272 protein-coding genes, 4 tRNA genes, 3 pseudogenes and 1 riboswitch (1 of these 280 cut by a window edge) are annotated in these 341,531 nt (G+C 44.2%); of the genes and pseudogenes, 86 read left to right on the plus strand and 193 right to left on the minus strand.

All coding sequences use genetic code 11. From position 1 onward, the window contains the following. On the minus strand, positions 1 to 597 hold the start of the coding sequence (locus tag VRU48_RS04670) for an MFS transporter (protein ID WP_330106762.1). 705 nt of this gene lie to the left of the window's left edge; the window shows 597 of its 1,302 coding nt (coding positions 1-597); its start codon is at positions 595 to 597; its stop codon lies off the left edge, out of view. Positions 598 to 719: 122 nt separating this feature from the next. Continuing rightward, on the minus strand, positions 720 to 2,612 hold the full coding sequence (locus VRU48_RS04675) for a RecQ family ATP-dependent DNA helicase (RefSeq protein WP_330106763.1): 1,893 nt from the start codon (positions 2,610 to 2,612) through the stop codon (positions 720 to 722). 76 nt (positions 2,613 to 2,688) lie between these two features. On the opposite strand from VRU48_RS04675, the gene VRU48_RS04680 reads away from it, so the two are divergent. Continuing rightward, positions 2,689 to 5,940 carry an amidohydrolase family protein gene (locus VRU48_RS04680; protein WP_330106764.1) on the plus strand — a complete coding sequence of 1,084 codons (3,252 nt, stop codon included), beginning with the start codon at positions 2,689 to 2,691 and terminating at the stop codon, positions 5,938 to 5,940. 113 nt (positions 5,941 to 6,053) lie between these two features. On the opposite strand, the gene VRU48_RS04685 is transcribed toward VRU48_RS04680, so the two are convergent. Continuing rightward, positions 6,054 to 7,283, minus strand: coding sequence for a BaiN/RdsA family NAD(P)/FAD-dependent oxidoreductase (locus tag VRU48_RS04685; protein WP_330106765.1), 1,230 nt, complete (start codon positions 7,281 to 7,283; stop codon positions 6,054 to 6,056). Positions 7,284 to 7,300: 17 nt separating this feature from the next. On the opposite strand from VRU48_RS04685, the gene VRU48_RS04690 reads away from it, so the two are divergent. After that, complete coding sequence (locus tag VRU48_RS04690) at positions 7,301 to 8,440, plus strand: 5-(carboxyamino)imidazole ribonucleotide synthase (RefSeq protein WP_330106766.1); 1,140 nt, start codon at positions 7,301 to 7,303, stop codon at positions 8,438 to 8,440. A gap of 90 nt (positions 8,441 to 8,530) precedes the next feature. Further along, positions 8,531 to 9,025: a 5-(carboxyamino)imidazole ribonucleotide mutase gene (gene purE / locus VRU48_RS04695; RefSeq protein WP_330106767.1), complete on the plus strand. Its 495-nt coding sequence runs from the start codon at positions 8,531 to 8,533 to the stop codon at positions 9,023 to 9,025. On the opposite strand, the gene VRU48_RS04700 is transcribed toward purE, so the two are convergent. The 3 genes from VRU48_RS04700 to VRU48_RS04710 all read right to left on the minus strand — a co-directional run bounded on the left by VRU48_RS04700 (position 9,022) and on the right by VRU48_RS04710 (position 10,541). After that, positions 9,022 to 9,222 carry a helix-turn-helix domain-containing protein gene (locus VRU48_RS04700; RefSeq protein WP_330106768.1) on the minus strand — a complete coding sequence of 67 codons (201 nt, stop codon included), beginning with the start codon at positions 9,220 to 9,222 and terminating at the stop codon, positions 9,022 to 9,024. The genes purE and VRU48_RS04700 overlap by 4 nt on opposite strands. Before the next feature lie 9 nt (positions 9,223 to 9,231). Next, positions 9,232 to 9,879: a DUF2975 domain-containing protein gene (locus VRU48_RS04705; protein WP_330106769.1), complete on the minus strand. Its 648-nt coding sequence runs from the start codon at positions 9,877 to 9,879 to the stop codon at positions 9,232 to 9,234. 98 nt (positions 9,880 to 9,977) lie between these two features. Beyond that, on the minus strand, positions 9,978 to 10,541 hold the full coding sequence (locus tag VRU48_RS04710) for a YqgE/AlgH family protein (protein ID WP_330106770.1): 564 nt from the start codon (positions 10,539 to 10,541) through the stop codon (positions 9,978 to 9,980). A gap of 114 nt (positions 10,542 to 10,655) precedes the next feature. Between VRU48_RS04710 and pdxH the strand changes: the two genes are divergently transcribed. Next, entirely contained in the window at positions 10,656 to 11,306 is a 651-nt protein-coding gene (gene pdxH, locus VRU48_RS04715) for a pyridoxamine 5'-phosphate oxidase (RefSeq protein ID WP_330106771.1), read from the plus strand. A gap of 50 nt (positions 11,307 to 11,356) precedes the next feature. Here the strand turns inward: pdxH and VRU48_RS04720 are convergent, their stop codons facing one another. The 4 genes from VRU48_RS04720 to VRU48_RS04735 form a co-directional block, all read right to left on the minus strand. Continuing rightward, entirely contained in the window at positions 11,357 to 12,064 is a 708-nt protein-coding gene (locus tag VRU48_RS04720) for a hypothetical protein (RefSeq protein ID WP_330106772.1), read from the minus strand. An 85-nt stretch (positions 12,065 to 12,149) separates the two neighbouring features. Then, entirely contained in the window at positions 12,150 to 12,530 is a 381-nt protein-coding gene (locus VRU48_RS04725; protein ID WP_330106773.1) for a hypothetical protein, read from the minus strand. A gap of 70 nt (positions 12,531 to 12,600) precedes the next feature. Beyond that, entirely contained in the window at positions 12,601 to 14,055 is a 1,455-nt protein-coding gene (locus VRU48_RS04730; protein WP_330106774.1) for a RagB/SusD family nutrient uptake outer membrane protein, read from the minus strand. Positions 14,056 to 14,065: 10 nt separating this feature from the next. Then, positions 14,066 to 17,101 carry a SusC/RagA family TonB-linked outer membrane protein gene (locus VRU48_RS04735; protein ID WP_330106775.1) on the minus strand — a complete coding sequence of 1,012 codons (3,036 nt, stop codon included), beginning with the start codon at positions 17,099 to 17,101 and terminating at the stop codon, positions 14,066 to 14,068. Positions 17,102 to 17,292: 191 nt separating this feature from the next. Here VRU48_RS04735 and VRU48_RS04740 point away from each other — a divergent pair, with 191 nt between their 5' ends. Then, a complete protein-coding gene (locus VRU48_RS04740) occupies positions 17,293 to 18,180 on the plus strand; it encodes a 3-hydroxyacyl-CoA dehydrogenase family protein (RefSeq protein WP_330106776.1) in 888 nt (295 codons plus the stop codon). Between the two features lie 129 nt (positions 18,181 to 18,309). Continuing rightward, complete coding sequence (gene ruvB / locus VRU48_RS04745; protein ID WP_330106777.1) at positions 18,310 to 19,332, plus strand: Holliday junction branch migration DNA helicase RuvB; 1,023 nt, start codon at positions 18,310 to 18,312, stop codon at positions 19,330 to 19,332. A gap of 51 nt (positions 19,333 to 19,383) precedes the next feature. Here ruvB and VRU48_RS04750 read toward each other — a convergent pair whose 3' ends face one another. Beyond that, the gene (locus VRU48_RS04750) at positions 19,384 to 19,605 is read right to left on the minus strand and encodes a hypothetical protein (RefSeq protein WP_330106778.1); all 222 of its coding nucleotides are present in this window, start codon (positions 19,603 to 19,605) and stop codon (positions 19,384 to 19,386) included. 96 nt (positions 19,606 to 19,701) lie between these two features. Between VRU48_RS04750 and queG the strand changes: the two genes are divergently transcribed. Both queG and VRU48_RS04760 read left to right on the plus strand, forming a co-directional pair. Next, on the plus strand, positions 19,702 to 20,637 hold the full coding sequence (gene queG, locus VRU48_RS04755) for a tRNA epoxyqueuosine(34) reductase QueG (protein ID WP_330106779.1): 936 nt from the start codon (positions 19,702 to 19,704) through the stop codon (positions 20,635 to 20,637). A 4-nt stretch (positions 20,638 to 20,641) separates the two neighbouring features. Then, complete coding sequence (locus VRU48_RS04760) at positions 20,642 to 21,487, plus strand: hypothetical protein (RefSeq protein WP_330106780.1); 846 nt, start codon at positions 20,642 to 20,644, stop codon at positions 21,485 to 21,487. Between the two features lie 51 nt (positions 21,488 to 21,538). On the opposite strand, the gene VRU48_RS04765 is transcribed toward VRU48_RS04760, so the two are convergent. Together VRU48_RS04765 and VRU48_RS04770 are read right to left on the minus strand one after the other, a co-directional pair. After that, positions 21,539 to 23,398: a M1 family metallopeptidase gene (locus tag VRU48_RS04765; RefSeq protein WP_330106781.1), complete on the minus strand. Its 1,860-nt coding sequence runs from the start codon at positions 23,396 to 23,398 to the stop codon at positions 21,539 to 21,541. 35 nt (positions 23,399 to 23,433) lie between these two features. Beyond that, positions 23,434 to 24,381 (minus strand): exonuclease domain-containing protein, encoded by a 948-nt coding sequence (locus VRU48_RS04770; RefSeq protein ID WP_330106782.1) that lies wholly within the window; start codon positions 24,379 to 24,381, stop codon positions 23,434 to 23,436. A gap of 173 nt (positions 24,382 to 24,554) precedes the next feature. On the opposite strand from VRU48_RS04770, the gene VRU48_RS04775 reads away from it, so the two are divergent. Beyond that, positions 24,555 to 26,528 carry a transglutaminase family protein gene (locus VRU48_RS04775; protein ID WP_330106783.1) on the plus strand — a complete coding sequence of 658 codons (1,974 nt, stop codon included), beginning with the start codon at positions 24,555 to 24,557 and terminating at the stop codon, positions 26,526 to 26,528. Between the two features lies 1 nt (position 26,529). Beyond that, complete coding sequence (locus tag VRU48_RS04780; RefSeq protein ID WP_330106784.1) at positions 26,530 to 28,434, plus strand: DUF3858 domain-containing protein; 1,905 nt, start codon at positions 26,530 to 26,532, stop codon at positions 28,432 to 28,434. A gap of 452 nt (positions 28,435 to 28,886) precedes the next feature. Here the strand turns inward: VRU48_RS04780 and VRU48_RS04785 are convergent, their stop codons facing one another. The 6 genes from VRU48_RS04785 to mutS form a co-directional block, all read right to left on the minus strand. After that, complete coding sequence (locus VRU48_RS04785) at positions 28,887 to 29,009, minus strand: hypothetical protein (protein ID WP_255530710.1); 123 nt, start codon at positions 29,007 to 29,009, stop codon at positions 28,887 to 28,889. 157 nt (positions 29,010 to 29,166) lie between these two features. Continuing rightward, on the minus strand, positions 29,167 to 29,781 hold the full coding sequence (locus VRU48_RS04790) for a thioredoxin family protein (protein WP_330106785.1): 615 nt from the start codon (positions 29,779 to 29,781) through the stop codon (positions 29,167 to 29,169). Positions 29,782 to 29,788: 7 nt separating this feature from the next. Next, entirely contained in the window at positions 29,789 to 30,262 is a 474-nt protein-coding gene (locus VRU48_RS04795) for a TlpA disulfide reductase family protein (protein WP_330106786.1), read from the minus strand. 58 nt (positions 30,263 to 30,320) lie between these two features. After that, positions 30,321 to 30,869 carry a redoxin domain-containing protein gene (locus VRU48_RS04800; RefSeq protein WP_330106787.1) on the minus strand — a complete coding sequence of 183 codons (549 nt, stop codon included), beginning with the start codon at positions 30,867 to 30,869 and terminating at the stop codon, positions 30,321 to 30,323. An 8-nt stretch (positions 30,870 to 30,877) separates the two neighbouring features. Next, a complete protein-coding gene (locus VRU48_RS04805; RefSeq protein ID WP_330106788.1) occupies positions 30,878 to 31,420 on the minus strand; it encodes a C40 family peptidase in 543 nt (180 codons plus the stop codon). A 227-nt stretch (positions 31,421 to 31,647) separates the two neighbouring features. Beyond that, positions 31,648 to 34,257, minus strand: coding sequence for a DNA mismatch repair protein MutS (gene mutS, locus VRU48_RS04810; RefSeq protein ID WP_431311610.1), 2,610 nt, complete (start codon positions 34,255 to 34,257; stop codon positions 31,648 to 31,650). A gap of 153 nt (positions 34,258 to 34,410) precedes the next feature. Between mutS and VRU48_RS04815 the strand changes: the two genes are divergently transcribed. After that, positions 34,411 to 34,743: a nuclear transport factor 2 family protein gene (locus tag VRU48_RS04815; RefSeq protein WP_330106790.1), complete on the plus strand. Its 333-nt coding sequence runs from the start codon at positions 34,411 to 34,413 to the stop codon at positions 34,741 to 34,743. 74 nt (positions 34,744 to 34,817) lie between these two features. After that, positions 34,818 to 35,384, plus strand: coding sequence for a hypothetical protein (locus VRU48_RS04820; protein WP_330106791.1), 567 nt, complete (start codon positions 34,818 to 34,820; stop codon positions 35,382 to 35,384). Between the two features lie 52 nt (positions 35,385 to 35,436). Here VRU48_RS04820 and VRU48_RS04825 read toward each other — a convergent pair whose 3' ends face one another. The 4 genes from VRU48_RS04825 to VRU48_RS04840 form a co-directional block, all read right to left on the minus strand. Next, positions 35,437 to 36,162, minus strand: coding sequence for a menaquinone biosynthetic enzyme MqnA/MqnD family protein (locus VRU48_RS04825; protein WP_330106792.1), 726 nt, complete (start codon positions 36,160 to 36,162; stop codon positions 35,437 to 35,439). A gap of 55 nt (positions 36,163 to 36,217) precedes the next feature. After that, the gene (locus VRU48_RS04830) at positions 36,218 to 36,841 is read right to left on the minus strand and encodes a histidine phosphatase family protein (protein WP_330106793.1); all 624 of its coding nucleotides are present in this window, start codon (positions 36,839 to 36,841) and stop codon (positions 36,218 to 36,220) included. A 45-nt stretch (positions 36,842 to 36,886) separates the two neighbouring features. Then, positions 36,887 to 38,077, minus strand: a complete 1,191-nt coding sequence (gene mqnE, locus VRU48_RS04835; RefSeq protein WP_330106794.1) for an aminofutalosine synthase MqnE — start codon at positions 38,075 to 38,077, stop codon at positions 36,887 to 36,889. 318 nt (positions 38,078 to 38,395) lie between these two features. Next, a complete protein-coding gene (locus VRU48_RS04840; protein WP_330106795.1) occupies positions 38,396 to 38,887 on the minus strand; it encodes a hypothetical protein in 492 nt (163 codons plus the stop codon). Between the two features lie 105 nt (positions 38,888 to 38,992). Between VRU48_RS04840 and VRU48_RS04845 the strand changes: the two genes are divergently transcribed. From VRU48_RS04845 to VRU48_RS04860, 4 genes are all read left to right on the plus strand, one after another. After that, complete coding sequence (locus VRU48_RS04845) at positions 38,993 to 40,114, plus strand: trans-sulfuration enzyme family protein (protein ID WP_330106796.1); 1,122 nt, start codon at positions 38,993 to 38,995, stop codon at positions 40,112 to 40,114. Between the two features lie 188 nt (positions 40,115 to 40,302). Then, positions 40,303 to 40,415: riboswitch (SAM riboswitch) on the plus strand. A 307-nt stretch (positions 40,416 to 40,722) separates the two neighbouring features. Next, on the plus strand, positions 40,723 to 42,045 hold the full coding sequence (locus tag VRU48_RS04850) for an O-acetylhomoserine aminocarboxypropyltransferase/cysteine synthase family protein (protein WP_330106797.1): 1,323 nt from the start codon (positions 40,723 to 40,725) through the stop codon (positions 42,043 to 42,045). A 78-nt stretch (positions 42,046 to 42,123) separates the two neighbouring features. After that, on the plus strand, positions 42,124 to 43,182 hold the full coding sequence (locus tag VRU48_RS04855; RefSeq protein ID WP_330106798.1) for a homoserine O-acetyltransferase family protein: 1,059 nt from the start codon (positions 42,124 to 42,126) through the stop codon (positions 43,180 to 43,182). Positions 43,183 to 43,266: 84 nt separating this feature from the next. Next, positions 43,267 to 44,508, plus strand: a complete 1,242-nt coding sequence (locus tag VRU48_RS04860; RefSeq protein ID WP_330106799.1) for a homoserine dehydrogenase — start codon at positions 43,267 to 43,269, stop codon at positions 44,506 to 44,508. A gap of 146 nt (positions 44,509 to 44,654) precedes the next feature. Here the strand turns inward: VRU48_RS04860 and VRU48_RS04865 are convergent, their stop codons facing one another. From VRU48_RS04865 to VRU48_RS04875, 3 genes are read right to left on the minus strand one after another with little or no spacing between them, the layout of a single operon-like run. Next, on the minus strand, positions 44,655 to 45,992 hold the full coding sequence (locus VRU48_RS04865) for a dihydrolipoamide acetyltransferase family protein (protein WP_330106800.1): 1,338 nt from the start codon (positions 45,990 to 45,992) through the stop codon (positions 44,655 to 44,657). Between the two features lie 58 nt (positions 45,993 to 46,050). Further along, on the minus strand, positions 46,051 to 47,298 hold the full coding sequence (locus VRU48_RS04870) for a competence/damage-inducible protein A (RefSeq protein ID WP_330106801.1): 1,248 nt from the start codon (positions 47,296 to 47,298) through the stop codon (positions 46,051 to 46,053). 12 nt (positions 47,299 to 47,310) lie between these two features. Further along, on the minus strand, positions 47,311 to 49,938 hold the full coding sequence (locus tag VRU48_RS04875) for a putative LPS assembly protein LptD (RefSeq protein WP_330106802.1): 2,628 nt from the start codon (positions 49,936 to 49,938) through the stop codon (positions 47,311 to 47,313). A 125-nt stretch (positions 49,939 to 50,063) separates the two neighbouring features. Between VRU48_RS04875 and VRU48_RS04880 the strand changes: the two genes are divergently transcribed. Genes VRU48_RS04880 through VRU48_RS04890 form a run of 3 tightly spaced genes read left to right on the plus strand, consistent with a single transcriptional unit; the run spans position 50,064 to position 52,776 of the window. Further along, positions 50,064 to 50,939 (plus strand): N-acetylmuramoyl-L-alanine amidase family protein, encoded by an 876-nt coding sequence (locus VRU48_RS04880; protein ID WP_330106803.1) that lies wholly within the window; start codon positions 50,064 to 50,066, stop codon positions 50,937 to 50,939. 40 nt (positions 50,940 to 50,979) lie between these two features. Then, positions 50,980 to 51,804 (plus strand): N-acetylmuramoyl-L-alanine amidase family protein, encoded by an 825-nt coding sequence (locus tag VRU48_RS04885; protein ID WP_330106804.1) that lies wholly within the window; start codon positions 50,980 to 50,982, stop codon positions 51,802 to 51,804. Between the two features lie 15 nt (positions 51,805 to 51,819). Continuing rightward, positions 51,820 to 52,776 (plus strand): MlaD family protein, encoded by a 957-nt coding sequence (locus VRU48_RS04890; RefSeq protein ID WP_330106805.1) that lies wholly within the window; start codon positions 51,820 to 51,822, stop codon positions 52,774 to 52,776. A 500-nt stretch (positions 52,777 to 53,276) separates the two neighbouring features. Here the strand turns inward: VRU48_RS04890 and VRU48_RS04895 are convergent, their stop codons facing one another. The 5 genes from VRU48_RS04895 to VRU48_RS04915 all read right to left on the minus strand — a co-directional run bounded on the left by VRU48_RS04895 (position 53,277) and on the right by VRU48_RS04915 (position 56,968). After that, on the minus strand, positions 53,277 to 54,188 hold the full coding sequence (locus VRU48_RS04895; protein ID WP_330106806.1) for a ribonuclease Z: 912 nt from the start codon (positions 54,186 to 54,188) through the stop codon (positions 53,277 to 53,279). 7 nt (positions 54,189 to 54,195) lie between these two features. Further along, on the minus strand, positions 54,196 to 54,582 hold the full coding sequence (locus tag VRU48_RS04900; RefSeq protein WP_199141011.1) for an STAS domain-containing protein: 387 nt from the start codon (positions 54,580 to 54,582) through the stop codon (positions 54,196 to 54,198). A gap of 34 nt (positions 54,583 to 54,616) precedes the next feature. Beyond that, entirely contained in the window at positions 54,617 to 55,570 is a 954-nt protein-coding gene (locus VRU48_RS04905) for a phosphoribosylaminoimidazolesuccinocarboxamide synthase (protein WP_330106807.1), read from the minus strand. 67 nt (positions 55,571 to 55,637) lie between these two features. After that, complete coding sequence (locus tag VRU48_RS04910) at positions 55,638 to 55,913, minus strand: hypothetical protein (protein WP_330106808.1); 276 nt, start codon at positions 55,911 to 55,913, stop codon at positions 55,638 to 55,640. Positions 55,914 to 56,005: 92 nt separating this feature from the next. Then, positions 56,006 to 56,968: a PhoH family protein gene (locus VRU48_RS04915; protein WP_330106809.1), complete on the minus strand. Its 963-nt coding sequence runs from the start codon at positions 56,966 to 56,968 to the stop codon at positions 56,006 to 56,008. Between the two features lie 104 nt (positions 56,969 to 57,072). Between VRU48_RS04915 and VRU48_RS04920 the strand changes: the two genes are divergently transcribed. From VRU48_RS04920 to VRU48_RS04935, 4 genes are read left to right on the plus strand one after another with little or no spacing between them, the layout of a single operon-like run. Next, a complete protein-coding gene (locus VRU48_RS04920; RefSeq protein WP_199141015.1) occupies positions 57,073 to 57,852 on the plus strand; it encodes an SAM hydrolase/SAM-dependent halogenase family protein in 780 nt (259 codons plus the stop codon). Between the two features lie 13 nt (positions 57,853 to 57,865). After that, the gene (locus VRU48_RS04925; protein WP_330106810.1) at positions 57,866 to 58,150 is read left to right on the plus strand and encodes a putative quinol monooxygenase; all 285 of its coding nucleotides are present in this window, start codon (positions 57,866 to 57,868) and stop codon (positions 58,148 to 58,150) included. A gap of 57 nt (positions 58,151 to 58,207) precedes the next feature. Then, positions 58,208 to 58,741, plus strand: a complete 534-nt coding sequence (locus VRU48_RS04930; protein ID WP_330106811.1) for a hypothetical protein — start codon at positions 58,208 to 58,210, stop codon at positions 58,739 to 58,741. Further along, a complete protein-coding gene (locus VRU48_RS04935; RefSeq protein ID WP_330106812.1) occupies positions 58,722 to 58,868 on the plus strand; it encodes a hypothetical protein in 147 nt (48 codons plus the stop codon). The genes VRU48_RS04930 and VRU48_RS04935 overlap by 20 nt, the downstream gene beginning before the upstream one ends. A 902-nt stretch (positions 58,869 to 59,770) precedes the next feature. On the opposite strand, the gene VRU48_RS04940 is transcribed toward VRU48_RS04935, so the two are convergent. The 9 genes from VRU48_RS04940 to rpsO all read right to left on the minus strand — a co-directional run bounded on the left by VRU48_RS04940 (position 59,771) and on the right by rpsO (position 69,718). Then, on the minus strand, positions 59,771 to 59,983 hold the full coding sequence (locus tag VRU48_RS04940) for a hypothetical protein (protein ID WP_330106813.1): 213 nt from the start codon (positions 59,981 to 59,983) through the stop codon (positions 59,771 to 59,773). A 39-nt stretch (positions 59,984 to 60,022) separates the two neighbouring features. Continuing rightward, a complete protein-coding gene (locus VRU48_RS04945) occupies positions 60,023 to 60,250 on the minus strand; it encodes a hypothetical protein (protein WP_330106814.1) in 228 nt (75 codons plus the stop codon). Positions 60,251 to 60,355: 105 nt separating this feature from the next. Continuing rightward, positions 60,356 to 61,594 (minus strand): DUF1015 domain-containing protein, encoded by a 1,239-nt coding sequence (locus VRU48_RS04950; RefSeq protein ID WP_330106815.1) that lies wholly within the window; start codon positions 61,592 to 61,594, stop codon positions 60,356 to 60,358. A 140-nt stretch (positions 61,595 to 61,734) separates the two neighbouring features. Next, the gene (locus tag VRU48_RS04955) at positions 61,735 to 62,685 is read right to left on the minus strand and encodes a D-2-hydroxyacid dehydrogenase (RefSeq protein ID WP_330106816.1); all 951 of its coding nucleotides are present in this window, start codon (positions 62,683 to 62,685) and stop codon (positions 61,735 to 61,737) included. Between the two features lie 3 nt (positions 62,686 to 62,688). After that, the gene (gene serC, locus VRU48_RS04960; RefSeq protein ID WP_330106817.1) at positions 62,689 to 63,756 is read right to left on the minus strand and encodes a 3-phosphoserine/phosphohydroxythreonine transaminase; all 1,068 of its coding nucleotides are present in this window, start codon (positions 63,754 to 63,756) and stop codon (positions 62,689 to 62,691) included. A gap of 47 nt (positions 63,757 to 63,803) precedes the next feature. Beyond that, the gene (locus VRU48_RS04965; RefSeq protein ID WP_330106818.1) at positions 63,804 to 66,245 is read right to left on the minus strand and encodes a TonB-dependent receptor; all 2,442 of its coding nucleotides are present in this window, start codon (positions 66,243 to 66,245) and stop codon (positions 63,804 to 63,806) included. A 12-nt stretch (positions 66,246 to 66,257) separates the two neighbouring features. Next, positions 66,258 to 66,929: a ribulose-phosphate 3-epimerase gene (gene rpe / locus VRU48_RS04970; RefSeq protein ID WP_330106819.1), complete on the minus strand. Its 672-nt coding sequence runs from the start codon at positions 66,927 to 66,929 to the stop codon at positions 66,258 to 66,260. Positions 66,930 to 67,180: 251 nt separating this feature from the next. After that, complete coding sequence (pnp, locus tag VRU48_RS04975) at positions 67,181 to 69,322, minus strand: polyribonucleotide nucleotidyltransferase (RefSeq protein WP_330106820.1); 2,142 nt, start codon at positions 69,320 to 69,322, stop codon at positions 67,181 to 67,183. Between the two features lie 117 nt (positions 69,323 to 69,439). Beyond that, on the minus strand, positions 69,440 to 69,718 hold the full coding sequence (gene rpsO, locus VRU48_RS04980) for a 30S ribosomal protein S15 (protein WP_199141024.1): 279 nt from the start codon (positions 69,716 to 69,718) through the stop codon (positions 69,440 to 69,442). Between the two features lie 700 nt (positions 69,719 to 70,418). Here rpsO and VRU48_RS04985 point away from each other — a divergent pair. Then, positions 70,419 to 70,604: a KOW motif-containing protein gene (locus VRU48_RS04985; RefSeq protein ID WP_330106821.1), complete on the plus strand. Its 186-nt coding sequence runs from the start codon at positions 70,419 to 70,421 to the stop codon at positions 70,602 to 70,604. Positions 70,605 to 70,611: 7 nt separating this feature from the next. Here VRU48_RS04985 and VRU48_RS04990 read toward each other — a convergent pair whose 3' ends face one another. Continuing rightward, positions 70,612 to 73,527 carry a DEAD/DEAH box helicase gene (locus tag VRU48_RS04990; RefSeq protein WP_330106822.1) on the minus strand — a complete coding sequence of 972 codons (2,916 nt, stop codon included), beginning with the start codon at positions 73,525 to 73,527 and terminating at the stop codon, positions 70,612 to 70,614. 124 nt (positions 73,528 to 73,651) lie between these two features. On the opposite strand from VRU48_RS04990, the gene VRU48_RS04995 reads away from it, so the two are divergent. Further along, on the plus strand, positions 73,652 to 75,562 hold the full coding sequence (locus VRU48_RS04995) for an ATP-dependent DNA helicase (protein ID WP_330106823.1): 1,911 nt from the start codon (positions 73,652 to 73,654) through the stop codon (positions 75,560 to 75,562). On the opposite strand, the gene VRU48_RS05000 is transcribed toward VRU48_RS04995, so the two are convergent. The 5 genes from VRU48_RS05000 to VRU48_RS05020 form a co-directional block, all read right to left on the minus strand. Further along, positions 75,559 to 76,287 carry a phospholipase D family protein gene (locus VRU48_RS05000; protein WP_330106824.1) on the minus strand — a complete coding sequence of 243 codons (729 nt, stop codon included), beginning with the start codon at positions 76,285 to 76,287 and terminating at the stop codon, positions 75,559 to 75,561. The genes VRU48_RS04995 and VRU48_RS05000 overlap by 4 nt on opposite strands. Positions 76,288 to 76,473: 186 nt before the next feature. After that, positions 76,474 to 77,172 (minus strand): DUF1826 domain-containing protein, encoded by a 699-nt coding sequence (locus VRU48_RS05005; RefSeq protein ID WP_330106825.1) that lies wholly within the window; start codon positions 77,170 to 77,172, stop codon positions 76,474 to 76,476. 390 nt (positions 77,173 to 77,562) lie between these two features. Beyond that, the gene (locus VRU48_RS05010; protein ID WP_330106826.1) at positions 77,563 to 78,918 is read right to left on the minus strand and encodes a 5-methylcytosine restriction system specificity protein McrC; all 1,356 of its coding nucleotides are present in this window, start codon (positions 78,916 to 78,918) and stop codon (positions 77,563 to 77,565) included. A 10-nt stretch (positions 78,919 to 78,928) separates the two neighbouring features. After that, a complete protein-coding gene (locus VRU48_RS05015; RefSeq protein ID WP_330106827.1) occupies positions 78,929 to 80,767 on the minus strand; it encodes an McrB family protein in 1,839 nt (612 codons plus the stop codon). A 710-nt stretch (positions 80,768 to 81,477) separates the two neighbouring features. Further along, positions 81,478 to 81,551 (minus strand) — tRNA-Arg (locus VRU48_RS05020). Positions 81,552 to 81,856: 305 nt separating this feature from the next. Here VRU48_RS05020 and VRU48_RS05025 point away from each other — a divergent pair. The 5 genes from VRU48_RS05025 to VRU48_RS05045 all read left to right on the plus strand — a co-directional run bounded on the left by VRU48_RS05025 (position 81,857) and on the right by VRU48_RS05045 (position 87,831). Continuing rightward, entirely contained in the window at positions 81,857 to 82,936 is a 1,080-nt protein-coding gene (locus tag VRU48_RS05025; protein ID WP_330106828.1) for a zinc-binding dehydrogenase, read from the plus strand. Positions 82,937 to 82,996: 60 nt separating this feature from the next. Beyond that, positions 82,997 to 83,335 carry a YciI family protein gene (locus VRU48_RS05030; protein ID WP_330106829.1) on the plus strand — a complete coding sequence of 113 codons (339 nt, stop codon included), beginning with the start codon at positions 82,997 to 82,999 and terminating at the stop codon, positions 83,333 to 83,335. Between the two features lie 132 nt (positions 83,336 to 83,467). After that, on the plus strand, positions 83,468 to 84,139 hold the full coding sequence (locus VRU48_RS05035; protein WP_330106830.1) for a FadR/GntR family transcriptional regulator: 672 nt from the start codon (positions 83,468 to 83,470) through the stop codon (positions 84,137 to 84,139). A gap of 62 nt (positions 84,140 to 84,201) precedes the next feature. Then, positions 84,202 to 86,490 (plus strand): NADP-dependent malic enzyme, encoded by a 2,289-nt coding sequence (locus VRU48_RS05040; RefSeq protein ID WP_330106831.1) that lies wholly within the window; start codon positions 84,202 to 84,204, stop codon positions 86,488 to 86,490. A 114-nt stretch (positions 86,491 to 86,604) separates the two neighbouring features. Beyond that, a complete protein-coding gene (locus tag VRU48_RS05045) occupies positions 86,605 to 87,831 on the plus strand; it encodes an MFS transporter (protein ID WP_330106832.1) in 1,227 nt (408 codons plus the stop codon). 3 nt (positions 87,832 to 87,834) lie between these two features. Here VRU48_RS05045 and VRU48_RS05050 read toward each other — a convergent pair whose 3' ends face one another. The 5 genes from VRU48_RS05050 to VRU48_RS05070 all read right to left on the minus strand — a co-directional run bounded on the left by VRU48_RS05050 (position 87,835) and on the right by VRU48_RS05070 (position 96,359). Then, positions 87,835 to 90,972: an efflux RND transporter permease subunit gene (locus VRU48_RS05050; RefSeq protein WP_330106833.1), complete on the minus strand. Its 3,138-nt coding sequence runs from the start codon at positions 90,970 to 90,972 to the stop codon at positions 87,835 to 87,837. A gap of 12 nt (positions 90,973 to 90,984) precedes the next feature. Continuing rightward, entirely contained in the window at positions 90,985 to 92,064 is a 1,080-nt protein-coding gene (locus tag VRU48_RS05055; protein WP_330106834.1) for an efflux RND transporter periplasmic adaptor subunit, read from the minus strand. Positions 92,065 to 92,069: 5 nt separating this feature from the next. Further along, positions 92,070 to 93,338: a TolC family protein gene (locus VRU48_RS05060; RefSeq protein WP_330106835.1), complete on the minus strand. Its 1,269-nt coding sequence runs from the start codon at positions 93,336 to 93,338 to the stop codon at positions 92,070 to 92,072. A gap of 976 nt (positions 93,339 to 94,314) precedes the next feature. Beyond that, positions 94,315 to 95,676 carry an ATP-binding protein gene (locus VRU48_RS05065; RefSeq protein WP_330106836.1) on the minus strand — a complete coding sequence of 454 codons (1,362 nt, stop codon included), beginning with the start codon at positions 95,674 to 95,676 and terminating at the stop codon, positions 94,315 to 94,317. Then, positions 95,673 to 96,359, minus strand: coding sequence for a response regulator transcription factor (locus VRU48_RS05070; protein WP_330106837.1), 687 nt, complete (start codon positions 96,357 to 96,359; stop codon positions 95,673 to 95,675). The genes VRU48_RS05065 and VRU48_RS05070 overlap by 4 nt, the downstream gene beginning before the upstream one ends. Positions 96,360 to 96,585: 226 nt before the next feature. On the opposite strand from VRU48_RS05070, the gene VRU48_RS05075 reads away from it, so the two are divergent. The 3 genes from VRU48_RS05075 (at position 96,586) to VRU48_RS05085 (ending at position 102,515) form a co-directional block, all read left to right on the plus strand. After that, positions 96,586 to 96,939 (plus strand): hypothetical protein, encoded by a 354-nt coding sequence (locus VRU48_RS05075; protein ID WP_330106838.1) that lies wholly within the window; start codon positions 96,586 to 96,588, stop codon positions 96,937 to 96,939. Positions 96,940 to 97,009: 70 nt separating this feature from the next. Further along, on the plus strand, positions 97,010 to 101,380 hold the full coding sequence (locus tag VRU48_RS05080) for a CusA/CzcA family heavy metal efflux RND transporter (protein ID WP_330106839.1): 4,371 nt from the start codon (positions 97,010 to 97,012) through the stop codon (positions 101,378 to 101,380). 4 nt (positions 101,381 to 101,384) lie between these two features. Next, positions 101,385 to 102,515 (plus strand): efflux RND transporter periplasmic adaptor subunit, encoded by a 1,131-nt coding sequence (locus VRU48_RS05085; RefSeq protein ID WP_330106840.1) that lies wholly within the window; start codon positions 101,385 to 101,387, stop codon positions 102,513 to 102,515. Between the two features lie 36 nt (positions 102,516 to 102,551). Here the strand turns inward: VRU48_RS05085 and VRU48_RS05090 are convergent, their stop codons facing one another. Both VRU48_RS05090 and VRU48_RS05095 read right to left on the minus strand, forming a co-directional pair. Next, positions 102,552 to 103,952, minus strand: coding sequence for a pyridoxal phosphate-dependent decarboxylase family protein (locus VRU48_RS05090; RefSeq protein WP_330106841.1), 1,401 nt, complete (start codon positions 103,950 to 103,952; stop codon positions 102,552 to 102,554). Continuing rightward, positions 103,939 to 104,418: a GNAT family N-acetyltransferase gene (locus tag VRU48_RS05095; protein ID WP_330106842.1), complete on the minus strand. Its 480-nt coding sequence runs from the start codon at positions 104,416 to 104,418 to the stop codon at positions 103,939 to 103,941. Before VRU48_RS05095 ends, VRU48_RS05090 begins: the two co-directional genes overlap by 14 nt. 93 nt (positions 104,419 to 104,511) lie before the next feature. Here VRU48_RS05095 and VRU48_RS05100 point away from each other — a divergent pair, with 93 nt between their 5' ends. Further along, positions 104,512 to 105,966 (plus strand): aminotransferase-like domain-containing protein, encoded by a 1,455-nt coding sequence (locus tag VRU48_RS05100; protein ID WP_330106843.1) that lies wholly within the window; start codon positions 104,512 to 104,514, stop codon positions 105,964 to 105,966. 116 nt (positions 105,967 to 106,082) lie between these two features. Here VRU48_RS05100 and uxuA read toward each other — a convergent pair whose 3' ends face one another. From uxuA to VRU48_RS05165, 13 genes are all read right to left on the minus strand, one after another. After that, the gene (gene uxuA, locus VRU48_RS05105) at positions 106,083 to 107,258 is read right to left on the minus strand and encodes a mannonate dehydratase (protein WP_330106844.1); all 1,176 of its coding nucleotides are present in this window, start codon (positions 107,256 to 107,258) and stop codon (positions 106,083 to 106,085) included. 233 nt (positions 107,259 to 107,491) lie between these two features. Next, a complete protein-coding gene (gene bglX, locus VRU48_RS05110; protein ID WP_330106845.1) occupies positions 107,492 to 109,714 on the minus strand; it encodes a beta-glucosidase BglX in 2,223 nt (740 codons plus the stop codon). A gap of 88 nt (positions 109,715 to 109,802) precedes the next feature. Continuing rightward, positions 109,803 to 110,984, minus strand: a complete 1,182-nt coding sequence (locus VRU48_RS05115) for a glycoside hydrolase family 88 protein (RefSeq protein WP_330106846.1) — start codon at positions 110,982 to 110,984, stop codon at positions 109,803 to 109,805. 3 nt (positions 110,985 to 110,987) lie between these two features. Then, positions 110,988 to 112,559, minus strand: a complete 1,572-nt coding sequence (locus tag VRU48_RS05120; RefSeq protein ID WP_330106847.1) for a hypothetical protein — start codon at positions 112,557 to 112,559, stop codon at positions 110,988 to 110,990. Position 112,560: 1 nt separating this feature from the next. Continuing rightward, on the minus strand, positions 112,561 to 113,727 hold the full coding sequence (locus tag VRU48_RS05125) for an alginate lyase family protein (RefSeq protein WP_330106848.1): 1,167 nt from the start codon (positions 113,725 to 113,727) through the stop codon (positions 112,561 to 112,563). Further along, on the minus strand, positions 113,727 to 116,192 hold the full coding sequence (locus VRU48_RS05130) for a glycoside hydrolase family 2 TIM barrel-domain containing protein (protein ID WP_330106849.1): 2,466 nt from the start codon (positions 116,190 to 116,192) through the stop codon (positions 113,727 to 113,729). Before VRU48_RS05130 ends, VRU48_RS05125 begins: the two co-directional genes overlap by 1 nt. 2 nt (positions 116,193 to 116,194) lie before the next feature. Further along, positions 116,195 to 117,328 (minus strand): glycoside hydrolase family 18 protein, encoded by a 1,134-nt coding sequence (locus VRU48_RS05135; protein ID WP_330106850.1) that lies wholly within the window; start codon positions 117,326 to 117,328, stop codon positions 116,195 to 116,197. Between the two features lie 11 nt (positions 117,329 to 117,339). Continuing rightward, the gene (locus VRU48_RS05140; protein ID WP_330106851.1) at positions 117,340 to 118,515 is read right to left on the minus strand and encodes a DUF5009 domain-containing protein; all 1,176 of its coding nucleotides are present in this window, start codon (positions 118,513 to 118,515) and stop codon (positions 117,340 to 117,342) included. 47 nt (positions 118,516 to 118,562) lie between these two features. After that, on the minus strand, positions 118,563 to 121,292 hold the full coding sequence (locus tag VRU48_RS05145; protein WP_330106852.1) for a glycoside hydrolase family 2 TIM barrel-domain containing protein: 2,730 nt from the start codon (positions 121,290 to 121,292) through the stop codon (positions 118,563 to 118,565). A gap of 60 nt (positions 121,293 to 121,352) precedes the next feature. Then, positions 121,353 to 123,158 (minus strand): RagB/SusD family nutrient uptake outer membrane protein, encoded by a 1,806-nt coding sequence (locus tag VRU48_RS05150; protein ID WP_330106853.1) that lies wholly within the window; start codon positions 123,156 to 123,158, stop codon positions 121,353 to 121,355. Positions 123,159 to 123,163: 5 nt separating this feature from the next. Beyond that, complete coding sequence (locus VRU48_RS05155; protein WP_330106854.1) at positions 123,164 to 126,217, minus strand: SusC/RagA family TonB-linked outer membrane protein; 3,054 nt, start codon at positions 126,215 to 126,217, stop codon at positions 123,164 to 123,166. 15 nt (positions 126,218 to 126,232) lie between these two features. Continuing rightward, positions 126,233 to 127,939 carry a RagB/SusD family nutrient uptake outer membrane protein gene (locus tag VRU48_RS05160; RefSeq protein WP_330106855.1) on the minus strand — a complete coding sequence of 569 codons (1,707 nt, stop codon included), beginning with the start codon at positions 127,937 to 127,939 and terminating at the stop codon, positions 126,233 to 126,235. A 10-nt stretch (positions 127,940 to 127,949) separates the two neighbouring features. Continuing rightward, the gene (locus VRU48_RS05165) at positions 127,950 to 130,982 is read right to left on the minus strand and encodes a SusC/RagA family TonB-linked outer membrane protein (RefSeq protein WP_330106856.1); all 3,033 of its coding nucleotides are present in this window, start codon (positions 130,980 to 130,982) and stop codon (positions 127,950 to 127,952) included. Positions 130,983 to 131,507: 525 nt separating this feature from the next. On the opposite strand from VRU48_RS05165, the gene VRU48_RS05170 reads away from it, so the two are divergent. Further along, positions 131,508 to 132,521: a LacI family DNA-binding transcriptional regulator gene (locus tag VRU48_RS05170; RefSeq protein ID WP_330106857.1), complete on the plus strand. Its 1,014-nt coding sequence runs from the start codon at positions 131,508 to 131,510 to the stop codon at positions 132,519 to 132,521. A gap of 76 nt (positions 132,522 to 132,597) precedes the next feature. On the opposite strand, the gene VRU48_RS05175 is transcribed toward VRU48_RS05170, so the two are convergent. The 29 genes from VRU48_RS05175 to VRU48_RS05315 form a co-directional block, all read right to left on the minus strand. Further along, a complete protein-coding gene (locus tag VRU48_RS05175; protein WP_330106858.1) occupies positions 132,598 to 134,478 on the minus strand; it encodes a RagB/SusD family nutrient uptake outer membrane protein in 1,881 nt (626 codons plus the stop codon). 12 nt (positions 134,479 to 134,490) lie between these two features. Continuing rightward, positions 134,491 to 137,643 carry a SusC/RagA family TonB-linked outer membrane protein gene (locus VRU48_RS05180; RefSeq protein WP_330106859.1) on the minus strand — a complete coding sequence of 1,051 codons (3,153 nt, stop codon included), beginning with the start codon at positions 137,641 to 137,643 and terminating at the stop codon, positions 134,491 to 134,493. 296 nt (positions 137,644 to 137,939) lie between these two features. Continuing rightward, positions 137,940 to 139,829, minus strand: coding sequence for a 7TM diverse intracellular signaling domain-containing protein (locus tag VRU48_RS05185; RefSeq protein WP_330106860.1), 1,890 nt, complete (start codon positions 139,827 to 139,829; stop codon positions 137,940 to 137,942). Positions 139,830 to 140,209: 380 nt separating this feature from the next. Continuing rightward, positions 140,210 to 140,671, minus strand: coding sequence for a MaoC family dehydratase (locus VRU48_RS05190; protein ID WP_330106861.1), 462 nt, complete (start codon positions 140,669 to 140,671; stop codon positions 140,210 to 140,212). A 10-nt stretch (positions 140,672 to 140,681) separates the two neighbouring features. Beyond that, the gene (locus VRU48_RS05195) at positions 140,682 to 141,149 is read right to left on the minus strand and encodes a nucleoside triphosphate pyrophosphohydrolase family protein (RefSeq protein WP_330106862.1); all 468 of its coding nucleotides are present in this window, start codon (positions 141,147 to 141,149) and stop codon (positions 140,682 to 140,684) included. Between the two features lie 421 nt (positions 141,150 to 141,570). Further along, positions 141,571 to 142,572, minus strand: coding sequence for a formylglycine-generating enzyme family protein (locus VRU48_RS05200; protein WP_330106863.1), 1,002 nt, complete (start codon positions 142,570 to 142,572; stop codon positions 141,571 to 141,573). 90 nt (positions 142,573 to 142,662) lie between these two features. After that, complete coding sequence (locus tag VRU48_RS05205) at positions 142,663 to 144,162, minus strand: eCIS core domain-containing protein (protein ID WP_330106864.1); 1,500 nt, start codon at positions 144,160 to 144,162, stop codon at positions 142,663 to 142,665. Between the two features lie 17 nt (positions 144,163 to 144,179). After that, positions 144,180 to 145,091 (minus strand): hypothetical protein, encoded by a 912-nt coding sequence (locus tag VRU48_RS05210; RefSeq protein WP_330106865.1) that lies wholly within the window; start codon positions 145,089 to 145,091, stop codon positions 144,180 to 144,182. A 35-nt stretch (positions 145,092 to 145,126) separates the two neighbouring features. Beyond that, positions 145,127 to 145,558, minus strand: coding sequence for an eCIS core domain-containing protein (locus VRU48_RS05215; protein WP_330106866.1), 432 nt, complete (start codon positions 145,556 to 145,558; stop codon positions 145,127 to 145,129). A 15-nt stretch (positions 145,559 to 145,573) separates the two neighbouring features. Further along, positions 145,574 to 146,500, minus strand: coding sequence for a hypothetical protein (locus VRU48_RS05220; protein ID WP_330106867.1), 927 nt, complete (start codon positions 146,498 to 146,500; stop codon positions 145,574 to 145,576). 13 nt (positions 146,501 to 146,513) lie between these two features. Beyond that, on the minus strand, positions 146,514 to 147,881 hold the full coding sequence (locus VRU48_RS05225; protein ID WP_330106868.1) for an ATP-binding protein: 1,368 nt from the start codon (positions 147,879 to 147,881) through the stop codon (positions 146,514 to 146,516). Continuing rightward, positions 147,868 to 148,794 carry a hypothetical protein gene (locus VRU48_RS05230; protein ID WP_330106869.1) on the minus strand — a complete coding sequence of 309 codons (927 nt, stop codon included), beginning with the start codon at positions 148,792 to 148,794 and terminating at the stop codon, positions 147,868 to 147,870. Before VRU48_RS05230 ends, VRU48_RS05225 begins: the two co-directional genes overlap by 14 nt. A gap of 51 nt (positions 148,795 to 148,845) precedes the next feature. Beyond that, a complete protein-coding gene (locus VRU48_RS05235) occupies positions 148,846 to 149,673 on the minus strand; it encodes a hypothetical protein (protein WP_330106870.1) in 828 nt (275 codons plus the stop codon). Continuing rightward, positions 149,670 to 151,670 carry a hypothetical protein gene (locus VRU48_RS05240; protein ID WP_330106871.1) on the minus strand — a complete coding sequence of 667 codons (2,001 nt, stop codon included), beginning with the start codon at positions 151,668 to 151,670 and terminating at the stop codon, positions 149,670 to 149,672. Before VRU48_RS05240 ends, VRU48_RS05235 begins: the two co-directional genes overlap by 4 nt. A 112-nt stretch (positions 151,671 to 151,782) precedes the next feature. Then, entirely contained in the window at positions 151,783 to 155,988 is a 4,206-nt protein-coding gene (locus tag VRU48_RS05245) for a contractile injection system tape measure protein (protein WP_330106872.1), read from the minus strand. A 7-nt stretch (positions 155,989 to 155,995) separates the two neighbouring features. Then, positions 155,996 to 158,632 (minus strand): hypothetical protein, encoded by a 2,637-nt coding sequence (locus tag VRU48_RS05250; RefSeq protein WP_330106873.1) that lies wholly within the window; start codon positions 158,630 to 158,632, stop codon positions 155,996 to 155,998. Further along, complete coding sequence (locus VRU48_RS05255; protein WP_330106874.1) at positions 158,629 to 162,213, minus strand: hypothetical protein; 3,585 nt, start codon at positions 162,211 to 162,213, stop codon at positions 158,629 to 158,631. The genes VRU48_RS05250 and VRU48_RS05255 overlap by 4 nt, the downstream gene beginning before the upstream one ends. A 26-nt stretch (positions 162,214 to 162,239) precedes the next feature. Next, on the minus strand, positions 162,240 to 162,656 hold the full coding sequence (locus tag VRU48_RS05260; RefSeq protein ID WP_330106875.1) for a GPW/gp25 family protein: 417 nt from the start codon (positions 162,654 to 162,656) through the stop codon (positions 162,240 to 162,242). Between the two features lie 2 nt (positions 162,657 to 162,658). Beyond that, positions 162,659 to 162,958: a PAAR domain-containing protein gene (locus VRU48_RS05265; RefSeq protein ID WP_330106876.1), complete on the minus strand. Its 300-nt coding sequence runs from the start codon at positions 162,956 to 162,958 to the stop codon at positions 162,659 to 162,661. A 7-nt stretch (positions 162,959 to 162,965) separates the two neighbouring features. Beyond that, complete coding sequence (vgrG, locus tag VRU48_RS05270; RefSeq protein WP_330106877.1) at positions 162,966 to 164,756, minus strand: type VI secretion system tip protein VgrG; 1,791 nt, start codon at positions 164,754 to 164,756, stop codon at positions 162,966 to 162,968. Between the two features lie 2 nt (positions 164,757 to 164,758). Continuing rightward, positions 164,759 to 165,433 carry a CIS tube protein gene (locus tag VRU48_RS05275; protein WP_330106878.1) on the minus strand — a complete coding sequence of 225 codons (675 nt, stop codon included), beginning with the start codon at positions 165,431 to 165,433 and terminating at the stop codon, positions 164,759 to 164,761. Between the two features lie 9 nt (positions 165,434 to 165,442). Then, positions 165,443 to 165,613, minus strand: a complete 171-nt coding sequence (locus VRU48_RS05280; protein WP_330106879.1) for a DUF5908 family protein — start codon at positions 165,611 to 165,613, stop codon at positions 165,443 to 165,445. 23 nt (positions 165,614 to 165,636) lie between these two features. After that, positions 165,637 to 166,080, minus strand: coding sequence for a phage tail protein (locus VRU48_RS05285; protein WP_330106880.1), 444 nt, complete (start codon positions 166,078 to 166,080; stop codon positions 165,637 to 165,639). Continuing rightward, positions 166,070 to 166,534 (minus strand): phage tail protein, encoded by a 465-nt coding sequence (locus VRU48_RS05290; protein WP_199139850.1) that lies wholly within the window; start codon positions 166,532 to 166,534, stop codon positions 166,070 to 166,072. The genes VRU48_RS05285 and VRU48_RS05290 overlap by 11 nt, the downstream gene beginning before the upstream one ends. A 36-nt stretch (positions 166,535 to 166,570) precedes the next feature. Continuing rightward, entirely contained in the window at positions 166,571 to 168,151 is a 1,581-nt protein-coding gene (locus VRU48_RS05295) for a phage tail sheath family protein (RefSeq protein ID WP_330106881.1), read from the minus strand. Positions 168,152 to 168,178: 27 nt separating this feature from the next. Then, positions 168,179 to 169,009 carry a hypothetical protein gene (locus VRU48_RS05300; protein WP_330106882.1) on the minus strand — a complete coding sequence of 277 codons (831 nt, stop codon included), beginning with the start codon at positions 169,007 to 169,009 and terminating at the stop codon, positions 168,179 to 168,181. Further along, positions 169,006 to 169,575, minus strand: a complete 570-nt coding sequence (locus VRU48_RS05305; RefSeq protein WP_330106883.1) for a Pvc16 family protein — start codon at positions 169,573 to 169,575, stop codon at positions 169,006 to 169,008. The genes VRU48_RS05300 and VRU48_RS05305 overlap by 4 nt, the downstream gene beginning before the upstream one ends. A 215-nt stretch (positions 169,576 to 169,790) precedes the next feature. After that, positions 169,791 to 170,654, minus strand: a complete 864-nt coding sequence (locus VRU48_RS05310) for a helix-turn-helix transcriptional regulator (protein WP_330106884.1) — start codon at positions 170,652 to 170,654, stop codon at positions 169,791 to 169,793. Positions 170,655 to 171,120: 466 nt separating this feature from the next. Next, the gene (locus tag VRU48_RS05315) at positions 171,121 to 174,987 is read right to left on the minus strand and encodes a TIM-barrel domain-containing protein (RefSeq protein WP_330106885.1); all 3,867 of its coding nucleotides are present in this window, start codon (positions 174,985 to 174,987) and stop codon (positions 171,121 to 171,123) included. Between the two features lie 317 nt (positions 174,988 to 175,304). Here VRU48_RS05315 and VRU48_RS05320 point away from each other — a divergent pair, with 317 nt between their 5' ends. From VRU48_RS05320 to VRU48_RS05335, 4 genes are read left to right on the plus strand one after another with little or no spacing between them, the layout of a single operon-like run. Further along, positions 175,305 to 175,844 carry a hypothetical protein gene (locus VRU48_RS05320; protein WP_330106886.1) on the plus strand — a complete coding sequence of 180 codons (540 nt, stop codon included), beginning with the start codon at positions 175,305 to 175,307 and terminating at the stop codon, positions 175,842 to 175,844. 7 nt (positions 175,845 to 175,851) lie between these two features. Then, the gene (locus tag VRU48_RS05325) at positions 175,852 to 176,424 is read left to right on the plus strand and encodes a hypothetical protein (protein ID WP_330106887.1); all 573 of its coding nucleotides are present in this window, start codon (positions 175,852 to 175,854) and stop codon (positions 176,422 to 176,424) included. A 14-nt stretch (positions 176,425 to 176,438) separates the two neighbouring features. After that, positions 176,439 to 176,804: a hypothetical protein gene (locus VRU48_RS05330; RefSeq protein ID WP_330106888.1), complete on the plus strand. Its 366-nt coding sequence runs from the start codon at positions 176,439 to 176,441 to the stop codon at positions 176,802 to 176,804. 15 nt (positions 176,805 to 176,819) lie between these two features. Then, positions 176,820 to 178,592 carry an outer membrane protein assembly factor BamB family protein gene (locus tag VRU48_RS05335; protein WP_330106889.1) on the plus strand — a complete coding sequence of 591 codons (1,773 nt, stop codon included), beginning with the start codon at positions 176,820 to 176,822 and terminating at the stop codon, positions 178,590 to 178,592. 114 nt (positions 178,593 to 178,706) lie between these two features. Here the strand turns inward: VRU48_RS05335 and VRU48_RS05340 are convergent, their stop codons facing one another. After that, complete coding sequence (locus tag VRU48_RS05340; protein ID WP_330106890.1) at positions 178,707 to 179,117, minus strand: winged helix-turn-helix transcriptional regulator; 411 nt, start codon at positions 179,115 to 179,117, stop codon at positions 178,707 to 178,709. Between the two features lie 81 nt (positions 179,118 to 179,198). Between VRU48_RS05340 and VRU48_RS05345 the strand changes: the two genes are divergently transcribed. The 6 genes from VRU48_RS05345 to VRU48_RS05370 all read left to right on the plus strand — a co-directional run bounded on the left by VRU48_RS05345 (position 179,199) and on the right by VRU48_RS05370 (position 185,705). After that, a complete protein-coding gene (locus VRU48_RS05345) occupies positions 179,199 to 179,546 on the plus strand; it encodes a bleomycin resistance protein (RefSeq protein WP_330106891.1) in 348 nt (115 codons plus the stop codon). A gap of 204 nt (positions 179,547 to 179,750) precedes the next feature. Beyond that, the gene (locus tag VRU48_RS05350) at positions 179,751 to 180,905 is read left to right on the plus strand and encodes a porin (protein WP_330106892.1); all 1,155 of its coding nucleotides are present in this window, start codon (positions 179,751 to 179,753) and stop codon (positions 180,903 to 180,905) included. Positions 180,906 to 180,924: 19 nt separating this feature from the next. Then, a complete protein-coding gene (locus VRU48_RS05355) occupies positions 180,925 to 182,355 on the plus strand; it encodes an anion permease (RefSeq protein ID WP_330106893.1) in 1,431 nt (476 codons plus the stop codon). Positions 182,356 to 182,361: 6 nt separating this feature from the next. Continuing rightward, positions 182,362 to 183,027 (plus strand): succinate dehydrogenase cytochrome b subunit, encoded by a 666-nt coding sequence (locus VRU48_RS05360; RefSeq protein WP_330106894.1) that lies wholly within the window; start codon positions 182,362 to 182,364, stop codon positions 183,025 to 183,027. Continuing rightward, the gene (locus VRU48_RS05365; RefSeq protein ID WP_330106895.1) at positions 183,024 to 184,937 is read left to right on the plus strand and encodes a fumarate reductase/succinate dehydrogenase flavoprotein subunit; all 1,914 of its coding nucleotides are present in this window, start codon (positions 183,024 to 183,026) and stop codon (positions 184,935 to 184,937) included. Before VRU48_RS05360 ends, VRU48_RS05365 begins: the two co-directional genes overlap by 4 nt. A gap of 18 nt (positions 184,938 to 184,955) precedes the next feature. Continuing rightward, positions 184,956 to 185,705 carry a succinate dehydrogenase/fumarate reductase iron-sulfur subunit gene (locus VRU48_RS05370; RefSeq protein WP_330106896.1) on the plus strand — a complete coding sequence of 250 codons (750 nt, stop codon included), beginning with the start codon at positions 184,956 to 184,958 and terminating at the stop codon, positions 185,703 to 185,705. A 5-nt stretch (positions 185,706 to 185,710) separates the two neighbouring features. Here VRU48_RS05370 and VRU48_RS05375 read toward each other — a convergent pair whose 3' ends face one another. From VRU48_RS05375 to VRU48_RS05395, 5 genes are all read right to left on the minus strand, one after another. Next, positions 185,711 to 186,292 carry a hypothetical protein gene (locus VRU48_RS05375; protein ID WP_330106897.1) on the minus strand — a complete coding sequence of 194 codons (582 nt, stop codon included), beginning with the start codon at positions 186,290 to 186,292 and terminating at the stop codon, positions 185,711 to 185,713. Between the two features lie 94 nt (positions 186,293 to 186,386). Beyond that, on the minus strand, positions 186,387 to 186,578 hold the full coding sequence (locus tag VRU48_RS05380; RefSeq protein ID WP_330106898.1) for a hypothetical protein: 192 nt from the start codon (positions 186,576 to 186,578) through the stop codon (positions 186,387 to 186,389). A gap of 176 nt (positions 186,579 to 186,754) precedes the next feature. Then, positions 186,755 to 187,000, minus strand: coding sequence for a heavy-metal-associated domain-containing protein (locus tag VRU48_RS05385; protein WP_330106899.1), 246 nt, complete (start codon positions 186,998 to 187,000; stop codon positions 186,755 to 186,757). Positions 187,001 to 187,079: 79 nt separating this feature from the next. After that, positions 187,080 to 189,497 carry a heavy metal translocating P-type ATPase gene (locus VRU48_RS05390; RefSeq protein WP_330106900.1) on the minus strand — a complete coding sequence of 806 codons (2,418 nt, stop codon included), beginning with the start codon at positions 189,495 to 189,497 and terminating at the stop codon, positions 187,080 to 187,082. 128 nt (positions 189,498 to 189,625) lie between these two features. Further along, a complete protein-coding gene (locus VRU48_RS05395; protein WP_431311611.1) occupies positions 189,626 to 190,165 on the minus strand; it encodes a helix-turn-helix domain-containing protein in 540 nt (179 codons plus the stop codon). 237 nt (positions 190,166 to 190,402) lie between these two features. Here VRU48_RS05395 and VRU48_RS05400 point away from each other — a divergent pair, with 237 nt between their 5' ends. Further along, entirely contained in the window at positions 190,403 to 191,428 is a 1,026-nt protein-coding gene (locus VRU48_RS05400) for a S41 family peptidase (protein WP_330106902.1), read from the plus strand. Between the two features lie 109 nt (positions 191,429 to 191,537). Further along, positions 191,538 to 192,029, plus strand: coding sequence for a hypothetical protein (locus tag VRU48_RS05405; RefSeq protein ID WP_330106903.1), 492 nt, complete (start codon positions 191,538 to 191,540; stop codon positions 192,027 to 192,029). Between the two features lie 83 nt (positions 192,030 to 192,112). Here VRU48_RS05405 and eptA read toward each other — a convergent pair whose 3' ends face one another. The 7 genes from eptA to VRU48_RS05440 all read right to left on the minus strand — a co-directional run bounded on the left by eptA (position 192,113) and on the right by VRU48_RS05440 (position 202,672). After that, positions 192,113 to 193,654, minus strand: a complete 1,542-nt coding sequence (gene eptA, locus VRU48_RS05410) for a phosphoethanolamine--lipid A transferase EptA (RefSeq protein WP_330106904.1) — start codon at positions 193,652 to 193,654, stop codon at positions 192,113 to 192,115. Next, on the minus strand, positions 193,623 to 194,462 hold the full coding sequence (locus tag VRU48_RS05415) for a phosphatase PAP2 family protein (RefSeq protein WP_330106905.1): 840 nt from the start codon (positions 194,460 to 194,462) through the stop codon (positions 193,623 to 193,625). Before VRU48_RS05415 ends, eptA begins: the two co-directional genes overlap by 32 nt. Positions 194,463 to 194,850: 388 nt before the next feature. Then, on the minus strand, positions 194,851 to 197,019 hold the full coding sequence (locus tag VRU48_RS05420; RefSeq protein WP_330106906.1) for a TonB-dependent receptor: 2,169 nt from the start codon (positions 197,017 to 197,019) through the stop codon (positions 194,851 to 194,853). Positions 197,020 to 197,104: 85 nt separating this feature from the next. Next, positions 197,105 to 197,503, minus strand: coding sequence for a hypothetical protein (locus VRU48_RS05425; RefSeq protein ID WP_330106907.1), 399 nt, complete (start codon positions 197,501 to 197,503; stop codon positions 197,105 to 197,107). Between the two features lie 136 nt (positions 197,504 to 197,639). Then, positions 197,640 to 197,716, minus strand: a tRNA-Pro gene (locus VRU48_RS05430). A gap of 119 nt (positions 197,717 to 197,835) precedes the next feature. Continuing rightward, entirely contained in the window at positions 197,836 to 200,262 is a 2,427-nt protein-coding gene (locus VRU48_RS05435; RefSeq protein WP_330106908.1) for a TonB-dependent receptor, read from the minus strand. A 10-nt stretch (positions 200,263 to 200,272) separates the two neighbouring features. Then, the gene (locus VRU48_RS05440; protein ID WP_330106909.1) at positions 200,273 to 202,672 is read right to left on the minus strand and encodes a TonB-dependent receptor; all 2,400 of its coding nucleotides are present in this window, start codon (positions 202,670 to 202,672) and stop codon (positions 200,273 to 200,275) included. A 121-nt stretch (positions 202,673 to 202,793) separates the two neighbouring features. On the opposite strand from VRU48_RS05440, the gene VRU48_RS05445 reads away from it, so the two are divergent. Together VRU48_RS05445 and VRU48_RS05450 are read left to right on the plus strand one after the other, a co-directional pair. Beyond that, a complete protein-coding gene (locus tag VRU48_RS05445; RefSeq protein WP_330106910.1) occupies positions 202,794 to 203,207 on the plus strand; it encodes an EamA family transporter in 414 nt (137 codons plus the stop codon). Between the two features lie 73 nt (positions 203,208 to 203,280). After that, positions 203,281 to 204,288: a YncE family protein gene (locus VRU48_RS05450; RefSeq protein ID WP_330106911.1), complete on the plus strand. Its 1,008-nt coding sequence runs from the start codon at positions 203,281 to 203,283 to the stop codon at positions 204,286 to 204,288. Positions 204,289 to 204,353: 65 nt separating this feature from the next. Here the strand turns inward: VRU48_RS05450 and VRU48_RS05455 are convergent, their stop codons facing one another. From VRU48_RS05455 to VRU48_RS05490, 8 genes are all read right to left on the minus strand, one after another. Continuing rightward, complete coding sequence (locus VRU48_RS05455; protein ID WP_330106912.1) at positions 204,354 to 207,374, minus strand: efflux RND transporter permease subunit; 3,021 nt, start codon at positions 207,372 to 207,374, stop codon at positions 204,354 to 204,356. A 1-nt stretch (position 207,375) separates the two neighbouring features. Then, the gene (locus VRU48_RS05460) at positions 207,376 to 208,299 is read right to left on the minus strand and encodes an efflux RND transporter periplasmic adaptor subunit (RefSeq protein WP_330106913.1); all 924 of its coding nucleotides are present in this window, start codon (positions 208,297 to 208,299) and stop codon (positions 207,376 to 207,378) included. A 5-nt stretch (positions 208,300 to 208,304) separates the two neighbouring features. Beyond that, complete coding sequence (locus VRU48_RS05465; RefSeq protein WP_330106914.1) at positions 208,305 to 209,516, minus strand: TolC family protein; 1,212 nt, start codon at positions 209,514 to 209,516, stop codon at positions 208,305 to 208,307. 127 nt (positions 209,517 to 209,643) lie between these two features. Continuing rightward, positions 209,644 to 210,435, minus strand: coding sequence for a phosphatase PAP2 family protein (locus VRU48_RS05470; RefSeq protein ID WP_330106915.1), 792 nt, complete (start codon positions 210,433 to 210,435; stop codon positions 209,644 to 209,646). A gap of 15 nt (positions 210,436 to 210,450) precedes the next feature. Further along, on the minus strand, positions 210,451 to 210,861 hold the full coding sequence (locus VRU48_RS05475; protein ID WP_330106916.1) for a hypothetical protein: 411 nt from the start codon (positions 210,859 to 210,861) through the stop codon (positions 210,451 to 210,453). Positions 210,862 to 210,942: 81 nt separating this feature from the next. Next, a complete protein-coding gene (locus tag VRU48_RS05480) occupies positions 210,943 to 212,199 on the minus strand; it encodes a sensor histidine kinase (RefSeq protein ID WP_330106917.1) in 1,257 nt (418 codons plus the stop codon). Further along, positions 212,200 to 212,874: a response regulator transcription factor gene (locus VRU48_RS05485; protein WP_330106918.1), complete on the minus strand. Its 675-nt coding sequence runs from the start codon at positions 212,872 to 212,874 to the stop codon at positions 212,200 to 212,202. Between the two features lie 37 nt (positions 212,875 to 212,911). Further along, a complete protein-coding gene (locus VRU48_RS05490; protein ID WP_330106919.1) occupies positions 212,912 to 213,502 on the minus strand; it encodes an HD domain-containing protein in 591 nt (196 codons plus the stop codon). 167 nt (positions 213,503 to 213,669) lie between these two features. Here VRU48_RS05490 and VRU48_RS05495 point away from each other — a divergent pair, with 167 nt between their 5' ends. After that, positions 213,670 to 214,125: a DUF6326 family protein gene (locus VRU48_RS05495; RefSeq protein ID WP_330106920.1), complete on the plus strand. Its 456-nt coding sequence runs from the start codon at positions 213,670 to 213,672 to the stop codon at positions 214,123 to 214,125. Continuing rightward, positions 214,115 to 214,810, plus strand: a complete 696-nt coding sequence (locus VRU48_RS05500; RefSeq protein ID WP_330106921.1) for a DUF4386 domain-containing protein — start codon at positions 214,115 to 214,117, stop codon at positions 214,808 to 214,810. The genes VRU48_RS05495 and VRU48_RS05500 overlap by 11 nt, the downstream gene beginning before the upstream one ends. Positions 214,811 to 214,840: 30 nt before the next feature. On the opposite strand, the gene VRU48_RS05505 is transcribed toward VRU48_RS05500, so the two are convergent. Continuing rightward, the gene (locus tag VRU48_RS05505; RefSeq protein ID WP_330106922.1) at positions 214,841 to 216,364 is read right to left on the minus strand and encodes an exo-alpha-sialidase; all 1,524 of its coding nucleotides are present in this window, start codon (positions 216,362 to 216,364) and stop codon (positions 214,841 to 214,843) included. 135 nt (positions 216,365 to 216,499) lie between these two features. Between VRU48_RS05505 and VRU48_RS05510 the strand changes: the two genes are divergently transcribed. After that, positions 216,500 to 217,228 (plus strand): hypothetical protein, encoded by a 729-nt coding sequence (locus tag VRU48_RS05510; protein WP_330106923.1) that lies wholly within the window; start codon positions 216,500 to 216,502, stop codon positions 217,226 to 217,228. Between the two features lie 18 nt (positions 217,229 to 217,246). On the opposite strand, the gene VRU48_RS05515 is transcribed toward VRU48_RS05510, so the two are convergent. Continuing rightward, entirely contained in the window at positions 217,247 to 218,533 is a 1,287-nt protein-coding gene (locus VRU48_RS05515) for a hypothetical protein (RefSeq protein ID WP_330106924.1), read from the minus strand. A 194-nt stretch (positions 218,534 to 218,727) separates the two neighbouring features. Between VRU48_RS05515 and VRU48_RS05520 the strand changes: the two genes are divergently transcribed. The 6 genes from VRU48_RS05520 to VRU48_RS05545 are packed head-to-tail and all read left to right on the plus strand — an operon-like array spanning position 218,728 to position 222,933. Continuing rightward, on the plus strand, positions 218,728 to 219,381 hold the full coding sequence (locus VRU48_RS05520) for a cytochrome b/b6 domain-containing protein (RefSeq protein WP_330106925.1): 654 nt from the start codon (positions 218,728 to 218,730) through the stop codon (positions 219,379 to 219,381). Next, positions 219,381 to 220,076, plus strand: coding sequence for a VIT1/CCC1 transporter family protein (locus tag VRU48_RS05525; protein WP_330106926.1), 696 nt, complete (start codon positions 219,381 to 219,383; stop codon positions 220,074 to 220,076). The genes VRU48_RS05520 and VRU48_RS05525 overlap by 1 nt, the downstream gene beginning before the upstream one ends. A gap of 40 nt (positions 220,077 to 220,116) precedes the next feature. After that, positions 220,117 to 220,557 (plus strand): thioredoxin family protein, encoded by a 441-nt coding sequence (locus VRU48_RS05530; protein ID WP_330106927.1) that lies wholly within the window; start codon positions 220,117 to 220,119, stop codon positions 220,555 to 220,557. After that, a complete protein-coding gene (locus VRU48_RS05535; protein WP_330106928.1) occupies positions 220,544 to 221,494 on the plus strand; it encodes an FAD:protein FMN transferase in 951 nt (316 codons plus the stop codon). The genes VRU48_RS05530 and VRU48_RS05535 overlap by 14 nt, the downstream gene beginning before the upstream one ends. Continuing rightward, the gene (locus tag VRU48_RS05540; RefSeq protein ID WP_330106929.1) at positions 221,491 to 221,724 is read left to right on the plus strand and encodes a DUF4266 domain-containing protein; all 234 of its coding nucleotides are present in this window, start codon (positions 221,491 to 221,493) and stop codon (positions 221,722 to 221,724) included. The genes VRU48_RS05535 and VRU48_RS05540 overlap by 4 nt, the downstream gene beginning before the upstream one ends. 12 nt (positions 221,725 to 221,736) lie before the next feature. After that, positions 221,737 to 222,933, plus strand: a complete 1,197-nt coding sequence (locus VRU48_RS05545; RefSeq protein ID WP_330106930.1) for a DUF3570 domain-containing protein — start codon at positions 221,737 to 221,739, stop codon at positions 222,931 to 222,933. Positions 222,934 to 223,057: 124 nt separating this feature from the next. On the opposite strand, the gene VRU48_RS05550 is transcribed toward VRU48_RS05545, so the two are convergent. From VRU48_RS05550 to VRU48_RS05630, 17 genes are all read right to left on the minus strand, one after another. Further along, positions 223,058 to 223,134 (minus strand) — tRNA-Pro (locus tag VRU48_RS05550). Positions 223,135 to 223,282: 148 nt separating this feature from the next. Further along, positions 223,283 to 225,100, minus strand: coding sequence for an arylsulfatase (locus VRU48_RS05555; protein ID WP_330106931.1), 1,818 nt, complete (start codon positions 225,098 to 225,100; stop codon positions 223,283 to 223,285). A 30-nt stretch (positions 225,101 to 225,130) separates the two neighbouring features. Then, positions 225,131 to 225,901, minus strand: a complete 771-nt coding sequence (xth, locus tag VRU48_RS05560; protein WP_330106932.1) for an exodeoxyribonuclease III — start codon at positions 225,899 to 225,901, stop codon at positions 225,131 to 225,133. Positions 225,902 to 225,930: 29 nt separating this feature from the next. Then, the gene (locus VRU48_RS05565; RefSeq protein WP_330106933.1) at positions 225,931 to 227,361 is read right to left on the minus strand and encodes a PAS domain S-box protein; all 1,431 of its coding nucleotides are present in this window, start codon (positions 227,359 to 227,361) and stop codon (positions 225,931 to 225,933) included. 136 nt (positions 227,362 to 227,497) lie between these two features. Next, positions 227,498 to 228,199 (minus strand): sulfite exporter TauE/SafE family protein, encoded by a 702-nt coding sequence (locus VRU48_RS05570; RefSeq protein WP_330106934.1) that lies wholly within the window; start codon positions 228,197 to 228,199, stop codon positions 227,498 to 227,500. After that, complete coding sequence (locus VRU48_RS05575; protein WP_330106935.1) at positions 228,196 to 228,624, minus strand: FixH family protein; 429 nt, start codon at positions 228,622 to 228,624, stop codon at positions 228,196 to 228,198. Before VRU48_RS05575 ends, VRU48_RS05570 begins: the two co-directional genes overlap by 4 nt. 53 nt (positions 228,625 to 228,677) lie before the next feature. After that, positions 228,678 to 230,048: a cytochrome c oxidase accessory protein CcoG gene (ccoG, locus tag VRU48_RS05580; RefSeq protein ID WP_330106936.1), complete on the minus strand. Its 1,371-nt coding sequence runs from the start codon at positions 230,046 to 230,048 to the stop codon at positions 228,678 to 228,680. Continuing rightward, positions 230,026 to 230,961, minus strand: a complete 936-nt coding sequence (locus VRU48_RS05585; protein WP_330106937.1) for a cbb3-type cytochrome c oxidase N-terminal domain-containing protein — start codon at positions 230,959 to 230,961, stop codon at positions 230,026 to 230,028. Before VRU48_RS05585 ends, ccoG begins: the two co-directional genes overlap by 23 nt. Continuing rightward, complete coding sequence (locus VRU48_RS05590) at positions 230,948 to 231,133, minus strand: hypothetical protein (protein WP_330106938.1); 186 nt, start codon at positions 231,131 to 231,133, stop codon at positions 230,948 to 230,950. The genes VRU48_RS05585 and VRU48_RS05590 overlap by 14 nt, the downstream gene beginning before the upstream one ends. A 4-nt stretch (positions 231,134 to 231,137) precedes the next feature. Then, positions 231,138 to 233,279, minus strand: coding sequence for a cytochrome-c oxidase, cbb3-type subunit I (gene ccoN, locus VRU48_RS05595; RefSeq protein WP_330106939.1), 2,142 nt, complete (start codon positions 233,277 to 233,279; stop codon positions 231,138 to 231,140). Positions 233,280 to 233,350: 71 nt separating this feature from the next. Continuing rightward, on the minus strand, positions 233,351 to 233,557 hold the full coding sequence (ccoS, locus tag VRU48_RS05600; protein WP_330106940.1) for a cbb3-type cytochrome oxidase assembly protein CcoS: 207 nt from the start codon (positions 233,555 to 233,557) through the stop codon (positions 233,351 to 233,353). Continuing rightward, positions 233,554 to 235,932: a heavy metal translocating P-type ATPase gene (locus tag VRU48_RS05605; RefSeq protein WP_330106941.1), complete on the minus strand. Its 2,379-nt coding sequence runs from the start codon at positions 235,930 to 235,932 to the stop codon at positions 233,554 to 233,556. The genes ccoS and VRU48_RS05605 overlap by 4 nt, the downstream gene beginning before the upstream one ends. 5 nt (positions 235,933 to 235,937) lie before the next feature. Next, on the minus strand, positions 235,938 to 237,278 hold the full coding sequence (gene hemN, locus VRU48_RS05610; RefSeq protein WP_330106942.1) for an oxygen-independent coproporphyrinogen III oxidase: 1,341 nt from the start codon (positions 237,276 to 237,278) through the stop codon (positions 235,938 to 235,940). Continuing rightward, positions 237,278 to 237,703: a Rossmann-fold NAD(P)-binding domain-containing protein gene (locus VRU48_RS05615; RefSeq protein ID WP_330106943.1), complete on the minus strand. Its 426-nt coding sequence runs from the start codon at positions 237,701 to 237,703 to the stop codon at positions 237,278 to 237,280. Before VRU48_RS05615 ends, hemN begins: the two co-directional genes overlap by 1 nt. A 264-nt stretch (positions 237,704 to 237,967) precedes the next feature. Beyond that, complete coding sequence (locus tag VRU48_RS05620; RefSeq protein ID WP_330106944.1) at positions 237,968 to 238,996, minus strand: response regulator; 1,029 nt, start codon at positions 238,994 to 238,996, stop codon at positions 237,968 to 237,970. 6 nt (positions 238,997 to 239,002) lie between these two features. After that, positions 239,003 to 240,187: a PAS domain-containing sensor histidine kinase gene (locus VRU48_RS05625; protein ID WP_330106945.1), complete on the minus strand. Its 1,185-nt coding sequence runs from the start codon at positions 240,185 to 240,187 to the stop codon at positions 239,003 to 239,005. 36 nt (positions 240,188 to 240,223) lie between these two features. Then, positions 240,224 to 242,023, minus strand: a complete 1,800-nt coding sequence (locus tag VRU48_RS05630; RefSeq protein ID WP_330106946.1) for a hypothetical protein — start codon at positions 242,021 to 242,023, stop codon at positions 240,224 to 240,226. 248 nt (positions 242,024 to 242,271) lie between these two features. Between VRU48_RS05630 and VRU48_RS05635 the strand changes: the two genes are divergently transcribed. The 4 genes from VRU48_RS05635 (at position 242,272) to VRU48_RS05650 (ending at position 245,831) form a co-directional block, all read left to right on the plus strand. After that, on the plus strand, positions 242,272 to 242,451 hold the full coding sequence (locus VRU48_RS05635; protein ID WP_330106947.1) for a hypothetical protein: 180 nt from the start codon (positions 242,272 to 242,274) through the stop codon (positions 242,449 to 242,451). A gap of 102 nt (positions 242,452 to 242,553) precedes the next feature. Continuing rightward, positions 242,554 to 244,161, plus strand: coding sequence for a helix-turn-helix domain-containing protein (locus VRU48_RS05640; protein ID WP_330106948.1), 1,608 nt, complete (start codon positions 242,554 to 242,556; stop codon positions 244,159 to 244,161). 266 nt (positions 244,162 to 244,427) lie between these two features. Beyond that, entirely contained in the window at positions 244,428 to 245,408 is a 981-nt protein-coding gene (locus VRU48_RS05645) for a helix-turn-helix domain-containing protein (protein WP_330106949.1), read from the plus strand. A gap of 156 nt (positions 245,409 to 245,564) precedes the next feature. Next, a complete protein-coding gene (locus VRU48_RS05650) occupies positions 245,565 to 245,831 on the plus strand; it encodes a hypothetical protein (RefSeq protein WP_330106950.1) in 267 nt (88 codons plus the stop codon). A gap of 163 nt (positions 245,832 to 245,994) precedes the next feature. Here the strand turns inward: VRU48_RS05650 and VRU48_RS05655 are convergent, their stop codons facing one another. From VRU48_RS05655 to VRU48_RS05720, 15 genes and pseudogenes are all read right to left on the minus strand, one after another. Continuing rightward, positions 245,995 to 246,399: a hypothetical protein gene (locus tag VRU48_RS05655; RefSeq protein ID WP_330106951.1), complete on the minus strand. Its 405-nt coding sequence runs from the start codon at positions 246,397 to 246,399 to the stop codon at positions 245,995 to 245,997. 135 nt (positions 246,400 to 246,534) lie between these two features. After that, positions 246,535 to 246,912, minus strand: coding sequence for a hypothetical protein (locus VRU48_RS05660; protein WP_330106952.1), 378 nt, complete (start codon positions 246,910 to 246,912; stop codon positions 246,535 to 246,537). Positions 246,913 to 246,922: 10 nt separating this feature from the next. Next, positions 246,923 to 247,549, minus strand: a complete 627-nt coding sequence (locus VRU48_RS05665; RefSeq protein WP_330106953.1) for a hypothetical protein — start codon at positions 247,547 to 247,549, stop codon at positions 246,923 to 246,925. Next, positions 247,477 to 247,743, minus strand: coding sequence for an RHS repeat domain-containing protein (locus tag VRU48_RS05670; protein WP_330106954.1), 267 nt, complete (start codon positions 247,741 to 247,743; stop codon positions 247,477 to 247,479). The genes VRU48_RS05665 and VRU48_RS05670 overlap by 73 nt, the downstream gene beginning before the upstream one ends. A gap of 124 nt (positions 247,744 to 247,867) precedes the next feature. Next, positions 247,868 to 248,212, minus strand: coding sequence for a DUF5412 family protein (locus tag VRU48_RS05675; RefSeq protein WP_330106955.1), 345 nt, complete (start codon positions 248,210 to 248,212; stop codon positions 247,868 to 247,870). Between the two features lie 23 nt (positions 248,213 to 248,235). After that, positions 248,236 to 248,847 carry a polymorphic toxin type 44 domain-containing protein gene (locus VRU48_RS05680; RefSeq protein WP_431311631.1) on the minus strand — a complete coding sequence of 204 codons (612 nt, stop codon included), beginning with the start codon at positions 248,845 to 248,847 and terminating at the stop codon, positions 248,236 to 248,238. Beyond that, a pseudogene (locus VRU48_RS19625) lies at positions 248,839 to 248,979 on the minus strand (RHS repeat domain-containing protein); the annotation flags it as partial. The gene VRU48_RS05680 and the pseudogene VRU48_RS19625, both read right to left, overlap by 9 nt. 131 nt (positions 248,980 to 249,110) lie before the next feature. Beyond that, positions 249,111 to 249,506: a hypothetical protein gene (locus tag VRU48_RS05685; protein WP_330106957.1), complete on the minus strand. Its 396-nt coding sequence runs from the start codon at positions 249,504 to 249,506 to the stop codon at positions 249,111 to 249,113. Positions 249,507 to 250,144: 638 nt separating this feature from the next. Next, positions 250,145 to 250,336, minus strand: a pseudogene (locus tag VRU48_RS19630) (RHS repeat-associated core domain-containing protein); the annotation flags it as partial. 271 nt (positions 250,337 to 250,607) lie between these two features. After that, positions 250,608 to 250,787 carry a hypothetical protein gene (locus VRU48_RS05695; protein ID WP_330106959.1) on the minus strand — a complete coding sequence of 60 codons (180 nt, stop codon included), beginning with the start codon at positions 250,785 to 250,787 and terminating at the stop codon, positions 250,608 to 250,610. 132 nt (positions 250,788 to 250,919) lie between these two features. After that, positions 250,920 to 251,423 carry a hypothetical protein gene (locus tag VRU48_RS05700; RefSeq protein ID WP_330106960.1) on the minus strand — a complete coding sequence of 168 codons (504 nt, stop codon included), beginning with the start codon at positions 251,421 to 251,423 and terminating at the stop codon, positions 250,920 to 250,922. Next, complete coding sequence (locus VRU48_RS05705; protein ID WP_330106961.1) at positions 251,404 to 254,556, minus strand: DUF6443 domain-containing protein; 3,153 nt, start codon at positions 254,554 to 254,556, stop codon at positions 251,404 to 251,406. Before VRU48_RS05705 ends, VRU48_RS05700 begins: the two co-directional genes overlap by 20 nt. 11 nt (positions 254,557 to 254,567) lie before the next feature. Next, positions 254,568 to 258,509, minus strand: a complete 3,942-nt coding sequence (locus VRU48_RS05710; protein WP_330106962.1) for a DUF5977 domain-containing protein — start codon at positions 258,507 to 258,509, stop codon at positions 254,568 to 254,570. Between the two features lie 418 nt (positions 258,510 to 258,927). Next, positions 258,928 to 259,017: transfer RNA gene (locus tag VRU48_RS05715), tRNA-Ser, on the minus strand. A gap of 64 nt (positions 259,018 to 259,081) precedes the next feature. Continuing rightward, on the minus strand, positions 259,082 to 261,160 hold the full coding sequence (locus VRU48_RS05720) for an HD family phosphohydrolase (protein WP_431311612.1): 2,079 nt from the start codon (positions 261,158 to 261,160) through the stop codon (positions 259,082 to 259,084). A gap of 351 nt (positions 261,161 to 261,511) precedes the next feature. Between VRU48_RS05720 and VRU48_RS05725 the strand changes: the two genes are divergently transcribed. The 8 genes from VRU48_RS05725 to VRU48_RS05760 all read left to right on the plus strand — a co-directional run bounded on the left by VRU48_RS05725 (position 261,512) and on the right by VRU48_RS05760 (position 269,660). Next, a complete protein-coding gene (locus VRU48_RS05725) occupies positions 261,512 to 262,369 on the plus strand; it encodes an SPFH domain-containing protein (protein ID WP_330106963.1) in 858 nt (285 codons plus the stop codon). After that, positions 262,369 to 262,908: a hypothetical protein gene (locus tag VRU48_RS05730; RefSeq protein WP_330106964.1), complete on the plus strand. Its 540-nt coding sequence runs from the start codon at positions 262,369 to 262,371 to the stop codon at positions 262,906 to 262,908. The genes VRU48_RS05725 and VRU48_RS05730 overlap by 1 nt, the downstream gene beginning before the upstream one ends. Next, positions 262,892 to 263,071 carry a type II toxin-antitoxin system antitoxin gene (locus tag VRU48_RS05735; protein WP_330106965.1) on the plus strand — a complete coding sequence of 60 codons (180 nt, stop codon included), beginning with the start codon at positions 262,892 to 262,894 and terminating at the stop codon, positions 263,069 to 263,071. The genes VRU48_RS05730 and VRU48_RS05735 overlap by 17 nt, the downstream gene beginning before the upstream one ends. 124 nt (positions 263,072 to 263,195) lie before the next feature. Next, positions 263,196 to 264,374 carry an acetyl-CoA C-acyltransferase gene (locus tag VRU48_RS05740; protein ID WP_330106966.1) on the plus strand — a complete coding sequence of 393 codons (1,179 nt, stop codon included), beginning with the start codon at positions 263,196 to 263,198 and terminating at the stop codon, positions 264,372 to 264,374. A 52-nt stretch (positions 264,375 to 264,426) separates the two neighbouring features. Then, positions 264,427 to 265,320, plus strand: a complete 894-nt coding sequence (locus tag VRU48_RS05745; protein ID WP_330106967.1) for a hypothetical protein — start codon at positions 264,427 to 264,429, stop codon at positions 265,318 to 265,320. A 101-nt stretch (positions 265,321 to 265,421) separates the two neighbouring features. Beyond that, a complete protein-coding gene (locus VRU48_RS05750; RefSeq protein WP_330106968.1) occupies positions 265,422 to 267,083 on the plus strand; it encodes a peptide MFS transporter in 1,662 nt (553 codons plus the stop codon). A gap of 61 nt (positions 267,084 to 267,144) precedes the next feature. Beyond that, positions 267,145 to 268,785 carry a peptide MFS transporter gene (locus VRU48_RS05755; protein ID WP_330106969.1) on the plus strand — a complete coding sequence of 547 codons (1,641 nt, stop codon included), beginning with the start codon at positions 267,145 to 267,147 and terminating at the stop codon, positions 268,783 to 268,785. Between the two features lie 125 nt (positions 268,786 to 268,910). After that, complete coding sequence (locus VRU48_RS05760) at positions 268,911 to 269,660, plus strand: polyprenol monophosphomannose synthase (RefSeq protein ID WP_330107756.1); 750 nt, start codon at positions 268,911 to 268,913, stop codon at positions 269,658 to 269,660. A 112-nt stretch (positions 269,661 to 269,772) separates the two neighbouring features. Here the strand turns inward: VRU48_RS05760 and VRU48_RS05765 are convergent, their stop codons facing one another. After that, positions 269,773 to 270,282 (minus strand): YdeI/OmpD-associated family protein, encoded by a 510-nt coding sequence (locus tag VRU48_RS05765; RefSeq protein ID WP_330106970.1) that lies wholly within the window; start codon positions 270,280 to 270,282, stop codon positions 269,773 to 269,775. Positions 270,283 to 270,704: 422 nt separating this feature from the next. Here VRU48_RS05765 and VRU48_RS19635 point away from each other — a divergent pair. After that, positions 270,705 to 271,134: pseudogene (locus tag VRU48_RS19635) on the plus strand (M949_RS01915 family surface polysaccharide biosynthesis protein). Between the two features lie 119 nt (positions 271,135 to 271,253). Here VRU48_RS19635 and VRU48_RS05780 read toward each other — a convergent pair. The 4 genes from VRU48_RS05780 to proS all read right to left on the minus strand — a co-directional run bounded on the left by VRU48_RS05780 (position 271,254) and on the right by proS (position 275,618). Beyond that, positions 271,254 to 272,108, minus strand: a complete 855-nt coding sequence (locus VRU48_RS05780) for a TIGR02757 family protein (RefSeq protein ID WP_330106973.1) — start codon at positions 272,106 to 272,108, stop codon at positions 271,254 to 271,256. Continuing rightward, positions 272,108 to 273,247, minus strand: coding sequence for a cystathionine gamma-synthase (locus VRU48_RS05785; protein WP_330106974.1), 1,140 nt, complete (start codon positions 273,245 to 273,247; stop codon positions 272,108 to 272,110). The genes VRU48_RS05780 and VRU48_RS05785 overlap by 1 nt, the downstream gene beginning before the upstream one ends. 75 nt (positions 273,248 to 273,322) lie before the next feature. Continuing rightward, positions 273,323 to 274,012, minus strand: a complete 690-nt coding sequence (locus tag VRU48_RS05790) for a hypothetical protein (RefSeq protein WP_330106975.1) — start codon at positions 274,010 to 274,012, stop codon at positions 273,323 to 273,325. Positions 274,013 to 274,145: 133 nt separating this feature from the next. Then, entirely contained in the window at positions 274,146 to 275,618 is a 1,473-nt protein-coding gene (gene proS / locus VRU48_RS05795) for a proline--tRNA ligase (protein WP_330106976.1), read from the minus strand. Positions 275,619 to 275,780: 162 nt separating this feature from the next. On the opposite strand from proS, the gene VRU48_RS05800 reads away from it, so the two are divergent. Then, positions 275,781 to 276,737 (plus strand): hypothetical protein, encoded by a 957-nt coding sequence (locus VRU48_RS05800; protein ID WP_330106977.1) that lies wholly within the window; start codon positions 275,781 to 275,783, stop codon positions 276,735 to 276,737. Positions 276,738 to 276,765: 28 nt separating this feature from the next. After that, positions 276,766 to 278,289 (plus strand): OmpP1/FadL family transporter, encoded by a 1,524-nt coding sequence (locus VRU48_RS05805; protein WP_330106978.1) that lies wholly within the window; start codon positions 276,766 to 276,768, stop codon positions 278,287 to 278,289. Positions 278,290 to 278,388: 99 nt separating this feature from the next. On the opposite strand, the gene VRU48_RS05810 is transcribed toward VRU48_RS05805, so the two are convergent. Then, positions 278,389 to 280,224, minus strand: coding sequence for a UbiD family decarboxylase (locus VRU48_RS05810; RefSeq protein ID WP_330106979.1), 1,836 nt, complete (start codon positions 280,222 to 280,224; stop codon positions 278,389 to 278,391). Positions 280,225 to 280,344: 120 nt separating this feature from the next. Continuing rightward, complete coding sequence (locus VRU48_RS05815) at positions 280,345 to 280,824, minus strand: Dps family protein (protein WP_330106980.1); 480 nt, start codon at positions 280,822 to 280,824, stop codon at positions 280,345 to 280,347. Positions 280,825 to 280,998: 174 nt separating this feature from the next. Here VRU48_RS05815 and VRU48_RS05820 point away from each other — a divergent pair, with 174 nt between their 5' ends. Next, positions 280,999 to 282,348, plus strand: coding sequence for a LysM peptidoglycan-binding domain-containing protein (locus VRU48_RS05820; protein ID WP_330106981.1), 1,350 nt, complete (start codon positions 280,999 to 281,001; stop codon positions 282,346 to 282,348). Beyond that, entirely contained in the window at positions 282,338 to 282,973 is a 636-nt protein-coding gene (locus VRU48_RS05825; protein ID WP_330106982.1) for a uridine kinase family protein, read from the plus strand. The genes VRU48_RS05820 and VRU48_RS05825 overlap by 11 nt, the downstream gene beginning before the upstream one ends. 876 nt (positions 282,974 to 283,849) lie before the next feature. Here the strand turns inward: VRU48_RS05825 and VRU48_RS05830 are convergent. The 4 genes from VRU48_RS05830 to VRU48_RS05845 form a co-directional block, all read right to left on the minus strand. Further along, positions 283,850 to 284,509 (minus strand): CoA transferase subunit B, encoded by a 660-nt coding sequence (locus tag VRU48_RS05830; RefSeq protein WP_330106983.1) that lies wholly within the window; start codon positions 284,507 to 284,509, stop codon positions 283,850 to 283,852. 30 nt (positions 284,510 to 284,539) lie between these two features. Beyond that, a complete protein-coding gene (locus VRU48_RS05835) occupies positions 284,540 to 285,241 on the minus strand; it encodes a CoA transferase subunit A (protein WP_330106984.1) in 702 nt (233 codons plus the stop codon). Positions 285,242 to 285,409: 168 nt separating this feature from the next. After that, complete coding sequence (locus VRU48_RS05840; RefSeq protein WP_330106985.1) at positions 285,410 to 287,779, minus strand: endonuclease MutS2; 2,370 nt, start codon at positions 287,777 to 287,779, stop codon at positions 285,410 to 285,412. 1 nt (position 287,780) lies between these two features. Continuing rightward, positions 287,781 to 288,257, minus strand: a complete 477-nt coding sequence (locus tag VRU48_RS05845; RefSeq protein WP_330106986.1) for a DUF4296 domain-containing protein — start codon at positions 288,255 to 288,257, stop codon at positions 287,781 to 287,783. A 72-nt stretch (positions 288,258 to 288,329) separates the two neighbouring features. Here VRU48_RS05845 and VRU48_RS05850 point away from each other — a divergent pair, with 72 nt between their 5' ends. The 6 genes from VRU48_RS05850 (at position 288,330) to VRU48_RS05875 (ending at position 296,190) form a co-directional block, all read left to right on the plus strand. Beyond that, entirely contained in the window at positions 288,330 to 289,019 is a 690-nt protein-coding gene (locus tag VRU48_RS05850; RefSeq protein ID WP_330106987.1) for a YggS family pyridoxal phosphate-dependent enzyme, read from the plus strand. A gap of 45 nt (positions 289,020 to 289,064) precedes the next feature. Continuing rightward, positions 289,065 to 289,535, plus strand: a complete 471-nt coding sequence (locus tag VRU48_RS05855; RefSeq protein WP_330106988.1) for a GNAT family N-acetyltransferase — start codon at positions 289,065 to 289,067, stop codon at positions 289,533 to 289,535. 8 nt (positions 289,536 to 289,543) lie between these two features. Beyond that, complete coding sequence (locus tag VRU48_RS05860) at positions 289,544 to 290,353, plus strand: DUF3298 and DUF4163 domain-containing protein (RefSeq protein ID WP_330106989.1); 810 nt, start codon at positions 289,544 to 289,546, stop codon at positions 290,351 to 290,353. After that, positions 290,354 to 291,622, plus strand: a complete 1,269-nt coding sequence (locus tag VRU48_RS05865; RefSeq protein ID WP_330106990.1) for an aspartate kinase — start codon at positions 290,354 to 290,356, stop codon at positions 291,620 to 291,622. A 136-nt stretch (positions 291,623 to 291,758) separates the two neighbouring features. Continuing rightward, positions 291,759 to 292,937: a THUMP-like domain-containing protein gene (locus VRU48_RS05870; RefSeq protein ID WP_330106991.1), complete on the plus strand. Its 1,179-nt coding sequence runs from the start codon at positions 291,759 to 291,761 to the stop codon at positions 292,935 to 292,937. 241 nt (positions 292,938 to 293,178) lie between these two features. Then, positions 293,179 to 296,190 (plus strand): glycosyltransferase family 117 protein, encoded by a 3,012-nt coding sequence (locus VRU48_RS05875; RefSeq protein WP_330106992.1) that lies wholly within the window; start codon positions 293,179 to 293,181, stop codon positions 296,188 to 296,190. A 62-nt stretch (positions 296,191 to 296,252) separates the two neighbouring features. On the opposite strand, the gene VRU48_RS05880 is transcribed toward VRU48_RS05875, so the two are convergent. From VRU48_RS05880 to VRU48_RS05900, 5 genes are all read right to left on the minus strand, one after another. Next, entirely contained in the window at positions 296,253 to 296,450 is a 198-nt protein-coding gene (locus VRU48_RS05880; RefSeq protein ID WP_199141114.1) for a cold-shock protein, read from the minus strand. 90 nt (positions 296,451 to 296,540) lie between these two features. Beyond that, positions 296,541 to 297,176 carry a peroxiredoxin gene (locus VRU48_RS05885; protein WP_330106993.1) on the minus strand — a complete coding sequence of 212 codons (636 nt, stop codon included), beginning with the start codon at positions 297,174 to 297,176 and terminating at the stop codon, positions 296,541 to 296,543. Between the two features lie 56 nt (positions 297,177 to 297,232). After that, positions 297,233 to 298,156: a DUF72 domain-containing protein gene (locus tag VRU48_RS05890; protein WP_330106994.1), complete on the minus strand. Its 924-nt coding sequence runs from the start codon at positions 298,154 to 298,156 to the stop codon at positions 297,233 to 297,235. Between the two features lie 77 nt (positions 298,157 to 298,233). Beyond that, positions 298,234 to 299,319, minus strand: a complete 1,086-nt coding sequence (locus VRU48_RS05895; RefSeq protein WP_330106995.1) for a S1C family serine protease — start codon at positions 299,317 to 299,319, stop codon at positions 298,234 to 298,236. Between the two features lie 6 nt (positions 299,320 to 299,325). Then, on the minus strand, positions 299,326 to 299,892 hold the full coding sequence (locus VRU48_RS05900) for an RNA polymerase sigma factor (RefSeq protein WP_330106996.1): 567 nt from the start codon (positions 299,890 to 299,892) through the stop codon (positions 299,326 to 299,328). Between the two features lie 239 nt (positions 299,893 to 300,131). Here VRU48_RS05900 and VRU48_RS05905 point away from each other — a divergent pair, with 239 nt between their 5' ends. The 4 genes from VRU48_RS05905 to VRU48_RS05920 all read left to right on the plus strand — a co-directional run bounded on the left by VRU48_RS05905 (position 300,132) and on the right by VRU48_RS05920 (position 303,124). After that, entirely contained in the window at positions 300,132 to 300,329 is a 198-nt protein-coding gene (locus VRU48_RS05905) for a hypothetical protein (RefSeq protein WP_330106997.1), read from the plus strand. 89 nt (positions 300,330 to 300,418) lie between these two features. Then, positions 300,419 to 300,637, plus strand: a complete 219-nt coding sequence (locus tag VRU48_RS05910; protein WP_330106998.1) for a PG1828 family lipoprotein — start codon at positions 300,419 to 300,421, stop codon at positions 300,635 to 300,637. Between the two features lie 137 nt (positions 300,638 to 300,774). Then, the gene (purB, locus tag VRU48_RS05915; protein ID WP_330106999.1) at positions 300,775 to 302,121 is read left to right on the plus strand and encodes an adenylosuccinate lyase; all 1,347 of its coding nucleotides are present in this window, start codon (positions 300,775 to 300,777) and stop codon (positions 302,119 to 302,121) included. A gap of 451 nt (positions 302,122 to 302,572) precedes the next feature. Further along, positions 302,573 to 303,124 (plus strand): NifU family protein, encoded by a 552-nt coding sequence (locus tag VRU48_RS05920; protein ID WP_330107000.1) that lies wholly within the window; start codon positions 302,573 to 302,575, stop codon positions 303,122 to 303,124. A 131-nt stretch (positions 303,125 to 303,255) separates the two neighbouring features. Here the strand turns inward: VRU48_RS05920 and VRU48_RS05925 are convergent, their stop codons facing one another. The 27 genes from VRU48_RS05925 to VRU48_RS06055 all read right to left on the minus strand — a co-directional run bounded on the left by VRU48_RS05925 (position 303,256) and on the right by VRU48_RS06055 (position 339,796). Next, positions 303,256 to 303,849: an XAC2610-related protein gene (locus tag VRU48_RS05925; protein ID WP_330107001.1), complete on the minus strand. Its 594-nt coding sequence runs from the start codon at positions 303,847 to 303,849 to the stop codon at positions 303,256 to 303,258. Between the two features lie 17 nt (positions 303,850 to 303,866). Continuing rightward, positions 303,867 to 304,655: an inositol monophosphatase family protein gene (locus VRU48_RS05930; RefSeq protein WP_330107002.1), complete on the minus strand. Its 789-nt coding sequence runs from the start codon at positions 304,653 to 304,655 to the stop codon at positions 303,867 to 303,869. Between the two features lies 1 nt (position 304,656). Next, positions 304,657 to 305,811 (minus strand): prolipoprotein diacylglyceryl transferase, encoded by a 1,155-nt coding sequence (locus VRU48_RS05935; protein ID WP_330107003.1) that lies wholly within the window; start codon positions 305,809 to 305,811, stop codon positions 304,657 to 304,659. A 224-nt stretch (positions 305,812 to 306,035) separates the two neighbouring features. Beyond that, positions 306,036 to 307,358, minus strand: coding sequence for a tRNA (N(6)-L-threonylcarbamoyladenosine(37)-C(2))-methylthiotransferase MtaB (gene mtaB, locus VRU48_RS05940; RefSeq protein ID WP_330107004.1), 1,323 nt, complete (start codon positions 307,356 to 307,358; stop codon positions 306,036 to 306,038). Positions 307,359 to 307,623: 265 nt separating this feature from the next. Beyond that, the gene (locus tag VRU48_RS05945) at positions 307,624 to 308,238 is read right to left on the minus strand and encodes a hypothetical protein (protein ID WP_330107005.1); all 615 of its coding nucleotides are present in this window, start codon (positions 308,236 to 308,238) and stop codon (positions 307,624 to 307,626) included. Positions 308,239 to 308,291: 53 nt separating this feature from the next. After that, positions 308,292 to 308,864 carry a UbiX family flavin prenyltransferase gene (locus tag VRU48_RS05950; RefSeq protein ID WP_330107006.1) on the minus strand — a complete coding sequence of 191 codons (573 nt, stop codon included), beginning with the start codon at positions 308,862 to 308,864 and terminating at the stop codon, positions 308,292 to 308,294. 291 nt (positions 308,865 to 309,155) lie between these two features. Next, the gene (locus VRU48_RS05955) at positions 309,156 to 310,781 is read right to left on the minus strand and encodes an NADP-dependent glyceraldehyde-3-phosphate dehydrogenase (RefSeq protein WP_330107007.1); all 1,626 of its coding nucleotides are present in this window, start codon (positions 310,779 to 310,781) and stop codon (positions 309,156 to 309,158) included. A gap of 3 nt (positions 310,782 to 310,784) precedes the next feature. Further along, positions 310,785 to 312,359, minus strand: a complete 1,575-nt coding sequence (locus tag VRU48_RS05960; RefSeq protein WP_330107008.1) for an MFS transporter — start codon at positions 312,357 to 312,359, stop codon at positions 310,785 to 310,787. A gap of 365 nt (positions 312,360 to 312,724) precedes the next feature. Then, a complete protein-coding gene (locus VRU48_RS05965) occupies positions 312,725 to 313,387 on the minus strand; it encodes a beta/alpha barrel domain-containing protein (RefSeq protein WP_330107009.1) in 663 nt (220 codons plus the stop codon). A 2-nt stretch (positions 313,388 to 313,389) separates the two neighbouring features. Further along, positions 313,390 to 314,409 carry a sugar kinase gene (locus VRU48_RS05970; protein WP_330107010.1) on the minus strand — a complete coding sequence of 340 codons (1,020 nt, stop codon included), beginning with the start codon at positions 314,407 to 314,409 and terminating at the stop codon, positions 313,390 to 313,392. 1 nt (position 314,410) lies between these two features. Then, positions 314,411 to 315,811: a glucuronate isomerase gene (uxaC, locus tag VRU48_RS05975; protein ID WP_330107011.1), complete on the minus strand. Its 1,401-nt coding sequence runs from the start codon at positions 315,809 to 315,811 to the stop codon at positions 314,411 to 314,413. Positions 315,812 to 315,951: 140 nt separating this feature from the next. Next, on the minus strand, positions 315,952 to 316,764 hold the full coding sequence (locus VRU48_RS05980; RefSeq protein WP_199138964.1) for an SDR family oxidoreductase: 813 nt from the start codon (positions 316,762 to 316,764) through the stop codon (positions 315,952 to 315,954). Continuing rightward, entirely contained in the window at positions 316,764 to 317,594 is an 831-nt protein-coding gene (gene kduI / locus VRU48_RS05985) for a 5-dehydro-4-deoxy-D-glucuronate isomerase (protein WP_330107012.1), read from the minus strand. The genes VRU48_RS05980 and kduI overlap by 1 nt, the downstream gene beginning before the upstream one ends. Before the next feature lie 23 nt (positions 317,595 to 317,617). Beyond that, positions 317,618 to 319,261, minus strand: coding sequence for a UxaA family hydrolase (locus VRU48_RS05990; protein ID WP_330107013.1), 1,644 nt, complete (start codon positions 319,259 to 319,261; stop codon positions 317,618 to 317,620). Positions 319,262 to 319,263: 2 nt separating this feature from the next. Then, a complete protein-coding gene (locus VRU48_RS05995) occupies positions 319,264 to 320,778 on the minus strand; it encodes a tagaturonate reductase (protein ID WP_330107014.1) in 1,515 nt (504 codons plus the stop codon). Positions 320,779 to 320,944: 166 nt separating this feature from the next. Next, complete coding sequence (locus tag VRU48_RS06000) at positions 320,945 to 322,933, minus strand: alpha/beta hydrolase family protein (RefSeq protein ID WP_330107015.1); 1,989 nt, start codon at positions 322,931 to 322,933, stop codon at positions 320,945 to 320,947. Positions 322,934 to 323,020: 87 nt separating this feature from the next. Further along, positions 323,021 to 324,058: a pectate lyase gene (gene pelA / locus VRU48_RS06005; RefSeq protein WP_330107016.1), complete on the minus strand. Its 1,038-nt coding sequence runs from the start codon at positions 324,056 to 324,058 to the stop codon at positions 323,021 to 323,023. Then, positions 324,058 to 326,001 (minus strand): glycoside hydrolase family 88 protein, encoded by a 1,944-nt coding sequence (locus tag VRU48_RS06010; RefSeq protein ID WP_330107017.1) that lies wholly within the window; start codon positions 325,999 to 326,001, stop codon positions 324,058 to 324,060. The genes pelA and VRU48_RS06010 overlap by 1 nt, the downstream gene beginning before the upstream one ends. 1 nt (position 326,002) lies before the next feature. Further along, positions 326,003 to 327,673 carry a glycoside hydrolase family 28 protein gene (locus VRU48_RS06015; protein ID WP_330107018.1) on the minus strand — a complete coding sequence of 557 codons (1,671 nt, stop codon included), beginning with the start codon at positions 327,671 to 327,673 and terminating at the stop codon, positions 326,003 to 326,005. A 171-nt stretch (positions 327,674 to 327,844) separates the two neighbouring features. Then, positions 327,845 to 329,461, minus strand: a complete 1,617-nt coding sequence (locus VRU48_RS06020) for a glycoside hydrolase family 43 protein (RefSeq protein ID WP_330107019.1) — start codon at positions 329,459 to 329,461, stop codon at positions 327,845 to 327,847. 7 nt (positions 329,462 to 329,468) lie between these two features. Further along, a complete protein-coding gene (locus VRU48_RS06025; RefSeq protein WP_330107020.1) occupies positions 329,469 to 330,416 on the minus strand; it encodes a pectinesterase family protein in 948 nt (315 codons plus the stop codon). A gap of 88 nt (positions 330,417 to 330,504) precedes the next feature. Then, on the minus strand, positions 330,505 to 331,455 hold the full coding sequence (locus VRU48_RS06030) for a pectinesterase family protein (protein ID WP_330107021.1): 951 nt from the start codon (positions 331,453 to 331,455) through the stop codon (positions 330,505 to 330,507). Position 331,456: 1 nt separating this feature from the next. After that, positions 331,457 to 332,233, minus strand: coding sequence for a rhamnogalacturonan acetylesterase (locus VRU48_RS06035; protein ID WP_330107022.1), 777 nt, complete (start codon positions 332,231 to 332,233; stop codon positions 331,457 to 331,459). A 1-nt stretch (position 332,234) separates the two neighbouring features. After that, complete coding sequence (locus VRU48_RS06040; protein ID WP_330107023.1) at positions 332,235 to 332,951, minus strand: rhamnogalacturonan acetylesterase; 717 nt, start codon at positions 332,949 to 332,951, stop codon at positions 332,235 to 332,237. Positions 332,952 to 333,030: 79 nt separating this feature from the next. Beyond that, a complete protein-coding gene (locus VRU48_RS06045) occupies positions 333,031 to 334,686 on the minus strand; it encodes a hypothetical protein (protein ID WP_330107024.1) in 1,656 nt (551 codons plus the stop codon). 19 nt (positions 334,687 to 334,705) lie between these two features. Continuing rightward, on the minus strand, positions 334,706 to 336,547 hold the full coding sequence (locus VRU48_RS06050; RefSeq protein ID WP_330107025.1) for a RagB/SusD family nutrient uptake outer membrane protein: 1,842 nt from the start codon (positions 336,545 to 336,547) through the stop codon (positions 334,706 to 334,708). Positions 336,548 to 336,565: 18 nt separating this feature from the next. Then, the gene (locus VRU48_RS06055; RefSeq protein ID WP_330107026.1) at positions 336,566 to 339,796 is read right to left on the minus strand and encodes a SusC/RagA family TonB-linked outer membrane protein; all 3,231 of its coding nucleotides are present in this window, start codon (positions 339,794 to 339,796) and stop codon (positions 336,566 to 336,568) included. Positions 339,797 to 340,029: 233 nt separating this feature from the next. Between VRU48_RS06055 and VRU48_RS06060 the strand changes: the two genes are divergently transcribed. Continuing rightward, positions 340,030 to 341,046, plus strand: coding sequence for a LacI family DNA-binding transcriptional regulator (locus tag VRU48_RS06060; protein ID WP_330107027.1), 1,017 nt, complete (start codon positions 340,030 to 340,032; stop codon positions 341,044 to 341,046). The last annotated feature ends 485 nt before the right edge of the window (positions 341,047 to 341,531 follow it).

The raw sequence follows: 341,531 nt of genomic DNA on the forward strand, positions 1-341,531 counted from the left end.
GCCTACCAACAAGAACGATAAACGTGGCGGAAAAGAAGGGTCTACGATACCAAACAACTCTGGCTTTAAGACAAACACAAAGCAGATGATCTGTAAAAGCACGCTGCCAATGTAGCCAAAAGCATAGCCCTTGGCACTTACCCGATCCTGTTCGTCGACGGTTGCGATAAGGGGCAAATAAGAGTTGTTGAACAAAATGCCACCCACATAGCCCATGGCCGCCAAGGCAAAGCAGATAATGCCCAATTCGAGCGTATCGAGCTTAAAAAAATACAAACCACAGCAGGCCAATCCCCCCAGGTAGGTAAATATCTTCATAAAAAACTTCTTCTTGCCTTTTGCATCCGCAACAGACGAAAGTATAGGCAGAATAAGCACCATGATTAGATAAGCTACCGATAGCGCATAGTTAGAGAGCGCCGTGTTAGTATAAGTCCGACCAAAAAAGACAACTTTATCGCCGTGTTCTTTTGTGGTTGTAATGATAGCGTAGTAAGCCGGAAAAATAGTAGAAGTAATCACCAAGTTATAAGCAGAGTTGGCCCAATCGAAAAAGGCCCAAGAGCGGATAACTTTCTTATCGTTTTTTGCTTGCATAATTAGCGCTAAAAGTAGTAAAAAATATTATTTGTTCATCAGTCATTAATGCCAACTGTAAACTGTTCATCAGTTCATTGGTTCATTAGCCATTTGATGCAACTGCTAATTGCAAACTGACCTTACAAGTAATACTTCCTGCCATCGCTCTTGATCTTGCCGGCATCGAGCAGTTCCCTGATGCGGTCTATGCGTTCTGTGGCAGTCCCTATTTTTATTTCCTGTACCAATTCGTCGAGGCTGTACGATTCGACCTGCAACAGCGTAACAATTTCATAATCAATCTGATCGTTCAGCTGTGCCGATTCTTCGCGTTTTCTTTCGGCCAGACAGATATCGCAAAAGCCACACTTTTCGGCATTGGTTTCGCCAAAATAGTGCAACAATTGCTGGCTCCGGCAGGTTTGCGTAACGGCATAAGCCAAAACCGCATTGATTTGATCCATCTGCAGCTGCTGACGTTGTTTAATGTATTTGACATCGACCGCCAAATGGTACTGATCAGCCCTTGGCAAAATAAACTGCAGCTGTGGCTGGTCTGTTTGTGGCAGATACGATATGATTTCCAATTGCTGCAGGCGCTCCAAATGCTTCACTACATCGTTGAATGATATTTTTAAACGGTTAGACAAATCCGATTCCTTAATCTTCACGTAGTTATCGAACGCACCGCCATACGAACGCTGAATGGTTTTGATAAACGAATCGTAGCCCGAATTTTCGATCTGGAAACGATAAACGTCTTCATGGCTTGCCGTAAACATCAAACGCGATTGCAGGTATACGTTTTCGGAAACAGCTATGTAACCATCGTGCTCCAAAAACTTTAAAGCCGCCAAGGTATTGATGACGTTGAGGTTGAATTTCCGGCAAAAATCGGCCACGTCGAAACCAAAGCTCAGCCCCTCGCCCGCCCCAAACGCCAGCTGATAATAGCTGCCCAAATAATGGTAAACTTTTTTGATTTCTTCAACCGTTGGATAAGATTCGGCATACTTGGCCCTTAACATCAACTGGTCTGATTGATTGGCCAACAATACGCCGTAGGCCCGCTGCTCGTCGCGACCAGCCCGACCTGCTTCCTGATAGTAAGCTTCCAAACTATCGGGCAGGTCTAAATGTACCACAAAGCGCACATTGGCTTTATCTACCCCCATTCCAAAGGCATTGGTAGCCACCATTACCCTAATTTGGCCTTTTTTCCAGTCTTCCTGTTTTTTAAAGCGAAGGTCTCTTTCAATACCCGCATGATAAAAATCGGCCGTTACCCCATTGCGTTGCAAGAAAAGGGCAACTTCGGTGGTTTCCCTGCGGTTGCGCACATAAACCAAACCCGAACCTTTTACATTTTTTATAATCTCCAACAGCTTTTTATGCTTGTCGTCCACATCAAAAACCACATAGCTCAGGTTTCTACGTGCAAAGCTTTTCACAAAAATCTGTGGATCTTTCAGCTCCAGTTTTTGCACAATATCTTCCCTTACCAAAGGCGTTGCGGTAGCAGTAAGTGCCAAAATGGGCTTATCAGGATGGATTTCGCGCAACTTAGCCAATTGCATGTAAGGAGGCCTAAAATCGTAGCCCCACTGCGAAATGCAATGCGCCTCGTCTATGGCAATCAGATTTACGTTCATGTAAGCAATACGGTCGCGCACAATTTGCGACAGCAGGCGCTCAGGCGAGAGATAGAGGAATTTAATCGGTCCGTAAATGCAGTTATCCAGCAGGATATCAATTTCGCGCTTGCCCATGCCCGCATAAATGGCAATGGCCTGTATGCCTTTGGCCTTAAGGTTTTCTACCTGGTCTTTCATCAGGGCCACCAAAGGCGAAACCACGATGCATATTCCTTCCATGGCCATAGCCGGCACCTGAAAGCATATAGATTTGCCCCCACCCGTTGGCAACAGGGCCAGGGTATCTTGCTGGTTTAAAACTGATTGGATGATTTCGTATTGGAGTGGACGAAAGGCATCGAAACCCCAATATTTCTTTAATATCTCCGATTCTATCATAAAAAGGTGTCTTCAAAACTATAAAAACGGACTGATATTATTAAATTGCGCGTTCAATTATTAGCAATCTGATCCGATGAGAAAATCTTTACTCTTTTTAAGCTGCCTTTTCGCTACAACTTCATTAATCGCACAAGATAAGAAAGAAACGGCCAAATGGGACGTAGAAAAATACAAGGGACAAACCAAAAGTTTCAGCATCAACACCAACGAAGGTACCTGGATGAACCTTGATGTGAGCGCCGACGGAAAAGAAATCGTTTTCGACCTGTTGGGCGATATCTATTCCATCCCGATTACCGGTGGCCCCGCCAAATTGTTGAGTGGTGGCATTGCCTGGGATGTACAGCCCAGGTTCAGCCCCAATGGCAAATATATTTCGTACACCAGCGACAAAAGCGGCGGCGATAACATTTGGATCATGGATCGTGATGGCAGCAACAAAAAACAGATTACCAAAGAAACCTTCAGGCTGTTGAACAATGCTACCTGGATGCCCAACAGCGAATACCTGATTGCCCGCAAACATTTTACCGGAACCCGTTCTTTGGGCGCAGGCGAAATGTGGATGTACAGCATTTACGGGGGCGACGGCATTCAGCTCACCAAGAGGAAAAACGACCAGCAGGATGCAGGTGAGCCTAATGTTTCGCCCGATGGCCGCTACCTTTATTTTAGCGAAGACGTATCGCCAGGTCCTAATTTCGAATACAGCAAAGATCCCAATGGCTTGATTTACGCCATTAGGCAACTGGATATGAGCACGGGCAAGCTCAGCAACCTCATTGCCGAACAAGGAGGCTCGGCACGTCCGCAGATTTCGCCCGATGGCAAATTGATGGCTTACGTAAAAAGGGTTCGCCTGAAATCGGTACTTTATATCCAAAACATCAAAACCGGCGAAGAATGGCCTTTATATGAAGACTTAACGCACGACCAGCAGGAAACTTGGGCCATTTTTGGCGTTTATCCCAACTTTGCCTGGACACCAGATGCGAAACGCATTGTTTTTTATGCCAAAGGGAAAATCAAACAGATAGACCTGAGCAATTTATACGTAAGCGATATTCCGTTCGAGGTAAACAGCAACCAAACCGTACAAGAATCGCTGCACTTCGAAAACCAGGTCTTTTCGCCAGAATTTACCTCAAAAATGATCAGGCAGCTCACCACTTCGCCAGATGGCAAATTGGTAGTGTTCAATGCAGCTGGCTATCTCTATAAAAAAGAACTGCCTAATGGTGCGCCAGAACGATTAACCAACGGCATCGACTTCGAATTTGAACCAGAATTTAGCCCTGACGGCAAGTTTGTGGTTTACACTACCTGGAGCGACGAATTTAAAGGTGCTATTAGGCGTACCGACCTCAAAACTGGCAAAACCATCTCGCTAACCGATGAGAAAGGTTATTACTACTCGCCGTCTTACGCCAACAAAGGCGACAAAATTGTTTTTAGAAAAGGTGTAGGCAACGAAACCTTGGGCCTTACCTATGGCAAAAACACCGGTATTTTTATCATGTCGGCTAACGGTGGACCTAAAACCTTGATCAGCGAAAACGGCATCAAGCCCATGTTCAGCAGCGATGACAGCCGGATTTATTTCCAAGGCTACGAGGCCGGCAAAAAAGCCTTCAAAAGCATGGATTTGAACGGTGGCAACGAAAGAACGCATTATACTTCGCAATATGCAACACAGTTTGCGCCAAGTCCCGATGGCAAATGGATGGCTTTTACAGAGCTTTTCAACGCCTACATTACGCCAATGGTTACTACCGGATCGGCTTTAGACCTATCGGCTAGCAACAAAACGATTCCGCTAACCCGCATAACTAAAGATGCAGGCACCTACCTGCATTGGAGCGCCGATAGCAAAAAGCTTTTCTGGACATTGGGCGAACAATACTACAGCCGCGAAATCAAGAATGCCTTCAATTTTGTAGAAGGAGCACCGCAAACACTGCCAGCACTCGATACCGTTGGAATTTCAATTGGATTAAGACTGAAAACCGATATACCTACGGGAAGTTTAGCCTTAAAAGGCGCTCGGATCATTACCATGAAAGGCGACGAAGTGATTGAAGAAGGTACCATCCTACTCGAAAACAACAAAATTGTAGCCGTTGGCAAAATGGCCGACATAAACGTGCCTGCCAACGCCAAAGTGGTTGACGTTACCGGCAAAACCATTATGCCAGGCATTATCGATGTGCATGCCCACCTGCGCACCAGTCCCGATGGCATTAGTCCGCAACAAGACTGGTCTTACCTGGCCAACCTGGCCTTTGGCGTAACCACCTCGCACGATCCTTCGAGCAACACAGAAATGGTATTCAGCCAAAGCGAAATGCTAAAGGCCGGCCGGATGATTGGTCCTCGCCTATACTCTACAGGTTCTATCCTGTATGGTGCCGAAGGCGATTTCAAAGTAGTGATCAACAGTTTGGACGATGCCTTGGCACACCTGAGAAGACTGAAAGCGGTAGGTGCCTTTTCGGTAAAATCGTACAACCAGCCTAGAAGAGATCAACGTCAACAGATTTTAGAAGCGGCCCGTCAGTTAAAAATGGAAGTGGTACCAGAAGGCGGTTCTACCTTCTTTACCAACATGAACATGATTGGCGATGGCCATACCGGCATTGAACACAGCATTCCGGTAGCTCCGGTTTATAAAGACGTGGTTTCGTTTTGGAACAACACCAACGTTGCCTATACCCCTACGCTCATTGTAGCTTACGGTGGCCAATGGGGCGAAAACTATTGGTACGACAGAACCAATGTTTGGGAAAACGAAAGGTTATTGAACTTTACGCCACGTGCCATTATCGATGCCCGTTCGAGAAGAAGAACGACTTCGGAATATGGCGATTATGGGCATATCGAGGTATCGAAAGCGGTAAAACAGATTGCCGATGGCGGTACCAAGGTTAATTTGGGTGCACACGGCCAAATCCAAGGCTTGGGCGCACATTGGGAACTTTGGATGCTGGTACAGGGAGGCATGAGCCCATTGCAGGCTATCCGCTGCGCTACGCTAAATGGTGCCTCTTATTTGGGCATGAACAAGGAAATAGGCTCCTTGGAAGTAGGCAAACTGGCCGATTTGATCGTGATGGATTCTAATCCGTTAGACGACATCAGGAACTCTGAAAAAATAAAGTATGTGATGGTTAACGGTCGTTTGTACGACAGCATGACCATGAACGAAACCGGAAGCAGGGAAAAAGTACGTTCCAAACTATGGTTCGAGCTGGATAAAGGCGTAGCATTTTCTATTCCTTACAAAGCATCTGATACCTGGACCTTTACCGTTCCACACTGCGATTAATAAAAACAGCGCTACAGGCCACAGCTTAACAGATTAAATTGCAAATAGCGCACAGATCTGTTAAGCTGTGGCTTTTTTGTATATTATTAAATATCAAAGCAATAGCAACCGCTTTAAATATTTTGTGCGATGACAAAGCCACTGGCCCAGGCCCACTGAAAGTTATAGCCGCCCAGCCAACCGGTTACGTCTACACATTCGCCACCAAAATAGAGACCTGGTATTTTTTTGCATTCTAGCGTTTTAGAAGAAAGTTCATTGGTATCAATACCGCCACGCATCACCTCGGCCTTATCATAACCTTTATCACCGGCAGGTTTTACCTTAAACTGGTGGATGGTCTGTTTGATGCTTTCCATTTCTACCTTGCTCAAATCGGCCACTGGTTTACCCAAAGGCAGGAACTTGCCTAAGGCATCCGTAAATTTCTTGGCGTAAAAACGGTTCAGCAAAGTAGAAAGCAGGGTTTTACCATTGCTTTTCCGCTCCTCTTCCATCAAGGCAAGTATATCTTGGCGAGGCAACAAATCGATATTGATGCTTTCGCCCCTGCGCCAATAACTCGAAATCTGCAGCACAGCAGGCCCGCTCAACCCCCAATGTGTAAACAAAATATTTTCTTCGAAAGCCATCTTATCGTTGCTGACTTCGCAAAACACCGAATTGCCCGAAAGCTGCGCATACCATTCTTCGTCTTTGCCGGTAATGGTTAGCGGTACCAATGCCGGTGCGGTTTCAACAATGGCCAGTCCGTTGTTTTTGGCAAAACGCAGGGCAAAATCGGTAGCGCCCATTTTTGGAATAGGCAATCCCCCACTGGCCATTACCACTTTAGGAGCTGTGCAGGTTTTGAGCTTATCGCCTTTGGTATAGCTTACTTTAAAGCCATCGGCGGTTTGTTCAATAGATTTAACTTCGGCATTGCACCTGATTTCCTGTTCTAGGTCTTGGCAAAGCGATGTAAAAACCTCGACCACATCCTTGGCTTTTTTGCCATCGGGAAAAAGCTGGCCTAAAGTCTTTTCCTGTCCAACAATGCCGTAGGCTTCGAAAAAACTGATGGTATCTTCTACCGTCCATTGGCTAAATGCCGATTTGAGAAAATGCGGATTAGCGGTAATAAACTGGCTTTCGGTAGCCCATTGGTTCGTAAAATTGCATCTGCCCCCTCCCGAAATCAGTATTTTGGCACCTGGCTGACTGTTTTTTTCGAGCACTAACACTTTCTTGCCCAGAAAACCGGCCTGTACCGCACACATCAAGCCACAGGCACCAGCGCCAATAATTATCGCATCTGCATCCATCAATTGGTTAATATTGTTATTTTTGTGCAAAATAAGCATAAATTTACATTTCGATAATGGCAAAACAGATAAGCGAGCTGAAATTAGGGATATTGGGCGGCGGGCAGTTAGGTAGAATGCTGATACAAGAGGCTATCAATTATAATTTGACAACTTTAGTGCTAGATCCGGATGCCGACGCACCCTGCAAAAACATTGCAAACAAGTTTGAATGTGGCTCTATTACCGACTTCGACACCGTTTATAATTTTGGCAAGAAAGCCGATATCATTACCATTGAAATCGAAAAAGTAAATATCGATGCGCTAGAACAGCTCGAGAAAGAGGGCAAACTCGTTTATCCGCAATCGCGGGTAATTCGTTTGATCCAAGACAAAGGTGTACAAAAGCAGTTTTTCAAGGAAAACGATATCCCCACTGCTCCTTTTCAGCTGGTGAACTCAAGAGAGGAAATGAGCAACAGCAATTTCAGTTTTCCTTATATCCTGAAACAACGCAAAGACGGCTATGATGGCAAGGGCGTGATGAAAATCAACAGTCAAGCCGATTTGGAAAACGCTTTTGAAGCACCATCATTGATCGAAGAACTGGTAGATTTTGACAAGGAAATTGCGGTAATCGTGGCCAGAAATGCCAACGGCGACATGAAGACCTTCCCTTTGGTAGAAATGGAATTCAATGCCGAAGCCAATTTGGTCGAGTTTCTGATTTCACCTTCAACCTACCCGGATAACATCCAACAAAAAGCAGAGAAAATTGCAATCAATATTGCATCGGCTCTCAATATTACCGGCATATTGGCGGTAGAAATGTTTGTGACCAAAGATAGCGAAATCTTGGTAAACGAATTGGCACCAAGACCGCACAACAGCGGGCACCAAACCATAGAAGGCAATTACGTTTCGCAATTCGAACAGCATTTGAGGGCTATCTTTAACCTGCCTTTGGGCGATACCCGTTCCATCAGCAATGCGGTAATGATCAATTTATTGGGCGAAAAAGGCCATGAAGGCGTAGCCAAATACGATGGCTTAGAGAAAATTATGGCAATAGATGGCGTATACGTTCATCTTTACGGCAAAAAATACACCAAACCGTTCCGCAAAATGGGCCATGTTACCGTAGTAGACCAGAACCGCGAACATGCCATTGAAAAGGCTAGATATGTACAGCAAACCCTAAAAGTGGTTTCGTAGCGCGATAAGCACCAAGCGTTACGCGGTTCGGTCTAATGAACCAATGACTAATGAACAATTAAAAAAATTGAAGCATAAATACATCAAAAAATGAGCACAGTAAAAGTAGGAATTATCATGGGCAGCAAATCAGACCTGCCTGTAATGCAAGACGCCGCAGACATCTGCAAGCACTTTGGGGTTGATTTCGAAATTACGGTGGTTTCTGCGCACCGCACGCCAGAACGCATGTTTAACTATGCCAAAGAAGCCGCGCAAAGAGGTCTTAAGGTGATTATTGCCGGTGCCGGTGGCGCAGCCCACTTGCCGGGTATGGTGGCTTCTATTACCACGCTTCCGGTAATTGGCGTACCTGTAAAATCGTCGAACTCTATTGACGGCTGGGATTCGATCCTCTCTATCCTGCAAATGCCTAACGGCATACCTGTGGCTACGGTTGCCTTAAACGCGGCCAAAAATGCGGGCTTGCTGGCCGTTCAGATACTATCTACCGCCGATTCGTCCTTGGCAGACAAAATGCAGGCCTATAAAGATGATTTGCGTAGAAAGGTAGAAGAAAGCGCCGAATCTATAGAGCAATATTAATCGATATCAATAATATCTCCCGGCTTACAATCCAGAGCCTTACAAATTGCCTCCAAGGTATCAAACCTAACGCCCTTTGCCTTTCCGGTTTTTAAGATGGAAAGGTTTACAATGGTTAGGCCTACTTTTTCCGACAGTTCGGTTAAAGACATTTTTCTTTTGGCCAACATCACATCAAGATTAATAATTATGGGCATGATCAATAGCTAAACAAAGGATTCGTTTTCTTTTTTAATGTCAACCCCGATTTTAAAGACCCAGGAAAAAGCCATCAGTACCAAGCCAATGATGGTTTCGCTCGTCAGCAAATTTTCGCCGTTGTTGAATGTATAATTAGAATCGTTGATATGCAAGGTGTTAACGCAGTTGAGGAAAAACTCCTGACTAATCCATCGAAAAACTGGCAGGCTTATTAAAATCAAGCTCGATGCCATAATGGCCCAGGCATTTTTTTGGGTAAACACTTCATCTTTTCGAAAAGACCTGAATAATCCTCGAGCAAAATAGATAGCCGCTCCTATCAATAACCAATACACAAAAATCGACACCTGAAATAAAATAGAAGAGAAGGAGAACATTTCGGCATAACTTTTAAATCTCAGGTGCACAAGCCCCTTATTCGTTTCTTGGACAACAACCTGATTGTTGAACCACGATTTCAGGTTATCTTCTGGATTGGTTTCTTTATATTTTCTATCGAGCCTCACGTTATAAACCTTGTAGCTTTTAACGGCATGACTGGATTTTGGCGACGAATTAAAAAGCTGCACGATAAAAAACACAATATAAAGAATAAGCGCAAAAGTGGCCAAGCCATCTAAGGCCTGTATGACTTTATTTTCAGAGAGTTTCATATTCACACGTAAAATATAAAACAAATGTAAAAATATATTAAAATAAAACAACTATTATTTATCGTTTTATTTTAAATAATTTAAACCAGAGAATAAAATCAATTTAAATTCGGGTCACTCGGAAAGTTACTGATGTGGGCATATTTTGGACCGAGGTTGATGATAACTTCGCGCCAAAGCTCCTCTTCGTTATGTGCAAAAACCACATCCGGATGATATTGCCCCGAAACGATCCAGGTATTTTGTTCAATTTCTTCGTCCAGTTGCAAAGGCGACCAGCCCGAATAGCCCAAAAAGAACTTCACTTCGTGTGGCTGTATGCTGTTGCTGTTTACCAATATCTTGAGCGTTTCGAAATTGCCTCCCCAATAAATCCCTTTGGCAATTTCCTCGCCACTGGCCATTTTGTCGTAGCAACGGTGTATAAAATGGATGGTATCTACCTCAACCGGTCCGCCAATAAATACCGGATAATCGGCCTCCCACAAATCTGGCACCAAGTCTTTTAAAATCAGGTTGCTTGGCTGATTGAGGATAAAGCCCAAGGTTCCCTCCTCTCCATGATCGGCCAGCAGTACCACCGAGCGCTTGAAGTTGGGGTCGCTCAAAAAAGGTTCAGAAATCAATAATTTTCCTGCCGAAGGTGCTATTTTGCTTAACATTTGGTCAATTTAAGAAACCATTACGATTTTACCAAAATCCTGTAAAACCATGATCTTCGTCACATATTATATTCTGATGAAAAAATTAAACAAACTAAAGGCTATTTTTGTGCCATGGAGCTCACAAAAGAAATGTTGCAAAACTTGAGGCAGGATTACCGTACTGCCCAGCTGAACGAAAGCGATGCCAGCAAAAACCCGATCAAACAATTCGAAAAATGGTTTAGCGATGCCTTGGAGGCACAGCTTTACGAACCCAATGTAATGACTTTGGCCACTGCCGACAAAAACGGCAAACCCAATGCAAGAATTGTACTTTTAAAGGGCTTTGACCATAATGGCTTTAACTTTTACACCAATTACCTGAGCCAAAAAGGCAAGGAACTGAAGAGAAACCCCTATGCCTGTCTGGTTTTCTTTTGGCCTGAGCTGGAGCGACAGGTTCGCATTGAAGGCAAGGTAGAGAAATTGGATAAGGAAAATTCTGAAAAATATTTCCACTCGCGCCCGCAAGGGAGCCAAATTGGTGCCATTGCTTCGCCACAAAGTCAAGTAATTGCCAACCGCGAAATGCTCGAATCGAAAGTAGAGGAACTTACTGCCATGTACGAAGATAAAACCATACCCAAACCAGCGCATTGGGGCGGTTATGTAGTAAAACCGACAGCTATTGAATTTTGGCAAGGCCGTTCGAGCCGCCTGCACGACAGGCTGAAATATGAGCTGATTGATGGCAAATGGCAACTTAGCCGATTGGCGCCATAAACGATATGCATAAAAAATCCCCTGAAAATTTTCGGGGGATTTTTTGTTGATTAATATTTTGATTTGCTGATTTCGAAATAGTATTCGAACAACTTGAGGATATCGCTATCTTCTTTGAGGTTGAGCTTGTTTGTCTTGATGTAAGCGGTAAGCTCGGCATTCTTGTCGCCAATGGCAGCCAGAATTGATTTTTCGTTCTTGCTTACCTGTACCGGCAGGTTATCGGCTTTTACCACATAATAAATGTCTCTATTTACTATTTTTTTGGTTGTTGTAGCCGAATTAAACTCTTTGTTTTCCAGGATGGTTTTTAAGGTCTTTTTAATGAACTTCACATTCCCGTCTGATAATATTTCATAAAAAGTTTTTTCGGTGTTTTTACCCGTTGGCTTAAATCCCGATCTAAAAAGTTTGTCGTTGGCATTGCCTATTCCCGAAAAGCCCAATTTAAACTCTAGTACCGGTTCGGTAAGCTCTAGGGTTTCGCCTTTGGCATTCAAGAACAACAATAAATCCTGTACCTGATCGTATTTAAGGTCTACCCCATTGATGATCCTATCATCTTTAAACCTAACAATCCCTTTTGTCCAGGCATCCATATAATAGGGCGAACCCGTTACCTCGGTATAGCTCATCGTCCTCAGTACTTCGCCTTTGAGGTCGGTAAGGTTTATCTGTTGGGCTTTCAGTGTAGCCGAACCCAGCAGGCCAAAAGCTAACATGGCGATCCAAAATTTATTGTCTATTAAGTTCTTCATGGTTGACATTTTAGTTTAAAAGTATAAAAAACCCTTAACATTACGTTAAGGGCTTTCATTAATTAACTAAATACCTTTCAATATGCTATTGGGTAATTGTTAAGGTATAGGTTTTATAGTTCTGGCTTACGCCGATTTGGCTATTGCCGGTTAGCGTTAAAATCACTGTTCTTGTGCCAGTTGCGATATTGGCAGGAATTGCAGTGATGACGATATTGGCCGAACTAGAATTTGCTGGAATGGTAACTTTGCCAGAGGTACCGCTAAGTGTGTAGTCAGTTCCTTGTACGCCGGTACCTGAAATCGTATAGTTGATATCGGTGGCAGCGGCTTGTTGATGACCCACCAATTGTACCACTGCAGTAGCCGTGCCAGGTGTTGCAACCGTTCCCTTTTTAACAGTAGCGGTAAGCGGCACAAATTCTACCACATCAGGTCCTTCGTATAGATTGTCTCTGTTTTTCATACAAGACGTGAAAGACACACTGATTAATGCGATGAGGAATATATATATTTTTGTTTTCATAATCTTATGGTTAGTATCCGAAGTTTTGAGTGATTTTAGGATTATTTTGTACTTCAGTAAGCGGGATTCTGGCCAATAACCTAAAATCTGTTGCAGCGATTGTAGAGTTTGGAGTTGAATTTGCTGGAAGCGTAGTCGTTGATTTGTTTACAGCAGATCCTGTTCTCAACAAATCAAACCATCTTTGGCCTTCGTAAGCTAGTTCCACACGTCTTTCTTTCAAAATCGCATCAAGCGTTACCGGAGTGCTAATCAAACCAGCTCTCAACCTGATTTTATCCAAATCGGCTTGTGGCGTAGCACCGATAGTTGTTCCGTTTCTGAAATTGGCTTCGGCACGGGTCAAATACAGTTCACTTACACGCAACAATTTGATGTTATCAATTTGCGGCCCTTTGGCAGCTGGGTATTTTTGGTTCCACAAAATAGTTTCAGAACCTTTAACCAATTGCACCAATAGGTCTTTTCTCACATCGCCTGTAGCGTAGTCGGCCACCAAGTTGGCTTGAGGAGAGGCATCGCCGTAACCCGCACCAGCAGTAGTTATCGGATTAGACCTGGTATAGATTGAGCTCAATCCGTCAGAACCTAAGCTTTCGGTTACTTCAAAGTTCAATTCGAACAAAGACTCTGGAGAGCTGGCCGAAGTCCAGATGGTTTTATAGGCATCTGATTTTTGGGTTGGAGTTGCGGCAGCGCCAGCATCAACAAATGTACCCACGCCTGCACCCAAGGCCGATGTAGCAAAAGTAGCTGCATCTTGCCAATCGCCGTTAAACAAAGCTACACGAGCTCTCAAAGCATAAGCAGCAGCCAGGTTAGCTCTTTTAGGAGCGGCTGTATTGTCTAGCAAGGTAATAGCTACATCTAGGTCCTTTTTAATTTGGGTATACACCTCGTCAACTGTATTTCTGCTAGGGTAAACAATATCCGTTGGATAGTTTTCCACAAAAGTCAACACGATAGGAACGCCTAAATTACGTCCAGAAACGATTTGTTTAGGGTTATAACCGTATGATTTTACCAAATCGAAATAAACAAGCGCACGGATAAATAAAGCTTCACCGGTAAGCTGTTTTTTTCTCAATGGAGTTAGGCCATTAGCAATATCCGCATATTTGATGGCGCCGTTTGCGCGGTTGATGGTGCTGTAACCTAAAGCCCATAGATCGATGGTTGAACCGATGGTATTGTTCGATTCGTTAACGAAACGGTTAGAGTTAGAGTTTACAATACGCATATTGTCAGACAGTACTTCCGGAACTACAAAGAAGTTTCTTCCATAGTAGTTAACGCTCTGCAGCGATTCGTAGCAACTGTTTACCAATCCCTCTACACCCGCCGCCTCCTTCAAGGCTACTTCGGCAGATATCGAGTTCTTCGGCTCGGTTTGTAAGGTTTTTTCACATGAGGTTATAGCAAGAGATGCTACAAGCGCCATTGATATGATATGTATTTTTTTCATTTTAATAAGATTAGAAGCCAACATTAATTCCAAACGTAAAGTTTTTAAACTGTGGATATTGACCAAAGTCGCCACTAGCATTTACAAACTCAGGGTCAACTCCTTGGTATTTGGTAATGGTCCAAAGGTTAATTCCTTGTGCGTACACTTTAACCGAACGTAATTTTACCGCACTTAGCCAAGATTTTGGCAAGTCATACCCTACACTTACTGATTTTAGCCTGATGTAAGATCCATCCTCGTAAAAACGGTCAGAAATAGCGTAAGACGAACTGTGGTTAATACCGCTGATGTTCAACACGGTACCACCAAAATAAGGTTTTGGAATACCGGTAAATTGTCCAGGAGTTGTCCAGCGATCCAAGTTAGTCGCATATTGGTTCCTGTCAACTGTCGAACCTGATCTCTCGAAGAAAGTTTTATCCTGGTTCAACACCAAGTTGCCATAGCTGAATTGGAAGAAAGTACTTAACGAGATGCCTTTGTAAGTAAAGGTATTGGTTAAACCACCAGTGTATTTAGGGTTTAAATCGCCGATATAAGTTCTGTCGGTCGAAGCATTTTGCGTATAGGTAATGTTGCCATTGCCATCGTACCACATTGCGCGGCCATCGGCAGGGTTAACACCAGCTGACCTATAAGTATAAACAGAGCTGATCGGACGGCCAACTGCAGTAGCAAAGCTACCACCTAACAAAGTTTGTCCATCAATCAGGTTTAAAATCTTGTTTCTGTTCAAGGCGATGTTGGCATCTGTTCTCCAGGTGAAATCTTTGGTTTTGATATTCATGGTAGAAAGTTCAAACTCGAAACCTCTGTTTCTCATTTTACCAACGTTTTGATTAATCGAGCTAAAACCAGAAGTTAACGGAAGCGGCTGTGCCAACAATAGATTAGAGTTAATTCTATTGTAGTAGCCGATTGTTCCGCTTACACGGTCTTTAAACAAGCTAAACTCCATCGCCACATCCAAAGTAGTTGCTTTTTCCCAAGCTAAATTAACGTTAGCCAAGTTTGAAGGAGCTAGGCCAGCAGCTAGTGCTGTTCCAGAAATATAGTCTCCAGATTTTGAATAAAGCGCTCTCGAGTCAAAGTTACCGATAGCTTGGTTACCAGTGGTACCGTAACTTGCCCTCAATTTCAAGTCAGAAACAAAGCTAACGCCCTTCATGAAGTCTTCTTGAGAAATCCTATAAGATACCGCACCTGCAGGGAACCAACCAAAACGGTTGTTTGAACCGAACCTAGATGAACCATCATACCTTACTGTACCAGATAGATAGTATTTGCTTTCATAGTTATAGTCGGCTTTCAAGAAGTAACCGGCTGTACGGAAAGTGGTATAAGAACCACCTGTAGTAATTGGCGTACTACCTGAAGATACCTGTGTAAATTGGTAAGAAGGGAAACCTTGCGACTCAGCAGTTGTAGTGGTATACACCTCGCTACGGTAGTTGAAACCCAAGATAGCATTAAGGTTGTGTTTACCGCCAAATGAATTGTTGTAATTCAAAGTTTGGTCGGTTTGGAAGTTCACGTTACGTGTATTGGCTGCCAAAGCATCGCCATTAGTCGATCTTCCATCGCCAAATCTTGGATCCCAGAAACGGTTTTCGGCAATATCAATATAATCAACACCCCAGCTGCTTCTGAATACCAAAGCATCAGTAAAGTGATAGCGGCCGGCACCGTTACCTGTAAATTGGTTACTTGTGGCTTTTTGTTGGTTAAATTTCACCAATTGAACCACGTTATAACCATCATAGGCACCTGGCAAAATAGTATTGTAGGTTCCATCAGGGTTATAAATAGGGTTGTTTGGAGATTGCAACTGCGCAGTTCTGCTCACGTTGGCAAATGCACCAGCACTTGAAGTCGTATTTTGGCTAATGGTACTCAAGTTCAAGCTGGTAGAGAAATCGATCTTTTTAGAAGCCTCGTGGTCTAAGTTAACCCTTACGTTTCCGCGAGAGAAATCAGTACCAATTACTTGGCCTTTTTGGCTGTTGTAACCACCACCAACGTAGAATCTAGTTTTTTCGTTACCGCCTCTAGCAGTTAGTTCGTAATTTTGGGTTAAACCTTTTTGAGACACGGCACCTACCCAGTCATAAGTTGGCACATTGTCAATCGAGCCAAATGGCGTAACATAAGTGTTGTAAAAGTTGGTGTACTGTGTAGAAGTAGCGCCATAACGGTTAGCATAAGCTTCTAACGATAGCTGGATCCATTGCGGACTGGTCAACAATTTAGGTTTGCTGATCAAATCGTTGTAACCAACATAAGTATTAAAGCCAAATTGTGTTTTTCCGGCCTTACCTCTTTTGGTCGTAATAATTACTACACCAGAAGCACCAGAAGCACCATAAATAGCCGCAGAAGAAGCATCTTTCAATACTGTCAACGATTCGATATCATCAGGATTTAATGCACTTAAAGCGTTGGCACTGGTCGTAGCTCTTGTTAAATCGCCAGCATTTACCTGAACACCGTCAATTACATACAAAGGACTGTTACCAGCGTTGATAGAGCCGACACCCCTGATCCTAACGTTGATGGCCGCACCCGGAATACCACTTGATGAGCTTACTTGAACGCCTGCAAGTCTACCTTGCATCGCCCTGTCCACACTTTGTACAGGCATGTTTTCAATGTCTTTGCCCGAAATGGTACTGGTTGAACCGGTGATGTCTTTTTTGGCTTGTCTTAAACCAAAACCAGTTACCACAACTTCTTCCAAATTGGTATTTGATGCCAATTTAACATTAATTACCGTTCTTGTTCCGATAGTTTCGGTGATGGTACCCATACCTACAAACGAGAATTCGATCGATTTGGCTGTTGCCGGAGCCACAATCGAATAAGTACCGTCTGAATTGGTTTGGGTTGCGATGGCTGTACCTGTAATCCTTACAGAAGCCGATGGGATTGGCAGACCGTCGTCTGCGCCAGTAACTTTTCCTGTAATTGTTCTGCTTCCTTGAGCGAGCACGGTGCCTATGGTGAGTAGGCTGAGAACAATTAAACTTAGTAGAGTTCTTTTCATTTAAGTTAATTTAGGTTAAATAATATGTTAATTATAACGAAAATACGAAAATGTAACATTTATGCAACATTTGACATTTTTTTTATTTTTTTTAGTTATCAACTTAATAGGCGAAAATCACCTATTTTAGTTAAACTTGCCATTAATATGGGTCTTTTAGCCTCATTTTTAAGCTTTAATCAAATATGTACATGAAAAATATTGCAGTAATCGGTTCAGGAACAATGGGTAATGGAATTGCCCACACATTTGCACAGTTTGGCTACCAAGTAAACCTCATCGACATCAATATCGATGCCTTGGGAAGGGCAATAGCCACAATCACCAAAAATTTAGAGCGACAAGTTGCAAAAGGAGCTATTACGGAAGAGCTCAAAGCACAAACGCTGTCAAATATCACTACCCATACCAATTTGCAAAGCGGCGTGGAAGACGTTGACCTGATTGTAGAAGCAGCCACCGAGAACATTGAGCTTAAACTTAAAATATTCAAGGATCTGGATCAATTTGCCAAACCAGAAGCTATTTTGGCCAGCAACACCTCTTCTATTTCCATTACCCAGATTGCGGCCGTAACCAATCGTGGCGACAAGGTAATTGGCATGCACTTTATGAACCCAGTGCCCGTTATGAAGCTGGTTGAAGTGATCAGAGGCTATGCTACGAGCAACGAAACTACCCAATCGGTCATGGAGCTTTCGCAAAAACTAGATAAGATGCCTGTTGAGGTAAATGATTACCCAGGCTTTGTAGCCAACAGGATTTTAATGCCGATGATCAACGAAGCCATCTATACCTTATATGAAGGCGTAGCTGGCGTACAAGAAATAGACACCGTAATGAAACTGGGCATGGCCCACCCTATGGGGCCTTTGCAACTGGCCGATTTTATCGGGCTTGATGTATGCTTGGCTATCCTCAATGTATTGTACCAAGGCTTCGGCAATCCAAAGTATGCGCCTTGTCCGCTATTGGTAAATATGGTAACTGCCGGAAAAAAAGGCATCAAGTCTGGAGAAGGTTTTTACGACTACAGCAATGGCCCCAAAGATGCCAAAGTGGCTTCAAAATTTGCTTAAAACACATCATTAGGTTTTCATTAACGTTAACCGATTAACTAATAAATAGATTATTTTCTAAGATTGTTAGTGCTAAATAATAACCGTATTTTTGGGCATCATTCCGATGCCCATTCTTATATTTAAGCAATGAACGAAAATCTTGATCCATCAGCCGATAACTTAAGTCCTACAGAACGCGATATTGAAAAAGTATTACGCCCGCAGGAATTCCACGATTTTACCGGACAGGAAAAGATATTGGAAAACCTCAGGATTTTTGTAAAGGCCGCCAAGTTGCGAGGCGAAGCTCTGGACCATGTATTGTTGCATGGCCCTCCGGGATTAGGAAAAACTACCCTATCGTATATCATCGCCAACGAAATGGGGGTTAACATTAAAGTGACCTCTGGTCCGGTTTTAGATAAACCAGGCGATTTGGCAGGCTTATTAACCAATCTGGAAACCGGCGATATCCTTTTTATCGACGAAATTCATCGCCTGAGCCCCTTGGTAGAAGAATACCTTTATTCTGCCATGGAAGATTTCAAAATCGATATCATGCTCGAAAGCGGACCAAATGCCCGATCAGTACAAATCGGCCTCAATCCCTTTACCTTAGTTGGCGCCACTACACGTTCGGGTCTGCTTACCGCGCCTCTGCGAGCAAGGTTTGGCATCAACTCTCGCCTCACCTATTACGATGCAAAAGTACTGACCACCATTGTACTTCGCTCCTCAGAAATACTTAAAACCCCTATTACAGACGAGGGCGCTTACGAAATTGCCCGCCGAAGCCGAGGTACCCCGCGTATTGCCAACGCGCTGTTGCGCCGTACCCGAGATTTTGCACAGATTAAAGGCAATGGCAGCATCGACACCGAAATCGCGCGCTACGCGCTAACTGCATTAAATGTAGATGAGCACGGCCTCGACGAAATGGACAACAAAATATTACTGGCTATTATCGATAAGTTTAAAGGTGGCCCCGTGGGATTAAAAACCATTGCCACGGCAGTTGGCGAAGACGATGGCACCATTGAAGAAGTTTACGAGCCTTTTCTGATCCAGGAAGGCTACCTGATGCGTACCACCCGTGGCCGCGAGGTAACTGAGGCCGCCTATAAACACCTCAATCGGATCAAATTGGGACAAACCGGAAAACTGTTTTAACCTCTAGAAATCGCCAATTAGTGGGCTTCAAATGTTAAGCCGTGGTTTAATTTACTTCGTTACGTTATCCCTAAAAAATATAAACCAGATAACCAACAAGATCAGCACCACAATCGGAATAATCCACTTCATGGCTTGCCCGGCACCTTCATTATCGGGTTCGTTTACCGTAGGTGCAGGTCCCGGATTTTCCTTATGGGCTCCATAATTGGTTTCTATCGGAGGGGCAGTTTTGTTTGGATCTTCGGTATGATTGGACGTGTTATTTTCCATGATATTGAGAATTTAATGAAATAGCCTTACCTTATTAACCTACTAACAACTCAAAGCTTTAAAGGTTTTAGGCCAAAAGGCTATCTTTGTAGTTCCATGTTCAACAATGCCGCCAAATACAGCCAATTGATCAAGGCCGAAGCACTTAGGCTGGGCTTTATGGCCTGTGGCATTTCAAAAGCGGATTTTTTGGAAGAAGAAGCCCCAAGACTGGAAACATGGCTCAACAACAACCGACATGGAGAAATGGCCTATATGGAAAACCATTTCGACAAGCGCCTCGATCCCCGTTTGTTGGTTGAAGGCGCTAAATCGGTGGTTTCATTAACGCTCAATTACTTTACGCCGGCGAAACAGCTCGACAGCGAAGCTCCGAAAATATCCAAATATGCCTATGGTACCGATTACCATACCGTCATTAAGGAAAAACTGAAAGAACTTTTAGCCTTTATCAATGATGAAATTGGGGAAGTGAGTGGCCGGTGCTTTGTAGATTCTGCCCCGGTAATGGATAAGGCCTGGGCACAGAAAGCCGGATTGGGCTGGCGAGGCAAAAACGCTAACCTCATCAGCAAAGATGCAGGTTCCTTTTTCTTTCTGGCCGAGCTGATTATTGATTTGGAACTGGAATACGACAAGCCTTTTGTGGCCGACCATTGCGGTTCTTGCACCCGTTGCATCGACGCCTGCCCTACCGATGCCATTGTAGCGCCTTATACCGTCGACGGCAGCAAATGTATTTCCTATCTTACCATCGAGCTGAAAAACGAAATTCCTGCCGAGTTTAAAGGCAAAATGGAGAATTGGATGTTCGGCTGCGATATTTGCCAAGACGTATGCCCATGGAACCGTTTTGCCACCCCACACCAGGAACCCGCCTTTGAACCGACCCACGAGCTGTTGCAACTGAAAAAGACCGAACTTGTAGACCTAACAGATGAAGTATTTAAACAGGTTTTCAAAGGTTCGGCGGTTAAAAGGACCAAATTTAGCGGGCTGAAACGTAATATCGATTTTTTAAAGCCAATTTAAAAAAATGAAAAATATAACCTGCTTACTGGCGAGTATATTACTAGCCATTGTGGTACAAGCCCAAGAACTAAAGTTAAAACCGAGAAAAGCCGATGCGCTTGGCGGAACAGCATTTGCCCACAGCATTTCCGACAGTACCTTAAGCTTAGTGGCGCGCGAAGAAATCATTTTCAGGGAAATCAAAAACGGTAATGTGCCGAGTTTCTTGAGAAAATTCCAGAAAATCGTATCAAAAGCCACAATCGATAACAAGGACTACGAACTGGTCTTTTTTGTGTTGCCCGACTACCTCGCTATTGGCCATAACGACGATTACTTTTATATGCCCATGACTCCCATTTTGGCCCAAAAAGTAGCCAATCTGTTGCATTGTAGTCTGCCAACACGAAAAATAACAGACCTGATTGATCAAAATGCAACCCTCAAGTTAACGCCACAGCCCATTCCGCCCAGCAAGGCCATGACCACAGTTCCGGTATTTATTACCCATAACGACCTGGTTAAACAGCAAATGCAGCCCTACCTTAGCCAACATGCCAATGGCGCGCTTACGGTGGGCAATAAGAAGGATATTGTGATCAGCAATAAGATTTACGGCGAAACAACGCCCCGTGTGGTTATTTATGGCTGGCATCAACTCGATGGAAAACCCATCCAACCCTTGTACAACAAGCACACCAATACCTGGGCCGATTACAGCCATGGTGTGCGACTGGTACAAAACACGATGTGGCTCAATGGCAAAAAGACCACTCTGGCTAAAATCTTAGCCGATCCGCTGCTAAGCCAGTTGTTAAGCGATGAAGGAATTATCGAAAAGTCCTATTACCCCGTTTTCGACAATTATTAGCTATTGTAAATTTAAACGAAGAGGTGATAACCTAGCTTTTAAGCATACCTGTTATTTCACTTCAAAAGTATTGTCGCTTTTATTTTTATCGGGTACATGACTGCTGCCCATAACCACTTTGTTTACCTGTTTGCTGGTTTTAAGCGTACTGGTAAAAGTTGGATTGCCGCTTTCCCAAACGCCAATGGTATGGTGCACCTTTTCGGTACTGCCATCGGCATAGCTAATGGTCAAATCAATTGGCAAAGGCTTGGTGCTTTTGTTTTCAATCACGATAGCATAGCCTCCGTCAATCTTATTGACAGCCTTAATGGCCATATCGGTTACGCCATCATCAAAAAACCAACGTTTCCAGAACCAATCCATGTTTTTGCCGGCACCGGTGTTCATGCTGTAAAAGAAATCGTAAGGCATGGGGTGCTTGCCGTTCCATAGTGTAATGTAATGGTGCAAGGCCTTGGTAAACAGTTCGTCGCCCAGGTAATCTTTGATAAATAAATAACCTAAGCCGGGTTTGGGATAAGAATTGGTAAACGAGCCATTACCTTTCAGTTCGGTGGTTAAAGTCATGATTGGGGTATCATCTTTGGTACCAGAACTAAAGCCAGTTGGGGCTATGCCGTATTCGTCAACAATACTCGGATCTATCATAGGCGAGATGAGCCATTCGCCGATAGTGGCCCAGCCTTCGTCCATCCAGCCGTATTTGGTTTCGTTAATGCCCATGTAAAAAGGAAACATGGTATGGAAAATCTCATGATCGGTCAAGGTAATGGCATCTACCCTATTGTCAACCGGATTATCATTTACCATCATCGGATATTCCATTTGGTCCAGTCCATCAAAAACAGTTTCGTGGCTGTAAGGGAACGGCCATTTCGGAAAAACATAGCTCATGGCATGTACCGTTTTGCGGGCAAAATCAATCACCTCATAGTAATCTTTATGTTTCGAATTAAACACGGCATCAACGCGGGTACGGCGACCGGTTTTCGGATCGACCACCAAACTCGACGATTTCCATAAATAGTGATTGCTGGTGGCAAAGGCAAAATCGACCACATTTTTGGCTTCGAATTTAAAAGTATTGATGGCATTTGGAGCCGTCACCTTGTTTTGAGCAAGGGTTGCACTGTCTATTACATCAATTACTTCATCGCTTTTGTTGGCCATTTGGTATTTTTTGAAGACCTCTTTGGTAAATACTTCGTTGCCGTTCAGCAAATCGCCGGTAGCCCAAACGCCATAATTTTGAGGCACGGTAATGGCCGCTTTAAAATTGCAGAAATCGTTGTAAAACTCTTCGGCACCGCTGTAAGGGATTTTGTTCCAGCCATCTATATCGTCGTAAACGGCGATGCGTGGAAAAGAATAGGCGATAAAATGCGCTCCATCATCAACCTGTCCGGTACGCATGTGCGAGCCTTTGTTCAGGATGTAACGGTAATCGATTTTAAACTTCATGGTTTTACCTGGCGCCAAGGCAGGTACGGCAGTATGCATATTGGTACCCTCGATGATAAGGCTGGTTAGTTCCCTAGGGGCATTATTCAGCAATACCTGACTGATCTGTACGCCATCGCCCAAATCGCGTTCATTGATTTTGGCTTTTCTAGCTGCCCCTTTTTGATAAAGATTGGGATATAGCTTGAACCAGATCTCCTGCAACACATCGGGACTATTATTGGTGTAATTGATTTCAACCGTGCCGCTTACCTCGCGGGTAACGGGATTAAAATTGATCTTCAAATCATAGTCGGCCGTATTTTGCCAGTATTTTTTGCCAGGTGCGCCACTTTTGTCGCGGGTGCCCTTTTGGTAGGCTTGTTCAAACTCTTGGGCAATAGGCAATTGGGCCTGCGCCACCAAAAAGCCAAAGGCCAGCAAAAAGGTTAGTTTTATCGATTTCATCTTTACTATTTAAAAGCTAAAGCATTAAGAATGGCTTATTTGCCGAACTTCATTTTAAGCTGTTCCAGCATATCGCTGGTAACCGGGGCAGCGGGTTTGTTCTCTTTTGGAGGCCTAGGTGCCTGATTTTGGGGCTTTGGGGCTTGGCTTTGCAGCCTGGCCTGTTTCTGCTCCTCTTTCTTTTTGCTCCACCTGTTCCAAATTTCATCAAGCTTTTTCTTGGTGTACAAAGGAAAGTCGCCCTGTTTCATCCAGGCATAGTAGCTAGGCTCTACATCGAAAACCTGCTCAACGGTTTTGCCTTTGTGCTTGCCAAAATTGATGGTTTCTTCGCCATTTTCGTTGTAAATCATTCTTCCGGCAAAATCAACAGGCTTATTGATATTGGTAAAAAGGTGCAAAGCCTCTACATCGTTCTGTACCGGCTTCGATTTATGGCCTTGTTTATCTTCAAACTCCTGGTCCTTGTATTTGTCTAGCTGGGCCAACAGCACTTCGTAAGTAGCTTTGATGTCGGCTTCGGCAGAGTGTGCGTTGATAATATCCTTATTGCAATAAAACTTGTAGGCGGCCTTTAGCGTACGTTGTTCCATTTGATGGAAAATATTTTGTACGTCTACAAACTTCCTGTTGTTCATGTCAAAATCGACCCCAACCCTTAAAAATTCCTCCACCAGCATCGGAATATCGAACTTGTTCGAGTTATAGCCCGCCAGATCGGCATCGCCAATAAATTCGGCTATTTCTTTGGCCACTTGGTCAAAAGTCGGTTCGTCTTTAATGTCTTCGTCGTAAATACCGTGTATAAGCGACGAGGCCAACGGAATAGGCATGCCCGGATGAACACGTTTGGTCAGTATTTGCTCGGTTCCATCTGGCATGGCCTTTAAAATGGCAATTTCTACAATTCTATCGGCGCCAACATTAACTCCAGTAGCTTCAAGGTCGAAAAAGGCCAATGGACGTTTTAGGTTTAATTTCATTTAATAAGTGGTCTTGGGTTTTGAAATATGGAAAGTGGGATTAGTGTTTCTATTTTCAAAAATGCTAAAAAGGTTTGTTAGTTCTGTTAATTCTGCAAAATTTTAGTTGTTAATTTATTTCCTAATCTAAACGACTAGATTTAAATTGCCGGATAATTACAAGCTAACGCCTTATGAAGAAAATCCTTATCGGAATTGTCCTTTGTTTTTTATCTCTCCACTCCTTTGCACAGAATTTTGAGTTTGGTGCCGTTACCCATGCCGATTTCGATTTCGACAGAAATACCATCGATAGCAATGCCAATGCGGTTGTGCTGAAAGAATATGGAACAACCTCTTTTTATTTGGATGATGCCACCGGCAGGCTGGTGCTTATTTTCGAATACCACACCCGGATTAAAATCAACAACAAAGAAGGCTTTAAACAGGCCAATATCGTTATCCCCATCCATAAAAGCGACGGGGCAGAAGAACTGATCCTCGACCTCAATGCCTCAACTTTCAACCGCAACCAAAGCGGGTTTGTACAAAGCCAGATGGATAAAAAGGCCATGTTTACCGAAAACAGAAGCAAGTACGTTTCGCTGGTTAAGTTTACCTTGCCCAACATTAAAGAAGGTTCGATCATCGAATACAGCTACCGTTTGCAAACGCCTTTCTTGTTCAATTACAGAACGTGGGAATTTCAGTCGGACATTCCGAAAGTATACAGCGAATACGTCGCTTTTATACCCGGCAACTATAACTACAATGTTTCGCTGAGGGGGTTTTACAAATTGAGCGACCAGAAATCGGAAATCAGCAAAGAATGCCTCCGCTTGAGCGGTACGCCTGTAGATTGTTCTAAAATGACCTATATCATGAAGAACATCCCCGCCTTTGTGGAAGAAGACTACATGACGGCACCCAGCAATTTCAGGTCGGCCATTTACTTTGAGCTGGCCGACGTGATTGCCATGAGCGGCGCCAAACAGAGTTTAACCAAAACCTGGCGCGATGTAGATTACGAACTGACCAACGATAAGAACTTCGGCTCGCAGATGAAGCGCAAAGATGTCTTTAAAGATTTAATTCCAACGTTGACCAAAGATGCTCCAGACGAGCTGAGCAAGGCCAAAGCCATTTACAACTACATTAAAAAGCAGATCAAGTGGAACAATTACTATGGCAAATACAGCGAAGGCAATATCAAAGCGGTACTCGAAAACCGGTCTGGAAATGTGGCCGACATCAATTTTAGCCTGATTGCCGCCCTCAGTGCAGCCAATCTGGATGCCGAAGCGGTAATTCTTTCTACCCGCGAAAACGGAACGGTAAACAAATTGTTTCCGGTTATTTCTGATTTTAACTATGTAGTGGCCAAGGTAAATATAGACGGTACAAGCTACCTTTTGGATGCTTCAGAGCCTTTGTTGCCTTTCGGCTTGCTCCCTTTGCGCTGCATCAACGATCAAGGCAGGGTAATCAACCTTAAAAAGCCTTCGTATTGGATTGACCTCAAGGCCTCGCAAAAAAGCGTAACCAATTATGTGCTGATCGGTAAACTGGAGGCCGATGGCAAAATCAAGGGTACCATTACCACCACCACCTATGGCTACGATGCTTTTAACAAACGTAAGGAAATCAAGCGTTACAATTCTATTGACGAGTATGTAGAAAAAATCGACGAATCGATGCCTAAGTTTAGCATCAACAAACATCAGATTTTGGCGGTAGACAGCGTGGAGAAACCTTTGGTAGAGGTTTACGAGGTAGAATTTGCCGCGCACAACGGCGCCAGCAACAATCAGCTGTACATCAACCCTTTTTTCATCAATAAGATTTCAAAAAAACCTTTCAATCTCAACGAAAGAACCTATCCGGTAGATCTTGGCTCGGCTTCTGATCAAAAAATAAGTGTGATGATTAGCTTGCCAGGCAAATACGAAATGCTGGAAAAACCAAAAGATATAGCCATAGCACTGCCGGCAAGTGGCGGCCGTTATATTATACAGAGCGATATGGTTGACGATAAGCTGACGGTTAACCAGATCCTTCAATTTAACAAGGCCATTTACAGTCCAGAAGAATACCTTTACCTGAAGGAATTCTACAGCAAGATTATCCAAAACCAAAAAACCGACGTACTTTTAAAAAAGGCCGATTAGAATGAAGCTGCTAACCTTTACCCTGCTGCTAGCGCTTGTCGCACCAGCCGTTTTTGCGCAAGACAACTACGATGCCGATCTTATTCCTTCGAACCTGAGGAACAGGGCTAACGCTATCGTCAGGAATTCGGTAGTTACGGTTGATATGCGTGCTGCCGACAATGTGAGCTATACGGTTAGCAAAGCGATTACCGTACTGAATAAAAATGGCGAAAACAGTGCCCGCTTGGTTCTGTTCTACGATAAAAATACCAGCATCAAGAGTATCAAAGGCGAGGTTTACAACGAAGTAGGCAAGTTGAGCAGCAGATTTTCGCAAAGCGATTTCAGGGACGAAAGTGCCATCAGCGATTTCTCGTTGTTTGAAGACAGTCGTGTAAAGCATTACCTGCCCTTGGTGAATAGCTATCCCTATACCATTGTTTACAATTACGAAATCCGCTACAAGCAAAACCTCATCATTCCTGATTGGGTGCCCCAAACGGCCAATGATGTAGCGGTTGAAAAAAGCAGTTATGTCTTAATCAGCAAGGTTGGCGACGAGTTTAGGGTGAAAAGCCAAAACGTTGGTGCACAACCGGAAGAACAGCTTGTTAAAGACCAAAAAACCACCACTTGGAAGGTAAGCAGCCTGCTGGCTTCAAAACCTGAACCCTACAGTCCTTTTCGCGAAACTTACCAGACAGTGGTAAAAGTTGCTCCAAAAAACTTCAGCTACTATAATGTTAAGGGCGATTATACGAATTGGCAGGAACTGGGCAAATGGCAATACGACAACCTGTTGAAAGGGAGAAACCTATTGCCCGATGCTACCGTACAAATGATCAAGGAATTGGTCAAAAGCGAAACCAACGACAAGGAAAAAGCCAAAAAAATATACCAATACCTGCAAAACAAAACACGCTACATTAGTGTGCAGATTGGCATTGGCGGTTTCCAACCCACCAAAGCTGCCGATGTTGACCGTTTGGGCTACGGCGATTGCAAGGCCTTGGTCAATTATATGCAGAGCCTGTTGAATGTGGCCGGCATCGAATCCTATTATTGCGTAGTTGAGGCAGGAACGGAGAAAAAAAGCCTCGACCCAAGTTATGCCAGCATGAACCAAGGTAATCACGTTATTCTGTGCATGCCTTTAAAAGGCGATACTACTTGGCTGGAATGTACCTCGCAAAAAATCCCTTTTGGTTACCTGGGCGATTTTACAGACGACAGGTATGTGCTGGCCTGCACGCCAGATGGAGGCAAACTACTCCGTACGCCAAAACTCAATGCCAGCCAAAACCTGCAAATCCGTGAGGCACAATTAACGCTAAGCAAGGATGGAAATGTAAACGGCCATGTCAAAACCATTTTTTCAGGTTCACAATATGATAATCACGAGGCCATGGTAGGCAAACCCTTAACCGAGCAACAAAAGCTTTTAAAAGAAGTTTACGATATCGACAACATCGATTTTAACCAGATCAGCTATTTGCAAAACAAACAGATCAAGCCCGAAGCTACCGAAGACATAGAAATCAGCATCAGAAATTATGCTACGCTGAACAACGATAAGATTTTTCTCAAACCGAATGCCTTCAACATTAAGGGCAATGTCAGCGAATCGAAGAACCGTACCTTGCCATTGTATATCAATCGTGGTTATACGGATGTAGATACCATCAGCTATCAACTGCCTGAGAATGTAATTCCGCTAATTGCACCTGACGAGAAAGAATTCAAGTCTGCCTTTGGTTCTTACTCCTCAAAAACCAGCATAGAAGGAAACAAATTGATCTATATCAGGAAATTTGTATTAAACGAAGGTACTTTTGCGCCAGCGCTTTATGCCGAATTTGCCAAATTTATTGCCGATGTAAATACCAGCGACCACCTTAAGCTTTACCTTAACTTCAAAAAATAATCCTGCTTACTTTGGGTTTAACCCACTTTTCGTTGGTGAGGAACACCAACGATTGGCTTATATAATTTTCTCATGGCTTGTTGGTGAAGAATATCAACAAGAGCTTTTGCCTAAAAATCTCTTAATTCCTAAATGGTAAAAACAATATCCCGTTTTTCGTTTGTATTGCTTATCATCGACCTACTTATAGCTTGTTGGTGAAGAACACCAACAAGTGCAATAATAAGTGCAAGAAGTCTTATTTAAGCCAGCAAAACAAGCCTAGGCTATCGTTGGTGTTCCTCACCAACGACTGATTATAATTTTTCCTAGCTTGTTGGTGGAAAACACCAACAGGAACACAGATTTTCTTTAACAGACAGATTCCTTAATTCCTAAATGGTAAAAAAACAATATAGCATTCTCGTACCTATTCGTGAAGAATAACCATTCAATGGTTAATGAAATTCAGCTTAACTTAAAAAAATAATGCCCAAAGCTATGCCTACAGCCATAATGAGGTACATGAGCAGCTCCGTGGTGGCAAAGCGTTTGTATTTGGTCCAGAAAGAACCTTCATCCTGAGGTGTAGCCATAAAAATCCCGAATTTGATTTCGGGATAAAATTATCGTTTTAAGTGGAAAGATTAAAGCAGAAAGTTTAAAGTTGTTAGTCGATTGTCAATGGTCCATCGTTCGTAACGACTATTGGCCATCGACTATAAACCATGGTCTGTTGCTCATCAACCAAGCCTATTTAGAAGAGCTTTCCTTTTTCCATTTAATACTGCAACCAATGGCTTTGGTATAGGTTACCATCGGCTTTTTGCCTTGCAACAACAGATTAACCGCATTTTGCACATAATTGTCGCGCTGCGCATTCGTTTCTTCCTGATCGTTGTCTATCGCACCGATATAAGCTACTTCATTGCCATTTGCTGTTTTTTGCAATACAAAAACATGTGGCGTTTTATTGGCGCCATACTTTTTGGTGTATACATGGTTCGGATCTTCCAGATAAGCATAGCTGAATTTTTTCTCTTTGGCACGCTCCTGCATCTTTTCGTAACTATCGCCTGGAGAAGCCGCCGGATCATTGGTGTTGATGGCAATTACCGGGTAGCCTTTAGGCCCATACATTTTGTTGAGCGCTTCTACCCTGTCTTGGTAGGCTCTGGCCACCGGACAGGTATTGCAGGTAAACACTACAATATAGCCCTTGGCATCTTTATAATTGGCCAGCGATACGTTTTTACCATCTACGTTTCTCAAATTAAAATCTGTAGCTACGCTCCCAACCTGATAACCAGTTTGTGCATTTGCCGTAATACCTAGCATTACGAAACAAACGAATAGAATTCTTTTCATCTTTAAGCTATTTTAAGTTTGCTAAGGTTTTGGTTAGTTCCTGATAGGTAAATTCTTTTTCGTAAAATGTTCTGAGCTGCCGTTTGGTGTTGATAAACAAAGTGGCAGGTATCGCGCCCGACCATTTGGGGTCGACCTTTTCTATAAACTGTTGCTGATCGGGTTCGTTGATTACATATACTTCTGATTTGATCTTGTTTTTCAGGACAAATGGAACCACTTCTTTTTGCAGCTTCGATTTAAAATCAAGGCTCACCAGCAATACTTTGAGGGGTTTACCTTGGTTCTGTTGCTGTAGTTTTTCAAAATTTGGCAGTTCTTCAACACAAGGCCCACACCACGTTGCCCAAAAATTAACCACATAGGTGGTGTCTTTTCCCCGAGCCACCCTTTGCTCTAACTGACTTAAAGATAACAATTTAACCTGAGCATTGGCTTCAGCAATTGCAAAAAAGAAAATAATAGCCAATAAGTACCTCATTGGTTTGGGAATAAAAGATTTTAACAACAATACGAATCAGGCGAACCGAAATTTTGGCTTACAGCAATTTATTCAGCTCTTGCTCTACATATTTGTTTTTTGGCGTAGCTTTCGGATCCTCATTGTCGTCTATACGACCAATGTATTTGATCAAAAAGCCATTAGGTTTCTTTTGCAGAATTACCGCCGTAGGCGTTTGCCTGATGCCTAACAAGAAAGTGTATTTAAACTTGTCGTCTGACAAATAAGGAAAAGTAAAACCCTTTTTATCCGACATTTTCTTCATTTCGGGCATCGCATCTAGCGGATATTTAATCGGATCGTCGCCATAAGGCCCAATAGCTACAATCGGGTAGCCTTTGCCTTTGTATTTCTTGTCTAACGCCATTACCCTATCTTCGTACATGATGCAATGGTCGCAGGTTGGGGTCATAAAAACAAGTACAAAACCTTTGGGCTGTTTTTGTGCCTTCAGGTCGTACACGGTGCCTTTGGTGCTCAGCAAGGCCAAATTTGGCAGGATATCGCCTGCTTTTAAAGGATTTTGTGCCTTTAGGCTTACACTGGCTACCAGTAATAAACAGAGAGAGAAAATTGTTTTACGCATAAGAGTTTTTATTTTAAGGTTCCTGTTTTTACAATCGCATTCTGATAAACAGGCAAATTCAGATCGTCTACCACTACTCCTCTTGTGGTAGAAGCATGTACAAAAAAGTCATTATTTAAATAAACGCCAACATGGTCTACTTCATTGCCACCAAAAGAGAAAAATACCAAATCTCCTTCTTCTAAATTTCCGATGCTCTTTTTTCTTACGGCTTCAGCCTGATCACGCGAACGTCGAGGCAAAGTTAAGCCATAAATATTTTTTTCGAGCAAAAAAGCAAAACCCGAACAATCTACGCCACTTTTATCTAAGCCACCCAAACGGTATTTCACTCCGGTCCAATCGGTTATGAAACGGTAAAGCTCCCTGCTTTTGAGCTGGGCCATCGCATCGGCTACCTTCGATGCTTTGATATCAGGCCTTGCCGTATACTTTCGAGTGCCGCAAGAGGCCAATGTCAACGCCAGCAACAAACCCAAACAGAGTTGCACGGCTAAACGTGGATTCAGAAATCGAGTGCGTTGCAAATTGACGTTTATGGCTTTGATCATAAATTACGATTTGGTGAACGTCGACAAGATAACTCAATTCAATTAGATAAAATGTCAACAGTTTTCCACTTTTCAACTTCTTTTGATTCGTTCTTATTGTGGAATGGCTGAATTGTTAAACTGTCAAATTGCTATATTGCTTTGTTGGGCCTTAACTACTCGATAGTTCAATTGAGCTATCTGCAACTGGAAACTGACAATTTCCAACCGTTAACTGCTCATCGCAACTAGTTCTTAATCAATCGCTGTATCTCGTCTAGTTTAAGCAAAGCTTCCACTGGGGTTAGCGTATTTACATCAAGGTTGTTTAATGAATCACGGATTTTAATCAACACCGGATCATCAACCGCAAACATCTGCAATTGATAGGCCTGGTTCTGCACTTTTTTAATGCTGTCTTTAATGCTTTGTCCTTCGGTACGGTCAATTTCCAGGCGTTTCAAGATTTCGTTAGCCCGACTGATCAGTTTGGAAGGCATCCCCGCCAATTTGGCTACGTGTATACCAAAACTGTGTTCGCTGCCGCCAGGCACCAGCTTGCGCAAGAAAATGATCTTGCTGCCTACTTCCTTAATGGCCACATTAAAGTTCTTGATGCGCGCCATGGTATTTTCGAGCTCATTCAACTCATGGTAGTGCGTGGCAAAAAGCGTTTTCGGCCTAGCCGTTGGATGTTCGTGCAAGAATTCGGCAATGGCCCAGGCAATGGAAATCCCATCGTAAGTGCTCGTACCACGGCCAATTTCATCCAATAAAATCAAACTTCTATCCGAAATGTTGTTGAGGATGCTGGCCGTTTCGTTCATCTCTACCATGAAGGTACTTTCGCCCGACGAAAGGTTATCGGAAGCCCCTACCCGGGTAAATATTTTATCAGTAAGCCCTAAATTAGCCGATTTGGCTGGAACAAAACAACCCATTTGCGCCATGAGCACAATCAACGCGGTTTGACGCAGAATAGCCGATTTACCAGACATGTTGGGACCGGTAATGATGATAATCTGCTGCCCTTCGTTGTCTAAAAACACATCGTTGGTAATGTATTCATCGCCGGTTGGCAATTGCTTTTCGATAACCGGATGCCGGCCACCTTTAATATCGAGTTCCTTCTTATTGTTGAGTTCTGGCTTTACATAATGGTTTTTGATGGCCAATTGCGCAAAACAAAGCAAAACATCCAGTTGCGCCGTTAAAAAGGCATTCAATTGGATAGGCTTGATGTAATGCGCCACCTGGAACATCAGTTCGTTGTACAGCCTGACTTCGATGGCCTGTATCTTTTCTTCGGCACCTAAAATCTGTTCTTCGTATTCCTTCAGCTCTGGCGTAATGTAGCGCTCGGCGTTGACCAAGGTCTGTTTACGAATCCAGCTTTCGGGTACTTTGTCCTTATGGGTATGGGTAACTTCGAGGTAATAACCAAACACGTTGTTAAACGATATTTTAAGCGATGGAATGCCTGTACTGGCTGCCTCTCTTTTTTGAATTTCGACCAAGTACTCCTTACCTCCGTAGGCAATTTTGCGCAAACGATCCAACTCTTCGTCAATGCCATCGGCTATGACATTGCCCTTAATTAGCAGTGCTGGCGGATCGGGTTGCAGTTCTCTTTCCAATCGTTCCTTAATGCTCAAACAAGGATTGAGTTGCGAGGCCAAGGTAGTGAGAAATGGATTTTCGGTCTTTTCGGCCAGTTGTTTGACCTCTTCGATATGGCCCAATGCCCTTTTCAGTTGCAGCAGCTCGCGTGGCCCCGCCTTTTGCAGGCCTACTTTCGAAATCAAGCGCTCCAAATCGCCGATGGGCTTGATGTGGCCCAGAAATCCTTCGAGCAAGGCTTCATGCTTGACCAAATAATCGACCATGCCCAAACGCTCCTGAATTGGCTTCAGCTCTTTTAAAGGCATTACAATCCACTTGTGCAACAGGCGCGCGCCCATGGGCGTACAAGTTTGGTCGAGCACGTTGAACAAGGTCACGCCATTATCGTTGGCCGTGCTTACCAATTCGAGGTTACGGATGGTAAAGCGGTCGAGCCACATGTAGCGGTCCTCTTCAATTCTCGAAATCGACGTAATATGCTGCAGGTTGCGGTGTTCGGTTTCGCCTAGATAGTAAAGCACTACCCCGGCCGCAATTACGCCAGCTTGTAGTTTGTCTACCCCAAAACCTTTAAGCGAGTTGACCTCGAAGTGTTTGGTTAGGGTTTCATTGGCGTAATCGTCGGTAAAAGCCCAGTCGTCTAAGCCGAAGGTATAGAATTTATCGCCAAAGAGATTGAAAAAATCCTGGCGTTTATGCTTCTGAAAAACCACTTCTGTAGGCCTAAAGCTCTGCAAAAGCTTGTCGATGTATTCGGAACTGCCTTGAGCGATCAAAAATTCGCCGGTAGAGATATCGCAAAAAGCCACGCCCATGGTTTGCTTGTCGAAAAAAACAGCCGCCAGGTAATTGTTCGATTTTTGGCTCAGGATGTTGTCGTTGTAGGCAACACCTGGCGTAACCAATTCGGTAACTCCGCGCTTCACGATGGTTTTGGTCATTTTGGGATCTTCGAGCTGATCACAAATAGCCACCCTCTGTCCTGCCCTGACCAATTTAGACAGGTAGTTTTCGAGCGAATGATGCGGAAATCCGGCAAGCTCTAAGGCTCCGTTTGGTCCGGTTCCTCTTTTGGTGAGCACAATACCCAAAATCTGGGCGGTTTTAACGGCGTCTTCGCCAAATGTTTCGTAAAAATCTCCTACTCTAAATAACAATAGCGCACCAGGATATTTAGCCTTGATGGTATTGTACTGCTGCATTAATGGGGTTTCTTTCGCTGTTGCCTTCGCCAAAATTGTTCTGAATTTATAAACCGTAAATATACTATCTTGTGGCGTAGCGATAAAACGTTTGTGGAGAAATTATGCGAAATGTTAAGAGGTAGCCGATTGTTAAAACCCAAAGCCTCTATCGTTGTTTGTAATTCATAACCAATACTTAAAAAGATGGAAACTAAAGCGATTGTACAGGAATTTTTAGCTGCACTGAATGCCGAGGATTTTGCCAAGGCCAGAACGTTTTTAAACGATAATATGAAATTTATCGGCGTAATGGGTACACGAGATAATGCCGATACTTATATAGCCGACATGGAAAAAATGCGCTTTAAATACAAGATACAAAGGCTATTTGCCGACGAAAAGGGCGTAGCGGTTTTTTACGACATTGACATGGGAAAGCAAACCATTTTTTCAGCTGGCTGGTACGAACTGGAAAACAACCAGATCAAAATCTTTAAAGTATTGTTCGATCCGCGTCCACTTCTGGCTCATTCCTAACCAATTACAGCTATTTTGATTAACCAAATCTTAAATCGCCAATAATTAGGCTATCTTTGCACAAATTAAAGCTAATGGCAGTATTACACAGAAAAGAAGAAAAAATACAGGTAGTGTTGGGCAGGTTGCCTAAAAAATATACCCAAGAAGAGTTTACAGCAATGTTTATCAAACTCTATTCTAAAGACTGGGGCAAAATAAAGTCGGCCTACATCAAACAATCGCAAGACAAAGAGCCTGGAACCATTGTAAGAATGCCAAAGCCGGATCTTTACCTGAAACAGCTTTTAGAAAACTACCTGCAAAACAAAGATGCCAAAGCAGTACCTGCAAAGGAAGAGCCTGTTGTAGTTAAAGCACCTCAAAAAGCCAAAGCCGTTAAAAAGGAAACGACCGAAGAAAAGCCTGTTGCAAAAGCCAAACCTGCAACTAAAGCCAAGAAAGAAACGGCTGCCGAGGAACCTAAAGTTGTGGTTAAAAAGGCAAAGACCTCTGCAAAACAAGCCGATACTGAACCAGAAGCTCCTGCAAAAGCAAAAAAAGCAACCGTAAAAAAGGAAGTTGCTGCCGAACCGGAAGCCACTCCAAAAAAGGCTAAGGCCACGAAAACGGCTACAGCGAAAGCCAAAAAGGCCGATTAATAATTCAACAAATACACTTGCGAAGTTTTAAAAACTTCGCAAGTGTTATATGCTAAAGCTGTTGTATATACCCCAAAAACAGCTCCATGGCTTGTCTTTTCTCAAGAGTTAGCTCAAAATCAAGTTTATGGAAAAGGTAATCGTCGAGGTCGAAATTGGGAACCGAAGGCAATTGTTGCAACAGTTCTTTTCTATGTGCCAGCCCTAGCTTCAAAGCTTCGTCAAATTCGGCTATAAATTCTTGGGGAATGGTTTTATTGGCTATCCAGGCCGCATAAAGAAAAGGTAGGCCGGTAAATTTCATCCACTCCTCGCCCATATCATAGGCATAGGCAAAATCGTCTTTGCGCCCAAATGTACGGTCGCCAATCAGCACCATGCCATCGGTTTTCGCATCCTGATCGCTTACAAACTCTACTTCAACCTTAAAGTGGAACTTTAGCAAGACCTTGGCCAGATTATTTGAGGTGCGCGATTGCGGATCGAGCTTCAGTGTTTTGATTTCCTGCACGGGAACATCCGAAAAGATAAAAACAGAATTTACCGCACCAACCGAACCTATGCAATAAGAACCGATGATATTGGCATTGGGCACCTGCGGAAAAGCGGCTACAGGTATCAAGCCTATATCTACTTGGTTACTAATCAATTTTTGCGCGCAATCTGAAGGAATATCCAAGCTTAAATCGATCTGATTCTTCACTTCAGATCTTTCAATTCCGTCAATAAATGGTTTGGTGTTGGTATAGGAAACTGCAGAAATCTTAATCTTGTTCAAAGTATTATCGTTTATTCTTTTCTCATTCGTCGTGTCTTGGGCATCTATTTGCAACCTAAACAGCCGACAAATCCTTTAAATGGTCTATATTGTTAAAATCGATGATGGTAAAACTCCCATTCTCATAACCTACTTTATAAAGCACCGTATTCTGGTGCGGAAAATCGGCCATTTCAGACAAAGGCTTATTGCTCAAATAGCACAGCAACAAGCGCATGGCTCTGCCGTGCATGCAAACCAGTACCGTTTTCTCGTTGCTTTGGTTTAGCATTACCGCTACGGCATCTTTCAAGCGTGCCAATACTTCGTTGGGACTTTCGCCACCTTCAAATTTGGCATCATAGTCGCCGTTTTGCCAAGCTTCTACCAATTGCATAAAAGCACGGCGCGCTTCTTCGGTATTAGGCTGCCCCTCCCATAGGCCCCAGGCCAATTCGTCTAAACCATCCAATTGTTGCCAAGGCAGGCCCAAATCTATAAAGCCCTGTACGGTTTGATGGGTGCGCTTTAAGCTGGAAGTGTAGATTTTATCGAAAGGAACGGTTTGATAATGATCGAAAAATGCCTGCCCTTGTTTTCTCCCCGTATCATTCAGATCACTGTCTACGCCACGCCCCTGTACAATGCCAAGGCGGTTCAATTCGGTTTCGCCATGTCTGATGATATAGAATTCTTTCATTGAGGAGGATTAAAAGTTAAAGGGTTTTAAGGTTAAAAATAGTCGCTAGTTTACCACCGGCAGTTTGTAGTATTGAGGCTTCACCTCTTCTTCAAATACCACCTCGGTATAATCGGTTACTACATTGTATAAGGTATCTCTTTCCATAGGCTTGCGACCTACATGCTTGATCAGGTCTACCAGTTCTTTGGTGCTCATGGCCGGATTTTGTTCTTCGGCGCCAGCCATCGAATAAATTTTGGTGGTATCGTCTAGGGTACCATCAATGTCATCTACGCCAAAGTTGAGCGACAGCTGGGCGGTTTCCCTGCTAATCATCGCCCAATAGGCTTTGATATGATCGAAATTGTCCATATAAATACGGGCAATGGCATAGTTTCTCAAATCTTCAACCACCGAAACCTCGGGCACATTGCTCATTTGGTTGTGCTGGTTTCTGAATTTCAACGGAATAAAGGTTTGGAAGCCTCCGGTTTGATCTTGCAACTGGCGCAAACGCTCCATGTGGTCAACCCTATGCTCAAACTTTTCGATATGTCCGTAAAGCATGGTGGCATTAGAACGCATCCCCAACTTGTGCCATTCTTCGTGTATGGCTAGCCACTGATCGGCTGTGCACTTGTCTTTGGCAATCTGCTCGCGTATTTCGGGATGAAAAATTTCTGCCCCGCCTCCTGGAATTGATTCCAGTCCAGCGTCTTTCATCATTTTCATTCCGGTAGCGTAATCAACTTTTGCCTTTTTAAAAATGTAGTGGTATTCAACCGGTGTTAAAGCCTTTACGTGCAACTCTGGACGGTGTTTTTTAATGGCGGTAAACAAGGCCGAATAAAAAGCGACATCGTATTGAGGCAAAACGCCTCCAACAATATGCACTTCGGTAACAGGCTCATTGTCGTACTTCTTCACTACATCCATCATTTCTTCCATGGTGAGCGCCCAACCCTCGTCCTTTTCCTTGATCAATCTCGAATAAGAACAGAATTTACAATCGTAAACGCATAAATTGGTAGGTTCCAAATGGAAATTGCGATTGAAATAAGTCAAATCGCCATGTTTCTTTTCGCGAATATAATTGGCCAAAACGCCCAAATAACCAAGCTCTGCATGCTCATACAGGTATACGCCTTCGTCAAAAGTAATGCGTTCGCCGGCTTTTACCTTTTGGGCTATGGCGAGTAGAGGTGCCGAAATAGTTGGATTATGGAGAAGAATATCTAAAGCTTGCACTGCCATCCTTTGTTAATGTTTAGGCAAAAGTACAACAATGACCTAATTGAACATCATTTTCTTGTAAAAATGGCTTATTTAGAAACGATATCCGGTGGCCGGTTGGCAGTTGACAGTTTTCAAGGTGGGTTTAACCCTAGATTCGTTAACTTAACTGGAAAAAATCCTTAGAAATGATCAATCTGCGAATCTATGGTCGAGTCTTTATTTCATCGCGTTGGCCCCAAGACAGGTAATGTATCGATGAAACAAACTAATAGCCTATCAACAAAAAAGAGCCATAATCAATCGACTATGGCTCTTTTTATCTTATTTAAGCTTTGCTTATTTGGCTGCTTTCGAAAAGTTCATGATGATATAGGCGGTTTTGTTGCCGTATTCGATTGGCGATTTGATGGTCATGTTTACATCATCGGCCGCGGCCAGCATTAAGCGGTAGCCTTCGGTTACGTTTTTAGCTTTATCGCCTTGGTAAAGCTTTTTAAACTGGAAAGTTCCATCTGCGGCATTTACCGACCAGAAAATAGTCTGTGTTTTGGCTGCACAAGTTGCACTAGACGGTAAACTGTAGCTGCCATTGCCACTATTGGTCAGGCTCCAAGTACTGCCAATAAAACATTTGTAAGAGCTCTCGCCCAAGAATGATTTCACCGCGATATCAGGAATACCGTCAAAAGTAATGTTGTTGAGCACCCAATTTCCGGTTACACCGCTTCTTTTTACGGCTGGCGCGCCTGATGTTGTTTTCGGAGAACAGCTTTGTAAAACTATTATTGAACTACAAATTAAAGCCGCTATTAAAAATATTCTTTTCATATACTTGTTTTTTAATATGCTAATTACACAAATCTTGCCAAAATCTACAACTTTTAAGATTAAAATTTAGCTTTGCCTTAAATCCCTAGTAATTAAGTCGAAAAAATGAAACCAGAAACTACTGCCATACATGCTCTTCAATTAACCCAAAGCGCCACCGGCGATGTAACTATGCCCATTAGCCTTTCGACTACTTTTTTAAGGGGCGAAGACGGCGGCTATCCTGGCGGACACATGTATAGCAGAGTGAGCAATCCGAACCGCTCGGCGCTGGAAAACGTCATAACGGCGCTCGAATTTGGTGAAGACAGCTGTGCCTTTTCTTCTGGAAACACCGCCGGAATGGCTGTTTTTCAGGCATTGGAACCCGGAAGCCATATTATTGCCCCCGACGATATGTATTGGGGCTTTAAAAAACAGTTGCAAAGTATTTTTGCGAATACCCTCACTTTCGATTTTATCGACCTGACCGATCTTTCGGCCATAGCCAAGCATATTAAACCCAATACGGCGCTGATTTGGGCCGAAACGCCATCTAATCCGCTTTTGAAGATTACGGATATTGAAGCGCTGGCCGCGATTTGCAAAAAACACCAACTCATTTTTGCCTGCGACAGCACCTTTGCTTCGCCAAGTCTGCAAAACCCCATCAAGCTGGGAGCCGATATTGTGATGCACTCTACCACCAAGTACATTGGCGGTCATAGCGACGTACTGGGCGGCTGTTTAACTACGGCGCGTAAAGACGAATTTTGGGAGAAAATCAAGAACATCCAGCAAATTGGCGGTGCCGTACCCTCTCCTTTCGATTGCTTTTTGCTGTTGCGTAGCCTCAAAACATTGGCCTACCGCATGAAAGGACACTGCGAAAATGCCGAAAAATTGGCACGTCACCTAGCGCAACACCCTAAAATAGCAGGCGTTTACTATCCAGGCTTAACGAGCCATCCACAGCACGAAATTGTTAAAAAACAGATGAGCGGTTTTGGCGGCATGCTTTCTATTTTGGTAAACGGCGATGCAACAGCAGCCAGAACGGTAGTAAACCAAGTAAAAATATTTGCACAAGCGACCAGTTTGGGTGGCGTGGAAAGCCTTATTGAGCACCGTGCCTCTGTTGAAGGCCCGGACACCAAAACGCCACAAAATTTAATTCGGATTTCGGTTGGCCTGGAGCATATAGACGATTTGATTGCCGACTTAGACCAAGCACTGGCATTTGTTTAACCACAGTTTATAGTCCATGGACCATTGACCATCGACTATTGGCCAATAACCAACTACAACAAACAACTAAAAATCAACGACTTAAAAATAAATCGAAATTTTATTTTGTAGTTTTTCAAATTTTCACATACCTTTGGAACATTATTCGGCGAAAGCTGAATTTCCAAGTCAATATCTTTTTAAGATTTGATTTATAAAGAAGTGGCGAGAGACAGGCTCTTTGACCCACTGGCAACCCTCCCTAACGGAGAAGGTGCCAATTCCTGACCGGGCAACATGGTGTTGTTTGGAAATATAAATTGAAGAAAATGAAAAAGTTCAATTCATCATCGCTCCTTAGCGAAAATTCAGGTTCAAAACCCAAACAGTCGGTTTCATTTTTAAATGTAAATCAGTTTTGCTGTAACGCACAGTTGATGTGTTGTATGTGCTGTCGCATATACTAAGCACAAAATTCTTCCCCTTTGTATGTTCAATTTGGAAGGCCCTAAAAAATTAGGGTACGCTAACGGCTCATGCTGGCTTTAAGCCAAAATAGCCCTCGCCTACTTCAGGCAAACGCAATCAACTTACAGTTTCAGGCATTTACAATTTAAAACTTAGAAATCATGTCAACATCCTATAAATTCGAAACCCTACAGCTACACGCTGGACAAGAAATAGACCCTACAACTGGCTCAAGAGCCGTACCTATCTATCAAACCACTTCTTATGGCTTTAAAAATTCTGAACATGGCGCCAACCTCTTTGCGCTGAAAGAATTCGGCAACATCTACACCCGTTTAATGAATCCTACCACCGATGTATTCGAAAAAAGGATTGCGGCATTAGAAGGTGGCGTTGCCGCCTTGGCCGTAGGCTCTGGACAAGCGGCCCAATTCATTGCCTTGAACAACATTTTGCAGGCAGGCGATAATTTTGTAGCCTCCAGCCATTTGTACGGTGGCACTTACAACCAATTTAAAGTGGCTTTTAAGCGTTTGGGTATCGAAACCCGCTTTGCCAACGGCGATGATCCTGCCGACTTCGAAAGCAAGATTGATGGCAATACCAAGGCGATTTATGTAGAAACCATCGGCAATCCTTCGTTTAGCATTCCTGATTTTGAGAAAATAGCGGCCATTGCCAAACAATATGACCTTCCATTAATCGTAGATAATACTTTTGGTGCAGCCGGTTATTTGTTTAAGCCTTTAGAACATGGCGCACACGTGGTGGTACAATCGGCTACCAAATGGATTGGCGGACACGGCACCAGCATCGGCGGTGTCATTGTTGACGGTGGCAACTACAACTGGGGCAACGGCAAATTCTTTCAGTTTATCGAACCGGCCGAAGGTTACCATGGTTTGATTTTCGACGATGTTTTCGGTCAGGATGGCCCATTTGGCAACATCCAGTTCATTATCCGTGCCCGTGTTGAAGGCTTGAGGGATTTTGGTCCGGCATTGGCACCCTTCAATTCGTTCTTGCTGATTCAAGGCTTAGAAACCCTGTCATTGCGTGTACAACGCCATGTAGAAAATGCATTGGCTTTGGCAACGTGGTTAGAAAACCATCCGGCAGTAGCCAAGGTAAATTATCCTGGCTTGGAAAGCAGTCCTTACCATGCCAACGCCAAAAAATACCTGCGCAACGGATTTGGAGCTGTACTTTCGTTTGAACTGAACGGCGAAAAGGAACAGGCCATTGCCTTCGTCGATAGCCTAAAACTGGTAAGCCATTTGGCCAATGTAGGCGATGCCAAAACATTGATCATCCAGCCATCAGCCACTACGCACCAACAACTCAGCATCGACGAGCAAATTGCTGCCGGCGTTACGCCAAACTTATTGCGTGTTTCGGTAGGCATCGAACATATCGACGATATCATTGCCGATTTTGAACAGGCCTTTGCAGTGGTCAATGAACAGTTTGCGGTTTTCAGTTAACCGTTTTCAACCTTAAAACATTGCAACTTTACAACATTTAAACTCTACAACCTTCCAACTCCACCATACCAACAAAAAATGAGTACTACAGCCACCTATAAATACCCTAAGCTCTTTAAGTTAGAAAGCGGCAAAAAACTACGTCATGTAGAAATCGCCTATCAGACTTACGGAAAACTGAATGCCAACAAAGACAATGTAATTTGGGCCTGCCACGCCTTAACCGCCAACGCCGATGTGTTGGACTGGTGGGACGGTTTGTTCGGCAACAGCGCTTTGTTTAACCCAAATGAACACTTTATTGTATGTGCCAACATTTTGGGTTCTAACTACGGCACTACCAATCCGCTGAGCATTAATTCGGTAACTGGACAGCCTTATTACCTTTCTTTTCCTGAATTCACCATCAGGGATTTAGCAGGATTGCATCAGCTCTTGGCCAACCACTTAGGGATCAACAGCATTAAAGTACTCATTGGGGGATCGTTGGGTGGCCAACAGGCTTTGGAATGGTCGATTGCCAAAACCATAAACGTAGAAAACCTGATTTTGGTGGCTACCAACGCCGTACATTCGCCCTGGGGCATCGCCTTCAACGAAAGTCAGCGTTTAGCCATCAGCACCGACAGGACTTTTTACGCCAACCAGCCCGATGGTGGATTGAAAGGTTTAAAAGCCGCTCGCAGCATCGCCTTGCTTTCTTACCGCACCTACGAAGCTTATGCCGCTACGCAGCTGGAAAGCGTAAACGACAAAACCGGCAATTACAGGGCTTCGTCTTACCAAAATTACCAGGGCGAGAAACTATGCAAGCGCTTTAACGCCTACAGCTACTGGTATTTGAGCAAAGCGATGGATAGCCATAACGTTGGCCGGGGCAAAAAGAGTATTGTAGCGGCATTGGCCGAAGTGGAGGCGAATACCTTGGTTATCGGTATCGATAATGATATCCTCTTCCCCATCAGCGAGCAAAAATTCTTGGCCGAGCACATTACAGATGCGCAATTCAGCAGCATCAATTGCGCCTATGGACACGATGGCTTTTTGATAGAGACAGATAAACTGACCAATATTATCGGAAACTTTTTAAAGGAAAGCAGCGACAAGAAAATTATCAAGCTGCACCAGACAGCTTAGAGATAGGCTTATAGACCATAGTCCATCGACCATGGTCTATGGGTTAAGCAACTAAAATTTACTAAAGAATTAACACAACATAAAATGAGCAAGAAACTTAAAATAGGATTATTTGGATTTGGCGTGGTTGGACAGGGCCTTCATGATATCATCCGCGGACAGAACCTGAATTTAGAGGTGGTAAAAATCGCCATCAAAAATCCGGAGAAGAAACGCAGCCTGGATGCGCACCTTTTCACTACTTCGCATGATGAAATTCTGGACAATCCGGAAATCAACACCATTGTAGAGCTAATCGACGATGCTGATGCCGCTTTTGAGATTGCCAAAAAAGCTTTGAGCAGTGGCAAGCACGTGGTATCAGCCAACAAAAAAATGATTGCCAACCACTTGGAAGAACTGGTGAAACTACAGGCCGAGCATGGTACCTCCCTGCTGTACGAAGGCGCAGTATGCGGCAGTATTCCGATTATCCGTAACCTGGAAGAATACTACGACAATGAATTGTTGCACGGAATCAGTGGCATATTCAATGGTTCATCAAACTACATCCTTTCTAAAATATTTAACGAAGGCCTAAGCTACAGTACCGCTTTGCAACAGGCCCAAGATTTAGGTTTTGCCGAAACCGACCCTATTCTGGACGTTGGAGGCTACGACCCTAAATTTAAATTGACCATTGCCACGGCACATGCCTATGGCTTGTTTATCAATCCAGATCATATTTTAAATGTGGGCATCCAAAATATTTCAGATGCCGATATCCAATATGCGAGAGAGAAGAACTTTAAGATTAAATTAGTACCTACGGCACGTAAAATCAGCACCAAACAAATCGTAACCTTTGTGTTGCCCAAATTTGTAAAGGCTGACGATTTCTTGTTCAACGTAGAAAACGAATACAATGGCGTAACTGTGCAGGCTGCTTTTGCCGACAAGCAGTTTTTCTTTGGCAAAGGTGCAGGTGGCCATCCTACCGGTGCCGCTGTACTTTCCGATATCGCCGCTTTGCGCTACGACTATCGCTACGAGTATAAAAAATACCACCAACAAAACGGTCTTATCCATACCGACAAGGTAAGCATTGAAGTTTACCTGCGTTACGTACATGAGTACACCGTAGAAAAACTTCAGGTAGAAAACATCTCGGAGCGTTTTGCCCGCAATGATTACAAATACGTAATTGGTAGCATCAGTCTGAAAAACCTGATCGAAAACCGCGAATTGCTGCTGAACAAAGACGTGTTTATTGCCCAAACCGGCAAACTAACCTATAGCCAACAAGATATTAAGGCCATAGCAGAAGAAGGACTGCTTGTAAACTAGAGCTATTAGACCTGCGAAGTTTTGAAAACTTCGCAGGTCTTTAAAAAAATTTTTGTTTTGTTTCTATGCAAAAAGGCCCGAAATATTCGGGCCTTTTGCTTTATTGCAGTAAGACATGCGAAGTTTAAAAACTTCGCATGTCTATTTTATGAAATCTCTCTGTTGATATCCCAATTCTCAAGATAATCGGCTACGCGACGAACAAACGAGCCACCTAGCGCTCCATCTACCACCCTGTGGTCGTAAGAAAGCGAAAGGAACATCATGTGGCGAATGGCAATTACATCGCCAAACTCTGTTTCTAAAACAGCTGGTTTCTTTTTAATAGCACCAACGGCCAAAATAGCTACCTGCGGCTGATTGATAATCGGAGTACCCATTACATTGCCAAAAGAACCCACGTTGGTTAAAGTGAATGTGCCATTTTGGGTTTCATCTGGTTTCAGTTTAGAAGCACGTGCTCTCGAAGCCAAATCGTTAACCGCTTTGGTCAGGCCAACTAGGTTCAATTGGTCGGCATTCTTGATAACCGGCACAATCAAATTGCCACTAGGCAAGGCAGCAGCCATACCGATATTGATATCGCGTTTTTTGATGATTTGCGTTCCGTTTACCGTTACATTGATCATCGGGAAATCCTTGATCGCTTTGGTCACAGCCTCCACAAAAATTGGTGTAAAGGTAATTTTTTCGTTCTCTCTTTGCTCGAAGGTCTTTTTCACCTTATCGCGCCATTTCACCAAGTTGGTTACATCGGCTTCTACAAAAGAAGTTACGTGTGGCGAAGTCTGCTTGCTCATCACCATATGTTCGGCGATCAGCTTGCGCATTCTGTCCATTTCAATAATTTCGTCGCCACCACTTAAGCTTGGTGCTGGCGCAACCGCTGCTTGTGGCTTGGCTGGCGCGGCAACAGGCTGACTAGTTTGTGCAGGCTGTGCAGCAACAACTGGTGCGCCACCATTTTTTTGTTGTACATAGTTGAGCAGATCATCCTTGGTTACACGACCATCGGCCCCACTTCCTTTGAGCTGATCAAGCTCTGCCACAGAAATATTTTCTTGTGCAGCTATATTTTTCACCAACGGCGAATAAAAACGACCTGAATCTTTAAAATCCTGCGCAGTATTCGATGTTGTTGGCGTACTTGGCAATTGGCTAATGCCCGGGATATTGGCTTCGGCAACTGCTGGTGCTTCTTGGGCAACCGGCGTTTCCTGAACCGCTGTACTTTGCTCGCCACCCTCGGTTTCGATAATGGCAATTACAGCTCCTACCTGAACTACATCATCGGCAGCAAACAACTGCTTTACCAGCTTTCCGGCAACTGGCGACGGCACTTCCGAGTCTACCTTGTCGGTAGCAATTTCCAATATGGTATCGTCCAGCTGAATGGTATCTCCCGGCTGTTTCGTCCATTTGATAATGGTCGCTTCTGCAACACTCTCTCCCATTTTTGGTAACAATAATTCGTATTGTGCCATAGTAATTACTTGTGTTTATAATTGGTATACGGGCGCAAAAGTACGCTTTTTTAGCGATTTAATTCAAATCTTGTTTCAAGAGATTTAGCAGCATGGTTAAGGCAGCCATTGCCGAACGCTCGATATTCTGAATTCTTTTGCTGCCAAAAGTGAAGAGTTTGGCTTCTACTTTATGCTTGCTGGCCACGGCAATCCATACCGTTCCGACAGGTTTTCCGGGCAGGCCTCCACCCGGACCGGCAATGCCGCTCACCGCGATGGCGTAATCGGTTTTAAAGTGTGAAATAGCACCTTGAGCCATCTCCTTTACGGTTTGCTCGCTTACTGCACCAAAAGTAGTCAGCGTTTCGTGCTTTACGCCCAAAATAGATTCTTTCAGATCGTACGAATAAGCCACCGCACCGCCTGCAAATACGGCCGAAGAGCCTGCGTGTTGGGTAATAAGATGCGAAATATAGCCTCCGGTACAGCTTTCGGCGGTAGAAAGCGTAAGCCCTTTGGCCTCCATTTGGTCAAGAATTGCTTTTTCGAGCGCAATATCCTGGTCAATCACTACGTGTTTAGCAATCCGTGTCATGATTTGCTGTGCAAAATGCTCGATTTCTTTTTCCAAAGCCTCCTCATCGGCACCCGTACCGCTTAGCCTCAACCTCACCTGACCAAGCTTTGGCAGGTAGGCCAATTTGATATGGCTGGGCAACTGATCTTCGATATCTTCAATCTGTTGCGCCAAAAAAGACTCGCCCAAACCAGCGGTTAAAATGGTTTTATGGATAATTGACGAAAGGTTAAAGGCTTTTTTGATGCGTGGCAGAATTTCTTCCTCCATCAAATACATCATTTCGAAAGGCACGCCCGGCATCGACACGAATATTTTCCCGTTCACCTCAAACCACATGCAAGGCGCCGTGCCGTTTTTGTTCTGGATTACCGTACAGCCATCTGGAACATCGGCTTGTTTGATGTTGGCCTCGATCATGGGCCTGTTGAGGCGCGCAAAAATATCGGTTACATGGGCCAAAGTAGCTTCGTCCCTGCGCAAGGGCATATTAAAGTAGCTCGACAAGGTCAATTTGGTTACATCGTCTTTGGTTGGCCCCAAACCGCCGGTCATCAAAATCAGGTCGGCACGTTGCTGGGCTTCGTCTAAAGCCTGTTTAATATGCTCGGCCTGGTCTGAAACCGAAGTAATCTGTTTAACGCTTACGCCAATCTTGTTCAGTTCTTGGCCCATCCACGCAGAATTGGTGTCAACAACCTGACCAATCAGGATTTCGTCGCCAATAGTGATGATTTCTGCTAACATCTTTCTATGTATTTAGTATTTGGTATAGTAGCCTTTGCGTTTGCTCAGCTTCAGGTCTTGCAAGATAGAAGCCTTTACTTTGATATCGATCGAATAGCTCTGGTAGCTGCCGAAAGGAATCCAGCTGGCGCTCAAATCCCAACAATGCAGGTCACGGTAAATGGCAAACGAAGTATAAGAGAGGTTTTTGGCCTTAAAGTCGTAACCAGAATTGAACTGGATCTTCCACTTTGGCGTTAAATTAAAATCGCCGTTAAAGTTCAAGGTATTGCTGATGTTTCGGGTTGTTTTTTGCCCGAATGGATTGTTATAGTTGAAGCTATAAGAGAAAGCAAAATTCCATGGGATATTAAAATCGACAAACGCATTCGGATCTCGACTAATGGCCGCCAGTTCTTCAATCTGTTCTGGCGTACGACCCGTTTGTGCCGTTTGGTTTTTCAGATTATCCATGTTTTTGTTCCTGCTTTTTAAAGCATCCGGATTCAAACTGTAGTCGAAAGAAAACGTGAAACTGGTTAAACGAGGCAATTTTCCCTCACTCCATACAAACTTGTCAATTTCACGATAAGAAGGAGATCCACCAGCAGTAGTAGCAGGCGTTTCGAGCACCACATAAGGACTAAACACCCCACTAAAGTTAAAACCCAATTTATCGGTAAACTGCGAACGGCCACTAAAATTGATAGGTGCCAGTTTCATACTGTCTTGCACAAAATTATATGAACTCGAAAAGGTCAGGCCCTGGATAATCGGGATTTTTTTCTCGCCCGTACCGGTAGTGTCTTTGGCCGAAGCTACCTTCAGTTCCACGTTGTTATCGACAGAAAAACCCAAGCTGGCTTGCTTGCCTGCCGAGGGCCCACCAAAAATACCTTGTTCAAAAATCGAGTATTTTAAAGGTCTGCCCCTGTTGTCTAATTTATATTGTCCAGTTGGCACGCTCAAACCCGGCCTAAGGTCGTTGGTATAAATTTCCTGATATTTGTAATAGTTGCTATTTGTAGAAAAATCGGGCTTATAACTGAAACTGATATTCGGGGTAACTACGTGCCTGATGGCTTTGATCTTGCCCAAATTCTTGAAATCCTTCCGGCCATAAAACTTGGTCGACATGCCCAAGCTCAAGGAATACTCTCCCGCGCGCCTGAAGCCATTCACCGTATCAACCGCAATACTGTCTACGCCCGGCGATTGGATGTAACGGTTCCTTACGGTCTGGAAATACCATCGCTCGTTGTAATTGGCATTTGCACTAAAATTGAGGTATTTGAGCACATTGAAAGGCAAGCTGATTGGAATAGAATGCTGCATGCCGTTTTTAAAACGCTTTAATCCGTCTTTGTCAAAAAGCAGGTTTTCTTTGGTATTTACGGTATTGCTGGCCTGCAAACTATAGCCTACACTTAGTTTCTGATACCATTTTGGCGTGCCAGAGCTGTTCTTCATGTCGAAAGGGTTAATGGTCGACATGTTTAAACTCACTTGGGGAAGCGTTAAGCTGATGGTTTTGTTCTGTGTTTCTTGCGAGTGGGTCAAGGCAGCGGTTAAGTTAAACAAACCATCGCCAAACACCTTGCCATAAGAAATACTCGAACTCATGGTATTCTGTGCAATCTGATTGATATCGTAGGTACCATTGGCAGCCGTAGTCCTAAAAAAGTTGCCCGTACCCGCATTTACCGAGGCACTAAAAGTAGTTCCGGGTCGGGCGTTGGCATTTTGGGAGTGTGTCCACCCAATGTGGAAGTTCTTTTGAGGCGTATATTCCGGCGTTCCTTCCAAACCGTTTCGGGTACTGGAATAAGACAGGTTAAAGTTACCGTTGTATTTGTAACGCTTAATATAATTGGTAGCCAGACTAAGGTCGTAAGAACCGTTGGTAAAGATGTTCCCCATCAATTTGGCATCCCAATAATCGTTCAGTGCCAGGTAATACCCCCCATTGGTCAACGAAAAACCCTTGGTGGCATCCTCTCCGGGCGTAGGCAAAATAATACCCGACGATTTCTTGTTGGGCTTCGGAAAAAAGCCAAAAGGAATAGCGATGGGCAAAGGCACCCCCTCAAATTCCATATAAACCGGTCCTGTAATAATTTGGGTTTCGGTGGCAATCCCTTTGGTAATGTGGATGCCATAATGCGGATGTGGCAAATTACAAGTACTATATATGGTACCCTTCACATGGAACTCGTTATCGGGTTGCACCTTGGTTTTGCCACCCGAGAAAAATCCGCCCTGCTGTTCGGTATACACACCATCCACAGTACCCTCATGATCTTTGGTGTTATAGGTCAACGAATCGGCAATAGACGAGCCCTCTTTGCCCATCTTAAAAATCGGCCTGCCCACATATTTGCCCTTGTCGGTTTTAACGCCACTGGCAAAAATGGTATTGTCTTTCGAATTGAAGCGGATGTAATCGGCATCCAGCTCAAAATCTTCATAAATCACCCGCGCCTTTCCATACAGATGGATAATGCCGTTTTTGCGGTCGGTACGGATAGAATCTTGCGAATAATATTCCAGTTTAGCGTCTAAACTGCTTTTGGTCATCTTTTTTTTGACCTTTGTCGTATCTTTTTTGGAAGTGTCGGTTTGTTTAACTACCTGCTGAAAAGTAAATTTGGACAAAGCCATAGCTTTATTCCCCGCAACTGAAAATAAAAGAGTAGCCGTTATGAAAATGATATTCCGTAAAAGTTTCAAATTTGTGCGTGAATGTTATTTTTGCAATAATGTTTATCCCAAAACGTTCAAAATTAATGAAAAATATACCAATGGTTAGGTCAAATCCGATTTTGATGATATTTATTTCTGCCATCCTATTGTTAGGCATTGATAACCAATCATTTGCACAAGAATACAAAATAAAAACAATCGTAATAGATGCAGGGCATGGTGGCCGGGACGGCAATACGCGCGGGCTTTACTCTGCAGAAAAAGACGTGGCTTTAAAAACGGCATTGCGACTTGGAAAGCTGATTGAAGACAACTTAAAGGATGTAAAAGTAGTTTATACCCGTACAACCGATGTTTTCATTCCTTTATATGAACGTATCGGTTTGGCCAATACGGTTAAGGCCGATCTTTTCATTTCGATCCACTGCAACGACATGCCGGTTTACACCACCCGTTATATTAGTGGCTATACCCGTAAAAAAGGCAAAAAGGTACCTATCTATAAATACAGAAGCGCCAAAAGCACTTCTACCAGAGGTACGGAAACCTTTGTTTCGGGTACAGGCAGGATCAACGAGCAAGATGATGCCATCAAAAGAGAGAATGCTTCTATCTTTTTAGAGGACAACTATAAGGAAAATTACGAAGGCTTTAACCCCGACGATCCTGAAAGCGCCATTATCCTGTCGCTGATGAAAAACACTTTTAGGACGCAAAGCCTCAAACTGGCCAAATTTGTACAAGACGAATATGTAAAAGTAGGCAGAATAAACCGAGGCGTACAAGAAAAAAGCCTGGCCGTGTTGGCTCGTGCAGGTATGCCGGCTATCCTGACCGAAATCGGTTTTATCAGCAATCCGCCCGAGGAAGACTACATGAACTCAGAAGCCGGACAAATAGAAATTACCGAATGTCTTTTAAAAGCCATACAAGCTTATAAAGCAAGTGTAGAAATCTAATTCACATTATTTATTGTAAATTTGCACCAAACAAAATTAAATGAACCTGAAGAAGTACCTGCCTATTCTTATTATATGTTGCTGTTTTACCCTGCAAAGCTTTGCGCAAGGGTACAAAATGAAGACGATAGTAATTGATGCAGGCCACGGCGGCTTCAGGTCGGGCGCAGCGGGCTCCTACTCGCTCGAAAAAAACGTAACCCTACAGGTAGCCCTCAAACTGGGCAAAAAGCTGGAAGAAACCTTTCCGCACATCAAAATCGTACAAACACGCAGAACGGATGTTGATGTGGATTGGTACAGAAGGGCCGAAATTGCCAACGATTTAAAAGCCGATCTTTTCATTTCGATCCACTGCAACTCTATGCCCGACGACAAGGTCTTGGTTGGCAAAGACAAAAAAGGCAAGCCTATTTACAAATACGTTAAAAACAAAACCACCAAAGGCACCGAAACCTTTGTAGGTGCCTACCGACGCATTAACGAAATGGATGCCGGCATTAGGGAAAACGAGGAAATTTTAAAGGACAAAGACTACAAGAAAAAAGGTGCATATGATCCGACCGACCCCGAGGAATTAATTATGCTATCTTTGTACAAATCGCTGTACCGGGCAAAAAGCCTCGACCTGGCCCAGAAGATACAAAAAAACTATACCGAAGTAAACAAAAGGGGCAACAGAGGTGTTAAAGAGCAAGGATTATTGATTTTACAAAGGGCAGCCATGCCTTCTGTACTAACCGAAATCGGCTTTATTTCTAACCCCGATGAAGAAGACTACATCAACTCTGCCAGCGGACAGGAAGAGATTGTAAATGCAATAGTTGATGCCATTAAGCAATATAAAAAAGAAGTTGAGAACTAAATAAACCCAAACTACGTGAAAATCAAAAACGAAACTAAAGTAGGCGTTCTGGCCGCATTTGCCATAGCCTTATTGATTATCGGCTACAACTTTTTAAAGGGAAACTCCATCTTTTCGAGCGAAACCGTGCTTTATGCCAAATATACCCATGTAGACGGTTTAACTGTATCTAAACCAGTATTGATCAATGGTTTTCAAATCGGTCGGGTTGATGCGCTCGAGCTGAAACCAGACGGAGGCATTGTAGCCACGCTGAAAATCAAATCGCAATACGAGATTCCAAAAAACACCATAGCGCGCTTAGAAAGCACCGATTTATTGGGTGGCAAAGCCATTGTAATGGTTTTGGGCGATAGCAAGGAATATGCAGAAGATGGTTATGTACTAAACGGAAACGTGGAAAAAGGTTTGATGGAATCCGTACAGCCGGTACAAAAAAAGGCCGAGCTGATCATTACCAAAATGGATTCGATTTTAACCAGCGTAAATTCGATCTTAAATCCGAACTTCCAGAAAAATGTTGACCGCAGTTTCAATAGCATTGCCTCTACCCTAACTTCGTTGGAAGCTACTTCTAAAAAAGTAGATGCCTTGGTAGGTTCTGAAAGCTCTAAACTTTCTAATATCCTTTCTAACGTAGAAGCCATTACGGTTAATTTCAAAAACAACGGCGCAAAAATAGATGCCATTTTAGCTAATTTGAATACTGTTACGGATAAGGCCGCGGCGCTTAACTTCAAATCGACTATTGATAACGCCAATAAAGCCATAGCCGATTTGCAAGGCATGGTAAGCGAATTAAAAGGCGGAAAAGGTACCTTGGGCCAATTGCTTAACGATACAAAAATGTACGACAACCTGACCAACGCGGCCAAAAACCTTGATGCATTGATGATCGACCTTAAGGCCAACCCTAAACGCTATGTACACTTCTCGGTATTTGGTGGCGGTGGCAAAAAAGACGATAAATAGGCAATTTAGTCAAATGATATAGCTGAAAGCTGGGATTTCTCCCGGCTTTTTTTGTAGGTTTTCAAAAATATAACTGGGTAAATTTGAGAAATAAAATACACATTAGTAGAAATATATACTCATTTTTCTACATATTAATTTACTCTATTTTGAAGAAAAAAACCAGTCGCCACCCGTAATATATGTTCTAACAGCTATTTAGTAAATTATTTGGGATTAAGCACCAAAGGCATGTTTATTGTCGTAAGAGGAGTATTCTTTTTTGAACAAAACAGAAGCATAGCTTCTCTTAGATAAACAAATCCTTAATAAATTATCCCTCTTGTACGCTCAACAAGGGGGATTGCTCTTTTTAGGGGTCCTTCGAGGCGGAAGGCAAAAGAAAGACTAAAGATAAAAGACCAAAGGTAAAAGACCAAAGGTGGAAGGCTGAAGGTTTATAGCTAGCAACTATTAACCATGGACAATAGACTATGAACTATGGACTATTGACTAAAGACTTATATCTCGTAAGTAGTTCCTTCAATGGCCAATTGCGTAGCAGGAAAAACACTTTTGGCTTCATCTAAAAGCTCAACCAATGTTTTATAGCGAGAAGAGAAATGGCCAATCAGCAATTTCTTGGCATTTACAGCCTGGGCCACTTCTGCTGCCTGCAACGCCGTAGTATGGTGCGTTTCTTTAGCCCTTTCGAGCATATCGTGCAAAAAGGTAGCCTCATGGTATAAGGTATCGCAATTTCTGATGCTATCGAAATAGGCTACATCGAACAATGTATCTGAGCAATAGGCATAGGATTTAGGCACGGCAGAATCGGTCGTGTAATCGGCGTTCAGCAAGGTTTCTCCACCGGGCAGGGTCAAATCGGCTCCTCTTTTAAGCAAGGGATAACATTCTAAAGGCACGTTTTTGGCCTCGAGCTTGTCGACCAGCAATTTCCGGAGCCGTTTTTTCTCGGTAAACTTAAATCCCGTACAAGGAATGCGATGGTTGAGGATAATGGTTTCTACCACTACATCTCGGTTTTCGAAAATCACGGCCGGCTGTTCGGGGTCGATAGCAAAATACACCAATTCGTAGCGCAATGTTGTATCCGAATGCTTAAACTGCAAGGCCAGGATTTCTTGTATGGCTTGTGGCGCGAAGATGTACAAAGGTTTAATGCGCCCGTTCAGGTGCATGCTCGACAACAAGCCAATCAGGCCGAAATAGTGGTCGCCATGCAAATGGCTGATGAAAATAAAATCTATTTTAGAGGCTTTGAGGCCAAACTTAATGAGTTGCTGCTGCGTACCTTCGCCACAGTCTATCAGGTAAAACTTTTCGTTGCAGTTTAATAGTTGGGCAGTGGGATTTCTATTGTATACCGGCGTAGCAGAACTACTGCCCAAAATGGTTACCTCAAATTTCATTTAGCGTTTATCCTTTATCTACGCTGCCACGGAGTTCTTTTTCAATCTCCTCCATAAAAATCAAATCGGTTGCCTCATCCAGTTTGTTCACAAAAACCACCGATTGGTGCAGGTTAGACATCTTGATGATCTTGGCAATGCTTTCATTAACGCCACACACCACAAAAACGCCTCCAGCACTTTTGCAAAGCCTATCGCCTACCAGCAAACTGCTCAGGTCTTGCGAGTCGATGCATTCTTTCACTTCAGACAAATCAAGCACGATGTTGCGGTAGCCTTCTGTATTTAACAAAATGAATTCCGACTTTAAGGCCGGGGTATTATCATTGGTGAACTTAGGTTCGTCCAATTTTAAAACCACATATTTTTCGTGCTTATCAGTTGAGAATTTCATATTTCTTAGTTTTTATTGTAAACGAAATTAGCGATTATTTCGACAACAGGTCGTTAATTGCGTTTTGGGTGTTCTTTTCTATTCTGTTTAAAATGTCGGCCGAAGGGTTTTTAATAAACTTTTCGCCGGTAATCTGCTCATATAATTCGATGTAGCGCTCTGAAATCGAGTCTACAATTTCGGGGGTCATGGTTGGCACCACTTGTCCGTCTTTGCCCTGAAAGTTATTTTCGATAAGCCATTTGCGGACAAACTCTTTCGACAATTGTTTCTGAGGTTCTTTATTGGCCTGCCTTTCTTCATAACCTGCCGCATAAAAATAGCGCGAAGAATCAGGCGTATGGATTTCGTCGATCAGGTAGATGGCATCTCCTACTTTTCCAAACTCATATTTGGTATCGACCAATATCAAGCCTCTTTCGGCGGCCATTTCAGTACCGCGCGCATACAGCGCATGGGTGTAGGCTTCCAATTTTTCATAATCAAGCAAAGAAACAATGCCTTTGGCCAGGATATCTTCTTTAGAAATATCTTCGTCGTGGCCTACAGCAGCCTTGGTTGTTGGGGTAATAATAGGCTGTGGCAATTTGTCGTTTTCGCTTAATCCATCAGGCAATGCAACGCCACAAACCGTTCTCTTGCCCGCACTGTATTCGCGCCAGGCATGACCGGCCAAATAGCCTCTGATCACCATCTCTACTTTAAATGGCTCGCAAATGCGACCGATGGTTACCATTTCGTCTGGCGTGGCCAATACCCAATTGGAAACAATATCTTGCGTGGCAGCCAAAAACTTGGCAGCGATCTGGTTCAGCACCTGGCCCTTGAAAGGAATGGCTTCGGGCAAAACTACATCGAATGCCGAAATCCTGTCGGTCACTACCATCGCCATTAACTCATCGTTGATGGTATACACATCGCGCACTTTGCCTTTATAAAAATTGCTTTGTTGCGGAAAATTAAAATGGGTTTCTTTGATTGCTCTCATTAGCCTATAAAAATACGATTTTAAACCAAAACCACTAGCGTTTAGCCTGCCTCACGACGTAATTTTATTACAATTTGTGTAGAACCGCTTCAAAATCAACCACTAAAATATGTCCTATGGCTTGTTCCTTTACTAGTACCGTAATGTGGTCGTTCATCTTATGCAGCTGCAGCCTCCCTTTAAACAAGGTCGAATCAGGTTCGGTCAAGAATTTTTTCAATGTTTTGCCATTGGTCTTGTGGCAAACCCATTCTTCATCACCTGTTAAAACAACCAGCCTCAAGTTTTTGCCATCCTCAGATTCTATGGCCAATTTAAACGGTTCATCTAACCCAAATTGCATTTGAATGATTTTAAGACCAATTTTCAGTTTACAGTTTTCAATTGAAAGTGCCTTCAGCCCTATCGACTATCAACCATAAACTACCAACTAAACTACTGAATATCCCCGTAGGCTTTCAGGATGGCTTTCACCAATTTATGGCGCACCACGTCTTCGCCGCTCAGGTAAATAATGTCGATGCCTTTAATCTCATTTAGGATGCGCAAGGCATTATGTAAGCCCGATTGCGATTTTTTAGGCAAATCGACCTGGGTAATATCACCAGTAACAATGAATTTTGCCGTTGGGCCCATACGAGTCAGGAACATTTTCAGTTGCAAATCGGTGGCATTTTGTGCCTCATCCAATATCACAAAGCAATTATCGAGGGTACGGCCACGCATAAAAGCCAAAGGTGCTACTTCGATGGTTCTGTTCTCCAGGTAAAGTTTTAGCTTCTCTGGCGCGATCATATCGTCGAGCGCATCGTATAGCGGACGCAAGTACGGATCTACCTTTTCCTTCAGGTCGCCGGGCAAAAAGCCCAGGCTCTCTCCTGCTTCAACAGCCGGACGGGTTAAGATAATCCGCTTGATTTCCTTGTTTTTTAATGCCCTAACGGCCAAGGCCACAGCGGTATAGGTTTTGCCGGTACCTGCAGGACCGATGGCAAACAATACATCATTTTTGCCGATACTATCGACCATTTTACGCTGATTGGCCGTGCGCGCCTTAACCAATAGTCCGTGGTTGCCATAAACGATTACTTCGCCGCTACTCACTGGCGCAACGGCTGGTGCTTCATCGGTTTTGGCTACTGTTTTTTTGGCACCGAGTATCGATTCTACATCGTTATGCGAAAGTGTCCTGTATTGATCGAGGTGGGCAACGAGTTGTTCGAACTTTTGCTCAAAGGCCTTTAGCTCAGCCTCATCCCCCAACGCCTTAACGTCGTTTCCTCTTGCAACGATCTTCAATTTGGGAAAAGCCGCCTTCATCAGCTCGTAGTGTTCGTTGTTGGCGCCCCAAAATTGTACCTGATCGGTTGTTTCTAATGTTAGCTTCAGTTCGTTCAAAATATTGTATTTTTTATTTAGAAGTGTCTATTTTGATTTTAATTTTTGAATATTTGTAGGCGATTTGCCCCTACGCAAGAATAAGAATAAATATTGAATTTTTAATGGCGATTATCACATTAACAACCGACTTAGGCTCCAAGGATTTTTACCAGGCCGCTCTCAAAGGGGGCATCCTGAGCATCCTGCCTACGGCCAATATTGTTGATATTACGCACGAAGTTCCTTCATTCAACATTTCTTATGCGGCATTTGTCCTCAAAAACTCCTATCCCTATTTCCCCAAAAACACGGTACACCTGATCGGTATCGATTCGGTATACAACGAAAAAACCAAATATGTGGCACTGCGCTACAGAGACCACTTTTTTGTGGGTGCCGACAACGGCATTTTCTCTTTGCTGTTTGACGAAAAGCCAGACGAAATTGTGGAGCTGAACATTATGCAGGACCTGAAGTACCTGCACTTTCCGTTAGTTGATATTTTTGTAAAGGCGGCCATCCACTTGGCCAAGGGAGGAAAACTAAAAGACATTGGCATACCAGCCAACGACATCGAGCAACGCATGCTGCTGCACCCGGTAATTGAGCGCGACATTATCAGGGGAAGCGTAATCTACATCGACACTTTTTGCAATGTAATTACCAATATTACGAAAGACCTGTTTACAAAAATACAGCGCAACCGCGATTTTACGCTCTATTTTAGAAAAAGCGAAACCATTACACAGCTCAGCTGGCATTACAACGAGGTACCCGAAGGCGAAAAACTATGCTTGTTTGGCATTAGCAACCATTTGGAAATTGCGATTAATAAAGGCAAGGCCAGTGGTCTTTTGGGCCTGCACCTCAGCGATATTGTACGGGTAGAATTCCATCCTTAAAATTGATTGGCCTATGTTAGTCCGCGTGGTAAAAATGCATTTTGAACCTGGTTTTATCGATGATTTCAAAACATTGTTTTCAGCCGTAAAATCGAAAATCAAGGCTTCGGAAGGTTGTGAAGAGGTGAAGCTGTTGCAGCACGAAAGCGAGCCGTCTATATTCTTCACCATCAGTTACTGGCAAAGTGCCGATCATTTGGAAAAATACCGCACCTCCGACCTTTTTAAAGAGACTTGGGCCAAGGTAAAGCCCAATTTTGCACACAGAGCCGAAGCCTGGAGCTTAAACGAATTCTAAACAATGCAAGGAATTGTGTTGTTGTATGGATAATTAAATTATTTCCTGCTAAACACGATGATCAAAAAAACTATCTCCCTCTCACTCCTGCTTTTATTATCGAGCTTTTGTTGCTTTGCGCAGGATACAAGCGCCTATCAAATCCAACGGCTAAAAATTAACGGTTTGCTGGCCGAAAGAAGCGCCAAATTTGGCCAGTACGAAGAAAGCCTTAATGCACGTACAGGCATATTTGGCTTTCAGACCAAAAACGACATCAGGAACTCGAACGAGATCTTAAGACAGATTGCCATTAACGACAACAACATTTTTCAAGAGCTCAAAGTATTGCTTGATTACAAAGACGTACAAATGCAACAGGTACAAACTACGGCCAATACTACTTCTGAACGCATATTGAATTACCGAAAAAGCATTAAGACCCTGCAAGATCAAAACGAGGCGCTGAGCAAACAGCTCAAAAAAACAGAAAGCTCAAAAGGCATGGCTTACTTGATCATGGGTATAGCTTTATTGGGTTGCGGAGCGTTTGCTTTTTTATGGAACAAGAAACAAAAGGATTTGAAGCGTTATGAAGAAGCAAATATTTAAGCTTTTGGTAAAGCTCAACAAACTGGTGTTGCCGAGCTATTACAAAAAAGACCCCATGAAGCTGAGCTCGTTTCAGAAAGCCATATTGGGTTTCAGGTATTGGGCTTTGACAAATTCTTTGGAGTAGCGAGTGGTATTGGGTACTGCGTAGGGCGTATTGCGATTGGCATAAAGCGTTTATCTATCATGAGAACAAAACTTAATCACCTCAATTTCTTAATGGTTCTAGATAGAAAGCCACAGATAAACAGATTTTAACGTTTGGCGTAATGTGTATTGAGGAGTGCGATGTGCATAGCTACCGCTGAATAGATTAGCGTTTGGCGATTGGCATAAAATGTTTATCTACCATGAGAGCTAAACTTAACCACCTCAATTTCTCAATGGTTCTAAAAAAAGAAAGCCACAGATAAACAGATTTTAACGTTTGGCGTAATGCGTATAGAGTAGTGCGATGTGCGTAGCTACGAGTGAATGAATTAGCGCTTGGCGATTGGCGCAAGGCGTTTATCTACCATGGAAACAAAACTTAATTACCTTAATTTCTTAATGGTTCTAGATAGAAAGCCACAGATAAACAGATTTTAACGTTTGGCGTAATGCGTATAGAGTAGTGCGATGTGCGTAGCTACGGATGAATAAATTAGCGTTTGGCGATTGGCGTAAAGCATTTATCTACCACGAGAACTAAACTTAACCGCCTCAACTTCTTAATGGTTCTAAAAAAAGAAAGCCACAGATAAACAGATTTTAGCGTTTGGCGTAATGTGTATTGAGGAGTGCGATGTGCATAGCTACGGCTGAATAGATTAGCGTTTGGCGATTGGCGTAAAGTGTTTACCTTCGAAAAGAACAAAACTTAATTACCTTAACTTCTTAATGGTTCTAGATAGAAAGCTACAGATGAACGGATTTTAATGTTTGGTGTAGTATTGCGAGAAACTCGTTTACGAACAGAGCTAACGCAAAAACTAATCGCCTTAAATTATTATGATTATCTACCCATTCATCTGTAGCTATAAAATGTGATTACAACATGCGACAAACGTCGACGAAATCGGTGCCATTGAATTCGGGGATACAAACGGCATCGCAACAACATGGAATTTCTGAGCAGGACATCGTACCGCCGGCTAATATGCAACGCTGCGACCCATCGTCTGGCACGCAAGGTCCAGTTCCTCCTGTTACTTTTTTCATTTCGGCACGCGATAGTGCCTTAGCTACAAATTGTGTTTTCATACTATTTTGTTTTAGGGTTGATAAAAAAAGACGAACAGGCTAAACTATTGCTCTGCAAACATTGACAAAAGTATCGCCATCAAATTCTGAATTACAATAGAAATCGCAGCAACATGGAATTTCCAAACAAGAAGTAGTTGCGCCACCTAATATGCACTCCCTATCACGATCGTTTTGAGGAATGCATCCACCATCAATCCCTCCACCGCCGGTTACTTTTTTCATTTCGGCACGCGATAGCGCCTTGGTCATTAATTGTGTTTTCATACAAATCTGTTTTTTGTTTTCGGTTATCTTTCCTCAAGATAAGACTAAACAAACTGATTTGCAAGGAATTAACAAGCAAACTTTAGTTCTATTTTTTTACAAAAACTAACCCTTAAAATGATGAGATAGTAAGCCGACGAGAAATTTGGGCTCTACCCAGGTTGATTTGGGTGGCATTACCTGATCGGCGTCGGCCACATTAATAAGTTGTTCGATAGCAGTAGGCACCAATACAAAAGCGACGGCATTTGTACCATTGTTTACCTGTTTTTCGAGTTCGTTTAAGGGAGTTTTTCCGCCCACGAAAGTAATCCTGGCATCTGTTCTGCAATCGTTGATGTGTAAAATAGGCAACAAGATATGGTCTTGCAAAACGCTTACGTCTAAGCAGCCTACCGGATCGTCGTTGTAAAGATGAGGCTTTGCCTTGAGCTTATACCAACCAGATTTCAGGCACATGCCAAACTCGTGCAAAACGCTTGGCTTAAACGGTTCTGGCATTTTTTCCACTTCAAAAGTTGCAGCCAAGGCGTCCAAGAATTCTTTTTCTGTCAAATCGGCCAAATCTCTAACTAAACGATTATACTCCAGCACTTTCACTTCTTGGGTATCCATGTACACCGTAGAGAAATAATTGAAGTCGGCTTCTTCGTTATTGGCATGGCGGGCTCTTTTATGAAGTCCCATTTTGGCCATAGAAGCGGCCCTATGGTGTCCGTCGGCGATATACACCACAGGTATTTGGGCAAAGGCACTAACCAATACGGCCAAATCTTCTGGTTCATTAACCGTCCACACCCGATGTTCGGTAGCATCGGCAAAAGAAAAATCGATTACCGGCTTTTGGGCCAGGTATTTCTCCATTATCCTTTTCACCTCTGCATTGGGATGGTAGGTAATCAGCACCGGATTGGCATCCAAGTCTGTTTGTTGCAGGTATTCGGCCAACAGTTTTTCCCTTCTTTCTACCGTATGCTCATGCTTTTTGATGTGCCCTTCTAGGTAATCGTTGATATGGGTAAGCGTCCAGATGCCTGTTTGCTGCAAACCATCATGTTTGACCTGATAGATGTAAATAGAAGGCAGTTTTTCGCTAACCAATACTTGCTTTTCGATAAAATCGTCGAGGTTTTCATTAATTTTTTTGAATACCAGTTCCTGTCTAGAACCACGCAGGTAGGGATTGTCTAGTTCGGGGTTGATCAGGTGCAGGAAGCTTATCGGATTTTCGGAGGCAATTAGCCTGGCCTGGCCCATACTGTAATTTTCGAGCGGGCGCGTAACCACTTTTGCCAGCAAAGCGGCAGCAGGTTTTAAGGCACAAAACGGCTTGATCCTCGGCATCAGGATTTATAAATGGTTTAAGACGAAGATAGCTTTGTCGGCTCGCTTTTTCAAGATTTTCTTAAAATCAGTCAATATTGAATCAAAAAAAAATCTCCAGCCTTGCGACCGGAGATTTTCTATGTTAAATAATCGAATACTTATTTTTTAAAATGCTCGATAATCAAATTGGCTAATTCTGTGCCGATACGCTCTTGGGCTTCGTTGGTAGAAGCACCAATATGCGGGGTTAAGGAAATTTTTGGATGACTTAAGATGGCTTGCGAAGGAGTTGGCTCGTTATCAAACACATCCAATCCCGCAAAAGCAAGTTTTCCTGAATCTAAGGCCTGAATAAGTGCCTGCTCATCGATGGTACCGCCACGAGAACAGTTAACCACGCCTACGCCGGGTTTCATGGCTTCAAATTCTGCCGCGCCCAAAATAGGCTGATCGGCAAATGGCGTATGCAACGAAATGAAATCGCTGTTGGCAATTACTTCTGCCAAACCTACGGTCTGCACCGGGATATCAACCTTAACACCACCCTGAAAATTCAACGAGATGCTGCCACTATAAGGATGAAGATCGTAAGCCAATACATTCATGCCTAAACCCAGCGCCAAGGTTGCAGTTTCCCTGCCTATGCGACCGAAACCGATAATGCCCAAGGTTTTACCTCTCAATTCGGTTCCTTTGGCGTATGCTTTTTTCAAATCGTTGAACTTGGTGTTGCCTTCTACCGGCATTTTGCGGTTCGAATCGTGCAGGAAACGAATTCCGGTAAACAAATGCGAAAAAACCAATTCGGCTACCGACAGCGATGAGGCCGCTGGTGTATTCACTACCGCCACGCCTTTGCTACGGGCGTATTCTACATCGATATTATCCATACCTACACCACCCCTACCAATGAGCTTGATATTCGGACAGGCATCAATCAGTTCTTTTCTCACTTTGGTGGCACTGCGCACGGTAATGCCGTCGTAATTGAGCAAGGCTTGTGCAAGCTGGTCTTGCGGAACAGTTTGGGTATCAACCGTGATACCGGCATCTTCTAATAATTTCTTTCCAATTGGATCTATGCCATCATTGGCGAGTATCTTGATCATAACTTATTTGGCGTGTTTTTCTTCAAAAGTTTGCATTAAATCGATAAGTGCGTGAACGCTGGTAATTGGCAAGGCGTTGTACATAGAAGCCCTGAAACCTCCTACGCTCCTATGGCCTTTTAAGCCTTCGAAGCCGTTTTCGTCGGCAAATTTCAAGAATGGTTTTTCCAGTTCAGGGTTTTCCATCACAAAGCAAACATTCATTCGCGAACGGTCTTCTACCGCACAGGTTCCCTTAAACAAGGGGTTTCTGTCAATTTCGGCATAGAGTGCTTGCGCCTTGGCCTTGTTCTCTTTTTCGATTTCGGCTACGCCACCTTTAGATTTTAGCCAATTCAGGTTCAACATGGCCACATAAATAGAAAATACCGGTGGCGTATTGTACATCGAGCCGTTATCTATATGTTGCTTATAATCTAGCATGGAAGGAATAGCCCTGCCGGTTTTGCCCAAAATTTCGTCTTTTACAATAACGATGGTCAATCCTGCCGGACCAATGTTTTTCTGCGCGCCTGCATAGATCAAATCGAATTTCGATACATCGACTACACGGCTCATGATATCTGACGACATGTCGCAAACCAAAGGCACCTGGGTATCAGGAAAATCGAACATTTCTGTACCGTAAATGGTATTGTTGGAAGTGCAATGGAAATAGGCACTATCGGCCGGAATGGTATAATCTTTAGGGATGAAGGTAAAATTGGCATCTTTAGACGAAGCTACTACGTTGGCCTGTCCGAAATACTTCACTTCCTTGATGGCTTTATTGGCCCAAACACCGGTTTCTAAATAAGCCGCGGTTTTGCCTTCGGGCAATAAGTTCATTGGCACCATGGCAAACTGCATGCTTGCCCCTCCCTGTAAAAACAAAACGGAGTAGCCCGAGGGTACATTCAAAAGCTCTTTTACCAATTTGCTGGCTTCCTCAATCACCGATTCGAATTCGGGGCTGCGATGAGAAATTTCCAAAATTGATAGTCCGTCTTTAAAATCTACAACCGCTCTAGAAGCTTGCTTGAATACTTCCTGAGGTAAAATGCAGGGACCTGCTCCAAAATTGTGTCTCATTTTTATTTGATTTTTAGTTAGTGTAAATTTAACACTTTCTATCCTAATTACTGACGGTTTTTGAACTTTAAGATCAATTTAAAATTGAACTGTCGGCCGGTTAAGTAATTAGGTACAGCATAGTGCACATTGTCGACGTCTTTTAGCCACAAATACGATACCGTGTTATTGACATTGAGCAAATTAAAAACTTCAAAATAAGCGATAAACGAACTAAAGTACCTATCCAGTAATTTAGGCTTCCGCAGTGCGGCATCGTCTAAAAAATCCTTAGAAAACCCAATATCAACCCGCTTATAGGCTGGGATTTGGAAATCGTCTGAGTAGTGGTCGCTTTGAGGCGAACCAATTGGCAAACGCGATCCGTACAACAGGTTCAAATGTACCTTATAGGTTGGACTTTTCAGCAGCCTATCCTGAAAAAATATGGAAAAATTAACACGCTGGTCGGTTGGGCGTTTCAAATAGCCCGGGTAAATGGTAACAGGCTGGCCAGTTGCATCTTTTTTGGTATACGAATCGCCAATAATATCCTGATCGGCTTTCATCAGCGATAACCTAAAATACGAAACCAGGTCTTTTACAAACTCCCCGCCTACGCTAAAATCGGCGCCATAGGTATGTCCCTTGGCTACTTGGTCTGACAGGTATTTGATCCTCACATTATCAATTACATAAGGAATTAGCCGGTCTGCATATTTAAAATAGGCCTCGGCGCTAAATTTGAGGCGCGTGCCCAAGCCATCGAAGGCATAATCGAAGCTGGCCGAGGTGTTGTAAGAACGCTGGGCCTTTTGGTCGACAAACAAAGTCCCATCATAAGCCCTGATGCTTCGGTAGGTTGGCGCCTGCTGGTAAACGCCGGCCGTAAAACGGATAATCTTATTGTTGTTTGGTGGCCGATAAGCCAACAACAAACGCGGGCTCAGCAGAAACTGCGAATTTAGGCTGTTATAATTGCCACGTACACCGATTTGCAGGTCGGTATTCTTGGTCAGGCTATAGCTGTCTTGGATAAATGCGGTATAATTAAAAATATCGACCTTGTTTTTGGCGCTAATGGCTTGATCTACATAGAATTTTTTCGAATCGTAAGGCAAAATGTAACCTGCCGAATCCGTTAAATGGTACTCGTTCAGTTCGTCCCTAAAATTGTTGTATTCGAACCTGGCACCCCAAGAGAAAAGGTGGTTGTTAAAATTCTGGTCCAGTTTAACTTCCGAGCTATAGGCCTGCGAGTTAAGACTGTTGCGGGCATAGTTAAGGTAGGTTCCGATGCCCCTATTGGCCCGTACCGTAGTAAAACCACCCGAATTGAAGCCCGGCTCCAGTTCATCAAAAATGTAGCGGCCTTCAATATCGAAACGCTCCCTTTCCTTGGTATTGAAATAGCTGTTGATCCACTTGATGACCAAATTGGGCTGTGGACTAAAAGTTGCCGTAACGGCAGCACCCGAGGTGCGGTAACTGTCTATTTCCTGCCCATTGTAGGCAATATTTAAGCGCAACTGGGTATCGAGTGTACCAAATTGGGTTTCGCGGTCTTCGGGCACCAATTTAAACTGCCCCACATTAAAATTGCCCAAGGCGCTTAAGCTGAAGCGGTCAGAAAAACTGTATTGGTACAACACCTGGGCATCGCCAAAATTGGGATTGTAACTGCCCTTGTTGTCTTGCTGATTGAGTACGTTGCTGTTGTTTTTGTAGCGCAGGCCTACCAATAGATAACTTTTGGGCTGCACATATTTTGCGGTGAGCGAAGTGCCTAAAAGGCCAGTAGTGAGCAACAACTGATTGCTATCTGGCCTATCGTACCTTACATCGAGCACCGACGACAGCTTATCGCCGTAGCGGGCCTCAAAGCCTCCGGCCGAAAACTTGGCGCGGGTTACCAGATCGCCGTTGATAAAACTGAGCCCCTCCTGCTGTCCATTCCTGATCAAAACAGGCCTGTTTATTTCTACGTCGTTTACGTAAAGCAGATTTTCATCAAAACTACCCCCTCTAACGCTGTATTGCGAGCTGAGTTCGTTATTGGTTGAAACGCCGGGCAATGTTTTTAAAATGGCTTCAAAGTTGCCAGAAACCGAGGGTAAAGAAGGTAAATCGGCAATATTGATGGTACTGGTGTTGGTCAACTGGTTTTGCCTATTGGTTACTGTTACCTGCTCCAACTCGTTGATGTTGGGGATAAGCGTAATGTTCCTGATTAATCGCCCCGCTACTTTTTCGTTAATTTTGAGCAGCACCGGCTTGTAGCCCAGCAGGTTGTATTTAATGGTAAAAGAGGTGGTTTTAGAATAAATGGTATAAGTGCCATCAGCGGCCGTCAGGGTCGATTCTTGTTGTCCAAGTATGGAAACCGTAACCTGTTGCAGCGGATCGCTTTTGGCATCGCCCACCATGCCCGTAACCCTTACCATTGGCTGCGCATTGACCAAAGCACAGCTCAACAATAAGACCAAAACAGACAGGTAGGTTTTGAGCATTGGCGACGGGATTTAGATGTGTTGCGTACCTACTTCAACCTGTTTCAAATCGGCAATCATCTGCAGGGGATCTGGCGCCGCGAAGATGGCATTTCCGGCCACAAAGGCATTGGCGCCGGCTTCCATTAAGCTGCCGATGTTCGAGAGGCCTACGCCTCCATCAACTTCTATGATCAACTCTGGACGGATCTGATTGGCCATTTGCTTCAGTTCTCTTACTTTGTTCAGGGTTTGGGGAATGAATTGCTGTCCACCAAAACCAGGATTTACCGACATGACCAAAACCAGGTCGAGATCGACCAAAATATCTTTGAGCAAATTTACCGGGGTATGCGGATTAATGGCTACGCCTGCTTTACAACCCGTACTTTTGATCTGTTGCACTACCCGGTGCAGGTGCACGCAGGCCTCGTAATGAACTGTAATGATATTGGCGCCGGCATTGGCAAACTCCTGCACATACCTTTCGGGATTAACAATCATCAGATGTACATCGAAAGGCTTTTTCGCATATTTTTTGGCTGCCGTAATTACCGGAAAACCAAAAGAAATATTGGGTACAAAAACACCATCCATCACATCTACGTGGAACCAATCGGCTTCGCTGTTGTTGATCATTTCGATGTCGCGTTGCAGGTTGGCAAAATCTGCCGATAGTAAGGATGGGGCGATGAGGTGTTTCATTTTTATATTTACGTTATTGCGAGGAAGCATGGCGAAGCAATCTTTCTTTAATCTATCAAATGAGATTGTTTCGCCCACCGGTTATCGGGGTCGCAATGACGATTTCTTTTTTTTGTTTAGTCCGATACCTGCAAGTTACAAAATCATTTCAAACAATTAAATTCCAACAAAAAACCCTTTCAGCAAAAACTGAAAGGGTTGTATGATTTGCCGTCATTCCGAAATTGTTTCGGTATAACGAATATGGCATCTTAAGCTTGTGGCGCAGCTGCTTCTGGTTTTGGAGGCCTAGGCAACAAAACTTTACGAGAAAGTTTCATTTTGCCTTGTTTATCCACATCCAATAGTTTCACCTCAACGATATCGCCTTCTTTGAAAACACCGTCCATCGTTTCTAAACGGGTCCAGTCGATTTCAGAGATGTGCAACAAACCGTCTTTTCCTGGCATAATTTCAACGAAAGCGCCAAAAGGCATGATCGATTTTACTTTACCAGTATAGATTTCGCCGATTTCTGGTTTGGCTGCGATGGCACGGATACGCGCAACAGCCGCATCGATAGACGCTTTGTTATCTGCAAATACCTCAACGATACCTTTGTTGTCCACCTCTTCGATAGAGATGCTTGCACCGGTTTCGCGTTGCATTTCTTGGATAATTTTACCGCCTGGTCCTATAACCGCACCAATAAATTCTTTATCGATGGTTAACGAAACGATACGAGGTGCATGCGGTTTGTAATCTGCAGCAGGCTCGCTGATGGTTTTCTTCATCTCGTTCAAGATGTGCAAACGACCATCTTTAGCCTGGTTCAAAGCTTTGGTTAAAACTTCGTACGACAAACCGTGGATTTTCAAATCCATTTGGCAAGCAACGATACCGTTTTCTGTACCAGTTACTTTAAAGTCCATATCGCCCAAGTGATCTTCATCACCCAAGATATCAGAAAGGATAGCATATTTACCCGATTTGCTGTCGGTAATCAAACCCATGGCAATACCAGAAACTGGCGCCTTGATTTTGATACCTGCATCCATCAAAGCCAAAGTTCCCGCACAAACGGTAGCCATTGACGATGAACCGTTAGATTCCAAGATATCAGAAACGATACGGATGGTATATGGATTAGCTTCGCCGGTTGGCAATACTTTTTTCAACGAACGCATAGCCAAGTTACCATGGCCAACCTCGCGACGGCCAACGCCTCTGTTTGGTCTTACCTCGCCGGTTGAGAAACCAGGGAAGTTATAGTGCAACAAGAATTTGTTGTAGCCATTGATGAAAGCACCGTCGATCATTTGCTCGTCGTCTTTGCTGCCCAAGGTAACCGAAGTTAACGATTGGGTTTCGCCACGGGTAAATACCGCCGAACCGTGCGCTGCAGGCAAATAGCCAACTTCGCTCCAGATTGGACGGATTTGGGTAGTGGTACGGCCATCCAAACGGATGCCCTCGTCTAACAACAAGTTACGTACGGCATCGTACTGTACATCGTGATAGTATTTTTTGATCAAAGCTTTGGTCAAATCAGGGGTATCTTCCGCTTGATTTTCAAGCATATCGTTAATTACTGCAGTGAAAGCTTCTGAACGGGCCTCTTTGGTGCTTGCCGATTTAGCAATTTCATACACTTGTGAATAAGCCTCAGCATAAACTTTTTCGCGCAATTCAGCATCGTGATCTTCGTGGCTGTACAAACGTTTCATGGTTTTGCCAGCTTCTTCTTGCAGCTCTAATTGAACCTTGCATTGAACACGGATTGCTTCGTGTGCAAATTTGATGGCTTCAACCATTTCTTCTTCCTGGATTTCGTCGGCTTCGCCCTCAACCATCACGATATCGTGGTGAGAACCGGCAACAACGAACTCTAAAGTAGCGCGCTCTAAATCGTTTAGGTAAGGATTGATTACTAATTTTCCATCGATTTTAGCCACGCGAACTTCCGAAATAGGTCCGTTGAACGGAATATCGGATACCGCCAAAGCCGCCGAAGCCGCTAAACCTGCCAAACAGTCTGGCATAATGTTTTTGTCGGCAGAAATCAGCGAGATCATCACCTGTGTATCGGCATGATAATCTTCTGGGAACATCGGACGCAAAGCCCTGTCTACCAAACGAGAGATCAAAACCTCGTAATCAGATAATTTAGCCTCGCGACGCAAGAAACCACCTGGGATACGGCCGGTTGCCGCATATTTTTCTTGATAATCAACCGATAATGGCAAAAAGTCGGTACCTGGTTTGGCGCCAACTGTTGATACTACTGTTGCCAGCAACATGGTATCTCCCATTTTTACAACTACAGAACCATCGGCTTGTTTGGCCAGTTTGCCTGTTTCGATTTCTACAATTCTTCCATCGCCCAAATCGAACGATTTTTTTATTACATTCATTTACAAATTGTTGTGATGTGCTTTTTCCTCTTTGAAACACATCTTGTTTATATTTATTTTTCTGGTTGTTAAAAGCAAAAAAGCCACTCTTAACGAATGGCTTTTAATGATAAAAGCTTATTTAATGATATCCCTAAGCTCAAGAGCTTTAATGATAGCACGATAGCGCTCAATATCTTTTTTGTATAGGTAAGCCAAAATTCCGCGACGTTTACCTACCAATTTTTGAAGCGATAACTGAGTAGAGAAATCTTTGCGATTTTTCTTTAAGTGCTCTGTTAAATGCGCAATACGGTAAGTAAACAATGCTACCTGACCTTCTGCAGAACCTGTGTTGGTTTCTGTTTCGCCGTGTTTTTTGAAAATTTCGGCTTTTACCTCTTTACTTAAATACATTCTTGAATGATACTAAAGTGTTTATAAATTAATTAATTGTGGCGCAAAGATAATGTATTTTTATTGATTAGCAAAGCAAAAACATTTTAGCAAAAGTTGCAATACCGCACTGAAAGCTAACGAGTTAAGATTACTTCCGTTTTTTGGCCTGCTTTGTCCCCATCTTTTTCTTGTTTAACCCAAATAGGCTTGCGCATTTTGACCGGTAAGCGCGTTTAATCTTTAGGATTCTCCTGCTTGATCCTAACAACTTTTTTTTGAAAATATAACCGCCTAAGGCACCTAAGAGCATATTAGCTTTATTATATTATTATATTGTCATTCAACAAACTAAGATGGCCTTAAAAGTCTTAGGTGGTAAAAAAACATGCTCATTATCCACCGGTGTCTAACCATTTAAGACACCTAAGAGCATACTAAGTCAACTCGCCTCAACAAACTAAGATGGCCTTACATGGTCTAGGTCGTAAAACATTGAAGTTAGTTCTTTAACGTTTTACCTACATCCTGTTACGACCAGGGGTATTTTTCTTAAAATTTAACCACCTAAGACATTTAAGAGCACATAAGTTAACATTACCGCAACAAACTAAATGTCCTTATTACCTTAATGGTAAAGCCATAGCTGGCCAAGACCCCTTGTTGCGATATTCCACTTTATAAATCCAACAAAACGGTATATTTACACCAAAGTGAATATATGGCACCCGATTTAAAAGATGGCGACCGCTGCAAGGTAACAGCGGGAACACACCAAGGTAAAACCGGAACGGTAAGCCACATCAACACCAGCAAAACCGGACACCTCACCATCACCGTAACCCAGCCCAATGGTGTAAGGTTTAAAACCCTTGCCAAAAATGTAGTTGTTTTAGCAGGCAAATAACCTCAAACTAAAGCAGGTCTAATAAATCTTTCTTGCTCAGCGACTTGAAAATAGAACTTTCGACCTTGATGAGGTTGTTGGCCAGGTCTTTTTTGGTTTCCTGCATCAGCATGATTTTTTCTTCAATGGTATCCGGACAGATGAGGCGAACCGCCATCACATTTTGGTGCTGGCCAATGCGATAAGCCCTATCAATGGCCTGGGTTTCTACTGCAGGGTTCCACCAAGGATCGATCAGGTAAACATAACCGGCCCGTGTAAGATTTAAGCCTACGCCCCCGGCTTTCAGGCTGATGAGAAATACCCTCACCTCATCGTTCTGCTGAAACGAATTCACCACGGCCTCACGATTTTTGGTTTCGCCGGTAAGGTAGGCAAATGTAATGTTGCGCTGCTCCAGTTCGGCTTTAACTAGCTCTAGCATACCTACAAACTGCGAAAACACCAAGATCTTATGGTAAGGCGATTTGCTTTCTATTTGTTCTAACAACACATCCATTTTGGCCGAAGCATCGCCATAGTATTTTTCCTTGCTCAGCATGGCGGGCGAATTACAGATCTGCCTCAACTTGGTAATGCCCTGCAGCACGTGCATACTGCTTTTTTGCAGCTCATCTTCCGAAGTGCCCATCAAATAATCCCTGATTTCTGTCCGACAGCTTTCATAAATTTCGCGTTGCTGCTTGCCCATTTCACAGTAGATGACCATTTCTGTTTTATCGGGAAGTTCTTTCGCCACCTGTTCTTTGGTACGCCTCAGCACAAAGGGATTGATGCGGTTTTGCAGTTCCAAGGCCCGTTTCTTTTCCTTAAACTGATCGATGGGGATCGAATAAAGCCTTTTAAACTGTTCCCTGCTGCCCAACAAACCCGGACAGGCAAAAGAAAGCTGGCCATACAAATCGAAAGTGTTGTTTTCGATGGGCGTTCCCGTCATCACGATCTTATTGCGCGACCTCAACAAGCGAACGGCTTTGTAACGCTGCGAATCGGGGTTTTTAATGGCCTGCGATTCGTCGAGGATGATATAATTAAAGAAATAATCCTTCAGCCAACGTATATCGGCCAATAAGGTGCCGTAAGAAGTGAGGATAATCTGATGCGAATTGAAATCGGCAACTAATTTAGAACGGTCGGCGCCATAAATGGTCAATACTTTCAGGCTTGGTGCAAATTTCTTGATCTCCTGTTGCCAGTTGAACACCAAGGAAGCTGGCACGACGACCAAGTTGGTGTTCTGCGCTGTTTTTTCCTGTTGGGACAAGATAAAAGCCAATACCTGAAGCGTTTTGCCCAGACCCATATCGTCGGCCAAGCAAGCCCCAAAGTTAAATTCGTCCAGAAAATTAAGCCAGTTGAGTCCTTCCCGCTGGTATTCGCGCAAGTTCGCTTGCAAGGCTTGAGGCACTCCGATACTTTCAATGGCATCGAAAGTGGCTAATTTAGAACGATACAGCTTAATCCGCTCCCGACTTTCCAAATCTAATTGCTCGGCTTCATATAACGATTCGACCAAGCTAAAGTTGATGTTCGAAGTTCTCAGCACCTCTCCTACAGGCTCACCGGCACCAAAATAGCCTTCCAGCTTTTGCAGCCATTCGTCAGGGATAATGCCATGCGTGCCATCATCCAGTACCACAAATTTGTTTTTGTTCCTGATCGATTTATGCAGATGTTTAAGCGATACCGTTTGCTGGTTGAATTTCACCTTGACGGCAGTTTCGAACCAATCGATACCACTGATGACGTTAATGGAAATCTCGGCCTGATGCTGGCTCAGCTTGTTTTCTTTCAGCTCGTTAAAACCTAAAATAACGATGCCCATGCTTCGCCAGGCCTCAAATGCCTGGAGAAACCAAGTAGGCTCCAAAAAATGCTTGCGGTGCATGTAAAAGCAATCGGCATGCCTTTGTTCGGCAAACTCGGCCACCTGCTCCATCAAATAAGGGTGCGATTTGGCAATGGTGGTTATAAACTGAAGCTCTTTCTCCTTATCGCGATCGAGGGTAAACAGCTTGCCTCTTTTGTCCTTGCTCTGAATCTGCTTTTGCGAAATAACGGGTATCTCCAAATTGCCATATTTCATAACGGGCGTAAGCAACACAAAATCTTCCGATTCAGACAAATACACCAGCTGTTCGTTGTCCAAATCAAAGCCCTGTTCTATACGTTGCTTTTCGGTAGCGGGCTTGAGGTAAGCATAATTGATCCTGACCTTCTCTTCCAGTACCGACAATATTTTTTCCTGAAATTCTTCGTAAGCTTCGCGTTCAAGCACCAGGTTGTTTCGATGTTGCTTAAAAAAATCGATAATATTCAGAAAACTGGGATTTCCTACCAAATGCAGCTGCTTATCCAACCTCACAAAATAGCGGTAATGCAGTTCGATGGTTTCCATGGAATAAGTCTTGCCCGCTACATGCAACCTACCCGAAATGGCGAAAGTATCTGCCCTTTCATCGATGTCAAGCTCCAAATCGGGTTTTAGCAAAGAAAACTTTGCCGGCAATATCGAACTGGCGGTAATGGTAGAAGCTTTTTTCTCGTCGTGCACATAGCAATCGAGGTTTAGCGGATTGGCGATAACAGCTTTCAGCGCTTCGAGGTCTGATTCCGTCTTGCCTTCGTCGTAATTGTTTTTGAAACGCGACAGACCAGCCAAAAACTTGATTTCCTCTTGTTTTTCGGCTTTCCAGATCCTATCCATCGGGTCGATGAAGTGCAAAGGATTTTTAAGTTTGCCATTCTTTGCCTTTTCGGCAACAACCAAATCGATCACCAAATGCCTGTAAAACCGATGCCGGCTAAACACCAAGGCCATTTCCCTGTAATCGGGCAAAGGCGGATGCTTAGGCTTGCCATGCAGCACAGGTATCAGTTTATCGTAATCGACATTCGTGGGGTTATGGCCATCTTTTTCCATCGGACGCTAAAGATAAAACAATAAGTACGATTAAGCATGTCGCATTCAAAAAACAAGGCAAAAACTTACTAACATATTTAGTAACGCCCTACCAAACACTACTTAATTTAGTTAAATTTGTAACATGAGCCATCACGAGTTGCCCAATACCATTGCCGATCAGGTATTTGAGTTTATCGAATACACCAATCAGTCTATTTTCCTGACCGGAAAAGCGGGAACAGGAAAAACAACCCTGCTGAAACGGATCAAGAACAACAGCTCCAAAAAAATGGTCGTGGTTGCCCCTACCGGCGTGGCCGCCATGAACGCCAAAGGTACCACCATCAATTCCTTTTTCCAATTGCCTCCGGGTTCTTTTTTTCCGGGCGACATCAATCTGCAAAACCTGCAGGCGGGCATCAGCTCCATCCAGTCGACCGTTAGTGGCCTAAGCTACAGCAAAGACAAGCTCAAGCTGTTTAACGAGCTGGAACTGTTGGTTATCGATGAGGTTTCGATGGTGCGTTGCGATGTATTGGATGTGGTGGATGCGGTATTGCGCTCGGTTAGAAAGAACAACCTGCCTTTTGGCGGCCTGCAATTGTTGCTCATTGGCGATTTATACCAGCTTCCGCCCGTAAGCAAGCAGGAAGAATGGGCTTTTCTGAGCAAAGCCTATCCATCGCCCTACTTTTTCGATTCGCTGGTTATCCGCAGGCATCCGGTACTGCAACTGGAGCTGACCACCGTTTTTAGGCAGACCGAAGAAGTTTTTATAAAGATTTTAAACGATATTCGAAACAACCAGATTGACGAGGAAGGATTAAGCCTGCTCAACGAGCGCTACGACCCTGCTTTTAAGGGACAAAACGATATCAATCCGATTATCATCACCTCACATAATGCCGAAGCCAACCTCATTAATAAGGAAAAGCTCGCTGAACTATCTGGCGAAATCTATACGGCCAATGCCGAAATTAATGGCGAATTCAAGGATTTAGGCATACAAGCCGAAACAGAATTGCAGCTCAAAGTTGGCGCACAGGTAATGTTCATTAAAAATGATACCGGTGAAAACCGAAAGTTTTACAATGGCAAAATCGGCAAGATAAAATCGATTGACCAAGGCGAAATCTATGTAGCTTTTCCAGACGAGGAGCCACTTTTATTGGAAAAAAGCGCTTGGCAGTCGTTCGAATACAAAATAGGCGACGATGATGTGATTGCGCAGCAACAAGTGGGCGAATTTTCGCAATACCCTATTAAATTGGCCTGGGCGGTAACCATCCACAAAAGCCAGGGCCTAACGTTCGATCATGCCGTAATCGATGCCGGAAAATCGTTTGTTGCCGGTCAGGTTTATGTGGCACTGAGCCGTGTGCGCACCCTGAATGGGCTGATCCTGAAATCAAAAATCAACAAGGACAGCTTAAGGTCGAACAGAGAAGTGCTGACTTACCTGCAACCCGTACAAACCGAGGCGTTGACCGAACTCATCGTCAAAGCCAAAGAACGGTTCATCCTGCAAATGGTTTTGGATCGTTTTTCTTTCCGAAATATTGCCCATGAGCTCGACCTTATGGATAACGATGCCACCATTAGCCAAGCTAACATCCCCTTGCTCAAAGCACAGTTGCTAGAGCTTCAAACGGCACTTCATACCTTAACCCAACTCTTAGACAAGTTTTTGGTTCAGGTAAGGCAATTGCATGAACAAAACGGTTTTGAAGGTCAGCAAGCCATTCAATTAAGGATAGAATCGGCTAAAGACTATTTTACCAAAGAACTGACCATCAAACTGCTCAATCCGGCGCTTAAAATGATCCGGGTGAAGCCCAAGAACAAAATCCAGCAACAGGTCCAACACCAATTTCAGAAACTAAGGCAACAGATAGAAAACAAAATCACGCTGATGCACATCGGCTCGGGCTTGTTAAAAGAGCCATTAAAAACCATGGATTATACTGATTGGATTACGAAGCACAGGAAACAGCAGGTTGTTGTGCAAGACTCAGCAAGTGCGCAACAAGTAGTTAGGTTGGAGTTGTTTTAGAGATCGAACATTCGTTGTGCATCCTTCCAGTTCTTCTTTAAAATTGGCTTTGCATAGGTTGTTTCTCCATAAGATTCCTCTCCCGAAAAATGACAATATCTTTCTGGATAATATTCATCACTAAATTTTGCCCAAGAGCTGAAGGCTTTAAAACTTAGGGGGCTACTAGGGTTGAAAGGAATCTCTATTCCGGTTCTGATGCAATATCCATAATGTATTTTTTCTTTGAAATCTTGTTTTGTGTTCCATTTATTCACATCTCGATTTTCAATTTTATTATTTTTCTTTGGCTTCTGGATCTCTTCAGATTGTCTAATTATCCTCTCAGCTTCTGTTAATACATCATTATAAAGCTCAGGGTCATCCTTTGATGTGATGTATATACCCATTTCGCAATTATTCTGCTGAGAATACGTATAAAGATTCATAGAGGTAATTATAGCTTCATTTTCATTAATGTAGCATTTGGCATGGAGTGTATTGTAAAAATAAAGTCTGATTTTTGGGATAGAATCAATCCAATCTTTATCGCTATAATTTAAATCTTTTTCTTTTCCATATACAATACAGGTCTTGATATATCTTCTTGTGGTATCATCTAATAACAACCTCAATTGAGAATTAATCTGTAAATAAGGACTTATTAGATAAAGTTTTTCTTTGGCATTATTTATAATATCTTCTAGATGCGAAGAGATAGTAGTCGTTTTTAAAAACTTGGCCATGCTGTCGGGTCTGATTGATAGATTAGTTTATAATTTGCCAATATAAAACATGCAGTTATAAGTTGTAAAACAAATTATTAAAAGTCAAAAAAATGAACTTTTATATAACCTGATAAAAATGCTTTATGTAGCAAACAAAATCTCCAACTAAGAAAAACCAATAAGAGACAAATACCTTAACCATCCTCAACAAATCAGAAGCAAGCGATACTCGCCTTCGTTTTCTTGAGGGGCTCGATGCACACATGGCAAGACCTGTTGTTCAGGATGGTCTACCGCCAATTTCCACAGGTGGCCAAGGCCTAGATTTAAAGGGCTGGCATTAGGTTGAGGGCGGTAATGCAGATCGAAAAAATGCTCTTCTAAGAAGCTTTCAAACCCTCCTTCTGGCCCATCATACAAGTCTTGCAATTTTTGCCGGATTTCTGGAATTAAAATCTGTTGTTCAGCCTGATCATTAGGCAGGATATCGCTTGCTGCCCCATCATAGGTACATAGAAAGGTATCGGTAGCTACAGGCGAACGATCTACGTGATAAGAATACACATCGGTGGAGATAAAATCCAATATTTCGTCCCGCTCGTAGCTTTTGATTAGATTGAGCACCGGCGACAGGCCTAAGGCTCCCAACAACTTTAAATCTTCCAATATCGTCACTCTGGCCATGGCTCCCGCTACAGATAAAGTCAAGTCCAAAAGTTCTTCCACAGCAATTTCTGTCACGTTTTCCTTTAATTGAAGCTTTGAGGCTACCTCCTTAAAATCTCCCGTTAAATCCCTAGACCAACAAATAGCGTTAATGGAACCTTGAAATTCTGTATCAATCAATTCCTCGAACGAGGAAACCACTCCCACTTGGCTGATATCGGCAAATCTGCTGTTCATGTTTTTAAATCCAGTTGCCAAAGCTATTAAAAAGAATGATTGGTTACGATTTGGGTTAAGGTGTAAGCCGACTTTTACAATTAAAATTATGAAAACAAAAAGCCAATATTACTATTGGCTTTCTTTTTAAATTGATAATCTGTACCGTTCGAACACCTAGAACGCTTCTGAAGACCATTAGAAAATAATTGGGAGTTGAAAAGAAAAGATTTCATTGAGTGAGTCGATTATTAAAAAATATTTACGAGATTATTAGAACATAGACTGGCCTTTATAGGACTACTTTAGAACTTTTTTTTGGAAATTTAATCAAGTAACATTACACCCAACATCCGAGATATAGCGTCATCATCAGCTTTCCGAAATTTGAACCGTCTTGGTGATTATCAATCATGATTGTATTGGTAACTCTATTGCTTGTAAATACATCTTTTTATACATTGTTGATATACGGAGGTCGTCAGAAAAAAGTTTTTCAGGTGAAACATCAGCTTTTTCAAAGTTTTCAATTTTTTCAGCTTTCTCCACTATAACTGGCAAATTGGATGGATAAACAAAATATGCAGGTATAATACAATCTTCATCTATCCCTAACTCTTCGTATACTTTTTTTAATCTTGTATAGCCAGACAACTGTCTAGCATCTTCCATACTTGGATTGCCATAAGCATATCTAGGTTTATATTTCGCATCTACAACAGCTTTAAAACCGTCAGCATTAATAATAAAGTCTAGTTCTTGTTTATGATACTTTTGATGATAAACTACAGCATGATCACCTTTAAATTTTTCCCTTAACTTTTTAAACACATAGAGCTCAAATAATTTGCTCATATCAATCCAAAATGGTGGATGCATGCAAGTAGCCTGTTTAGCATTTCTCGCAATATTATAATCGTATAATGCAAGTATTTGATTACCCAACTGTATGGCTAAATTATACAGTTTATAAAAGGGGTTATTCTCTTTATATTGCAGTTTGGTAAATGTTCTTTTGCCGATGTGCTGAAAGCCAGCTTGACAAAAACGCCATACTTCCTCTAAATTTAGTCTAATACTTCCTTTTGTGTCAAAATTATCGAAATGGTGCGGTAATAAACTTAACACATACTTTAAGAATTGATTAGCTTCGGTATCGAAACCAAATTCTTGATACTGGCAAATAGTTTGTGTTAATTTGTTTTTAAGGACATTCTCTTTAATTTGTCTGCCCACCAAAACCTTACCTTTAACTCTGCTAGACAGATTTTCCGTTTTATGGTAATAAGACTTCTTTAGCCCGTTTTTTAATAACGACTTAACGGTTGCCAAAAACTGTGCAATTAAAAATGGTGTTAGTTCTGGCGAAAGTTCATTTTCTATTTCAATCCATGGATCATTAAACTTAACCAATACCAAACCTTCCAAATAATCAAAATTCTCTGGCTCTTTTAATGCTTCTAAAAGCATTTCAATATAGTTTAGTTGATAATCTTCATTATTAAGCTTCGGTTGGATATAAACTGGTAGTTTGAGTTTTGAGAATCTATCTAAGCCGATATAATAGGATGAAGTAATTGAACATTGATGCTCTCCGTTTTCTTTGCTCAATTCTAAGGAAACGCAAACGTATTGTTTTTCTGTATCGAAAAAAATAGCATGTACTTTATCTTCCAATTCATAATAACTTTCCCAATTATGCAATTGGGAAAGCATATTGATATGATTACTATAATAATACTCGAAATGTTCAGAAATCTTAAGCATCAGTTTTTGATTAAGCTAGATTCTTAATTACTTCTCTCGCTGTTTCTTTTAAAATTCCATCCTTAATGTATTCTTCCAGAATAGGTTTTATTTCGTACTTAATTCTTAAACTAAAATCTATAGGCTTACTTAGATCATCATTTCCCTTTTGGTCCTTTTGATATTGCTGAATAAAATAGGAATGTCCTAACCATACATCTTTGGGTTCAAAGTCACTAGTTAAATAGTCTGATCTTTTAATAATAGCATCATCGGCACTATAATCAATATTAGGGTCATAATCTTTCACAAATAAGCTGGTGACCCGTTTAAATATACTGTCTTTAAATACTGTTCCATTCTCCTTTGTCAAATCCTTGGGCAATACATCCACGAAAGCAAATCTTCGTCTGATAGCATAATCAATATGTCCTACAGAACGATCTGCGGTATTCATTGTACCGATAATGTAAAGATTTTTTGGTAAAACAAACTTATTCGATCCATCAATATCATATAGACTTTCAACTTCTTCATCCCTATACTCCAAGGCGTAAATCAATTCCCCTAAAACCGAAGAGAGGTTAGCTCTATTAATCTCATCAATAATTAAAATATAACTATTATCAGAATCATTGTTAGCGGTTTCTGCAAATCTTAACAAGGTTTTATTTTCAGCTTGAAATATTACTCCTTCCCCTCCTTCATTTGGCAATGCAACAATTCCCCTAACAAAATCTTCATAAGAGTAACTTGGGTGGAATTGGATAATATTTAAAAAATCTTTTTCTTTAATAACCTTTTCCTCAATTTCATCTATATTATCAAAATGATTTTCATAAAAGAATTTTGCTATTGCATCTTCATACGATGTAAAACCTCCAGTTCTACCTTTGACCTCCCATAGCTTACGATTAAATGATTCAATAATCTTTGTGTAAGATGGCCTCCAAGCTTTGCTTGTATCACTTTTAAGCAGCACTATATTTTTCTCCAATCCAACAACTTCAAACTCGACATTGTTTTTACCCTTTATTTTTTGCTTAACTGGCAAATGTGATTGTATATAATCTTTTGTAAGGTTCTTTGTTGATATTGTTTTACTATCAATTGAATTCGAACCAATGATTTGCTTAGCAATCTCTTTTGCTAATCTAGTTTTTCCAGTTCCTGGAGGTCCCTGTAAAATGATTTGTTTTTTGTAAAGCAATAAATCTTTCATTCTCTTAATTGATAATTCCATTTGGATTAACTTAATATTTTCATATAACCTATGCACTAGGCTGAAAAGACCTCCGTACTTATTAAATGCCAAAGTAACACGCATTTCATTATTCCAGTTGAATATAAGGGGCTTAAAAAAGCTTTTGTCAATTATGCCTCCTTGGCTTTTTATTACTTCCTTAATCAAAAGTACGAGATCGTGCCAATGATTGTTGTTTTCTAAATTGTGATAATATTGGGCGGTTCTTCCATCTTTTGTTATACGCTGTATGTAGCCTTTCTGCTTATTATTTGCCAACAATTTTAAAAAATCAACAAAAGCCCCATCGTTGGTAATATCATCAATAACTAACCTATCTAGGTTGCTTTTACCACTTGGCTGTGGCCAGCCATGACGATCTAAATCTAAAATATAAACCTCATCTTCAAAATAGGCGTGAGTTTTGTCGATATCTCTTATGTTATCTATTGCGCCAATTTCTTTATAATATAACGGTTTACTTACGTATGTAGCATTTTTGTACTGATAAGTAGCTAGAACTACCTTCTGTTTATTTAAAGACTGCTCAACATTGGTTATATCTTGTAGACTTACCTCTACAGAGTTAAAGAAATTTATGCACTCAATAATTTCTTCCTTTATCATCTGTTATTTTTTCTATAAACCATCTCAGGCTCAGCTAATATACCAAACTGGTGATTTGAATTAAAAAGGACACTTGATACATAGGTATAACCTAATCGTGTAAGGTGCAATACTGCCGGTATCTTAACTCTTGAATCTTCGTTGAAAGCCATTAACCAAAAGTTTATTAATCGCTAAATATAAGTATTTATTCGAGCTACTAGCAAAACAACAAAACCCATATTGACACATCAAATCACAAAATGATATACCAATCACTATTTACAAAATCGGAAATTAACTTAGCGCATTTGCATCAATTCTATAAAAATCAATCATCTTTACTAATCTTTCATATTGGCTAAAATCTATGAGTCATTTAATAGCTATTAAACATTTAGATAATATGTGAAGACAACTTCATTTCAGCTATTTATTAACTATGATAGCAATGAAAAACTCTAAAAGAAAAGCTAAGAGAAAGATAAATCATTTCAAAAATGAGAATCAAACCATTTCCGAAAAGATCAATTATTAACATTGATCGAAAGGATTATGGCTGATATTATTCAGTAAAGAAATGGATAACGAAGAAAAAGCTGAAATTGAAGAAATGAAAAAGGTATGTTTAAGAGATAGTCAGACCGGATTTGAACGCCCATAAAAATCAATAACTTAAATAAAAAAGCCTAATAATTTGATTATTAGGCTTTTATAAATTTTGATTTCCGTACCCCCAACAGGATTCGAACCTGTGACCTACGGTTTAGAAAACCGGTGCTCTATCCAGCTGAGCTATGGAGGCCTCTCAGCTTTGTAGGCTGATGCTGCAAAGATAGGCTTTCCAAACAAAAAGAACAATATAAATTTTCATTTCACCTATCAAGCCATTAAGTTTTTAACAGTCAATGTTTTAATCTATGAGCTGACTGATGCACATCACCTATTTTGCGAGCTCTTTCGCTTTAGGAAGAACACAGTAATTGTCAAACATCGTCGGTTATAATCGTAACTTTTGATTTCTTGCACTGGCCACTTCACAATTTTTTAACTTAAAATTAAGTATAAGTAAACTTTTGTTTAGTATTTATGTATTATTAAATACCCTACATGACCGAAGGAAACATTATTGTATTTGAAGATGCTGGCTTGCCCCTGCAAAAGCAAAAACACACTTTACCAGAACTTAAACCAGGCGAAGTACTCGTTAAAAATCGCTACACCACCATCTGTGGCAGCGACCTGCATACTTTTTGCGACTTGCGCAAAGAACAAACCCCTACCGTTTTAGGCCATGAAATCGTAGGTCGGATAGTGGCCCTGCACCAAGACCATCCGCAAACAGATTATGCCGGCAAGTCGTTAGCTGTAGGCGATTTGGTAACCTGGGCCGTATTCTGCTCATCGCCACAAACAGCATGGTTGGCTAAGGGTATGCCCCAAAAAGCCGATAATTTATTCAAGTATGGCCATGCGCAGGTCACCACAAACGATGCTTTTCATGGAGGTTTAGGCGATTATTGCATCCTAAAAGCACATACCTGCCTTTTAAAAATCCCCGAAAGCATTCCGTTGCCCATAGCCGCTACTCTTAACTGCGCCATAGCAACCGTTGCCGGCGCCATCAGACTGGCAGGCAATTTATCCGAAAAAAACGTACTGATTACAGGCTTGAGATTATTGGGCAACGTAACGGCAGCGTTATGCAAAACCCTCGGCGCCAAAAAAATCGTTGCAGTTGATATTGACACCAAGCGTTTGGCACAAGCCGAAGCATTTGGTGCCAATTTCCGCTATTCTTCAAACGAACCTCAGCTATTGGCTAACTTGCTCGAGCATCAAATTGACGTGGTATTCGACATGAGTGGCCAACCCGATGCCATTGAATTGGGCATAGCAAGCCTAACCATTGGAGGAACAGCCGTGTGGGCTGGCGCTGTTTTCAAAACCAGACCCATAGCCATCGATGCCGAACAGGTGATCCGCAAGCTAATTACCATCAAAGGCCTGCACAATTACAATTTCGACGACCTGCAATATGCCTTAAACTTTATAACAGACAACCACCATCGCTTTCCATTCGATACTGTTGTAGCTAAAGAATTTCCCCTGGATCAAACACAGGAAGCCTTTCAGTACGCCCTGGAGCACAAACCGCTAAGGGTGGGCATTCGTATCAGCGAAGCTTAAGACGCCTCATTCACCCTATTTTTCGTTTGAATTTGCTAGCTTTAATCAAACAATCTAATCATGCCAAATTTCATCGTTATTTTTAGGGAACCAGATGGCAGAACGTTGCCTCATACCGAGGAAGAAATAAGTCAGCACCAGCAAAACTGGAAAAACTGGTTTGAAAAGTGGGGAAAAACAGGAAACCTCCAAGGTGGCAGTGGCCTTAGCCTGAACGGAAAACTCATCCATGGCGCAGACCGTGAAATCACCGACCAGATCCATCGCGTAGGAACAGAAATTGTAGGTGGCTTTTTATTATTGCAAGCTGATGACCTAGATCAGGCTACTGAAATCACCAGCTCCTGCCCCATCTTCGAATTTGGTGGTTATGCCGAAGTACGCGAAATACAAAACTAAACGGCTTGGTTTCCTGCCTTACTAGCAACAAAAAACATTTCGTAACCATCGAAATCAGTCCACCTTCATAAATAAAAACAAAAATTACAAGGTTTAGTTAAAAATTCGCCTACCTTTGCATCATCTGATGATATGACGAATACAACAGTTTTAATCAATAGAAAATCGCTTGCCGATGAAGTGGCCGATGGCCTGCGCAAGCAGTTGTCGCTAGGAATTTTCAAAGTAAACGAAAAACTTCCGATTGAACCAGAATTAATGAAAATGTTTGGTGTTGGCCGCTCTACCATTCGGGAAGCCATCAAACTATTAGTCAATTCGGGCTTGTTACGCGTACAGCAGGGCTTGGGTACTTTTGTAGAGCGCACGGTATCTGCCCAAGAACCGATGGACCAAAGGCTTAAACGTGCCGACAAGGTTGAACTCGACGAAGTGAGGCAACTGATCGAAATCAAAATTGCCGAAAAAGCAGCGCTTAACCGTTCTGAAGAGGATATTGAAAAGATACAATCCTACCTCGAAATGCGCAAAAAAACTGCCGACGAGGGCCAATTAGAAGAATGTATAGAGGCTGATATCCAATTCCATTTGGCCATTGCCAATGCTTCTAAAAACGAGGTGCTGGCGGATATCTACAAAACTGCATCGGCACACCTCAAAAACTGGTTTCATGAAATTTACCAAGACACCCGAACTTTTCAAGACAGCTACCTTTTACACCAGCAATTACTGAACAATATTATAGCAAAAGATCCGAAGGCGGCATGGAATACGGCCACGAGGATACTTAACCATATTTTTTAATTTAAACAAACACACTTGCGAAGCCTTTGAAAATTCGCAAATGTGTTCATCAAATGCAACAAATGAATACGCAAAATAAAAAGCAAGACGCACTCGACTACCACTCGCAAGGCCGTCCGGGCAAAATAGAAGTTGTTCCAACCAAACCCCACTCCTCTCAAAGAGATTTGACATTGGCTTATTCGCCGGGCGTGGCAGAGCCTTGTTTGGAAATCGCAGCAGATGCCGACAAAGCCTATAACTACACAGCCAAAGGCAATTTGGTGGCTGTAATTAGCAATGGTACGGCAGTTTTGGGCTTGGGCAATATCGGCGCGTTGGCCAGTAAGCCGGTAATGGAGGGCAAGGGATTGCTTTTTAAGATTTTCGCCGATATTGATGTATTCGATTTGGAGCTCAATGCCGATTCGGTAGAAGATTTTATCAAAATGGTGAAAGGTGTGGAACCTACTTTTGGCGGCATCAACCTCGAAGACATCAAGGCCCCAGAGTGTTTTGAAATAGAGCGCAGGCTCAAAGCCGAACTGAACATCCCTGTAATGCACGACGACCAACACGGTACGGCCATTATTTCGGGGGCAGCCTTGCTCAATGCCTGCGAGTTGCAGAAGAAAAAGCTGAAAGACATCAAGGTTGTGGTAAGTGGTGCCGGCGCTGCCGCCGTGTCTTGCGCCAAAATGTACCTTTCGCTAGGTGTTACGCCGAAAAATTTGGTCATGTTCGACATCAACGGCTTGATTACCACTTCAAGAACCGACCTCGACGAAATCAGGATGGAGTTTGCCACCAGTCGCAAAGACATCAACAACATTACCGATGCCTTAAAAGGTGCCGATGTACTGATCGGTCTTTCGGCAGGCGACGTCATCAAACCCGAAATGTTGATGGGCATGGCCAAAAACCCGATTGTATTCGCCATGGCCAATCCAAATCCAGAAATTGCTTATGATTTGGCCGTTAAAACCCGCAAAGACATTATTATGGCTACCGGAAGGTCGGATTATCCGAACCAGGTAAACAACGTGTTGGGTTTCCCATATATTTTTAGGGGTGCTTTAGACGTTCGTGCCACCAGCATCAACGAAGAAATGAAGATTGCGGCCGTGCGTGCCATTGCCAATTTGGCCAAAAAATCGGTTCCCGATGCGGTAAGTCAGGCTTACAATGCCCGTAACTTTAAATTTGGCAAGGAATACATCATTCCGAAACCAGTTGATTCGAGGCTGATTACTGAAGTTTCGATGGCGGTGGCTAAAGCAGCTATCGAAAGTGGCGTAGCCAGAAAGGCGATTGCCGATTGGAGCAAATACGAGGATGAGCTGAAAAAGAGATTGGGCATTGACGATACCATTATGCGCCAAGTGACGACCAATGCCAAGGCCAACCCGAAAAAGGTGGTGTTTGCCGAGGCCGATAATTACAAAATCTTAAAGGCCGCCCAAATTGTTAAGGAAGAAAAAATTGCCATCCCTATCCTACTGGGAAACAAGGAAGCCATACAGCGTATCATTTACGAAAATGTGCTCGATTTGGAAGGCGTTGAAATTATAGAACCCGTTTTAGAACAGGAAAGAATTAAGAAATATGCCGAGGCCTTGTACCAAAAAAGACAACGCAGGGGCGTAACCTTGTTCGAAGCAAACAAATTGATGCGCGACAGGAACTATTTTGGTGCATCCATGGTTGAATTTGGCGAAGCCGATGCCATGATTTCGGGATTGACCAAAAACTATGCAACTACCGTCAAGCCGGCTCTGCAGGTAATTGGCGTTGAACCTGGCGTGAAGCGCGTGGCGGGCATGTACATGATGATCACCAAAAAAGGTCCGGTATTTTTCGGCGACACGACTGTAAACGTTGATCCAACACCTGAAGAATTGGTAGATATTACCTTATTGGTGAACAAATCGGTGAAGCAGTTTAACGTGAAACCAAGAATCGCTTTGCTATCTTATTCAAACTTCGGTTCCAACACCGGCGAAATCCCAGAAAAAGTAAGGCAGGCCGTACGTTTGTTGCACAAAAACCATCCCGATGTAGTGGCCGATGGCGAAATGCAGGCCAACTTTGCCATGAACAACGAAATGCTGAAAGAAAATTTTCCTTTTAGCGCCTTGAGCGATGCACCAGCCAATACGCTGATCTTCCCTACTTTAGAATCAGGTAATATGGCTTACAAACTATTACAGGAACTGGGCGAAGCCGAAGCGGTTGGACCAATTTTGTTGGGCTTGAATAAACCGGTACACATTGTACAGCTAGGCAGTTCGGTACGCGAAATCGTAAACATGGTAACTATTGCCGTGGTTGATGCACAGGCCAAAACTAAACCTGTAACTACCAAAAAATAAAACCATATTGGCCTTTCCTTATTGGAGAGGCCAATATTTACTCAATCAATATTTTTTATTTCAAATCATCAGATGATATGATGTATATTTTTAACTCAATTACCCTTCGTACTTATGGAAACTAAAATCCCTCAAAATCCCAATTCCGTTGACGCCAAAGCATTGGCACAACAAACTATTTTTTCTATTCTATTTACGGTTAGTCTTACCCACCTGATTAACGACATGCTGCAGGCAGTGGTGCCAGCGGTATATCCTATTTTAAAAGACGAGTTTCATTTAACGTTTGCCCAGGTCGGCCTCATTACCCTCACCTACCAACTCACCGCATCTTTGTTGCAGCCTTTTGTGGGTTTGTATACCGATCGCAACCCGCGTCCTTATTCGCTGGTGGTAGGCATGGGTTTTACGTTAATCGGCTTGGTTGCCGTGTCGTTTGCCTCGAGTTTTATACATGTGCTTTTGGCCGTGAGCTTAATTGGCATCGGTTCGTCTATTTTCCATCCCGAATCATCGAGGGTGGCGCATTTGGCTTCGGGTGGCAAAAAAGGCTTGGCCCAATCCATTTTTCAATTGGGCGGTAATGCCGGCAGTGCCTTAGGTCCATTACTAGCAGCCATTATTGTGGTTCCCTATGGCCAATTTAACATCATCTGGTTTTCGCTGGTAGCCATTGTGGGTATGATGGTGCTTTCGGTGGTTTCTAAATGGTACAAAGCCCATTTGGTTAACCGTGCTGCTAAAAAAGCTCATTTCTCTGACGAAATAGTGAGCAAATTCTCGAAGAAAAAAGTGATTTTCTCTTTGTTTATTTTATTGGTGCTGGTTTTCTCCAAATACTTTTACATGGCCAGCATGACGAGCTACTATACTTTTTACTTGATGGGCAAGTTCCATTTGAGCATCCAACAGTCGCAGATTTACCTTTTTGCCTTTTTGGCAGCCGTGGCGGCAGGAACCTTGTTTGGCGGTCCGCTTGGCGACCGTTTTGGCCGTAAATACATCATCTGGATTTCTATTTTGGGCGTAGCGCCTTTTACCTTGCTATTGCCTTATGTAGGTCTGTTCTGGACGGGTGTTCTTTCTGTCATTATCGGCTTGATCCTTTCGTCGGCATTTTCTGCCATATTGGTTTATGCCACCGAACTCGTTCCAGGGAAAGTAGGCATGATTGCCGGGCTTTTCTTTGGCCTTGCTTTTGGCATGGGTGGCTTGGGGTCGGCCTTGCTAGGCAAATTGGCCGACCAAACCAGCATCGAATATGTGTACAAAGTCTGTGCATTTTTGCCATTAATAGGCATTATCACCGGCTTTTTACCTAATATAGAACGCAAAAAGTAACTTTTAGCCAGCGCTCAGGCGCTCGGCTTTTCTGGTTGTTTTGCGGTACGAAAGGAAAAAGAACAACGGAAACACCAACAGGGTTAATATGGTAGCGGTAATCAGTCCGCCAATAACCACAATGGCCAAAGGTTTGGAAGTTTCCGATCCAATACCGGTTGACAGTGCCGCAGGCATCAGGCCAATAGCAGCCATCAGGGCCGTCATGATTACTGGTCTTACTCTCGAACGTACGCCGTCTTTGATGGCTTGTTCGAGGGTGAGGCTATTTAATTCGCTCAACCGCAGCTTTTGTACGTTGCTTTTAAAAACCGAAATCAGGATCACACCGTTCTGTATACAGATACCAAACAGCGCGATAAAGCCTATGCCAGCCGAAATACTGAAATTGGTACCGGTAAACAACAAGGCCGCAATACCGCCAATGATGGCGAACGGTACGTTGAGTAATACAATACCCGCATCTTTGGCATTGCCGAACATCATAAACAGGATCAAAAAGATAACCAACAAGCTAACCGGAACCACCTCTTGCAGGCGTTTGGTGGCACGTTGCTGGTTTTCAAAATCGCCGGCCCATTCCATTTCGTAGCCTTTGCCCAGTTTTACGGCTTCGTTTACCTTGTTTTGGGCCTCGCCGATGGTACTGCCCATATCGCGACCGCGAACCGAGAACTTCACGGCACTGTAGCGACGGTTATCATCCCGAAATATCAAGCTTGGTCCCGTTAGGCGCTGGATGCTGGCAATATTTTTAATCGGCACCTGCGAACCTCTTATCGTCGGTACCATCAGGTTGCCAATGGCTTCGGCATTGCTCCGGTAGGCTTCTTCGTAACGCAGGCGCAGCTGGAATTTCTTTTCGCCTTCGTAAATCTGCGAAATGGCCTTGCCTCCTATAGCCATCTCAATAATGGCATTGGCATCGGCAGTAGTTACGCCATACAAAGCCATTTTAGAGGCATCTAGGTCGATACGGAGTTCGGGTTGCCCCATGTTTCTGATCACGCCCAAGTCTTCTACTCCGGGCACGTTTTTCATCACAGCAAATACTTCATTGGCTTTTTTCTCGGTAATAGCTAGACTATCGCCATAAATCTTCACCACCAAAGAACCTTTTACACCCGACACGGCCTCTTCCACATTATCCATAATGGGTTGCGAAAAATTGAGGTCGATGCCCGGAAATCTTTCCAATTCCTTTTGCATCTGATCAATAAGCTGTTCTTTGCTGATTTTGCTCTTCCACTCTTTTTTCGGATAGATGTCTACATGAAATTCGATGTTGTAAAATCCAGTAGCATCGGTACCATCATTGGGTCTGCCGGTTTGCGACATCACCTGTCTGACTTCCGGAAATTTGCGAATGATTTTCCGCATCTGGTTGGCAATGTCTTTCGATTGGTCGAGCGAAATGCTCAATGGGCAGGTTGCCCTGATGTAAATGGCGCCTTCATCCAATTCGGGCAAAAATTCGGTACCGAGAAACTTGAAAGAAAACAATCCAGTTGCCACCACTACCATCGCCGAAATCAGGGCAATTCTTTTGTTGCGGTACGACCAGGAGAAAAGCCTCATCACCCCTTTGGTTAAGCCCTCTACAAAGCGGTTATGCTTTTCTTTTACGTTTTTGCGCAACAGCAAACTGCTTAACAAAGGTACCAAGGTTAAGGTAAGCACCAAGGCGCCCAGCAAGGCAAAACCCAATGTCCAGGCCAAAGGCGAGAACATTTTGCCTTCTACTTTTTGAAAGGCAAAAATTGGCAATAGCGCGGCGATGATAATGAGTTTAGAAAAGAAAATAGCTTTTCCCAACTCTCCACCAGTGTTTTTTATCGCACCTAACTTCGATAACTGGTTGAAACGAGGCATCCCTACTTTGTGTGCCTTTTGATCGAGCACCACAAAAATACCCTCTACCATTACCACCGCCCCATCTATAATGATACCAAAATCGATGGCACCCATAGACAGCAGGTTCGCGCTCATGCCCTTTAGGGTTAAACAAACAAAGGCAAACAACAAGGCCAGCGGAATAATAATGGCCACAATAAAAGTGGTCCGCCAATCGGCCATAAACAGAAAAACAATAACCGTTACGAAAATAATGCCCTCCAGCATGTTGTGCAGCACCGTATGGGTAGCAAAGCTGATCAGGTCGTTGCGGTTATAAAAAGTATTGATCTTTACATCTTCGGGCAGCACCTTTTCATTCAGGTATTCTATTTTTTCCTGAACCTTACGGATCACCTCGCTCGGATTCTCGCCCTTGCGCATCACGACGATGCCTTCGACCACATCATTAAGCTGGTCGCGACCTACTTGGCCCAACCTAGGCAAACTTGATATTTCTACCGAGGCCACGTCTTTCACCAAAATGGGAGTTCCATCGATGTTGGTTACAATAATGTTGCGGATTTCTTCTTCGTTTTGCAGCAAGCCGATGCCACGCACTACATAAGCTTGGGCGTTGTCGACAATAACATCACCCCCCACGTTGATATTGCTTTTAGAAGCCGCCTCATAAACATCTAGGGGACTAATATTGTAAGAAGCGAGTTTTTCTGGGTTAACCTTGATTTCGAAGGTTTTTACTTCGCCCCCAAAGCTCACGATATCGCCTACGCCAGGCACGCCCAACAATTGACGTTCTATCACCCAATCTTGCAGGGTTTTGAGCTCTTTTACGGTTTTAGAATGGCTGGTTAAGGTATAGCGAAAAATCTCGCCGGTTGGTCCGGTTGGTGGCTGTACATCGGGATCGGCGCCTTCGGGTAGCGCCACATCGCGCAAGAGGTTGTTTACTTGCTGGCGAGCGAAGGCATCGTCAACACCATCGTCGAAAACAACTTTAACCACCGAGAGCCCAAATACCGTGGTCGACCTGACCGAAGTTTTCTTTTGCACGGGATTAAGCGCCACTTCTATCGGCATTGAAACGAATTTCTCTACCTCTTCGGCGCTTCGGCCCGGCCATTGCGTAATAACAGTGATTTGCGTGTTGGTTACATCGGGAAAGGCTTCTATCGGGATATTTTTAAAGGCCAATGCCCCCCAAATAATCAGCACCAAAGTAGCCAAAAAGATGAAAAACTTATTCTTAAGCGAAAAGGCAATGATATTTTTGATGATTTTAGACATGCGCTTTTGGTGTTAATTGTTGGTCAATGCCTGATACAAGAATAATTGCGAACTGGTTACCACTTCATCGCCAAGGGCAAGGCCGGTAACATAAGCTTTGTCTTCAAAGCGGCTCATCACCTGAATAGCTTGTACGCTTAGCTTGTTGTTCTTTTTCACAACCACATAGTTTTTGCCGTTGTCCATCACCATGGCCTGTGCCGGAATGGCCAATGCCTTTTGGGTTACCTTACGGTCTACTTTTACCTTGGCGAACATTTCTGGCTTAAATTCGTTGTTGGCGTTGTTCATGCTGATGCGCACTTTCATAGTTCGGGTGCTGGCATCGAGTACATTGTAGATTTTGTCTATTTTACCGGTATAGCTTTTTTCGGGATTGGCCAACGTGCTTACTTTGACTTCGTCGCCCAAATGCACGCTGTTCATATCGGCTTCATACACATTGGCCATGATCCATACATCAGACAGGTCGGCAATAACAAAAAGATCGGCATTGTTATCGGGGCGAATGGCCGAGTTGTTGGTGATGTTTTTTTCGATTACATAACCGCTAATTGGTGCCTTAATGAGATACTGCGCTTGGTTTCCGCCCGAAATAGAAGCTACTTGCTTGGCTTTTTGCAAATCGGCAACCGATTTATTGTAATTTACCTTGGCACTGAGGTAATCTTGCTCGGTAGCCAAATTGCCTTCGTATAGCGATTTGGTAGTGGCCAGTGTTTTTTCGGCCAGCGTTACATTCGCTTCGGCATTAGCCAGATCGTTTGCAATGCCTGCCACTTCGGTACTGTTTAGCAAGGCGAGAACTTGTCCCTTGTGCACAAAATCGCCCAATTCTACTTTTAGCGACTGCACCTTGCCACTAACCAAGGCAAACACCTTGGCTTGACGGGCTTCGTTGGCCTGAACCTTACCGTTGAGCTTAATGACACCGTTTTCGTCTTCGAGCTTTACAGGTACGGTTTGCACGTTTTTGATCAAACTATCGGGCAATAACTCGTCCGATTTAGGTACTTCGGTAGGTTTGTCGGCACAGGCTGCAAAAAAGCTGGTTGCAAGTAGTGCCATCACATATAATGGAGATTTCTTCATGGGTATCAATAATTGAAAATGGTTTTGCCTACGGCGAATTGCAAGGTTTCAACGGCCTGCATCTGTTCGTTTTGCAATTGGTAAAACTGTACGAGGTTATCTTTATAGCTTTCGTAGAAATCGGTAAACTCCAATAGGCTCAGATCTTTGCGCTGAAAGCCATTGGTAACAGAAACAAGCAGTTTTTGAAGCTCCTGTACAAATCCCGGATCAAAAGACTGGATCATTTGGTTGGTATTGATGGCCTTGAGGTAAGCCGATTGTACTTCTTTGCGCAAGGTTTCGTTTTGCAGTTGCAAGACTACCTTAGACTGGTCGATATTCACCTTGGCCGATTTGATATTGCCTTGGTTGCGGTTAAAGAACGGCAGATCGATACCTACCGTAAAAAAAGTGGCATTGTCGACAAAACTTCCCCTCTTATCGAACTGCGCACCCAAAGTGACATCTGGAACAGCCATGGCTTTTTGCAGGGCATAGTTTTGCTGACTGTAAACCAGGCTTTGTTGGGCTTCCTTCAAATCGTAGCGACTGGCGGTGGCAGTGTCTAACAAACTGGCCAAAGAATAGCGTTTCAGTTCGCTGGCTACATCGAGTTGATTAACCACAGGTATCAGGGGAGCTTTGTTTTGCAGAAGCAACTGGAGTTCTGCATTGATTTCGTTCACCTGGTTTTGCAAGGAGGTTTGTTCGGCTTTTAAGGTATACAGCAACGACTTGATGCGTACGGCATCTTTTAAGGTCACCACTCCTTTGGCCAACAATTCTTGGTGGGCCGTATTCAGCTTTTCGAGGTATGAAACCTGCAAGGCATAGCCATTAATAGATTGCTGCAAAAAGTAAAGCTGGTAAAAATTGCTGCGCAAGGTAAATTGTAGCGTACGCAACAGGTCGAAAAAACGGCTTTCTTCTAAAAGTACATTGGTTTGCGCCATTTTAACCTGCTTGTTTCTTTTACCGGCCAAGGTAATGAGCTGCGTAACCTCTACCGTGTATTGCCCATAGGGATTGCCTATATTAAAGGCTTTTCGCTGTTGAGGATTATAGATATTGCCTTCAAACTGAATGTTGGGGTTATTGTAAAGCTTGGCTTGGATTACCTGCGCCTTGGCCATATCGATGTTGTAGCGTTGAGCCAAAAGCGAAAGGTTCTGCTGCAAAAAAATCTTTTCGGCTTGGGGCAAGGTTAAGCGCAAACTGTCTTGTGCCTGGCAAAGCTGACTAAATAGGCTCAAGGCTAAAACAACAGCTACTTTGAGGTAGTTTCTTCTCATCTTGTTTATCGCGGAAAATGCGAATGGTCCAAAATTAGGTTCCTACCATTAGAGACTGGTTTTGGCTAGATTAGAAAATGATTAGAAGCGGGAGTATTACGTACAGCGTATTGAGTATAGCGTAGTGAGTAGGATAGTTAATTGCTGAATTGTTAAACTGTTGAATTGTTAAATTTCAAACTGAAAACTAGCATCTTACTTGAAATAAATCATTCATTGTACGCTATGAAGGAAACCTTTTGATTTCAATCTTACTACAATCAATCTTAGCTTAGCCGTCTAAGGTGGTCAAACTTAAATGATGTACTTTATGTCTTTTTGGTAATTGCCAGATTGTTATATTGCTAAACTGTTGTATTCCTGAACTGTAAATTACAAGCTGACAACCAACACCTTACTCAGGATAAATCATTAACCTTACTGGCTAATAAACCCACCTTTGCTATAACAACCTTAGCCTATCTTAGCTGTCTAAGGTGGTCAAACTTAAATGATGTACTTTGTGTTAATTGCTAGATTGTTAATTGATTGGCTGACAAATTCACCTTTGCTATAACAACCTTAGTCTATCTTAGCCGTCTAAGGTGGTCAAACTTAAATGATGTACTGTGTATTAATTGCTAGATTGTTAAATTGATTGGATGACAAACCCACCTTTGCTATAACCACCTTAGCCTATTCTTAGCTGTCTAAGACGGTCAAATTTAAATGATGTATTTTAGTATTAATTGCTAGATTGTTAATTGATTGGATGACAAACCCACCTTTGCTATAACAACCTTAGTCTATCTTAGCCGTCTAAGGTGGTCAAACTTAAATGATGTACTGTGTATTAATTGCTAGATTGTTAATTGATTGGATGACAAACCCACCTTTGCTATAACAACCTTAGCCTATCTTAGCTGTCTAAGGTGGTCAAGCTTAGTCAGATTGTTGTACTCTTTAAAGTTTATCGCTATACGCACTACTCCATACGCTATACCAATGGAAACACCAACCTTACGCATGTTCCCTGCTCGGGTTGCGAAACCAATGTTGCTTCAATACAGTGCAATTGCAGAATCTGCTTGGTAATATACAAGCCTATGCCTTGTCCTTTGATATGCCTGGTTCTATCGCTCCGGTAAAACAACTCAAAGACCGCTTCCGTGTCATTTAATGGAATACCAGGACCATTATCGCTGATGGCCACTTGTAACTGTCCATTAATCGAAGCAATCAATACCGTTACCTTGGGAGGATCAGAAAATTTAATGGCATTGTCCAATACATTCGACAAAGCAATATAAAGCAATTCCCTATTGGCTCTTATGGTCAAAAGTTGTTCTTGCAAAGGCGATATTTCTACATTGACCGAAACCTGTGCATGTGGGTATTCGATGGCTTTTTTCTCCAATACGCTCCACAAAACCTCGTCTACGCGCACATCGGCCATTTTTTGTTCGCCCGACATTTCTAAGCCTGAGAGTATCAGCAGGCTGTCTAAAATAGATTTGAGATGTACCGTATCGTTTTTGAGCGAAGCCAGCAAAGCTTCGTATTCTTCGTTGCTGCGTGGCTGGTTCAGGGTCACGTCGATATCGCCCATAATGGCTGTTAATGGCGTTTTCAGTTCGTGCGAAGCATTTTTCAGGAAATTCTTTTGGGTTTGCACGCCATTTTCTAAACGCGCCAAAAAATAGTTGAAGGTAATAATCAGTTCTTTGATTTCGTCTTTGTGGCCATCGGGTACGTCCAAACGAGAGTGGAGGTTATCTGTCGTGATTGAATTTACCTTTTTAATCAGCGTAGCAAAAGGCCTGAACGTTCTTTTGGCCAAAAAGCCAGCCAACAGGAAATGGATGAGCGCACCGAGCAGGTAAAAGAAAACCAGCATCTTTTTCAAGGCATCTAATTGCACATTTCCGGCATTGTCTATCCCAGAAACAACGATGATAAAATTGCCTTGGTTGTCTTTGTAGTACAAGCCTGCCAATTGCTTATCGCCTAGCTTAAAAGTCAGATTGCCTTCGGCCACGATTTTGTTGAGCATTTCGGCGGAAAGCTTAAAACTAAGTTTATCGTCAATAAACAAGCTTTTATCGCCAGCATGATATACACGGATCGATTCGTTATAGATGCGCCTGTACTGCGCCTCGATGCTTCGATATTTCTTATCGTTTACTTCGTCTTTTTCAAAATAGAAATAAGCGGCTGTATTGGCACGCTCGAGCAGTTTTTTAAAATAAAGCTCACGTGTATGTTGCTTAAACAACAAAAAAGTACCCAAAAACACCAGTCCCAAGGCAAAGGCAAAAAGCAGGGTTGAAAGAATGATGAGCTTATTTCTTAAGGTCATGGTGTTTTCAATTTAAACATATAACCAGTGCCCTTAATGGTATGGATGAGCGGGTGTTCAAAATCCTTATCTATTTTGTTGCGCAGGTAGTTGATGTACACATCAACCGAATTGGAGGTGGTATCGAAATTAATGTCCCACACAGCTTGCGCGATAGAAATGCGCGAAAGTGCCTTTTCGCGGTTCTTCATCAGAAAAACCAGCAGTTTAAATTCGCGTGGCGACAAATTGAGCGCCTGGCCATCGCGCTGGGCACTTTGTTCCTTTACATTGACTTCTACGCCGCCATAGCGCTGAAAATCGACAATGCCATTGTTGAACTCGGTTCTTCTCAGCTGGGCATTGATGCGCGCCAACAGCTCGTCGAACAGAAAGGGCTTGGCCAAATAGTCGTCGGCACCACTTTCCAATCCGCGTACCTTTTCTTCTGGCGTATCTAAGGCGCTGAGGATAATAATCGGCGTGGTATTTTTGCGTTGCCTGAGCAAACTACAAACCTCAAACCCGCTGATATCGGGCAACATGATGTCCAAAATAATCACATCATATTTGTTTTCGCTGGCTTCGTCGATTGCTTCTCGCCCCTTGCCTACCGTTTTAACCTGATATAGGCTTTCCCTTAGTCCTTTTTCAATAAAGGAAGCTACACGCTGATCGTCTTCGGTAAGGAGTATTCTGTTCATCAAAAGCAAAGTTGTGATTTTATGTTTACGAAACCACGATTTTATGGAAAATTTACGTGGAGGGCATTAAGTAATGGTACAGCGTAGTGCGAATAGTGAATAGCTAGCCACTCCTCTCTGCAACAAAACTGTTGATTTAAAGTCAATCGCGCTTTAAAATTTCTTCGGATTTTGGTTTTTTTATACTTTTGCTCTTGTGAAGAGGCTCTATTCATACTTTCTGATAATGATCGTGACTTTTAACATCACGCCGGTACATCAGCTGCTCAAAACGCCTGCACTTTTCCATCATTTTCACTACCACTGCCAGCAAAGCCCCGATATTTCTTTTATCGATTTCCTGTCCATGCACTATTGGGGCAACGACAATGATTCGGACGATGAGGAAGACATGAAGTTGCCTTTTAAAAAAATGACCAACCCTGTTGTACTCTCGTTCTGCATCCCTGCTAAACCGGTACTAATTACGGCCGGTTTCTTGTTCAAATACACACAAGACTATCCTCTGCCTAACGACAGCCTCATTCCCGATAACATCAATTCGTCGTTGTTCAGGCCTCCGCGCCCAGCTGCATGCTAACCTTTCGGCCAAAAGCCGATTAATTATCCGTATGCAAACGACGCTTTCCGCGCCTTAACAACTTAATTTTATGATGAACAAAATCATCAGCTTTTCTGTAAAGAACAAGCTGGTTATAGGGCTATTCGTATTTGCCCTATTGCTATGGGGTGTTTTCGAATTGAGAAAACTCCCAATCGATGCTGTACCTGATATTACCGACAACCAGGTACAAGTACTTACCGTATCCCCTTCTTTGGGTGCTCCAGACATTGAACGATTAATTACTTTCCCGATAGAACAATCGTGCAGCAATATCCCAGGCCTGAAACAAATCAGAAGCTTTTCTAGGTTTGGCCTCTCGCTGGTTACCATTGTTTTTAACGACGATACCGATCTGTATTGGGCCAGGCAACAGGTAACCGAGCGCCTGCAACAAGTGCAGCGTGATTTGCCTTCGGGCATCGGCTCGCCAGAATTGGCACCCGTAAGTACCGGCTTGGGCGAAATTTACCAATATGTAGTCAGGCCAAAAGCGGGCTACGAAGATAAATACGATGCCATGCAGTTGCGGACCATCCAAGATTGGATTGTGCGCCGACAACTGATGGGTACCAAAGGCGTTGCCGAAGTTTCGAGCTTTGGGGGCAAGCTTAAACAGTACGAAATTGCTGTTAACCCAAGCTACCTCAAAGCCAACAACATTACCATTGCCGATATTTTTGCCACGCTCGAAAAAAACAACCAAAATACGGGTGGCGCCTACATCGAAAAGGGTCCAACGGTACTCTACATCAGAAGCGAGGGTTTAACGGCCAACTTAGAAGATATCGGCAAAATCGTAGTAAAAACGCTCAACAATGGCCTACCCGTGTTGGTAAGAGATGTAGCCAAAGTACAACTAGGCGCTGCCATTCGCTATGGAGCCATGACCTACAACGACAAAGGCGAAGTGGCTGGTGCCGTAGTGATGATGCTGAAAGGCGAAAACAGTTCGGTAGTAGTGGAACGTGTGAAGCAAAAAATTGCCGAAATACAGAAAGACCTGCCCGAAGGCGTAGTGGTAGAGCCATTTTTAGACCGCACCAAAATGGTAAACAGCGCCATCGAAACGGTAGAAACCAACCTGCTAGAAGGTGCATTGATCGTGGTTTTTGTGCTGGTGTTCTTTTTGGGCAACCTGCGTGCAGGCCTCATTGTATCATCGGTTATTCCCTTGGCCATGCTGTTTGCCATCATCCTCATGAATATGTTTGGCGTGGGTGGCAACTTGATGAGCTTGGGCGCTATCGATTTTGGGCTGATTGTTGATGGTTCGGTGATTGTGGTAGAAGCCGTGTTACACCGTTTCTCGCATTCGCACCAATTTAGAAAACTCAGTTCCATCTCGCAGGATGAAATGGACAAAGAAGTTTCCAAATCGACCGGTAGCATCATTAATTCGGCGGTATTCAGTCAAATCATCATCCTCATTGTTTACTTGCCCATTCTTTCCTTAGAAGGCATTGAGGGCAAAATGTTTAAGCCCATGGCATTGACCATTGCCTTTGCCATCTTAGGTGCTTTCATCTTGTCGATCACCTACGTACCGATGATGAACGCCCTTTTCCTGAACAAAAAACTAAACCACAAAGCTACCTTAGCCGATAAGGTAACCATTTGGCTGGAAAGAAGATACATGCCTTTACTCAAGCGATTGATGAAGTTCCCCAAAACCATTATCATCGCTACTTTGGCCTTGTTTGCCATTGCTGTTATGGTGCTAGGACGCTTGGGTGGCGAATTTATCCCGCAGATTGAAGAAGGCGATTTTGCCGTTGAAACCCGCTTATTAACGGGAAGCAACCTGAACAATACCATTAAATATACCCAACAGGCTTCTGGCATTTTGCTGAAAAAGTTTCCGGAGGTAGAAAAAGTGGTCACCAAAATCGGCAGTGCCGAAATACCAACCGACCCGATGCCTTTTGAGGCCGGAGATATGATGGTCATCCTTAAACCTAAAAAGGAATGGACCTCGGCCACTTCTTTCCCCGAACTTTCCGAAAAAATGACCAAAGAGCTCTCGGCCGTGCCGGGCATTACGGTTGGTTTTCAGTTTCCGGTACAGATGCGCTTTAACGAGCTGATGACCGGAGCCCGGCAAGACGTGGTGTGCAAAATCTTTGGCGAAGACCTGGACAGTCTTTCAGTTTATGCGCATCGCTTAAACGAGATTATCCAAACCGTACCGGGTGCCATCAACATTTATGAAGAAACGGTTACGGGTATGCCTCAAATCGTGATCAAGTTTAACCGCGATGCCTTGGCCAAATACGGACTGAATGTAGAAGACATCAACAATACGGTTAATACCGCTTTTGCAGGAAAGAGTGCCGGACAGGTGTACGAAGGCGAAAAACGTTTTGATTTGGTGGTGAGGCTGAACGAGGAGGCCAAAAAGAACATAGACGATATCAAAAATTTAATGATTTCGACCAAAAGCGGTTATCAAATCCCTGTTTCGGAAGTGGCCGAAATTACAGAAGTAGAAGGCGTAAATCAAATCCAGCGCGAAAACACCAAAAGACGCATCGTTATCGGCTTTAACGTTACCGGACGCGATGTGCAGACCATTGTGGCCGAATTGCAACAAAAAGCCGAGAAACAGCTCAAATTACCTGCTGGCTATAGCCTGGTTTACGGCGGTTCTTTCGAAAACATGAATGCCGCCAAAGACCGTTTGGCTATTGTGGTACCTGTAGCCTTGCTCATGATTTTCTTGTTGCTGTATTTTGCCTTTAACTCGGTAAAACAGGGCTTGTTGATTTATACAGCCATCCCGCTCTCGGCCATGGGTGGCATTTTTGCGCTTTGGATACGCGATATGCCTTTCAGTATTTCGGCTGGCGTAGGTTTTATCGCACTATTTGGGGTGGCCGTGTTGAATGGCATTTTGTTGGTTTCAGAATTTAATCGTCTTAAAAAAGAAGGCTGGACTGATTTGCGACGGATTGTAGTACACGCCACCAAAACCAAGTTGCGTGCCGTATTGATGACGGCTTTGGTACCTTCGCTGGGCTTTATCCCGATGGCCATCAGCACCGGAGCCGGTGGCGCCGTACAAAAACCTTTAGCTACGGTAGTAATTGGCGGTTTGATCATTTCAACGCTGCTTACGCTTTTCGTACTGCCGGTTTTATATATTCTTTTTGAGAAAGGCTTCAAATATTTTAAACCAAAGCCAGTGATAGCTATTTTGTTTGGCCTGTTTTTGTTGAGCAACGGTGCGAAAGCCCAAGAGCGTGTTGGCCTTAACGAGTTGTTGCAAAAAGCTTCGGCCAATTACCCAACCATGAATGCCGCCCGGTTGAACGAAAGCTATCTCAACGCCTTAATTCCAACAGCAGTAGACATTCCCAAAACAGATTTGGCTTACGAGGCGGGGCATTTAAACGGCAGCTTTAACGACAACAGGTTTTCGGTTTCGCAAAGCTTCCAGTTTCCAACCGTTTACAGCAGGCAAAAAGATGTAAATCGATCAATGCTTAACGTTGGACGGGCACAAACGGCCATTCAGTTGCTCGATTTGCAGACCGAAATCAAGAACCTGTATTTTAACCTGCTCGTACTCGATCAGAAAAAGACAGTGCTGTTAAAAGCCGATAGCATTTATGCGCGTTTTGCAGAAAAGGCCGAAAATCGTTACCGTTTGGGCGAAAGCGATATTATTGAAAAAACCACGGCTGCCAATCAAAGGCTACAGATTGCCGCACAGCTCAACGTATTGCTGGCCGACCAAACCAGCCTACAAAAAAGAATGCAAATGCTGGTGCAACGCGAGGAAACCATAGCCTTAGATGCCAGCGTACTCATCTACCCTATCGATTCGCGCTTATTGCTGGCTCCTTCTATCACCCAAAATCCAGTTATTTTATGGCAACAGGAAATGGTAAAGCAGGGCCAGCTGAACCAAAAGCTCGAAAAAAGCAAGCTCTTGCCTTCGCTTAACCTGGGCTATGCCAATGCCTCGTTTATGGGTTGGCAAAACACGCCGAGCGGTCAGGAAGTTTTTTACAACCGTTCGCATCGTTTTCAATCGTTTAGTGCGGGTATTGCCGTTCCCTTGTTTTTTGGTGCGCAAAATGCCAAAGCTAAAGCCATGGGCATTTATGTACAGCAGCAGCAAAAAGAACTCGAAGCTTTGCAGCTTAACTACAATGCCGAACTGGAAAAGGCCTTGGCCAAAGCAAGGGCTTATCAGGAAACTTTGACGAGCTATCATCAGCAGTTATTGCCCAATGCCGCCAAAATTGAAAAATCAGCTAGTGCCAAGCTCGATGCCGGCGACATCAACTATTTAGATTGGACCATTTTGATTAACCAAACCATTGAGATCAAAAGCCAATACTATCAGTTGGTCAACCACTTAAACGAAACATTTATAGAAATTGAACGCCTTAACGGCATCCTCATCAAATAATTATATGAAAAATACAATCGCCCTGATTTTTGCAGGTTTGTTCTTTGCCTCTTGTGGCAGCAAACCGGCACCAGCCGAAGTTAAAAAAACAGCCGTTACGCCTACCGAAGAAACCATAGCCCTTAGCGACGCGCAACGGAAAAATGCAGACCTAACTCTTGGCCAAATGGAAACACGCCCGGTCGAATCGACCTTAAACGTGAACGGCAGCATCGAACTGCCACCAGAAAACCTACATACCATCAGCTTCCCGCTTGGTGGCTTTATCAAAAGCAGTCGCTTGGTGAACGGCGCGGCCGTGCAAAAAGGTACAGTTTTAGCTACCATAGAAGATGTGGCCTTTATCCATATGCAACAAGACTATCTTACAGCCAAATCGAAACTGGCCTTCGCCACGGCCGATTATAACCGTCAAAAAGAGCTGAATGCGACCCAATCGAACAGCCAAAAGGTATTGCAACAGGCTAAATCCGATTTCGAAACCCAACGCATATTGGTCAATTCGTTAGCCGAAAAGCTGAAATTGATTGGCATAACGCCCAGCAAACTTACCGAAGATAACATTTCGAGAACGGTTAACATCTACTCGCCTATCAACGGATTTGTGGCCAAGGTAAATGTTAATCCGGGCAAATATGTGGGGCCAACCGATGTGTTGTTCGAAATCATCAATCCAGCTGAAACCCACCTTTCGCTGAACATCTTTGAAAACGATGCCAAAAACTTGGCCAAGGGGCAAAAAGTAACGTTCAATACCGTTGGCAATCCGAACGAAAAATTAGAAGCAGAAGTGATGCTGATTACCCAAAACCTCGACGAAAACAGAACGGTTGAAGTACATTGCCACCTGCGTGGAAATCATCAAAAATTGATTCCTGGCACCTTTGTCAATGCGCAAATCAAGTTGAAAAGCCATTCGAGCAACACCTTACCCGATGGTGCCATTGTGGATTGGCAAGGCAAAAAGTATGTCTTTGTTGAAACAGCCAACAATAAATTTATTGCCAAAGAGGTGCAAACTGGCTATACGGCCGAAGGCTATACCGAAATCAAAACGCCGATTGCGGGCAAATTGGTAACGAGCAATGCCTATACCCTACTTACGGCTATGAAAAACAAAGCTGAAGAAGAATAAAACGAAAAACCCCGATCAAATAGTCGGGGTTTTCTTTTAAGCTTTAAAACAAGTATTGTAGGCTTGTTGCATGGCTTCTTCGGCAATTTCGAGGTCTTTTTCGCTGGTACGCCAGTTTACAAAAGCCGCGCGTATGCAACGCTGTCCGCCGTATACCGTTGGCGTGAGGTAAACCTTGCCGAGTTTGTTGAGCGTATCCAAATACAAATCGACCTGTTCTTTTTTGTGTTTCAGTGTAAAGCAAACCGTATTGAGTTTTACTGGGACCAAGAGTTCGAAATTTTCGCTTTGGGCAATGAAATCGCCAAATTGTTGCGCCAATTGGATGGAATTTTCGGCAATCTCCTTAAATCCTTCCCTGCCATAGGCAATTAAACTGAACCAGGCTGGCAAGGCACGCAAACGCCTCGAATTTTCGGGCACAGTACTGGCGAAGGAAAAATTAGTGGCCGGATTACCCAAATAAGGTGCATTGGAATTCTGAAAAGTCTGGATCTGCAAATTTTGATGTTCATGGCGCACAAAAGCGATGGCGCTGTCATAAGGCACGTTCATCCATTTGTGACCATCAATAGTAATGCTGTCTGCCACTTCCCAGCCTTTTAGCAATCCAGCGTATTTTGGCGTACAGGCGGCAAAGCCCCCAAAAGCCGCATCAATATGCAACCAGAATTTATATTGCTTTTTAAGTTGGGTTATTGCCAGTAAATCGTCGAAGTCTGAAGTATTTACCGTACCAGCGCTTGCGCTTAAAATAATCGGCGAATCCTGATACATGGCCAACAAGCTTTCCAAATCGTCTAAATCAATCGATTCGGTGTTGGGTTTACTTTTGACTTGCACCAGCTGGTTACGACCAAAGCCCAGCATGGCCAATGATTTGAGCACTGAAGAATGCGGGTTGGCACTTAAAACCTTAATCCCCGGCAACATGCCATCGGCAGCAATGTTATGTTGCAGCTGTTCGCCTGCCCACTGCCTGGCCACGGCCAAACCCGTGAAATTAGACAAGGTGGCTCCGCTTACAAAACTGCCGTTAAAGCTGTCGGGCAGGTTAAACAAACGACGCATGAGTTTGATGGTTTCATGCTCGATGTGCGCAGAAATATCGCCATTTAACGATACACTTTGCGGATTTTGGTCGAAAACACTACACAACCAATCGCCCATAAGTGCAGCCGGTGTGGAGCCTCCCGTTACAAAACCCCAGTACCTTGGTCCGCTCGAAGCCGTGATGAGCTGCTGATAATATGCTTTGAACAATTGCAGGGCATCTAAAGCGCCGCCTCCCTCGGGCAAATCCTTGCTCGGTTTTACCTCGCCAGCGAGTGGACTAGTGGAGAGTTTCTCCAATTGCGCCAAAAAATCTATTCCGGTTAATTTAGCTTGTTCCAGTATTTCTTCTAAATAATTGAGGTCTTCTTTAAGCCTGTTCATGGTATGTATTTAAAGTTAACTGCATCATGGTATCAATGCGTACAAATTCAAGTTTATCTACCGGGATTTGTTCAAAACCCAGTTTGCCGTAAATATGAATGGCATCCTGCAGCTTGGAATTGGTGTATAAAATTACTTTGGTTGCCCCCAATTGTTTGGCTTTCTGAATAGCCGCTTCGCAAAGCACACGTCCCAAACCAAAGCCTCGGGCTGTTTTGGCTACGGTCATTTTGGCCAGTTCGTAAACGCCGGGTGCACTAAATTTCAGGGCAACCGTGCCCACGATTTCATGGCCTCTTTTGGCAAACAGAATATGGCCACCATTGTTTAAAATAGCTTCTTTTGGATTTTCTAGCATCCATTTGTCAGCTTCTTCTACCGCAAAAAATTCTTGGAGCCAATCTATATTCAACTGTTCATAATAAGGCTGCAAGGCAGTGTTGTATTCGATAATTTCGGTATTCATGGTTGTAGTGGATTTAATCATTCAAAATTCGGTAAAGAAAAAACACAAAAACAGATGCAGATTTTATATTTTTGAGCATAACAGATTTCCGACATGAATACGGCAACCACAACAACCACCGATTTCCTTTACCAGCAACTGGCCGGCAAAATAGCGCAGAACATCTTGGATGGCGTTCTCAAAACCGGCGATAAACTACCTTCGGTACGCACTTTGAGCAAAGACCACGGCATTAGCTTGAGTACGGCATTTAAAACCTATGTAGAGCTTGAAAATAAAGGATTGATCGAAGCCAGGCCCAAATCGGGTTATTATGTTCGTTTTACTGATCGTAAAGGAAGATTTATCAGTGCGGCGCCTCAAAGCGAAAAAGAACCTTTCGACGTTAATGTAGACGAAATGTTGGCCATGGTGTACGGCAGTATCAATAAAACAGGCATTTCGCAACTGTCGATGGCCGCCCCGGCCCTTTCTTTATTGCCCGAAAGCAAACTGAACAAAACCATGGCCGAAGCCATCCGCGAAAATGCTTACAGTTGTATCAATTATGAAGACATTCAAGGTAATTTGCGATTACGCCAACAGGTAGCCAAAAATGCGCTGACCTGGGGTGGTACGCTTACTGCCGACGAAATTATAAGCACGCAGGGCTGTATGGAGGCCCTTGTTTTTTGCCTTAAGGCTGTAGCCGAACCCGGCGATACGATTGCCATTGAAAGCCCAACCTATTTTGGCATTTTCAACGTGATGAAAAGCCAAGGACTTAAGGTGCTCGAAATCCCTACCGATCCGCAAACGGGAATCAGCATCGAGTATTTGGCCCAGGCCATTGAAAAAGTAAACATCAAAGCCTGTTTGTTTACGCCCAACTTTACCAATCCTTTGGGCTGTGTAATGCCTGACGAGCGCAAAAAACAATTGGTAGTTCTACTAGCCGATAAAGAGATCCCCTTGATTGAAGACGATATTTATGGCGACTTGTTTTTTGGTAAATCCAGGCCCAGAACCTGCAAAAGCTACGACGAAAAAGGCCTGGTACTGTTATGTTCGTCGGTTTCTAAATCGCTGGCACCGGGCTATCGTGTGGGCTGGTGCATTCCCGGCAAGTTTAAAGACAAGGTACTCAATATCAAATTGATGCACACCATATCGTCGGCTACGCCTACACAGGCTGCTATAGGCTTGTTTTTTGAAACCGGCAGATTCGACTTGCACATGCGCAAGCTGCGAAAAGCCCTGCATACCCAATGTTTGCGCTACCTGCAAGCCATATTCGATTATTTTCCAGAAGAAGTAAAGGTAAACCAACCAGCTGGCGGTTATGTGCTTTGGATTGAACTGCCCAAGGCCATAAATGCTTTCGAAATTTTCAGGACTGCCCTCAAACAGCAGATTGGCATCTATCCAGGGCAGGTATTTAGTACGGATGGACGTTTTACCAATTACATCCGCATTAGCTTTGGCCATCCGTTTAGTGCGCAAATTGAACGGTCTATACAGGTTTTAGGCGAATTGATTCGGGCTAGCCAAGAGGTTGAAGGTCGATAGTCCATGGTTGATGGTTTAGAATCAAAAATCCAGCTATCGAATCGACTCTGGACTTCCGACTATAGACTATTGACCATGGACTATGGACTATGGACTATGGACTATGAACTTTTCATCTAATAGTTACCCGTAATCCCCATTTCGAGGCCACGCAGTTCGGCCAAGCCACGCAAACGGCCAATGGCCGAATAACCCGGATTGGTTACTTTGTTCAAATCATCGAGCATTTGGTGCCCATGATCTGGTCTAAATGGCATAGGCTGGTCTCTTTTGGCATTTTCTGCAGCAACCGCTTTCATGACTTCGTACATGTTAACGTCGCCACCCAAATGATCAGCTTCATAAAAATTGCCTTCTTCATCTTTGGTTACGTTGCGCAAGTGCAAGAAATACACACGTTCTTTCACGGCTTCAAAAATATCGACCAATTGGTTATCCACACCTGCGCCCAGCGAACCCGTGCAATAGCAGATGCCGTTAAAAGGCTGGTCAACACTTCTCAAAATGCTGGTCAGGTCTTCTTTGGTGCTCGCAATGCGTGGCAATCCCAAAATCGGGTACGGCGGATCATCGGGGTGGATGGTCATTTTAATTCCAGTTTCGGTACAAGTAGTGGCAATACCTTCTAAAAACCAAGTTAAATTGGCCTTTAAACCATCCCTTCCAATGTTTTGATATTCATCGATACTGGCTCGCAGGGTTTCCAATTCGATTTCCTTTTCGTTCGGAATACCCATTAATACATTGATGCGCAGTTCGGTTAATTCGGCTTCGCTTAGGCTTTCTAACCGGACTTTGGCTTTTGTGAGGATATTGGCCGGATAATCTGCTTCGGCATTTGGACGCTTTAAAATATAAATATCAAATACCGCTAAATCGGTCCAGTTGAAATACAAAGCTTTTGAACCATCAACCATTTCGAGGTCCAGCTGCGTACGGGTCCAATCCAGTACCGGCATAAAGTTGTAGCACACGGTTTTGATGCCACAGGCGGCCAGGTTTCTTAACGAAGTATTGTAGTTTTCGAGATATTTTTCTGCTCCCGGTCTGCGGGTTTTGATAGCTTCGTGAACGGGAACGCTCTCTACCACGGCCCAATGCAAGCCAGCTGCTTCTATGATGGCTTTTCTTTCCTTAATGTCTTCCAATGGCCAAACTTCGCCATGCGGAATATGGTGCAAGGCGGTAACAATGCCTGTTGCACCAGCCTGTTTCACATCTTGCAAGCTTACCGGATCGTTAGGTCCGTACCAGCGCCAAGTTTGTAGTAATTTATGTTTGTTTGTACTCATCTGTTTAAATGTATAATCAATAATACTGAATTAAAAAATCGACCAATAACGATTGGCCGAAAATAGTTACGGAAACGTTAGCGTAAACCAACACGGTTCATTGGTTCATTAGTTCATTGGTTCATTGGTTCATTACACTTGCAAAGTTTAAAAAACTTCGCAAGTGTGTTCATCTTCTCCAAACTGTTCTAACCAACCAAAATCAATCTCTTAAGCATCTCAGGTAGTAAAATCTATTTCAGCTCGAAATTATTTTCCAACTTAATCCCATCAGACGAACCGCCAATCATTACCTTAAAATCGCCGGGCTCAGTAACCCAGCCCTGTTTTTCTTTGAAGAATGCCAGTTTCTCTGGAGTTAAGGTAAAAGTCAACTGCTTGCTTTCGCCTGGGTTCAGTTTCACTTTAACGAAATCTTTCAATTCCTTAACCGGACGCGCTAAAGAAGCAAACTTATCTTGGATGTATAACTGAGCCACTTCTTCGCCAGCTACTTTACCACTGTTGGTTAAAGTAAAGGTTAACTGTAAAGTTTCTCCTTTTTGGATGGCCGATTTCGACAGTTTTAAATCGCTATAGGCAAAAGTAGTATAGCTCAAGCCATAGCCAAATGCAAATCGCGGATCGTTTGGCGAATCGATATAAGCCGATTTGTATCGGATATCGCTTGCTTTGGTCACCGGACGTCCCGTATTCAAATGGTTGTAAAAAATCGGGATTTGGCCTACGTTTCTCGGAAAGCTGATTGGCAATTTGCCCGATGGATTGAAATCGCCCACCAATACATCGGCAATGGCGTTGCCTCCCTGATCGCCCAAAAACCAGGCATAAACCACGGCATCGGCTTTATCGGCTATGCTGTTAAAAATCAAGGGACGGCCAGCCATCAATACCACAATTACAGGTTTGCCCGTGGCTTTTACTGCGTTGAACAACTCTTCCTGACGGCCAGGCAAACCAATATCGGTACGCGATTTGGATTCGCCACTCATATCTCCCGCTTCACCCAAAACCATCACCACTACATCGGCGTTTTTAGCTGTATTTACTGCCGCATCGAAACCTGCCGTACTGGTTTGATCGATCGATGTTCCTTCGGCATAAGTAAATTTGGCATTGCCCAATTTGCTTTTTAGGCCTTCGTAAACACTCACGATGTTATTGGTATCGGCATAAACCGTCCAACTACCGGCCTGGTCTTTTTTGGCATGTACCAAGGGCCCTATCAAAGCCACGTTTTTTACATTTTTTTGCAAAGGCAAGGTGTTAGCCACGTTTTTCAGCAACACGATCGATTTTTGTGCAGCCATTCTAGCTACGTCTTTGTATTTGGGATCGTTCATGACCCTGGCTTCACGCTTTTCGTCAGAAAATTTGTAAGGATTATCAAACAGACCCAATTCGAACTTTTTGTACAAAATCCTTCTCACGGCATCGTCAACAAATTTGATGTCTACTTTGCCACTTTTTACCAACTTCTCCAGTTCTTTTTTGTAGGCTTCGCTCTCCATATCCATATCGCTACCGGCAATGATGGCTTTTTCGGCCGCCTCGCTTAGGTTTTTGGCAAATCCCCAAGGCAGCATTTCCCTAATCGAGCCCCAATCGCTTACCACAAAGCCTTTATAGCCCCATTGGCCTTTTAAAATATCGCGTTGCAAATAGGCGTTTCCTGTGGCAGGCACACCGTTTAGGGTATTAAATGAGTTCATGAAAGTGGCTACTTTGGCATCGGCAGCCGCTTTAAACGGGGGCAGGTAAACCTCATTCAGCATTTGTTCGCTCATGTCGACCGGGTTGTAATCCCTGCCGGCCATTCCAGCGCCGTAGGCTGCAAAATGTTTGGCACAGGCCATAATGGCATCTACTGCACCTAGTTTCTCTCCCTGAAAGCCCAAAACACGCGCCCTGGCAATGGCAGCACCCAAATAGGTATCTTCGCCGGCACCTTCCATTACCCGGCCCCAACGCGGATCGCGGGCAATATCAACCATCGGGGCAAAAGTCCAGTGAATGCCCGAGGCCGCCGCTTCTTCGGCTGCCACATGGGCCGTAGCCCTAATGGCATCCATATCCCATGAAGCCGATTCGGCCAAAGGGATAGGAAATACGGTTTTGTAGCCATGGATCACATCCAGACTAAACAGCAAGGGGATTTTTAAGCGCGACTGCAAAGCGACAGCCTGGATTTCACGCGTGTCTTTTACGCCTTTTACATTGAGCATAGAGCCTACCATGCCATTCTTGATATCGTTGAGCAGGTAGGTTTTCCGATCGCTCGATGGGCCGGTTACCTCCCTGCCCGAATATTGGTTCAGCTGACCTACCTTTTCGGTTAAAGTCATCAATTTCATCAAGGAATCGACCCTTTGATCGATCGTTTTGCGCTGCTGCGCATGGGTTAACGGCAAAAGCCCGAAAATAAACAGAACAGAAAGGCTAGAAAATTTATTCATTTGTATAGTGATTTAAGCAAAACTGGATAAGTTTTAGGGTTTAGAATTGAGTATACCACTACAAGTCTCTTATTTTATCAAAAACTTATTACTTGTATTGATAGCCTTTGCTTCTTAATAAAGCTTCCAGATAATAATAGTCGGCATAATTAATCGGCACATCGATTTCGCTTTTTGCAGGCAAATGGCCGGTGCTGTGCTCCAGGATAAATCCATAATTTTTGCCGATTGGCGCACGATAGCTATTGGTTAAACTGGTCAGGATCTTATCAGCCAATTCCTTGTACTTATCGGCTTTGCTGTAATTGGCCAGCTCGTAAAATGCCGAAGCCGTAATGGCCGCCGCCGAAGCATCTCTAGGCGCATTTGGAATATTCGGTGCATTGTAATCCCAATACGGCACCAAATCCTTATTTTGGGTTGGGTTGTTCAGGATAAACTTCGCAATAGCCTCCGCTTGTTTCAAATAAGCCGGATTTTTGGTGTAGCGGTAACACAAGGTATAGCCATACAAGCCCCAAGCCTGTCCCCTGGCCCATGCCGATTCGTTGCTGTAGCCCTGTGCCGTGAGTTTGTTGCGTACGTTGCCGGTTAAGGTATCGTAATCAATCACATGCCAAGAGCTGAAATCGGGGCGGAAATGGTTTTTTAGGGTGGTATTGGCATGCGAAACGGCAATTTTATAAAACGACGAATCGCCGGTAAGCTTGGTCGCTTCAAACAAAAGCTCCAAATTCATCATGTTATCGATAATTACAGGATATTTCCATTTATCGCCGTTGTGGTCCCACGATTTGATGACACCAGCCTTGGCATTGAAGCGCGTAGAAAGCGACTTAGCCGCTTGGATAATCACCTCGCGATAAGCCGGATCGCCGGTTAAGCGATAACCATTGCCAAAGGGACAATAAACCATAAAGCCCAAATCGTGCGTCCCTTTGTTAAACTGCTCTTTTTTGATATCCTCAGTATATTTTTTAGCCAGTTCGAGCCATTTTTTGTCTTTGGTGTATTGATAGAAATACCACAGCTCTGCCGGAAAAAAGCCACTGGTCCAATCTCTCGAAACCACCATTTTAAATTGTCCGTTTTCTACGGTTCGTGGCGAAACTTGCGCAGGCTTTATTTTTCTGGCCGAATCTACGCTCTTGATCAGTACATCAGTTTGCTTGGCTGCATCGGCAAAAGCTTTGGCTATGTTCACTTTCTGGGCCTGCACTACTCCACAAACTGGAATCAACAAGGCGAATAGACTAGTTTTCAACTTCATAATTTATCGTTTTTTATTTTCCTCTACTTGTTTTATATATAATGAAGCAGGTTGCAACCCTGCCCCGCTTTGGCCATCCCATGCACTTGCCGGCCGGCCTTTTAACCTGCCCTCATAAGGCTTGGCCGTTAAACCGATGACATAGTTTTTGCCACTTACATAAGGATCCTGAATGGCTGCTTTGGAGGCTTTACAGTTCCAAAATACCTGGTTTACGCCTGCCCAGCCATGGCCGGTACCCCAATTGCCTCGATCTTGACTATTGATTTCGCCATCGCTCACCACATTGTCGTACAAAGTGCCCATGGCCCAACGGTGGTGCGGACCAATATCGGCCTTGGCTTGTTCTGAAACACAATGATAAAATACGTTAGGCCCGCAAACCTTGGCTCCGGTAACGTAATCGTGCCTACCTTCTGAAGCGTAGCAATTCATAAACAGGTTCAATTGACCATCGTTATTGAAAGAATACCTTCTACCTCCTTCTATTTTCGATTTTGGTGTAAAGCATTTGCTGTCTTTTACGGTAATTTGCTTGCTATCGCCACCCAGATTTACACATGAGTAGCCGAAATAATGACTTGATACCCCGCTTACCCAACTGTTTTCTATTTTATTGAAAGAAATGGCATCCCAGCCGTGGTCTTCATCCGTATCATTGGCAAACTCAGATGCCAGCAACAAATTCTCTATCCCTACCTCGGCAATGCGACCTGCAAAAGTGTATTTATAGATTTCTCCACCGCCATATTGTTCTTCCATAGCCATGACAATGGGATTATCGATAAAAATGGTATTGCCTTTGATGGCTGTGATTTTACGTTCGAAATTGAAGTTATAATCGCTAGGCTTCCATTGGATGGTATTGGCTTGGGCCTCGATTTGGTCCATTTTTAAATCCGAGATCCATTTTTGGGTGCCTGGACGGTAGACCATAATCGCATCGCCCACCTTCAAGCTCGATGCATTGGCTACCTGAAAGCTTTTGGCCCCTAAAGGCACGTATTTATCGGCAATCTTCACCCTCGAATTAGGAATTTCTACCGCTTTTCCTGTTCCAGAGGCGATAATAGTTTTTCGTTGTCCTTTGCCAGTGGCCACAAGCTTGGTTTCTTCTCCTTCGCCACGCAAAACAATGCCACCCACCGAAATGCGGAGGCTTCCCGGAATTTTGTATTCGCCTTTTTGCAATAGAATTGCCCCGCGGATGCCCCTTGCATCGGCAGGTTTTTTGGCCAATTCGTCAATCGCATCCTGAATGCGTTGCTGGTCGTTATCGCCAGTTGGCGAAAGTGTGGCAACCACAGCCACCTTAGGGATGGCTATTTCGTTTTGATGGTAGCCCACCCTGCTGAAATCGGGAATGATGTCGCCCTGTTCGTCTGGAATATATTGGAGTTTGCCATCCTTTATTTTAACATATTTAGATTGCCAAGCTTGTTGGGCTGAGGCACTGAAAGTCAAAAAAAGCAGACCTAAACCGAACCAAACTTTTCTGCCATGGATTAAAAATCCAAGGTTAGATAGGGTCGAGATGGCACATCCCGACCAGCGGGTTTCTTTAAATAACTTCATTTTATAACCAAATTAAAGGATGCCTAATGGGTAAGTTCCTGATTACTTCTTCTACGCTTGGTTTTAAATCCAAGTTTTTCCAAGTATTGAACCAAGCCTGGTTTTTGTACTGATTGGCGCCAAAAACCAAGAACGGTTGTGCCACCGGCCAGTTTTCCCAAAACATAATATCGGGTTTTAAGGTCCATTTGCTTTTATCGGCTACGAAAGGATAAAGAAATTCGATTCCTTTTTTGATCGATTTGCCATCGGCAGTTTCAAATTCCCAAAGGTTGTCTTTTGGGGTCGACAAGATTTGGCAAACCATTACCATGGCATCTAAATTAAAGATCGAATAGCCATAGGCCTTGGTGCGTTCCAGTTCTAAGGGAAAGCTGCCATTAACTGCCATTTGGTTGGGCAACAATACCATTTTATAGCTGGTACGCAACGAATCGAGCATGGCTTGGTTGTTGCACAGTTTGGCAAATGAAGCCACTTGCATGGCCCAACAAGTACTATGGTTGTTTTTCGAATTTTTCTCGGCCATGCCGTTTTTGCTGGTATTGAGCCAAAGGATATAATCGGCGAACCATTTTTTAATGGCGGTTGTCGTAACGGCATCGAATGCTTTGGCTTTTTCTAGCACCAACATGCCTTGAGCCACCTCCATTAAGTGAATGGTATCGATAATGCCCCAGCTGCGTCCGGTAGAAGAACCTTTTACCGCCTGTGCAAACAACAAATTCGGGTTCATTAGCGTTTCCTGATCTACAAGCCAAGCCTTGAGGTGTTTTAAAGCCTGTTGTGCATATTTTTCGTCGCCGGTAATTTTATAGGCCGATGCCAAAGCACCAATGATCGTGCTGAAGCGGATCATGGCCTTGCGGTGCGCTACAAAATTATTCGGATTGGTTTCGCCATCGCGGTTAATGTAGGGTCCATCAGGATTTTTCGGATTTGGCCAGAAATAATCGGCTTCCGAAAAGAAATCGTGCTTGCCACCCGCACTTCTTGACGAGCTTTCAGCAGTTACGGTTACGGGTTGCTGCTGCATGGCCCAAGCTGCTTCTTTCAGTACTTGCGCTTTTAGCACAGCGGTTACTTGTTGGGCAATGGACGTTTTTTGGGCAAACGTGTTCATGGCCATCGCCACCAACACAACAAACAATAGGAATGATTTTCTCATTAGTTTAAGTTTAAAAATACGGTTGGCATGCCTTTCGATTGTACGCTTACCACGCTTTTGCCTTTATTGGTTTTTACTTTAATCAGTGCCCGGCCATTGTACAATTGTACTTTAGATGAACCGGTAGAAGTACCTTGATCCTTAATCAGTTCTCCATCACCAACCAACCCAAAAGCCACCAAGTTTACGGCATCGAGGCACAATACTTTTTGCGCATCGAAAAGTTTTACTTCCAAAGTAGCTATGCCATCTTTTTCATCGATTTTTTCTAACGTCATTTGCGCAGGCTTGCCCCATTTATCGGTTTGGTACTCTTGTACAATTTCGTCGCTTACCGTTATCTTGCCTTTTTTGGCTACCACTTTAAAGGTGTATTTGCCTTTGCCCATCGGCACCTGCCAACGCAAGCCAGCGGCTGGAAAATCCTGACTGTTTCTTTTCTTTACGCCAAAACTCTTGCCGTTTACAAAAAGTTCGGCTTCGTCGCAATTCGAGTAAACCTTCACCATTTTCTCCTCACCTTCGGCGCCCCAACGGATAGGCCAGGTATGGCCATAAATGTGAACCATTGGTGTAGTTGTCCAGTACGATTGAAAAATATAAAAGGCTTCTTTTTTTGTAAAATCGCGTTCAATTACACCTTTTTGGTTTACGTAAGGTACTGGATTTTCAGGTCTGATTGGCGTAGAAAAGTCCTTAAACGGCCAATAAGCCGTACCACTGAGCCAAGGCATGGTTTCCTGCTCCTTCAAATGCCAGTCGATGAGATTGGCGATGTAACTTTCGCTCCAATCGCCGTCTTTGCTTACCCGCGCTGCGCCACCATATAAAGAGGCATCACCTGCACGCTCGTCGGCACCACCGCCTTTTTTGATTTTGCTCAGGGCATTATCCGGATTTTCCGAATGCCTTCGGGCATGGCTGTCACCACCCCACTCTACGTGCAAAAAGCGGTCTGATTTGTTGAATTCGTCTAACGAAACCTGTTTATACTCGGTATAATCGCCACGGTACCAACCGGCCCAAATAGATGGCGAATACACATCTACAATATCGCGACAGAAATCGCAACGGCGGATGGCGGTATTGCGAGAAGGATCCAATTTATGCGACAAATCGTTCAATTCCTTCATGAAAGTCCTGATTTTTTGCTGGTCGAATTCGGTAAAATCGCCTGGCCAATCGTTTTCGTTGCCCAAGCCCCAAATGATAACCGATGGGTGGTTGTAATGCTGTTCAATCATGTTCGTCAACATCCTTTTAGCCTGTTCCTGATAAACCGGGCCACCCAATCCACCACGGCACCAAGGAATTTCTTCCCAAACCAAAATGCCCAGGCTGTCGCACAAATCGAGTACGATGCGCGATTGCTGGTAATGCCCCAAACGGATGAAGTTGACCCCCATTTCTTTCATCAGCTTCATTTCGGTCACGATCATCTCCTCGGTCATGGCGGCCGCTACGCCCGCATGGTCTTCGTGCCGATGGGTACCGCGCAACAACAAGCGCTTGCCATTGAGCATAAAAGGCCCTTTTTTCACAAACTCGAAATTCCTGAAGCCTACTTTTTCGGTCATTACCGAGGTTTCGCCGTTGGCTGTGATGCTCAGTTTTACTTCGTACTGCTGTGGAGCGTCTGGCGACCATAATTTTGGCGATTTGAGGGAAGTTTCCCATAACAATTCGTCGCCTTGAAATGTTGGCAAAGCCTTGTTCCAATCGGCCACTACTTTGCCATTCGGATCGGTTACGCTGATTTTAAACGTAGCCTCTTTTACCGCATCAGGATTGAACAATCTTGCTTTGATGCTCAATTTGCCCAAAGCGCCTTTGGCATCAACAGTAGCATGCGCAAACAGTTTATCGGCGCTGAGTTGTGGCGTATAAACGAGGTTGAGGTAGCGATAAAGGCCACCATACACGTTAAAATCAGACAGACTGGAAGGAATCATTTCCAAATCGCGCGAATTGTCGCAACGGATAATTACGGGCACCTTGCCCTTAAACTGCCCTTTAAACAAAGGCGATTGCTTGAATTTTTCTACCGCATCGGTAATATCAGCCGTCCACTCATCATAGCCACCCACATGTTCGGCCACTTTGGTAGTATAAATGTAGACTTGTGTTTTCTGTCCAGCGCCTTCAAAATGCAATAAAGTCCTGCCTTTGGTATAAGGATTGGCCACCTCGATATTGGTGCGGTACCAACCCGGACCTTGGTAGTAGTTTACATCAGGATCGACGGCATCGGTAGCATTGAAACAGTGTGGCAAGCTTACTTTTTGCCAATAAGGCATTTCTTCGGGATTGCCCGCCTTTACTGGCCGTACGGCTTCCCAAACGCCCCCCAAATCTTCTTTTACAAATTCCCAATTATTGATAAGGCGCTTGGAAGTCTGCGCCTGCAACAACAAACTTATTCCCAAGAGGTTAATTAAGAGTAAGGCAGCTGATTTTTTGAACATATTTAGTTGAAACTTTTGGTAATCTGATCTAATAGGTAGTTTTTGCGGTCTGCGTTGTATTCCCAAAACATTACGCCTCCCAATTTATTTTTGAGTACGTACTCGCATTTGTTGGCCACCGACCATTCGTTATCGTAGGTGATGTACTGTTTGGTTTCGGCATTGAACAGATAAGGCGCTTTGGCATCTTCGTCTTTATACTCCACAAAGCCTTTTTTGTTGATGAGGCTGTCTTTCATATAGGTATAGCCCCTACCATAGCTGTTGCCCGAGCCTAAAACGGTATCGCCCAGGCCTTTTTGTGCCGTTGGGCTCAACTTGAAGTTACGGCCATAAAAGGCAATACCCATCACGATTTTGGAAGCCGGCACCCCAGCCTCCATGTAGGCTTTGATGGCTTTATCGGCCGAATTTTCTGCGGGCGAGGTTTTCGAATCGTACAGATTGGTATGGTGGCCTGCCCGTTTCCACGAGTAATAATCGTAGGTCATGAGGTTGATGTAATCCAGGTATTTAGCGGCTTTGCCCATTTCTGTATTGTTCAGAAACGATGGAAAGCCACCGGTAGCCGTGGTTAAGAGCTTCTTTTTGCCAGTTTCTTTTTCCAATACATCCAATTCTTTTCTAATCGCCTCAAACATCAAGGTAAAGTTCTGTTTGTCTTCCGGCCGGTACACATTGCCTTCTTCGCCTGGCATGCCCGGGTATTCCCAATCAATGTCTACCCCATCCAATTTGTACTTGCGGATGATATCGACAGCGCTTGCGGCAAAGCCTTTGCGGAGCGAATCGGTCAATACGGCATCAGAAAAATTCTCGCTCCACGACCAGCCCCCAATCGAAATCAGGATTTTAAGTTCGGGATTTTTCAGCTTCAGCGTGTTCAAGCGATTAAAATTGGAGGTATCGGTTTTGAGGTTCTGCAAAAATGCCTTGTTGTCTTTTACATTGACAAAGGCATAATTGATGTGCGTCAATTTTTCGGCCGCAATCTGGTTCGGATCTACCAAGCCATTGAAACCGGTTACATAGCCAACGACCACTGGCTTTTGTTTCTTTGTTGGAGATTTCATGGCGATAAATAGCACCACGCCTATCAAGAGGAAAAAAATCTGGTTAATTCTGTTGTTGATCATGGCTACCATGGTTAAATTTTTAAACGAATACCTTTCTTTTCTAAAAAGGCGACGATACGGATGACTAAAAATGCGACAAAAAACGACCTGATCATGCCACCTGTTCCATAATTAAAATAGTGAGGGTAATTTAAATCGAGAAGGCTGAACAAGGCATAAAGCAGGTACGGAATCAAATAACAGGTTAAGGTACTGGTTCCGGCCGGCTTAATAAAGCTGAACCAATTCTTTTTGTCCTTTACATCGACCACCAAAATAAGCAGTTCGAACATAAGCCAGGTGATGCCCATGCAACTAAATACCCAAGCCGGAGTCGAATAAATTTTGGAAATGCCGCCTGCGTAAGGCCTGATGATAAAGCCAAAGGCAATGCAGGCAGTTCCGGCCAAGGCAAAAAGCCACCAGAGCGTATCGCTTTTTTTACGGTTGACCAGCCATGAATAGAGCGTTGAGGCCAAAGCGCCACCCAGCATCAATGTAATGGAAGAAGCATCGCCAATCATCCACAAATCGGCATGCAACAGGTTCATGTGGCTGGTTATATTGATGAGCGCAAAGGCCATAAATACCGGCAATAACACCCATAATTTGCCCCGAGTAATTACATAAGCCATGGCCGCGAACAGGTAAGCCCAGCCAATAATCCCCAAAATGCCCCACCATGAAGGTTCCATGCCTCTCGGATGTTCATTGCTGCCACCTTTGTACAGATAGGCCATAACTGCTACCACAACGATACCGAATGCCATGAGGCCATATTTCCAGCCTTTGGCCAATTTAGCCGGATAATCGAGCCAGATGAGAAAGAAACCAATAGTGAGGATAATCATGTAAACCGGGTAGCTTAACAGCGCTACATGACCGTTATAGTTTTCCATGTTCACGTGAAAAAAGCCCATCACAATTAAAGCCAGCGCCCTAAGCATAATATGAAAAAGAATAGCGACATACGAATCGCCTTTTTTGAGGCGTGCTTTGATGGCAAAGGGTAGCGAAAGACCTACGATAAACAGAAAGGCCGGAAAAATGAGGTCTGAAAAACCCATGCCATCGTAATCGGCGGCGGTGTGCTCAATCCATTTCGGAATACGGTCTACCCCTGCCACATCGTTCACAAAAATCATCAGGAACATGGTAATGGCCCTTAAAACATCGATAGAGAGTATACGTTGTGGCAATTGTTTCATGTTCGGTTATTTTTGCATGGCCCAAAAGATGGCATTATCCTTAAAAATCAATCAATTCTTTTTACCTGCAAGGCGTTAAGCACAGGTTTTCCTTTTACGCTTTTAAAGGTTAGCCGTATGCCCTTGTCGTCGGCTACCATACATTCGAATTTCTTTTGAACGCTGTTGGCTATGCCATAGGTCGAGGCTAGATTCAGGTTCTTGATAATTAGCTTATCGTTTAAATACACATCGAAAATACGTTGTTCGGGCACTTCCTTGTTGGCCGATTTGCTGGCTTCAATCAGACTGTCTAGATTGTAAGGCAATACCGATTGGATGCCATTGCCCATCAGTTCGGCAAAATGCAGCACCACTTCGTACTTCCCTTTGGGCACATCCAGCTGATAGCCGTCTAAACCCACCAATTGGGTTTGGTAAACCGGATCGTTAAAGGTACCACGGATATTTTTGTCGCTGCCATAGGCTTGGCGACCGCTATTCTTGATTTTAAAAGGCTCTCCACCAATACTGCCCCACGAGCCCGGTTTATAGGCTTGGCTTGGCAACCAGATTTCTTTTTGCTGGAAATCGATAAACTGGCGTTGGCTACCCAAGCAGATATTGATGGCTTTAAAAGCCAAATGCTGCTGTGCAAAAACATCGGGTTGCAACACAAAACGGATGGAAGTTCTGTCTTCCAATTTTTTGCCCTGATACATGGCTACAGCCCTGATTTCGTTAATGCCGTTTTTAAAGGGCACTTCCCAATTGCTCAACCTGTCTTTAACGGCCTGGGTGCCCAAGCTTTTGCCATTTACAAAAAGTGTTACGCTGTCGGTATTGCTGATGACCTGCAAAAGCTGTGTCAAGGTGCTGCTGTTGGCAGGTGCAACGCCGCCTCTGATGGTCCACGAGCCATCGCCTATTTTAAGGAAAGGCTGTTGGTTAAAATGTGCCTTGTACAGGTAATATGTGTTTTTGGGTTGTCTAGCTAAGGTCAGCAAGCCTTTATTGTTAACGTGCGGCATGGTTTCGTCGCGGGTTTCCGAGTTGAAATCGGACAGGTTCCACGCGGCTGCACCAGCCACAAAAGACCTGCTCATGATCGCGCCGATATAGATTTGATGATACAGCATGCCATATTCCAAGCTCTTGTCGAACCTGATTGGGGTAAAAGCATGGATGCGCGGGTCTACATCGGCACCATATTCGGTAATGATGATAGGCTTATCGGGTATTTGCTGGTGGATTTTATCCAGGTTCGGCCCGAAATCCTCCGATTTGCCTCCGTACCAGCCTTGGTACAGGTTCCAGCCCACAATCATCGGGATCTTCACCAATCCAGCTTTGGTATAGCCATTTACGTCGCCGTGGTTAGACATCATGGTGTAGCGTGTAGGATCGGTTGCCCGTGTAAGGTCTTCTAATTGCTGAGCCAAAGTGGCGATATTTTCAAGGTATTGCTGTTTTCTTGGCTGATCGTTGTTGAATTTCATGCGCAACAAAACTTCGTTCATGTAAGCCCAAATAATGATGCTGGGGTGATTGTAGTTCTGTTTGATCATTTCTACCTGCATATTTTTACAATTGCGGGTAAAGGCTTCGGTTTCGGTAATTTCATTGACGATCGGGATCTCGACCGAAGTTAAAATTCCCAAACGATCGCAGGCATCGAGCACGGCTTGGTCTTGCGGATAATGGGCAACGCGCAGGAAATTGCCTCCCATGCTTTTGAGCAGTTCTACATCTTTAACCTGCAAGCTCGATGGTACGGCATTGCCCATCCCTGCAAAATCCTGGTGGCGACTGGCGCCTATTAATTTAACGGCTTTCCCGTTGAGCGAGAAACCCGTGTTGGCATCAAAACTAAAAAATCGGAGGCCTACGTTGGTCGTTACCTCGTCTATCGTCTGACCGGTTTTGGCATCTACAATGCTGGTCATGGCTTTGTAGAGGTATGGTTTTTCTGGCGACCACAAATTGGGGTTTTTCACCGAAATGGCAGGCAAAGCAAAGGAAAGGTCTTGTTTGGCATTGGCGACTACGGTAGTTTGCGTAACTGCGATTTTCTTTCCGTTGGCATCGAGCAAAGTACTTACCAGGTTTAATTTCTTTTGAACGGCGGTGGCATTACTGAGGTTGCCATTAATGATGACCTCGGCACCGCTGGCCGATACCTTGTTGGCATGTATATAAACGCCTTTTGTAGCGTATTGATCGTCCTGAAAATGTACGGCATCGGCAACTAAAAGCGACACCTTACGGTACAAACCACCAAAAAAGGTAAAATCGGCGGTTAAAGGGGCAATGCTTTCGTTGTAGGCATTATCTACCTTTACGGCAATTTCGTCGGTACCATTAAATTTGAGGTTGGTTAAAGGAACCGTAAAAGCAGTATAGCCGCCTATATGGCTACCTATTTTTTTGCCGTTGAGGTAAACGGCGGTTTCTTGATTGGCGCCTTCAAAATAAAGGGCCAACTTTTTGTTTTTCCATTCGGGTTTGAAGCTCAGTTTTTTCTTATACCAACCTATACCACGATAATAGCCCGGTTCATCGTCCATTACATCAAAGGCATTCCAGGTATGGGGCACGTTTACGGTTGCCCATTTCAGGTTGCCCCAATTGCCCGCTGTGGCTTGTCGGCCAGGATCTTTGGCGAACGACCAATTGGCATTAAGGTTAATGTATTGTCTGGTTTCTTTTTTGCTGGATTGGGCTTGGGCAAAAACAGTAAAGCAACTAGCTAGGAGGAGTACTAAACAGTAAATTCTCGAACGGGTAGATTGACGCATTATCGCAAATAAATATAAAAAGCGTTCTGGCCTACTGCTAAGCCAGAACGCTTATGGGTATTAATAACCTGGGTTTTGTATCAGAGCCGGAACCCTGTTTAATTCAGTTTGATCTAGCGGAAAGAAATAGTTGGCTTCTTTAAAAACGCGAAGCGGATTGTTGGTAATCGGCACCTTTGCATAGGTATAGGTAGAACCTGTTTTGGTAATCTGCATACCCATCATGGTGAAATTGAATTTATCCATAGCCAATTTCCAACGGCGTACATCGAAGAAACGCATGCCTTCGTAGGCCAACTCTACCTGACGTTCGTTTTGGATCACTTCGCGCATTTCGGCTTGGCTCATGCTGGCTTTAAGACCATACAAACCATCGGTTCCAGCCAAAATTCCCGCTCTTTTTCTCAACAGCTTCAACTGGTCGTAAGCCGGGGTAATGTTGCCCGCTTCGTTGCTGGCTTCGGCATAGTTCAGCATCACTTCGGCGTAACGGATCAAACCCCAAACGCGTTGCAGGGTTGGGCCGCCGTTATTGGCCGTACCATCGTCCATCATTTTGCGCCAGTAATAGCCTGTGGCATAAGTTAAGCCGGCTTCGCCCGATTTGGTAGACCAGCCATCTTGGGTATTGATGTAGGTGCTTACCGGTTGCTTGTTGCCTGTGGCGTTATTGAACCACAGCATTTGGTTCCAGATTACGGTATAGCCCAAACGCGGATCGCGGTTGACATAAGGGTTGGCGGCATCGTAGCCGGTTGGATTAGTTGGCGATTTGATATCGGTGGTAATCGGTTTGCCATTGATGGTTCCAAAAGCATCCACCAAATTCTGCGATGGCATGGCCTGTGGTGTGGTTACGCCTCTCGATACCGGCAACAAAGCGCCCTCTAAGGTTTTTGAACCGGCAGCCATACCATTGAGCAAGAATTCAGGGTTTTTACGCATGGTAAACACCTTGCCAAAGCCCAAGCCTGGGGTCGAGTTGTCTTCATAAAGCCCATAGCCTCCGGCAGTTGCCGCATCTAGAGCTTCTTTGGCCGCTGTAGCTGCCTTCACCCAACGATTGGCATCGTAAGCGGCATAGCCTACCACTTTTCTTTGGGCTTCGTTCTTGCCAATATTGCCTCCGTTAAACAAAGGGCTGGCTGCAAACAATAAAACCCTCGATTTTAAGGCCTTGCAAGAAATACTGGTAATCCTGCCATAGTTTTGGGCATTGTAATTGGCCGGCAAATCGTTGGTAATGGCATCGAGTTCGGAAACGATGTAATTCACGCATTCTTCGTAAGAATTACGCGGATTGTCAACAATATCATTTGGTCCAAACAGCCTATCGCCAATAAGCGCCACGCCTCCAAAATGCTTGATCAAAATGGAGTAGTACCAAGCTCTTAAAAAGCGTGCTTCGGCCTTGGTCTGCTTTTTCATGGCTGCCGAAAAAGGCGATTTGTCTACATTCGACAAGAAAATATTGACCCTTCTGATGTTGGCATAAGGCTTATTGTAAGCCACGATGTAAGGGTTTTGGTTGGTTCCGCTCGAAACCACCGAAGCCAAACTGCCACTGTAAATGACCACGAAAGGCTGGGTTACACCAAATAAACGGTGGTTGCCCTCATCGCAGGCTTCTGCGGTACCTGCGGTAATGCTACTGCCATTTGGCGAATTGTAATACCTCGAACTGAAATCGAAGAAGATATCAGAATAGATACCAAACAAGAAGTTGCTGGTTTTGGCACTATCCGCAAAAGTGGTTTCTTCGTTCAGGTCGCTATTCAGCTGCGGATCGAGAATACTTGTTTTTTTGCATGAATAGATCATGGTTCCTACCACGACCATCAATACGCCTATAATTATCTTTTTCATATTCATTAAAATGAAACTTGTAGTCCTAAATTGTATACTTTGGTTTGCGGGTAAAAACCGGCACCATCGGTTCCAGAAGTGTTCTCTGGATCGGTGTTGTAGATGTTTTTCTCTTTAAGCGACCAGGTAAACAGGTTGTAGCCGTTTACATAGACCCTTGCACCTTGCAAGCCGATTTTACTCATCCAGGTTTTAGGGAACGAATACCCAAACTCGGCGGTTTTGATCCTTAAGTAATCGCTGGCTTTGAACCAGTAATCAGACGGATTGGCTGCAGGATCGTTCAGGTTGGTACCAGCCAAGCTCAAACGTGGGAAGCTCGGATTGACGCTGTTTTCCGGTGTCCATGCCTGTTCGTGAATTTCCCTAAAGTTGTTCAGTCCCGGTCTGATGGCCTCGGCCGCCGATCTTCTGGCAAAATTCAAGGCGCTTTGTGCAGTTACCGTAAAGCTGAAGTTTTTATAGCTGAAGCCCAAGGTTAAACCCATAATGGTATTAGGCAGGTTTGGATATTTTAACACAATCCTATCGTCAACATTTACAATGCCATCACCATTGGTGTCTTGGTATTTCAAGTCGCCGGCTCTGGTGGTGCCCACGGTTGGTTTAGGTACAGATGGATCGTCAATCTCGGCCTGGGTATAGTAGCCCAAGAAATGATAGCCCAAAATACTGCCCATGGGCTTGCCGGTTAAAGCCTGATAATCGTAAGCTGGCTTTGGTTCGTCCATAAACAAGATTTTGTTCTTGGCCACCGAAATATTGCCACTGATGTTGAATTCCAACTTGTTGATGCGACCCAAATAGGTTATCTGTGCCTCCAAACCTCTATTGCTTACCCTGTTGATATTGGAAGGTGGCAAGTTGGAAATACCAGAAATGTTAGACAGCGTTCTTGAAGTGAGGATATCATAGCGATAGCGATCGAACCAATCGGCCACGATTTTCAACTTGCCTTTGAACATGTTGATATCGACCCCGATATTGGCCTGCTCCTCTTTTTCCCAAGTTGGATATTGGGCCAAAGCACCTTCCCTAATCCCGGTTATGCCGGTATGATTTTCGCCAATCGAATAGCTTCCGTCGTTTACGTAAGTTGGAATATACGAATAAGCGAAGTTGCCGATGTCGTCGTTTCCGGTTCTACCAAACGAACCTCTGATTTTAAACAAATCGATGAATTTGATATTGTTTTTGAAGAAAGGTTCTTCAGCTACGTTCCAGCCCAACGATACTGCCGGGAAGAAAGCATATTGCCTATCGGAGATAAACGAACTAGAGCCGTTGTAGCCCGCGTTAAATTCGATGAGATAACGCATTTTGTAATCGTAGCCCGCCCTGAAGGTAAAGCCCTTAAAGCCTCTTGGCTCTTCGGCATTGCTGACGTTGTTTTGCTGATTGTACAAGGCAAGCGCATAAGCATGGTGGCTGCCGAAGGTACGGTCGTAGTTCAATGAACCCTGCCAGTTTAAGCGTTTGTAGCTCGCATTGTTCGAATAAGCCAAGGTTGGCAGTCCAATTCTGTAAAAGTTGGTGTTGTAAATGGTATAGGCTCCGTTTGCAGGATTATAGTTGTAAGAAGGAAAATCGTTGGCTGTACCCCTGGTCAGGTTTCTGCTGAAGCCATAAGTGCCGTTAAAACCCACTACACCTTTGGCCGATAAGCCTTTGGTTACAAAATCAAGCTTCTGGGTAGCCCTGAAATTTGCGGTAATATCATTGGTAAACTGCCTGTTGTAACCATAATAAGTTAAACGACCCACTACGTTGTTGTTGGTATAGCTACTGTTGATGCCATAAGAACCATCTGGATTGTAAATGGCATAAGCATAGGGTGGCAACTGGTTGGCATCGCTCAACTCGAAAAAGATATTGTTACGCGTATTTCTACCACCGTTTGTCGGGCTGTTTCTTTCGTTAAAAGTACCCGAAAGGTCTAAGCTCAAAGTAGTGGTTTTAGTCGGTTGCAAATCCAAATTCGACCTGAAATTGTAGCGCTTGTAGTAATAGTTGCTGTTCATGCCCGATGGACCCGAAAAGTCTTTAATCAAGCCGTTTTGATACAGATAGCCGGCCGACAAATAATACTTGGCCTTTTCTATACCGCCTTGGATGTTGATGTTGTTTCTCGACTGTACACTGTATTTCCTCAACAATTCGTCGGTCCAGTTTACATTGGGGTGGCCATAAGGATCCTGACCGTTTTGAAACAAATCCAAATCAGTTTGGGTGTATCTGGCTGGCTGTCCGTCGTTGGTCAAAGCTTGGTTCACCAATAAGGCCGAACGGTACGAATCCAAATACTCTGGCATATACGTCGGCGTTTGGATACTGTTTTCGGTTCTTACCGTAATTTGTGCCTTGCCCTCTTTGCCGCGTTTGGTGGTAATAACCACTACCCCATTGGCCCCTTTGATACCGTAAACGGCCGTAGTTGCGGCATCTTTTAAGATGGTAAAGGTTTCGATCTGATCGGGGTCGATTTCGGAAATGCTGCCGTAGTATTCCAAATCGTCTACAATAATCAGGGGTGCACCGTTACCGTTGGTGGTACTTAAACCACGGATCAACAAAGCGGCGCCATCGCTTCCCGGCTGACCAGAACGTTGTTGTGTAGTGATGCCCGGTACACGGCCAATCAGGGTGTTTTGTAAACTGGCCGATGGCGTTTGCCTGATGTCATCCCCAGAAATTGAACTGGTTGAACCGGTATTGGTAATTTTCTTTTGGGTACCAAAAGCCACTACCACTACTTCTTCCAAGCCCTTGGCATCGGTAGCCAGGGTAACCGTAATATTGCTTTGGGTACCTACGGCTACTTCTTTGGTTAAATAGCCTACGTATTTGAAAACCAGAATTTTGCTGGCCGTTTTTAAATTGAGTTTAAATTTTCCGTTTTCGTCGGTCTGCGTGCCGTTAGAAGGCAGGTCTTTCTCGTAAACGGACACCCCAATCAGGGTTTCTACATTATCCTTTACCGTACCGGTAACGGCTTGCTGCTGGGCCCAAGAAAAGCCACAGAGCAAGAGTAAGTATATCGTTAATAAATATCTTTTCATTTTAAATGGAATTAATTACCAACCCGTATTCTGAATTAGGTTCGTGTTTTTGGTGAGCTCGCTGTAAGGAATTGGATAGAAATACATCTTCGGATTAGCAAAAGTGATCTTGCCTACCACTGCTTTCTGATAAGTTAAAGCCGAAGTTGCCGGATCTCTTGTGATGATCATTCCATTTAAATTTGTATTCAATGCTGTTTCGGCAATTTTCCATCTTCTCAAATCCCAAAAACGTTGTTCTTCAAAAGCCATTTCAATACGGCGCTCATTACGGATGGCTTCACGCATTTCGGCTTGGGTCATGCCCGAACTCTTTAAGCCATACAAATAGCCTGGTGTAGTGCCCGCGGTAATTCCGGCTCTTTTTCTGATATCCTGCAATACTTTGTATACACTGGCATCAGGCGAGGCCAGGTATTCATTTTGCGCTTCGGCATAATTCAGCATCACCTCGGCATAGCGGAAAATAGGGAAATTGTGAGGCTGGGCATTGTAAAGCGTGGCCGTAGCGAAATTGCCCAAATGCTTACGTAAATAGTAACTGGTTTTGGTTTGGGTGGTATTTTTGTTCGGTTTGTCTAAACCGCCTTCGTAAGTCTGCAAAGGCCTGCTTAACCAAGCCACGCCATTGTACAGCACGGTGCTGGCCAGGCGCGGATCGCGGTTGACATAAGGGTTAGCGGCATCATAGCCTGTAGCATTGGTTGGCGATTTGACATCAGTTGCAATTGGCAAACCTTTAATGGTGCCAAAAGCATCAACCAAATCCTGCGTTGGACTAGTACGGCCATTGGCACTGGCCAAGGCATAGCCTATTGGGCCATTGTTGGTTTCTAAATCGCTGCTGTTGTTTCTTAAATAGCCTAAAATAACTTCATCGTTTTTCCTAACAATAAATACGTTGTTGTAGGTAGCCTCAAGTTTGAACTTTGCAGGAGTAATCAGGTCTAAAGCGGCTTGTGCGGCTTTGTTCCAACGCTCGTTGTCAAAAGAGGCATAGCCTTGATACAATTTTTGCTCGGCAGAGCCACCAATATTGCCACCATTGTACAAAGGACTGGCGGCATAGAGCAAGGTTCTGGCCTTAAGTGCCAATACCACACCATTCGAGATACGGCCATAATCGCCGGCTGCCAATGGATCTGGCCTTACCGCATTTTTAATGGCATCGCATTCTGAAACGATGTAGTTGATACAGGCTTCGAATGAGTTGCGTTTAAAGTTCTCTGGCGTTTCTGCATCTAATACCACATCGCCTACCAAAGGTACGCCACCATAACGCTTCACCAGTTCGAAATAGAACATGGCGCGTAAAAAGCGAGCTTCGGCTTTCCAGAAAGGAATTTTTGCCGGTACGGGAACCACATCGATGTTGGCCAAGAAAATATTCACTTTCCTGATACCCGCATAGTTTTTGGCCCAAGCATCGTCTGGATTGGTCAATGCACTTAGCGATGAGGTGGTAAAGCGCTCGATACTGCCCCCTATTTGCGATGGCATGGCATCGTCTGTTGCGGCATCCAATAAGTCGCCGCCAATTCGGTTATAGCCATTAGGCAAGATGGAATAGATATTGTTTAAGAACTGCTCGGCATAAAATCCGTTTTTATCGGTCGGATCGAAAGCATAATTTTCGGTAATCCTTTCCAGCGGTCCGTCTTCTATTTTGCTGCAACCCACCAATGAAATTACGGTTAAGGCTGCGATCAATAATTTCTTCATGTTCATAAGTTTAGAATTTAACACTGATACCTGCCACCAACATCTTCTGGATCGGATAGCTGTTGAAATAATCTTCTGGATCGAGGTTTTTTAAACCAGTGATGGTAAACAAATTGGTTCCGTTTACGAATAATCTTGCACCCGACATTTTCGCTTTTTTCACCAGCGAAACCGGGAAGTTATAGCCAATCTCTACACTTTTTAGACGTAAGAAATCGCCGTTGCGCAACCAATACGAAGAATTGAGCTCATTGTTTGGATTGGTGCCCACGCTTAACCTTGGATAAGTTGCGGTGGCCGCAGTAGCTGGAGTCCAACGATCTAAATTATGTTCGTAAGCTTGACCTCTTGTACCCTGAAATGCCCAATATGAATTTCCCCTTAAGAAAATATCGTTGTTGGCCACGCCTTGCAACAAGGCCGAGAAATCGAAACCTTTCCAGCTGGCACCCAGGTTTAAGCCAAAATTTAAGGCGGCTTTTCCCCTGCCAATCGCTACCTGGTCGTTTTCGTCGATTACATGATCGCCGTTTTGGTCAACATACTTGATATCGCCTGGTACAATAGCCAAATTAGCCGGTTTTGCACTGCTGTTGATTTCGGCTGTCGACTGGAACAAACCGCTGGCTACGTAGCCAAAAGATTGGCCAACTGGCAATCCGGTACGCACCTGATAGGCATATTGACGGGTTGGCTCGTCTTGGTAAAGCACCTTGCTTTTTACCGTAGAGAACATCGGCGAAACAAAATAGTTGAACTCGCCTACTTTGTCTTTAAAGGTTAGCTGCAATTCTACGCCCGAATAACGTTGCTTGCCCATATTGCGTTGGCCATAAGGCGCACCCGTAATGGAGGTATTGTGACCAATTACCTGCAACAAATCATAAAATTCGTTGTTATAATAGTCTGCAGTCAAGCTTAAACGATTGCCAAATACCGAAGCATCCAAGCCCGCATTAAACTTCCTTGCTTTTTCGAAGGTTAAATTAAGGTTGGCCAAAGTTCCTTGTTCTATACCTGAAACCGTACCGCCTGTATTTTGTCCGAAGTTATAGCCTGTACCGCTGTTGTAAAACTGTTTGTAGCTGTAGTAATCGTTGGCATTGAAGTTGCCCGTACGGCCAAAACTGGTTCTCAATTTTAAACTGTTGATCCATTTTTGGTCTTTCATAAAGTCTTCATTGCTCATTACCCAACCTAAGCCAATAGCTGGGAAAAGGCCATAACCATTGCCTGAAGGATATCTTTCTTTAACACCGTTGTAGGCAAAAGCTATTTCGGCCAGGTATTTTTCGTCGTAGTTATAAGCTGCCTTTCCCGAAACGCCATTCACGTTATAGCCCAGATCGGCACCGGCCATACGATAATCGTTACTGGCCAACAATAAGGCGTTGAGGTTGTGCTTACCAAAGCTTTTGGTGTAGCCAAACTCGCCCTGCAAATAAAATACACGGTTCTGGGTATTGGTGGTCAAGTTGTTAGACTGTTGACCAGGTGTACCATATTGGGTATAAATAACATTGCCCAATACATCGGTACTTTGCTGAAAGGTTACCAAAGGCTTGCTTCTAATCGTGGTTTGATCCAAATAGGTGTTAATGGCACCGGTAGCCTTGAAGTAAAGACCTGGTGTTAATTTTTGCAAATCGGCTTTAACACCTAAATCAACCCTGAAATCTCTGGTATAGCCTACTTGATAGCCCGAACGCAGGCTTTGGCCATACACGTTATTCTGCTGAAAATCCTGACTGGCGCCCAAGGTTCCGTTCGAGTTGAATACCGGATAGGCATTGGCAGGTGTCTGGATAATGCTGTTCCACAAAGCGCCTGTGCCTACGCCAGGTTCGTTACCGGTTTGCAAGCGCCCGAACAAATTCAGGTTCGTGGTAATGTATTTGCTCAGGTCTAACTGCACATTTGAGCGAAAAACATAACGCTTGTAATCTGAATTGGTACCGTTGATATTTTCACTCGACTGCTTAAACAAACCTTGCTGATCTAAATAATCCAAGCTTACAAAATACTTGGCAGCCTGCTTACCACCCGAAATATCGACGTTGTACCTGCTATATGGGGTTTCGTTTCTCAAGATCTGGTCTTGCCAATTAACGTTGGGGTGATAAATTGGGTCGGTGCCATCGCTATAAGCATTCAAATCGGCTTGTGTATAGGCCAAAGGCTTGCCATCGTTGGCTAGGGCCTCGTTAAATAAGGTAGCGTAATTAAAGGCATCCAAAGTTCTTGGCAATTGCGTTGGCTTTGAAATACCATACATAGCTTTAAAACCGATGCGCTGAGGGCCTTCCGAACCTTTCTTGGTGGTGATCAGCACTACCCCATTCGAGCCCCTGATTCCCATCATCGCCGTGGCCAAAGCATCCTTCAAAATGGTAACGGATTCGATTTGTTCTGGATTGATCGAGGTAAAAGACTGCGGAATGCCATCTAAAATCACCAATGGCGTTTGGCCTCTCAGGTTAAGGGAAACCCCATCGTTTCCTGGTTCGCCGGTCGACTGATAGGTCGTTAAACCAGCCAATCGGCCTGTAAACGTACCGTTAATGGGCGATGAAATGGTTTTGGTCAAATCGCTGGTACGCAACTCGGCAACCGCTTCTACATTGGTGGCTTTCTTTTGCTTGGTATAAAGCACATTAAAGCTGTCTGATGGCGAATTGTCTGTGGCCATTTTCAGGTTGAGCTGCTTTTGCCCAGTAAATGCAATTTCTTGGGTAACAAAACCGGCAACGCTAAAAACCAGGATATCTCCTTTATCGGCGTTGATCAGGTACCTGCCATCAAGATCGCTAAACACCGTGGTATTGGGCTTGCCCTTCAGGCGAACCGCTACATCAACCAAGGGTTTGTCGGCCAAATCGGTCACGCGACCGCTCACTTCATCACTTCGTTTGCCTACGGTTAAATGTTTGTTGGTGGTTATGCGATGCAAGGCATTTGCAAAAGCATTGGTTTGCAACAAAAAACACCAGAGCAGTGTTATTGAAATTTGTTGCAAAATTCTTTTGAGTAGAATTTTCCTCATACAGTTATAATTTGGTTGGTTGGTTAATTAGCCAGAATAATTTTCTGTGCCGTAAATATAGATTAATATAGTTTAAACTTGCAAACAAATAAAAACCATAATTAATTGATATATAATAAGTTATGTAAATTTTGATACGCTTTAAGCGCAAGCTTAATATCCTGTAACTAACTGAATAGCTGTAGTTTAAAATAAATGTAAAAAATTAGAACAATACGCTTTATCCGCATAACGCTTTCTTAAACTTTTTACAATCTCTTACCTTAAAATACCAGTCTATTGTATTCAAAAAAGCGTTTTTTAGCTTTTATGGGAGTTTTGGATGTTAGTTTCAAAATTAGATTGCTGTTCATACCATTCAAGTTTATTTTTGGGTTTATCACTATCGATCAAATTAGGAAAACATACAGAAAGGCATGCTGGGTTTTGGGGTGAAAAACCAACAATGCGAACCAAAAACGCATTTCAAACGTTTGAAATTCTTACAGATTTTGCTTAACTATGTGCTGCAGACCGGAAAAGACGATGAGTAACACCCCTATTACCTTAAAGCTACTTGCAGAAAAACTGAAAATGTCAGTATCTACAGTATCGAAGGCGCTCAACAATTACCCCACCATTAACGAACATACCAAAAAGCATGTGCAGGACATGGCCCGGGAGCTGCACTACATGCCCAATAAATCGGCTATTAACCTAAAGGAAAAAAAATCGAGGGTTATTGGCGTGATATTGCCCAACCTGCTCGACCATTTTTTTACGCGCAGCATTTATGGCATTGAGCAGTTTGCTACCCAAAATGGCTATCACATCATCATCAGGCAAACGAACGATGAGCTGGAAGAAGAAATACAATCGGCCGATATGCTTTTGAAAAGCCGGGTTGATGGCCTGATTGTAGCCATTTCAAAAAACACGCAGGATTTTTCGCATTTTAACCAATTCGAAAGCCTCGGCATACCCATTGTGTACTATACACGCAACCCAAGTTTCAACCTCAACTGCCACAAGGTATTAGGCAATACGTTTAAAGGCTGTTATGAGGCTACCGACCTGTTGATTAAAAGAGGACATCGCAAAATTGCTTATTTGGGTGGACCAAAAATGATCAGCTTTACCCACGACCGCTTTAATGGCTACATTAACGCACTGAAAGACAACAACATTCCTTTTGACGCCAATCTGGTAGCCTATACCGATTTTGATAAAGAAAACACCATCGCCGCCATCCAGAAACTATTTGCCGATGGCAATCAGGCCCCTACTGCCTTGGTAGCCTTTAAAGAGCTGATTCTTTTCGATGCCATTAAGTACCTGAGAAGCATCGATCATCCGCAAGTTAAGCAAATAGAATGTATTGGCTTTGGCAATAATTCCTTTATCAGTTATTTAGATCTTCCGCCTATTGCTTCGCTAGAAGAAAATCCCGAATCTGTTGGCGAAAATGCCATTAGTCTGCTCCTCAAACTCATCGATAAGGAAATAAGCATCAAAAACTACCAGAAAGTAATGGTCGACTGCAAACTGGTTGTTCATTAAAAGACATAAAAAAAGAGCAAGTCTATCGACTGCTCTTTTACTGCTCATTAAATGTACGGAAGGAACGGCTAAAATATTATTCAATCTTATCTTTGGCCGGAACGTTCTTCTCGTAGCCACTGTAACCTTTGTTTTGGTTAATGCGACCTTCGGTATTGAAGTTCTGTGCCGAAATAGGTACCGGCCATAAAACGTGGTAAGGTGCTATGCTAAACTTCACGCCTTGCAGGGTTGGTACATGGTTTCTGTAAAAATCGTTTTTCTCGATGATGCGGTCGTAAAAAAAGTTATCGTCAGAGAAATTGCTTAGGCTGTAGGTTTTGCCATTGTAAGCCGGTTTTCCGGTTTGTGCAAAAATGTAGGCAATACGGGTAAGCTCGGTTTTGCGGGGCTCTTCCCAGTATAATTCCCGGGCACGCTCGTCTAAAATGGTACCAATGGTTACTTTGCTGGCATCGGTTAGCAATTGGGCATTGGCTCGGCTCCTTACCACATTGATATCTTGCATAGCCAGGTTCAAATCGCCTTTCCAATAGTAGGCTTCGGCGCGCAACAAATAGGTTTCGGCCAAACGGAATACGTACCAGTCGGTGTTGGTACCACGAGGCGGGTTCCAATACGGATCAACCGCTAAGGCATTGGTAGAGTTGATAAATACTTTATAATGTGGCCAGCCAAACCAGTGGCGAATGGTATCTAGCGCCCCATTTTGGAAACGTTGCGCCACGTTTGAAGCATTGTAAGGTTGCAGTGGCTGACCATACAAGGCCTTATCGGCAGGATTTGATGATGTTTTTAGCGCCGGATTATTGTAAACCAGGTCGGTCATATCCATCCACATGCCTTTGGCGTGGCGATAATCGGTATTGTCGTTCCAAATGTATTGGGTACTGTAAGGCGTACCTCTGTACCTGCCAATACCACGGCCGTACATCCTGGTCAAGGGAATTTCGGCAGTTGCCGCATCCACCATTGCCGTTGCACCCGAAGGTGTTTTTACGTTGGCAAAATGCCAAGCCGGTACGGTGTTACGCATCAGCTGCGAACCCAAGGCAGTAGCCCCCTGACCTTGAAAAACATCTCTATCTAACACCAAGAACAGGGCTTCTTTGTTGGTAGTCAAGGCTTTGTTGTCCATGCGATGCAAATCCCAAACCACGTTTTTAGCAACATCGGTTGCGGTGCTGCCAAAACGAGTCGTCATTAAGGCATATTTGCCACCGTTAATTACGTTATTGGCCGAAGCAATGGCATCGTCAAATTTACCCAAGGCCAGGTTTACCTTGGTAAGCAAATGGCTTACCGCACCTTTGGTTACCTCGCCACGATTTACATTGTCGGTTACCCAGGTTTGGGCAAATTCGAGGTCCGATTTCATCTTGCCCAGGATTACTTCCCTTTTGGTAGAATAAAAATCGGTACGAGGTGCATCCAAATCCTTTAACAACAAAGGCACATCACCAAATTGGTGAACCAAGCGGTAATAGAAATAGGCTCTGTAGAAGTAAGCCGAACCCAAAATGGCATTTCTTTCTGCTTCGGAGGCATATTTGGGCACGTCGATATTGGTAATTACGGTATTGGCCTGTCTAACGCCAATGTAATAGTTGGTCCAATACCAGCCAATTTTATTAAAATCGTCGCTGTTTAAGTTGGCATCGGGTGTGATACGGCTTACCAAGTCTTGTGCAGGCGTACTTTTATCGGTTGTACCTTCTACCGCCACCTCCGAGAAAATGGATTCGGTTAACATTGGAGCCGAATCTCCGAAATATTCTCTTCTTACCATTAGTGCAACGCCATTCAAAGCCGATTTCATGGCATCGGCCGTATTTAGGCTGGATGGCGAGAAAGAAGACAGCAAATCTGAATCGAGGTAAGTTTTTTTACAGCCCACGCCTGCCAACAACAAGGTTGTTAAACAAATCGCGGTTATTTTTTGATGTATTTTTTTCATCTCTTTCAACTATTATAAGGAAACATTTAAACCTAAAGTGTAATAACGTGGGGTTGGGCCGTTGTTTTCCGGATCCCAGAAGTTCCAATCTTTCGTCCATACAGCTGCGTTATTTACGTTAGCATAGATTTTGGCACTTTTCACCCTGATTTTGCCCAACAAGTCTTTTGGTAAACTGTAAGCTAAGGCCACCGAGTTTAGCCTGATAAAAGAGTTGTCCCGGTATACGTTAAAGCTGGTACCACTGGTGCCTGAGTTTAAGCGTGCATAATCGTTAAGCGGATTGCTTGGTGTCCAGTAAGGCACAACATAAGAGTTCTGACGGGCAAAGCCTACCGAACCCGGCTGGTTTTTCGCCGTGTTGTATTGTTTCAGCTGGCCCCAGTTTGACAGCAATTGGAACGACACATCGAAGTTCTTGAAGATGTTGAACTCATTGCGCATCGCAAAAATGTAACGCGGCGTAGTGTAGCCAAAAAACTGCTTGTCGTTATTGTCGTACACATAGTTTCCGTCTACGTCCTGCAATTTGAAATCGCCTGGCTTAATGGCCGCCTTGGTGTATTTGGCAGCTTCGGCCATTTCGTTTTCCTGCCATACACCCAAGATTTTGTAATCCCAAACTACGTTGATATCTCTTCCGATAAACCAACCGTTTCCAATATCATCGGCAGGGAAAGCCAATTGTTCGATTTTGTTTCTCGAAAAAGACATGGTAAAGCTGGTATTCCATTTAAAGTTTTCGGTATTCATGTTCCTGCTGTTCAGACTGATGTCCATACCATGGTTTTTGATCTTGGCCAAGTTCGAATACACATAGCCATAGCCCGTTACATCCGGAACGTTTTGCCTCACCAACAGGTTGCTGGTGGTTTTATCGTACAAATCAATCGAACCACTGATCCTGTCTTTTAAAACAGAGAAATCCAAACCAACGTTAAAGGCCTTGGTTTCTTCCCATTTGAGGTTTGAGTTAGCCATGCGCGTACCGTTAGCCACGGTATTGGTAGAAGCCGCTACCCCACTGCCATTCGTCGAAATGTATTTATCACCGGCTAAAATGGCCAATGCTGCATAAGGATCGACGGTACCATTATCGATATTGCGCAAATCGCGGTTACCATTGATACCATAAGAAAGACGCAGCTTACCATAATTTAACCAGTTGATGTTTTTCATGAACGATTCTTCGGTAAAGGTCCAAGCCACTGCCGCGGCCGGGAAAGTTGCCTTTTTAAAATTCACGCCAAACACCGAGTAGCCATCTCTTCTAAGCGATAAGGTCAAGTTATAGCGGTTCATCAAGCTATAGTTTAACCTGGCCATCAAGGCATTGCCGGTATATACTTTATCTTCGCTGCTTACCGTTGGCGTAGTTCCGGCGCCAATGTTGTGATAGCCCAATACGTCGCTCGGGGTAAAACCCTGGTTGCCTGCCTGTGTCCACCAGGTTTGATATTTCTCGGCATTGGCCAAGAGGGTTACATCAAAACTGTGGATTTTAGCAAAGGTTTTGTTCCATTTCAACAGGTTATCTACCTGCCAATTGTAACGCGTTTCTTGGGCTCGGGTTGCCGAGCCTCCAGGTGTTAACACATTGGGATTTTGCGAAGAAGCATGGTTGAATGTACGGTACATATCAATACCAGGGCTGAAGTTTAACTGATACGTAATGCCAAACGGAAGATTTACCTTGCCAAACAAACTGGCAAACAAGGTATTTTGCTTGTTCATACGGCTGTTGTAAGTCATGTCCAAAAATGGGTTTCTGGCATTTAAACCGGTATCGTCTGTAGGAATACGGCGCAAACTGCCATCGGGATTGTACATATCGCCATAAGGAGAAAGATTGATCAGCTGGCTCCAGTCGGCCTCAATAGCGCCTTCATCCCTATCGGCATACTGCACATTGGCACCAACCGTTAAGAACTTGGCCACTTGGCTTTCTAAATTCAGACGTGTTCTTACCGTGCTGTACTCGCCATTTTCAATCAGGTTCTGGTTTTTTTGGTAACCTAATGACATATAATAGCTGATTTCTTCCTTGCTGCCACTCATGCTGATGGTGTGGTCTTGGCGAAAGCCTGTCCTGAAAATTTCGTCGTACCAATCAACGGTTTTACCAGCCAGGTAATTGGCTTTTTCGTTGGCAACCAGACCCAGTCTGTTTAACCAAAGGTCGACCGGATCGCTAGTGGTTTGTCCGTTTAGCCATTGGGTCATGGTTACGCCTGCAGGCAAACTTCTAGGATCGTTGTATAAATAAGCAGGCGTTGTGGCACCGCTTCGCATCACGTCGGCTCTCCAGTCTAAAAAGCCTTGGCCGGTGTAGGGCCTCATGTTCTGCGCCAATTCGGCAAAACCTACATTGGTATTGAAGTTAATGCTTGGTTTTGAGCCCTTGCCTTTTTTAGTGGTGATGGCCACTACGCCAGTTGCGGCCTTGGCTCCATAAACCGCCAAGGAACTGGCATCTTTCAGTACGTCGACCGTTTCGATATCGTTGGGGTTGATATCTGCCAGCTGACCGTTGTAGATAATGCCATCTAATACAATTAAGGGCGAACTGCTTGCCGTTAAGGTAGATTTGCCACGAACCAATAAATCGCCACCACCTTTGGCACTCGTGTTCAAACTTACGCTTAACCCCGCAATATTGCCTTTTAAAATGTCGGCCACGCTTTGCGGATTTTCATTTTCCAGTTGTGTAGCCTTCACACTCGAAATGGCACCGGTAACGTCTTTTCTGTTGGCGGTTCCATAACCGATTACTACGACCTCAGAAAGGCCTTTGGCATCTTCTTCCTCCAAGCTTACCGTAATATTGGTTCTTCCAGCCAATTCTACTTCCTTGGTTTTATAGCCGATGCTGGTAAATACAAGTACGGCATTCGGGTTGTCTGTTTTCAATACAAAACGGCCATCGGCATCGGTAACTACCGAAAGCTGTGTACCCTTAACCTTTACACCTACACCTGGCATGGCTACTCCACTGGCGTCTTTTACCGTGCCCGTGACGTCAACACGAGACTTGGTTTTGAGCCCCCATAGTTTGCCTGATTCGATCGTGCTGGAAACAGCAGATGCATTTGTTTGCAGAAATAAACACCAGAGCAGTGTTATTGAAATTTTCTGCAAAATTCTTTTGGATAGAATTTTACTCATACAGTTAAAATTTGGTTTGTTGATTAGCTCCAAAAAATTTGGTTGAGTAAATATAGAGCAATAGCCTTTACAAATGCAAGCAAAAAATAACCATAAATATCTGATATATAATTAGTTACATAAATTTTGATACACTTTAAGCGCAAGCCGTAAAAAAGCTAATCGACTGATTTTTTGCACAATACGCCGATTGCAAAAAACAAGAACAATACGCTTTGTCCGCATTAAAAAAAATGCAAAAAAATTAACTTAAAGTTATTAACAGTTGAGATACTTGGTGTAAAATTGACAATAAGCTAGGCTTGCTTATCGAGCACGAGTTTGCTCCAGCCAGATTTACCTACACCTTTCAGGTCTTTTTTGCGCTCTTCCATCACCTTTTTAACCTTGGCAGCATAGGTCCAGCAGGTGCTTTGTCTAATGCCAAGCTTTTCGGAAAGCTTATGTGAAGAAATGGCCCCTTTGTGGTTGTACATGAGATACACCAGATAAAACGCCTTATTGATGGGTATACGGTTGTTTTCGAAAATAGTTTGGTGCAACACCGACTCTTCATAGGCGCACTTGGTGCAGCGCCTGTTGAAAGGCACTTTGCCATTACAGTAGCTGCTGTTGCCACATTTGATGCACTTATAACCGTGCTCCCATTTCATGTCGGCCAAAAACTTGTAGCAGGAATCGCGGTCGGGATATTTTTGGCTAAACTCATCGAAATCGAGTTCGGTAGCATTTACACGGGCATCGGTTACCTTTTCGATGTTGGTTTTTAAGGTAATGTTGTCTTTTTCTAAAAGGATATTCATCCTCGATATTTCTTCGGCCTGCTGCTCTAGCAAGGTATTTTTAGAAAGCAGCTCTTCATTCTGGTGTTCGATGGTGATGTTTTGCTGCAATAGTTCTTCGGCTTGCTGCTGTACTTCCCTGGTCCGTTCGGCCACCTTAACTTCAAGCTCTCGGTTAATGCTGTCTTTCAAGTCGGCATTCACCTGCATCTGTTTGATGATCTGCTTGCGGGCATTTTCCTTTTTCTTCTTAAGCAAACGCACCTGATCGCCAATGGCAAAAGAGAGCAGCACCATTTCGAGCAAAAAGCCAAACGTGAGGCTGTAATAGCCCAAAGCCCCCGGAATATGGCGCGCCCAACCTAAAATGTGGATCACTTTGATCACAAAGCCCAAAAACAAGAAAAAATAACCCAACACAAAGAAACGGGCCGGCCTGTACTGCTTTTTCCACCAGATGTAAATACCGGTATAGAAACCTACAGAAAGCGGAATAAACTCCAAAAACTTATACTTGAACCAGTCGTTGTTATAGAAAAGGCAAAGCAGGAAAAATGCCAGTCGGGCAATAAGCAATACATTGATGAGCTGGTTTAGCCTTGGCGCCTTTACCTTGACGTGCAACAGCTCCTTGGTAAAAATAAGGCCAAAAGAACTGATGAAATACAGCGCCACGCCATAGGCATATTCGTTCCATACCGGATGTTTTGGCCACAGGTACTGAAAAGCAATACCATCGGTCGACATTTCGTACAAGCCCACACTTAAGATATACAATATATAAAACAGATACTGTCTTCGCTTTACGGCAATGAACATTAACAGGTTATGGAAACTGAAAATAACGATCATGCCGTAAAAAAAGCCGTAGGTAAAATATTCGGTTAAGCCATACTGGATAAAACGCTCTACGGTTCTGAAAACAATGATTACGTTGACCTGGTCTTTCGATTTGACCTTGAAATAATAGTAGTACTCTCCTTTTTTGGTGCTATTGACCAGAAATTCGAAATTCTTGTGCTTGTAAAGCCGATCGGTAAAGTTGAGGTCGGCACCGGTCTTGCTCTGCCTGTAAATGCCGTTATCGTCGGGCATATAAGCCTCGATATGGTCGGTAATCTGATCGAAAAACTCAATGACAGTGGCACGGTTCAGGTCTTTGGTAAAATTTACCTTCACCCGGTACCAATAGCTTGACGAACGGTTATAGTTTTTGGGATAATAATTGATGTTTTTCTGAAAGCGATTGTGAAAGACCGAACTGCTGATTTCGCCAAAGGTTAGCTTATTGCTGGCGTCTTCAAGGCAAACTATTTCGTCGGATTTGAAAATATGTTCGGGAACGGTATCATTGATGACAATGGTTTTTTGCGCATACAATTGCCCAAAGCCAAATACCAGCATACATAAAACGGAAAGTTGAAATAGTCTTTTTAACATGTCAGCCAATACACCGAGTTGCGCTTATTAAAATCTTTATTACTTGGTAAAAAGTTGTGGTTTGATTTCTATTTTAGGAGCTTAAATATATTAACAATTAATTAATATTTATCAGTAGTCGAAGCAATTCAGCCTCCACTTTACAAATTAGCCGTTCCCTGATGAAAAGATTTCCGATTTATCTGTTGCTCCAGTGATGCAGAACGTGGCTCCTTTTGATAACCAGCTTTCTGGCAATACGTTTATAAGAACGAAAACCGAAGTGGCGAATAACGAATAACAAAACAAGCCAAAAAAAATGCCGGCTCAAGTCCGGCATGATATCTTTAGCAATGAATTTTGGCTTAAGCCGTAAAATGGTACAGGAACAATACATCGCCGGTAAATGCGGGTTTGGCCTGGTCTTTAATTTCTAAGGTAATTTCGATACTCACCTTGGTAATCCCCCTCAGGTTGGCTATCGTTTTTAACTTGGCCCTTAAACGCACTTGGCTATCAACCACTACAGCCTGGCCAAATTTGAGGCTTTCGATGCCATAATTGATTTCCATTTTAAGGTTGTGGATTTCGGCAATCTGTTTCCACAAAAAGGGAACCAGCGAAAGCGTGAGGTAGCCATGGGCGATCGTTGCTTTGAAAGGACTTTCTGTAGCGGCCTTTTCGGTGTCGATGTGGATCCACTGATGGTCTAACGTGGCATCGGCAAATTTATTGATTTGCTCCTGATCAATGGTATGCCAGCCAGAAACACCCAGCTCCTGCCCCAAATAGGCTTCAAATTCGTTATAGTTACTAATTTTTATCATAATAGGTAGGTTATTTAAGCAAGCCTTTTAAATCGGCCGGCGAATAATTGATAGATTTCAGGGTTTTATGGTCGCCATCGCGATAAACCAGGAATTTAGAATCGATTTCCTTATAATAAGCATCTACATTGCTGTTGTTTTTGTAGTGGGCGATGGTTTGGTTGGCTTCTTCTACGGTGTGGCAGGCTTTGCTCATGTTAGAGCGGTGCACTTCGTCAAAAAGCGTTTTAAACCGGTCACCTAAGCCAAATTCCAACACTGCACCCGCCAATACATACTGCAAATCGCAAAGTGCATCGGCAACTTCCACCATATTACCTTCATTTACCGCATCTTGCAGTTCTTTGAGTTCTTCGGCAATAAGGTCTATCCTTAACTGGCATCTTTCCTTGGCAGGAATGGTGGCCTGCTCCAAAATGGGATGCTTAAAGGTTTTATGAAATTCGGCAACTTGGCTCAATGCATTTAAATCTTCCATCTTATTCTTGATTTGAAGTGCTAAAGTTGCATAATTTATAGTGCCACGCAAATTTTCTTATCAACAACCTTGCTATATTGTTGATACCTAGCAACGTTGAACAGTAAGCGGTTTTCAGTTCACAGTTTTCGGTTAGCAATTAGCAGTTTTAATCCACAACCATTGACTAAGGTTTTCTAAGGCGTCTTAGGTGGTAAAAATAAACCATTAAGGCATTTAGTGAGTTTCTGTTAACAGTTTTCAGTTTTAATTCACAACTATTGGCTAAAGTTCTCTAAGGTGTCTTAGGCGGTAAAACAAACCATTAAGGCATTTAGTCGGTTTTCAGTGCACAGTTTTCAATTAACAGCTTTATAATCCACAACCATTGGCTAAGGTTCACTAAGGTGCCTCAGGTGGTAAAAATAAACCATTAAGGCATTTAAGGCGCTTTATCGCTCACGCACCTAAACCCCAAATTATTTGAACCGCTGTTAATTTCGCCTTTGCCACGGCTACCAGCCCGATAACGAATGCAATACTGATCGCTGCAAAGGAAAGAACCGCCACGCTGCACCCTTTTCACCGTTCCAGGCTCGTCGGGATCATAGCTATCGGCAGGCCCTTTCGGATTAACAGATGGACTTTGGGCATAATAATCAGGCCTATAAAAATCGCTGCACCACTCCCATACATTGCCATCCATATCGTACAAACCAAAGGCATTTGGCGGGAAAGATTTTACAGGTGCTATACCTTTAAATCCATCTTCCAAGCTATTTTTTTGAGGAAATTCGCCCTGAAAAATATTGGCTACCCATTTGCCTCCCGGTTTTAGCTCATTGCCCCAATAATATTTTTGTCCTGTTTGACCTGCCCTTGCCGCATACTCCCATTCGGCTTCGGTAGGCAAACGCTTACCCGCCCATTTGGCATAAGCTTCGGCATCGGTATAGCTCACATGGACCACAGGTTCATTAGCCTTGTTTTGGCTTTCTGGTCCAAAAGGATGCTGCCAATTGGCCCCTGCAACATAGGTCCACCAGGCCAGGGGCTGATCGAGTGGCACGGCATGGTCGGGTGGCGTAAATACGGCCGAGCCTGGCACCAATGCCTTAGGGTCTACACCGGGAAAATCTTTGGGGTCTAACGTACGCTCGGCAACGGTTTGATAACCAGTAGCCTTTACAAAACGTTCAAATTCGGCATTGGTTACTTCGTGCTCATCCATCCAAAAGCCATTTACCTTTACCCGATGGATGGGTTGCGCATCTGCAAAACTAGGATCGCTGGTACCCATGGCAAATTCGCCACCTTTAATCCAAACCATCTTGGTTAAATTCTTTTCTTGTGGGCTCTGATGGCTATTTTGGATAGGTTTAGAAGTACAGCTTGCCAAAACAGAAAGGCAAATAAAGCTGTAAAGAATGGATTTTGTTTTCATGGCATGCCTAATATACGCACTCTGCTTCGATTTGGCGCCTTGCAATCAGAAATTTGCACAACTACCCTATTTCCAATCATGAAAAAATGATTAGGCAACTCCAATTTTGGTATTTACCTGATGTTCAAAATACCCTTCTCTAGGCCGCATGCCTCTGCCTAAGAAAAGTCCCATTTTCATGCCCATGCTCTCTAACATGCCACTAGGCGATTGAACGGCTGTTGCTTCATAACCCCTTGCCTCATGTGGAATCATCAAACTATTGGTAGCGGCCGCACCGTAAGCTGCATTTTCGGTATTAATAACACCCCCTCTTAAGTTGGGTATAATGTGAAGTCTTTCTAAAGGCATCCAATGCGAAATCAGGTTGTAAACAGATCCGAATGCCGATCCTGGCGTTTCCATTTTCGTTCCCGGGGCCAACATCGTACCCGGATTCAAAGAGTAACCATGAAATAAGCGGGAAATACCGCTTACTACACTGCCAATCGCTCCCCCAATGTTGTAGGCAAAAACCAATCCTCGGTTAATGAGGCTTCTTCCCAGCCTACGCTTCATACCCTCTACCACACCTGCCACCAACAAATTAGAGAAAGGGCCCGACATGAGCATTGAAAAGGCCAAATCGCCTATGGCATCGGCCAAGGAACCCCTAGACAACACTGTTAAAAAAATATTGGCTACCCAAACCGGAACGCCAAAAGTTGATACGATAAACGAACTTAACGAAGCACCCAATAGGTTGAGCACTTCTGGATGGTGTTGCATAAACCGCACTATTTCTTCAATCTTAGAGAGCATTCCACTATTTCCGGTCATTGATAGCAACAACGAGAATCCATCATAAAGCAGGCCTTTAGAAAATAAGTCGACCACTTCGAGTAGCCAGCCTGCAAAATATTGCGAAGTACGTCGCGCATCAGTAAAAAAGGGATCGGTAACCAGTCTATTGTAGTGCAGCTGCACGGTAAGCGAGCTATCCGTTCCAAGCATAGCGCCAGTACTGTAAAGACCGTTCCTTTCAAATGGCAAAATCAAGCCACTTGGCCTAGGCATGGCAGTTTTTAATTGTGTGATGCCCAAAGAGCTCAAAATGGAAGATTTACTGAAAGAAGCTTTGTAGCCCATGGTGTCTGCCTCGCTTTCTAGTGCCTGGCTATCATTAATATTTACGCCACTATGCAGCTGCATAGTTGGCTGCACCCTGCCCTGTTTTTGCTGCACCACGTGCCAGGCCTCGTGTGGCAGGTGCTTTTCCTGTCCAGGGGCCAAGTGGATGTTTGAGCCCTGCGCATAGGCATGTGCATTAAGTTGGGCAGGCTTGGAAGAATTATAGTGCACTTTCACATCGTCCATGCTGTGGCCCGAAAGGTTTTCGATGCCAGTTTTAAGCTGATCTGGCAAACCACTTTTATTGGGTTTTCTTTGTACTGGCCGATAATCAGCCAAATAGCCTTGCCTACTTTCTATGTTGCCTTCGGCTTTATTGCTTTTCAGCTCAAACGTAGATTCACCCTGACTTGTCAGCCCTGCGACAGCCCTAGTAGCCGTTTCTGGCTTTTTAGTGAAAGTTTGGTTTGCAGCTGGCATGGTAAATTTAGATAGCGCTATTTAACGAGGTGTTTTTGTATTTTGCTCAGGCTTTTCATCCACAACGACATCTGTGTAGGCGTTTTTACCCAAGCAGGAGGCTGAAGTCCGCCGGCGGTCATTACATCGCCCACATTGCTGGAGCAACTGTTGCTTAAAAGCCGATATTGTCGCTCTTCCCTCGTGAGTTGGTTTACGCGCGTAAGTGCCATCGCACTATTGTGCATTGGTACATTAACCGTTGCCAGCCGGCCTTTTTTGGCATTGAAACCTTCAAAATGCCCAAGCGTGGCTCCAGCATCATCTATATCTAAGGGACGTGCCACAGTAGTCAACAGTTGCTGGGTGCTTAAGCCTCCGTTTAATTGCTGATCCATTGCGATCCCATTTACCGAAGCAACAGAATGGCTAAAAAGATGCCCTTTGTTAACTAGTCCCACCCCCATGCTTGTACGTTGGCCTTTTCCCTGTTGCAAGACATCGATATTATGATGACCTCCAATAAACGGACCACCGAACATTTTTTTATAGGCAAGATAGCCAAGTGCGCCTGCCGTTGCACCCGCCAATAACGATGCTCCGGCAACCATGCTCCCGACCGCAGCGGCGCCACTTGCCAAGGTAGACAAGCCAACACCGCCCAATGCCGATCCCACTGCCGAAGCTCCACCTGCTACCAATGAAGAACCTCCAAGCCATGAACCCAATGCTCCGGCACCAGCGGCTATACCCGTACCCAACATGGTACCGGCTTTTCCAAGCAGGCTAAACTGTATGCTGGAGCCATCCGAATTTACCGGCGCACTAGTTTTTAACTGTTTCTTGCCTGAAGAACGATTATCTTTAAGCTGAACTGCAGCCTTATTTACCGAAGCAGCCGTTACAGTGTGGCTTCCCTGGCTTTCTTTCTGATAAGAATAACTAGACATCTTTTTCAATTTTAAGTATTAATAACTATTCCATTCTAACCTGAGAGCGCCTTGGCCCCCATTCTATCGGCTTCTTGCTCTAAACCATCATCATCGTTGATGTTTACTTTCGATTTAAGTTGCTTGGTAGGTTTCACCCGACCCTGCTTTTGCTGCACCACGTGCCAAGCCTCGTGTGGCAAGTGCTTTTCCTGACCTGGCGCCAGGTGGATGTTCGAACCCTGCGCATAGGCATGTGCGTTGAGTTGGGCGGGTTGAGCAGAATTGTAATGTACTTTTACATCGTCCATGCTGTGGCCCGAAAGGTTCTCGATACCTGTTTTGAGCTGATCGGGCAAGCCGGTGTGATTGGCTTTCCGCTGTATAGGGCGATTGTCTTCCAACCTGAGTCCTGCGCCATTTTGAGCAGTTGGCTCAGCGCGCTGAACTGTGGCGCTTGCTTTTGCTATTGAACTGTATGCTGCCATATCGATTCTACTGATTTATTTTTTCGGTCCTTTTCCTTCTGCATCGACATCCTTTTTAGCAGTCTTTTCTAAATTTATGCCTCTAAATGCAGGTCCCTTTGCAGGTCTCAATACCCAGCGCCTACCCAATAAGACAATCGGCATAGATTGCAACATCATTCCTAAAAAGTGCATCACTGCTGGTGCATAAGAGCTTCCTCCGGCTAAAAATAACGGAACCGAACCCAACTGAAATCTTGTATACAAGGCCAATAATTTAGTGGGCTTCTCATTGTTCATGGCGGCCAATCCAAAAGTTTCTAATGCCTTGATCATGTATTTGGCCGCATCCATGGGCAGCTTGTTTCCAGCCATGGCCTGCATCGCATTCTGAAATATCAATTGATGGCACCACCTAGGTACAATTCCCTGACTTAGCAACCGGTGCAATTCCAAATCGAAATAAATCCTGGCCTGATCTGTTGGCGTAAAAACAACGATATTGGGTCCAAAAAAATAATGGGTAGTATAGCCCTTCAAACCGGCAAACATTTCGCTTGTAAAACTGCCTGGTTTGAAAAGAAATTTCCTGATTTTTTTGGGCTTATGGTGCTTTGGTGGCGCATTATTTTCTACTGGTGGCTGATAAGGTACCATATTGTTTTGCGGAGGCTGATAAGGCACTATGGCATTTTCTTGGGGAGCAACAAACTGTTGCAATTGCTGTGGCGGAATTGGCACCGGTATTTGGGGCAACTGGTCAAATGCGGTAACGATTAGCTGTTTTGCATATTTCTTTCCAGTATTAAAAGCATTGCGAAACATACCTTGTACCACACCCTTGCCATTGATGATTTTGGCCTGCAATGGGTTTCTATTGTCGGGCAGGTAATTGCAATTGTTGTTAGTTGTTCCGACTGGCCTGTAATTGGATCCGTTTTTTTGATTTGAATAGCTGTGCATTAGGCTTTAGGATTTAATTAGATGTTGTGGTCAACAGATTCAGTGTTTTATTTTCTTTTTTAAATTCACGTTTCAAACCAGTAAGCAGTTCGTGTTGGCTTACCTCGAAACTGTTTCGCCTAATAGCCGACAAGGCGCAGTAGCGTAAAATATTGATGATGGAACCTCCTGCAATTTCGTATTCTTCGGCCAGGTGCTGCAGGTCTATTTCGGGCGATAAAGTAAATTTGCCCGAGAAGGCATTGTTCCAAAGCTGTTGGCGTTCCTGTGGCGATGGCATGCCGAAATAAATGGTAGACTGGAACCTTCTCGAAAAAGCTTCGTCCATATTGCCTTTTAAATTGGAAGCCAAGATAACCACACCCGGAAAATCTTCAATCTGTTGCAACAAATAGGCCGTTTGTTGGTTGGCATGCCTGTCATTGGATGAAGTGGCCGTAGTACGCTTGCCAAAAAGCGCATCGGCTTCGTCAAAAAACAAAATCCATTTCTTTTCTTTGGCTACCTCAAAAATGCGCGACAGGTTTTTCTCGGTTTCGCCGATGTATTTGGAAACAATCATTGAAAGGTCTACCCGATAAACATCGCGTTGCGTGGCCTTGCCCAACAAGGTTGCCGTTAGGGTTTTGCCCGTACCTGGCGGACCATAAAACAAGGCCCGATAACCCGGTTTAATCTTTTTGTCGAAACCCCAATCGCTCATCAGCAACTCGCCATGAGATAGCCAGGTGGTAATTTCGGCTAGTTGTTCGCGTACCAAGTCGTCTAACACCACGTCTTCCCAACTCATGGGCGTGGTAATTTTTTTGGCCGGAAATACACTGCTGTGCTCAGGCCCGTTTTTTTGGCCTGTATAAAAATAATGCAACCAGCTTTCGCTAAGACTTAAAATACCGTTGAGCTTGGGGATATGGTCGTCGGTAGTGCCCAGCGTCACGATCTGTTCTTTCATCAAGCTATTTTCCTTTTGAAAAAGACGGCTTACCATTTGCCGGTTTGCAGGATCTAAAGCGGTTAGCAAGAAACAGATAGTTTGTCCCGTAGGCAAAAAACCACTGTGATTTGGGGCAATTACACCACCAAATTCGGTATACCCCCGATCAGTTCGGGCATTTTTGCCAAAAAAAACATCCAATATTTCTGGCCTCACATGTGGCGCCATGGCCATGGCAATGGTGAGGCGCTGGTAAATATCCAATCCCAACTCATTGACCATAGAGGCATAAGGCGTGGCCGATTCAGACCAATCGGGAACAGGAATATCATACCAATTGTTTTCATGGCCTTCCTGTAGCAAATAGCTGCAAATGACCTGTTCAATGACCTGATCAAGCCAATGGAGTTCTATTAAAACCGTAGTTGCATTTTCAAGATGTTCCATAATCTACAAATAACCTTTCAATATCGTCGGTATTGGCATCTGTCCAAGCAAAATAGTCTAGGGCATTGTTGGCGTTGAGCTGGTTTTTCTGCATCATGTCTAGCAGGCTGGCATGGGCATGGGCCGGTACATGTACCCGCAAAGCCGTAGTTTGCGCATATCTTTCGTAATTGTAGAACTGCAAAGCCCAATGTTGCTTATGGCTCTTTTCCCTAATCAGATCGGAGATGAAAAGCTCTTGCTTGCTATCTTGTACCACCAATTTTTTGGCCTTGAAAAAGCACGGACTGCCACTTTGGTCGTGATGATTGCAGGCAATATCCCTAGCCAGTATGGTTTTTGAGGAAGGGTCGCCAAAGAGATCGACCAGGCTTTCGTTTTCCTCGTTGGTCGCTATTTCAAGTTCGCCCTTTTCGCTATCGGAAATAGCCAAGCTCCATGAGGATGCACTGGCGCTTTCGGTAACTACATAAACCTCCCTAAACGAGTAATAGGTATGGGTAAGTTTGATGATGAGCTGTTTTTCTAGTTGGGTCCAATTGGCTATCCGTACCGATTCGGGCGCGATGCACTTAAAAATATAGCTTCCCTGGCCATCAAATGTCAGGATCTGCCGGCTGTATTCAAACTCTCCATCCAATGCCGAATTACCTTTGCTGCGCACGGCATAAGGTTTGCTTACCCCATCAGAAAAATTCCAAACCACCGGACTAAGCTTGGCGCCGATCGAAAACTCCACATCGTCTTCATCGATGAGCCTGTTCCTGAAAATATTGCCCAACAGCACCATTTCTCCATTCACGATCTGAAAAAAATCGCCGGGATAAATGCTTTCTTCCAATGGCCTAACGGGAATAAATCCGCCGGTAGCCCTATAGAATTTTTTAAAAAAATCTTTATAAAAATCAAGCATGATGCCATGTTTTAAATGGCCACTCTACTAAAAAAGAGTGGCCATATTGGTTTATGCCGAAAGAATTGCAGCCGTACCTGCGGCCAAACTCAATTGCAATGATTTCAGTTTGATCTGTGCCTTGGCCAAATCGGCTTTGGCTTTGTTCAACTGGTGGTTGGTTTCGGTGCTGGCTTTTGAAGCATTGTCGAAGGTAATAACCGCCGTTTCGTAGGCCGCATTGATCAAGTCCTTCAAACAATCCTGCGATGTGCCAGTTTCTTTTTCTTTTTGGTCGATGGTGAGTACTTCATACAAACTAACGGCCTGAAGATATTCTAAAGACGAGGCAGCTTCGGCTTCTGCATTGGCAGTTTCTGCCGCCAAGGTAGATTTGAGGGCAACCAATGCCAAACCCACGGCATTGTTGGCATCTGTACCGGCATCGGCCAACAGTTGCAACACATCGTCGTTGATATAAGGAATGAGGCTTTTTGCCCTGAGCACCATGCCTCGTAACTTATCAATTACCGTTGCTGAATAAATCAGCTTGTCGATAACCAATTTAATCTCTGCAGAAAGCGCTATGGTTTTTTGGTCGGCTTCGGCAATTTCATCCAAGGCAATCTTCGAATTTTCCTTTAAGCTCAAGGCATTCTGCAAAATCTGATCGAGCAGGGTTTTATTGCTCAATGTTTGTGCCTTACTACTGCTTGCATTGTTTAAAAAGCCCTGAAAATGGATCGATTTGTCGTTAAGCGAATTGACCACGGCCTGCAGTTGTTCTACATCGTGCTCGGCGTCATTTACCTGATTGCTCAATGCGTCTAGCTCGGCTTTGCTTCTTTCGTTGATGCCATACTTCTCGGTGGCATTTAACGCTATGGAGTTGATGATCATTTGGTTTTGGTTTTAGGAGTGTAAATAAAAGGACTAGTGGTTTCAAAGGCAGAAAGGGCATTGGTAAACTGGCCGTTCTGGTCTTCCATATTGGCATAGGCCAATACAACCGGAATATAGGAAGCGCCTTTGACCAAGGGATTGCCAAAATTATCGGTCGTATTTTCATGGATTTCCATTTTGCCTTTAACCAATGCCGCTGCGCTATCGCCCTTTTCTTTTTTGTCTTTCGAATCGACGGTTTTTTGAGGAACCACTTGACTGTAATTGGCACTGGTGATCTGCTCTGCTATCATCAGGTTAAAAAAGAAGCCAGGCTGTTCCTGGATTTTTTCTTCCATAGCACGTTGCAGCCTGTTTTGATTGACCTTATTATTTCTCAATTTCCTTTCTGCCTCCTCAATCTCTTTAAGAATAGCATCGATTTGGGTCTGCAATTCGGTATTCTTGGCTGAGGAACTGTCCTGATTTTCCTTGTTTTTATCTTTTTTAGCCAAGGCAAGCTGTGCATCGTTGGTGCTTTTTTCTTCCCTAAGCCCATCAAGACTGTTATTTAGCGATACAATTTGCTTTTGCAAGTCGGCAATAGCCGGCGCATAAACCGCACTCATCTTTTCCTGCAGTTCTACTTCTTTTTCAATATTGCGCAAACCACTCTCTGTGAGCATGTTTTTGTTACCAACTATGCAGTTAGGGAGAAACATACAACGATATTCTACATTGTAAGACGCTTTCTCCAAAAGTTCGAACGTGAGCACATTTTCTACGCAGGTTACTGCTTTAGGTGCCATCAGCTTATTGCTCAGCATAAAAGCTACCGAAGGCGCAGAAAGGATATCGCTATAACTATTGATTGTTTTTTTGTATTCGTCGGTCAGCACCACCAGTACAAAAGCCACGTATTTAGTACCTACTTCTATCGAATTGCCGTCTGTATCCCTTAAAGATGCCGTGTAAAAAATATGCTCCATCGGTTTGTCGTCCGATTTGTCCTCTACCCTATAGTAGCATTTCTTGGTTGGATCGGCAGTAAGCAACAAAGTTTCGGCAGCCGTAATAGAAAAAGTAGCCTGGCTGCTTTCTTTGACCAGCATGATGTAATAATCTTCAACAACCGAGCTGTTTTTGGGCTTGTTGCTCAGCATCGTCAGCGCTTGATCAAATGGAGGCTGATAAGGATTGAACCTGACCACATAAGAGCAGTTGTCTTTTTTGTCGTCGTCGAAATCGCTGCTGTTTAAAGCCACCGATACCAAATTGAGGTTAAGCACCTTATTATTGAGGTTATAAGCCCTTCTGGTTGCAAAATAATCGACATTGATAAATTCCAGGTCGCCTTCGGCTTGTTTTTCTACCACGTTGGCAGTGGCCAAGGCCTCGTTGCAATCGGCCAGCGATTTGGCGGTCGCCTCAAAATCGGAAGTAGTAACGGCCAATATCGAGGCAATCGAATCGTCGGTTAATTTGGCTTGATTGGCTACTTCGTCGGCACTTACCGCAGCGGTTAAGGTAGATACTTCCCTGCCCAATTGCGAAAGCTTTTTGGCATCGTAAGCCGTGTCAATCATCAAATCGTAAGCGATGCGGCTCTGCTTGTAGATTTCGCTTCCATAATCCGAAGAAGTAAGCATGGTTAAAATGCCACCTACATTTTTGGAAAGCTTGGCAACCGCATTAGACAATACCTGGATATTGGCTGCACTGGTAGCCGCATTGGTAATGGCTTGTGCCGTAAACTTTTTCTGCTGGTTGGCGGCATTCAGCACATTGAAAGAAACATTTCTGTCGTTTACCGCCTGTTGCTTTACTTTTTGCTGAAACAAATAAACATCGCCAGCTTCTTTGAGCTTGCTTTCGGCAGTGATGCGACCGGCTTCTTTATAGTAAAGCGTAAACATCGCCGCATTTAGGCTCGATTTAGCACTTTTTTGCTTCTGGTCAAGCTCTCGCAAGGAGCTTACCACCGTAGCATAAAGATTTTCATTGTAAGAATTCATATCTGTTATTTTAATTTTTAACGTTCTGTTTTTTAGCATTTAGGATAGACCAATCGGCTAACCGCTATCTGCCCTGATCAATGGCAATATTCTTTTCATAGCTATATCTTTTTTAGTAGGGCCAGTTTACATGGAGCGGCTTTTCCATCCATGGGAATTTGATAATGGAGAATGACAGCTCGAGCTGTTGTATCAGCATATCGTAGGGCTGTTTTTCTACCACCAGTTCCCATTTGTTTTCTTTTTCGTAAAGCAGTCCCTTCCGCATCAGCCAATTGCCCCTGAACCCGTCGACAGAACTGCTGCCTATGGCTTCCCAATGACCTATAACCGAGGTAATCAAACCCTCCATCAATTCTTCTTCCTTGGGTTCTATCGTGATTTCCTTGGGAATGGGTTCGGCAATCGGCAAACCACAGAATATTTTGTTCAGGCTCAGGTAGATTTCGTCGGTAGACTTGCTTCCCGTAACCAAATATTGCAGATAGTGCACCGCACGGCCTTTAACATTGGCTATTTCAGCAGGGTCGAGTTCGGTATCGCCTTTGGCAGGAATCTGAATGTTGACGTATTTGAAAAGCATGGGCACATAGCCACTCAGCAAAACCAAGCCTGCATTATTGATTTCCAATCCAATTTGAACGGCTTCTTCTATTTTAATGGCCGATTTGTTTTGGACCAAACCAGGAACCTGAACCCTCGCTACTGTTTGATTGTTTTTTAGACGATCAAAAACCGGCCTTAAGGAAAGTTGTAAGGCCAAAGGCAGATTCATTTTGACTTGTTCGAGCCCAGTCAGGAACGATTTTTCGGAATAGTTATATTTTGATTTAAGCTCCCACAACAACTCGTTCCAGATCTGGAGCGTGCCAATCGTCTTCCAATTATTGTTTTTCCACGCTTTCAATATTTTTCCCAACAAAACCTGCTGTACCAGCGAAGCTTGGATGCCCTGGAAAGCTATTTTGCCCAACACTTTGTGCAGCTGCACCAGTAAATGGAGCAAAGGTTGCTGGTTCGGGTTTAACCGGCCGATGGTATTAGCCAATTTCGAGAAGTTGAGCGTTTGACCCAGCCATAACAATTTTACTTCGTTAAGTTCGGTGATTTTTAGGCAATGTAAAAACTTGAGCGGATGGGTTGCAATAAGCTGATCCAACAACTCGCCTGGCTTCAATGACGTTGTGGCCACGTACCAAATCGGGATTTGTTGCTGCGCCAACAGCTCTTCCATTAAGGTTGCTACCCATTCGGCCGTTGGTTCATCGCCCTGCAAGTTTTTTTCGTCCTCCTTCTGCCTATCTTCCAACAGCAACTTAAAGCTGGGATACCGATGCAGGATTTCTTTGAGTATTTTATTTTGCAGAAATCCCTGTTTTTTAAAGTCGGTATAAAGCGCCGGAAGATCTGAATGGCCATGTTGCCCAAGCGCAATCATCAATTCGTTAAACAATTCGCTTATCGCTGTTGAGGATATTCTACCGGTTTCCGCGATTTTTAGGCTCACAATCCAGGTTTTGAGCATCCAATTTGTACCGATGGCTTCGGTTGCATTCGCTTCGGTCCAATCGAACAGCAGGCGCATGGCCTCATGTACGGCAGCCGAATTTCCAGTGGCGTGGTACTGAAGAAACATCGTAAATTCGCGCCAAGAAATCGAGGCTTTCAACAATAATACCGCCAATTGTTCAGGCTCAAATCGGCTGAGCGAAACCAGTAATTTTCCGCTGTCAAATGCTATGGCACAATCTAACAGCAATTTTAAGGCAAGCGTTTCCTTTTCGTAACGGATTGTGGTCTGTTGCTTAGACAAACAGGTTTCGAGCAATTTAAAAAACTCGTTTGCAGGAATAGCAAGGTTGGGTTTAACGCTGATACTGGCCGTTGAACTGTTTGCCCTGCTGATCCATTCTTGGTTAGCTGGACTGATATTGGCCTTTCCCGAAAAATGATAACCGAATGCCGTTAACAACATTTTTTTAAAGACCGACAGATTACCCTGGTGCTTTTCGTAAGCCAAGGCGCACTTCCAAAAGAGCAAAACGAGCAATTGGCTTTCTTTAACCGACAAGCTACGTTTAAGAGTTTTGTCGAGCCAGGCCTTACTTTCTGCCATAAAGCGTGTGAAGAGCATGGTACCATCTTTCAACACGATGTTCAGGATGACATGGGTTAAAGGCTGTATCGATTTGCCAAGCTCGGCAACTTGCGGATCTGTATCATTATCCAATATGGTTTTGGCCAACAAGGCTGGTTGAAGAGTTTTTTGCTGCAACAGGGCCTTGATAGCCAACATAGAGCTTTGTTGATTAGATTTGGCATATTTGTCAATCAGCTGATTTGCTTTAGCCGTCGATATTACCCCATCAAACGCTTTTGTATCCAATAATGCCTTCAGAAACGAAGCAAATTCTTTTTGATACGAAGCGGAAAGCTGCGAATAGCCAAACCGCATCGTACGCACCAATAATTGCTCATGGCTGGCAGTTGGATAAAGCAAATAATGATAGAGGCTTGCGTAGGTCAACTTTTCTTCCAAAGCCAAGCTTAATTCGCCATACCTACCACTTTTCTTAAGCAGCGCCAGTCCTTGCATCAACGCGGTGTAAACAGCAATTTGTTTTTGATTGGCTGTTTGAATCAAGGCCCTCAACAGGGATCCGGTTAAGAGCTTAGGCAAAATACCTTTTAGAACCGTTTTGTCTTTCGTTTGCGTCAACGTTGTTAAAGCTTGCGCAGGATTGAGCCTCATGTATTTTTGCAGGATTTCAATGAAATTATCCGATTGACCTTCATGTTTAAACTGTTCCATCGCATAACGAAGCTGCATTTCAAAATCGGAATTGGTCCAACCTGTTTCGGCGACTAAAACCCGTTGCTGGTAAAGTTCTTCTACTTTATGGTAGAGCGACAGATTCGTACTGGTTTTAACTTGACTGTTTAATTTTGCCGTTAAGAGCCTTGCTAAAAGGTTTGTTTCTTCTACCTGAAAATCCTTGCTCATAGCTTTAAAGCAATAACTCAGAAAATGAGAAGGATTATAGGCTTGTTGTTTTGTAGCCAATAAAAACTCCAAGCCAATTTGCCTCAAAAACTGCACATTGGCTTTGGTGTGGATTTGTGGTGCCAAATGGGTCAAAAAATCGATGGTTTCTAGCAACTCGGCTGTGTGATGGCCAAAGAGCGAATAAACACTCGCCATCGCCACCTCATCTAAGACCGCTACCAAGGTGACAACTTTCAATTTGTGCCTCAACGCCTGTACCAAGATTGATTTTGTGGTTTCAGGGTTTTGCCCTGCCAAACCAATCACCAAGTCGTTAAACTGCTTGCGATGCTTTTCGGTATTACAGATGGAAATATTGTCGAGGTAAGATTTCAATTTTTCCCAAGCCGCATTTGGCGAAGCTACCTCTACCTTTTCCGCAGCATGCTGATAGCGATTGGAGGCTTCCTTTAAAATCAGCATAAAATCTGAACGGATAGCCATTTGAGCAGTAATTTTGTGAGCAGCTGCACCTAACAGCTCAAACAAGCGCCGGCGATCCATATTGTAATGGTCGGCCATCTGATTAACGCTGCTCAGCATAAAAGCCACCTTGTTGAAAGTAGTCCCTCTATCTACCAGCAGGAAATTAAGCACCCAGAGCCATATATTCCGGTGAAATTCGTTGCTTTCGGCTTTTACCAGGGTTTCTTTGTCCTGCAATTCTTCGAGTTCGGCACCGAAATCAAAAATCTCTTGGTGATAATTGGGTTCCAAGCCTTTGATCAGCGCAACCATGTGTTCTTCGTTAAATTGCCAGGCCATCCTTTTGCGCACCTGCAAGCTGGCCTTGCCCAAGGTTTTTAACCGTTCGATAAGTGCCGTACGATTGTGTACAAACTGCAGTGCCAGCAATTGGTTGATGTCGCCTTTGGCCAAGCGCTTGTTCCACGACATGACACCTTGCTGCAAAAAGACGGTAATCAGCTCTAAATCGGTCGCCGTTTCATCGGTAAAAGTGATATTCAGTTTTGTGGCTTGCTCATGTAGCACCATATCACGCAATTGCGCTCGCAACTGGCTCAGCAACCTGATCGACAGCGTATCCTCCAATTCGTCTATGCTGATTTGACCAAGATTAAGCTGCAAGAAATCGAGCTGCCAACATTGGTCTGGCGGACAAATTTCATCAAACAAACTCGCCAGTTCGCGCACCATGATCTTGTTGCTCCAATTGCTCAAACGGTTCTGTAGCATTACACTATTTTCCCTTTGGTTAAAAGTGGTGTCCCAGTTAAGGCGAGTAATGATATGTTGAGTTGATGTCGTCATGTTCTGGCTATTGGATGAGCGTAATCAGGTTAAGCAGTTTTTCGGCCTTCTCTCTCCTGCCCTGTGTTTTCTCGTGAGCACGATTATGGTTCATTTCGTTGTGCCAATGCACAAACTCGGGAATGAGCACTTCCATCAGTTTCTCATTGATAAAATGGCAATGGAAAGCCACGTGCAAAGGCAATTCAAGCGTTAAAAAGAGCTCCAGTTTTTGTTTAAATTCAGGGGTATTAAATGCTGGAATAAAGGCAGGAAAGAAAACATGGATGCTATTTTCAAAAACATCAAAGTCTGCAGGCGTTTTTAAACCACCATGGGCAACCGCTATTTGCAGGCTATATTTGCCACTGCTTGCAGGTTTAAATGCGGTTTCGGACAGTACTGCATTTACGGGCTCCAAGCGGTAGGCATGCCCGGCCAAGGCCAGTGTTTGATGGTTAAAACCATTTACCCAAATTTCATCTGTCGAAAGAATCAGCGCCTCGTTCAATCTCGTTGCCTGTTCAAAATCCAATATTTTGACTAACTGCAACAAACGGCCAGTGGCTTCTTCCTTTAAAACGAGGTTATACTGCAACTGCTGCAACAATAAATTCCGTTCTACCATCATGAAGCCTTTTCTGTATTGACTCAGCCAAAAAGAAAGTCGAATAGCAGCCAGGGCTTGCTCCTCGTCAAAATAGCTGGTTACAAAGCTGTTATAATGAGCATTCAACCCAAATAACAGGTTAAGTTTTAGTTCTAAGGCTGCATAATTGGAGAAATCGATGGGTTTTAATTTTTCAATGGCATCTATCTTCCCAGAATCTACCAAGAAATCTTTGGCGTACCTGCCAAACAGCTCGCACCTCTGATGCGCCGATTTTTCGGGCAATGCATCCGATAGTTTTTCGGCAATTAAAAAATTATAGGCTTTCGGCTTAAAATAGCTTAGCAAGCCCAGGTTCTGCAAGTAAAGGCTTTTGATGATCAGGGTATCTTTGACCTTTTCGCCGGTATAACTAGCTCCGGCTATCAATTGGTCAATCAGCATGGGCGATTCGCCATGTCTAGCCAACAAATGGTCCAGCATTTCGTTTCTGCGTGGCAAATCAACTTCATCAGTCGCAGTCAGGTTCATCAATCCCCTGATGTACGGATTATAAGGGTCTTTTTTATAGGCAGTCCAGCTTTTTTCGTCCAGTTCTTTACTGGTTTCCAGCTCGATGCCGTAATTAAAAATCTGGTTGTTTTTAAGCAGTCCCCTGATATTCGGAATATCGTAAACAGATTGGCCAAAATAAGTAGGTGCAAAACTTTGGTAAGGTGCCGGATAAAGCTGGTTGGCCTTTTGGTAGACACTTTGATGGGCATGAAAATTTTCCAAGTCGGCCGGCAAGGCGCTTTGTGCGTTCTTAAACGAAAACAAGGTACCAACGTTGGCCAATTGTGCAAATTGGTTGGCCAATACCTGGTCAAAAAGCGTAAGATAGCCTTTCAGTTGCTTAGATTGGGCAATTTGAAACGGCGTGGCATTGGTGATGATGGCATCGTGGCCAACGGCATAGATTTCTGGAAAAGTGTTTTGGATCGAATAATAACTGCCAATGTCCCTGAATTTGCTTTTTGGCAGGCCTTCAATTTCGGTGGACTCTGCCACCACTATCGGATTAACCTTACCCTGTAGGCTTGCGGTTGGGTCGATTTCAAATACCGAATTGGCTAAAGCTAAAGGCCTTCCCTTTACTTGAATGGTCAATCCGTTGGCTAGCGATTGTTGCCAATCGATCTTCATAACGCACCAAGCATTTTCGGCAATAAGCCTAAGATTTTCCAAACCATCTAAACTCAGGTCGCTTACCGCAACTACGCCCTCCGTGCCTTCAATCAGCTGCATCAGTTGCACCAAGCTCAACGTGGTTTGGTGATCGCCCAAATCTTCGTCTAAAATCCAGCCATTTGCCAGTTGTGGTCCGTTAAAAATCTCGTTGCTCGACACTTCTTGTTCACTTAGGTTTTTATTGCCCTGTTGTTTGGCTTTAGGGAAAATAAAATCGGCAATTCGCCTGTCTAGGTTGGCCAGTATTTCCTGCTGGTTCTTGTCTGCTTCGATGACAATGACACCCGTGATGAAATGTTTTTTTGCTGGCATTACCTGTGGCATCAGAAATACTTCGCCTAGGTTTCTGCGTTGCTGCAAGGCAAAATAGGCCTCGTTGCAAAGCGCTTTTGCATTGTACTGAGCGGTTTCGTCGAGGAGCAGATACACGCTGTAAACGCCCTGCATAAAAGCCGAAGGATGCAACGGAAACACCTGCACATTGCGGAGGGCAGGCATTAAATCGATCAAATATCGTCTGTAATCATTTAAGGTTACCGGACTTGTGGTCAGGATTTCTTGAGGCCTATAAAACTGGTCGGTCACCTGCAACCGGCCCGATTCCTGAGTAAGGATATCGGCAATAGTGAAATTATTGCAATAACCCAATTCTGTTAGGGCAAAGCACAGCTGTTCTAAAATGGTGATGCCCGGATCGCTATCGTTCAGGTTAGTCCACTCCGTATCTACATGCTGTTGGATATAGCGAAGGCCTTCGTCTTTAAGCAGCTTAAAATTCTGGCTCAAAGGCGGTGGCGTATTCAAGATATAGTTCATCTCGTTCATAGCTTGACCTCACATTTTAACAGGTGTTTTAAACAAGGGACAATTAAAGTGCTTGCCTTAAGCGGATTTACGGTTTGGAGCGTTTGTTTGTCTGCATCTTGGTCGGCCAGCCAGGTTTGGAGCGACGTGTCTGTTACGTCGACCACACCATTGATGTTTTTGATGAAATTAACCACCTGGGCCATGCCAATGGGTTCTTCGATGGTGACCTGTTCGGCACCACTCTCGGCCCATGGCGATAAATAGAGGTTAAGCGCCGCATTAATTGCCGATTGCATCAGGCTAGGTTCAAACCCTTCTCTAATACTGATATTGGCCGAAACCATCAGGTACTGGATTTCAAAGGGCTGGGCACTGATGGTGGTGAATGCCGAACTTCGCTGTGCCACATAGCGCTGGATATCTTTAACCAAAACAGGCTCAACTGCAGGCAACAAGGCATTACCCGCTGATCCGCTTTGGGCTTTGCCAACCAAATAAATAGCGGTATTGCGGGTCAACTGGTTATAAACGGCCTTGGCATAAAATATTTCGGGGAACTCGCTTTTGACCAACAATAGGCAATCGTCGGTGCTTCTTAACCTGTCTTTTGTCTTCAGTCTTTTGCCAATCCTCCGGTTCATCATCGTGGCTTCTTCGGCGGCACGCCCTCCAAATGAAGGAAAAGGCTGTACCAGCGATTTAATGGCCGACAGTTTGAGCTTAGGTTGCAAAATGGTATTGGCTGGCAACAATGGCACCTCGTTTAGGCTTTGCCAGCTTCCAGCCATTCTTTCGGCTTCAAATCCATTGGTTTTAACCAAGCTGATCTCGGCAAACAAGGAGGGGTCTTCTGTTGTTGCCAAACAGATGCAATAAGCGTCTTTGGGCATGGTGTTATGTTGTACAGCGATGGTATTGGGGATTTTTACCTGCAAAATACCAGAAGTACTTAAGTTGCCGGTACCATCGGCTACCACTTCCAGCACTTGCCAGCCCGTTTCGCTCCAATAAAAACAAGAAAGTGGCAACGAAGGCAATTTATTCGATAATTGAGGTTTTACTTCAATAAAAATCGACAAAGCACTGGTAGGCAAAAGATTGTGCAATTGCATAAACAAAAATCCCTGGTAAGGAAATTCAGCTACCATCGGCAATATTTGGCTATCGGTGCCGAAAGCAAAGCCTTGATTAACCCTGCCCTGTTTTTGGTCATAGCTCAAATAATTGCCAAAAGGCGTAAAATGATAACAGGCTAAAGGATAATCGGTACCGTTGTTTTGACTCAACAAATAGCTTTGTTTGGCGGTATAGCCTGCCTGTGTAGCATTTAACAAGGGAGCGAATGGAATTTTTGCCGGTTCTTCAAACTTTTTGCGCCTTTTATTGATAAGCCTAGCATTGGCCAATGCCTGTTCGTAAACGATAGCGGGGTAAAGCTCGGAGCCGAAACCATAAGTTGGAACAGCCAATTGCAACTTGATAAATCCGTTAGCACTTTCTTCCTGGTAAGCGAGAGCTTGCAGTTGCATGGTGGCATCGGGCTTGAGCAAAATTGGATCTGGCTGACAAGTAAAATGTGTAGTTTCGAGCAGCTTGAAATCTGCATCTTCATCAAATAAGGGCACCGAGGAAGGAATATGCGTGGGATCAGTTTCGCTTACGGCATTAACCGGCAACCAAGAACGCGCTTGAAGCAGCTTAAAATCAACCTTAAAGCCTCCGTTGTAAAAAGGTTCTTCAAACAAATCTGTGCTTTTGACAAACCAACTTTTAACCCAACGAAAAAACCGGCCTAGCCAAGTTTTTTTTTGGTTTTGTATAGCTGTCCATTTTTGGTGCAGGTAATCGTTGTAGGCTTTATAGTAAATACCGAAGTCGTCGGGAAGATTGCCCCAATTTAGCGCCAGGCTTAGTTTTTGCAGGGGTTTGCTGAAAATCTCACTGCTCCCTATCAGAAAATTACTGTTCAATAAAGGCGTTGTTCCAAAGATGGGATAAGGCGCCTTTGCAATAATGCCTCCATGATCGTTATACAGTTGCAGGTTGTTGATTCCGCTTACCTCAACCTCGATATCCAAAGCAATCACCTTAGCCATCTCTCCACTTTGGGGAAAATTCTGGAACATGATTTTGAGCATGGGCCAATCTGCTTTAAAACCGTTTATCGCCTCATCTAAAATCGGTTCGATGGCTGGCTGATCGGGCAAAAGGTTAAACTGTAATTGCAATTGCTGGTTTTGACCCTTAGGGCTAATCGTTGTAGTCTTAGGCGCCATGTTTAGCCAACCTGTAGCCGTGCTCAATGCGTAAGATGCCGTTTCTAAAATATCCAAATCCAGCAATCCATTGTATTCGATGCTGATATTGATCGAGCGGTTGCCTTCTTTGAGCAACAACATAGGCGATGCAAAGGCAATGCCCATGGCTGTTTGCACCGCTGATGGTGCCTGGAATGGTGGCCAAGTCATCAAATGGTTATCGGCATCCTTTTTCAACGTACCCGGATCGGCTATGTTGCCCAAATCATAAGATACCTGTTGCGTTCCAACCACAGTTTTACTTAAGGTTTGCAGGCCAGTAATTACGGCAGGATTGAGCCAAAGTCCTTTTGCATTGGCAAAGTAAACCGGATTTTTCTCTGCATCTGTACCAGCATCCAAAGCAGTGGCTGGTGGCAGCCAAGAAAGCGAATCGCTGGCCATCAGCTCGGCACAAACAAAAACCCGATCGGCTTTGGCCGGCTCGGCAACCTGTTGCAAAATATCTTGATAGTAAAAATCGAGGTGCTTGTCAGCGAGCTTGTTCAACTCGGCTTGCTGTATTTTGAGCAAATGCACAAAACTTCGCAACAAGGTCGTATCTGGATGGATGCTTTTGTTGGCACTTAGTTTTTCGAATGCCTGTTGCGCATGGCTAACCACATTGTTAAAGAAGACAAATATTCCATCGCCAGCTTTGACAAGGGATTTGAATATGGCCTCGGGGCTGTTTTTATTGATGGGGTGTTGCAAGTTTAAGACTTCCCAATAAGGTTCCTTGTTTTCGTACTTCTTCCAAACCAGTTCCTCGTGTGTTTGAAAAGCATTGAGTTTGCCAGGGTCAAATTTGCTTATCCCAGGAATAATGGTGGTAGAGAACAGCACCTGCCTGAGCGAGGAGATGGCCCAAAAATATTTGCTGTACACATTTTCTACCTGTTGCAGGATATAGGTTTTGAGTTCATATTCTTCAACGGTAGTCTGTAAATAGTAAATCCATCTTTTGAGGTACACAAACACCTGAAAAATCTGTTCCAGCATGTCGTTAATGCCGATGCCTATTTTACCCAGCTCAATGCCTTTGGCAAAAAGCTGCTGCAACCTGGTTTTGGTCTTAAAATAAATGGCATGCAGGTCGGCAACTTTGGTTTTGGCAATGGTAGCCAATAAAAAAACGGGGTCTTTGAGCAAAAAGGGAGCCCAATTGCCATTTACGGTGTTGTCTTGGTCGTAAAAATTAATCAATGTCGCAAACTCGCCCAAAAAGAAAAGCCAATCCTGCTCTGTTCTGGCATCAACCAATTGACTGGTGGCAGCGAGCGACTTTTCTATAGCAGCCAATGAGCGATATGGATTAACGGCAACCATTAGCTCAGATTCGTACCTTCGTTAAGGTAAAAAGGAAATACATAGTTATGTCGGGTGTTGGTGGTGTTGTAGAGGTATTTAACCAACACTTCCACCCTGCCGTTGCTTTTGTCGGCGAAAACAACTTCCACATCGGTTAAGGTAATGCGAGGTTCATTATGCAGCAAAGCATTGCTCACCGCATCCTTGATTTCTCCCTTGAGGCTTTCGTCCATGCGCCTAAAGAAAAATTCCTGCAAACCCGAACCGAATTGCGCATTCAGGTTTCGTTCGCCTACTTTGGTCTGTAAAATGATGTCGATCGAATCGTTTACATTCTCTTCTAGCCTGCTCAGGTTTACCCGATAGTTCCCCGACGAGAAAGTAACCGGAAACGACCAGCCAGAGCCTAAAAAACTGTTTTCATTAGCTGCCATTTTTATCCTCCTATCATAACATTCAAGGCACCCAACATAATTTGACCACCATGAGCGGTTTGGTCGCCAAGCCTTGCGGCCGGCATTTTGCAGATTTTTACTGTAGCCGATCCTTTGGTAATCACATCGGGTGGGCCTACGCAAACCAGCATATCGCCTACTCGGGCCGCCGGTAGTTTTCCGATGAGCACATTGGGTGCACCTGGTCCGGTAATTGGTCCGCCTACGTGCGGAATGGGCACCACGGCCGGTGTTTGCATCGGACATTGGTGAAAATCTGTAATTCTTGCTGCTGGTGGCATTTGCGTTTTAATTAATGTTGATCATTGCACTTTGCAAGGTCATGTTCATCGAACTCTGTACCGTTGCCTTCATTCCTCCATCTACCGAATATTCGGTGGTTGCTGTTTGCTTCACATTGATGCCCTTAACCACTACATCACCGGCATCTGAGCTTACCTTAACGCCCTGTTTGCCCGAAATCGCCACATTTCCATCGGCCTGTAGCGTAATGTTTTTGGGGCTTTTCATCGAAATTCCACTGTCAGACATGGTGACCGTGTTGCCGTTATCGTCAGCTATGGTAATCTTTTTGTTTTCGTCGTCCAGAATGATCTTGTTCTTATCGGGTGTCGAAATGGTGAATATCTTTTTGTCGTCGTCGAACTGGATGTAAATGCCCGATTTGGAAACAATGGCTTTCTGCGTGTTTTTTTGGTTAGGCGCCAAACCTTCAAATGGCTTGATTTTGCTGTTGCTGTACAAACTGCCCAAAATAATGGGATAGCGCGGGTCTTCGTTCAAAAAGCCGACGATCACTTCATCGCCAACTTCGGGCAGAAAGAAAGCGCCAGCGCCACTGGTGGAGTAAAAATTGGAAAGCCGTGCCCAAAGCCCTTGTCCCTGGTTGTCTATCAGCGGTACATCTACCAAAATCCGGAACTGCGAATCGGGGTCTTCATACATCTGTTTTACGGTGGCGTTGAACAATCCACGGGCACCGGTGAGCAGATTAGAGGCCGTTGGAGCAGTTACATCGGGTTCTTCAACAAACCACAAAGGCGAAAGGCCAATGGCTATTTCGGTGGTCCAATTGCCCTCGGCTATGTGATGCTTTAGGCCCGAAACCAAGTGGTCGCCGTTAAAACGATCGCCCAAGCCAGCCAGGGTAATGTATTTGCCAAGCTCCAACAAACTGGTGCCTTGTATTTTGGCTTCGCCCCTTATTTTTGAATATTCGCTTTTAACCAATTGGGCTTTCGACCAGTTTTCGAGATCGGCTTTTTCAAAAGCTGCTGTGCTTTGCAAGTCATAATTGGCCAATCCTACTACTTCGGACAGCTTTTTCGACGACAGGTTGCCTGGCCCGTCTACATCGCACTTGCTAACCGACGATACCACCGTTTGGGTTTTAAAATCCCATGTACTGGCATTTACGCTTCCGTATTGGCTCACCGAATCGAGATCGGCATTGAACTCCAGCAAGCCATCGCCATATTTAACCTGCAGCACCGATTTTGTAGCATCGGGTTTAAATACCTTCAATTCGCCGTTAATGGTGGCCACCAACAAGCCATTTACTTCGGCTCTCGACAAAATGTAATCCCAATCGGTTACATAATGCTGCACCTGCTGGGGCCAGGTGGTAGCCGTTGTGGCAACAGTAGCACTCAGTCCGCTGTAATTGCCAACAATTTTCGAAATGATGTCGCTGTCCTTTTGCTTTTGGTAGGTTAAGCTTTTCCTGCCTACGGTTGTTTTGATGGCTACATCCCTGCACTCGATATCGAGCGATGAACCTATAAACTCATCAATCCTGATTGATTGACGAGTTATGATTCCCTTAAAAATAACCTCATTCTTAGAATCGTAACCGGCTTCTATTGTGACTGCTTTGCCTGGCAAAAACACATCCGACGAGCTGGCATCGAACTTTCCAGTATCCGATTGGCCATCGAGGATTACAAAACCGGCCGAGGCCACCTTGTTGATGCGTTTATGAACATGCACCGAATAGATAGACCAATCGTCACTGATGCTTTTGTTGTCAATTTTGATGGTAAAGGTGGCCAAAGCGCCACCGTCGACTGAATCTGGCATGGCTAAGGTTGGATTATAGGTGGAAAAACCAATCGCTCAATTCCCTTCAGGTTCCTGAATTTGTTGAGGTCGTTAAATTGGGCAACCTGAACATAATTGGCATCATCGTTCCAAATGTTTTGGCAAAGCTGGGGCAGGCTCATACCTTCTACCACCGTAACCAAATGGCTTACATCGGGCGAGGCTTTCTTCTGCTTCTTTTCTAAGGTTTTGACCGAGATATACTGCGAAAAGGCAAGCGAAATCTTGGCGCGCAATGGGCTTCCATCGGGTCTAAAAAAGGTGTAGGAAGTATCGAAAGAACCTAAAACCCCTTTAAATACGATGTCTTTGCCCCATTGTACCTTTACAAAATTTGGCCGGTGGATATCGCCGTTATAGGTATACACGATGCTTTTTAAGGCCTCTATCTCGGCAGTGAGATCCATTCTTTTCGAATCGACGATGCCCGTACAATCGATCACAATATCGAAGCTCAGCTTATCGCTTGGCGTACTTTGGTACTTTTGCGAGCCAGAACTCGAATCGGGCGCCTGCTGGTGGTTGTACTCGATGCTGCGATCCCATTTGATACTTTCGGGATTGATCATCACCGAATAGGGATTGCCCTTAAACGGCTTCTGAAACTCGGCATCGGTATAGCCGGTAATTTTCAACAGTTCTAAACTTGCTTCCATAAACGTATGTTATCTGTTGTACAAATTGTTGCTTTGCTGCATCGCCATCAACCTTTTTACCTCGGCCATGAGCTGACGTTTAAGCAATTGCAGCTCTTTGCCCCTCATGGTTTGTTGGTTGTTTTGGCCATTGGCTACGATTTCGGTTTTGATAACCAGTTCCCTGATTTCTATCGGCATAACGGTTTCATTGAGTTTGACACTTATTTAGCGACCGATACATTGAAATAGGTATAAGCCAGTTCTATCGACTCGATCAGCAGCTCGTTTTCCATCGATTTGAGGTCGGATACGTTGTATTTAACCGGATAGGCCTTATGGAAAGTCCACATTTTGGAGACCTTGCCATCAGGGGCCAGTAAACTCACCGATACATCGTTCGTTTCTACCTGCTTGTACAAGCCTCCGTCTAAAGTACTGGCACACCAATCGATGAGCTTGGAACCGGTTGGAATCATGGCTCTTTTGAGCACCAGATTCTGCCCCGTTACCACGGTGGGGAGCTTGTACTTGAAGCGGTTTTCTCCACCTGAGGCAACTTCCTCAACGCCTAGTTCTTTAGCTATGCCCGATACTTCTTTAAAGGCTGCATCCTCGTCTTTGAAAGAGAGCTTAAAATAAAAGCTAAGCGGATAGTTACTTTCCATTGGTTATGGTCAGCTTTTCGTGCGCAATCTCAATGGTATCAACTGCTACCTCGTTACCGTCAGACTTGAGGTCTGTACTGGTAATCTTGGTGGGCCAGGCATTATCCAATTGCCATTGCATAGTTACTTTGCCACTCTCATCCAACAGCTTGATCAGTACCGTTCGCCGCTTAATCAGGTTCATGGTTACTTCCTTGTGCCAATTCCAAAAGGTATTGTCGTTTACAAAAACCCCTCTTTTCATGGTTACGTTGCCATATTTGGTTAAACCGGGCATTTTTACCGTAGAAAAAAGCGGACTATTGCTCTTTCTGTATTCTATAATCTGATTTTCGACATCCATTCCGGATACTTCCTGAAATGCTACGCCTTTTAATTCTGTTCCTAAATCTACTTCGAAGCGAAACTTGGGCATTGGCCATGTTGCGCCTTCTTTGCTACCGTCTTCAGCCATGATATTCTATTTTTAAAATTTTGTTTAACAATTTGATTAACTAGATACAGCCATTTGCTGTTGGAAAGTAAGGATGATAAACTCTGCCGGGCGTACTATGGCTACTTTTACCTTCACTTTCATGAAACCCGACAAAAGATCGTCGGAGGTCATGGTAGTACCCAGACCACATTCTACCGAAAATGCATCTGCTGCACTTGCGCCTTGCAATCCTCCTTCTTTCCAAATGGTGGTTAAAAAACCGCTGATCATGGCCTTTACGGCTTCCCAGGTGTTTTTTACGTTGGGCTCGAACACATAGGCCCTGGCCGCCAGTTTACACGACTGTTCCAACAAGGTCATGGTTCTGCGTACCGAAATGTATTTCCAGTCCTGGCTGTTTCCATCCAAGGTTCTGGCGCCCCAAATGAGAATACCGATACCATTAAAAAAACGAATGGCGTTGATAGATTTGCCCGATACGGCATCCATGTTCAAGCCACCCTGCTGACTTTCAGAAAGCCTAATCGGCAACGAAGCCACGCCCACCATCGAGGTATTTGCTGGTGCCTGCCATACGCCTTGGGTGTTATCTGTCGAGGTAATTACCCCAGCAATTGCACCGCTTGGTGGCAATAGGTTGGCATCGGTCAAAACGTGCTTGATAATGGTGCTGTATACCTTGCTCGAATTAATCAAGGCATTATGATACTGCGTTACGGTTAAAGGCGTACCCGTTGGACTTTCGATGTTTGACAAAATAGTACCCACCGCCTGGTTTGGATTGCTGGCTGGATTGATCAACGGTGCCAACTGCTTTACATCGCCACCAAAAAGGTTGGTATAGTCGATGTCTGAATTTTGCATGATGGTAGTACCCACAAATGGATAATAAGCCGCTCCGTAGTTCAACCCCACCATTCCGGTATTGTTCCTAAAGGTTTCGATATCCTTGGTGTACATAATCGCATCTGGATTTTTACCACCAATGACGTCGAAAATGGCTACCGAAGTCTGCATTTGCGTACACTGCAATAGCATTTCCTGCATCAGCGTACCATTATCCTGTACCGCGAGCAGGGTTGCTTCCGGACAGATGTACATGGTTGGTTCCTGCTCGTTGAGCAACAGTTCGAGGCCTCTTTTAAGGTCGTTGAGCTGTACGTTGGGGTTAATGAGCTGTTCGCCAATAGTGGCAGGCTTGCCCGATGGGGCTCCATAAGTGCCGATAGACACGATATAGGCATCGCCACCACCATTCTCATAAAAAAGCCTGATGCTGTTGTACAGGTAATACACCGTGTTGGGATCGGGCAAAATAGAATAAAACTGGTCGTTAATCAGCATGTAGTTATTATCGGCCGGCTTGCTCTTTTGCGCCACCATGTAATACGTTGGACTGTACTGCTTGGTAGGGCTTGCCGGTGGCGCGGGATCAGGATAGCAATAAATAGCCTGAAACTCGGCAAACGATGTGATTTTTTGTGGCACATTCAAGTACGACCGGCCTTCGTACAAGGCTTGGGGCGTATACCCTATAAATGCTGGGACGGCGGTTGCCACCGCTACAACAGAATTAGAAAAGGCATTCTGTTCATTCAAATAGACCCCAGGGGACTTAATGTTTGACTCATTCATAAATCTTGTTTTTTATTTTAGTGTTGCTTAAACATATACATACATGGGTGATGAAAATTGTTGGCTCTCTCCTATCTTAACCTGTCCAAATCTGCCCGGATCTGGACATGGCAGGCCTTTCAGCACAAATTTGACTGGAGCCGATTTTGAGGATCCCGTTTCGTGATGCGCCGTCGGCCTATGCTGCAAGTCGAATTTGTACTTAGGCACCTCGCTTAAAGGCAACAATTCGTGCCCAGAAGTAAATAGCAGAGCCGTTTGGCCAGTGGCTAGTACCACCGCCGTTGGACCTGTAAATTGGATATTGCTCTTGCCAGAAATCAGCGGATCGGCCAAAACAATGGCACTTTTGTTCACCACGTAATACTGCCACTGCGTAGCCTTGGCCTTTAAACTGATGGTAAATACGGTACTTTTGAAAGGTTTCGACAATATATCGTCGAAATGGATTTTCAATTGGCCCACTATACCGGGTGCCAATGTTTCGTCGCTATAGTTTTCGGCCAGTAATTTATCTTCGCCAGCGAGCTTGCCACTATCGTAGCTCAGCTTGCCCGAACTGCCCATGGGGAATGCGGTAAAATAAACAAAGTCAGGCCTGAGGCTTTCCATTTCAAAATCAAAAAAAGCATCAGGACTGATCTGTTTAAGGTAGGCCAAAAAAACATCGCAGGTTTGCAGGATGTTTGCATATAAATCAAACCCTCCAAGCCTGTTCACCATTTTGAGTTCGAACCTTTTTTGAAGGGACTGCGTTATTTTTCCAGGCTTGAAGTGGATGCACTTGCACAAGCCGTCTTCAAAATAAGAATGGCTGATGTTTACACTGCAAATCAATTTAAAAGCGGTTGTGATCATGTGGCCACCTGATTAGAAGTTTGAACAATTGCCCCATCAAAGCCTCTAACCTGATTGCCTTGAATATTAATGAGCCTCATTTTATAAATTACCGAAGGCTGGTACTTTGCGCCCATGGCCGTCCATAAGCCCTGCATTTGCTGGTAGTTTATTTTTTCGATTTCAAATTCCAGGCGGTCTAGGCCTGCCGGTAGGTTAGCAAACGAATAGGCATTGACCAGCGCATTAACCTGAAAAAACAACATCACCTCGTTCAGGAATTTGAGCGACTCTTTATAGTCGTCGAAATTTGAGCTGACCAAAATATAGAGGTTATATCTTTCGTCGGGGTTGACATCGGCATAATTGCCATTGGCCATTTGCTGGTGACGGGTGTAAAAAGGCTGGATGGTTTCCTTTTCGATATTGATGAGCGAAAGGATAACCTTGTTCTTATTGATTTCGGGCACCGATCCATTTCCTTCGATGAGATTGTTCAAGATCACCTTGCTCTCTTCGAGCGCAAACCGGTTTCTTAAAAACTGATCCATCAAATCATTCGTAAATTGGAGCGCTTTGCTTATCATCGCCGATTTAATTTATGGGGTGAAGTGCTAATTCAAATGTAGCGCGAGCAGCCAATGGAGGCAAGATTTTGCCATATACCTTTCGTAGACAAGAAGATGGGCCAACAACAAATTTCCGTATACAAACCGTAGACAGGTTACAATTTTGTATACGGCGGAGCCCTGCGCAAAAGAAAGCACAGACTTTTACACCAAAAACTACAAAGGATTTTAAACTAGCTATTTACGGTTCTGAGATAGCTTCTCAGGTCTTGATTTTTGGCGAGCGCCATTTTTTTCTTTAAGCGGTACTTGTGTGTACGTACGCTTTCCTGGTTAATGCCCAACAGGTTCCGGATGTCGTCGTTGGTCATGTTCATTTTCAGGTAGCAGCAATACTTGAGATCGATGGTGGTTAGCGAGGGATATTGCTGTGCCAAAGTGAGCAGAAAACTCGGGTCGGTTTGCTCAAAATACAGCTTAAAATCGTCCCATAGTTTTTTATTGCCCGCCGATTGTTTGATGGTATTTACAATGGCGGTAAGCTCGGCCCTGGTAGTATCGTTAACTTGTGGGTAAAGCTCGGCAATACGCTCCTTCACCTTAGCCAACACTTCTATTTTTTGGTCGAGCTCAAGCACATACCGACTGAGGTTATGGTCGGGTTCGTGCCTAGCTACAGCCTGTTCAGGCGTGTCTGCCGACTTTGCAGGCAAGGTATGGGGCTGGTTAAGAAGAAACACCGAATTGATCCGGCTGCTCAAATAGGCTTGGTTGGCAATATGCTCCTTGCCAAAGGCAAATACGATCCTGTTTTCATTCCAGGTCAGGGTTTGTGCTTCTGCTGGAGAAATCAGGCAGATGACCGGGACGGTAAATGGCCTCAAAAAAACTTCCAAATCATCCAATACGGGCTGGTTATCTCGAAAGCACAAAATAATCAAACTCGGGTCCATGGCATTGGCTACCCTGAGCAAGTCAGAAGTACGGGTAGCCGAAACTACACTATAGGCAAAACTGCAGCCCTTAGTGCCATTAAGTACAAACGACAAGTTGGCCGTATCATCGCAGCCAATTAGGATTAGTTTTTCGCTGTCCATTTCAAATACCTGTTGAAAAATTCAAAGTGTATTGATCAGAAAGCCTAAAGTGGCCAGGCCATAGCTCGGCTGGGTTGGACATGGTTAAATGACCATTGGCTTTAAGGCTTTCAAGAAGAAAACAATTGCCATTGTTTGTCTTGATGAAGTAGCTGACTTAAGGTAAAAACTTGTAGTGCGAATAGTTATTCATGAGGAGCGTTGGATTTAGTTAGGGAGAAATATAATGATACAATTAAAAACTTATTTACTGCACCAATCTGTTGCACATCGGATAAGTATTGCCAGGAAGAATCGAAATAGCAAATAATCTACGATTACAATACTTAATTGAACTAATGTAGTGAAATTACCCACTAATTATGCCGATGTAAAAAATTAGAGCATGACAAGCCCAGTGCTCTACACAAGAAAACAAAAAAGCCCTCCAAAATTTGGAGGGCTTTTTCTTTATCAATTCTAAAAGCTAGAACTTAACCGTATTCAGTTTTTTGTCGACCAATACGCCATCAAGTGCTTTCAATTCAAATTTCACTTTGCGTTTGGCCTTCAGTTTCAACACAAACAAATCGGTGCTTCCGTTCAGGCTTTCTTTGTTGCCTACGTTTACAAAGGTTGGATATAAAACCTTATCGCCGTTGGTATGCAGGCGGTCGTTGGTTAAATTATCCATTTGTTTGGTGTTGAGGCTTTGTACACCCACAAATTCGTAATCCTGCGGGTTGTACGGCAAAGCAAAGCTGAGGGCATTTACCGATTTAAGGTCTACGCCCTTAACCCTGATTTCTACGATTTCGTCTTTGTTGTAGCTTGGCTTGTTGGCGCTTAACACAAGCTTGCCGGCCACTTTGTCGGCTTTATCGTCTGCAACGCCACCATCAAGCTGCGTAGCCACCACCGAAATGTCGTAAGCATCGATCAAATTATTTTTGTCGATATCGCCATTACTGATGTAGCCCTCAAAATCGGCGTCACCTTTTCTCAATCCGGTGTAGTTGATGTAAGAGGTCAGGTCGTTTTTATCGATCAGGCGGTCGTTGTTAATATCGCCAGGCAAGTAGCTTTCGGTACCAGGCACTTTGAAAACATAGAGTTCTCGGCCCGAGCCAAAGCCTCCAACCCCATCGGCCACTGCTATTTTGATGTAACGTGCCGCTGGGTGGCCTGCAAAGTTGAACACCTTCAAGTCGCCCACATTTTTCCATTCAAAATCGCCGGCTTCTGTCCAGTTTTCTTTGTTGGTGCTATAAAACACTTTACCTTTCAGCAAGATGCCATTTCCTCGGCCTGTACGTGGCAAATAATGGAATTTCTCAAGCTGGTTGATCGATTTCAAGTCGATGATCATATCGAAAGGAACCGCTTTGGCACCCCATTTGGTGTGCCACATGTTGCCTTCATCAAAGTCGAACAATTTATCGATGCCTTCTCCGTCTTGATTTTCGGCAGTGGTTTCGGCCACGATGCCTTTAATGGCAAACTCCAGCGGATTGGTTTTGGTTTTGGCACTCAAAGTAGTCCATGCCGAAACACCATCTTTATTGATGGCCCTCAATTTAAAAGTATAAGTTGTTTCCGGCACCAAACCATCAAACAAGAAAGTAGTGTCTTTAATATGCGTATAGTGCATATCGTTAAAATCTATCTCGTAAAAATCGGCACCAGCTACAGGCTTCCACGAAGGTTGCAAAGTGTAGGCCTCCCTGTTTTGTTCGCTCACCTGGGCTTGGCTTGGCGCATCGAGCTTGCCTGAAGAAACCAACTGCTTATTGGCCGGTTCAAAACTAAAACCCTCAACGGTTAATTCAATTCCGTTTGCCGTAATATCGGTAGATGCCAGCTTAACCAGCAATTGCGGGTTTTTAACCATCACCACTTTTTCGAACTCGCTTCCCTTGGTGGCAAAACGGTTCAGGTTAGGCTGGGCCTCGTAAAAATATACGTTGTCCTGTTTCAGGAAATCTTCCATCGAATTTGCTTCGCTAAGCTTCAACTTGCTGTTGCCAACTTTAGCCGTCAGTTTTTTGGGCTTAGCGGTTACATTGATTTTAAATTCGGTGGCTTTCTCTTTTACAAAACCTTCAAAACTGCCTTGAGTTGGATGGATGGTAACCGTTACCCTGTTGTTTTTGTCGAATTCGGTTTCGATCAGGCTCGAAGCACCTTTGCCCAATTTGTAGGCTTCTGTAGCTCCATCGTCGTCGTATTCGGTAAACGAGCTCTTGCCAAAAGGATAAAGTTCGTAAATACGCAGGTTTTTATTAATGCCCGCTACGTTATTGTTCGGGTTGGCCATCGGAATAATGGCACCGTTTTTCACAAATACAGGCAATTTCCAAATCGGAGACTCAAAACTGTTCAAAATGCAATTTCCGGCATATTTTTCGCCGGTAAAATAATCGACCCAAACGCCTTCTGGCAAATAAATTCCGTGGCGTACGTCATTGCCCTTATCGTCTGATTTGGTAGCCTGATAAATCGGTGCCACCAAGAAATATGGACCATACATGAATTGGTATTGCGTTGCCGAGCCTTTGGTGTAGGCATTAGGATAATCGAGGAACATAGCCCTCATGATCGGCAAACCAGTGAGCGCTTCTTTGGCAATGCTATAGGTATAAGGAATCAATTCCGACTTCAACTTGAGGTAATTGCGGTTGATGGAAGCCACCGGTTCGCCCAAGGCATGCGGATATTTTTCGTTGGCGCCCCAGCCGTCCATGTTCAATTCCATCGGCGTAAATGTTTTCCATTGGAAGTCCCTGGTATTCACAATTGGGTTTTTGCCACCAAAAATACCATCCATATCGGAGGTAATGTTAGGTTGGCCCGATAAACCCGAACCCAAATAAGTTGGGATATGGAAACGGATGTATTCCCAAACGCCTCCGGTTTGGTCGCCAGACCATACGCCCGCATAACGTTGCGTACCTGCCCAACCATCGAGCGAAATGATAAAAGGTCTGCTGTTATTGCCGTAGTAAGGCATAATCTGCCCCACATCAGCTACGCCATTCAAGCCGAACGAATAGCCCGCACCTACCCAGGCCACGTCTGTTTTCAATACGCGAACCCCGGCATCTCTCACTTCTTTAATGATGTCTCTTTGCAAAAGCGCACTGATTGTTGATTTCGGATGAAGGTCTGACTGCGTCCACAAGCCAATCTCTACCCCGTTTTTACGGGCATAATCGCCTAGATTTTTGAGGTTTTGAATATTGCCATCCAAAGTTTCCGTTTGTCCGTAACCCGCGCCATAACCATCGTTAGGCAATATCCAGCCCAAAGGCATATCGTGGTTTTTATAACGGTCTATTACCCCACGGGCCGAAAACTGGTAGTTGTTCTTTTCGCCATTCAGCGATTCTTTGATGCCTCCATTATCTTTCTGGCTTTCTTTGTAGCGCTTGCCATCTTCAAACAAAATGCCTTTTTCGTCTTCTTTCCAAAAGTCGCGGTTATAGGCATTCAAGTGGCCTTGGTAAAAACCGAATTTTGGCAAAAGCACCGGATTGCCGGTCAGCTGATAAAAATCGTTCAATAGCGCTACGGCACCGTCGTCTACCATTAAAAATACATCCAGGTAATCGGTGTCGTGGGCTATTTTAACTAGTCCTTTTTCCTTAGCGCCAAAATCGTACCTTCCTTTTTTAAAGGTATGCCACATTAAGGCATAACCGTTGGTAGACCAGTAATATGGCGTTGGTGAGGCTACGCCGCCATCTGTCCAGCTATTTTGGTTTTCGATGGCAATGGCTTTGCTTTTATGCGAAAAACGCCCGTTTTGTACCCCGCCACCATAAAAATACTCTTGTGCACCTTCTTTAAGTGCAAGCGTTACTTTTCCTTTTTCGAAGTTGATAGGTTCTGATTGCTCCAAGGCAACAGCTTGGGTGGCTTTGTTGATAACCTTAAAAAGTCCCGTGCTTTTGGCAATTTGGATGGTAATTTTTGCGGTCGAGATGATAATCTGTCCATTCTCGTCGCTCAGCTTGAGCCCCGCAATCGGTCTGCGCGGATTTTCGACCAAAATCTTAGCTTCGGGTTTCGCTTCCGGATCTCTGATGAAACCGCCATTATTGTCTTGGAAAAGCCTAAAAATGCTTTCGCCATAAAAATCGAAAGTAAGGCGTTGCTGGTCGGCAAGCAACAGTTCGATGGTCGTAGGATTAAGCTGCCTAGCGCTAACTACCTGCGTTTTTTGGGCAAGTTGCTGCTTTACAAAGTGAGTTGGCGTAATTGCCGAAACGGATAGCGGGCCAATTAGCAAAGGAAAGGCAAGTGCGAGCAAGGCTACGCTTTTGGGCTTGGTTTGCCCAACGATTTTTGTCATAGTCGATAAATTTTTCATAGATAGGTATCAATCAACTGCACAAAGCAGATATTGAGGCGCCTAATATAGGCATTATGGAAAAAAAATTAACTGATAGATTATAAAGAATATATGACAAAAGGAAATAAGGCCTATTATTGGCTTCCAAACTGCAGCTTAACCGCTGGTTTCTCTCCAAAAAAACATCTGATTTGGGCAATAGGTTCACGAAATAGGTATTTATACCCATAGTTTATGGTATTCAACCCTATTGCACACGGTAACAGCATTTTAGAAATTTGATTTAAAATTATTAACCACTTTTAAATCCAATTTTTATGAAAAATTATTTCTACTTGATGATGGCTGTATGCACTTTATTTTTTACGGCCTGCAAAAAAAATACCGACAGCCCTGAAGAACCTGCAACTGGCGGTGGCTCGGCAACCCTAACCGCGAGCAATTATGGTGTAGACGGCACCGCATCAGGCAAATTCAGCGCTACCAAGGCCGGCATTACCCAAACTACTGTTGCGGGTGTTACCACTTTCGCTATTTCGGCCATTAAAGACGGCAGCAATGAATCCATCAACATCATCGTGCCTCGAAAAATTACGGCAACCGGCAAAATCACTTTCGTTTACAACGACTCGAGCAATGGTGGCATTACCTTTTCAAAAGACTATACCAAACCTGCCGATGGTGCACTGAACTATAAAACCGATGCTTTTAACAGCACCACCAAAGGCGGTGGCGAATTGAACATCACCAAACTCGACGGCAGCAAAATAGAAGGCACTTTTTACTTTGTGGCCATCAACGCCAATGGCAAGGAAGCATGGGCCGAAAACGGAGCATTTAGCGGAACCATTAAATAAACAGCTCATGAAAAAGACATTACTCCTTATTTGCGCGTTAAGCCTTGGCCTATTTGCCTGCAAAAAAAGCAGCGAAGAACCTGCTCCCGAAACACCAAAAACAGAAGAACCGGCAACTTCGGGAACCCCTACCGAGGGCAACATTCAACTCGCTGACAACACGAACAATACGGCTAAATACGACGATAAAACCATAACCGCCAAATCTTTTACCATCGAAAAGATATTGCCTACCATTAATAGTGGCTATGCACAGGTTACCATCCAGTCGACGGAAAAAGACGGCATTTTTAACAAATATGGCATCGGCATCAACATGCTTTCGGGCTTGCCGGCCGTTGGTGTTAAAACCAATGTAATTGCCGGAACAACACCCATCATCGGCATCAATATTTTCCAGGATGGCACTATTTATTCGTACTCGGCCATGAATGGCACCTTTACGGTTGATGCCAACGATGGCCACAACGCCACCATTACGGTAAGCGATATGGATATGAAGCAGAGTTATACACAGGGTTTCGATGCGTCCAACAAATGCTTCAAGGTCAAGTCGTTTAAAATCAAATTCACTTATTGATCTTGCCTAAAGCCATGTTCCGTTTATTTTTGGTCTTGCTGTGCCTTGGTTCAAATTTAACCGGCCTGTTTGCACAAACGCCACCAAACGAAAGCGAAGTACAACAGGCGGTAGTCAAAACCATTAACGAACTCTTGGCCAAGCCATCGTTCAAAAACAAGCTGCAAAGAAAATTCCCAGGCATCAGGGGGCAGGCCACTATCGACCTAGGCATCAACGATAAAGGCAAGGCAGTTTCTTTTTATGTGGTAGCGCAAGATATGGCACAAACGGATTTCATCGACTTTTTGTCCGGCCAAATCCTCTCCTGCCAATTCCCCATCAAATTAGATAAACACAAACTCATTAAGATCCGGCACACCTTACGGATTGAAAACTAAACAAATTATTTCTCCATGAAAAAGCTCATTATACTCCTCCTATTGGCCCTTTTTGGGTTCCAATCGCATGCCCAGTTTGGCAAGCTCAAAAGCCTGGTTGGCGGTGGCAAAGCCGGAAAAAAATCGGGGAACTTTAGCACCGTATGGGAATCTGAATTTTCGAACAAGGCCAGTCGCTTGGCCATGACCAACGAGAACGGCACCTTCATTTTGGGAACTGACGATAATTCGGCCACCGTACTTAATGCCGAGGGCAAAGAAATTTGGAGCGGCGATTACAAGAAAATTACCACCAATAAAACCAACTCCTGCGAATTTCAATACTTCATCCACGACAACAACGGGGGTTATCTGTTCTTGTTCGATCGAAAATCGCTTGGCAAAGACCGGATTGCAGTTTTAGATGTGGCTTCGGGCAAAGAACTCTGGAATTCTGAAAACTACCAGAACCTTTTGCCTAAAGACGCCAATGAAGATACCGAAATCGAAACCGTTAAATACCTATCGGAACTTGATGCCTTTTTAATTACACAAAAAGATGCATTGAACTTGGTAAAAGCCAAAACAGGCGAAAAAGTATGGGAAACCAAACGCTTTACCGGATCGGTGGGCAAATACCGTTACGACAAGGCCAGCAATACCATTGTCATGTTCAACTACAAGCCAACCTTGTTGGCGGCCTTGTTTTCAGGATTTAAGAACCAACTGGTAAAAATTGATGCTAATAACGGCGAAATCCTTTGGGAAAACGAATTTAGGGGCACCGTAGAAAAGGAATTGGTAACCAGAAAGGCAGTGGCAGACCTCGAAGTAAGGGGCAATCGCATTTATTTTTGGCTGGATGGCCTCCAAACCTACGACATGGCAAGCGGGAAAAAGCTTTGGGAGGTAACCTACGAAAACGATATGCGCAAAAGCGGCAATACACTGTTTGGAGGAAGCCAAAAAGCCATTTATCGCACATTGGCCGACCCAATATTTACAGATGCTGCCGTATACCTGGTGGTTTTTGGTGGCGCTAATAAAACCAAATATGTAGAAAAGCACGATTTGCAAAGCGGCAAGCTGATTTGGCAATCGGAAAAGATTACCGGAGCACTATCCATGCCCAACATCTATAAAACAGGCAACCGGATTATGGTACAAGTGGGTGGCAAGGTACAGGTGCAGGAAATCAAACACCGCAGGACTTCTTCGGGCCTTGAGATAGAATACAACGTATATTACGACTACATGGCGCAAAAAAACGGCATCCTTTCTTTAGATGATGCCACCGGCCAAACGGTATGGCGTTCCGAACGTTTCGACAAAAGGATTACCGACATGATCATAGACCACGACAAAACCGTTTTTGTAGGCGATGGTGATGAATTTTATGCCTATGACATCGAAACCGGCAAGCAGCTTTTTGATGTCAAACACAACGATGCCAAAGTGGGTAAGGCAACCGATGTAATCGATTTTGGCGATGATGTAGTGGTGCTTTCCGAAAAGGGTCTGGCTAGTTATAAAAAAGCAGATGGCCGCAGAAATTACGCGACGGAGAAAATATCGGGAGTTGATTATTTCTACCACCTGGGCGACAACTATTTCCTGCGTGACCAAAAAAACTCCAAAAACATCATTTATGGGGTCGATCTGAGCAATGGCGACATTAAAGGCAGCGTAAGCTCTAAAGGCAAAGGTGGAAGTCCGGTTTACGGAGCTGGCCTCGACATTACTGCCGATGGCGAATATATCTTCGCCTTTAAGGGCAAAAAGATAGAAAAAATCAAAGTAAACAACTAAAACAAGATGGCCGGAAATTAAATTTTCCGGCTTTTTGTCTATTTTAGATTGTCTTTTTACAAAGTAGCCTCCCGTTTACCTAAAAGCAGGCGTGAATAAGTTAGCGCACCTTCCCTATTTCTTTCTCGCGATGGCCATTAATTGCTTGATGATGGCATCCTTATCCCTTTTCAATACCTCTCCGTAAGGTCTGGCTGCTTCATCAATAGGCAAATAGGTATTAGACCATAAAATCAATTCGACTAGCACAGGCAAAAGGTCTATGCCCTTATCGGTTAAGCGGTAAAATATCTTGGCCTTGCTTTCGGGATGTTCTTCTTTGGCCAAAATACCCGATGCTTCGAGCATCGACAGCCGATCGGCCAAAACGTTGGTGGCGATTTTCTCTTTGGATTTTAAAAACTCGTTATAGGTATTCTTGCCGTTCATCAAAATATCGCGCACAATAAGCAATGACCATTTGTCGCCAATGATATCCAATGCCGAACTGATGGGGCAACCCGATCTTACCTTAAGTGGTTTCATGTTACAAAAATAATAAATCAACTTGCAAATAACAAGTTGATTATTTAGCTTTGATTATCAAGAACAATTAAATCGGAAAATATGCTGACTGCAATCAACCCCAAACTGCCTATGCGCAACAAGACTATTACCAAAGATTTCTACCTGAACAAATTGGGTTTTCAGCAATTTGGAAGCGACTACGAGGGCTACCTGATGGTTGAAAAAGACAACATCCAAATTCATTTTTTTGAGTTTAAGGCGCTCGACCCCAAAGAAAACTACGGACAGGTGTACATCCGTACCAACGATATCGACGGCCAATTCCAGCTGGCCAAGTCGCAAAACGTAAACAGCACTGAACTGGAGCACAAGCCTTGGATGCAACGCGAATTTTCGATACTCGACCCCGACAGCAACCTGCTTACCTTTGGGCAGGAAGTTTTTTAACAACAACCTTCGGTGATACGAAAGAAAGAGCATGCAACCCATGCTCTTTTTTTATGGCTAAAGATCTATTTTTTTACAAAACGCTTCTTCTCCTGCCCTGGCACCGCTTTAAAACAGGTCTTTTTTTCCTTTCCCAAAAAAACACGGACAAGGCTTCCAAGCTATTTAATTAATTGCTAAATTTAATATCAATCACCCTACAACATGAATAAACTTCTGATTATAAGCTGTTTTAGCCTGTTGACATTTTCCTTTTCGGTGCAGGCCCAACAAACCGATGTGGCCGGAATTGACAGAGACACCATCAAAAACTATTCTGCCTATAAGCGCTCCATCAGCTTTGCCGGATTGTTGCAGGCGCGCTATGTAGCTTCCCTCAGCAAAAATGTAGATATTAACGGAAAGAATTTTGATGCCTCTTCCGACAAGAAGATCGTGAACAATTTTAGCCTGAAACGTGTAAGGCTTCAGGTAAAGGGAACCGTAAACGACCATTTTTCGGCGAACCTGATGGTCAATTTTGCGGAGTTCAACAGCAATCCGATCAACAAGGTACTGGAAAACGCCTATGTAAAATACACACTGAGCAAGTATTTTAACGTGCAGGCAGGTCAATTCAGACCATTTTTTGGCATTGAAGATTCTATGCCTGTCGATATCATCAGAACCTTAGACTATTCTAACCAGTACTATGCCTTTGGCGCCAGTGGCTGGCAGAGTTTTCAGATAGGTGTTTCGGTTTTTGGCGACATTACCGGCGAGGGTCAGCTCCCACTCAGGTACTACGCGGGTACCTACAACGGCAACAACCGCAACCAGGCTTCGGACAACGACAATACAAAGAATTTTTATGGACGCATTGAAGCCAACCTCCTGCCCAAACTCATTGTTGGCCTTAATGCGGCCTATGGGAGCTTTGGCAAAGGCGATGGCAATGCCTGGGGCGCCGATGTAGTGACCACCAGCAAGCTTGGCGATGCCTGGCAGCTTTCATTAGGTGGCGAATATAAAAACGGGACCAATTTTGCGCTTTACGACACCTTTACGACTACGGTTCCCAAACTTTCGGATGTTCGGATGCAGGGTTTTTACATCTTCCCCATTTTGCGCTATGCCTATAAAAAGCCTCGTCTGCGTGCCATGGAACTCTCGTCGAGGTACGAATATTTTATCCAAAACTACAAGCTCGACCACAACAGCAGGCAAACCATCATCCCCAACTTTTCTCTCATTTTCGCCGACGATTTTTATGCTTCCATCCAAATGGGGGTTGCCATCGATATTTACAAGCACAATATTCCCTTAACCACTACTTACTCAGGCAACCTGGCCTACCTGCAATTACAGGTTCGGTTTTAAACCTACAAACGAACAAGTTATGAAAGAAATCAACTTCAAATCGCTCAGCATCAGCATCGTTATCGGGCTCATCATTTGGTTTATCCCGGTTCCTGATGGCGTTAAACCTAACGCTTGGCACCTATTGGCCATCTTTGTGGCTACTATTGTCGGCATTATCCTCAAGGCCGCTTCCATGGGTTCGATGGCCATGATTGGCATTACGCTTTGTGCCGTAACACAGGTATTGGCGCCCGGCGATCCGGCCAAATCTGTTGCCAATGCCTTAAGTGGTTTTGGCAATTCGACCATTTGGCTTATTGGATTGGCTTTTTTTATTGCCCGAGGATTCATCAAAACCGGCTTGGGCACGCGTTTAGCTTATTTGTTTATCAGGCTTTTCGGAAAAAGCTCTTTGGGCCTGGCGTTTGGCTTAAACACAGCCGATCTGTTGTTGGCTCCAGCCATACCCAGCAATACAGCCAGGGCCGGCGGGGTTATTTTCCCGATCATGAAATCTATTGCGGTAAACATGGGCTCTGAACCCGACAAACCCGAAACGCACCGCAAAATAGGTGCATTTTTAACGCTGAGCAGCTATAACGCCAACATGATTACTTCGGTAATTTTCTTGACGGCTACCGCCAGCAATCCGATGGCCCAAAAATTTGCCAAAGACCTTGGCATTACCATTACTTGGGGAAGTTGGTTTTTAGCAGCCGTAGTACCTGGCTTGGCTTGTTTTCTGCTGGCACCGCTCTTTTTGTATAAATTTTATGCACCCGAACTCAAAAAAACCAAGGATGCACCAGCCATGGCAGCCCAAAAGCTTAAGGAAATGGGCAAGGTATCGACAGAAGAATGGCTCATGGTGGCTACTTTTATCATTTTGTTGGTTTTATGGATATTCGGCAGCCTTTTTTCGGTTGATGCCACTACCGGTGCCCTAATTGGCCTGTGCATACTCTTGCTGTGTGGCGTGCTGACCTGGGAAGATGTTAAATCGGAAAAGGGAGCTTGGGATACCATTGTCTGGTTCTCTTCGCTGGTGATGATGGGTTCTTTTCTTAATTCCTTGGGTTTTATTGGCTGGTTTGGCAACCTGATCAGTTCAAAAATGGCTGGCATCAGTTGGCAATTGGCCTTTCCGATTATCATACTGGTTTATTCTTATTGCCATTACATGTTTGCCAGTGCTACGGCACAGGCTGCCGCCATGTATTCGGCCTTTTTGGCCGTTGGTATCTCAGTTGGCGTGCCGGGTACCATGTTGGCTATCTTTTTGGGGGCTTGTGCCACACTGATGGGTTCCATTACCCATTATGGCCATGGGCCGGCCCCAATCTTTTTTGGCAGCAAGTATGTTGATATGAACGAATGGTGGAAGTTCGGCTTCTTTATTAGTTTATTGTTTCTGCTCGTTTGGTTCGTTATTGGTGGCCTCTGGTGGAAAGCCATTGGCTTATGGTAAATGCCTATGAAAACAACAACACTTCAATATAAACTATGGATGGCCGCTACAGGCCTTTTCCTCTGCTTTTTTCTGGTGATACACCTTTTGGGCAACCTGCAGCTCTTTTTACCTGCCGCCGAAGCCAAAACACAGTTCAATTGGTATTCGCACCTGCTTTCGGGCAATATCATCATCAAGATTATCGCCTATGTTTTATATGGCTCGCTCATTGTGCATGCACTGGTAGCCATTGTACTCACCCTAAAAAAACAAAAGGCAAACGGCACAAAGTACGCTTACGATAAACGTGGCGCCTCGAGTGCCTGGTATAGCCGCAACATGGGGGTGCTGGGTACCATCCTATTCATTTTTCTGGTTATCCATTTTAAGGATTTCTGGTACCAATACAAATTTGTAAATCTGCCATTAGATGAAAAGGGCAATAAAGACCTTTACACCATCGTGGTATGGGCCTTTAGCAATTTGTGGTATGTTATCGTTTACGAAGTAGCTTTGCTTGCCCTTGGATTTCACTTGTTGCATGGCTTTTTTAGCGCGGCCCGCACTTTGGGCCTATTCCACCCCAAATATGTTAAACTGATCAAAATAATAGGCTGGGTGTATACGCTCATCATCACCCTTGGCTTTATGGCTATGCCACTTTATGTATACTTAACAAACAGGCTATGAGATTAGACGCACGAATTCCTGATGGAGAGCTTTCTGAAAAATGGGACCGCTATAAACAGCATGCCCGGCTTGTTAATCCGGCCAACCGGAAAAAACTCGATATCATTGTTGTAGGAACAGGTCTTGCCGGTGCAGCCTGCGCGGCTTCGATGGCCGAACAAGGTTATAACGTAAAGACTTTCTGTTTTCAAGATAGCCCCCGTCGAGCGCATTCGGTTGCGGCACAGGGAGGCGTAAACGCTGCAAAAAACTACAAAAACGATGGCGACAGTGTTTACCGCATGTTTTACGATACCATTAAAGGTGGCGATTTCCGTTCGCGTGAAGCCAATGTTTATCGTTTAGCCGCCTGCTCTGCCTCACTGATTGACCAAGCCGTTGCCCAAGGCGTACCTTTTGCCCGCGAATATGGTGGCTACCTCAACAACCGCTCGTTTGGCGGCGTACAGGTATCGAGAACTTTTTATGCCCGCGGGCAAACCGGTCAGCAATTGCTGTTGGGCGCCTACCAAGCCTTAATGCGTCAGGAAAGCTTGGGCAGGGTAAAATCTTTTACGCGCCACGAAATGCTCGACTTGGTTGTCGTAAATGGCAAAGCCAAGGGCATTATTGTACGCAACCTCACTACCGGTGCCATAGAGCGACATGCCGCCCATGCCGTAGTACTGGCCACTGGTGGCTATGGCAAAATATACTACCTCTCTACTTTAGCCATGGGTTGCAACAGCTCGGCCATTTGGCGTGCCCATAAAAAGGGAGCTTTTATGGCTGGTGTAAGCTGGATACAGTTCCACCCCACCTGTTTGCCCCAACTTGGCGAACACCAGTCGAAGCTCACGCTCATGTCAGAATCGCTGAGAAACGACGGCCGGATTTGGGTGCCACGCACGGCGGGTGACCAACGCCCGCCCCATACCATTGCAGAAGAAGAAAGAGATTACTACCTTGAACGAAGGTACCCTGCATTCGGCAATCTTTCGCCAAGGGATATCTCCTCCCGAGCCGCCAAAGAACGTATCGATGCAGGTTTTGGCGTGGGTGCTATGAAAAATGCCGTTTACCTCGATTTTGCTAAAGCCATTAAGGAACAAGGCCTGGGCAAAATCAGGGAGAAGTACGGCAACCTGTTTACCATGTACGAAAAAATCAATGGGATTAGCGCCTACGAACAGCCTATGCTGATATCGCCAGCAGCGCATTTTACCATGGGCGGACTTTGGGTTGATTATGGCCTGATGACCACCATACCAGGCTTATTTGCACTTGGTGAAGCCAATTTCTCCGATCATGGGGCTAACCGTCTTGGCGCCAATTCTTTGCTTCAGGCCTGCGTTGACGGCTATTTCATTGCCCCCTACACCCTACCGGATTACCTGGCTGGCGAACTTCAAGCCGAGCCAATAGATACCAATCACGAAGCTTTTGATAAGGCAGAACAGGCAGTAAAGCAACAAATAGCGCATTTTTTGAACAGTAAAGGAACCTTGTCTGTCGATCATTTCCACAAAGCCTTAGGAAAAATACTGTACGATAAATGTGGTTTATCCCGTAATAGCGAAGGTTTGAAAGAAGCCTTACTGGCTATTCAGGAACTGCGGCAATCATTTGCGCACGATCTTAAGCTTACCGGCGACGACAAGACCAATAGCGAACTGGAGAAAGCCGGACGTGTAGCCGATTACCTGGAACTTGGCGAACTGATGTGCCACGATGCATTGGCCCGCGAAGAATCATGTGGGGCACATTTTAGGGAGGAATATCAAACTGCCGACGGCGAGGCCATCCGTAACGACCAAGACTATTGCTATGTATCAGCCTGGGAGTGGATGGGCAAAGATTTGCCTCAGCAATTGCATAAAGAACCGTTGTTGTTCAACGATGTTGAGTTGACGGTAAGAAGCTATAAGTAGAAATTTAAAATTATCAGCATGCATTTTAAATTAAAAATCTGGCGACAAGAAGGCCCCGAACAACAGGGAAAACTGATCGATTACGAACTTGACGACATTGCAGAACAGCTTTCTTTTCTCGAAACGCTCGATTTACTCAACCAAAAACTATTGCTGGCCGGAGAGCGCGTGATCGAGTTCGACCACGACTGTCGCGAAGGTATTTGTGGCCAATGTGGTGTTATGATCAACGGCAGGGCGCACGGCCCTTTGGCCAATACCACCACTTGCCAGCTTCACATGCGCAGCTTTAAAGATGGCGATACCATTTATATCGAACCTTTTAGGGCCAAAGCTTTCCCCATTATCCGCGATCTTAAGGTAGACCGCAGCAGCCTTGATCAAATCATCAAAGCAGGCGGCTTTATTTCTGCCTCTACCGGACAGGCACCAGAAGCCAATGGCATACTTGTAGGACACGATACCGCCGAAGCGGCTTTTGATGCGGCCGCCTGCATCGGCTGTGGTGCCTGTGTAGCTACCTGCAAAAATTCCAGTGCCGATTTGTTCACTGCGGCCAAAATCAGTCATTTGGCTATCTTACCTCAAGGCAAACCCGAGGCCATGACACGCGTAGTGGCCATGGCACAACAAATGGACGAAGAAGGTTTTGGCCATTGCACCAATACGGAAGCCTGCCAAGTAGAATGCCCGCAAAACATTGCGGTATTGCACATTGCCCGCATGAATTACGAATACAACCGGGCCTTGCTGCTCAAGAAAAAGTAGTTAAGTTATTGAGCGTTGGCTTTGATCATTAAGGCCAGCAAATCTTTGTCTAAATCAAGCCAATATTTAAACCTGGCATCAATCACCTGCAATGCAGCCGTATTGTCTTTATAAAATTCTTTGAGGTCGCTCCTGAACTTGTTGTTTAAGGTATTTCTTAAAAACAAATAAGCGTTGTCGGGTTTTTCGAAAGTATAAAATACCTGTTTGGACGAAAATGTACTACCAGTAGTTTGGATACCGTATAAGTAAAGGCTCGATTGAGGGCCTATGTACACCGGCGACAAGAACTTCTTTGTGCCGTCTTTGATGGGTTTCGATACAAAAACATATTTCTTGCCATCGGCAAAAAAGCCATAGCCATGTATATCAGCTGGCAGGAATTTGATTATACCTTTGGCCTCGTCGGCTACTTCAACCTCCTCATTAAAATCGTTTGTTTTTTGGCCAAACATTCCTTTTTTGACCTTGATTTGGGCTTTAACCGTGTCGTTGTTTGGGGTGATGTAATATCCCGGCAAGGATGATTGCGCTTTGGCATAGCCTATAGAGAGCAACAGGGCAAATGCCATCAAGAATGGTTTCATTTTCGGAGCTTAATTTTGTTTTGAAATCTGGATATAAATCTACCCCTTTCGGAGGAGAAAAAACAGTTGTCTTCTGTTAACAAATTGTTTTCTTTTATTTTTCAGGTCTGTTTCTATAGTTTTTAACGAGCACGTAAACCGAGAATGCAAAGGTAATTGCATAGATAATCGCCAATCCCGTATGTTCGAATTTTAGATTTTTAAAGTCGAACTGCTTCCATAATGTACATCCTAAAATAATGGCGATAATGCCAAAGATAAATGACGAAGCTTTTTTCTTTTCCATGTTTTTTAACGTTTTACGGCACTCAACTCTTTTAAGCCTACCCTTATCTTAGACCTATGAGCAACTGATTCAAAAATAGTTTTTCATTTGTTCAGTTGCAACGGTGTTGGCATTAAAATCCGTTTATCCATAAAAAAGGGACGATTGCCAAACCGTCCCTGCTAACCAATTGTCTTTTAGCGGCTACAACAACCACCTGACGTTGTCGATGTTTTGCTATTATCGCTACCTACCTTATAGCCGGCTTTTTCAATCGCTTCTATCAATTCCTCTTTTACCTCGTCGCTTTCAACGCTTGCAACAAGTTCTCCAGCAGCTAGTTTTTCTACTTTTAGTCCATCAATAGCTTTGATGGCCGTACCTACCCTCGATTGACAATGGGCACTTTGCATATCTGGTATGCTTAATTCTACGTTTTTCATGTTATTTTTTGGTGATTTAGGTTTTCAGCACAAGGCTGTTTATTAAGTTATTTTAGGGTTTCAAGATTTATGGCTGCACCTATTTTTTCCATTTCAGGCGCAAACTATTGCCTACTACGCTTACGCTGCTCAAGGCCATCGCCGCGCCGGCAATCATCGGGTTAAGCAAGAAGCCATTGATCGGATAAAGAATACCCGCAGCTATCGGAATACCGATCAGGTTATAGATAAATGCCCAGAACAGGTTTTGCTTAATGGTAGCCACTGTTTGTTTAGACAAGGTAATGGCTTGCGGTATTTTGGTCAGATCAGACGAAATAATGGTCATTTTGGCTACATCCATGGCAATATCGCTGCCTTTACCCATGGCTATGCTCACATCGGCGGTTGCCAGTGCGGTACTGTCGTTAATGCCATCGCCCACCATGGCTACTACCTTGCCCCGCTGTTGCAACTCTTTTACAAAATCGGCTTTATGTTGGGGCAATACTTCGGCTTTGTAATGGCCAATGCCGGTCTGTTCAGCAATGGCTTTCGCCGTTGCTTCATTATCGCCAGTAAGCATATACAGGTCTATGCCCATCGCTTGCATTTGCTTGATGGCAGCTACCGATGTTTCCTTGATCTTATCCGATATGGCGATAACGGCAAGTGCTTTGCTGCCATCGGCAAACCAGATTACGGTTCTAGACTCCAAGCCCCATTTATCAGCTTCCTGTTGCAACTCGTCGGCGATGGAAATATTATTTGCTGTCAGTAGTTTTTTGTTGCCTACCCAATAGGTTTCATTGTTGTAAGCAGCCTTGGCCCCTTTGCCGGTAATACTATCAAACGATGACAAAGAGAGGCTTTTCGCGGTTGCTTCCAAATGTTTAACCACAGCTTCGGCCAAAGGATGCTCCGATTGTTTTTCGATGCTGAACAGCACATCCTGAGCATATTGATTGTTGTTTAACCATTTCACAGCCGTTACCACCGGTTTCCCTTCGGTAATGGTTCCGGTTTTATCCAACACGATGGCATTTACTTTTTTGGCCAATTCGAGGCTTTCGGCGTCTTTAATCAGGATGCCATTTTCGGCGCCCTTGCCTACCCCTACCATAATGGCTGTAGGCGTAGCCAGTCCCAAGGCACAAGGACAAGCAATAACCAACACCGTAACGGCAGCCAGCAAGCCTTGTACCAGGCCATTATCGCCACCTAAGCTTAACCATAAAATGAAGGTAAGAACAGCAATACCCATAACTACAGGCACAAAAATACCCGCAATCTTATCGACCAGCTTTTGCACCGGTGCCTTGCTGCCCTGGGCATCTTGTACCATTTTAATAATTTGGGCCAGCATGGTATCTTTGCCCACCTTGACCGCTTTAAACCTGAAACTGCCTTTTTGGTTAATGGTACCTGCAAATACTTTTTCATGCTCTTCTTTTAACACGGGTACTGGCTCGCCGCTCAGCATACTTTCATCTACATAAGAGCTGCCGGAAACCACCATGCCGTCAACGGCAATTTTTTCGCCGGGTTTGACCAAGATCATATCGCCAGTGGTTATTGATTCGATGGGTGTTTGAAGTTCAGTTCCATCGGACTGTATCACCGTAACCGTTTTAGGTTGCAGGCCAATCAGTTTTTTAATGGCTGATGAGGTATTGCCTTTGGCTTTTTCTTCCAAGAGCTTACCCAACAGAATGAAAGCGATGATAACCGACGCTGCTTCAAAGTAAACATGGGCATGTAAGCCTCGTTGATGCCAGAAATCGGCAAAGAGCATGTTAAACACACTGAAAAGATAGGCAATGCCTGTGCTCAGTGCCACCAGGGTATCCATATTGGCCGAACGGTGCTTGGCTTGTTTCCAGGCGTTGACAAAGAAATCTTTGCCCAGCCAAAGTACTACCGGCGTTGAAAATGCCCACATGATTTGGTTGGCATAAGGCATATCCATCAAGAACATGCCAATAACCACCACGGGCAACGAAAGCAACACCGCCCAAAGGGTTTTGGTTTTTAAGGCCTTGAATTTCTCCTCATGAATAGCTTCCAGTGTTTCCTGTTGCGTACTTTCATCTGTTACCAGCAGGTCATAGCCAATAGCCTGTACAGCCTGCTGCAACTTCGAAGCATCTGTCATGTTGGGCAGATACTCCACACTGAGGTTGCCCGTAGCAAAATTAACCGAAGCACTCACTACACCGGGTTGGTGTTTAGCCATGCTTTCTACGCTGCCCGCACAAGAAGCACAGGTCATGCCCAATACCGGAAAAGCATGTTTAACGGTAGTAACGCCATAGCCCAAATCTTTGACAGCCTTAACCGCTTCCGATACCACCTCGGCACCGCTAACTGTAATCGCCGCCCTGCGGTTGTTCAATTCAACTTTGTGGGTTTCGATGCCTTTTACCTGTGCCAGTCCTTTGTCGACAATTAATGCACAGTGTTCACTTTCTACATCTTCGAGGGGAAGGAAAACGATTTCGTTATCGCCAGTTGCCATATATCGTATGTTTTTGTTTACGATACAAAGTTGGCCATAAACAGGGCTCCGAATGTTACACTATTTGGAGAAAGAGTTGTAACATTTACATCTTGGCCGTGCGAGGCATCGAAATATCCATCAGATGGCTATACCTCGTCTAGCGGTTTTCTTTTTTCTGCCTTAACCTGCTTGAAATGACTCGGCGTAAGTCCGGTTACTTTTTTAAACTGGTTGCTCAGGTAGGCCACGCTCGAATAATTGAGGCGATAGGCTATTTCGCTCAGCGACAGTTCATCGTACACCAGCAGTTCTTTTACCTTTTCTACCTTCTGGGCAATGAAATATTTTTCGATGGTGGTACCCGTCACTTCAGAAAACAGGTTCGACAGGTAGTTGTAATCGTGCTGCAGTTCGTCGCTTAAAATGTCTGACAGGTTACGTTTCCCATCGGGTTCGTGGTAGTGCACCAGCTCGATAATGATATTCTTGATGCGCTCTATCAGCTGGCTTTTTTTATCGTCGATCAGTTCAAAACCCAAAGGTGCCAAGGCTCCGTTCAGCAGTTTTTGCTGCGTGGTCGTCAGCTCTTTTTCTAAGGTAGCCTCTCCCAGCCTCACGTTTTTTGCGGCTATGCCCAACTTGTCAAGCTCCTGTTGCACCACCATGATACAGCGGTTGCAAACCATGTTTTTTATAAAGAGGGTAAACATATGGCCTAAGCTACTAAAAATGTTGCTAACCCGATGGATATTGGACCCATTGGAAGCTTTTCCAATCAAATTTTTGAAGAATCCTCAAAAATTTGATACAACAATATTTGATATATCAATAATATTATATTTATATTTGTGCACGCCTAACAACCAGGACATGGCTTATACATCAAAACGCTCACAGATTAATTAAAGGTTATCCCTAAAAACATGAAACGTATCCTTCTAACATTACTAATTATCCTACTGACTAGCGGGCAGTTCTTCGGACAAACCCTCAAGCTGACCAAAACAGAAAAAGGACAGGTAATCAATAGCTTGATTGAAAAACTGAACGATAATTACATCTTCCTCGATGTTGCCCAAAAAGCAGCAAAAAACATCAAGATGCTGGAAAAGAAAGGCAGCTATACCCAGATTGACGAGCCAAAAAACCTGGCCAAACTCCTTACGGAACAGTTGCGTGAGGTGGTGCACGACAAGCACCTTAATTTATGGTACAATTCAAATAAACCGGCTACCCAAACCTCGCCACAAGAGCAGGAAGCGTCTTTTATGCGCCAAATGAAACGGGTTAATCTCGGCTTGCCTAAAATAGATATCCTCGAAGGCAATGTAGGCTACCTCAAAATAGAGGGATTTGGTCCGGTAGAGAAAGTGGGCGAAACCTGCAGCGGCGCCATGATGTTTCTGGCCAATACAGATGCCCTGATTATTGACCTGCGCGACAACCAGGGCGGAGAACCTGATTTGGTACAATACCTGGCCAGTTATTTCTTTGACGATAAGCCCATCCTGCTCAACAGCCTTTATTACCGGAAAAAGAACAAAACCGACGAATATTGGACGGTTCCGGTAAAGGGCAGCAAATACACCGACAAGCCCGTATTTATCCTGATTAACAACACGACTTTCTCTGCGGGAGAAGAACTGGCCTACGATCTTAAAACACAGCACAAGGCCCTACTAGTTGGAGAAACTACGGGTGGCGGCGCCAATGATGGCGAGGTTTTCGAATTGGGCAATGGATTTTTTGCCTTTATTCCAACTGGTAAAGCCATCAATCCGATTACCCACACCAATTGGGAAGGAACCGGTGTTGCGCCCGATGTAGCTGTACCTGCTACCAAAGCCCTTACAACCGCGCATCAAATGGCCTTGAAAGCCGTAATGGAAAAAATGCCTGAGCAGGAAAAACCATTCTACGCCAAAGCGCTAGCCAACATCAAGGAGTAAAACCATGAACAAACATTTTCTAATAACTCTCGTATTTTTGTTAGGCTTGGTTTCATGCCGTAAGTCAAGCTTAAACGACCCTGTTCCTCCAGCAACCAGCATTCCTCCAATGCAATACAAAAACCTGGGCGATAGACAGATCGCTTTTGGCAACAGCTACTCCTGCGATGTAGATGATGACGGCGTAAAGGACTTTTCCATTCACACCGAATACTTTGGCAAGCCAGCAGAGCGTATTGATTGCCAACAATTTTATTTTATTGGTGCGTTTCCTACTTATTCGCCGGTAGACTTGAACGAGCAAACTCCGTTGTTGAATGCAGGAAATTTAATCGGAAAGAACAGTTATGCCAATCACGCTTGGTACAATGCTTCGCATCTTTTATTGTCGGAGAAAGTAATTACCGAATCGGGCAACGATTATTGGCAAGGGAAATGGAAAGATGCTTCGCATAAATACCTGGCTTTTGCGGTTAAAAAAGACGGCAAGCTCTATTATGGCTGGCTAGAATTGTCCTTTTCGCAAAGCCAAGGTGCTTTGATATTGCATCGTGCCGCAATTGCCGAACAGGCCGAAAAAGATGTCTTTGCGGGGAAATAAACTTCAGGACAAACTAAGACGCCCTACCCTTTTCCCATCAAAGCCTTTGCTCAAAAATCAGTACGCAACAGACGAGGTATTCCCTATTTAAAAATGCTCATTTTATCATTATAAATTGGGCTCTGAATGTTTAAAAAATTCAGGACACTGTGAAATACATAGTTTTGAGTCAATGCTTGATTTGGCTTGACCTGTTTTGAACTATTATCAGAGAACCAGACGATAAAAGGAATTTCATACTGTTCTTTGGGCGCAAAACTTATAGGCACTCCGTGCATGTACAGGTTTTTTTCTCCCAAAGATTCGCCGTGATCCGATACAAAAAGCATGGCGCTTTTGTACTCTTTTAACTGTTTTAAATCTTCAATCACACTGTGAAGAATATAATCGGTGTAAACAATGGTATTGTCATAAGCATTGATCAGTTCTTCCTTAGAACAGTTTGCCAATTCAACACTGTTGCACACAGGCTTAAAGGTTTCAAATTGTGGCGGATATTTTTTGCTGTACGTTGGACCATGGCTTGTGCTGGTATGTAGCACAATCAAGATCTTATTCTTTTTGCTGGCCAATATCTGCTCCTTTAGTCCGCTTAGAAGAACTTCGTCGTAATTGCAGCCATCGCCTTTGCAATCCTTGCTTAAGATTTCCTTGGTCTGATATTCTTTGATATGAACCGGAGGCTCTCCCCAGTTGGTGGTCCGCCAAATAACTTCTACGTTGTTTCTATACAAATAATTAGGCAAGATTTCGTATAAATCGTCGGTATTGGTATGTTCTAAAATACATTTTACGCCTGCCGTGGTGTAGGTGGCGCATGACGTGGCGTTAAAATGAAATAAATTAGGTGTTTGTGCCAGCAGCGGATTGGTGTTTTTCTTGTAGCCATACAAAGAAAAGTTTTGGCTCCTGGCCGACTCTCCTATAACCAGCACAACAACAGATTTCTCGTTGTCTTTGATGGTGGCATTGGGCAACAAAATCTCCTTTTTATTTTTTTGATGTTTGTGGACATAAAAAAGCGAAGTATTGACGGCATAAGACCAAGGCATAGCCAATCCGCCCAATTGTTTTGAATTTTTATCAATCCATAGCCAGTTGCTGGAGTTGGCAAACACCAAAACAGCAACAAACAACAGTGTTAGCGAAGAAGTTAAAAAGAACTTCTTTAAGGCATCATTTATGATTTTGGCCTTAACAATGTAGATGCTGGGAATTATACCAAGTACAACTATATAAAGGACTAGTTTTATAGAGAAAAAGCTACTGGCCTCCTGATAATTGGTGTTGAGCACATTGCCAATCATACTTTCGTCGATGATAACGCCATAGGTATTCACAAAGTAAACCGCCACTGCACTCAGGACAAAAAACAAGACCAGCAAAGATTTTCCCACAATCCGGGACAACGAGAATAGCAGGTAAAAAACAAAAGCGTTGAGAACCAGCATGAGGATGACCAAGCTAATGATGAGCACCACACCACTCAGGCTTTTATAGTCAATATGATTAAAGACATAGGCGTAAAACGGAAAATGAAAAAACAAAAAATTCAGCAAACTCATCAATAAAACAAAATGAGTTATCTTTAATTCAGTTTTTAGTATAGCCTTTAGCATAGACATTAATAACTTTAAATAGTGTAACCACCAAACTAGCCAGTGAAAGGTAAAATATGATCAAATTTTCGTCAATGATTTTGTTGATTGCGCAGATACAACAAACCAGAAACAGCAAAATTATAATTGGATAATATTTTTTATCGCCGATCCAAGCCCAAATTCTATATTTTCGGGTGATAAAAATACCTGCAAGTCCCGATATATAGCCTATAATACTGCCAATTATGACATCGAGCGGATAATGTGCCCCTGTGCCTACCCTGGTAAACGCCAAGATCAATCCCACAATGATGATCAGAAAAGACCATAAAACCTTATGTTTCGGCTTTTGGGGCATCAAGGAGAAAAGCAGCACTGCAAGTATCGTAAAAATTGTAATCGAATGTCCCGAAGGCAAACTGTTGTGCCCGGTCAGTGTTTTTCCGACGATCACAAAATCATGATGATCTAAAACTACAGCAGGCCTAGGCACTGCAAATATATACTTTAAAAGCTTGGAAAATAGACAAGAAACCAACAAGCCCGACAGTAAAGATTCCCATATTTTGGGGGCAAACACAATAAAAAGACCCAGAAACGATAAGAAAATCGATGCATCTCCTATTTGCGTCAGGTTATATTGGAGATTGGGATATTGACCCAAGCTATGGTTAATAAAAAAGAAAGTGCTTTTTTGGATTTGAATGTATTGATCAATGCCTAAAGCGCCCTGACTATACAGCAGTACAGCAATTGCGGCCAACAAAAGGATGGGTAAAATAAATAGGGATGGCCTGAGTTTTGAATAGTTTTTTAGAATATTTATCTCCATTATTTTTTGTGCTGATCGGTTTATGCTTTAGTTAGGGTGGTTCGGACGATTGAAAGAGTATATGCTATTCCACCATCAAGCAGAAAATATAATGATAGGGACACAAGAAGGATTTAAGGGATGTCCCATATTTTATTTAATTAAAAGAAACAAATTACTATATCAATTTTGTAGCAATTCTGAATTTACTAACATAGTAAAAAGTAAGCGTTTTATTTTCAGAAACACGCTTTATATTTCAGATTTTTGAATTTACTTGTTTTTTTGAGCAATAACCAACCTTAATTAGCTTTCACTATTGGCAACAGGTATCAAACCGATTGGACGGAAAAAATAGCTTTTAAACAATACAGGACGAATGAGAAAGCCTCATTCATCCTGTGCCTGCTTATTTTAATTTTATCCTGATTCCGGCATTGATTACCCTACCCTCCATCGGCGCATAAACATCCCTGAACTTCGGACTAGCCATGGTGCCCGTATAAATATTATCCCAGCGAGTCTGCCTACGATCTGTCAGGTTTTCTGCGTTGACAAACAAATCCAAGTGTTTCCACATTTTCTGTACCAATAAGCCAAAGGTGATAAATTGCCTGCCCACAGTACCATCACTTAACAGCTGAGAGCCTGTATAAAAACTTTCAGCCCCAAAACGGAAACTATCTTCAATTTCGTAGGTGGCATCAAAACTGAGCCGATGTTTCGGTGTCAGCGGTTGCGTACTAAACTGCTTATTGTCATATAGTTTTGTAGCAGTGTAGGTATAGCCCAAATACAGTCCAAGCTCATCAATAGCGACTTTAAGGTTTGTTTCTGCCCCATGTGTTCTTACATAGCCCTGGGCATTCAGCAAGGCGTTGTTTTCAAGCATCAACGGATGATTTACTTTTGTAAAGAAGAACAATTGATTAACGCTTAGCAAAGCATCGCCTATGGTTGTTCTATAATTGAGATCACCGTTTAAGCCATAAGACTTCTCTGCCATCAACTGACTACTGATGAAAGGCTTCAAATTTGCATAACCTTCCTGTTCACTTCGGTCATTAAATGGTGTAGGCATTTTATAGCCCAGGCCACCACCAATTCTGCTGGTTAATTGCTCGTTGAGCTTAAATAAACCATTTAGCCTTGGCAACAGCAACAGCCCATTGGAAGCTTGAGCCAGCGATGGGCGGTTGTAGTCTACCCGCAACCCGCTCTCTATAGAAAACCAATCTGTTGCTTTATAGACATTCTGAACAAAGGCACCCCAAGTAGTTTGGTGGTAACCCATATCGTTTAGCGAATGCTGGCTGGTAAAATGATCGGTCACCAGATTGATTCCAGCTACCCAATTTAATTTTTCTTGATGGCTTACATAGTTGGCCTCGCTAAAGGACGACAGTTGTTTGCCTCCGAAATCCAATGCAGACATGTTCAGCTGACGATCAAAATAGCCCATGGTGTTTTTGATGTTGATACTGCTTGATTGGTCTATTTGATGTGTAAAAGAAAGCTGTGTTGAAAACCTGAATGTTTTGTTTCGTTCAAAATATTGATGATCCGTACCGGCATGGCCACGAACAACCTGAATATCGCCGCCAAATCGGTTTTCGTAGGTTGTATTCACACCAAACCATCCCGAATTCTTTCCGTCAAGGTAGAGGAACACCTTTGGGTTAAAGGTAAAGCGATTGGTTTGGGGAATGGCTGTAAATCCTGTATGCGAAGGATCGTAAGCATGACTGTAATTATAGGCACCAAACAGGGTTGTTCCGATATGTTTCCATTTTTGGCTATAAAAACCGCTAAGATCTGCACTTTTTGTGCTCGTTGTATTGAGCAAAAAAGTAGTTTCCGGCTGGTCAGGAGTTTTAGTGATGAGGTTAACCAGACCGGCAATTGCTCCCCCACCGTATAAAGTAGAAGCCGAACCTTTGATAAACTCTACCTGTCTTAAGTCGAGCGGACTAACCTGCAGCAAACTCAAACCTCCCGAAAAGCCCTGGTACATCGGCATACCGTCTTGCAGCAGCTGCGTATATTTACTATCCAGCCCCTGAATGCGAAAACTTGCATTTCCACTCACCATAGAAGTTTGTTGGACAAGGATACCAGTAGCTTCTCCAAGCAACATTTTAATGTCGCCAGGCCTCATTGTGCTTTTCTCGTCCAGTTCTTCCAAAGGCAAGGCTTCAATACGCGTTGGAATGTCCCGCAAATTCTGGTTGATGCGGGTAGTTTGTATGATAACTTCATCCAGCTGGTCTGATTGTGGCTCAAGTCCAAATTCAACAACCTGTTCTGGACGCGTTAAAGGAAAACTAATGGTTTTTTCCTGTTTACCAAAACCGATAAAGGAGATTGAAATTTCAAACCTGCCATTCGGGACATTGTTAATGGAAATCAAACCGCTAGTATCAGATGTGGCTACTATTTTTAAAGCAGGTATAGTAACGGTTGCTCCTTTAAGAACCTCTTTGGTTCTGTCATTGCGGACCAATGCTTTAAATGTATTTTGAGCATCGGCGCAAAACGATAATATAATCAATAAAATAATAATGAAAGTTGGTTTCATAACATAGTATAAGCCCATTGCCATATCCAAATACAGCAGATTGGGCACGTAAAAAAATTGAAATAATGAAGGATACTAACTTTAGCTAGCCTAGCGGGGGCCTTAAAAGCTCGTTATGAAAATCAGTAGTTGGCGATGCATGATCGAAATTGGCATATTCCCTAAAAATTTTGAATGGGCTTGCCAAACAGAAACAGGGATTTGACAAAATAACATTTAATGAGCCGGCCTCATGTTTGAACTGCACATTGTTGTTGTCGTTTTGTTTTTTGTCATTTTTATTATTGCCAAAAATTTCTTTTCCATGCAAAAGATAATCCCCAATAAAATCGACTACGCTTAATTCTTCAGGGGTGGCAATGCGGGTATAGCTTCGGTACATATCTGGAATATCCCTCACCAAAGAGAAATCTCCCAAGGGCAATACGATACTACCTGTTAGGAACAAAAAGGCCAGAAAGCAACTAAACCACTTTTTTATCATTGCGGAACAAAGATAATGAAACCGATATGCATTAGCACAGCAGGTCACTGATATTCCTTAAAATATCAAACTCATTTTTAAGGAACAATGTAATTGAAACAAAAAAGCCTCTCTACTTTCGCAAAGAGGCTTTCGTTGGTCGGGGTGGCAGGATTCGAACCTACGACCTCCACATCCCAAATGTGGCGCGATACCGGGCTACGCTACACCCCGATCGGTATCTTATGCTCAAGAATAAATTCTTAAGGCTGCAAAGATATAAAAATACCGACAAAATGATAAATTTTTTAAAAAATATTTAACCTATAAGCACAAGTTGCTGTTAGCCATCGCTAAAACTTATAGCTATAGCCAAGTCTAAACACCTGTGTTTCTAAATAATCGGTGCTTTTTAGCGTAAAGCCATTCCCTATAATCTCTCTTTTGGTTTTGAGGGTATTGAAAAGATCGGTACCATTCAAGAATAATTCGCCCTTCCCTTTTTGCAGCTGTTGCTTGATACCTAAATCGACCGAAAACCGCGAACCAATGGTGCCTTGCGGCACAATATCCTTAGCCAGGTAAACGCCAGAAAGCTGGATTTGCAATTGTTTCCGAAGCTTAAACAAATTGTTCAGCTTCACATTGCCCGAGGTCAGGCTTTCTTCGGGCATGGTATAAACCGTTGGTACCGGATATTTATTGGTAATGCTAAAAGCGTTGATCTTGTTTTGGTAAACCGTTGCACTGGCATTGAACGAATACCATGGGCTGAGCTCTTGTTGCCATGTTACTTCGGCACCCGTTTGGTAGCTTTTGCCTGCATTTTGGAAAATATTATACAAAATGGTGCTGCCCGGCACCTGCGTAGCAATACGGGTAATGGTGGCATCGATCATTTTGTGATACAGCGAAGTATAAAGGCTACCTTTTTTCCAATTCAGCCTATAGCCAAGCTCTACGGTATTGGTAAACTGCGGGCGCAAGGTCGGATTGCCTACTTTAAGCAATTCAGGTTCGTCGTATTTGGGAAATATGCGGATATCAACCTCATTGGGACGGTCTACCCTCCGATTAAAAAATACCGAAAGCTTGTTGTTGTCGTTAAGCTTGTAGGCCAAGCGCAGGTTGGGAAACGGACGGGCATAATCGTAGCCATCGCTTTGATAGGTGTTGTGGTTCGGGTTAACATCGTACTGTACCTTTACATATTCAAACCTCAAGCCAGCTTCCACCTCAAAACGATTGGTTTCGAACACATAATTGGCATATACTGCCGGAATGGTTTCCTTGTAGTCGGCCCAACCGCCTGCATTTACATCAATTGGCGAATTGAGGCCCGGAAAAAACTCCATATTGGTCGGGATGGTACGTCGCCTGAATTTAAGCCCCATTTCTACCCTGCCCTGTTTCAACGGCCTGATGTAGTCGACATTCAGGTCAGCCACATGTTCGTCGGACAACAATTTAAAAGAATCTTCACCCGTAAAGGTCGGCATGTTATTGGTAAAGAAATACTTCTCGTCTTCGCGGTGCCAAGTATAATTGAAGCCTGCATTGAGCAAATGGCCGGGTTGCTTAAATTTATGCTGGTAGCTGACCGAACCCGTTGCCGTATATTTCACCTCGTCTTCCAAAAACTGCCATAGCCTTAAGCGTTGCGAAAAATCGCCATTAAAATAAGGGATATCGCCCCTATCGATGATCTTCTCCCGATTAAAATAACCGGCAACCGTTAAAGAATTCTGTTCGTCGGGATTCCAGTCTACCCCAGTTTTTGCCGTGGTATACGTTGTGGTACGGTTGCGTTTTACCTGTTGGTTAATCAAGGTGCCATCACTGTAGGTTCTGGTGGCAAATTCGTTGCGGTTTAAGGTTTGCGTGTACAGCCAATCGCCCTGCAAAAAGGTATTCAGTTTATTTTTACGGTAGTTGAGCGAAACGGAAGGGTTTATTTTTGGCGTTGCCGTATACTGTGGCCTAATGCCGGGCAGGTTTTCTTGGCGTACCCATAAGGCGCCGAGGCCCGTGGTGAGGCCAACTTTGCCGTTAAAGCCTTCCTGCTTGTTTTTCTTGTAAACGATGTTGATGATGCCTGCATTGCCATTGGCATCGTACTTAGCCGAAGGGTTGTTAATGATCTCGATACGCTCGATAGCCGATGCCGGGATATTATCGAGGCTGGTTTGGGTGCCAAATCCGGTCATGGCATTCTGCTTGCCATCAACCAGAACGGCTACTTTATCGTTGCCCCGCAACTGGATCTTGCCGTCCTGTACGGTAACGCCAGGCAGGTTTTGCATGGCTTGTAGTACCGACCCTCCCGATTGGGCTACATTGTTGCTCAACGTAAAGGTCTTTTTATCCATTTTATCAGACAAGCCATCGGTATTGGCCTGCCCCACAATGGTAACGGTATTGAGGCTTTTGGTGTCTTCATCCACCAAAATATCGCCCAGATCCAGAAAAGCGCTTAAGGTACCCACGGTAATGTCGTGCGTTTTTTTAACATGCCCTACGCTGCTGATTTCTAAAGTATAATGGCCAGCTGGCAGGTCGGCCAATTTGAACCGGCCTTCTTCATCGCTAATGGTGCCGGTAACAAAACGTTGCTCGAGCTTGGTTTTGACCACAATATTGCCGTAGGGAATTATTTTTTTTGATTTGCCTTCTTTCAACAAGCCCGAAATGGTGGCTTTAAACGTTTGTGCTTCTACCTCCATTACAGAGCCGAACACCAGAAACAAAATAAAGAAAGCGTTTTTCTTAAAATTGGTCATAGCTTAAAAATTAAAGTGAATTGTCAAAGGTTAAGTCTTTTTTCTTCTTCATGACGCCGAAATTGTAGCTCAGGCCCAGATAGCCTATGCGCGAATTGCTTCGGGTATAAACGTTTTGCACCAAAAGCGGACTGCTCAGCTCGGCTTTTTGCCTTTGGCTCTTGAACACATCAGACAGGGTAAAATAAATAGAGCCTTTTTTATGGAAAATATCCTGTCTAGCGCCCAAATTAAGTACAAAGCTAGGCAAGTACCTACCTTGCGGCGTTAATCGGGCCGATTTGTAATTGGAATTGATTTGCAACATCGTGCTTTTGGTAATTACATAGCTCGAGTTGAGGTTGGCGCTCCAGGTAAAAGTATTCTTTTTGGTGCTGTAGCCTAAATTAGAGGCATCTATCTGGTTGTAAAAAGCATTTGGCGTAAAATTGATGTTGAGCTTATCGCCAATACTGGCCGAAAAAACAACGTCGGCTCCAACAGCTTGGTCGTTGGCCAAGTTTTGCTGCGTAGTAACCAGCGTCGTGCTGTTTAAAGGCGTGGTGATGGAAGTAAAGCCATTGTATTTGTAACGGTAATAAATTCCGGGCAAAATGGTAAAGCCATTGTGTTTCCACTGGTAGCCCAACTCTACCGAATGGATGATTTCCGGCAAAAGATGCGGATTTCCTACACGGATATTGGTCGGGTCGGCATATTCTGCAAAGGGGTTCAAATCGTCGCCCTCTGGCCTACGCACCCTTCTGCTGTAGTTAAGTTGCAACTGTTTGCTGTCGCTGAGCTGATAAGTAAGGTGCAAGGTGGGATAAACCTTAAAATAATGGTTCGGAATAGTGGTAGCCGTGGTAATCAGATGCGATTTGATATCGGCATATTCGGCTCTCAGCCCCAGCATCAGTCCAAATTTGCGCCAGGCTTGTTCAACCGTGCCATAAAGCGCATGGATATTTTCGTTGTAGATGAAACGGTTGGTCTTTAAAGCATCGGCCACAAAGCGCTGTTGCGTGGCATCATAAGCTTCGCCATAAAAATCGAGGTCTTGCCTGTTGTAGCGACCATCGTAGCCAAATTCCAGCTTGGTGTTTTCCGAAAGCGGATTTTCGTAGGCCAAAGTCAGCTGCTGGTTATCGGCCGTTTGCTTAATCAGCGTATTGTCTAACTGGTTTGGCGTAACCGGTACCCGATAAGTATTGGTATAATGGTTATCTTCTACCTCTGGCGAATGTGCGGCATTGAATTCCAGCCTTATTTTGTGACCCTCGTTTTTAAAATTGTGTTCAAAGAAAAAGGTCGCATCGGCTTCTCTTTCGTATTCATAGTTTTTCCGCAACCGGTCGTAATCGGCAAGCAGACCGCTGCTGTTGCTCACGGTTTTAAGGGTGATGTCGTTCTTGTGCATTTTCCGGAAATAGTAGTTTCCAGATAGGCCTAGGCTGTTTTTATCGTCGATGGCATAATCCATGCCGATGAGCGCCGTATTGGAAAAAGGCCTGGAGCGGGCGCTGATTTCGTCGTGATAATAAGCCAAGGCCGAAGTGCTAGGGTCTGCTTGGCTTCGGTTATTGGTAGTCAGCCTTAAACGGTCGTCTTGCTTAATGCTGTAGCTGCCAAAAATATTTACCTTGCCGGGATTGTAATTGACATTGGCATTGGCATTATAGCGCTCCTGGTTGCCCATATTAGCCGTAACGCTACCATTTAAGCCTTTTTTAACGTTCTTTTTGAGGACGATATTGATGATGCCTCCAGTGCCATCGGGTTTATATTTGGCCGATGGGTTGGTAATAACTTCTATTTTTTCGATACTATTGGCCGGCAATTGCTGCAAGGCTGCCGCCGCGTTTTTGCCCATAATTGGCGAAACCTTGCCATTGATCAAGATGGTCGCGGTAGAGTTGCGCAGGCTTACGTTGCCATCAATATCAACCTGTACCAAAGGCACATTTTGCAATACCTCGCTGGCCGAACCAGATTTGGCCATTACGTCTTGGTCTACATTATATACCTTACGGTCAATGGTGTTGCTGTACAAAGGCTTTTTGGCCACCACCTCCACTTCGTTCAGTTTCTTGGCTCCGCCACCCAAGCTAATGTTCAGGTCGATTTTTCGGTGACTGGCATCGATGCGCAATTCGGCCGATTTGAAACGGTCGTAGCCTACAAAACTGGCCACGATATAGTATTGGCCATCGGGAAGGCCAGCAAATTTATAGATGCCTTTGGCATTGGTTACTTCTTGTTTATAAATGGCGGCATTGCCCTGAACCATTACCGCAACGGTTACAAATTCTAAAGGCTGGGCCGAGGCGGCATCGGTTATTTTTCCGGTAACCACACCATTGTTTTGGGCATTTGCCAAGACGGTTAATACAACTAATTGAACAAAAATAAGGAAGAGCTTTTTATACATGTTAAAGGTTTTGATGCATAATTAAGCTCCAAATCTGTTTGAAATTTGTAGCGGCTTTTCAAAATCGGCTACATCGGTTATTTTTTTGTAAATTGAGGCAAATCAGTAAAACCGAAATGTTATGTGGAAAATCTATGCCCTGCTTTCGGCCTTTTTTGCAGCAGCCACGGCCATTTTGGCTAAAGTTGGCATCAAAGGCATCAACGCCAACCTGGCAACAGCCATCCGTACAGTAGTTATCGTTTTTATAGCCTGGGGAATTGTATTGGCCACCGGCGAAGTGAAGGAAATCAAAACATTGACCAAACAAAACCTTATTTTTCTGGCACTTTCGGGCGTAGCCACGGGCTTGTCGTGGATATTCTATTTCAAGGCCCTGGAAAAAGGCGATGTTTCGAAAGTGACGCCCATAGATAAACTCAGCGTAGCCATTGCCCTCGGTTTGGCCTTCCTGATTTTGAAAGAACCCATTGAAGCCAAAACACTGATCGGCGCTTTGCTGGTTGTAGCCGGCAGCATTATTATCATTCTTTAGTAGGCCCGAAAGAATTGCTTTTCCGACTACAGTATTTCTACAGAATGTTTGAGTTGATTTAAATTAAAAACTCATGAAAAAAAGATTTTTTTCGCTAGTAGCATTGCTAGGTTGTGCGCTGCTAGGTACGGCCCAACAAAAAACCGGACTTCATTTGCTTAAAGTCCATAAAATTGAAAGCGACGGTGGCTGGGACTACCTCTCTATCGACCAAAAGAATAGCTTATTGTACGTATCGCATGGCAATCAGGTTAACATCCTCAACAAGAGCACCGGCGATTCTGTGGGCATCATCCGCAACACCCAAGGCGTACACGGCATTGCCATAGCCAACGAATTTAACAAAGGCTACACCAGCAATGGCAGAATGGGTTCTTGTACGGTTTTCGACCTGAAAACTTTTGCGGTAACCGGACAGGTAAGCGTAGGACAAAATCCGGATGCCATTTTTTTCGACAGCTTTTCTAAAAAGGTATTTGTTTTTAACGGCAAAAGCATGGATGCCAGTGTTATCGATCCTAAAACCGACAAGTTAGTGGCAACCATCCCATTGGGAGGCAAGCCCGAAACCGGCGTTTCGGACGGCAAAGGCAAAATTTACGTGAACATTGAAGATACCGGCGAGATTGTATGTTTTGATGCCAATACTTTTAAAGTACTTTCAAGGTACAAACTTAAAGGTGGCGAAGAACCTTCTGGGCTGGCTATCGACAAAACGACTTCGAGATTGTTTACGGTTTGTGGCAATAAGGTCATGATTGTTTTGGAAGCCAACACCGGCAAGCAACTGGCGGTTCTACCTATTGGCGATGGTGCCGATGGTGTAGTTTTCGACGAAGCCACCAAAACCGCCTACAGCTCGAATGGCGAAGGCAATATTACAGTGGTCAAAGAATTAAGCGCCCAACGTTTTGAGGTACAGGAAACCATTGCCACCAAAACAGGCGCCAGAACCATCGCCTTAGATACCCAAACCCACCACCTGTTTTTGCCTACTGCCGACTTTGAAAAAGCAGCAACGGCGAATGCGCGTCCTAAGCGAGTTCCAAAAACCTTTCAGGTATTGGAATTTGGCAAATAATTTCCCTATCGCCCCGAACCCAACAGCAATAATGCTCAACTGGCTCGGGGCGATTCTGTTTTCTGTTAACGGTAAAATTTCCTGATCAGGCTTGGCAATGCAATAAGCAACAAAGGCAGGCCCACTATAAAGCCGCCGATTACGGCAATAGCCAAAGGCTGGTGCAATTGCGCTCCGGCTCCAATACCCAAGGCCAATGGCATCAGCGCAATAATGGCGCCCAAGGCGGTCATTAATTTGGGGCGCAAACGCGTAGAAATGGCATAGGTAATGGCATCGTCTACGTTTTTTTCGTGCAACGATTCCTTAAACTGTAGAAAGGTGAAAATAGCATTCTCGCCAATAATACCTACAATCATGATCAAGCCGGTGTAACTGCCCACGTTCAATGGCGTATGGGTGATGAACAAGGCCAGGTAGCTGCCCGAAATCCCCAACACGGCAATAACCAAAATCAGGAAGGCAATCTTAAAATCCTTAAACAGAAACAGAATGACGCTGAATACCAGCAAGCTCGATGCAATTAAGATGGTCAGCAACTCGGCAAAAGACTGCTGCTGCTCTTTGTAGGCCCCGCCATATTCGATGTGGTAGCCAGAAGGCAGGTTAACTTTTGAACTAACCGCCGTTTGGATATCTTTCATGGCACTGCCCAAATCGCGGTTGTCTAAACGTGCAGTAATCACTCCTATCGACTGCAGGTTTTCCCGTTGCACTTCGGCACTGCCAGCCTGTATGTCTACCTTGGCCAACTGCTGTATCGGGATGGCCGTTCCATTAGGCAGGAATAGCTTCATCCTGCCAATATCCTGAATACCAAAGCTACGGCTGTTGGGATAGACCATGCGAATTGGCGACAGCAATTGCTTATCGTATAAATCGCCAATCAGGTTACCCTGCATCGCCGTTTGCACCTGCGTTTGAAAACTCACTGGCGTGATGCCGTATTGGGCCAACAAATTGAAATTCGGTTGAATGTTGACGGTTGGCCCCGAAAGCACAATGCCATCAAAAACATCGGCCGTGCCGTTCACTTTCGAAACAATAGCGGCCACTTTTTTAGAAAGTGCTTGCAGTGTTGCCTGGTCGTTGCCAAAAACCTTCACCTCGATGGGTTGCGTAGAGCTCATCAAATCGCCGAGCATATCTCCTATCACCTGTCCAAAATCGATAACCAAAGCCGGTTGGCTACTTTCAATTTGGCTACGGATTTCCGAGATCACTTCTTCCGTAGTTTTGGTCCTGCTTGGTTTTAATTGGATCAGGTAATCGCCGGTATTGGGTTCGGTAATAAAGAATCCCATTTGGGTACCTGTACGCCTCGAATAAGCCTGCACTTCGGGTATCTTGACCAGTTTTTTTTCTACTTCTTTCAGCATCCTGTCGGTTTCTTCGAGTGAAGTTCCCGGTGGCGAAGCATAATCGAGCACAATACTACCCTCGTCCATTTCGGGCAGAAATCCGGTTTGCAGATTGGGGAATACCAGTACAACAGACAGCACCAACAAGGCTAGAAAAGCAAAGCTGATCCACGAACGTTGGATAAAATAGCGCACCCAGCCCTGCGATTTCACTTCCTGCACTTTTGTTTTGGCACGCAACGAATGCTTTCCGCTATTCTTGGTGAGCAAAAGGTAAACCACCGGCAAACCAATCCAGGTTACAAAAAACGAGCATACCAAGGCAATAATCATGGTATTGGTCATCACCTGAAAATAGGAACCGGCAACCCCAGTCATCAGCACAAAAGGGATAAAAATAACAATGGTGCTAATGGAAGAACCCAGCATGGCTGGAAACAGGTAATTAATGGCCCTAATGAGCAGGTTTACGGTCGGTTCTTCTGGATGCTCCTCGTGCGTACGGTGGATCTGTTCTACCACCACAATGGCATCGTCGATGATCAAGCCGATGGCCGCCGCAATAGCACCCAAAGTCATGATATTTAGCGAATAACCGATAAAATAGAGCACGATGATGGTCAGGCAGAGCGTAATCGGGATGGTTACCAATATCGTGGCGCTGGCTTTAAGCGACCTTAAAAAGACAATAGCCACCACAATGGCCAAGGCCAGACCAACCCAAAGGCTATCTCTAACGCTTTTTACCGATTCGTTTACAAAATCGGCCTGTACATAATAAGGTTTGATGCTTACGCCCGCAGGCAACATGCTTTTCAATTGCTTTACTTTATCAACCATTTGGGCCGACAAATCGACCAGATTGGCATTAGGCTGTTTGATTACCGCAATGAGCACGCCATCTTTGCCATTGGCATTGATGCGGGTATATTCTACGCTTTCCTGTATTTTGACGTTGGAAATGTCTTTCAGCTGCACCATACGATTGCCTTTTCGCGCCAGCACCAGATTTTCCAGATCGGTTTTGCTTTTAACTGTAGCATCGGTAACCGAGAGGTACAAAAAATGCGATTGCGAAAGATAGCCATTAGATTTGATGAAATTGGTTTGCCCCAAAGCGGTGCTTACCTCATCGGGCGAAATGCTCAAGGTCTGCATTTTTTGCGGATCGAGCTCAACCCAGAATTCCTTGGTCTTGCCACCAATCACCCTGATTTCGGATACGCCATTAACCTGCGATAAAAAGGGCTTAACGGTATAATCGGCTATGCGTTTGAGTTCGGCAGGCGATTTGGAATGGCTTTCTAAACTGTAACCGCTTACCGGCAAAATGGAAGGGTTCATTTTCTCGACCGAAATATTTACTCCCGGTGGCAAAAAGCCGCTTATTTTTGCAATCTGTGCCTCAATCCGTTGTTGACTGAGGTCGATATCGGCACCAGGGTTCATGTAAGCCGATAATTCGCAACTGCCCCTACTGGTGGTACTTCTGACCAATTGCAAGTCGGGAACCTGTTTTACCGCATTTTCTAAGGGACGAGTTACCGTAAGCACCATTTTGTCGACCGGCTGGAGCTCCGCCTCGGCAATGACCTTGATTTTAGGGAAAGTAATTTCTGGAAACAGCGAGGTTTTGAGTTGCAAAAAGGAATAGGCTCCGCCCAGCAATACAATAATCAGTACGGCCAGGATAGGATTTTTATGGGAAAGGAAAAAATTCTTCATCTTATTTCATGATTTTGACCTTCGCCGTATCGGCTATGCCGTAATTCCCTGTGGTTACAATACGATCAGTTGGGGCGAATTTGGGACTGAGTACCTCTACAAAGCCATTATTTTCGATTCCTTTTTTCACGCTTACCTTAATGGCTGTAGAATCGTTGATCATTTTCATTACCCAAAACTCTTCTTCGGTTTCATTGGCCAACACGGCCGATTTAGGCAGTACCTGGGTATTTGCACGGTTGCTTTTGATCAATTTCACCTTGGCAATCAGTCCTTCGGGAATGGCAGTAGCCGTATTTACCTTCAGAATGTAGCGTTGGGTCTGCGCCAACGAATCGACCGAAGGCATGGTACCAGCCAAACTGCCTTGCAGGCGCTGTCCGTCGGGCAATTCAATGCTGATGTTTTTATTGGTATTGATCAGCTGGTTGTACTCATAAGGCAAATCGAGCAAAAACACCAAACTGTTGCGGTTGCTGATGGTGGCCAAAGCCTCGCCATCTTGTACGTAATCGCCTTTTTGGTGATTTACCTGCACAATCAACCCTGCTTGCGCGGCCCTGATTTGGGCAACGCCAGAAAAATTAAGGTTGGGATCGAGCTTGTTTACACTGTTGCCAATAGCCTTGGCTTCTTTGGTAATCAAACTGAAAAGCAACTGTCCGTTGCCTACCTGCTTGCCGGTTTGCGCATTGGCCGTTTGGATATAGCCATTGATATTTGCCTTGACAAAGCTTTTTTCCAGATAGGCCGACACCGCGTTTACATCAATGGTTTCCAACAGTGTTGTATCTGCCACCGAAACTACTTGTACAGGTGTGACAGGTACGGGCGGTTCGGCTTCGGTATCGGTTTGTTGCTGACAAGAGGCCAAAGCCAATAGTGCAAAAACCGCAGGACATAAAATTTTGATAGCGCCTTTCATATAAATTAATTGTTCCAGTAGTTAAATTGATTAATGAGTTTGAGCCTATTGGTAGTGGTTTGCCTCAACAGTTGCTGTGCAGCCAGGTAATTATTAATGGCAATCACATAATCAGCTACATGCACATCGCCGGTGCGCAAGAGCTTGCTGTCTACCTCAATCAGCCCCTTGGCAAACTTAAGTTGCTGGTTCAACTGGCCAAACAAACTTTCGCTGGCACGGAGTTGTTGTGCAATCAAATGTAACTGTTGTTGTTGCTGGCGTACAAAAAAATCTTTGTAATAGGCCGATGACGACAGGCCCAGGCTCAGTTTTTCGTATTGCATTTTGCGCTGATGTCCATCGTAAATTGGAATAGACAGCGTAAAGCCCACACTTGCCCCAAAATTTTTATAGGGTTGCAACACAAACGACGAATTATAGCCTCCATTGGCATACACGCCAAATTTGGGCTGGTAATTGAGGTCTACGGCTTGTTTTTGGTTCAGGTTTTTCAAACTGTCGATGGTAAAACGTTGCACAAAAAAGCTGGCGCCCATTTGCGCGGCCTTGTTCTCTAATTTGGGTTCGGCCAAGGCCACCGTAGCCGTATCTGTAATTCCGGCCAGATAGTTCAAGGTGGCATAATCGTTTTTATACTGGATTTCAGACTGCTTTAAAGCCAGTTGCTGCTGCTGCAGGGTAACCAAAAAAGTAAGGTACTCTGATTGCTTGTACACATTGCTCCGGGTCAATTGTTTGAGCAGGCTCTCCTCTTGCTGGAGCAAACGGGTAAGTTCTTGGTTAAATGCCACTTCCTGCTGACTGGCGTAGGCCGTAATGTATTGATCGGTTATGGACTTTTTAAGATCGAACAGCGAAAGCTGGCTGGCATATTTAACCGAATCGCTTTGCAGCTTAACGCCCGCAAGCTGGTTATTGATTCTTTTCTTGTTCAATACATCGTAATTAACGGTAAGCAGGGCTTCTAAAGCCTGTCCGTTGGTTAGCACTTCATCGTAGCCATAGCCTTTAACCACCGGCGCATATAACCCTGCCGCACTGGCCGAAACCTGTGGCTTTTTGGTGGCAAGCGCCAAGAGGCTATCCATTTTAAGCGATTGTTGCTGGTTTCTATAGTCTTTGAGCACGGGGCTGAGGCGCGCGGCTTCCTGCAAGAAATCGTCGATGCTTTTAAGTGGCGTTTGTGCCTTAGCCACAACGGTCTGTAGCAGCATTAGGATGCAAAAAATCAAAAATCTCGAGCTGATTTTCATCAATAGAGCGGATTTACTTTACTTAAAGTTAATGAAGAAAGTTGAAGAATTACTACAATTAGCCAGTAGCCACTTCATCAACTTGATTTTAAAATTTATAACTGGCCATCAGCCCATTGGCGCCTTCCTGCCTGTAGGGCATTACCGAAAGGTTTTGTACCGATTTACCGGTAAACACCCTCCTGATATAAGGATAAACAAGGTAAGCGATTTTGGTAGAAGCAATACCAAAGCCTGCCCCGGCCACCACATCGCTAAACCAATGCTTGTTGTTATACATGCGCAAAGTGCCGGTAGCCGTGGCTACAAAATAACCGGCATAGCCATACCATGGCGAAACTCCTTTGTACTCCTGGTATAAAAATTCGGCGGCCGCAAAAGCCGAAGCGGTATGGCCAGAGGGGAATGAGTTAAAACCCGAATTATCTGGACGAGGACGTTGCACGCCATTTTTAACGAAATGGGTGGAAAGTCCCATGATAGCCGCCGAGGTTACATACAACATCGAAGCATCCAATAAATTGTGCTGACCTTTTATTCCGGCCAGATTCAGTCCGTAAACGGCCAGAGCCGGTGCAAACTGTATGTAATCGTCAACATGGGCAGCAAACAGCGGATGATCTTCCTGCAATTCGGCCCTGGTGCTTTCATCGAGTTCCTTTAATGCGCCATTGTTGTAAACCGCCGCAAAGCCATAACCCATTAATGCCACAGGGGCAATAAATGCGGCAGGCTTGAACTTAAGCGGTTTTATTTCCTGATGGATATTTTTGAGTGCGATTTGTTGTGCATCTGCCAAGGCCAGCGTATCTGGCTGCTGTGCTAAACAGGTACCTGCCGTACACAACCACAGCAGGGCACCTGTTAAAATGTTTTTCATTTGGAGAAAGATAAACTAAGGTTTAATGGGATTGCCTTGGGCATCAAAAAGCAAATCTTTGCCTTTTACTTCCGCCTCGTAAACCACCGTGCCATCGGCTTTGGTAATTTTGGCAGCTTCGGCAACTTTTTGGCCTTTCAGCTTCATTTTTACCGCATCTGGCAGTTCAGACACCTTAATTTCTACTTCGGTTTCCAACAACACGCCTTGTGGGGTATAAACTTCGCTGGTTTCTTTGCCGTTTAGGGTAAATCCGGCTTCAAAATTGGCTTTTTCCATTTCCCAGCTCACCTTGGTCAAACCCGCATGGTTTTTGGCAAACGCCGCTTTTACCGGGGCCGGCACTTTACTGGCATTTACTTTTTGTGCATAGCTTGTCGAAACCGCAAGCCCTAGTGCTAAACATAATACAGCTATTTTTTTCATGGTGTTATTTTTTTTAATAAAACTAGCATCCAATTATGTAGCAATTCTGTAGCTAAAATGTAGAAATCCTGAAGTTTTAAGCTAGGGTTTAAAATTGATGGTAAACCGATGCCGTTGGTCCTGATAGGCATAACTGATTGCGAAACCATACAAGGCACAGATCTGTTTGCCAATGGCTAATCCAAGGCCCATGCCCTCAGAAGCAGCCGATTTGGAAAAGCGTTCGAACAACTGCTTGTCGAGCGCTACATTTTTGCCCGTATTGCTGATTTGCAACGAATTGGCCTGCAACTTGATTTCGACAGTGCCACCGTTGTGGTTGTGCCTAATGGCGTTGCTCAGCAGGTTGTTCAACAGGATATCGGCCAGGTACTTGCTCATTTGCACGGTACAAGGCGCCAGTTCGAGGTGCAACACAAGACCATCTTTTTCGAAAAGTTCCTGAAACTGCCTGGTTTTATTGGCCACCAGCTCTTCCATGGCAATCTCCTGCAAATCGGGAATGAGGTTGTTTTCTATTTTGGCCAACAGCAGCAACGATTGGTTGAGCCTAAACAAACGCCCTACACCATGATAAATATCTTCCAGTATTTCGCCCTGCTCGGCGGTGAAAGATTCGGTCTGCAACAACGAATCGAGCTTGGAATTGATAATGGCCAAAGGGGTCATCATTTCGTGCGAAGCATTGTCGGCAAAGCTTTTGAGTTCCTTATAATCTTGTTTTACCCGGGCGGCCATGGCATTGGCCGAACGGTTCAGCTCCCTAAACTCGTCAATATTGGTAGGTTCCTGAACAATATCGTCCATCTTAGTCAGCTCGTAGGTCTTCATCTGGTTCAAGATGGTATAAAAAGGCTTCCACAGCCTGTTCAATACGAAGCGATTGATGAGCATAAGCGCCAACAGCAGGATTATGGTTACACCCAGGGTAATGAGCAGGATAATGCGCACCAGATCTTCCGATTCTACCCTCGATTTGATGATCGTCACTTCATATTTCTTGCCATTCAGGCTTACCGAAGTAACCAGGCTCCTGCCCGGTTCGGTTTCGTGCTCCTTGGCATTGAGGTATTCGGTATAATGAAACTTCCTGACGTCAATACTGGTATCGCGCAGTTCGCGGTAATAAACCTGCTGATCGATATAACTGGATGGTAACGGCAAGCGGCCGTAATGCTTGGCATATTGAATAATTTCGTCTTCTTCTACCGCCAAATCCTTATCCAGCTTTTCGGTAAGGATAAAATGGATGACCGTATAATAGATGATGCCGGTAATGATGAGCACCACCAAGGAGGCAAGCAGGTTAACGCGGTTATATCTGGTGGCCAGTTTCATTTAGTTGCCAAATTTATAGCCAATTCCGTAAATAGACTTCAGGTAATCGGGCGAACCGTTTTCCAGCAGTTTTTTGCGCAGGTTTTTGACATGGGTATAGATGAAGTCGAAATCGTCGGCGATATCCATTTCATCGCCCCACAAATGCTCGGCCATGGCATTTTTGGTCACTACCTTACCCTTATTGGCCAGAAAATAAACCAATAGCTCAAATTCTTTTTTGGTGAGTACCACCGGCTTTTTATTTACCGTAACGGTCATGGCCATAACGTCGACATTAATTTCATGGTAGGCAATCACGTTGTCGCCATCAAAATTCTTGCGCCTCACAATGGCGCTTACCCTGGCCTTGAGTTCGGAGAGGTGAAAAGGCTTGACCAAATAATCGTCGGCGCCCAAATCGAGACCTGCCAGTTTAGAATCAAGCGAGTGCCTGGCCGAAATAATGAGCACGCCATCCTTCTTTTTCAGTTTTTTCAAATCGCTCAACAGCTCCATCCCCTCGCCATCAGGCAAGCCAAGGTCGAGCAGAATGCAGTCGTAACTGTAAAGCGCTATTTTTTCGGAGGCCGACTGGTAGTTCGAGGCCGATTCGCAAATATTGCCTTCTTCGGTAAAATAGCTCAATATGCTATCGCGTAAAGCTTTCTCGTCTTCGATAACCAGGATTTTCATGTTTCAAATTAATGAAATTAAACGTCAAGAACATAAATCAAATCAATTGTTGCAGCAGACGAATGTTTTTTTCCTTGCAACTTTGCAATTGGTGCTGCCCGAAACTGGTGAAATAGCGATGGTTCAGCAACATTTTCAAATTAATCGAATTCCATTGCAAAGGGGTATACTGCAAACCGATTACCTCTTCCCACTCCTGTTTGAGCGATTGCGCAAAGGCGAGGTAGTTATCCATCGAAAAATGATAGAAATCGGCATCGCAAATTACCTTTTCCATGAGGTTAACAGGCTGTTGTGGAAACCGAGTGGCCAAAATGCAGGTGGTTACATCGCCTAGCTGGTGCTTGACCAAGCCATGCGCGGCCAAAAACTGAACCGCGATTTCTACACTGGCCAATTCGTGCTGCTGATAGGTTTCGGTGTAGCCGGTATCGTGGAACCAGGCGGCCAACAGCACCGTTTCGAGTTCTTTGGTATCGAGACCGGCATTCATTCCAATTTCTCGGGCGGCATTGACCACATGTTGGGTATGGACCACATTATGAAAATAGAGCTTGGCACTCAGCTTCTCGCGAAAGAGCTGCTGCACAAAATCACTTACCAAAGCCTCCAGCTGAACAAAATCCATAACTTAATAACGCACAATTTAGCGGTTAATTCTGTAGAGATTTTGAAGTAAACCCATTCGACACAACGAATTGAAAATTGTTTGCAACTATTTGCTACCCTGCTTCGTCTAATGAAAGCGGCCATACTCAAGTTAAGCCAGACAACCCAAACCAAACCAGCAAAAACATGAACTCAAATCATCCTAAAAACCAACAACTTGAACATTTTAAGGTAAACATTAAGATTAGGCTGGCATTTTTATGGACAGCCGTCATGTTCTGTTACGTATACGGCGATTTCTTTTCGCTGTTTGTGCCAGGGCGTATCAAAAACCTCATGGACGGACATTCGGGCGTAGGCCAAACAACGCCTTATGCTTTATTGGGCTTTGCCCTGATGATGAGCATTCCGGCACTGATGATTTTCCTCTCGGTTTCACTAAAAGCCAAAGCCAACAAAATTGCCAATATTGTGGCAGGCCTCTTGTTCAGTTTAATCATGGCGCTAATTTTAGCTACCTCTCTCGACAAATGGATGCTGTTTTACGGCTATTTGGCCCTTTTAGAGATTATTTTAACCGCAATCATCGTATGTCTGGCTATTACCTGGCCAAAACAAAACCGTAACAGCTATGAATACTGATCAAAAAACCGCACGCCTGGCCGGCGCTATTTACCTGGTGGTAGTACTTACCGGCACGTTTAGCTTGGGCTACGTACCCTCAAAGCTTATTTTTTGGGACGACCCGGCCAAAACCCTGCATAGCCTGACAGAATCTGTACAATTGTTGAGGTGGGATATCGTAAGCAGCATGCTCTGCTACCTAGCCTTTTTGGCCTTGCCCCTGGCCTTGTACCAACTCTTGCGACAGGTAAACGAAAACTGCGCCAAACTGATGGTCATTTTGGCTATTGTAAGCGTGCCCATCGCCTTGCTTAACCTGCAACATAAATTTGATGTGCTTACCTTGGTCGATGCACCGGCATACCTGAAGGGTTTAAGCAGCCAGCAGGTTCAGCAACAGGTTCTTTTCTCGCTCGATAGCTATGGCCACGGCATAAAAATCGTACAGCTGTTTTGGGGCTTGTGGCTCCTGCCTTTTGGTTATTTGGTTTACCGCTCTAACCGATTGCCAAAAATTTTGGGCATCTTTTTGATACTGGGCTGTTTGGGTTACCTCATCAATGTTTTTGCAAGCACCGCCCTGCCACATTACAGCAGCTATGGCATAGCCAGTTACATCAGGATGCCAGCCAGCATTGGCGAGATAGGAATCTGCCTATGGTTATTAGCCATGGGGATTAAAACAAGAAAAACAGAAATTTAATCAACTCAAAAACAACGGCATAAGATTAATCTACCTAAACAAATCATTTACCTTAACCTGAACAAAATAAAGGTCGCGGACGCCCTCGTATAAAATGCCGATGGTATTTTCGTCGATCATGGTCAGTGCCGAATAGCCATACGATTCGCGTTCGTCGATAAGCAGCTGCGCCTTTTCGCTCCAGGTTTGGCCCAGGTCTAAACTGGCTTTAAGCGTTAGGTTTTTTCTGGAAACCGACGAATTGGGGTTGCTGAAAAACAGCACCTCTTGGAGCTTGCCCTTTACTTTGGCCTTGGCACGGATAAGGCTGCCCATGCAGACAGGATCGACCAAGGTATTTGCCGAAGTGGGATGCGTCTGCCAGGTTTGTCCAAAATCGTTGGTGGTGGCTATGCTTCTGAATTTTCCGGCATTGTCGCGCATATTGAGCATCAGTTGCCCCGGTACCGTTTCTACCACGGCGCTTTCGGTGGTATTGTTTTTGGCGCCTATACCAGCCTTCCAGCTTTGTCCCTGGTCTTTGCTGTAGATTATGGTAGAGTGTGGCAGTTTATTTTCGTCCCAATACTGCGCCGGGAACACCAAAGTTCCATCGGCCATTACCGTACCTGTACCCGGACCATTAAAAAACAGGTTCCACTTCGGATTTTTTACTTCAGCGGTAATACTTATTGGTTTCGACCAAGTCAGCCCATCGTCGGTACTTTTTACCAAAACCAATTGTCCAGTTTCATCAGGCAAAAGACCTGGTTTAGAACCAGATATAGAACGATTGCCCTTGCTCCATAAGGCTGCCATCCAAATGGTATGGGTTTTGGCATCGTATAAAATAGCGGGATCGCCCACCCCATTGTTTTCGTTGGGTTCGCCCATGTCCATAATGACCTTCATCGGCTCCCAGGTTTCGCCCCTATCTAAACTTCGGCTCATGCCCACATCAATATTGGCAGGCAAATCTCTGGCGTTGAGGTAACGGATATCGTAAACCGAAATCAGTGCGCCAGAAACCGTGGTGGCTATGCCGGGTATACGATAGGTATCTACGTTGTCGTCGCCATGTTTTCTAACCACACGCCCTATCCTAAACGCAAACTGCTCCCTATCCAAACGGATCTGCTTACCGTTGCCGGCCAAAAAATAATCGGCTTGCAACAAGAGCTGATGCGAAAGCTTCGCCGAATTTTTCAGCACTACGTTAAGCCAAAGGTGATGCTGGTTAAAAGTAGCTGGCTCCTTGAACTTGATGGTAAATTTACGGCCGTCGATTTGGGCTTCGCCCAGCAAATGCTTAGTCGTAAAATGGCTTAGCGTATCGGAATCATACAACTCTATTTTTTCGATATCCTTAACCGATTCGGCACCAACAGTACCCGAAAAGGCATTTAAACTAAGTGAACTGGTATTATTGACAGACAGCCTTAAAACAGGATTTTGATTGCTTTGCGTAAAAACGGGTTGTTTTTTGGCCAGCAGGCTTACTTTAATCTCTTGTGCATTTACAGGAACAGGGCCAAAAAAGCCTAGGGCTATTAACAATAGGAAGGTGTTTTTCATGAAGGTATGAGGTAGTTGTTACAACATCAAAAATAGGAATAGCACCGATATAATCCATAAAAATTTGGTGCTATGGATTAAGCTCGGTTTTCGGCCTAAAATTTGTGAAAACACAAGGAACCGAATTTACACGCCATGAAAAACCTGTTTTTGATTTTGCTTCTGGCTTCGATTGGCCTCAACATTTATGCTCAAAAGAAACCAAACAGTTCAAAAAAAGAAGTAATGCTGGGCACTACCGAAGCTTTTGAACGCTTGCCCAAGCTTCGGGTCAGTGCAGCGTCTGCAACGGCATTTAACCAGCTGCCGAGCCCCAAGGCGTGGACTATGCCCCACATTGAAACCGAAAATGGCCACTTTTACCTCCAAACGGCCAAAGGCAAGCAAAAATTTAAAGCATACAGCGATGGAGGCGCAAGTAAGGGATGGAACGGTTATGAACTTTTAGGCTTTTTGCCCCGCTTAAAATACTATGCCATTTCCAACAACTCATCGGCAGAAGGGATTGGCTTCGGACAGCTTTTCCTGCTCGATACCCAAACCGGCTTCAGGTACAACATTGCTTCTTTCGGCGACTGGCATGTGGGCTTGCCCCTTCCGTCGGTAAACTACCTCAACTTTGTTTATTACGACAATACCGCCTATCAGCATAAAAATACGGATATCGGCATTTTACAATTCAATCCCAAAGCGCCTGCCGGCAAGGCCTGGAAAGCGATTGCCAGTTTGCATAGCGACGATTTTGCCGTGGAGGAAATCAGGTGGGCCAGCGATAGCGTATTTTACATCAAAGGCTATGAAGAAGTTTACCAGCAACAAAAATGGCTAAAAAACTACAGCTACTATAAAGTTGAATTGCCGTAAAACAACGGCTACCAACCATCAATTGGCAGTAACTTCGGCATCGTGATGTACCAATAGCTTGCCTTCAAAACAGTACCAAATTTGGTTTTCGGCAACAAAATATGGCGAGGAAGCATCTCTTTCTATTTCCTTTTCCAATTTGGCGCTTGGCAGGTGATAGATGATGATTTTATCGAGCTTGATGATCACAAGCTTTTCGTTGTTGAGGTATTTGGCATCATTGAAATTATCGTCGTGATGGCGATATGGGGTTTTGATAACCTGGATTGGCTTCTTTTCTTCGCCATGAATGGCATAAACATGAATATCCATATTCCCAGGGTAGGTATAATACAGCACAACGAACTCGTCTAGCCTGTAATTAAATGTCAGGTTTCTGAAAGCGCCTTCGAGCTCCACATCGTCCATATCATAATACATTTTTAGGGTTTGGCCATCCAAAACTTCAACAATTTTAACGCCCATAGCTCCGTAAGTTGGGTTTTCAGCAATAAAACCAAACCTACCGGTATTGCCTAGGGCAACCAGCTCTTCGACATATTCATAATAAAATCCCTTTTCTTCCATCAAATCGTCATTATTCAGCAGCTCAAAAAACGTTTCTTCGCCGGTTTCGGGCCAAAAAACCAATAGATCGTTAAAATCCGAAAACGATCCAGAATTGACGACGAAAAGTTTGTTTTGGCTAAAGGCCGCATAAGCTATATCCTTGTGCTTAAATGTCTTTTGGATCTGTTGTCCACCATCAAAACCGTAACGCTCAAAGCTAAACTCGTCGAAATTACGGTCCTCGCTGATCAAATTGGAATTACGATAGTCATAGCTGAACACCCGGCCAAATAAAACAACTTCACCTTTATCAAAATCGACTTTGAAAAAGTGGAGCATTTCCAGTTCTCTAAATTTCCCGGTCAGGCCATCGTTTACCGTATAGTATTGGTTTGTGGGCGAATAATCAGGATAATGATAAGGGTATCTAGCCCTGTATAAAGGGAAATATTCGGTTATCATTTTCGAAAACGACAAATTCAGGACAAATTCGTTCGCTATTTGCTGCTCCAACGTATCAATGATGGTTAGGTAATAATAGCCGTCCTTTTTATAATGAAGCAAAGCCAGCTTATGCCTTGCCGAACAATAATCCAATCGGATAAGGTGGTACTGTTGCCCAAAAACATTAACATATCCACCTGCTATGTAAGCCGGCAATGCTTCGGGCTCCTCCTCGGGCTCTTCCGCAAGGCCATGGCTATCTTTATTGGATTGGAGGAAGTACTCCAAATTACTTTCTCTTTTTGGCCTCATCAGCCATTTAACGACCCCAAGTATGATTAAAACGACAATGCCTATGCCAGCACCCATGCTATTTCTGGTTTTTAGATAAAGAAAAACAAATTAGCCAAACTTAAGTTAATTTGTGATAAAAAGGATTTCAGCTGGCCAAATTTTGGCTACATTCTTCAGGATGTCTTCATATTTCAGTGCTATATTTATTTGATATGAAAGCAACATCCCAAACAAATACCCCCAAATATTCGCCCCAAATCCGTTTTTGGCACTGGGCAAATACACTTGTCATTTCAGGATCGCTATTAACCGTACTGGTCAACGCTACCTTGTTCGATGGTGGCTCGAGCGGAAGTTTCATCCAAAAAGAGCTGGCTAATGCTGGTGCCAGCGTTTCGCAACAGCAAGCCAGGTCGGTAGCTCATGGCCTCGAAGACCAGGTTTGGGATGTACACATTTATTTCGGCTATGCCTTGGCGGCCTTGTTCCTTTATCGAATTGTGGTAGAAATAGCTTCAAAAAAGGATTACAGTTTTATTCAGAATTTTACGCGCACCTTAAAACGCTACCTATCTAACCAAGCCCTGAAACGCCAAGCCAGGTACGAATTGGGCATCAAATCGCTCTATCTTCTTTTTTACGTATTGCTACTGGTTATGGTGAGTACCGGCCTGACCATCGCCTTTAAAGCCGAACTTGGCCTCGCCAAATCCTTCAGCCACTCGCTCAAAGAAATCCATGGATTTTGCATGTACCCTATCCTTGGCTTTATCGCCTTGCATATTGGCGGGGTTTACCTGGCCGAAAACAAGGATAAAAAAGGAATTGTTTCTGATATGATTAACGGCGGACAACTCAAAAACTGATGATGACAAGCAACCACCACGAAACACACTTAAAGAGCTCTGACTTCATTACCGATGTAGTGATTGGCATGAGCGACGGACTGACTGTGCCTTTTGCATTGGCCGCGGGCTTAAGTGGTGCGGTAAGCAGCAATTCGATCATCATTACGGCTGGCATAGCCGAAATTGTGGCCGGCTGTATTGCCATGGGTCTAGGTGGCTATCTGGCTGGAAAAACCGAACAGGAGCATTATGAAAGCGAACTGCAAAGAGAATATGACGAAGTGGCGCATGTACCCGAAAAAGAAAAGCAGGAAGTGAAAGACATTTTCGCTACTTACGGCATTAGCGAAAGTGGCCAGGAACTATTGGCCAACGAATTGGCTCGCGACAAGGACAAGTGGGTAGATTTTATGATGAAATTTGAACTGGGCCTTGAAAAACCAAATGCCAACCGGGCTCGAAATTCGGCGCTTACCATCGGTACAGCTTACTTTATAGGAGGCCTATTGCCTTTGTCGGCTTATTTTTTTACCAACACCCCCACTAATGGCCTGCTTGTATCTGCTTTGTTCACTACCATTTGTCTTTTTGTTTTTGGCTATTTCAAAAGCAAGATTACAGGCCAACGTCCTATTGCAGGTGCGCTCAAAGTCACTTTAATTGGCCTGCTTGCCGCCGCGGCGGCCTTTGGCATTGCCAAGCTGGTGGCTTAGTTTAATGATGAATTGATATCGAAACGTTTTGATAAATTATATGAAAAATCTTTTGCTGATTACCTGCTACCTCATCGTCGCCTCTTTCACAGCTTGGGAACCTAGTTTCGAAAACGCCAAAAAAACGGCCAAACAAGACCATAAACTTATTTTGCTTAACTTTTCGGGTTCAGATTGGTGCGGCCCCTGCATACGCATGCACAAGGAGATTTTTGGCGATGCCACATTTTTGGATATGGCCGGCAAAAACCTGATCATGGTCAATGCCGACTTCCCGCGAAGCAAGAAAAACCAGTTGGCACCCAACGTCAAGAAACAAAACGAAACACTTGCCGATAGCTACAATTCATTCGGAAAATTCCCTTATACCGTTTTGCTCAATGCCGACGGCAAAGTAATCAAAGCTTGGGATGGTTTGCCCGATGAAAATGCCCAAGCTTTCGCCAACGAAGTAAAACAGCTCTGCGATGCCAACAGATAGCGTTATTCCGATACTTCAAGCCTTTAAAAAGGTAGAAAAACTGATGGGCAACCGCTTCGAGATTACGGTGGTTGGGCCAGACGAGGCTTGGGCCGAAGCCAAAATAGAACTGGCCATAGCCGAAATCAGGAGAATCGAACGCTTGCTCACTACTTTCGACGAAAAGAGCCAAACCAACCAAATCAATGCACAGGCTGGCATTGCGCCAGTAAAGGTAGACCGAGAGGTTTTTGATTTGGTGCAACGCGCATTGCGGATTTCGGCGATTACGGACGGGGCTTTCGACATTACCTATGGCTCGATAGACAAAAGACTTTGGAATTTCGATCAGCAGATGACGGCTTTACCCGACAAAGATACGGCCCGGAGCCTAGTTAGGCTTATCAATTATAGAAACGTCATCTTAAACGAAACCGAATGCAGTATCATGCTCAAAGAAAAAGGCATGCGCATTGGTTTTGGAGGCATTGGCAAAGGCTACGCTGCCGAAATGGCCAAGGCCTTATTGCTCAAAGAAGGGGTAAAAAGCGGCATCGTTAATGCTTCGGGCGATTTGACCACCTGGGGCAAGCAAGCTAATGGCAATCCGTGGACCATTGGTATCGCCAATCCCGACCACCGCGAACTTCCCTTTTCTTACCTCAATGTTACCGACATGGCCGTAGCTACTTCGGGCAACTACGAAAAGTTTGTCAAAATAAACGGCAAAAAATATTCGCATACCATCAATCCCAAAACCGGACTGCCGGTTACCGGCATCAAAAGTGTCACCATCATCAGTCCGAATGCAGAAATTGCCGATGCCATGGCCACGCCAGTAACGATTATGGGTATTGCGGCAGGCCTGAACCTGATTAACCAGATCAAGCATCTGGCTTGTATCATCATTGACGACGACAATCGGATTTATACCACAAAAAACATCAATATACAATGAGAAGAAGGAATATTAAAAATGGATTTGTCCCCGCCATTATATGGGTAGGGATGTTGCTCGTTTCTTCCTGCACCACGGTAAAGGAATACCAAAAAAACAAGCTCAACGATGCAGAAATGGCTTTGGCTAACCGTAAGGTAGAAAAAACGGAGTTGAGCTTTCAGGGCTATCGCGAGGGATCTTCAGGGGCCAACGCCGGCAAAAGCGGTGGTGGCTGTGGCTGTAATTAATCAAGACGCAGGATGAAAAAGATATTTTTAACCGCAGCCATGGCTTTTGCGCTATTGCATAGCCAAGCACAAACCACCGCCCCAAAAGAAAATACGGGTTTTGAAAGCCGGAAACTCAAACTCGACGAAATTAACCTCGTATCGAGCTATTATACCCAAAACGGCAATAACGCGGCTGTAACAGGAGGCATCGGCTCGCAAAAACTGACCGATATTGCCAATGTATTCGATGTAAAATTGAGCAAGTACGATTCGAAGTCGAGGAAGCATACTTTTGGACTGGAAGTGGGCATAGACCATTATACTTCGGCCTCGTCTGATATGATCGACCTGCATGCCAATTCATCGGCTTCGCATGCCGATACGCGCATCTATCCTTCGCTAAGCTGGAGCATGGAGAACGAGAAAAAGGGAACTACTTTTGCTTTGGGCTTGTCCTCGTCAAGCGAGTTCGACTACCAGTCTTTTGGTGGCAATGTGAGCTTTTCGGCCAAAACAAAAGACAGAAGTGGCGAGTTTACGGCCAAATTGCAGACCTACCTGGATCAGGTAAAGCTTGTTCAGCCTATCGAACTGCGACCGAGTGGCTTGCTAGGGCATGAGAATTATGGCTCGGCTGCCAGAAATACCTTTGCGGGTTCACTCTCCTATTCGCAAATCATCAATCAGAACCTGCAAATCATGTTCCTGGCCGACTTGGTACAGCAGAACGGCTATTTGAGCCTGCCATTTCACCGGGTATATTTTAACGATGGCAGTGTGCACCAAGAGAATCTGCCCGACAGCCGGTTTAAAATACCGCTGGGCTTTAGGGCCAACTACTTTTTGGGCGACCGTTTCATCATCAGGACCTATTATCGTTTTTACACCGACAACTGGGGCGTAAACTCGCATACGGCCGATATCGAAGTACCGATCAAGGTAACGCCTTTCTTCTCGATCAGTCCGTTTTACCGTTATTACACCCAAAGCGCGGCCAAGTATTTTGCGCCTTACCAAGTACATACCGCAACCGACGAATATTACAACAGCAATTACGACCTTTCTAAGTTCAACAGCAATTTTTATGGGGCCGGCATCCGCTTTGCGCCCCCAAAAGGCGTATTTGGCTTGCAACACCTGAGCATGCTTGAGCTGCGTTATGGCCATTATACCAAAAACATCAACATGAATTCTGACATTATTTCGTTGAATATTAAGTATAAATAAAGCTTGGCACTGGCCTCGCTAACAAAAAGCCTCTAAACGTAAATGCTTAGAGGCTTTTATATGCTTTCTACTAATATTTCGCCAAAACAAAAAAGCCTCTCTGCTTTCGCAAAGAGGCTTTCGTTGGTCGGGGTGGCAGGATTCGAACCTACGACCTCCACATCCCAAATGTGGCGCGATACCGGGCTACGCTACACCCCGATCGGTATCTTATGCCCTTTCTTGTAAAGGGATTGCAAACATAAGAAAACAGCACCATAAATGAAAATGGAAAAATCATTTTTTTAGGCCAAATCAACATCTCCACTGAATGACAAGCAGTTAATTTTTCATCAACAGCAGATTTCCTTTATTTTGGAGGCTTTTCGTCGGTATACCTGCTGTCGCTGATGCGCAATTTGATGCTTTTCGGGAACCAGGTTTCGTGCAAAGGATAAACATTATTACGTAAAGCTGTCTTTTCGAACAAAGCCTTCAATTCGGCCAACTTGGCGGGATATTTTTTAGCCAAATCCTCCTGTTCGTTAAAATCGGTCTGCATGTTGTACAGCTCCCAAACATCGTCGAGGTAAGAAGTACCCAGCTTATGGTAGGCCGAGGCTTTCCAACCATCTTTGTACATGGCCCTCGAAGCGCCTGTTTCGTAATATTGTTCGGTATGACGATCCTTAGCGCCCGCATCGTTCAGACTATAGGCAAAACTAATGCCGTCTATAGGTTCTTGCGCATAGCCATTGATACTTTGAGGCACCGTAGCTTTGCTCAGTTCGACCAGCGTTGGCCAAACATCAATCAGGTGAACATATTGTTTGCGTATCCCCGCTTGTTTTACAAATTTGGGTGCAAAAAAGATCATCGGGTTATGCGTTCCGCCTTCGGCATTGGCATCGGCTTTCCACAGCCTAAATGGGGCATTGCTCGCCTGTGTCCAGCCCAAAGGGATATCGCCTTTAAAGTCTTTACGTCCGATCTTGTCTATATTGCGCAGGGCAGCCTTGGCACGCTCTTCCCTACTGGCCTGCTCCATGCCTTCGGGTTCGCCGGGGATGTCTTCGGTATATTTGGTGGCTCCGTTATCGCCGATTATCACCATCACAATGGTATTGTCTAGCTGACCAATATTGGAAATAAACTCAATAATACGGCCAATTTCATGGTCAGTTTGCGAAAGAAAACCTGCATGGGCTTCCATAGCCCTAGCGGTTACTTTTTTTTCGGCGGCAGAAAGCGTTTCCCAAGCCATAATTTTCTCGTGACGAGGAGGCAATTTCGTAGCTTGTGGAACCAAGCCCATCGCTTGTTGCCTAGCCAACACTACTTCGCGGTATTTATCCCAGCCCATATCAAACCGGCCTTTGTAATGATCAATCCATTCTTTGTCTACCTGCATAGGCGAATGCAAGGCGCCCGGTGTGAGGTAAAGGAAAAAGGGCTTATTCGGCGACGCCTTTTTTTGCTCCTTAATATAAGCTATCGATTTATCGGCCAAATAGGTATTTAAGTGTTTCCCCAGAGCTGTATCAATCGGTGCACTGCTGATTCCCTCCCATAAAACAGGGTAATACTGATCGGTAGCCGATTCGTGGAAACCATAAAAACGATCGAAGCCCCTACCCGTTGGCCAGCGGTTAAAAGGCCCGGCTGCCATGCGTTCTAGTACTGGTGTTAAATGCCACTTGCCCACTGCGAAAGTATTGTAGCCGTTTTCGCGGAGTATTTCGGCCAGGGTTGCCTTTTCAAAGGGCATATAGGCATCGTAGCCCGGCGCATCGAAGGCCGTTTCGGTAAAGTGCCCCATGTGCACATTGTGGTGGTTGCGACCGGTTAACAAGGCCGCGCGCGAAGGTGCGCACAAACCCGTTGTACGGAAATTGGTGTATTTAAGTCCATTTTTGGCCAAGTTCTCGAATACGGGCGTTTCGGCCAAGCCACCAAAAGCTGAAGCCGTACTAAAACCCACATCATCGAGCATAATCAACACCACATTTGGGGCTCCTTTTGGCGCCTGCGGGGCATAGGCTTTTCTGAAAAGCTTGCTAACGGTATCCATTTTTAAAGGATCCTGCTTGTACTTTTTTTCCGGACTATGCTGAGCCTGAACAATAGCAGACAATAAAACCAGTGCAAAACAAGCCCATATGCTGACTTTAAGGTATTGGTGTTTCATAACAAGAAGATTGAGTTACCCTATTTATTTTTAATGCAATTCGATCCACACTGGCGCATGATCGCTCGTTTTTTCCCAGCCCCGCACCTGTTTGTCTACGCCAGCACCGCGCAATTTTGTCGTAAGGGCATCGCTGAGCAGGAAATGATCAATTCGAAGTCCCGCATCGCGGCCATAGGCATTTCTAAAATAATCCCAAAAAGTGTATATTTTTTCTTCGGGATAAAGTTTTCTGATGGCATCTGTCCAACCTTGCGCCAACAGCTCCTGATAGGCTTGGCGGGTTTCGGGCCTGAACAAGGCATCATCTACCCAACGCTCGGGCTTGTACACATCGAAAGGCGTAGGAATAACGTTGTAATCGCCTACCAAAACCGTAGGCAATCCCTCCTTAAGCAAGGATTGTGCATGCAGCCTCAACTTCTCAAACCACTGCAGTTTGTAGTCGAATTTTGGTCCGGGAGCCGGGTTGCCGTTGGGCAGGTACAAACAACCTACTACCATATCGCTTACCATCACTTCCAAATAGCGGCTGTGCTCGTCGGCATCGTTGTCGGGCAAGGCACGCCTCACTTCCTTCATTTCGAGGCCACGGCTCAGGATAGCCACCCCATTCCAGCTTTTTTGGCCATGCCAAATGGCCTGATAACCGGCATCTTCGATGGCACTGAGCGGAAATTTGTCTTGTGGCGCTTTCAGTTCCTGCAGGCAAGCTACATCAGGTTGGCTCTCGCCAAGCCAACGCAACAACACCGGCAGATGCCCATTTACGCCGTTTACATTGTAAGTTGCAATTTTCATGGGGTATGGATTTGGATATTTTACCTAAGTTAGGCATGATCTAACCAAAAATAAAATGTAGAGCCAACACCGGGTTCACTTTGTACTTTGATTTCGCTGTTGTGCAATTTCAAAATTTCGGACACCAGGTACAAACCGATGCCAAAGCCCGAAATATTGCTCGAATGCAGGGCGTGTACACGGTAAAACCTTTCGAAAAGTTTCTGCTGATCGGCTGGCATAATGCCCATCCCCTGGTCGCTTACGCTTATCTTGGTTTTTCCTGCCCCTGTTTCGACACTTACTTTGATGAGGCTTTCGGCACCCGAATATTTGGCCGCATTACCCAACAAATTAAGCATCACCTGCCCTATTTTATCGCGATCGGCAAAAATGGACGAGTCCCTGTCCAGTTGCAATGCGATTTCATGGCCCGGAAACAACATCCTTGCATCAAAAATCAGTTCTTCCAACAGTTCGGAAAGGCTAAACTTGGTTTTGTTCAATGGCATCCCCCCTTCTTCCAAACGCGACAGGTTCAGAAAATCGTGGATCATATTGGTCATTTTCTTAATCTGCACATCTGCCTTGTCCAAAGCACTGATGGTAAAGTCGTCGGGATTTTTTTTGGCCCTGGCCTGCAAGAGCTGAATATAGGTTTTGATAGATGTTAACGGGGTTTTGAGTTCGTGGCTTACAATGGCCATAAAGTCGTTTTTCCGCTGGTCTTCTTGTTTTTTCTCGGTAATGTCTCTGGCTATTTTAGATATGCCAGTAATTTCGCCGGCCTTGTTCTTAATGGGCGAAATGGTCAAAGACACATCGATGATTGCACCGGTTTTGGTAACCCGTTTGGTTTCAAAATGCTCCACCCGATCGCCTTGTTTAAGTTTAGAGATAATAAGCGGCTCTTCTTCCTTACGGTCGTCGGGGATAAGGTTTAAAATAGATTGGCCAATCATTTCTGCAGATGAATAGCCAAACATGCGTTGTGCAGAAGGGTTCCAACTGGTGATGATTCCTGTTAGGGTTTTGCTGATGATGGCATCGTCTGTCGATTCGATAATGGCAGCCAATACGGCTTCTTTTTCTTCTTTTTGTCGCAGTTCGGTAATGTCTCTGGCTATTTTAGATACGCCAATAACCTTTCCATCAGCATCTTTGATGGGCGAAATGGTTAAAGAAATATCAAGCAGTCGATTGTCTTTGGTCATCCGCTTGGTTTCAAAATGATCCAAACGTCCTCCAGAGCTTAAAATCCTTAAGATTTCTGTTTCTTCTTCCTTGCGGTCGGTAGGAATAATTTTTAAGATGGGCTGCCCTATCATTTCTGTTGCGGCGTAGCCAAATATTCTTTCGGCTGCCGGATTCCAGCTGGTTACAATGCCATTCAGATCTTTACTTACAATGGCATCGTCAGACGATTCGACAATTGCGGCAAGAATCGCGCTATGCTGATTTAAATTCTGGTTAGACATCATCTGTTTACAATGGGATTGACATGCAAAATATGTAATTGCATCAACATTTGAAAACAGGAAAAGTTGTAGCCTTGACAACTTTTTCTTTAACAACGATTAAAAAACCTATTATTTGGTCAAATCAAATGAAATTTGGCTACCTGCATTCGGCTACATGTCCGTGCGAATGCGCATTAACGCTGGGCGATAAAAAAGCGATTCCTAAATCAGCACTACGTAATATCATCAAGGTGCCCAAAAACAGCATAAACCAAGGCATGTACTTATTGACGTTAAACCTGATGTATTTCCTCAAAAACAACTTGCTCATTGAAATCGTAAGCATTAAAGGACTGGTACCCAAGCCAAACAGCAGCATAAAAAAGGCACCGTCTTTTGGAGTTCCGGTGTTCAATGCCGTTGCCAAGGCCAAGTAAACCATGCCACAAGGGATCAATCCGTTCAGCATCCCTACCAAGAAACCCCAAAACGGCAAGCCATAAAATTTGCCCAATAAATTGCCTATGGGCTTGAGCAGACGCTGCTGCAGGCTTGCCAAATGACCCATGTAACGGCCACTGAACTGCATTAAGGCAAAGCTTATCAGAATGAAGCCTACCACCAAACTTAGTGTTTCCTGATTGGCAAAAACCTTCAAGCTATTGCCTATTAAACCGACTAACAGGCCTAACAAGCCATACACCGAGATACGGCCCAGTTGATAGGAAACCAATTGAAAGGCCGTAGTCAACCAGTTTTGTTGCTGCAGCGGCATGCTGAGCATCAGCGGACCGCACATGACGGCACAATGCAAACTGCCTAGCAAACCCAATACAAAAGCCAAGGGCAAACTGCTCATAACATCAGGTCTTTTTTAAAGAAATAAGCCTTTTGATGGTTTGTCCACCGCAACTCTACAAACCACAAACCTTTGCGGAGCTTGGCCCTATCGAGCAGAATGAGATTAGCGTGGCCAATGGTGGCACCAGTTTGCTTGATATCATCCTTGGCTACCGAAGCGCATTTGAATTTCAAATCGTAAGCCACACTGTCTTGCAACTGTATGATTACCTGACTGGCCGTTAGACTGATTTTCGGTTCGGCCTTGTCGGCAAAAACATTGTTGATGGCTTTGTAATCGGCATCGTAGTTGATGCCTTTCTCGTAATAATCGTCTTCCATCAAGGCATCGTTGCCATGCACTTTAAACATGTATACCACCATGCCGATGATAAACAACATGAAAATGGCCATTCCTAAAACTATTTTTCTTCCCCAGTTCATTTTAAAGCGATTGATTGGTGATTAATAACTGTTAATTGCGTAGCGAGCGTTAATCAGGGTTGCGAAAAGAACGTGGTGCTTGCCGTACTGATGACCTTTTGCTTGGCCACCACCTCGAAAACCACCGTCGATTTATAGGTTTTGATGGCCGAAGCTTTCTTGACCAGAAAGAAAGTAAGCGTTGCCGTACCTTCTTTGGGCAATACCGCAGTTTTCTGGATAAACTGGATACTGTCTTTCGGATCTTTAGACCGCAGCACAAAGGTTATGGGCTTATTGGTTTTGTTAATCAACTCGGCATTGTACAAATTGCTTACCGTGCCGTCTTCCCTAAGTTGGTAAAGCGTACCGCTGGCCCTTAAAACCGTGGTTTCAACATCCTGCCTTTTGTAAACCAGGCTCGAAAACACCAGCATGATGACCGCCAGAACCACCATGTAGCCATAAGCTTTAATGCCCAAACGATAAGGTTTTTGGTGCTGGATAAAATCCTGATGGTAAAAACCGATAAGATCTAAGGGCTTGTTGATTTTTCGCATTACCTCGTTACAGCTATCGATGCAAGCCGTACAATTAACGCATTCTAGCTGGGTTCCGTTCCTGATGTCGATACCGGTTGGACAAACCTGCACGCAAAGTCCGCAGTCTATGCAATCGCCTTTAGCCGTACTGGCTTGGTTGCGTTGCAAATGTCCCCTCGGTTCGCCACGTTGCTGGTTATAGGCCACTACCAAGCTCTGGTTGTCTAACAACACACCCTGCAAGCGTCCGTACGGACAAATAACCGTACAAACCACTTCGCGTACGTAGGCAAACACGCCATAAAAAACGAAGGTGAACAGCCAAATAGACACAAAACCGCTAATGTGCTGGGCAACAGGCTCGGTAACGATCTTGTAAAGCACATCGGAGCCAATCATGTAAGCCAAGAAGGTATTGGCAATGCCGAAAGAAATGAGGAGAAAAATCAGGTGCTTACTCGTCTTTTTTAAGATTTTCTCGGTATCCCATGCTTGGGCATCAAGTTTTCGTTGCTGATTGGCATCGCCTTCTATCCAATATTCTATCCGCCTGAAAACCATTTCCATAAAAATGGTCTGTGGACAGGCCCAACCACACCACAACCTGCCCAATATCACCGTAAAACAGACAATAAAAACAATAAACAGCAACATGGCCAAGGCAAACAGGTAAAAATCCTGGGGCGTAAAAAGCAATCCGAAGAAAACGAATTTGCGTTCCAAGAAATTGAGCAGCACCAGCTGTTCGCCGTTCAGTTTTAAAAACGGAAAAGAGAACAAGCAAAGCAGCAGCACATAACTTACCCATTTGCGGTAGGTATACAATCTGCCCGAAGGTTTTTTAGGATAGATAAAGTTTCTGCCGCTTGGCTTGGTGGTTTTATTTTTTGGGGCTGCTTTCATTTTTCAGGGTATCGGTGGCCGCTTTGGCTTCGTATTTTTCGCCTTGTGGAGCTTTGGCATTAGCCGGATGACTTCCCTGCAGCGATACGATATAGTTGGCCACTTCGGCAATGTTAACGGAACTCATGCTTTTTTCCCAGCTGACCATACCTTTAGCGGGCACGCCGTATTTGATGGTTTTGAAGATATCGTTGATGCTACCGCCATGCAACCAAAACTCGTCGGTAAGGTTAGGTCCCACCAAGCCCTGTCCATGCTCGCCGTGGCAGGCAATGCAGTTGGCCATAAATACGTTTTTACCGTTTGCAATCAAGGTTTTATCGACTTTTACGGTACTCTCATCAACCTTGTTTACCGCTTGGGCCAAGAATTTACGCTTGTCTTCGGCCGCTTTGGCCATTTCGGTTTCGTATTCCTGGTCTTGCTTTTGGCCGTACTCGCCAATGTGGTAATAATAAATATAGCCTACCGCGAAAATCATGGTTCCGTAAAACAGGATATTGAACCATTTGGGCACCGGGTTGTTGAGCTCGTGGATGCCATCGTAAGCATGCGGGATAACGAGTTCCTGCTCTTGCTCAATTGGTTTTAAGCTTAACAGTTTTGACCAGATTCCAGGCTTCGATTTCTTGGTTTTGAGCCATTCTTCGTAATCCAGCGGTGCTTCTGGCACATATTTTTGGTAAGGCGTTGGATGCAACTGCTCTTTGGCCATGACCTTAAAGGCTTTGAAAAGCACTATCGAAACCAACAGCAGCACAATGGCAAATACCAACAGGGCCAGCACCAAAATTTCGGTTACCGAAAGGCCAAGGCTTGGCTCTGGAATGGCTATAGGCTTGGCTTCCTGTTCGCTGGCCAAAACTGCAGTGCCAATACCGGATAACAATATTAAAAGGCTAATCTTTTTCATGGGCAACATCGGTTTGAGGGTCTTCTATTGGCATCCTGCTCATCAGGTTGCTGTGGTTTTTATTGAGTTTAACAAGGTAAATGCCTACGACTATGAAAAATACCATGAACATGACCAATGAGCTGATCAGGTAAAATTCGCCTCCGGCCAGGTCTTTAATTTGATTGAACATCGGTTTACTGATTTGAAGGAATGGTGAACTTATTTGCTTTGATATCTACGCCCAAACGCTGCAGGTAAGCAATGATGGCAATGATTTCGCGGTCGCTTTTTACGGTAATGTTATTCTGTTTCAGGTCTTTTGCAATGGCATTGGCCTGCTCGGTTAATACCCCATTGGCATCTCTATCGAAATCGACGCGGTACGGCACACCCAATTTTTGCATGGCCCTGATCTTGCTGGCCGTGGTGGTGGTATCGAGCTTTTGCTGGATGAGCCAAGGATAAGACGGCATGATACTGCCCGGCGACATTGACGTAGGATCTAGCAGGTGATTGAAGTGCCAAGCGTTAGAATATTTGCCTCCTTCGCGATGCAAATCGGGCCCAGTCCTCTTGCTTCCCCATAAAAACGGATGGTCGTATACAAATTCTCCCGCCTTGCTGTACTCGCCATAGCGCTCGGTTTCTGAACGGAATGGACGAACGGTTTGCGAGTGGCAGTTTACGCAGCCTTCTCTGATGTAAAGATCGCGACCCTGCAGCTCTAAAGGCGTATAAGGCTTAACGCTGGCAATGGTAGGCACGTTAGATTGGATGGTAAAAGTTGGCATCATTTCTACCATACCGCCAATCAGGATCACGATGAGCGAGAAAACCATAAATTTCATCGGTTTGCGCTCCAATACACGGTGCCATTTTTTATCAGCAGGATCGGTTTCTTCGATCACTTTCGGCAAAGCCATAGCTTCGGCAGGTTCGTTGGCTACCAATTTGGCTTTGAGCATGGTTTTGGCCAGGTTAACCGTCATTACAATGGCACCTAGCAGGTAAAGTCCGCCACCAATAGCCCGGAGTACGTGCATCGGGATAATCTGTAGCGTGGTGCTTAAAAAGTTGGAATATTTAAGTACGCCATCGGGTGTAAACTCTTTCCACATCAATCCTTGGGTAAAACCTGCCCAGTACATCGGAACGGCATAAAACAGGATGCCCAAAGTGCCTATCCAAAAATGGAATGATGCCATTTTTTGAGAATACAGCGTTGTTTTGTAAAGTCGTGGTACCAACCAATACAAAATACCAAAGGTTAGGAAGCCATTCCAGCCCAGCGCGCCCACATGCACGTGGGCCACAATCCAGTCGGTAAAGTGGGCAATGCCGTTAATTTGTTTAAGCGAAAGCATCGGCCCTTCGAAAGTAGCCATACCATAAGCGGTTAAGGCCACCACCATAAATTTCAGGGTTACATCTTCCCTCACTTTGTCCCAGGCACCACGTAGAGTAAGCAAACCATTGATCATACCGCCCCAACTTGGTGCGATAAGCATGATGGAAAAGGCAACGCCCAGCGATTGTGCCCAACCCGGCAAAGAGGTGTACAACAGGTGGTGCGGACCAGCCCAGATGTAGATAAAAATAAGCGACCAAAAGTGCAGGATACTTAATTTATACGAGTAAACCGGTCTGTTGGCCATTTTAGGCAAGAAATAGTACATCATGCCCAAATAAGGCGTGGTTAAGAAAAATGCTACCGCATTGTGGCCATACCACCATTGCACCAAGGCATCTTGAACACCGGCATAGACATAATAGCTTTTTAAGAAAGAAATAGGCAACTCGAAAGAGTTTACAATATGCAAAACAGCGATAGTCACAAACGTGGCAATGTAGAACCAGATGGCTACATACAAATGGCGTTCGCGACGTTTAATGATGGTACCAAACATGTTGATACCAAAGACCACCCAAATGATGGTGATGGCAATATCGATGGGCCATTCGAGCTCGGCATATTCGTGCGAGGTGGTAAAGCCCAATGGCAGGGTAAGCACCGCCGACAGGATAATGAGCTGCCAGCCCCAAAAATGGATCTTGCTCAACGTATCGCTAAACATACGGGCTTTGAGCAACCTTTGCAGCGAGTAGTAAACACCCATAAAAATGGCATTGCCCACAAAAGCGAAAATAACCGCATTGGTGTGCAAAGGCCTGATGCGGCCAAAGGTGGTGTATTGACTGCCCATGTTCATGGATGGCTTGAACAGCTGCATGGCCACCAACAGCCCTACCGTCATTCCGATAATGCCCCAAACAATGGTGGCTAAGCCAAAATTGCGGACAATCTTATTGTCGTAAGTAAATTTTTCTAATTGCATAAAGAAGCTATTGATTTGTTGTGTTCAAAGGTATTTCGGCTGGTCGGTTGCCTTGGTGATGGCAGTTACAGCTAAAAGTGATTTTGGTCAGTTTTTTCGTTTTGTTTAGGCGATTGGGGATCTTCGGCAGCATCGGGCGGTTCGTCGTCAAACAAAACCCTGATGCCCGGCGTATGCACGTCGTTGTGCTGCCCATCTTTCATAGCCCAGAAAAAGGCGCCCAGAAACACCAGCGCCATCAGTACGCTGCAGCCGATTAAAAAATAGAGGATGTTCATCGCAGTTGATTTTGATGTGCATAAAAACGGGTTGCCAAGGTGGTGAAACCGATAATGGTAACGGTGCTCAACGGCATGAGCACCGCTGCAACCAGGGGATAGAGCGTGCCTTGTACGGCAAAATACAGTCCAACACAGTTATAGGTGATGGCAATGGCAAAGCTGATCTTGATGATTTTAAGGCCATCTTTGCTCAACTGATGAAAATTAGGCAAATAGGTAAGCGAAGAGCCTTTGAGAATGGCATCGCAACCTGGCGTAAAGTTGTTGATGTTATCGGTAAGGGCAATGCCAAAATCACTTTGTTTGAGGGCACCGGCGTCATTCAGGCCATCGCCCAGCATCATTACGCTGCTGTCTTTTTGCAGGGTTTTGATGGCTTCGAGCTTATCATGTGGACTTTGCTGAAACCTGATGTCGGCATTGGCCGGAAAAATCTGTTTCAGGTATACTTCTTCCTTATTGGTATCGCCAGAAAGCACTTTGAGCTTGAACTTTTTTTGCAGCTTCCAGATCAGCTCCGACAAATTAGTCCGCCATTTTTGTTCCACACTGAAACAACCTTTGTAGCTATCGTTAATCACCACATGTACACCACTGCCCGCATCAACCTTTATACCGAAAGGCAATATGGCCGGACTACCCGCATACACCATCTGCTCGTTTACCCAGCCTTTAATGCCCTTGCCGGGAATTTCCTTGTATTTAGTAATGGGATAAAACTTGTTAAAATCGAGGTTTTTTAAAATCCTGCGGCTTAAAGGGTGCGATGAATGGCGCAACAAAGACACCACCATTCTTTTTTCTTCTTCGGTTAAAAGTCCATTAAAATAAACATCGGCCTGCTCCGTACTGGTTAAAGTACCCGTTTTGTCGAAAACAATGGTATTGCAGTGGGCCAGACGCTCAACGGCATCGGTATTTTTAACGTAGAAGCCCTTTTTATCGAATACCGAAAGTATGGCCGACAAGGTAAAAGGCGTGCTTAAAGCCAGCACACAGGGACAGGCCACAATAATAACGGCCGTAAAGGCATTCCAGGCTTTAACGCTACTGCCTTGGGCAAACCAATAAGCCAAGGTGCCAAAGGCCAAGACAAATACGGCCAGGCTAAAGTATTTGGCTACGCTGTCGTTAAAGTTTTGGCTGTTGTTGCCTTTGGTGTATTCTTTGTTCCATAAACTGGTTAAATAGCTCTGCGAAACGGGTTTTACCACCTCCACTTCTATGGCTTCGCCCAGCTGCTTGCCACCGGCATAGGTGATTTCGCCTAAAACCTTTTGTTGGGGTTCCGTTTCGCCGGTTACAAAACTCATGTCGAGCCAGGCCTCGCCTTTCATCAAGATCGAATCGGCGGGTATAAGTTCACCATTCCTGATCCACAATCTGTCTCCTACCTTGAGTTCGGCAATGGCGGTGGCCTGCTCCTTGCCATTTTGCAAGGTCGTAACGGCTATAGGAAAATAGGAACGATAATCGCGATCGAAAGAAATGTGATAATAGGTACGTTGCTTTACCCACTTGCCTAGCAAGAGCAGAAAAACCAATCCTGTTAGCGTATCGGCAAAACCTGGACCGTTCATCAACAGGGTTGACATGGCCGTTCTGAGCAAAAGCACAGCAATAATGAGGGCCAAAGGTGCATCAAGATTAACATGGCCATGTTTGAGGCTGGTTATGGCCGAAGTAAAATAATCGCGGGCGCAATAAAACGTTACTGGCAGACAAAAAAGTAGGTTTAACCAGGCAAACAGCTGCTGAAACTGCTTTTCAGTGCCCGACAAGCCAAAGTACTCTGGAAAGCTGAACAACATCACATTGCCCATGCAAAAACCAGCCAAAGCAATCTTCAAAATGAGGCTCCGATCTGTTGCCTTGCTCTTTTCTTTCACCACATCCTGCAAGCTCAGCAAAGGTTCGTAGCCGATATTGGTCAGGATTTCTACCACTTTTCGCAAAGAGATTTCCTGATTTTTGAAGCTGATGCTCACTTCTTTCTTTATAAAATCGATTTGAGAGCGATAAATGGCGGTGTTTATTTTATACAAATGTTCCAACAGCCACACACAAGAACTGCAGTGAATAGCGGGGATGTAAAAAGTGACAATCGTGTTCTCCTTGTCTTTATAGTCAATCAGTTGATCTACAATTTTAGGCTCGTCGAGGTAGTCGAAATGCGAATGCCCTTCTAAACGATTGCCAGGTGCATTGTTGTACGCATAATAGTTGCACAAATTGTTCTGCGACAGCAACTGGTACACGCTTTTGCAACCGGTACAGCAGAAATGCTTCTCGTCGAAAAGAAGATCGGCACCATTTAAAGCTTCGCCACAATGGTAACAACTTAGGCTCTGTAGTATTTCCTGATTTTTCATGGTCGTTAAACTGCGTTGCTGAAAAGAGTGGTTTGTGGCTGTTTTTGCCAAAGCCTTTCGTCAAAAGCCATACATACATTCCTGATGAACGATTTTCCTTCGGTAGCCAGACTGATTTCATTGCCTGTTATGGCCACCAAGCGGTCGTCTATCAAGGGTTTAAGTCTTTGCAACACCAGCGCAGGTACTTCGTCGGTAAAACGGGTGGCGTTTTTACACATCAGGTTCAGGATGTGTTGCCTGATGTAAAGGTCACGCTCGCTCAAGATATGCCCTTTCTCTATCGGAAAACAACCATTTTCTAATTGTTGCAGGTAGCTTTCTACGGTTTTTGCGTTTTGGGCAAAGGCACCTTGGCAATCGCTAATAGACGAAACGCCAAGCCCGATTAAAATTGGTGTGTACTGATGGGTATAGCCCATAAAATTGCGATGCAGCTGATGGCTTTCGCTCGCTTGATATAGCGGATCGCTTTTTAAGGCAAAATGATCCATGCCTATTTCTTCGTAGCCAGCCTCCAGCAACAGGTTGCGACCCGTGCGGTAAAGCCTGAATTTTTCTTCGCCTGCCGGAATGTCTTTTTCGGTAAAATGGCGCTGACCCGGTTTAAGCCAAGGCACATGGGCATAGCTGTAAAAGGCGATGCGATCGGGGTGCATGGCAATAACTTCGGTTATGGTTTGTACGAGCCCCTCGAGTGTTTGGCCGGGCAAACCATAAATCAGATCGAAATTGATGGATTCGTAGCCGATAACCCTGGCATCGTGCATGATTTTAGTGACCTGTTGGGTAGTTTGAAAACGGTTGATCATGAGCTGTACCTTGGGATCAAAATCCTGGATGCCCAAACTCAAGCGCCTGAAACCCAACTTATGCAAAGTATCTAAATGATCGAGCGTAGTGTTATCAGGATGTCCTTCAAAGGAGCATTCCGTCATTTTGCCACCTTTGCCTGCAATGGCATCAATCAGCTTTTCTAAATTTGCTGGACTAAAAAAAGTCGGGGTACCGCCACCCAAATGGATTTCCTTGATTTTGGGGTGCTCGCCCAAAACAGCACAATACATCTTCCACTCTTTAATCAAGGCAGCGATGTAAGGCAATTCTACACCATGATTTTTGGTAATGCGGGTATTGCACCCACAATAGGTACACAAATGCTCGCAAAATGGCAAATGGATGTACAGGCTGATGCCCTCCTCCTTGTTGTCGGCGTACGATTTGAGCAACTGGTCGAACCATTGCTGCTGGCTAAACGTTTCGTTTTCCCAATAAGGCACAGTGGGATAGCTAGTGTATCTCGGTGCGGCCACATTGTACTTTTTAAGCAGTGATGCAGTATCCATTAGTGTTGGTCTATAGGTTTAATACGGCAACTATTTGGGCAGCAACAAGCATCGCCTACACATTTTCCCTGTGCCCAATTATCGAGGTTTTTAACCACCTGGTACATGGTTTTCATCTCGCCTCCGTTTTCGAAAGGCACATTGGCCAGTTTGAGGCCCGCGTGGGCAACGGCCGATAAATCAATATGGTCTATCCCGAAGGAAGCGGCAGCAATGTATTTGATGCCCAAGGCCTTCAAACCTTTAACCAGCTCGGCATCCAGCGCATCTTCGTTAAAAACAATCAGTGCTTCCTTGCCCTGTGCAAAAGCCAAGGTATCGAGGGTTAAACTGTTGCTGATAATCGTGATATCGTGTTTTTTATGGTTGGCCAAAATGAGCCATTCTTTTTCTTGGGGTTTGATATGATACGCTATTGCTTTCATCTGCATATTTTGATATATACAAAACTAAAGCAAGGCCTATGGCCGACTGATGAGCGCGGTTAGGCAAAAAAATGATATTCGTCAGAAAAGGCGGAAGGAAGAAGGTGAAAGAGCAAAGCTAAAAGACTAAAGGTGGAAGGGAGAAGGTGAAAGAGCAAAGACCAAAGCTAAAAGACTAAAGACCAAAGTTAAAAGACTATAGATTATGGACCATGGACTATCGACTGTGGACTATTGACTATAGACTGTGAACTATCGACTAAACTACTGCTTAATATTCCTCAATTTCTCGATAGAAACAATATGAATGGCGTTGCCGTTTTTTTCGATGAGTTTTTCGTCTTTAAAATCGGCGAGCATTCGGCTTACGGTTTCGCTGGCCGTACCTACCAAGGCCGCCAAATCATCTCTCGAAATCCGCAACGTACATTCGTCCGATTGTTTATCGCCAAATTTATGGGCTACTTCTACCAAAGTTTCGGCCACTCGCTTACGCACCGAAAAATAGGCAAGCCTGAGCAACTGCTCGTCTTTATGCTGTGCGTTGTTTGACAGCATGCTCATAAAAGCACCCGAAATTTCCTGATGGCTTTGCAGGTAGTCCATAAAATCGGCCTTGGCAATGAGCAACAGTTCTACATCGGCAAGCGTAGCCGCATTATCGGTATACGAAGTGCCGTTGCACAGACTTTGGTAGCCAAAAAAATCGCCGGCATGGTACAGGGTCGAAGAAAGTTCGCGGCCGTCTTTTGCACGTTTGTAGGTTTTAACCTGCCCCTTAACCACATAATAAAGGTACGAGGGCTGGTCGTGCTCTACATAAATAATCTGCTTTTGACCAAAAGAACGGGGTTTGCCCTTAGCCTTCAATTCGGCAAACAGTGTTTCCTTATCGCCTGCCGTGGCCTTGAAACCTACGGGTTTATGGCGTTTTTTAAGTCTGCTTTCTATAGCGTTGAAAAGCTCCACATCGTCGAAAGGCTTGGTCAGGTAATCGTCGGCACCCATTTCCATGCCTTTACGCATATCGCTGCGTTCGGCCTTGGCGGTCATAAAAATAAAGGGAATACCGGCTGTTTGCGGATTTTTCTGCAACAAATAAAGTACGCCATAGCCATCCAGTTCGGGCATCATGATATCGCACAAAATAATATCGGGCGTATGCTTAATGGCCAAATCTACCCCAATCTTGCCGTTTTTGGCAGTAAAAGTAGCGTAACCGGCCAAATCGAGTATTTCTGCCGTGCTTTCTCTAATATCGTCGCTGTCTTCTATAATCAGGGCCTTTTTCATGTGCTGTTAAAATCTAAAATGCAACCTAAACGTAGTGCCTACCTCTTCTTCGCCAATATAGCTCACGGTTCCGTCCATCAGGCCAACATATCGCTTTACGATATTGAGCCCCAAGCCGGTTCCCGGAATATCGCCGGTATTATGCGCCCTAAAAAACGGCTCGAACAAGTTGCTGCGATCGGCCAAGGGAATGCCAATGCCGTTGTCGGTAATATCTATGGTCAGTTCGTTTTCCCTGATGGTGCTGTTAAACTGGATCATGGTGTCTTCGCCAGAATACTTGATGGCGTTGGAAATGAGGTTAATGATACAGTTTTTAAGCAGATGTTGGTCGAGGTAAACCTGGGCAGTAACGCCTTTGTGTTCGTATACAATGAGCTGGTTCTGCTTGCTGATGAGCTGCATCTCTTCGGCAATTTCTTCGGCAAACGAAATGATATCGAACCAGTTGGCATTGGCTTCTACCTTTCCGGCTTCCAGTTTTTCCAACGAAAGGAAATCATTGAGTATGGTAGTGAGGTTATTGATCGAATTCCTGATCTTGGCCGTGTGCTTTTCTACATTGGCCACATCCTGTTTCAAGGTATATTTATCGATTAATGAGGCCGAAAGCTGAATGGAGCTCAATGGCGTCCGGAACTCGTGCGAAGCCATGGAAACGAACCTGGTTTTGAGCTGGTTCAGTTCCTTTTCCTTTTCAAACATCTCGCTCACTACCTCTTTAGCCGTTTCGAGCTCGTTGATTAATTTGATAAGGTCTTGCGTACGCTCCTTTATCTTCACCTCCAGCTCTTCGGTATAGCTTTTTATTTTTTGTTCGTCTTCTTTCTCTCTACTCAAATCGTGCACAAAGCCCGTAAATATCTTCCTGTCGCTAAATTTCACTTCACTTACGCCTAACCTGAATGGAAAAGTACTGCCGTCTTTGCGCTGGCCGGTTACTTCCCTCCCAATGCCGATGATTTTTTTCTGGCCCGTGTGGTTGTAATTGGAAATATAGCTGTCGTGCCTGGCCCTATCTGGCTGAGGCATGAGCATGGCTACGTTTTTGCCAACCGTTTCTTCGCGCGAATAGCCGAACAACTGCAGGGCGGCAGGATTGATGTGTTCTATCACGCCCTTATCGTCAATGGTGATGATACCATCGATGGCATTTTCTATGATCGCGTTTAACAGCTGTGCTCTTTCCATTGCTTATCTTGTACCCAAATATAGCTAGTTTCTGCACTATTTAATTTCAACCGGCTTAATAATAGTGGCTGCCAATGCATTTTCGGCATTCAGCAGTTCCTGCTCAATCTTGTCTTTGACAAACAAGGCCTGACTGGTAAGCTGGTTAAACAAATATTTATAGTAATCGATACCCGATAGCAACTGATTCTTGAAACGTTGCAACTGGTTTTGCTTTTTCTCGTTAAATTCTTTCAGTTGCATTTGCAGTTCGGCCTGCAGGTAGGCGATGTACAGGTTAAGTTCCTTGATAAAGAAGTGTGGTCTTTTTACGCTAGCCAACAAGTCGGTTTTACCATAAATATGGCCTACCATGGCTTCTAAAGAATAGATTTTTGAAAAATAGGCCAAATTGGGGCCCGGGCAAATGGCTACTGCCTTACTTTCTTTGGGCTTCAGCATCTTATTTTTGAGGTAAACCGAGCTGGTCAAGCCTTCGCACAGGCAGGCTTTTTCCGTAATCTGCTCAAAACGCTCCTCATATTCTTTTACCGGAAGAGCCATGGCCTTCAATTCGTTGAGTTTAAGGTGCTGGTATGCCCTCGATGCCGTGCAAATGGGATCTTTAGTAAATTCGGTATTGCTGCACAGGTATTTTTTGGTGCAGGGACTGCCGGGTCTGCCTTTTTGAATACGTTCCAAACGCTGCATGTCGATGCTGCTCTGCTTAAAATTATTGAATGGTACACCCAAGGGCGAAGAACCGCTGAGGTAAAAATCGCTTTCTGTCGAATCGGCCAGCTGTTGCAAAGTCTGCTCGTCCACATTGGTTACCTCGGGCACCAATAAAAACGGGCTCCCCCAGCCCGTCGCATCAAGCTGGTAGTGCTTCAATAAGAATTCGTTTTCCTTGGCGGTGCCGATGCCCCCCTGCACGCTGAGCTTTTGTACCGGCAGCTGAATATGGCTTATGCCCTTTTCTTGCAGGGCCAGCACATAAAGCTGATACAGTTCTTCGAACATCATTTGCCTTTTCTGCTTAAATTCTTCCAAAATCGGCCCCAAAAGAAAACCTTCGGTGGCAAAGGCATGGCCACCACAATTCAATCCGGATTCTATCCTGAATTCAGAAACCCATAAACCCTTTTTTGCCAAAAACTTGGCCTGTATAAAGGCCGACCTGAAATCGCTTACCTTCAAAATCAGCTTCTTTTTGAGCTGTCCGTTGATATCAGGAAAGAAATCGGCAAAATTTTCGATATAGCTGTACAAACGAGGGTTCATGCCTGCCGAGAGAATAACCGACGAGTTGAGGCTGCTTTCGGCAAAACCGCGCAGGGCTGCCAAAGCATCGGTATTTTCGTCGCCGGTATACTCGTCGTTCTGGTTAAAGTTGGCCTTGTCTACCTTAGCCATGATGTTGACATCAATAGCGCCCAACTGCAGCTGTTTTTTAAGCAGGTTCTTGAAAATCGTTTTGCGCTCTCCTTCCGGATAATCCATAAAAAGCTCATAACCTTGTTTCAGTTGCGATTCTTCCGGCAAAAGTTCAAAATACCTGCAAATGTCGGTTCCGGGCTCAAATTCCTGCTGTTTAAGTTCGGCAAACTGTTTATTTACCTCCTCGTCCATCATGTTGAGGTAGGCCGTAATTCTTTGCGAACGACTGTTGGGCGCTTCTTTTTTGATGGCTACATAAGGTTTCCCTTGCTTTTGGGCATAATAGGCACGCATCCTTTCAATCAGCTCGTCGTCAACAATAGAAACAACAGACGAAATGCCATATTTGGCAACTTTTAATGGCGTATCTATCGAATAGCCTAAACCTAAAACGGGGATGTGGAATTTGTGGATCATTTGAATCTGGTCATGCTTGTTGGTCCAAAATTAGGGCAAAGCCTGATGGCCGAACCCCATATTTATCACCAAAAAAAATGATTAATATCACTTTTTTAAGAACAGCAACAAACCGAAACCCGACTAACGATAGCAAATACCATGGATTACAGCCAACCCAATCCTGTGCACAATCACAGCCAGAAGTGATTGCCGTCAAAATTTGAGCAGCCTGATTTGAACAACTTTGTAGCAACAAATCAATCGACATGAAAACTCAAAGTCAAACAGTTGTTGCCAACACCTTAAGCAATAAGCATTATATCTACATCGGATTGTTCATTCTGCTGTTGCAGGCCATTTTTCACCTTTCGGTAGACGCCTCGATCGTCAAGCATCCCAAAAGCGAAGCCCTCAAAGTGCAAGACGCACAACGAAACAGCTTATAGCGGGTAGTTTCGAACTGTTGACAGGAAGATAAATTTTATTGGCCATTCCAAAAAGCATTCCTATATTGGTGGATTGTTCCATCTTTTTGACTCATTTCGTCAATGAAACCGCATCTCCCTATCAAATACGCACTTTTACTGTTGCTTTTGGCGCAGTGCCTTGTTTCGACAGCCAACAATCCGCAGGAAACCAAGGATAAGCAATTCAACGAAACCTATACCAAAATAGCCACTGAAATCGCATCCAAGGATCTAAAAAAAGCCTTGAAGATGTCTGATTCGCTACTTTTAGTTGCACCAGACGATTATCACAAGATGAAATGCCTGATGCTATTGGCCACCTTGCACCAGCGTTCGGGCAATTTTGCCAAGGCCTTGGTCTGCGCGGCCGATGCCGAGAAATTGGCGCCCGACGATGAAAAAGGCAATGCTTTTAAGGTACGGATTGCCGGATTTCTTTCCACTCTTTACCGGGATGTAAACCTCACCGAACAGGCACGCAAGTATCTCGAAATTGCCGAAACCACCAATTTAAAACTCCAAAAATCGCCAGCCACCAACATTTCGCAAGCGCTTATCCTTCAAGAAAAAGCCTATTACGCCATCGAAGAAGACCACGATTACAAAATGGGCCTGCAACAGCTTGCGCTGGCAGAAAAAGGTTTTCTCGAAGTGCAAGACCAAGCCTCAAAGGACGTATTTTTGGCCACCAACGACCAGCTTTCGGGTCTTTGCTACCTCAACCTAAAAAATTATGCCATGGCCAAAGAAAGCCTGCTTAGTGCCATTACCCGCTTGGGCAGCACCGAAAGCGAGCTAAAAGCTTTTATTTATTGTGGCCTGGGCGATGTTGATGTGGCCGAGAAAAGATATCAGGAGGCATTGAGCAATTATAAGCTGGCCGAAAGCTATGCCCACCGTTCTAATAACTCCAATGCCAAAATCGCCCTCAGCAAAAGCATGGCCAGCTATTACACCATCATGGGCGATGCCAAAACGGCCCTTGCTTACCAAAATACCTATTCAAATCTCTCCGACGAGCGTACCCTGGCTACCAAAAAGATTTCGAACCAGCTGCTTGCCGAACTGAAGGAAAAAGAAAACGGAAACAATCGCCTTACCTTCTTGCTGGCCGGCGCTTCGGCCATATTGCTGGTTTTATTGATTGTAATGTGGCTGTTCAAAAACAGGAAAGAAAAAGAGAACCGCTTCAAGTACGAGCAACTCATCAAAAAAATGGAAGCACTCCAGCAAGCCGACAAAGAACCGGCCCACAGCCTTTTACCAAAAGCAGAGCCTAGTGAGCTTATGTCTAAAGAATCAGAAGACCGACTTCGCGAAGGACTTAACAAATTGGAAGAAAAGCACTTTTTTCTACAAGGCGATATCTCCTTATCAGGCTTGGCCAGCGAACTGAATTCGAACACGCGTTATGTTTCCTATATCATTAACAAATACCAGGAAAAGGATTTCAACAATTATATCAACGGCTTAAGGATCGATTACGCCTTAAACGACCTCCGTACAAATCCGATGGTACGCAAGTACAAGATTGCCTATCTTGCCCAAAAATACGGCTTCTCGTCGCACAGCAAATTTGGCGCAATATTTAAGGCAATCACCGGAATTTCGCCTTCGGTATTCATCGAAAACCTGGACAAAGACGACAAGGGAAAACGCATACAGCTCGTTACCCAAGAAGCTTCCTAACAGCAAAACGTAATCGACAAAAGCTGAGCAACACCTCAAATTCATCGCCGATTAGTCCTTTACACGCCTAAACATTATCCGTTTTAACGAATCTGGATAGTGCAACCGTTGCAATGCGGGCTTATTCTCTGCAGGTTTGCAAAAGCATCTGCAAACTCTCTTTGCAGGAGCCATGCCCTGTGATGAATATTGTATTTTCGACTGCGCTTTTTTCTATCCTTTCGGCTAATATGCTATTGGCTTTTAAAGTCTGTCGCTCAAAACCTATGGGCAAGTTTGGTCTTTGGGCCAATATGGCATTGTTGGTGGCTTTTGTTTGCGCCAGTAATCTTTTCGGTCTTTTTGGTGCCGATACTTTCAGGTTGCCTTTTCTTCCCTTTCTAGTACTAGCCGGACCTTTTGCCTACCTGTTTAGTTTAGCTGTAATCGGCGAATATCCTAAAAACAGCAAGGTTTGTCTACACCTGGCCATCCCCATCCTATTGATTATCCTCTCTCTTAAGTTAAGTATTTTTAAAGAATCGTTTCTTGCAGAGCATGCCGCTACGGTTTGGCTTATGGTATGTTCAACGGTATTATCTATTGGTTACTTGATGGCGGTAATTGCCAAGGTAATGTCTAAAAGGCATACCGGTGGAAACCATGCTGGTTTTTTGCTGCTGCTTATTACACAATTGCCCATAGCGGTAATGGCCAATATTGCAGGCATAGCCTATAGGCATGATTCTAAAAATCCGGAAGGTTTTTTTGTACCCGAAAGCACGCTCATTGTCAACTGGCTGGTATGCCTTTCCATGGCTTTGGCACTTTTTAGGTATTTTACCAAACAATTGTCTGTAAAAGAGTCAACAGAGGCCGAACAAAAACAATATCACAAGTCGCCCTTAACGGCAAAAGATATGGAAGAAATTGCCAAACGCCTGCTACTAGTGGCCGACAAAGGGATATACATCGATGCGGAACTTTCATTGAAAGGCTTGGCCAAAGCCGTTCAAGCGCCTATACATCATGTAACGCAAACCCTTAGCATGCAAATGAAAACAGATTTTTATGGCTTTGTAAATGGGTATCGGGTAAAGATGGCTTGCAGGATGCTTCAAGAAACCGATATGGCTATCGATTTGATAGGACAGGAATGCGGCTTTAATTCGCGCGCCACTTTCAACCGCCATTTTCGTACGGCTACCGGCACCACACCAAGCAACTACCGAACAGGTAAGGCTTGGCGAAATTCATGCTTAGCCTAAATCCAATAAGCTTTCCGTTAACCTGATGTTCGCCAAGAAACACATCCCGATGCTTAGTCTTCGGTTTTTTTAATAGGCAACAATAGACAAAGAAAACAAGCTTTGGAGTATAAAAAAGCGAAAATATGATTACTTTAGGGCATTCAATCAGCCCTAATGAAGTACCACTACCAATTCGTATCCAAAACTATCGTCCGAATAGAACTCATACCCGAAGACCAAAAAGAAACCGCATTAATTAAAACGCTTTCAAGTTCAGCCGAAAACGACCCAAACCTAAAGGAACTCTTTAAAAAGGGTTTTGAGGCATACGACCCAAAAGCCGAATTGACTAAGCTCAAATTCATGAATTTTCCGAGTGTGGCCCTTTGCTCCTATGCGTCAGCAACGGAACCAATTAATCAGCTTCATCGGGAAGAATAAACACCAGCAAGCCAGGTTTCAGGCCAGCTTTCCTTTCTATAAGTTAAACTCGTTGGTTTTATTTGATTAATTATGGCTAACAGCCATGTAATAAGTATCTCTTAAAGGAATTTTCTTCGGTTTAGTCGGCGCTTAATTGGCTTCCGAACAATTACGTACTTCCCTACATCACATAAATCAGCTTGCCCGATTTCTTCAACGTGTAGCCATTGCCTTGGGTGGCAAGCACTAATGCCCCAGCTTTCCATACCGTTGTTCCTTTTACTTTGGTCTTTTTCAGAATGCTGGAACCATTGCTTCCGGGCAGAAAGATTTCTGCGCGCTGTCTGCTCTTGTCGAATATAACCACTGCATCGCTTGTATAGCTTCCTTTGGGCGTTTTTTCCTTTAACCGGATCTTTTCTTCGAACAGGCGTACGCAATCATTGCGCACTACCGAATAAGTATAGCCCGCTGATCCGATACAACCGTGTTTGTTGCGGTCTGAACCAGGTGCTTTTTGTTGGGCATTTACATTGGCTACCCATAGTACAAGTACTAAAGCAATGGCTAGTTTTACATTTGACATATACAATTCTTTGGGCAGAGGCACCATTGCCTTTTGTGTTCTTATAAATTTAACAAAATATCAGCATAACTGAAATAGTCAAAAAAGATCAACAAACAAAAAAGCCCAACTGAAAAGTTCGGCTTTGGCTTTTTTTTAAGATAAGCAATAATCAAGAACTTCTTTTACCACCGATTTAGTTACAGTTCCGTTTACGGATGGGTCTGTCATTCTCTCAGTAAGCTCTAAAAGCTTCTCATTTTCAAAAAATACGTTTTCAGATAATAATAAAGCATCTATGACATAGTATAGTTCGTATTCTGATAAACCGTCATTTAAATATTGCTTGCATAATTCTGATATATGCACCTTAGTCAGATAAAAATCAATATCAGCTACTAAAAAAACCTCCGAACTAGCCCCCCTTTTTGAAAGCTGCTTTTTATAATCTGTAACTTCTTTATCAATACTTTTTTTAAAGTTTTCGAGTTCCAGATTTTGCTCTAAAAAAGATCTCAATTGACTTAGTTTCATAGCTGTCATTTTATTGTTCCCTACCCTCTGGGCCACCTCTTAAAGGCTTACGACCTTGATATTTGTTCCCTCTATCGTAACTATCTTTGTAAGTCTTTACAGTTTTACCATCTTTATTCTTATACGTAGTGTATTCAGCTCTTGATTGTCTAGGACCTTTTTCAGGTCTAACTTCTGTTTTCTTTGTAAACTCACCAACTTTCGAAAGCTTTTGACTGCCAGCCTCAACTGTTTTGGCTACTGATTTTTCTACTTTAGCTTCTGTTTTGACAGCATCGATAGCACCTTCAATAATCTTAACATCTTTTTTAATTTTACCCACTTTTGCCAAATCACCAGCTAATGGTATAACCCCTAACGCACTTATCCCTGCATCTAACCAATCACCTTTTTTAGCCGAAATACTTGCGTTAACACCATCGGCTATACCTGTAGGATCAAATATACCTACAACATCTAAACTTGCCTGTAATACTGCTGTACCATCTAAAGTATAGTTCCCACCGAAACTAACTCCTAAAGAACTGGCGTTAACTTCAATATCGATAAGCTCTGTTTTGATTGTTACACTAGAATTTCCTTTTCCTCTAATAATAATATCTGTAGGCGCATTACCATCGGGATTGGTATAGCGCATTGGATTATTGAGACCGTAATTATAAGGAAATGGCTACGCATTTCTTCAGAAAGTGCATCAACAACGTTGAAACGCCCTATCACCGGGTCATAGAACCTGGCCCCGTAGTCGTACTGTTCCAGCTCGTACTGCAGCTCCTTGCCGTTGTACAGGTACTTGTTGTCCAGCGATACAGGGCTGCCCGCAGATTTCATTAAGCCAAAAGGATAATAGTTGTCCTCCTGCAACAGGCATATCGTGCTTTATATTGACCGACGAAGATATTTTTATATTATGTACTCTTTCCATCGCGCATTCTGTTGGGTTTACTATTTTATGCTAAGGTAATTTCAGCAATATAGTATCAGCCGGTTTTTTATTGAAAGTTGTATCCCTTAAAATGAGCCTTAGATATTTGTTGTCAACTTTACAAGACACTAGGTAGTTATATCGTTCATAACTTTTCAACACACTTTCTTTTTCTTCATTCTGTAATCTGACTTGAATGTAACTTTGATTTGTGGCATTGGAAGGAATATGGTATAAATTCAATTTGTATTTTTTACCTGGAACATCAACTGCTTTTAGTCTAATATTGTTTTCTTCAAACAAGCTAAAAGACGACAGTTTATAAATAACCAACATTATTATAGCTATTGCCACAATTAATATAATTGCTCTCATTTTAAATTTATTTTTTAAGTTTATTATATCGAAACCCAGCTTTGATCTCTTGGGTCATCACCATAGGGTGGCAACATTACTTTTATTGTTGTCGAAGTCCCATAAGGTGTACTGGTTGTCGTTGTCAAATATTTTTGCCATTCTGGTAAAGATGTTCCTGCAGCCATTTGGGCCGCACCTGCTTGTTTCAACATAAACTCTTCTGTAAAGAAGCCATATGCTTTTCCAACTGCTCCAAAATGATGGTTTCCAATATCTTGTGCTTCCATTGACTTTCCTTGGAATGAAAATATTGTCTTTCCATCATTACCTAGTCCAAATATACTTCCCTTATCGCTCTTTAAATCCCAGTCTCCTTTGTTCCTAACCTTTTCTTTAAAGGTCCATGGATTATAGATACCTTTTGCTTCTTTCATATTTTTTTCAAGAAGATTAGCATAGACTTTGTCAACATTTATTTTTCCACCGAGTTCACCAATTTTTTCCCCATCTGCACTTGTGTTTTTTGTACTATAAGTTTTGTTAACATCTGCTTCGGTCTGTGCCTTTTCGTGTACATGGACACTTTTATCTCCATCATCAACATTTTTGAGTACAGTCCCGTATTTATCTAGGTGGATTGACTCCGGCCCCATTCCATCTGGATCAATAAACCTTATTGGATTATTAAATACATAATTATAGGGGGAATGTCTTCGCATCTGCTCCGCCAACGGATCCACTACATTCCATCTAGCAATGATTGGGTCATAGAACCTGGCTGGAAAAACCATGAGCCTTGACCCCCATACGCCAATTTTAAAACAGTCTGTAACCACCTGTTATTCAAACATAAAAAAGGGATTGATCTTTTGGCGAGACGGGGTCAACTATTATTGGTTTTTCCACATTAAACAGCTTACTTTTTATTTTTGAAACATAAGCCAGCAATGTTATCCGCATAAAAAAGGTCCCATTGGGTTTCATTTTCAACGTTTATTGTAGTAGTGTTATCTACCGCCATCCCAGACACTTCATATTTTGAAGCTGATGGAATTGTAGACACTCCATTTACTTGTGACATAGAGTGAATATCAAAAGCATAAAGTCCATTTACTTTTATGCTTTTGCATTCATTATCAACCTTCTTTGATACTATTTTATAGCGCAGTTCTCCTTTTTGTGCATATATGAGGTAATACGATTGGATCGAATCAATTCTATATACCTTGAATGCGTTATTTTGTGTTCGATGAAACACCTTGCATTGTAGAAATGCCAAGCTTACTATAAAGATCAAAATAAGTTTTTTCATAGCTATTAGTTTTTAGGGACAGGTAACTGCTGAATTACTTTTGGTTCCTTCACTCCATCCGAAACCAACCATATTACCCAACTAGCACCGGGATAAGGAGGGCTGAGAAAGTTCCCGCTAGCATCCGTAACTTTTGAAACAATCGGTCCAGACTGTGGCGTAGCCGCTGAATGCGCTGCCTTGTAAACGTTTCCTGGTTTATCCGAACCAACGGGTGATGATATTCCTGATGCTTGCGACAGTTTTGCCCCCTGATATGCTTCAGTAACTTCATGTAACATTCCAGAACCAGGTTTGCCGTAATAATCACTAGCAGATTTAAGAACACCTGGGTTTACTTCTTGATTAGCAACCACAGTATTTTTACCATCCACACCTTTAGTTACTGTATTGCCACCGAAAGCCCCCCCTACAATGTCTTTTGTGTTGGTACCAGCGTTAACCCTCACATCAATTGAGTGATCATCAATAGCGTTCACCAATTGCGTAGCATTCGCATCTAACGTTGCTCCCGCTACCTTTGTATAGCTTATGTTTCCCGTTTTAGCATCCCTAGATATATTCAATTGTCCTTGTACAGACTTTTGTAATTCATCGGTCGCTACTTGTGACTCTACGCCATTTATATGAACATCAAACATTCCATCAGGATCAATCATAGTAATCGGATTATTCTTTCCATAAACATACGGACTAAACCTTCTGGACTTTTCTGCCAATGGATCAATCGTTGTCCATCGGCCAATCACCGGATCATAGAACCGCGCGCCATAGTCGTACTGTTCCAGCTCAGCCTGCAGCTCCTTGCCGTTGTACAGGTACTTGTTGTCCAACGATACCGGGCTGCATGTGGGCTTCCTTATAAAGGATTTATCCCGAGAGTTTTACATCCCAAGCATTCCTTACCTAGGCGTAATACTTTTTTTATCATAATGAATAACTTCATCTTGCATTTTGTTCGAAACATCTCTCTTAGAACAATTTTTAAAAGAAATACACAAGTAACTAAAAAACATTATAGTACAACATATTGTATATTTCATGATTTATATCAATTTAAAATTTCTATCCTGTTTATTGACGCCTGCATTTTCAGCTATTTTAATATTTCGGACATAATTTTTGCTTCCTTTTCTGTTGCGGTAGCTTCAGGGTTTCTTGCATTTTTTTGCCTTCTTTTCTATTTTTAATAGATTTTATATCGGCTATATTTACATCATGTTCAATCCCATGTCCAATTGTAGCGACTGTAAATTGATCAGGAGTTATTCCGTTGAGCATATTCCCAATATCAGCTCTGTCGTTCTCAATATTTCCTTCAAAAATTGTTATGGAAGCCCCATTTCCTCAGCCAAGAAGTTGAAGACCATACGGAGATGGCCTTTGAAACCAATGCTATTGGTATTTTAATTTTCACAACTGAATCTTCAAAACTCCTATTTTTTCTGAATCTTTGAATTCGACAGCATTCTTAATTTTTCTAACTTCTATTGATAAAGTTGTTGGGATTTGCTCTTTATTTTTGAACACAATTTCATACCCCCCTTGATCAGTGCCGATATATTCAGAGTTATATAAGAAAATAAATTTCTCGCCATAATCGGCTTCTTTAAAAGAAGATTTCACATCATACTTTAAATTGAAAACCAGATTAAATCTCACAGAGTCAATTTTTTTTAATTCGTTTCCAAGATAAATTGGTTTTCTTTCTATCCATCCTGTCAGCTTGTCTATCTTAAGTTGGTCGTTTTTATTATCTAGCTGTTCATAGTTAAATTTTGCTATTTTTTTGACCAGTATATTATTTCTCTCGGCTTGTTGCTCATCCCTAGACACTGTATGAGATTTATCGTCCAAATTACAAGCAAGGCAAAATACTGATATTAATAAAATTAGTCTATTGACGCTCTTTTTCATTTTCTTTCTTAGTTTGTTCAGATGTTTTTATGTCAATTATTTTAGTTTTATTATTCTCGACTATCTTTTGATATCTATTATTAGGCAAAGGGCTAAGAGTTTTATATTCTATATCTGATTTCGCAGAATACTTTGTATCATATCCTGGATCTAATCCTGCATTAATAACTGCCACGCTAGCAACATCAGCGCAATTGCTTGATAAGACATGATACCAGCTTGAGGCTTCTTCTCTTGCCGCGGACAAAGCCTTTTTATCTGTTTTTTCATCGGTAGCAAATCGTACTTCCTCTGTATATTCTGGTTTATTTTCGTTTTTCCATTTATCAAAATCGTTCTTGCTCGCAAACTTTAAGTCTAAAGGCTTCAAAGCTGGCCCACCTGTAAACTCATTTGAATAAAATGGTTTTTTATCTCTTCCTTCTTTAGAAACTAGACTCCATCCTGTTTTGTCATTTCCTATCAACACTGCTGTATGTCCAGCATAAACTCCTGAAGCTCCAGTTGCACCTTTAGGCGCATTTAAGACAATAATATCACTTGGCTTCATCCCATCAGGATCGACAAACCTTATCGGATTGTTGAATGTATAATTATAAGGCGAATACCTCCTCATCTTCTCCGCCAACGGATCCACCACGTTCCACCTGCCGATCATCGGGTCGTAGAACCTGGCCCCGTAGTCGTACTGTTCCAGCTCAGTCTGCAGCTCCTTGCCGTTGTACAGGTACTTGTTGTCCAACGATACCGGGCTGCCTGCCGGCTTCCTCAAACCGAACGGATAGTAGTCGTCCTCCTGCAGACGCCTCACCGCTCCCCCGTAAATATCGAAAACGTAGCGCACATTTCCAAGGTTGTCAGTCAGGTGGTAGCGGTAGCTGTAGGTGCCCCCGTTGTTCTGGGCCGTGCCCGCCTCGGTCTGGATGAAGTCGATCGTGCTGTTCACGTACTGGATGCCGTCCACGTAGTCGGTTACCGTGCCGCTCGCCGTGTTCGACTTCCTCAGCTTGGCGCCGGTGGCGTCGTACAGGTAGGCCAGCCCGATGCCGCCGCCCGATACCGTGGCCGGAAGGTTCAGGTAGTTGTACGAAAGGCTTACCGAAGTCCTCGAAAGCCCGACCGTGGCCGTGGTCGCATTGCCGTTGCCGTCGTAGGCGTAGGTGCCCGTGGCCATCGTCCCGCCCGATACCTGGTTCAGCCGGTTGCCCGTATAGCTGTAGGTGCCCGTGCTGCCGTCCCTGGTCAGCGTGGCGATGTTGCCCATTACATCGTACGTGAGGCTTTCGCCCATGCCGATGCCCGTGCTGCTCCCGCTTGCCAGCCTGTTCAGTTTGTCGTAGCCGTACACAAAACTATTCGGGAAAGAGCCCGCCGAGCCCCACAGCTGGTTCGAGATGTTGCCGTTGTACTGCGGCGTGGTGCCGTCTTCGTATTTTAATTGCATGCCGAACTGTGGCGAAGTGCTGCCCTTCAGCCAGCCCCGCTCGTTGTAGGCATAGCTGGTGCTCTGCAGGCCGCCTGCCAGCTTCTTCTCCCTCAATTGCCCGATCTCGTTGTAGAGCATCTCGCTCAGGGTTACCTCGCCCTGGCTGTTGATGTTCTCTTTCGCCAGCACCCTGCGTCCCATGTGGTCGTAGGTATAGGCATTGGCAATGGACACCGAAGTCCCCGGCTTGGCATGGGCGCGGACCGAGCCGGTCAGTTCGCCGGCAAAGTTCCACGTGTTCGCTACCCGGTCGGTGCCCCCCATATGGTTCGTAGAGACGGTTTCCTGCACCCTGCCCTCTTCGTCGTAGTAGGTAAGGTCGAAAGCGGAGCCCGAGCCGTCGTCGTACCAGGTCCTGGTCCAGGTAGGAAGCCCCCTCGTGCGGGAGCTCGCCGTGCCGGCCGGCGGATAGCTCGCCCCGATGTCCCTGGCCGAATAGTCGTCATAGTAGCTCAGCACGCCCCATTTGGATATGCCTGCTGCCGGAATGGCGTTGTTGGTATAGTCGGTGCCGCCGTTGCTTTCCCTGTTCTCCCAGAGCACGGGATGGATGTCCACGCTGTACTGCCAGGAATCCCTGGCAACGTTGCTCCCCAAGATCCCGGTCATGATCGTCCTGCCCAGCGCGTCGTATTTCATGAACGACCACTGGCCGCTGTTCCTTTGCACGCTGTCCTGGGTAAGCACCACCTGGTCCAGTTTGTTGTACACGATGTGCTCCCAGCCCTTGCCGGGTATCTTTTTTTCGATCAATCTTTTCCGGCCATCGTAGTGGTAGCCATAGACGTAGTTCCTGAATACGGCATCGGCCTCTGTGAAGCTTGTGGCGGCTACTGCAGGCGGAATAACATAAGCCAGGCTGCCGTAGGCGTCGTAGACGTAGTAGGTGTCAAGTGCAACGCCTTCGGTTTCCCATACCCGCTTCAGCACCACCCGGCCCTCGGTATCCTTGTACTCTTCGCCGGTGCCGGCCTTCCCGCCAGTCCAGTTCTCGTCCCTGGCGATGCTCTTGTACAGCGTGCCGGCCGGGTAGTTCGCCGACGTGGAGGCTCCCGAGGGGTTGACCCGCCAAAGCTTTACGGCATCGGATGCCGCATTGATGGCGTAGCCGGGCCTTGCGGTATGGCCCGAACCCGCTATGCCCGCGCTGTAGGGCTGCCAGGGCGCCCCCGGGGCACCCTGCTCCAGCACCCTGCCCAGGGGCGAGGGCTCCATCACCGAGATGCTATACGGATAGGCCGTCTTGGCCACATTGGCGTCCCAGCCAGAACCCGCGCCGTAGAAGCCGGCCTGGTTCGCCACGGCGTTCGCCTTGAAGCTCCCGTTGGCCGAGCTCTGCTCGGCGTAGGGCAGGTACTTCTTCGTTTCACGGCCCAGGGCATCGTATTCGGTCACCTGCACCAGGTCCCTCTGCAGGGGGCTGGCCTTCCACTGGACGGTCTGGACGGGCCTTCCCAGACCGTCAACGTACTGTATGGTCCGGTTCGCCTGCCCCACGGGCAGGCCTATGAGCATGGACGCGTCGGTCTTGCCGGCCACCTTCACGGTGGTTTCCACCGTGTAGTTCCTGTCGCCGCTGGGGCTCTGGGCAAGGACCGTCAGCGGGCCCAATAGGAGTATGTTGAGGAATAGATATCTTGTTTTCATGAGATAAAGCGTTAATCGATCATTAAAGTGTTCGTAATGGTTACATAAGAGTGCTCTCCAACCAAAGTCACCCCCGTAATGGTATAGGTTGTAGTAGTTGTATCAAAACCGCTGAAATAAGCGCCAGAATTACTGGTTACATAGCAAGCCGCCCAGCCCATATTGTTAGATGGGTTCCAAGTGCCTCCGGTAATACCAAACACAAAAGTATAGGTACCCTGCGGAACCGTAACTCCTGTCTTTAATTGCGAATTGCTGAAGGTGTATAAAATATTGCCACTCCCGTCTTTAATAGTGAGGGAAGATACCTCTGCCGAATAGGCACCGCCTGGCGTAACCTGTGTAGTAAAGTTTTGGTAATGCAGGGCTGTAGAAGCTGCACTACAAGTACCATTGGTATTGGCATAGGCCTGGCCGCCAGAAGCAAGAGCCGAACTTGCCAATGCATCGGCAGCAGCTTGTGTAGATGCTGAGTAGGTGTTGGCTGGAATGGTGTAAGTTACGGTTGAGCCCGTTCCGGAAGAACAATTGTTCTTGGTAAAATTGCCACTCACTGCTACGTTGTAATAAGCTAAATCTAAATGCGCAAAATTATAGTTATAGTTTTTCACGATGTTTCCGTCCTGGTCCCTGATGTTCTTCAGCCGGTTGAACTCGTCGAACTCGCTGTACGTGGTCAGCCCCTTGGCATCGGTTGAAGTAGAGATGCCTACGCTTGGTAAATAACCATAGCTGCTCAGTTGTGCATCTTTAGGGAAAATAGCAATATCGTCTATCGCTGAACCCAGTGTTAACATGGCGCTACCCGAATAAGGCTGTTCGGTATATTTCCATATCGTGCCATCTAGATACCAATAGCTGATGATATAGCTACGGCCAACAGGCATGACCACACTTACCGGTACGTCTCCGTTTACATACCTTATCCCTGAATGCCCCCTGCCTACGGTAGCAGAGCTATTGTCTTCATAGTTCTCAAAATAGAACTCAGTAGGCAACGCATTCTTTACTTCGGCCACCACATAGTTCTTCTGGCCCAACGAAGTAGAATAAGCCACATTGGACAAATATCCCCATTGATAAGAAACCGGGACACCCCCTGTTAATTGCTGTGTCTGCAAACGGCCTGCCCCATCGTAGCTATAGGCCACGCGTTCCTCATAGCGGCTGTCGCTCAGCAGGCTGCTGTATTTGGTACCCGACATGCCTTCGCCGTTGAGCGCAGCTATTCCCTTTGCGGTCAGTGCATACTGCTTGACGGGCTTGAAGTTCGAGGCGCTGTATTCCGTTATTCCCGCGCTCACCAGCACCGAATCCGTCCCAGTCTTGCGCCAGGTCTGCTGTTCCCAGGCAGGCCTCAGGACATGCGCTGCAGTGAAAGCTCCGCTTACGCCTGAAGTATAGTTTTCTGGGTATTTGAACTTGCCGATGAGCTGGTCGCCATTGGAGGCGACGGTTTTGGTCATCATCAGGTTCTTCGTATCGGCCAAATCATAACTGTTGTTCGTTACCGTAACCAGCGAATCGGTGCCCTCATAGCTCACCTCCTTGGTCTTTTTGGTGTACAACCAATAAGAATTGAGCATGGAAAGTTCTGCAGTATAATGAAAAAACGGTGGTGGATACTGGCCTCCGGGAGTGATGGTAACTTCTCTGTCTTTATAAGCCTTGACACCAACTACCCCACCCATTCCCTGTTCACCATACTCATACTCGGTCTTCTTTACCGGAACCAATCCGCTTGGTGTACGCTTGTACTGGATCAAGCTCGAAGGCTGTATACCGTTAAAATCTGCCGAAAAAGAAACATAGTCGCTTCTTGTAGTCAATGTATCCGTTCCTCCAATAATATCTTCATAAACCGAACGGTAAAAATTCGGTTGCCCACCATTAGCCCCCTCTGCAATAAACGAGCTATAGTTAACAGAATTCACTGTGGTTTCCTGGTTCAATGCACTTACGGTTACTGCAGAGAAAGGTCTTTGGTCGTATACCTCAGCCATAGGCGAACCACTTGAAAAGCCCCTTGCATCGGTATAACGATAGCTCTTGATGGTCGGCAGACCAATGACGGGATTATTGGTGATGCGTTTGATACGCAAACCGCCCGTTGTTTTCCCTTCGATAGGTGTAGAACTATCTGCTGAATAGCCAACCGAGGCATACATAGACAACTCACGACTATCTATAGAAACCTCGATTGCGTAGGTCCCTGCCTCTACTGGGTAGTAGTAAAGGGAACCAACATTATCTCTTTCATGACTTATCATGATGGTTGCATATACCTCAAACCCGCCTCCTGCCAATTGCTTATACAGTTTGACATCTGTTGCAAGGTTTCTAGAGTTGGAGTCCGTATAGATCGATTTCGGTTGTCTGGTTACTTGAACCACAATGGTTTGATCTTTATTAAGGGTAAATACCCCTGTTCCAAAGTTCGAGGTATAGGAACCCGTCTGATCGTTTGAGGGTCTATAGGTTAATGCTTCTTTCGTATATTGCAACTGTACATAGTTGGATCCGTTATAACCCACATTGTTTTCGTATTCGAAAACGGTATTGCCTCCCGTTGGGTAGGTAATCTTTTTGAGGGCGCCATTTTGTGTAGTTGTAGGGTTTGGAGACCTGTCTGGACCTTGCGGATAAACAGTATTAGGGATCATAATTGTTCCAAAAATTCCACCTGCATAATAGCCAAAGTGGTCTACGAAAGCTTCGGCTTTATTCGGATAGCCTCCTGCCTCATTGTCATATTCGAACGTATGGACCTGTTTTTTGGTAGTGTCTACCACTTCTCCATCTTGCCACATTGGCAATTCTTCCAAACTCTTTAGTTTGAGATATTTTGACAGATAATTGCTAGCCCCTGCACCAAAGTAACCGTATTTAAGCCTAAAATTCTTGACGATGTTACCAGAATTATTATCGGTTACAGTAATACTGCCCAGCGCTTTAGAGCCAGTTGACATATCTTCACGACCAGCCGAAGTTCCTAAAAAATTTACCGTCTGCTTTTCCGATATAATGCTGGTCAACCTCAACGGCGTAATGTAGGTAGAAAAGCCATTATAGGGCGGATATAATTCAGAAGAACCACCACTTGAAAAATCCTCTACCTTTTTATAGGTCTGTGTATTGGTACCCAGTTGGGCATAAGCCGACTCCGTTTGATAGAGAAAACGAATGGCCTCGGTATTCGAAGCGTTAGTAATAGAAGTAAGATACCATGCCGACTGATGGGGTGGGATATTGTAGCCGGTAGGATTAGCTGCCTTGGGATTGGTATATTCGGCATCGCTGAAATAATATTTGATTCCGTCCTCTGTAGTGATGGTAAAATTGCCTACCGAACCACTTATTTTTAACTTTTGATATGGAAATATGCTATAAACGCCATTTACCAAGGTAAAACGTCCTGAATAACCCCCAAAGTTGAAATTGTATACGTCAGGTTCACCATCGATCAATCCGTCGGCCACATTATCCAAAAAGGTTTGCATTGCAGAGGTTTCATAACCTCCATTAGCTACTATTCTGCTTTGCACATAACTATCCTGAAAATTATAGTCTTGGTTTGCTGTATTGTCTACACGCCCCTTGATCTGACGCGTAATTACACCACCAGCCTGTAGATTCCAGCCAAGCCCAGTCCATGCAATGGGCTGTACAGGCTTAAAACCATCATAGCTATAACTCAATACAATAGGCACGCTTAACTCTTGTCCCCCAATCGTAAATATTGGGATGGATAAATTGGGGGCGCCACTGGATTGGTTAACGGAAGCATCGCCGTATCTGCCCAAGGTTCCGGCAGTAGCCGAAGGAGCAACTAAGTCTGTACGAAGATAATTAACGGGATTGTTTGCTGTCTTTTGTGCTTTCACTTGGAGTAGTGATCCGAACAATAAAAGACATGTGGCAAAAGCCTTCACTTTCTTGGAGAGAACATTCATAATTCAAGATGATAAGATTGGGATAATAGTGCCTTTAAATTAATTCGAACTTTTCAATAAAAAAAATTTTTTGCCCAACAGTGCTTTTCGCAGGACGAACGATAGCCGGCGATGGATGAACATGCGTTTTGGAAGGATATCACGATTCTAAAAACGGCCGATTTGCCTGTTTTTCAAAAGTATTTTGGAGAATTTCTGCGTGAAATTCACTTGAATAGAAAAATTTTGAAAATAATTCTATTTAGAGATCATCCGATAAGCTAGTCTAATTAAGCATAGACTGGCTAGCAGGATGTGGTCTGCAATTGGCTTTGAAGTAATTAGCTTTACTTGTCAAATCCCTTTTTGTGGACTTGTAAATTGTCACATGACCACCCGTTAACAAAAAAGCCCAACTTTTCAGTCGGGCTTCAATTGCTGGCGGTGAGGGCGGGATTCGAACCCGCGGTACCGTTACCAGTACGACAGTTTAGCAAACTGTTCCTTTCGGCCTCTCAGGCACCTCACCGTTTCTCAAAATCGTTGTTTTGAGGTTGCAAATATAGCAATTCATTGATGTTTGCAAAAAAAAATTACACAGTTTGCGAATAATCTATACGAACATGATAGATACTCATCAGCATTGTCTTGAATATCAGCTTTATAGTTTCTAAATCTTTTAAGGTCAAATCGCAATCATCTAATTGATTTTGTTCCAATTTGTAGTTAATGATGCGTTCAACCAGGTCGTTGATGTTCTGTGCATCCGGATTTTTAAGGCTTCTTGATGCCGCTTCTACCGAATCAGCCAACATAAGCACACCGGTTTCCTTCGAAAACGGAATAGGCCCCGGATAACGGAAAATATTCTCGTCAACAAATTTCTCTGGCGAGTTCTTTAAAAACGATTGGTAAAAATAATCGACCCTGGTATTGCCATGATGCGTCCTGATGAAATCGATAACGCTTTCTGGCAAACGATTTTTGCGCGTAATCTCGATGCCCTTGTGCACGTGTTTGATAATGATCTGCGCACTTTGCTCGTAAGGCAGCTTATCGTGCGGACTAGTAGCCGTATTTTGGTTTTCTATAAAATACTGCGGATTTTCCATTTTGCCAATGTCATGGTACAAGGCTCCTGCCCTTACCAGCAAAGCATTGCCACCTATTTTAAAAATAGCAGCTTCGGCCAGGTTGGCCACCTGCAAAGAATGCTGAAAAGTACCCGGCGCCTTAAAGGCCAATTCGCGCAACAGCTTATTGTTGGTATTGGTCAGTTCGATCAAAGCCACGTCCGAAGTAATGCCAAAAACACGCTCAAAAGCATAAATTAATGGATAAGCCAACAGCGACAACAACACGCTGAACACAAATGGCAGGAAATTGGCCCATTCTATCTGTGCGAAAGAGCCTTCCCTAAGCAAGGCAATCCCCACGAACGATACAAAATAGGCTCCTAAAATAAAAGAGGCCGAAATGAGCAGTTGCTCCCGTTTTACCAAATTCTTAATGCTGTAAATGGCTACCATACCCGCCGTGGTTTGGTAAAACACAAACTCGAAGCTGTTAGGCACAAAAAAACCAGCAATCAAAATCACCAGCAAATGCAGGTTCAGCGCCAAACGGGTATCGAACAGGATACGAATAATGATCGGTACGATACAAAACGGGATATAGTACAGGCTGCTGATGTTGAGTTTGATGGCCCAGGTAAGCGCCAGCAGCATGGAAGTAATCACCAGCAAAATAAGCGACAGCTGACGATTATCGGCAAAAATATCTTTCCTGAACAAGTGCAGGAACACCATCAGCAAGGAAATGATAAAACCGACCAGCAGCACTTGCCCCAGATAAACCAGGCGATTGTCGCCAATGGTTTTGGTCTGCGCTTCATAAGCTTCCTTGTACGACAACAGCTTTTGATACACATCATCGTCTATAATGCTGCCCTTGGCCACAATCAGTTCGCCTTTTTGAACCATGCCTTTGGTGGTAGATAGACTATTGACCGTATTTTTCTCTACGGTAAGCGTCAAGGCTTCATCAAAAACCAGGTTGGGCTTCAAATGGCTTTCTATCAGGTCTAAAATGGCGTCTTTAATGGCTGGGCGTGCCGATCGGAAATTACTTTTGAAATAATCCAGGGCGCTCTCCGTAGTATAAACATCCTGGGAGTTTACCCTTTGCGAAATATGGTCGCGCAGGAAAGTAAAATCGTAATGCTTGCCATCTTTCTGGTGCTTGGCCGACAAACCGATGATTCCTTTTTTGTAAACGGCCTGCAACATGTTATAAGTCGTTTTTTTAGCGGCTTCCTTCTCGTTTTCCGGAAAGGCATTCGATTTCCACTTGACATCAAATTCATTTAAAAAAGCCTCTCCCTGTCCCTTAAACACTTCATCATCATACTTATAAATAGGCAATACGTGATTAAGCGCGTCTTTCTTGTCGCTGGCTACCTGTGGATTGGTTTTGAGGATGGCGAAACTAAACGGCGAAACGAGGTCTTTGTTAAGCCAGGCCTTGTTTTTTTCAAACTCGTACCTGAACCTTGGCTGCTTGGGCAGGTAAAGCGTAATGATGAATACACAAGCCACCATCATGATGTATTTGATGTTGGACGAATATTTTCGATAGAGGACTTTCCGCGAATTCTTTCTGATTTTGGCCAAAATTGTACAGCTTGATGAATTCAAAATTAAGATTATTTTTTTCAATCACCTACAATTAGTTTATGGGCAGCTATTGTTGTCCCTGTTAAATTGCCGGATTGATAAATTGGTGGATTGGTGTGCGATGAACTGAAAATCGAGAACTAATCCATACAAATCATGGTTAGCATGGTTAAATTGTTAGACTATGAACTGTAAACTGATAATTGCAAACTGTAAACTGATAACTGCCAACTGATAACTGAAAACCGCCAACTGGCCACTGTAACCCAACATTTGCAAAATTCTTTCCGAATTATTTGCAAATCTCAAGTTTTATGCTTCACTTTATGATATCAAATTAATATCATTATGTATACAGAAAAAATCATCAAACCACCTTCAGGTTATTTAACCTTGGTCTTGTTTTTAGTATTACTTGCTGGTGGCATTTTCGCCCTCACCCAAGAAAGTTTCTTTGCTGGCAGTGCCATTCTAGTTTTTGATTTTATATTGGTTTTGCCCGGACTGATTATTGTAAACCCTAACGAATCGCGCGTGCTTACGCTTTTCGGCAAGTATGTGGGCACGGTAAAATCCGACGGCTTTTTCTGGGTTAACCCCCTCACCGCCAAAAAGAAGCTTTCGCTCAGGGCACGCAACTTAAATGGGCAGCAGTTAAAGGTGAACGATAAAATGGGTAATCCCATCGAAATCGCGGCTGTAATTGTTTGGCAGGTTAAAGAAACCGCCAAAGCTACTTTTTCTGTCGAAAACTACCTGCAATACGTCAACATCCAAAGCGAAGCTGCCGTGCGCCATTTGGCCAACAGTTTTGCCTACGATAATTTAGAGGACGAAAGCGCCGACATTACACTCAAAGACGGTGCCGATAAAGTAAACATGCTTTTGGAAGAAGAATTGAACGAACGCTTGTCGAGAGCCGGAATTGAGGTAATCGAAGCCCGTATTTCGCACTTGGCCTATGCCCAAGAGATTGCCAGCGCCATGCTACAACGTCAACAGGCTGCCGCCGTTATCGCTGCCCGCCGACTGATTGTGGAAGGCGCGGTAGGCATGGTAGAAATGGCCCTCGAAAAACTCTCGCAAAAAGGCATTATCGAATTAGACGAAGAGCGCAAAGCCGCCATGGTAAGCAATCTCTTGGTGGTGCTTTGTGGCGATAAGCACGTACAACCCGTAGTGAATACCGGCACCCTATACAACTAATGGAATTTGAAGAAAAACAACGGCTCAACTTTTGGTGGCTCTATATCCTTTTGGGTATAGAGACCATCATTGTGTGCAGCGTGTTCTTGCTCGATAAGAACGGCTTAGGCTTGCAGGGGCTAAAAAAAATGTATTTCCTACCTGTTTTGGCTGTTCTTCTTCCCTATTTGCTGATTTACCTGATCAACAAAAGTGCATTGGCAATCAAAATAGACCAATGTGGCATCACCTACCGGTTTTCGCCATTTGCCAGACGCGCAAAGAGCATTTCGTGGACACAGATCGACAGGCTCTACATCAGAAAATACGATGCGCTTAGCGAATATGGTGGCTGGGGCCTGCGCAGCAAGCTCTGGTTCAAGTTCAACGACAAGGCCTACATTTTTAACGATAAATCAATCGGCCTGCAAATAGAAATGGGCAATGCCAAACGTGTGCTTTTCAGCATTGCGCAACCCGACGAGCTTTCGCTCTTCCTGATCAATTTTAAACGTCAATACAACATAGGAGCTATCGAAACCGATGTCAGAGAAAGATAAAAAAGCATTTGTGTTAAGAATAAACCCTGCGCTGCTCAAAGAAATCGAGCAATGGGCCGCCGACGAGTTTCGCAGTACCAACGGCCAGATCGAGTACCTGCTTAACGAAGCCGTAAAGGCCAAGAAAAAAGGCCGTTCCAAAAAATCGACCGATCTGGATTAGACCTGCCTTTACTTTCGTTCAGGCCTTTCCAATACACAGCTAAAGGTCAAAAATTAGCTGCTTCTGCCATAATTTGGGGCCAAATTGCTAACTTGCGCCAACCAAATATCAAAAAGATCAATATATGAGAGAAGTAGTAATTGTAGCTGCCGTAAGAACGCCCGTGGGCAGTTTTGGTGGCTCGTTAGCTGGATTTTCGGCTACACAACTGGGCGGATTGGCCATTAAGGCTGCTGTAGCCAAAGCCGGATTGGCACCAGAGCATATTCAGGAAGTATACATGGGCAACGTGCTATCGGCCAATTTGGGTCAGGCGCCAGCTACCCAAGCCGCAAAATTTGCCGGTTTGCCCGATCTGCCAGCCACTACCATTAACAAAGTATGTGCCTCAGGTACCAAAGCCGTAATGCTGGCCGCCCAAAGTATTGCATTGGGCAATGCCGATATCATCGTTGCCGGTGGCATGGAGAGCATGAGCAATGTGCCTTATTATTTAGACAAGGCCCGCAACGGCTATCGTTTAGGCCATGGCCAATTAACCGACGGCTTGATTAAAGATGGCTTATGGGATGTTTACAACGACTACCACATGGGTTCGGCTGCCGAACTTTGCGCCGAAATCTGCCACATCAGTCGTGAGGCACAAGATAATTTTGCCATCGAATCTTACAAAAGAGCACAAGCAGCGCAAAGTGCCGGCAAATTCAGCGACGAGATTGTTCCCGTAGAAATTAAAGACCGCAAAGGCGAAATCACCTTGTTTAGCAACGACGAAGAGCCTGCAGCGGTAAAATTCGATAAAATCCCAAGCCTAAAGCCCGTATTTAAAAAAGATGGCACCGTTACCGCGGCCAATGCATCGACCTTGAACGATGGTGCGGCAGCCTTGGTACTAATGAGTGCCGAACGCGCCAAAGAAATGGGTATTAAGCCTTTGGCTAAAGTATTGGCTTATGCCGATGCGCAACAGGCGCCAGAATGGTTTACCACTGCCCCATCTAAAGCTATTCCATTGGCTTTGAGCAAGGCAAACCTTACCACTGCCGATGTAGATTTCTTCGAAATCAACGAAGCTTTTTCGGTGGTTTCATTAGCCAACAACCAAGAGCTTGGCCTCAAAGAAGAACAAGTTAACGTTAATGGCGGTGCCGTTGCTATTGGTCACCCACTAGGGGCCTCGGGCGCCAGGATCATTGTAACCCTGCTTTCGGTATTGGCCCAAAACCAAGGCAAAATCGGCGTAGCCGGTATCTGCAACGGAGGTGGTGGTGCCAGTGCAATAGTGATCGAAAATCTGCGTTAACCTAAACAAAACAAGTTGGATGTTTAACGCAGTTAGAAATTATACAATCCTCATGTTATTATGTTGTGCATTTACCCGGTTAAGTGCACAACATAGTTATAACCTCAACAACGATCCCAAACTCAACGCTTATCAGGATTCGCTGCGCATTTTAAGCGACGAAACTTTCATGGCCAAAGACAACCAGAGCCGTTTAGAGAAAAATGCACAGTTTGTAAAGAAATTTGTGGCGGCGCTGAAAATCAATGGCTCTTTCAACTATGGTTTTGATTCGCTCAAGCGTATCTCCATCCTCAAATCGCCCGACAATTCATTTCGCATCATTACCTGGTTTATCCCTACCGACGAAGGAGGCTATCGCTATTATGGCACCATCCAATTGCCACACACCAATGGCGCACTTAAACTTTACCCCCTAACAGACGACACCAACAACCTTACGGATGCGAACGTCATTACGAGCAATAAAAACTGGTTCGGCGCACGCTATTATGAAATGGTGCCGGTAATTGTTAACGGCAAGCAGCCTTACTTTATTCTTTTGGGCTGGAAGGGCAACAATCAGAAAACCACCAAAAAAGTAATCGATGTGTTATCCTTTGAGAAAAACGAACCCGTTTTTGGCAAAAACATTTTCGAAATCAGCAAAAACGGACCTACCAAAAACCGTGTGGTGTTCGAATACAACAAGCTCAATTCCATGACCTTGACGGTAGATTCTAAAGTAAACATGATTGTTTTCGATCATTTAGCGCCCTACGATCCAAAAATGACAGGTAATTTCGAGTACTACGGTGCCGACCTGAGCTTTGATGGCTACAAATTAACCTGGGGCAAACTGTCTTTGGTGGAGGATGTAGAACTTAAAAACGAACCTTCGCCCAACGACGACTATTACGGCAGGCCGGTAAAGGCTTCTACCATCGTCACCAAATCTGGCCATTGAAGCCAAACTCCCGCTCAAAACTTAAAAATTTGCTACTCTGCCTACATGTACTTATATTGCGGGTTATACACACTTTGAAACTAGAACTATTTTAATCATTTATGTCTGCTACCCCTAAAGTAAAACACCCCAAGGGACTACCGTTCCTATTTCTTTCTGAAATGTGGGAACGCTTCGGCTACTATTTAATGATCGGCATTTTTACCCTGTACCTTAAAGACGTGAAAGCCGGATTTGCCATGACTGAAGCCGAATCGGCCGATTTGTACGGTACTTTTATCGCCCTCGTATTTTTAACGCCTTTTTTGGGTGGCTTAATCGCCGACAGGTATTTGGGCTACACCAAATCTATCGTTATCGGTGGCTTGATGATGGGTGTTGGCTACTGCCTGATGGGCGTACACAGCCTTACCATGCTGTATTTGGCTATGACCCTGGTTATTATCGGCAATGGCTTTTTTAAGCCCAACATTTCTACCCTGCTGGGCAATATCTATTCGACCCCCGAATACCAGGATAAAAAAGACGATGGCTACAACATCTTCTACATGGGGATCAACGTGGGCGCCTTTATCTGTAATTTCTTCGGTGCCGCCATGTACATTATGCTGGGCTGGGAATATGCTTTCTTGGCCGCGGGTATCGGTATGTTTATCGGTGTAATTGTATTTTTAACCGGCTTGAAACATTACCGGGCCTTCGATATTAAAAAAGGCGTACAAGAGGGCGATATGTCTTTTGCCAAAATCACCATGCTTATCCTCTTCCCTTCGTTAATTGCTGGGGTTATTGGATGGATTGTGCCCACCAAGCTTTTGGGCCATGCATTGGTAGGTTCCAACTCAACCGATGCCTTTATTTTTGCCTGTTTGCCAGTCATCTATTTTTACGGCTCTTTATATTTTAAGGCCAGCAAAGCCGAAAAAAGACCTTTGGCCGCTTTACTGACCATTTTTATCGTGGTTATTTTGTTTTGGGCCGTATTTAAGCAAAACGGAACGGCGCTTACCACTTGGGCCGACCGCTATACCAACCGCGAGGTAAGCAATCCTACGGCCAAACAGGCTTTTTCTAGCCTAAGCCTCTCGCAAAACGTCGTTTACCAAAAAGACAGCGTTGCCTTATACGACGAGGCATTTCGCCTGCAGAAAAAAGACGGCGTTGTCCAAAAAGAATTCAACTACCCTACCTATTTTAAAAACGTACCTGCTGCCCAATTGCCTAAAGAAGGCGAGCATGTAGAACTTTGGGCTACCAATTTAAGTCTGTCTATCAATCCGGCCTGGGTAATCATCCTTACACCACTTATCGTAGCTTTTTTTACCTGGCTAAGGCGCAGGGACAAAGAGCCGAGCACAGCCAGCAAAATTATTTTTGGCGTATTTATTTCGGCACTTTCGGTATTGGTTATGGTGGGCGCGGTATATGCGGGTGGCAACGGTTCCGAAAAAGTTTCGGTGCTCTGGCTCATGGGCAGTTACGGGGTAATTACCATAGGTGAGCTGTTTTTAAGTCCGATGGGCTTGTCGCTGGTTTCTAAGCTAAGTCCGGTAAGGATTACCTCGCTGATGATGGGTGGCTGGTTTTTATCTACCTCTATCGGCAACAAATTATCGGGCGTATTGGCCACCATGTGGGACACTTACGGCGACAAATCGAATTTCTTTTGGGTAAATTTTGCATTGTTGTTATTTTCGGCCGTTATTGGCTTCATTTTGCTCAAATGGCTGAATGGAATTATGAAAGAAGTAGGCGTTAAATAGCCTATTCAAGATACCAAATAAACTAATTTTAATTTAACAGGACTAAAAACTAATCTAAACCATGAATTCAGAAGAAATTCAATCCCCGGCCGCCAAGGGACATCCAAAGGGCCTTTATGTGCTGTTCGCCACCGAAATGTGGGAGCGCTTCAATTACTACGGTATGCGGGCCGTGCTCATCTTGTTTATGACCAAAGCGCTCATGTTCGACAAGGTTTTTGCATCAAACCTTTATGGTAGCTACACCTCTTTGGTTTATCTAACACCACTTATCGGAGGATATATTGCCGATCGTTATTGGGGCAATAAGCGTTCGATTATTGTGGGAGGCTTAGTAATGGCCTTGGGAGAATTTGTTTTATTTTTCTGTGCATCTAATTACAATGCCGGAGGTTTATCCACCCTTTTGTTCTTTTCCGGATTGGGGTTAATGATAGCTGGAAATGGCTTCTTTAAGCCAAATATTTCTTCGCTGGTAGGCCAGCTTTATCCAAAAGGCGACAGGAGAACCGATGCGGCCTATACTATCTTTTATATGGGTATTAATGTTGGAGGGGCAATTGGTCCAATCGTTTGCGGTTTCTTAGGCGACACAGGTAACGTATTTGATTTTAAATGGGCGTTTTTGGCTGGAGGAATTGCCATGCTATTAGGCGTAATCGTCCAATTGATTTTCCAAACTAAATATGTTGTAACTCCTGAAGGAAAACCATTGGGACTTGTTCCTAAAGACGCTCCAAAAGCAATGTCCAATCCCGTTTTAATTATTTTGGGCCTTGCTGCCTTTGCTACATTAATGATCGGAATGTTATATGTTGAAGCTAAGGTTTTCAGCTTTATCACCTATCTGCTACTGGCTTCTGTGCTTTTTATTGCCTTTATCATTTTCTCAGACAAAACACTCAACAAAATAGAAAAGGAAAGGGTAATCGTAATTTTTATCGTGGCCTTCTTTGTGATTTTCTTTTGGAGCGCATTTGAACAGGCAGGTGCTTCGTTAACCTTTTTTGCCGAAGAACAAACCCAGCGCGATTTAGGCTTTGTGAACATCCCAGCCAGTGTTTTTGCCTCACTCAATTCTATTTTTGTGGTTTCTTTTGCACCGATCTTTGCTTGGCTATGGATTAAATTAGGCAAAAAAGAACCTTCTTCGCCTACAAAAATGGCTATTGGCTTGTTCTTGCTGGCCTTGGGCTATTTATGGATTGCCTTTGGCGTTAAAGACGTTTCAGCTTCGGTAAAAGTAAGCATGATGTGGTTGGTAGGTATGTATGCATTGCATACCTGTGGTGAGCTCTGTCTTTCGCCAATTGGCCTATCATTGGTAAATAAGCTGGCTCCACTAAAATTTGCTTCCCTGTTAATGGCAGTTTGGTTTTTGGCAAATGCCGTTGCCAACAAGTTTGTTGGTATCTTGAGCGCACTTTATCCTCCAGGGATAGCCGAAGTTAAAAAAGCTGCCGATGCCGGCATCAACCTGCAACCTATTTTAACCAAACAGGTGACACCTACGGCCGAAGAGCTCACCAAGCTAAAAGACCTTAAAATCCCTTTTGAATACCAATCTATTTTAGGCTTCCAAATCAATTCTTTGTACGAATTTTTTATCATGTTCGTAGTAATGGCGGGTATCGCTTCTTTGATTTTATTTGCCATCACCAAAAAACTACAAAAGATGATGCACCAAGATGTGATCGATTAATCAAATTTTAACATCATTTAACCAAAAGCCCGAAAAGAAATTTCGGGCTTTTGGTTTTTAATAGCTAATTTTATCGCCGATTTAAAACACATCGAAAATCGTCAATCTAAAATCCAACATTGCAAGTGCGCGACAGCCTGGTTATCATCCCTACCTACAACGAGAAAGAGAATATTGAAAAAATCATCCGCAAGGTTTTTTCGCTCAATCATCCTTTCGAAATCCTGATTATCGACGACGGCTCTCCCGATGGCACTGCCGGCATTGTAAAGCACCTGCAACAAGACTTTCCGGGCCAGCTGCACATCGAAGAACGCAAAGGCAAAATGGGCTTGGGTACGGCGTATATCCACGGCTTTAAATGGGCCTTAAAGCGTAGTTACCAGTACATTTTCGAAATGGATGCCGACTTCTCGCACAATCCCGAAGATTTAGTGAGGCTAAGGGCTGCTTGTTTGCCGGTTTCGGAATTTGTAAATGGCGGTGCTGATGTGGCCATAGGTTCAAGGTATGTTAAAGGCGTTAACGTAGTCAACTGGCCGATGGGCAGGGTGCTGATGTCGTATTTTGCATCGATGTACGTTCGTTTCATTACGCGCATCAACATACAGGATGCTACTGCCGGTTTCAAGTGCTACCGACGCGAGGTATTGGAAACCATCCCGACAGAAAAAATCAAATTTGTGGGCTATGCCTTTCAGATCGAGATGAAATTTACGGCCATCAAATACGGCTTTAAGGTAGTAGAAGTGCCTATCATTTTTACCGACAGAACCGAGGGTACCTCAAAAATGAGCACCCGTATTTTTAGGGAAGCCTTTTTGGGCGTGATCCAAATGAAAATCAACAGCTGGTTCCGTAAGTACGATCGCTAAGCGGAAAAAGGTAGAAGGCTGAGGGTGAAAGGTTAAAGACCAAAGCCGAAAGACCAAAGGCTTTCGGGCTCCCCTACCATGGACTATCGACCATTAACTATAGACTCCCGACTTAAGACTTCTCCCTAGCCTCCCGTATCATCTGTCCATAATTATACTTCTTGGCCATGGCCTCTACAATCATGATGATCCTTTTGATGCGCGTTGCCTCTGTTTTGGCCGAATTTAGCCAATTGATAAAATAGTTTTGGTGCGATTTGGGCATCGATAAAAATTGTTGCATCAGTTCCTCTTCGTCGGCCAGGCAGATCTCCAAATCGTCGGGCATTTCAATCTTAAAATCAGCATCGAAAACCAAGCTCAGGCTTACTGTTGCGCCTTCTTCCTTTTTAAGCTTTTTGCGTAGGTCGGCTTTCAGCGGGATAATAAAATCGCCTTCGCCCATTGGCAAAAGCGCCACGCCGCTAACTTCTAGCCCATCTATTTGTCCTTTAACCCTGAAGCTTTTCTTTTCGCCGGGTTTAAGCTGATTGGCAACCGCCTGCGGGATAAAAACATAGCTCCAGCCCGTTTTCTCGCCCATGGCATCGAATTTTTCTATTTCGGCTTGATGGTTAATCATGCTTTAAAGATAGTTAAAATAGGAGAAGGCTGAGGAAAAAAGGATAAAGACCAAAGAAGGTAGAAGGCAGGAAGGCAGAGGGTAAAATAGGAAGCCCTTGATACGTTTTGCGGAACGCTCCTTCTCTTTGCGATTATTTTTGGAAGCAGCACTTAAATCCATAGCGATAAATAATTCTATAAGTTATCACCTGAACTCAACAATTAACTATAAATTCGTTTTTCGATCATTAACGCATGAAACTCAAACTAACGCTTATTTTCTCATTCATTTCTATTTGTACTTTTGCCCAGTTAAGGGTAGATAAAATTGACAAGAACGAAATACCTAAAAACCTGAAGTACCAAGGAAAAGTGGTCTACGCTGTAAAATGGACAGATAGTTTAGGCGAAAATGTGGTAATTGCTACAGAAACCGGAAAAATGCAAAGCAAAACCGTAAAAGACGACGATGGCTTTAAGGATGCAGCGCTGTATGCCTATCATTATATCATGGGGGGAAATGAAGCCAAATTGCTTTGGAAAATCAATGATTTTGACAAAGAATGTCCATTCGATTTAGAGGTTTACTTTATCAATAACGGATTTAGACCATAACGGAATCGCAGAGGTGTGGATGGTTTATAGAAACAATTGCCGTAGCGATTACAGTCCGATGTCAAGCAAAATCATCATGTACGAAGGCGACAAAAAATATGCGTTGAGAGGGCATACTCGAATTAAGGCCACCGCAACAACATTTATGGGTGGTGATTACAAACTTGATCCCGCCTTTAGCACAAAGCCTATTTTCAAAAAACAGGTGCTCTCCTTATGGACGCAATATCAATCGGAAACTTGGAATAAACAATAAAAAATAGCTTCATGCTCCTTAATTTCTTCCTCTTCAAAAGGAACAGTCGCTAAATCGGCGTCCTAACAGAGGAATCTATACAATGACTAATGAACTAATGACACTAATGAACCAACAAACTAGAACTTCTCCTCTATCCCCAAACCAAACAAGGCAAAGTCGTATTTAACCGGGTCTTGCGGATCGAGTTCCCGCAATTTAGAAGTCAGTTCTACGGCCGTTTGCCAATCGGTTTGTTTACGCTCGATCAGTCCGAGTTTTCGGGCCACGCGGTCTACATGCACATCGCAGGGGCAAACCAGTTCGCTGGCCGGAATGGTATTCCAGATGCCAAAATCAACGCCACAGTTGTCTTTGCGTACCATCCACCTCAAAAACATATTGAGGCGCTTGCAAGTCGATTTTTGCAGAGGCGACGAAATGTGCTTGATGGTTCTTCTCGGGTAATCGGGCAGGCTAAAAAAATAGGACCTGAAATGGTTGAGTGCCTTTTCGGCCGTAAAACTGCCAGGCTCCATTTCATCCAGCAAACAGGCAGAAGAAGCCATGCTCACCTCGCTCCTTTCCAGGGCGGGCAAATAATCGGCTATATAAGTATTTCGAGGTAAAAAGGCTGTTTCCAAACTGTTGGACTGCTCGTAATGCTGCTTAAAAAAAGCCACAAAATACAACAGGTCGGTATCGTTAAAAGTACGATGCTTAAAGCCCAGCAATCCTTTCAAATCTTCGTCGCCATGATGGCGCATAAAATCGTAGGGTGCATTGTCCATCCGAGCCAAAAGTTCATTGCATTTATTGATGATGGTTTTGCGCTGGCCCCAAGCTAAAATTGCCGCAAAAAATGCGGCAATTTCTATGTCTTGTTTTTGCTGATATTGGTGCGGAATACAAATAGGATCGTTCGGAATAAAATTGGGGCGGTTGTACTGCGCCACTTTAACGTCCAAAAAATCTTTCAGTTCCAAGAATTCCATTAAGACAAAGCTTGTTCCAAATCGGCCAATAAGTCTTCAATATCTTCAACACCAACGCTCAAACGCAAAAGGTTATCGGTTACGCCAACTTTTTCGCGTTCTTCTTTCGGAATAGAGCCGTGGGTCATGGTAGTTGGATGGTTAACCAACGATTCGACCCCACCCAGCGATTCGGCCAGCGAAAACACCTTAAAGCGCGATGCCACCCTAAAAGTTTCTTCCAAATCGGCATCTTTTAAGGTAATAGACACCATACCGCCAAAACCGCGCATCTGCTTTTTGGCAATGTCGTGGTTAGGATGGTCTTCAAAGCCCGGCCAATAGATCTTATCGATTTTAGGATGTTTTTTTAAGTAATGGGCTACTTTTTCGCCGTTTTCGCAATGCGCTTTCATGCGCAGATGCAAGGTTTTGATGCCCCTCAGTACCAAGAAAGAATCCTGCGGACCCGGAGTTGCTCCACAAGCGTTGTACACAAAGAACAGGTCTTTATACAGCTGTTCGTTGTTGGTTAGCAGGGCGCCCATCACTACGTCAGAGTGGCCGCCAATGTATTTGGTTACCGAGTGCATCACGATATCCGCACCCAAATCTGCCGGGTTTTGCAAATATGGAGAAGCGAAGGTATTGTCAACCGTGAGTAGCAGGTCGTGTTTTTTGGCAATCTTGGCCACACCGGCAATATCAATGATGCGCATGGTTGGATTGGTTGGCGTTTCGATCCAAACCAATTTGGTACGTTCGTTGATATAGGGCACCATATTTTCTGGCTTTGACAAATCCAGGAAATGGAATTTGATGCCATATTTTTCGTAAACCTTGGTAAAAATACGGTAAGAGCCACCGTAAAGGTCGTTGCCCGTAATTACTTCATCACCAGGTTTTAACAAACGCAAAACCGCATCTGTTGCACCCATACCGCTGCTAAAGGCCAGTCCGTATTTACAGTTTTCTAAAGCGGCCAAACAATCTTCCAAAGCCTTACGCGTTGGGTTGGTTCCCCTCGAGTATTCGTAGCCTTTGTGTGCACCTGGCGATTTTTGCCAGTAAGTTGAGGTTTGATAGATTGGGGTCATTACCGCTCCGGTTGTTGGATCGGGCTCCTGACCAGCATGGATAGCTTTTGTTGCAAATTTCATACTGTAATTTAATGATGATATGGAGATAAGATCACGGTGTTTCGCTTTGCGCCAAACGCCATTCGCCTATCTGTTTTAACTATTCTGTTGTATTTCTGAACTAAACAAATAACCTAATCGCTTACCTGTTGGATAGCCGCTGCCGGCCACCATGGTTTGCTTCTGATGCAGCGTTACGTCTTTGATCTGCGCAAAAGGCGGCAGCAACAAATCGGTATTTAAACAAAAAAGGATCGATCTTTCCAAAATATCGGTCAGCTTTTCTTCGGTAATCACATTGGCTTCAAAGTCTTCGTACAAAAAACCCAATGCGCCCTCGCCTTCTACCATAAAATGTTTTTCCTTATTGATCAAAATACGTGCGATCAGCGTGCCTTCGTCGGCCAAGCGGTTATACTTGATCGAATCGGCCAGGAAATTGTGAACATAAATCACGCCACAATAACTCAGGCTTTTGTCGGCCTTCACGTAATTGCTCTGGAAGATGGAATGCGCCTCGTCAAAATTGAAAACATTACTGTGCATTGACAACATGAGCATATCGCCAGAAAATTTCAGCTGCGCTTCGAACTGGTTGTTCTCTTTATAGTTCACCTCTACCGAGGGATCGAGTGGCGTGTAATCGGCATGCAGCCTGGTGGCAATCTTCGAAAGTATGTTCTTGGTCTGTCCAAACACTTCGGCTGTGCTCCGGTAAATGGCCTGTTTTAAAGAAGCTTTGCTTTCTAGCTTGCCCAGTATCTGTTTATAGTTTTCTTCGCTCATTTTTTGGTTGATTTGAGTATGGCGTATAGCGTATTGAGTAGTGCATATAGCGATAAATAATCAAAACAAAATTCAAATCAATTCTATTCTCGTTTTGTTATCGCCATACGCTATACGCTTATCCCTATACGTTCTAGTAGGCTCTTGCAAACAATACCCTTTGGCTCGATGGCTTTCCGGTTAAGATACAAACACCTTCTTCCTGCTTATTGTTTAAAGGAATACACCTGATGGTGGCTTTGGTTTCTTCCTTAATCCGCTTTTCGGTTTCTGCCGTACCATCCCAATGCGCCGAAATAAAACCGGCCTTGGTATCTAATATGGTTTTGAACTCTTCGTAGGTGTTAACTTCGGTAACATGCTCAGACCTGAATTGCAGGGCTTTGTTGTAAATGTTCTGCTGGATTTCTTCCAACAATTGCGCAATATAAATATCCAAGCCTTCTTGTGGCACGGTAAATTTTTCCTTGGTATCTCTACGGGCCACTTCTACGGTGCCGTTTTCCATATCTCTTGCGCCGATGGCCAAACGTACCGGAACGCCTTTCAGTTCATATTCGGCAAATTTAAAGCCTGGTCTTTGGCTGTCGCGGTCGTCGTATTTTACCGAAATGCCCAATCCTTTGAGCTTTGGCAACAACTCGTCCACAAAAGTCGAGATTTTGGCCAGTTCTTCATTGCCCTTGTGGATAGGAACGATTACCACCTGGATTGGCGCCAGTTTTGGAGGCAATACCAAGCCAGAATCATCGCTATGCGACATGATCAGAGCGCCCATTAAACGGGTTGATACGCCCCAAGAAGTTGCCCAAACGTGATCGAGCTTGCCTTCTTTATTGGTAAATTTCACATCGAATGCCTTGGCAAAGTTTTGGCCCAAAAAGTGCGACGTACCGGCCTGCAAAGCTTTTCCATCTTGCATCAAGGCTTCAATGCAATAAGTATCTAAAGCGCCAGCAAAACGTTCTGTTGGTGTTTTTTTACCCCTAACTACCGGAACTGCCATCCAGTTTTCTGCAAAATCGGCATAAACATCCAGCATTTTTTCGGTTTCGGCAATGGCTTCTTCGGCAGTAGCATGTGCCGTATGGCCTTCTTGCCACAAGAACTCAGTGGTACGCAAGAACAAACGCGTCCTCATTTCCCAACGCACTACGTTTGCCCATTGGTTAATCAGCAAAGGCAAATCGCGGTAAGACTGGATCCATCCTTTATAGGTATTCCAGATAATGGTTTCGGAAGTTGGCCTAACGATCAGTTCTTCTTCCAGTTTGGCCTCTTCATCAACAATAATATTGCCGTTGCCATCGTTTTTTAAACGGTAGTGAGTTACTACGGCACACTCGGTAGCAAAGCCCTCCACGTGCGCAGCTTCTTTAGAAAAGTATGATTTGGGGATGAACAAGGGAAAATAAGCATTGCTGTGACCAGTTTCTTTAAATTTGTAGTCTAAAACCGACTGCATTTTCTCCCAGATCGAGTAACCATATGGCTTAATTACCATACAGCCCTTTACCGAAGAATGCTCTGCCAGGTCAGCTTTTATAACAATATCGTTATACCACTGCGAATAATCGTCGTTTTTGCTTGTAATGCCTTTGCTCATAACTATTTGGAACGTTTTTTGTGTTAAATTTCTTGTAAAGTTGTTTACAAAGCTATAAATTTATAGCTACAATTTTAATTGGGCTTACAAACAAAACACACATATCATGAAATGAGCCTCCGGCAAATTCCATGAAACAATCGATAATCTAAATACACACACATGAAACCTAACCAATTACTCACCAGTTTGCTCGGAGCAACAGCACTGCTAGTTGCTTCCTGTTCAACACCCAAATTGGCACAGAACAGTGCCATAGACGATGATGTGTACGGAACCGTGGCCAAAGCCAAAGAATACAAGCAGGCGGACCCGGTTCAATCGACTACACAGACCGATGTAGACAATTCGTCTTATACCAACAGCGATCCTTATTACGACATGGATTATGCTTCGCGTATAGACAGGTTCTATTATGGCAGCCCCTATAGAGGCTACTATGACCCTTACTACAATTATTATGGCTATAGCTCGTGGTACGGCTATGGTATGTATGGCCCTTACTTCGGTTTCTCCTTAGGTGCCAATTTCTACAATTACTACAACTGGTACAGCCCATATTCATACTATGGTTGGGGCAATCCTTACTACGGAAGCTGGTGGGGCCCTTACTCTTGGTACGGCAACCCTTATTATGGTGGTGGCTGGTACGGAGGTGGCGGTGGCTACTATGCAGGTCGTGGCACCTACAACCCGAATTATGGTTCTAGACCTTCGAGAGGTAGCGAAAACGGCGTAGGCCGTGCAGGCAGCAGAGGCAACTACTATGGCGGTGGCGCTTCATCAGGCGTTCCATCAAGAGCTAATAATGGCAATAATAATGGTGTAATTACCAGAAGTAGAGCCGAAATGTATAATCCGGCAACCAATGGTGGCACTTCTCGTCCGAACAGCACCAGCAGTTCTAACGACGGCAGACCAAGCAGAGGCGGTTCAACTTCCGATGCAAGGCCAACCAGAAGCGAAGCTCCATCTAGGCCAGCACCTGCACCTACCTATAACCCACCAGCCCAAAGTTCTCCTCCACCATCAAGTAGCGGTGGCGGCAGCCGAGGATCAAGCGGTAGTTCTGGCGGTGGTGGCGGCGGTGGCGGCAGACCAACCAGAGGCGGCAGGTAATCATCTATCTAAATTAGCTTAAACACAAATGAAAAAAATTCTAACACTGTTAGTAGTGGCTATAGTAGCCACTACCAGCAATACTTACGCGCAATATGCCAGCGACGCTTTGCGCTTCTCTCAAACCAATTATGGCAGTACCGCCCGATTTAAAGCCATGGGAAATGCCCAGATAGCCAACGGTGGCGATTTGAGCTCCTTGGGCGGCAACCCGGCCGGATTAGGTCTTTTTACCAAATCTGAATTCGGCTTTACGCCAGAATTTAACCAAAGCGGCATGAACGCCAGTTACCTCGGACAAAACGACGTAACCAACAAAAGCCAACTGAACATTAACCAAATTGGCGCTGTATTCTTCGCTCCTACTTACAAACAAAAGGGAGAAGACACCAAAAAAGGGCTGATTAGTGGCGTTTTTGGTATTGGCTACAACAGAACCAACGATTATGGCATGGAAGTAAATTATGCCGGTTCAAATGGCCGTAACTCGATCACCGATTATTTTGCCCAACTGGCTGGATCAACTGCGCCGAATAATTTGGCTCAAGGCAGTTTAGAAAGAATGGCTTATGACAATTACCTGATTAGCTTTGACAACGCCGCTGGCAATTATTTTTCGGAAACTTTTGTTGACCAAAGCAGAAACCAGTTCAATTTTCAACGCAAAAACGAAGTAAGGTCGGGTTCGGTTTCTGAATTCAATTTTTCTGCGGCCGCTAACATCTCCAACCAGTTTTATATTGGGGCGAGCATTGGCTTGATCGACTTGAGATACAACAGTGATGCACAGTTTGAAGAAAGCGGCAGTGCACGCGAATATGATGCATCGGGTAACCTAACCGGCAACAACATCAACTACAAGTTGTTGTTTAACCAAAGCCAGGTTACCAAAGGTTCTGGCGTAAACGGACGTGTAGGGGTAATTTTCAAACCCGTAGATGGCTTGCGCTTAGGAGCTACCATCCAAACGCCAACATGGTTTGTAATTGACGACAGCTATACCGAAGGCCTCGATAACAGAGGAACCATTAGAGGTACAACCGATAAGCAAACTTACGACTTCACCTACAATTTGCGTACGCCGTTAAAAGGCTCTTTTGGCGCAAGCTATGTGATTGCTGGTCAAGCCTTGATCTCGGCGGATATTGATTATGTAGATTATTCGAGCATCAGATTTTCGACCAACAACAACGGCAGCAGCAGCGATAGAAATATCATGATCGACAACAACAGCGATGTGAGAAGCAATTACAAAGGCGCAGTGAACTATAGAATTGGTGGCGAATACAAAGTGAACAACCTAAGCTTAAGAGCTGGTTACGGCGTAAATGGCTCTCCTTACAAAAACGATAGCGATAAAGTTTTCGACACCAAAATGTACAGCGGTGGCTTGGGTTATCGTGTAAGCAATTACTACGTAGATTTAACCTATCAACGCGTAGAAACCAACAACGATTTTACGCCTTACAATTTAGGCAATGGTGCAGAACCTGTTGCCCAGGTTAAAAACACCAAAAACAATGTTTTCTTAACTTTAGGCTTGAGATTCTAAGCATAAGACACTGTTTAAATAATAAAAATCCCGATTGTCAGTGGCAATCGGGATTTTTTTATGTTTTAGAATTTGTAATGGATTTGTTCGTTGGAAATTTTAGATGATTCCGTAAAGCGAAGCACCTTGCTGCCCTAGCCTGTCTACTCTTTTTTCGACTTCGGCATCTTTAATCAGCTCAGGTGCATGATGAGGCTTTTTGCGGGCATCGATAATTACCGGACCTGTACAGCCCCAATGCTTGTCGCGGGTAAAATCATTGACACCATCAATATCTGCTGCCGGATTGCTTCTGGTAAAAGCAACCCAAACCAGATTGTTTACGTTGGCGGCTGTAAATTGAGCATCATCGCAAAGTACGATCAAAGGCAAACCGCTTAAATCGACAGCCTGTAGACTTTTCTTCAGTCTAGCTATTTCTTGTTTGGCTTGCTGCGCATCCACATAAGAACCGACCTGCATCACCAAAACTCCCGGAATTGCAATTTGACTGGCAACAAATGGAGCTGGCAAATTCAAATTGGTTGGCAATACATTGGCAAGCGCTCTTTTTTTGTCGCCTGCCACGGCAAATACCACTTTCGATCCTGCGTTCAGGCCATCGCCAGAATAATCGAGTGTGTCAATCGTGGTATTGGTATAGAAATGCAGATCTCTGCTCGGGTCTATCCTTTCTAAAACATGATGCAAAAAGCCCGGAATATCGTTGGTACTTAGACTTTCATCATCTTCCCTAGCGACAATAAAGAGGTATTTGGCCAAACTCAATTGGTTTTTGCCCAAAATATGATTGGCAATGGTTAAAATCTCCTGTGGCTTGCGCTCTTTTAGATAAGGTGTATAACGTTCGCTTCCGATGGCAAACAACAAAGGATGTACACCAGCGGCATCAACCGCATTTACTTCTTTCAGGCCATGGATTTCCTGCGGAATGGCCGAACCGGCAATTTCATGGATCAGTGCACCAAAGCTCGTATCTTCCTGCGGGGGCCTGCCCACCACGGTAAACGACCAAATGGCATCTTTTTTATGGTAAACGTTGTGCACCTTCATTAAAGGGAAAGGATGCGTTAGGCTATAATAGCCCAAATGGTCGCCAAAAGGCCCTTCTGGCTTGTTTTCGTGTGGATACACCGTTCCGGTAATCACAAAATCCGCATCGGCCGAGATGCAAAAACCTTCTTCATCGTAAAAATACCTGAAACGCCTGTTGCCCAAAGCGCCTGCAAAAGTGAGTTCAGAAAGCTCTTCGGGCAAAGGCATTACCGCGGCAAGCGGATGCGACGGCGGTCCGCCTACAAAAATGCTTACCTTTAAAGGTTGCCCCTTGGCATTAGCTTTGGTTTGGTGTACGCCAATTCCCCTGTGGATTTGGTAATGCAAACCGATTTCCTTGTCCTGCACATAATCATTGCCCGCCAGCTGGATGCGATACATGCCCACATTGGCATTCATCACGCCGGGTTTATCGATATCTTCGGTAAAAACCTGTGGCATGGTAATAAACGGACCGCCATCCATAGGCCAGTTTACAATTTGAGGCAGGCTGCTGATGCTTGTTTTTTGGAACGTGCTTTTAAAAAGCGATTGCTTTAATGGCAAAGCCGACAATGCCGTTAAGGCCGAACCAGCGTATTTGAATGGGTTTTTTAAGGCCTTCATAGGATCAGAACGCAAGGCAACCAATTGCTCTACCTTGGGCAAACTGTCCCTAAACATGAATTTGGAGCGTTCTAAGGTACCAAACAGATTGGAAACGGCTTTGAAGGGACTTCCTTTTACATTTTCGAACAGCAAAGCTGGCCCCTGTTTCTCATAAACCCTTAAATGGATAGCCGCCATTTCAAGGTACGGATCAACTTCTTCTTTTATTCTTACCAGATGACCGTGTTTTTCAAGGTCGGCAATACATTCGGCTAAATTTCGATATCCCATTGTTACAAAAGTAAGGAATTAGTCTTTCAGTCCATAGCCGATAGTTTGACAGCCCATATACCCAACAACAAAAAATCCCCGCTTGGTTGAAACGGGGATTCTTGATCAAATAGCGACTGTTTATTTCTTGCCAGCGAAAGAACGCAGCATCCAGGTATTTTTTTCCTTGAACTGCATAAAGCGATTCACCATATCGTTTGAGCCATCGTCGCCTGCCTTATCGGTCGCATCGAGCAATTCTCTTTCCAATTCGATCAGCTTGGCCATATCGTCTAAAATGGCTTCCACCATAGCCATATCGTTCATGCCAATGGTATCGATTTCCTTGATTTGCGATTCTTTGATGTAATCGGCGAAACGGCTGTGCGGTGGCTTGCCCAAGGTGAGTACACGCTCGGCAATTTCGTCGATGGTGAGCTGCGCATTGGTATACAGTTCTTCGAACTTGATATGCAGCGTAAAAAAGTTTTGTCCTTTTACGTTCCAATGGCATCCCCTTAATTTTTGATAGTGGATATGATAGTTGGCCAGGTAATCGTTGAGCATGTCGACTACTGGTTTTACTTGTTTTTCGCTAAGGCTGATTTCTTTTGCATCCATGATAATTTCTATTTTGAAGGTTAATTTTTGTACTGATACAACAAAGCACTGCCGAAATGGTTTTCAAAAATAGTTTTTAGGGGCAATAGAAATGTCATCGTACCGTTTTTATAACATTCATCTACCTATAAGCATATTATTCGTATAATTGTGTTTCCAAATTGCTAAGATTTAATGTATAAGCTATATAAATTATTCATCGTTGCGCTGTTCCTTCAAGTATCTGTTGCCCACGCCAATACGGCTATCGATTCGATCGGTGTGGAGAATTACAAAGGAAAAAAACTGATCCTGCACAAAGTAGAAGCCAAAGAAACCTACTATTCTATTGCCCGCCGCTATAATGTTAACTATAAGGATATCATGTCTTTCAACGACAGCAAGTTCCTTCAGATCGGCGTAGTGGTCAAAGTGCCTACCGAAACCCCTTTTGCCACCGCAGCAACGCCTGTCATCGCCAGCAATACCGACAATGGCGCTTTAATTACCTACACCATTAAAGCCAAAGACAACCTGAATATGCTGGCCGAAAAATACGGCACGACGGTAAACGAAATTAAAAGGGTAAACGGACTAAGTTCGAACAACCTACAAATCGGACAGCAATTGAAGATACCTGCAAACGGTAATGCCCCAGTAGAAGAAACTCCGGCACCTGTTGCCCAGCCTACAAAAAGCGTGGCGAACAATACCGCCAATACAGAAAATACAGGCAATATTTCGCATACCATCAAAGCCAAGGAAAACCTGAACATGCTGGCCGAAAAATACGGCACTACGGTTGATGAAATCAAAAGGCTAAACGGTTTGACTTCAAGTAACCTGCAAATCGGACAGGTACTTCGAATTCCTTCGGCAAATGGCAATGCAGCACCAGCTGAGGCTCCTGTTGAGGCCCCAAAAGTGGCAGAAGCACCTCCTGTAAAGAGCAAACAGAAAAAAACAGAGGAAGCAGCAACTCCGCCAAGCCCTACTGTTAGTACCGATGGCGGATTTGAGCATACGGTAGTTGCTGGGGAAACCATTTACACCATTGCCAAAAAGTACAGCCTAACCACTTTTCAGCTTAAAACCTGGAACAATTTGGCTTCAAACGATCTGACTACCGGTCAGAAACTGATTATCAAGGGAGCCAAACCGGTGGCAGCGCTGGCCGATGATGACCAAGGCTCGGAAGCCAATCCGAATACACTCAAAGAGCCTTCGTTTAAAGGTTCGCCAAGCAAATTTGGCATCACGCAATACGAAGAAAAAGGTACGGCACTTTGGATTACCGACAACGATTTGGATCCTAGCAAAATGCTGGTATTGCACCGCACAGCCCCTATCGGCACCATCATCAAGGTTACCAACCCGATGAGCAACCGATCGGCCTTTGCCAAGGTTGTTGGTAAATTTACAGAGAATGAATCCACAAAAGATGTTATCATTGTAATGACAAAAGCAGTAGCAGATGCTGTTGGTGCTTTGGATAAGAGATTTTTTTGTAATATAAACTACGGCGCTCAAGATAATGAACAATAAAAGCCCATTGATCATCGGCATTGCAGGAGGTAGCGGCTCTGGCAAAACATTTTTTCTAAATAGCTTTCTTCATCATTTTAAAAACGATGAGGTAACGCTCCTTTCTCAAGACGACTATTATATTCCTGCCGGCGAAATGACCCAGGAGGAAAACAAACTCTACAACTTCGACCTGCCCTCTACTATTGATGACGAACAGTTTCTGATCGACATCAAAAAACTGATCAAGGGCGAAGTAGTTTATAAAAAGGAATACAATTTCAACAATCCACTGGCTGTAGTTAAGATTTTGGAAATCAACCCTGCGCCCATCATCATTGTGGAGGGACTTTTCATCCTGCATTTTAAGGAAATAGCCGATTTATTGAATCTGCGCATCTTTATCGAAGCTGATGAAGAGGTTGCCTTGAAACGTCGCATTAAGCGCGATGGCATGGAAAGAGGTTATCCTGAAGATGATGTACTTTATAAATGGAACAACCATGTGGTACCAGCATATAAAGAATTTCTATTGCCATACAGGGAAACCTGCAACAAGGTGGTGTCGAATAACTTTGATACGCCTGAAGACATCATTAGGGTTACCGAAGAAATTTCTGCAGAGCTGAAAGCGAAGTTTTGCTAACCAATTAAAGCATTAATGTTTTTTCTGGCTCAACCATTAAGAAAAGTATCTCTGTTTCTTTTTGGGTTCAACCATTAAGTAATTAAGGATAATAAGCTTTTTTGTGCGCCAATAACTAGACTATAGCTTTATTGTTAAGCTTGCTGGCATGCAAATAGTAAAACTTAATGCCTTAATGGTAAAATAAAACCACCAAAAATCTGTTAATCAGCGGCGAAACACTCCCCCATCGGGTTGGTGTTTTATATAGAGCCAACCATTAAGGAATTAAGGATAATAAGTCTTTTATAGCTCATCAATAGTTGAGGATATAGCTTCACCGATGAGCGTGCTACCACACAGCTAATAAAACTCAATCCTCTTAATTTCTTAATGGTAAATTGGTTTTGGTTCAACCATTAAGGAATTAAGGACAATAAGCTTTTTTGTGCGCCAATAATTAGACTATAGCTTTTTTGTTAAGCTTGCTGTCATGCTAACAACAAAACCCAATCCTCTTAATTTCTTAATGGTAAAAAATAAAGCGTTTCTATTTCCTTTTGGTCCAACCATTAAGGAATTAAGGACAATAAGCTTTTTTGTGCGCCAATAATTAGGCTATAGCTTTATTGTTAAGCTTGCTGCCACACAGCTAACAAAACTCAATTATCTTAATTTCTTAATGGTAAAAAAATAAAGCATCTCTATTTCTTTTTGGTTCAACCATTAAGGAATTAAGAACAATAAGCTTTTTTGTATACCAATAGTTTAGGTTATAGATTAACCTTTAAGCCTGTTGCCACGCAGCTAACAAAACTAAATCACCTTAATTTCTTAATGGTAAAACAAAACGGGTCAAAACAAAAAAAGTTGACAGCGAGCCAACTTTTTCATGTTTTAATCAATAACCATTTCTGGCACATCGTCGCTGGCAAAGAGTTTGCCCGCAGTAGCATTTCTGATAAAATCTACGCTTACACCAGGTGCACGTTCCAATAGTTTAAAGCCTCCTTCGGGCAATACGTCTAAAACAGCTAATTCAGTCACGATTTTTTTGATACATTTTACGCCGGTTAAGGGCAAGGTACAGGATGGCAATAGTTTGCTTTCTCCCGCCTTGTTTACGTGCTGCATGGCTACAATAATGTTTTTGGCCGAGGCCACCAAATCCATGGCACCACCCATTCCCTTCACCATCTTACCCGGAATTTTCCAATTGGCAATATCTCCATGCTCAGAAACTTCCATGGCGCCCAGAATTGTAAGGTCAATTTTTTGTGCCCTAATCATGCCAAAGCTCATGGCCGAATCAAAAATCGAAGAACCTGGCAAAGTGGTAATGGTCTGCTTGCCGGCATTGATCAAATCCGGATCTTCTTCTCCTTCAAAAGGAAATGGCCCCATACCCAACAAGCCATTTTCCGATTGCAACACCACATTGATGCCCTCTGGAATGTAATTGGCTACCAATGTAGGGATGCCAATACCCAAGTTTACGTAATAACCGTCTTTTATTTCTTTAGCGATTCTTTTCGCTATTCCGTTTTTATCTAACATTTCTTGCTGTTATCGCTTATTTACTACCACTTATGATTTGCTTCTCACTGTACGTTGCTCTATCCTTTTTTCATAGTCTTTGCCTTGAAAAATACGATGCACGTATACACCTGGTGTATGGATATGATCGGGATCTAGCGTACCTACTTCCACCAATTCTTCTACCTCGGCAATGGTAATTTTACCAGCCATGGCCATTACCGGATTAAAATTTCTGCTCGTCGAACGGAAAACCAGGTTGCCGGCCGTGTCGCCTTTCCAAGCCTTAACCAGAGCGAAATCGGCATCAAAAGCATATTCCATCAGGTAATCTTTGCCATTAAAGTTTCTCGTTTCTTTGCCTTCGGCCACTTCAGTGCCTACGCCTGCTGGTGTAAAAATAGCAGGCATGCCATAACCGGTAGCCATGCAACGCGTAGCCAAAGTGCCTTGCGGAATAAGTTCTACCTCCAGTTCACCACTGAGCAATTGTCTTTCGAATTCGGCATTTTCACCTACGTAGGAAGAAATCATTTTTTTAACCTGACGAGTCTGCAACATCAAGCCGATACCAAAATCGTCGACACCCGCATTGTTCGAAATACAAGTAAGGTTTTTGACACCCTTTTTTACCAAAGCCGAAATGCAGTTTTCGGGAATGCCACAAAGGCCGAAACCACCGAGCATTAAGGTTTGTCCGTCATTAATATCTTTGATCGCCTCATCTGGCCCAGATACAACTTTATTAATCATATAATCGTGTGTTTTGGGCTAAATTAGCAAGATATTACCCTCCTTCCAAATCATTTAAGCGATTTGAACTATGTAAGTTTTACACTAAGCATGGGCTAAAAATGGCTCAAACAGCAGGTCAAGCCACTTTAGTTTCGATTATTTTCGACAATAAATTAGATTAGCGATTTAACTTAAATATACATAGGTAATGCCATCACCACCCCTGTCGGCGTGCTCGTCTTCCAAGCGGGTTACTTCGGTGTATTTTTTCAGGTAATCGCGTATCAGTTTTCTTAAAATGCCGTCGCCTTTGCCATGGATCAGTTTAATGGACGGAAAACCGAGCATAATCGCCTTGTCGAGATAATTTTCTACTTCCTGCAAAGCTGTTTCACCACGCATGCCCCTCAAATCAAGTTCGGGTTTAAAATTGGTGATGGCTTCATTCATCCTCCCTGCATAAGAATTGCTCTGCACGGCTTTTTTGGCTTGTCGGTTGCTGATTTTCTGCACCTTGTTCCTTTTCACCACCGAACGCAGGTCGCCTAAAGCCAACACCAAATTGTCGCGGTTGATTTCCAAAACCTGTCCGTTGGTTTCGGTATTGATCAGTTGCACCCAATCGCCTACTTCTATGGCCGAATCATCGAAACTTACTACCGGTTTGCGTTCTTCCTTTACTTCGTTTTTGGCCAGGTTCTTTTTAAGGTTCTGCCTCAACTGTTGGGTTACCACCTTATCGGCTTTCTTCTCCTTAATCTCGGCAATGGTATTTTCTACCAGCTTATTGGCTTCCTTAATGATGTTCTGGGCCTCGAGTTTGGCCTCTTTAATCAGCACCTTTTTATTCTCTTCCAAAAACTGCTTCAACTTCTCGTTTTCGGCCACCAGATTTTTGGCTTTGTTTTGCTGATTAGCCAAAGCAACTTTGGCTTCGTGCACTTGTCTTTTTTCCTTTTCCAAATTAACCAAAAGACTGTCGATGCTGTTTTGGCTGGCTCCGGTTTTTTCCCTGGCCAATTGCAATACTTCGGGTTGCAAGCCGATGTTCTGCGCAATTTCGAAAGCATAAGAACTGCCTGGTTTGCCAATATCGAGCACATAAAGCGGTTTCATCTTGCTGTTGTCGAAAAGCATCGAGGCATTTTCCAAACCATCGGTATGGCCCGCAAAAAGCTTGAGGTTAGAATAGTGCGTGGTAATTACGCCCCTTACCTTCTTTTTATTGAGCACCTCTAAAACCGCCTCGGCCATTGGTCCGCCAAACTGTGGATCGGTCCCTGTACCAAACTCATCTATCAAAACCAGTGTTTTGGGCGAAGCATGGGCCACAAAGTAGCGCATTTTGGTTAAATGCGCACTGTAGGTACTCAAATCGGATTCGATGGACTGGTCATCGCCAATATCGGCAAAGACCTGATCAAAGATACCCATTTCGCTCCCTTCATCAACAGGCACCAACAAACCGCTTTGCAACATCAGCTGCAAAAGACCCACCGTTTTCATACAAACCGATTTGCCCCCGGCATTTGGCCCGGAAACCAAAACAATCCTCAAATTCTCATTGATGTGGATATTTAAGGGCACCACCGTTTTCTTTTCTGTAGCAAAAGAAAGTAGCAATAACGGATGACGGGCATTAACCAATCTTGTTTTCGGCTCTTTGAGCAACACCGGCATGGTGGCCTGTATATCGATGGCAAACAAAGCCTTTGCCCTGACAAAATCGAGCTTGGTTAAAAAGCCGTGGTACGACAGCAACAACGGCGTATATGGCCTCAGTTCGGTTGTTAAAGCAATCAAAATCCTCACAATTTCCCTACGTCGGTCAAATTCGAGGTCGCGCAGCTTGTTGTTGAGCGTAAAAACCTCTTCAGGCTCCAAGTAAACAGTTTGGCCACTGGCCGATTCGTCGTGGATAAAACCCTTGAGCTTGCGTTTGTTTTCGGCCAGTATCGGAATGCACATGCGTCCATCGCGAACGGTTAAACTGCCGTCGGCCACCCAATTTTGCGCAATCGCGTTTTTATAGATGGCATCCATCTTTTTACGCACTTCCTGCTCGCCCTTGGCTATGGCGGCCGTAATATCCTGCAATTCGGACGAAGCATTGGGCTTCATCTTGCCTTTGGCATCCAAAACGCTTTCTATTTTTTTAAGGATGTTCTTTTCAATCGGCAAGTGTTCAAAAAGCGCTTCCAAATTCGGATAAACCGTGGCGCGTTCTTCAAAAAAACGCAAAACCGAAAATACGGTCTGCAGGGAAGCATAAATCTGGAAGAGTTCCTCCTCTACCAGATAGGTTCCTTCTACTTTTATTTTATCGGCCAGTACCTTAATATCAAAAAAAGTGCTGATCTGCAAGGGCTCTTGGTTTTCCAAGATGCTTTTGAATTCGTGTGTTTGGCGCAGAAACTTGTTGATCTGGTCGTGTTTGGTTATGACCTGCATTTTGCTCACCAAGGCCTGGCCCATGGTACTTAGGCAATGCTGGTGCACCATTTGCCTCACTTCGTTAAAACCTAATCTCTCTTGGCAATTATCTGGATATAGCATATTACTTTTTGGGTGTAGAAGCACTTTGAGGTACATCAACCGGCATCTTAACCGGCTGCATTTCCTGGACTTGGCCTACAGAATCCTTTGCCGATTTTGTTCCCGATTTTGCCGGTTTTACCGTATCGGTTATTTTCTGCAGGGCTTTCAGTTGCTTCTCTTTTGTTTTATTGAGTTGCGTGGTAACGTTATCGTATATTTTTTTGAGGATATCAGGGTGCTGGTAGTAATAGTCCATGCTTTGGTTGTAAAGGGCAGAATCAATCTGGAACTTCTTATAAATACCCTTGTAAAAAGCCGAAGCTATCTTTTTGGTGCTATCAGCGCCTGGCGACATGGTACTGATGTAGCCATCTACCACATGGATGTCGAACAGTACCTTTTCCATTTTATCGGGCTGGATAATCTCTTTGGGGATACCTGGCTTGCAGGCATATAGCCCCGAGCACACCAATAAAACGGCAAAAAATCTTTTCATTATTGACAAAACCTTTCTAATTTCTTAGCCAAATTGCGCTAAGGTTGTTAATTTTACCAAAAATACTGATAAATGAGCATTGCCGATAAAATATTAAAATATAAAAGTGAGATAGAAAGCGATGGCGTGAAGCTGGTTGCCGTTTCTAAAAACCATCCTGCCGAAGCAGTGCAAGAAGCCTATGCTGCCGGACAGCGTGTTTTTGGCGAAAACCTGGTACAGGAAATGGTTGATAAACAGGCCCAACTGCCACAAGACATCGAATGGCATCTGATTGGCCACCTGCAAAGCAACAAGGTTAAATACATCGCTCCTTTTGTAAAGCTTATCGAATCGGTTGACAGCTTAAAATTATTAAAGGAAATAGACAAGCAAGCGGCCAAGAACAATCGTGTAATCGACTGTTTGTTACAAATTTACATTGCCGATGAAGACACCAAATTTGGCTTGCAGTTTGACGAAGCGGTTGAACTTTTGCGTTCGGAAGAATTTGCTGAACTGAAGCACATAAGGATTGTTGGCCTGATGGGCATTGCCACCAACAACGCTACCGAAAAACAGACACAAGTGGAATTTAACGAACTGAAGGTGCTTTTCGACGGCTTTAAACTGAGCTTTTTTAGAAAAGCCGATTACTTCAAGGAAATTTCGATGGGCATGTCGGCCGATTATAAACTGGCCATTGAAGAAGGCAGCACCATGGTTCGGATTGGTAGCAATATATTTGGCAAAAGGGTAATCAAGCACTGGAAAGCCGAATAATACATTCCTATTGCCCCTATCTTAAACCATTAAAAAAACACCTCCATGAACATCCATATCAGAACTGCCGTAAAAGAAGACTGCCCGCGTTTGCTCGAATTGATCAACGAATTGGCGGTTTACGAAAAAGCACCGGAAGAAGTAACCGTAACCCTCGACGAGTTTGTTGATGCTGGTTTTGGCCAAAAACCGGTTTGGAAAGCCTTTGTAGCCGAAGAGCACGGAACCATTATCGGCTTTGCTTTGTTCTACACCAGATACTCAACTTGGAAAGGCTGTCGTTTATACTTGGAAGATTTTATTGTAACCGAAGCCTACAGAGGCAAAGGCGTTGGCAAGATTTTGTTCGAAAAAGTAATAGAAGAAGCCAAAACCAACAACTATAACGGCATGACCTGGCAGGTGCTCGACTGGAACGAACCAGCCATCAACTTTTACAATAAATACGAAGCCCGCCTGGAAGACGAATGGCTCAATGCTTCGTTTTCAAAAGAACAGTTGCACCACTTTAACTAGAAACAAACATGAAAAAACTAGGATTCTTACTCGTTGCCGTGATGGCGATCTCTTCTTGCCAAAACAAGCCTGAAAAATCGGGCGAAAGTGCCGCTGCTCCTGCCGATACCTTGGCCTATGCCTACGATTCGGTAAAAGTGCTGAGCAAAAACCTGGTTAAACCTGGCAAAAACGAATATGCCGACACTGCCAACGCCGTCATCAAGTTTCCTACGTTTAAAAACGACAGCCTGAACAACTACATCAAAAGACAGGTTTTCGATTACATTGCCAAAGAAGAAAAAGTAACTTCGTACCTCGATATAGCCAGCAGTTTTATCAAAGGCTACGACGATTTTTATAAAGAAGAGCCCAACACCGGTCAGTGGTGGTATTTGCTCATCGATATCAAAGTATTGCGCCAAACCAGCAACTACATTGCGCTAGAGCATACCCATGCCGATTATACGGGCGGTGCACACGGCAACACCATGGTTTCGTACATCAACTACAATCCCAAAACCAATTTGCCCGTGGTGTTAGACAGCCTTATCCAACCCGGCAAAATGGCCGATTTGCTTAAAGTGGCCGAAACCATTTTCAGGAAAGACAAAAAATTAAGTCCAACAGAAACGCTGGAGGGCAAATTCTATTTCAACAAGGGCATTTTTAATCTGCCCCAAAATTTTTATGTAAGCGATAAAGGCCTGGTATTTTTATACAATGCCTACGAAATTGATGCCTACGCAGCCGGAAGAACAATACTGACCATTCCTTTTGCGCAGCTGCAGCAAATAGCCAAACCAAATTCGCTTCTCACCTCTACCCCAACTCATTAAATGCAGGTATTCAAATTCGGTGGCGCTTCTGTAAAAGATGCAGCAGGCGTTAAAAATCTAGCCCAAATCGTCCAAAATCACGCTAAAGACAAAGAATTGCTCATCGTGGTTTCGGCCATGGGCAAAATAACCAACAAACTCGAGGAGCTTACTTGGGCTTTTGTAAGAGGCGATGAAAATACGCATCAGCTTTTTGAAGACATCAAGGCCTTTCACTTCAACATCATCAACGAACTGTTCGAAGACCACAAAAATCCGGTTTACAACGACGTAGCCAATACTTTTGTAGAAATTGAATGGCTTTTGGAAGAAGAAGCCAGTGATAGTCCAGATTACCTGTACGACCAGATTGTGTCGATTGGCGAACTGGTATCGACCAGAATCGTAGCGGCTTATTTAAACCAAGTGGGCTGTTTCAGCATCTGGACCGATGCCCGTGGCTATATCAAAACCGATAATACCTACCGCGAAGCCAACGTGCTTTGGGATAAAACTGAACAGGAGATCCAAAAACATCTACCCAGCTTTTTAGAACAAGGCATTGTGGTTACACAGGGCTTTATTGGGGGCACCAGCGAAAACTTTACCAGCACTTTAGGCCGAGAAGGCTCAGATTATTCGGCCGCCATTTTTTGCGCCTGTTTAAACGCCGAATCGATGACGATATGGAAAGACGTACCCGGTGTGTTGAACGCCGATCCCAAATGGTTCGACGAAACGGAGAAAATAGCGCAGCTTTCTTACCACGATGCCATCGAGCTCACCTATTATGGTGCCACGGTAATCCACCCGAAAACGATCAAACCTATCCAAAACAAGGGCATTCCGTTGTATGTGCGTTCGTTTATCCAACCAGAAGCCGAAGGAACCGCCATTACCACCACGCAAACACCATTGCCTATCCCCTCGTTTATTTTTAAGGTAAACCAGGTACTGATTTCGATTTTCCCGAAAGATTTTTCTTTCATTATTGAAGAGAACCTGAGCCATATTTTCGACGTATTGCACCGCAACCGGGTCAAAGTAAATACCATGCTCAACTCGGCCATCAGTTTTTCGGTAAGCGTTGACAACGATGAGCAAAAAATCAAACAACTCATTGCCGATTTATCGGAGAGCTTTAAAGTAAAATACAACAGTGGCCTCGAACTGGTCACCATTCGCTATTACAACCAGCAAACCATCGATCGCGTTACCGTTAACAAAGACGTATTGCTGGAAGTAAAAAGTCGCCATACCTGCCAAATGGTCATGAAGGATAAGGCTTGAGGGAAGGCTGAAGGTGGAAGGTAGAAGGTGGAAGGTGGAAGGTAAAAGACCAAAGACTAAAGACCAAAGTTTAGAGTCGGGAAGTTAAAAACGCTAGTCGCAAATCGCTATACGCCATACGCATTACGCAAATCGAATGAACAAACATATTTTAAATAGCGAAGTTCAGGCCTACATCAGCAACAACCTTCAAGCCGATGTAAGTAAAATTGCGTTGTTAAAATCGCCTTTTGGCGAAGTAAGTTCGGCAGCATTGGCGGGACAGATAGCGGCGAAAAAAAAATCGGTACACAAACTGCCAAGCTGGTATGCACAAGAGGGAATTTATTATCCGCCGCTGCTATCAATTGAGCAATGTTCTTCCGAAACTACGGCGCGATACAAATCCCAATTGGCTCAAGGCCATTCGCTGTTAGACCTTACCGCCGGTTTTGGTGTCGACAGTTTCTTTTTTGCACAAAAAATAGCCCAAGTTTATAGTTGCGAAATCAATCCAGAACTTTCGGCCATCAGTGCGCATAATGCACAATTGTTAGGTGCCAACAACATTGAATGTATGGCTGTCGATGGCATTGAGTTCCTCAAAAACACCAATCAGCAGGTTGATACCATTTACCTTGATCCGGCCCGACGCCACCAAAGCAATAAGGTATTCAAGCTCAAAGACTGCACACCCGATGTAACTCAACATCTAGACTTTTTGCTAACCAAAGCCCAACGCGTAATTATTAAAACCGCTCCCCTGCTCGACATTACTGCGGGGCTTGCCGAACTGAAAAACGTGAGCGAAATCCATATTGTAAGCGTAAAAAACGAATGCAAGGAGTTGCTTTGGGTGATAGATCGAGATTTTAAGGCCGATCCGCAAGTAATTTGCGCCACCTTAAACGACGAGCAAAAAATCTTCGCCTTTCAACTCAACGAGCTCCATAAACCTATCGCTGTTGCCAGCCATCAGCCACCAATTTATCTTTACGAACCAGATGTAGCCCTGCTCAAAAGCGGCGCCTTTAACCTAATTGGTGCACGTTTTGGTTTGCATAAATTGCATCAACACAGCCAACTTTACCGCAGTGACCGATTTTTAGCCGAATTTCCTGGGCGCATCTTCCAAATCGAAACCTGGCTCACTTTAAACGAACTGAAAAAAGAAAGGGAACTAAGCGGCAATGTGATTGTAAGAAACTTCCCCGAAAAACCCGAAAACCTGGTGAAGAAGTACAAAATCAAATCCAGCCACGACCATTTTATCATTTTCACACAAACCAACGAAGGCAACTGGGCCATTAAAGCCAAGATTTTGCAACATTATTAAATTAGTTATTAGCTGATTTGAGGCTTGGCTAAATGAATATGGATTGAGCAGTTCAATCTTTTTGTCATTCCCAATCCATGAGGAATCCTAACCTTCCTCTATCTGCCCCCTCTACCTTCCTACCTTTTACCTTCCTACCTTCTACCTTCCACCTCCACCTTACTTTAACACTTTTTAACAATCCTTTAACAAGTCGGCCATAATGGATGGGGTATTTTTGATTAAACCTTAAACTAAACTCATGAAAACATTTAAACGCATTAACAATGCCCTGGGCTTTGTCCTATTTGCGCTTGCCGCAGTTGCTTATTGGCTATGTATGGAACCTACGGTAAGCTTTTGGGACTGTGGCGAATTTATTTCGGCTTCTTTCAAACTCCAAGTAGGCCATCAGCCCGGCGCACCCTTATTTTTAATGATCGGCAGAATGTTTTCGCTATTGGCTGCCGGCGATTTGAGCAAAGTGGCTTATTGGGTAAACCTGGTTTCGGTGCTATCGAGCGCGGCTACTGTGATGTTCCTGTTTTGGAGCATCAATGCCATTGCCCTAAAAATCGTGAAAAAAGATGCAGCGACATTAAATACAACACAACTGTGGAGCATTATAGCTGCTGGTACCATTGGGGCATTAGCCTATGCTTTTTCGGATACGTTTTGGTTTTCGGCAGTAGAATCAGAAGTTTATGCCATTTCTACCCTTTGTACGGCCATTGTTTTTTGGGCTATCCTGAAATGGGAACAGCAAATGAACGACAAATGGATTTTGTTCATTGCGTACATAATCGGTCTTTCTATCGGCATCCACTTGCTGAGCTTGCTGGCCATTCCGGCAATCAGCTTGGTTTATTATTTCAGAAAACAAGAAAATCCTACGCTTTGGGGCATTGCAAAAGCCTTTTTAATTGGTTGCGTATTGTTGGGCATTGTGCAGTTTGGCGTTATCCAATACTTTGTGCTCTTCGCCTCTAAATTCGATATCCTGTTTGTAAACAGTTTCGGCTTGGGCTTCGGCTCGGGCGCATTGGCTTTTGTAGCCTTATTTGCTTTGGCTTTGGGCTATGGCATTTATTACAGCATCAAAAAGAGCTATTATCAGCTTAACTTGGGCCTGCTAAGCTTGGCTTTGGTGATATTCGGCTTTTGTTCTTACTTCATGATCATTATCCGCGCCAATGCCAAAACCGACATCAATCTTTCCAATCCTGACACCCCTGTTTCGCTGTTCAGCTATTTGAGCAGACAACAATACGAAGACAAGCCCCTGCTTTACGGCCAGTTCTACAACTCGAAACCCGTAGAAACCAATGAAACAGGCGTAACCTACCGCAAGGGCGATAAAACCTACGAAGAAAGCGGCAAAACCTACAAGCGCGTTTACGACACCAATACTTTTCTGCCACGTACCTATAGCGACAAGCCAAGCCATGTGAGTTTTTACCAGAGCTGGATGGGACTTGCTGATGGCCAGACGCCAACATTTTGGCAGAACATGAGTTTCATGAACAGCTACCAAATGGGCTTTATGTACTGGCGTTATTTTGCCTGGAACTTTGTAGGCCGCCAAAACGACGAGCAAGGCCAAGGTGCTATACATCAAGGTAATTGGCTAAGTGGCATTAAACCAATCGATGCCTTGCACTTGGGCAATCAGGATAAATTGCCACCAAGTATCAAGGAAAACGCAGGCTACAACCTTTTTTATGGCCTGCCGTTGGTATTAGGGCTTTTAGGCATGGCTTACCTCTACCGCAAAAACAAAAAAGACGGCTTGGTGGTAGCCTTGTTGTTTTTCTGTACCGGATTGGCCATTATCCTTTACATTAACCAAGATCCTTTGCAGGTACGCGAACGCGACTACGCCTATGTGGGCTCTTTTTATGCCTTCGCCATTCTAATCGGCATTGGCGTATTGGCTGTAAAAGAATTGTTGGCGCGTATCGCTTCGAACAAGGTAAGCCTGGCTATTGCTACTTCGCTGTGCATGCTGGCTGTACCTGTGCTCATGGCTGCCCGTGGCTGGAACGACCACAACCGAAGCGGTAAAACTACTGCTTTAGACATGGCCAAAAACTACCTGAACAGTTGCGAACCTAACGCCATTCTATTTACCAACGCCGATAACGATACCTATCCGCTTTGGTACGCGCAAGAAGTAGAAGGCATCCGTACCGATGTAAGGGTAATTTGCCTGCAATTTTTAGGTTCTGAAGCCTTTTTAGACCAGATGAAAAAACAGCAGCACCTTTCGGCCCCGCTGCCAATTAGCCTAGTGCATAACCAATACAAGGAAGGCGTTAGAGATTATATGCCTTATGTAGATTATGGCATCAAAGACAGCGTTGAACTGACCGATCTTTTGTCTGTGCTTACTTCAGACAACAAAGAAGACAAAGTACAACTGAACGATGGCAGCTATGAAAACTTCCTGCCTACGCAAAAATTAAAGCTGACCATAGATCCAGCCCAAATTTTGGCTACCAAAACCGTAGCCTTGGCCGACAAGGATAAAATTGCGCCTCAAATGGAATGGGAATTCAAGAAAAACTATGCTTTGAAAAGCGATTTGGCTATGTTCGATATCATCGTGCACAACCAATGGAAAAGACCGATTTACTTTGCCACCTCGGTTTCAGACGATACTTATATCGGCTTAGATAAATACCTTTACATGGAAGGCTATGCCTACCGCTTGTTGCCTTTAAAGCCCAATAATGATCCTAATGCCGACAAAACCGAACAAACCAACAACCGATTGGCCTTTAAGCATTACAAAAACTTTGAATTGGGAGGCTTTAAAAAGGCAAAATACATCGATCCGGAAAGCAGAAGGGTATTGCAGGGCACTTGGACTTATGCCAATACCTTAAGCGCCAATTTAATCCGCGAAAACAGCATTGCCCAAGCCAAGGAAGTGATCAACAAAAGCATAAAAGAGCTGCCCTTAAAGAACTACAGCATTATGGATACGCTGAACAAGATTTCTTTGGTGCAAAATCTTTACTTGGTTAACGATAATCAACAAGCCAGCCAAATAGCCAAAGAAACCACTGGATTTTTGGCACAGGAGTTCGAATACATCCTATCGTTGAAGCCCGAAGAGCAACGTGCCTTTATCAATGACATCAGACGAGGCATGTACGTATTACAAAGCTTAGACAAAATTACAGAAGACCACAAACAAATAGACCTGAATAAAGTGTTCAAACAGCAGCTCAAAGACTACGAAACCCGATTTACCAATAGCTTGGGCTAAAAACAAAAGCCTCCCGGCATAAAATCGGGAGGCTTTGCTATGTAAAAATTTTTTAGACCAGATTAGACTTTCTTAACGTTTACAGCTTGTAAACCTTTTTTGCCTTCAGCGGTTTCAAATTCTACCTCATCATTCTCTTTAATCGCATCTATTCCTCCCACAACATCTTTAAAGTGAACAAAAATTTCTTTGTTTCCGTCATAGATGATAAATCCATAACCTTTTTGGGTATTAAACCACTTTACTTTTCCGGTGCTCATAAAAATTGTGTAATTGTATAAGATGATTATTAAATAGTTACTGAATTAAAGTTAATTACAAAAAATTCAAAAAGAAACATTATTTGAAAATTACTTGTTAGGTTGGGGCGTAGTGCGCAAATAAGGCTTAATTACCTGATGTCCTTTGGGGAATTTGGCCGGAATATCTTCGGTTTTGATGCTGTTCATCACAATCACATCTTCTCCATCCTTCCAATCGGCAGGCGTAGCCACGCTATATTCGGCGGTAAGCTGCAACGAATCGATAACCCGAAGCACTTCCGTGAAATTTCTGCCGGTTGAGGCCGGATAGGTAATCATCAGCTTTACTTTTTTATCAGGCGAGATGACGAATAGCGAACGTACGGTCATCGTTTCCGAAGCATTGGGATGGATCATGTCGTAGGCATCTGCAATTTTCCTGTCCTGATCGGCAATAATCGGAAAATCGACCGTGGTATTTTGGGTTTCGTTGATGTCCTTGATCCAGCCTTGGTGCGATTCGGCCGAGTCGACGCTCAAAGCCAATACTTTCACGTTCCTTCGATCAAATTCAGACTTCAAAGAAGCCGTCCTGCCCAATTCGGTAGTACAAACCGGCGTATAATCGGCCGGGTGCGAAAACAGCACGCCCCAGCTATCGCCCAGGTAATCGTAAAAGTCTATTTCTCCGATAGAAGTTATAGCTTTAAAGTCAGGGGCTGTATCTCCAATTCTTAAACTCATGGTTCTGGTTTTTAGGTTAAAAAATCAATTGTATGCGGTGAAGTTACTAAACTGAATTAAAACAATCCTCTTTGTTGTGTAATAAAATTTATGCGGGGCAGACTGCTTTTCAGGTGTTTATTGAATTCTTGTATGGTATAATCCGCTATTAAAGGCGTATCGGCCTCGTCGTGCTGATGCAAAAAGAAATAGATGTTTTCCAGCCCTTGGTCAAGCCAATGCTTTAGCCTTGTCACCCACTCGTCTACCCTGGCCTTATCCGAATCGAGGTATTGGCCACCATTGCCCACAAACCTTACAAAAGCGTTTGGCGTTGGCAATTCCATGTGTACGCAATCTCTACGGCCACTGGCATCAGTAATGGCTGCCCCCTTGCCCAACCTGGCCAACAGGCTAAACAATTCTTTTCTGGCTTCGCCCTTAAACCAATCCGGATGCCTTACTTCTACAAATACCTTTAAATCGGCGGGCAGTTTTTCGAGATAGCTGGCCAATACACCGATGTTGTTCGGACCGAAATTATCGCTTACCTGTAAAAAACAAGGGCCCAGGTACTGGCCAAAGGCGCTGATGGCCTTGATGTACTCGTCGGTGAGGTAATCGGTATCTTTGAGGCGCTTGAGATGGGTAATGGTTCTCGAAAACTTGGGACAAAACATAAAATCGCCATTGGTATTGGCTTTTACCTGCTCGGCCCATTTTAAGATCTGTTCTTCTTTGGGCAGGCTGTAAAAAATGGCATTCAGTTCTATCGAATTAAAGTGCTTGACGTATTCCCCCAGGAAATCGGCCTCTTTTGTTTTTTTGGGATAGATGAGCTCCTTCCACTCCTTGCGACCCCATTTGGCACAGCCCACATAAAACTGCGGATTGGCCACAGGGCCAAGCTGGGCAAAGGTCAAAAGGGTCTGTTCGCCATCGGGTGGCAAGGTAAAATCTATCGTATTGATCGCTTCTTCGGCAACTCTTCCAAATTCCATATGCTACTGAATTTAAAACAAAACCCCGAAAACTACTTAAAGTTTCGGGGTTTTCAAATTTTAATATTTTGGGATTGTTAATACACTTTGATCATGAAAACATAATCTTGGATTTTAGCTACCTGCTTATTGCGTTTCATGCCTTGCAATGGGCTTTTCTTATCGTAAGACACTCTTTTGGTCAGCGAATCCTGAGGAATTGCATTCAGGGCTTCTATAATGTATTTAGATTTTACAGCGAAAGCTGCGCCATTTGTTTTATCTTCTTTGCCGTTGATTACGCCAACAATGTTACCGCTATTATCCAGCACCGGGCCACCACTATTGCCTGGATCTACCGATATGGCTACCTGATAGGCTACACTATCGCCGTTAATGCCGGTTTTAGAACTTACATATCCATTGCCTAATACGGCATCGTCTTTTGGATAACCTAAGGTATAAACCTCTTCACCAATACCAGTGCCTGTTTTTTTAATGCCATAAGGCAAAGTTCCAAGCCTTCTGAAAGAATCGTCACTTACTTTTAAAATGGCGATATCGTTTGTGGCATCGGTATAGAACATGGTTGCCTTGAAAGAATCTCCCCGGCTGTTTTGAACATAGATCGAATCGGCTCCCTTAATTACATGAAAATTGGTTAAAATGTAACCATTGCTCGAAATGGCAAAGCCCGTACCGCCAAACTTGGCAGGGGTTGTATTTGTATTGGCATGTTTTTGCTTATCGTAGGCAATTACCCTTCTAATATCATTTTGATTTTTATCAAGGTTATTGATCCTTCTATCCAACAATTGCATGCTGCCATCTTGTTTTCTTTGGCCCAGGATTACAATACTCGCCAAAATCAAGAACAAAGCCGCCACAGCAATAGCCGACCTGTTGTTGCGCCACATCCTCACTATTCGAGATGGATGAGGCTTCACTTTTTCGCTAATAGCGGCCACATCGATTTTATCGTGCGCGGCATCCATTTGTTCTTTCAGCAACAAAACATTCGCATACTGCTTCATCGAATCCAAAAATACCTTGTGGGCAACTACTTTATGGTCAACAATGGGATCATTGCTTCTCAGTTGCTCAAAGGCATTACGCTCATCGGGGGTTAACTTGCCGTTGAGGTAATCTTCAATAATCGATTCTAATTCTATCTCGTTTCTCATTGCGTATTATGGTTGAAAAAACAACTTCTTTAATCGTTGCAAACATTTATACTTCTGTGTTTTGGCATTATCCGTATTGGTATAGCCAAATTTTTCACAGATATCCTGCATAGACAGATTATGGATATAAAAATCCTGGATAATGGTTTTGCAGGGTTCGCCCAGGCTTTCCAAGGCTACTTTCATCTTGTCGAACTGCATGTCTTTTTGCTCATGCTGCTCTACATCTTCATCTATGGCCAGTACGTCTTCAAAATCGGCAATGTTGTTGGTCTTCTTGCTCTGTTGTGTCAGCTTTTTTAACCAGATGCGTCGGCTTACCGAATACAAATAGGTTTTTAGCTTGCTGCTGAGCTCAAAATTGCCGCTCTTTATTTTATTATATAATACAATGATGGCTTCCTGATATACGTCTTTTGCATCGTCTTCATCACCATTATTGTTCAGAATAAATTGAAGCACCATCGGAAAATAGCCCGCATACAACTTATTTAGCGCTTCTTCTGAGTTGTTGAGTATACCTAATACTACTTCTCTATCTGTTGGAACTGAACTGCTTAACTTAATACTCACCAATTAATACATTTAAACGTGAATGGTAACCCAATGATAGCCAAAAAAATTATTTTTTGTGGCAATGTGGCGATCTTCTTTGTCGGACCGGCCAACATTTCCACCACATAACGCTAAGCCTTAATACCAAATTGTGGCAATGGTAACCTCCTCAAAAAATAAAAATATTTTAGGGGTCACCTTTTAAAATTTCGCGCATTAATGACAAAAACCTATTCATTATCTAAAACGAAAACAACATGAAAAACCTCATCAAATTTGGCTTTATGGCCTTGGCATTAAGCGTATCATTAGTGGCTTGCGATTTCGGCAAACCTAAAAAAGGAGATCAAAATTTAAAAGACAGTACCGCTATCGACTCGCCCAAAGTAGATTCTTTAAAGGCAGACACCAGCAAAAACCCTGTTGACACCACAAAAAAGGCAGAAAAAAAATAATTTAACTTTTTTTTACATTTGCAGGGTTACCTTTTTACCTTTGCGGTATTAAGATTAAAATTAATTAATTATTTAAACAGAAAATTAAAATGAAAAACTTATTCAAATTTGGCTTTTTAGCTCTAGCATTGTCTTTGTCAGTTGTAGCTTGTAACTCAGAGAAAAAAGCAGAAGGTGCTGATTCAACTTCATTGGATTCAGCTGCTAAAACTGTAGATTCAGCTGCTAAAACTGTAGATTCAGCTGCTGCTAAAGTTGATTCAGCTGCTAAAACTGTTGATACAACTAAAGCTGCTGCTAAACACTAGTCAATAGTTTTTAAACGCATAAAAAAGCCGAGGGAAATTTTCCTCGGCTTTTTTGTTTCTAGGCATTTTGCAACATTTACCCTATCAAAAATGCCCGATAAATGCTACCTTTGCGGCTGTATCAATTTTCCTTTCAAATGAATTTATCTCCGCTTCAGGCCATCTCTCCAATTGATGGGCGCTACAGAAAAACAACCGATAAACTGGCTGCTTATTTCTCTGAGTCTGCCCTGATCAAATACCGTATCTTTGTAGAGATCGAATATTTTATTGCCTTGTGCGAAGCCAAAATTCCGGGGCTGGAACAATTCGACACCACGCTTTTTCCAAAACTGCGCGCCATACACCAACAATTTACCGACGCCGATGCGCAAACGGTTAAAGACACCGAAAGCATTACCAACCACGACGTGAAAGCGGTTGAATACTTTATCAAAACCAAATTCGACGAATTGGGACTGCAAGTCCTCAAAGAATTTATCCACTTTGGCTTAACCTCGCAAGACGTAAACAATACAGCCATTCCTTATAGCTTTAAAATAGCTTTGGAGGAGGCCTATTTTCCGGCACTGACCGAACTTATCCAAAAAATAAGCGACTTGGCCAAAGAATGGGCCGACGTTCCTTTGCTGGCACATACACACGGTCAACCAGCCTCGCCTACCAAACTGGGCAAGGAATTTATGGTTTTTGCCGAACGTTTAAATGTACAGTTCCAAACCTTGAAAGCCATTCCGCATAGCGCCAAATTCGGCGGTGCAACAGGCAACTTCAACGCCCACCATATTGCCTATCCACAAATCAAGTGGGTTGATTTTTCGAATAACTTCGTTAATCAGATCTTAGGACTGAACCGCGCCCAGTACACCACGCAAATTGAGCATTACGACCAGTTTGCGGCACAATGCGATGCCCTGAAACGTATTAATAATATCATTATTGACTTAGATCGCGATATTTGGGCCTATATATCTAAAAATTATTTCAAGCAGAAAATCAAAGCTGGTGAGGTAGGTTCATCGGCCATGCCCCATAAGGTAAACCCTATCGATTTTGAAAATGCCGAAGGAAATGCCGGTGTTGCTAATGCCTTATTCGAGTTTTTCGCCGCCAAACTGCCTATTTCTCGTCTGCAACGCGACTTAACCGATTCGACCGTGCTGAGAAACATGGGCGTGCCGATGGCGCATACCATCATTGCCATCAGCTCTACGTTAAAAGGACTGAATAAAATCTTATTGAACAACGAAGCAATTGCTGCCGACTTGGAGAACAACTGGGCTGTTGTGGCCGAAGCCATCCAGACCGTGTTGAGAAGAGAGGCTTATCCAAATCCTTACGAAGCTTTAAAGGCGCTGACCAGAACCAATCAAAAAATTACCGCCCAAACCATGGCTGCATTTATTGATGAATTGGAAGTGAACGATGCCATTAAGGCCGAACTGAAGCAAATTACACCTTTTAATTATACCGGGATTTTCTAGGGAAAGGTGGAAGGCTGAAGGTGGAGGGCAGGAAGCCGAAAGACTAAAGCTTAAAGACCAAAGACTGAAAGAAAAACACAAGATGATTGGTATTTCTTAATTTATCTCCATTCCTTAATGTTTTAAGGCTGAAGGCGGAGGGCAGGAAGCCGAAAGACTAAAAATCAAAAGCTGGAGGGAAGATCATTGATGTATTCAACCCTTAATGTGTCTTAATTCCTTAATGTTTTAAAACTGAAGGCAGAAGATGGGAAGCCGAAAGGCTAAAGACTGGAAGCAAAATGCAAGATGGCTGACGTACTCAATCCTTAATGCGTCTTAATTCCTTAATGTTTATCAAACAGCGAGAGAACGATTTCTTGGCAATTCCTCCCGATTTGCTTAAATTGACCTAAATCAGACAACAGTCTAACTGCATTTGATTTATTTTTGTAATCTAAATTCACAGACAATGACGATCAACGTATATACAGAGCAGACCCCGAACCCAGCTACCATGAAGTTTATGGTGAATAAACTTTTGATTAACGGAAGCGAGGATTTTGCAACGAAAGAAAGCGCAGAACACTCTCCTTTTGCCAAAGAACTGTTCAAATTCAACTTTGTAAGCGGCGTGTTTTTTGCCAGCAACTTTGTAACCATTACCAAAACAGAGGATGCTGATTGGAGCGATATCGAAGCAATCTTGAAAGAATTTGTCAAAGGTGCGGTTGAGGCTGAGCTGAAAATCAAGGAAAACACAGCTGAAGAAGCTCCAAATTTCGAAGGCAGCGATATCGAGATCAAAATTCAACAAATCCTGCACGATTATGTTCGTCCGGCGGTTGAGCAAGATGGTGGTGCCATCAGCTATAAATCTTTTGACGAAGGCGTGGTAACCGTAGAATTGAGAGGTTCTTGCAGCGGTTGTCCATCATCAACCATTACCTTGAAATCGGGTATTCAAAACCTGTTGCAACGTATGGTTCCCGAAGTGAAAGAAGTAGTTTCTGAAGCACTATAAGTACCTTCGAGAGGGAATTGTTATCATATATTGTTTATCTGTTGTAATTGTTAAATTGTTAACTGCAAACTGACAACTGTAAACTGAAAACAACTTTTCTAGAAATACACAAGGCCCGAATAGGGCCTTTTTTATGGCTTATTTTTTAGGATAGCCCTGATTTTGGCATCGAGGTCTAAGCTATTGGTATCTTTAAAAGACTGGCCAATTTGATACACTTTATTGGCTTTATTGATGCGGTGGAGGCTATAGTAATTTTCGCCAGCCAAGCCGTAGCTCACAATTACCTTGTTTTTTTGGTCGTAACTGGGATTGGCAATTTCGTCAAACCCCCGCACTTTGGTCAACGTGTGCTTTTTGGGGTCAACCAGGTACAACAAGTAATAAGAATTGCCTCCACGCGCGCCACTCTCCACAAAAAAGAGCAGGTCCTTGATGCCGTCGTTGTTGTAATCCACAAAATCAACTTCTCGTTGAGCTTGGGTAGCACTGTGGTTTTCTTTCCAATAAACGATATCGGTTTTGCCATTTTTTCGACCAAAGTAAATATTGATGCTTTGTTGGTCATCGGCCACAATATGTTCGATGGCTAACCCATAGCTTTTGTCGGCAAAAGGATAAATGTATTGCCAATGGCCTTCGGTATGGCCGAATATCTTTGGTTGTGCCTGTACCCAAACCATGCTAACGATCAAGCCACAAATTAAAAGAATCGACTTTTTCATGCTTGACGGATTAGCAATTAGAAATACTTTTTGATGGTTTGGAGTATTTCTTCGGTAACCTGACTGTTGGTGGCCAACACTTCGCGGGTTTCGAAAATTTCTTGGCCTCCCGAAAAATTAAGGATGGTCCCTCCTGCCTGTTGCACAATAAAGGCTCCGGCGGCTACATCGTACGAGTTGAGGTTATATTCGAAATACGCATCGAAACGGCCACAGGCCACATAGGCCAAATCGACTGCTGCAGAGCCGATACGCCTTAAACCATGGCATTGCTGCATCATTTCGGTAAATAGTTGTATATATTGCGGTTGCTTGTCGAACTGGTAATAGGGAAATCCGGTAGCCAGCAAGCACTTAGACAGGTTATTGTTTTGCGAAACGCGGATAGGCTTGTTGTTGAGGTAAGCGCCTCCACCTTTATAGGCCGAAAACATCTCTCCCCTATTGATTTCGTAAACCACGCCAATTACCGGCTGGTCGTTTTCGTAAAGTGCAATGCTAATGGAATAGGTAGGTATGCCGTGGATAAAATTAGTAGTTCCATCCAGCGGGTCGATGATCCAGGTATAGGTTTGGCCTTTGATATTTTCGGTTTCTTCTTCGGTAATGAAACCTGCTTCGGGCAAGATTTTGGTCAGGTTTTTTACAATCTGCTTTTCAGCATTTTTGTCTACATAAGAAACCAAATCGTTGAGGCCTTTGTATTCTATCGCATTGGCGTCGAAAGACATGGCTTCCTTACGAATAAAATTACCCGTTAAGCGGGTAACCGCTATCACTTTCGAGCATAATAATTCGTAATTCATGTTAGTAGCTTTTTAGTTTCTCCCTGTTTTTGTTCGAATAGATGACCAATGCCAATCCGCTAATGAACAACAACAATGAAATCAGTTCTGCCTGGCTAAACGGAATTCCGGCTACGGTATATTTAGAGTTTACACGGATCAATTCGATAAAGAAACGTTCTACCCCAGCTAGTATCAGGTAAATTCCAAACATCATTCCCGGCGATTTGATATACTTCCTGATATTCCAAAGGAACAGGAAAATCAAAAAGGCCAATACAACCTCATAAATAGGTGTTGGATAAACGGGATTGGCTAATTCGTTGCAATAACGGCCAACACAACCAGCAATAGGATCACCTTCTCTGGCTACGTTGTTGGGATAAGTATAAGCCCACAACCAATCTGGCAACCAAGTAAATGGTTTAGGATTCAAATTTACAATGCCCCAGTCGCCATCGCCTGCCAAATGGCAACCAATACGGCCAACGCTATAGGCCAGCATCATGCCTGGTCCGCCTACATCGAGCATGTGCAAGGGTTTGATGCCGTTTTTGCGCGCAATGTACAGCACGGCTGCACCACCGCAAATCAGTCCGCCATAAAAAGTAAGGCCGGTAAAGGCAAACAAACCACCAAGCGGATCTTGGATAAAAGTATCCCAATGTTCGAGGTTATCGAAAATCTTCGCACCTAAAAAACCCCAAACCGCAGCCCAAACCACCATATTGCTCATCAGCTCATAAGGATGCACAACAACATCGACCTCTTTAGGCTGTGGCAATTTTGCAGTATCTTTTTCTTTATAGGCCCAATATATAAATACAGCGGCCAAAATGAGGCCACCCAACATGTTGCCCTTGGTAGAAAGGAGTACGCCTTGTTGGTCGTCTACAAAAACTTTATAGTTGAGTATGGCATAGAGTATTTTATAGCCAATGATGAAACCAAAAATACCATTTGTAATCAATTCCAATGCAGAAGCTGGTTTACCAATCGTTACCCTTCTTTTAATAGGATGGATAATACCCAAAGCTTCTTTTCTTTTGAGTTCTTTGGTAAATGCCCAATAACCGGCCACAAAAGCCAAGGCTACAAAAACGCCAAATGTGTTAAATGGCAGGGGCAGATTGATGCCAAAAAGATAGGATAAAAAATGGGAAACGGTAGGAAACATATATCAAATGTAGTTTAGGCGAAGATAGGAAAAAGTTGCTAGTTTTAGTTGGGAAGTTGCTTGTGTTTAGTTGGGAGTTGGGGAGTTAGGAAGTCAGGAGTCCGAAAGTCAATAGTCGGAAGTCAGAAGTCTGTGGACCATAGGCTATAGTCGGGAGTCAGAAAGTTCATAGTCTGGATTCTGTAGTCGAGAGTCGGAAAGTTAAGAAGTCGGAAAGCTGGGCGTTAGTGGCTGTGCACCAAGGTTTCTGCTTCTTCCACATCTACTTCGCCATCGGCAGATAAACCAAGCAGTTTGACGTTCTTAAGCTCGTTAACCATCACCGGATCGTATTTGGCCCTAACTTTTACATAGTTTTTGGTAAAGCCATGCATAAAGCCGTTTTTCTGGTCATCTTCGAAAAGCACCTGACCAATTCCACCTACCTGCGATTCGTAGAAAGCCCTTCTTTTTTTGTCGGAAAGGATATGCAACATTTTATTGCGTTCGAAACGGGTACTGCCAGCTACTTTGCCTTTCATGGTGGCCGCTTCGGTTTGCTCACGCTCCGAATAGGTAAATACGTGCAGGTAAGAAATATCCAATCCGTTCAAAAACTGGTAGGTATCTAAGAAATCTTCTTGTGTTTCGCCTGGAAAGCCCACAATTACGTCTACCCCTATGCAGCAGTTGGGCATTACCTCCTTAATTTTCGCTACCCTTTCGGTGTAAAGCTCGCGTTGGTAGCGTCTTTTCATCAAGCCCAAAATTTTATTAGAGCCCGATTGCAAGGGAATATGGAAATGCGGTACAAAACGTTTAGAGGTGGCTACAAACTCGATAATCTCATTGCTCAGCAAATTCGGTTCGATAGAAGAAATACGAATACGTTCGATGCCTTCTACTTCATCCAAAGCTTTTACCAAATCGAAGAAACGGTCTTCCCTTTTGCCTTCCCTGATGCCAAAATCGCCCAGGTTAACGCCGGTAAGTACAATTTCTTTCACCCCGCTTTGTGCAATCTGCTGTGCACGGTTCACTACGTTTTCAATGGTATCGCTCCGGCTGCCGCCACGCGCCAAAGGAATGGTGCAATAGGTACAAGGATAATCGCAACCATCCTGAACTTTGAGGAAGGTACGGGTACGATCGCCAATAGAATAGGCCGCAATAAAATTATGGTTAACTTTTTCTATGTTCTGCTGGTGGACAACGGCTTTAGGATTTTTGGTGAGGTCGGTAATGAACTCTACGATCCTGAATTTCTCGGCAGCACCCAAAACCATGTCGACGCCTTCTATTTCGGCAATTTCTGTAGGTTTTAACTGGGCATAACAACCTACAATGGTGATATAGGCGTTTGGAGCATATTTGAGGGCCTCTTTTACCACCTTGCGACATTTTTTGTCGGCATGATCGGTAACAGAACAGGTATTGATTACATATACGTCGGCAGCGTCGGTAAACTCGACCACACTATAGCCCGCATCGGTAAATAAACGGCCAATGCTGGATGTTTCGGAAAAATTAAGCTTACAGCCAAGCGTATAAAATGCAACCTTTTTCATTGATTCTGCAAAGATAACAATTTTGATGGAGTTAAGCGCTAAGTACCTAGCCTTTGGCAGGGTTTGACAGCTTGTTTACAATTTGTTGGATGAGTATGCTGTATTGTTTGATTGTTAGCATTGTTGAACTGCTATATTGCCCAATGGTTTTATTGCTAAATTGTTGAAATTTGGTAATGTTCAATTGTTTAATTGCTAGAATTGTTTAATTGCTCAATTATAGCTCGGCATTGCCCACTGTGAACTGCTCACTGTAAATTGAAAACTATTTTTTAGCTCGATGAAGGCTATTGTATTTTTTGATGCAGTCCCTGATATTGTCGAAAGAGAAGCTTCTTTTTTTAAACTTGTCAAGCAACTGCTGGTCATCGGCTAGCAAACCATAAAGATTTTTTTCGCGCTGCTCTCTTTTGCTACCGCTGATGGCGGTGTCGTTTGTTTTGATTTCTAGCAGTTGGCCACCATCCAAACGGGCATACCAGGTAGAAATCGTGCCTCTTGCGCTATATATGCCGGTAGCACTCACCGCTCCCGAAGAAGCCGAATAATCTTCAAACAGCTCAATGCGTCCGTTTTCTAGTTTTTTAACCAGCCTGGCTTCTTCGGCATAAGGCATTTTCATCAGTACGAACAGCGCGCTGTCGGCACTTCTAAAATACGACTTTAAGGTATCTGTTTTAATCGTTACGAACTTTGAATCTTCCAGCTTCTTAAACTTCAGCTCATCGGCAGGACCAGTGCCCATCACAAAGCCATTCCTAAGTTTTCCCCTTATGGTATCTCCTTTAAGGGTTTCGATAAAATCTTTTTGGGCAAATGCGTGGCTGACGATAAAAAAACTGCAACAGCAAGTAAAGAGCAAAAATAATTTGGTTTTCATGATGGTTAGTTGGTTTGTGGGTTGATGTGATGTTTTAAAAATTTGGCAACTGTTTAGGGCAAGTCGTTCCAGCGATAGCTTTGTTGCTCTAATCCGGCCAGGTCTATTACCCTATCAATTACCGTTTGGGCCAATTCTTCGATGGTTTTGGGCAAGCTGTAAAACGAGGGGTTGGCCGGACAAATAATTCCACCGGCTTCGGTTACGGCTTTCAGGTTGTTGATGTGGACGAGGCTAAATGGCGTATCGCGAACTACAGCAATCAGTTTTCTTCTCTCCTTCAAAATCACGTCGGCCGCGCGCGAAATCAAATCATTGGAAATGCCATGGGCGATACGGCCCAAAGTGCCCATAGAGCAGGGCGCAATAATCATGGTATCGAATTTGGCAGAGCCCGAGGCAAAAGGCGCATTGAAATCCATTTTGGGATAAAAGGTAAAAGGATAGTTATCGTAGCTCGAATCGCCCAATTCGAATCGCCATACTTCCTTGGCGTTGTCAGACATCACCACGCCTACTTTTTCGATCTGGTCGGAAAGCTTCAGCAGGTTATCTAACAATAATTTGGCATAAATGGCACCGCTGGCTCCGGTTACGGCAACAACGATTTTTTTCTTCTGGCTCATATGTAGCCAAAGATACGATAGAAAAAGAATATCAGCTAATCATGAAAGGGTCATCAAACGACCTGAAATCGCAACAAGAGCATGCCACGCTTTCAAAGGAGTAAAATAAAAAAGGGCCAGAAATAAATTTCTGACCCTACATCTACCTATGAAAAACATACCCCCGAAAGGGTAAGCCCAAATATAACTACATTTACTTTAAAAAGAAAGTTTAAACATACTTTTTTTATTTATCGTGGAAATGTGACACAAAAAAAACTTACCTCGACTCCAAAATGCAGTTTTGACACATTAGAACAGGTATTTGGTGCTTAAAAAATTTGAACTGTTGCTATCGATAATTTCGTTGAGCAGGTGCTTATTGTTTTCGTTAAGCTTGGTGGCCACCAAAGAACGGATAGAAAAAGAGCGCAAAGCGTCAACAACCGACAAAGTTCCTTCGGCGCTGTCCTTTCTTCCGGTAAAAGGAAACACATCCGGACCGCGTTGGCATTGGCAGTTGATATTTACCCTGCTCACCTGATTAACCAAGGGATCGATCAGCGCAGCCACCTCTTGGTCGTCGTTGCTAAAAATGCTCACCTGCTGGCCGTGGGTCGATTCGATAAGGTATTGGATAGTTTCTTCCAAATCGTCGAAAGGCACTACCGGCACCACCGGACCGAACTGCTCTTCGGTGTATAGTTTCATTTCGGCCGTAACCGGATAAACAATGGCTGGATAAACGAACGATTCGTTGGTGGCTCCCCCATTTTCGTTAACGATTTTGGCACCTTTTGCAAGGGCATCGTCTAAACATTCTTTTAAATAGGCGGGCTTATGCGGTTCTGGCAAGGGGGTAAGCGAGATGCCTTCTTGCCAAGGCATGCCGAATTTGAGTTTGGCAACTGCTTCGCTCAACTCCTTCAAAAACTGGTCGGCCAGGCTTCGGTGCACAAAAATAATCTTGAGTGCCGTACACCTTTGTCCGTTAAAAGAGAGCGAACCCAATACTGTTTCTTGTACGGCCAGCTTTAAATCGGCCTGTGCGGTAATGATGGCGGCATTTTTGGCATCCAACCCTAAAATTGCACGCAAACGATTTACTTTAGGGTGCATTTTCTTTAATTCGTTGGCTACTTTGCTCGAACCGATGAGCGTAAGCACGTTGATCTTGCCTGACTGCATCAAGCCCGGAATAATTTTATTGCCACGGCCATAAATGGTATTGACCACGCCTTTGGGAAAACAGTTTCTGAAAGCTTCCAACAAAGGGTAGAATAATAAGGTACCGTGTTTAGGCGGTTTGAACAAAATGGTATTGCCCATAATCAGGGCCGGAATTAAGGTAGTAAAAGTTTCGTTTAAAGGATAGTTGAACGGCCCCATGCACAACACCACCCCCAAGGGCGAACGGCGGATCTGCGCCACAATGCCCTGTTCCATGGTAAAACCCGATGATTGTCGATCTAAATCCTTTAGGGCATCAATAGTAGCATGGATATACTCGATGGTGCGGTCGAATTCCTTCACCGAATCGGCGTAGGTTTTACCGATTTCCCACATGAGCAGCTTTACGACTTCCTGTTTCTTCTCGATAATCTGGTGCGTAAATTTCTCCACGTGTTCGATGCGCTGTGCAACGCCCATGGTTGGCCATTCGCCACGGCCATTGTCGTAGGCCTTAACTGCCGCTTCTAAAGCCGCCGAGGCCTCTGCCTCATCGCAAAGCGGATAGGTTCCGATGATCTTTCGTTGCAAACCATTGGCTGTTTTTACGCATACCGGCGACAAAACGGTGTGTACATCACCATTCCACGGCAACATTTGTCCATTGGAAAGGTACTCGCGCTGGTTCACCTCGGCTTCTAACTTAAAAGCACTAGGTATCTGCTCTTCCGCGAGGAAAAGATGGTCTAGTTGTTCTTGAAAACTCATGGTTTATAGGTCGTTGATTACTTTATATTTCGGAACTAGTGATTTCATGATGAACCAGGCCAACAAATAAGCCACGGCGCAATAGGCAAACATAATGGTATAGCCAACCGTCATATTCGATTGTACCAGAGGCTTTTGAATGGCCAATAACTGATCGAACAAAGTGGGATCTACTCCTTTTACCTTTTCAGCCACCTCTTTAGGTAATTTGCTTAATTGCGTGGTTGCTATATTTACTTTATCTCCATATTTGCTCAACAATTGAAGCGAACTGATTTGGTTGATAAAGTTGGTATTGCCTAATTCTTTAAATTTGGCGAAAGATTCGGCAATGCCTTTATGGGCATAACTATCGAAAATCCAACCCCCGATTTTGGTGATGAGCACACCGCCCAAACCACCAGCCATGCCCCCAATGCCTACTACCGAACCTATGGCTCTTTTAGGAAACATATCTGAAACCGTCGTAAATATATTGGCCGACCAAGCCTGATGCGCGGAAGCACCAATACCTATTAATACTACCGGTACCCAATAAGAATAATGGCCAAAAGGCTGTGCCAATAAAACAATTAATGGAAAAATAGCAATCATCAGCATGGCTCTAATTCTTCCATCGTAAACCGCGTAACCTTTATTAATGAAGTATTTAGGAAACCAACCTCCACCAATACTGCCCACCATGGTCATACTATACAAAACTGCCAAAGGCACCCGGACATCCAGCTCATTCATTCCATATTGATCTTTCAGGTAACCTGGCAACCAGAACAGGAAAAACCACCACACGCCATCGGTCATGAATTTACCAATCACAAACGACCAGGTTTGTTTATAGCCCAGTAGTTTTAACCAAGCCACTTTTTCCTGTTTGCCGGTATCAGCCACTTGTTCTTCATCGCTGTTGATATAAGCCAATTCGGCATCGCCCAATCTTTTTTGCTTTTCCGGGCTTTCGTAGAAAATAAGCCAGAAAAACAGCCATAAGAAACCAATGGCTCCAATAATTTCGAAAGCAGTTTCCCAGCCCCAGTGCGAAGCAATCCACGGAACTGTAATCGGTGCCAAAATAGCCCCAACGTTTGCGCCCGAGTTAAAAATACCGGTTGCCAACGAACGCTCTTTTTTAGGATGATACTCGGCCGTAGCTTTAATGGCCGCCGGAAAGTTTCCTGCTTCGCCAATGGCCAAAACTGCCCTCGAAAACATAAAACCCAAAATAGAAACCGGAATGGCAGTTAAACCCAAAGTGGTTAGCAACGACGATAAGCTGCCCCCGATGGTAATGGCATAGGCATGGATAATGGCCCCGATAGACCATACAATAATGGCGATGCCGTAGCCCCATTTGGTGCCCAGTTTATCTACAAAACGACCAGCAAACAGCATGGCAATGGCATAAGTAAACTGAAAAACCGCAGCAATATCTGCATAATCGCTGTTAGACCAGCCGAATTGCTCTTCGAGGGTGGGCTTTAATAAACTCAATACCTGCCTATCGAGGTAGTTTACGGTGGTAGCAAAGAACAGCAGTGCGCAAATAGTCCACCTGTAATTGCCGATTTTAACTTGGTTCATTTGATTTGGTTTATGTTGGTTGATGGTGTTGTTATTCGTTTAAAGTTTAGTTCTTATGTCAATTCGTTGGTGTTCTTGACCAACGAAGGCTATACATTTATGGTTTTACCTTATGCCCTTGTTGGTGTTTTCACCAACAAGCCAATTGGTATTTTCTTTATAGTTGGTGAAGAACACCAACTAAAGCATGAAGAACACCAACGGTGACTATGTGTTACGGTAGCCATGCGTTTATGGTTTTACTTTATGCCCTTGTTGGTGTTTTCACCAACAAGCCAATTGGTATTTTCTTTATAGTTGGTGAAGAACACCAACTAAAGCATGAAGAACACCAACGGTGGCCACGCGTTACGGTAGCCATGCGTTTATGGTTTTACTTTATTAATGATGGCCAAAGTTTTCGTGGTCAGCGAGAACAAGGTATCGTAATCTTTATTTGCTAAAATTTGCTTGCTTACCAGCTTGCTGCCCATGCCTACGGCGCAAACGCCAGCTTTAAACCAGCTATCGATGTTGCTTTCTTCAATTTCTACCCCACCTGTTGGTACAAACAATTGCCCTTGAAACAGCTCTTTGATAGAAGAAAGGTAGCTTGGCCCTAAAATATTGGCCGGAAACAACTTGATGATCCCCGCCTGGTTTTGGTGGGCTAAATTGATTTCGGTCGGACTCATGCAACCTGGGATCCATAGTTTGTTGGCTTCGTGAACCAATCGACCCACTTCCAAATCAACTACAGGGCAAACCACAAAATCGGCATCAAGCGCTAAGAAAGTTTTTGCTTCCGCTATGTTTTTAATGGTTCCGATACCCAGAAACAAATCCTGCATTTCGGTTTGAAGCGCTTGTTTAATGAACTTGAAATTCTCCAGTGCAGCTTCTCCCCTGTTGGTATATTCGAAAACCCTTACCCCTGCACGGTAAAGGGTGCGGATAATGTCGAGGCTTAACTGGGCATCTTTATCATAAAAGAGCGGCAGCAATCCCTGCGTTTTAATGGCCTGTATAGCGGTTTCTTTGTTTTTCATGGTTACTGGAATTGATGTTGGGTTAATGTTTGTTCGATGGTTGCTACGTTCGACGTGGTGCAATCGCTGAGGATAAACAGCTTGTTAAAAGCCGCTGCCGTGGCAAAATCGACAATATGCTGTGGCTCGTTTCGGTTGTAGAAGCCGTAAATCAATCCCGCCATGTAGCAATCGCCACTGCCCACCTTGTCTAATATCTGTTCCGACCTATATTCCTTTGAAACGTACAACTTCTGATCAGTGTACAAAGTGGTATAATATTGGATGCCTTTGCCATAATCGAAGCGAAAGGTATTGGCTACCGATTGGCATGTTGGATATTGCTGTATAATTTCTTCAGAAGTTTTTTGGGCCTGAGCCAATAGGGTTTCCCGATCGGCCTCTTCTATTCCCGCTGGCAGACTAATATTGAGCATTTTATGGGCCGCCCAGATATTGCCCATAATCAAATTGGCATATTGGGCCAGTTGAGGTACCACTTCGGCTGGTTGTTTGCCATATTGCCAAAGCTTGGCACGGTAATTCAAATCAACAGAGATTTTGATGTTCCGTTCGCTGGCCGCCTTAACGGCTTCGAGGCAAACATCGGCAGCCGCTTGGCTCAGGGCCGGACAAATGGTACTGAAATGAAACCAGCTAATGCCTTCGAGCACCTCGTCCCAATTGATTGTTCCGGTTTGAAGCATGGCAAAGGCCGAATTGGCCCTATCGTAAATTACGCCTGCATTTTTAAGGTCCTTGCCTTTGGGCAGGTAATACAGTCCTATCCTATCGCCACCCTCGTAAATACGCGAAGTATCGATGTTACAACCCTGCATATAGCCTAGCAGTTGTTCTGACATGAAGTTTGCTGGCAAGGCCGTAAAATAAGCCGACGGCACCTGCCACAAGGCCAAAGCCGTAGCCACGTTAAGCTCGGCACCGCCCACATAAAACGGCAACTTGTTTTCTTTTAGCCATTCGCCATCTCCATCTGGACAGATGCGCAACAACAATTCTCCGAAGCTCAGTACCTTGCCCATATTAGAAATTAAAATAAGTTTTGGCGTTATTATAGCAGATGGCCTGAATTACTTCTCCCAACCAAGCTTTATCGTTTGGCAATTCGCCATTTTCTACATCTGTACCAAATAAATCGCATAGAATACGCCTAAAATATTCGTGGCGCGGAAACGACAAAAAGCTCCTCGAATCGGTTAACATCCCAACAAAGCGACTAAGCAAGCCCATGTTAGACAAAGCGTTCAACTGTTTGATCATTCCATCTTTTTGGTCTAAAAACCACCAGGCCGAGCCCCATTGCACTTTGCCTGCCACCGTGCCATCATTGTAATTTCCAATCATGGTAGCCATCAATTCGTTATCGGCTGGGTTGAGGTTATACAAAATGGTTTTGGCCAAAGTATTGCCCGAATCCAATTTATTGAGAAATTTAGCCAATTGTTTGCCCTGAACAAAATCGCCTATCGAATCGAAGCCAGTATCTGGCCCCAAAGAAGTGAGCAAACGGTTATTGTTATTGCGCAATGCTCCTAAATGATATTGTTGTACCCAACCTTTTTCGTGATCCCATAAAGCAAAATTGAACAACATAGCCGATTTGAACTTCAGGTTCTCTTCCATGCTTAGGCTTTGCTTGCTTCTGATTTTGGCAAAAATGGCTTTTATTTCGGCTTCGGTGTAGTCTTCGGCGTAAATCTGCTCCAAGCCGTGGTCTGAAACCGATGCGCCATTGTTGGCAAAATAATCGTGGCGTGCTTTTAGGGCCGTCAAATAGCCTTCGTAGTCGGCAATGGCTGTTCCACTGATGTCGGCCAGTTTGTCGATATAAGCGTTCAAGGCCACAAGATCGTCGGCATTCATGGCTTTATCTGGCCTAAATGCAGGCAATACCTTGATATCGCAGTTGCTGTTTTTAAGTTGTTGGTGATATTCCAACGTGTCTAACGGATCGTCGGTGGTACAGAGCGTCTTCACGTTCATCATGCGCAACAAGCCTTGCACACTGTATTCCTTGGTCTGCAATTTGGCATTACACGCGTCGTATATTTTTTTGGCATTGGCTGCCGATAGCGTTTCGTGGATGCCGAAATAACGTTGCAACTCAAGGTGTGTCCAGTGGTACAACGGGTTTCTCAAAGTATAAGGAACGGTTTCGGCCCATTTTTCAAATTTTTCGAAATCTGAAGCACCGCCAGTAATGTAATACTCGTCGATACCATTGGCACGCATAGCACGCCATTTATAGTGATCGCCATAAAGCCAAACCTGGGTAATATTCTCAAAATTCTGATCGGCAGCGATCTGATCGGGCATTAAATGGTTGTGATAATCAATTATCGGCATCTGCTTTGCAAACTCGTGGTAAAGCATTTGTGCCGTTTGGGTTTGCAATAAGAAATTATCGTCTAAAAAGTTTTTCACGTTGGGATTATTTATAGTCCATTGTCCAAAAGTCGGAGGTCAGGGGTTAATGGTTGAGGGTTAGCAGTCGATGGGTCCATGGTATATAGTCGATAGTCCATGGCATATAGTCTATCGACCATGGACCATCTGTCAATTAGCTAAACGCCACTGAAAATCGAGAATCCTCCGTCAACGCAAATCATGGCTCCGGTTACAAACTGCGAGGCATCGCTCAATAGCCAAACCAATGCGCCTTTCAGCTCATCTGGATCGCCAAAGCGTTTGAACGGTGTTTGTTTGATTACCGATTCGCCACGCGCGGTATAGCCATCGGGCGTGGTTAACAGGTTACGGTTTTGCTCGGTCAAGAAAAAACCCGGTGCCAAGGCATTCATCCTGATCTTGTCGCCATAACGATTGGCCAGTTCAACGGCAAACCATTGGGTGTAGCAATCGACAGCGGCTTTGCCCATGTTATAGCCCAACACCTTGGTTACGGCTTTTTTAGAGTTCATTGACGAGATGTTAACGATACTGCCTTTTCCTGTAGCGGCAATGGCCTGACCAAATACCTGGGTTGGGATTAAAGTACCCCAAAGGTTAAGGTCGAGCACTTTTTTCATGCCATCCATTTTCATTTCGAAAACGCTTTCTTCGGGTTGCAGCACACCATCGGGCATATTGCCACCAGCGGCGTTAACCAAACCATCAATCTTTCCGAAAGCCGCCAATACTTTTTCCCTGGCTGCAATCAGTTGGGCTTCGTCCATGGCATCGGCTATCAAAGCAATGGCTTTGCCGCCATTTTTATTGATGGCATCGGCTCTTTCGTTGGCAACGGCCTCGTTTCGGCCCAAAATACCTACCGTACCGCCTGCTTCAACAATAGCATTGACAAACGAATTGCCCAAAATACCGGTTCCTCCGGTTACGATGATTACTTTATCTTTTAAAGAAAATGATTGTTCCATTATTTAATGTCTTTTACTGCGATGGTGTCCATATCTGCATAGTCGAGGTTCTCTCCGGCCATGCCCCAAATAAAACTGTAGTTTTTAGTGCCGCTGCCTGCGTGGATGCTCCAAGTTGGCGATAAAACGGCCTCGTGGTTAGCCACGATAATGTGACGGGTTTCCTGAGGTTCGCCCATGTAGTGGAAAACGCGGTGGTCGTCGTCAACATCGAAATAGAAATACACTTCCATCCTGCGGTCGTGCGTATGTGGCGGAATGGTATTCCAGATGCTTCCGGTAGAAAGAATGGTCAACCCCATTACCAATTGACAGCTTTGGATGCCATCTTTGTGAATATAGCGCATGATCGTGCGCTCGTTTGCCGTTTCTACCGCACCTAGTTTTGCCGAAAACACTTCTTTGTTTTGTACATAAGTAGTTGGGTAAGCTGCGTGTGCCGGTGCCGACAAAATGTAAAACACAGCCGGATGACTGGCGTCTTTGCTGGCAAAGCTGACTTCTTTTACGCCTTTGCCCAGGTACAAACCATCGAGCTTAGCCATGTTGTAGGTTTGGCCATCGGCGGTAACGGTTCCTTCGCCACCAACGTTAATGATACCCATTTCGCGTCTTTCTAAAAAGAACTCGGCGCGCAAAATATCATAATTGCCCAAGGCTACGGTCTGCTTTTCAGGCGTAATTAAACCGGTAACCATCCTATCGTAATGCGAATACACAAAATTCGCCTTATCTCTTTCTTTTAATCCATCCAGCAAAAAACGTTCTCTGATCTTGTCGGTCTGATAGGTTTTGAAATCGTCTGAATGTACAGCTTGTATAATTTTCATCAGTAAATATTTATTAAATTCTGTTATAAAGATACCCCTCTTTTCCAAGGTATAAAATCATCTTGGTTCAGCAAAACGGCTTTGGGAGTTATTTCTCCACTGGCCGCCTTGATGCAATAGGCTAAAATATCTTCGCCCATTTGTTCGATGGTCTTTTCGCCTTCTATAACCGGACCGGTATTGATATCGATGATATCGCCCATGCGCTTAGTAAGGGCATTGTTGGTAGCCACTTTAATAACCGGACAAACCGGATTGCCTGTTGGCGTACCCAATCCGGTGGTAAACAAAATGAGGGTTGCCCCTGATGCAGCTTTGCCGGTAGTGGCTTCTACATCGTTTCCGGGGGTGCAAACCAAGTTTAAGCCGGGTTTTGTAGCTGGCTCGGTATAATCTAGCACATCTTCAATTGGCGATGTACCGCCTTTTTTGGCTGCGCCGTTGCTTTTGATGGCATCGGTAATGAGGCCATCTTTGATATTGCCCGGCGAAGGGTTCATGTGAAAGCCCGAGCCTGCATTTTCTGCGGCCTGACTATAGGCGCTCATCAGCCTGATAAATTTCTTGGCTGCCGCTTCGTCTTTGGTACGGTCGATCATATTCTGCTCGGCCCCGCATAACTCTGGAAACTCGGCCAATAACACGGTAGCGCCCAAGGCTACCAGCAAATCAGAGCAATAGCCTACGGCTGGATTAGCCGAAATACCGCTAAAGCCATCGCTGCCACCACACTTAACGCCTACATTGAGTTGGCTTAATGGCGCAGGTGCGCGTTCTATCTTGTTGGCTTCAATCAGCCCTACAAAAGTTTGCTTAATGGCTTCGGCAATCATATTTTCTTCGCTTTGCGATTGCTGCTGCTCAAAAATGTACAATGGTTTATCGAAATTTGGATTTCTGGCTTTCAAATCGGCTAGGAAATCGGGCACCTGCAGGTTTTGACAACCCAAGCTCAACACAGTTACGCCAGCCACGTTGGGATGATCAGCATAGGCGGCCAACAACTTGCTCAATACGGCTGCATCTTGTCTAATGCCTCCACAGCCACCTTGATGGTTTAAAAATTTAATGCCATCAATATTTTTGAACAAACGATTATGCTGGGCACCCTCGAAACTTAATGGTGCCTGCAATGAGGCAATGTCTTGTCCGTTTTGATAAGCTTGCACCAAGTGATGGGCATAGCTTTTGTATTTGGCGGTTACCGCATAGCCCAATTCGTTGTGCAAAGCCTCGCGAATTACATCCAGGTTACGGTTTTCGCAAAATACCGTTGGAATGAACAGCCAGTAATTGGCCGTTCCTACCTTGCCGTCGGTGCGGTGGTAGCCCATAAAGGTACGATCCTTAAACTTGCTTACATCGGGTGCCTGCCATTGGTAATGGTAAGGGCGATATTCGTAGGGCGCAGCGGCATGTTTCAGGTTATCGGTAGTCATCAGTGTACCCGCTTTTAAGGGGTACTGGATTTTACCTACCAATGTACCGTACATCAGCACCTCGTCGCCGGTGGCCATATCGTGGGTATAAAACTTATGCTTAGCCGGAATATCATTTTGCAGTTCGTAAGCTTCGCCTTGGTAGTTTACGGTTTGACCGGCTTTTAAATCGCTTAAAGCTACGAGCACATTATCTTTGGGGTGGATTTTTAAAACCAACTGTTTCATGCTTAAAATGAGTTTAGTTTCAATGGGGTCAATTCGGCCAAGGCTACCTCAATTCCTTCTTGGGCAATCAATTCATATTTGAGGCCTACTGCTTCTACAAAACCTGGCAAGTGATGCAATGCCGTTCCCCAAAAATGGGTATCGTTCAATACGTCTTTTACGTAAGTATGGGCTTCTTTTTTCGATTGTTCGGCAAAATAGGCTGCGCTATCGTCGGTGATGAGGTATGAAGCATGATTAAACAAGCCATAAAACTGTCCGTTTTCCTGTTTATCAACCTGCATAAAGCGCAAATAGGCCGCAAAACCCAAGGCCATATATTCAGGTACTTTGTTAAATAACCGATAGTAGTTGAGCAAGAGCGGCAAGATGCGGATCTTCATCTTCATGCTATACTGAAAGGTAATATTAAGCCATAAATGTTTGATAGCCGGATTGGCAAAACGGTCTTTTACGCTGTTGGCAAAGGCCGAAGTCTGTGCTTCGCTTACGGCATACGGAATGGCCGGGCTAATTTCGCTCGCCATGACTTCTTCGATATAGCTTTTGAGCAATTCGTTGTCCATGCCATGCTTTACGGTATCGATACCTGACAAAAATGCGATGCCGGAGCTTAACGTATGGGTACCGTTGAGCAGGCGTACTTTAAGCTCGCGATAGATTTCGATATCGTTGGCTATGATCAAGCCAGCATCCACCTGGGCAAATGCAAGAGTTCTCGCCACTTTTTCATCGCCTTCTATGGCCCACAGGCGATAAGGCTCGGCCATGGTCAGCAAATGATCGGTGTAGCCCAACTCGGCCTGTAAGTTGGCCAAAGTTGAGGCATCGGGTTTGCCCGGCACTATACGATCGACCAACGAATTACAAAAAGTATTTTCGGTGTGCAACCAATTGATAAAATCGTCGCTCAAAGTGTTAAAATTAGCCAATTCGAGCACGATTTGTTTGAGTTTGGCTCCATTATCGGGAATAAGTTCGGTGGCAATGATGATCAATCCGCTGTCTTCAGCTCCGCCAAAGGCTTTAAATCGTTCGTACAAAACGGCTAACACCTTGGCCGGAAAAGAAACCGGAGGATGCTGGTCAATGCTTTCGTTAACCAGCTGTATGCCTATTTCGGTGGTATTGGAAACTATGATTTTTAAGGCTTCCGATTGCGCAATATCCAAAACAGCCTGCCAATCTTCTGTTGCCGAAATAACCCTGCTGATGGCCGAAGAAACGATATTTTCTGTTACGGGCTGACCGTTTTCCACGCCACGCACACAAAGCGTGTACAAGGAATCCTGCTGGTCGAATTCGGTAGTTGCACCCGAAGTTGACTTAACCACGGCTACTCTTCCGTTAAATATACCTTGACGGTTTGCTTTATCTATAAAATAATCTGGCAGGCCACGCAACAATACGCCGGTACCAAATTGAAGCACCTTTTCTGGGAGCTCAAAAATTTGCACATCGGGCAAAGTAAGTTTCGAAGCCGACAGGGCATTCAGATTTTCTCGAGATAAAATCATTTTTAGAGTATGCTGTTCAATTTTATGTTTCGCCAACAAAGAATCCATCGGTCTTTACGGCATTTGGTTAAAGCAATTCTACATAATTATTGCTAGGAAAAACGGGTTTTTGGCGCAAATATTTGCGCAATCGTTCCCGAGAACCTTGCCGTAAAAGGCACGTGTTTTAAAGATGAACCTGCACTTTTTCCGGGCCTATCCATTGCACCAGCTGAGGCAGGTCGTAATAGCTTAATACATTGGGGATAACCAGTCCATAGCGGTCTTTAGCCAAAGGTTCGTGTAAGAACTGTTCATAAGCCGGCGGGGCTTGATCAAGATTAAGCTTCGTTAGTTGAGGCACCAGCATGGCCACGTGCAAAGCTACTGGAACCAGCTGGCCAACGGCATTGATTTCGATGCTTGCGTCTTTCAGGTTGGCATCGTTTTTAATCATGGCAATGAGGTTGAGTACGTCTGTAGTACGCTGACCAATTAGAGGTTGGCCAATGTGCAAGGCCAACAGGGCGTTGCGGTATTCGCGGTTAAAGTATTTGGGGTCGTTGAGTTCGGCTTTGTCGGTCGTTTCGCCCATACCACGTACATCGGCCAAAATCAGGGCTACATCAGCCTCAACATTAGCTTGAAGGTTCGCAAGGCTATCGGCGAGCTTGTTTTTTCCTTGATCGCTTAGCCAAATCACTACTTTTTTGGCCTTTTGGACTGGATAATGCACCAACAAGGGCATGGGCAATTGGTTAGCTTGGCGTAGTATTATTTTTTCGAATTCCAAGCTACCTGCTTTTACCTTGCCTTTTTGTTCTAACGAGATCGTTGCGGTTACTGATTTCAACCCCAATAAATCGCTGATTTTTGCTTTTTTTTCGGCCAGGGGCAACTGCGCAAAAGCTGTTCTCGATTGCTGTTGCTGTTCGAATATTTTCAGGTTTTGTGCCACGATATTGGTTTCGTTCGGATAGCTTAAGCTTACCTTGCCTTTGGCTGTTGCCCATAGTTCCTGCTCGCTTAAAGTTGGCCAATCTTCTTCTTTAACTGGTTTGGCATCGTTATAAAACCATTGGCGAAACCATTGTACGGCCCGTTCGCGCTTGGGTTTGGAAATGCCATGTCCATCGTCGAAAGTAAAGAGCGAAAGCTTTGCAGAGGCACCCAAACGCCGGTAAACTTTTTCGAGATCGGTGAAAGACTGCAACACGCCTCCATAATCGATAAAATCATAGCGACCGGCCAGCACCAGTATGGGCTTTGGTGCCGCAGCGATGAGGTAATCGGCCATCTCTAGGCCTAGCAATCCTTCGTTTGGGATTTGTGCACAGCCATCGGCCGCGCCCGTAGTTTCGAAAGTGTGTGCCCTACTGGCCAAATAGCTACAAGGTACGATTACTTTTACTCGCTCGTCAAAAGCAGCAAAATAAATGGTTTGCATGCCTCCGCCACTGTTTCCGGCACAGCCTATCTTGTTCGCATCTACCTCTGGCCTGCTGCACAAATAATCCATTGCCCGAAAGTTGTCCAAAAGCTCGTAGGCAGCCACCGAGCTACCCAACAGGTTGCTCGAAAGATTAAGCAAAGTATGTTCGGTAGTGGAACCACGGGTAAGCGCCTTTCCTTGTTCGTCAACCAACTGAACGCGTTCGCTTTGCGAAATGGGATCGACCACGAATACCACAAAGCCGTTTTTGGCGAGCAGGATAGCTGTTTTTTGATAGGATTCTGTGGCCTTAGCTGCATCTTCATGTCCACAAAAAAGCAAAACCGCTGGAAATTTGCCTTTGCCATCGGGCACATAAAGATTACTGGTTACGTGATGGTTTTCGAAACTTTGGTAAACGATTTTTTCGATCCGATAACCGTCTTGCTGAATGGTTCCGTTGATTTGGGCTTGCAGGTTGGCCTTTGATGGCAACTGCCCCAGCAAATGCCTGAACTTGTTTCTGACCGATTGGATATAAGCCTGCGTACCCGCCTGAGTTTGGAGGGCGTTGTTCAGTTTAGATTGACGGGCCTGGTATTGCAAATCCATTTGCTGCACCAAGTAGGTATGGAGGCTCACATCGGTTTTCCAATCGAGTACATTGAACTGCTTTTGCGAATAGCATGAATACACAATAAACTGTAAACCAATAAATAATATAGCTCTATTTAAAGTTTTCATTACCGATGGTCTATCGTTTTCAGTTGGCAGTTTTTAGTTGGCAGTTGGCAAAAGACTAATGAACCAATGAACTCATGAACCAATAAACTAAGGATTAGCCTTTTGCCATTTCGGATACTCTTTGGTTAGGAGGTTAACCGGCCAAGCGCCATACCAGCCATAACCGTTTCTGCGTTCGAAGCTGATATCGGCCACATTGGTTTTGATCGAGTTGTCGCGATCGCCGAAAATAGGCTGATTGGTATCGAAATCGTAGAAACGTGCCCAAATCACTGAATTTTGATCGGCAATTAAGCCTTTGTCCTTTCCATCTGGCAATTTATCAAAGCGAAAGCCTTTAATCTGATTAGCCTCGAACCAACTCACCGCATTTTGAATAGCCGATTTTACGGCTGGCGAAGGATTTTTTAAGCGCATCAAAAAGCGAATGATGCCCACCGATTCGGAAGTGCTGAGCGAAGCCGGTTCGAAGTTTCTGGCCTTGGCTGGCTTTAAACTGTTCTGATCGTACTGCGCGGCCCAAATACCTGGTTTTCCCTTTTGCAGTACTTGGGTTTTTAAAATGCAATCCACTCCTTTTTTCACGGCCTCCGTTGCCTTGGCTACATAAGCTTTATCAACTACATCAAAATCATCACTTTGCGTGGCTATGTTCAACATAATGTTCAGCACATTGACCATGGCATCATCATTATAAGTGATTTCTGCACGATAAAGGCTTTTGTCCGGGTAATATTGAGGCCATCCCCCATTGGCATATTGTGCTTTTAAAAGGTAATCCAACCCCTTTTCAACCGCCTTTAGGTAAGCCTGGTTACGCGTTGACTGATATGCTTTTACCAAATAATTGATTTCCCTGCTGGTTGCCTTGTTATCGATTGTGGCGTGCAGGTAAGTTGTGGCTTTGATTTTGGCCATCAAAGCCTCATCTATCGGCGTTTCGTATTTTACCACGCTCTTATCTTCCAGTTGCTTTGGCCAGCCGCCATTGCTCAATTGATAAACGAGCATTTTTTCGGCCGTAGCATCAGTTTGTGCAGGTGCTACATTGGTGTTTTGTGCCACTGCACAAGCCGACAGGCTTAGGCAAACCAGCGTAAAAAATATTTGGTTCAGTGTTTTCATTATTTTTTGATTGCATTCACCTGTTTGGCCAACCAGTTGACCAATTCGGCTCCCGCTTTTAAATTCTCATAGCTTGCCGGCAATTTTCTGCCATCTACATATTCGTTGTACAACCAAGGATCGCCAATAACATAAACCACGCCTTTACCATATTTGGTTACCGACATTACATCGTCGCCGTCTTTGTCTTTTAAGATAGATTGTGCAGGTGTGCTTAGTTTTAGGCTACTGTATTCCTTGATAAAGAGGTTGCTCGATTTTTTAAAGATTTCATTGCCAGCCGGAACGGTAACTTTTCCCGTTTCGAAATTGGAAGCTACCGGAACCGTGCCTTTGGTATCGCCATTGAAATGCACACCAAATTTGCCTGCCAATTCGTTAAAATGGGTCAATTCTACATTGGGTGCATCGTTGCCCATCAGTACCAATACGCCACCGGCTTTTACCCATTCGGTAATATTGCTGATTGCAACCGCGTCGATAAAGTTAGGCTTAGGGTTTTCTTTCTCAAAATCAGGATCTACGATGATGTAAACTGAAGCTTCTTTTAAATTGGCCGCAGTTGGCGTCTGATACAGTGTCTTGGTTTTGAAACCAGCCAGGTTAAATTGGGTTGCCCAGAACGAAAAACCGCCGTTCGATTGCTCATCCCATTTGTAATGCCACGAAACCACGTTGTTGCTTTGGTCGGTACGGGTTTCGCTGTTGAAATACGAATCGAGCAATACAGTTTTGCCCGACACCAATTTTGGCGCAGCAGCCATTTCCATTTCATTTGCAGCCAACAAGAAAGCACCTACGCCTTTCGGGTCGTTGGTTATTACTTTTTCGCTCAGGTAGTAAGCATAGCTGCCATCGCGGTAAGGCTTGCCACCCAAACCCGATACGCTTACCGTACCTTTGAGGTTGATTTTTCCGGCACCAGCCTGTTCTACAAATTCTTTTTGGATGCCTTTGTAGCCTTTATCGGCCATGGCAAAATAGCTGGCAGGCAGATAGCCACTGCGTACGGCTTTGGCCAAGATATAAACAAACATGCTCGATGCCGAAGCTTCGTGGTAATTGCCTTTGCCTTGTGGCTGGTCTAAAATATCGTACCACAAACCCGATTTGGGATCTTGCGTTTTTTGTACTGCCACTGCATAACGGGCCAAAACAGCCAACAGCTCTTTGCGTTTAGGGTTGTCTTGCGGAAAATAATCCAATACGTCTACCAGCGCCATGCCGTACCAACCCATGGCCCTACCCCAAAAGTTGGGCGATTTGCCCGTGGTTTTATTGGCCCACTGTTCAGTTTTCGATTCGTCCCAGCCGTGGTACAACAAACCGGTTTTGGCATCTCGGGCGTTTTTCTCCATCCAAATAAATTGGTTGGCAATGTCGTCAAAGGCTTTTTGGTTGCCTATTAACGCCGCATATTCGGCATAAAACGGTTCGCCCATGTAGAGGCCATCGAGCCACATTTGGTTGGGGTAGATTTTTTTATGCCAAAAACCGCCCTCTTTGGTCCGTGGCTGCTGCTGCAACTGATCCCACAGCAAAGTGGCTGCCTTAAAGTATTTGCTTTGTCCGGTTACCTTGTACAAAGTAAGCAACGACCGGCCATTTTTGACATTATCGATGTTGTAATCAGCTTGCTTGTAGCGATTAATGCTGCCATCTTTGGTGACAAAAAAATCCATGCTTTTTTGCATGTACTTGAAATATTCGTTGTCGGCAGTCCTTTTCCAAATTCCGTCAATGCCTTCTAAAATCACGCCTTGATCGTACGCCCATTTTACGGGTTTAGGATTGGCGGGATCGAGGTTCAGTGAATCTTTCCAAATTTCCATGACGGTGGCCGCCATTTGTTGCGACAAAGGCTGGGTTTGGGCATTGGCCTGAAAAGTTAGACCTGCGAAGGCGGTTAATGCGAAATACTTTAAAAAAGACTGTTTCTTCATTTTACTTGTTGATTTGCAATGACTTTTCTGTCGCGCCTGCCACGAATTCGGATTTTTGCTGTGCTTTACCGCTGTCTAAACCCGAACTTACAATGGCACTGTTGCGATCGCCGCTGATGCGGAAAAGCAACTGGGCAGAATTGTAATTGATGTTTTTAAGGTTGATGTTATTTCCGTTTTGTATATTGATTAAGGGATTGGCCTGGGCCACCACTAAATTTACGCGATTTAGGCTGATGTTTTTGGCTTCCTGCAAATCGATGCCTTCTTTGGCCTTGATGTTCAGGTTATCTAAAGTGATATCGCTGATGCTCAATTCGGGCAGGCCCCTTACAAAAATGGCTTTAGCCGCACCGTCGCATACCACATCGCTGATGTGAAAGTCCCTGAACACCGGCGTTTCTTCGGTAACCGGCAACAGCTGCACTTTTGGGGCATCTCTTTTCTCGCCACTTAAAGGAACAGGATCTACCGCGGCATAATACATATCAAACAAAATGGCTTCGCCGATAATGTCTTTCATGTTGATGTTTTTGACAAATATTTTTTCTACCACGCCTCCCCTGCCTCTGGTTGTTTTAAAGCGCAGGCCAATATCTGTACCTATAAACGAACAATCGTAAACAAAAATATTTTTGGCTCCGCCCGACATTTCGCTGCCGATAACAAAGCCCCCATGGGCATGATAAACGGTACTGTTGCGAATGATGACGTTCTCGGTAGGCATGCCTCGTTTTCTGCCCGCCGCATCGCGACCAGATTTAATGCAGATGCCATCGTCGCCTACATCAAAGGTACTGCCTTCTATCAATACGTTTTTGCACGATTCGATGTCTATGCCATCGCCATTTTGGGCGTACCAAGGATTTTTGGCGTAAACGTTTCTCACGGTCAGGTCTTCGCACATCAAAGGATGCAGGTTCCAGGCCGGCGAATTCTGAAAAGTAACGCCCTCGAGCAGAACTCTCTTGCAGGAAGTTAAAACCAAGAGGTTTGGCCTTAAAAAATCTTTGATCGACTGGTAGAATTCTGGGGTTTTATCGGGTGTAATTTCTCCCGGATTTTTAAGTTTCGATCCTTTTAGGGTCTTTTCCGATGGATACCAAGTTTTTTTATCGTCGCTAACCAAACCACCTGAGGCCACCAGGTTTTTCCATTGGCTTTCGGTGAGCTTGTCTTTTTTCACCATACGCCAGGCATCGCCGGCACCATCGATGATTCCATAGCCGGTAATGGCAATATTTTGTTGGTTGGTGGCCCAAATTGGCGATTGATTACGCATTTGAGGCAAGCCTTCCCAATTGCTGGCTACCAAGGGGTATTGGTCAAAATCGCTGGTAAACTGCAGAATGGCATTTTTTTGCAGGTGCAGGTTTACATTGCTTTTCAACTCGATAGGCCCACTAAGCCACATTCCTTTCGGGATGAGTACCACACCGCCGCCTTTTTGACTACAAGCTACAATGGCCTCGTTAATGCTTTTGGTATTGAGGGTCAAGCCATCGCTTTTGGCTCCAAATTTTACGATGTTAAAGGTATCGGCCTTGAAAGAGGTTTTGGCTACCGAAGGCAGGTTGGCAAATGAGTAAGCCGTCTTGGCATTCGACTGTGCGTTTGCCAAGCCAGGTGCAAGGGCCAAAAAGGCCAAGAATGCAACTGTGCTTTTTTTCATTTTTGCCATACGGTTTACTTTGGTTTTAGGCTTTGTCATAACAAGTCTACTGAGTTTTAAAGAGGAATAAAATAAATTCTGTGAAAATAACTGCGCAATCGTTACCGTTGGGGTTAGTATTGGGTAATGCGTATTGGGTAGGGCGTAATGTGTATTGAGTTTTGACATTTCTTAATTTATTCTGAACCAATCGAAATCGGCATAGCCCGAATCGTTGGTTTGCTGGTCGCGCACACAGAACAGCCCTACCTTGGCTCCGATCCATTTGCCAGGCTCGGCCTGAAAGACCTCGCCAACATTCGTAAAGTTATTGCCATCTAAACTATAGCTAAACTGGCATTTGGCGCCTGTGCTTACCTTTACCCGCAGGTACACATTTGGGGCTTCTATCTTTTGGATGAGCTGTTCGTTTTCCGCCTTTCCTTTCTCGGCATTCTTACAAGTTGCATAAGTTAAATAAATACCGTCTTTTTTACGTTTGAGGGCAATATTGGCATAGCTCAAGCCCATCACGATCAATCCGGTTTTTTCGTTTTCGAGTTTGGGATTTGGACTGAAGCTCAGTTTAGTGGTTGCCGTAAATTGCTCGGTCGGGAATTTTTGCAACAAGAGGTTAGGTACCTCCCAATAGTTTTTGGCACTATCGGGCATTTTGGCCGAGTATAGCCTTAAACTTCCTTTGGCCAGATTTAAAAAAGACCAGGTGGCCAAGGGGTTGGCCTGCCACTGCCACTGCAAGCCCAAGGGGTTGCTGTTAAATTCGTCGCTTGCTGCTGGTGTGACTTTAGGATAGCTTTTGCCTACATTGGGCTTTTTATAGGTTAAAACAGGCTCGCCTTTGCCATCGCCATCGGCATCATGGCCAATGACCGGCCAATCGTTCACCCACTTCATCGGTTGTAGGTGCACTACCCTGCCATAGGCTTCCTTGTCCTGAAAATGCAGGAACCAATCTTCGCCACTGGGCGTATCCACCCAGGCGCCTTGGTGCGGCCCATTGACGGACGATTTGCCCTGATCCATCACTACCTTACGCTCGTAAGGGCCGTAGATGTTTTTAGAGCGCAACACCAATTGCCAGCCGGTAGCCACTCCTCCAGCCGGTGCAAAAATGTAATAATAGCCTTTGCGTTTATAAAATTTGGGACCTTCGAGGGTGGGGTCTAATTCGTGTCCATCGTATACCAATTTACCTTCGTCGATGGTTTGCGTACCGGCCGCATTCATTTGCTTCACCACAATGATGCTTTTGATGCCCGCGCGACTTCCGGCATAGGCGTGTACGAGATAGGCTTTGCCGTCTTCATCCCACAGGGGACAGGGATCGATCAAACCCTTACCTGCTTCGACCATCATGGGCGCCGACCATGGCCCAGCCGGATTTTTAGCCTTGACGAGGTAAATGCCAAAATCAGGGTCTGGATAATAAAGGTAAAATTCGCCGTTGTGGTAACGGATGGCGGGTGCCCAAACACCGTTGCCGTGTTGCGTTTTGGCAAAATGTTCGAAAGGTGGTTGTCTTTTGAGCGCATGGCCAATGATGGTCCAGTTGACCAAGTCCTTAGAATGCAGAATGGGCAAACCAGGAACGGCATCGAAACTGGAAGAAACCATGTAAAAATCGTCCCCTACCCGAATGGCATCCGGATCGGAGTAATCGGCATCGAGCACCGGATTTTTATAAGTTCCATTACCCAAATCGGCCACCCAAACCTTAGAAAGTTCTTGTTTTTGGGCATTAACGGAAAGAGAAAGCGCGAGGAAGGAGAAAAGGAAGAATGATTTCATGTGGTTGTTATTTCAATGGATTCCAAGTGCTAGAACCTGCAAAAATATTTTTTAGGGTATATAGTTTGGCTTCGCTTTTGCTCAGCTGCTTAGACCAGTTAACCCGACTTTCTTTAACAAAACCAGGCCCATAAGAGCCATATTCGGCATAAAAAGTGGTTTTATGATTTTCGTTGTTGTTCCATACATGCCAACCTTCGGGCATAATATGTGCGCCCATTTCGGTGTTGATGAAAACCGTTTTGGCATAAGGGCGCCACGGACGGCCTAAATACACCTTTTGAAAGGCCGGGTCGGCGGTAAGCTTACAATCGATAAATACAAAGCCAAAGGGCTGTGCCTGCGTAGTTGAGGCTGCCGTGATGTACGAATTCTTTTTGCTGTGGATATGACAACGTTCAAAAACTACGGTTGCTGCGCCAAAGATAAAATCGGTAGTGCCTTCGATGTAGCAGTCTACGTAATATTGCCGGCTACTATCGGCCGAGGGAAACAGCGTATCCTGATTGCCAAGGATGTTACAGTTTTTGATGACCACCCGATCGGCTTCTACATGCAAAGCTACGGCCTGCCCCACTGGGCCTGCCGAATTTTGAAAAGTGAGGTTTTCGGCCCTGAAATCGTTGCCCTGTACCAGAACCGTATGCGAGGTGTAGGTATTGATGTTGCCTTTGCCCGAATAATCGTCGAAAGTGATGATGGTTTTGGCTTTGTCTTGACCAATGAGCGTAATCTTCGATTTTTGCGAGGGAATAACCAGTTTCTCTTGGTAAGTTCCGTTTTTGATATAAATGGGCACCTGCACTTCCGACAAATCGCGCACGGCATTTACCGCCTCCTGAATGGTTTTGTAATCGCCACTGCCATCCTGTGCCACGGTTAAAGACTTGGGATAATTTGGGGCATTAACCGAGAGCGTAACGAGGAAAAATAATGTTGTGGCTAGTAATTTCATATCAGTTTTCAGTTGGCAATTTGCAGTTGGCAGTTCTCAATTGGCAGTTTGACTATCGACCATGGACTATCGACTATGGACTTATAACCTACTCCCGAGGGTTCCAGCCGTTCAGTATTTTTGCTAAGGTATATTCCTGAACTTGTTTTTCATCAAGCTGGTGCGACCATTTTACCCTGCCTGTGGGATTGGCGCCTGGCCCTGTGCTTTTGTATTCGGCATAGTAAGCGGTTTGCTGGTTGCTTTCCTTGCCCCAATTGTCCCAACCTTCGGCTTTGATCATTTTGCCCAAATTGCAGTTGAGAAATACCGCTTTGGCATAAGGGCGCCACGGACGGCCCAAGAAATAGGAGTTTTCGGGTGCATCGCCAACAATGCGACAGTTCATAAACACGTAACCATATTTAACGGTATCGGGCGAAGAAGAGGCCGTAATGTATCCTGCTTTTTTGCAGAAGATCTCGCAATCGTCGAAAACCGCGGTTGAGGCCCCAAAAATAAAATCGACCGTACCTTCGATATAGCATTTGTAGTAATACTGTCTGCTGCCATAGCCATAAGTGTACAAGGTATCTTGAAAGCCCAGCATGCGACAATTGGTAAATTTGGCCTTATCGCCTGCCACAAAAAGGGCTACCGCTTGGCCCACCGGTCCGGCTGAATTTTGAAAAGTGATGTTTTCGGCCGTGAAATTGGGGCCATAGATGTAAAAACTCGAAGAACCCGAGGTGCCTTTTTCTTCGCCGAAGGCATTTTTGCGCTGTGCCCAATCGTCGAAGGTTAAAATGGTTCTGGCTACGTCTTCGCCAATTAGCTTGACAAACTGTTTAGAATGCGAAAGGTTCAGCTTCTCTTTGTAAACGCCGTTTTTAATGAAGATGGTTGTCGTAACCTTTCTAAAATCGGGAACGGCATTCAAGGCTTCCTGTACGGTTTTGAACTGTCCGCTTCCATCTTGCGCCACCACAAAATCGTACTTTTGCGCTTGCGCGATTGCAGTTATTGCGCAATAAAAAAATAACAGCAGTGCTTGCTTCATCTTATAGTTTTTTCATTGCATTAAACACTAATTGTGCAACGGCAACAGCACCTTCACGTTGGAAATGCGTGTTGTCTTTTTGTCCTTCGGGATAGCCCGGATAAAGTCCCTTGTCAAAATTCATAAAATATTTCGAGCTTACGTAAGCCTGTCCTTTGGCTGTAAAAGCATCGATAGACAATTGGGTCAGGTCGATCAATTTGACGTTGAGCTCTTGAGCCACTGCTTTAACCGCATTGGGATATTCGCCATGCACATTACTTAATTTGCCATCTTTCCAAGGGTAATTTCTGTTAACCGGTGTAATAAGCACTGGTATGCCCCCTTTTTCGCGGGTTTGGGTTACATACAAACGCAGGTACTCTTTGTAGCCGCTAATATTTACATAGCGTTCGGGCTTATCAACCGCTGCATCGTTATGGCCAAACTGTATCATCACAACATCGCCTTTTTGCAACGACTTCAATACTTCGGCCCAACGGCCTTCTTCAAAAAAAGTGCGGGTGCTTCGGCCACCGCGGGCTTTGTCGAGCACCACAACACTATCTGCGTTGATGAAATTTTTAATCTTTGCCAAACTATCCTTCCTAAAAAAAGGCTGAAACACCTGCCCCCAGCCATTTAAGGGATATTTCTTTTCCATATAGCCCGAATCCAGGGTATAATCGGCAACCGTCGAATCGCCGATGAGGTAAATATGCACCGGCTTTTTAGCTGGCCTCAAAGATAAAAGGGCCACTACCAAAATAGACAAAGTGAATTGAATGGCGATTTTCATGCTATTTTTTAAGGTATTTTGTCAAATCTGTATGGGTTTCTTTAATTCCTTCGGCCACCAAACCTGCTACGGCCTTTGCGCCCTCTGGACTTAAATGGGTATCGTCTTTTTTGCCATCGGGATAGTTGACATGACCCGGTTCTACATAATTGAAAAGCTTTTTAGAAGCCTCGTCGCCAAGGCCTACAATCAATTTTTCGGTTTTGCGCTGCATGTCTATCAAGGGCAAATGCAATGAATCGGCCAGTTTCCGCACTACATCGGGATAGCCCAAATGGGTATCTTTAAAAACACCATTCTTAAAACTGCGGCGCATAATGGGGGTCAACAGTATTGGATTGGCCTTTTTAGCCTGTGTTTCTTGCACAAATTTGATCAAATTGGCTTTGTATTCGACCAAGGTAGTGCCTACTTCGGGCTTGTCGGTTTTTTCGTCATTGTGTCCAAATTCGATGAGCACAAAATCGCCTGGTTGCAACTTGTCTGCAACGGCTTGCCATTTGTTTTCGTTAATGAACGATTTGGTGCTGCGACCGTTTACAGCGCGATTGTCTACTGTAATTCCATCGGTTAAAAAAGATCCGATTTCCATTCCCCAACCGGTTTCTGGAAAAGCCTTGGGCTGTTTATTGGCCGCTGTCGAATCGCCGATGATGTACAACACCGGCTTTGCTTTCTGAGCAGTTATTGTGGCAACTCCAAAAAAGGCTGTCAACAACAAAAGAGATTTGAACGATTGTAGGTACATGATAGTTGAGCAAAAAAGATGGAGCCCAAAAGCTCCATCCCTGTTTATTTTAATAAGTCCATCTAGGGTCGCCGAGGGCGATGCTGGTGCTGCTTGCCGTTCTTACCGGCGAACCTACCGGCAAAGTAAAAGTTGTGGTGGCGGCAGTCCAACCTAAATCTACTGCTATATTTCCGGTTTGGGTAACCGTTGCAGGGAACGTCAAAGCGACATTCCCTGTCAAGGCATTATACAAACCAAATGTATTGTTGTAAGAAAACACCGAAGTTGAACCTGTACCGCTAGACCTTATGGCGGCGGCATTTACAGTTCCAGATTTTGGCGTATTGGCCACAATGCTGTTTTGTAGGCTAAAACTGATCGGGTTGGCATTCGCATCCAACAAGGCATATTTGGCGTTGCCACCAAAGCCGTTAAATGTAGAATAGCTGATGTTAACCACCGGAATGGTTGCGCCCGCATAAGTTGTACTTGCGGTAACCAGACCCGGGCCTGCGTTGTAGAACGTAGATTTTGAAATGGTTAGCGTAGTAAATTCCAGTTTGTTAAGATGGAAAGTGTAGTAGTTTGACGAACCATTGGCGCCCATATCGTAAACGATAGAATTGTTTACCGTAATGCCCGTGATTTTGAAATCTCTGGCGGCACTGGCCCTATCTGCACGCAAGAATGCGGTGGTAGCGGCATGTACGATGCAATTATCAACCACTACGTTGGTAAAGGTAGCAGCCGAAGCGTTGTTGGCCTGCGAACCAATAAAGTTCAGGAAGTAAAGCGCTACGCCCGTTGTGCCATCCAATTCCAATCCGGAGAAGGTGATACCTGCTCCCGTGCCTTCCAAATCGAATTCCTTAAAGTTGATCTTGGTATCGCTTGGGGTACCTGAAGTCGATTTTAGGGTAATGGTTTTACCCGTAATAAAAGTGGCCAAGGTGGTTAAATTATACGTACCCGGATTCAATCCGATTACGGCGCCATTGGCTGCCGAAGTAATCGCCGCCGCCAAATCATCGCTTGGCGAAAGTTTAACGCTATAGGTAGTTACCGGCAGTGTAGTAAAGGTCAAAATACCTTTGCTTTTGGTGCCTGCAAAAAGCTCGGCCGTATATTTTACATTGCCTGTTAATCCGGTTATGTTCTTCAGCTTAGCCGTGATGTCTGTTGAAGTTAAAGCTACGGTAACGGCTGTGCCTCCCTCTGGAGTTACCTTGATGCTGCTTAGGGTGGCATCAGCGGCAAAACGCAAAGTAACCGAAGTTTCTCGTATTTCGCTTTCGCGTACCGGGTTTTCGAACAATTGGATGCCCGTTAAGGTAAACGAAGAACTGACTACATATTTCGATTCGGGCTGGTCGCCATAGGCATTGGCCTTGATGCGGGCATAGTAAGGTATACGAACCGCAATGTTATCGTCGGTTACGGTAATGCCTGCCGTATCAACCACTTTGGTGTAGGCAATGGTGGCAAAAGTCTGGTCGGTAGAAAAATCGACCGTATAAGTCAAAGGTTTTCCGGCAGCAAACAAGGGAACAGCCCATTTGAGTTTGGCCGAAGTTTGGCCCGCACTGATGGAAACATCGCTGGCTTTGAACAAGCGTTGAGGCCCCAGATTGTCGTTTTCGTTCTTTTTGCAAGAGGCCATCAAAACAACCGCTGCAAATAACAGCAACAGTTTGGTGCTGGTTTTATGGATAAAAGTCTTCATTGCATTTAATTTTTTAGCGTTAATAACCATAGTTCTGTACCATGTTCGGATTTTCGTTCAGCGCTGTTTTCGGGTAAGGGAACAGCTCTTTCTTGTTCGCTTCGAAATAAGTGGCAAAACCTGTGGAGATACCGGTAACCGCATTGTCTTCTGTTAGCGCCTTTCTCCAATTCTTTAAGGTATAACCTGTTGGCGCCGTAGAAGAACCCAAGCCCGGTGCAAACAATACGGTAGATGGCGCACCGCCATACAAATCCAAACTGGCTACTTCGGTAACGCTTGGCGTGAGGTTATAATTCGATTCTTTGGCATATACATACAAAGGCACATTGGCATAAGCGCCTTCGCCATTAATCAACTGGCGCAGTTTGGTACGGGTTTCGGTAAACTTGCTGTCGATCAAGTTCCACCTGATCAAATCGTATTTTCTCATGGCTTCGCCACCAAACTCCAGCAAACGCTCTTTGACTAGCGCATTAAAGAAACCGGCCTTATCGGTTGGCGTAGCCGGAATTGAATTTTCATAACCTGCATAGGCTCTTTTCTGCACTCTTTGCAAAGCTTCAACAGCTTCGGGAGTTGGCCCATTATTGATTTCGTTGGCTGCTTCTGCGTACATCAGCAGTACATCGGCAAAGCGCAGCAAGGGCCAGTTGATGGCAAAGTTTTGCGACGACGAAGAACCGTTAAAAGCTGTCCACGATTTTCTGAACTTGGCATCGGTAAAGTTGTTCAGCGTGTTGATGAGTTTTTTCGAATTTGCCGTAATCTCGAAAACGCCAATAGTTACATCCCTCCTACAGTCTTTTATTGGATCAAACTCGTAAAAATAAGTCGGGATGGCATTCATGCCACCGCCACCCGAGCCATAGGTTGAAGCCGCATTGAAACGGATACCATTGTAATAGCCCAATTTGCTATCGGTTGAGGCATTGCTACCAAAGGCGGCTACCTCAAACATCAGTTCGTGGGCATCGTCTATACGGGTACCGTGCAAGGTTTTAAATACGTTTTCGTAAACCGGATTAAGCGAATGCTGGGTTGGATTGTCCATAATATCCTTGCACTCGTCTAAAGCGATCTGGTAATATTTCAGGTAATCTGGATTTCTTTCCATCAAATGCGATTTGCTTCTCAATGAATAACCGCCCCTAGCCAAAGCAATCCTGGCTCTTAAGCCTTTGATGGCTCCTTTGGTAAAACGGAAGCTGCCATAATCGGCAACGGCCGAGCGCCATGGCACCAAATCTTCGGCCAGCTTCAAATCGGCTAAAATCTGGTCGTAGGTCTGGTCCCTGTCGGCATTAGCCGGAAACAGGTTATCGGTATAAGCAGCTGGTACAAAACGCTGAGGCACATCGCCCCAGTTGCGGATCAGTTCGAAATAAAACTGTGCCCTTAAAGCCAAAGCCTCTCCATAATAGCGTTTCATCAAAGCCTGATCGCTGGCCGAACCACTTTGGTAAATGGTTGAAGCCGGAATAAACTTGATGCACAAATTGGCCCTTTCGATGCCCGAATACAATTGGGCAAAAGGATTGATCAAATCGGTATTGTCTGAACTGGCGCCGTACATGCTCAGGCCGCGCCTGTCTGACGAGGCATAGCTTCCAGAAGTTTTAAAATCGTCGGCAGTAATGCCAAACAAGGTCGAAATACGGCTTCCATAGCCATTATCGCCACAAAGCCTGTTGTAAACGCCTATGAGGGCCGAATTGGTATAGGTAGTGCTTTCAAAAACCGTGGCTTCCGATGAGGAAGAATCCGATTCGTAATCGAGCACCTTTTTACAGCTTGGGGTAAGGGTAATTGCTCCAATAGCTACAACTAAAAAAGCAATCTGATATTTAATTTTTTTCATTGTCGTAAGTATTGAGGATTAGAAAGTTAAGTTTAAGCCTGCCAAAACAAACCTGCTGCGCGGATAGGCCGCATAGTCGATGCCTGGCGTTAACGGATTTGAACGACGGGTATTGGCCTCAGGATCGTAACCCGAATAATTGGTAAACGTGTAAAGATTGTTTACGGTGGCATAAACCCTTAACCTCGAAATAAAGCCAGTCTTTTTAAGCATTTCGCTTGGCAAGGTATAACCCAGCGTAATGTTGGTAATACGTAGGAAAGAACCATTTTCGATGGCATACGAAGTCAATGCATAGTTGCCTGTGGTCGGTGTCCATAGCGTGGTATTGGCATTCATGGCCGTGAGCTGCACCGGATCGGTTACTTTTACGCCATTGGCATCGAAGTTTCTCCACCTGTTGTTCATTACGGCCAACAGGTTGTTGTCTTTTACGTTGTATTGCGAAGTAAATTCTACTTTGTTGGCATTGTAAACCTTGTTGCCTACCGAGAAGTTCATGAATACGGTTAAATCGAAATTTTTATAGGCAAACTGGTTGTTAAAACCGCCTGTAAATTTAGGTTGCGAGGTACCCAACACGGTTTTGTCATCGTCGCCAATCAGCATGCTCGACGAGCTCGACAGCTTTTTCACCTTCATATCGCCGGGTTGCGGATCTTTGTTGCCCAACAGCACACGGCTATTGGCAATGCCTGGTTTAAGGGTATAGGTATAAACACCAGTGGTCGTATTTTGGGTGTAGGTAAAGTCATCAACGGTATAACGGCCATCAGATACGAAGCCGTAGAATTGGCCCACCGGCTTGCCTACTTCAACCTTGAAATCAGCCAAGCTGTTTACCCAGCCCGATTGTGCTACATAAGATTGTACGCCGTTTTGCAATTCCAATATCTTGTTTTTGTTAAACGAGAAGTTGATGCCGGCATTGTAGGTGAAATCCCTTGTTTTAACCACTTGTGCGTTCAACTGGATTTCCAAGCCCCTGTTTTGGGTCTTGCCCACATTTTGCTGCTGGGTGTTGTAGCCGTTTATTGGCGGAATATTGGCATTGAGCAATAAATCTTTGGTGCGGTTGTCGTACAAATCCAAGGCTAATGAAACGCGATTTTTGAACAAATCGATGTCAAAGCCCAAGTTGCCCGAAATGTTTTTCTCCCAAGTAATGTTAGGGTTGGCCAACACGCTGCCTGCAATAAGGCCTGTAGTAACCGAACCATCGGAAGCGGCATAGCCACCTGCCGTAGAGTTGGCCGTAAACAAGGTACGGAACAAATCTTGACCAATCCTGTTGTTGCCGGCAATACCGTAACTGGCGCGTACTTTAAGGTTGCTTAGCCAATCCCATTTCAAATCTTTGATGAAATCTTCTTCAGATGCCCTCCAAGCTAACTGCGCCGAAGGGAAATTGCCCCAGCGCTTGCCTTTGGCAAAAAACGACGATCCATCTCTACGGAAGTTCAAGGTAGCCAAATACTTGCCTAAATAGCCATAAGAAGCCCTGGCAAAGAATGAAAGCTGACGCGAACCCGAAATAAGCGAGGTTGGCTTGTCTTGTACCGAACCTACTGGCGGTTCTGCCTTTTGGATGCTGGCAAAAGCCTCGTCGGCAGAAATGTTGATGGGGAACCATTTGATGGTGCTGCTGTTCGATTTGATGTCTGATTTATTCAGCTCTTCACCTACCAAAAGATCTAAGCTGTGGTCTTTGCCCAAATTTGGCTTGTAGTTTACCGTATTGGTGTTGATGAAAGTCTGTAGGTTCGAATTATCCAGCGTAATGGCTGGCAAACCGGCATTGTTTCTGGCCAAACCGCTTAACGGACCGTTAAAGCCATTGGTTTTCCTGTCGGTAAAGTTCATACCCAAGGTCGACCTGAAATTCAGGTTTTTCAGAATCTGATAGCTTACATAACCGCTGCTGATCAAATCGTTGCGGTAATCGTACTTCAACTCTTGGTGTGCCAATGAAATCGGATTAGATAACTGCGTAGCCAGGTAATCGGCATCAAACAAATCGCCCGAATCAGAACCACCCGAATAAGGCTGGTAACGTACCGAGTTTCTTAAACGGTTGGTACCTTGCGAGCCAGTGCTCGAAGTACCTACGCCGTCAACGCGTTGGCGACTGTAGCGCACGTTAACACCTACACGGAACTTATCAGAAATGCGATGATCGAAACGGAACGAGGCAAAAGTACGACGGAAACCCGATTCGAGCATAATGCCGTCTTCCTGCATGTTGTTGAGCGTAAAATTGTACGTGGTTTTATCTGTACCGCCTGAAAGGTTCAGGATTTGGGTATTGGAAAATGCCTGACGGCCAAATACTTTATCCTGCCAATCGATATTGGGAATGTTTTTATAGATGTCCAGGTCATCCCAAGTGCCGTATTTTTTGGTAAAAGCATCTTTTACATCTTGGGCGGTATTGTTGTTGTACAGTTCGTATTGGTAAGTTACAAACTCGTAAGGGTTCATCACCTTCAGTTCGTTTACAATCTGTCTAACGCCGGCATAGCCTTCTAGCGAAACGATGGTTTTGCCATTTTTACCGCTTTTGGTGGTGATAATGACTACCCCGTTGGCGCCACGGCTACCATAAATGGCTGTAGAAGCTACGTCTTTGAGCACATCAATCGATTGAATTTCGTTTGGCGACAAAACCGACAAAGCGTTTTCTACCTGAATTCCATCTACGATGTAAAGTGGAGAATTGTCGCCGGTTAACGAACTGCCGCCCCTAACCCTGATCTGAATTTCGGCGCCTGGGCTACCTTCGGTGGTGGTTACGGTTACACCGGCCAGCTTTCCGGCCAAGGCTTCGGCCGCCGTACCTACCGGAAAACCTGCGAGGTCTTTATCGGTTACCGAAGAAACAGAACCCGTAAGGGCCTCCTTGCGTACGGTGCCGTAACCAATGTTGACCACTACTTCGTTCAAGGTGGTTGCGTTTTCTTCTAAAGCAACATTAACCTGTTTTTTATCGCCTACTTCAACTTCTTTTTCGTTGTAGCCGATGTACTTTACCACCAAAGTGGTGTTACCTGTAGCAGGAATAGCGAGTTTAAAAACACCATTGGCATCGGTACTGGTAGCGATTTTAGTGCCTTTGATCATTACCCCTACACCGGGTAGCGTTGAACCGTTGGCCTTATCGGTTACCGTACCCGATATTTGTCTGGTTTGTGCCTTGGCTAAACTGATGCCCATAGCAAGCACACAAAAGAACAGTAAAACTTTTTTCATACATTATTAGGTTATTTGGTTGTTTCCGGTCGACCTTTAGAGTCTTCCATTAACAAGTCTACATTGTTTTTCTTAGAATGTAAGTGGGCTACAGGGTATAAATTTGTGCAATCGTTCCCGACAACGTTGCCAAAATCCAATCAAAAAAGTTATATTTAAACTTGTAAGAAAATCGTATTCTTATCAAATCATTTTTTTATCCTCAAAAACCGTATAATTTATAGCGTTGAAGCATGTTCGAGCCCGTAACCATAAAAGATATTGCCAAGGCCTTAGGCCTATCCACTTCTACCGTTTCAAGAGCATTAAGAGATACCCACGAAATTAGCCCCGCCACCAAGAAAATGGTGCTCGATTATGCCAAGGAAATCGGCTATCAGCCCAACCCCATTGCGCTCAGTTTAAAGGAAAGACGAAGCAAATCTATTGGCGTGGTGGTGAGCGAAGTGGCCAACAGCTATTTTTCGCAAGCCATTAACGGCATCGAATCTATTGCCTACGACCGAGGCTACCACGTTATCATTTCGCAAACGCACGAATCGTACGACCGCGAAGTGGTGAACGTACAACACTTGGCCTCACGCTCTGTTGACGGGCTTTTGGTTTCGCTATCCTCACAAACCAATGATATATCGCATTTAAAACAGCTGCACGACAAGGGCTTGCCCATGGTGTTTTTTGACCGCGTAGCGGAAGAAATCAATACGCATAAGGTTATTGCCAACAACGAAAAGGGAGCTTATGAGGCTACGGCACACCTGATCAGGTCGGGCTATAAGCGCATTGCGCATTTAACCAGCTCTAGCCAGCTTTCGATCAGCATTGAGCGCCTATCGGGCTACGAAGCGGCGCTGAACGATCACGGCTTAACGGTAAATGCCGACTATATTAAACATTGCCCGCACGGAGGCATGATTTACGAGGAAACCGAAAGCAAGATCAAGGAACTGTTGGCCCTGGATGAAAAACCGGATGCCATATTTGTAGCTGGCGATAGGTTGAGCACGGGTTGCTTGAGCGTTTTCAAAAACCTCAGCATTTCGGTTCCTGGCGATATGGCCATTGCCGGTTTCAGCAATTCTGATGTGCTCGATTTGTTTAATCCTTCGCTCACCTCAGTACGCCAGCCCGCCTTCGAAATTGGCAAATTGGCCACGCAAATGCTCATCCAGCTGATTGAAGCGAAATACCCGGTTGAAGAATTTGAGAAAAAGGTATTAGATACGGAATTGTTTGTGCGAAATGCCTAATTTTTGGGCGATTGTTCAATTGTTATATTCTTCAATTGCTACATTGCTATATGGTTAAATTGTTGTTTGGTCAATTATGAATTTACAAACAACACTTGCGAAGTTTTAAAAACTTCGCAAGTGTATATCTCGAGCCAAATCATAAGCTAAGTCCATAACGCTTAAAAGATAATCGGAAACCCATAAGCTGGTCGGGATGTGCCATCTCGACCTCCATAGCTTAGGATTTATAATCCTGCTACTCTTGGCAGATTGCAAATCCGCAGGTAAACCAGTCAGGAAAGCATTTCCTGACTAACCTTTGCGAACAACACTTGCGAAGTTTTTGAAACTTCGCAAGTGTATATCTCGAGCCAAATCACAAGCTAAGTCCATAACGCTTAAAAGATAATCGGAAACCCATAAGCTGGTCGGGATGTGCCATCTCGACCTCCATAGCTTAGGATTTATAATCCTGCTACTCTTGGCAGATTGCAAATCCGCAG

The organism is Pedobacter albus (assembly GCF_036324255.1).
Lineage (GTDB): Bacteria > Bacteroidota > Bacteroidia > Sphingobacteriales > Sphingobacteriaceae > Pedobacter > Pedobacter albus.

Bases quoted from the DNA above. Each gene is read 5' to 3' on its own strand.
- VRU48_RS04675 (WP_330106763.1), bottom strand. From the start codon at position 2,612: ATGATAGAATCGGAGATATTAAAGAAATATTGGGGTTTCGATGCCTTT.
- VRU48_RS04680 (WP_330106764.1), top strand. From the start codon at position 2,689: ATGAGAAAATCTTTACTCTTTTTAAGCTGCCTTTTCGCTACAACTTCA.
- VRU48_RS04685 (WP_330106765.1), bottom strand. From the start codon at position 7,283: ATGCTTATTTTGCACAAAAATAACAATATTAACCAATTGATGGATGCA.
- VRU48_RS04690 (WP_330106766.1), top strand. From the start codon at position 7,301: ATGGCAAAACAGATAAGCGAGCTGAAATTAGGGATATTGGGCGGCGGG.
- purE (WP_330106767.1), top strand. From the start codon at position 8,531: ATGAGCACAGTAAAAGTAGGAATTATCATGGGCAGCAAATCAGACCTG.
- VRU48_RS04700 (WP_330106768.1), bottom strand. From the start codon at position 9,222: ATGCCCATAATTATTAATCTTGATGTGATGTTGGCCAAAAGAAAAATG.
- VRU48_RS04705 (WP_330106769.1), bottom strand. From the start codon at position 9,879: ATGAAACTCTCTGAAAATAAAGTCATACAGGCCTTAGATGGCTTGGCC.
- VRU48_RS04710 (WP_330106770.1), bottom strand. From the start codon at position 10,541: ATGTTAAGCAAAATAGCACCTTCGGCAGGAAAATTATTGATTTCTGAA.
- pdxH (WP_330106771.1), top strand. From the start codon at position 10,656: ATGGAGCTCACAAAAGAAATGTTGCAAAACTTGAGGCAGGATTACCGT.
- VRU48_RS04720 (WP_330106772.1), bottom strand. From the start codon at position 12,064: ATGAAGAACTTAATAGACAATAAATTTTGGATCGCCATGTTAGCTTTT.
- VRU48_RS04725 (WP_330106773.1), bottom strand. From the start codon at position 12,530: ATGAAAAACAGAGACAATCTATACGAAGGACCTGATGTGGTAGAATTT.
- VRU48_RS04730 (WP_330106774.1), bottom strand. From the start codon at position 14,055: ATGAAAAAAATACATATCATATCAATGGCGCTTGTAGCATCTCTTGCT.
- VRU48_RS04735 (WP_330106775.1), bottom strand. From the start codon at position 17,101: ATGAAAAGAACTCTACTAAGTTTAATTGTTCTCAGCCTACTCACCATA.
- VRU48_RS04740 (WP_330106776.1), top strand. From the start codon at position 17,293: ATGAAAAATATTGCAGTAATCGGTTCAGGAACAATGGGTAATGGAATT.
- ruvB (WP_330106777.1), top strand. From the start codon at position 18,310: ATGAACGAAAATCTTGATCCATCAGCCGATAACTTAAGTCCTACAGAA.
- VRU48_RS04750 (WP_330106778.1), bottom strand. From the start codon at position 19,605: ATGGAAAATAACACGTCCAATCATACCGAAGATCCAAACAAAACTGCC.
- queG (WP_330106779.1), top strand. From the start codon at position 19,702: ATGTTCAACAATGCCGCCAAATACAGCCAATTGATCAAGGCCGAAGCA.
- VRU48_RS04760 (WP_330106780.1), top strand. From the start codon at position 20,642: ATGAAAAATATAACCTGCTTACTGGCGAGTATATTACTAGCCATTGTG.
- VRU48_RS04765 (WP_330106781.1), bottom strand. From the start codon at position 23,398: ATGAAATCGATAAAACTAACCTTTTTGCTGGCCTTTGGCTTTTTGGTG.
- VRU48_RS04770 (WP_330106782.1), bottom strand. From the start codon at position 24,381: ATGAAATTAAACCTAAAACGTCCATTGGCCTTTTTCGACCTTGAAGCT.
- VRU48_RS04775 (WP_330106783.1), top strand. From the start codon at position 24,555: ATGAAGAAAATCCTTATCGGAATTGTCCTTTGTTTTTTATCTCTCCAC.
- VRU48_RS04780 (WP_330106784.1), top strand. From the start codon at position 26,530: ATGAAGCTGCTAACCTTTACCCTGCTGCTAGCGCTTGTCGCACCAGCC.
- VRU48_RS04785 (WP_255530710.1), bottom strand. From the start codon at position 29,009: ATGGCTACACCTCAGGATGAAGGTTCTTTCTGGACCAAATACAAACGC.
- VRU48_RS04790 (WP_330106785.1), bottom strand. From the start codon at position 29,781: ATGAAAAGAATTCTATTCGTTTGTTTCGTAATGCTAGGTATTACGGCA.
- VRU48_RS04795 (WP_330106786.1), bottom strand. From the start codon at position 30,262: ATGAGGTACTTATTGGCTATTATTTTCTTTTTTGCAATTGCTGAAGCC.
- VRU48_RS04800 (WP_330106787.1), bottom strand. From the start codon at position 30,869: ATGCGTAAAACAATTTTCTCTCTCTGTTTATTACTGGTAGCCAGTGTA.
- VRU48_RS04805 (WP_330106788.1), bottom strand. From the start codon at position 31,420: ATGATCAAAGCCATAAACGTCAATTTGCAACGCACTCGATTTCTGAAT.
- VRU48_RS04815 (WP_330106790.1), top strand. From the start codon at position 34,411: ATGGAAACTAAAGCGATTGTACAGGAATTTTTAGCTGCACTGAATGCC.
- VRU48_RS04820 (WP_330106791.1), top strand. From the start codon at position 34,818: ATGGCAGTATTACACAGAAAAGAAGAAAAAATACAGGTAGTGTTGGGC.
- VRU48_RS04830 (WP_330106793.1), bottom strand. From the start codon at position 36,841: ATGAAAGAATTCTATATCATCAGACATGGCGAAACCGAATTGAACCGC.
- mqnE (WP_330106794.1), bottom strand. From the start codon at position 38,077: ATGGCAGTGCAAGCTTTAGATATTCTTCTCCATAATCCAACTATTTCG.
- VRU48_RS04840 (WP_330106795.1), bottom strand. From the start codon at position 38,887: ATGAAAAGAATATTTTTAATAGCGGCTTTAATTTGTAGTTCAATAATA.
- VRU48_RS04845 (WP_330106796.1), top strand. From the start codon at position 38,993: ATGAAACCAGAAACTACTGCCATACATGCTCTTCAATTAACCCAAAGC.
- VRU48_RS04850 (WP_330106797.1), top strand. From the start codon at position 40,723: ATGTCAACATCCTATAAATTCGAAACCCTACAGCTACACGCTGGACAA.
- VRU48_RS04855 (WP_330106798.1), top strand. From the start codon at position 42,124: ATGAGTACTACAGCCACCTATAAATACCCTAAGCTCTTTAAGTTAGAA.
- VRU48_RS04860 (WP_330106799.1), top strand. From the start codon at position 43,267: ATGAGCAAGAAACTTAAAATAGGATTATTTGGATTTGGCGTGGTTGGA.
- VRU48_RS04865 (WP_330106800.1), bottom strand. From the start codon at position 45,992: ATGGCACAATACGAATTATTGTTACCAAAAATGGGAGAGAGTGTTGCA.
- VRU48_RS04870 (WP_330106801.1), bottom strand. From the start codon at position 47,298: ATGTTAGCAGAAATCATCACTATTGGCGACGAAATCCTGATTGGTCAG.
- VRU48_RS04875 (WP_330106802.1), bottom strand. From the start codon at position 49,938: ATGGCTTTGTCCAAATTTACTTTTCAGCAGGTAGTTAAACAAACCGAC.
- VRU48_RS04880 (WP_330106803.1), top strand. From the start codon at position 50,064: ATGAAAAATATACCAATGGTTAGGTCAAATCCGATTTTGATGATATTT.
- VRU48_RS04885 (WP_330106804.1), top strand. From the start codon at position 50,980: ATGAACCTGAAGAAGTACCTGCCTATTCTTATTATATGTTGCTGTTTT.
- VRU48_RS04895 (WP_330106806.1), bottom strand. From the start codon at position 54,188: ATGAAATTTGAGGTAACCATTTTGGGCAGTAGTTCTGCTACGCCGGTA.
- VRU48_RS04900 (WP_199141011.1), bottom strand. From the start codon at position 54,582: ATGAAATTCTCAACTGATAAGCACGAAAAATATGTGGTTTTAAAATTG.
- VRU48_RS04905 (WP_330106807.1), bottom strand. From the start codon at position 55,570: ATGAGAGCAATCAAAGAAACCCATTTTAATTTTCCGCAACAAAGCAAT.
- VRU48_RS04910 (WP_330106808.1), bottom strand. From the start codon at position 55,913: ATGCAATTTGGGTTAGATGAACCGTTTAAATTGGCCATAGAATCTGAG.
- VRU48_RS04920 (WP_199141015.1), top strand. From the start codon at position 57,073: ATGGCGATTATCACATTAACAACCGACTTAGGCTCCAAGGATTTTTAC.
- VRU48_RS04925 (WP_330106810.1), top strand. From the start codon at position 57,866: ATGTTAGTCCGCGTGGTAAAAATGCATTTTGAACCTGGTTTTATCGAT.
- VRU48_RS04930 (WP_330106811.1), top strand. From the start codon at position 58,208: ATGATCAAAAAAACTATCTCCCTCTCACTCCTGCTTTTATTATCGAGC.
- VRU48_RS04935 (WP_330106812.1), top strand. From the start codon at position 58,722: ATGAAGAAGCAAATATTTAAGCTTTTGGTAAAGCTCAACAAACTGGTG.
- VRU48_RS04940 (WP_330106813.1), bottom strand. From the start codon at position 59,983: ATGAAAACACAATTTGTAGCTAAGGCACTATCGCGTGCCGAAATGAAA.
- VRU48_RS04945 (WP_330106814.1), bottom strand. From the start codon at position 60,250: ATGAAAACACAATTAATGACCAAGGCGCTATCGCGTGCCGAAATGAAA.
- VRU48_RS04950 (WP_330106815.1), bottom strand. From the start codon at position 61,594: ATGCCGAGGATCAAGCCGTTTTGTGCCTTAAAACCTGCTGCCGCTTTG.
- VRU48_RS04955 (WP_330106816.1), bottom strand. From the start codon at position 62,685: ATGATCAAGATACTCGCCAATGATGGCATAGATCCAATTGGAAAGAAA.
- serC (WP_330106817.1), bottom strand. From the start codon at position 63,756: ATGAGACACAATTTTGGAGCAGGTCCCTGCATTTTACCTCAGGAAGTA.
- VRU48_RS04965 (WP_330106818.1), bottom strand. From the start codon at position 66,245: ATGCTCAAAACCTACCTGTCTGTTTTGGTCTTATTGTTGAGCTGTGCT.
- rpe (WP_330106819.1), bottom strand. From the start codon at position 66,929: ATGAAACACCTCATCGCCCCATCCTTACTATCGGCAGATTTTGCCAAC.
- pnp (WP_330106820.1), bottom strand. From the start codon at position 69,322: ATGAATGTAATAAAAAAATCGTTCGATTTGGGCGATGGAAGAATTGTA.
- rpsO (WP_199141024.1), bottom strand. From the start codon at position 69,718: ATGTATTTAAGTAAAGAGGTAAAAGCCGAAATTTTCAAAAAACACGGC.
- VRU48_RS04985 (WP_330106821.1), top strand. From the start codon at position 70,419: ATGGCACCCGATTTAAAAGATGGCGACCGCTGCAAGGTAACAGCGGGA.
- VRU48_RS04990 (WP_330106822.1), bottom strand. From the start codon at position 73,527: ATGGAAAAAGATGGCCATAACCCCACGAATGTCGATTACGATAAACTG.
- VRU48_RS04995 (WP_330106823.1), top strand. From the start codon at position 73,652: ATGAGCCATCACGAGTTGCCCAATACCATTGCCGATCAGGTATTTGAG.
- VRU48_RS05000 (WP_330106824.1), bottom strand. From the start codon at position 76,287: ATGGCCAAGTTTTTAAAAACGACTACTATCTCTTCGCATCTAGAAGAT.
- VRU48_RS05005 (WP_330106825.1), bottom strand. From the start codon at position 77,172: ATGAACAGCAGATTTGCCGATATCAGCCAAGTGGGAGTGGTTTCCTCG.
- VRU48_RS05010 (WP_330106826.1), bottom strand. From the start codon at position 78,918: ATGCTTAAGATTTCTGAACATTTCGAGTATTATTATAGTAATCATATC.
- VRU48_RS05015 (WP_330106827.1), bottom strand. From the start codon at position 80,767: ATGATAAAGGAAGAAATTATTGAGTGCATAAATTTCTTTAACTCTGTA.
- VRU48_RS05025 (WP_330106828.1), top strand. From the start codon at position 81,857: ATGACCGAAGGAAACATTATTGTATTTGAAGATGCTGGCTTGCCCCTG.
- VRU48_RS05030 (WP_330106829.1), top strand. From the start codon at position 82,997: ATGCCAAATTTCATCGTTATTTTTAGGGAACCAGATGGCAGAACGTTG.
- VRU48_RS05035 (WP_330106830.1), top strand. From the start codon at position 83,468: ATGACGAATACAACAGTTTTAATCAATAGAAAATCGCTTGCCGATGAA.
- VRU48_RS05040 (WP_330106831.1), top strand. From the start codon at position 84,202: ATGAATACGCAAAATAAAAAGCAAGACGCACTCGACTACCACTCGCAA.
- VRU48_RS05045 (WP_330106832.1), top strand. From the start codon at position 86,605: ATGGAAACTAAAATCCCTCAAAATCCCAATTCCGTTGACGCCAAAGCA.
- VRU48_RS05050 (WP_330106833.1), bottom strand. From the start codon at position 90,972: ATGTCTAAAATCATCAAAAATATCATTGCCTTTTCGCTTAAGAATAAG.
- VRU48_RS05055 (WP_330106834.1), bottom strand. From the start codon at position 92,064: ATGAAGAAATCTCCATTATATGTGATGGCACTACTTGCAACCAGCTTT.
- VRU48_RS05060 (WP_330106835.1), bottom strand. From the start codon at position 93,338: ATGAGAAGAAACTACCTCAAAGTAGCTGTTGTTTTAGCCTTGAGCCTA.
- VRU48_RS05065 (WP_330106836.1), bottom strand. From the start codon at position 95,676: ATGACCTTAAGAAATAAGCTCATCATTCTTTCAACCCTGCTTTTTGCC.
- VRU48_RS05070 (WP_330106837.1), bottom strand. From the start codon at position 96,359: ATGAACAGAATACTCCTTACCGAAGACGATCAGCGTGTAGCTTCCTTT.
- VRU48_RS05075 (WP_330106838.1), top strand. From the start codon at position 96,586: ATGATCGTGACTTTTAACATCACGCCGGTACATCAGCTGCTCAAAACG.
- VRU48_RS05080 (WP_330106839.1), top strand. From the start codon at position 97,010: ATGATGAACAAAATCATCAGCTTTTCTGTAAAGAACAAGCTGGTTATA.
- VRU48_RS05085 (WP_330106840.1), top strand. From the start codon at position 101,385: ATGAAAAATACAATCGCCCTGATTTTTGCAGGTTTGTTCTTTGCCTCT.
- VRU48_RS05090 (WP_330106841.1), bottom strand. From the start codon at position 103,952: ATGAACAGGCTTAAAGAAGACCTCAATTATTTAGAAGAAATACTGGAA.
- VRU48_RS05095 (WP_330106842.1), bottom strand. From the start codon at position 104,418: ATGAATACCGAAATTATCGAATACAACACTGCCTTGCAGCCTTATTAT.
- VRU48_RS05100 (WP_330106843.1), top strand. From the start codon at position 104,512: ATGAATACGGCAACCACAACAACCACCGATTTCCTTTACCAGCAACTG.
- uxuA (WP_330106844.1), bottom strand. From the start codon at position 107,258: ATGAGTACAAACAAACATAAATTACTACAAACTTGGCGCTGGTACGGA.
- bglX (WP_330106845.1), bottom strand. From the start codon at position 109,714: ATGAATAAATTTTCTAGCCTTTCTGTTCTGTTTATTTTCGGGCTTTTG.
- VRU48_RS05115 (WP_330106846.1), bottom strand. From the start codon at position 110,984: ATGAAGTTGAAAACTAGTCTATTCGCCTTGTTGATTCCAGTTTGTGGA.
- VRU48_RS05120 (WP_330106847.1), bottom strand. From the start codon at position 112,559: ATGAAGTTATTTAAAGAAACCCGCTGGTCGGGATGTGCCATCTCGACC.
- VRU48_RS05125 (WP_330106848.1), bottom strand. From the start codon at position 113,727: ATGAGAAAATCATTCCTATTGTTTGTTGTGTTGGTGGCGATGGCCATG.
- VRU48_RS05130 (WP_330106849.1), bottom strand. From the start codon at position 116,192: ATGTTCAAAAAATCAGCTGCCTTACTCTTAATTAACCTCTTGGGAATA.
- VRU48_RS05135 (WP_330106850.1), bottom strand. From the start codon at position 117,328: ATGATCAACAACAGAATTAACCAGATTTTTTTCCTCTTGATAGGCGTG.
- VRU48_RS05140 (WP_330106851.1), bottom strand. From the start codon at position 118,515: ATGAAACAATTGCCACAACGTATACTCTCTATCGATGTTTTAAGGGCC.
- VRU48_RS05145 (WP_330106852.1), bottom strand. From the start codon at position 121,292: ATGCGTCAATCTACCCGTTCGAGAATTTACTGTTTAGTACTCCTCCTA.
- VRU48_RS05150 (WP_330106853.1), bottom strand. From the start codon at position 123,158: ATGAAAAAGATAATTATAGGCGTATTGATGGTCGTGGTAGGAACCATG.
- VRU48_RS05155 (WP_330106854.1), bottom strand. From the start codon at position 126,217: ATGAAAAGATATTTATTAACGATATACTTACTCTTGCTCTGTGGCTTT.
- VRU48_RS05160 (WP_330106855.1), bottom strand. From the start codon at position 127,939: ATGAAGAAATTATTGATCGCAGCCTTAACCGTAATTTCATTGGTGGGT.
- VRU48_RS05165 (WP_330106856.1), bottom strand. From the start codon at position 130,982: ATGAGGAAAATTCTACTCAAAAGAATTTTGCAACAAATTTCAATAACA.
- VRU48_RS05170 (WP_330106857.1), top strand. From the start codon at position 131,508: ATGAGTAACACCCCTATTACCTTAAAGCTACTTGCAGAAAAACTGAAA.
- VRU48_RS05175 (WP_330106858.1), bottom strand. From the start codon at position 134,478: ATGAAAAAAATACATCAAAAAATAACCGCGATTTGTTTAACAACCTTG.
- VRU48_RS05180 (WP_330106859.1), bottom strand. From the start codon at position 137,643: ATGAGTAAAATTCTATCCAAAAGAATTTTGCAGAAAATTTCAATAACA.
- VRU48_RS05185 (WP_330106860.1), bottom strand. From the start codon at position 139,829: ATGCTGGTATTTGGCTTTGGGCAATTGTATGCGCAAAAAACCATTGTC.
- VRU48_RS05190 (WP_330106861.1), bottom strand. From the start codon at position 140,671: ATGATAAAAATTAGTAACTATAACGAATTTGAAGCCTATTTGGGGCAG.
- VRU48_RS05195 (WP_330106862.1), bottom strand. From the start codon at position 141,149: ATGGAAGATTTAAATGCATTGAGCCAAGTTGCCGAATTTCATAAAACC.
- VRU48_RS05200 (WP_330106863.1), bottom strand. From the start codon at position 142,572: ATGAAAACAAAATCCATTCTTTACAGCTTTATTTGCCTTTCTGTTTTG.
- VRU48_RS05205 (WP_330106864.1), bottom strand. From the start codon at position 144,162: ATGCCAGCTGCAAACCAAACTTTCACTAAAAAGCCAGAAACGGCTACT.
- VRU48_RS05210 (WP_330106865.1), bottom strand. From the start codon at position 145,091: ATGTCTAGTTATTCTTATCAGAAAGAAAGCCAGGGAAGCCACACTGTA.
- VRU48_RS05215 (WP_330106866.1), bottom strand. From the start codon at position 145,558: ATGGCAGCATACAGTTCAATAGCAAAAGCAAGCGCCACAGTTCAGCGC.
- VRU48_RS05220 (WP_330106867.1), bottom strand. From the start codon at position 146,500: ATGCACAGCTATTCAAATCAAAAAAACGGATCCAATTACAGGCCAGTC.
- VRU48_RS05225 (WP_330106868.1), bottom strand. From the start codon at position 147,881: ATGGAACATCTTGAAAATGCAACTACGGTTTTAATAGAACTCCATTGG.
- VRU48_RS05230 (WP_330106869.1), bottom strand. From the start codon at position 148,794: ATGCTTGATTTTTATAAAGATTTTTTTAAAAAATTCTATAGGGCTACC.
- VRU48_RS05235 (WP_330106870.1), bottom strand. From the start codon at position 149,673: ATGATCATCAACTCCATAGCGTTAAATGCCACCGAGAAGTATGGCATC.
- VRU48_RS05240 (WP_330106871.1), bottom strand. From the start codon at position 151,670: ATGAATTCTTACAATGAAAATCTTTATGCTACGGTGGTAAGCTCCTTG.
- VRU48_RS05245 (WP_330106872.1), bottom strand. From the start codon at position 155,988: ATGACGACATCAACTCAACATATCATTACTCGCCTTAACTGGGACACC.
- VRU48_RS05250 (WP_330106873.1), bottom strand. From the start codon at position 158,632: ATGAACGAGATGAACTATATCTTGAATACGCCACCGCCTTTGAGCCAG.
- VRU48_RS05260 (WP_330106875.1), bottom strand. From the start codon at position 162,656: ATGGCAGCTAATGAAAACAGTTTTTTAGGCTCTGGCTGGTCGTTTCCG.
- VRU48_RS05265 (WP_330106876.1), bottom strand. From the start codon at position 162,958: ATGCCACCAGCAGCAAGAATTACAGATTTTCACCAATGTCCGATGCAA.
- vgrG (WP_330106877.1), bottom strand. From the start codon at position 164,756: ATGCCAGATTCAGTCGACGGTGGCGCTTTGGCCACCTTTACCATCAAA.
- VRU48_RS05275 (WP_330106878.1), bottom strand. From the start codon at position 165,433: ATGGAAGCAAGTTTAGAACTGTTGAAAATTACCGGCTATACCGATGCC.
- VRU48_RS05280 (WP_330106879.1), bottom strand. From the start codon at position 165,613: ATGCCGATAGAAATCAGGGAACTGGTTATCAAAACCGAAATCGTAGCC.
- VRU48_RS05285 (WP_330106880.1), bottom strand. From the start codon at position 166,080: ATGGAAAGTAACTATCCGCTTAGCTTTTATTTTAAGCTCTCTTTCAAA.
- VRU48_RS05290 (WP_199139850.1), bottom strand. From the start codon at position 166,534: ATGGCTGAAGACGGTAGCAAAGAAGGCGCAACATGGCCAATGCCCAAG.
- VRU48_RS05295 (WP_330106881.1), bottom strand. From the start codon at position 168,151: ATGAATGAGTCAAACATTAAGTCCCCTGGGGTCTATTTGAATGAACAG.
- VRU48_RS05300 (WP_330106882.1), bottom strand. From the start codon at position 169,009: ATGATCACAACCGCTTTTAAATTGATTTGCAGTGTAAACATCAGCCAT.
- VRU48_RS05305 (WP_330106883.1), bottom strand. From the start codon at position 169,575: ATGATAAGCAAAGCGCTCCAATTTACGAATGATTTGATGGATCAGTTT.
- VRU48_RS05310 (WP_330106884.1), bottom strand. From the start codon at position 170,654: ATGGACAGCGAAAAACTAATCCTAATTGGCTGCGATGATACGGCCAAC.
- VRU48_RS05315 (WP_330106885.1), bottom strand. From the start codon at position 174,987: ATGACAAAAATCGTTGGGCAAACCAAGCCCAAAAGCGTAGCCTTGCTC.
- VRU48_RS05320 (WP_330106886.1), top strand. From the start codon at position 175,305: ATGAAAAATTATTTCTACTTGATGATGGCTGTATGCACTTTATTTTTT.
- VRU48_RS05325 (WP_330106887.1), top strand. From the start codon at position 175,852: ATGAAAAAGACATTACTCCTTATTTGCGCGTTAAGCCTTGGCCTATTT.
- VRU48_RS05330 (WP_330106888.1), top strand. From the start codon at position 176,439: ATGTTCCGTTTATTTTTGGTCTTGCTGTGCCTTGGTTCAAATTTAACC.
- VRU48_RS05335 (WP_330106889.1), top strand. From the start codon at position 176,820: ATGAAAAAGCTCATTATACTCCTCCTATTGGCCCTTTTTGGGTTCCAA.
- VRU48_RS05340 (WP_330106890.1), bottom strand. From the start codon at position 179,117: ATGAAACCACTTAAGGTAAGATCGGGTTGCCCCATCAGTTCGGCATTG.
- VRU48_RS05345 (WP_330106891.1), top strand. From the start codon at position 179,199: ATGCTGACTGCAATCAACCCCAAACTGCCTATGCGCAACAAGACTATT.
- VRU48_RS05350 (WP_330106892.1), top strand. From the start codon at position 179,751: ATGAATAAACTTCTGATTATAAGCTGTTTTAGCCTGTTGACATTTTCC.
- VRU48_RS05355 (WP_330106893.1), top strand. From the start codon at position 180,925: ATGAAAGAAATCAACTTCAAATCGCTCAGCATCAGCATCGTTATCGGG.
- VRU48_RS05360 (WP_330106894.1), top strand. From the start codon at position 182,362: ATGAAAACAACAACACTTCAATATAAACTATGGATGGCCGCTACAGGC.
- VRU48_RS05365 (WP_330106895.1), top strand. From the start codon at position 183,024: ATGAGATTAGACGCACGAATTCCTGATGGAGAGCTTTCTGAAAAATGG.
- VRU48_RS05370 (WP_330106896.1), top strand. From the start codon at position 184,956: ATGCATTTTAAATTAAAAATCTGGCGACAAGAAGGCCCCGAACAACAG.
- VRU48_RS05375 (WP_330106897.1), bottom strand. From the start codon at position 186,292: ATGAAACCATTCTTGATGGCATTTGCCCTGTTGCTCTCTATAGGCTAT.
- VRU48_RS05380 (WP_330106898.1), bottom strand. From the start codon at position 186,578: ATGGAAAAGAAAAAAGCTTCGTCATTTATCTTTGGCATTATCGCCATT.
- VRU48_RS05385 (WP_330106899.1), bottom strand. From the start codon at position 187,000: ATGAAAAACGTAGAATTAAGCATACCAGATATGCAAAGTGCCCATTGT.
- VRU48_RS05390 (WP_330106900.1), bottom strand. From the start codon at position 189,497: ATGGCAACTGGCGATAACGAAATCGTTTTCCTTCCCCTCGAAGATGTA.
- VRU48_RS05395 (WP_431311611.1), bottom strand. From the start codon at position 190,165: ATGGTTTGCAACCGCTGTATCATGGTGGTGCAACAGGAGCTTGACAAG.
- VRU48_RS05400 (WP_330106902.1), top strand. From the start codon at position 190,403: ATGAAACGTATCCTTCTAACATTACTAATTATCCTACTGACTAGCGGG.
- VRU48_RS05405 (WP_330106903.1), top strand. From the start codon at position 191,538: ATGCAATACAAAAACCTGGGCGATAGACAGATCGCTTTTGGCAACAGC.
- eptA (WP_330106904.1), bottom strand. From the start codon at position 193,654: ATGTCTATGCTAAAGGCTATACTAAAAACTGAATTAAAGATAACTCAT.
- VRU48_RS05415 (WP_330106905.1), bottom strand. From the start codon at position 194,462: ATGGAGATAAATATTCTAAAAAACTATTCAAAACTCAGGCCATCCCTA.
- VRU48_RS05420 (WP_330106906.1), bottom strand. From the start codon at position 197,019: ATGAAACCAACTTTCATTATTATTTTATTGATTATATTATCGTTTTGC.
- VRU48_RS05425 (WP_330106907.1), bottom strand. From the start codon at position 197,503: ATGATAAAAAAGTGGTTTAGTTGCTTTCTGGCCTTTTTGTTCCTAACA.
- VRU48_RS05435 (WP_330106908.1), bottom strand. From the start codon at position 200,262: ATGACCAATTTTAAGAAAAACGCTTTCTTTATTTTGTTTCTGGTGTTC.
- VRU48_RS05440 (WP_330106909.1), bottom strand. From the start codon at position 202,672: ATGTATAAAAAGCTCTTCCTTATTTTTGTTCAATTAGTTGTATTAACC.
- VRU48_RS05445 (WP_330106910.1), top strand. From the start codon at position 202,794: ATGTGGAAAATCTATGCCCTGCTTTCGGCCTTTTTTGCAGCAGCCACG.
- VRU48_RS05450 (WP_330106911.1), top strand. From the start codon at position 203,281: ATGAAAAAAAGATTTTTTTCGCTAGTAGCATTGCTAGGTTGTGCGCTG.
- VRU48_RS05455 (WP_330106912.1), bottom strand. From the start codon at position 207,374: ATGAAGAATTTTTTCCTTTCCCATAAAAATCCTATCCTGGCCGTACTG.
- VRU48_RS05460 (WP_330106913.1), bottom strand. From the start codon at position 208,299: ATGAAAGGCGCTATCAAAATTTTATGTCCTGCGGTTTTTGCACTATTG.
- VRU48_RS05465 (WP_330106914.1), bottom strand. From the start codon at position 209,516: ATGCTGCTACAGACCGTTGTGGCTAAGGCACAAACGCCACTTAAAAGC.
- VRU48_RS05470 (WP_330106915.1), bottom strand. From the start codon at position 210,435: ATGAAAAACATTTTAACAGGTGCCCTGCTGTGGTTGTGTACGGCAGGT.
- VRU48_RS05475 (WP_330106916.1), bottom strand. From the start codon at position 210,861: ATGAAAAAAATAGCTGTATTATGTTTAGCACTAGGGCTTGCGGTTTCG.
- VRU48_RS05480 (WP_330106917.1), bottom strand. From the start codon at position 212,199: ATGAAACTGGCCACCAGATATAACCGCGTTAACCTGCTTGCCTCCTTG.
- VRU48_RS05485 (WP_330106918.1), bottom strand. From the start codon at position 212,874: ATGAAAATCCTGGTTATCGAAGACGAGAAAGCTTTACGCGATAGCATA.
- VRU48_RS05490 (WP_330106919.1), bottom strand. From the start codon at position 213,502: ATGGATTTTGTTCAGCTGGAGGCTTTGGTAAGTGATTTTGTGCAGCAG.
- VRU48_RS05495 (WP_330106920.1), top strand. From the start codon at position 213,670: ATGAACTCAAATCATCCTAAAAACCAACAACTTGAACATTTTAAGGTA.
- VRU48_RS05500 (WP_330106921.1), top strand. From the start codon at position 214,115: ATGAATACTGATCAAAAAACCGCACGCCTGGCCGGCGCTATTTACCTG.
- VRU48_RS05505 (WP_330106922.1), bottom strand. From the start codon at position 216,364: ATGAAAAACACCTTCCTATTGTTAATAGCCCTAGGCTTTTTTGGCCCT.
- VRU48_RS05510 (WP_330106923.1), top strand. From the start codon at position 216,500: ATGAAAAACCTGTTTTTGATTTTGCTTCTGGCTTCGATTGGCCTCAAC.
- VRU48_RS05515 (WP_330106924.1), bottom strand. From the start codon at position 218,533: ATGAGGCCAAAAAGAGAAAGTAATTTGGAGTACTTCCTCCAATCCAAT.
- VRU48_RS05520 (WP_330106925.1), top strand. From the start codon at position 218,728: ATGAAAGCAACATCCCAAACAAATACCCCCAAATATTCGCCCCAAATC.
- VRU48_RS05525 (WP_330106926.1), top strand. From the start codon at position 219,381: ATGATGACAAGCAACCACCACGAAACACACTTAAAGAGCTCTGACTTC.
- VRU48_RS05530 (WP_330106927.1), top strand. From the start codon at position 220,117: ATGAAAAATCTTTTGCTGATTACCTGCTACCTCATCGTCGCCTCTTTC.
- VRU48_RS05535 (WP_330106928.1), top strand. From the start codon at position 220,544: ATGCCAACAGATAGCGTTATTCCGATACTTCAAGCCTTTAAAAAGGTA.
- VRU48_RS05540 (WP_330106929.1), top strand. From the start codon at position 221,491: ATGAGAAGAAGGAATATTAAAAATGGATTTGTCCCCGCCATTATATGG.
- VRU48_RS05545 (WP_330106930.1), top strand. From the start codon at position 221,737: ATGAAAAAGATATTTTTAACCGCAGCCATGGCTTTTGCGCTATTGCAT.
- VRU48_RS05555 (WP_330106931.1), bottom strand. From the start codon at position 225,100: ATGAAACACCAATACCTTAAAGTCAGCATATGGGCTTGTTTTGCACTG.
- xth (WP_330106932.1), bottom strand. From the start codon at position 225,901: ATGAAAATTGCAACTTACAATGTAAACGGCGTAAATGGGCATCTGCCG.
- VRU48_RS05565 (WP_330106933.1), bottom strand. From the start codon at position 227,361: ATGATGTCTAACCAGAATTTAAATCAGCATAGCGCGATTCTTGCCGCA.
- VRU48_RS05570 (WP_330106934.1), bottom strand. From the start codon at position 228,199: ATGAGCAGTTTGCCCTTGGCTTTTGTATTGGGTTTGCTAGGCAGTTTG.
- VRU48_RS05575 (WP_330106935.1), bottom strand. From the start codon at position 228,624: ATGAACTGGGGAAGAAAAATAGTTTTAGGAATGGCCATTTTCATGTTG.
- ccoG (WP_330106936.1), bottom strand. From the start codon at position 230,048: ATGAAAGCAGCCCCAAAAAATAAAACCACCAAGCCAAGCGGCAGAAAC.
- VRU48_RS05585 (WP_330106937.1), bottom strand. From the start codon at position 230,961: ATGAAAAAGATTAGCCTTTTAATATTGTTATCCGGTATTGGCACTGCA.
- VRU48_RS05590 (WP_330106938.1), bottom strand. From the start codon at position 231,133: ATGTTCAATCAAATTAAAGACCTGGCCGGAGGCGAATTTTACCTGATC.
- ccoN (WP_330106939.1), bottom strand. From the start codon at position 233,279: ATGCAATTAGAAAAATTTACTTACGACAATAAGATTGTCCGCAATTTT.
- ccoS (WP_330106940.1), bottom strand. From the start codon at position 233,557: ATGAACATCCTCTATTTTTTAATCGGCTGCAGCGTACTGATGGCGCTG.
- VRU48_RS05605 (WP_330106941.1), bottom strand. From the start codon at position 235,932: ATGAAAAATCAGGAAATACTACAGAGCCTAAGTTGTTACCATTGTGGC.
- hemN (WP_330106942.1), bottom strand. From the start codon at position 237,278: ATGGATACTGCATCACTGCTTAAAAAGTACAATGTGGCCGCACCGAGA.
- VRU48_RS05615 (WP_330106943.1), bottom strand. From the start codon at position 237,703: ATGAAAGCAATAGCGTATCATATCAAACCCCAAGAAAAAGAATGGCTC.
- VRU48_RS05620 (WP_330106944.1), bottom strand. From the start codon at position 238,996: ATGAAAAAGGCCCTGATTATAGAAGACAGCGACGATATTAGAGAAAGC.
- VRU48_RS05625 (WP_330106945.1), bottom strand. From the start codon at position 240,187: ATGGAAAGAGCACAGCTGTTAAACGCGATCATAGAAAATGCCATCGAT.
- VRU48_RS05630 (WP_330106946.1), bottom strand. From the start codon at position 242,023: ATGATCCACAAATTCCACATCCCCGTTTTAGGTTTAGGCTATTCGATA.
- VRU48_RS05635 (WP_330106947.1), top strand. From the start codon at position 242,272: ATGAAAACTCAAAGTCAAACAGTTGTTGCCAACACCTTAAGCAATAAG.
- VRU48_RS05640 (WP_330106948.1), top strand. From the start codon at position 242,554: ATGAAACCGCATCTCCCTATCAAATACGCACTTTTACTGTTGCTTTTG.
- VRU48_RS05645 (WP_330106949.1), top strand. From the start codon at position 244,428: ATGGGCAAGTTTGGTCTTTGGGCCAATATGGCATTGTTGGTGGCTTTT.
- VRU48_RS05650 (WP_330106950.1), top strand. From the start codon at position 245,565: ATGAAGTACCACTACCAATTCGTATCCAAAACTATCGTCCGAATAGAA.
- VRU48_RS05655 (WP_330106951.1), bottom strand. From the start codon at position 246,399: ATGTCAAATGTAAAACTAGCCATTGCTTTAGTACTTGTACTATGGGTA.
- VRU48_RS05660 (WP_330106952.1), bottom strand. From the start codon at position 246,912: ATGAAACTAAGTCAATTGAGATCTTTTTTAGAGCAAAATCTGGAACTC.
- VRU48_RS05665 (WP_330106953.1), bottom strand. From the start codon at position 247,549: ATGCGCTATACCAATCCCGATGGTAATGCGCCTACAGATATTATTATT.
- VRU48_RS05670 (WP_330106954.1), bottom strand. From the start codon at position 247,743: ATGAAATCTGCGGGCAGCCCTGTATCGCTGGACAACAAGTACCTGTAC.
- VRU48_RS05675 (WP_330106955.1), bottom strand. From the start codon at position 248,212: ATGAGAGCAATTATATTAATTGTGGCAATAGCTATAATAATGTTGGTT.
- VRU48_RS05680 (WP_431311631.1), bottom strand. From the start codon at position 248,847: ATGGGGCCGGAGTCAATCCACCTAGATAAATACGGGACTGTACTCAAA.
- VRU48_RS05685 (WP_330106957.1), bottom strand. From the start codon at position 249,506: ATGAAAAAACTTATTTTGATCTTTATAGTAAGCTTGGCATTTCTACAA.
- VRU48_RS05695 (WP_330106959.1), bottom strand. From the start codon at position 250,787: ATGCTCAACGGAATAACTCCTGATCAATTTACAGTCGCTACAATTGGA.
- VRU48_RS05700 (WP_330106960.1), bottom strand. From the start codon at position 251,423: ATGAAAAAGAGCGTCAATAGACTAATTTTATTAATATCAGTATTTTGC.
- VRU48_RS05705 (WP_330106961.1), bottom strand. From the start codon at position 254,556: ATGAAAACAAGATATCTATTCCTCAACATACTCCTATTGGGCCCGCTG.
- VRU48_RS05710 (WP_330106962.1), bottom strand. From the start codon at position 258,509: ATGAATGTTCTCTCCAAGAAAGTGAAGGCTTTTGCCACATGTCTTTTA.
- VRU48_RS05725 (WP_330106963.1), top strand. From the start codon at position 261,512: ATGTATACAGAAAAAATCATCAAACCACCTTCAGGTTATTTAACCTTG.
- VRU48_RS05730 (WP_330106964.1), top strand. From the start codon at position 262,369: ATGGAATTTGAAGAAAAACAACGGCTCAACTTTTGGTGGCTCTATATC.
- VRU48_RS05735 (WP_330106965.1), top strand. From the start codon at position 262,892: ATGTCAGAGAAAGATAAAAAAGCATTTGTGTTAAGAATAAACCCTGCG.
- VRU48_RS05740 (WP_330106966.1), top strand. From the start codon at position 263,196: ATGAGAGAAGTAGTAATTGTAGCTGCCGTAAGAACGCCCGTGGGCAGT.
- VRU48_RS05745 (WP_330106967.1), top strand. From the start codon at position 264,427: ATGTTATTATGTTGTGCATTTACCCGGTTAAGTGCACAACATAGTTAT.
- VRU48_RS05750 (WP_330106968.1), top strand. From the start codon at position 265,422: ATGTCTGCTACCCCTAAAGTAAAACACCCCAAGGGACTACCGTTCCTA.
- VRU48_RS05755 (WP_330106969.1), top strand. From the start codon at position 267,145: ATGAATTCAGAAGAAATTCAATCCCCGGCCGCCAAGGGACATCCAAAG.
- VRU48_RS05765 (WP_330106970.1), bottom strand. From the start codon at position 270,282: ATGATTAACCATCAAGCCGAAATAGAAAAATTCGATGCCATGGGCGAG.
- VRU48_RS05780 (WP_330106973.1), bottom strand. From the start codon at position 272,108: ATGGAATTCTTGGAACTGAAAGATTTTTTGGACGTTAAAGTGGCGCAG.
- VRU48_RS05785 (WP_330106974.1), bottom strand. From the start codon at position 273,247: ATGAAATTTGCAACAAAAGCTATCCATGCTGGTCAGGAGCCCGATCCA.
- VRU48_RS05790 (WP_330106975.1), bottom strand. From the start codon at position 274,012: ATGAGCGAAGAAAACTATAAACAGATACTGGGCAAGCTAGAAAGCAAA.
- proS (WP_330106976.1), bottom strand. From the start codon at position 275,618: ATGAGCAAAGGCATTACAAGCAAAAACGACGATTATTCGCAGTGGTAT.
- VRU48_RS05800 (WP_330106977.1), top strand. From the start codon at position 275,781: ATGAAACCTAACCAATTACTCACCAGTTTGCTCGGAGCAACAGCACTG.
- VRU48_RS05805 (WP_330106978.1), top strand. From the start codon at position 276,766: ATGAAAAAAATTCTAACACTGTTAGTAGTGGCTATAGTAGCCACTACC.
- VRU48_RS05810 (WP_330106979.1), bottom strand. From the start codon at position 280,224: ATGGGATATCGAAATTTAGCCGAATGTATTGCCGACCTTGAAAAACAC.
- VRU48_RS05815 (WP_330106980.1), bottom strand. From the start codon at position 280,824: ATGGATGCAAAAGAAATCAGCCTTAGCGAAAAACAAGTAAAACCAGTA.
- VRU48_RS05820 (WP_330106981.1), top strand. From the start codon at position 280,999: ATGTATAAGCTATATAAATTATTCATCGTTGCGCTGTTCCTTCAAGTA.
- VRU48_RS05825 (WP_330106982.1), top strand. From the start codon at position 282,338: ATGAACAATAAAAGCCCATTGATCATCGGCATTGCAGGAGGTAGCGGC.
- VRU48_RS05830 (WP_330106983.1), bottom strand. From the start codon at position 284,509: ATGTTAGATAAAAACGGAATAGCGAAAAGAATCGCTAAAGAAATAAAA.
- VRU48_RS05835 (WP_330106984.1), bottom strand. From the start codon at position 285,241: ATGATTAATAAAGTTGTATCTGGGCCAGATGAGGCGATCAAAGATATT.
- VRU48_RS05840 (WP_330106985.1), bottom strand. From the start codon at position 287,779: ATGCTATATCCAGATAATTGCCAAGAGAGATTAGGTTTTAACGAAGTG.
- VRU48_RS05845 (WP_330106986.1), bottom strand. From the start codon at position 288,257: ATGAAAAGATTTTTTGCCGTTTTATTGGTGTGCTCGGGGCTATATGCC.
- VRU48_RS05850 (WP_330106987.1), top strand. From the start codon at position 288,330: ATGAGCATTGCCGATAAAATATTAAAATATAAAAGTGAGATAGAAAGC.
- VRU48_RS05855 (WP_330106988.1), top strand. From the start codon at position 289,065: ATGAACATCCATATCAGAACTGCCGTAAAAGAAGACTGCCCGCGTTTG.
- VRU48_RS05860 (WP_330106989.1), top strand. From the start codon at position 289,544: ATGAAAAAACTAGGATTCTTACTCGTTGCCGTGATGGCGATCTCTTCT.
- VRU48_RS05865 (WP_330106990.1), top strand. From the start codon at position 290,354: ATGCAGGTATTCAAATTCGGTGGCGCTTCTGTAAAAGATGCAGCAGGC.
- VRU48_RS05870 (WP_330106991.1), top strand. From the start codon at position 291,759: ATGAACAAACATATTTTAAATAGCGAAGTTCAGGCCTACATCAGCAAC.
- VRU48_RS05875 (WP_330106992.1), top strand. From the start codon at position 293,179: ATGAAAACATTTAAACGCATTAACAATGCCCTGGGCTTTGTCCTATTT.
- VRU48_RS05880 (WP_199141114.1), bottom strand. From the start codon at position 296,450: ATGAGCACCGGAAAAGTAAAGTGGTTTAATACCCAAAAAGGTTATGGA.
- VRU48_RS05885 (WP_330106993.1), bottom strand. From the start codon at position 297,176: ATGAGTTTAAGAATTGGAGATACAGCCCCTGACTTTAAAGCTATAACT.
- VRU48_RS05890 (WP_330106994.1), bottom strand. From the start codon at position 298,156: ATGGAATTTGGAAGAGTTGCCGAAGAAGCGATCAATACGATAGATTTT.
- VRU48_RS05895 (WP_330106995.1), bottom strand. From the start codon at position 299,319: ATGAGAAACGAGATAGAATTAGAATCGATTATTGAAGATTACCTCAAC.
- VRU48_RS05905 (WP_330106997.1), top strand. From the start codon at position 300,132: ATGAAAAACCTCATCAAATTTGGCTTTATGGCCTTGGCATTAAGCGTA.
- VRU48_RS05910 (WP_330106998.1), top strand. From the start codon at position 300,419: ATGAAAAACTTATTCAAATTTGGCTTTTTAGCTCTAGCATTGTCTTTG.
- purB (WP_330106999.1), top strand. From the start codon at position 300,775: ATGAATTTATCTCCGCTTCAGGCCATCTCTCCAATTGATGGGCGCTAC.
- VRU48_RS05920 (WP_330107000.1), top strand. From the start codon at position 302,573: ATGACGATCAACGTATATACAGAGCAGACCCCGAACCCAGCTACCATG.
- VRU48_RS05925 (WP_330107001.1), bottom strand. From the start codon at position 303,849: ATGAAAAAGTCGATTCTTTTAATTTGTGGCTTGATCGTTAGCATGGTT.
- VRU48_RS05930 (WP_330107002.1), bottom strand. From the start codon at position 304,655: ATGAATTACGAATTATTATGCTCGAAAGTGATAGCGGTTACCCGCTTA.
- VRU48_RS05935 (WP_330107003.1), bottom strand. From the start codon at position 305,811: ATGTTTCCTACCGTTTCCCATTTTTTATCCTATCTTTTTGGCATCAAT.
- mtaB (WP_330107004.1), bottom strand. From the start codon at position 307,358: ATGAAAAAGGTTGCATTTTATACGCTTGGCTGTAAGCTTAATTTTTCC.
- VRU48_RS05945 (WP_330107005.1), bottom strand. From the start codon at position 308,238: ATGAAAACCAAATTATTTTTGCTCTTTACTTGCTGTTGCAGTTTTTTT.
- VRU48_RS05950 (WP_330107006.1), bottom strand. From the start codon at position 308,864: ATGAGCCAGAAGAAAAAAATCGTTGTTGCCGTAACCGGAGCCAGCGGT.
- VRU48_RS05955 (WP_330107007.1), bottom strand. From the start codon at position 310,781: ATGAGTTTTCAAGAACAACTAGACCATCTTTTCCTCGCGGAAGAGCAG.
- VRU48_RS05960 (WP_330107008.1), bottom strand. From the start codon at position 312,359: ATGAACCAAGTTAAAATCGGCAATTACAGGTGGACTATTTGCGCACTG.
- VRU48_RS05965 (WP_330107009.1), bottom strand. From the start codon at position 313,387: ATGAAAAACAAAGAAACCGCTATACAGGCCATTAAAACGCAGGGATTG.
- VRU48_RS05970 (WP_330107010.1), bottom strand. From the start codon at position 314,409: ATGGGCAAGGTACTGAGCTTCGGAGAATTGTTGTTGCGCATCTGTCCA.
- VRU48_RS05980 (WP_199138964.1), bottom strand. From the start codon at position 316,764: ATGGAACAATCATTTTCTTTAAAAGATAAAGTAATCATCGTAACCGGA.
- kduI (WP_330107012.1), bottom strand. From the start codon at position 317,594: ATGAAAATTATACAAGCTGTACATTCAGACGATTTCAAAACCTATCAG.
- VRU48_RS05990 (WP_330107013.1), bottom strand. From the start codon at position 319,261: ATGAAACAGTTGGTTTTAAAAATCCACCCCAAAGATAATGTGCTCGTA.
- VRU48_RS05995 (WP_330107014.1), bottom strand. From the start codon at position 320,778: ATGATTTTATCTCGAGAAAATCTGAATGCCCTGTCGGCTTCGAAACTT.
- VRU48_RS06000 (WP_330107015.1), bottom strand. From the start codon at position 322,933: ATGAAAACTTTAAATAGAGCTATATTATTTATTGGTTTACAGTTTATT.
- pelA (WP_330107016.1), bottom strand. From the start codon at position 324,058: ATGAAAACACTGAACCAAATATTTTTTACGCTGGTTTGCCTAAGCCTG.
- VRU48_RS06010 (WP_330107017.1), bottom strand. From the start codon at position 326,001: ATGAAGAAACAGTCTTTTTTAAAGTATTTCGCATTAACCGCCTTCGCA.
- VRU48_RS06015 (WP_330107018.1), bottom strand. From the start codon at position 327,673: ATGAAAAAAAGCACAGTTGCATTCTTGGCCTTTTTGGCCCTTGCACCT.
- VRU48_RS06020 (WP_330107019.1), bottom strand. From the start codon at position 329,461: ATGAAATCATTCTTCCTTTTCTCCTTCCTCGCGCTTTCTCTTTCCGTT.
- VRU48_RS06025 (WP_330107020.1), bottom strand. From the start codon at position 330,416: ATGAAATTACTAGCCACAACATTATTTTTCCTCGTTACGCTCTCGGTT.
- VRU48_RS06030 (WP_330107021.1), bottom strand. From the start codon at position 331,455: ATGAAGCAAGCACTGCTGTTATTTTTTTATTGCGCAATAACTGCAATC.
- VRU48_RS06035 (WP_330107022.1), bottom strand. From the start codon at position 332,233: ATGAAAATCGCCATTCAATTCACTTTGTCTATTTTGGTAGTGGCCCTT.
- VRU48_RS06045 (WP_330107024.1), bottom strand. From the start codon at position 334,686: ATGAAGACTTTTATCCATAAAACCAGCACCAAACTGTTGCTGTTATTT.
- VRU48_RS06050 (WP_330107025.1), bottom strand. From the start codon at position 336,547: ATGAAAAAAATTAAATATCAGATTGCTTTTTTAGTTGTAGCTATTGGA.
- VRU48_RS06055 (WP_330107026.1), bottom strand. From the start codon at position 339,796: ATGAAAAAAGTTTTACTGTTCTTTTGTGTGCTTGCTATGGGCATCAGT.
- VRU48_RS06060 (WP_330107027.1), top strand. From the start codon at position 340,030: ATGTTCGAGCCCGTAACCATAAAAGATATTGCCAAGGCCTTAGGCCTA.